Below are 450,599 nucleotides of genomic sequence, written 5' to 3' on the forward strand. Positions count from 1 at the left end.
TACACCAGCGACTCCATCGACTCCTCCACCGGAGTCCCGGACCGCACAACCGTCCACCGCGATGGCCGGCCGCTGAGCGAAACGGTCGGTGACATCGACCCTGCCATGGGCCTCTTCGAGGACTTCCACACCCTCGCGCCCCTCCTGCGCGAACTCGACGAACGTGACCGCGAGATTCTCCGGATGCGCTTCGCCCAGGAGATGACCCAGTCCGAGATGGGTGTCGAACTCGGCATCTCCCAGATGCAGGTATCCCGCCTGCTCACCCGCATCCTGGCGCGCCTGCGCAGCGGCATGCTCACCGCCTAGACAGACCGTGAACCGCAGTCCCCGTCCGGCACTGTACGAGACAGATCCCGATCGTCGCCGGACGGGCCTTGAACCACCCCAGATCCCCGCTCGGTATGTGCACGAACGGCTCCGCCACACGGCGGGTGTGCGACCCGCACGGCCGGCACGGCGGCTACTTCCACGACGCCTTCCCCATGGACGCCAAGCGCTTGGGCTTTCCTCGGGGGCAGAGTCGGCGGCCACGGGTCGGACAGCGCGCAGGGTGTAGTCAGGTAGGCGAAGCGCGCACACGACAGGGCCGGGACCATCCTGCGGTCCCAGCCCTGCGGCATGACGATCAGGGCTTGAAGACGTCCTTGACCTTCTCCTTGGCCTCGCGGGCGTCGCCCTTGGCCTGCTCGACCTTCGCCTCGGCCCTCTGCTCACCAGACACAGCTGATCACTCCCTCTTCGGTGGGAACGCCCGACACCATCCCGTATGGCCGCTGGGAACTCTCGTGAACGGGGGCGAAGGACATCTGGCCCTCGGGGGCTGCGGTACGGACCGGCGCGTTACAGGGGAGGACGAGTCTCCCGAGCCACGCGCCCGTCCGTTCGCGCATCAGGGGTGTTGACCGCGGTCTCTGGGGCGGCTTGCCCGGATCCCTCCGACACCACGGCGGGCCCACCGCTCGTGCTGGTGAGGTAGTCCAGGGTTCCGGTGAGGTCCAGGAGCCGTTCGAGGCGCAGGGGCCGGTCCTCAAGGTACAGGCGGGCGCCGGCGGCGTCGGACTGTCGGCGGATCATCAGGAGCGTGGACAGTCCGATGGAGTCGATGGCGGTGATGCCGGCGCAGCCCAGGCGGAGCTCCCCGAGGCCGGGATGATCGATGAGCACGCGGGTGACCGTGTCCAGGAGCCGGTGGGTGGTGGTGTGGTCGAGGTCGCCGAACAGCTCTATGCGAACGGTGTCGTTCGTGCGGACGGACGTCATCTCGAGTGGGCGCGGGGGCAGGATGCTCATCGGGAGTTCCTGACGGGGGCGCTGGTGAGGTGGGTGGTGCCGGTGCGGAGCATGGCGGTGGCGCGGGGCAAGTCTTCCAGTTGCCGGCCCAGGGCGGCGAGGGCCGGAGGGAGGGGCCGGGCGGGGACTCCGCGTGCGGCGAGGATGTCCGCGGTCCACAGCAGGAAGTCCGTGAAGAGGGTCTCGTCGCCGGTGTAGAGGGCGACGCCGAGGACCAGTGTGGTGTGGCAGAACCCCTCGGCGGTGCGCTCGCGCTGGGCTTGGCCGTAGTTGCGCACAGCAGGGTCCACGTCCTCGAGGGCGGTGAGGACCGCGCCGACGAGTTGGGTGCGATTGCGGGTGACGAAGGTGTACTCCTGGTCGTCCAGGTGTGGCAGGTCGTCGATGGCCTGACGGTCCGGCCTCGTCACCTCCAGAGGCCCGCGATTCATGTGCTCGGCCGCACTTCGGGCGTCGGAGGCCCAGGCGTCGGCGCCGAGCATGCGGGTGGCAATCGAGCTGGAGAGGGCCACGGCCTCGGGCCCGGTACGGCGCAGGTGTGCGACAAGGTGGTGGGTGGGGACCTGGGCGCCGAGGTGGTCGACGTTCCAGCCGCGCAGTTCGAGGACTTCGGCAAGGAGCCGTGCGGGCAGGGCATGCCACTCGCCATCGACGCAGGCCACAGTGATCCGGCCCCGGAAAGGTTTGGTGAAAGAGGCCGGAGGGTGTGCCACCGTCCCGGCGGCCGGTTCGTCGACAGCGGTGGCGGCATGCTCTTGCGCCACGTTGATCCGGTCGGCTGCCCACTCCTCGCCGACTCGCCCTTGTACGACGGCGATCACGTCCAGCAGGACCTGCTCGGGCTCCCGGCCGGCATCCAGGACTTCGCGGACCGCTGAGACGGCAACCGCCTCGTCACAGGCAACGGCCGCTTCCCACAGACGCTGCGTCGACCGTTCGACCGGCGGGATGCGGCTGGTGCCGATGCTGTGTGCCCTCATGCGGTGAACCTGCCCCGGGTGTGACCGTCCACCATGCTGAGGTGGTTGCTGCGCGGGGCGGAGATGACAACGACGGCCATGTCGTCGTGCCGTCCGGCCCCGACCCACTGGGAGGCGAGCATCTGGACACGTTCGACGATCGCTTCAGCGGGCATGCCCGCGCATTCCGACAGCGCACGGTGCAGACGCTTTTCACCGAACTCCGTACGCCCCATCGGCCCGCCGCGGGCCTCGCTGATCCCGTCGGTGTAGAGGACGCAGGCCTCACCAGGGCCGAGGGTGATGGCGACCGACACGGCCGTGAAGTGGGGGAGGGCACCGACAAGGCTGCCCCGGGTGAGAGCTTCTTCCACCCGGCCGTCTGCGCGCAGGATCAGTGGGGCGGGATGCCCGGCGCTGGTCAGCCGCAGCCGCACCGTGCTGCCCTGCCGCTGTGCGGAGGCCAGGACCATCGTGGCGTAGCGGGCGTCGTGCGTGTTGAGCAGTGAGGTGTTGAGCAGGGTGAGCATCCGATGGTGGTCGTCGGCCAGTGGCAGCAGGGCGTGCATCGTGTTGCGGATCTTGCCCGTCATGACCGCTGCTTCGAGTCCCTTGCCGCACACGTCCCCGAGAACCACGAGGGAGGCGTCGCCCTCCACGGTGGCGGGGTGAACGTCGTAGAAGTCCCCGCCGACCCGCTCGTGGTCCTTCGAGGGCCGGTATCCGCCGGCGTACTCCACCCCTGCTACATGGTGCAGGGACGGCGGTAGCAGTTCGCGCATCAGAATCTCCGAGATCGACGCCTGCTCGGCGTACAGGCGGGCCGCCGACATCGCGGCTCCCGCGCGCGCGGCGAAGAGCCGGGCGAAGACTTCCTCGGCCTCGGTGAACACGGCGCTGCTGTCGCGGCGCAGCAGGACCAGGGCGCCAGCGGGCACGCCGTGCCCGGGCAGCGGGGTGATCACTATCGACCCCACCGTGCCGAACTCCTCCGGGACCAGCCAGGTCGGTGCTGCGGCCGGGTCGATCCACCGGGACGGAACCGGCGGGAACCCCTGCAGCGCCTCCGCCAGACCCGGTACGTCCTCCGGGGCGGCCGCCACGCGGGAGTTCGAGGGCTTACCGTCTTGCAGGCACGTCACTACCGGGAGCTCCTGGGCGTGGGCGGGGGCGATCACCACTGCGGCGTCGGCGAGGTGCTCGGCGGCCATCAGGGCTGTGACGTCCATGCACCGCTCCAGGTTCAGCGACGACAGCAGCAGGTTGGACGCCTGGGTCAGGAACGCGGTGCGTTCACGCTCCACCAGGAGGGCCTCGCGCGCCAGGCGGTGGTCGGTGTCGTCGACGAGCCACCACACCACGGTGCCGTCGTTCCACGCGGTGGTGTGCGCTTCGTAGGTCCGGCCGGCGATCTGGCCGTGAACCGTCGCATGTCCGCCATGGCCGTCCGGACGCCGCTCAAGGGCGGCTGCGAGCCAGGCCGGCGCGACATCCGCCAGCGCGTCTCCGGGACGGGCCCCCGGAAGCACGACGGCAGCCGCATCGTTGACCGACAGCAGGACCGCCAGGTCGTCCGTCACGAGCACCGGATGCGGCGCTTCCCGCCAAGGGCTGTGCACTGCGCCCGGCGCGGACCTTTTTGCCTTTGTGGGGTTCACCACATGCTCGAGGCCCGCTGTGCGAACCCCTCACCTCATCATGTCGAGGATGAATAGTTTCCCTATGGAAACTATCTGGGCTGGGTGCCTCTGGCAACCAGGCCTTGCCCTCCGCCGCCGCTTCACACGACAGACGCGCTCGGCATGCTCACCCTCTTCACATCCTGGCGGCCGACGCCTCGTATCCATGGGGATGCGCTCTGGGCGGCGGGGGCCGTGCTGTGTGCCGCGGCGCCTGACAAATGAGCCTCCGGCTGACAGAGTGGTGCGATGCCCCGAGCCGTTCACCCCCTCGCCGATGAGCAGGGAGTTCCAGAGGCATGCGCTGTCACGGAGTTGCTCGAAGTCCTCTGGCGTCCGAACCACGAGGCAGCCGGGACCCCGGTCCCCCCGTCGCAGATGCGCGCCTTGACCGTTATCGAACAACGGGACGGGATCAATCTGCGTGACCTCGGTGAAGCGCTCGGCTCAGCCCCGCCCGCCGTGAGCCGCCTGTGCGATCGCTTGGAAGCGGCGGGACTGGTTCAACGCTCCCGTGTCAGCACAAACCGACGCGAAGTCGAGCTGACCCTGAGCCGACGCGGACACGCCGTCCTGGCCGACACCCGTTCCCAGCGCGTACAGAGGACGGCCGAGGTGCTGCAGAGGATGTCCCCCCAACAAAGGCGAGCCCTCGCCGAAAGCCTGGCAGCTTTCCGCGACGCAGCCACAGGTCTGATCGGCATCGACGCCCGACCCGGCGGCAGCGCCGGCTTGTCGGATACTGCCTGACCCGGTGGGGCCGGTGCAGGGTCGATACGTCGGCTCCTTACCCCTCGCCTGCCTCCGTCACTTCGGAGAAGGCCCGCAACCCCTCGAGCAGATGCAGCCGACGATCGGACGGCATGGACCGGAGCACTTCGAGCATGGCTCTGCAGCGACGTTCATGCATGGCGTCCACCGATTCGTGGCCCTGGTGCGTCAGGACCAGCCCTACTTCACGCCGATCGTTCGGCCTCCGCCTGCGACGCAACAGGCCCGCAGCCTCGAGCCGGTCACACAGCCTGCTCGTGGCAGAGGCACCCGCTCCGACTTCTTCAGCCAGTCGGGTGAGGTTGATGCCAGGACTGACACGGACGATCATCAAGGCGCACAGCTGCAGACCCGACAACCGGGGCGACGCGGCGCGGGCAGTGCGGTCCCACAGGTCCACCAGAGCTGCTGCCGCCTTCGCCACATCGTGTGCCATCGAGGCCAGAGGATCTTCGGGTCCCGCTCCGTCCATGATGGCCGTCACTCCCAACGAGCAGGTACGTCCCCTTTACGGCCACACCCCCGTCTCTGGGCGTCGGCTGCACGGGATACCCCGCGTGTGCCCACTGTGTCGGAACTATCCCCCTGCAAGCCGCCGCGTGCGCGTCATACGCCCAGGCGAATCCGTCAGCTTCCCCTTCGGCGCAATGCCTCATGTCCTGCAGGAGCTCCCTCACAGGGACCTGGCGCTACTCCGAGGGGCGGCCGAACCAGTCCAGGCATGTGACCAGGGCGTCGTCATCAGCGGCAGTATCGCGATATGCGGCCAGCGTCTCCAGGATCGCGCGCGGGACCGCAGCGGCGGGTAGAAGACTCGTGGCATGGATCGCGCGGGCCAGAGCACGTTCGCTGTAGGCCACGCCGCCCTTGTCCGCAGCCCCGTACACACCGTCACTGACGAAGATCAGGCGATCTCCCGGGAAGGCTTGGAAGGGCTGCGCCGAGTAGTGGGACTCCTCGAACATGCCCAGGGGGAACTGTGCCTCGAAGTGGACTCTCTCGACGGATCTCTCCCGGTACCGCCACAGCTGAGGGGAGCCCGCGTCCACGATCTCGCCCCGGCCCGTGGCCAGGTCCAAGCGCAGCAGGAGGGTCGAGACGTACTCCCGACCGTGATACTGGCTGTAGACGGCCTGGTCCGCCAGCGCGGCCTGGTCCTCGATGCCCACCCCGGCTCTCCGGGCATTGCGCAGAGCGTTGACCGCCAGGTTGGTGAGGAGCGAGGCCTGGATCCCCTCGCCCATTCCATTGGTGACGGTCATGGTGAGGCTGTCCGCGGTCGTGGACCAGTCGAAGTTGTCGCCATGGATGTCATAGGCGGGTTCCAGCTGCGCTCCGATGGCGTACTCAGGGCGGGTGCAGGAGCGGCCGGGCAGCAGCTGCCACTGTATCTCGGCGGCCAGGGTGAGGCGGCTCGCCCGCCGGGCCTGCAGGTACACGTCGGTGTCGCGCTCGGCAACGATGATCTCGTGTCCTAGGAGCTCGGCGACGTCCCTCAGCTCCCCGACCGTTTCCGGGTTGGACAGGTGCTCCGGCAAGCGCACCGTGAGAATCCCCAGCCGATCTCCCCGCACTGTCACCGGCAGGTGGAGGTCCAGGGTGTTGCCTTCGGCGGAGTACTGGCCGTAAGGCTCCTGACTGCCGAAAGCGCGGCCCTGCGGTGTGGTGTGCACCAGCAGCGGTTCAGCGGTGTGGGGAAGCGCGGTGACCTGCTGGAGGACGCTCAGGCTGTAGTCGGCCATCAGAAGGTCGACTTCGACAGCGCCGTAATGAGTCACCAGTGCCGACCGGACAGTGGTCAGGAGGTCGTGCGGTGCGGCCGTGCGCAGTGCGCGTTCCACAGCCAGAAACTTCGTCATGGTGGGCGCCATTCCTCACTGAGTGGTCGAAGGTCGGGCGGCTTGCCTGCGTCCGCCGAGCCGCAAGGGTCGTGCGAACTCGGGCGAACCGGAAGCACGATGGATAGCTGCCATCACCGGCCGGAACCACTATTCAGCACCTAAAAAATTGTCATACGGCAACTAAAGTGAACTGTAGCGCCTGTGGCCGCCGTGGGGAGTCGCTGTGGATCATCACCGGCGAGGAACCCGAGGCCAGCTGCGGGGAGGCGGTCCGGTAAGCCCAGCCGGCCAGCGTGTCGTCCAGCAACCCGAGCCGCCGCGTGGCGTCCTGGACCAGAATGGGCAGCTCACCAGGAGCGGCCCGCTGGGAGACCTCCAACACCGAACTCGGCAGTTCCGCGAACTCCGTACCGTTCACGACGGTCACCGCCTGTCACCGTACGCAGCGGCCGGTGGCCACCGAGTTCGCCACTGTTCCTCCCCTACCAGTGAAACAAACCCGCCTGCAGGAGCGCTCTCCCAACGTGTCCGGAAGTCGGGCCCGTGCGCAAAACCCTGCGGCGGCGTCACCCTCGGGGGGCGGTGATTTCGCAGTCCGGTGCGCACGCTGATGGCGACCGAGGTCGCCCCGAGATCGCCCCTGCGTGCACGGGGCCGCGAAGGGGGACCAACCGGGGCCGAGGTGCCCAGGTCAGGATGCTCAGCTGAGGCAACGAGAGGGCGGGGACTGCAGGCGGCAGCACCTACCGACGGCAGTCCGTCATCGCCGTCACGGACCCCGGTCGCAGCACGGGCCGAATTCTGCGCCGCGTCATATACGCCTGCTGCGCACCGGAGTCGTCCCGTGCACGGTGCCGGGCGAGAACATCGAATCGCCTCCTCCGAGGTGCGACCGGGTGAGACTCCACGAGGCGGTTGGATTACGGTGGACACCTTTCGCACGAGTCGCCGCCTGGGACTGCGGACCCGTCCACGGGTCAGGCGCGGGGGAGCCATCCGGCGCCGAAGTCGGCGTGGTCCCGTGCGCGCTGGGCTCGGTCCTCGAGGAGCCGGCGGAAGCCTGCCACCGCGTACCGCTCCCCGGTGGCCGTGCCGGGCCGCGGGATACCGGCCACCTCCGCCATGAGCTGCTGAGGCTGGGGCTGCCAGCCGGTGACCAACACTCTCAGGCGCAGGGCCTCGGCGCGCCGGTGCAGGTCCAGGAGGTGGAACAGGCCGTCGGTGTCCATGGTCGTCACGCCGTGCAGGTCCACCAGGAGGTCCCGCTCATCGGCGGTGACGTGGTCCAGGGCCGGCAAGAGCACCGCGCCCGCGTCCTCGTCGAGTTCCCCGTCGGCGCTGATCAGGACCGAGGTGCCGCAGCGCTGTACGCCCACGTTGATCAAGTTCCTTCTCCCTTCACCCGCAGGCACCGGCCCGCGGCCCTCCATCGTGGCCCGGCCTGTGCTGGAGACGGCTGAGGCGCGCTCTCGCCGGCGCCGCGTGAATGAGGGGAGGGGCCCTGGCCGGGCCGTGGGACAGGGCCCCCTCCGACGTGCCTTCGTGGGGGACGGTCAGGCACGCGTCCCCGGGGACGACGACCGCTGGTACCTGCGGGACACGACACTGCCGCCGGCAGCGGCACCCCTCACCGCTTGCGGCCGCGGGTAGTGGTCCGTCGGCTACGGCACCAACACCACGACGGGGCGGCATCCGTCGCGGCTCCGCCGGCCTCCCTGCTCCGGGCTTTCCCCTCCGGCCATGAACAGTTCCCGGCTCCGGAGGGCGCGAAAGGTTCCGCGCGGGGGAGGCGGGCGTTCACCCGGTGGAGGCAGAGCCAGGGTCAGACCTTGCCGCGTCAGGAGCCGGTCTCCTGGCCGCGCCTTCCGCCTCGAACTCCTTGGTCACCCCACCGACCTTCGTGACCCAAGGCGTCATGGTGTCTGTGCGCTGCTCGATACGCTCCACCACGTCCATGAAGTGCGGGAACGACTCGAATCGCGTCCACTGGTCGTAGGCGGTGCGCACGGGGACGTCGACCTCGACGGACTCTTCGACCTGCGATACGAGAGCATCCTTCCACTTCGCCGGCCGAGCAGGGTGCCCGGCCGTACCCGGGGAGCCGTTCCCCTGTCAGCGCCGCTGCCTCCGCTCGGCCACTCCATCACCCCCGGACAGACGCACCACCAGGTGGCCTATCGGCAGGCTGGACCGAGCCGCTGTGAGAAATGACGTCCTGCTGGAGCAGTTTCAGGGCCGCAGCCGCCAGTCGTCGGGCGGTGAGGTGTGGGTCGTCGGTCGGCAGGATGAGATGGCTGATGGTCATGCGGACGATGACGTCTGCGGCCATCTCCACCGACTCTGCGTGCTGTTGCGGGTATCGCGTGGCCAGCCACTCCCGGACAAGGGTTCGACCGGCGTCGAATATGGGGTCCGCTCGGGTGGTGAGATACGGAAGGAGGCTGTCGGAGCCTTTTCGGGCGGCTGTGATGACGGCCCGTACGAGGGGCCGATTGTCGGCCTCCTGGAATACGTGGAGGATGGCCGCCCGGAGGCAGGCATGGGAGTCGGGGGCACCAGGAAAGAGGGCATCGGCCACACCCGTCAGGAACTGCTGGGTTTCGAGGACCACCAGCGCACGCCCCAGGCCGGCGCGGTTGCCGAACTCCTTGTACACCGAAGGGCGCGACACTTCGGCGCGGGCGGCGACGGCCGAGAGGCTGACCTGGTCCCAGCCGGCTTCGCATGTGAGGTCGCGAGCGGCGTCCAATACGCGCTGCCTCATCTGTTTGCGCCATGCAACGCGCGGGGGGTCCGGTGCCGGCCGCCCCGTGGGTGTCGCCGCTTCGATCCGGTGTATTGCCGCCGCCATGGTGGTCAGTCTGCCAGGGGCTGAGGGCCGTTCGGCGAACCAGGTGATGAGCGCGGGTCCTGCGGGAGGGCGCGCGGGGGTGCCGACCCTGGCAGAAGGGGCCGGCACCATATCTCGGCGACCAAGTGGTCCGAAGGGATCAGGAGCGCTTGCGCCGCGCAGCGAACAGGAGGCCGCCGCCGAGGGCGAGGACCACCGCCGCGATGCCGAGCGGTAGCACCGGGCTGGAGCCGCCCGTCTCCGCGAGCGGACCGCTCCCGCTGTGCGGCTTCAGCCCGGAGCCGCCGTGGGTGCCGTTGGCGGCTTGCACGCCCGGTGAGGCGGCGAGGTCACTACCGGCGGACTGACCGCTCCCGGAGGGGGCGTCACCTTGCCGGTCGGGGGAGGGGGCCTCGGGGGCATTCTCCGGGCCACCCGTGCGCTTGGCGCCGAAGCCGTAGGCACCCCGGTCGGGCGCGCCATCGGCGCGGCGGGCTCCGGTGAAGTCGGTGGTGACGGCGGCGAACGGCGTACCCGAGCCGGCAGCGGGGGAGCCCTCGCTCAGCCGGAAGTCCGCGTCCGCCCGGGTGCCCGGTTCGGCGAGTTTCGGATCGGCGATGACATCGTTCGGGCCTTGGACCTCGGGGGCCTTGCCGCCGAAGTAGATGTTGTAGTCGTAGGTGACGTCCACGTTGCGGGACTTGCTGTTCGTCGCTTGCCCCGGCCGGCCGTACGCGATGTTGTTGAGCAGCCGCACGTCGGTGCTGTCGTGCGCGAAGATGTTGGCGTAGCTTTCCATGCGGGTGCTGCGCCCGTTGGCGTAGGCCGTGTTGTGGACGATGTCGACGTGCTGGCTCTTGTAGGAGTGGATGCCGGAGCCGCCGTTGTCGTACGAGAGGTTGTTGGCGACCAGTACGCGTCCGCTGTAGGCGGGGTGGCCGGCGTCGCCTTTGAGAGTGTCGATGATGATGCCGTTGCCGTCGGAGTAGCAGCCGCATCTCTCCCATTTGATCTTGGTCTCGTTGTCGTGGACGCGGTTGCCGGTGATGCGGATCTTGTACGTCCCGGCGTCGCCGCCCCCCACGTCGCGCGGGGTGAGGACGGAGATGCCGCTGGTGGCGTACACCGCGTACCAGGAGGTCCCATGCACGTGGTTGCCGGAGATGGTCACGTGGTCGGAGTCGATGGCTGATATGCCGCCGCCGGCGCAACCGTGCACCTCGTTGCCGGTCACCTCGACGTGGTGCGGCAGCGCACCCGTGGACCGGTCCTGTTCCAGGGAGATGCAGTTGGTGTTGTAGGTGGGGTCGCCCTTCTTCGATTCCCGTTCGGCTCCGGCCAGGGTGAGGGCTGCGTTGTTGCCCTTGACCTCCAGGTTTTTGATGGAGATGTAGGAGGCGCCGTGAACGCTGATGCCGTTCCACGCCTTCACCGGGTGGATCACCGGATGGTGGCCAGGATGTGCGGTGAAGGTAATGGGGGCTCCGGGGAGGCCGGAGCGCTTGATGGTCAGCACGTTCGACCCCGCCGAAAGCTCGGAGTATGTGCCGTTCATGATCGAGACGGTGTCGCCCGGCTCGACACTGTCCGCGGCCTTCTGGAGGGTCCGGAAGGAAGCTTGGGTGGAGGTGCCCGAGTTGCTGTCACTGCCGCTGGGGCTGACGAAGTACGTGCGGGCCGCGGCGTGCGCCGTACCGGCTCCGATGGCGGCGAGCGGTGCGGATGAAGCGAGCAGTGCTGCGGTCAGGGCGAGAGTGCTCGTACGTTTCACTGTTGCCTGGTCTCCCAGTTCGTCTTGCGAAGCGGTCGGCGCCCCCGGTCGGCCGTAGCCGAACCGTGAGGGGCGCACCATGGGTGCGTCGAGTCCGCGTCGCGCCGCGTCAGGGCGCGTGAGGGGCTCTGCAGCCGGAACGTTCCGCACCCAAGTCCGCTGTGAGGGGGGTGAGTTACGGGAGTGACGGTTCCAGACTCGAAAAATGAAAACAACCCGGGACTGGGTGTAAATGTTCTGACGGAACGTCATACTGTGCTTCGGTCGGCCCGGTGGCGTGCCGCATCGTTGAAGAGCCGGGACGCACACTGCTCCGGAGGCTCCATCCGTTCCCCCGGATCTGCCCGGGGGCAGAAGCGCCAGGCGTCAGGACCAGTCCCTTACGCCTGGGTCACGGTGGCGGGGTCGGCGTGCCATTCGCGTCCGCCGTGTTCGGGGGAGATGAACGCGACCGGATGTTGTCGGCGACCGCCAGGCGGGTGGTGGCGGATGGCGACGTTGCAGTCGGACACCCCGGCCAGGTCCCCGGCACGCCGGCAAGCGGCCCGCCGGGCGGCTGCGCCCGTGCAGCGCGGACAGTCGGGGCGGGTTCGGGGTCAAGCGCTTCAGGCGGCTGCGGACGGCCAGGGCGGCGAGTCCGAGGAGGGCCGGCTCGGTGGGGCGGGACGCCATCTCGGTGTAAGTGCCGGCGGTGGTCAGGTTCTGGCCGGAGGAGCGGAAGAGCACCGAGTTGACGACCACCCGCAGGGACTTCTCGAACCGGTCGGTCGTCAGGCGTTCGCGGTAGGGGCCGCCGAAGCCACGACGGAAACGAGCTGGCGACGACGACCTACTGCTTCGCGACGCCCACCGTCTGAGCATCGACGGCCGGCCCGGCGCCGTCGAGTACGGCGCCGGGTCACAAAGGCCACCACTCGAACCTGCTCCAGCGGTTCTGCTCGCCCGAAGCCGGCCGTGTCAGGTGTGCGGCGCGGGTGGCGCGCCGGGATGGAAGCAGGCGGTGATCCTCTTGCCGCCGTGGAAGGAATGGGCGTCCCAGGCATCGGCGAGGGCGTCGACGATGGCCAGACCTCGTCCGGAAGTCGCCTCGCGTGAGGGGTCGCGCTGGGCCGGCAGGCACGGGTCGCGGTCGGCGACGCTGACGTGCAGGCACCGGCCGTCCCAGGTGAGCACCAGCCCGGCGTCGCTGTGTGCGTGGACGTGTGCGTTGGTGACGAGCTCCGACACCGTCAGCAGGACGGAGTGCGCCGCGTCCGGGGCGTCCGTCGTCCATTGCAGGGAGTCCAGGCGTTCCGCGGTCCACTGCCGTGCCTCGCGAACCCCTCGGTGTACGGGAAAGGAAGTGGCCCATCCCTTGGCACGCATGGACACCCCGTTCACCTCGCTTGCGCTCTCGTGTGACGCCGGACCGCACGGGCTGTGTCGCTCGTCAGAACCGGCTCGCCCGGTGTCGGGCACGGCGCCCACCCCGGCTGTGCACGAGCAGCAGGGCCAACGCCATGGGCGCGATCAGCAGGACCATCGTCGTCATGGGCTGCTCCTTCCCTCGTCTCCGTTCTCCTTTGCGCTTGTGGCCGCTATGAAGCCTCCGAAACCCACGCTGTGTGCGGGTTGAACGACGGCGGTTGTACTCGACCAGTCGGAACGGATACCTGCTGCCCAAAGAATCAGTGGTCGCGCGGATCTCGCGGGTGGCGGCCGGGGCCCAGGGGTAGGTCAGCCAGCGGTGTGGGTGAGAGAACGGTGGCTTCTTCTCCGGCCTCCAAAAGGGTGTCGGCAGCGCCGACGATCAGGGGGTCGGGCCGGCCGACGGCTTCGGGATCCTTGCGGTCGTAGTCGATGCGGGCCAGGAGGCTACGAATGGCCTCCAATCGGCCCCGCCGCTTGTCGTTGCTCTTGACGACGGTCCACGGTGCGCGCTCGTTGTCGGTGGCCCGGAACATCTCCACCTTTGCGGACGTGTATGCGTCCCACAGGTCGAGCGATGCCAGGTCGGTGGGGGACAGTTTCCACTGCCGCACCGGGTCCACCCGGCGGATCGCAAAGCGAGTACGTTGCTCCGCGCGCGAGACGGAGAACCAGAACTTCACCAGCAGGATCCCGTCGGCCACCAGCATGTCCTCGAAAGCCGGGCACTGTCGCAGGAAGAGCCTGTACTGCTCGTCGGTGCAAAACCCCATCACGCGCTCGACCCCGGCCCGGTTGTACCAGGAGCGGTCGAAGAAGACGATCTCTCCAGCAGTTGGCAGGTGAGGCACGTAGCGCTGGAAATACCACTGTCCCGCTTCCCGCTCGGTCGGTTTGTCCAGGGCGATGATCCGGGCCCCGCGCGGATTGAGCCGCTCGGTGAACCGCTGAATGGTGCCCCCCTTGCCGGCGGCGTCCCTGCCCTCGCAGATCACCACCAGCCGGGAACCGGAGTCTTTCACCCAGCGCTGCAGCTTGAGCAACTCGATCTGCAGGATCCGTTTGGCCCGCTCATACTCGGTGCGCCGTACCTTCCTGTCATAGGGATAGTTCTCCTGCCAGGTCCGGATCGGGGCTCCTGAGGAGTCCAACAGCACAGGCTGCTCAGGTCGCTGATTGTCTATTCGGAGTCCCGCCAACAAGTCATTCGCTTCGCGGTTGTGCTCTCGCTCGTTCACAGCCCGCTTCTACCCGAAAGCGTTCGAATTGACCGTTCAAGCCCGTCGGAGTCGGGGTGCAGATGTCCGGGGCGCGCCATTCGGTTGCAGAGGAGGATGAGCGCCACTTTGTCGACCGGCTCGGAGCCACCCCAGTTGCCGTCTGCTCACACCCTGTCCATGAGCTGCCTACCCGCAAGAGGCGCGGATTCCCCAACCGTGCGGACGGTTGCTCAGAGGGTGCGAGTGACGCGCCGTCCGGGCCGTATACGCGGAGCCGGTCCCAACTCACCGACAGCAGAGCGGAACCCGCTTCCCCAAAGCGCCACGTCCGGGCGGGCGAACGCAGCGGCCCCGGCGGCGCTTCCACCACGATCACCGTGGGTGCCGCCCGCTCCCGGGGGAGGTCTGGACAAGATCCACCGCCAGGCTCGGCCCTGCTGCTCCCGCACCGATCACGGCCACATCTGCATCCCAGGCCATCCATCGCCTCCCGCCCCTTGTCCATGGCCCTATTTCGCGCCGTCCGTGCCGGTGGACGCGGTAAAGCGCCGGCCAGACGCGAAATCCCGGGGGCGCGGCGACGCGAGGGGGCGCCGTGGTGTCGGTTCGATGCGAGGTGCCGCCGCACCTGGGCCCGGCGAAAGCCTTCGGCTCGGGCGATGCCGGGGGCGCAGGCCGTCGGTCGGAGTTGGGCAGCGCGGCGGACGCGGGACCAGGCCCCGCCTTGCGGTAGCCGCACCATGCGCACTGGTGCGGGACCAGACACGTCAACTTGTCTGCAGGAAAGAGGAGTTCGGATGAGTCTGCCGGTGGGGAAGGAGGAGCTGGGTGCGTGGCACGGCGGTCTTGCGGGCGTTGTGCTCGCCGATGGCGGCGATGGTAGTGCCGGGGTCGGCTTGGAGGGCGCGCTGGTTGGAGCCCGTCACCTCGGCGTGTCACGCATCTGGGCGGGCTTCTTCTGAGCGGGGGAGGCCTCCCGAGGAGCTGTAGAGCGTCCGTTCGGGTGACGTCACTCCTTCGCCGACGGCAAGTGCGGCTGAAGGTGCGTCGGTCCGTGCTGTGCTGTGGCAGCGGCCTGAAGGTGGTCGTTCGCGGGCCCGCCCGCTGTTCGCGGCAGGCCCGCCCCAACAGCGAAGGAGGACTGATGTCGCGTCAACGCAAGGACCGGCGAAGCCGGAGCACGATCGGTCAACTAGCGTGCACTGTGGTTTTGTTGACTGTGGCTTTGCTGAACGCCTCCGGGGCCGATGCCGCTGCGGTGCACTCCAAACCGAACCGTGACTGGGACGCCATCGCACGGTGTGAATCCGGTGGGAACTGGCGGGCGAATACCGGCAACGGCCATTACGGCGGATTGCAGTTCACCCAGTCGAGCTGGGACGCGGCAGGGGGCCGCAAATACGCACCACGCGCGGACCTCGCCACCAAGGCGGAGCAGATCGCGACGGCCAGGAGACTCGCCAAGATCCAGGGCATGGGGGCTTGGACCTGCGCACGCCGCCGCTGAAAGGCATCCTCCGACAGGAGGGTGGGCGTTTTTGCGAGGGAGCTCCGGGCTGGACGCGCCGACGGTCGTCCTTTTGTTGTTGATAGCGTCCGTCTTCTCGCCGAGCCGTTCGAGCTATGGCGTCGGCCGGCCGCCTCCAACGACCACCGCTTCCAACTGGCTCACCGTCTGAGCCGACATCTGCGGCTCCACACCGGACCACCTCGACGCGGCCCTCGCCGCGATCACCGAATCCCTGGCCGTTCTCGGCCGGATGGCCACCCGTGAGAGACGGTTCTCGTGGGGCCATGGTGGAACGCTCGGCATGCTCGACCAGAGCCGCAAGACTGCCGCGGTACTGCTCCACCACCCCGGCCGAAGCGAGGAGAGCGAGCCGGCGAGCCGGATCCGCAGCAGCCTGCGCTTCCTGGGAGGAGGCACTCCGCCCAGGACCTTCACCCGGCTCGCCCTCCTGCTGGAACACTCGGCCGTGACGAGGACGCCCGATGGCCGGCCCCTGGGGAGGCCCGCGCGGCGGGCCACTCCATCTCCAGCCGGGCCGAAGCCCGCGCGCTCCCCAACTGTCCAACCGCTTGCCGGGGATCTCGATTCAGGCTGTGTGCGCGGCGAGCGCGGCGAGCGCGGCGTCGTGCACCTCGTACGCGCGGCGCAGGGTTGCAGCGGGGAGTCGGCCACACGCGGGCTCAGCCGCAGGCAGTTACCCCGGTACTCGGTTCAGCCGCCGCGGCTCGAAGCGGAAGCCCGCCGCGTCACGCTCCGGCAGCCGTCGAACGGACCTATTGCGGCCGCTGGTTTCGGAGATCCTTGAGGCGTGCGATGTCGTCTTGGACCGACTCCTGTTCCTCGGGGGTGAGGTGAACTGCCGCGGCCTCATCGAGTGCGGTCGTCATGGTCTCGCTGTCGCCGAGGCGGCCGGCGGTATCCGCGCGCAGGACCAGGAGGCGGAACAGTTGCACCGGGGTGGGTCGTTCGTCCTTCATGTGGAGAGCGCGATCGATGAACCTTGCGGCGCCGCTCGGGTCGTCCTTCGAGTCCGCGAAGAGGGACGCCATGTGGAGTGCGCGGGCGAAGGTCTCGTCCGGGGCGGGTCGGTGGCGTTGGTTCCCGCTCGTCGGTTGCCCGACGCGAATGCAGTTGCCTCCCGGATCGGTCATGAGGAATTGCCGCACGCCGTACGACATGTCCTTCAGCGGCCCGATGCGCGGCAGCCCACGCGTGGGGACCCTCCCGTACGCCGACTTGAGGCCGGTCCGGAAGGCATCGTGCAGGCCGTCGACGTCGTCGGTCACCACGTAGCACGTGCTGATCCTCGCCGGTCAAACCGCCAGGCCGACGTCTAGGATCTTCGCGGCTTTGCCGATGGAGCCGGGCATGAGGTGGTGGTAGACCGATTTCAACGCTGCGTAGTCAGCACCGAACCAGCACGGGAGTCAGCACCGGGGGGTGTAAAACGGGCTGGTCCGCCCATTCACGGCAGTGGTCGGTCAGGTGTTCCGGAAGCCTTCAAGGTGTCCGAGGCGGTGATGTGGTGGTTGGGGACACAAGGCGGTGCCTGAATGTGATGTCCCGCCACATACGCTGCCGACCTGCGGGCTTCTACGGTGTGGCCACACCAAACGTCCCCGCAGACCCCGGAAGTGGTGCACATGACCTCCCCCGCAACAGCCGCACCATCAGCAACCGGAATCCGCAGGATCGTCGCCGCGAGCTTCATCGGGACCACCATCGAGTGGTACGACAACTCATCCGATCGGGGCTACGACCTGCCGTATCCCAGGATCTGTGCGATCGAAGTCAGCACGGAACCAGCACGGGGCAACGGCGCGCCTGCTCGGTACCGACGAAGTGGCTCGTGGCGCACGCCACCGGCCCGACTGGCCCATCGGGACCGACTACAGAGCGTCGCCTATCCCATCATCCAAGGTCTTCAGGTGCAGGCGTCCTGAGGTTGGCTCTCGCCCCAGGAAGCAGCGTTGTCCCATGCCCTCGACTGGTGTCTGCAGCGTCATCGAGCACGTCCCCGCAGCCGGGGGAGCAGGTTCGGCAGGCCAGCTTCGGGCACCCCTGAGTGGGACCATCCCTACGGGCGCGGGGAGCAGTCGGCGGCGTCATGCTCCGCGGTGCCGTACCGGCGACTAACGTTGTGGCCGTCCGCTCGACGCTGGGCTGGGCTGATCTCGCGGCGGTTCCCGAGGTGTACGCGGCGGCGTGGAGCGGCCTGTTCGGCAATCTGGACCTGCGGCCGGGCGAGACCGTCCTGGTGCGAGGAGCGACCTCCTCGCTCGGCCAGGCCGTGGTTAACCTGACGGTCGACTACGGGGTGACCGTAATCGCCGCGCCCCGGGATCCGCTGAGGGCGCCCCTGCTGAAGGAGCTCGGCGCCGCCGACGTGCTCATCGACGACTGCGCGCTCGTCACGCAGGTCGCGGAGCGGGAGATCGGCCTCGATGCGGTGTTCGGCGTCGTCGGCAACAGCGTCCTGCGTGACTCGTCGGCCCTGGGTCCGGCCGCGCGGCCGGACCTGCCGGCTCGGCTTCCTGGGCGGATTAGAGTCCGTACGCGACCTCGACCCGATCGCCGACCCCCCAGCGGAGCCCGGCTCAGCTTCTTCGGCAGCGCCTTCGTCCTGGGCACCCCCGCGTTTCCGCTCACCGGCGTACCGCTGGAGGAGATGTACGCCAAGGTCGAGGCCGGTGTCCTGCAGGCCCGTCCCGCCCGGGCCCGGCCGTGGGCGGGAACACCGGGACCATGGGCACGCACGCGGAGCCGGCAGAAGGGGCGTCGCCGCGGAAGGCATACTGGTCGGGTCCGCGGCGTGTGCCTCGATGTCACATGCGCACGTACTCCTCGGTGTCCTCGACGAAGTCTTTCAGTGCCTGGTCGGTGAGTGTGGGTCGGGTCTGTGCTATGGCCTGCAGGTAGTCCTGCGTGCCGATCGGGATGCCTTTCCGCTGGGCGACTTCGCGTTCGAAGGCGGTGGCGGCGCCCTTGCGAGCGGCGAACTCTATATCGGCCGGCGTGAACATTGCGCTTGCCTCTACCAAAGGGTGCAGGTCGACATGGACGGCGGCGGGTCCGAGGTAGCGCCGCCAGACGGCCGAACGGGCCTCCGGGTCCGGCGGGCCGACGGGGATGACGTAGTCGAAGCGGCCGGGCCGAAGGAACGCCGGGTCGAGGGAGCGGACGGAGTTCGTGGCGCAGATCAGGAGGCGGTCGTCGTGGTCGCGGAAGCTCGGGATCAGCTTGAGCAGTTCGTTGGTGACTCCGTGACTGGGGTCGACAGCCGTACCGGACCGGACAGAGGCGATCTCCTCGACCTCGTCGATGAAGAGCAACACCGTCTCCAGTTCGGCCAGTTCCGTGAACACCTCCCGCAGCGAGGTCGCCAGCCCTCCCTCGTGGGACGATGCAAGCCGGGAGGGGAAGAGTTCTACGAAGGGCCACCGCAGCCGCGAGGCGACCGCTCGGGCGAAGCTGGTCTTGCCCGTGCCCGGCGGTCCGAAGAGGATGACCGCCTTCGGCGGCCTCACTCCGTACTGCTCGGCCAGCACGGACTGTGCCAGCGGTAGCACGATCCGCCGCTCGATGGCCTCTTTCTCCCGCTCCATTCCGGCGAGGCTGTCCCACAGACCCTCCGGAAGCATCCTTCCCCCGAGTTCCGCGAGGAGGCCGGCGTCGCTTGCACCGAGGTGTTCGACCTTCTCGTAGAAGACGAGCCCGGCCCGGGAGCGGTATCCGGAATTCTCCAACGCTGCGGTTCCCGTCGCCCCCGGCGCGAGAAGCGCGCCGATCCGGCGGGCTCCCAGCGACCGCAGGCGCCGTTCAAGCTCGGCGATCAAGGAACTCCCGATTCCGCGGTTGCGCCACGTCCCGGCCAGAGCCACCACCATGATCCAACCCCGCTCGCCACAGGCCTGCGCCACGGCGACACCGACCAGCTCGTCGCCGACCACCGCCACCACGGCGGGTCCTCCGGCCCTGGCTGCGGTCACGACCTCCGAAACGGGGAAGACGGCAGGTGCCTCGTCCGCCTGCTGGTTCTGGTCCCAGATCTGGATGGCGCGGTCCAGGTCGTCGTCGCGGAAGTCCCGCAGTCGCCACGTCGGCATCGCAACCACCTTCGTGAAGGAGCCGGGGCCGCCGACGCTCCGCAGGGCAGAGAGCACGGTGCTCCCGGCAACGGATCCATGCTTCATTCTCCGTGTGCGTGCCACTTGTGTGCGCGTCGACCGATTCGGCATGGGGGAGCCGCCGACAACCGCAGGCTGTCAAGTGCGCCCGCCTGCGTCGCAAGGGCGCACAGGGCGCTGCAACGTACTACATGACTACTGTGCGCGACAGTCGTCACGTCTTGTGTGTGAACAGTTCGGATAGGTCACGGACCCGAGTCGAGGGGCGCCCGATTGAGATCCGTCGGTATCGCTGTACACGAGGAGTACGGAGCCGGGCGGAAGTGTGATTTCGGTGGTGGGGTAGTCGGCCTCGGGGTCGATGCCCAGAACGAGTTCGGGGGGCAGCCTCAGGAATTCGGTCCGGCCGTCGGGGTGGCGGAGCAGGGGTGGCGGGTGTCCGGCGGTGGCGAGACGGGCGCGGTGATGGGCGAGGTCGAGCTGGGCGATCAGGCTGCTGGTGAACAGTCCGGCGTCGAGGTCGGTCAGGAGGCGGTTGGTGCGGGCGAGCAAGTCTCCGGGGGAGGCGCTTGCGGTGGCGTGCGCCTGGACAGCGGTGCGGACCTGTCCCATCAGGAAGACGGCGGTGTTGTGGCCTTGGACGTCGCCGATCGCCGCTGTGATGGCGGTGGGAGTGTGGATGAGGTCGTAGAGGTAGCCGCCAATAGCCATGCCGTGGCCGGCCGACTGGTAGCGGGCGGCGACGTCAAGGCCGGGGACGTGGGGCAGGGCGGGGGCAGCAGGCCGGTCTGGACGGTGTGGGCGAGGGTGTGCTGGGCGTCGTAGAGGCGGGCGCGGTCCAGGGCTTGGGCGATCAGTCCGGCGAGGGAGGCGAGGAGAGCAGGTTCGGTCGGTGGGAAGGGGCGGGGCTGGTCGTAGGAGAGGACGGGGGAGCCGATGCTGTGGCCGGAGGCGGTGAGGGGTAGGAAGGCCCAGGCGTTCCCGGAGGCGGAGCGGGGTGCGTCGGGGTAGGTGCGCCGGAAGTCGGCGAAGTCGGGGAAGGAGACGGCGTCGCCCGTGGCCCTCGCGTGCGCGGTCGGGGTACGGGAGGTCAGGGGCGTACCGTCGAAGCGGTTGATGAACTCCGTGCTGTAGCCGCGGTGGCCGATGACGTGCAGGCGGCCTTCGTGGGCACTCATGAGGACCAGGCCCTGGGGCCCGAAGGCGGGCACGACCTGGTCGGCAACGACGTCGGTCACGTCTTGAACGCTGTCGGCTTCGGCGAGGTGGGTCAGGTGGTACGGCACCAGGGCACCGACTGATTCATCGGACTGCGTGGCCTGTGAGGTGGCCGTCCGTAGCGGGGCGGGTGTGATGTGGACGCTGATGCCAGTGCCGTCGGGGTAGAGCTGGAAGAGGAGTTGCTTGTCCGGGGAGCGCGTGGCGGTGAACGAGGTGGGCCGGCGGGTGACCGCCGCAGCTCTGTAGCTTTCCTCGCTGACCGGTGCGTGCAGCCACGGCAGTGCTTCCCAAGGCCGACGGCCCGCGAGTGAGGCGGCATCGGCGCTCTTGCATCGCCAAATGGCTCGGGGCATCACCTTCCAACCCGTCCCCATGGGTGGGACCCAGCTTGCGCTGATCTTCACCCAGCTCGTCGTGGCCGGCCCGGTCTTCTCCGGCTGGTTCGGGCTGGTCCGGATGCGTAGGTCCCGCCCTGCGGTGGATGTGGTGCGTGGCAGGTGTGACGAGAAGGGTTCGACAGTCGCTCACTTCTGGGCGCTGATCGCTGCCGTCTCCGGAACGGTGGGCCTCGCCAACATCGCTGGTGTCGCCGTCGCCGTGTCCATCGGGGGTTCCGGCGCGACGCTCCGGATGATCCTCCGTGGCCTCCTTGGCCGCCCGTGAAGTTCAGGCCAGGGACGCGGCGGCCCGGCGGGCGGGCGCTCTGCACGCCCGATTGGGTTCTTCTGGAGCGCCAAGTCGAGCACCCGGAAGAAGAAATATCCTCCCGTCACCGGCTCCTGGCCCTCGTCCCTCGACGAGATTCATCGCAGGCAGTGCACCCGCAGCGGGTAGCGGATCGCAGGATCTGTAAATTGCAGAAATCTGCAATTTAATAGATGCTGTGATTGCTGTGTCAGTAGGTAGCCGCGGGCACGGCGCCAGGCGTATGCCCCGTTCGGGGTGGTGAGAAGGGTGCGAGACCGTGCCGGTTCCGCTGTATCAGGCGAAGGCCGAGTTCTTCCGGATGCTCGGGCACCCGGTGCGGATAAGGGTTTTGGAGCTCCTGCAGGACGGGCCGATGCCGGTGCGGGACCTGCTGGCCGCGATCGAGGTCGAGCCCTGCGCCTTGTCCCAGCAGCTCGCGGTCCTACGCCGCTCGGGGATCGTTGCCTCGACCCGTAACGGCGCTACCGTCGTCTACGCACTGGCCGGCGGGGACGTCGCTCAGTTGATGCTGGCGGCGCGGCGGATCCTGACCGAGGTCCTGACGGGGCAGAGCGAGCTGCTGGAGGAACTGCGCGAGTCCGAGGTCCCGGCCTCGTGAGCGTGAATACCGCCCTGACCGCCGTGCTCGGCCGGGTCCGCTGCGTTCTGCCCGCCCGGGCCGACTGGGCCGTCATGGCCCGCAGCCCCCGCCGGGACCTGCTGGCCGGGCTCACGGTGGCGATCGTCGCCCTTCCCCTCGCGCTAGGGTTCGGGGTCTCCTCCGGTCTGGGCGCGGAGGCGGGACTGGCCACCGCTGTGGTCGCGGGCGCGCTCGCAGCCTTGTTCGGCGGGTCGAACATCCAGGTGTCCGGACCGACCGGTGCGATGACCGTGGTCCTGGTGCCGATCGTTGCCCAGTACGGGCCCGGCGGTGTCCTGACCGTTGGCGTGATGGCCGGCGTGCTCCTGATCGGTCTCGCCTTGCTGCGGGCCGGACAGTACATGCGGTACGTGCCGGCGCCGGTGGTGGAGGGCTTCACCCTGGGGATCGCGTGCGTGATCGGCCTCCAGCAGATACCCAACGCGCTCGGCGTCGAGAAGCCGGAGGGCGAGAAGGTCCTGCTCGTGGCGTGGCGGGCGCTCGTGGAGTTCGTGGCCTTCCCGAACTGGACGGCGATCGGCCTCTCGGTGGGTGTCGCGGCAGTGATGCTGGCCGGGGCGAGGTGGAAGCCGACGGTCCCCTTCTCGATCGTCGCGGTCATCGCCGCGACCGTGATCGCGCAGGTCTTCCGTCTTGACGAGGCGGCCCCGATCGGTGACCTTCCCTCCGGGCTCCCCGCTCCGTCCCTGGCCTTCCTCAAGGCTTCCGAGTTCGGCTCGCTGCTGGCCCCGGCGGTCGCGGTCGCGGCGCTCGCCGCGCTGGAGTCCCTGCTGTCGGCGACCGTGGCGGACGGGATGACGGTGGGGCAGAAGCACGATCCGGACAAGGAACTGTTCGGGCAGGGCATCGCCAACCTCGCGGCCCCGCTGTTCGGCGGTGTGCCGGCCACCGCCGCGATCGCCCGCACGGCGGTCAACGTCCGCACCGGCGCCTCCTCCCGGCTGGCCGCGCTCACCCACGCCGCGGTGCTCGCGGTGATCGTGTTCGCCGCCGCCCCCTTGGTGTCGAAGATCCCTCTCGCCGCGCTGGCCGGCGTGCTTCTGGCGACGGCGATCCGCATGGTCGAGGTCGGATCGCTGCGCGCGATGGCGAAGGCGACCCGCTCGGATGCCGTCGTGCTCGTCCTGACCGCCGCGGCCACCCTGGTTCTCGACCTCGTGTACGCGGTGATCATCGGCCTCGTCGTCGCGGGAGCCCTCGCCTTGAAGGCGGTGGCGAACCAGGCCCGGATGGAGCAGGTCGACTTCCGCCCGGACCTGCCTGGCGAGCACAGCGACGAGGAACACGCCCTGCTCGCCGAGTACATCGTGGCCTACCGCATCGACGGACCGCTCTTCTTCGCCGGCGCCCACCGCTTCCTCCTCGAACTCTCCGAGGTCTCCGACGTGAAGGTGGTGATCCTGCGCATGGCGAGGGTGACCACCCTGGACGCCACCGGCGCCCTCGTCCTGAAAGACGCGGTCGAGAAGCTGAACCGGCGCGGCATCGCCGTCATGACCTCCGGTATCCGGCCCGGCCAGCGCCAGGCCCTGGACGCCGTCGGCGCCCTGGACCTGCTGCGCCTGGAGGGCCGTGAGTACGCCACCACCCCCGAGGCGATCGCCGGCGCCCGCAAGCACTTGGAGCGGGCAGGACTGCTGCCCCGTACGCACCACCGACCGCACCGCATCCGGAAGGCCGCACGATGACCGTCCCCGCCGACCTCCGCATGATCGAGGTCTCCGGCACCGAGGCTCTCTGGCTCCTCGAGGGCTCCGCCCAAGGCCGACTCGTCTACATCCAGCGGGAGGTGGCCGTCGTCCGCCCCGCCACACACGTGATGGAGTACGGACGCCTCGTCGTCCGGGCCCCCGTACAAGCCGCCACCATCCCCGGCCGGGCGCTGCTGACCTACCAGGTCGACGAGATCCGCAGCCCAGCCGGCACCGGCTGGACGGTCAGCGCCCACGGCCCGGCCGATGTCATCGCCGACCCAGACGAGGCCGCCCACTACCGGCGCACCCTGCCCGGCTGGGCCCACGGCCCCCATGACACCCTGCTGCGCCTGCACCCGCAGTCCGTGTCCGGGTTCCGCCTGGCCCGCACCGTGAACGGGGTGGGCCGGTGACCGTCCAGGTCGAGGCGATGCCCTACCGGCACGTGCTGGACGTGCCGGCCATGGGGGCCGCCGTCCGCATCGCCCGCGAGACCACGGAGCTCGTCCTGGTGGAGTGCGGGGTGGGCCTTCGCCATCCGAGCGTCGGGCCGGCGCTGCTGATCGTGGCCGAGCTGGTGACCAACGCGGTCCGTCATGCCGCCGTGACGTCCCCGATGATCACGGTCACCTACGCGCACGGGCCGGGAGGATTCGCGTTCGCCGTCCACGACCGCCACCCCTACCACCCCGCCCTGTTCGGGGCGCTCGCCACCGCCCCGGGCAGCGGCCTGGCGATGGTGGTGGAGATGACGATGGAGCTCGGCGGCACCGCCGTCGTACGGGCGGATACGGACGGGCGTGGCAAGGCCATCTGGATCACCCTTCCCCTGTAAAGCCGAGGAGCTGACGATGACGATCGAATGGCGCTACACCACTCGCCAGGACCTGGGCGTGCTGTCCCTGGCCGGGTATCTCGGCGCGGACGCCACCGACCGGTTCACCGGAGCGATCGGCTGGGCGCTCGCCCGGGGCACCGGACCGGTCATCCTGGACCTGACTGGTCTGCTGGGTTGGTCGGCCGGCGGACAGATCGCCGTCGCCCAGGCCGCCCGCCGCCTCGCCGAGAGTGGACGCCGGCTCGAGCTCGCCGCGATCCCCGCGGACGGCTCGCTCGTCCCCGACGCGACCTGCCCGCCCATGCCCGTCCACTGCGACCTCGCCGGCGCCCTGGCCGCCCACGGTGCCCCGGGCACGGTCAAGCAGTGGACCACCGACGACTGGCCCACCTCGCACTCTCCCGAGTCACCCGCCCTCGCCTGAGACAGCACCACCATCCACACGAACAGCGACGAAGGACACCACCGCCATGAGCGACATCATCTTCAAGGACTCCAACGGCACCGTCCTGGAGGACGGGGACTCGGTCACTCTGACCAAGGACCTGAAGGTCAAGGGCACCTCCGAGACCCTCAAGCGCGGCACCCTGGTCAAGAACATCCGCCTCACCTCTCGCCCCGGCGAGGTCGAGTGCAACACCAAGAAGGTCAAGGGCCTGGTCCTGAAGACCGAGTTCCTCAAGAAGGCCTGACCGACGAAGGCCCCGCCCCGGCGTGCCGAACGTCACGACGGTGCCCCGCCGGGTCCACGAGTTGCAAGGATCTGCAATTGTGGAGGTCGCAAGGTGTGAAGAGGGGCGAACGGATGCCTCTACGAAGGAACGGTTCCGGGTGGATGAGATGGGCAGTCACGACAGGGGTACCCAGGTGAGTACACCGCTGTACCAGCTGAAGGCGGAGTTCTTCAAAACGCTGGGGCACCCGGTCCGCATCCGCGTCCTGGAACTCCTGGCCGAGCGCGAGCACGCGGTCGCCGAGATGCTGCCCGAGGTCGGGGTGGAGGCCGCGAGCCTCTCCCAGCAGCTGGCCGTGCTGCGCAAGTCCAACCTGGTGGTGACCCGCCGGGAGGGCTCGAGCGTGTACTACGCGCTCACCGACCCCGAGATCGTCGATCTCCTGCGGGTCGCCCGAAGCATCCTCTCCGGCGTTCTGGAGGGCCAGGCCGAACTACTGGCCGACCTCAAGGCCAGCCGCCACGCCTGAAAGGTGCCGGCCCTGCGGGGACCGCGCCCCACGTACGCGGCCGTCTTCCGTCAGTGCGGGTTCAACGTGCTTCTGACACCGGAAGACGGCCGCTCCCTCATATGCCGAACCGCGCCGCAGGCGTTCGGGCCCACTTCGGTCCCCCTCACTTCTGGGCGTGCTGCCCCAAGTAGAACAGCAACCAGATGAACCCGGCGAACACGTGCGTGCCGAAGATGTAGAAGAAGGCCCGCATCGCAACGCCCTTCTCCTTCCACTTCTCGTGCTCCGTCGCCGTGTCCTTCTCGGGCAGGTTGTCCGTCATGACGCACCTTCCTCCTTCGTGCTCGGCTTCTCGACCGGGTGGCGGCACGGGCGGATGCGGACCTGCATGCCGTGTTCGCCGGCGTACTCGATGGCGGCCGCGACTTCGCCGGCCTCGACCGTGCGAACCTCCGACTCAGGGCCGGTTCCGAGGTAGGTGATCTTGTACAGCTGTACGGCCCTTTGGTTCCTGCTGGTCATGGTGTGCCTTCCGGCAGGATGAAGCGGACGACCACCGTTTTGCCGTGCCCGCCGGAGGAAGGCTGGATACGGATGTCGCCGCCGAACGCGCGCGCCAGGTCAGCCACCGTGCGCAGCCCCTGCCCGGAGGTCTGGCCGGCGTCGGCCAGCGTTATCGGGCGCGGGTCCAGGTCCTCGACCGAGACCACGAGCAGGTGCTCGGCCATGTGGAGAGTCACCTCCGCATCCGTGGAGTCCTGAGCGTGCCGGACGGCGTTGGTCACCAGTTCGCTGACCACCAGGAGCACGGCGCCGAAGAGGGCGCTGGAGCTCTCAAGCCCGAAGGAGACGAGGGACCGTTCGCTGCGCTCGCGCGCGGCCCGCACGGAACCCGGCACCAGCGGCACCGTCCACACGTGCTTGAGCACCTCGACGGCAGGCCGGCCGCTGGGGTGCCGGGCCATCACCGACGCCTCGGATGCGCCGGTGCTGCTGTCCGGTTCACCGGCCGTCTCCTGCGTCGGTGGCCACGCCGTGATCGTGGGCCACGCGCAAGGCGTCCTCCAACTCCTCCGCGGCCTGCGCCTCCTCGAAGGCATCGTCAGCTTCCTGTGCAGCCTGGAGACGAGCCCGCGCCACGCGGACCCGTTCCAGCGCCGCTTCCTCGAACCCGGCCACACCGCGACCCCCGTCCACCATATCCAGAACTAGTAAATTGCATAACTCTGCAAGTCTAGCTGGTGCGGGTCCGTTGGGAAGTTCACCGGCCCAGGCTGATCAGGGCACCTTGCGCACCAACTGGCTGGTCAGCTCGTAGCGGGCACCGACTACGGCCAGGCAACCGTCGGCGACCCGGGTGGCGAGATCCGGCTCGGCGGCAAGGCGCGCCCGGACCCGGCGGACGTTCTCGGCGACCGCCGCGTCGATCCGGGCGTCGCCCCGAAGCCGGTGGTCGATCGCCGGCCGGATCCGGTGCGCCAGGTAGCGGATGTGCGCCGGGAGCTCACCGCCGGCCTCGGCGTGCACGGCCGCAGCGACCGCCCCGCACCCTTGATGCCCCAGGACGACGATCAGCGGGACACCCAGTTCCAGCACGCCGTAGGCGATGCTGCCCAGGACTGCCTCGTCCAGGACTTCGCCCGCCGACCGCACGGTCGGCAGATCGCCCAGCCCCTGGTCGAAGACCAACTCCGGCGGCACCCGAGAGTCCACCCACCCGAGCACCACGGCGAACGGATGCTGCCCGCCCACCAGCGCCCGGCGCACATGCCCGGCGCGGTCCGGATGGCTCTCGTGGAACGTCCGCCAGCGCCGGTTTCCCGCCTCCAGCTCGCCCCACGCCTGCCGGGGCCCGGCAGGCCGCGGCCTGCGGACAGCTGCCTCCCCGGCCCGTGCGCCTGAGGCTGCTGACGGCCCGAACGCCGGCCCGACCCCTAACGCCAGGGCCCCGCTCAACCCCGCACGCACCATTCGGCGCCGCGCGAGGACCACCTCGGATTCGCAGTCACGATCGACACTCATGTCTGGACAAAGTAGGTGCCGGCCCTTGTCGGACATCGGGCAGAGGCCGGCCTTGAGCAAGATTTGGCCCGCGCTGGAGGTGCGCGTTTCCGGGGCAGGGCCGAGTTCTGTCGGGGCGGCCGGGCGAGGGCGCCGCCCTGCCGATGTCAGCCGGTCTTGAGCATGCCGCGCATCAGGGTGATCTCGGCTGTCTGGGAGGCGATGATGTCGTCGGCCAAGGCCTTGGCGGGGCCGTAGACGCCCTGCTGCTTCTCCGTGTTGGCCATGGCAATGGCGCCTTCGTGGTGGTCGATCATCATGGTCAGGAACATGGTGTCGAAGGCGTTGCCCCTGGCCTTGCCCAGCCGATCCATGTCCTGGTCGTCCATCATCCCGGGCATGCCGGAGTCGTCGCCGTGGCCCATGCCGTCCATGCTGACGCCGGTGGGGACCTTCTCGCCCCATGTCTTGAGCCAGCCGGTCATGGTCTCGATCTCCGGGGCCTGCGCCTTCTTGATCTTTTCTGCGAGTGCCCTGACATCGGGGGATGCGCCGTGGGCGGCGACCATGTCGGACATCAGGATGGCTTGGCGGTGGTGAGGGATCATCCCCTGCGCGAAGGCGACGTCCGCCTCGTTGTGCCGGTCGGCCTCCGACGGCGCCGGGGCGGTCGCGGTGACCGGAGCGGTGCCGGCCGTGTTCGTGGTGTTGTCGCCGCCGCACGCGGCAAGGACCAGTCCGGCGGCGACCGCGGTGGCCGCCAGGGCAACCCGGCGCGGCAGGGATCGGTTCGTGTTCATGTCGCTGAGCTCCAGTGATTCGGATGCGGGAGGGGCTGGCTCTCCGTGGCCGACGTGCTCGGGCGCGTGCCACGGGAGGAGTTCCTACGTCCGCAGGACCTGGAGACCGGCGAGCGAGGGAGGTGCCCGCCCTCCGGCGCGCTGATGGACCAGTGCGAGCGACGGTGCAGGCTGGGCAAACACGAGGCTGCCGGGCATGCTGCTGAGAGGCGTGATATCCGGCGCGGCGACGCCGGGGACACCGGGCAGGGCCGGGGAAGCACACATCTGGTCCGCATGACCTGCGTCTCGGACCGGGCCGCGCTGCTCGTGGTCGCACGGATACAGCGGGCCGGTGGCTGCCGCGTGGTGGGACACGTGCACCGTCACGCCCGTCGCCGGCAGCGCAGCGGAGGTGTCGAGGCCGTGCATCCCGAGCAACCCGATCAGGAGAGCAAGGACGAGCAGCGATCCGAGCCGCGGGACCGGCCGGGACTGCGGCTGCGTGCGGGGCTCGTGGCGGGTCACATTTCCCACCGTAGGGCGCCCCCGCGCCGGGCGCAGCACGTCATGGGCTCGGCTAACCGACCTGGCGATCGTCTGCGTCGGCTGCGGCCGGAGGGGTCGAACGGGGCAGGTGGAGGCGCTTGAGGGCGAGGGCGTTGACGGCGACGATGACGCTGGATCCGGACATGGACAGGGCGGCGATCTCGGGGCGGAGGATGAGGCCCGTGGCGGGCTCGAAGACGCCGGCGGCGATGGGCAGGGCGATGGCGTTGTAGCCGATGGCCCAGCCGAGGTTCTGGCGCATCTTGCGCACGGTGCCCCGGCCGATACGCAGGGCGGTGGGGACGTCGAGAGGGTCGGAGCGCATCAGGACGAGGTCGGCGGTCTCGATGGCGACGTCGGTGCCTGCGCCGATGGCGATGCCGAGGTCGGCCTGGGCGAGGGCGGGGGCGTCGTTGACTCCGTCGCCGACCATGGCGACCTTGCGGCCGCCGCGCTGGAGCTCTGCGATCGTGGCTGCCTTGTCGCCGGGCAGGACCTCGGCGATGACGGTGTCGATGCCCAACTGCTGCGCGATCCGCTCGGCGGTGGCCCGGTTGTCGCCGGTGAGCATGACGACCTCGACGCCGAGCGCGTGGAGTTCGCGTACGGCGGACGCGGAGGTCTCCCGCGGCGCGTCGGCGATGGCGATCAGGGCGGCGGCCAGGCCGTCGACGGCGGCGATGACGACGGTACGGCCGGTGGCTGCCAGCTCGTCCCGCCGGGCGGCGAGCGGACCGAGGAACACGCCCTCGCGTTCGGCCAGCCGGAGGTTGCCCACGGCGACCCGGTGGCCGTCCACCACGGCGGTCGCCCCGTGACCGGGCACGTTCTCGAACCGCCGGGCCCGCACCTGCTCCACGCCCCGCGATTCTGCGTGGCGCACGACCGCCTCGGCCAGCGGGTGCTCGGATTCCCGCTCGACCGCCGCGACCAGGCGCAGGACCTCGTATCCGTCACTGCCGGGTGCGGTGATCACCTCGGTGACCTCCGGTTCGCCCTTGGTGAGGGTGCCGGTCTTGTCCATGACCACGGTCTGGATGCCGGCGGACGCCTCCAGGGCCATCGCGTTCTTGAACAGGACCCCTCGCTTGGCTCCCAGCCCGGTGCCGACCATGATCGCGGTGGGAGTGGCCAGGCCGAGAGCGTCCGGGCAGGTGATGACGACCACGGTGATCGCGAACAGCATCGCGCTGCTGAAGGGCCGGTCGGTGGCCAGGAGCCAGACGGCGAGGGTGAGTCCTCCGCCGACGAGGGCGACGAAGACCAGCCAGAACGCGGCCCGGTCGGCGAGCCGCTGGCCGGGGGCCTTGGAGTTCTGGGCCTCCTGGACCAGCTTGACGATCTGGGCCAGTGCCGTGTCGGCGCCCACTTTGGTCGCCCGTATTCGGAGGGTTCCGTTGGTGTTCAGGGTGGCGCCGACTACGGCGGAGCCCGGTGCTTTGTGCACCGGCAGGCTCTCCCCGGTCACCGTCGACTCGTCGACCTCGCTCTCGCCGTCCTCCACGACCCCGTCCGTGGCGATCTTCGTCCCTGGGCGGACGAGCAGCAGGTCCCCGACGACCACCTCGGAGGTGGCGACTTCGACCGTTTCCCCGTCCCGCAGGACGAGCGCCTTGGGCGGGGCGAGGTCCAGCAGCGCACGGACGGCGTCGTTGGCGCCGCCGCGGGCGCGCATCTCGAACCAGTGGCCGAGCAGCACGAAGGACGCCAGTACGGTGGCGGCCTCGTAGAAGACCTCTCCGCCGCCCGTGAGCGTGATGACCAGGGAGTACAGCCAGCCCGCGCCGATGGCGACCGCGACCAGCACCATCATGTCCAGGGTCCGGGCGCGCAGGGCCCGGACGGCGCCGACGAAGAAGATCGAGCACGAGTAGAAGACCACCGGCAGGCTCAGCAGGAGCGCCCACACGTCCTGACGGAGCCCGAACGGCACGGGCACGTGCCAGCCGAAGACCTCCTCGCCGATCGGGGACCAGACCACGATCGGAATGGAGAAGACCAGCGCGACGAGGAAGCGGTTGCGCATGTCGGCCACCATGGCCGCCATCGACATCCCCGCACCGCCGCGATGGGCTCCGTGGCCCGTCTCCTCGTCAGGCGACGGTCCGCCCTCCGGCCCGTGCCCCGCGTGCGCGGACGGTACGGCTTCGGCCGCTTCCACCACTTCCACCACTCCGGGCGGATCCGGCTCCTCCATCGGGTCGCAGATGTGGGACGGCACCGACTGGCCCGCGCAGTGGTAGCCGCACTCGGTGACCCAGCCGCGCAGCTCGGCCAAGGAGGTCCGGCGGGGGTCGAAGACGACCGTGGCCGACTGCGCGACCGCGTTCACCTCGACGTCCAGCACACCCGGCCGGCGGCCCAGCACGGCAGCGACGGTGTTCTGCTGAGTGGCCCGGACCATGCCCCGCACGTCCAGGACCACCGTGCTGCGCTCCTTGCCCCCGTCGCGCGGCTCGTGCTTCCGCGGGTGCCGCATGCCCGTTCACCTCCCCGATCCGACAGCGGGTCCACTTGGCCAGGGCGCCTACCAGCAGCCTGTGGCCGTCGCGACCGCCGCGCAAGGGCAGGGCAGGCGGTCGGAGAGCGGGCGGTGACCGGTTCGGGCCGGGGCCGCGCCGTATCGATTGCGGATCACGTGCTGCGCTGGTCGCGGGTGTCCCGGCGGAGCTGGTCGGTGTGGCGGGTGAGGGTGTCGATGCGTTCGGCGAGTGCGGCGTCCTCGGGCCGCAGGTGGGGCCGGGTGTCGGCCAGGGGGCGGACGAGGCGGGCGGTGTCGTTGTGGGCGAGGGCCTGGTTCAGGTCGTCGATGGCGCCTTCGGCGCCGGCGGGCAGGCCGGCCAGGGCGGTGATCTGGCCGGCGAGGCGGCGCAGGTCGGCGGCGTTGTCGCGGGCCCAGGTGTCCACGCTGCGGTCGGCGGCCCGGGTGTCGCGGGTGGCCTGGACGCGTTCCTCGCCGGTGCTTCCGGCTTTGCCGGGGCGCATCCGGAGGTAGCGGCGTTCTGCGGCCTGGCGGCTGGCGACTCCGAGGGGGCCGGCGAGGTCGGCCCAGCTGGCGCCCTCGCTGCGGGCGTTCTCGATCAGGCCGGTTTCCCAGCCGGCGAGCTGCTCGCGGATCTCGCGGAGCATCAGCAGCGCGGCCAGGGCCGGGTGCGGGCCCGCGGCCGGTGCCGCTGCCGACGTGCTGGTGGAAGCTTGCTGCGCGTCCTTGACGGCCTGGTTGATGGTCTCCAGTGCCGCGGCGGCGGCCAGGAAGGTGACGGGTGCGGTCGGCTCTGCGGCCTCGGTCATGGCGGTCTCCGTGGTCTGTCATCCTCCAGATGACTGCTTGCTTGTCATCGTTTCGATGACATGTTACAACGGAAGCACGTTGAAGCGCATTGGCAGTTCCTGCCTGAACCAACTGGAGGTGTTTCGCGATGTTGATGCGCACCGACCCGTTCCGCGAGATGGACCGGATCGTCCAGCAGCTTTCGGGTACGTCGGGCACGTGGTCGAAGCCGTCCGTCATGCCCATGGACGCCTACCGCGACGGCGACGCGTACGTGATCGCCTTCGACCTGCCCGGTGTGAGCACCGAGGCGATCGACATCGACGTCGAGCGGAACATGCTGACCGTGAAGGCCGAGCGCCGGCCCGTGGAGAAGTCCGACGGCGTGCAGATGGAGCTCTCCGAGCGCCCTCTCGGTGTCTTCTCCCGTCAGATCATGCTGGCCGACACGCTCGACACCGAGCGCATCGAGGCCGACTACGACGCGGGTGTCCTGACCCTGCGGATTCCGATCGCCGAGCGCGCCAAGCCGCGGAAGATCGTCATCGGCGGCGAGGCGGGCCGCAAGCAGATCTCCGGCTGATCCGGCCGGTACCAGCGGCGGAGGACGGGGAACCCGATCCCCCTCCGGCACCCCGTCCTCCGCACCCCTTGCCCTTTCACCCCTCCTCCGGAGGTGACGTGAGATGTCGATGCGCCGGGAAGCCTTCCTGGACCACGTCCAGGAACGCGGCGAGTACCGGACCCGGGAAGAAGCCGAACGCGCAGCCCGCGTCGTCCTCGCCCTGCTGGGCGCCCACCTGGTCGGCACCGTGCGGGCCGAGCTCGCCGCCCGGCTCCCCGAGACCTACGCCCTGATCCTCCTCAACCCCCTGCAGGCCGCGGAGCCGCTCTCCCCCGAACGCTTCGTCCGGGCCACCGCAGCCTGGATCGAAGGCGCCACCGAGACGACGGCCCTGTGGGACATCGGCGCGGTCCTCTCCACCGTGGCCGCCGCAGCCGGAGACACCCTCATGCGGGACGTCCTGCTCCAGCTCCCGCCCGGCTACGACCTCCTCTTCGGCCACCCCCAGCCCACCTGACCGGCCGACACCACCGTCCGGACACCGAACCTTCGAAGAGAAGGGCAACCGCAGCACCATGTACGACCAGCCTCGACCGCACCAGGCCCACCCCGCCATGACGTTCGAGCAGATGCTGGAACGCGTGCGCTACGAAGGCGCCTACCCCACCCGCGAACGCGCCGAGGAAGCCGTCCGCACCGTCCTGGCCGCCCTGGGCCGGCAGCTCGTCGGAGACGAACGCGTCGACCTCGCCCAGGCCCTGCCCGTCGAAGCCGCCCTGGCCCTGACCGCCCAGATCCCCGCCACCGAACGGCTCACCGGCTGGAGCTTCATCAAGGACATGGCCGCCCGCGCCGGCACCAGCCCGGCGGTCGCCCGCTGGGACACCGGCGCCGTACTCGCCGTCGTCACCCGCCTCACCGGGCCCGACCTCCTCACCCGCATCCTCCACCAACTCCCCACCGGCTACGCACTCCTCTTCGGCCAGACGGAACTGCGCCAGCCGCAGCCCGCAGCGTGATGCGGTAGTTGCGGGAAGGCTCGGGACTGCACCCCGGGCCGGCTCTCAAGGCCGCAGGTGCCGCCAGGTGAACTCCGGCGTTGCGTAGGGGCCGTCCTGCGGAGTCCCGTGCGGTGCGGTGGTGTCGGCGCCCGGGATGTGTCCGGCGTGGGTTCCGGCGTCGTCGACGGGGTTGTGGTCCAACTCCGCTTCCGTCGGCAGCTGCCAGAAGTGGCGAGCATCGGCAGAGACGGCGTACACCGCGGCGAACCGCGTGGAAGCCGGCGCCGTGAGCGCGGCTTTGACGTAGCCGAAGGTGTCGCGTGGACTCAGCCGCCTCGCCAGGTGGCGGGGCTCGGTGGGTGCCTGCTCGCAACTGCCGATGCGCAGGCAGGTGACGGACAGCCCGAACTGGCCCGGTGAGGCGCTGCGTCGGGTGTAAGCCGGTCACGCGGTTGCTGCTGGCCAGGACCACTCGCCCGATTCCCGTTCGGCGCCTCCAGGTGCAGCGGCACGCGGTCGAGAAGGCGCACCCTGGCCGCCTCGCGCCGCAGGGCTTGCCGCACCACTGAGCCGATGTTCCCTGCCGCACCGGTGACGGCCACCGCTCCCAGAACCGTCGCGACTTCCCCCTCAACAACTCGAAACCCTGTGCCCCCCAAGCCGTGATCCTCCCACCGGAGGGTCCTGCGCGGCAGCGATACTCCGGCGGCTCACCGACCTCGTGTGGGTCAGCCGACGGATTCGACGGCGTTCAAGGCGGCGTCGAGGCGGTGGGTGGCCTCGTCGGCGATGTCCTGGAGGGCGGGCAGGCCCGTCAGGGTGACCATGACGCCGGGGTCCAGTGCCTGGACGGCGGTGCGGTCGCCGTCGGCACGGACGACGACGTTGCAGGGCAGGAGCAGGCCGACGGCGCGGTCGGCGTCCAGAGCCTGACGGGCGAGGGGCGGGTTGCAGGCTCCGAGGAGCAGGTAGTCCTCCATGTCGTGGCCGAGCTTGGCCTTCAGGGTGGCGGTGACGTCGATCTCGGTGAGGATGCCGAAACCCTGCGCGGCCAGGGCGTCGCGGACGGCGGCGACGGTGGTGGCGAAGTCGGTGCTGCAGTGGACGGTCCGGTCGTAGCGCATGGCGTCATCCCTTTCGCTGGGTGCGTGGACTGGAGGGGGCCGGGCAGGCGCCCCGTGCGGACGGGTTCTCCCTGGCGTAAAAATACCCCCGGGGGTACCCGTGCTAGGCTCGAAATATACCCCCGGGGGTAATTGCCCAGCCGAACGGAGCAACCACGTGTTCTTCATCGACACCGTCGAGACCGAGAGCCTCGGAAACCGCAGCTACCTGGCGGGAGGCGCGCGCACCGCAGTGGCCGTCGACCCGCCCCGCGACATCGACCGGGTCCTGGCAGCGGCCGCCGCGCGGGGAGTGCGGATCTCCCACGTGGTGGAGACCCACGTCCACAACGACTACGTCACCGGGGGCCTGGACCTGGCTCGCCTGACCGGCGCCGTCTACCTGGTGCCCGTCGCCGCCCGTGTCTCCTTCGCCCGCACGCCCGTCGCCGACGGCGACACGGTGAGCGTGGACGAGGACATCACACTGCGGGCGCTGGCCACCCCCGGCCACACTCCACACCACACCTCCTACGTCCTGGAAGACCGAGGGGCGGTGGCGGCGGTCTTCACCGGCGGTTCGCTGCTGATCGGCTCGGTGGGCCGCCCGGACCTGGTGGAACCCCGGCTGACCGAAGAGCTGGCCCGGGACCAGCACGCCTCCGCCCACCGCCTGGCCGCCGAGCTCCCCGACGAGACGCCCGTACTGCCCACCCACGGCTTCGGCAGCTTCTGCTCCTCCTCCCAGTCCGAGGGCGACGCCACCACCATCGGCAAGGAGAAGTCCGCCAACGACGCCCTCGTCAAGGACGTCGACTCGTTCGTCGCCGCCCTGCTGGCCGGCCTGGACGACGTACCCGCCTACTACGCCCACATGGGTCCGGCCAACGCCGCCGGCCCCCGGCCGGTGGACCTGAGCGCACCGCCCCTGACCGACGCGGCGGGCATCGCGGAGCGTCTGGCCGCCGGGGAGTGGGTGGTGGACCTGCGTAACCGGGTCGCCTTCGCCGAAGGGCACGTCGCGGGATCGTTCAACTTCGAGGCGGAGGGGAAGATCGCCACCTACCTCGCGTGGATGATCCCCTGGGGCAAGCCCGTCACCCTCCTCGCCGAATCACCCGCCCAGCTCGCCGCCGCCCAGCGCGAACTGGTCCGCGTCGGCATCGACCGCCCGGCCGCGGCCGCCACCGGCACCCCCGGCGACTGGATACCCGCCGGCCACACCCCGCGTTCCTTCCCCCGTGCCACCTTCGCCGACCTCGCCGCCCAGGAGTCCGGCCCGGACGTGGTCCTGGACGTACGCCGCGACTCCGAACGCGCCCAGGGCTGGATCGAAGGCTCCGTTCACATTCCCGTCCACCACCTGCACCAGCGCCTGGCCGACGTCCCCGCCGGGACGGTGTGGGTGCACTGCGCGGGCGGAATGCGCGCGGCCATCGCGGCCTCCCTGCTGGATGCCGCAGGCCGCGACGTCGTCGCCGTCGACGACTCCTTCGACGCCGCCCTGGAGGCAGGCCTCCCGCTGACGGCCGGCAGCTGAACCACCACCTCTCCCCGACCCCGAGAACCGGAAGGAAGCCGGATGTCCCTCTTTCGACGCGGCACCGCCCGCCTCACCCCGATCCAGGCCCACCAGCGCACCACCGGCGGCGCCGTCGTACTCCTCGACGTGCGCGAGCAGGCCGAGTGGAACACCGGACACGCCCCCGACGCCGTGCACGCCCCGCTCTCCCGCCTCGCGGCCGGCACCGCCCTGCCCGCTGCCGCCGAAGGGCGGCCCCTGGTGGTGGTCTGCCGCTCCGGGCACCGTTCGCAACAGGCCGCCAAGCTGCTGACCGGACGCGGCATCGAGGCCGTCGACGTCAAGGGCGGCATGAACGCCTGGGCAGCGGCCGGACTACCGGTCGTCGACGCGCGCGGAAGCAGCGGCCGGATAACGTGAGCACGCTCGTACTCGCCCTCGCCGCCGGAGCCGTCATCGGACTGGCCCTCGGGGCGCTTGGGGGAGGCGGCAGCGTCCTGGCCGTGCCCGCCCTGATCTACCTCCTCGACTTCACTCCGGCCGCCGCCACCACCGCGTCCCTCATCATCGTCACAGCCACCTCCGCCACCGCCCTCTACGCCCACGCGACCTCCGGCAACGTCCGGTGGAAGACCGGCGCCTTCTTCGCGGCGGCAGGTATCCTGCCCGCCGTCGCCGCTGCCACCCTCGCCGCCCGCCTGCCCGAGGCGGTGCTGACCGCGGCGTTCGCCGCCGTAGCGGCCCTCGCCGCACTCGCCATGTTCAGAACCCCTCCCACCGACCGGCAGCCCCAGCCCGTCCGGCCCGCGCGGGCCGCCGGAGCGGGCGCCGGACTCGGCACGATCACCGGCTTCCTGGGCGTCGGCGGGGGCTTCCTCGCCGTCCCCGCCCTCGTGGGCGCCCTTGGCCTGCGCATGCGCGCGGCGGTCGGCACCAGTCTCCTGGTCATCACCGTCAACTCACTCGCCGCACTCGCAGCCCGCGCCGGCACCCACACCCCCCTGCACTGGGCGGTCATCGCCCCCTTCACCGGCGCAGCGATCCTCGGAGCCTGGGACGGCAAACGACTCGCCGCCAAGATCTCCGGAACCACACTCCAGCGGACCTTCGCGGGCGTACTCCTGGCTGTCGCCGCCTTCATGCTCGCCGACGTCATCCGCTGACCCGGCAACACGCCCCCTCCCCGGCCGCCATCACCGACACCCTCAGGGGTATTCGGCAGAACGGGCCGGCACCCCCACATGGATGGAACCCGCACCATGGCCCACCCCCGCACCCTCGACCCCCACCAGGCCAGCAGCCGCCTGCACGAACTGATCGTCTTGGACGTCCGCACCCCCGGCGAATACGCCACCGGCCACCTCCCGGGCGCCCTCAACATCCCCCTCGACCATCTCACCCGCGCCCTGCCCGACATTCGCGCGGCCGCCGCCCGCGGCGACATCCTCGTCGTCTGCGCCTCCGGCGCCCGCTCCGAGAACGCCTGCAACACCCTTGCCGACAACGGCATCACCACCGCCACGCTCGCCGGAGGCACCGGAGCGTGGGCCGCAGGAGGCCACACCCTCCACCACCCCCAGGGGGCCACCCGCACCACCTGGAGCATGGAACGCCAGGTCCGTCTCAGCGCCGGCGCCGTCGTCCTGACCGGCCTCGCGCTGGGCCGCCTGCGCCCCGCCTTCCGCCTCGCCTCCGCGGGCGTCGCGGGCGGCCTGGTCTTCTCCTCCCTCACCAACACCTGCGGCATGGCCGACCTCCTGGCCAAGCTCCCTCACAACCGCCCCCGCCAGGGCGACCTGGAGGCAACCCTCGCCGCCCTGCGCTACCGCTGACCTCAGGGGGAAGATACCCCCTGGGGTACCATGGGGTGAGAATGCAACAGCCCAGGAGGCACCGGTGAAGGTCGACGACGACGCAGTCAACGCAGTCCTCAACCGACTGCGCCGCGCCCAAGGCCAGCTGGCCGGCGTCATCGCCATGATCGAAGCCGGCCGCGACTGCAAGGACGTCGTCACTCAGCTCGCGGCGGTCTCCAAGGCCTTGGACCGCGCCGGCTTCAAGATCGTGGCCAGCGGCATGCGCCAGTGCATGACCGACGCCGGTGAGAACCAGGCCCCCATGACCGAGGAAGAACTCGAAAAGCTCTTCCTCGCCCTCGCCTGACCCGCCCCCGCACCGGAACGGCATCCTCACGATGGCCGACGTGGCACCACGGAATGGAACCAGCCATGCCGCAACGTGCCAGTAGGTACGGTCAACAGTGCTTGACGGGGGATCCGTAGAAGTAGCCGAAACGTCGGGCCAGGCCACTGTACCCGCAGGTCAGGCGCTATGCGGGTACAGCAAGTGCCGAGTGGTTCCCAAGCTCACAGCCGGGGTTCGATTCCCGTCATCCGCTCGTGAACGAAGGCCAAAGTCGCAGACCTGGGCCTTCATGGTTTGACCTTCGCTCTCTGTCCCGGACCCGATGAGGACGGTCCGGGACAAAGGGCCCGTGTCGCGTCACCCGCTGCGGCGGACCCGCGCCCGCCCACGGAGCAGCACGCCGGCGCCTCCTGCTGATCGGTGGGGCCGTAGAAGTCGGACCCGAGACAACTTCCTCAACGTCCAGGCGACGCTCCGGTCGCTCGACACACGAAACAAACTGTCCGCGCCTGGCAGCGACGCGTGGTTCTAAGCTTACTGTCGTAGGTCCGCGCCCTCAGCGATTTCGACCTCTCCCCGATGACATGCTGTGTGGTGGCGACGTACGCCGTGCCACCATCCCCTTCCTCCGGTACTCGTCCACCTTTTCGATCTCTCGGGGTTTTGCGGATCCCTGCGCCACGCTCGCTCCCGTGGGCTTCCGGTTGTCAGCGGCGCTACGGTCCCCCCGTGTCTTTGCCGGGGCGGGCGACATGCGAGCGTGGGGTGCCAAGTTCTTCGCCGGGATGCCTTGGATCGTGGGCACCAGGTTCGGGGAGCAGCATGGAGGAAGAGCCCTCAACCGGCGCACGCCCCTGGCGGGCTCCGCTGAGGAGGGAGCCTTTCAGGATGGGTACACAAGAGCCGCTCCCCGGACAGGAGCGGGGCGGCCCGGCGGGGCTGTCACCGCCGGGTGGGCTGCTCGATCTGCTCAGTGTGGCCGCGATCGTGCTGGATACACGTGGGCGGATCGTGTTCTGGAGCCCGCAGGCCGATGAGGTGTTCGGGTACACCGCCGAGGAGGCCCTGGGCCAGTACGCGGCGCACCTGCTGGTCCACGAGGAGCACCAAGACCTCGTGGTCAAGTTGTTCGCCGAAGTGATGGGGACCGGCGCGAGCTGGGCCGGCGCGTTCCCGATCCGTTACAAGGACGGCAGCACGCGCCTGGTGGAGTTCCGCAATATGCGGCTGCTGGACTACCTCGGCGACACCTACGCCCTGGGTGTCGCCGCCGACCAGACCACGCTGCAACGGTTTGAGACCGACCTGGCTCTCTCCCAGCGCCTGGTGGCGCAGGCACCCATCGGCATCGCCCTCATGGACACCGATCTGCGGTACCTGCTGGTGAACCCGGCTTTGGAGCGCATCAACGGCATCCCCGCCGCCGACCACATCGGCAAGCACCCCCGCGACATCCTGAGCCTTCTCGACGTGGAGACGATTGAGTCCGCTCTGCGCCAGGTGCTGATCACCGGCACACCGGTGATCGACCAGTACACCGTCGGCCGCACGCCGGCCGACCCGGACCACGACCACGCCTGGTCGGTGTCCTACTTCCGCATCGATGGCGCCAGCGGGCGGGTGATCGGCGTGGCGAACTCGGTGGTCGACGTCAGCGAACGCCACCAGGCAACCACCGAAGCCGACCGGGCCCGGCGCCGGCTCGCGGTGATCGCCGACGCCTCCGCCCGTGTCGGCACCAGCCTGGAGGTGGAGCGCACCGCGCAGGAGCTGGTCCACGTCGCCGTGCCCGACCTGGCCGACGTCGCGGCCGTCGACGTCCTCGACGACGTCCTCGCCTTCCGCCGCGCCACCCCATCCCGCGCCCTGGGCCCGGAAACGTTCCGGGCCCTCGCCGTGGCCGCCGCCTACCCGACACCCGCGATTACGGCCTCGCTGCCGGCCGGGAACCTGGCGGCGTACGGCGCGGACCGGCTGATCACCCGCTGCGTACACACCGGAGCGCCCGTCGTCGTGGCCCACGCCAGCGGCGACGACCTCACCCACATCGCCCGAGATGCCGACGCCGCTGCTGCCTTTGCGCAGGCGGGCGTGCACTCCTATCTGGCCGTGCCGCTGATCGCCCGCAACGAGGTCCTCGGCGCATTCGACCTGCTGCGCGCCCGAAACCCCCTGCCCTTCGATGAGGACGACGTCCTGCTCGCCGGGGAGATCGCAGCCCGGGCCGCCGTAGCCATCGACAACGCCCGCTGGCACCAGAGCGTCCGCAACACCGCAGAGACCCTCCAGCGCAGCCTCCTGCCGGGCCACCCACCTCCGCTCACGGGCCTTACCGTCGCTTCCCTCTATCAGCCCGCCCAGGCGACCAGCGAGGTGGGAGGCGACTGGTACGACGTCATCCCCCTGACCGGCGACAAGACCGCCCTGGTGGTCGGGGACGTCATGGGCAACGGCATCGACGCCGCCGCCACCATGGGCCGCCTGCGCACCGCCACCTGTGCCTTCACCGACCTCAATCTGGAACCCGACCAGGTGCTTCAACACCTCGACAAGATCACCTGCGGGCTCGAGCACTACATAGCCACCTGCATCTACGCCGTCTACGACCCCCACGACCACCGGTGCCGCATCGCCAACGCCGGACACCTGCCACCCGTCCTCGCCGCAATCGGCCGGCGTCCCCGCCTGCTCGACCTGCCCACCGGCGCACCCCTCGGCGTCGGCGGCGTCCCCTTCCACACCACCGCCTTCGACCTGGGCCCCGGCGACCGGCTCGTCCTCTACACCGACGGCCTGGTCGAAACACGCCGCCACCCCATCGACGAGCGCCTGAACACCCTCCTGGACACCCTTGACGGACCGCGCCGCCCCCTGGACGACACCTGCCAGTGGCTCTTGAACTCACTGCGACACCCCGACGATCACGACGACGTGGCGATCCTCATCGCCCAAGCCATATGTGCACCGGCCGAGCGCCACGGCACCTGAGCGCGACTGGCTACTGGACGCTCCATGCTGCGTACAGACGCCACCACCCGCGCCCCCTTCACCGGGGCTGTGGCGCGAGCCTGTTCAACCTGCGGGTCATCTCCGCTCAGGCGACTTGGAAGCGTGAGGTTCGCGGCGCGGCTCCGGTGTCCACGGACCTGCGCCGCGATGCGGGCGTCGTCGTTGGGCGACGCCCGCATCGTGTCAGCCGACGGTCAGGGTGAGCCGCCGGTCTGGAACTGCAGGAACAGCCGCCACTTCCTGGCGGTGTCTGCCGAGCGTGCCATGCGCCGGGAGAGGTGGATCCCGACGCAGGCGGCCAGTGCCATGCCCCGGGACGTGTCACCCGCCTCCGATGCCACGTTCTCGCGTATGGAGCCCGCAGAAACCATGGGGACCGGCACCGCCGCCGCCATCGAGGCCGGCGATCTGACCCTGGGTACGCGTGCCGCCGGCGGAACACATTGCGCGGGCTCATCGTTATCTCGGATCCCCCAGGGGCAATTGCTCGCTCGTCGGGAAGGGATCGCCATGCACGGTTACGTGGCCCACAAGGACGATGCCCTCAAGCGGCTGCGCCGCATCGAGGGTCAGGTCCGCGGCCTGCAACGCCTGGTCGAGGAGGACGCCTGATACACCGACGTCCTCACCCAGGTCGGCGCCACCACCAAGGCACTGCAGTCCTTCGGGCTCACCATGCTGGAGGACCACATCCAGTCCTGTGTGGCCGACGCGATCGCCGGCGGCGGGGACCAGGCCAAGGGCCAGGTCGCCGAAGCCTCCCAGGCCATCGCCCGCATGGTCCGCTCCTGAGCGGCAGCGGCCCCGTACGGGAGGCTGTCAGCTTCGTCCAGCCCCGTTGTGCATGGCAGTGACCAGCCAGGAGCTGCTGCGCAGCCACACCGATCCCTCTGCCTCGTGACGGTGCAGAGTATCCGTCAGTGCCTGGCGCGCCTCCGCCTGCTGCGGCGGGGTGACCTGGCTGAGTAGATGGCGTCCCGGGCCGGAGTCCAGCAGGAACGCCGCGGCGTCGGCCGCGTCGGCGCCCCAGTTTCCCGGCACCTCGAGCCGCTGCACGTCGACTTCGCCGAACCCGCCCGCGGTGACCAGGGTGCGAATGTGCTCGGGGTCGGTGAGTGAGAACATGCCGGGGCCGCCGGGCTTACCGAAGCCGCCGAGCGGCAGGATGCCCTCCAGTGAGGCCAGCGCCTCAAGCCACTCGTTGGCTTCGGCTTCGGCGGCGCAGATGAAGGCCAGTCGGCCGCCGGGCCGCAGTGCGCGGTGGAGGTTGGCGAACGCGGCGACGGGGTCGGTGAAGAAGGTCATGCCGTACCGGCTGATGACCGCGTCGAATCCCTCAGCATCGAAAGCGTGGACCTGGGCGTCGCCTTGCACGAAGGAGACGTTCTCCACCCTTTCGCGCTGGGCGCACTCGCGGGCCCGCTCCAGCATGGGGCCGGACAGGTCCAGCCCGAGCGCCCGGCCCCGGACGGCGCGCTGGGCCGCGAGGAGGGTGCTGCGCCCGGCCCCGCAGCCGATGTCCAGCACGTGATCGCTTTCCGTGATGGCTGCGGCGTCCAGGAGGGGCTGGTTGAAGCCGTTGTTGATGGCGTCCCAGCGCTCCTGGCTGCGGGCCCACTGCTCGCCCTCGTAACCGTTCCACGCCTCGGCCTGTGCGGTGTTGGCGAATCGAGCCATGGGTGAACTCCGTCCCGCCGGGGCGCAGCGCGGCGCCCCGGCTCTAGTATGGGCAAGCGCCCAAACAGTATGGGCGTTCGCCCATACTCGCAACGGGCTTGATGAAAGGGGCTGTTGTGTCACCTCGTGGAGTGGCGATTCCGGACCTGCGCGAGCGGTTGTTCGCGGCGGCGGAGCGCGTAGTGGCCCGTGACGGTGCGGCGGGCCTCACGAGCCGGGCCGTCACCGCTGAGGCGGACTGCGGCAAGGGCGTCCTGCACACCCACTTCGCCGGCCTGGACGAGTTCGTCGCCGAACTGATTCTGGACCGGTTCGCGCGCAGTGCCCGCCAAGCCGCGGCGCTGCACGAGAAGGTGGGGCAGGCCACGGTCGCGGGGAATCTCCAGAGCGTTGTTCTCGCCTTGCTGGATGCCCTGCCCCCGGCAGTGGTGGGCCTGGCGCTGACACGCCCGGCGGCCGCACTGCACACCCGGGAAGGCTTCCAGTCCGGAGCGCCTGCGTTCGACGCGATCCAGCACGCTTTCACCGCCTACCTGCAGGCGGAGCAGGGTGGTGGCCGGATGGTCTCGGACGCCGATACCGCCACCATCGCGCTGGCACTGGTCGGCACGATGCATCACCTGCTGATGACATGCGTTCCCGGCCGAGGCGAGGAGCCGGAAAAGATCATCGGGCGGCTGCTGGCCGTACTGCTGGGTGGTGCCGAGCAGCCGCCGATGGAGTGACCGCGGAGTCAGTGCCCGTGCGCGTGTCCGTCGTCCTGGGGCTGCTCAGTCGGGGGAGTGGCGGGAGCCGTGCGGGCCGGAGCCGTCGGCTTGGACTGCGGGGTCGGCTGCGTGCTGCCGGTCACGGTCGGTTCCTCGTGGTGGGTCTCGCTCTCGCCGGCGCCGGTGCCGTGGCTGTGCCCGCCTGATTCCGGGGCCATGGAGGACGCGACGTAGCGCAGGCCGGCGAAGGCGGCGACGGCTGTGAGGAGGATGGCGAGTCCGGTCAGGCCGAATATGCGTCGCCAGGAGGCGTCCTCGTCTTTGATCACGAAGGCGATGAAGGAGAGCAGGATGCCTGCGGGGATGAGGGTGGCGGCGCGGGTGGGGAAGTCCGAGAAGTGCTGGAGGCCGCCGCTGAGCATGCCGATGCCGAAGGAGAGCAGCAGAGAGGCGCCCATGATGCCCGCCACCTGCTTGAACGTCGCCTTGCGGCGGGTGAGCAGGAACTCGTTGAGCGCGGTCGCGGCGAGGAAGAGCAGGACGCCGTAGAGGGCGATGCGGGTGTAGCGGGCGGGGTCCAGGGGGTGGTGGACGACGGCGCCGCTGATCAGGCCGGCGCCGACGAAGTAGCCGACGTATCCGAGGTAGCGGGCCAGGAGCCTCTTGCGTCGGGAGCGGGCCTCGCGGATCTCGCTGCGGCCGGCTGACCGGGGTGCGGGGACGGGCGCGGCCGGGGCGCGGTCGGCGAGCTGGGTGGGCGTCATGGGGACTCCTTGCAGGCGTACGGGTGCAGCCCGGGCCGAGCCGACGACGGTCGCGTCGCGGTAGTGGCAGGAGCGGTTGCCGGAGGGCAGGCTGCACCGGGCCCGGCCCCGGTTCGGGGCGGGCAGGGTTACGTATGTGCGGGCAGCATGAGCTCACCGACGGCCTACGGAGGCGCCGGGAGCCGGGAGTGGTCTAGATGCGCAGGATTGCTGTGGTGCCTGGCGGTCGTGAGCCGCCCAGGGCCGGAGCGGGACCGTGATACCGGTCCGGGGACGCAGCGAGCACCGCCGGCAGGATCCGCGTAAGGGCGTGCTCGGTGGGAGGGATCAGCGTCGGCGGCTGCTGCGGCGCGCTGGTGGCGCACTCCTCGGCGGTGTGGGACGCGCCGTGTCCCTCGCCGTGATGGTCGTCCGGGGTGCTCTCGGCGAGCGCCGAATCCGTGGTGGAGGTGAGGAAGCCGGCGGCCGTGTCGGTGTGGCCGCGGACCCCGTCGAGGCTGACGCCGTGCGAGTAGAGGAAGGCGAACACCAGCATGGCCACCAGCAGCACACATCGCGGGCCCGCGAGAATGCGGGTCCGCAAGGTGGAGGTACGGGGCCGGGCGGTGTTCACGTCGCGATCCTATCCACGGCCCCGTGGCGGCCCGCGGGGCGGTCCCCGCAGGCTTCACTCCGATAGGTGATCTTGCGGCTGGCTCCGGGCAAGTCAGTGCCCTGGGTTCATGTGGCCCGGTTGGTGCACGGTATTCCACGGGCGTCCGCCGTCCTTGGACTCGTAGACGGCGTCGTTCGTGTCGGCGGCCAGCAGGTGGGCGGGGCTTGCCGCGGTCAGTACCGCGGGCTGTACACCGCCCGGGAGGCGGCCGCGTTCGCTCCAGGACCTGCCGTCGCCGCTGGCCACGACCTTGCCGTCGGCAGCGAGGGAGATCAACTGTCCGGGGCGGGCCGCTCTACGGCGGCCAGGGCCGGTGCGCCGGGGACCGGCTGGAAGGTGGCACCGCCGTCGGTGCTGTGCAGCAGTCCGTCGCGGGTGGTCGCCCACACCTCCTGGGGCGCCCCTGCGTGGGCGGCCAGGTCGCCGCCTGGGATCTTCGCGCGCCGTTCCCAGGTCGCGCCGCCGTCCTTGCTGGCCCAGATCTGCGAGGTCTGGCTGTCGAGGCCGTAGAGGGTCGGGCCGGCCTGCTGGAGGGAGTGGAAGCCGGCGTCCCCTCCGGCGGAGACGGTGGTCCAGGTCTGGCCGGTGTCCGCGCTGCGGATCAGGCCCAGCTGCGGTGAGGTCGCGGTGGGGTCGGTGGGGGAGGGGTGGCCGCTGGCGAGGAAGGTGCGCGGGTCGGTGACGGTGAAGCCCATCGTGTCCTGGTAGCGGTCGGCGATCCGTACGGCGCCGGTGGGGCCGAGGCGGAAGACGCCGAGATGCCCGGCGGCGTAGAGGGTGCCGTCGGCGGGGTCGACGCCGAGACCGTGGAGGTGCCCGGTTCCCGGGACGGGATCGCCGGCCTTGGGCGCGGTGGCCTTGGGGCTTGTGGTCGAGCGGGCGGTCAGCAGCAGGCGCCGACCGCCACAGCGACCGCGGGTATCCGGAAGCGGATGGTCATGTGTGAGGTCCAGAACGATTGAGAAGGGACAGGCGGGCGGGTGCGGGCAGCCATCACCGGCTGCCCGCACCGAGGCGTGCTGAATCGCGTCAGCTCTTGTTGCCGAGGAGGGCGTTCATCCGGGCGATCTCCGCGCTCTGGGAGGTGATGATCGCTCCGGCCATCTCCTTGGCGGGCCCGTACTTCCCGTCGGACTGCTCGATCTTCGCCATGGCGACCGCGCCCTCGTGGTGCTTGACCATCATCTGGAGGAAGGCGGCGTCGAACGCCTTGCCGGACGAGGACTCCAGCTGCATCATCTCCTCGGCCGACATCATCCCGGACATGTCGTGCCCGCCGTGGCCTTGGCCCTCGGCCGGGACCTGCTCGCCCCAGGAGGTCAGCCAGCCGGACAGAGTCTTGATCTCCGGGTCCTGAGCCTTCTTGATCTCGGTGGCGAGCTTCTTCACCTCGGCCGACTCCGCGTGGGTCGCGGCGAGGCCGGCCATCTCGATGGCCTGACGGTGGTGGGGGATCATCCCCTGGGCGAAGGTGACGTCGGCCGCGTGGTGGTCGCCCTGCTGTGCCGGGGCGGATGTGGACGGCGAGGCGGCGCTGTGGCCGTTGTGGGCCGAACCGGCGTTGTCGCCGTTTCCGCCGCAGGAAGCGAGGACGAGGGCGGCGGTGGCGGCTGCTGCCACTGCGGTGGCGCGGCGGATCAGGGAACGCTTGGTGGTCATAGTGGTGCAACTCCTGCGGTGAAGGCGCGCGCGATGGGCGTGCCGGGGTAAGGGCTGGTCCGAGAGCTCGGGCTGCCCTATACGCGCAGGAGTTGCAGTTCGCTCAGTGACGGTGGCGCGCGTCCGCCAACCGCACTGCTCATGTCGATTCCGAGATCGAGGACCGGCGCGGCCGTAACGATGGTCAAGGCGGCGGCCGGAGAGGCCAGGACCGGGGTGCCCGCCGTGCCCGCGGCGGCGCAGGTCGCATCCGCGTGCTGGGCGTGCCCGCTGCCGCCGTCGCCGACCGGCTCGTCGGCACGCACCGCGGGGTCGAGCTTCATTGCGTGCTCGCCCGCCCCAGGAGTGCCGTGCCCGATGGCCGTCTCGTCGGCGGCCGCGCACCCGGGTGCGGCGGCGGAAGCCGGAACAGCACCCGGCCCCAGGCCGTGCATGGCCACGAGCCCGACCAGTACGGCCAAGACCAGCAGCAGGTGGGAGCGCAGCCCGAGGGGCGTCACCGCGCGCCTCGCCTGCTGATCCATAGCGGCATCGTAAGCGCCTCTTCCTCAAGGTGCGAAGCCGGGCCGGGTTTCCTGCATCTTGGGAAATACCCGTAGGGGGTATACGGTTCATTTCATCGACAGATACCCCTTGGGGGTGGGAGCGGTCATGTCTACCGTCAATCCGCGTCGCTGGTGGGCCATGGGTCTCCCAGGGGGATCTGCAGTGGGTGTTCAACGCCTACGTCATCGCCTTCGGCGGACTGCTTCTTCTGGGGGGCCGCCTCTCCGACCTCCTCGGAGCCCGGAAGGTCTTCATGGTCGGCTGGAGCGTCCTGATCGCCGGCTCCGTGCTGGCTGCGGCCGCGACCACCGCTTGGGTGGAGGTCGCAGGTCGTGCGGTGCAGGGCGTGGGCGGCACGCTCATCGCACCTGCCTCCATGACCCTGTTGATGATGCTCTTCGGGTACGACCCCAAGGAGCTCGGGAAGGCCCTCGCCCTCTACGGCGCCGCCGCACCGGCCGGCGGTACGGCGGGTGTGTTCCTGGGCGGGGTGTTCACCGAGTGGGCCAGCTGGCCCTGGGTCTTCATCGTCTACGTCCCCATCGGCATCGCCACCTTGCTGGCCACGGGCTTCCTCCCGGCCGTCAGCGCCCGCCGCGGGGGCGGGGTGGACGTCCTCGGCGCGGCCGCCGTCACCGTCGGGCTTGCGCTCACCGTCTTCGCCGTCGTCCGCGCCCCCGAAGCCGGCTGGACCTCGGCCGCGACCCTCGTCGAACTCTTCTCGGGTCTGGTGCTGCTGACCGTATTCGTACTGATCCAGCGGGTCTCGAGGGCGCCGCTCATGCCGCTCGGCATCTGGCGCACCCCCGGCCTGGGCGTCTCCAACCTGGCCATGGCCCTGCTCGGGGCAGCCTGGATCCCGATGTGGTACTTCCTCAACCTCTACCTCCAGCAGGCGCTCGGCTACGGTGCCTTCGCCTCCGGAGCGGCGCTGCTGCCCATGACCGGTCTGCTGATGCTGCTCATGACCTCGCACATCGAGGCGGCGCAGGATCGTGCCGCTTCCGGGGTGGAGCAGCATCAGGCTGTACTCCCACGGCTTGTCCAGCCCTATTCGGAAGCGCAGGTCGAGACGGCAGGAGAGATCGGTCTGGACGGGTGTGCTGGCCTCGACGTGAAAGGGGGAGGACAGGCGACGTGGCGCATTCTTCTGCTTCCACCGGAATGGCAGGTGGAGGGCGCCTCCGACCTTGCCCCCGAGGATTTTTTCCGCCAGGGCGTCGATCATCACCTCGTCAGGGCCCATCCATCCCCCTCAGCGTCGAGGTGACGAACATAGACCCGGTAACCGCGTGATTCATAAGGCGGAGGATCAGCGTCTTGCGCCGAGCGGCGGCTACGACGCGAGGTCGATCCCGATCTCTGGCGGCTGCTGGAGCGTGTTGTGGACGGTGCAGTGCGAGGCGACGGCGAGAAGACCCGCGCGCCGCGTTTCGGGCATCTGCGGGGGCGGCTCGATCACCAGGCGCACCGCGGCCACCCTGGCGGGTCGGTCGGTGGCCATGGCGAACTCTGCCCGCACGGCCAGGCCGTCGCTCGACAGACCGTGGCGCAGCAGGTAGCGCCCCGCGTAGAAGGCGACGCACGTAGCCAAGGAGGCTGCGAACAGCTCGGTCGGCGTGGGCGCGGTGTCCGTCCCGCCCGCGTCCGTGGGCTGGTCGACACGGAAGCGGTGGCCGCGCACGTCGACCACATAGACATCGCCGTCGACGTGGGCGACATCGAGCCGGTGGGCAGCCTCCGGCAGCCGAGTACCAGACCTTCCCGGTGCAGTGTCGGTCATGGCCGTACCTCCGGTTCCGGTGGGTGCTGCCACTGTCGGCGATCCGTCGGCCTCGGGCATGGGTCCTTCGGGCAGCTGTCTGGCCCGGTCGGCCCCTCACGCCACCGAAGGCGGAGCGCGAAGCTGGATACCGCGCTCGGACGCTTCCGGTCGTTCCGCTCCGACGCGTCGAGGAGGAGGTACGACATGACTGTTCAGGTCACTGTGGGTCTGGACGGATCCTCCGAGAGTGTCGCCGCGGCCGCCTGGGCCGCACGCGAGGCCGTACGGCGCGAGGCCCCCCTGCGCATGGTCCACGTGGAGGAGTTGCCGGTCGCGCCCGCGATTCCCTACCCGATCGCCGCCTACGATGCGGAGCGGTTCACGGGACCGCTCCGCGACACGGCCGAGCAACTGAGCAAGGACCACCCGGGGCTGGAGGTGACGACCGAAGAGGTGCGTGGGCGCGCTCGCTCCCTGCTGAGTGCGGCCGCCGACGAGTCGGATCTCATGGTGCTCGGCTCCCGCGGGCTCGGAGGACTCGTTGGGTTCCAGGCCGGGTCTGTTTCTCTGGCCGTCGTTCGCCGCTCACACCGGCCGGTCGTGCTCGTACGCGCCGACCGGGCGGACGCCCCGGCCGCGGGAGAGGTGCCCGGACCGGCTGTCGGCGAGATCGTCGCGGGCGCCGACCTCCGACACTCGAACACGCCCGTGCTCGCCTTCGCGTTCCTGGAGGCGGCGCGTCGGGGCGTGAGGGTTCGCGTCGTGCACGGCTGGACTCTGCCCGGTCCGTCCGTGTACGCGATGGTGGCCGATCCAGGCATTGGCGAGACGGTCGGTGGCCACGTCGCATCCGCTGTGGCAGAACTGGTCCGGCCCTTGCGCAGGAGCTGACCGGACGTCCAAGTTGTCGAGGAAGCCGTCATCGGAGCCGCCGCAGTTCAGCTCGTGGACGCCTCGGAGGGCGCGGAACTCGTGGTGGTCGGGCGCCGCAGGCACCCGGCGCCGATGGGGCCCACATCGGTCACGTGCCGCACCGGTCGCCGTCGTGCCCTTCGGCTAGTCCCGAGATCCGGCGACGAGGGACAGGCAGGTGCGGCGAGACCCTGCTCAGCCGCGGCGGGCGGTCCGCACCTGTGGGCGGAGGGACCGGGCCACCTCCACGTCGAACGGTTCGGTGCTGGGGGTGAGCATCGCCGCGGCGGCCGTGGCCACCCCCAGCGCGCAGGCGCTGACGGGGTCCTCGCCGGCGGCCAGCCGCGTGGTGAGGGCGGCGACCATGCTGTCTCCCGCCCCGGCATCGCTCAGGGGCTCACCGGGCAGCGGCGGTGCGTGGAGTTCGGTGTGGCCGTGCACGGTCGAGCACAGCGCGCCCAGCGCTCCGAGGGTGGTGACGGCGATCTCGGCGGCCCCCGTGGTGAGCAGGCGCTCGTTGAGGGCTCGGGCGTCGTCGAAGCCGCTGACGGGGTGGCCGGTCAGGGTCTCGGCCTCGGTTCGGTTGCACCTGAACAGGAACACGCCTGCGGCGAGCGCTGCCGGGAGCGCCGGCCCGGAGGTGTCGAGGATCAGCCGGGATCCGGCGTCCCCGACCCGGCGGGCGACGGCAGCGTAGTAGTCGTCCGGCAGCCCGGCGGGCAGGCTGCCGCTGGCGACGACGTACGAGGGACTGCCGGCCACGAACCGCTCCAGCACCTCCAGGCACCGCTCTCCCTCGTGCCGGTGCAGGCGCGGGCCGGGCGGCACGATGTGGAAACTGCGGCGCGATTGCGTCTCGAAGAGCACGAGCGCTTCGCGGGTGTCGTCGGCGATGTCGACGGCGACGTGGTCGATGCCCTCTTCGTCCAGCAGCCGGTTGACGCGCAGGCCGACCTCGCCTCCCGCGGTGTGGACGGCGGTGGCCCGTCCCCCGAACCGCACGACGTGACGGGCGACATTGATCCCTCCGCCCCCGACGGCCACCGACCTGACCCGCGCACGGTTCTTGCCGATGCCCTCCAGGCGATCGACCTCCCAGCAGAGATCGACCGCAGGATTCATCGTCAAGGTGAGGATCGACGGCCCGGAGGCACTCCCCGATCCCCCCGCACCGTCGGGAGTCTCGGCTGTGGAGGGGGACGGAGTCGCGGCCGTGTTCATCGCGGTGCCCTGGAGGCCGCGCTGGCGCCTACCCCGCGCACCACCTGCTGGGCACGGCCCCGCTCACGGCGGCCTGAGGAGACCGGGGCCTGATCCCACGCGCTGAGGTCAATTCCGAGCGTGGCCGCGGCCTGGGAGAGCTTCGAGTCCTGACGATCGTGCCGACCGTTGATCGGATGAGGCATTGCCATGCCCGCTGTCCTCTCGCGCTGGCTGCCGGATGCCGTTCTCAGCCTGGTGCTGTGGCTGCTCGGGCCTCAAGTACGGTGATCGTGAGCCCACCGTCGGCCAGGGACGCGCTGCTGTTCAGCCCTCACCCCCGAGGGGAGTACGGCCCGGCACCCGAATAGGCCGGACCGGCGCATGACGTACCCGTGGCCCACCCGGGAACTGGTCCGTGCGGCCGAAGGTCTCGTCCAGCTCCACTGGCCCGGCGCCGCCCGGGCGAGATCAACGTATTCACCTCCGTGGACAGCGACACGTCCGACCCGGCTCCCATACTGGAACAGTCTGACGTCTCCTGCATTCCGGCTCACGGCTGGGTCTGTTCCCCGGCTGGTAGTTCTGACGGGGGCATCGGGTAGCCGGTGACCGCTGCGGCATCCGGGCAAGATCCTGGTGAACTTTCGGACCGGTCTGGGGCGAGGCACCCTGGGACCGGGCAGGCAGCTCGGGTGGGCGCAGCGGCCATCGGTCGAATTCACCATCGACTCGTCGACCTCGCTCTCGCCCTGCTCCACGACCCCGTACGCGGCGATCTCCGCCCCTGGACGGACAAGAAGGGGCCGGGAGGGCGATGGCCCTCGGGCGGAGCGGCGGCGCGCGGGACGATGGGGACCTTTGGTCCCGATCGCGGTCCCGGGCGGCCCTCGCCCGGGCGCGTCGGCAGTGCCATCGTGAGTGGTGTCTCCCGTCGGCTTATCGGTTGGAGGAACCGTGGAAAGCACCTTCCGCACCCCGGATTCCAGTTCAGTGGTTGTTGGCGTCGACGGCTCGAACGCGGCACGTACGGCCGCCATGTGGGCAGCAGCAGAGGCCGCATGCCGCGACCGCCCCCTGCACATCGTCTACGGGGCCGACACCGACGGCAGGACCCTCTACCTGTCGGCGGAGATCATCGAACGGGTCCGCGCCAACGGCCGGGAACTCCTGGACGAAACGGCGAAGGCTGTTACCGACCAGTACCCAGGTCTGCGCGTGAGCACGGAGTTCAGCCGAGCCGACGCCGTCAGCACCCTCCACCGGGCCGGTGCCCTGCACGGCACCATCGTGGTGGGCAATCGCGGCGTCGGCGGATTCGACTCGCTCATGCTCGGCTCGGTCGGCCTGGACGTCGCGGCTGCCGCCATGACCCCGGTCGTCATTGTCCGGGGCCTCGACGGGGCCGAGGAGACCGGAACCGTCCTCGCCGCCATCCGAGACGAGCACGACCTCCTGTACGCCCGCTACGCCGCGTGCGAGGCCGTACTGCGCAAGGGATCGCTCCGACTCCTGCACGTCTGGAACATCCTGCAGTCCGTAGGCCTGGTTGTGAGCATGCTCGACGACGTCGACGAGATCGCGGCCACGCACGCGGAAGCCTTGCGTGCCGTCACCGACGCGGTCCGCGACGAGTTCCCCGACCTCGAGGTGCGGGCCGACGCCGAGAAGAGCATCTCCGTGGCCGGCGTCCTGGTCGAGGCTTCCCGCCACGCCGACCTGCTCGTCATGGGCGGCCGCCGGGTCCCCGGCGCCCTCGGAATGACCCGCAGCCTGGGCAGGGCCACGCACGGCGTCCTGCACCACGCGCACTGCCCCGTCCTCCTCATTCCCCGGATGGGCAGCGACTTCGGGAGCAGGCCATGACCGGCCGCAAGGGCCGAGACATCGTCGTCGGGATCGACCCAGCCAGGGACTGGCATCTGCCCCTCGCCTGGGCCGCCGACGAGGCGCACCGCCGTCGGCTTCCCTTGCACCTGGTGCTCGCGGTGGCGCCGCAGCACGACACCCACCACGTCGACGACACCCCGGGCCACATGGCCCTGCGACGGGCGGGAGCCGACAGGCTCGACCAGGCTCGCAACTGGGTACACGCCCGTCACCCGGAGGTGGACGTCACCGGCGACCTGCTCCACGGGTTCCCCGCCCCTGTCCTGGGCAGGGTGGCCAAGGAGGCCCGGCTGGTCGTGCTCGGCTCGCGACACCTGAGCCGCACCGCGGAGTTCTTCAGCGCGGGCTCCATCGTGGTCCCCGTCAGCGCCCAGGCCAGTTGCCCGGTCGTCGTCGTGGGCGAGGGGGAGCACATCAGCCGGCAGCCGCCCTACGTGGCCGTCGGCCTCGACGGAAGCGCATCGGCCACGGCCGCGCTGACATTCGCCTTCGACGAGGCGGACCTGCGCGGAGCGGCGCTCCGGGTCGTCTGCGTGTGGCAACCAGCCCTGTTCGTGCCGAACGACGAGGGAGTCGCCCTGCGAGCCCACCGCGCATTGCTTTCCGAGGCCACCGCCGGCCTGTCGGACAAGTACCCCGACGTGCACGTCACCCACGAGGCCATGACGGGCCACCCGGTCGAGGAACTGGCGCGGGCGGCCGAGCACGCGCCGGCCCTGGTGGTAGGCCGCCGGGGTCGCGGCGGATACACCGGAATGCGCCTCGGTTCCGTCGTCCACGGCCTCCTGCACCGTGCGCACTGCCCTGTGATCACCGTGCCGAGCGAATGACGCCGCCATGACCATACGTACGACCACCACGCGGCCTGTCGGCTTCCCGGCGGGACCGGGGCTCACCCAGGCCGAAGCCGAGCGCCGCCTGGCCCGGTACGGCAGGAACGAAGTCGCACCCCCACGGTCCACGCCGCTGCACCGACGGGTGCTGGCCCAACTCCGCGACCCGTTGATCATGGTGCTCCTCGGGGCCATGGTGCTGACCATGGCGATCGGGGACCACCCGGACGCCGTCGTCATCGGCCTGGTGGTCGTCTTCAACACGACCGTGGGAGTGGCGCAGGAAGTCCGGGCGGACCGCGCTGTCGCCGCGCTCTCCGCCCTCTCCGCCCCGCACGCGAGAGTGCTGCGCGACGGCACCCCGCACGAGGTTCCGGCGGCACTGGTGGTGCCGGGTGACGTCCTGCTGCTGGGGGAGGGGGACATCGTCGCCGCAGACGCCGACCTGACCGAGGCATCCGCACTCCTGGTGGACGAATCCATGCTCACGGGCGAATCCGAGCCGGTGGACAAGACGGCGGACGACACGGTCAGCGCAGGCACCGTCGTCGTCCGTGGCCGAGGGTCCGCTACCGCGACCGCCACGGGGCCGGCGAGTGCCCTCGGGCGCATCGCGGCTCTCCTCGACACGGGCCGGGACCTCACCCCGCTCCAGCGTCGCCTCGCCTCACTGGGCCGGATCCTGGCGGCCGTCACCATCGCCCTGTGCGTGCTGTTCTTCGCCCTGGGCCTGGTGCGTGGCCTCCCGTGGAGCACGATGGCCGTGACCTCCATCAGCCTGGCTGTCGCCGCAGTGCCGGAGTCCCTCCCCGCCGTGGTCACACTCGCCCTCGCGCTCGGAGCGCGCCGGATGGCAGCCCGCAACGCCCTGGTCCGCCGTCTGCCGGCCGTGGAAACCCTTGGCTCCGTGAGCATCCTGGCCACGGACAAGACGGGCACCCTCACCGAGGGGCGCATGGTGGTCCAGCACCTGTGGACGCCCTCCGGCACCGCAGATGTGACCGGCAGCGGCTACGAGCCGCTGGGAAGCCTGACCCGAGAAGGGCAGCCCCTGGCGGCAGACCAGCTCCGGCCACTGCAGGAACTGCTCACGACGGCGGCCCTGTGCAACGACGCCGGCCTGCGGCCCCCCGGAAAGGGCTCGGACATGTGGACGGCTGTGGGCGATCCGATGGAGGCCGCGCTGCTGGCGGCAGCCGCGAGAGCGGGTTGCCCGGACCAGGCCGCCCTGCACCGGGACTGTCCCCGGTTCGCGGAAGCTCCCTTCGACAGCCTCCGCAAGCGTATGACCACACTGCACCATCTTCCGGACGGAAACGTCCTGGTATGCCTCAAGGGCGCGCCAGAGGCGGTACTGACCGCCGAGGTGCTTGCCGCACCGCAGGAGCTTCTGGACGGGGCCCACCGTCAGGCCGCTCTTCTGGCCGCGCAAGGCTTTCGGGTCCTGGCCGTGGCAGGAACCGAGCGGCTCGTGTGGGACCGGCCGGCTCCCGAGGCCGAGCACGGACTGAGCCTCCTGGGCCTCGTCGCCATCAGTGACCCGCCCAAAGCGTCGGCCGCCACGACCCTGGAAGCATGCCGCGCGGCGGGCATCACCCCCGTCCTGATCACCGGCGACCATCCGGCGACGGCCCAAGCCATCGCCGTGCGTACCGGCCTCGTCGAGGACGGATCCGCCAGTGAGGTCCTCACCGGGCCGGAACTGGCCGCGGCCCCGGACACCGACCTGACCCGGATCCGTGTCTTCGCCCGGACCGACCCGCAGCAGAAGCTGGACATCGTCCGCGCATGGCGCGCCCGGGGCGCTGTAACGGCCATGACCGGGGACGGCGTCAACGACGGCCCCGCCCTCCACCAGGCCGACATCGGTGTGGCCATGGGCGCCCGCGGAACCGAGGTCGCCCGCCAGGCGGCGGACCTCGTGCTCACCGACGACGAGCTGTCCACCGTGGTGAAGGCCGTAGAGGAAGGCCGCCGCGTCTACGACAACATCCGGCGCTTCCTCGTCTACGCCATGGCGGGCGGAGCCGCCGAGATACTGGTGATGCTGGCAGGCCCGGTGCTCGGCCTGGCGTTGCCCCTGCGGGCAGGACAGATCCTGTGGATCAACCTCCTCACCCACGGGCTGACAGGCGTGGCCATGGGCGCCGAACCCGTCACCCCGCAGGCCATGCGACGCTCACCGCGCCCGCCCGGACAGCACATCCTGGCCGCGGGCGTGTGGCAACGCCTCCTGGTACTCGCCGCAGTCGTGACGGCCTTGAGCCTGGCTGCCGGCATCGCCGCACGTGCCATGGACCTGCCCTGGCAGAGCGTGCTCTTCCTGGCCCTGCTGGCGGCCCAGCTCGGCGTGGCCCTGGGCCTGCGCGCCCGACTGCTCACCACACAGAACCTCTTCCTCCCCGCCTCCGTGGCAGCCTCCGCGCTCCTGGCGGCGGCCGCTCTGTACGTGCCCGCACTCCAGTCCCTGCTGGACACCGAGCCCGTGGGTTGGTCCGGTGCGGGGCTCGCCGCCGCGGCCGGTCTCGGGGCGCTCATCGCCGCCCGGATCCTCCGGGGCGCGTTCCACAGAAAGGCATGATCATGAAGACGTACGTACCGGGAACCGGAGTGCACGCCGAGGTGGGCGACCAGATCGTCGTGGGTGGCTCCACCGCCGGAAGGCCAGGCCGCGACGGCGAAGTCATCGCCCTCCATCATGAGGACGGCACCCCGCCCTACGACGTGCGTTGGTCCGACACGGGTCGTACCACCGTGTTCTTCCCCGGCCCGGACGCCCACGTCCGGCACCTGCATGCCGAGTAGGGCAGGCCCCGCCGTACGGAGCAATAGCACCCAGACCGGAAGGGGCATCCTGCCGAGACTACCGTGGAGGTGGTCGCCCGGCACGGCCTCCGATGGCCGGAGGGCTCCTCGAAGAGCGCCAAGTCCGCATCGACGAGGTCCGGGGCACTCGCGACCGGCTGAACGGCCTGCTGGAGGCCGTCATGTCGGTCGGCCGTGAGCTCGACCTGCCCCACGTTCTGCACGGTATCGTCGAGGCCGCCGTCGTCCTCGTGGACGCCGAGTACGGCGCACTGGGTGTCAACGGTGACGACTGGAGGCTCGCCGGTTTCGTTTCGGCGCTTCGCCCAAACTGCGCTCCCGCACCGTCGAGGCCGTGGCCGAAGCCGCGGCAGCCCTCGGCTTCGCCCTGGCCCTGCGCATGGAGGGCCTCATCGACACGGACGCATCACCCGAAGTCGCGGACGAGATGCCCGCCGTCATCGGGGAGGCCCTGACGAACCACCGCCCGTCACGCCGAGGCCACCCGTTCTGAGGCGTCGATCGTTGCCGCCGACGGTGTCCTCACCGTCACCGTGCCCCCGCCGGTCGCGGGTCAGAGGAAACTGCCGCTGCCGTAGGGCGCGTACAGATCAAGCAGGCGGATCCGAGCGGCTTGTAGCCGATGGGCGAGGACCTGCCCCACCCAATGGCCCAGGGCCGAGCCGAAGGTGGTATCGGAATCCATCAGGGATCGGACCTCCACCGCGTCGAACTCGTAGGCACGGACCGGTGTCATCGCCTCGGCGCCGAGGCGCCACGTATGGGCTTGTACAGCCACGAGCAGCCGACCAGCTCCCCGGCCCCGAGGGTCTCGATGACAGCCGCGCGTCGACCGGGAACGTGCACGTCCAGGGTCACGGTGCCCGACCGGACGATCCAGAACCGGTCCGCACGACCCCCCTCGTGGAAGAGGCGGGTCCCCTCGTCGAGGTTGACCTCGCGGGCGAACTCCATCAAGCGCGAACGGCGGTCGGCCGGCAGCGCGGCATTGATGCGGATGGGAGAAGGAGTGCTCATGAACGGCCTCCTGATTCGGGTCCATATCCAGTTTTGGCAAGTGGGTCTGCCCGGGGTATGGGTCCTGTGGGCCCAGGCAGGGACCGAACGGCCTATGCCTGGGCGCGTCGGGAACGGGGACGCTGGAGAGCACACCGCGACCCCGCCCCGGTCCCATGGACGGAGGGTGCCAACGATGGAGAACCGCCCGGTCGGCAGCGCCGCCGTCGCTCCTGCCGGCCCTACGCTCCGGAGACGAACGGAAGAGATCGGCGCCGAGGAAGCGCTCCGGCTGCTCGGAACCGTCGGACTGGGCCGCATCGTGTTCACCCGCCATGCTCTGCCTGCCGTGCGCCCCGTTAACCATCTCCTTGACGACGGCGACATCATCGTCCGCGTTCAGGACGGCTCGACACTGGCGGCCCTGCTCACGGCCCCGGACAGTCCGGACGTCGTCGTGGCCTACGAGGCCGACGCCATCGACCCTGACACCCGTCTGGGCTGGAGCGTGGTGGCCACCGGCTATGCCAGCGCCGTCACCGACCCGACCGAGCTGAACCGCTATGCGCAGCGCCTCAAGTCCTGGGCCGACGCACCGTCATCAGATGCCGTTCGGATCAGACCGGGCGTGGTCACCGGCTTCAGGCTCCGGGCAGTCAATCCGTAGCTGCCCCGATCAGGATCCGCGAGAAGCGGGCGGGCTCTTTCCTTGCTTTCGTGCGCGCGGGCCGATCTCGTCCCGGGGGCCGGGGGGCTCCTCGAGGACGCTCCAGGCGACCGGGCCGAGCAGGTCCGCCACCCTGCGGAAGACGTCCATGAGCAGGTCGTCCACGGTCAGCATGCCCACGACTCGCCGCCCGTCCAGGACAGGCAGGCGCCGGACGCCGCTGTTGCGGAACGTCTGGTACGCCGCGTGGATGTCCTGGGCGGCATCGACGGTGACAGCCGGAGCGGTCATGACCGCTCCCACAGGATCATCGCGGTCGAACTCTCCGGCCACGGCGCGCACTGCGATGTCACGGTCGGTGACAATGCCGCGCAATACTGTTCCCTCCGTCACGACCAAGCAGCCGACGCCGTGGAGGTCCATGCATCGGGCCGCCTCCCCGATCGTCGTGGTGGCGTTGACGGACACGGCGGGGGCGGACATGTACGCGGACACGTTCATCGTCCGGCTCCTTCCCACTGGATCCATGTGGTTGACCGTAGGACGGTGTGCCGGAGTCGGCGAGGGCCGAGCGGACCCCCGTTGTGGGACCGCATGGCCCTGTGCGCTCCGCCCCGGCGGCAGACCATGACATGAGGACAGACCGACCTGTTCCGAGGTGATCTGACATGGCATCCACAACATGGACCACCCCAGGGGTGTTCACCGGCTCCGGCGGGGTGCTCACCGCCGAAGCGGGATCCCTCACCGGGGAACTGACGGTCCGCACCACCTGGGACGCAGGGCAGGCACATGTTGCCGTCCAGTACGCGGGCGCGTCGAAGTGGTGCACGCTGGTCGGCAGTCCTGTGCCCTGCCCGTCCTCCGAGGAGGCTCGCTCGGTACAAGAGTGCGCGGTGGAGGCCGTGCGCACCAGGGGACCTGTCCCCTTCGCGCCGTGGCCGCTCACCCCCGCGGTTCATCGTGGAACGGACGAGGTGCCGGCTCACGCCGCCGGATGAGCGCACGTCGATGAGCCGGCTTGACCGCGCATGCCTGGCCAGGGCCGGCCATGGACCGTGGGGAGATTCCACGGCAGGCTCCTGTCGGCCTGGATGCATGATCTTGAGCGTCGCGCAGGCGCGGCCTGCACTTGCCTGGGGTCGGACTGCCTGCGGGGACCTGAACGCGAACGACGGCCCTTGCCGCCGGGCACGGTAGGCAGGGCCGTCACACGGATCCGGCCCCAGATGGCGGGGCCGGGACACGCGCCGGTACCTCCGACGCGAACCCGCGGCCGCCGGTCACATCCGCTGGGCCGTTCAGGTGTGCAGGCGGCTGTTGATGCCGTCGTGGCCGTCGGCGCCCTCTTCGTCGAACCAGTAGTCACCGGCGGCCAGGTAGCGGAAGGAGTGCTCCCTGCCTTCGGGCAGGGCAACGGTCACGGCCCGGGTGCCGTCACGGCGCGGCGCCAGCGTATGGGCGCCGGGCTGCCAGTCGTTGAAGTCGCCGACCACGCTGACCGGGCCGGGCGGGGAATCGGCGGGCAGGACGAAAGTGACCTCGGTGCGGTTCTTGCGCGGCTTTCGCTCCAGCATGGAAGGAACTCCTCACAGCGGGGACAAGGGGCCGCATTCATCCTCGGGGCCCGCCCAGCCCTGCGCCTCTCGACGCGTGCCGCTCCTTTGCGGGCATCACCCGTCCGCCACGATCTGCCATTGAAATGATGCGATCGGTGACAGTGCGTGTGAGCGTGGACGGGAGGAAATCCCAGGCATTGAGGAGCCGCAGGGTCATGGGCGGAATGCACGACAAGCGCCGGAAACCCGGCCTGGGGCGCGAGTAGACGGAAGCCATGCGCCGCCCCGGCCGGGACCCGGTCCATCCTGGGACCGCCCAGTCCTCCCGGAGGAAGCGCGGTGAGGACCCGGAACGCGAGCACCGCCGCGAGGAAGAGCAGCTCCGAGACAAGCGCGACCTGCCGGAGGAACACTTCTGAGCCAGGCTGGACCCCACGCACGCAGGGCTCGGCCGGGAGGTAGCCACCCGGCCGAGCTCTGTCATGTCCGGCGCCGGAATGCGACACCGAAACGAAATGGCCGAGAAGACGGCAGCCCGGGGCTCAGCGCTCGCCGGCTGCCGCGCACGTCGGCTGGTGAGGTGGCTCGGGGTGCGGGTCACGTGCTGCGCTGGTCGTGGGTGTCCTGGCGGAGCTGGTCGGTGTGGCGGGTGAGGGCGTCGAGGCGTTCGGCGAGGGCGGCGTCCTCGGGTCTCAGATGGGGCCGGGTGTCGGTCAGGGGGCGAACGAGGCGGGCGGCGTCGTTGTCGGCGAGGGCCAGGTTCAGGTCTCCGATGGCAGTCTCGGCGCCGCCCGGAAGGCTGGTGAGTGCGGTGATCTGGCCGGCGAGGCGGCGAAGGTCGGCCGCGTTGTCGCGGGCCCAGGCGTTCACGCTGCGCTCTGCCGCGCGGGTGTCGCGGGTGGCCTGGACGCGTTCCTCGCCGGTGCTGCCGTCCCTGCCGGGCCGCAGGCGCAGGTAGCGCCGTTCGGCGGCCTGTCGGCCGGCGACGCCGAGGGGGCCGGCGAGGTCGGCCCAGCTGGCCCCCCGGCCGCGGGCGGTTTCGATCAGGCCGCTCTCCCAGCCGGAGAGCTGCTCGCGAATCTCGCGCAGCATCAGCAGCGCGGCCAGGGCCGGGTGTGGGCCCGAGTCCGGCTCGGACACTGCCGTCGTAGTCCTCGGTGATCCCGCGTTTGATCCCTGCGCGTCCTTGAGGGCCCGGTCGATGGCCTCCAGCGCCGCGGCCGCGGCGAGGAAGGGAACCGGTGCCGGCGGCTCGACGGCCTCGTTCATGGCACTCAAGTTCTCTCCCGCGGCGCTGCGAGCTGACCTGGGGTCCCAGCGGAACGCCCCTGCGTACCTCTTCTCGGCGTCCGAGCTGCTCGACCGGGCGGCGGACCTCCTCGCGGAATCGGCAACGCTTGTGCGCGACAATGAGCGGCGGTGGCGTGTGTTCGGCGCTCGCGTCCGCCGGCTGCCGTCCGACTGAAGCGGCTCCGTCGTGCAGCGCATCCGCTCATCTCGTAGAGACGGCAGACGATGCGCAGGCCGACATGCGACCAGGTGGCAGGTGGTGACAACCGCAGGCCGACGTGCGGTCGACCCGCTGGGCGGACTCTTGGAGCACGGCCCCGTATGCGACCTCCGCCGGAGTCCGGGCCATGCGCTGCGCCCGGCGGAGGCCCGCGTGACACCCGAGCCGTGGCGCAGAACGGCACGGGTGTCTTCCGGGTGCCGGTCAGGCGAGGGTGAGGATGAGCTTTCGAGTTTTTCCTCGGTCATGGGGGCGCTGGGTTTCGTCGGCGTTGTTCACGCGCTGGCGCATGCCGCCGGCAACGCATCAGTACCCCTGGGGGGATTTTCGGCGCTGTCCCGGGGAGGCTCCCTGCTCGCTGCGCGTCGGCCTGGGCCAGGGCACAGACTGGTGGGGTGGGCGCCATGGATGCGATTGAGCTCAGGGGACTGACCAAGCGATACGGGGCCGTGGTCGGGGTGGAGGAACTCACGCTCGGCATCGGTCGGGGCGAGGTGTTCGGCTTCCTCGGGCCCAACGGGGCGGGCAAGACCACCACGCTCAGGTGCCTGACGGGTTTGCTGCGCCCAACCGCCGGACACGTCCGGGTGCTGGGGATGGACCCGCTCGCCGATCACCGCCGGGTGGCTCGGGAACTCGGCTATCTCCCGGGTGAGCTGCGGCTGTACCCGGAGCTCACCGGGGCGCAGACCCTCGACCTCCTGTGTTCACTCCAAGGCCGGCCCTGCACGAGGCGAGCTGAGCTGTGCGAGCGGCTGGGGCTGACGCCCGCGGTCCTGCGACGCACGGTGGGCGGGTACTCGCGCGGCATGAAGCAGAAACTGGGCCTGGTGCAGGCGCTGCAGCACGATCCCCAGCTGGTGGTCCTGGACGAGCCGACCGAGGGGCTGGACCCTCTGGTCCAGGAAACGTTCTTCGAGTTGATGGAGCAGGCAGCGGCCGACGGCCGCACGGTGCTGTTGTCCAGCCACGTGCTGCCGGAGGTGCAGCGGGCCTGCGGACGCGTGGCGATCGTCCGGGAAGGGCGCCTGGTAACCGTGGAGAGCGTGGCCGCCCTCCGGGAGGCGCGGGCGCGGCGGATTCGTCTGGCCTTCGCTGACGGGAAGGGGATGCGCCCTTTGGGGCGCGCGGAACAGTGGGCGCCCCGCTGGGAGGGCGACCGGGTGGAGCTCCTCGTACCCCCGAGCGAGGTGGTGGAAGCACTGCGTGAGCTGCTGGCTTTGGGGGTGGCCGACGTCATCGTGGAGGAGGCGGGTCTGGACGAGGCGTTCCTGGATCTGTACCGCAACGGCAAGGCGGAGGAGGCCGCGCCGTGAAGACGCGGTGGCCCCTGCTGTGGCTGGCACTGCACCGGCGTCGGCGGATGCTGGTGGCCCTCATGGTGGGGATGGTCGCTTTCGAGGCCCTGATCGTGGTGGTGGCGAACACGATCGCACCCGGGCAGCTCTTCTCTGCGGGCGGGAAGGGCCCTCCGTCGGCGTACCGTGCGTTCAGCGGCTCGGGCGGAGACGTATCGATCGCCAGCTACCCGGGGCTGCTCGGGGCCGGATTGGTGCATCCCTTCTGGATCGCCATGCAGTTGACCGCTATCGGGGCGCTGGCCGCGGCCGCGGTGGCGGCCGACGTGGAATCCGGGACGATCGAGCTCATCGTGGTGCGCCCCGTGAGCCGCAACCGGCTCCTCGCCGAGCGGACCGCCGCCGTGGTGATCGCCGCCCTCGCCCTCAACACCTCAGCGACGTTGACGGTGGCGGCAGGCGTCTGGTTGTCCCCGGACATCCACCGGGACGTGCCGTTGAGCGGTGTCTTCGCGGCGGGGCTGATGGGGTGCGGCTTCGCGCTGTGCCTGGCCGGACCGGCCCTGGCCGTGTCGGCCTGGGGGAGCCGACGCGCGCAGGTGATCGGTGCGACGATCGCCATCGGGGCGGTCGGCTTCGCGGTGAACTTCATCGCGCTGGCTTGGTCGAAGGCGGCGCCCCTGCGATTCATCAGCCCCTTCCACTACTACACACCGGGTGACGCACTGGCACAGGGACATGTGCTGTGGCCGCAGCTGGGAGTTCTGGTCGGGGTCGGAGTCGTGGGGCTCGTTCTCGGCCACGCGTTGCTGATGAAGCGGGACCTGGCCCCGTAAGGCTGACATGGCGCTTACGCAGAGGCGGGGCCTTCGAGCCGGCAGTGCACGCCGACCACACCTTCGACGGCCCGGGCGAGGCGCGTGGCCACGGGGATGAGGTGCGGGTCGCGGGTCCTTCCCGACAGGGTGACGATCCCGTGCGTGACGTCGACCGTGATGTCACGGTGCGAGAGGGGGAAGAGACGATCGACGACCTCGCGGCGGACCTCGGCGGCCAGGTCGTCGTCGGCGCGGAGGAAGACCTTCAGGAGGTCGGCGCGGCTGACGATGCCGAGGAGGGTGCCGTCGGCGTCGACGACTGGAAGCCGTTTGATGTGGCGGTCGGCCATCAGGCGGGCGGCCTGGGGGAGCGTGGCGTCGGGGCGGATCGTGACGGCGGGTGTGGTCATCAACTGCTCGGCGCGGACCGATCCGGCCTTCGCGGTGTCGCCGAGGCGGCGCATCTGCTCGATGAGGCTCGGTCCGTGTTCGTGGAACTCCTCCTTGGTGAGGAGGTCGGCTTCGGAGACGACGCCGACGACATGGCCTTCGCCTTCGATGACCGGGACCGCGGTGACCTTCCAGCGCTCCATCGCGGTGGCGATCTCCTTGAATTCGGCGGCGGCGGTGACGGTGACGACGGTCTTCGTCATGACGTCGTTGACGGTGTACGGGGTGGAGGTCATGGCTGGTCCTCAGCGGGCGTAGGCGAGCGGCATGTCGCTGTGGTGGGGCGCGAACAGGTCGAGGATCCGGGTACGGGCCGAGTCGAGGCGACGGGCGATGACTGCGGCGACAGCGGTCGATATGCAACGGCCCACGGCGGCGTTCTCGTCGCAGAGCTTCCGTACGGCCTCGGCGTCGAATTCGAGCGCCCGAACGGGGTGGGTGGTGACGGCGCCGAGGTGCCAGGAGTAGGGCGGGACCATCCATGACCAGCCGAGGAGCTCTCCTGAACCGAGGGTGTCGACGACGGCGGCCTTGTGGCCGGGGACGTGCAGGTCGAGGTCGACGGTGCCGTTCTCGATGATCCAGAAGCGGTCGGCCCGCTGCCGTTCCTTGAAGATGCGGGTTCCGGCGGGGATGTCCACGCGGTGGGCGTGGGCGAGCAGAGCCTGGCGTGCTTCGGGTTCCATCTCGTCGAGGAGAGTGGTCATGGCGGTCATGGTGTGCCTCCAGCCGTTCCCCTTCAGGGTCGTGCCGGTCTCTTGGGGTGCGGGAGGGCCTCGCGGTGCATACCGCAGGGCCCATACGGCCCGGGTCAGCGGACCAGGACGGCCTCGCCGGATTTGGGTACGACGGCCGTCCATCCCAGCTCGTGGTCGATGCGGTCTCGGAGGGTCTCAGCGGCGGTCTCCTCGCCATGGACGAGGTAGGTGGTGTGTGGGGGCGGGGCGTCGCGCAGCCAGTCGATGATCTGGTCGGCGTCCGCGTGGGCGGAGAAGTGGGGTACGTCGGCCACCTCGGCGCGTACGGGAACGTACTCGCCGAACATCTTGAGGGTGCGGACTCCGTCGACGAGGTCACGCGCTCGGGTGCCGGCCGCGGCGAAGCCGACGATCACGACGGCGTTGCGGGGGTCGGGCAGCAGCCGGTGCAGGTGGTGCAGGACCCGGCCGCCGGTGGCCATGCCGGCGGAGGAGACGATGACCGCGGGGCCTGTGGTGCTGTTGATGTCGATGGACTCCTGGACGGTACGGGCGGCCAGGAAGGGCTCTGGGCTGAACACCGCCTCGCCCTGGGCCAGGATCTCGGGCCGCAGTTCGGGAGCGCGGGACCGCAGGGCGTCGCGGTACACGTCCAAGGCGGCCAGGGCCATGGGGCTGTCCACGTAGACGGGCACGTGGCGGGGCAGCGTGCCGTCGCCGCGCAGCTCGGCCAGCTCGTGCAGGACGACCTCGGTCCGGTCGATCGCGAATGCCGGGATGACGACGGTTCCTCCTCGCGACAGCGTTCGGGTGATCACGGCAGCGAACTCGCGCCGTGCCGTCTCGTGGTCGTGGCGGCGGTCGCCGTAGGTGGACTCCATCAGCAGCACGTCGGCGCCGGTGAACGGCTCCGGGGGCAGCAGCAGGGGGTGCCCGGGACGACCAAGGTCGCCACTGACGGCCAGGGTGTGGCCGTCCTCCAGCGTGAGGTGGGCCCAGGCTGAGCCGAGGATGTGTCCGCCGTGGTGCAGCGTCAGCTTCGTTCCGGCCATGAGCTCGATCTCGCTGCCGACCTCGACCGGGTCGAAGAACTTCAACGTGTTCTCGACGTCCGAGTCGTCGTAGAGCGGCTTGGCGGGGCGGTGCTTGGACCAGCCGTGACTGTTGGCGTGCTCGGCGGCCTCCATCTGGAGGCGGGCACTGTCGCGGAGCACGATCTCGGCGAGGCGGGCCGTACCGGGGGTGCAGAGGATCGGACCACGGAAGCCGTGCCGGACCAGGCGCGGCAGATAGCCGCAGTGGTCCAGGTGAGCATGGGTCACGACCACGGCGCGGAGGTCGGAGGCGTCGAAGCCGGGCTTGTCCCAGTTGCGACGGCGCAGGTCCGCGAAACCCTGGAAGAGCCCGCAGTCGACCAGGATGCGGGCGTGGTCGCTCTCGACGAGGAACTTGCTGCCGGTGACCGTGCGTACCGCACCGAGCAACCGGAGGAGTGCAGGTCTGGGCGAGGTGGTAGCGGGGCGCGGGGCTGTCTCGGACATGACCCGCCCTCCCTTCGGTAAGGGGATCCGGTTCTCACCATTGCACCGTGTGTAAGGGCCGACAGGGGGCCGACAGGCCCACGCAGGGGACCGACCGGCCCATGCGTAGGTGGTCGAGCCCGGTTCAGCCTGGCGGTGCAACCTCCTTAACGTATGCAAGGGAAGAGGGGAGCGTCGTGAAGACACTCGCCTTCCAGGGCCCGGACAGACGCAGTCGGCGCGATCGTCCGTGCCGACGCCGTCACCGTCCGCGGCCTCGACGAGAGCATCGCCGAAGGCGACGTGCCCGAGGTGAATTCGGTCAGGATCCTCGGCACGGGACGTATCGGCCCGGCACCCATCGTGACCGCCGGTCTCCACAGCTCCGGCACACATTGCCACGGTTCCGGCCACCCAGCCCTGACACCGAGAGGACGTGAAGACAATGAGGAGAACCCAGCACGGGCCTGGCGCCACAGAGGCGCCGGCCGGACGTACTGACCTCGGGCGGCGGATCGCCATGCACCGTGAGGAACTCGGCCTCACCCGGGACGAACTGGGTGAGCGCTGCGGCGCTGACGGCGCGTACATCACCTACCTGGAGGAACACGCGGCAGCGCCGGCGATCGGCTCCCTTCTGCGACTCGCCGACGCGCTCGGGACGACCGCCACGGAACTCTCCGGCGCGACGACGGAGTACCCGCCAGGCAGAGGCACGGCCGTGCGGGATGCCAAGCTGGTCGAGTTGTCCGACGGCGAGTGCCGACGACTGCTGTCCACGCACGGCGTGGGCAGGGTCGCTGTCTTCACCCCGGAGGGTCCGGCAATATTCCCGGTCAACTACGTGGTGGCGGGCCGCGACATCGCATTCCGGACCTCGGGTGACGCGGTGCTCGCGCGGGCCGCCGGCACCGAGGTGGCCTTCGAGGTCGACCACATCGACGACGCCACGCGCCTGGGCTGGAGCGTTATGGTCGTAGGCGAGGCGGGAGGCGTCACTGACGCGGAGGAGCTCGGTCGGCTTGACGCCGTCGCGTACTCCCTGCCCTGGGCCGGCGGTCCGCGGACCCATTGGATGAAGGTCACTGCGATCCGGATCACCGGACGCAGGGTGATCAGGCCGTGAGCCCGTTTCGAGCCGTCGTCCTGGACACCGATGGGGTCCTCCTAGACTCTGCTGCGCTGCACGCCGTGGCGTGGAAGTCCGCTTTCGACGGCCGCCTCGACGCCTGGGCGACGGCCGGCACCGGCCCTCCGGGGCAGCTTCCCTTCGACGCCGAGCGGGAGTATCGGGAGCCGGTGGACGGGAGACCCCGTCTCGATGGAGCTCTCGCCCTTCTGGCTGCGCGTGGCGTAGAGCTGCCGCGAGGTAACGCTACGGATCCGCCGGGGTGCGGCACAGTATGGGCGGTCGCCGCCCGAAAGGAACACGCGTTCACGGAAGCGCTCAAGGACGGAGCCGTCGAGACGTTCGACGAGGTCAGGCCCGCACTCGGAGCGCTGCGCGCCCAGGGGATGCGATGCGCCGCCGTCTCCGCATCCAGACATGCCCGCCCTCTGCTCGAGTCGGCCCGAATCGCCCCCCTCTTCGACGTGCTCGTAGACGGGTCGGATGCCGACCAGGTGAACCTGGCGGGCAAGCCGGACCCCGCCCTGTTCCTCGAAGCGGTACGCCGGCTGCGCGTGGACCCCGTCGACGCGGCCATGGTCGAAGACTCCCCGGCCGGGGTGGAGGCAGGCCGACGCGAGCACTTCGGCCTGGTGATCGGCCTCGACCGGACCGGCGGCACGTCTGCCGCAGCGAACCTCCGTGCTCGCGGCGCGCATGTCGTGCTCCCTGACCTCACCGCCGTCGTGGACACCGTTGCCGGAGCGCAGCCGTGAACACCGCGTGGACCTGGACTTTCGACCGCTACGACCCGAAGACGGAGCAGGTGGTCGAAGCTCTCTGCACACTCGGCAACGGCCGGTTCGCTACGCGCGGAGCCGCACCCGAATCACCTGCCGACGCGGTTCACTATCCCGGCACCTACGCGGCGGGCTGCTACAACTGGCTCCGTTCACAGGTTGCGGGCAGGCAGGTCGGCAACGAGGACATGGTCAACCTCCCCGACTGGACCCGGGTGCGCTACCGCTGCCTGCCGGAGGACGGTCCGGCGGGGGAGTGGCTCACTCCCGACGATCCGAGCCTGCGCCACCATCACGTCGTGCTGGACCTGCACGCGGGGACCCTCACCCGCCGCATGCTCTTCCAGGACGGCCACGGCCGCCGGCTCGGCGTCACCCACACCCGGCTGGTTCACATGGCGGATCCCCATTTCGCGGCCCAGCAGAGCACCTTTCGCGCGTCCGGATGGCGCGGAACCATCGAGATCCAGTCCGTTCTCGACGGTGACGTCACCAATGCCGGGGTCGCGCGGTACCGGGCCCTTGACGGACATCACCTCACCAGCCACCGTGCGGGTGTCGGAGCGGACGGCATCGCCCGGCTCTCCTGCGAGACCACATCGTCCCGCATCCGTATCGGTATCGCGGTACGCACGTCCTCCCGGCCCCTGACAGCAGTGAGCCTGAGCTGCACAGAGGTGGCGACGGCGCAGACCTTCCGGTTGCCGATCTCCCGTGGTCACCCTGTCGTCGTTCTCAAGTCGGCAGCTCTCTACAGCTCGTTGGACCGGCCGGCGGGAGATCCGCTCGCGTCTGCGGTCGAACACGTCACGCACGCACCAGGCTTCGCGACCGCGCTCGCCGGCCACACGGCAGCCTGGGCAAACCTCTGGAGCCGAGGCGAAGTCAAGGTGCCCGGTGAGGCCGGCCGGATCCTGCGCCTCCACGCCTTCCACGTCCTGCAGACCCTCTCCCCGCACACGGCGGAGCTCGACGCCGGAGTACCCGCCAGGGGCCTGCACGGAGAGGCATACCGGGGCCACGTCTTCTGGGACGAGCTGTTCGTCATGCCCTACCTCACCCTGCACTTTCCCGAGGTCGCACGCGCCGTGCTCATGTACCGTCACCGGCGCCTCCCCGCAGCCCTCGCCGCAGCACAGGGAGCTGGCAGCCCGGGCGCGATGTTCCCTTGGCAGAGTGCCAGTTCAGGGCGAGAGGAGACGCAGACACTACACCTCAACCCACGCTCCGGACGCTGGCTGCCGGACCACTCCCACCTCCAGCGCCATGTCGGTTCCGCCATAGCCTGGAACGCCTGGCGATACGCGCAGAGCACCGGTGACGCAGGGTTCCGGTACGGCCCCGGCGCCGAACTGCTCCTGAGCATCGCCCGATACTGGGGCGCGGTCGCCGAGTACGACGCGGACCGGCAGCGCTACCGGATCCGCGGGATCATGGGCCCGGACGAGTACCACGACGCCTACCCCGGGGCGGCCACACCCGGGGTCGACGACAATGCCTACACGAACGTGACCGCCGCATGGGTGCTGGCCCGTGGACTCGACCTGGCGGCAGCGCTGCCGCGGACGCGCATGAGCCAGTTCGAGCAGCAACTCGGCCTCGATGCGGAGGTGCTGAACCGCTGGGAGGACGTCTCCCGCCGCCTCTACGTCCCGTGGCACGGCAATGTCATCAGCCAGTTCGAAGGCTACGGAGATCTGGCCGAGCTGGACTGGGACGCCTACCGAAGGCGGTACACGGACATCCGCCGCCTCGACCGGATCCTGGAATCCGAAGGCGACACGGTCAACGGCTACCAGGCATCGAAGCAGGCCGACACCCTCATGCTCGGCTACCTCTTCCGCCCCGACGAGCTGCACGACATCTTCGCCCGGCTCGGCTACGAGCTCGACGACGACCTCTGGCACGCAACCGTCTCGTACTACTCGCAGCGCACGAGTCACGGATCGACGCTCAGCAGCCTCGTCCACGGCTGGGTCCTGGCCCGCCACAAGGGCCCCGACGCCTGGCGGTACTGCGAAGAAGCCCTGCTCGGTGACGTGGTGGACATCCAGGGCGGCACGACCGGTGAAGGCATCCACCTCGGAGCCATGGCCGGCACTCTCGACCTCATCGAACGGGGCATCGTGGGGCTCGAGGTCGGCCCCGACGGACTGCGCATCGACCCCGTCCCACTCCGGGAGGTGCCACGGTGTTCCTTCACCGTCGACTGCCTGGGGCACCGTGGCATTCGCATCCGGCTCGTCCCCGGCAGGCTGGGTATCACTGTTCCCTTCTCCCCCACGGCCCCTCCCCTTCCGCTGTACCTGCCCGGTGGACGGGCCGCGACCGTGGCCCCCGGTCGGCAGCGGTGGTTCCGCATGGAAGTCGGCTGACCAGCGGATCCCGTTCAGCGGCTCCTGTCTCCGGGGACGGCCGATGTCGCTTCGCGGCGGTCCCTCACCTCCGAGGTCAGGGCCTCCAACCGTGGGGAACCTATGGGCACAGGGCTCTCGGGGCCGTGGATGAGGCGTGCTGCCTCCGGCAGATCCACGAGGTCAGCCTCGAAGCGGGCTCTGGCCGAGGCGAGGGTGTCGGGAAGGCCGGTCCGGCGGCCGTCCCGCATCACCGTACGGAGCAGGGGCACCTTACCGTCAGGCGGTTGTTCGCCGGACAGACCGATCACATCCGCGCAGCCGGGGCCGCGGAACACCTGCTTGGGAGCCGGGGCGGTGACCTTCGCGGAGGACAGCTTCATCACCGGGCGTCCGTCGTACTGGACCAACTTGTACGCCGCGTCCAAGTAGGGAGCATCGGCGGCGACGCCCACCCGGGTTCCGACCGCGAAGACGTCGATCGGTGCCCGAGTGCGCACGAGTTCGGCGACGGAGTGTTCGTCCAGACCGCCGCTGGCGATGATGCGTACGTCGGTCAGCCCTGCCGCGTCGAGCAGCTGGCGTGAACGTTTGGCGAGCTCACCCAGATCGCCGCTGTCGAGCCGGATCGCGCAGCCCGGCCCTCGCCGGAGCTCGGCGAGAACACGGCCGGCGATTGCGACGCCGCGTGCGGTGTCATAGGTGTTGACGAGGAACGTCAGCGGGCCCGGATGGGTGCGGGCGAAGGCCCGGAAGACGTCCTCCTCGCTAGGGAAGCACTCGATGTAGGAGTGAGCCATGGTTCCGGCGGCGGGGATGCCGTATCGGGTGGCGGCGGCAACATTGCTGGTCGCGGTGAAACCGACCATGGCGGAGAGCCGGGCGGCCTGCAGCCCGGCCTGGGGGCCGTGGTCGCGGCGCAGAGAGAAGTCCACCAGGGGCCGGCCCTCCGCGGCGATCACGCAACGGGCCGCCTTCGAGGCGACGGCGGTCTGGTGGCAGATCTGGCTGAGCAGATACGTCTCGACGAGCTGGGGGAGCGGGGAGGTGACCTCCAGCAGGGGCTCCCCGGCGAAAACGAGGTGGCCCTCCGGAATCGCGTGGACTTCCCCGTCAAAGCGCAGGCCGAGTAGGCCGGACACTTCCTCGGGCGGTCTGTGGAGCGCGACGGCGAAGTCGCGGACGTCATCCGCGCTCACCCGGAAGTGGGACAGGTAGTCCAGGGACGGCTCCAGCCCGGCGGAGACGAGGAATCCCCGGCCGGGCGGCAGATCCCGGACGAACAGGCTGAAGGTGGCCGACGCGAGCATGCCCTCTCGCAGGTAGGAGATCGCCATCGTCACCTCGTAGAGGTCGGTGGTCGTCGTCTCGGACATACCCCCAGCCTGCACGCTCTGCGCCTGTCGGGCATGAGCCCTTCGGTTCCCTGCTCGGCCTGCCATGGGCCGGTCGGCCCCTCCCCGGTAAGGCCCGGTCGGCCCCTTGCCGCTGCACCTCTCGGCACTGGGGTGCAGCCACCTCCCGGTGTGATCGTGGAATCCGGATGCCGATACGGGCTCCGTTTCCCCAGGAGGTGGGCATCATGCAGCGCATCCGGATCCAGTCCCGCCAGAAGCAGCCCCACAAGCTCGAGCCGCTGGACCTGCGAACCCCGTCCGGCCGCCCGCTCCCCTATTGAGCCCGGAGGTCGTCATGGCAAGCACGCGGCGCGTCATACCGTTCGCGGAACTCGGCCGGCAGGAAGTCGGCAGTGTCGGGGGTAAGAACGCCTCACTGGGTGAGATGACCGCCCACCTGGCCGATGCCGGCGTGCGCGTCCCTCCGGGGTTCGCAACGACGGCCGCCGCGTACGGAGAGCTGCTGGACGGACACGGACTCCGGGGGCGGATCGAGGAACAGATCGCGCGCCTGCACGAGGGCGCCGCGCTCGATGAGGTCGGGGCCGCGATACGGTCGATGACCCTCGCCGAGCCGCTGCCCCCAGGGCTGCGGGCCGAGATCGTCTCGGCGTACGAGCAGCTGGGGCGCGACGAAGGCCGCGCGGACCCCGAGGTCGCCGTACGCAGCAGCGCCACCGCCGAGGACCTGCCGGAGGCGAGCTTCGCAGGCCAGCAGGAGACCTACCTGAACGTGCGCGGGACCGCCCAATTGCTGGAGTCGGTGCATCGCTGCTATGCGTCCCTCTACACCGATCGAGCCATCGACTACCGGGAGCGGATGGGCTTCGACCACCTCCAGGTCGCTCTCTCGGTCGGTGTTCAAATCATGGTCCGGTCGGACCTGGCCGGTGCCGGGGTGATCTTCACCCTCGACCCGGAGAGCGGATTTCCCGAGGTCATCGTCATCAGCGCGGCGTGCGGACTGGGCGAGACGGTCGTCAGCGGGCAGGTCGACCCCGACGAGTACACCGTCTTCAAGCCGAGCCTGAAGGACCCGGATCTGGACCCGCTGATCGACGTACGTGTCGGAGCGAAGCGGCGGAAGGCGGTCTATGCGGAACATGGACTGACGCGGACCGTTGATACCACCGACGAGGAGCGCTTGCAGAGGGTCCTGAACGACACCGAAGTGAGGCTCCTCGCCGACTGGGCGCTGACCGTCGAAGGGCACTACGGCTGCCCCATGGACCTGGAATGGGCCAAAGACGGCCTCACCGGCGACCTGTGGATCGTGCAGGCCCGGCCCGAGACCGTTCAGTCCCGCCGCGCCGCCTCCACCCTGCGCCGCTGCCGCCTGACGGCCGTGCCAGGTACGCCTCTCGTGGACGGCATCGCTGTCGGCGAGGCCATCGGCAGCGGGCCCGTCGTCGTCCTGGACTCGCCCGTCGACCTCGACCGCTTCCCGTCCGGCGGGGTGCTCGTCACCGGTATCACCGACCCGGACTGGGAACCGATCATGAAGCGCGCCTCCGCCATCGTCACCGACCACGGCGGCCGCACGTCCCACGCTGCGATCGTCAGCCGCGAACTCGGCGTCCCCGCCGTCGTCGGTACCGGCCGTGCGACTCAGGCCCTGTACGACGGACAGAAGGTGACCGTCTCCTGTGCCGAAGGCGGACGCGGCAAGGTCTACGACGGGGTGCTCGCCTATGAGGAGACCGAGACCGACCTCGCGGACATCCCCGCCACCCGGACGCACGTCATGCTCAATCTCGCCGACCCGGCCGCCGCCTTCCGGTGGTGGCGCCTGCCGGCCGATGGCGTCGGCCTGGCCCGGCTGGAGTTCATAGTGGCGCACCAGGTCAAGGTCCACCCGATGGCCCTGCTGCACCCCGAGCGCCTGGATCCCGCCGACCGCTGCGCCGTCGACCAGCTCACCGAGGGATACCTCGACCGCACCCGCTACTTCACCGATCGCCTGGCGTACGGCATCGCCCGGATCGCCGCCTCCCGGTGGCCCGCCCCCGTCGTCGTACGGACCAGCGACTTCAAGACCAACGAGTACGCGCGCCTTGTCGGCGGTCGGCCGTTCGAGCCGGTCGAGGCCAACCCGATGATCGGCTGGCGGGGCGCGAGCCGCTACTACAGCGACGGATACCGGGAGGGCTTCGCCCTCGAGTGCCGGGCCCTGCGCAGGGTCCGCGACGAGATGGGCCTGACCAACGTCGTCGTCATGATCCCCTTCTGTCGCAGCCTCGAAGAGGCCGACCGGGTGCTGGGTGTCATGGCTGAGGAAGGCCTCCGCCGTGGGGAGAACGGGCTGAAGGTCTACGTCATGGCGGAGATCCCCGCCAACGTCATCCTGGCCCAGGACTTCGCCGAACGCTTCGACGGTTTCTCCATCGGCAGCAACGACCTCACCCAGCTCACCCTGGGTGTCGACCGCGACTCCGAAGCCCTCGCCCACGTCTTCGACGAGACCAACCCGGCGGTCACCCGGAGCATCGAGATCCTCGTCCCTCGTGCTCAGGCAGCGGGCCGCCCCGTCGGTCTCTGTGGCCAGCGCCCGAGCGACGACCCCGCCTTCACGGAGTTCCTGGTCAAGGCCGGGATCGACTCCATCTCCGTCGCCCCGGACAGCTTCGCCGCGGTCAAGCACCACGTGGCCGCCGCCGAATCGGTCCGGTACGGGGAGGGCCGAACGGCCCCATCAGGGACCCGATGGTCCCAAGCGGAGCAGCCGTCCGTCTCGTGAAAGTGGAGGAAGGCAACGCATGAAGGCGCTGATCGGGCGCCGGAACGGAGCACACCATGTCAGGAACGCACCTGGAGCGCAGGCGCAGCCCGTTCCCCGATTTCAGGGACTGGTTCGGCACCGAATTCCCACGGTTCCCGCTGTGGCGGTCGTCGTTCGACACCTTCCCGATCCCGATCGAGGTGACCAACAAGGAGGGGCAGTACACGCTGCGCGCCGAACTTCCCGGGATGGAACCCGACAAGGACATCCAGATCACGGTTGAGGGGGACACCCTCACCGTCAGCGCCGAGCACACCGAGAGCAAGGAGGAGAAGGATCACTCGGAGTTCCGCTACGGCTCCTTCCAGAGAGTGGTGCGCCTGCCCGGGCCGATCCCCTCCGACGAAGTCGAGGCAGCGTACGAGGACGGCATCCTCACCGTGCGCGTGCCCATGCCGGCCTCGCCCGAGGAGTCCAGGCGCAGCATCCCCGTCAAGCGCACCACGGCGGGCGGCAAGGGAGACTCGTCATGACGTCCAAGCGCGTCCTGGTCGCCTACGGCACCAAGCACGGTGCGACCGCCGGAATCGCGTCCGAGATCGGCAGGACCCTGCGTGAGGACGGCCTCGACGCCGTCGTGGTCCCCGCCGACGACGTGGACGACGTACGCGGGTACGACGCAGTGGTGCTCGGCGGCGCCCTGTACGCCGGGCACTGGAGCGGCAAGGCCAAGCGCTGCGCCGAACGCAACGAGCACTACCTTCAGCACCGCCCGGTCTACCTGTTCAGCAGCGGCCCCGTGGACAGTTCCGCCGAGCAGCACGACATCGCGCCGGTGCCGGCGGTGGCCCGGGAGATGGAGCGCCTCGGCGCACGCGAGCACATCACCTTCGGCGGCAGTATCACCGCCAGTACGCCCGGCTTCATCGCCCGGGCCATGGTCCGCGCGGGCAAGGGAGGAGACTTCCGCAATCCCGAGCGGATCCGGACGTGGGCCCACCACATCAGCGCCGAACTCGCCGCTCCCCACTGAGCGGCCGGGCCGTACCAGAGCGCGGAGGTGCACGATGTCCGAGCCCGGCACGCCCGGAGACGGGCCCACCCGATCGCGCCCGGCGACGGCCGACCGCGTGCGTCGGCTGTTCGGCGGACGTCCGAACGAGCTGCGTCGTCCGGCCGACCGGACCCGGCGCCGCTGGAACATCGCCTTCGTGCTCTCCTTCCTGATCGCCCTGTCCTGCGGCGTCGTCGTCACGACGGCCGTCTGGGACGCCGAAAGCCGCACTGCCCGGGAAGCGGCCCGCCACCGGCACCGGATCGAGGCGACGACGGTCGGTGCCGTGGGGCGCGCGGTCTCCAACCGTTCCGGCGGCACCTCCCGGACGGTTGCTCCGGCCGTCTGGGAGTACCCGGCCGCTCACCGGCACTCCGACACGATCTCCGTCCCGTTCGGCACTCCGGCAGGCCGGACGGTCACGATCTGGGTCGATGACGCGGGCAGGGAGGCGCAGGCGCCGTCGGCCGAAGCCCGACGCGTCCTCACGGCCGCAGTCGCGGGAGTCGGATCCTTCAGCCTGCTCGCCCTCGCCACAGGGGCAGTGGTCCGCCTTCGTCTGCTTCTCGTCGAGACCCGCAGCCTGGCCCAGTGGGAGCACGAGTGGGAGGCCGTGGAGCCGCGCTGGTCCGGCAGGCTGCGGCGCGAAAAGGGACCTGGCGATGACTGAGGCAGCCACCCGGCCCCCCCTTCCGGCCAACGGGCTGCCCCTGAGCCCTGACCCCCTCGAACCGTTGCCGCTCCTGAGGCGCGAGCTCGGCACCGGGCCGAGTGGACTCTCCGCGCGCGAGGCGGCCCGCCGCCTCGCCGTCTACGGCCCCAACGAGGTCCGCCGCAAGGCCCGTACCTCGGTGGGCCGGGAACTCGTCCGCCAGCTCGTCCACCCGCTGGCCATGCTGCTCTGGGCGGCTGCCGCACTGGCCTTCGTGGCGGACATAGCGGTCCTCGGCTGGGCCATCGTCGCCGTGGTCATCGTCAACGCCGCCTTCGCGCTCCTGCAGGAGCGCCAGGCGGAGCAGGCAGTGGAGACCCTGGCCCGGTATCTGCCCGAGCACGCATGGGTGATCCGCGACGGCCAACCGTCGGCCGTCGAGTCGCGCGAGCTCGTGCCGGGCGACCTCATCGTCCTCGAAGAGGGCGCCAAGGTCCCCGCCGATGGACGCCTCACAGACGGCGGTATCGAGGTCGACCTGTCGATGCTGACAGGGGAGTCCGCCCCCGCCGAACGCGTCGCCGGCCCCGGTCTCGCAGGGGCTCCGCTGCTCCAGGAGCCGAACCTCGTCTTCAGCGGTACTGCCTGCACCGAGGGCCAGGCCCAGGCGATCGTGTTCGCCACGGGCGACCACACCGAACTCGGACGGATCGCGGCACTCAGCCAGCGCACCCAGCGCGACCCCAGCCCCTTGGAGCGGCAGGTCAAGAAGGTCGCCTGGCTGATCGCCGCCGTCGCGGTGGCCATGGGCGCGGTGTTCCTCGTGGCAGGCGTGGCCGTGGGACTCCCGCTGACCGACTCGCTGATCTTCGCCATCGGCCTGCTGGTCGCCAACGTGCCCGAGGGCCTGCTGCCGATCATCACCCTCGCCCTGGCCGTCGGGGTACGGGCCCTCGCCCGTCAGGGGGCTGTGGTCAAGCGGCTGAGCGCCGTGGAAACTCTCGGGTCCACCAACGTGATCTGCACCGACAAGACCGGCACCCTCACCCGGAACCGCATGCGGCTCCAGACTGTGTGGACACCTGAACACGGTACGAGCAAAGGCCCCTGGGCAGGCGAACTCGCCCGTGCAGGGGCCCTGTGCACCACGGTCACGCGGGATGCCCAGGGCCACCTGCACGGGGACCCGACCGAGATCGCCCTGGTCGAAGGAGCCGGCGCCCACGGCGCCCCCATCGACCTCGACAGGAGGGACGCCGACCGCCAGGTCCTCTTCCGTTTCGATCCCCGCTTGCGCCTGATGTCCGTCGTGCAGCAGGCGGAACCGGACGGCGCCCGCGTCATCGTCAAAGGCGCGCCGGAGTCGGTGGTGGGCGCCCTTGACGGCGGGGAGTCCACCGCCGCGCTCGCCGCCGCGGACCGGCTCGCCCACGACGGCATGCGTGTCCTGGCCGTCGCCGTGCGCGACCTGCCGAAGGGGGCCGCGACGCCGGCGCGGCGCCACGACGCGGAGAGCGGTCTGCGCCTTCTGGGGCTCGTCGGCCTGTACGACCCTCCGCGGCCCGAGGTCGCGGAGGCAGTCCGCCGCTGTCACGACGCGGGCGTCCGGGTCCACATCGTCACCGGCGACAACGGCGCCACCGCGGCCGCCGTCGCGCGGGAGGTCGGCATCGGAGTACCGCGCCTCACGGTGGTGGCCCAGTCCGAGACGGTGGGTGACCAGGAGCTCGACCAACTCCTGGCACAAGGCGATGCCGAGGTCGTTTTCGCCCGCTCCTCTCCGGAGACCAAGCTGCACGTGGCCGACACGCTGCGCGCACACGGGCAGATCGTGGCCATGACCGGCGACGGTGTCAACGACGCCCCGGCACTTCACCGTGCGCACATCGGGGTCGCGATGGGCCGGTCCGGCACCGACGTGGCACGCGAAGCGTCCACGATGGTGCTGACCGACGACAACTTCGCCACCATCGTCGCCGCCATCGAATCCGGGCGCCGCGTATACGACAACGTCCGCAAGTTCATCGTCTACATCTTCGCCCACGCCACCCCCGAGGTCGTGCCCTTCCTGGTGTTCGCACTCTCGGCCGGCACCATCCCCCTGCCGCTGACCGTCCTGCAGATCCTCGCCATCGACCTCGGCACCGAGACCCTCCCCGCCCTCGCCCTCGGCCGGGAACGGGCCGAGCCGGGCGTCATGAGCCGTCCGCCGCGACCGAGCTCGCAGGGGGTCATCTCCCGCGACATGCTCATCCGGAGCTGGGGATGGCTCGGCACGGTGTCCGCCGCCCTGGTCATGACCGCGTTCTTCTACGTGCTCTGGCGGGCGGGATGGCACCCCGGCGACCCCACCGGCCCCGGCACACCCCTCCACCACGCGTACGTCACCGCGACCACCGCCACGTTCGCCGGCATCGTCACCTGCCAGGTCGGCACGGCCATGGCCGCACGCACCGACCACGCCGCTCTGCGCGAGATCGGCCTGTTCACCAACCACCTGCTCCTCGCAGGCATCGCCTTCGAGCTGGTCTTCACCGCGGCGCTCGTCTACGCGCCGCCGCTGCAAGACCTGTTCGGCACCGCAGCCCTCTCCCTCGATGTCGTCGCGCTCATCGCCACCTTCCCGGTCCTCGTGTGGGGCACCGACGAACTCCGGCGCTGGGCCCGACGCACTCGCCGAAGCACGAACGCCTGAACCCGTCCGGAGGCTCCCATGTCACACACGGCCGAATGGAAGGTCCGCCTCTACCTCTTCGAGGAGGACCACACGACGAAGGCACGCCTGGAACTCGACACGGGCACGAACAGGCTCACGGGCCACGGCACCGCCCGTTGCGCACCCCAGGACGACGACGTCCCGGAGATCGGCGAAGAACTCGCGGTCGCTCGTGCCATGGAGGATCTCGCCCTCCAGATGAAGCGAGCCGCCTACGGCGACATGCAGGCTGCCGGAGCTCCGTCCCTGCAGGAGTCCCTCAAGCCGTACAGCGGGTGGCTGGACACCACAGCGTGACCACGGAGGAGGCCCGACCGGGACCTTTGGCCCCCATGAAGGTCCTGAGCGGCCCTCTTCCCAGAGGGGCATGCGGTGTCACTGTGAGGTCAGACCCTCACTGGCCCTGGGCGAGGAGGAATCATGGAGCACACCGTCAGCGGTTCCGAACTCGGCTCCGTCGTCGTCGGCGTCGACGGCTCCGAGCCCGCCCGTCAGGCCGCGCTCTGGGCAGCGGGAGAGGCCGAACGCCGAGGGCGTCCGCTGCACATCGTGTACGGCGCCGACACGGACGGCCGGGCACTCTACGCATCTGTCGAGACCATCGAGCGCGTCCGTGTTGCCGGCCGCGAACTGCTCGACGACATCGCTGCTGCGGTCAAGAAGCAGCACCCCGGCCTGGTCGCCACCACGGAATTCGGTCGTGGCGACCCCGTGGCCAGCCTGCACCGGGCCGCTGGTCGTCGCGGCACCATAGTGGTCGGCAACCGGGGGTTGGGCGGATTCAACTCCCTCATGCTCGGATCCGTGGGCCTGAAGGTGGCGGCCGGTGCGAAGACGCCCGTCATCATCGTCAGGGGAACCGAAAGCGGCGCCGAGAGCGGGACGGTACTCGCCGGGGTCCGTGACGAGCGAGATCTGGACTGTGTGCGTTACGCGGCGCGCGAGGCCGAGCTGCGCAAGGCCGAGCTGCGGCTGCTCCAGGTGTGGAACGTGCTCCAGTCCGTCGGCGACGTGATGACCATGATGGACGACATCAAGGAGATCGCCGACGAGTACGTCCGGCACCTGACCGCGCTGACGGAGCGAATCCGCCGGGAATTCCCGGACCTCACCGTGCGGGCGGATGCCGAGAAGAGCGCGTCCGTCGCCGGTGTTCTCGTAGAGGCTTCCCGGCACGCCGACCTGCTGGTCATGGGCGGTCGCAGGGCGTCCGCATACCTGGGACCCACCCTCGGGCGGCACACCCACAGCCTCGTACACCACTCGCACTGCCCTGTGCTGCTCATCCCGCGCCACCCGGACGAGCACGGGAGTGGATCGTGATGGCCACCGCCGAACGCCGCGAGATCGTCGTAGGCATCGACCCGGCCAGGGACTGGCACTTGCCCCTTGCCTGGGCGTCTGACGAGGCCCACCGTCGTGGGATCGGGCTCCGACTCGTCGTGGCTGTGCCTCCGCCGCAGCGTACGCGGCAGGTTGATGACACACCCCGCAGGACGGCTCTGCGCCAGGCGGGCTCTGAAGCCCTCGCGGCAGGTTACGACTGGGCGCGGGACCGACACCTGGGGCTTGACGCGGCCACTGATCTGATCGAAGGATTCCCCGTTCCCGCCATCGGACGCCTGTCTCACCAGGCCCGCATGCTCGTGCTCGGATCCCGTCACCTGAGCCGGACCGCGGAACTCTTCAGCGCCGGTTCCACGGTGGTCCCGGTCCTGGCCCAGGCGCATTGCCCCGTCGTCGTGGTGGGAAACCCCGAGCACACCACCCAGGACACGCCCTACCTGGTCGTCGGCATCGACGGCAGTGAGTCCTCGAAGGCTGCGCTGGCGCTTGCTTTCGAGGAAGCCGACCTGCGCGGCGCAGCACTGCGCGCCATCGCAGTGTGGCAGCCGCCGGTCTTCCTGCTCCACGACGAGGAGGTCGCATTGCAGGCTCAGCGGCGGATGCTGTCCGAGGCCACGGCCGGCTGGTCGCAGAAGTACCCGGACGTGGTGCTCTCCCACGAGGTCCCGATCGGGCACCCGGTGGAAGAGCTCGCGGAAGCTGCCGAGCACGCCCTGGCCGTGGTGGTGGGCCGTCGCGGACGAGGAGGCTACTCCGGCATGCGCCTGGGCTCCGTTGTCCACGGACTGCTCCACCGGGCGTTCTGCCCGGTGATCACGGTTCCGGCCGAATAGGACCGCCATGGCGATGACCCCGGCCCCCGCAGAGGTACCGGTGCGCGCGCCCGGCGGGCTCACCGACCTCGAAGCGGAACGCCGACTGGCCGAGCATCAGCCGCCCTCACCAGTGGCTTCGCGGCGGCCCGACTCGCACGGCACGCATTCCGAAGGAGATGATGATCATGGAGACGCGCACGTCCGAGCACGGACCCCACGCTCGCGTCGGTGACGAGATAGTGGTGGGCGGGCCGACGGTGGGCAAAGCGGGTCGCGACGGCGAAGTCGTCGGACTGCACCACGACGACGGCACCCCGCCCTACGACGTCCGCTGGTCGGACACCGGCAGGACCACCCTCTTCTTCCCGGGACCGGACGCACACATTCGGCATCTCGGCGCGGACGACTCCGGATGATGCCTCAGCCTGAGCGGGAAGGTGGGGGCAGGGATACGGTGAAGAGGCAGGCCGAACTTCCCCGGGGCGCCGCTGGAGGTACGCATGGGCGGGGACGAGCTGGGTCCCGTGCGTCCTGGGCTTCCGCGGCTCCGGCTGGACGAACTGCTCGAGGAGCTCCAGGTTCGTATCGACGAGGTGCGCGGCACCCGGGACCGGCTGAACGGGCTCCTCGAGGCTGTGATGTCCGTCGGTCGGGAGCTCGATCTGCCACAGGTCCTGAGTGGCATCGTCGAAGCCGCTGTCGTCCTGGTGGACGCGGAGTACGGAGCGCTGGGCGTCATCGGTGACGACCAGAAGCTCGCCCAGTTCCTTCCTGTCGGCATCAGCGACGACCTCCGGGCCGAGATCGGCGACCTGCCCTCCGGCCACGGCATCCTCGGCCAGCTCATCCGGCACCCCGAGCCGCTCCGGCTCTCGGAATTGTCCGGTCACCCCGCCTCCCACGGCTTCCCTCCCCACCACCCCCCGATGCACTCCTTCCTCGGCGTCCCCATCCGGGTTCGCGAGGACGTGTTCGGCAACCTCTACATGACCGAGAAGCGGGGTGGTATCGACTTCGACGAGGAGGACGAGGCGGTCCTGTCCACGCTGGCGGTGGCGGCCGGCATTGCCGTCGAGAACGCCCGCCTCTTCGAAGAGGTACGCCTCCGGGAGCGCTGGCTGGCCGCCAGCTCCGACTTCACCAGTGCTCTGCTCTCCGGCTCGGCCGAGACGGAGGTGCTGGAGGGGATGTTGGAGCGAGCTCGCGACATCACGGTCGCCGACATCGGTGTGTTCTACCTCGTGGGCCAGAGCGGGGAGCTGCGCGGCTCGCTGGCCCTGGGGGAGGGCGCCGAGGCACATCGCGGCATCGTGTTGCCCAGCAGTGAAGGCACCCTGGCCGCCGCTGCCCTCGGCGAGGAGGACGGACTGATCACCGTGGCCGACGTCGGGGCCGACGACCGGATCACCGTGCAGCCGGAACGGTGGAAGGGTTTCGGCCCCGCCGTCGCCGTCACGTTCGGCACCAAGGAGAAGCTGAGCGGCGTCCTCATCCTGGCCCGCAGGCGCGGCCGCCCGGCGTTCGCCCGCGCCGAGATCGCAGCCCTGCCCGGCTTCGCCGGCCAGGCCGCCGTGGCCCTGGAGCTCGCAGACCGGCGCCGGGACACCGAGCAGATGAGCATGCTGGAGGATCACGACCGCATTGCCCGTGACCTGCACGATCTCGCCATCCAGCGCCTCTTCGCCACAGGTATGACCCTGCAGAGCGCGCAACCCTTCGTCGAGCATCCCGAGGCTTCGGAACGACTTGCCCGGGCGATCGACGACCTGGATGCCACCATCAAGATCATTCGGTCGACGATCTTCGGGCTTCGTGAACACGAAGTATCCGGGGTGCCGCCGAAGCTGCGGCTCCGTGCCGTTCAGGCCATCGAGGAGGCTGCCCAGGTACTCGGTTTCGCCCCGGCCCTGCGGATGGAGGGCTTGATCGACACCGACGTACCCGCCGAGACCGCGGACGAGGCACTCGCCGTGGTCGGGGAGGCGCTCACCAACGTCGCCCGGCACGCGAGGGCAAGCCAAGCGGAAGTGTCCATCGCAGCCGTCGAGGGCGTACTGACCGTACTGGTCAACGACGACGGAGTGGGAATGGCGGAGGGAGGTCGTCGCAGCGGGCTGCGTAATCTCAGTGAACGGGCCGAACGCCTGGGTGGTGAACTCTCCGTTTCGGCGCACGGGCCGACCGGGCAGGGCACAAAGCTGGAATGGCGGGTCCCACTGGGCGGTGGAGGCCACTGCCCACCCTCCAGGTGAGCACGCCCCGTAGTCACTCAGCTCCGGCCCTTGCCGCGCTCCGGCTCGTGTTCATGGACCTGCGTGGCGATGACAGCGGCCTGCACCCGGCGCTCCACCCCCAGCTTGCCCAGCAGCCTTGAGATGTGGTTCTTGACCGTCTTCTCGGACAGGTACAGCCGCTTGGCGATCTGCGCGTTGGTGAGGCCCTCGCCGATCAGTTCGAGTACGGAACGCTCCCGCTCGGAGAGAGCGGCCAGCCGATCGTCATCCGGAGCCTTGACGGCCTCCGGGTCCCGCAGGGAGTGCATGAGGCGGGCGGTCGTCGCCGGGTCCAGCATCGACTGCCCGGTCGCCACCGTCCGTACGGCCGAGACGAGGTCGGACCCCTTGATCTGCTTGAGGACGTAGCCGGCCGCACCAGCCATGATCGCGTCGAGCAGCGCGTCTTCGTCATCGAACGAGGTCAGCATCAAGCAGGCGAGTTCCGGCATGCGCGAGCGCAGCTCGCGGCACACGGTGATCCCGTCGCCGTCGGGCAGCCGGACGTCGAGTACGGCGACGTCCGGGCGCAGCGCCGGTCCGCGGGCCAGCGCCTGCTCGGCGGTGGCGGCCTCGCCGACGACCTCGATGTCCGGCTCCGCGTCCAGCAGGTCGTACAGGCCGCGGCGTACGACCTCGTGGTCGTCCAAGAGGAAGACCCGGACGGTTCCCTCGTAGGAGGCTGCCGGTACGTCGGACATGTACGCCCCTGTGATCGATCCGCATTGTATGTTTCATGCGAATTGTCTCAGGGGATCAGGCGGACGCACCTGGGCGGCGCCCCCGGGTTCCGGGGCGGTAAGAGGCCTCAGGAGGCCCCGGTGGGCTGCCCTTCCAGTTCCATCCGCACGTCCACCACGCCTTCCACGGCACGGACCGCACGGGCCATCAGCGGCACCAGTGCGCGATCACGGAGCGATCCGCGCAAGGTGACGACGCCCTCCTTCACCGACGCCTGCAGATGTACGGGAGGAGCGAGCCCGGCGAGAACCGAGTCGCGGATCTCCTCGCCGATCTCCTCGTCCGGTCGCAGAAACACCTTGAGCAGGTCGCTCCGGCTGACGACTCCCTCCAGCATCCCCACACCGTTCACCACGGGGAGGCGTTTCACGTGCTTTCGCGCCATGATCCGGGCAGCCTCGGCGAGTGTGGCGTCGGGGTGCACAGTCACGGCTGGGCTCGACATCAGTTCCTCGGCCAGCACACCCCCTGCCTTGGAAGCCTCTTCCAGCTGATCAGGAAGCACGGGGTCGTCCCGCCGGAACTCCTCCTTCGGCAGCAGGTCCGCCTCGGAGACCACTCCGACGACGCGCCCCTCGCCCTCCAGGACGGGAACAGCACTGACTTTCCACTGTTCCATCAGCTCGACGATCTCCTTGTAGGAAGCCTCGCGGCCGATGGCCACAGCCGTATGGGTCATGACGTCGCTGACGGTGTACCGGGACGCGGGCATGACGGACTCCTCACTGCTGGCGGTTCAGGTGGCCGACACCGGCCGCCAGGGATAGCTAGCACTGCCGTGCCCAGGGCGACGATGCCCGTTCGGACGATCCAGAACCTGTCCGCTCGGCCACCCCCGTAGGGGGAGTGGTCCTCATGGCGGCCTCCGGCCGATTCCGATTCAAGTCTGAGCGGCACTGCAGGTGCCGGGGATGGGCCGACCGGCCCCCGATTCCGCAGGACAGGGGACCATTCGGCCCTGGCACGGCGTGCGAGACGGAAAAGACGCTGAGTGAAGCCGAGGCCGACAAGACAGGGCCGGAGCGGAGGGCCGCGTGATGGATCACGAAACCGCCAGGAGACCGGACCACCGCCCTGCCCCGGACCCCGCGCAGTCCACGGAGCGGCTGGACCGCTCCGAAGCGTTGCGGCTCCTGGGTACCGTCTCGCTCGGCCGCATCGTCTTCACCCACCAAGCGCTGCCAGTCATCCGGCCGATGAGCCACATCGTCCACGGGGAGGACGTGCTCGTGCAGCTCGACGAAGGCGCTTCACACGCGTCGCTGGTGGCGATGCCGGGCGAGCCCGGCATCGTCCTCGCCTACGAAGCCGACGCCATCGACCCCGACACGCATCTCGGCTGGAGCGTCGTGGTGGTCGGCTACGCCGAGCTCGTCGTGAACCGCGACGAAGCCGAACGGCTCGCGGCGCTGCTCGATCCGTGGAGGAACGAGGCGATGCCCCGCATCCTGCGGATCCGCTCCGAACTCGTCACCGGGTTCCGCCTGTGGCCGGAACCTCGGCCGATTCCGGCCGCCGGCGAGGTCCGGCCCCGCTTCTGACACCGGGGACGGCGTGGGCTGCGATCAGCGACCACGGAGGTGCGCGAACCTGGGCGAAACGCAGCGGAAAAGGGGTTCCGGATGGATTGGCTGGTGACGGCCATGGGCGCCGCCCTGGTACTGCTGATCCTCCGGGACGTGTTCCACACGCTGTGGCACCCGACGCGTCACGGCGGGCTGAGCCGGCTGGTCATGACCACACTGTGGCGGCTGTCCTTCGCCCTGGGCACCCGTCGTACGGCAGCCGGCCTGGCGGGTCCGCTTGCCATGGTGTCTGTCGTCGCCCTGTGGGCCCTCACCGTGGCGGCGGGGTGGGCATTGATCTACTGGCCTCACATGCCCGACGCGTTCGTGTACGCGGGCGGGTTGCAGCCCGACGACCATGCGGGCCTGCTGGACGCGACGTACGTCTCGCTGGTCACGCTCTCCACGCTCGGTCTCGGCGACGTCGCACCTGCCGAGGGCTGGCTGCGCCTCCTCGCACCCCTGGAGGCGCTGGTCGGGTTCGCCTTGCTGACCGCGACGGTCTCCTGGATCCTCGGCATCTATCCGGCTCTGGCCCGCCGCAGGGCTCTTGCGTTGCGGCTCTCCCACCTCTCCCGTACCCACCCCTCGAAGGAACAGATCGACTCCCCGGCCGGGGCGGCCATGCTGGACGGCCTGGCCACAGCACTGTCCGTGGCAGCGGTCGACTTCCTCCAGTACGCGGAGTCCTACTACTTCCACGACGGCGACGAACGGACCTCCCTGGCCCTCCAGATCGGCTACGCCCTCGACATCGCCGATGAGGCATCGGAGGCCGGGCACCGGGATGTCCGGCTCGCCGCCACGGTGTTGCGCTCCGCCCTGGAAGACCTCGCGGGCATCCTGGACGAGCGCTTCCTGCACACCCAGGGCCCGCCCAGGCAGGCTCTCGACGCGTTCGCGCGCGACCACGGACGGCAGGCGGGCACGGGTGATCGCGCCCTGCCGTGAGTCTCCGGCGTGGACGACCTCGCCCGTCCGCCCATCCGACGCCGCGGCGTCGACACCGCGTTGCCCGGAAGGTGTCGTTCGTGCGCAAGCCTGTCGTTGTCGACGGAGGAGGGGTCGTGCCGCCACGGGAGTTCGTCTGGAAGCCGCCCTTTCTGACCGGCTACCGGCTACCGGCGTGGCTGGCTGCGATGGGACGCGCTCGCAGGTGTCACTGTCGCCGCGTACCTCGTGCCCCAGGTCATGGCGTACGCGGGCGTTGCGGCTGGGCTTCCTTGCGGATCTGCTGTCCCGGCCCGTGCTGGTCGGCTATCTGGCAGGCGTTGCCCTGCTTATGATCGTGGACCAGGTGCCCCGCCTGACCGGCGTCTCCACTACGGGCTCGGAGTTCTTCCCGCAGCTGCTCTCGTTCTTCCGGCAGGCATCCCAGGTGCACTGGCCAACGGTGATCCTCGGTGCGGTCGGGCTGGCTCTGCTGTTCGCGTTGCCGCACGTATCGCGACTGCTGCCGGGCTTGCTGCTCGTTCTCGTGCTGGCGACGGCGGCCGTTGCTGCCTTCGGACTCGAGGACGAGTACGGCATCTCCGTGATCGGCGCGGTACCCGCGGGCCTGCCCGCCCCCGCGCTTCCTGCTCTCGTGGACGTTCCTCAGCGCCAGTCGCACGGCCCTCGGCGACTCGGTGAGCGCGCGCAGCCAGGTGTACTCCCTCGTCTCCGCCGCCTGCGTGCTGACCGTCCTGCTCTTCCTCGGTCCACTCCTGGCCCACATCCCGAGCGCGATCCTCGGCGCCATTGTCGTGTACGCCGCCGTACGTCTGGTGGAGCTGAGCGAGTTCCGCCGCCTTGCCGCGTTCCGGCGACGCGAGCTGCTCCTGGCCCTCGGCTGCACCCTCGGTGTCCTCACTTTCGGCATCCTGGCCGGAGTGCTGGTGGCGGTGGCTCTGTCCGTCGCCGAGCTGTTGGTACGGGTCGCCCGCCCGCACGACGCGATCGAGGGTCTCATCCCGGCGTAGCCGGAATGCATGACGTTGACGACTGTCCCCAGGCGCGAACCATCCCCGGCCTGCTGATCTACCGTTACGATTCGCCGCTCTTCTTCGCGAACGCAGAAGACTTCCGCCGTCGCGCCTTGGCCGCCGTCGACGTACAGCGCGAGCCTGTCCAGTGGTTCGTGCTGAACACCGAGGCCAACGTAGAGGTGGACATCACCGCCCTCGATGCTGTCGACGGCCTTCGCCGCGAGCTCGAATGCCGGGGAATCGTCTTCGCGCTGGCCCGGGTCAAGGAGGACCTGCGCGACGACCTCGGCGCGTACGGCCTCACCGCATCCATCGGAGTCGGCCGTCTCTACCCCGCGCTTCCGACGGTCGTGGCGGCCTATCGGCAGTGGAGTGGCGAGGAGGGGACGCGTTCCTGAGGCCGGCCTCGCGTGTGGCCCGGTGGGCCGTGCCGACGGTGGTTCCGGTGCCCTGCTGATCGGAGGGCCAGTGCCGAACGGTCCCCTTCCACGGGTGTCAGTCCCATGATCGGCCTCAGAGCCTTGGTGCGCCGTCCCGCACTCGGTACCGCGCCATACGCCGTTTGCCCCGCGGCGCAGGACCTCGTCCCGCTAGCAGGGCAGGCTGTTCCTGGAGACGCCCGGACAAGGAAGTGGGTACCTGTGAAGCCCCTCGCCGGTACTGCGGTCATCGGGATCGGAAACGAGTTCCGGCGCGATGACGGGCTGGGGTGGGCCGCCATCTCCTTGTTGCGCGCACGGAAAGCACAGCGACCTCTCCCGTCCGGCACTGACCTCGCCCAGTGCGACGGAGACCCCGGCCGACTGATCGGCCTCTGGGAAGGCAAGGCCCTCACCCTCGTCGTCGACGCCTGCTTCCCACCTGCGGCTCAGCCAGGGCGAACACACCGGTGGTGTGTGGCTCCCGGCGAGATGCCGCACCCCGCTGCCGCAGGCAGGCAAAGCACCCACGGGCTGGGGCTCGCCGAGGCCGTGTGCCTCGCCGACCGCGTCGGGCGCGGCCCCGGCCGGCTCATCGTGTATGCGGTCGAGGGGGCGGACCGTTCGCTGGGCACTGGGCTCACGCCGGCGGTCGCGGCCGCCCTGCCGCTTCTGACCCTGCGTATCGAGGCGGATGTTCGCCGGCACGACGAGCGGACTCGCCGGACCGGGTTCGAACCCCGGAGCCGGGAGGTCTGACATGCTGCCGAATCCAGGCACGTGGAGACCGAGAGGTGCACCATGACCGACGCTTCGGATGCCGGAGACGTCCTCGACCACCAGGCCGAGGCGGTCCTCGACCGTGACGGTCTGGACGCGCTCGTGCGTGTCCTGAAGCGGCGCGGCCGCACGGTGATCGGCCCGACCGTGCGCGACGGCGCGATCGTCCTCGACGAGCTGGACACCGCAGACGCACTGCCCTACGGGTGGGGGGTCGAACTGGAGGCGGGGCAGTACCGGCTGCGCCGCCGCGAGGACGGGGCGGCCTTCGCGCACAGTGCGGGACCCCAGTCATGGAAGTCGTTCCTGCACCCGGAGCGCGTCCGTCAGTGGTCCGCGGACCGCGGTACGGACGGTGCTCCGGTTGTCCGGGAGGAGGAGCCGGAGAGCATCTCGTACGCGTTCCTCGGCGTGCGGCCCTGCGATCTGCGTGCCATTCAGATCCTGGACCGTGTGATGAGCGGAGGCAGGTACCGGGATCCCACCTACCTGTCCCGGCGGACGGGCGCCTTCCTGATCGCGGCCGAGTGCACTGAGCCGGGTGCCACCTGCTTCTGCGTCTCGATGGGGAGCGGGCCGGCCGCCGACGCCGGGTACGACCTCGCTCTCACCGAGGTCGTGGACGATGCCGGTCACCGCTTCCTGTGCCGGAGCGGCAGCGAGGAGGGAGCCGCGGTCCTCGCAGAACTGCCGGGGCGGAGCCCCGATGGCTCCACCCGAGCGGCTGCGACCCAGGCCGTGAGCGCCGCCGCCGAACGCATGGGCCGTTCCATGCCGCCGGTGGACCTGCGCACGCTGATGCGGGACAACCTGGAAGCGGAGCGCTGGGACGACGTCACCGCCCGGTGCCTCAGCTGCGGCAACTGCACCATGGTCTGCCCGACCTGCTTCTGCACCACCACCGAGGACGTCACCGACCTGACCGGCGATCACGCCGAGCGCTGGCGCCTCTGGGACTCCTGCTACGACCTCGACTTCTCGCTCCTCCACGGCGGTCCGGTCCGGTCCACCCCGCGCAGCCGGTACCGCCAGTGGCTCACCCACAAGCTGGGTACCTGGCACGACCAGTTCGACAGTTCGGGTTGTGTCGGATGCGGCCGGTGCATCGTGTGGTGTCCCACGGGCATCGACCTCACCGAGGAAGCCCACGCCTTGCACCAGGAGGCCGCCCAGCGGGAGAACACGCCGTGACCCCGCATGCGGGTGGGCCTCCCGGCGAGGGTGTGCTCGCGGCTCTGACGGCGGAGCAGAGCGGGAAGCTGATGGCCCTCGCCCGGGACGTCGTCCTTCCGGGTGGCACGCGGATCTTCGAGGAGGGGGAGAAGGCCGACCGCTTCTGGATCATCCGCTCGGGCACGGTCGCGCTCGACATCCACATGCCCGGTCGGGGGCGAGCCGTCGTCGAGACCATTGGTGCGGGCAGCCTGCTCGGCTGGTCGTGGCTGTGCCCGCCTCGGCAGTGGCATCTGGCGGCCGAGACACGGGAACCCGTCCGCGCCTGGGAGTTCGATGCCGCCGCCGTCCATGACCTGTGCGCCGAGGACACGGCGCTGGGCCTGTCGCTGGTGACCGCCGTCGCCGAGACCATCGGCGACCGGCTGCGGGCGACCCGCACCCGGTTGCTCGACCTCTACGGACCGCCGGGACCGCGGGGGAGCGGAGCAGCACCATGACGCCCGCACCGCTGTCCTATCGCGTGGTGGACCGCCGTGACGAGACGCATGACACGGTCACGCTTGTCCTGGAGCCTGCCAAGGATGCCCTGGACCGCTTCGCACCCGGCCAGTTCGCGATGCTGTACGCGTTCGGTGTCGGCGAGATCCCGGTGTCCGTGTCTCGGCTCGGAGACGGGCACCGGCTGACGCACACGGTCCGCGCCGTGGGGGCCGTCTCCCGCGCATTGTGCGGCCTGCGGACCGGCGGGTGGGTCGGCGTGCGCGGCCCCTTCGGTACCGCCTGGGACACGGCGGCCGCCCACGGCAGCGACCTGCTCGTCATCGCAGGCGGCATCGGGCTCGCGCCGTTGCGTCCCCTCGTCGACACCGTTCTGGCCGAGCCCCACGTCTTCGGGCGGCTGAACGTCCTCGCGGGTGCCCGGACCCCCGCCGATCTGCTCTACGGAGACGAGTTCCCCGCCTGGGAGAAGCCGTTCGGCGCCGTCACGGTCGACCGGCCCTCCGGCGGCTGGGCCGGCCGGGTCGGAGTCGTCACCACGCTGCTCCGCGAGGCCCGCTTCACGCCGCTGGACACAGTCGCCTTCGTCTGCGGTCCCGAGGTGATGATGCGCGCGACCGCCCGGGCACTGATCCACCAAGGACTACGTCCCGACCGCATCCAGGTCTCCCTCGAACGCAACATGCGCTGCGCCATCGGACACTGCGGACACTGCCAGCTCGGGCCCCTCCTTCTCTGCCGAGACGGCCCGGTCGTCGGCTACGACCAGGCCGAGCCCCTGCTCACCGTCCGGGAACTATGAGATGAGCACCCCCGCCCCGCCCCAGCCTCCTGCCCGCCCACGCCTCGGCGTGTTCAAGTTCGCCTCCTGCGACGGCTGCCAGCTCACCCTCCTCGACTGCGAGGACGAACTGCTCGGCATCGCCGCCGAACTGGAGATCGCCCACTTCCTGGAAGCGTCCAGCGAGCCCGCGCCCGGCCCGTACGACCTCGTGCTCGTCGAGGGCTCGGTCAGCACGCCCGAGCACGTGGAGCGCATCCGGCGCATCCGCGCCGATGCCCGCCACCTCGTCACCATCGGCGCCTGCGCCACGGCCGGCGGCGTGCAGGCGCTGCGGAACTACGCCGATGTCGAGGGGTACCTGGCGACCGTCTACGCCCGCCCCGAGTACATCGATACCCTCGCGAGCTCCACGCCGATCTCCGCCCACGTACCCGTCGACTTCGAACTGCGCGGCTGCCCCATCGACCGCGGCCAGCTCGTCGAGGTCATCACCGCGTTCCTCGCCGGACGCAAGCCCGCCATCCCGAACCACAGCGTCTGCTTCTCCTGCAAGCGGCGCGGCAACGTCTGCGTCACCGTCGCTCACGGCACGCCCTGCCTCGGCCCCGTCACCCACGCGGGCTGCGGAGCCCTGTGCCCGACCTACGGGCGCGGCTGCTACGGCTGCTTCGGGCCGGCCGGAACCACGAACCTTCCCGCGCTGGTCCCGCTCATGCAGCGCGACGGGATGAGCGAGGAGGACATCGGCAGGTACCTGCACACCTTCAACGTGACCGCCTTCACCGCCGTGGAGGAGCAAGGACAGCCCGGTACGACCGACGCGGAAGGCCCCGGATGAGCGATCCCACGCCCCGGTCCCAGGAGCTCCGCATCCCCTCACTCGCCCGCGTCGAGGGCGAGACCGCGCTGCACCTGAGGATCCACCACGGCACCGTCATCGAGGCGCGGCTCAAGATCTACGAGCCACCGCGGTTTTTCGAAGCCTTCCTCAGGGGCAGGGCGCACACGGAGCCACCCGATCTCACCTCCCGCATCTGCGGGATCTGCCCCGTCGCTTACCAGATGAGTGCCTGCCGTGCCATCGAGGACGCGTGCGGCGTCGTCGTCGACGGACAACTGGCCGCCCTGCGCCGCCTGCTGTACTGCGGCGAATGGATCGAGAGCCAGACGCTGCACATCCACATGCTGCACGCACCGGACTTCCTCGGCGAAGACGACGTGATCGGTCTGTCCCGCTCCCATCTGGAGCACGTCAAGCGCGGACTGCGCCTGAAGCAGACCGGCAACGCCGTGGTCGAACTGCTCGGGGGCCGGGCCATCCACCCCGTCAACGTCCGGCTCGGAGGTTTCCACAGAGCCCCGACCCGCGCCGAACTCCGCCCCCTGGAAGAACGGCTGCGCACCGCCCTCGACGACGCCTGGGACACGGTGCGCTGGGTTGCCGGTTTCGAATTCCCGGACGCCGAGTGCGAAGCCGACCTGCTCGCCCTCGCCGAGGAGGACACCTACGCCATCGAGTCCGGCGTGCCCACCGTGCTCCGGTACGGCGGGACGCTCCCGCCGCACAGCTTCCCCCTGCGGGATTTCACCGACCACGTGGCCGAGGAGCAGGTGTCACACTCCACAGCCCTCCACTCCCGGCTGGACGGCCGAAGGCATCTCACCGGCTCCCTCGCCCGCTGGGCGGTCAGCGGTCACCTGCTGTCCCCGCTGGCCCTGCAAGCGGCACGGGAGGCCGGGCTGGGTGCCCCCCCCGTCGCGCGCAGACGGCGGGCGGGGAGAGGTCTGCAGGAACCCGTACCGAAGCATCCTCGTCCGTGCGGTGGAAGTCCTGTACGCGGTGGAAGAGGCCCTGCGGATCATCGCGGAGTACGAGCGTCCAGCCCGCCCGTACGTAGAGGTGCCGGCCCGGGCCGGCACCGGGCACGGTGCCACTGAGGCGCCGCGCGGCCTGCTCTACCACCGCTACGCGTTCGACGGCGGGGGCCGTGTCACCGACGCCTGCATCGTTCCGCCGACCGCCCAGAACCAGGGCGCCATCGAGGAGGACCTGCGTCGGCTGGTCCAAGCTGGTCTCGATCGGGGTGAGGGCTCCGAGGCCGAGCTCAGCCGGCTGTGCGAGCGGGCCGTCCGCAACCACGACCCGTGCATCTCGTGTTCGGCCCACTTCCTGGAACTGGACATCGAGCGCACCCACTGATCCTGCCCAGGTGCTGCTCGGGTGACATGCGACCGTGTGCTCGGCGCGTTGGCGTAGTTGCTTCGGCGAGTACCGCCTACGGTCGCTGCACGGCTACCGGCACGAGCGCGGAGACGAGCAGGGCTCCGGGCAGGCCGGACGGATACCTCACGGTCATTCCAGTCATCTACCAGACGGAGCAGTCGGCATGGAGCCAGTCGTCACCGTGGGCCTCGACGGTTCACCCGAGAGCCTTGCCGCCGCCCGTTGGGCCGCTGACGAAGCCGCCCGCCGCAAGCTCACGCTGCGGTTGCTGCACGCGTGGCCCCTCCTGGCGCCGGAACCGACCCACGTTCCCGCCGAGATGGATCAGAACTACTGGGCGAAGCGGATCGTGCACAACGCGAAGGCCGAGCTCCAGGCGCGCCACCCGGGCCTGACCATCGTCGGCAATCTGGTCGCCGAAGATGCCCAGGAGGCACTGCTGAAGGCGGCAGCGGAGTCCGATATGACGGTGCTCGGCTCGCGGGGGATGGAGCCCGTCGAGAGCTATTTCCTGGGCGACATCAGCATGCCCGTCGTGGCACGGGCCGAGCGGCCGGTGGTCCTGGTACGCGCCGGGACGCGCGAAGCGGGGACATCGTCCGCTCCAGGCGCCTCGGGCGGCGTAGTGGTGGCGCTGAAACTGCACGGTCCGTGCGACGACCTGCTCGCATTCTCCTTCGCCGCCGCCGCGGCACGGGGTGTTCCCCTGCAAGCCGTCCATGGCCGAAGCATGCCCCTCCACGCTCACGCTCCCTGGGGCGTGGACCACGACGTGACCGAGAAGATCAGACAGGACGCGCAGAAGCTCCTGAGTGAGGCTCTCCGCCCCTGGCGCGAGAAGTTCCCGACCGTGGAGGTAACTCCCGGTGTCGGTCTTGAAAGCCCGACCAAGGTCGTGGTCCGGACCGCCGAAGGTGCAGGACTACTGGTTGTCGGCCGGCGCAGGCACCGCCCCGCCCTCGCGCCCCCCATCGGTTCCGTGGCCACCGCCGCCATCCATCACGCGCGCTGCCCCGTCGCCGTCATTCCCCATGACTGAGCCGGGTCACCCCGAGGAGTCGATGGGCTCGGCGCACCCGGCTGATGCGTCCGTGCTCCGGACCGGCGCCGACGTCGATGTTCCGCGGCTCCCGCGGGCAGAGGTGTGCGAGACGCACACGGCGGTGGTGTTCTTCGTCGGTGACCGCGCCTACAAGGTGAAGAAGCCGGTCGACCTGGGGTTCCTCGACTACACGACCACGGCCGCCCGGCGGACCGCGTGCGAACAGGAAGTCGCTCTCAACCGTCGCTTCGCCCCAGACGTGTACCTGGGGCTGGGAGAATTCCGCAGCCCGGACGCGGACACGCCCGAACCACTCGTGGTGATGCGCCGCATGCCGGCGGAACGCCGCCTGTCGCTGCTCGTGAGCCAGGGCGCCGACGTCGACGACGCTCTGCGAAGCGTTGCGCGTCTCCTCGCCTCCCGCCACGCGGACGCGCCCCGAGGCCCGGACATCGACGAGCAGGGCAGGCGGGACGCGCTGTCCGCACGCTGGGAAGCGAGCTTCACGCAGGTCAGGGAACTGACCGACGACGCCCAGCTGATCGACGGGGTGGAGGAGATCGAGCGCTTGGTGCGGCGCTATCTCGCCGGCCGCGAGGAACTGTTCGACGCGCGTATCGAGCAGGGGCGGGTGGTCGACGGCCACGGCGACCTGCTCGCCCAGGACATCTTCTGTCTCGACGACGGCCCCCGCGTCCTGGACTGCCTGGAGTTCGACGACCGCCTTCGCTCCGTCGACGGCCTCGACGACGCGGCCTTCCTCGCCATGGACCTGGAGCAGACGGGTGCCCCGGAGACCGCGGCGTTCTTCCTGGCCCAGTACGGCGAGTATTCCGGTGACCCCGCACCGCCGTCCCTGTGGCACCACTACGTCGCCTACCGCGCGTTCGTCCGCGCCAAGGTGTCCCTGATCCAGGCAGCGCAAGGCGCCCGCGGCGCAGAGACGGCAGCGAGGCGCCTGGTCACCACGACGCTGCGCCACCTGCGCACTTCCGCCGTCAGCTTGACCCTCGTCGGCGGCCTCCCGGGCAGCGGGAAGTCCACGCTCTCCGGCGCACTGGCCGATCGCCTCGGTGTCACGCTGCTCAGCAGCGACCGCCTCCGCAAGGAGTTGGCAGGGATGCCGGCGGAGGAATCCGCAGCCGCCGGTTACGGCGAAGGGCTGTACACGCCCGAGTGGACCGCGAGGACGTACGCGGCGCTGCTCGACCGGGCGTCCGCCCTCCTGTCCCTGGGCGAGTCCGTCGTTCTGGACGCCACATGGTCCGATGCCGGACAGCGTGAAGCCGCCCTGCGCATGGCCGAACGCACCAGCGCCGACCTGGTGGCCCTGCACTGCCAGGCTCCGGGAGAGGTGTCGGCAGCGCGCCTGAGCACCCGCGCCCCGGGGGCGTCCGACGCCACCCCTGAGGTGGCCACGGCCATGGCAGCCGCGGAGCCGCCGTGGGAGGAGGCCGTCCCCATCGACACCGGCGGCTTTTTGGAGGCCGCGGTCATCCAGGCGATGGCGGCCGTGCGCCCGTACGGTTCCGGCCAGGCCCCGGTCTTCCGCCGCCCCTACATGGAACCGGACTGAGGTGAGTGGCGACGCCGCGTGCAGCGGCGTGCTCACGGCAACGAAATTCCTGGCGGCAGCTCGATGTCCGGTCTCATCGGATGTCCAGCACCTCGGCTACCGGGCGCCGGGGCGTTGTGGGACCCTGCGGTCCGTAGCCGAGCCGGATCACCATCTGGACGTGGGTCATCGCCGAGCCCGGATCACGCACCGTCCAGCGGAGCGCGGGCCATTCGAGCGGCTGCGAGGTCATGGACGTGACCAGCCCGTCGGCGGTGGCTTGAAGGAGAACCCGCTGCAGGGCCTGTCCTGCTCGTAGCCAGTCCTCGGGCCTGTCACCCGACGTACCCAGCAGCACGATCTGCGGCTTCTGTTCGAAGGTGGCCCACCCACGCCCGGGAACGCGCCGGGAGCGACCGAAGTCGCGCACGACTCCACCCCGACCCGAGGGTTTCGGACCGAGGGCATTCACGGGAATTCCGTCGGGACGGGTCTGCTCGTCCGGTGTGCCGGCATGTGTCCACGCCATCGTCTCTGCCGTCAGGGAGGGGTCCATCTCCTCGCGATGCTCGGAGTCGTGTACCAGACCCAGGACGGTGTCGGTGTGCCAAGCATCCGGTACGGCCAGGCGACACCCTTCGAGAAGAGCTGCGGATCGCAGGCCGTCCAGCAGTGCTGGAGGGATCTCCTCCTCCGCGAAAGGAAATCGGCTGGAGTGACGTCGCCGGACGGCTGGATGGAGGGTTCCGAGATCGCTGTCCGTGGGCCCCGGTCCCCGGATGTTGGCAGCGGCCAGCAACCACGGATCGTCCGGGTCGGGCAGCAACCGTACGTCAGCGCCCCAGCCTGCCGAGGCTGCGGACACGCGAAGGTTGAACAGAGCGGCGGCGCAGCCCACATGGAGGGCGCGGTGGTCCGGGTCGGCATGGGGCATGGCACGGCCCGGGTCGCCGTACAGCTCTATGAGCCCGGAGGCCGGTCGGTAGAGGAACTTCCAAGGCTGGGCGTTGTGCATGGAAGGAGCCATGGCAGCGTCCTCGATGAGCGGAACAATCGCTGCCGGGTCCGGAAACGATGCGTTCATGAGACTTACCTGCCTGTGCTGTGGGCTTCACTCGTGGGCGATGACGGCGACCGGTGCGACCGCGTGGTGCATCACGGCGTGTGTGATGGGGCCGATGTGAGTGCCGAAGGCGGAGTGGCGGATTCGGCGGCCGACGACGACGAGGGCGGCGGTGGAGGCCGCGTCGAGGATCTGAATCGCCGGCTGTCCGATGGTGGCCCGGGAGTCGACCTGCAGCGAAGGGTACTTCTCGTGCCAGGGGCTGATCATCTCGTCCAGTGTGGTGGTGATGCCGTGGGCCATTTCCTGCTGGACCCCGGGGTCGAGCGCCGGTGCGTAGCTGAGGATGGGCGGTGGCGACCAGCCGTGGATGATCACGAGCGGGCAGTGGCGGTGGGAGGCCTCCTCGAAGGCGAAGGCGAGCAGTTTGTCACAGGGCTGGTGGATGTCCACGCCGACCACGATGGGCCCTCGGTCGCGGGTACCGTCCGGCGGATTGCCCGCGCGGTCCATGGACCGGACCAGCACGACGGGGCGCACGGCCTCGATGACGGTGGCGGCGCCGGTGGATCCGACGAGGAAACCCGCGATGCTGCCGAGCGCGCGCGAGCCGAGTACGAGCATGTCGGATTCCTCGGCGGCGCGGGCTAGGGCCAGGGAAGGTAGCCCGCCCACTCGGCGGGTGTCGACCTTCAGCGACGGATGTGCGCGGTGCGTCTCATCGGTGGTGTCGCGGAGGACGGCCTCGGCCCACCTCCGACGTTCCTCGGTGGTCGTGACGGGAAGGGGAGGATTCTCCAGCCATTCCTCGGCGTGGACCAGGTCCAGGGAGGCACCGCGAAGCTCGGCCTCATGGGCTGCCCAGCGGGCAGCCGCCGTACTTTCCGGGGACCCGTCGAGGCCGACGGTCACTCGGTTCGCCATGGTCTCCATCTCCCTGTTCGCGGATCGGAGTTTTCCCGCTCACTCCAGACTGACTGCCCGACGGCCTCCTGTTGAGGGGCCGGTCGGCCCCTCGGGGGGGCCGACCGGCCCGCCCCTGGTGCGGTGGAGAGAGGTCTGGGGCCTGATCAACCAGGGCCGGTCACGTCAGGAGGTCTGCCGGTCGGCCTGGCATTCGGCGAGAGCTCGGAAGGCCTTGTGCTCTGGTCCATGCCGCAGAGAAGCCATGTCCCCATGATCTCGCGTCGACGAGCGGGGCGCCGAGCACGAGCCCAGACTGGAAACGGGTACGGACGTGCACATGAGGAGGAAGCCATGACCACCGCGCGGGACATCATGCACAGCGGTGCCACCTGCGTACAGGAGACCGAGACGCTCATGGACGCGGCCCGGCGGATGAGCGAACTGGACGTCGGCGCACTGCCGATCTGCGGGCCCGACGACCGTCTGCACGGCATCATTACCGACCGTGACATCGTGCTGAAGTGTCTGGCCAAGGGCAAGGACCCGCACCACATGACAGCCGGACAGCTGGCGCAGGGCAGGCCCATCACGGTCGACGCGGGCGCTGACACGAGCCAGGTGCTGCAGACGATGCAGGATCACCGGATCCGGCGTGTCCCGGTGATCGCCGACCACCGCCTCGTCGGCATGATCAGTGAGGCCGATCTCGCCAGGCACCTGTCCGAGGAGCAGGTGGGGCACTTCGTCGAGACGATCTGCGCGGAGCGGTGAGCCGCACCAGAATGCATGTGGGCGTCGCTATTCGTGCGCGATGACGGCGACGGGCGCCTTGGCGTGGTGGAGGACCGCATGGGTGACCGGTCCGATGTGCGCGCCGATTGAGCTCCGCCGGATGCGGCGGCCCACGACGATGAGCCCCGCCTCTGCGCCCATCCTGATGAGTTCCGTGGCGGCGTGTCCGAGGCTCGCGCGAGCGATGACGCCGACATCCGGGTACTTGTCCCGCCAAGGCGCCAGGACATCGTGCAGAGAGGCCTCCGCGCTCATTTCGAGCTGGGCGTGGACTCTCGGATCGTACGCCGCGCCGTACCCCACCAGGGGAGGCAGCGACCAGCTGTGCAGGACGTGAAGGGTGCATGCCCGCCGCCGCGCCTCCTCGAAGGCGAAGGCGAGCAGGGCATCACACGGTCGGCTGATGTCAACGCCCACCAGCAGCTCACGGGCCGTGTGCCGGCCGTCGGGGTGTGGCACCTCGTCCTCGCTCGCCCGCACCATGACCACGGGCCGTACCGTCGCCTGGGTGACCGCCATGCCGACGGAACCGAGGACGAAGCCCGTGACGGTGCCCAGTCCCCGAGAGCCCAGGACAATCATGTTCGCGCCGGCTGCGACGCCGGCGAGCTCGGCGGCCGGTCTGCCGTCGATCGATCGGATGCCGACCTCCAGTTCGGGGTGGCTCGCGCGCAGTTCGTCGGCGGTCTCGTTCAGCAGCGCCTGGGCCCAGTGACGGCGCACATCGCTGGTCGGCATCGGGAGGTCGCGGGGAGATGACCATTCCTCGGCGTGGACGAGGTGGAGTGGCACGCCGCGCAGCAGGCCCTCTCGCGCCGCCCAGCGGGCGGCCGCGAGGCTTTCCGCGGATCCGTCGAGACCGACGACGATTCGATCGTTCATGATGGCTTCTCCCGGCAGGGTCCCGCATGGGTCGGGGAGTTGGTTGCCGCACGTGCCGAGGCTGCACGGCGGTTTCTTCAGACTGAGTTCGTGTCGTCGATGGCGTATCCGAGATGCTGGGTTACGGAGACGACGCCGTCGACGGTCCGGCAGAGGCGTTCGATGAGCGGGATGAGGCTCCTGAAGTCGACGGTTCCGTGCAGTTCGACCCGGCCGTCGGTGACGGCCACGGTGATGGCCGAGGGGCTCTGACGTACGCCGAGTTCGAGGACGTCACCCATGATCTCGTGACGGATGTCCTCGTCCGCCCGGAGGAAGATCCGTAGCAGGTCCCGACGGCTGACGATTCCGATCAGTACGTCCGAGTCGTCCACGACCAGGAGCCGCTTGACTCCTTGTGCTTCCATCAACCTGGCGGCTTCGGCGACGGTCCAGTCGGGTCTGGCGCACACGGGGGGCGAGGACATCAGCTCCTCGGCGCGCGTACCCGCGGCCTTGTCCTCCTGCCAGGCCTCCCGCTCGGGAAGTGACCGGAAGTAGTCGCTTTGGCCGGCGGACTTCGGCAGCAGGTCCCGTTCCGAGATCACGCCGAGCGGCCGGCCGGCAGAGTCGACGACCGGCACGGCTGACACCTTGTGCTCCGTCAGGGTGCGGGCGATCTCCTTGAACGGAGCGTTGCTGGGGACGGTGACGACCTCGCGGGTCATCAGCTCGCGGACTTCCCGATGCTTCATGCTCTTCTCCTACCGCTCGGTGGGCGTTCGGGCGCCGACCGACACGTCGTCCTGCGCGTAGTCGAGCCGGTTGACCACGTCGACGACGCCGTCGACGCTCTGGCACAGGCGCAGCACGATGGGGACCAGGCTGCGTCGGCTCACGGTGCCGCTGAGGGTCACCAGCCCGTCGGTGACGTCGACGGTCAACGACGAGGGGCTGAGGCCGAGGGTGTGGGTCACCACGTCTTCGAGGATTTCCTCCTGGATCGCGTGGTCCCTGCGAAGGAAGAGCTGAAGCAGGTCGCTACGGCTCAGGATGCCGATCAGTCGGCCGGCGGCGTCCACCACGGGCAGTCTCTTGACCTGGCGCCCCCGCATGACTCGCGCCGCGCGGACGACGCTCCATTCGGTCCGGGCCGTGATGGCGGGGCTGGTCATGAGATCGGCGGCCGTGTTCGTGCCGCTGCCGGAGCTGCGCTTGCGGAGCAGGTCGGCTTCGGAGACGACGCCCACGGGACGCTCGGCCTCGTCCACCACGGGCACGGCGGAGATGTCGAACTCCTTGAGGAGCCTGGCGATTTCCTTGAACGGGGTGCCCCGCTGGACGCTGACGGCTGTCGGGGTCATCAGGTCGGCGACGCTGCGGTGCCTCATCGTCGGCCTCCTTCACGTGCGGACTTCGATGTCGAGGCGCGCGGCCGTGACGTCCACGACGCCCGGTACGGTGCGTGCGACACGCACCAGCACGTCCTTCAGGGCCGGGTCGGGAAGGGAGCCGTCCAGGTGCACGATGCCGTCGGCCACGTGGACCTGCACCATGGCGGATCCGGCGGGGATGAGCTCGGCCATGATCAGTTCGCGCAGCTCCTCGGCGATGTCGGCGTCGGGGCGGAGATAGATCTTGAGGAGGTCGCCCCGGCTGACGACGCCGATCAGGCGGCCGTCGCCGTCGACGACGGGCAGCCGCTTGAGGTGGCCGCGGGCCATCAGGCGGGCGGCGCCGGGGATGGTGGCGTCCTTGGTCACGGTGACCGCCGGTACGGTCATCAGCTGCCCGGCGGTGACTGCGCGGGACTCGTCCGCACCCTGGGCCTTGAGCAGCAGATCCGCTTCGGACACCACGCCGGCGACCCGTCCTTCCTCCGACAGGACGGGCAGGGCGCTGATCCGCCACTGCCGCATGGCCTCCACGACTTCCTTGAACGGTGTTCTGCGGTCGACGGAGATGACGGCATGCGTCATTACGTCCTCGACGGTGCGAAGGTGCTTCATGATGCCTCCAGAACGGCGTCCCGATACGTCCGAGCGTGGACACCCGTGCTCGACGGCGGTAGGGCCGCCAGGGGATCATTTCGGGCTGATCGGCCCTTTTGTCCAGGTGTCGGGCGTGCTTTTATGAAATTGACGGAAAGAGTCCCTGAGAGGATGCGGAGAAGCGGCTGGTGGCCGTGCACCGCACGATCGGGATCCGCGAGAAGCGGGTGGGCTCTTTCCGCCCTTTGCCGCGAGGGTTCAATGCAGGGCATCGTGAGGGTCGGCAACCGGAGACAGGTCGTCGACCGCGTAACCAAGGGATTGGTCCACGCTGACGACCCCGTCGACCGACTGACACAGTCGTTCGACAACCGGAATGGTCGACCGCTCCTCGACCCGGCCGCTCAACGAGACGACCCCTTCGCTTACAGTCACCGCAACGCCTCCCGGGGTCATCCTGAGGGTCCGGCCCAGTACGTCGTCGACGATCTCGTCGCGGATTGCGTCATCGTTGCGGAGCATGGGGCGCAGCAGGTCGGTGCGGCTGACGATGCCCACCAGGGTTCCGGTCTCGTCGACCACCGGCAGGCGCTTGACGCCTCGCTCGTGCAGGAAGCGGGCCGTCTCGACGATGCCCCACTCCGGCCGGGCGGTCAGGACGGGAGTGGACATCAGATCGCCGGCGGTCCGGGCGCCCATCGAGACACGGTCTATGGACGACGTGGCGTGCATGGGGTCGCGTCCTTCGGTGTCGGGCAGCCCGGCCTGCCTGCGGAGCAGGTCGGCTTCGGAGACGATGCCGATCGGGTGGCGACGGGTGTCCACGACGGGCAGGGCCGAGACCCCGTTGTCGTTGAGGCTCCGGGCGACCGTTTTGAGTGACGCTTCGGGGCTCGCCGTGGCCACGTTCCGGGTCATGACGTCTGCGACAGTGCGATGAGACATGGTCCGATCTCCTTGTGAATGGGGCCGTCAGCCGTGAGCGATGACCGCGACGGGCGCAGCGGCGTGGTGCAGGACCGCATGAGCCACGGACCCCAGATGCACGCCCAGAGGTGAGCGGCGCAGGCGGCGACCCACGACGATCAGGTCCGCGCTTGCCGCGGCCCGGACGAGCTGCACGGGTGCGGGCCCCTCGAACGCCTCGTGGGTGGCGCTCACGGACGGGAACTTGTGCCGCCACGGCATCAGCATCTCGTCGAGCATCACGGTGATGGTCCGGCCGATCTCCCGCTCGTTCTCCGGGTCGAAGAAGGGCGCGTACTGGTACATGGACGGCATCTTCCAGCCGTGGATCGCACGCAGGGCGCAGCCGCGACGGTCGGCCTCCTCGAAAGCGAAGGCCAGTACCTTGTCCGCTGCCTCGTGGATGTCGACGCCCAGGACGATTTGCCCGTAGCGGGTGGGCTGGGCCGCCTCGGGCGCGTCCGACACGCGGACGAGCACCACCGGCGTCTCGGTGGCCACGAGTGTCGACAAACTCACCGAGCCGATGAGGAATCCCACCAGCCCTCCCACACCGCGGGAGCCGAGTACGAGCAGCCCGGCGTCGGCCGCCTCCGCGGCCAGGGCTGCCGCCGGCCTGCCGGAAAGGCATCTGGTCGAGACCTCCAGCCCGGGATGCCGACGTCGCACGTCCTCCGCCGCATCGGTGAGCGCCTCGTCGGCCCAACGGTCGGCCGCTTCGCGGCCCGGCGCCGGTACCGAGGGGCTGATCAGCCAGTCGACAGCGTGGACGAGCCTCAGCGGCACTTCCCGCAGGACCGCTTCCCGGGCGCCCCAACGGGCCGCGGCCCGGCTCTCGGGAGAGCCGTCGACGCCGACGGTCACATGGTGCTTCATGGCGAGACCTCCTTGGGTGCCGCAGGACCGTGGCCCTCTTCCAGCGTCACCTGCGGCGCGGCGACCGAGGAGGGGCCGAGTGGCCCCATGTGGGACCGAACAGCCCCCGCTACTCCACGGAGGAGCGTGAGGCGACGTAGTCGGCGCAGCCGTCCAGGGTGTTCAACGCCGGATAGTCGGTCTCGGGCAGGGCGAGACCGGTACGCTCGCTCAGCGCCTCGATGAAGTTGAGGAAGTCGAGCGAGTCCATCTCCAGGTGGTCCCGGAAGTTCTCGTCCTGCGAGAGAACCGCCGCGTCGGCGCCGGGAACCACGTCTGTCAGCACGTTCTTGATCAGTACGAGGGCCTCGTCACGGTTCACAGTTCCTCCGGTCGTTGGAGCAGGCGGTCGATGGACGTCAGGAATCGCGCCCCGGTCGCACCGTCGCTCGCACGGTGGTCGGCGGAGAGCGTGGCCGTGACGGTCGGGTGCACCGTGAGCATCCCGTTCACGGCTACCGGCTGCTCGATGACACGCCCCAGACCGACGAGTGCGACCTGCGGCGGGTAGATCACCCCGAAGACCGCCTCCACCCCCTGATCACCGAGGTTGGTCACGGTCAGCGTCGGGTCGGCGGTCTCCGAGGCCCGCAGTCGGCCGCCACGCGCCCGCGAGACCAGTCCCTTCAGCGTCGCCATGAGCTCTGGCAGCGGCATCGTGTCGGCGTCGGTCAGCGCCGGCGCGACCAGGCCGCCACCGCGCAGGGACACCGCGACACCGAGTCGCACGGTGTGCGAGGGGACGAACGCTTCGTCCTTCCAGTAACCGTTCAGTTCCGGTACTCGGCGTGCAGCCAGGGCAACCGATTTGAGCAGCAGGGCCGCTGGTACGAGCCGTTCCGCCACGGGCCTGTCGGCATTCCGGTCGCGCATCCATGCCATCGCGGCGGCCAGATCGATCTTCGTCGACAAGTAGTAGTGGGGGATCTCGCGGTTGGCACGGCTCATCAGAGCCGCGATCGCCGCACGCGCCGGATACGCGGGCTCGGCCGTCGCCGACGACGGGCGCGCCTGTGCGTGGCTTTCGACCGTACGGGCCGGAGGGCCCGCCGTGGCGGCCCGTACATCGTCGGCCCGGATCGTGCCGCCCTGTCCGGTTCCCCGCAGGGCGCTCAGGTCGATGCCCGACGACTGGGCCAGCCTGCGGGCGAGCGGCGAGGCCTTCACCCGATGTGGCCCGTCGGCCGGCGCGTGCTCCACGTCGGAACGGGTGATCCGACCGCCCTTGCCGGAACCGTGCACGGACGACAGGTCGATGCCCTTCCGCTCGGCCAAGTGCCTCACCAGGGGAGTGGACACGGTGTCCCCGCCCCCGCTTGTGGTGCGGCCCGGAACGGCTTGCAGTTCGGAGGCCGGGGCCGTCGGCTGCTTCGCAGAAGGAGTGGCAGGGGCAGGGACGGCGGCCGGAGGCTCAGTTTCCGTGTTGATGACGGCCATCCGTGTGCCGACCGGCACGGTGGTCCCTGGGTCGACGAGGAGTGCACCGACCGTTCCCGAGTCGAAGCATTCGACTTCGATCGTCGACTTCGCCGTCTCCACGACGGCGACGACATCGCCCTTCGTGACGGTGTCACCGGGTCCTACCAGCCATTCCACGAGGGTGCCCTCGTCCATGTCCGCGCCGAGGGAGGGCATGGTGAAGTCGGCCATGTCAGCTCACCGCCCGACGAACGGCGTCCACGATGGTCGCGGGCTGGGGAAGCGCCGCTTCTTCGAGCTGCCGGGCATAGGGAATGGGGACCTCCGCGCTGCATACGCGCTGAACGGGGGCATCGAGCTCGTAGAACGCCTGCTCGGTGATGCGGGACGAGATTTCCGCGGCCAGGCTGCCGCTGCGCCATGCCTCGTCGACGATCACGGCCCGGTGGGTTCGGCCGACGGACGCCATGACGGTGGCGTCGTCGAGGGGGCGCAGGGTGCGTAGGTCCACGACCTCTGCGCTGATGCCCTCCCCGGCAAGGGTTTCCGCCGCGGCCATGGCCTTCGGCAGGGAGCCGCCGTACGTGATCACCGAGACGTCCGTACCCGGCCGGCGTACGGCCGCCGTGTCGAGATCGACGGCATCAACGGTGGCGTCCAGCGAGCCCTCCGCGTTGTAGAGACTGCCGTGTTCGAAGAGCAGCACCGGATCGGGGTCCGCGAGGGCGGCTGCGAGCATGTGGCGCGCGTCGTCGACCGTCGCGGGTGCCAGCACCCTGATGCCGGGGATGTGGGCGTACCAGCCTTCGAGGCTGTGGGAGTGCTGGGCGCCGAGCTGTCGGCCTGCCCCGGTGGTCATGCGGATCACGACGGGGACGCTCAGCTGCCCGCCCGACATGTGGAGCAGTGTGGCCGCGTTGTTGAGGATCTGGTCCAGGGCCAGGAGACTGAAATTGACGGTCATGATCTCGACCACGGGCCGCATCCCGCCGAGTGCGGCGCCGATGCCCGCGCCGACGAATCCGGATTCGGACAAAGGCGTGTCGCGGATACGGTCAGGTCCGAACTCTTCGAGCAGGCCCAGGCTGACGCCGAAGCATCCGCCGTACCGGCCCACGTCCTCGCCCATGAGGAAGACCCGTTCGTCCTGCAGCAGGGCTTCGCGTAGCCCCTCACGGAGCGCCTCCCGATAGGTGGTCGGCCGGGAAGTCCCGGTCGGTGCCTTCCGTGTGCTCATGCCGCGCCCCCGGTTTCGCTCGTGACGAAGCGGAGCAGGTCCGAGACCGGTTCGAGCGGGGCCTTCTCGGCCCGCTGTACGGACTGGTCGATCTCGGCGAGTACTTCCTTGTCGAGTTCTTCCATCACCCGGTCGTCGAGCTGCCCTTCGGAACGCATCAGTTCGGCCAGTCCTTTGAGGGGGTCGCGTCCCTTCCATTCCTCGATCTCGGACTTGGCCCGGTACCGGTCAGGGTCGTACATGGAGTGGGCGCGGAACCGGTAGGTCTGTGCCTCGAGGAAGTGCGGTCCGTTGCCTGCGCGCACGGACTCCGCCGCCCTGAGTGCGGCCGCTTCAACGGCGAGGACGTCCATGCCGTCGACCGTCCACGCGGGCATTCCGTAGGAGGCGGCACGCATGGCGAGGTTGGTCTGGGCGTGCTCCCGGGCCAGGCTCGTGCCCATGGCGTACAAGTTGTTCTCGCAGACCAGCAGCAGGGGTAGCCGCCACAGGGCCGCGAGGTTGGCCGTCTCGTGGAACTCGCCTTCGGCGAAAGCTCCGTCCCCGAAGAAACAGCAGGTGACGCGGGTGCTGCCGCGCATCCGGTCGGCGAGTGCGAGTCCGGCAGCCAGGGGCAGGCCGCCGGCCACGATCGCGTTGCCCCCGTAGAAGCGGTGCGTGGCGTCGAACAGGTGCATGGAGCCGCCGCGTCCGCGGCTGCAGCCGGTGGCCCTGCCGTACATCTCGGCCATCACGGCGTCGGCGGAAACTCCGCGAGCCAGGGCATGCCCGTGTTCGCGGTAGGTGGAGACCACCGCGTCCTCCTCGCGCAGTGCCTGGTTGACGCCCACGGCGACGGCTTCCTCACCGATGTAGAGGTGGACGAACCCACGGATCTTCGCGCCGCTGTAGAGCTCCACGCACCTTTCCTCGAACCGTCTGATGGCAAGCATCCGGCGGAGCAGGGACAGGTGGTGCCCGGGTGCGGGATGCCCGTCGGGAGTGCCGCGGGCGGCAGTGGCGGGTCCCTTCCTGTGCCCGCTCCTGCGTGCTGCGCTCCGGGCCTTTCCTTCGGGCTGCGGGGTGGTGCTGCTCATGGTTCCGCCTTCTCTCGCGAGCGGGTCATCCGGGGTTCTCCAGCGTGGACAGATCACCTTCGGGCAATCCCAGTTCCCGGGCGCGCAGCAGGCGGCGCATCACCTTGCCGCTGCGCGTCTTGGGGAGGTTCTGCTCGAACTCGATCTCTCTGGGCGCCACCGCGGGGCCCAGCCGCCTGCGTGCGAACGCCAGAAGTTCTCGCTTGAGGGACGCGTCGGGGGAGAGCCCGGGACGGAGGGAGACGTATGCCTTGACGACAGCTCCCACGACCGGGTCCGGGCGGCCGATCACACCGGCCTCCGCGACCGCGGGATGCTCCATCAGCGCGCTCTCCACCTCGAACGGTCCGATGAGGTGTCCTGCCGACTTGATGACGTCGTCGGCGCGGCCGACGAACCAGAACCACCCGTCCTCGTCGCGTTTCGCAAGATCGCCCGTGAGGTACCAGCCGTCTGCGAAGCACGCCCGGTAACGGGCCTCCTCGTTCAGATAGCCCCGGAACATGGAGGGCCAGCCCGGACGCAGCGCCAGCTCTCCCTCGACGCCCGCCCCGGTGATGACCCGAACGCGGCCTCCCGCGACCTCGGCGCGTCCGTCCTCGCCGCGTTCGAGCAACGCGGCCTCCACACCGGGCAGAGGCCGTCCCATGGAGCCGGGCCGGATGTCGCTGGCCGCGAAGTTGGCGATCATGATCGCCCCGGTCTCCGTCTGCCACCAGTTGTCGTGGATCGGCAGGCCGAGTACCTCCTGCCCCCACAGGACGGCTTCCGGGTTGAGCGGTTCACCCACGCTTGCGATGAAGCGCAGAGCCGACAGGTCGTACGGCCCGGGCAGATCTCGGGTGCCGTCCCTGGGGGTTGCACGCATGAGCATGCGGATGGCGGTCGGTGCCGTGTACCAGACGGTGACCCGATGGTTGTCGAGGATGCGGTACCAGCGGTGGACGTCGAAGTCCCCTTCGTCGACCACGACGGTCGCGCCGTGCGTGAGCGGGGCGATGATCCCGTACGAGGTACCGGTCACCCATCCCGGGTCCGCCGTACACCAGTACACGTCCTCCCGGCGCAGATCGAGCGCGAAGGCCGCCGTTACGTGGTGGGCCACAACCGCTTCGTGCACGTGGACCGCGCCCTTCGGGGTACCGGTCGTACCGCTGGTGAAGTGCAGCAGCGCTATGTCCTCCGGATCGGTGGCCGGCACCGTGTACTCCTCCGGAGCCTCGTCCATGAGTGCGGCGAAGGAGAGCGTGCCAGGCGGCGGATCGGTAACCGGACCCACGAGCAGGACATGGTCCAGATGAGGCAAGCGGTGCCTGTTCTCCTCGACCTTGCGCCGGTACAGCGCCTCGGTGGTGACAAGGACCCGGGCATCGCCCAGCTCCAGCCGCCGGCGCACGGGCTCGGGGCCGAAGGCCGAGAAGAGCGGGCACAGCACGCGTGCGCTGCGCAGCGTGCCCAAGACGGTCGTGTACAGCTCGGGGCAGCGGCCCAAGAGGGTGAAAACCCTCTCTTGTCGGTCCACGCCCAGGGAGGTGAGGACGTTGGCGAAGCGACCGGTGAGGCCTCCGAGCTCGGCGTAGGTGAGGCGGGTGACGGTGTCGTCGGGTGCGATGCAGCGGAGTGCTTCCTGCCCGCCCCGGCCTGCCGCCAGGTGCCGGTCGACGGCCTCGTAGCCGATGTTCAGCCCGCCTCCAGGCAGCCCGGACAGCAAGGACCTGGCCGTTTCCCAGTTGAAGTCCGCGCGGGCCCGCTCGTAGTCCTGGAGCATGAAGACGACACCGGGGCCGGGCTGCTTGCGGATGATCGAGTAATCCATGGCCGGGTCCTTCTCCTTGCCTTGGAACCATCAAGGAGACAGCGTCACGTCGGGTGACGGCCGTAAACGCAGCGAGCGGGCGTCGGCGATTCCCCCGGATGGGCGACACGGGACGTCGCCGTTACAGGGACATCCCGTAGGCGGTGCGGTGCGGTGGGGTGGGTAGGGAGCCATCGTGGGTGGCCGCCAGGCGGGAGGCGACTGCGACCACACCGTCCAGCTGGCTGGTGAGGTGGATCAGGACCGGAATCTGGCTCTGTTCCTCCAGCCGGCCCTCCAGCGTCACGATGCCGTCGACCACGTGGACGGTGACCGCATCGGCGCTCAGCCCCATCGTGTCCACGAGTATGTCCGCGACTACGCGGTGACGTATCTCCGAGTCCGGTCGCAGGAAGAGCCAGAGCAGGTCACGGCGGGTGACGATGCCGACGAGTCGGTCCTCGTCGTCCACGACCGGAAGTCGCTCGACGCCGCGGCGGGCCATCAGTCGGGCGGCTCCTGCCGCGGTCTCGTCCGCGTGAACCGTCACCGCCGGTGCGGACATGGCCTCACCAGCGGTGAAGGTCACCTCGGACGGGAATGGGGCCCCGCCCCGGCCGGTATCGGGCTCCTCGCCCACCGGTGCGTGATCGGCGGCTGCGAGGCCGATCAGGTCGCTCTCGGAGACGATGCCGAGCACCCGGTCCTCGTCGTCGAGGACCGGCAGTCCGCTGATGTCGTGCTGAGCGAGCAGCTTCGCGACATCCTTGAAAGGGGTGGACGTCATGACCGAGACGACCTCGTCGGTCATCAGGTCTCCGACCTTGATGTGCTTCATGAGGCACCTCCTGCCGTCACGGCGATCCACCCGGACGGGAACGCCGGAGGACGCCTAAAACCACGATCCGCCCCATGCCAAGAGACGAGGAGGGCCGAATGGTCCGGAGTCGGGCCCGATCGGACCTGCGCCGCACCTGCGGCGCGGGATTGCATGAACCAGGACCACCGGTCCCTGCCAGGTGAGAGCCCGACCCCTGGCGGCTCCCCGAGGAGGAACCATGGAAGGCACCACGAGCAGCTCGGAACTCGGCGCCGTCATCGTCGGCGTCGACGGCTCCGAACCGGCCCGCCAGGCAGCGATGTGGGCAGCGGCGGAGGCCGCACGTCGCGAGCGTCCGTTGCACATCGTGCACGGGTCCGACACCGACGGCCGGGTCCTCTACGTCTCGGCGAAGAGCATCGAAAGCGTCCGCCAGGCGGGCCGCGAACTGCTGGACGCCACGTCGGCCGCGGTCACGGAGCGGTTTCCCGGCCTGCAGGTCAACCCCGAGTTCAGCCGCAGGGCACCTGTCCCGAGCCTCCACCAAGCCGCGGGCCCCGATGACACCATCGTGGTCGGCAGCCGGGGGCTGGGCGGTTTCAGCTCCCTCATGCTCGGATCGGTCGGACTCAAGGTCGCAGCGGGAGCGAAGACGCCCGTCATCATCGTCAGAGGCACCGAGAACGGGGCTGAGACGGGTGCGGTGCTCGCCGCCGTCCGCGACGAACACGACCTCGACTGCGCACGGTACGCCGCACGCGAGGCACAGATCCGCGAGGGCTCGCTGCGGCTGTTGCACGTGTGGAACATCCTGCAGTCCGTCGGCGAGGTCGTGACCCTGCTCGACGACGTGGAGGAGATCGCCAACGAGGAGGTCCATCACCTGAACGCCGTGGCGGACCGGATCCGCGAGGAGTTCCCGGACCTGACCGTGCAGGTGGACGCGGACAAGAGCACGTCAGTGGCTTCTGTACTGGTTGAGGCCTCGCGCCAGGCGGACCTGCTGGTGATGGGCGGCCGACGGTCACCCAGCTACCTCGGGCCCACCCTCGGGCGGGTCACGCACAGCCTGGTCCACCATGCCCACTGCCCCGTACAGCTCATTCCGCGCCACACGGACAAGCACGGGAGCGAATCGTGAGCGACTCGGGCGAACACGAGGAGGTCGTCGTCGGCATCGACCCGGCCAGGGACTGGCATCTGCCCCTGGCCTGGGCGGTGGACGAGGCCGGGCGACGCCGGCTACGGCTGCGACTCGTCGTAGCCGTACCTCCCCAGCACGACACGCAACACGTCGACGACACGTCGCGCAGCATCGCCCTGCACCAGGAGGCCTCGGATGCCCTCGGCGCGGCTGCCGCCTGGAGCAGGGAGCGACACCCGGAGGTCGAATCGGTCGTGGATCTCGTCGAGGGGTTCCCCGCCCCGGAGATCGGTCGCCTGTCGAGGCGGGCCCGCATGATCGTGCTCGGCTCCCGTCACCTGAGCCGGACTTCGGAGTTCCTCAGCGCCGGTTCCCTGGTTGTTCCCGTCAGCGCCCAGGCGCAGTGTCCGGTCATTGTCGTGGGCGACGCCGAGCACGTCACGCAACAGCCGCCCTACCTGGTGGTGGGCATTGACGGGAGCGATTCCTCGAAGGCGGCCCTCGCGCTGGCATTCGAAGAGGCCGACCTCAGGGGGGCCAGGCTGCGTGCCGTGTCGGTGTGGGAGCCCCCGCTCTTCCTGCACCACGACGAGGAGGCCGCGCTCCAAGGGCAACGACGCATGCTGTCCGAGACGACGGCAGGCTGGTCGCAGGAGTACCCGGACGTCGTGTTGACGCACGAGGTGCTGTCCGGGCACCCGGTGGAGGAGCTCGCCGGTGCCGCCGAGCACGCCCTCGCCGTGGTCGTGGGCCGTCGTGGCAAGGGAGGTTACACGGGCATGCGACTCGGATCGGTTGTCCACGGGCTGCTGCACCGGGCGCACTGCCCGGTGATCACGGTCCCCGTGCGGTGAGGACTGCGTGACGACGCCCGCAGTCGGGTGCACCGAGCATCGGAGCGGTACGACGAAGCCGAACCGGAACCCGAGATCGGACAGCGCTGAGCCTTCAGGCGGTACTCACCGAGGGACGGTCTGCGTGACGCGCCACAGCCGCCGGGGGAGGCCGCCTTCCTCGAAGGCGGCGACCTCGACCAGAGTCCAGCTTCCGGCGAGGGCGTCGACCAGGTCGCGGGAGAAGAAGTGGACGGCGAAGCCACCGTGTTCCCAGATGTCGTCTCCGTGCCCGGCACCGGCCTGGTAGTGGGCGTCCCCAGTGTGGCGGACGGTGTAGACGAACACTCCGCCCGGCCGCAGTACCCGTCGCACCTCGGCGACCAGGGCGTGGATCTCCTGGGTGGACAGTGCCATGCAGAGCAGCATGTGGGCGAACACGGCATCCACCGAGGCGTCCGCGAGCGGCAGAGGATCGCGGACGTCGTGGACCGCTGTGGTGACCCGCTCCGTGACGTCCTGGGCCGCGGCGGCTTCACGCAGCTGTTCCAGACCCACTGGGCTGAAGTCGGTGGCCAACACGGAGAATCCCTGGCGGGCAAAGTACAGCGCGTCACGGCCATGGCCGGCACCCAGCTCCAGCACCTTCCGGGCGCCGGCGGCCCCGAAGACGGCAGCGGCGTGGATCGCCGGATCGGATGGCTCCTCCCCGTACATGCCGGGATGTCGGCCGTAGGTCTGCTGCCAGTGCGCACGCTGAACGTCGCCCAGCCCCTGCTCCCGCTCCGACATGCTGACGCCCTCCTCACCAAGGTCGGCGTCGCCTCAATCGGCCCGCGAGGCCACCCTAGAGGGACACCATGTCGTCACCGCGCCCACCCGCTGTGCCACGGCCGTCATTGCTGTCGGCACTCGGCTTCCGGCACAACTTCTGTGGTGAAGAGCCGACTCTTGCGGTGGCGCCCGGGGCGGGCAGGCGTGCCCATTGGGCGCCTTCGTTCGGGTCCTCCCGTCTGGAGGCGGACACGGCCCTGAGCATAGGACTAACGGCCCTGGTTGCGACCCCGACCAGCCCATGCCCGGACGACTGGGCCGACGGACAGTGAGGACATGGGGGACATGCCCTGCGGGCCGTGTCCCAGACCATCGCAACAGGAGCGTGAGCCATGTTCTGGTACGACCACGGAATGGGCGGCTGGGGCTGGGTCGCCATGACGTTCAGCATGGTCCTCCTCGTGGCCCTGGCCGTCGCGGGAGTCACACTGCTCCTCCGCAGCGTCGACCGCTTCCCCTCGGGCCCAGTGCAGCCCCCGGCTGCGCCTTCCGCCGAGCAGGTGCTCGCCGAACGGTTCGCCCGAGGCGAGATCGACGAAGAAGAGTACGAACAACGTCTGACCGCACTGCGCGCGCACGGGCCAGGGCATGGCCGGCCGGGTCCGGGAGAGACCTGAACCCTCCCTCGGGGACGGTACAGGCTGCGACAGGCGGCGTGCGGTTATCGCGATCCTCCATACGGAGGGCGGGCGGAGGCAGGCCGCAGATGAAGGGTCGCGATAGCGAGTCTGTAGGCGGGGAGTTGGCCCACCGGCCCCAGGAAGGGCCCACCGGCCCCTCCTGGAGGCCGACCGACCGGCCAGACAGACTGAGAACAGCGAAGGCAGCGCATTCCATGGATCCGGCGGTTGCGTTCGCGCGGCACGACGCGCGCCCGCGGACACGATCAGCACCCCCGAGAGGAGGGGGCGACGAAGGGGTTGGTGGCAGGGATGGGTTCGTACGTGTACGACTTCAACGAGGGCGGCCGGGGCATGGCCGCGCTCCTCGGAAGTAAGGGCGCGAATCTCGCGGAGATGACGTGCCTGGGATTGCCGGTTCCGCCAGGCTTCACCATCACCACCGATGCCTGCCGTGCCTTCCTGGCCACCGGTGAGCCGCCGGAGGGCTTGGAAGGCGAGGTCAGCGAGCACTTGGCGGCGGTGGAGCAGGCTGCCGGCAAGAGGCTGGGGCAGGTGGACAACCCGCTTCTACTGTCGGTCAGGGCGGGTGCCGGGCACTTCATGCCGGGTACGACGGAGACCATCCTGGACATCGGCCTGAATGACGTGTCCGTGCTGGGACTGGCCAGGGTGCCCGACCGGGACAGGTTCGGCTGGGATTCCTACCGACGTCTTGTGCAGATGTTCGGCAGTACGGCCATGGGTGTCGAAAGTTCACTGTTCGAAGACGTGCTCCGGCGAATTGAGCTGCAGCACCAGGTCGCGGACGACTCAAGGCTGGACACCTGCGACCTCATACGGGTTGTCGAAACGTTCAAGGACCTCATTCTCGAACGCACGGGGCGGGCGTTTCCGCAGGACCCGGCCGAGCAGCTGTGGCAGGCGGTCCTCACCGCGTGCCGGTCCGGAACGGCGGTCACCGTCCAGAGCATGGTCTTCGGCAATCTCGGAGCCGACTCCGGCAGTGGCGTCGTGTTCAGCCGGGATCCGACCGCCGGGCGTACCGGGCTGTACGGCAAGTACCTGCCGAACGCGCAGGGCGAGGAAGTCGTCTCGGGCGTCCGCAACAGCTTGCCGCTTCAGGAGCTGGCCACGCTGGACCCGGCCTCGTTCGATCGCCTGTCCACGTACGTGGAGCAGCTGGAAGAGCACTACCGCGATGCGTGCGACATCGAGTTCACGATCGAACACGGCACCCTGTGGCTGCTCGAAACCCATGTGGGCCGGCGCGCGAAGTAGCCGCACCGTCGCCTCACTCCTACCTGGCGACGGAACCGTCGGCGGCGGGCCCCGGCCGAGGATGCCTGTCCGCCCGCCTCGTGAGCGGGGCGGCTACGGTGCGAGCGCGATGCCGATGTCCGGCGATCGCTGGAGCGTGTTGTGGACGGTGCAGTGTGAGGCGACGGCGAGAAGGCCCGCGCGCCGCTCTTCGGGCAGCTGCGGCGGCGGCACGATCACCATGCGCACCGCGGTTACCCGGGCGGGGCGGTCGGTGGCCATGACGAATTCCGCCCGCACGCCCAGCCCGTCGCACGGCATGCCGTGGCGGAGCAGGCAGCGCCCCGCGTAGAAGGCGACACACGTAGCCAGGGACGCTGCGAACAGCTCGGTCGGTGTGGGCGCGGTGTCCGCCCCGCCCGCGTCCGTGGGCTGGTCGACACGGAGGCGGTGCCCGCGCACGTCGACCACGTAGACGCACCCTCGACGTGGGTGACATCGAGCTGGTGAGCCTCTCCGGGCAGCCGCTTACCAGTCCCCTGAACACGCCGAGGGCCCGGTCACACCAGCCCTTTGAACTGGGGCTTCAAGTTGGCGGAGGCTCAGTGGGCCCGCGCCCTGCGCCCGAAGGGCGGCCGTTGCTGATCTGCGGGGACTTCAACCTGGCGCCCCGACAGGAGGACGGCGTCTACGGCGACGAAGTCAGCGGTTTCACGGCCGATGCTGAGCGCAAGGCCCTGGAGCAACTACTCGACTCCGCTGGCCTGGTGGAAACCACCAAGGGCGAGGGCGACCCAACGTTCACCTTCGAGCGGACGTTCTCCGGCCGGCTCAGCCGATTCCGGTGCGATCTGGCCCTACTCAGCGACCACCTGGCGCCCGAGACTCGCATCACCACGGACGGCACGGTGCGGACTGGAGAGCGGGCGTTCACGGACCACTCCGCACTGCTACTCGATCTCCCGGTCACGCCCGATGCGGCGGACCCGCCGGAAGACGTCCTGTTCTCGATCGGGGAGCTGACCGGTGCCGATCCGGCTCCCGGCGTGCACCGGGCTTACCAGCCGCACAAGACAGCCATGAGCCGCCAGGGCCCGTCCCCTGCTGCCCTGGCCGTGACGGCCACGCTGACCGGCCCGCTCGGTGTGTCGACGCTGCTGGACCACGGGTGCGGACGGGGAGCGGACGTGGCGCACTACCGGTCCGTCGGGCTGGAAGCGGACGGCTACGACCCTCATGCGGACTTCGGGTGGCCGCGGCCCGAGCGCGGCGGGTACGACCTGGTGACCCAGGCGTTCGTCCTGAACGTGCTGCCCAACCCCTGGGGAAGCGTTCGTGCCCTCCAGGACGCCGCATCGTTCGTACGGCCTGGAGGGCACGTGTTGGTGGTGACTCGCTCACCCGAGGAGATCACGAAGGCGGTGGCTGCCGGGGGCTGGGCTCGACATCATGACGGCTTCTGGTCCAGCGAGGGCAGGGGGACCTTCCAGCGCGGCATCAGCTCCGAGGAGGCGGTGCTGCTCGGCAGGGTGGCGGGCTAGGCAGTGTCCGGGCGGTGGGTGCGACCGATCAGCGGGGCGGGGTCGGCCAGGAGTCCCGGGTGAGCTGCTCGAGGAGGTCGACCGTGTCCGTGATGTCTGCGAGGAGCGTCCGAGTGCGGGTCTGACTGGCAGTGGCCGCGATCTCGGTGCGCCGGGCGTTGACGACATCAGGGTCGTTGTCGACGTAGGTGACGGACACGGTGTGCCGGCGCCGTTGCACGACCTCGTGGGTGTTCTGGGACAGGAGCGGATCGGCGGAGCCGTGCTGGCCGTTCGCCGGATACCCGCACCCGAGGTCCAGGATTTGCGTCATCCCACGCTGCGCGAGGGCGTGGGTCATGAGCAGGTGGTGTTCGCGGTTGATCCTGGCTGCCTCAGGTTGGCGCGGGAAGACGTTCCTGACTGCGCGCGCGACGTCCTGATCGCCTTCGTGGGGGGTTCGTGTCCCGAGCCAGACAGCGGACAGTCTGGAGGAGCTGGTCTGCGGGGGCACCGGTTTCGCCATGGGTAGACGTTCATCGGCGAGGCTCACGCCGTCGTCCTCTCGCACGTGCGGTCGGGTCTGGGGTCGGCTCGTACCCTGCAACCGCCGCCGGGACGTAGTAGCCCGGACCGTAGGGTCCATGCGCGTCGAACCGGAGGGTCCCCTCGCCCGCGAGGAACCTCAGCGCGCGCTGTACGTGGTGGGGAAGAAGTCCGAACTCCGTGCCGAGCAGACCAGTAGGCAGAGCCTGCTCCGGCGCGTAGTGGCCGTCGCGGATCCGGTCGCGGACGGCACCGTGTAGGGCCCTATCGCGGGGGTGAGGGTCCCGCGGGTGCAGCCGTACCGGCAGAGTCCCGGTGTGGAGAACGATCTCGCCCCGGGCGTCCAGGCGCAGGAGACCTTGGAGCACATGCTTCTCCGGCAGCCCCAGGGCCCTGGCCAATTGCTTGGTACTCGGGAGAGACACGCCTGGCGGGTACGTGGTGGTGACGTGTCGGTGCACGATGACGCAGGCGCGGTCGAGGACCCGCAGGCTCTCTGGCCGCAGCGCAGCGGAAGAAGCGGCGTTCATACCGAGGCCGCTGGAGGCGTGATAGCTGCAGGCCCTTCGGACCGTTGCCTGGACCACCTGGTTGGGGCGGAGCCCGCTGACCTGTCGTCGGCGGCCAGCTCCGAGGCCGTGTCGGAGAGAGTCGGGTTCAGGACCTCGTCAACGACCTCTCCCGTCATCCAGGGCAGTCGGCGCAGAAGGCCAAGGTCATGGGTGTTGAGGCGCAGTCGGTCGTGGACCTCGCGGAGGAGGAAGCGTGCTCGCGAGCGAGTCTGTTCGGTGAGCCCCGTCCGGATCTGGCGGGAGTCGCGGTCCGTGAGCGAGCCGAGGGCCACCGCCATGCTGGCGGCCAGCGGCCGGACGTCGCGCGGGTCGAGGGCGTCGTCGAGGACACGAATGAGGGCGTCCCACAGTCGGCTGTCCTCGCCGGTGATGTCCTCGTATCGCGAGACTGCGAGTGCGCGCAGCAGACGCCAGGCCATCGCTTCCGCCTCAGGGGCGGTGAAGGGTCCGGGCGTGCGCCCCGGTGCCCGCCCGTGGAGGCGGAGAGGGTAAGCAGGATTGCGGTGCGGCGATCGGGAGCGACAGACCCACGGAAACTCCTCGGGCAGAAATGGATGTCGGGTGCCGGCAATGGGTGGGGGGAGCCGGCGGTCACCAAAGGCGGGCAGCGTCACCAGTGATCGGTCCTGGCGTGTGCGATCGTGCGAGTGCTTTCGGTGCGAGCTGCACAGGCAGGATGTTCGGCGATCGGTAGGTAGGCGCTGATGACCTTCCCCTTCCCGTCGGGTCTGGGGGAGGCACTCCAGTGGGCGGTCAACTGCGTGACGATGGAGAGCCCGCGGCCGTGCCCGCCAGGGTGCCAGGGAGGGTGACCTTTGGAATCGGGGGCGCGGGATGGGGGTCCGCTACCTGGGCGATCAGAGCTTCTCCGGGGACCAGGGGAGAGACACCTTCCGGGCCCGTACAAGCTCCTCGCGTGGTTGATGGCCGGCTGTGGGCTGCGTATTGGCGAGGCGTGCGCAGTGACGCTCCAGCAGTTCGACTTCGAGGCAGGGCTGATCTTCGTGGACCGTCAGGTCACGCAGGACGGCGAGAACGAGGAGCCGAGAACCGCTGTCCAGAAGGCGATCACGAAGGGCCGGGGACGGGCCCACTGCGTAAGGCACCTCAAGTGGCGTGACTTGGACGAGGGTCGAGCGGTTCCGCTGCCACCCAGCATCGCTGCCAGAGTGCAGGAGCACGTCCAGCGGTATGGAACGCTTCGCGTCAGAGATGCGGTGAACCGGCTCCCGGGCGACTACCTCTTCTCGAACGTCGGGGGCACCAACATCCTCATGTACTCGCTCGTCGACCGTCTGTGGCGGAAGGCCAGGCAGAGCGCGGGCGTCACAAGGACGATCACCCCGCATTGGCTGCGCCACTTCTTCGCCTCGGCGGGACTGTCCAAGGGCGTACCGGTGACGGACATGGCCGAGTGGCTCGGGCATCGGGATCCACGCATCACCCACGAGACGTACGCGCACGTGATGCCCGACGCCCCGGGACGACTGAGGGCCCTGATGGATTCGGTCTTCACGCGCGAGACCGAGCTGAGCCTGCCGCTCGAGTTCGAGGCCGTGGTCCAAGCGGCCTGACGCCCGGTGGAGCCATCGCGATGCGCCGATCCGATCCGCCTATGAATGACCGAGTTCAACGCTGCTTAGTCAGCACCGAACCAGCACGGGAGTCGGCACAGGGGGGTGCAAAACGGGCTGATCCACGCGTTTGCGGCAGGCGTCGACCGGGGGTTCCGGAAGCCTTCAAGGTGTCCAAAGCGGCGATGTGGTGGTCGAGGACACAAGGTGGTGCCTGAATGTGATGCCCCGCCACATACGCTGCCGACCTGCGGGCTTCTACGGTGTGGCCACACCAAACGTCCCCGCAGACCCCGGAAGTGGTGCACATGACCTCCCCCGCAACAACCGCACCATCGTCAACCGGAATCCGCCGAGTCGTCGCAGCGAGCCTGATCGGCACCACCATCGAGTGGTACGACTTCTTCCTCTACGGGTCGGCCGCCGCACTCGTCTTCAACGAGCTGTTCTTCCCCGGCAGCGAGCCCCTCGTCGGCACCCTCCTCGCGTTCCTGACCTATGCGATCGGCTTCGCGGCCCGCCCGCTCGGCGGGCTGGTCTTCGGCCACTACGGGGACCGGATCGGGCGGAAGCGGTTGCTCGTCCTCAGCCTGCTCCTCATGGGCGGCGCCACCTTCGCCATGGGCCTGCTCCCCACCCACGCGAGCATCGGCGTCGGCGCCCCGATCCTCCTCACCCTCCTGCGCCTGATCCAAGGGTTCGCGCTCGGCGGCGAGTGGGGCGGGGCGGTACTGCTGGTCTCCGAGCACGGAGACGACGCGAGCCGCGGTTTCTGGGCCTCCTGGCCGCAGGCCGGCGCGCCAGGAGGCAACCTGCTGGCCACCGGGGTGCTGGCCGTCCTGGCCGCCGTGCAGTCCGACGCGGCCTTCCTCGCCTGGGGCTGGCGGGTCCCCTTCCTGCTCTCCGGGGTGCTGGTGATGATCGGCCTGTGGATCCGGGTGTCGGTCTCGGAGTCCCCGGTCTTCCTGGAGGCGCAGGCCAGAGCCGCGGAGCAGGCCGCCGCCGGGGCCAAGGCCAAGCCGCCCGTGGCCGAGGTGTTCCGGACGAACTGGCGCGGGGTCCTGACCGCGATCGGCACCCGCCTCGGCGAGAACATCTCGTACTACGTCATCACCGCCTTCCTCCTCGTCTACGTCACCAGCCACCTCGGGCTGCCCAAGAGCGACGGCCTGAACGCCGTACTCATCGGCTCCGCCGTCCACTTCGTGACCATCCCGGCCTGGGGCGCGCTGTCCGACCGGATCGGGCGCCGCGTCGTCACCCTCATCGGCTCGGTGGGCATGATCGGCTGGGCCTTCGCGTTCTTCGCGCTGCTCGACTCCAAGTCCTTCCCGGTGATCGCCGTGGCCGTGACCGTCGGGCTGCTCCTGCACGGCGCGATGTACGGACCGCAGGCGGCCTTCATCTCCGAGATGTTCGCCACCGAAGTCCGGTACTCCGGCGCCTCGATGGGTTCCCAGCTGGCCTCCATCATCGGTGGCGCGCTGGCCCCGATCATCGCCGTGGCCCTGCTGCGCGACTACGACTCGTCCCTGCCCGTGTCGATCTACCTCGCCGCCGCGGTCGCGGTCACCACGCTGACGGTCCTGGTGGCCAAGGAGACCCGCGGGCGTAGCCTGACCCGGGAACACCGGCCGCTACGGGCCCCGGTCCCGGCCACCCGTCGGGCCGGACACGATGCGGTGCCGGCCGACAACTGACCTTCCGGGCGTGGGCGGCGCCGGCTCGAACGGCGCCGCCCACACCGGCGTCGAGCAGCACGGAGAGCACCCGATGCCCACCACCGAAGACAGCGGGACCCGCGGTACCGCCGAGTTCACCGGCACCCGCACCGGCACCGGCACCGGCGCGCTGTCGCGGCTGCGCACCCTCCTGGACCTGCTGGACCGGGGTGCGCCCGTCGAGGCCTTCCAGGATCCCGAACTCTCCGACCCGGACGCGGACTCGGACGTGGACGCGGCGGTGGTCGCCGACGCGACCCGCGTCGCGCTCCGCATCCGCCGCACCCTCGGCCAGCACCGCCGCCGCGAAGTCGAACTCGCCGCCCTCTTCGACACGGCCGGGGACCTCGCCCGGCTGCGTGAGCCGGACGCCGTGCTGAAGGCCATCGTCCACCGGGCCAAGCTGCTCCTCGGCACGGACGTGACGTACCTGTCCCTCAACGACGAGGAGGCGGGTGACACGTACATGCGGGTGACGGACGGCTCGGTCTCCGCCGCGTTCCAGCAGGTGCGCCTGGGGATGGGGGAGGGGCTGGGCGGACTGGTCGCCGAGACCGCCCGCCCGTACTCCACCGGCGACTACCGCGACGACCGGCGTTTCCGGCACACCACGACCATCGACACCGCCGTCACCGAGGAGGGCCTCCGCGCCATCCTCGGCGTGCCGCTGCGCCTGGGCACCCGGGTGATCGGCGTCCTCTACGCGGCCGACCGCACCGCCCGTACCTTCACCCCCGACGAGGTCGCCCTGCTGTCCTCGCTCGCCGACCACGCCGCCATCGCCATCGACGGCGCCCGCCTGCTGGACGAGACGCGCACCGCACTCGTCGAACTGAACGCGGCCTCGCGCACCATCGAGGCGCACAACGAGGCCATGCGCCGTGCCGAGGACGCCCACGACCGGCTCACCGACCTGGTGCTGCGCGGCGGCGACGTCACCGACGTGGCCACCGCCATCGGCACCGTTCTCCAGGGCGGCACCCTCGTCCACGACGCCGAAGGGGCCGAACTCGCCCGGGCGGGCACCGACCCGCGGCCCCCGTCCGCCGAGGCCGTCACCGCCTCGCGGACCGGCGGTCGCGCCGTCTTCGTCCACGGAACGTGGGTGTGCGCGGTCCTCGCCGGGCAGGAACTGCTCGGCAGCATCGCCTTGACCGGCCGCGCCGACCTCGACGACGCCGACCGCCGGCTGTTCGAGCGCGCCAGCCTGGTCACCGCCCTGCTGCTGCTCCTGCGCCGCTCGGTCGCCGAGACCGAGGACCGGATCCGGGGCGAACTCCTGGGCGACCTCCTCACCCGGGCCGCCGACCCGGCCGGCCTGTCCGCGCGCGCCCGCCGGCTCGGCGTCGACCTGGGCCGGCCGCACGCGGTGTTCGTCCTGCACAGCACGGCCGTCCCCCGGGCCCGCCTCCTGGCCGCCGCCGCCCGTATCGCCCAGGCCCGCAAGGGACTCGCCGGGCCGCACCGCGAGGACGTCGTCCTCGTCTGCGCCGCCGAGGCCCCCGGCGCCGGCCCCGGACCCGGCCCCGGACCCGCCGCCGCCGGCCTCGCGGGCGAGCTGCGTCAGGCCCTCGCCGCTCCCGTCACCGTCGGAGCCGCCGGTCCGGTCAGCGGTCCCGCGGAGTTCGCCGACGCCTACGCCGAGGCCCGCCGCTGCCGGACCGCACTGTGCGCCCTGGGCCGCGAAGGCACCGGCGCCGCCCTCCACGACCTGGGCTTCCTCGGCGTGCTGCTCGGCGACCAGACGGATCTGGGCGGCTACGTACGGCAGACGCTCGGCCCCGTGCTCGCGTACGACACGAAGCGCGGCACCGACCTCACCCACACCCTGCGGGCCTACTTCGACGCGGGCGCCAGCCGGTCCCGCGCCGCCGAGGCCCTCCACGTGCACGTCAACACCGTCGTACAGCGCCTGGAGCGCATCGGCAGCCTCCTCGGCACGGACTGGCAGCGCCCGGAACGGGCACTGGAACTCCAACTCGCGCTGCGGATCCATCAGGTGAACGGCCACGACGCTCCCGACCCGGGAGACTTCGCGGCGTAGCCCGCGCCGGCCCGGTCCAGCCGGCAGGCTGGACACCATGTGCGGTCGTTACGCTTCCACCCGCAGTCCCGAGGACCTGTCCGGCCTGTTCCAGGCCACGCCCCCGGATCCGGGGCACGTGCTGGAGCCGAGCTGGAACGTCGCCCCCACCGACGCCGTGTGGGCGGTGCTGGAGCGCGCGGACCGGGAGAGCGGGGTACTGGAGCGGCAGCTGCGCCCCTTGCGCTGGGGGCTGGTGCCCTCGTGGTCGAAGAGCCTGTCCGGCGGCGCGAAGATGATCAATGCGCGGGTGGAGACGGTGCACGAGAAGCCCGCCTACCGGCGTGCCTTCGCCAAGCGCCGGTGCCTGCTGCCCGCCGACGGGTTCTACGAGTGGGAGCCGGTCCCCGCCGCCGGTTCCGTGAAGGCCTACAAGCAGCCGTACTTCATCCGCCCCGAGGACGGCGAGGTGATGGCCATGGCCGGGCTGTACGAGTTCTGGCGCGACCCCGCCGTCACCGACGACGACGATCCGGCGGCTTGGTGGGCGACCTGCACGATCATCACCACCGAGGCCACCGACGCGGCCGGCCGGGTCCACCCCCGGATGCCGCTGGCCCTCACCCCGGCGGACTACGAGGCCTGGCTCGACCCGTCCCACCAGGACCCGGACGCGCTGCGCGCCCTGCTGGCCGCTCCCGCGGGCGGCAGGCTGGACGTCCGCGCCGTGTCGACCGCGGTCAACAACGTGCGCAACAACGGCCCCGAACTCCTCGAAGCGCCCCCCGCTCCGGGTCGCTGAGGAGCATCTCCCGGCGCGGTGACCGGGCGGTCAGGATCGGGCGGTCCGGAAGGTGAGATACCGGCTCATGGTTTCGTGACTGTCCGGGGTGAAGCCCCACTCCAGCAGGGCCGACCGCAGCTCCGGCTCGGTCAGCCAGCTGTGCCGGGCGACCTCATCGGGATCGGGGACCACGGCATCCGGGTCCGACACCACGACTTCGTGCACGCCGAGCCAGTGAGGGCTCAGGCCGCCGCGGTTGAGGAACGTGAACAGCAGGCGCGGCAGCACACGAACACCCAGCTCTTCGGCCAGCTCCCGCGAAGCGGCCTGCTCGTAGGACTCACCGACGGCCACGGCGCCACCGACCATGACCTCGTGGAGCCCGGGGAAGCGCCACAAGTGTTCCGCCCGGCGGTGGACGAGGATCCGCCCGCGCTCATCACGGCACACCGTCACGGCGATCCGGTGCAGCCAACCCTCCCGGACGGCCTGTCGGCGACCGACCACCATCCCCAGCACACGATCCTGATCGTCGACACGCTCCACCGGTTCATCCACGACGCACACCCTGGCAGAGCCCACCGACAACGCCGCGGCGCTCAGGGCACCCCCTGCGGAGGCCCCGCTGCTTGCGGCCTGACCTACCAAGCGGCCCGCAACGCCGCCGCTATGTGGACGACGTCCAGGTCGACGACGACCTCCTCACCGTCCCACACCCCGTGCGAGGAGATCGCCAGGCCGATGAAGGCCAGCTCGGCCGCAGCGTCACGCAGTTCGTACTCCTCGCGGCTCTCCTCGCCGATCCGGCCCAGCTCCTCGCGATCCCAGGCGGCGACCGCCGACTCGGCCACGGCCCGAGGCAATCGCACGCTGATCCGACCGACCTGGGGTTCAAGATGAGCCCCGATCGAAGCCAACACGGTCCGGTCCTGCCGGTATCTCACGTACTCCTCACGATCTTCCACGCGTCGAGGGTACTCAGGCCCGACCGCGCCGCCGCCGTTGCTGCGGAGGTGGGCGGCCCGCCGCCCGGAGAGGTAAAGAAAGATTGACACCGTGTCCTGATTCCTTGACACTGCCGATGTCTGGTTTTCTTTACATGGGGAGTGGCCGTGGCGGTCGAGGAGAAACGCGCGTGGATCATGATCGTGGTCACCGTCGTGTCGTACGGGGCGTATCTGGCCGTGGTGCTCGGTCGGTCCGGGAGCGAGCCCCTGGCCCAGCAGCCTTACGCGGCCGCCCTGTTGTGGACCGTCGGCGCGGCGATCGTCGCCTCGATCGTGCTCCACATCGCCGTGTCCCTGTTCTCGTCCGAGGAGGACAAGGTCAAGGACCAGCGTGACCGGGAGATCCACCGGTTCGGTGACCACATCGGCCAGTCGTTCGTCGCGATCGGCGCCGTGGCCGGGATGCTGCTGGCGATGGTGGAGGCGGACCAGTTCTGGATCGCCAACGCGATCTACCTGGCGTTCGTCCTGTCGGCGCTCCTCGGCTCCATGGCGAAGATCGCCTCCTACCGGATCGGCTTCCACCCGTGGTGAGGCCCACCCGGGTCACCAACACCATCCGGGCCCTGCGCTTCGCCAACGGCGAGATGACCCAGGCCGAGCTGGCCCGCCGGATCGGCGTGACCCGTCAGACCGTCATCGCCATCGAGCAGGGACGCTACTCGCCTTCCCTGGAGAAGGCCTTCGAGATCGCCCGCGTGTTCGCGGTACCGCTCGACTCCGTGTTCCAGTACACCTCCACCGAAGGAGACGACTCATGAAGGCCATCGTCCAGGACGTCTACGGACCGCCCGAGGTCCTGCGCATGGAGGAGATCGAACGCCCCGTTGCGGGCAAGCGCGAGGTCCTCGTACGGGTGCGTGCCGCCGGCGTCGACCAAGGCGTCTGGCACCTCATGGCGGGCCTGCCCTACGCGGTCCGCGCCGCGACCGGGCTGCGGAGCCCCAGGACCCGCGTCCGCGGCATGGACGTCGCGGGGGTGGTCGAAGCGGTCGGCCCGGACGTCACCCGCTTCCGGCCCGGCGACGAGGTGTACGGCAACTGCTCGGGGTCGTTCGCCGAATACGCCCGCGCCAAGGAGGGCTCCCTCGCGCCCAAGCCGGCCGGCCTCAGTTTCGAACAGGCCGCGGCGGTCCCCGTCTCCGCCTGCACCGCGCTGGGCGCCGTACGCGACAGTGGACAGGTCAAGGCCGGTCAACGCGTCCTCGTGCTCGGAGCCTCGGGCGGGGTGGGCAGCTTCGCCGTTCAGGTGGCCAAGGCCTACGGCGCCCACGTCACCGGGGTGTGCAGCACCACCAAGACCGACCTGGTCCGCTCCCTCGGCGCCGACGAGGTCCTCGACTACACACGGCAGGACCCCGTCGACGGCACCCGGCGCTACGACGTCATCCTCGACATCGCCGGCAACCGGCCCATATCCCGGCTGCGCCGCGCCCTCACCCCGCGCGGAACGCTCGCCATCGTCGGTGGCGAGGGCGGCGGCAACTGGATCGGCGGCAACCAGCGCCAGCTGGGCGCGATGCTGCTGACGCCTTTCGTCGGCCATCGGCTACGCGCCCACGGCACCCTGGTGCGCAGCCGCGACCTCGAAACCCTCACCGAACTCATCGAGGCAGGATCGGTGACACCCGCCGTCGACCGGACCTACCCGCTCGCCGAGGTGCCCGACGCCATCCGCTACCTCCGGGACGGCCAGGTGCGCGGCAAGGTCGCCATCAGCCTATGACGCGTCGAACCGGATCCGGGCGGCGACCGGCAGGTGGTCGCTGCCGGTCGCGGGCAGCGTCCGGACCTCCAAGGCGGTCGCCGAACGGGTCAGGATCTGGTCGATCCGGGCGACCGGGAAGGCCGCCGGCCAGCTGAGGGCCGACCCCCGCCGCGGCGCTCCCAACCGGGAGGTCAGCGGGGCGAGACCCCGGTCGTCCACGGTGCCGTTGAGATCACCCAGCAGGATCACCCGCTCCAGCTCCTCGGCGGCGACGGCCGCGCCCAGCAGCCGCGCGCTCTCGTCCCGCGGGCCCGAGCCGAAACCGCTCGCCCGGAAACGCACCGAGGGCAGGTGCGCCACGTACACCGCGATCTCACCCCGCGGCGTACGGACACCGCAGCGCAGGCCGCGGTCCCAGCCCTCCCCGATGCCCGCGGGCCTGATGTCCACCCGGCGGACGTCGGTGAGCGGATGCCGCGACCAGAGCCCGACCGTGCCCTGGACCGCGTGGTACGGGTACGCGGCCGCCAGTGCCCCCTCGTAGGCCGGCAGCGCCGAGGGGGTCAGCTCCTCCAGGGCGACGAGATCCGGCGCGGACCCGATCAGGGCACGCACCGTGCCCGCGGGGTCGGGGTTCTCGTCGCTCACATTGTGCTGGAGGACCGTGATGTCGTGCCCGCCGCGGTCCGCCGGCAGGAACAGCCCACCGAAGAGGCCCGCCCACGCGGCGGCGGGCAGTACGACGGCCACCAGGGCCGTGGCCGAGCGGCGCACCAGCGCCGAGACGAGGAGGACCGGAACAGCGAGGCCGAGCCAGGGCAGGAACGCCTCCAGCGCACTGCCCAGCCGGCCCACCGTGTCGGGGACCGCGGAGTGGAACACCAGCAGCGCGGCGCTCAGTACGGCGAGCGCCGCGAGCACCCGCCCGCGGGTCCAGGGCGTACGGCCCCGGGCGTCGACGCCAGGGCGCCACCGGACGGTGCGTCGAGCGCCGCTCACCACCACGGCCGGCACCACCACCGGAGCCCCACCTGTCTGCCTCGGACCGTCTTCCACCTCGGGTACGACGCATGATCGGGCGGCCGGGTTCCCGCGGCGGCGCGTGTGGAAGAGTGATCGTCCGGGGGCGACCGCACCGGGCGGTCCGCGGAGCGAGGTCGGGAGACCCGTATGGGTACGGCGAGGATCGCGGTCGTGACGAGCGAGGGCGGCGCCGATCAGGACGCGGATCTCCCGCTGATCCTGGCGACGTTGCGCGCGGCGGGCCTGTCCGCGCAGGCGGTGGCCTGGGACGCGAAAGACACGCACTGGGAGGGCTACGACCTCGCGGTCATCCGGTCGACCTGGGACTACGCGGACCGACCGGCGGAGTTCCTGGCCTGGGCGGACGCGACGGCCGAGGTCACCCGGCTGTGGAATCCGGCGCCGCTGGTGCGCTGGAACAGCGACAAGCGCTACCTGCCGGAACTTGCCGCGAGAGGGGTCCCCGTCGTACCGACCAAGGTCGTCGACCCGGACGATCGCTGCGATGCGGCGGACTTCGACGGGCCGCACGGGGTGGTGGTCAAGCCGGCCGTCTCCTCGGGCGCACGCGACACCGCGCGTTACGAGTCCGGCCGCCGGGCGGACGCCGAGCGGCACGTCCGGATGCTGCTCGACCAGGGCCGTACGGCGATCGTCCAGCCGTACCTGCCGCTGGTGGAGGAGGGGGAGCGGGCGCTGATCTTCTTCGGCGGCACCTTCAGCCACGCGATCCGCAAGCAGGCCCTGCTGACGGAAGCGGGGCTGATCGACAACTTCCGGGTGCCGCACCCCGGCGCCGCCCCCTACGAGCCGTCGGAGGCGGAGCTGCGTACGGCACGGGCGGCGCTGGCCGCCGTTCCGGCCCCCGGCGAGCTGCTGTTCGCCCGGGTGGACCTGACGTTGAACGGGGCCAGGGAACCCGTGGTCATGGAGCTGGAACTCATCGAGCCGAATCTGTTCCTGAGCATCAACCCGCACGGGCTGGAGCGCTTCGCCGAGGCGGTCACTGCCGCGGTGGCCGCGGGCCGCTAGGGCGTGTCCGCGAAGTCCCGCCTGCCCCGCGGTGCCCGGCACCGCACCTCGCCGCGTTGTCGGGGCGCCCGAGTACGTCCAGTACACGGGCGCCCCTCCGCCTTGCGATGCTTTCCCTCGGCCCTGGCGGGCCTGGGGAGACTCCATGGCACCGGACGCCGCGTGGCCCGCCCTTCGGGCGGCCGGCGCTACTTTGCGGACACCCCCTAGGGCATGGCGCTCCAGCCGCGGTGATTCCTAGTTGAGACGGTCGAGCCGCACGCGCCGGCGGCGGCGGAGCAGGAGACCCACGGCCGCGCCGGCCACGGCGGTCACCGCCACGCCCGCCGTCGTCCACCAGACGGCGTACCCCTCGGTGTCGGCGGCCGGTTCGGTGGTGCCCTGCGCCGACGAGGCGGCCGGAGCCGAGGCCGAGGCGGACGACGCCACCGGCGCGGCGGCCGACGGGACGGGAGCGGGCGCGGAGGCGACCGGGGTGGGGGTGACCGGAGCCGGGTCCACCACGGGTACGGCCACCTCGAGATCGCCGTGCCCCAGGGACGGGAAGCCCACGTCGACGCTGACCTTCCACGAACCCGGCGGCAACGCCTCGGCCGTGGTCCAGCCCGCGGGCGCCGCTGCGGTGTCGCGGACCAGGCGCCAGGGCCCCATGGTGCGCGAGCCGTCGACGCTGACCGCGTTCACGGTCGCGGCGACGGCCTCTTCGACGGCGTCCCCGTCGTTCTCCCAGGTGACGTCGGCGGTGACATGACCCTCCCGTTGCCCGGTCACCACCACCTTCACGGTGTCACCGTGGGCGTGGGCCGCGACGGGGAGCAGGAACATGAGGCCGAGTGCGGCCAGGGCGGCCGAGAAAACGATTCGTATGCGCATCGTCGGGGTGCTCCGGTCAAGATGAGGGGTGCCGGCGGACGGCCGCTCGGTGCGGCCGTCCGCCGGGGTGGATTCACGCCGTCAGGGCGTCAGGAAATGCTGCGCCGTGGCAGTGATCAGCCGGACTTCTGCAGGGTCCAGGCCTGCGTCGCGCGGCCGTCCGCACGCTGGAGGTCGAGCAGCCAGTACCCGTAGTAGGGGCGGTTGCTGACGGTGAGGGCGAAGCCGCCGCTCGCGTCCGTCACGGTCACCGCTCCACCGCGCGAGGTCAGCTTCCAGGCTTGGGCCTTGTTGCCGCCCGCGCAGGGCTGCTGGGAGACCCACATGCCCGCGGCGGGGGTGCCGCCCGGCTGGAGGCACTTGCCGGAGGCCGCGGACTTGATGCGCACCTGGCCGTTGCCCGCGTCGTCGAAGTACCACTGCTGCTGGGCGTAGCCGTTGGTGCGGCCACCCACGAGGACCGTGCCGTCGGCGGTGCGGCCGCCCCACACCTCGGCGGCCATGCCGGTGCTGCCGTTGCCGAGCACGTAGCGGGTGCCCGGGGTGGTCGCGCCACCGCCCGCGCCCGTCGTACGGAAGGACGCGGCCTTGCCGGGTCCGCTGTCACGGCCGGCGCTGTCGCGGACCGAGACGGTCACCTTGTACGCCGTGTCGGGCTGCAGGTTGTAGATGCGCAGCACCGGGGACTGGACCCAGGTCAGGTGCTTGCCGTTGAGCTGCACCGCGTACCAGGAGGCGCCGTCGACCTTGGGCCAGCTCACGACGACGGAGTCGGACTGGATCTGGGCCGCCGTCACGGTCGGGCCGCCGGTGGGCTTCTTGGTCGGCGTCGGCGAGGGCTTCTTGGTCGGCGTCGGGGACGGGTTCGGACCGGGGTCCGTGCCGCCACCGCCGCCCTTGTTCTTCATCAGGAACTGGTTGTCCGCGATGTTCCAGTGCGTGGCCAGGTAGCTACCGGGCTTGGGACTGGTGTGGAAGTAGTCGTCGTGGTTGCAGTCGAGGATGTTCTCGGCCGCCTGGTTGGTGCAGATGTTGCGCATCTGCGGGTAGTACGGGGTGTCCGAGTAGCACATGACGTCGTACTCGTCCGTGCAGTGCGCGCCACGGCTGGTGTTCGGGGCGCTGTTGTTGACCGCGCCCAGGTTGTGGCCGAGTTCGTGCGCGGCGGTGTGGCCGCCCCAGCAGCCGGAGTCGGTGCGCCCGTAGGAGGGACCGAAGTTGCTCTGGTTGGCCTGGCCGGGCCGCTCGTCGCCCGCGAAGGTGCCGATGCCGCAGTAGACCTGGCTGTCGGCGAAGATCATGTACTTGCGGTCGCGACGGTCGAGGCCCTTGCCGGCGAGCGCGTTGTTCGTCGCGCTGAACTCGGCCAGAGCCGAGGCCGGGAGCTCGATGTTGAGCACGGTGGGAGTACAGTCGGCGGCCGTCACATAGCGGATGTGACGTACCCCGCCGGTCTCCTTGGCGCTCGTCGAGTAGATGAGGTCGGCGTCGGCCGCCCACTTGCGGAACGAGGCGACGTACTCGGAGTAGCGGTCCTTGCCGGGGGCGTGGACGTAGACGACCTGCACGCGGTTGCCGGTGCTGCCGTCACCGTCGCACTGGACGGTCTGGCCGGCGGGGCCGGCGGCGACGTTCTGGCTGCCGGCCGCGGCCGCGGGTTCGGGTGCGGAGGCCTTGGTGGCCGTCGACGCGTCGGCCGCGGGCGCGTCCTGAGGACGCCCGCCGCCTTCCTTGCTGGCCGGGTCATCGGCCGCGGGGCGGGCCGGATCGGCTGCCGGAGCCGTCTCCTTGACCGCCGGCGGGATGTCCTTCGTGATGTCGACACCCTTGGGCGGGGCGTCGGGGCCGTGGGTGCACAGCCCGGTGTCGGTGCGGTAGACACCCACGCACCGGTCGCCCTTCGGCGCGGCCTGGAGGCCGTCGTAGATCATGCCGCTCGCGGTTTCGTTCGCGGGCGCGGCGGCGATCGGCTCCGGCTCCTGGTCGCGGGCCGGTGCGGCGGCCGGCGCCTCGGCGGCGGCCTCCACCACGGGCGCCGCGGCCTGGGCACCGTCGCCGATTCCTGAGTAGGCGATGCCTGCGGCTATCAGCCCCGCCGCTGCGGTGGCGGCGGTGACGAGTATCAACCGCCGCGGTTTGCGGCGGTGGTCGGCGGCGGCAGGCCGTCTGCGACGTCCTGTCATGGGCACCTCAAATCGTTGTCGGAAGACTGGGTGCGCGGAAGCCTGCCAGACGAATGCCGAGGAGAATTCGGACAAACGGGGGCGCGCACCGAGAAATCATTCCGTTACCTGTCGGCAGAATTTGACGAACAGTCAATTCGCAACAGCAGGGCCCGAGTTACGCGCGTCGCACCTTAATGGTCCAGTCCTTCCCTGGCGGGTTGTTATCAAATCGAGATATGAACCGGAGGCTTGTTGACGAGAATTCAGTCAGGAATTCACCTAATTGCTACCTGCTGAATTCCCTCGGTCACGACCTGTGAGGTGCGGTGGTCGCGGAGCACGCCGGAACGCGCCGGAGCGACGCCGAAGGCGGTTCGAGGTCGGCGAGTTAGGCCGAAAGGTCCCCATCGGGCCGGCCGCGCGGGCGGTCGGCCCCACCCCACCGCGGGGTCGGTGGGGTCTGTGCCGCGCGACGGATCGCCTTCCGCCGCCACGTCCGGGGCGGCGGAAGGAGGTTCTCGCCGGCGGTCACGAGCCGGTAGGGCGCGGTCAGGCCGACCGTTCGGCTGTGGCCGCCGTCCCGCCGCGCTCGGCCCGCAGCCGCTTCCCGCGCTGGTCCCCTCCCGAGACGCGGTGCAGGCCGTACGAACCGGGCTTGCCCGCCTCGTCGGCCAGGTGCTTGACGGTGCCCTTGCACACGAGCTCCTTGAGCTTCGCCCCCGGGCGGCCGGCGATGTGGAACCACAGCGCCACGTCGTTCTTGTGCGCGAACTGGAAGATGCCCGCCCGTCGGCCCAGGCTGATGCACTGCCCCGCGAACACCTGATTGAGGGTCGAGGGCCGCTCGCCGTCGATCCGGCTGAGCACCGTGTCGGCGGCCCGCGCGCCCAGCGGCATCGCGGCCTGGCAGCTCATCCGCAGCGGCAGGTCCGACGGCGCCGCCGAGTCGCCCGCCGCGACGACGCGGTCGTCGTCCACGCTCGTCAGCGTCTCGTCCGTGAGCAGGCGACCCAGGGCGTCCGTGCTCAGCCCGCTGCGCGCGGCCAGGTCCGGCACGCCGAAGCCGGCGGTCCAGACGGTCACCTCGCTCGCCACCTCCCGGCCGTCACCGAGCCGCACCGCGTCGCGGGTGACCGCCGTCACCTTCGTCCCCGGGCCGTCGAGCACGGTCACCCCGAGCTCGGCCAGCCGGCCCGCGACCGAGCGGCGGCCCCGGGCGTGCAGGTAGGGGCCGAGCGCGCCACCGCAGACCAAGGTCACACGGCGGCCCTGCTCCGCGAGTTCGGCGGCGGTCTCGATGCCCGTCGGACCAGCCCCGACCACCGTCACCGCCGCCGTGGGGGCGGCCGCGTCGAGGACCGGCCGCAGCCGCCGGGTCTCCTCCAGGGTGGTGATCGGGTAGGCGAACTCGGCGGCCCCGGGCACGAGGAGGTCGGCGCTGCCGCTGCCTACCGCGTATACCAGGTAGTCGTAGCCGATCGTGGTGCCGGTCCCCAACGTCACGCTGCGCTCGGCGGCGTCGATCCGCGTCACGGTGTCCACGACCAGGCGGACGCCCTCGGCGAGGACATCCCGGAACTCGACGACCGCGTCATCGGTCCCGGCGGCCAGCTGGTGCAGCCGGATCCGCTCGACGAAGGTCGCCCGCGGGTTGATCAGGGTCACCGTCACGCCCTCCCGCCGCGTCAGGCGGTTGGCCGCCATGACGCCCGCGTATCCTCCGCCGATCACGACCACATCGGTGTGCTGAGTCATGTTGTCTCGCTCCTTCGTTCCTTCGTTTCGGCCGGTTCGACATCAAGACACCCTGCGATCCCCGGATGTGACAGGGTGTGAGGCAGGTCACTCCTCCTCGACCGGCGCGGGCTGTCGGACCGCTTCCTCGCGGTCGGCGAGCCGTGCACGACCAGCGACTTCGGCGGCCTCCTCGGGCTTCGACCCGACCGCCGCACGGATCGGCCGGCATGCGAGGGAAGTCGTCGCGGTTCTGCCGCCCTGTCACACCCCCGCACCGCACCCCGGGAGGTGCCCGCTCGTCGCCACCAGCGCCCTGTTCCTCCTCGGTTGGGCCCCTGTCGCGCGGCGCTCCGGGCTCGCGAAACCGGTGCGGTCCCGGTTCGCGGTTCACATCGGGGGCCCGTCGGTGCTACTTTCGGAACGCGTTCTGAAAGTAGCACCGACGATCTCGCCGAGGACGGAAGATGTGCGATGACGAATGAGACGCAAGGCAAGGGAAGTACGGGTGCCGGGCCGGGCCTCACGCTCGCAGCGGTGGCCGTCGTGCAGTTCATGGTGTCGTTGGACCTGTCGGTCGTGAACGTCGGTCTCCCGCAGATCGCCGCCGGACTCGGCTTCGGCGCGGCGGGTTTGACCTGGGTCATCCACGCTTACGCCCTCACCTTCGGCGGGCTGCTGCTGCTCGGCGGAAAGGCCGCCGACCGCTACGGCCGCAAGCGGGTCCTGCTCTTCGGGCTGGGGCTGTTCGGGCTGGCCTCCCTCGTCGGGGGTTTCGCCCAGGACCCGGGCCAACTCGTCGCCGCCCGCGCCGCGCAGGGCATCGGGGCCGCGGCGCTGGCCCCGGCCGCGCTGGCGCTGCTGACCGCGACGTTCCCCACCGGCAAGCCCCGCGTACGGGCCTTCGGGGTCTGGAGCGCGATGAACGCCGCGGGCGGCGCCCTCGGGGTCCTGGTCGGCGGACTGCTCACCGAGTACGCCGGCTGGCGGTGGGTGATGTTCGTCAACGTACCGATGGCGCTGGTGGCGCTGGCCCTGGCCTGGCGCGGCATCGTCGACGCCGGGCCCGCCTCCCGGGGCGGTCGTCCCGACGCGCTCGGCGCCGCCCTGGCCACCGGCGGCCTGGGCCTGCTGGTCTTCGGCGTCGTCCGCACCGACCGGTACGCGTGGAGCTCACCGGTCACCCTCGCGACGCTGGCGGTCGCCGTCGCGCTGCTCATCGCCTTCGTCCAGGTCGAGCGGACCACCTCGCGCGAACCCCTGGTGCGGCTGGGCCTGTTCGCCAACCGCTCGGTCGCCGGCGCCAACGGCTACAACCTGCTGGTCGGTGCGGCCATGGCCTCGGCCTTCTACTTCATGTCCCTCTACCTCCAGCGGGTCCTCGGCACCGGCGCCGCGATGACCGGGCTGATGTTCCTGCCCTTCGCCCTCGCCGTGGTGGTCGGCTCGGTGCTGGCCATCAAGCTCGGCTACCGGATCGCTCCCCGCGCCCTGCTGGTCTGCGGTGGCCTCCTCACCGCGGCCGGGTTCGCCTGGTTCGGCCTGATCAGCGCCGACGGCGCGTTCGTCAGCGACGTCCTCGGGCCCTCCGTCGTCGCCGGCGTGGGCTTCGGCCTCTGCCTCGGTCCGGTCGTCTCCACCGCCACCGCCGGGGTCGCACCCCACGAGGCCGGCACGGCCTCGGGCCTGCTCAACAGTTCGCGCCAGATCGGAGCCTCGCTCGGCCTCGCCGCCCTCGGCACCGCGGCCGAACACCGCACCGGTGACGCCGTCGGCCCCGCGGCCCTCAACGACGGCTACGCCCTCGGTCTGAGCCTCAGCGCCGCGCTCCTGGTCGTCGCCGCGCTCATCGCCTTCACGGTCCTGCGCCGGGGCGAGGCGCCGGCGGACGAGCCCGCGGACACCTCCGCCGACGCATCCGCGGACGCGCCCGCGACCGCCCCGGGCGCGGCTCGCCGGGCCGGGACCGCCTCGGGCTGAACCGGGTCCGTCCGTGCATTACTCATGGGGATCCATTAGGAATTCATCTGGGGTGCGGAATCGAATTCCGGTAACGTTTTCCGTGTCACTGACAGCGAAGTGGAAGGAATTTTCATGATTTCGACCGTCAAGATCAACTCGACCTGTGCGGTGGTTCACAACCGGGCCGTCGTGCACAACCGCTCCGTCGCCAAGTGAAGCTGACCTCCTGAAGGTCGGACCGTCACGGTCCCGGGGCCTCGACCCGGGACCGTGGCGTCACGTACGGACACGGAATCCCGTACGGACACGGAATTGCGTGCAACGGAATTCAATCGAGCGGGGGGCGATATGCCGTCGGACGACGAGATGCTGGAACTCCTGGACGTGGAGATCTACGACCTCGAACAGAACCTGTGCTTTCTCGTCACACCGAACGGCGGCCAGTTCTACATATCCGCCCCCACCCCCGAGTTCCGCGACTGGGCCGCCCGCTGTGACGGGACCAGGACCCGCGCCGAACTCCTGGCCGCCATGTCCCCCGACTACGCCGAAGTGATCGACGTCCTGCGCCACGACGGCTGCCTGCGCCCGGCGCGGCCCGCCCTCGACGCCGAGCGCGCGGCCCGGCCGGCCCGTACGACGGTCCTCCTCACCGGCTCACCGGAACTGACCGCCCCGATCGCCCACGCACTGGCCACCACCGGGTACGCGCACGTCGGACCCGCCCCCGAGGACCTGTCCGGCGTCGATGTCCGCGACACCGTCCTCGTGGCCGCCTTCGTCCACCCCGCCCACACCGAACTGGCCCGGATCGACGGCCTGTGCGCCGGGCTCGGTCTGCGCTGGCTGCCGCTGCGCCGCGAGCGCGGCCGGGCGTTCCTCGGCCCCGCGATCACCCCCGGCGCCACGGCGGACTTCGCCGACGTGCTGGAGCGCCGGCTCGCCGCGGCGCCCGACCCCCGGGTCGTCGAGGCCATGAGGGACGCCCCGCGGGCCGCCGCCCCCCGGCTCCGCGCCCGCGACGCCCGCTGGATCGCCGGGCAGCTCGCTGCGGACCTGGAGCGATGGATCACGGGCGGGAGCGCCCCGGGCGAGGTCGAACTCGACCCGCGCGAACTGAGCCGGCTCTCCCGCACCGTGCTACCCGTCCCCACCCGGCCGCGGACCGTCGAGCGCGGCGCCGCCGAAGCGGACCTCCTCGTCGACGACCAGGTGGGCGTGGTCACCGCCGTCCAGGAACTGGCTCCTCTGCCGGGGATGCCGCGGCGGCTGCGGGTGTGCGCCGTGGACGTCGCCGACATGCGGCGCGTCGCGGACTGGCCCAACGACCGGCAGGCGTTCGGCACGTCCTGGTCCGGCTTCGACACCGCCCGCCGCAGCGCCGTGGGTGAGGCGGTGGAACGCTACTGCGGCAGCCGCCTGCCGCGGGAGCGGCTCCGGTACGGAAGCCACGCCCGGCTGCGCCGCGACGGCGTCCCGGCCCTCGACCCGCGCCGGCTGCACCTGTACTCGCAACGGCAGTACCGCACCCCGGGCTTCCCCTTCGCGCCGCTGACCACGGACAGCGAGTGCGCCTGGGTGGAGGGCCGTTCGTGGACGACCGGCGAGCCCGTGTGGGTGCCCGCCTTCCTGGTCGCCCACGGGGAGCACGATCCGGCCGCCCACAGCGACCCGCTGGTCGCCGGGGTGGCCTGCGGGGTGAGCGAGGAGCACGCCGTCACCTCCGGACTGGAGGAGGTGATCGAGCGTGACACCACCATGCTGTGGTGGGCCCATGCCGCCCGTCTTCCCCGGCTGCCGGTGCCCGACCGGATCCGCGAGCTGGTCGCCGACAGCCTCGACGCCTACGACATCACCCTGATCCCGCTGGACAACGAGTTCGACGTACCGGTGATCGCCGCGGCCGTACGCGACCGCGCCACCCGATGGGTGACGATCGGCTTCGCCGCCCGGCCCGGCGCCCTGGAGGCTGCGGAGAAGGCCCTCGCCGAGGGGTTCACCCTGCACCACACCTGCCACTACCTCGACGACGAGAAGGCGCTGGCGGGCGGCCGCGATGACCTGCCGCACCTGGGCAACCTCAAGCCCCACCGCGCCGACCGGCGCTACCTCGACTCCTACCGGCCCGACTTCGCCGACGTCCAGGACCTGCTGTGCCAGCAGCAGCTCCATCTCGACCCCCGGGCGGGCGAGCGGATCGCGCCCTGGGTCCTGGACCTGCCCACTCGCTCCTGGGAGGGGCTGCCCGCCCTCGCGGAGCGCCGCCTGGCGGCGTACCGCGAACGGGTCGAGGCCCGCGGCTTCGAGGTGATCAGCGTCGACCTGACGACCTGTGACGTCGAAGCGGCCGGACTGTCCGCCGTCCACACGATCGTGCCCGGCCTCGTCTCGAACTTCCCCGCCGGGATGCCGATGTGGGGCGACGGCCGGATCGGCCGGGCGGGCGTGCGGCTCGGCTGGCGGACCCAGCCGCTGACCGAGGACGGGTTCAACGTCTTCCCGCTGCCCCACGCCTGAGGGACACCGCATGACTCTCATCGACGCACTCGGCCTGCCCCACACCCGCGGGCGCGTCCCGCTGGTCCTCGCACAGCTCGTCGACGCCCTGGGCACCGGCCTGTTCCTGCCCTTCGCCGTCGTCTACTTCCACGCCGTCAAGGGGATCCCCCTGGCCACGGTCGGTGTGATGCTGTCGGTCGCCGCCCTGCTCTCCTTGCCCGCCGGACCGCTGGCGGGCCCGCTGATCGACCGGTTCGGCCCGCGGCGGGTGGTCGTCGCGAGCAACCTGGTCCGCGTGCTCACCTTCAGCGGCTACGTGTTCACCGACGTGCCCTGGCAGCTCGTCGTCCTCGTCACGGTCACCCTGTGGGGCGAGAGCCAGTTCCGGCCGGCGGCCGCCGCGCTGGTGGCGCAGGTGGCCGACGGCGGGCAGCGGGCGCGCTGGTACGCGATGGATCGCGCCCTGCGCAACGTCGGGTTCGGCGCCGGCGGGCTGCTGGGCAGCGCGCTGGTCGGCTGGGGCGGGAGCCCGGGCTACACCGCCGTGGTGGTGTTCAACGCGGTGTCGTTCCTCGTCGCGGCCGCTCTGGTCGCGGCCTGGAGCCGGGCCGCCGCCCCCGTCGCCTCCGGGCCCGGTCCCGCCCCGGGCGGGGACGGGCCGGCGCCCGGGCGCGCCGGGTACCGGGAGGTGCTCGCCGACCGTGCCTTCCGCGGCGTACTGGTCACCGTCGCCGTGTTCGGGCTGTGCGACCTGGCGCTGACCGTGCTGCTGAGCGCGTACGTCATCGAGGCGCGTGGCCTGCCCGCGTGGCAGCCCGGCACGCTGTTCGCGCTCAACACCCTCCTGGTGGTGCTGGGGCAGACCGTGGTGGCCAGGGCGGTCGAACACCGCCGCCGCACCCGGGTGCTCCAGGCGGCCGCCCTCCTGTGGACGGTGTCCTTCGGCCTCTTCGCGGTGGTGCCCGGGGAGCACGGCGCGCTCGCGTTCGCCGTACTCGCCCTCGGCATGGTCGTCTTCACCGCCGCGGAACTGCTCCAGGCGCCGACCAGCAGCGCGCTGACCGTGGCGATGGCCGGCGAACGGCTGCGGGGCCGCTACCTGGGGCTGGAGGAGCTGATGTGGGGCTTGGCCCGGGTGCTGGCACCGGCCCTGTTCACCTGGCTGCTGGCCAAGGGACCGGGCCTGCCCTGGCTCGCCCTCGGGCTGTGCTGTCTCGCAGCGGTCGGGGTACTGTGCCGCCTCGACCGCGTACTGCCGGCCCACGTCCGGAGGGAGACCGTCGGTGGATGAGCACGAGGTCGTGCTCCACCGCCCCGAGGAGTTCCGCGACGTCTACCACCGGGTCTACCGGGAGGCGCCCTACCACGAGGACGCCTCGGCCGCCGACACCTTCGCCGCACAGCTGGCCGCACACGCGGCGCTGCCCGGCTTCGCGGTGGCCACCGTGCGCGACGGCGGCACCCTCGGCGGCTTCGCGTACGGGGTGCGCCGCGAGGAGGGCTGGTGGCACCCCCGGGCCGCCGCGCCCGCGCCACACCGGCTGCGCGGACCGCTGTTCTACGTCTACGAACTGGCGGTCCTGCCGAGGCTGAGGGGCCGCGGGTACGGGCGCGCGCTGCTGGAGGAGCTGGTGGCCGCCCGCACCGAGCCCCACGCCGTGCTCGCCGCCTCGACCAGGGCGCCGGCCCGCGGGCTGTACCGGCGGTGGGGCTGGGAGAAGGCCGGCGAACTCACCGGGCCGCCGGACGGCGTGGACCTCCTCGCCCTCCCCCTGAGGCCCTCACCGGCCGCTGCGGGGGTGCCGCGCGACCGCGCGGGAGCTTCCCCTGTCGACCGGGACCACCCGTCCTGAAGAACGCGTACAGAAACTCGCCAGGTTCCCCGTGCGAGGCTGCTCCGCCGTAGGTCCTTGCGATCCACAAGGGCAGAGGGAGGCGCGGTGACATGCGTGGCGAGGAACATCTGGGCGGGGCCGGCGCCCTCGGCGTGGCGCGGTACCGGAGACAAGGACGGTACGACCACGCGGCGCTGAAGGGCGCTGCGGCTCCGGGAGTCGGGGCGGACGATGCCTGAGGGCTGCGTGCCGTGGCCCGAGCCGTTCGCCGAGGAGTACCGGGCCCGGGGATACTGGAACGACGAGGTCCTCGGCAGCCTGCCCACCCGCCAGCCGGGTGTCCGGGACAGGCCGGCGGTCGTCACCGCCACCCGCACCCTGACCTACGGTCAGCTGGACCGGGCCGCCGACCGGCTCGCCGCGGGTCTCGCCGGCCTCGGCCTGCGTGCCGCCGACCGGGTCGTCGTCCAACTGCCCAATGACGTCGCGTTGGTGGTGCTGTGCGTCGCCCTCTTCCGGCTGTGTGCGATACCGGTGTTCGCGTACCCCGCGCACCGGACCGCGGAGATCGTCCACCTCGTGAACAGCGCGCAGGCGGTGGCCTACGTGTGCGCGGACGAGGTGGCCGACTGCGACTACCGGACCATCGCCAAGGACGTGCTGGCCGGCACCGACAGCCTGCGCCACGTCCTGGTGGCCGGCGAGCCGGGCCCCTTCGCGGCGCTCCACGAGGTGGACGGCGAGCCGCTGGACCTGCCGGCCCCGGACGCCCGGGACGTGGCGCTGCTCCTGCTCTCCGGAGGCACTTCCGGGCCGCCGAAGCTCATCCCGCGCACCCACGCCGACTACAGCTACCAGCTGCGCCAGAGCTCACGGCTGTGCGGCTTCGGGGCCGCCACCCGTTACCTGTGCGCCCTGCCCATGGGGCACAACTTCGCCCTGGCCTGTCCCGGGGTGCTGGGCACGCTGCGCCTGGGCGGCGCGGTGGTGCTGGCTCCCTCGCCCGATCCCGAGGTGTGCTTCCCCCTCGTCGAGAGCGCCGGGGTGACGGTCACCTCGCTCGCGCCGCCGATGGTGTCGGTGTGGCTCGACGCCGCGGAGAGGACCGCGTACGACCTGCGCTCCCTCGAACTCCTCCAGGTCGGTGAGGCCCCACTCGCGCCGGTCACGGGGAGCAAGGTGGCCGGACGGCTGGGCTGCGTCCTGCAGCAGGTGTACGGGATGGCGGAGGGCCTGCTCAACTACACGCGTCTGGACGACCCGTCGAGCGTGGTCCTCCACACGCAGGGGCGGCCCCTGGCGGCGGCCGACGAGATCCGGATCCTGCGGGAGGACGGTCAGGAGGCGGCACCGGGGGAGGAGGGCGAGCTGTTCACCCGCGGCCCGTACACGGTGCGCGGCTACTACCGGGCCGGGGAGGGCGAGCGGACCCCCTTCACCCCCGAGGGCTTCTTCCGCACCGGTGACGTGGTCCGGCGTACGGCCGCCGGCTACTTCGAGGTCGTGGGACGGACCGCCGACGTCGTCAACCGGGGCGGTGAGAAGGTACCGGCCCGGGAGTTGGAGGACCACCTGCTCGCCGATCCCCGCATCGCTTCGGCCGCGGTGATCGGCCTGCCGCACCCGGACTTGGGGGAGCAGACCTGTGCGTGCGTGGTGCCGCAGGACGTGGCGAGACCGCCCACCCTGCGCGAGGTGCGGGCCGGGCTCACGGACCGCGGCATCGCGCCGTACAAGCTGCCGGACCGGCTGGTGACGCTCGGGCGGCTCCCGCTGACGGCCGTCGGGAAAGTCGACAAGGGAGCGCTCGGGGAGCAGCTCCGGGAGGGTAATTGAGCACCCCGGCGCCGCTGTCCGATATTGCGGCAGATTTGATTTTCGTACGCGTATGCTATCTTTTTGGGATCCCGATCGATGGAGGATTCACGTGAGCATCGATGTCTTGGTTTTCGATGATCTGCATCTGTCTCGCGTTGCGCTCACGGCATTATTGGAACAGCGCCCGGAGATTCGAGTCACGGGCTCGCTGGGGAGTAAAGGCGCCGCGCTGGAGTTCGCCGAGCTGCATCGACCCGACATTGTGATCATCAGCTTCGAGGGCAGGGATGCGGAAACGATCGAACTCGCCGAGAAGGCGGCCGTTCTCCCCGAGTGTCGGACCTTGCTGGTCGCCACCGCGTGTATCCGGTCGGTCGTCCGCAGGGCCTTCGCCGGCGGGATCGACGGAATGGTGCGGCGCGGGGCCCCGCCCCGCCGCTTCTTCGAGGCCATCCATCTGGTCCACCAAGGTGAGCGAGCCTTCGACGCCGAGCTGACGGTCGCCGCCGTGGCCGGCGGGGACTGTCCGCTGACCGTGCGACAACTGTCCGTGCTGGAGCATCTCGACCACGGTGACACCATGGAGGAGATCGCTGCGCGCCTGTGCCTGTCCGAGGGGACGGTGCGCAACTACATTTCCTCGATGGTGGCCAAGATAGGTGCGCGCAACCGCATTGACGCGTTGCGCATGGCCCGCGATCTCCAGTGGATCTGACGGTGCACACCCCTCCCCTCCGGGGTCGGGAAAACCTCATTCGGGGCCGTGCAAAACGCATGGTGACGAATGTGAAGTGAATCTGTCGCGGTGTGATTGACGGCTGATAGCGTCCTTATCGCTGGCTGGAATTCGGTCAGGCTTTTTGGATGTATTGGAGGTTGGTCGTGCCGCACCGAGCCGCCGTCACGGGTGTGTCCTGGGAGAAAGTCGCGGATTCCGTTGAATTCATTCCGGCCGAGTATTCGCGCAGGAACCAGCCGGAATCGGTGGCGCGGGAGATGCTCGGATGTGACCCCGCGGACATCGACGTTCTGGTCGACGCGGGTCTGCCGTTCGAGGACCGCTCCGGGGTGCGTCACTTCGACACCGACGACCTCTACAACCTCGGCATGTACTCGAACAAGGCGACGACGCAACCGGAGCTTGCCTTCCGCATGCTCTTCCGGTTCGCCGGCCGGCCGGTCGACGACCTCCTGAAGGAGAAGACCTGGGACTTCCAGGTCCGGATGGAGTGCGTCGACTGCGCCGGGCCCGCGCCCTGGCACCTGGAGGAACCGGACGTCGTCCGGTTCGGCGGACGCGTCGCCGACGTGCGGCCGCCGGAGCCCGGCGCGGGCTCGGCGCTGTACGCGGCGACGGTCACCACGACCGGTGCCCGCACCCCGCTCCGCTCCCCGGTGCTGCGGCAGCTCGTCCAGGACTATCTGGACGCCGGGTACCGGTGGCAGATGATTCCCGTGGACATGCAGGCCGACCACCGGGCGGTGCACGCGCTCGGCGCCACCAGCTGCATCGCGGCGAGCCTGTTCCTGGCCGAGCGCTTCCGGGCCGCCGGATTCCGGGCGCAGGCCAGACGCGGCTGGTTCTGCGGCGTGCTCGGCGGAGCCCTCGACCTGCCGCACGCCTGTGTCGAGGTCGAGGACGAGGACGGTGCGCTCAGGACCGTCGACATCGCCAAGGCGCAGCTGGCCGCGCGGCTGCCGGGCGACACCGGGGCGTTCCGGGACCTGTGCCTCGGCTCGATCTACAACAAGGTGATCCCCTCCACCGCCTCCGGCAGTACGGCCCTGGCACGTCACGCGTGCGGCTCGGGGCTGCCGGTCCAGGTGCGCGCGGACATCCGTGCGGTGCGTTAGACCCGACTCTTCGGCCACTGCGTAGGGAAAGACGAGTGAAAATGGCGTTACGTGAAATCGAGCCGGTCGTCCTCGGACTGGAGCGGCTGGAGCACCTGGCCGAATCCGGCTACTACAACCCGTACACGATGTTCGACTGGCCCGAGGCCATCGAGCCCGACCTGCCGTGGATGAGCGAGAGCCTCACCACGCTGGCCGGCACCCCGATGTGGGACGAGCTGACCCGTGCCCAACAGATCGCGCTCACCAGGTTCGAGGCGATCAACTTCTTCAGCCTCAACATCCACGGCATCCGCGAGCTGATGAGCGAAGTCGTGATGCGCATCCACGAGCGGACCTACGCCGACGTCTCGGAGTTCCTCCACCACTTCATCGGTGAGGAGAACGAGCACATGTGGTTCTTCGCGCAGTTCTGCCTGCGCTACGGCGGCAAGCTCTACCCGGCGCAGCCGACGCTGAAGGCGGACTCGGTCGAGCACCTCTCCCCGGTGGCTCGCGAACTCATCGTGTTCGCGCGCATCCTGATCTTCGAGGAGATCGTCGACTACTACAACGCGCACATGGCCACCGACCCGGCGCTGCCGCCCATCGCCCGTGAGATCAACCGGGTGCACCACCAGGACGAGAGCCGGCACGTCGCGTTCGGGCGGATGATCTTCACCAGTCTGCTCGGCCAGGTGTCCCGGCGCGACCCGGACGAGGTGCCGGCGGTCGCCGCCTACCTGGAGAACTACCTCCAGTACAGCATCGGCACCCTCTACAACCCGGCGGCCTACCGCGACGCGGGCATCCCCGACGCGTTGGCCCTGCGGCGGCGCGCGCTGCATCACCCGGCCCGGGTGAAGGCCCACGACGAAGTGCTCAAACGGACGAGGAAGTTCCTCACGAAGGCGGGCGTCGGCAGGGAGGTCGTCGCATGACCGATCCGATGCGGACGGTCCGGGAGTTCATCCAGGGACGCAACCCGGACCTGGGCCACGTCCCCGACGACCTGGACCTGATCGACAGCCGGGCCATCAACTCCCTCGCCTTCGTCGAGTTCATCTTCCTCCTGGAAGAGCTGACCGGCGAGTCCGTCGATCCGGAAGACGTGGACCTGGACGACTTCCGCACCGTGAAGACGATCGAAGCGCGATTCTTCCAGCAGAAGGCAGCACGATGACCACAGCGACCGACAACGGCCTCAGCATCCTCGACGGTGGCCAACTACGGCTGCTGCGCGCCGTCGACACCGTCTTCCGGCGCTTCGCCGACGGCTGGGACGCCCCGGAGTTCCGCTTCCCGTTCCTGATGCGCACCGCGGACCTCGATCGGTTCGACTACTACGACAACTTCCCGCACCTGGGCCTCGCAGCCACCCGGCTCGACCCGGAGCGCGTCGCCCCCCTCCTGGCGGGGGCCTCCCGCCCGCTGGACCTCGTCCCCACCGACGTGATGGAGCCGAGCGGCTTCGCCCTGCCGTCGGCGGCCTGCTACGCCGTCTACGTCGACCTGGCCGGTACTGCGCTCCCCGCCGAGGGGACCACCCGGACCACCGTCGGCACGTGCTTCCGCAACGAGAACCACTACGACGGACTCCAGCGGCTGCTCGGGTTCTCCATGCGGGAGATCGTCCGCATCGGATCCGAGGACGCGGCCAAGCAGCACATCCTGCGGGCCAAGGACGCCGTGCTCGCCCTCTGCGCCGAACTCGGCCTCGACGTGCGGCTGGAGGTCGCCACCGACCCCTTCTTCGACAAGAACGGCGGCAAGGCGAAGATGCAGCGGCTGTTCCCGGTGAAGGAGGAGTTCGTCGTGGAAGACCTGGCCATCGGCTCGGTCAACTACCACCGCAACTTCTTCGGCGAACGGTGCGCCATCTCGGCCGGCGAGGACACCGCGCACACCAGCTGCCTGGCTTTCGGCCTGGAGCGCTGGGTGCACGCCCTGACCCGACGCTTCGGCAGCGCCGCCGCCGCGGTGGCCGCGGTCGAGGGCCTGGGCTGATGCGTCCGACGCTTGCCGACGTGCTCGGCGCCGACGTGAGCCTGCTCCAGTCGGGGATGGGCGGCGTCGCCGGGACGGAACTCGCGTGCGCGGTGTCCGAGGCAGGCGCCGTGGGCTGCGCCGGCGGCTACAAGCTCGCTGGCGGCGCCCTGTCGGCCCTGCTCGCCCGACTCACCGGGGGCACGGACAGGCCGGTCGGGGTGAACCTGATCCCCGAGGTGGTCGGGCCCGACGCACTGCGCCGCCAGGTGGAGCAGGTGCTCGACGAGACACCGCACAACGTCCACCTCTCCTTCTTCGGCATGCCCGAGGACCACGTGCTCACGCGCGTCACCGCGGCCGGCCGGGCCCTGGTGGTCCAGGTCGGGTCCGTCACCGACGGGGTGCGCGCGGCCGGGCGCGGCGCCGTCGTGGTGGCGCAGGGCACCGAGGCGGGCGGCCACCTGCTCGGCACGGCGCCGCGCGGCGAACTCGTCGCCGCCCTGCGCGCAGAGCTGCCCGGCGCCTGCCTCGTCGCCTCGGGCGGCATCGGCTCTCCCGCCGACGCCGCCCGGGCACTGGCCGAGGGCGCCGACGGCGTACTGCTGGGGACCGCCTTCGTCGTCGCCCGCGAATCCCGGGCGCACCCCCGCTTCAAGTCGGCGGTCACCGCCGCCGACAGCGGCGACACCGTGATCACGGACGTCTACGGGATCGGCTGGCCGGACCGGCGCCACCGCGTGCTCGCGACGGCCGCGACCGCCGACCCGCGCCTCCCCAAGAAGTTCATCGGCCGCACCGTGGTCGAAGGAAAGCCGTACCTGGTGCCGCGGTTCAGTGCCGCGGTCCCGACCGAGGCGACCACCGGCCGCATCGAGGAGATGGCGATGTACTGCGGGCTGTCCTGCGGCGCCGTCCGCGAGGAAGTCTCCGCAGCCGATGTCGTCGCCGCATTCGCACACGTCCTGTCCGGCGCCGGGAGCGCCGGCCACGAGAAGAGGGTGGAAAGCCATGTCAGCCGGTGAAGAGCAGGAGCAGCAGGACCTGTCGTACCGCGAGGACGCGCCGCGCGTGCGCACCAGGGACGGCGTGGAGCTGTACGTCGAGTCCAGCGGTGACGGCACCGCCGTCACCTTCCTCAACAATTTCTTCCTGACCGCCCCCTTCTGGCGGGAGTACACGACCGACCTCGCCCTGGGCCACCGCGTCGTGACCTACGACATGGCCAACCACGGCGCGTCCTCGCGGCTCCCCGAGGAGCCGACCTGGGAGGAGCACGCGGCCGACGTGATCGCCCTGCTCGACGCCCTGGAGATCGAATCGACCTATCTGGTCGGCACCTCGGCCTCCACCCAGCTCGCCCGGGACGTGGCGCTGGCGCGCCCGGACCGGGTCAGGGGACTGGTGCTGGCGGGGCCGGTCTTCGGCCTGCGCGGCATGCGGCGCCACCGGCAGCTGAACCGGGCCTGGCTGCAGACCCTGAGGACCGAAGGCCTGGCCGCCCTGTACAACCAGATCTACCCCGAGGTGATCAGCGGGGAGATGAACGAGGAGGGCGGTACCCCGGGCTTCCTCGGGCTGCGCGAGAGCTTCATGGCGATGAACACCGTCGAGGACCTGAGCAACGGCCTGTCCCTCGTCCAACAGGGTGAGACCGGCTCCGAGCTGCTGTCCCGGATCGAGGCGCCGACGTTGATCGTCCTCGGTGACGACGACATCCTGCTCAGCCCGGGACGGGGCCACGACCTGGCCGCGCTGTTCCCGAACGGCCGCTGCGAGATCATGCCGAACGCCGGTCACGTGCCCTACCTCGACGACCCCGAGGGCTTCCAGGCGATCGTCCGCAAGTTCACGGAGGAAGCGGACGCACATGCTTGACACGGCGGTCGACGTCCGCAGGCGCATCCGGGGCCTCCTGGTCGAGCTGTCCGGCAGCGACCGGTTCGTCGACGCGGTCCCCGACGACGTGTCGCTGCGCGAGGCGGGGGTGTCCTCCACCGCCCTGGTCAACCTGCTGGTGGCGATGGAGGACGCGTTCGGCTTCGAGTGGGACGACGACGTCCGCCCGGAGGTGCTGCGTTCCATCGGTTCGCTGGCCGACCACGTGGCGCAGCGCCGCTGAGGGGTGCGCGGTGGCCGTCGAGCTGGAAGTCCCCGCGGGGATCACCGCGCCCACGTCGATGGAGGCACGCCCGGTGGCGTGGCCCCACGGCCCGGCCCAGCAGTTCGTGGCCGGCCGCCTCGCGGCCGCCGCGGCGCTGGCCGCGGCCGGGTCGGCCGACCGTGCCGTCCCCCGCGAGCCCGACGGCCGGCCCCGCTTCCCGCGGAGATTTCCCGGCTCGATCTCGCACACCGAACACCTCGCGGTGGCCCTGGTGGTGCCCGGGGCCGAGGCGGTCGGAGTCGACATCGAGGACGTGGCCGTGACGGAGCGCATGGCCAGGTTCGTCTTCAGCGAGGGGGAGCGGCGCGCCCTGCTCGCGCCGGGCGGGACGTACGTCCCCCGGGAGCTGTTCGCCGCCAAGGAAGCGGCTTTCAAGGCGCTCAACGGGCTCGGCCCGCCAGGTGCGTTCGTGTTCTGGCGGATCGGCCTCAGCCGGTCCGGCGGCGTGCTGACCGCCTCCTACCGCGAGGAGTCCGTACCGGTGTGGGTGCGCTCGCAGTCGGGTCTCTCGCTCGCCGTGGCGGTCCGGCACCGAACTCAAGATTTCGCCTCGAATGGGGAAACGAAGCAATGAATCACCATGTACTCGAGATCGTCGACGAACTGTTCCGCAGCCGACTCCAGGTGCCCGAACTGAACCCCGACGTCCTGCTGGCCGACTACGGCCTCGACTCCGTCCGGTCCATCGACCTGATCGTCGAGATGGAGAACAGGTTCGAGGTGGCGATCTCGGACGAGCAGGCCGCGTCGATGCGCACCCTGCGCGAGGTCGTCGACCAGGTCACCGCCTCGCTGACGGTGCGGGCGGGCCAGGAGGAGAGCGCCGCATGAACGACGACTCCGCCTTCGCGCGGCACACCCGGCCCGAACTCGCCCGGCTCCTGCGCGCCATGCACCTCGACGTCACCTACCGAGCCGGCCGGGGCGATCACCTGACCCGTGAACTCCCGGACGGGGGCGGGGGGAGCGGCACCGGGGAGCGGATACTCGACCTCGTCGGCGGCGCCGGCTCCTCACTGTTCGGGCACAACCACCCCGCACTGGTCGAGGTGGCCCGGCGGTGCCTCGACGAGGAGATCCCCTTCAACGCCCAGGGCAGCATACGGCCCGGCGCCGCCGAGTTGGCGCGGCGCTTGTCGCAAACGGTCGGCGCCACGACCGGCGCGAGCTACGTGGTGACCCTCGGCAGCACCGGCGCGGACGCGGTGGAAGCCGCCGTGAAGCACGCGACGGTCGAGCACCGCAGGCGCCTCGGCGCCCTCCAGGAGGAGTGCGAGCGGCTGCTGCGGCGCGTGCGGCGCGACGCCATCGGGGACGTCGCCTGCGCGAGCGGCCCCGAGGTCGGGCGCCCCTGCGCCGAGGTGCTGGCCGAGGCCCTTCTCCTGATCGATGGTCTGCGGCGCACCGATCCCGTCTTCGTCTCGCTGCGCGACGCCTTCCACGGCAAGACGACCGCCGCCGGCACGCTCACGCACGGCGGCAACGTCCCCGAGGACCTGCACGTACCGGGGCCGCAGCACCGGCGCCTGCACGACTGGACGCCGGGCGCGGTGGTGACCGCCCTCGACGCCGAACGGATCCCCGTCCCCTCGGTCACCCTCGATGCCTCCGGAGTGCCGCACTCCGCCCTGCTGCACCTGTCGCCGGTGGCCGCCTGTTTCGCCGAGCCCGTCCAGGGGGAGTCGGGCGTGCACGAGGTGCCGCCCGAGACGCTCGCCGCCCTGCGCGAGCTCGCGGACCGGCACGCGGCGGCCCTGGTCTTCGACGAGATCCAGTGCGGCATGGGCCGTACGGGCACCTTCCTGGCCTCCGAGCCCTCCGGTGTGGTCGCCGACTACTACCTGTTCTCCAAGTCCCTCGGCGGCGGCCTGGCCAAGGTGTCGGCGCTGCTGGTCGCCGAGGACCGGTACGTGCCGGAGTTCGGCCGCCACCACACCTCCACCTTCGCCGACGACGACTTCTCCTCGCGGATAGCGACGGCCGCGGTGGACCTCGCCCTCGCCCACCGGGACCGGATCACCGAGGTGGGCGCGCTGCTGCGCGACCGGCTCGGCGAGGTCGCGCGGCGGTGGCCGCGGGCGGTGGCCGAAGTACGGGGGCGCGGGCTGCTGCTGGGCGTCGAGTTCCACGTGCCGCGTCCCGCGTCCGGGCTGCTGCGCGAGGTGCTCGACTCCGAGTCGCTCGGCTACCTCGTCGCCGGCCGCATCCTGCACACCCACCGGATCAGGGTCATCCCGACCCTGTCGGCGCCCGCGACCGTACGCGTCCAGCCGTCGGCGCTGCTCGAACCGGCCGACGTGGACCGGGTCGCCGCCGCGTTCGACGAGGTCGCCGGGCTGCTGTCGCGCGGTGACTACGCGACCCTGATGGAGCATCTGGCCCTGCCCGCACGGGGCGGGTGGCAGCCGCGCCGGCACGTCCCCGCGCCCCGCCGCGACCGCCCGGTCCGGCCGGACGACGTGCCGCGCGTCGCGTTCCTCGCCAACCTGGACGTCCCGAGCACCCTCTGGTCGATGGCGCCGGAACTGGCGGGCTGGACGGACGAACAGTGCACGGCGGCGCTCGACCGGATGCAGGGCGAGCTGGACCCCTTCGAGGTGGTCCGCCACCGCATCACCTCCGAGACGGGGGCGGCCGTCGAGGTCGTCATGGTGGCCGTGCCCTTCACCGCCGCCCAGGCCAACGCCGCGCTGCGGGCGGGACAAGGGGCCTGGCTGCGCCGGAGCGTGCTCGACGGGGTGGAGCTGGCGGTGTCGCTCGGCGCCGGGGTCGTCGGCCTCGGCGGCCACACCTCCATCGTCACCAACGCCGCACGGGACGTGGTCGAGGACGGCGTCCGGGTGACGTCGGGCAACTCGCTGACCGCCGCATGCGCCTACGACCTGCTGCGCCTGAATCTGGCCGAGTCGGGCGCCGGGGAGCGGCGCGTAGGGCTCGTCGGCGCCATCGGCAACATCGGCGCCGTGATGGCCGAACTCGTCGCCCCGCACTGCGAGTCGCTGGTGCTGGTCGGCCGGCCCGGCTCGGGGCGGCGGCTGGCCACCGTCGCCGACCGGATCGGCGGCGTGAGTGAGGTGTCCGTCGCCGACGACCTCGAAGCGCTGCGGGACTGCCCGATCGTCGTCACCGCCACCAACTCCTCGGATCCCGTGATCCTGCCCCACCACCTCGACGGGGACCGGAAGGTCCTCGTCTGCGATCTCGCGGTCCCCGGCGACGTGCATCCGGCGGTGACGGGCCTGTCCCACGTCACCCTGGTCTCCGGCGGCCGCATCCAGCTCCCGGGCGTGCAGACCCCCCGCTTCCCCGGCATCACGCTGCCGCCGGGGATCCTCTACTCCTGCCTGGCCGAAACGATCCTGCTCGGCTTCGAGCCCACGACACCGAGCCCGTCCTACGGCGGCCTGACCTCGGCCGGCGTACTGGCCGCACGGGACCTGGCCGCACGGCACGGATTCCACCCCGCCCGCATCGTCAGCGACGACGTCTCGGTCCGGCCTTGGGTCGTCGACCAGCTCAGCACCGTACTCGAGGAGAACATCGGATGACCGCGACCGGCCCACAGTTCCCGACGATGTGGCACGCCCTCCTGGCCGAGGCGGAACGTGCCTCCGGCCCCGACGGATCGACGCTGACCCTGATCCCGGAGCCGGACACCGAGGAGAAGCTGCGCTACGACGCCCTCGTCGAGAACGCCGCCCGGTGCGCGGCGGCCCTCGCCGAACAGGGGGTCGGCCGCGGCGACCGGGTACTGCTCTGCCTGCCCACGGGCGTGCAGTTCCTCACGGCCTTCTTCGGCACCCAGCTGCTGGGCGCCACCCCGACGGCGATCGCCGTACCGCTGCGCCTGGGCGGCGCCGCGGGGTTCGAGAGCCAGCTCAAGGAACTCGTGGGATATCTGCGCCCGGCCGCGGTGGTCACCACGACGGCGGTCATCGAGGCCCTCCCGGAACTTTCCGACACCCGCCTGGTCGACGGCGCCGCGCTCCACGCGCGCGCCGTCGCGAGCGACGCGCCCGCGCACCCCCTGCAGCTGCCCGCGGCAGAGGACCTGGCGCTGATCCAGTGCACCTCCGGATCGACCGGCAGGCCCAAGGGCGTCATGGTCTCGCACGCCAACCTGGCGGCCAACTGCGCCCAGCTCACCGGAGCCGTCGGGTGGACGCGCGCGGACACCACCGTCAGCTGGGCTCCCCTGTACCACGACATGGGGCTGATCACCGGTGTCCTGTGCCCGGTCTACGTCGGCGGGAACACGGTGCTGATGCCGCCCACCCGGTTCCTGCGCGCACCGGCGGAATGGCTGCGGCACATCAGCCACTACCGCGGCGCCGTCGCGGCCGCACCGAACTTCGCCTACGGCTACGTCACCTCCCGCGCCCGCGACGAGGAGCTGGAGGGCGTCGACCTGTCCTGCTGGCGCATGGCGTTCTGCGGGGCGGAACCCATCCAGCCCGCCACCGCGCGGCGCTTCGTCTCCCGCTTCACCCGCTGGGGCCTGCCCGCCGACGCGTTCACGCCGGGCTACGGCATGGCCGAGGCCACGCTCGTCGTGACCACGAAGCGGCCCGGCACGCCCTTCACCTACGACTCCATCGACCGGCAGGCCGCCGGCACCGGGGGCCGGGCGGTCGACGTGGACCCGGCGAGCATGAGTGCCGTGCAGGTCGTCGACTGCGGTGAACCGGTGGCCGACGCCGAGGTTCGCATCGTGGACGAAGAGGGGCACCCGCTGGAGGAGAACAGGATCGGGCACATCCAGTTCCGCAGCCCCTCGCGCACGGCCGGATACTTCGACCTCCAGCAGGAGTCCGCCGCCTGCGTGGACGCCCCGGACTGGTGGCGCACCGGTGACATCGGCTACCTGCGCGACGGCGGCCTGCGCATCACCAGCCGGGCCAAGGACCTCGTCATCATCCGGGGCACCAACTACTTCCCCTCCGACTTCGAACAGGCCGCCGAGACCGTCCCCGGAGTGCGCCTCGGCGCCGTGATCGCGGTCGGACACCGGCCCGAGAACGCCGACTCCGAGGAACTCCACCTGATCGTCGAGACCGAACTCGACGGGGAACAGCACGCGCAGCTGCGCCAGGCCCTCCAGGGCGCGGTCAGCTCCCGGACCGGGGTGAGCCCGGCAGGTATCCACCTGGTCCCCAAGCGGAGCATCCCGAAGACGACCAGCGGCAAGCTCCAGCGGGCCAGGGCCCGGGAGCTGTTCGTGGTCCGGCCCGAACTCGCCGGGCTCGCCGACGCCTGACGGCGCGGACGACCACGACGGAACACGGCCACCGCTCCCCACCGACCACCGCACGACACCGACACCGCACGACACCGACCACCGCACCAACCAACCCCGACGAGGCCGGCGGTCCGTCGGGAGACTCGGGCCGCCCGCACGGCCGGAAAGAGGAACCAGGGTCATGGTCGATTTGCCGCACGCCACCAGCGCCACCGCGGTGATGCGCGGGCACGCGCTCAGGACACCGGACCACACCGCGATCATCTTCGTGGACGACGTGGAGCGGGCCGACGGCGCCACCCGCTGGTCGTACGCCCGACTGGACGCCGAGGCCACCAGGATCGGCGCGTGGCTGGGCGCCCGCTACCCGGTGGGCACCCGGGCGCTCCTGCTGTACCCGGCCGGATTCGATTTCGCGGCGGCCTACCTCGGCTGCCTCTACGCCGGCGTGGCCGCCGTCCCAGCACCGTTACCCGGTCGCTACCGGCACGAACAGGCGCGGGTGAGCGGCATAGCCGGGAACGCGGCGGCCTCCGTGATCCTCACCGACACGGAGAGCCTGCCCGCCGTCCGCGCCTGGACCGAGGCCGAGAAGCTCACCGGGACCAGGGTCCTCGCGACGGACGGCGGCGATCTGCCGGACCCGGGCGCCTGGACACCGCTGGACGCGGACCACCGCACCCTCGCGATGATCCAGTACACCTCCGGATCCACCGGCGACCCCAAGGGCGTCATGGTCGGCCACGGCAGCCTGCTGCACAACGTGGACGCCCAACGGCGCGCGTTCGGCCTGACGGCCGAGTCCCGGCTGGGCGGCTGGATCCCGCACTACCACGACATGGGGCTGCTCGGTCAGCTCCTGCCCGCACTGCTGGTGGGCGGCACCTGCGTGCTCATGCGCCCCAGTGCCTTCCTCCAGCGGCCCCACCACTGGCTGCGGCTCATCGACACCTACGACATCCAATGGTCCGCGGCCCCGAACTTCGCCTACGAGATGTGCTGCGCCCGGATCACCGACGAGCAGCTGGCCGGGCTGGACCTGTCCCGGTGGCGCACGGCGTCCAACGGCTCGGAGCGGGTCGACATCGCCACGCTGGACGCGTTCGCCAAGCGGTTCGCCCCCGCGGGACTGCGCGACGACGCACTGAGCCCCTGCTACGGCATGGCGGAGGCGACCGTGTTCGTCTCCGGCGAGGCGGACCGCAAGGCACTGGTCACGACGGTCGACGCCGAGGCGCTGACCCGGCACCGGTTCGTGCCCGCCGACTCCGGCGTCGACCTGGTGAGCTGCGGCACGCCGCGCGACTACGACGTACGGATCGTCGATCCGCTGACCGGCGAGCAAGTGCCGCCCGCGGGCATCGGCGAGATCTGGCTGCGCGGACCCAGCCTCGCCGAGGAGTACTGGAACAACCCCGACGCGACGGAGCGGGCCTTCATGCCGGACGGGTTCCTGCGGACCGGAGACCTCGGCACCGTGCACGACGGAGAGTTGTACGTGACCGGCCGGATCCAGGAGCTGCTGACCGTGGACGGCCGGCGTCTCTACCCGCAGGACGTGGAGCGGGAGCTGCGTGCGCGCCACCCCGAACTCGGTCTCGCAGGAGCGGTGTTCACCGTGCCGACGGTCGAACTCGGTATCGCTCGGGCGCTCGTGGTGGCGTACGAGGTCCAGGGACGCCCGGCCGAGGAGCGCCTGAGGCTCCTGGCGGAGGGAATCAGGCGGACCGTGGACCGGGAGTTCGGGGTCGCCCTCGGTGGCACGGTCCTGGTCCGGCGAGGCGGGATCCGGCGCACCACCAGCGGCAAGATCCAGCGCGTGGAGACGCGGCGGCTGTTCCTGAACGGCGGACTGGAGGCCCTGCACGCCGACCACGCGCCGGGGGTGGAACGGGCGCTGAGGTCGAGAAGGAACGCGGAGCGGTCCGGGCCGTGACCCGCCCCGGCGACGGACCGGCGGCGCCGGGCGGGGACCTCCCGCCCGGCGCCGGCGCCCGCTCACTCCCCCCGGGCCGCCCCGGCGTAGCGCGCGGCGGCGGCCCGTCCTGGACCGGGCGCCGGGCGCAGGACACCGGCCAGCTCCTCCAGGACCCGCTCGGAGCGGACGGCCGCCGCCGGGACGATGTCCTGCATCAGGAAGTACCCGTGCACCAAGCCCGGCCCCGGGACGTGCCGGACGGGCACGCCGGCCACGGCCAGCTTGTCGGCCAGCTCGACGCCCTCGTCGTGCAGCGGGTCGAACTCGGCCGTGGCGACCACCGTCGGCGGCAGGTTGCGCAGGTCCGCGTTGAGCAGGTCGACGGCGGGATCGCTGCGCCGCCGCGCGTCGGGGACGTACAGGTCGTAGTGGTAGGCCATGTCGTCGACGGTCAGCAGGTATCCCTGCGCGTGGTCACTGGCCGCGGCGAACAGCAGCCGCGGATCGACGGGCGGGTACAGCAGCAGCTGGGCGGCGAGGCCGAGTTCGCCGGTGTCGCGCGCGTGCAGCGCCACCCCGACCGAGAGGCTGGCGCCCGCGCTGTCCCCGGCGAGCACGTGGTCGCGGTCGGGGAAGCGGCGGGCCGTCCAGCGGGCCGCCGCCACGGCGTCGAGCAGCGGGGTGGGGTAGGGGAACTCGGGGGCCCGCCGGTAGTCGACCGAGACGACGACCGCGCCCAGCGACACCGCGACGCTCCGGCAGGCCCGGTCGTGGCTGTCGAGGTCGCCCAACACCCATCCGCCCCCGTGCAGATAGGTGACCACCACCCGCCCCTCGTCCGTCTCCGGGGTGTAGACCCGGCAGCGGAACGCCGCCCCGTCGGGGGTGTCGACGCTCCGGTCCACGGCGGTGACGGCGGCGCGGGGGCCGGCGCCCGCCCGAGGGGGGACGGCCGTGTTCGCGAGATAGCGCGCGCGGGCCTGCTCGACACCGACGGCGCGGACCGGAACGGGAGGGTCGTCGGCGCGTTGCCAGGTGATCAGGTTGCGCAGCATGCGGTCCAAGGGCATGACAGCCCCTCCTCGGGGATCGTGAAAGGCGCTCCGGACATCGGGGACCCGAAATTACGGACCCGTTCGCCGAGAAATGAGACGCACGCGATCTTCTCGGCAATTCACCGGTTCACCTTACTCGACGGCCATGGCAGCAGCCCGAACTCCCCGGGAGATGTGGAAAATGCATCCGGGGCGGTGCGGACCGCATATTGCAGGGAATTGATCCATGTCGATAGCCTGGCGGTGAATTCGCTGATTTCGATGGGTGCTCGTACGCGTACATTCCCGCACCGACAGAGAAGGATTTCGTCATGATTGTACTGGGTTGCAACGGGTTCACCCGGGGCGCAGAAGTGTTCGCCGAGCAATTCGGTGCGGTCGGCACCGAGAAGCACTACGTCCTCGGGCACGACTCGGGCGCGGCGCTCCTGGTGGACGGGAAGCTGGTCGCCGCCGTCGAGGAGGAGCGGCTCAACCGGGAGAAGAAGACCTCCGACTTCCCGTTCCACGCCGTGCAGTGGTGCCTGGACCAGGCGGGCATACAGTTCTCCGACATCGACCTCATCGCGATCCCGTGGAACTTCACCGACGAGACCTTCGACGCGATGCTGCTCGATCTCGCGTCCGCCCCGCTGCCGCCCGCGGAGAAGGCCGGCCGACTGTCGCGCATCGCGGAACTCTTCGACAAGGTCCTCGGCCGGGAGGCCGTTCTCGCCGACTTCGCGGCCCGTACCGGATTCACCCCCGACCCGGAAAAGGTGGTGTTCGTGCAGCATCATCTCGCACACGCCATGACCGGTTACTACATGGCGGGGATGAAGGACACCGCATTCCTCATCAGTGACGGGCGCGCCGAGCTCTTCTCCTCGCTGACCGGTGAGATCCGCGACGGTCGCATCACGGTCTTCGAGGACTCGATCATCAGCGCGAACGACTCGCTCGGCAATCTCTTCGCCTCGATCACTCGATTCCTGGGATTCGTTCCCAACAACGACGAGTACAAGGTCATGGGCCTTTCCGGTTTCGCCGGGCCGCCGTCGCCGAACCCGTTCCTGGAGCACATCGTCCAGCTGCACGAGGGCGGTCGCTACACCCTCTGCCGGCCGCACGACCCGGAGAACGGCCGCTGCTTCGACGACCTCTTCGAGGAACACTTCGGGCCGCTCGAAGACACCGTCGCGTACAAGGCCGACCTGGCCGCCGCAGCGCAGGAGATGCTCACGGTCGTCACCGCCCACCAGCTGCGCGCACTGGAGGCCAGGACCGACCTGAACCACCTCCTGTTCGAGGGCGGCCTGGCGCTGAACTGCGTCAACAACACCAAGCTGCTGGAGGGATCGCGCTTCGAGGACATGGCGGTCAGCTTCGGCGCCAGCGACACCGGCGTCGTCATCGGCGCCGCCGTCCACGCCTGGGCCAACCACCCGGACACCACCGCCGAGGTGAAGTACGCGGAGTCGGTCACCCCCTACCTCGGCCCGGAGTACGACGACGCCACCATCGAGCGCACCCTGCACGAGTTCGGCGACCGGGTCCGCTGGACCCGGCTGGGCGAGACCGAGATCGTCGACGAGGTGGCGAAGCTGCTCACCGAGAAGGTCGTCATCGGCTGGTTCCAGGGCCGGCTCGAACACGGGCCCCGCGCCCTGGGCCACCGCAGCATCCTGGCCAACCCGAAGTTCCCCGACATCAAGGACGTCATCAACACTCGGGTCAAGCACCGTGAGCCGTTCCGGCCGTTCGCACCCCTGGTGCTCGAATCGGACGCGCCGAAGATCTTCGAGATGGGCCGCAAGAGCCGCTCCCCGTACATGACGTTCGTCTTCCCGGTGCGGCCCGAGTACCACGACGTCATCCCGGGCGCGACCCACGTGGACGGCACCTCCCGGGTGCAGACGATCAACGACGAGGACACGCCGCTGCTGGCGTCGCTGCTGCGCCGGTTCACCGCGCTCACCGACGTGCCGTGCCTGATCAACACGTCGTTCAACGTGGCGGGCGAGCCCATCGTGTGCGCCCCGGCCGACGCGCTGAACTGCTTCCTGGGCACCGAGATCGACCACGTGGTGCTCGGCAACTACCTCGTCACCAAGACGGACCCGTCCGCCTGACACGCGTACTCGTGCCGAAGGCGAAGGGAGCCACCTGTGGGTGCCGTCCATGAGGCGACCGCGGACCTCACGACCGTCGTGAGACAACTGGAAGAACTGGCCCGGGAACTGCGCGCCCCGCGCCTGCCGCGCATCCCGCCGGAGATCAGCGCCGCCAGCGACGCCCTGACCTGCGCGGCCGCCTTGCTGCGCGCCCGGCAGGACGCCACCGACGGCGAAGCCACCCGTACCGATCTCCTGTACGACGCCGTGGCCCTGGCCCGCAGCGCGGTGGAGTCGGCGAAGGCCGCCTGCCGCGAACCCACGGGTACGCGCATGCGGGTGTGACCCCCGCAGCCACGATCGCGAGCGGCGCCGCTTCCCCCGCGGCGCCGCTCGCCGCGTGATGCCCACCCGCCGCGTGATGCCCGCCCGCGTGCGGCTCCGTCCGCTGCGAGGCCCTCCCAGAAAGCATCCAGACTCTGGCCAGTTGCACCTGTGAGGCTGAGTCGGGCCTCCGGCCGCTGCTGCGCGGGCCCACCACCGAGGAGGCGCGCGGAGCCGCTCGCACGCGACCAACGAACCGGAGTTATCGGATGTCACAGGAGTTTGTGCCGCCCCGGGCCCGAGCCGTGAACACGGCGGTCCCCGCACCCGAACCGGAGACCTTGCGACTGGAGGTCTCCCGGCTGATGGACATGGCACTGGGCCCCGAGGACGACGAGGTCAACCTCTTCGAACTGGGCCTGCAGTCCATGCAGCTGATGTCCCTCACCAACTGGCTCAACCGCGCGGGCGCCCGGGTCGACTTCAGAGTGCTGTCGGCGGACCCCCGGCTGGCCGCCTGGTACGACCTGCTGAAGGGCGCGACCGACCCCGCACCGGACGGGTCCCGCGGCCCGGCCGCGGGACCCGTCGACGAAGCGGGGACCTTCGCCCTCACCGAGGTGCAGCAGGCCTACTGGATCGGGCGCGGCGACGACCAGCCGCTGGGCGGCGTCGGATGCCACGCCTACCTGGAGATCGACGCCCAGGAGGTCGACCCCGCCCGCCTGGAGGGCGCCGTGCGCGCCCTGCTGGAGGCCCACCCCATGCTCCGGGCCAGGTTCGAGCCCGACGCGACGCAGCGCGTACTGCCCCGGTCCCCCTGGCCCGGACTGACCGTGCACGACCTGCGGGACCAGCCCGAGCAGACGGCCACCCGCACCCTGGAGGAGCTGCGCGGCCGCCTCTCGCACCGGCGCCTGGACGTCGGCGCCGGCGAGGTCGTGGACCTGCAACTGAGCCGACTGCCGGGGACCGGCGGCGACCGGCTCCACCTCAACGTCGACCTGCTCGTCGCCGACGTCCACAGCATCCGGCTGCTCCTCGCCGACCTGGCCGCGCTGTACGACGACCCCGCGTCGGTGCCCGCCCCGGCCTACACCTTCCAGCGGTACCTGGCCGAACGCGACGAGGGCCGGCGGGCCGCGCGCGAGACGGCGCGCGCCTACTGGCAGCGCCGGCTCGCGGACCTGCCGGGCGGCCCGCGGCTGCCGTTGGCGACCGAGCCCGCGCAGCTGGAGGTCACCCGCTTCGTACGCCGGACCCACGAGCTGGCCGACACCGAGTGGAGCGCCCTGCGCCGGCGGGCCGCCCGGGCCGGCGTCACCCCCGCCGTGCTGCTGGCCACCGCCTTCTGCGAGGTCCTCGCCCGTTGGAGCGGTGAGGAGCGCTTCCTCCTCAACCTGCCCCTCTTCGACCGCGACCTGGGGGCGCACCCGCAGATCGGACGCATCGTCGCCGACTTCACGAGCCTCGTGCTGCTGGAGGTCGACCTGACTCGGGGGGACGGCTTCGCCGAACGCGCCCGCGCCGTGCAGCGTCAGCTGCACGAGGACGTGGCGCACGCCGCGTACACCGGAGTGGACGTGCTGCGCGACCTGGTCCGCGCCGACGCAGGCGCACCGGGCACCGCAGCGGCAGCGGCGGCACCGGTCGTCTTCGCGTGCAACCTCGACGCGCCCCTGGTCCCCGACTCCTTCGCCGAGCGTTTCGGGGAACTGTCCTGGATGCTCTCCCAGACCCCGCAGGTCTGGCTCGACCACCAGGTCTACGCCACCCGGGACGGGGGACTGCTGCTGGCCTGGGACTCGGTGGACGACCTGTTCCCGCCCGGGGTGCCGGCCGCCATGATGGCCGCCTACACGACACTGCTGCGCCACCTCGCCACCAGCGCCGAGCCCTTCGCCGCCTCCCTCGCCGAGCCGTCCGCCGAGTACGGCGCCGCGCCCGCCGACGACCGCGTCGAGGAGGACCTCCCCCTCCCGCTGCCCGTCGCGCAGCGTCGCCGCCGCGACGAGGTGAACTCCGCGACCCGCGCGCACAGCGGACGCCTGCTCCACACGGCCTTCTTCGCGCACGCCGCGCGGCGTGCCCCCGATCCCGCACTGCTGTGGCACGACAACGGCCACCTCACCCACGGCGAACTCGCCGGGCGGGCGCTGCGCATCGCCGGCTCCCTCGTGGCGTGCGGCATCGGACCGGGCACGTCCGTGGTGGTCTCGGTGCCCAAGGGCCCGGACCAGATCGCCGCCGTCCTCGGAGTCCTCGCCGCGGGTGCCGCCTACGTACCCGTCGGAGCCGACCAACCGGCCGCGCGCCGCGCCCGCATCCTGGAACTCAGCGGCGCCCGCCTCGTCCTGGAAGGGGCCGGGCTCCCGCAGGCGTCGGACCCGGCCACCCAGGTGCTCGGCATCGCCGAGGCGCTGACCGGGCGGCCCCTCGACGCCCCCGTACCCGTCGCGCCCGAGGACACCGCGTACGTCATCTTCACCTCCGGCTCCACCGGCACGCCCAAGGGCGTCGAGGTGAGCCACCGGGCCGCCGTCAACACCGTCGAGGACATCGACGAGCGGTTCGGCATCGGGCCGCGGGACCGGGTGCTGGCCGTCTCCGCGCTGGACTTCGACCTCTCGGTGTGGGACGTCTTCGGACCGCTGGCCGAGGGCGGTGCGCTGGTCCTGGTGGACGAGTCCGACCGGCGTGACGCACACCGGTGGCTGGCCCTGTGCACCCGGCACGGGGTGACCGTGTGGAACAGCGTTCCCGCACTGCTCGACATGCTCCTCACCGCGGCGGACGGCGCCCCACTGCCCGCCTCGCTGCGGCTGGCCCTGCTGTCGGGCGACTGGATCGGCCTGGATCTGCCCGGACGGCTGGCCGCCTCGACGGACGGGCGATGTCGGCTCGTGGGGCTCGGCGGTGCCACCGAAGCCGCGATCTGGTCCAACGCGTACGAGATCACCGAGGTGCCCCCGCAGTGGGTTTCGGTTCCTTACGGGAAGCCGCTGCGCAACCAGAGGTTCCGGGTCGTCGACGGCCGCGGCCGCGACTGCCCCGACTGGGTGGTGGGCGAGCTGTGGATCGGCGGCGACGGCGTGGCCCTCGGCTACCGGGGGGAGCCGGAGCTGACGGCGGAGCGCTTCCCCGTCGTGGCGGGGGAGCGCTGGTACCGCACCGGCGACCTCGGCCGCTACTGGCCCGACGGGAACTTGGAGTTCCTCGGCCGGCTCGACCACCAGGTGAAGATCAACGGTTTCCGTGTCGAACTCGGTGAGATCGAAGCCGCCCTCCAGTCCCACCCCGACCTCTCCTCGGCTGTCGTCGTCACCGTCGGAGAGCGCCGCCGTGAACTCGTCGCCGCCGTCGTGGAGCGCCCTGCGGGGCACGGTCCGGCGGACGCCGTCGAGGACTGCGGACCGGAGCGGCAGCCCCTGGACGAGGGCGATCCGCTCGAACTGCGGCTCGTCGAGGCGGTACTGGCCGAGGTGGTCGCCCCGCTGCCGGCACCCGCCGGGACCATGCCGGTGCGCGAGGAGCAGCGTCCCGTCCTGGACGCCTGGCTCGACCAGCTCGCCCGGCACGACGTCGTACGGCGCGAGGGCGACGAGGTCCGGCCGGGCCCGCGGTGGGAGCGGGTGCGCGCCCCGGGGTGGTTCGAGGAACTGCGCGTGCGGGCGGCCGGCACCCACCTGGAGCCGGTGGCGAACGCGCTGGCCTGGGCCGCGCCGATGCTCGCCGCCGTACTGAGCGGCGAGGCCCACGCCTCCGTGCTCCTGGAGGACCCCGTGCTGTCGCCGGAGGGCCTGGCCGACGCCATGCCGGGGAGCAGGAGCTGCCTGGCCGCCGTAGCGGCCGCCCTCCGGGCGGACCTCACCGCCGATCCCGAGGCTGCCCCCGACGCCGGGGCCGGGCCGCCGGCCGTGGCGGACTGGGACGCGGCAGGCGGGCTCGGCGCCGCACGGCTGCTCGCCGGCCTCGAACCCGGCTCCGTCGACTACACCCTGCTCGGCCCGTCCCCCGCCCTCCTGGCGGCGGCCGAAGCGCGGCTCGCGGACTCGGGGCACCGGGTCCGTACCGTCCAGCAGGGACCCCTCGCCCTGGCGGGTGCGCACCTGCACGCCTATGACGCGGTCGTGGCCGCCAACGTCCTGCACCGCATGCCCGATCCGGAGACCGCCGCCGCCACCATGGCGCTGCTGCTGCGGCCCGGAGGCCGGGTCCACATCCTGGAACGCACCCGTCTCACGCCGCTGGCGCTGCTGATCGCCCTGCCGCTGGAGGCGGAGGCCGGCCGGCTCGGCCAGGGCGGCACGGGCGCGGACCGGCTGCACTCCGGACCGCGATGGGTGCGGGCGTGCGCCGCCGCCGGGCTGGTCCAGGTGCGCGTGGAGCGCACGGAGCCCACCGGCGAGGTCCTCCTCTCGGCACGCCGGCCCGCCACGGCCGGTGCCCCGGGCCAGGAGGGGCTGGCCCGCTGGCTCGCCGACCGGGTACCGGCACACATGGTGCCGGGACACTTCGCCGCCCTGCCCGCCCTGCCGCTCAGCGCCAACGGCAAGGTCGACCGCCGCGCCGTACGGGGCGCGCTCGCCTCCCTGGCCGTCTCGCCGAGGGAATCCGGCGAGCCGCCCCGGGGAGCCACCGAGCAGTCCGTGGCCGCGCTGTGGTCGAAGCTGCTCGGCCTCGCCTCTGTGGGCCGGGACGAGAACTTCTTCGTCCTCGGCGGCGACAGCCTCCTCGCCACCCGACTGGTGGCCGCGGTCCACCGGTCCCTCGGCGTCGAACTGCCCATGCGCGAGGTGATGAGGGCGCCCACCGTGGCCTCCCTGAGCACGCTGATCGAGGGGCTCCTACGCGAAGCCCAGGACACGACACCGGCGGACCAGAGCCCGGCCGGTGACTACGAGGAAGGTGTGCTGTGACCGTCGGCGAGCTGATCAGCGAGTTCGAGCAGGCCGGGATCCACGTCTGGCGGGAGGGGCACCGGCTGCGCTTCCGCGCCCCGCGCGGCGCGATGACGGACGAGCGCCTGGAAGCCCTGCGCGTCCGCAAGGAGCAACTGCTCTCCGCGCTCCCCGACCGGACCCCGCCCGCCGGGGATCCCACCGGCGACCCGGGCGCCCCCGCCGTCACCTGGACGGCCGACCCGGACCACCGCCACGAGCCCTTCCCGCTGACGGACATCCAGTCCGCGTACCTGCTGGGCCGCGACGAGGCCTTCGACTACGGCGGCGTCTCGTGCCACATCTACCTGGAGTTCCGCCGCCCCGCCGACCTCGACCCGCAGCGGCTGCAAGAGGCCTGGGACGGCCTTGTCGAGCGCCACGGCATGCTGCGCTCGGTCATCTCGCGCGACGGCACCCAGCGCATCGCCCCCGCCCTCGCCGACACCCGCATCCGGGTCGCCGACCTGCGCGGGCTGACCGCCGAGGCCGCGACCGAGGCAGCCGCCTCCGTCCGCGCGGAGCTCTCCCACCGGGTCCACCCGGCAGGGGAGCGGCCCATGTACGAGGTGCGGCTGACGCGGCTGGAGGGCCACTGCCTGCTGCACCTGTCGATGGACTTCGCGGTGCTGGACTGGATCAGCATCCAGCTCCTGCTCACCGAACTGGACCGCCGCTACGAGCAGCCCGGCTGCCCGCTGCCGCCCGTGGACGCCACCTTCCGCGACTACGTCGGCGCGGAGCGCCGACTGCGCGACACCGCACGCTACGCACGCGACCGTGCCTACTGGTGGGACCGCGCCGAGGAACTGCCCGCCGCACCGGCCCTCCCGCTGGCCGACGGCCACACACCGGCCGACGCGCCGCCCCGCTTCCGCCGCTTGGCCGCCTCGCTGACCGAGGACACCTGGAGGGACCTCAAGAGCAGGGCGGCCGCCCACGGCACCACCCCGGCCAACGCCGTGCTCGCCGCCTACACCGAGACCATCGGCCGCTGGAGCGCCGCCGAGCGCTTCACCGTGGGGCTCACGGTCCTGAACCGGATGCCGCTCCATCCGCACGTGGACCGGCTGCTCGGCGACTTCACCTCGGTGAGCCTGCTGGAGGTCGACCAGTCGCGGCGGGCCGCGTTCGACGACCGGGCCCGTGCCCTGGGCGAGCAGCTCTTCGAGGACCTCGACCACCGGCTGTGCAGCGGCGTCGAGGTGCTGCGCGAGATCGCCCGGCGCCGGGGCCGCGAAGCGGCCCTGATGCCCGTGGTGTTCACCGGCGGCATCGGCGTCGTGGGCCGCGCGCTCGGCGAGGGGGCCGGGCGGCTGCGCCCGGTGTACGGGATCAGCCAGACCCCGCAGGTGTGGATCGACTGCCAGGCCACCGACCAGTTCGGCGGCCTGGAGGTCAACTGGGACGTCCGCGAAGGGGTGTTCCCCGACGGCCTGGTGGACGAGATGTTCGCCGCGTTCGCCGGCTTGTTGAGCCGGCTCGCGCAGCAGGACGCCCCCTGGGGCGAGGCCGATCCGCTCGGCCTGCCCGCCCGCCAGCGGGAGGTGCGCGACACCGTCAATGCCACGGCGGCCCCGGAACCCGGCGGTCTGCTGCACGAACCGCTGGTGGCCTACGCCCGCCGCTTCCCCGACCGCACCGCGGTCGTCGACTCCGCCGGAGCGATGACGTACGGGGAATGGCTCGGCCGGGCCGGCGGGGTGGCCGGGGAACTGCGCGCCGCGGGCTGTCGCCCCGGCGACTTCGTCGCCGTCCTCCTGGACAAGGGGTGCGACCAGGCCGTCGCGGTCCTGGGCGCCCTCCTCGCGGGAGGCGCGTACGTACCGGTGGACACCGCGCAGCCCCGGGTGCGCCGCGACCGAATTCTCACCGGCTGCGGGGCGCGCTACGCGCTCGTCCCCGACGCCGCCGTGGCCCGGACGTTGCCGGAGGGCTGCTACCCGGTCGACGTGTCCGCCGCCGGGCGGCGGGCGCCGTCCGACGTCCCCGACGGGCCCCCGGTGGCGGCCGGCGACCTCGCCTACGTGATCCACACCTCGGGCTCGACCGGCGAGCCCAAGGGCGTGATGATCAGTCACCGGGCCGCCGCCAACACCGTGCACGACATCAACCGGCGCTTCGCCGTCGACGACACGGACCGCGTCCTCGGCCTCGCCGCGCTCGGCTTCGACCTGTCCGTGTACGACCTCTTCGGGCCGACGGCGCTCGGCGCGGCCCTGGTGCTGCCCGACCCCGCCCGACGCGGCGACCCCTCCCACTGGGCGGACCTGATGGAGCGCCACGGCGTCACGCTGTGGAACTCGGTGCCCGCCCAGCTCCAGATGCTCGCCCACTACCTCGACGCAGAACCCCGCGAACCGGGCCCGCTGCGCCTGGCCCTGCTGTCGGGCGACTGGATCCCGCTGGCCCTGCCCGCCCACGCGGGACGCCACCTGCCCGGCGCGGAACTGGTCAGCCTCGGGGGAGCGACGGAGGCCGCGATCTGGTCCATCCACCACCGCATCCACCGGGTGGAGCCGCACTGGCGCAGCGTCCCCTACGGCACCCCGCTCGCCAACCAGGGCTTCCGGGTCCTCGACAGCGCCCTGCGCGACCGTCCCGAGCTGGTGGTCGGCGAGCTGTACATCACCGGCGTCGGGCTGGCGGAGGGCTACCTGGGCGACCCCGAGCGCACCGCCGAACGCTTCCCGCGGCACCCCGGGACCGGCGAGCGCCTCTACCGCACCGGCGACCTCGGCCGCTACCTCCCGGACGGCGGGATCGAGTTCCTCGGCCGCGTCGACCAGCAGGTCAAGATCCGGGGGCACCGCGTCGAGCTGGGCGAGATCGACACGGTCCTCGGCGAACACCCCGCGGTCGGCTCCAGCGCCGTCCTGGTCGAGGGCACCGAGGCCCTGGAACGCTCCCTCGTCGCCTTCGTGGAGCCGGCGGTCCGCACCGACCCGCCCGACTCCTCGGTGGCCCGCGCCGTCGAGGCCGCGGCCGCCACCGTGAGCGCCGCGCCCCTGGAGGAGGGCGCCCCCGACGCCGGGCAGGTCGCCGCGTACGTGGAGCACCTGGACCGTGCCTTCCTGCTCTCCATGGCCGACGCGCTCGCCCCCTCCGGCCTCTTCGCCGGAGCAGGGGCCCGCACGGAGGAGGAACTGGTCCGCCTGCTCCGGATCGACGAGCGCCACCACGGGCTGCTACGCCGCTGGCTGCACGCCCTGGAGCGGGCAGCGCTGGTGCGCTCCGAGCCCGACGGGCAGAGCTGGACCGGGGGCGCCGCCCCCCGGCGCATCGAGGTCGACGGAGCCTGGGCCGACCTCGCCGCGCACGCCCCCGCCGCGATCTGCCCGCCCCCGCTGCTCGCCTACTTCCGTGCCCACGCCGACGCCCTGCCCGCCCTGCTGCGCGGCGAGGAGGAAGCCGTACGGCTGTTCTTCCCGGGCGGCGGCCAGGAGGTCGCGCGGGCCTGGTACGCGGACAACCTGGCGGCGCGCCGGCTGCTCGCCATGCTCGCGGCGGCCGTCGCCGGCGCGGCGAGCGGCGTCCGGGACCGTCCGCTGCGGATCCTGGAGGTCGGCGGCGGCATCGGCGCGGCCACCGGGCCCGTCCTCGACGCCCTGGGCGAGCGGCCGGTGGACTACCTGTTCACCGACGTCTCGGAGTACTTCCTCGCCGACGCGCGGCAGCGGTTCGGGGCACGCCCCGGGATGCGCTTCGGCCTGTTCGACATGAACGGCGACCCGCGCGCGCAGGGCCTGCTGCCCAACTCCTTCGACGTGGTCCTGAGCGCGGGAGCGCTCAACAACGCCCGTGACACCGCACAGGTCCTCGACCGGATACGGACGCTGCTCGCCCCCGGCGGCTGGCTCTGCCTGCTGGAGATGACCAGGGAACACCCGGAGATCACGGCCACCCAGGCGTTCATGATGGAGGAGCCGCAGGACCTGCGGCGCGACCGGGCGGACCTGTTCGTCCACGAGGAGCAGTGGCGCGGCCTGCTCGGTGCGGCGGGCGCCACGCAGGTGCTCAGCCTGCCCGGCCCGGACGACGCCTTCGCCGCCCTCGGGCAGGGCGTGTTCGCCGCGGCGTTCAAACAGGACCGCGCCCCACTGGACGCCGACGACGTCGGCCGCTGGGCGGCCGCGCGGCTGCCCGCCCACATGGTCCCCGCGCACGTCCAAGTGGTGGACGCGATACCGCTGACCTCCAACGGGAAGGTCGACCGCAAACGACTGCTGGACTGGGTGCCGCGGCGCGGCGAGCGCGCCGCCGACCGCGCGGCCGAGCCGCCGCGCCCCGGTGCGGAGCGCCGCGTGGCCGAGCTGTGGGCCGAACTGCTCGGAGGCGCGCTCCCCGACCGCGAGCAGGGGTTCTTCGACGCGGGCGGCGACTCGCTCGTCGCGGCCCGCCTGGTGGGGCGGGTGCGCGAGTGCCTGCCCGAGGCGGCGGACGTCTCCTTCGACGCCCTGCTGCGCACGCTGCTGCACACCCCCACGGTCGCGGGTCTGGCCGCCTGTCTCACGGCCCCGCCGGTCTCCGGCGCGGGGACGGAAGGGCGCGGTGCCGTGCGTGCCGAGGGGCGGTCCGCGCTGGTCGCCCTGGGCGGCGAAGGGGGCGGACCGGTGCGGCTGCTGGTGCACGAGGGGCTGGGAACCCTCGCACCGTACCGACCGCTGATCAAGGAACTCGCCGGGCACGGACCTCTGGTGGGGCTCGCCGTGCCCGACAGCGACGGCTACCTCGCGCTGGCCCCGGACCGGCTCGTCGAGGACCTCGCCGCACGGTACGCCCGCGAGGTGCTCGCCGCCGGACACCGCGAGGTCGAGGTCGTGGGCTACTGCTCCGGCGGCCTGATCGCCGCCGAACTGGCCCGCGCCCTCGACGAAGCCGGGGCGGCGGTGCGCGGACTGACCGTGGTGTCCAGCTACCGCATCCCCTACCGGCTGGACGACGAGCTGATGGTCGACTACGCCTTCGCCCGCGTCATGGGCGGGGACCTGGGGGCGCTCGGCTGGCCCGCCGACGAGGGCGACATGGGGCGGGCGCTCGCCGCGGCGCTGGCCCGCTCCCCGAAGTCCCTCGACGCCGGGGTGTTCGCACGGCTCGGCGGCGACGAGACGCTGAGCGCCGTCGCAGACCGCTTCCGGCTGTTGGGCGAACGTCCCCGCGAGGAGCGCCGGGAGGCGCTGCACCGGGCGCTGGCGGCCACCGGGGCGGGCGTGGGCGACGTCGGGCAGGCGGCCGCGCTGCACCGGGTCTTCGAGCACACCGTGCGGGCGGTCACGCACTACGACCCGCTGCCCTACGCCGGCGACATCACCTTCCTGCGCCCGGTGGAGCCCACGCACTTCATCCCCGGCTTCCAGGACGACATGACGCGCTTCTGGCGGGAGCTGTGCCTGGGCGGGCTGACGGTCGTCGACGTCCCGGGCGACCACTTCAGCTGCATCCGGCCACCGCACGTGGCGCGGACCGCCGCGGCGCTGACCGCGCGGTCGGGAGCGGGACGATGAGCGGCCCGGAGCACGCCCCGGACGCCACCCCGCGCACCGCCCCGCCGACCGCACCGCTGCGCGTCGTGGTGTGCGGCACCCGCTTCGGACAGGTGTACCTGTCGGCGCTGCGCCGCGACCCGGACCGCTATCACCTGGCCGGTGTCGTCGCCCGCGGCGGCACCCGCTCGGTGGCCCTCGCCGAGGAGTACGGAGTCCCGCTGTACTCCTCGGTCGACCAGCTCCCCGCGGACGTGGACATCGCCTGCGTGGTGGTCTCCGGCGGCGTCGGCGGTGGCCAGGGCACCGGGCTGGCCCGCCGGCTGATGGAACGCGGGGTGCACGTGCTCCAGGAACACCCGGTGCACCCGGCCGAACTGGCGGACTGCCTGCGCACGGCGCGCGCCACCGGCACCCAGTACCTGCTCAACACCTTCTACCCGCACGTCGAGCCGGTACGGCGCTTCGTCGCCGCGGCCCGGCGGCTGGTGGAGCTGCGGACGCCGGTCTTCGTGGACGCGATGTGCGCCGTCCAGGTCTCCTTCGACCTGCTCGACATCCTCGGCGAGATCTTCGGCGGGGTGCGCCCCTGGTCGCTGACCCCGCCCGCGGCGGCCGGGGGCCGTCCGCTCACCGCCGTGGACGCCGTCGTCGCCGGGGTTCCGCTGACCCTGCGGGTGGAGAACCGGATGGAGCCCGGTGACGACAGCACCAGCCTCTTCCTGCACCGCGTCACCGTCGGCACGGACGCCGGGAACCTGACGCTGGTCAACACCCACGGCCCGGTGGTCTGGAGCCCCGTCCCGCGCACCGCGCCGGACGCGGTGGGCCGGTTCCGGCCCGGTCCCGGAGCCGCCGCCGAGGTGCTCGGGCCCGCCGGGGCGCCCTCGTGGAAGTCGGTGCTGGAGGAGGTGTGGCCGGACGGCGTGCTGCACGCCCTGGACGAGCTCGCGGGGCGGATCGCCGAGGGGGCCGACCCGCTGAGCGCCGCCGGGCGGCATCTGAGCGTGGCTCAGGCCTGGCAGGAGCTGACGGGGGCTCTCGGCTTCCCCCAGGAGGCCCGCCCCGCACCGGGCTCCCCGGTCACGGCGGCGGAGCTGCTCGGCGACTTGGGGTGACAAGCGTCGCGGCCCGGCGATACAGTTATTGTACGCGTACAAATAATGCGTACGAGAATTCTGGAGGAGCAGTGGACGAGAAAGGTCTGAACCGGGGGCGAGTGCTCCTCACGGTGGCCTTGGCGCAGTTCACGGTCACGATGGTGATGTCGATCGTGAACGTGGCGCTCCCCGCCATCCGCACGGGCCTCGGGTTCGAGCCGGACCAGCTCTCGTGGGTCATCAACGCCTACTCGCTGGTCTTCGGAGGCCTCCTGTTACTGGGCGGCCGGGCCGCCGACCTGTACGGACAGCGCCGGCTGCTGGTCCTGGGCGCCCTGGTGTTCGCCGCGGCCTCGCTCGGCGGCACGCTGGCGCAGAACGCCACGGAGCTGATCGCCGCGCGGGTGGTGCAGGGGCTCGGCGCCGCCGCCCTGGCGCCCGCCGCCCTCGCGGTGCTCACCACCACGCAGCGCGTGGGCAGGGAACGCACCAGGGCACTGGGCGTGTACGCCGCGGTCTCGGCCGTCGGCGGCGCGATCGGCGTGCTCGCCGGCGGGCTGCTCACCGAGTACGGCGGCTGGCGCTGGGTCATGTTCGTCAACGTGCCGCTCGCCCTGGCGGTCGCCTGGCTGGCGATGCGGTACGTGCCCTCCGGCGCCGCCGCCGGAGGGCGCCGGCTCGACGTCCTCGGGGGTGTCCTCGGCACCGCGGGCATCGGACTTCTCGTCCTCGGCATCGTCCGCACCAACCAGCACGCCTGGACCTCGACCACCACCCTCGCCACCCTCGCCGGCGCGGCCGTCCTGCTCGGCGCGTTCGCGGTCGTCGAGACCCGGACGTCGACGACGGACCCGCTGGTCCGCTTCTCCCTCCTGGCCCGGCGCGGCATCGGCGGCGCCAACCTCTTCCTGCTGCTGGTGTGCGCGGGACAGTTCGCGGGGTTCTACTTCGTCTCGCTCCACCTTCAGCAGGTGCTCGTACTGTCCCCGGTCGCCACCGGCGCCGCCTTCCTCCCCTTCTGCGCGGGCATGATCGCCGGCAGCGCGCTCTCCACCCGGCTGCTCGCCACGCTGGGGGCCAAGACCCTGCTCGTGCCGGGCGCCCTGGTGGCGGCGGCCGGCTTCGGCTGGTTCGGCCTGATCAGCCCCTCGGGCACCTTCCTGACCGACATCCTCGGTCCCTCCCTGGTCGCCGGCTTCGGCATCGGCGTGTGCTTCGTCCCGCCGACCAGCACGGCCACCGAGGGACTCCCGCCGCACGAGGCCGGCATGGCCTCGGCCCTGCTCAACAGCGCCCGGCAGATCGGTGGCGCGCTCGGCCTCGCCGTACTCGTCACCGTCCAGGTCCAGCACACCGAAAGCGCCCTGCGGGCGGGCGACTCGCCCCAGGAGGCGATGACCAGCGGGTTCGGGCTGGGGCTCGGCCTGGCCGGAGCGATCCTGGTCGTGGCCGCGCTCGTGGCCTCCGTCGTCCTGCCCCCGCGCACGCGCGCCGCCACGACGGACCGCGCGGCCGACACGGCCGGCGCCCCCGCCACGGAGGTGCCGCGGTGACCACCACAGCCGACACCACACCCGACTCCACGGCAGACACCGCCGCCTCCACCGCCGACCCCGCGGCCGACACCGCCGGGTCGGACAGGGCCCCCGCCGGGTGGGCGCTCACCGGGCTGCTGAAGCCGCACCGGATCGGCCTGGCCGCCGTCCTCGTCCTGCAGACCGTCAGCGCCCTCGGCGGCCTCGTCCCCATGATCGCCGTCGTGGAGCTGGGACGCGCCCTGCTACGACAGGGCCCGGTCGACGAGGACCACGTGTGGGCCGCCGTCGCCCTCGGCGCCGCCGGCCTCCTCGTCCGGGTCCTCTTCGGCGCCCTCGCCTCGGGCATCGGCCACCTCATCGACGGCGAACTCCAGTTCTCCGTAAGGCGGCTGCTCGCCGAACACCTGGGCCGGGTCCCTCTCGGCTGGTACGCGCGGCGCAGCTCCGGCGAGCTGAACCAGGTCGTCCAGGGCGACGTGGCCGATCTGCACCCGCTCACCGCCCACACCCCCGGCGAGATCGCCTCCGCGGTCGCCGTGCCCACGGCCTGCCTGGTCTACCTGTTGCTCGTCGACTGGCGCCTCACCCTGGTCACACTGGTCCCCGTCCTGCTCGGCCTGGCCCTGAACCTCATGCTCATGTCTGACGGCCGACGCCGCGACCAACTCGCCCTGGACGGCGCCATGGGCCGGATCGCCGGTTCCGCCGTCGAGTTCGTCGAAGGCATCTCGGTGGTGAAGGCCTTCGGCGCCTCCGGCCGGGCCCACCGCGCCTTCCTCAAGGCGGCGGACGACTTCGCCGACTACTTCCTGGCCTGGGTGCGCGGCGTGGCGGCCCTCGGCGCACTGGCCTCGCTCGTGCTGTCCCCGCCGTTCGTCCTGGTCGTCGTCCTCACCGGCGGAGCGGCGCTGATCACCACCGACGCCATGCCGCCCGCCGACCTGCTGCCCTTCCTGCTGCTGGGGCTCGCCCTCACCGCACCGGTCGCCGCTCTCGGGCACGGCCTGGACGACGTACAGGCGGCGCGACGGGCGGCCGACCGCATCCAGGGCCTCCTGCGGGTGCCACCGCTGCCCGAGCCCGCCCGGCCGGTGACACCGAGCGGCCACCGCGTGGAACTGCGCGACGTCGCCTTCTCCTACGAACCGGGGCACGAGGTCCTGCGCGGCATCGACCTCGTCCTCGAACCGGGCACCGTCACCGCCCTGGTGGGCCCCTCCGGAGGAGGCAAGTCCACCCTGGCGCAACTGCTGCCGCGGTTCTTCGACCCGACCCGCGGAACGGTGTCGCTCGGCGGCGTGGACCTGCGCGAGGTGGCCCCGCAGGACCTGTACCGCCTGGTCTCCTTCGTCCTGCAGGACGTACGGCTGCTGCGCGCCGGCGTGGCCGACAACATCGCCCTCGCGGTGCCGCGGGCCGGCCGCGAGGACGTCGTCCGGGCGGCCCGGCTCGCCCGCATCCACGACCGGATCCTCGAACTGCCCCGCGGCTACGACTCCGTGATCGGGGAGGACGCCGACTTCTCCGGGGGCGAGGCCCAGCGGATCTCCATCGCCCGCGCCCTGCTCGCCGACGCCCCGGTGCTGGTGCTCGACGAGGCCACCGCCTTCGCCGACCCCCGCACCGAGCAGGACGTGCGACGAGCACTGAACACCCTCCGGGAGAACCGCACCCAACTGGTCATCGCCCACCGCCTGGAGACCGTCGCCGAGGCCGACACGGTCGTCGTGCTGGAGGACGGGGTCGTCTCGGAGAGCGGAGCCCCCGCCGAACTCCTCGCCACGGACGGCCGCTTCGCGGCCATGTGGGAGGCCCAGCAGACCTGGCCCGACAACCCGCCGCAGGACCCGGGAACCGTCACGAAAGGAGGCGGGTACCGGTGATCCGTCTGATGCTGCGCGTCCTCGGTGACGAGCACGCCCGCCCACTGCGCCGCACCCTCACCCTGATGACCGCGACCGCCGTCGCCGAGGGCCTGTCCTACGCCCTGCTCGTCCCGCTCCTCGGCGCCCTCCTCGGCAGCGACCCCGGCGCCGCGTGGCCCTGGCTCGGCGCCTTCGCGGCCGCCGCGGCCTGCTGCGCCGTCCTGCGCTACCGCGCCGACGTCTCCGGCTTCCGCGCCGGCGCCACCCTCTCCCGGGGCCTGCACCACCGCCTCGGCGACCACCTGGCCCGGCTCCCCCTGGGCTGGTTCACCCCGCGCCGCGTCGGGGACGTGAGCGTCCTCGCCGGCCGCAGCGTCCTGCAGGCGATGTCCGTCCCGGCCCACCGCCTCCAGCCGCTCATCGGTGCCACCGTGACACCCCTCACCGTGGTCGCCGTGCTGCTCTGCTACGACTGGCGCCTCGGCCTCGCCGCCCTGGCGGCCGCACCCGTCGTCGCGGCGACGTTGACCTGGACCGGCCGGGCGACAGCCACCCAGGACGCCGAGCGGGCACGCCGCGGCGACGAGGCCGCCGGACGCGTCATCGAGTACGTGCGCGCCCAGCCGGTCCTGCGCCTGGGCGGCCGCACCACCGACCGGTTCAGGCTGCTGGACGAGGCGCTCGACGGACAGCGCCGCGCGGTGCGCCGTTCCGCGCTGTCGGCGCTGCCCGGTGTGCTGGGCCTGTCCTTCACCGTGCAGGCCGTCTTCACCGGGCTCCTGGTACTGGGCACCTGGCTCGCCCTGGGCGGCCGGATCGCACCGGCCGAGGTGCTCGCGCTGCTCGTACTGGCCGCCCGCTGTGTGGACCCGCTGCTGTCGCTCTCCGACCTGAGCGGCCAGATGCGGGCCTCGCGCGGCGAACTGGAGCGGCTCGACGCCGTACTGCGGGAACGACCCCTGCCGGAACCGGCCTCTCCGGTCCGCCCGGAACACACCGGCCTCTCCCTCGACTCGGTGGTCCTGCACCGCGGTGGCCGCGCGGTCCTCGACGGCGTCTGCCTGACCGTGCCCGAGGGCGGGCGCCTGGCCGTCGTCGGCCCCTCGGGCGCCGGAAAGACCACGCTGCTGCAACTCCTCGCCCGCTTCCATGACGTCGACGCGGGCGTCGTACGCTTCGGCGGCGTCGACGTGCGCGAGATCGCCGCCGAGGATCTCATGGCCCGCGTCTCCATCGTCTTCCAGGACGTCTACCTCTTCGACGCCACCATCGAGGAGAACGTACGGCTCGGCCGTCCCGGAGCCACCGCCGAGGACCTGCGGGCCGCCGCGGCCGCCGCCCGCCTGGACGAAATCGTGGCCCGGCTCCCGGACGGCTGGGCGACCCGGGTGGGCGAGGGCGGCGCCGTGCTCTCCGGCGGCGAACGCCAGCGCGTGTCCATCGCACGGGCCCTGCTCAAGGACGCCCCGGTCGTGCTCCTCGACGAGGCCACCTCCGGGCTCGACCCGCACAACGAGCGTGCCGTGCAGGACGGCCTCGACCGCCTGCTGACGGGCCGGACCGTGGTCGTCGTCGCCCATCGACTGCACACCGTCCGGCAGGCGGACCGCATCGCCTTCCTGGACGGCGGACGTATCGTCGAACAGGGCACCCACGACGAGCTGTTGCGCAAGAACGGCCGCTACGCCCAGTTCTGGCAGGCCTCGGCGGCCCCGGTAACGAGTGAGTGAGGCAGACATGTCCACCCGACCCCCGATGTCCGTCCGGGCCGCGACAGCGGTCCGGCGCCCGGTGCCCCGCGTGTGCGCCAGAGCCCGCGTGCTGTGCTTCCCGCACGCCGGCGGCTCCGCCGGCCACTACCGCGGCTGGGCCGCTGACGCCCCCTGGGACGTCGAGTTCGCCGTGATCCAGTACCCGGGCCGCGAGGACCGCTACGAGGAGGAGGCCCCCACCGACATGGCGGCCCTGGCCGGCGCGATCACCGGCGAACTCCTCTCCGAGTACCAGGAACCGGCCCACCTGCCCACGGTGCTGTTCGGACACAGCATGGGTGCCGCCGTGGCCTACGAGGTCGCCCGCGGGCTCGCGGCCGCCGACCGGGCCCCCGCCGCCCTGGTGGTGTCCGGCCGCCCCGCTCCGGCCCTGTCGCGGCCCGGCACCGTACACCTGGGCAGCGACGAGGACCTGGTGGCCGACCTGCGCCGGCTCGGCGGCACCGAAGACGCCGCCCTGGACAACCGGTCCCTGATGTCGGCCGTCCTGCCCACCATCCGCCGCGACTACCGGCTCATCGAGACCTACCGGGCCCTGCCCGGTGTCCCGCTGCGCGCACCCGTCACCGTCCTGTACGGCGACCGGGACCCGGAGGTCGACGAACGGGAGGCCGCGGCGTGGCGCGAGGCCACGCAAGGCCCCTGCGCCGTGCACGCCTTCCCGGGGGACCACTTCTTCCTGGAGCCCCACCGCCGGCAGGTGCTCGACCACATCGTGGCCCGCGCCCGCGAGGCCGCGGCCCGAGCGCCCGGGAGCCGACCCAGCATGCCGTGACCGCCACGAGAGGACCCAGGGGGCGCCCGCCGACCGCGGCGGGGCCCCACCGATCCAGCGAACCCATGGGGGACCCTGATGAGCGCAGACTTCGTGAGCCCGCCCGCCGCGGTGACCCGGCGCTACCGGGAGCTCGGCTACTGGACCGACGAGACCCTCGGCGCGTGGCCGTCCGGGACGCCCGGCCGCGCGGCCCGGACCGCCCTGATCGCCCCGGACCGGGACATGACCTTCGCCGAGCTCGACCTGGCCGCCGACCGGATGGCCGCCGGCCTGCGCGCACACGGCCTGCGGGCCGGTGAGCACGTGGTCGTACAACTGCCCAACACCGCCGAGTTCGTGGTGCTGTCCCTGGCGTTGTTCCGACTGGGCGCCCGGCCGGTGTTCGCGCTCCCGGCGCACCGGGAGGCGGAGATCACCCACCTGGTGGACACCGCGCGCGCCACGCTCTACATCTGCCCGCCCGAATCCCTGGACCCCGAGTACGGACGGCTCGCCAAGGAGGTCGCGGCCCGCTGCCCCTCCCTGCGGGACGTCCTGGTCGCGGGCGCCTGCGCCTCCTTCCCGTCCCTGCACCACATGGACGCGGAGCCGCAGGAGCTACCGGCGCCCGATCCCCTCGACGTGGCGCTGTTCCTGCTGTCCGGCGGCACCACCGGCCGGCCCAAGCTGATACCGCGCACCCACGCCGACTACACGTACCAGCTGCGGGAGAGCGCGCGGCTGTGCGGCTTCGGCCCGGACAGCCGGTACCTGGCGGTGCTGCCCGCGGCCCACAACTTCGCACTGGCCTGCCCCGGCGTGCTCGGCACGCTTCGCCTCGGCGGAGCGGCCGTCCTGGCTCCGGCCCCGACCCCGGAGGTGTGCTTCCCGCTCATCGAGCGGACCGGCGCGACGGCCACCTCCCTCGTACCGCCCCTGCTGAAGCTGTGGCTGGACGCGGCGGAGTGGAACGACCGCGACCTCTCCTCCCTGAGGCTGCTGCAAGTGGGCGGCGCCAAACTCGACGCCGGCACGGCGCGCCGGGTGCCCGCCGCACTCGCCTGCACGCTCCAGCAGGTCTACGGAATGGCCGAAGGCCTCCTCAACTACACCCGCCCCGACGACCCCCGGGACGTGGTGTTCCGTACGCAGGGGCGCCCGCTGTCGCCGGCCGACGAGATCCTGGTGCTGCGCGAGGACGGCAGCCGTGCCGGCCCGGGGGAGCCCGGCGAGCTGCTCACCCGGGGCCCCTACACCTTGCGCGGCTATTACCGGGCGCCCGAGCACAACCGGGCCCGTTTCACCGAGGACGGCTACTACCTGACCGGCGATCTGGTGACCCGCTCGGCCGACGGGAACCTGGAAGTGGTGGGCCGGGTCAGCGACGTGGTCAACCGGGGCGGCGAGAAGGTGCCCGCGCTGGAGCTGGAGGAGCACCTGGGCGCCGACCCCCGCATCGCGGCCGCCGCGGTCGTCGCGCTGCCCCACGAGCTGATGGGCGAGTGCACCTGCGCCTGCGTCGTGCCCGCGGACGCCGGTGACCCGCCCACGCTCCACACGGTGCGGGCCTCCCTGAAGGCGCGCGGCATGGCCGCCTACAAGCTGCCCGACCGCCTGGTGGTGCGATCCGCACTGCCGCTGACGGCCGTCGGTAAGGTCGACAAGAAGACGCTGCGCGAAGAGGTGCTCGCCGGCTGATCCCCGCACGCCCGCGGCCCGTCGCGACATCCTCGCGACCGGCCGCGGACCTGTGCGGCGTACGGGTCAGGCGCGGGCGATCAGCCCGTTGACCACCGCTTCGAGACCCTGGCGGTGGGTGTCGCGGGCGGTCAGCGCGGCCCACCGGTCGGCCAGGGAGGCGAGCCGGGGGTAGGCCTCGGGGGACAGGGACGCGAACGCCCGGTCCCGGTGCGAGGGCTGGTCGCGCTCGACCCGTCGGCGCTCGCGGCTCACCCGGATCATCAGTTCGCCCACGGTGTAGTACCAGACGGTGCGGTACGCGTCGACGGCCTGCTCGGGAGTGAGTCCGCACGCGACGGCGGCGTCCACCATCACCTCCACGATCCACAGCGCGGAGATGGCCATGAGGTCGTCCGAGGCGAGCACCTCGACGATCCACGGGCAGTCGGCGAGCACGGCGTGCAGCAGCAAACCCGCGGCGATCATCCGCTCACGCGGGTCCTCCGGCAGCTCGGGGCGCCGGATGCTCTGCGCGTGCGCCTCCAGCAGGAGCAGCAACAGCTCGTCCTTGTCGCGCACGTGGTGGTAGAGCGCCATGGGGGTGCTGTCGAGCTCCTTCGCCAGCCGGCGCATCGTCAGGCTGTCGGCGCCTTCCTCCGCGAGCAGGCGCTGGGCACCCGAGATGATCGCCTGTTGCGACAGCCGGGGCGGACGACCGGTTCTGCCGGTGCGCGTGGTTCGGGGCTGCATCCGTCTCAATTCCTTCACGGCTGGGTGAGCGAGCCTGCGGCTGTCACCGAGGGGCACGGCAGGTGGGGGTGATCCAAGGTGATCCGGTGGTCGGGAGAGCCCCGGTCCCGCAGGCCGGACGGTGGTCCCGCTCGGTGCGGGAGACGGCGCCGGACCGTGGGAGACCGGATCGGGCGGCGGACGGGGATACGTCGCCGGCCGCCGCGATGTCCGTGACCCGGTGGGGTGCTCGAACGGGTCGGCGAATGTGGAGATTTGCCCCATCGAAAACCTGGGCGACACCCTAGCACCAGCAGGTTCCGGCCACCCGTGGCCCCGCTCCCGGTGCGGCGCCGGCCGACGGCCGGGGACCGCGCCGCGCGGGGCGCTCACAGGGCGGAGATCTCACCGAGCAGGTCGTCCAGGCCCAGCGAGCCCTGCGACAGCGCCGCCATGTGCCAGGCCTTGAGGTCGAAGTCCGCTCCGTGGCGCCTGCGGGCCGCCTCCCGGCCCGTCAGCCAGACCCGCTCGCCGAGTTTGTAGCCGATGGCCTGGCCCGCCATCCCCTGGTAGCGGACGATCTCGCTCTCGACGTAGTCGGCCGGGCGGCTGCTGTGCCGGGCGAGGAACTCCTGGGCCAGTGCGGGCGTCCAGCGCTCGCCCGGACGGAAGGGGGAGTCCGCCGGGATCGCCAGCCCCAGGTGCATGCCGATGTCGACGACGACCCGCACGGCGCGGAGCATCTGCGCGTCCAGATAGCCCAGCCGCCGTTCGGCGGTCGTCAGGAAGCCCAGTTCGTCCATGAGGCGCTCGGCGTACAGCGCCCAGCCCTCGGCGTTGGCGTGCACGATGCCGACGGTGGTCTGGTAGCGGGAGAGGCTGCCGGAGACGTGCGCCCACTGGGCCAGCTGGAGGTGGTGGCCGGGCACTCCCTCGTGGTACCAGGTGGTGACCAGGTCGTAGACCGGGAAGCGGGTCTGACCCATCGTCGGCAGCCAGGTGCGCCCCGGCCGGGAGAAGTCCAGCGACGGCTCGGTGTAGTACGGGGCCGCGGCGCTGCCCGCGGGGGCGATGCGCGACTCCACCCGGCGTACCCGTTCGGCCAGTTCGAAGTGGGTGCCGTGCAGCGCGGCCACGGCCTCGTCCATCAGCGACTGGAGCCACCGCCGGGTCTCCTCGACCCCTTCGACGGCCTCGCCGTGCAGGTCGCACCAGGCCAGCGCCTCCCAGGGGGTGCGCGCGCCCGGCAGCACCGCGGCGGCCTCGGTCCGCATCTCGGCGAGCAGCCGGTGGAACTCGGACCAGCCGTAGGCGTAGGCCTCGTCCAGGTCGAGGTCGGTGCCGTTGTAGTAGCGGGCGAGGAGGGCGTAGCGCTCCCGGCCGACGACGTCCGGTGCGCCCTCGACGGCTGGGGCGTAGTCGTCCCGGAGCCAGTCGCGCAGCTCCACGAGGGCGCCGGTGGCCGCGGTGGCGGCCGCGCTGAGCTCGCCGCGCAGCCGCTCGGGGCCGGGGTCGGTGAACTCCGTGAACCAGCCGCGGTCCGTACCGATCCACTCGGCCAACTGACCTATTACGGTGGCCACTTGACGAGGACCCGCGGGTAGTTTCCGGCTGAGTCCGGTGTCCAGGGAGGCCCGGTAGCCCGCGAGCGCCTGCGGTACGGCGCGCAGCCGGCGGGCGACGGCGGCCCAGTCCTCGTCGGTGTCGGTGGGGGTGATCGTGAAGACCTCGCGGACCTCGTGCAGCGGTGAGCTGAGGTTGCTGACCCTGCGCAGCTCCTCGCCCGCCTCGTGCACGGCCAGTTCGGCGGTGAGCCGCTCGCGCAGCAGCCGGGCGCAACGCCGCTCGACGACGCTGTCCGCGCCCGGTTCTGCCTCGGCCGCGTCGAGCCGGCCCAGGGTCGTGCGGGCGAGATGGGCCACCGCCTCCCGGCCGGCGGGAGAGAAGTCGGGCAGCCGGTCGGAGCTCTCGGCCACGCCGAGGAAGGTGCCGGTGATCGGGTCCAGTTCGACGAGGGCGTCGACGTGGTCGTCGGCGATCCGGCGCGGCAGCCGGCCGCCGTCGTGCGCAGTGGAGTCGGGCATCTGAATCCATCCTCGTGCGGATGTGTCCGCCGGGTCACCGTCCGCCTGCTGGGGCGATCGGGTCCTGTGTGGATGACAACCGGCGAAGCCGTGAGTATAGTTATCTTACGCGTACACCTTACAGGTACAGAAACTCGGGGGAGTGGATGTCTCACGCATTGCTGACCAGGCGCGACACGGGTGAACCGTCGATGGTGCCGGTCGGTCCTCCAGCGGACGTCCACCACGACCGGCGACGGCCGGGGCTGTCATCCCCCGTCGGCCCCTGCCGTCGCTCTTCCCTTCCGGTCATGTGGATTCTGTAATTCCTGCCCCGTGTGCACCGGGGGAGATCATTCCGATGGAAGCATGGCGTTGACGGTCCGCCCGCTCCTCGTGGTCCGAGGGCGGGGGACCCGTGATTCCCGCAGCGCGCAGGCGGGGCGCGATCCGCTCGCTTCCTGAATTCCACACGCCGTGTTCCGCATTCCGTGTTTTCCCGTACGACTCGCTCCATCTGCCATGGATGTCCTGCCAGGGCGGGGGCTGCGGTCACCGGCGAGCTCAGCGCTGCCCGGTCGGACGTGGCGTCGCCCTCCAGTCGGAGGAATCGAGATGAAGACTCACTACCGCTCTGCCGTGATGGAATCCGCACGGGAACCCTTGGACATCGCCGTCGGCCTCGCCGCCGCCGGCCTGTCCGGCACGTCCGTGGTCCACGAGGCGCCGGGCGAATGGTCCATAGCCCTCGGCGTGGCCGCGGAGGTGATCGTCGATGCCCACAGCGTCCGATGTACGAGCCTCGGAGTCACCCACGAGCAGGAGTGGTTCGGAGAACCGCTGACCGCGGTGCAGAAGTGTCTTTCCGAACTGCCCATCAGCGATTGGACCGCCTACGGCTGGTGCGCCTTCGAACTCTCCCACGCCATCGCCGGAATGATGCTGGAGGAGGGGACGCTGCTCCACCTCGTCGTCCCCGAGACGGAGGTCCGGCTGACCGGCTCCCGGATCTACCTGCGCAGCCTCGCGTCCGCCGGGTTGGCCGCCGTGGAGGACGCGCTGGCCCGGATCGCGGCGGACCCCCCGCCGGCCGGGTTACTGCCCGTCCGGGTGGACCTGGAAAGCGGTGCGGAAACGTATCGCCAACACGTGGCCTCACTCGTTGACGAGATCCGCGCCGGGAAGTTGCAGAAGGCCATCCTCTCGCGTGAGGTCCCCGTCGGGACCGAGATCGACTTCGCGGCCAGCTACCGCAAGGGCCGCCTGGAGAACAACCCCGCCCGTTCCTTCCTCCTGGACATGGCGGGACTGCGCTGCTTCGGATTCAGCCCCGAGACCGTCGTCGAGGTCTCCTCGGACCGCCGGGTGGCCAGCCAGCCGCTGGCCGGTACGCGCGCCCTGACCGGCGATCCGGACCTCGACCACAAGCTCCGCGAGGAACTCCTCTCGGATCCCAAGGAATTGCACGAGCACGCCATTTCCGTGAAGGTCGCGGTCGACGAACTGATCGGCCCGTGCAAGCCGGACTCGGTCGTCGTCGAGGAGTACATGTCCATCAAGGAACGCGGCTCGGTGCAGCACCTCGCCTCCAGAGTGGTGGGGCAGATGCCCCTGGAGGCCGGCCCCTGGGACGCCTTCGCCGCGGTCTTCCCGGCCGTCACGGCGTCCGGAGTACCCAAGCGCGCCGCCTACCAGGCCATACAGCGCCACGAGCAGAGTCGTCGCGGCCCGTACGCGGGCGCCGTGCTGAAGGTCGCCGAAGACGGCACCATGGACGCCGCCCTGGTGCTGCGCAGCGTCTACGCGCAGGGCGGCCGCACCTGGCTGCGGGCCGGCGCCGGCATCGTCGGACACTCCCACCCGGACCGCGAGCTGGAGGAGACCAGGGAGAAGCTGCGGTCCGTGGCCACGTCGCTGCTGGCGCAGCCGAACACCGCCGGTCCGCACGCATGACCGGGGCAGAGCGACACCGGCCATCGACCGCCCCTTCCCGGAGGTAACGACACCGTGCTGACAGCGGGGGAATCACTGTCCATCCAACTGCTGGGGCCCATACGGGCCTGGAAGAACGGGAAGGAGGTCGTGCTCGGCCCGCCCAAGCAGCGCGCCGTCCTCGCACTGCTGGCCAGCCGGGCCGGTGACGTCGTGGGCATCGAGCACATCATCGACGCCGTCTGGGGGAGCGACGTCCCGCAGACCGCCGCCAACGGCGTCCACACCTACGTGGCCGGGCTGCGCCGCGTGCTGGAACCCGACCGCGGCCGGCGCGGCACCAGCTCCGTGCTCGCCTCCGCGGCAGGCGGCTACTGCCTGCGCGTCAGCCCCGAGGCGACGGACCTGGCACGCTTCGCACAGCGCCACGCGCAGGCGCGCCGGGCCGGGACGGACGGCGACACCGAAGGGGCCCTCGCGCTGTACCGGGAAGCCCTGGCGCTGTGGCACGGAGAGGCCTTCGCGGGCATCCCCGGACCGTTCGCGGCCGTGGAGCGGACCCGGCTGCAGGATCTGAGGATGACGGCCACCGAGGAATGGGCCTCGGACATGCTGAAGGCGGGACGCCACGGAGAGGTCGTCGCAGACCTGTCGGCGGCCGTCGCCGAGGAGCCCCTGCGGGAGAAGTTGCGCTGGCTGCTGATGCTCGCCCTGTACCGCTGCGACCGGCAGGCCCACGCCCTCGCCGTGTACACCGAGACCCGGCGGCTGCTCAACCGGGAACTGGGCATCGAACCCGGCGCGGAGCTGAGCAACCTGCATCAGGACATTCTGGCCGGCCGCGCGGTCACCGCCTGCCGCGACCGGTCACCGGCCCCCGCCCCGGCGTCGGCCGCGGACTCACCGGACGGCGCCGCGCCGCACATGCCGCGTCCCGCCCAACTGCCGCCACTGGCGCGGGGGTTCGTCGGGCGTACGGCGGAACTGGACGAACTGGAGCGGTTGCTCGCCGAGGACGAGGTGCGTTCCGGCGCCGGCACGGCGGTGGCCGTGGTGGACGGCCCGGCCGGCATGGGCAAGACGGCGGTCGCCCTGCGGCTGGCGCACCGGCTCGCCGACCGCTTCCCGGACGGCCAGCTGTTCGTCGACCTCGGCGGCACCGGGGCCCAGGGCGAGCCTCTGACGGCGTCCGATGCCCTCGCCCAGCTCCTGCGCAGCCTCGGCGTCGACGACGCGCGCATCCCCGCCGACCTGGCGGGGCGCGTCAGCCTCTACCGCAGCATGCTGCACGGGCAGCGGATGCTGGTGGTGCTCGACGACGCGCTCGGCACCGACCAGGTCCGCCCACTGATCCCGCGGGGGGCGTCCTCGGTGATCGTCACCAGCCGTCAGAGGCTCACCGGCCTCGCGATCCGCGACGGGGCCCACCAGGTGCGGGTCGGACCGCTGTCCCAGAGCGATTCGGCGGAGCTGCTCACCTACCTGGGCGGCAACCGGCTGCGGGTGGAGAGAACGGTGATCACGCGCCTGGCGCGCGTCTGCGGAGGGTTGCCCCTGGCCCTGCGCAGCGCCGTCGAGGGGCTGATCGAGGCGCGGGACGTCCCGCCGGCCGCCGTGGTGGAACGCTACGCCGAGGAGCGCGGGTTGTTGGAGCGCCTCGCGGCGCAGGGCGACGAGGACGCGGACCTGCGTGCCGTGTTCGAAGCCTCGTACCGGGCGCTGCCCGCGGAGGCGGCTCGGATGTTCCGCTGCCTGGGCCCGCACTCCACCGGCCTGATCAGCGTGCAGCAGGCCGCGACCCTGGCGGGCACGAGCCGGACGACGGCCCGCCGCCTGCTCGACCTGCTCGTCAACGGCCACCTGATGGAACGGGCCTCCCTGCACTACTACCGCTTCCACGGCCTGGTCGGTGTGTACGCGGCCGAGCGCGCCGAGCGCGAACCGAAGACCGACCGGGACCTGATCCTCATGGGACTGCTCGGCCGGGGGCGGGACTTCGTCCCACGCCGGACGACGGCACTGGAGGAGCACCGCAACCCGCACGCCACCGTGAACTGACGGCGACGCCGAGGGGCCCCGGCGCCGGCGGGCGTCAGGGCCGTGACGGTGCTGCGCGAGCCGGCCCAGCCGGAGCACGGCGGCGTCGGCCGAGCCGACGTCGGCGTCGCTCCCGTTGGCGAGTGTGCGGCCGATGTGGCGAGCGATGCGTGCCCCGCTGCGCTCGCGACGGTGCAGGCGTTGCGACAGGCCCTTGCACGCCTCGTCGGTCGCCCGGGGGCGCCGGGTCGGCGACGACCAGCAGGATCTGCTCGACCGGGTGCCCCTGGGGTTCGGCGCCCCCCACCGCCTGAGCGCAGGCCGTACGGAGCCGGGTCCGGTCGGGCCCCGGCGCCGTACGGCGTGGCTGCCGGTGGTTCAGCCGCCCTCGACGACGCCGAGGTCGAGCCGAGCCAGGCGCTCGGGGTCCGTGAGGATGTCGAGCGCGGTGATCCGGCCGTCCCGGATGGTGAACGCCATGACCGACAACGCCCGGCCCTCCGCCATCGCGACCACCCCGGGAACCCCGTTGACCAGCGCCGCGTGCGCGGCCTGCGCGAACCGGGCGAAGGTGATCGCCTGGGAGGCGACCTCGGCCGCGCCGCGCCGCAGCAGCGTGGGGCGCAGCGTGCCACCGTCGGAGCGGGCCACCACATCCGGGTCGAGGACCGCGACGAGGGCGTCGAAGTCCCCACCGCGCGAGGCGGCGAGGAAGGCGTCGACGATTGCCCGCAGGCGGGTACGGTCGGGGTCCGGAGCGGGCGCCGCGCCCTGCACGCGGCGGCGGGCCCGGCTCGCGAGCTGCCGGGTCGTGGCGGCGGAACGCCCGAGCACCGGGGCGATCTCCTCGAAGGGCACGGCGAACAGATCGTGGAGGACGAACGACAGGCGCTCCGCGGGGGCGAGAGTGTCCAGGACGACCATCAGAGCGATGCCGACCGAGTCGGCCAGCAGGATCTCCTGCTCGGGATCGAGCCCGTCCGCCCGGCTGACGATCGGGTCGGGAATGCGGACCAGCCCGTCCTGGTCGTGCAGCGGATCCTCGCGCCGCGTGCCGCGCGAGCGCAGCATGTCCAGACACACCCGCCCGACCACGGTGGTCAGCCAGCCGCCCAGGTTCTCCACCGAGGCCGCTTCGGAGCGGTTCAGCTTGAGCCAGGCCTCCTGTACGGCGTCCTCCGCCTCGCTGAGCGAGCCCAGCATCCGGTAGGCCACCGCCCGTAGGTGCGAGCGGTGTTCCTCGAAGCGCTGCGCCAGAACTTCCTTCTCGCTCACCCGTCACATCCCCGTGTTCCGATCCGTCAGTGCCGAGTCGGACGATAACCGACCGTGCAACGGACGTCGCCGGTATGAGAGTTGGGGAGCCGGAGCTGCCTCTTCCGTCGCAGCGGTCACGCCTACGCCCTGGCGCAGGCGGCCGAAGGCGGCCGCCCCGCCTCATCGGGGCGCTGTCACCGGGTACCCGGCGCGGCCACGAGGAATTCGCGCAGGTCGATGACCTCGTAGCCGTCGGCCACGGCGGCGTCGACGATCAGGGGAAGGGCTTCGGCGTCGAGGACGACGCCCGCGCCGTTGCTGCCGACGTGCATCTGGATGATCGCCCCAGGGGCGAAGGCGGTGACCGCCCGTTCGACGGCCTTGTCCACGGTCATGCCGCCCTGCGGGCCGAGGTAGCCGTTCGTGTCGGTGCTGAACTCGATCGCCGCGTAACCCAGGTCGTTGACGTCGGCGATGGCGTCCGGGGTCGTGGAGCTGTAGGGGAAACGGAAGAACGGCAGGGGCTCGGTCCCGGCGGCCGTCCGGATGGCCTCGTCGGCGGCGCGTACCTCTTCCGCCCGCTCGGCCGTGCTCAGGTCGTCGAAGTAGGGGTGACTGTAGGAGTGGTTGCCGAGGCCGTGCCCCGCGTCGGCGATGGAGCGCACCGCCGCGGGCCGGGCCTCGGCGAACTCACCGGTCGGGAAGAAGGTGGCGGGCAGCTTTCGCCGGCGCAGCTCGGCCAGCACCGTGTCGATCCCGTCGACGTCCCAGGCGGCGTTGAAGGTGAGGGCCAGCACCTTGCGGGAGGTGGGCAGTCGGCGGATCTCGTCGCCCAGCAGCGAAGCGGGCGGGCGAGGACCCGCGGCGGCGGTGGCGCGTGCGGTGCGCGCCGACGCGGGCGCGGCCGCGGCGGGGGAGGAGGGCGCGAACCCGGCGAGCCCCGCCGCCCCGGCGCACAGCAGGCCCGCCAGCGCGCGGCGTCGTTCCACATCCACCACGGTCACTCCCCACGGTCAGGGCCGTCGACTCCGGCCTGCCCCCGACTATGCGTCGGCGCGGGCCGCGGCACCCGCAGCCGTGCCGGGGCACCCGGGTGATCTCCCCCAGGCCCCGCCCAGGACCGATCCGCCCAGGACCGATCCGGGCGGGACGGCCTAGGCCGGGCGCTGTCGCAGGTGCGTCGTCAGATGGTGTTGCAGGGGCTGTCCCACGGCGGCCATGTCGTGGACCACCGTCATCTCGCCGTTCTCGACCGTGTAGTGCCGCCGCGTGCCCGTGACCTCCTTGGCCAGCGGGGTCAGCGCCACGTCCTTGGTCTCGATCTCGACCTCGGCACCCGAGACCCGCCCGACGTACGTCTCCACGATGCCGGTGGGGTGGGCGAGCACGACCTCCAGCCCGGCGTCGGGAGTCACGCGCCACCACCCGGCCTCACGACCCGCCGGCCGCACCGGCGCCCCGGACGCGTCGATGAGCCAGGCGCGTGCCTCGTAGCGCAGGAAGGGGCGGCCGTCGTGGCTGAAGGTGATCTCCTGCTCGTAGCGGAAGTCCTTCTCGATGGTCGGGTACTCGCCCTGCCCCCGGCCGTGCCAACGTCCCAGCAGGTGCAGGACGGGCCGCAGCAGCGGGTGCGGTTCGGGGCCCTCCCCGAGGACGTGACTGTCGGGGTAGGGATTTTCCTGCACCGGCTCGAACATGTTCACCTTGTCTGTCTACGAGTACCGCCGAACCCCGCAGCTTAGCGGCAGGGGCACGCCCGCCCCGCCCCCGACGGACGGGGGCGGGGCGGGCGTTCACCCCGCGGTCACCGGGCCGGCAGGGCCGCCGCGACCGAGGCCGGAACCGGTGCGAGACCCGCCGGCCGGGTGGTGAAGGTGCCCCGGCCCTGTGTCCGGCCGCGCAGCCGGGACGCGTAGCCGAAGAGCTCGGCCAGCGGCACGGCCGCCGTGATCACCGCGGTCCCCGCCTCGGTCGTGGAAGCGGAGACCCGGCCGCGGCGGGCGGCGAGATCACCCAGAACGCCACCGACACCGTCCTGCGGAACCGTCACCGTGACCTCGACGAGCGGTTCCAGGAGCTCCATCGTGCTCAGCCGCAGGGCCTCGCGCAGCCCGAACCGCCCCGCCGCGCGGAACGCCATCTCCGAGGAGTCCTTGGAGTGGGTCGCCCCGTCGGCGAGCGTGACCCGCAGCCCCGTCACCGGGAACCCGCCGAGCGGGCCCTCGGCGAGCGCGTCCCGGCAGCCGGCCTCCACGGCGCGCGCGTACTCCTGCGGTACGCGTCCGCCGACGACCGTCGACCGGAACTCGAAGCACGGCTCCTCCAGCGGCTCGACGTCGAGGACGACGTGCGCGAACTGTCCCGCGCCACCGTCCTGTTTGACATGCCGGTGGACGAGGCCGCTGACCCCGCGCACGACGGTCTCCCGGTAGGAGACCTGGGGCCGGCCGACGACGACCTCCACCCCGTGGCCGCTGCGGATCTTCTCCACCGCCACCTCCAGGTGCAGCTCGCCCATCCCCGACAGCACGGTCTGGCCGCTCTCCGCGTCGGACCGCACCACCAGCGACGGGTCCTCCTCGGCGAGCCGGGCCAGCGCCGCCGAGAGCCGGCCCGTGTCCGTGCTTCGACGGGCCTCGACGGCGACCGACACCACAGGTTCGGCCACCGACGGCGGTTCCAGGACCAGCGCCGCTCCTGGCGCGCACAGGGTCGTGCCCGCCCGGGCGGTCTTCAGCCCGATCACCGCGACGATGTCACCGGCCACCGCCTCCTCCCGCTCCTCGTGCCGGTCGGCCTGGACCCGCAGGATCCGGCCGACCCGCTCCGTACGGCCCGTGGCAGCGTCCAGTACGGTCGCGCCCTTGCGCAGGGTGCCCGCGTAGACCCGTAGGTAGGTGAGCCGTCCGGTCGCCGTCGCCGTCACCTTGAAGGCGAGCGCCGTGAACGGCTCCGCCGGGTCGGGGGCGCGCTCCTCCTCCACACCGTCACCCACCAGCCCCCGTACCGGAGGCATGTCGGCGGGCGACGGCAGGTAGGCGAGGACCGCGTCCAGCAGCGGCTCGATCCCACGGTTGCGGTACGCAGATCCGCACAGCACCACGACACCGTCCCCACGCAGCGTCAGCTCCCGCAGGGCGCGCACCAGGGTGCGCTCCGTCAGGGCCGAGGCCGAGCAGAACTCCTCCAGGGCGTCGGCGTGCAGCTCGGCCACCGTCTCCTCCAGGAGGCGGCGGTGCCGCGCCGCTTCCTCCCGCAGGGGCTCGGGGACCGGGCCCACCTGGTAGCCGTCGCTGTCGGCCCGCCAGTGCAGCGCGCGCATCGCCAGGAGGTCGACGACGCCGGAGAACGAGTCCTCCACGCCGATGGGCAGCTGCACCACCAGGGGTACGACGCCCAGGCGCCGGCGGATCGACGCGACGGCGGTGTCGAGGTCGGCGCCCGCCCGGTCGAGCTTGTTGACGAACGCGATCCGCGGCACACCGTGCCGGTCGGCCTGGCGCCACACCGTCTCGCTCTGCGGCTCGACTCCGGCGACGGCGTCGAACACCGCGACGGCCCCGTCCAGCACCCGCAGGGATCGCTCGACCTCGTCGGAGAAGTCGACGTGCCCCGGGGTGTCGATCAGGTTGACGCGATGGCCGCCCCAGGCGCAGCTCACGGCGGCGGCGAAGATGGTGATGCCGCGATCGCGTTCCTGGGCGTCGTAGTCGGTGACGGTGGTGCCGTGATGGACCTCGCCCCGCTTGTGGATGGCACCGGTCGCGAACAGGATCCGTTCGGTGAGGGTGGTCTTGCCGGCGTCGACGTGGGCGAGGATGCCCAGGTTGCGGACGGCGGTGGGGGAAGAGGTGGGGAGGGTCTGCCTGTTGGCGCGCATGGCCCGAGGCCTTTCGAGTGTGCTGAGGAAGAGGGCGGCGCGATTCCCGGAGCCTGCTCCGGTCCCTGTCCTGGTCCCCGGCCCGGCCGGCAGCCGGCGTGGGCGGCGCGGGGCGGAGCGGCGTCGCCGTCCGGTCCGGAAGGACTCCGGGCGGGAGGACGTACGCGCTGACACGCTGACGCGCCGACACGCTCACGGGCGTGCGGAAGGCGGGAGGGGGCGGACGGAACCCTAGAAGGGGGTCACGGGCATACGGTGACGGCCGCGCGGCCGGCACCGCGCGTCGCGAGACACCGGGATCACGTCGTACCGGGTCGGGGGAGCGAAGGCGGCGGTGCGGAATGTGCACATGGCGCGGCTCCCCTTCTCTTCACTCGGCATGAGGCGCGCGAGGCCCCGTCGGCAGCGCGCACGCCGAGTCTAGGGATCATGTCCGGCCGCGGCACCCGGTTTTCCGGGGCCACCACACCCACGGCAGTCACGGGCCGGAGCGACACCGCCCGCCGAAGTTCCCGTACGAGGACGGCCGTCGATGCCCCGCGGCACCGTCAGGTCCGGCCGGTCGTCGGCAGCCGCAGGACCATCCGCGCACCCCGGGCGCCGCCCGCACCGCCCTCGGCCGTCAGGGTGCCGCCGTGGTGGGTGCTCAGGTCACGGGCTATGGCCAGACCCAGGCCGGCTCCGCCGTGGTCGCGACTGCGCGAGTCGTCCAGGCGCGTGAAGCGTTCGAAGACGCGCTCCCGGTCGGCCACCGGGATGCCGGGCCCGTCGTCGACCACCTCCACCACCGCGGTACCCGACCGTGCGCCGTTCGTGGTGCGCAGGGTGACGTCCACGCGCCTGTCGGCGTAGCGCTGCGCGTTGTCGACGAGGTTCGTGACGATACGGCCGAGCCACAGCGCGCCGGCGGTGACCTCGACATCGGGTTGCAGCCGCAGCCGTACGGGGACCCGGTCGCCGAGTCGGCCCTCCACCACCTCGCGCACGAGGCCGGTCAGGTCCAGTGGGGCGGCGACCACCGGCTGGGCCGCGTCGATCCGGGCGAGCAGCAGCAGGTCGGCCGTCAGGTGCTGGAGCCGTTCGATGTCCTCCAGGGCCCCGGAGATCAGCTCGGGCCACAGCTCCGGGTCCTGGACGGCCAGGGCCACCTCCAGCTGGGTGCGCAGGACCGTGATGGGGCTGCGCAGTTCGTGGGAGGCGTCGGCGATGAACTGCTGCTGGCGGATCCCCGAGGCCTCCAGCCGGTCCAGGGTGGCGTTCATGGTCTCGGCCAGCCGGGCGACCTCGTCGTGGGTCGCGGGCACCGGCACCCGACGGTGCAGGCCGCGGTCGGAGATCTCGGCGACCTCCGCCCGGATCGCCTCCACCGGCCGCAGCGCATGCCCGGTGACCCGCCAGGTCACGAGGGCGACGGTGGCCAGCAGCAGGGGCATGCCGATGACGAGAGCGGCGGTGGTCGTGTCGTCGGCCGCGTCCGCGTCCCGCAGGGAGGCGCCGGCGTAGACGGTGGCCATGCCGTCCGGAGTCTCCGTGACGACCTGGACGACCCGCTGCCGGTACTCACCGTCCACCGGTCGGACCCGCCACGTGTGGAACCGGGTTCCCGGCGCGCCGGGACCGGTCGGCGGGAAGGCCGGCACACCGGCCAGGTTCGGGCTGGAGAAGAGGACGCGCCCGTCGGCGCCCACCACCTGGACGAAGTCGATGCCGCGGCCCGGCGGCCGTACGCGGCCCAGCTTCCCGGTGGCGGCGAGCTGCGCGACCGTCTCGGCCTGGCGGCGGGCGTCGTTCTCCGCGTTGCGGAGCAGGTTCGCCTCCAGCAGCCCGAGCAGGGCGAACGAGGCGAGCGCCAGCGCCGCGGCCACCACCACGCTCGCGCCCACGGTGGCCCGCGCCCGTACGGTGGTGGGCCACAGCCGCCGCAGCACCGGCCACCTGAGCAGGAGCGAGCCCGGGACCGCGCGCAGGGCGATGCGCACGCGGTCGCGCCGACGCTCGCGCGGGCCGGGGTGTTCGGCCACGGCCTCAGCCACCGTCGGCCGCCAGTCGGTACCCGGCGCCGCGCACGGTCTCCACCGCGGCACGGCCGAACGGTGCGTCGATCTTGCGCCGGAGGGCGCTGACGTGGACCTCGACCACGTTGGGATCGCCGTCGAAGGCGCTGTCCCACACCTGTTCCAGGATGTCCCGCTTGGGCACCACCTCGCCGGAGCGCCGGGCCAGGTACTCCAGGACCGCGAACTCCCGCGCCGTCAGCCGTATCTCCGTGCCGCCCCGGGAACAGGAGTGCCGGGCGGGGTCGAGCAGCAGATCGCCGAACCGCATCACCTGGGGCCTGCGGCGGCCCGTACGCCGGCCGAGCGCGCGCAGCCGGGCGACCAGCACCAGATAGGAGAACGGCTTGGACAGGAAATCGTCGGCGCCGGTGTCGAGCGCCTCGGCCTCGTCGTACTCGCCGTCCTTGGCCGTGAGCATCAGGATCCCCGACTCGTTGCCGGCCGCGCGCAGTTTCGCGCACACCCGGTATCCGTTCAGCCCGGGCAGCATGATGTCCAGCACGATGAGGTCGTAGTCGTGCTCCGTGGCCATCCACAGGCCCTGGGTCCCGTCGTGGGCCACATCCACCGAGAACCCCTCCGACTGCAGCCCTCGCTGCAGGGCCACGGCGAGCCGCCGTTCGTCCTCCACCACCAGTACGCGCATGTCGGACAGGATCTCAGGACCGCTCCGCGGTCAGCTGAAGAGGTCTTCAGGTGGCTTCAGCGGGGCTTCAGGTTCCGCTCAGCATGCTCGGGAACGAGCCGCGCCGCACCGCGCCCGGTTGTCCTGAGGAGTGCCTGTATGTCTGATTCTGTCCCGTCGAACGAGCAGCCCGAGACCGGCGCCCGGACCGCCGCCGAGACCGCCGCCGTGCCCACCCCGGAGACCGCCCCCGAGGTCGGGTCCCGCAAGTCCGCGGCTCTGGGCCGCCTCGTCCCCGGCGGTAAGCGTGCCCGCTGGGTGGCGGCGGGTGCCGTCGCGGTGGTGGTCGTCGGAGGAGCGGCGGCGGTGGCCGTGGCCGGACACCACGATCACCACATGCGCGTCGAGCGGGGTCCGCACCTGGCCTGGGCCGGACCGGGCGCCGAGGGACTCCGGGGCGGCCCGCACGCCGCCGAACCCCGGCACGAACGGGGGGAGGCCGGTCCCGGCCGCCCCGACGGCCCCAAGACGCCCGGAGAGGCGGGCCGCCCCGGCGGCGCCGACGGACGCGGCGGCTTCGCCAAGGAGGCCCCGGCGCCCGCGCCCATCCCCTCCCTCGCCATCGGCGAGGCGGCCGAGAAGGCCGCCGCGGCCGTGCCGGGCGGGAAGGTGGCGAGCCTGCGCGTGGTCGCGCAGGAGGGCGGCGGCAGCGCCTGGCTGGCCGTGGTCATCGGCTCCGACGGGGTCCGCCACGCGGTCACCGTGTCCGGCACGGACGGCACGATCACCAGCAACACCACCAAGGTCCGGTAGGAATCGGGGGTTCTGGCGGCGTCCTCTCGATCGGAGCCCGCCCTGACCGACAGGACACCCCAAGACCTACGGGGCCATGGCCCGGCCCCCGATACCAGGGGCCTCGCCCAGCTGGCCCCGCCACCAGGCCGCCATCGCGTCGCCGTCCATGCCCGCCCAGGCCGGGGTCCGCTCGACCTGGGCGCGGCCCAGCCGGCGGGCCAGCGCGACCAGTTCCCGTCCGGCGGCGCCGCGGGTCTCCTCGTAGCCGCGCAGCAGCTCCTCGAAGGACCCGCTGCGCTGCCAGCCGTCGGCGAGGGCGGTGGCGTCCTGGAGGGCCTTGGCGGCGCCGCTCGTGTTGTGCGGCCGTACGACACTCGCCGCGTCCCCCGCGAGCAGCAGCCGGCCGTCGGCGACGCGCGCGGTCTCCACGTCGTAGATCGGCTGGACGAAGGTGTCCGCCGGGTCGGTCAGCGCGAGCGCCCGCCCCCAGTACGGCGGGAACTCGCGATCGAGCAACGCCGCCAGATGTCCCGCGAGCTCAGGGGTGAGACCACCCGGCGGGAAACTCGTCGGATCGCCCCGGCGCAGCTGCCCGTCCCGCGGAGGCGGGGCGTAGAGCACCCAGTTCAACCGCGGACCAGCCGGGCCCGGAATCCGGTAGATCACGCACGAACCGCCCGGGAAGCAGACCGTGGTCACCGTCTCGGGGGCCGAGTCCGCGAGGCTGCCGAGCCCGGCGAGCCGCGCCGCGTCGAGGTTGCCGCGCCAGCACACGTAACCGGCGTACCGCGGCCGGGAGTCCGGGCAGAGCGCCGCCCGCACCACCGACCGGTACCCGTCGGCTCCGACCACCAGGTCGTACCGCTCGACGGACCCACCCGCGAGCCGCACCTCGACGCCCGTGGCCCTGCCCCCGACGCCCGTGGCCCCGCACGCGGCGACCCCGGTCACCGCCGCCCCCTGCCGGTAGACCACCGAGCCCGGAACGGACTCCCGAAGGCCCTGCCAGAGCAGTCCCCAGTGGTAGGAGTGGAAGGGGAAGGGCTGCTCCCAGGTCACCCGACCGCCCGCCGCGTGGGCATCGTCGCGGACCACCCAACGACGCCGCTCCAGCCGGTGCGCCGCGATCCCCGCGGGCAGCGCGCCGCTCGCGCCGAGCTCGGCGGCCCGCTCGTCGTGGATGCACAACCCGACGCCGCGGTCCTGCAACCGCCCGCCCGTGCGCTCCAGCACCACCACCTCACCGGCGCCCGCCCGCGCCGCCGCCGTGGCGACGGCGCAGCCCGCGATGCTCCCGCCGACCACCGCGATCGTTCCGCCCCGCATAGGACCTGCCTCCTGTCGATGCACACCACTGCCCCGACCCTCACCGGGCCGCCCGGATCACCCTGCTGAAGACCGCGTCGCCGGCGGAGTGGGCTGCACGGAACCCTGGAGGGCCAGGGCGGTCAGTACGACCAACGAGTCCGTCCAGCCCAGGGGCGCCACGGCGGACGGGTGGCCGGCCCCGTTCACCGTTTCGGGGAGCTCGCCCAGTCCGTTCCGCTTCGAGAGCACCCAGTCCAGCACCCGGCCCGCCTTCGCCGGCTCACCCGTACCGGCCCAGGCGAGGGCGAAGAAGGAGGTGCTGGCCGTCCACGCGTACGAACCCCAGCTGAAGGACGGATCGTTGCCGGGCGACACCCCACCGTTCGGCAGCAGCAGCGCCCGATAGGTGGAGTCCAGCGCCTCGCCGAGATCGGCCGGGGCGGCGTTGAAGGGGGGTGCCATGAACGCCACCGCGCTGTCCCGGCCGTGCGCGCCGTCGACCGTCCGCTGATATCCGAGCGGGGCGAAGTGGGTGGCGATCGCGGCGGACAGCCGCCGGGCCGCCTCTCCCCAGCGCTCCGCGTCCGCGACCGTTCCGAGGCGCGCGGCAAGGTCGGCCGCGGCGTTGAGCCCGGCCAGCAGGGGAGCAGCGGTACCGATGTTGGCCGTCGTCGTGTCGAGCTCCCAGTAGTCCGGGGACGCCGGAGGCAGCCCGTCCGGTCCCAGGGAGCCGGCGGCGTGGTCGGCCGCCTTGCGCACCATCGGGTAGAGCGCGCGCAGCCGTTCGTCCCGACCGTCGGCCGGCGCCGCCCGATACCACTGCCACGTGGCCCAGGGCACCCAGCCGTTGCCGTCCAGCTGCCACTTCCGCGCGTCCGGTGGCCCGCTGCCGTCCAGCTCGGTACGGGCCTCCCAGGTCCCGTCGGACCGCTGGGTGAGTGCGTCGTAGACCAGGATCCGGTACGCCTCCTCGTCGTGCCCGGTGGCGGCGAAGGCGGCCGCCGCGAACGCACCGTCGCGGGGCCAGGAGTACTCCCACGGCGGCGCCCACGCCGCCGCGAACGCTCCCCCCGGTTGCAGCAGCGCCCGCATCGACAGCAGCGCGCGCCGCGACGCCTCCCGCTGCGCCGCGGTGGCGCCCGGCACCCTGCCCGCCGCCAGCCAAGCGCGGCTCTCCTCGATCTGCGCCAGCGCGCCCGGGTCGTCCGCCTCGACCACCACCGACGCCGAGGCTCCGTCGGGAAGGTACCGCCACCGGCCCGACGGCAGGCGCAGCACATTGCTCCCGTCGACGTAGGAGGCGCCCACGGCGAAGGAGGGCAGGACGGCCTCGGTGGCGACCCGGTTGGTCAGCAGCCCCGACGTCCGGGCGGCGAGCGCCGAGGTGGGTACGTAGCAGGGCTCGGTCTCGCCGCAGCGCTCGCTGCCGGTGGGGTCGATGTGGAAGGCGAGCCGGGAGGCGTCGGCGTGCCAGCCGCCCCAGTACGCCCGGTCGTAGTTCCAGCTGGTCGGTGAGCCGGGCAGGGCGCGCGTGGTGCCGTACCAGGCGATCGGCCCGCTCTCCGCGGTGCTCGCCTGGAGGTGCAGGTAGTACGTGCTGCCCGCCGTGACGTCCGCGTCGAGCGGGAACTCGACCCAGCCGGCGCCGGCGCCGCCGAGTGCGGCGAGGTCCAGGGTCGTCGAGGCGATCACCGACCCGGCGTCCGCGCGGACCCGGCGGATCTGCGCGGTCACGGTGCCCGTCGCCGCCCCGCTGCCCAGCCAGACGCTCACCCGGGAGAGCCGGGTGCCGTCCACCGTGAACTCCTGGGCCGCCGCGTTGTTCGTCGCCTTCACGCTGAACAGCGCGCTCTCATGGGCGGCCTGCCCGTCGTAGGCCACGGCGGCCGCCGCACGGGGGAGCGCGGCGGGCGCGCCGGTCAGTGTCAGGCAGAGTGCGGCGGGCAGCAAGGTCCTCGCGAACGCCATCTGTACAGCCCCTTCCTGTTCGACGGGCGCGCGGGGCGCGGGGGCCGGGGCGCCGAAAGCTGGACCCACCATGCAGGCATCCGGCACCGGGAGGAGGGGAGTCGGGACGTGTCCCACCGGATCGGGCCGCAGCGACATCCGATCGTGTGACAGAAACAGCGGAAGGGGCCCGTTCGGGCGTGTGCCGCCGGCAGCGGCGCTCGGCGGGCACGCCGGGGCGCGCGCGGGCGGACCAGGGCGCGCGAAGAAGCGGATGCGCTTGCTTCGGAAGATTTTCAGGGACCGGCTTGCACGATCGGGCTCGCTTTCCGATGGGGTGGTGAATGGGAGCGCCTGGTGCTCCACGGCTGCCGGTTCGGGGGCAGGCAGACCGTTGCTCATGATCCACTCGAAAGGTTCCGCGCCGACGTGAATGTTGCCGAGACGGCCGCCCTCGCGCTGTTAGTGATCACTGCCCGTCATCTCGTCATCGATGTGTTCAGGGCGCCCATGCGCCTGCCGGGTGCGGGGGTACGGACGGGAACCGGCGGACCATCCGCCGGCCGGCGCCGTGCCGATCCCCGCACCCGCCACCGTGAGGTCCCCGCCGCCCTCGTGTGCGGCGACGAACAGCTGTGGGGGAGCGTATGAGCGAAGGCGAATTCGATCCATCGGGGGACCAGGCGGTCTCCAGCGAACTGGCCGGCGTACTGCCGGTGGACTTCACCGCCTTCCACTCCCAGCAGCACCGCGCCTATCTGCGCTACGCCCATCTGCAGCTGGGAAACCCCAAGGACGCCGAGGAAGTCGTCGACGACGTGTTCACCTTCCTGCTGAAGGTGTGGCGCCAGGCCCTCAAGGAGGCGAGCCTCCACGGTTTCGCCTGGGCCGTGCTGCGCGAGCACGTCGAAAGACGGTTGGCGGCCCTGGGCCGGCAGGTGGCCATGGTGGAGACGGCATGGTTCGCGGCCCTGCGCCGTTCCTCCAGAGAGCGGCTGGAACTGCTGGAGTCGAAGCTCGGGCTGTACGCGGCGATCGCGGGCCTGTCCGAGCGGCAGTACGACGTGGTGCTGCTGGCCTTCCTGCTGGGCAACGACTCCGACACGGTCGCCCGGATGATGGGGATCACCCCCGCGACGGTCCGCTCGCACATCCGAGGCGCACGCCGAACCCTGTCCCGCAAGCTCGGGGTGGAATGGATCCCCGGAGAGGAGAAGGACCAGTGAGCGACATGCCCCGCCACCGCGACATGCCGCTGTGCGAACTGGACGCGGCCCTTGCGGACGCGACGGTACTCGCGGAGGAATACGCCGGATACGACGAGGGCGCGGCCCGCCGTCGGATCGCCCGCCGGATCGTCGCCGACCGTGCCCGCTCGGCGACCGGCACCGCCGGCCCCCCCGGCGCCGCGACCCCGCCACCGCGGGGGCAGGCCACATCCACATCCACCTCCCCCTTCGCGTTCGCCTTCGGATCCACCTGCGGGTCCGCGTTCGCGTCCGCATCAACATCCGCATCCGCGGCGGACGCCGCGGCCGACGACCTCGTCCTGGACGCCGCATGCCACGTGCGCGCCGCCCGGGGCCTGGACGACCTCGCCTGGTGCCTCGTGGAGAGCCGGGACTTCGCCGCCCTCGCGCTCGACGCCGACTCCTGGCCCCACGGCGTGGACACGGCACTCCTGTTCGGCTGCCTGCTCCACCTGGCCGACCGGATGGAGGACGCGCAGTTCTGGTTCCAGTACGCGGCAGGCGCGGGCTCGCGGACCGCCGCCCACTGCCTCTACCTCCTCCACCTCGCCCGGGCCGAGGTCGCGACCGCCCGCCACTGGAAGCGCCAGGCACGGACCCTGCCTCCGGAAGAGCACCTGCCGCACCTGCCGCACCTTCCCGAACACCTCGAAGAGGCCCTGGGCGCCTCGGTCATCTGGACCACGCCGCCCATCACCACCCAGGACCTCACCGCCCTCACCGCCGGACCCGGAGGGGCGGGCCGGCCGCCGTGCCGACTCCCCGTACGACTGCGCCAGGCGCTCATGGCGCGCCCCCGCAAGGAGGACCCCGACCTGGGGGAGGTCGTCACCCCCGGCCCGCAGGTGGCGGTCGCCGTCGCCCAGCACGCCCGGCTCGACCCCCTGCACCTGACGGACCAGGCGAACGCCTGGGCCCTGGAAGCACCGGAACACCCGCACCTGATCCTCGCCGCCCGCAAGACCCCCGAAGGCCGCCCGGCACCGGCCCCGCTGGAATCCGTCCACCAGGCACTGCGCGTACTGGAAGTCGTCAACCGCTACTCGGGGGGCGTGAACCTGACCCAGATCGCCCGGGAGACGGGACTGCCGCAACTGGTCCTCGCCCGGGCCACGGAGCAGCTGATCCGCGCCGACCTCGCCACCCCGATCGGACCGGACGCGTACGTCGCCGGCACCTCCCTGCTGCTGGCCGGATCGACGACGGGAGAGGGGCGCGGGCACCTGCGCGAGACCCTCGCCTGGTTGCGGGACGCCGTCGGCGCCGCCGTCTACGTCGCCCGCTACACCGACGGCGAGGTCGCCATCACCCAGTACGTCGACGGCCCGGCCACACCCGTCGTCGAGGAGTGGGTCGACTTCCGGGTCGCCGCCCACGCCTCGGCCGTGGGCAAGGCACTGCTCGCCCAACTCGACCACGACGACCGGAAGGACCACCTGGCCCGCCACCGACTCACCCGGTTCACCCCCCATACCCTCACCGACCGACGCGACCTCTTCCACCAACTCGACGACCGCCCGCCGAACGCTCCGCTCCTCGACCTGCAGGAGTACGCCCTCGGCACGGTGTGCGCCGCGGTCCCGATCACCGCGGGCCCCAACGCGGAATGCGTCGCCCTCTCCATCCCGGTCCCCGACCCCGGTCGGCTGAAGCAGGCCGCCCGCATCCTGCAGAGCGAGGCGGCCGCGGTCCTCCTGGCCCTGATCGTCGCCGACAGCACCCCGTCCACGGCCCGCCGGCCGGAGGACCCCATCCTGTCGCCGACGGCCTAGACCCGGCACAGGCGGGGGGAGGGCCCGCCGCACCCGGGGTGCGGCGGGCCCCCCCGCGCCGCCCGGAAGCGCTCGTCCGATCCTTACGCGGTGCCCGCGGCGATGAGGTCGGGCAGTGCGCGCATGTCGTGGAAGACGACGGTGCCGGTGCCTTCGAGCTGCTCGGCCGGGGTCAGTCCGCCCGCGTAGCCGAAGGACCGCATGCCGGCGGCGCGGGCGGCCTCGACACCGGGCCGGCTGTCCTCGACCACCGCGCACGCCGCCGGGTCGACGCCCATCCGCCGCGCGGCGTACAGGAACAGGTCCGGGGCCGGCTTGCCGTGGCGGACCTCGGTGGCACTGTAGATGCGGCCGTCGAAGTGCTCGTAGAGGCCGGTGCGGCCGAGGGTGTGGCGCATCTTCTCGTGCGAGCCGCTCGAGGCGACGCAGGTCGGCAGGGTGAGCGCGGCGAGTGCCTCGGGCAGTCCCTCGACGGCGGACAACCCGGCGTCCACCGCCTCACGGTGGCGCTCCTCGAACATCTCCCGCCAGAGAACGGCCGTCTCGCCGCCGACCCGGAGGGCGATCTCCTCATGGATGGAAGCGCTGGAGCGCCCCATGAAGCGGTCCATGACCTCGTCCTCGGTGAGGGGCCAGCCCAGCTCCGCCCCCAACGCGACCTGGAGGGGCAGCGCGATGCGTTCGCTGTCGACGAGCACTCCGTCGCAGTCGAATATGACGAGTTCAATCGGCTTGATCATTCCCGCAGCATAGGGTCCGCCCGGTGCGCCGCACGGGGCCGGTCCCGGTGCACCATGGTCCGGTGACGAAACGGAACGACGGGGCCGAGGGCACCGCGGGACTGTCCCCCTACCAGGCGGAGCTGCGCGCGCGGATGCTCGCCGCCCCCGTCGTACCGCCCCCCGGGGCCTGGCGGCCGGTCTTCGACCCCGACCCCTGTCCCTACCCCTACGTCCCCGTCGGCGGACTGCTGGGCATCGGCTTCGCCTCGCACCCGGACACCGGCGACGACCTGGTGATGGTCGTCTCGAACGACGGCCACGGCCTCTTCGACGCACGCTCGGGGGAGAAGATCGCACGTGACCGGGACCCCGCCTGGGAGCACAGCACCCCTGACGCGGTGCCCGACCTCTCCTGCCCCGGCCTCGGGCCCGTCGCCGGCCGACGGGTCCGCATCGCCGGGCTCTTCGGCGGCGGCCTGCACACCACCACCGAGGATGGCTGGACGCTGGAGGTGGTGAGCCCTGGCCGAACGACCGGGTGCTGCTGTCCACCGACGGCGGGTTGCCGCACTCCGGACCGCACGGCGAGCGCTGGTGGCACATCTTCCACTCCGACCGCTCGACCCTCCGGGCGGCGGGCTTCTCCCCCTCGGGACGGACCCTCGCGGTCGCGACCAGCAGCGACCTCACCCTCTGGACACGCGACCTCTGACCGGAATCCGGAACCGGAACCCGAACCGGGGTCGGGACCGGGGTCGTCAGGGGGTGACGATGGGGAAGTCCGGGTCGGGGGAGTCGAGGTAGGCGAAGAGTTCGGCGACGACCGCCGGATCGCCGTCGAGGGCCACGCCCTCGTGCCGTAGGAGGTCGTCCGGCGGCAGGGCGCCGAGCAGGAGCCCGCGCAGCAGTGGTTCACCGAGTACGAGGACGGCGTGCGGCCGTCCGGCCGCGGGGTTGTCCCCGCGGACACCCGTCAGCACGCCGTTGGCCAGGCGCAGCGTCAGCGGTTCCGAGCCGGGCAGGACGAACCGTACGGCGACGTCCGCGTGCCAGGCCCGCGGTCCGTCGATCCGGATGGCGAGGGAGTCCACCAACTGGTCCAGGCTCAGGGCGGCGATCACGTCCGGGGACGCGGCGGTGGCCGGTGTCCCGACGCTCTCGCCGCGCAGTTCCTGGGCGCCGGTGAGGTAGAAGTTGCGCCAGGTGCCGTTCTCGGCGCCGTAGCCGAGCTGCTCCAAGGCGTCGGCCTGCAGCTCCCGGGCCTCCTCGTTCGAGGGGTCCGCGAAGACCACGTGGTCGACCACCTGGGCCACCCAGCGGAAGTCGCCCTGCTCGAAGGAGGTCCGGGCACGGCGCAGGACCTCCGCGGCGCCGCCCATGAACGCGACGTAGCGGCGGGCCGCTTCCACCGGCGGGTGCTGCCACAGGAGGGCCGGGTTCCCTTCGAACCAGCCCATGTACCGCTGGTAGACGGCCTTGACGTTGTGGCTGACCGACCCGTAGTAGCCGTGGGTGTGCCAGGCCGCCTCCAGCGCCGGCGGCATGCGCAGCGATTCGGCGATCTCGGACCCCGTGTACCCCTGGTTGAGCAGTCGTACCGTCTGGTCGTGGAGGTAGGCGTACAGGTCTCGCTGCTGCGCCAGGTAGGACACGGCCCGCTCGCGGCCCCACGTGGGCCAGTGGTGGGAGGCGAAGACGACGTCGCACGCGTCGCCGAACAGCGCGATGGATTCGGTGAGGTAGGTGGCCCAGGCGTGCGGGTCGCGTACCAGGGCGCCGCGCAGGGTCAGCAGGTTGTGGAGGGTGTGGGTGGCGTTCTCGGCCGTGCACAGCGCCCGGTGGTCGGGCAGCAGCACGTTGAACTCGGCCGGGGCCTCGGTGCCCGGGGTGAGCTGGAAGACCATGCGCACGCCGTCGACGGTCTCCTCCTGGCCGGTGCGGGTGATGTCGAGGGTCGGCGGGATCAGCGTCACCCGGCCGGTGGAGGTGGTCTGGCCCAGGCCCGCCCCGACCTGGCCGCGCGGGCCCTTGGGCAGGCCGGCCCCGTACATGTACCCCGCGCGGCGGGCCATGGCGGTGCCGGCGTAGACGTTCTCGCTGACCGCGTGTTCGAGGAAGCCCTCGGGGGCCAGGACCGGGACCCGGCCCGCGTCGACCTCCGCCTGGGTGGTGACCCCTTTGACGCCGCCGAAGTGGTCGGCGTGGCTGTGGGTGTAGAGGACGCCGGTGACCGGCCGGTCCCCGCGGTGGGCCCGGTACAGGGCGAGGGCCGCGGCCGCCGTCTCCTCGCTGATCAGCGGGTCGATCACGACGACGCCGCGGTCGCCCTCGACGAGGGTCATGTTCGACAGGTCCAGGCCGCGTACCTGGTACACGCCGTCGACCACCAGGAAGAGGCCCTGGAGGGCGACGAGGCGGCTCTGGCGCCACAGGCTGGGATGGACGGTGTCGGGGCGGTCCCCGTTGAGGAAGGCGTACGCGTCGCCGTCCCACACGACGCTCCCGTCCTCGGCCTTGATCACGCAGGGCTCCAGGGCGGCGACGAAGCCGCGCGTGGCGTCGTCGAAGTCGGCGCGGTCGGCGAAGGCGCCGCTGCCGCGCGCCGCTCGGTGAGCGGCGCCGATCGATCCGGAGGCGTCGTGGCCGGGGCCGTTCTCCATGGCGTGAGCCTCCTCGGGCGGTACCTGACCGGACCCGACCGGACCGGGCGAGGGCTCACGGCGGGCGCGGCCGCTCCACCCCAGCCTCGGCCGGCCGTACGCCGTCCGCCCGGCACACTCCGCCGTCCGGGTGAACCAGGGGGCCGGCCGGTGGATCGCTCGCGCCGTCCGCCGCGGCCTCGCCACAACCTGGCGCGCGAGCCTTGACCGAAGGGCTCTACCTGTCGGTAACTTGAAGTCGTTCAGAAGAGAACCGTCGGAAGGGGCCGGGCGCGTGGCAGACCACGATCTCAGCGGGTTCGAGAAGAGCACGTTCACCCACGACGGTGCCACCCGCCGGATCCTGCGCCGGGGCACCGGCCCCGCGGTGATCGTCATGGCCGAGATCCCGGGCATCACCCCCAAGGTCATCGAGTTCGCCGAGCACGTCGCGGCGGCGGGCTGCACGGCCGTACTTCCGGTGCTCTTCGGCGAACCCGGTCGTGACGCGGATCCCGGCCGGGTGGGTCGGGCGAGCGCCGGCCGCTCCATGGCCTCGTCGCTGTGGAAGGTGTGCGTGAGCCGTGAGTTCACCCTGCTGGCCACAGGGCGCAGTTCGCGCGTCGTGGGGTGGCTGCGCGCACTGGCGGCCGCCGAACACGAGCGCTGCGGAGGTCCCGGGGTCGGGGCCGTCGGGATGTGCCTGACCGGCGGGTTCGCCCTGGCGATGGCCACGGACGAGCGCCTCGTCGCCCCCGTGCTGTCCCAGCCCTCGCTCCCGCTGGCCTGCACCGCGAGCCGCGCGCGCACCATCGACATCAGCCCCGAGGACCTCGCGGTCGTCCGCGGACGGTGCGAGCGCGAGGGGCTCCAGGTGCTCGGTCTGCGCTTCCGGGGTGACCGGCTCGTCCCCGGCGACCGGTTCGCCCACCTGCGCCGGGAACTCGGCGACGCCTTCGTCGCCGTCGAGCTGGACGCGGGCGCGGCGAACCCGGAGAGCGCCCTCGCGCCGCACTCCGTCCTGACGGAACATCTCATCGACGAACCGGGTCAGCCCACCCGGCAGGCACTCGACACCGTCCTCGACCTCTTCCGCACCCGGCTGCTGGGGGAACGCGAACGGGAACGGCCCGCTCCGGCCGTGTGACCGGAGGACCCTTTCTCCTCAGCCGCGTTCGGGGGCGATCACCGCGTCGATCTCCACCTCGACGAGCCACTCGGGATCGATGAAGCGGGACACCTCGACGAAGGTGGTGACCGGCCGGACGGAGGCGAACCGCTCCCCGTGCGCCCGCGCGGCCTCCCGCCATCGCGTCACGTCGGTGAGCATGACGCGGGTCCGCACCACGTCGGCCGGCGACGCCCCGGCCTCCCGCAGGGCCGCTTCGGCGATGTCCAGGCACCGGACGGTCTGGGCGTGGACGTCGCCGGGGCCGACGGTGGAGCCGTCGTCCCCGATGGGGGCGGTTCCCGCGACGGCGACGTACTGCCCCGTCCGCACCGCGCGGGAGAAGCCGATCCGAGGCTCCAGCGGCGATCCCGAGCTGACCTTCCGATGTATGTCGACCATCTCTTCATGCTGCCAGAAGCGTGAATGACGGGGCGTCACGCCCCTGGGCGCGTTGCGTGGACCGTCGGAGCGCCGAGTGGCAATCTGGACGATATCGCCGCAAATAACCATGTTCGCGAACTGTCCGTGCGCATGCCGTTCCACACCCTCCGCTTCCCAGGACAGTCCAGTGGTTTGTATATGTCGGTCACCGACGTATGGTGGGATCCGAAGATCCTTCCGGCGGCAGTCGTTCCTGCCCGCCGTCGGAGGATTCACGTTGCGATGGAGACGGAGTGCTCATGGCCACCAGGAAGAACCTCACCGCGAACCGGGAATCCCTCGTCCACAAGGTCCGCTACGCCGCGAGCCGTCCGCACCGCATCGCCCCGTACCTGAAGCGGGCCGCCCGTGACCGGTGGTTGGCCTTCAAGCACCCCGACCACGTCAGCTACTACCGGGCCGTGATGGCCTCGGACACCCGCCGCAATCCGGAGGCCGCGGTCGGCAGCCAGACCCACGAACGCTGGCTCGCGCTCGGGCGGATGCAGTTCGACTACCTCCTCGGGCACGGCCTGAAGCCCGGCGCCCGCATGCTGGACATCGGCTGCGGCAACCTCCGCGCCGGCTGGCGATTCATCGACTACCTCGACGCGGGCCACTACTACGGCATCGACATCTCGCCCGACATCCTCATCGCGGCGAAGCGGACCCTGACCGAGCGAGGGCTCCAGGCCAAGGTCCCGCACCTGACCCTCACCAAGAACCTGACGCTGGACTTCCTCCCCGACGGCTACTTCGACGTCGTCCACGCCCACAGCGTCTTCTCGCACTCACCGATCGACGTCATCGACGAGTGCTTCGCCCACGTGGGCCGGGTCCTGGCGCCCGGAGGTCACTTCGACTTCACCTTCGACCGCACCACCGGCACCGAACACCAGGTGCTGCGCGAGGACTTCTACTACCGCACCCAAACCCTCGTCGACCTCGCCGCCGGACACGGGCTGTCCGCACGCTTCATGGAGGACTGGGAGGAACTCGGCCACGGCCAGTCCAAGATCCGCGTCAGCGTCGCCGGATCCGACGTCGACGCCGAGGTCTGACCGCCCCGGCCCCGGCCCCGGCCCTCGTCGCCGTCGGATCAGGCGTGGCTCGCCGGGTCCGAGCGCCTACGACGCCACAGGCGCAGGGCCACGCCCATGGCCGCGAGCAGGACCAGGCACGGCAGCGCGGTGTCCTCGCTCACCACCCCCGCGAAGTGGCCGAGGACGAGGAACGGGGACGCGGCCAGGGCGAACCGACCGGGGGTACGGATCCCGGACAGCGCCCGGCCGCCCGCCAGGACCAGGGCGGCGGTCACGGTCACGGCGAAGCGCCACAGCGGGATCATGCCGAGCCCGCTCGCGTCGAGCAGGCCCAGCAGCACCACGAACAGCGGGGCCCAGAGCAGCAGCGCCACCAGCCCCGTCGTGGTCCTGATCCGGCAGGGCGGGTGCAGGTCCGGGGGGCAGAGCAGCGGGAGTGCGGCGATCGCCAGAGGCGGGGTCAGATACGCCAGGTGCGCCAACGGCATGTCCACGAAGCCCGGCAGGACGGCGATGACGAAGCACACCGTGCTTCCCGCGACCCCCGCGAACGCGGTCCGCGCGCCGACGGCGAAGCGCCCGCCGAGCGCCAGCACGGAGCCGAGGAGGGTCAGTGCGGAGAAACCGCTCATCGCATACCCGAGCGGGGCCTGGAGGTCCGGGAGGCCGGCGACGTACGCGAGGTTGAGCGTCGAGGCGAGCAGGAACGCGGCGTACGCGCCCGTCGCGGCCGCCGCGAAGGGCGCCGTCGCCGCGAACAGGCGCCCACCGCGATGCGCCGAACCCACGCCCAGGCGGAGCCGGAGCGCGTGCGCCACGATGTCCAAGGCTTCCCGCAGTCGGGTGATCGGGCCGGCGCCCTCGGTCGCCTCCCGATAGGCCTCGGCCACCTCGTCGCCGAAGGCGCGGCGGAAACCGGCGGGGTACAGGCGCAGCAGACGAGGACTCACGCCGTGGCCGTCTCGCCGGAGACGCCCAGCCGGCGCGCCGCCTCGCGCGCGGTCGCCGCGATCCGCTGCGCCTCGGCGGCCAGACTCTCCCGGCCTTCCGTGGTGAGGCTGTAGGTGCGGCGCAGCCGACTGTCGACGATCTGCTCCTCATGGACCTCGATCAGCCCCTGACCCAGCAGTCGCTCCAAGGCCCCGTACAGGGTGCCGGTCCGCATCTTGACGCGTCCGCCCGAGATCAACTCCACCTCGCGCGCGATCGCGTACCCGTGGCGGGGCTCGTCCGCGAGGGCGGTCAGGAGGAGGAGGGTCGGTTCCTGCATCGCACGATCACTCATGTCTGCATGGTAGGTCACCCACCGACATATGCCGCCCGGTGTGAGGCGCCACGGGGACGGACACCTCGCCGCCCTGCTCCTCATCGGGTCGGCGAGGTGATCCACGACGGAGGCGGTCCGAGCCCGCCGGGGCCCGGGCCCGCGTCCGCGGTCAGCCGCGGAAGGCCTCCGGGCGGGTCGGGGAGGCCTCGGCCAAGGCCTTGGTGACCGCGTCGACGCCTTCCCGCAGCCCGTAGACGGGGGTGTTCGGCTGCTGGCGCCAGGACTCGTCCAGGCCGCCCGCGTCGACGGTGTCGAAGCCGAGTTCCTCGATCAGGGCGCGTACCGTCTTCTTCGCGACCGCGTCGTCGCCCGCGACGGGCAGCGCCATCCGGTCCGCCGCGCCCGCCGGTCGGTGCCGGTCCAGGATGTCCTGGGCGTAGGTGCCGTTGAAGGCCTTGACGACGGGGTGTCCGAGGTGCCGCTCGGTCCAGCGGCTCTCGGTGAGGCCCTCGTCCTCGACGCCCGCGATCCGGCCGTCGCGCTCGCGCGGATAGTAGTTGCCGGTGTCGATGACGGCGAAGCCCTCGGCTGCCTCGTCGAAGAGGCCCGCCGGCAGGTCCGGAACCTTCTTGAAGGGGATCGTGACCACGACGATCTCGGCGCCGCGCGCCGCTCGCGCCACGGTGACGGGGGTGGCGCCGGTCTCCTCGGCCAGCGCGGCCAGGGTCTCGGGGCCGCGCGAGTTCGCCACGGAGACCTCGTGCCCGAGGGCCGTGAGTCGACGGGTCAGGTTGCCGCCGATGTTGCCCGCGCCGATGATGCCGATCTTCATGAGCTCTCCAGTGCGTCCGGGTTCAGTGTCGCGTCCGCCCCAACCTCCGCCCCGGGCCCCGCATTCCGCCCCGCGGTGATCGTCCCCCGGTCGAGCGATGCGTTCGCGCCGCCGTACGAGGGCCGGTCGGTGTGCCGGAGGGCCCCTGACCGGCCCGATACGGCCGAAGGTGTGGCCTTTCGGCCATTTCTCGCATTCCGCGAACCGGACGGGAGCGGGACGGCGTCGGTCCGACCTGGCCACCCGCAAGATCGTCTCCATCCGGGACTGCCCTCCCGCGTCGGGCGCGCGGGGGCCGCCTACAGTTCCCGCGTGAGGACACACCGATGATCCGGGGCCTGGGGTCGCGCCGCCCGCAGCCCGTGCCCGTCCACTGCGGCGACGGCCGCCATACGATACGGACCGCCCGGCTGCTCCTGTACACCCCCCGCGACCACTGGGACGTGGAGATGGGTGCCGCCGCCGGTGCCGACAGCGACGCGCAGCGCTGGTTCGGCTGGATCCCTGACTCCCTCGTCACCCCCGAGACCGCCGCGCATCTTCTCGGCATCCACGACGGAAACCGCGCCGAGCGGCTGCGGGCCTTCCCCAGGTCCGTACGGCGGGAGTTGGCCCGGCCGGTGGTGCTCCCGGACCCGGGCGCGGAGCAGCGGCTGCTCGCCGTCGACGCGGCCACGGGCTTGGTGGCCGGAATGAGTTCGCTGACCCCGGACAGCGGCGGGGCCATCGGCCTCTGGCTCGCCCCGGCCTGCCGAGGTCGGGGCCTGGGCACCGAACTGGTCACGGCCACCGCCCGGTTCGGCCACGAACACCTGGGCCTGCATTCGGTGTCCGCCGGCACCGAGACCGCCAACCACCGCTGCCGGGGAGCCTTGAGAGCCGCGGGCTTCGTGCCGTGCGAGGGTCCGGCCCTGCACACGCTCCCCGACGGCAGGGTCGTCGACTCCGCCTGGTACCGGCACGAAGCCGCCGGCACCGCCCGCTGCGCCGGCGTACCGGCGGCCGCGGTCAGCCGGGTGTGAGCGCGCGGGCGCCGCGGTTCAGGAGATCGCGTACCACTGGCTGGCCCAGCCGGTGTTGATGGTGCTCGTGGACTGTTCGGCGAGGTTCACCGTGGCAGGCAGCGAGGTCTGACCGGTCAGCAGGTTGCTGTACCGGAGGTTCGGGGGCGTCAGGCCCGCGTTGACCGAGATACCGGCGCCCGTGGACTTCAGGGTGAGGCCGTTGGTCGCCCAGGTGCCGTTGAGCAGCAGCGCGATGAAGTACGTGCCGGGAGCGGCGGTGAACGGCTTGCCGAGGGCGAACGGCTTGGCGATCGCGTCGGTCATCAACTGGGGGGAGATGTCCGGGGTGGTCGCGACAAGGGCGCCCTTGGCGTCGTACACCCCCAGGTAGCAGTTGGCGAGTTGGGCGTTCGGGTCGATACCGGCCAGGCCCAGCCACACGTTCGACCAGGTGATCTGCTCGCGCAACACGATCCGTACCAGGGTGACCCGGCCGCCGACCCCGGCCGACGACTGGGCGGTCACGTGCCCCGCGTCATTGGGGTCCCCGGTCCAGGCCAACAGGTTCTGGTCCTGCGGCCGGGGCCCCTCGAAGCCTGATCCGCCGCCGCTCTGCGCGGGCACGGTCGCCACGGAGCTCGACGCCGCGGGCCGGCTGTCTCCCGGGGCGGTACAGCCGGCGAGGACGAGCAGCGCTGCGAGCGCGGTCACGAGACCGGTCGTGGCGGTGGTGGTGCGGGTGCGCATGGTCCCCCCATGAGGTGCGGATCTGTCGACGGACATGATCACACGCCGCCGGTGCGCACCCGCCCCGCCCGTCGCGGAGCCCCGATCGCGCGGTCGGGTCCGGAAGCCGACGCCGCGCCGGCCGAACTCCGCCGGTTCCGTATCGACCGAATGGTAGGGGATGACCCGAGTCGTCCCCTGAACCGACCCTGCGGGCTTCCTTAAGGGAACTTGAAGAAGCCCGCCGGCGGGCGGATTTCACTGATCACAACCCTAGGCTCGGTCGCACCCCACCCCCTTCCCTCTGTGAGGTGCTACAGGCATGAGCAGCCGAACTCCCGCAACGCCGTCCCGCGTCGAAGCACGGCGGAAGAAGGCGATGCGCACCCGCATCGTCCTGTCCCTGACCGCGGCCGCCGCGGCGGTGGCGGTCGGCGTCGCCGTGGCCGATTCCGGCGGCGGTACGCAGGTGGACCAGCGGGCCGACGGCGCCGGCGGGGCGAAGTCCGGGACGCCGACCCCTGCGGACACGGCGGGGACGGCGAGCCCCACCGCTCCGGTCCCCGAGGTCACCGCCGATGCCGCGGCCGCCACGGGCTCGCTGCCGCCCGAGTCTCCGGCCGCCGAAGGTACGGGGTCGGCGGCGCCGACGAAGCCCGCGGCGGAGGAGAACACGTCGACCAGGTCCACCCCGGCCGGCAAGCCCCCGCGTACGTCCGGCGGGAGCACGGGCGGCGGTTCCGGCACCTCGGGCGGATCCGGCGGATCCGGGGGCTCGTCCGGCGGATCTTCCGGCGGCTCGTCGGGCGGTTCCGGCAGTTCCTCGAGCGAGGAGTCCGCCGTCCTCGCCCTGGTCAACAAGGAGCGGTCCGCCGCCGGATGCGGGCCCCTGACCGTGAACTCCAAGCTGGCCGCCGCGGCCCGCGCGTACAGCGACACCATGGCCCGCAGTGGTGTCATGTCCCACACCGGGCCCGACGGGTCCACCATGACCTCCCGTGTGGAGGCCGCCGGCTACGGGTGGTCCCGCCTCGGCGAGAACATAGCCCGGGGCCAGTCGGACGCCGACGCGGTCATGAAGGCGTGGATGAACAGCTCCGGCCACCGGGCCAACATCCTCAACTGCTCCTTCAAGGAGATCGGCATAGGCGTGCACAAGGGTGACGGCGGCCCGTGGTGGACGCAGGACTTCGGAACGTCGAAGTAGGAACTTGCTCCGCCACCCCTGACCCGCACCGCCCCCCATACCCCATACCCGCCACCCCCCCACCGGCCTCGCGGCATCGGCCACATCCCCCCGGCCGCTGCCCGGCCGCACACGTCCCCCGACCCGCACCCGGGTCGGGGGACGTCCGCGTGCCCGCCCCCCGCGCCGGGGGGTGCCGGGGGCGGGCACCCGTTGGACGGGGGAGGTGGTGACGCGCGGCCCGGTCCGTCCGCCACTATGGGGCCGTGCCTCGATTTCCGCGCTACCTGTTCATATGGCTGTCGTGCACGGCCACCAGCGTGACGGCCGTGCTCGCCACGGTCCAGTTCGTGGTCGGCTCCACCCGCCACACGCCCCCGGTGGCCCGGTCCGCGCCCATGGTCTTCGACTCACCGCCGGCGTGGCCGGCGGTGCAGAACCCCTCGCCGGGTACGCCGTCCCCGACCGCCTCCGCGTCCCCGAGCCCCTCGCCCACCGCGACCGAGGCCCCGACCCCCTCGGCTCCGTCCTCCCCGTCCACGAAGCCCTCGGCGACCGCCCGGACCGCCGCGCCCAAACCCGGCGTCGACTGCGGCAGCGGCGGGCCGGGCCTGCACACCGTCCCCTCGCAGGGCGGCAAGGTCACGGTGCGGTACGGGAGCCGGGGCGTGTGTCTGATCTCCGCGGTCCCGAGCCGCGGCTTCAAGGCCACCACCTCGCAGACCGACGACGACACCCTGACGGTCACGTTCAGCGGATCGGACCACCGGTCGGTCGTCACCGCGACCATCGACCCGGTGGCCAAGGCCAGCGTGCGCGAGACGTCGTTCTGACGGCGGTCCGGTCGACCCTTCGACCGCAGGGCGCCCCCAAGAGGGGCGTGACGACGGGGGCGTGACCGCTTCGGGCCGTCCGCACCGCTCGTCCCCCTGATCCCTTTCGCGAGGATTGCCTCCCCGTATGCGCTCATCGGACGGGTCCCGACGAAGCGGAAGGTGAGCTCTTCCTTAGGGGAACCTCAAGATCGCACTCAGGCGGTTCCCGGGGCCCGCCGCGGTCCTATGCTCACGTCAGCCGATCGGCCTTCGGCGCCCGGGCACACCGCCCCGGCGAACCGTCGGACCACCGGCTTCATCGAGTCGGGAGGCTTCTCGCCCTTCCCGTAGTTCTCCGCGCGCCTTGGGGTGTCTTCGCCATGACTTCTCGCATACACCGACCCGTCCGTGCCGGCCACGCCGCGCAGCCCCGCTCCGCCACGCCCCTGGGTGTTCGGCTGCCGCTCGTCGCCGCCGCCGTGGTCGCGGCCGGGCTGTGCGCCGCCTGCGGACCGTCCTCCGAGAGCGTCGGCTCCGCCTCGCCGACCACCCTCGGACAGTCGGCGGCCGCCCTCGGCCCCGCCACGCCGTCTGCCTCCGCGTCCACCGAGGCCTCCCCGAGCGCGTCGGCCTCGCCGTCGGCGTCCGCCACCACCCAGGCCTCCTCCTCGCCGACGCCCTCCCGGTCCAAGAGCGCCTCCACGGCCCCCAAGCCCGCCCGTACGTCCGCGGCGCCCGCCACCCCCGCCCGGGTCCCCGGGCCCGGCTACGACAGCTCCGCCGACGGGCAGAAGCAGGTCGACGCCGCACTGGCCGCCGCCAAGGCCGACGGAAGGATGGTGCTGCTCGACTTCGGGGCCAACTGGTGCGGCAACTGCAAGGCGGCCGACAAGGTGTTCGCCCAGCCGCAGACGACCGCGATCCTCGGAGCCTCGTACCACCTGGTCAAGATCGACATCGGTGGCAACAGCTCCGCCAACTCCGCGCTCCTGCGCAAGTACAGCCCCGGCGGCGGTACCTACACGATGCCCGTGCTGGTCGTCCTCAACTCGTCCGGCAAGGTGCGTACCGACACCCACACCACGGGCAACCCGTCCCTGACGGCGGAGGGGATCAACGCCTTCCTGCGCAAGTGGGCCGCGTGAGACCGGTCGGCCCGCGCGGGGCCCAGGTGCGTACGGCGGCCCTGGCCGGAGCCGCCCTCGTGGCGGCCGCGGCCGGTTGTGTCTTCGCCGCCGTCGGCTCCGTCGCCGCCGACGGCAGTCGCGCGGAGGCGGCGGCCGGCTCGGTGACCACCGCCGGCGCCGTGGTCAAGGCGGCGGCCGAGGCCGCGGTCATCGCCCCCGCCGACCGACCCGCAGCGCCCGCGACGGCGGGCGACGCGCTCGACGGGAAGCCGGTCCGGCTCGACGACTTCCGGGGACAGGTCGTCGTGGTCAACGTCTGGGGGTCCTGGTGCGGGCCCTGCCGCGGGGAAGCGGACGACCTGGCACGGATCGAACGGCGGACCCGGGACCAGGGCGTCCGGTTCCTCGGGATCAACACGCGCGACCCGGACCGCGCGGCGGCCCGCTCCTTCGTCCGTGCCCACGGCCTCGACTTCCCCAGCCTCCACGACCCCACCGGGGAGCTCCTGCTCCGCTTTCCCCCCGCCCTCCTCAACCCGCAGGCGATCCCGTCCACCCTCGTGATCGACCGCCGCGGCCGCATCGCCGTCAGCATCGGCGGCGCGGTCACCGAGGACGAACTCGGCCCCCTGATCGCCCGGGTGCTGGAGGAGACGGCATGACGACGGGCCTGGTACTCGCCGCCGCGGACACCCCCTCCCTCCTCCACGGGACCCTGGTCGTCGCCGCTCCGGTGGCGTTCCTCGCGGGACTCGTCTCCTTCCTCTCGCCGTGCGTGCTGCCGCTCGTACCGGGCTACCTCAGCTACGTGACCAGCCTGTCGGTCTCCGACCTGGCGGAGGCCCGCGGCGGGCGCCGCAGCAGGATGGCGGTCGGCGCCCTGCTCTTCGTCCTCGGCTTCACGGCGGTCCTCGTCTCCGGAGGCGCCCTCTTCGGGTACTTCGGCCGCACCCTGCTGGCCCACCAGGAGGTGATCACCCGGGTGCTCGGTGTCTTCACCGTGCTGATGGGGCTGTCCTTCATGGGGTTCCTGCCGGGATTCACCCAACGCGAGTTCCGCAGCCACCACCGTCCCACCCTCGGGTTGGCCGGAGCCCCCCTGCTGGGCGCGGTGTTCGCGGTCGGCTGGACGCCCTGCATCGGCCCGACGTTGGCCGCCGTACAGGCGCTGGCCTGGAGCGAGGCCGGCGCGGGCCGAGGGGCGCTGCTGATGGCGACCTACTGTCTCGGCCTCGGGCTGCCGTTCGTCCTGGCCGCGCTGGCCTTCCGGCGCGCCATGGGCGCCTTCGGCCTGGTCAAACGCCACTACGCGTGGGTCCTGCGGATCGGCGGCGGAATGCTCGTACTCGTCGGCGTACTGCTGGCCGCCGGGGTGTGGAACGACCTGGTGTACCGACTGCAGCTGTGGAGCGCGGACTTCACCACCGCCGTGTGAGCGGACGGACCCCCGTACCGACCCGATTCGATTCGTCTTCCCGACACAAGAGGCACAGAGACACAGATGAACCTTTCCTCGCGCATCACCCGTACCCGGACGACCCGGACCGTGGTCGCCCTCCTCTCCCTGGCCGCGCTCACGGCCTGCGGCGACCAGTCCGCCGACAAGGCCCCGGCCGCCGCCGCGGCGAAGGCGCAGTCGCCCACGACCACCTTCACCGAGAACGGGGTCACCGTCACCCTCTCGGTGGCCGACTGGCAGGCCTCGAAGGGCACGCTGACCGCCGTCTTCACCCCCGAGAAGAAGGGCTTCCACCTGTACAGCACCGAACTGCCGCCCACCGGCATAGAAGGCGTGGGCCGGCCGACCGCGGTGAACGTCACCGGTGTCCTCAAGACCGACGGGAAGTTGACGGCCGCCGCCGACGTACGGTCCATCACCGTCCCCGGCGTCGACGCCCCGATGCCCGTCTACCCGGACGGCCCGGTCACCACCACCCTGCCCGTCCGCGCCGATGGCAAGGGGGACGCCACGGTGCTGCTCGGCTACGCCAGCTGCAGCGCGAAGGAAGGCTGCACCATTCCGGTCGCCGACCACCCCGTACACCTGCGCCTCACCGACGACGGCCCCACCTTCGACACCCACTGAAAGGGGCGTGGACCGAACCCCTAAGGTGTGCCCATGCCCAGCGTCCTGGTCGTGGAAGACGACCCCAGCATCCGCCAGTCACTCATCGAGGTCCTGGCGGAGCACGGGTATGCCGTACGCAGCGTGGGCGACGGCTTCGGCGCCCTGCGCGAGGTCACCCAGACGCCCGTCGACGCGGTGGTCCTCGACCTCGGCCTGCCCGATCTGGACGGGGGAGACGCACTCCGCATGATCCGGGGCATATCGTCCGTCCCCGTCCTGGTCGCCACCGCACGCGACGACGAGACCGAAATCATCAAGCTCCTCAACGCGGGCGCCGACGACTACCTGGTCAAGCCCTTCTCCGGAGGACAGCTCATCGCCCGCCTCTCCGCCGTCCTGCGGCGCACCAGCCACGTGTCCCCCAACGGCACAGCCCACACCGCGCAGGGCGCGCGGCCCGCGCCGGCCGCCGACCCGATGGGGGCCACCACGGTGGGCGAGCTGGCGGTGGACCCCGGCGCGCGCACCGCGTACCTGGCCGGCCGGGAGCTCCACCTCACCCGGCGGGAGTTCGACCTCCTGGCCTTCCTCGCCCACCACACCGGCCAGGTCGTCTCCAAACGCCGACTGCTGACCGAGGTCTGGCGCGAGCCGTACGTCGACGACCAGACCGTCGACGTGCACCTGTCGTCCCTGCGCCGCAAACTCGGCGAGCGCGCGGCGGCCCCGCGCTACCTGCTGACGGTCCGCGGCGTCGGCATCAAACTGGTGGCCCCGCGGTGAGACGCTCACTGGCGGGAGTCGCGCTCGCGGTGACGTCCATGGTCGCCCTCTCCTTCCTCATACCCCTGGGCGCCCTGGTGATGTCGCTGGTCAAGGAGCAGAGCGTCACCGCGGCCGAGCAGCGCGCCGCCGCCCTCGCACCCGTCCTCACGCTCACCACGGATCCCTCCGCGCTACGGGAATCCGCCGCCGGACTCGACGAGGCCGAACACCTGGTCATCCACCTCCCCGACGCCCAGAGCCTCGGCGACTCCCAAGCCCCCGTGAAACTGCTCGAACGCGCCCAACAGGGACGCGAGTCCATCTCCCAGAAGACCCCCGGCGGATGGATCTGCCTGCAGCCGGTGGTCCTCCCCGGCGACCGGGTCGCCGTCATCGAGAACTTCGTCCCCGACGAGGAGCTGACCCGTGGGGTCAAGGCCTCCTGGGCGGTCATGCTGCTCCTCGCGATCGGCCTGGTCGGTGGCTCGGTCCTGGTCGCCGACCGGCTCGGCGCCAAGGTCGTCCGCTCCTCCAAGAAGCTCGCCCAGGCCTCGCACACCCTCGGTCAGGGCAATCTGGACACCCGGGTGGAGCCCATGGGCCCCAAGGAACTGCGCGACGCGGGCGTCGCCTTCAACGCCATGGCCCACCGCATGACCGAACTGCTCGCCATCGAGCGCGAACTGGTCGCCGACCTCTCCCACCGGCTGCGCACCCCGCTGACCGCGCTGCACCTGGCATCGGAACGGATGGCGGGCACACCCGAGTCGGCCAGGGTCGAGGCGGCGGTGCACGCGCTGGAGTCGGAACTCCAGGCCATCATCGCCGCGGCGCGCACCCCGCTCGCCGTGGGCCCGATGGGCCACGGCATGCGCAGCGCGGAGACGGGTTCGATCCCGCAGGCGACCGCGCCAGGGTCGACGGGGCCGACCGGCCCGTCCGAGCGTTCCCGCTCCGAGGTCGCCGATGTCGTACGGCGCCGGACCGCCTTCTGGGCCGTCCTGGCGGAGCAGCAGGACCGGGCCTGTTCCCTCGACATCACCCAGGAGCCCACGGCCGTCAGCCTCAGCGACGACGACATCGCCGCGGTGGTGGACGCGCTCATCGGCAACGTCTTCAGCCACACCCCGCCCGGTACCGCGTTCGCGGTCCGTGTCGCCCGTACCGCCCAGGCCGTGGAGCTGGTGGTGGAGGACTCCGGACCGGGCATCCCGGAACCGGACCGCGCCCTCTCCCGCGGCAGCAGCACGGGCTCTTCGGGACTCGGCCTCGACATCGCCCGCAGGGCCGCGGCCGTCACCGGAGGCTCGATGCGGATCGCGCACGCCCCGCGGGGAGGCGCGCACATCACCGTGGTCTTCGCCCTGGCAGCGTCCCTGCGCTCCGAGCGCGGCCCGCGCGGCTCACGCAGGCGCGCCGGATGGTGGCCGCGCAAGCGGTGACCGTACGCGCGCCCCGGGTCGGGAGCTGTGGCAGGATGCCGCGATGATCTCCAACTCGCCGATCCCGCACGTCGTTCCCGCAGGCCGGATGGCCCGGGCGGAGCAGCCCGTGCTCACGCTGTCCGGTGGGTGGGAGCTGCGCCCCTGGCAGGCGGACGACGCGGACGTCCTGTTCGCCGCCGGCCAGGACCGGACGATCCGTCTCTGGAACCGGCTGCTGGTGAACTCTCCCGAAGAGGCGCGGCAGAGGATCGAGCGCATGCGCCGGCGATGGCGGGCCGAGCTCGCCGCGATCTGGGCCGTCGCCCGGCCGGACGGTGCGCCCGTGGGCCTGATCGGCTGGGGCGACATCGACCTCCGGGGTGGTAGCGCGGAGATCGTCTACTGGCTGCTGCCCGCGGCACGCGGTGCGGGCGTCGCGGTCGAGGCGACCCGGCGGGTCAGCCGATGGGCGCTGGACGATCTCGGCCTGCACCGGCTGCGGTTGTGCCACTCGACGGCGAACCCGGCATCGTGCCGTGTGGCGGACAAGGCCGGATACACCTTGGAAGGCACCCAGCGCAGCGCGCTGTTGCACGCGGACGGCTGGCACGACCAGCATCTGCACGCCCTGGTCCAGGGCGACATCTGATCCTGCGGCGAACCGTCAGGAGGGTGGCGCGGTGGGAGGCGCGCGCTCGTGCCCGCCTCGTGCGGCGGGTCCGGAACCGGCCCCGTGGATTCGGGCCGAACCGTAGGGCGCCGAGCCGTAGACTCCGCCCGTGGACCCGGACGAGGTCCGGCCGTTGCGCGCCCCCGCGGTGAGGAGAACCCATGCAGGACCCTTCGGACTCGATGGAGAACGTCGAGCCTGAGCGCAGCGGTGAGAGCGATCCCACCGACCCGCCCGCCGCGGGCGATCCGATACCCGACGCGGACATCGACGCGGACATCGACGCGACGGCGGCGTCGACGGTACTGGCGGAGGTGCTCCCCGGCATCGCCGTGGTCTTCGGAGAGGTCCCGGCGGAGCTCGAACTCGGCTTGATCGACTTCGGGCTCGTGTCGGCCGCCGACCGGAGCCAGATCGCCACCGTCGTCGCCTCGATCGGAAACACGGCGACCCTGGCCGGCGGCCTCGGCACCGCGTTCGCCGGCGCGCAGGGGCTCTACAAACTCAGCGACGCGACACGGGCCCTCCTGCAGGCCGGTGGAACGCTCGCCGTCAAGGACGGCGCGAACCTCGGAACCGTGCTCTTCGAAGGCGGCTTCAAGCAGGCCCGCCTGATCCCCGTGACCGCCGTGAGCAAGCTGAAGGCCGCTGCCGAGATGGGGCAGGCGCTGGCCATGGTCGCCCTGCAGATGGAACTGAGCGAGCTCACCGGCCTGGTCGCAACCAACATCGCCCTGACGAGCCAGGTCCTCACGACCATCCGCCAGGGGCAGTGGTCCGAGCTGACAGGGCTCGTCACCACCGTCGATCGCGCGGTCGACCAGGCGCGGAAGGTCGGATCGGTTCCGACGTCCCTGTGGGAGAACGTCGCGGGAAGCGAAGCGGCGCTGAGCAAACAGCTCGATCTGTACCGGCAGAACGTCCAGGGCCACATCCGGAAGGTCCGGCGACTCGACCCACCTGCGCGCAGGGAGCACCTGGAGACGAACGCCGAGGCGATCGTCTTCGACGCGCACGCGCTGCTGTCGTCGATCAAGGCGTGGACCGGGTATCAGGCGCTCCGTGCCGCGCGGGCACGCGAGGCGGGACGCGAGGACGCCGACGAGGCCCGGCTCGTCGACGTCATCGTGCGCGACCTCCGCGAGGAGCTCGGCTCCGCTCTCGCCGAGACCCGGCGCCTCGTGGACGCGCTGACGCGGGAGCTACGCATCATCGCCGAGCTCCCCGGACGCGAGACGCTGTCCCTGCCGGGGAAGCGGCGGGACTCGATCGCCGCCCGCCAGACCTCCGCCCGTCTGCTGGAGGCGATCCAGCCGCTGGCCGACGTACTCCATCCGCCCGTCCCTCCGCTCAAGGTTCCGGAGGTCGTCTGCGCACCCGAATCGCTGGCCCTCGATCCGTACCTCCGCATCCTGCGATGGTTCCTGGAGGACGGCGAGACCCTGCGGCTCCTCGGCTTCCCGGACCAGGTCGACGCGCTCGGTCCGATGTCCGCGATCTTCAGCGGAGCCAAGGAGAAGCTCGCGGCGGCGAGGGACAAGGACAGGGCGGCGGCGAAGACGCTCGTCGTCGTCACGGACCGCCGCATCATCACGGCCAGGACGACCGCGTTCCTCGAACAGGGTGAGATCCGCCTGGACATCCCGATCGACCAGGTACGTTACGTCCGAGCGGCGACCACCACCCCGCAGGACAGGAGCGGGCGTCCGGCGGTCGATCTCATCACGCGCGACGACAACATCCGATGGCTCTTCCACGCCGACATCGGCACCGCGCAGGTCGACGCGCTCGCCGCCCTGCTCGCCGAGTCGATGACGATCCCGGACGCCGAACGCGAGGAGCTGCGAAGGCGACGCCACACCCCCATCGAGGCCGGTCCCGCGGCGGACTGACGACGGAAACCCGTCGTACGGCCGCGACGGCGCCGGCGTGACTCAGGACCCGGAGGAGCCGGCCCGGTCGACGCCCGCGGCCGGCGGCAGCAGCGCGGGGCGCTTCGCCGTGCGGCCGTCGCCGGAGGAGCGGCCCCGCAGCCGGCGGCCCAGCCAGGGGCCGAGGAACGCGGCCACCCAGCGCAGTTCGGCCGCCACGGTCGAGCCACCCGGTGCGGTCGGCCGCGGCGGCAGCGGGTGCGTCCAGGTGTCGTCGCTGCCGGGCAGGCCGACGGCGTGGGCGAGGGCCGCGGCGATCCGTTCGTGACCGACGGGGCTGGCGTGCAGCCGGTCGTCGGTCCACATCCGCGGGTCGGCCACGGCGGCCGGCAGGGCCGTCTCGGCGACGATGACCCCGTGGCGGGCGGCCGCCGCGCGGATGCGGTCGTTGAGGTCGGTGATGCGGGGCGCGACGGGCCGGGCGAGGGGCACGATCTTCCCGAGGTCGGGGAAGGTCACGGTCGCCACCTCGGCCCCGGCGGCCGTGAGCGCGGCGAACATCTCCTCCAGGTGCCCGGCGACCTCGGCGGCGTCGAACCGGGGCCGGAGGATGTCGTTGACCCCGGCGACGACGGTGGCCAGGTCGGGGCGCAGGGCCAGGGCGGGGCCCAGCTGCTCGGCGCGGACCTGCCCGGCGAGACGTCCCCGGACGGCCAGGTTGGCGTACCGGAGGCCGGGGTTGACGGCGGCGAGGTGTTCGGCGAACCGGTCGGCGAAGCCGCGCAGGCCCACGGTGTCGTCCCCGTCGCCGAGGCCCTCGGTCTGAGAGTCGCCCAGGGCGACGTAGCGCAGGTACTCACCGTTCGGCACGGGTCAGCCTCTCCTTCAGGATCGCCGCGCTGCGGCGGCACCAGTCGCGGTGTCCCTGTTCGAAGGCGAGGCCGCGCAGACCGGTCAGGTATCCGCCGATCCGCTCGCCGTGGAGCAGGAACTCCTCCTCGTCCATGTCGCCGCGCATCTTGCGCAACACCCTGCCGAGCAACTCGATCTTGGCGTCGGCGGCGACCGCGCGCGCTTCGAGCTGCGCGATCACCGGTTCGATGCCGATCCGGTCCGCGGTCTGGACCTTGACGAGGAGGTCGTCACGGATGACGGAGGACTTGAGCGGGGCCGCGGCGAACTCCTCCAGTTCGGTGCGGCCGGCCTCGGTGACCTGGAACAGGCGCTTGTTGGGCCGGGTCTCCTGGACCACCTCCCGGCCCGCCACCAGACCTTCCTTCTCCAGCTTGGCCAGCTCGGCGTACAGCTGTTGGGGCAGGGCGTGCCAGAAGTTCGCGACGCCGATGTCGAAGGACTTCGCCAGCTCGTAGCCGCTGAACTCGCCGTCCAGCAGTGCCGCCAGTACGGCATGTCGCAAGGCCATCGCGGTCGCCCTTCCCCTTCCTCGCCAACCCCTGCATCATACTCATGAATCTGACTAGTCACTTTCATGAGTATGAGGAGGGGCCGTGGCCATGGAGACTGCCGAACGCTTCCGCGCCGCTGTGGAGAAGCGGGATCTTGCCGCGCTGGAGGACCTGTTCACGGAGGACGTCCGGTTCTACAGCCCGGTGAAGTTCACCCCCTTCGAGGGGCGGCCCATGGTCCTGGGGCTCTTCGGGGTCCTCCTGCGCGTCTTCGAGGACTTCCGCTACGTCGGCGACTTCGAGGGCGCGGCCGAGACCAGCGTCGACGGCGAGCGGGCCCCGGCGGAGGTACTGCTCTTCCGGGCCGCGGTGGAGGGCCGGGAGATCCACGGGATCGACCTGCTCCACTTCGACGAGGAGGGCCGCATCAAGGAGTTCACCGTGATGGTCCGGCCGCAGTCCGCCGTGCAGGCCCTGGGACAGGCGGTCCTCGCCGGCCTGGTCGCCGACGGCCTCGCGTAGGCCGCCGCCGGACCGCCCGGGGCGGGAGCGGGCGGGCCGGTGGTGCGGGGGTGCGGACGGCCGTGGCCGCCCGCACCCCCGCGCCGTCACATCAGGACGGGGGACGGCGGGCCGTCAGGGCGCGCGGGCCCCGACGGCCTCGCCGCGGTGGTCACGGCCCGCAGGTCACAGCGCGCAGGTCACAGCCCGGAGGTCGGGCGCAGGACCAGGGAGACGAAGCCGAAGCTGTCCCGGTAGCCGCGCAGCCATTCGGCACGCCGTTCGTGGGACGTGCGCAGGATCTCGGCGGCGTTCGGGTCGGTGGGGTGGTCGAGGGCCCACGAGGCCAGCGAGCCCAGGCAGGACCACTCGTACGCGTCCAACTCCGCGCGCGTGCTGACATGGGCGTGTACGGGAGCCCACCCGTCGGCGGCGATGAGGTCCACGGTGGTCGCCAGGTCATGGAGCTCACCGAAGATCTCGACGGCCTCCGCGGACGGCTCACGCTCCCAGAAGCTCTCGCCGAGCAGCACGCGGCCGCCGGGAGCCAGGTGCTCCCGGGCCGCCGCGAGGGTCGGCAGCAGGCCGCCGAAGGCATGGGTGGCGCCGACGCTGACCACCAGGTCGAAGGGCCGTTCGGAGACGAACTCCGAGGCCTTCTGCCGGTGTACGACGAGGCGGTCCTCGACGCCGAGCAGGCCCGCCGAGCGGCGGGCCCGCTCCACCGACACCTCGGAGGTGTCGACGCCCTCGGCGTGCAGACGGGGGTGGGTGGCCAGGGCGCGCAGAAGCCATTCCGCGGTACCGCACCCCAGGTCGAGGACCCGCTCGCCGTCGCGCGGTGCGCCGTGTTCGAGCAGCCGGCGTACCGATGCGTCGTCGAGCGGGGCCTTTATGGGGTGGTCGGCGTGTGCGATCCCGGAGATCTGTTCATGATTCACCGGGGCAGCTTGTCAACGCCGACGCCCACGCGCACCTGTAATTCGTCGGTGACCGGAGATGCGGCCTTTCCCGGCGACGCCGCTACGGAGTCACCGGAGGGAGCTCCTCCTCCGGCACGGCCTCGACGAGACCCGAGCCGACGGGACACTGCGCTCCGCGCGTTCGACGCATGCATGAGGTGCCGCTTCCGTCCGATCACCGGACCTTCACGAGCTGTCGGCGGACCTCCGCTCCCAGGCCCGCGCGAACATCTCGTGCAGGGGGGCCGTCGGGAGCACCCGGCCGAAGGGGGCGCGGATCGAGGTGCCCCACAGCGGGCGCACCTGATGGCTCGCCAGTTTGACCGTCTCCAGCGGCAGGTTCGGGGCCTTCAGCTCGGTCCATTCCCCGGGCAGGAACACGGTCCGGCCCGCCCGTGCCCGCTTGGCCTCCATGACCGCGCCGGAGGCGAGGAGTTCCGCGCGGACCTCCTTGTGCCGCTTCGCGGTCCAGCCGTTCCACCGACGTACGTTCCGGTCGGTGGGCGTGGCCAGCGTCGCCACCTGGAGGTACAGCGCCGCCGCGTCCGCGCCCACTCCGAGCTCGGCCGCCACCCGGGTGACCAGCTCCGGACAGGACAGCCGCGGATCCGCCTCGTACGCACCGGCCGGGACCGGTCCGGAGCGGGCCCGGAGCATCATCCGCTCCAGCCCGCCACCGGCCAGCAGCGGCGCCACCCGGTCCCATTCCTCGGCGAGGTCCGTGACCTCGCGGACCCGCCGCCACACCTCGGGGTCGGCGACCGCCGCGGGCCGCAGGAACGAGGCACCACCGGGCGCGCACACCACCAGGGTCCCGGAGTCGTACGCGGTCACCGGAACCGGTCCTTCCTCCTCGCGGTCACCCATCGACACCGGCAGCAGCCCGGGCCCGAACCGCTCGGCGATCCGCGCCGACGTGTCCTGGACCCGGCCGCCGGGCAGCGCCAGCAGCAGCTCCGGGCGCGCCAGTTCGGCCCGCAGCCGCTCGTACACGTCCATCGCGCCCGCCACCGCGGGATCTCCGACGGGCCGGTCCGTCCAGGCCCACACCAGTGCGCTCGCGATGTCGGCGAGGTCGAGGCCCACCGGGGTGCCGTACGGCAGCTCCGGCCCGGCCGGGGGCACGGCCCGGACCCCCACACCGATGCCGTACGGGGTCGCCGCCAGCTCCCAGCCGGCCGCCTCCACGGTCGCGTCCGCCGCGGCCGCGTAACCGTCCGCCAGCCGCCGGGCCCACACCTCCCCGAGTCCCAGGTCGGTCTCCAGGGCGTCCGCCGCCTCGTCGTGGACGGCCGGCAACGGCCCGAGCAGCTCCCGCCACACCCCGGCCATCCGCTCCGCGGCCGCGTCGACCCCGCCCGGCCGCCACAGTGCGGCCGGGTCCTCGGGCAGGGCCGCGGCCAGCACGGCCCGCTGCCCGGCGCACCCGAGCCGCGCGCGCAGCTCCTCGTACGCCACGGCCGTCATCGCGGTCGCCCGGTACGGAGCCTTGCCCGCCAGGGCACGGTCCTCGTCCCGGTGGGACCGGCCGACCAGACCGGCCACGACGAGCCGGGCCACGGCCCGCCTGACACCGGTCAGTTCCGCGAAGCGCGCGGCCGCCGACTCCGGCACCGGGACGGGCCCGTGCTCCTCGACCGCCGCGACCAGGGCCCGCAGCCGGGCGGCGTCGTCCCGCCGCACCTGGACCGGGCGGGCCTCAGCGACGGCCGCCGGTACGGGATCACCGTCCGGGTCCTCGGCGCCGGGCGCCACGAACCAGCACGTCGCACCCCCGGCCCGCACCGCGGCGGACGCCACCGCCGTCCCGCCGGCCCGCAGTTCCTCCAGGGCGGCCGAATCGGACACGCGGCCCACCCACCAGCCGCTGCCCGCACGGGCGAACGGCTGGTCGGCCCAGGTGTCGAGGAGCGCGAGCAGGGCGGCCCGGTCCGCGTCCGGGGTCGGCGCCACCGCCGCCCGCCACGCCACGGCGTCGATCGAGCCCAGCAGCTGCGACCAGTCCCGCGGCGGCGCCGGCGGCGACAGTCGCCGCACCTCCTCCACGATCGTCCCCGCCAGGCAGGCACCGTCGGCGGCCAGCGCGTCGAGCGTCGCCGGCAGGGCCACGTCCTGGGTCCGGCGGTGCGCGTCGGCCTCGTCGTCCGTGATCAGCCCGAACAGCGCGGGCAGCAGCTCGGTGTCCCGGGCGGACCGGCGCGGCACGATCGGCGGCGCCTCGGAGAGAAGGGACACGCGCCGGTGCAGGGCCCGCCGCCGCTCCTCCACCCGGGCGGCGCGGCCGGCGACCGCCACGACCGCGTCGACCAGTACCTGGTCGGTGACCTCCGGCAACTCCCGGGCCACGGCGGCGCGCAGCGCCTCCGTATCGTCGAGGGCCGCCGAGAGCAGGGTGTCCGCCGTCCGCCGGTCCACGCCCCGCAGCGCCCGCGACCCGGCCGCGTCACGCGTGCGCAGCAGGTACCAGAAGGCGGGCGGCAGGGCCACGCCTCCCGACACGGTGGCCTTCCGGGGCGGCCTCACCCGCGGGTGCTTGGGCGAGTGGTGCCCCTCCAGCTCCCACAGCAGGACACCGTCGGCGGTGTACGCGCGCACGCCCGTACGGGTCTGTGCCTCCGCGAGGACCACGTCCTCCACCGCGCCCTCCGGGGCGGCCCACAGCCCCCACGGCTCCTGCCCCGGCCGGTCGATGTCGAAGCGCGCCGTCCGCCCGTCCACGCTCTCCACCAGATAGTGGTCGGGCGCGTGGTCGCGGTGCCGGGTACGGAACAGTACGCGCGTCCCGACCAGCCCGTCCCGACTGCCCAGCGGGGAGTCGGACAGCCCGGCGGGCAGCGGCGCCAACTGCAGCGCCTCCGCGGCCAGGCTCATCCCCACCTCGGACGGCTCCGCACCCGGATCGGCGCTCGGGGCACGGCCGGGGAAGTCCGGCAGCGGCAGGGCTCCGCGCCGCTCCCCGGTGACCGGGTCGACGACCTCCCACGGCTGCCGCCCGTAGATCTGGTTGGTCCAGATCCGGGAGCCGTCGCCGAGCAGCAGCTCCTCGCTGTCGATGCCCTCGGTGTCACCGGGCCGCAGCACGTGCAGCCCGCTGTGGCGACCGCCTCCGTCGGCGCTCTCGAACTGGAAGCCGTACGCCCCGTCCAGGCTGCCGCCGAACGGCAGCAGCCCGCCCACCTGCCGCGGCTCGAACGGCTCCTCGGGGCGGTCGGCCCAGACGGCGGTGTCGCAGAACGGCGGGTTCGCCTTGAGGCTCCAGCTCACCAGGAAGGAGCCGCCCACGTAGTGCACGGCGAACAGGGTCGCGCCCTCGGGAACCGTGAACCGGCAGGAGCCCCGCTCCCCGTCGGGGGCGACGGCGACCGCACGGTCGCGGCCGAACACCGTCAGCACCGGCCAGGTGCAGGTCACTCCGGCCACGCCGGGCAGCGGGGGGCGCACCGCCACGCGCGCTCCGTCGCCTCCGTCCGTCGCGGGCTCCACGCGCTCCGCGGGCCCTGCCGTCTCCGCGAACCCCGCGTACACCGACTCCAGGGCCGGCCAGGCCAGTTCCTCGGGCAGACCGGCGGCGAGCGAGCGGCGCAGCGTGCCCGCCGCACCGGCCCCGGCGAGGGCGTCGACGATCCCGCCGAGAGCCGTCACCGTCGGCCGGTCCAGCAGCGTCTCCAGCTCGGCCATGGCCTCCTCGGCCCCCGCCGTACCGCCGCCGCCGACGGTGTCGACGAGTTTGCCGACCCGGACGGCGACCTCGTCGGCGATGCCCGCGTTGCCCGGCAGCAGGGTCACCGCCGATCCGGGGAGGCGCCCGTGCGTCGACCAGTGGTCGGGGAGCAGATCGGTGTGGACCGTGCCCTCCAGCCGGGGGCCGAACACCGGGTCCGCGGCCAGGGCGACGAGGTCCCGCCGGGACCGGTCCCCCCAGAAGCGCATCCGCACCTCCGGGCCGGGGTCGACCACCGCGGCCCCGGCCGCCAGGCAGGCGTCCAGCACGTCCGCGTCGAAGCCCTGGTAGTGGTACCGGGTGGTGTGCACCGTCAGCGGGGTGCCGGCCGTCCGCAGGCGCGGCCCCCACCGGCCGATCAGGTCGAGGAACTCCGCCGGCAGCGGCTGCCGGGAGACCCCGCCGCCGGACTGCAGCGCGTACTGGTACATGCGGACGAACTGTCCGACCCAGTGCGGCAGTCCGCCCTCCGGTACCACCCGCCCGGCCGCCATCGCCTCCGTCGCCCCGCAGCCGATCAGCATCCGTAGCCAGGCTCCGCCGTCGGTGGGCCCGGTCGGGAACACCTCGACCAGTCCGGCCCGCACGGCGTCCGTCGGCGGATGGGCCGTCAGGACCGGCTCCGCGGCGCTCAGCAGTGCCTCGGGCACCGACTTCCCGCGGGTGACCGACAGGATCGCGCCCACCATCCGCGCGGCCTCCCCGTCCCCGTGCCCGGCCGCCTTGGCCGACGCCCGGACCCGGCGCACCAGATCCGCCGGCAGGTCCGCCCGCGAGCCCGCCCACGCGGTCAGGAACGCCTCCAGGGCCGTGTGCGCCGCCGTCGGATCCAGCGTCTCGGCGAGGAAACGCTGGTGCGCCCCGAACTCCTTGGCCGGCATGGCCCCGCCCGCCGCGAACAGCAGGGCGTTGGCCCGGCGGTAGCCGGGATCCACCGGCAGCCCGTGCTCGGCCTCGGCCGCGCGCGCCGCCGCGTACGCCCGCCCGCCCGGCCGGCTCCCGTGGCCGATCAGCCGATGGCCCACCGTGTCCCAGAACCACGGCAGGTGCGCCGGCGGCAACCGCCGCGCCCGCGCCGTCATCGTGTCGACGAACCGACCGGGCTTGTCGCGGGACCGGCCGAGTTCGGTGTACATGTCCTCGACCAGCTCCCGCGCCACCGCGGCCGCACCCGGGTCGTGGGCGGCGACCCAGTCGGCGTACGTGGTCGAGGCGTGCGTACCGGAGGCGGGCAGGAGGGCATCGAGCGAGACGATCATGCTTCGCATCGTCGCACGGGCCACCGACACGGCCCGGCCGGGCCCGGGACATCGGGCCGAGGCACCAGGGCTCTGCCGGGCCACGTCCGCCGAGCGAAGGGCGCCGGGCCACGGGCGCCCGGCCTTCCTCTAGAGTGCTTCCGTCCCGTACACGTGACTGTGACCCCGGCCGGGCGGCGCGTGCCGACCCGCGCACGGGCCCGAGCGAGGAGCAACCGTGACCGACCTGGCGTCCATATCCCTGCAGCAGGAGATCGCCCGCGATCTCCAGGTGAGCGCGTCCTTCGACGTACGGCAGGAGATCGAGCGCCGAGTGGCCTTCCTCGCTGAGCGGCTGACCTCCGCGGGCCTGCGCGCACTGGTCCTGGGCATCAGCGGCGGAGTGGACTCCACGACCGCCGGCCGGCTCTGCCAGCTCGCCGTCGAGCGGGCCCGCGCCGCCGGACACGAAGCGACGTTCTTCGCCATGCGCCTGCCCTACGGCACCCAGGCCGACGAGAAGGACGCGCAGCTGGCGCTGGACTTCATCCGCGCCGACCGGGTCCTGACGGTGGACGTGAAGTCCGCGAGCGACGCCGCCCTGGAAGCGGCGCTGGCCGGCGGCACGGTCTTCCGCGACGCGCACCACCAGGACTTCGTGCACGGCAACATCAAGGCCCGGCAGCGCATGATCGCCCAGTACACGGTGGCGGGCGCGCACGACGGTCTGGTGGTCGGCACCGACCACGCCGCCGAAGCCGTCTCCGGCTTCTTCACCAAGTTCGGTGACGGTGCCGCCGACGTCGTCCCGCTCACCGGCCTCACCAAGCGACGGGTACGCGCCCTCGCGCAGGAGCTGGGCGCCCCCGCCGAGCTGGTGCACAAGACCCCGACCGCGGACCTGGAGACGCTCGACCCGGGCAAGCCCGACGAGGACGCGCTCGGCGTCACCTACGACGACATCGACGACCTCCTGGAGGGCAAGCCCGTCGAGGGGACCGCCTTCGCGGCCATCGTCACCCGCTACCGCCTCACCGAGCACAAGCGACAGCTGCCGATCGCCCCCTGAGTCGCCCCGCGTCGGCCCGCGTCGGCCCGGCATTGAGCCGAACGGCTCAATGCCGGGCCGACGGCGAGCCCCGCCCGCACCGCCGCACCTATCGTGGGAAAGACCTCATGATCGGGCGGCGGCGTGCGAACAGGTGGACGTGGACGGATCCGGGATCGACTACCAGGCGGTCTTCCGAGCCCACCCGGGCGCGGTCGCCCTGCTCACGCCCGACCTGGTCTACGTGGACGTCAACGAGTCCTTCGTGGCGACCTCCGGCCGCACCCGCGAGCAGCTCATCGGCCACTACCTGTTCGACGTCTTCCCCGACAACCCCACCGATCCCGCGGCCACCGGCATGCGCAACCTGCGCGCCTCCCTGGAACGGGTCGCGTCCACCGCCGAGCCCGACACGATGGCCGTGCAGCGCTACGACGTCGAGTCCCCCGACCGGCCGGGGGAGTGGCAGGAGCGGTACTGGAGCCCGATCAACGTAGCCGTCCTCGCCCCCGACGGAACCGTGGCTCTCCTGCTGCACCGGGTGGAAGAGGTCACCGAACTGATCCGGGCCCGTGGCGGCCCCACCGACAGGGACCGCGCCGCCGAGGTCCTGGAGGCCGAGCTCTACACCCGCGCCCGGGAGCTCCAGGCGGTCAACGAACGCCTGCGCCGCACCCACGCCCACGAGCGGGAGGTGGCCCTCCACCTCCAGGAGTCGCTGCTGCCCGCGCCGCGACCGCTCGGCCACCATCGGGCCGCCGTGCGCTACCGGCCGGCCACCGAGGCCCTGAACGTGTGCGGCGACTGGTACGACCTCGTCGACCAGCCCGGGCGTACGGCCCTCGCCGTCGGTGACGTCGTCGGCCACGGACTCGGCGCGGCGGGCGTCATGGGCCAGCTCCGTAGCGCCCTGTCCGCCGCCTCCCGCGTCGCGGAGGGCCCGGCCCAGGCCCTGGAGGTCCTCGGTCTGTACGCCCGCGACGTCGAGGGCGCCGAGTCCACCACCGCCGTGTCCGTCTTCATCGACTGGAAGAGCCGCACCCTCGCCTACAGCAGCGCGGGTCACCCCCCGCCCGTCCTGTGTCACCCCGACGGGACCATCACCTTCCTCGACCAGGCCACGGACCCCCCGCTCGGCGCCCGACCCGAACACACCCGCCGCCCCGAGGCCCAGGTCGCCTTCACCGAAGGCGCCACCCTCGCCCTGTACACCGACGGCCTCATCGAACGGCGCCGTGAGGACATCGACGTAGGCCTGGGACGGCTCGCCGAAGCCCTCGTACGGCACCGCGGCGCCGGGCCCGACGCCCTCGCCGACGCCCTGCTGGCCGAGCTCATCCCCGAGGTCGGCGTCACCGACGACACCGCGCTGGTCATCCTCCGCCTGTGACGGCCGGTCCACGCCGGAATTCGAAGGCGTCCGCGGCCCGGGCTGCATAGGCTCGGCCCATGCCGAGCCCAGCACTCCGACGCGTCAACACCTTCCTGGCGGACTTCGCCCGCCGCCAGGCCGCGCGCACCGTGGCCCTCCCCGGAGGGTTCGCCGTGTACGACGACGCGTTCGCACAGTCCCGTGCGAACAACCAGGTCGTCATCGACGCGGCCGTCGACCCCGAGGCGCTGCCCGCCCTCGCGGAGGAAGCCCTGGGCCGGCTGCCGCACCGGCTGATCTCCGTACTCGACGACGACACCGGCAAGGCGTGCGCGGAGCCGCTGCTCCGGGCCGGGTACACCCACTCCACCTACCTGGTGATGCTGCACACCGGCCCGGTGCCCGACGCCGGACCCGCCCAGGAGGTGGACCTCGACGCGCTGCGCGTTCCGCTGACCCGGCGCTGGCGGGGCTTCCTCCCGGACGTCGACGACGAGGTGCTGCGCCAGCTCGTCGACCGGCGCGAGGCCCGCCGGCGCGGGGCGGACATCGTACGGTTCATCGGCGCCCGCACGGAGGCGGGCGAGGTCGCCTCGTGGGCCGACCTCTACGTCGACCGGGCGACCGGCACCGCCCAGATCGAGGACCTGATCACCTCGGAGGCCCACCTCGGGCGCGGCTACGCCGACGCCGTCCTGGCGGGCGCCCTGAGCCGGGCCGCCGCCCACGACAGCGACTTCCGCTTCCTGACCGCCGATGCCATGGACTGGCCGCGCCACTGGTACGAGCGCCGCGGCTTCGTCGTGATCGGCCACTCGCACGCCTTCGAACGCGGCTGACGCCCGAGGCCGTCAGGGGCGCGGGTGGAGGGGGACCGGGACGCGGGGCAGGTCGATGCCGAAGTGGGTGCGGTAGGCCGCCAAGACCTCGGCGTCGTCGGTCAGGGTCCGCTCGGTCCGTTCCCCGTCGGCCGTGACCGTCAGGACGCGGTCGCTGAGGGTGGTCCGGCCGGCCTCCGTCAGCAGTGAGCACACCGGCTTGCGGGTGAAACCGGAGGCGGGTGAGGTGCTGTGCCACCACGCGCCGGTCACGAAGTCGGCGAGGACCCGGGGGCGGGCCTCCAGCCGGTACCGGGGCACGCCGTTCTGGAGGACGTCGAGGTCCCCGGCACGGCCGTCGACCGGCACGATCCGGAACGCGCCGCCGGGGTCGCTCTGCTCGCCGGGCTCGTCGAACGCCAACGGGAAGTGGCTGTGGTCGCCGAAGCCCACGTCCACCAGCCACGGACGACCGTCCTCGCACTCCACGCGCAGCGCCAGGTGGTCGTACGGGATGCCCGGTCCGCCGTCGGCCGAGTGCACCCGGGCCTGCAGGAGTTCCACCCGGTACCCCAGGGACCGCAGCAGCAGCGCGAACACGCCGTTCAGCTCGTAACAGAACCCGCCGCGACCGCCGTGCAGCAGCTTGTCGAGCAGCGCCTCGCCCTCCAGCACGATCTCCTGTCCGAGGTGGATGGACAGGCTCTCGAAGGGAACGGTCCGCAGGTGCCGCAGGTGCAGGTCGCGCAGGGCGGCCGGACTCGCCGACCCGGGCCGCTCGGCCCCGATCCGCCGCAGGTAGGCGTCAACGCGTGACGCGGAGAACTCTTCCATCCCACCAGTCTCGCAACCCGCCCCCCGCCCCGGCCATACCCGGCCGGATCCGGATCCGTATCCCGATCGGGAAGCGGCCCGCACCCTGTCTCGGGCGATGCCTGCCGTTGTGGAGGGCGGGTGCGGGCTTGGGGCCGATCTCAGGGGAGGGCGCTGGACACGCCGTCGACGATCATCATCCACATGGGCTGGGCGCCCGTGCCGAACGCCGAGGCGAGGGCGTATCCGATCGCCGCGTCCGCCGGGCGGATCTCGCGGTCCTCCCGCCATTCGGCGATGACCGTCTCGTCCCCGTCGGAGGAGAAGTCGCCCAGGTGCGTCCCGTCGCGGGTCAGTCGGCTGCTGGGGACGGAGTCCGGGACCAGGCGGTAGTCGGCTCCGGCGTACGTCACGTCCACCCGGTACGAGTGCCTGCTCAGTCGGCCCTTCGCCGGCTGGAGCTCGACCGCCGTGTCGTCGACGCGCATCGTGAGGTGCGCCGGGTCGCGGGTCCCGATGCCGATCTGCGGGTCCGCCTCCGTCGCCGGGGCGCGCTCCACGGTCACGTGGGGGATCGCCTCGCCGTCGACCTCGATGCGGTCCTGGCCGTCCTGGCGGACGGTGATCGCGCCGAAGTGGGTGTCCTCGATGGGGGCTCGGTCTGTCTCGTCGTTCACAGGTGTGCGTCGCTTCGGTGTGTGATGAACTGCCGGAAGGCAAAAGGGATTTTCCGTATCACCCTACCGGTTGTGATCATGCTGCGGGCCGAACCCGGAGGAGCGGTGGATCAATCGCGCTTCCACACCTTGGCGACGGCCTCCAGGTAGTCGTCCTGGCCGTCCTGGATGTCCGTGACCTGGAGGACGAGCAGCAGGTCGGAGGAGACACGGACGCAGATCAGGTCGTCGACGCCCCACTCGGCGTCCTCCACGAGCGATCCGTAGTCCGAGCTCCGCTCGTCCGCGAGGCAGTCGCTGTTCAGTTCGGCGTCCCCGGACTTGAGCACCAGGATGTCGTCCCCGGCGAGGTCCCAGTCGGGGTGCAGGTCGACATCGAAACCGTCCCCACCCGCGCCTCCGAGAGGTCGGTGGCGTCGATGCCGTGGCCGGTGGGGAGTTGGATCTCCGCCTCGTCCGACATGGACCACCCGTCGAGCGGGTCCGTGCTCTCCGGCGCCGGATCCGTGGGGGTGCCGCCGCTGTCGTCCTGGGAGACGTAGCGTTCGGCCGCGTCCTTCCCGTTCTGCACGGCCGTGTACACGAGTGCCCCGATCGCCGCGGCCACCACCACCGCGCCGGCCGCGACGAAGGGCGCCGTACGGAACCGGGCGCTGGCCCCGGCCGGGCGCGGGCCGTATCCGGGCGTGGTGGCCGGGTAGGGCCCGGCCGCCGCCACGGGGTCCACCCGCGTCGGCGCGTACCTCGGGGGCGCGGTGGCCGTCAGCGACGGGTCGGAGTCCGCCTCCAGCGCCGAGGAGGCGCGCGCGAGCAGGCTGTGCGCGACCGGGGCCGGCAGCCAGTCCGAACCGACCGGGCGGGCGTCGTCCGCCTCGGCCGACAGTTCCGTGAACAGGGCTTCCAGGGAGGGCCGTTCCGCGGGGTTCTTCGCGAGGCAGCGTCGTACGAGGTCCCGCGCGGGCCCGGAGAGGTGGTCCAGCCGAGGTTCGGAGTGCACGACCCGGTAGAGCAGGGCCGGGGTGGCGCCGGTCCCGAAGGGGCTCTCACCGCTCAGCGTGAAGGCCAGTACCGCCCCGAAGGAGAACACGTCGGAGGCGGTCCCGACCGTGCCCCCGGAGGCTTGCTCGGGCGACATGAAACCGGGGGAGCCGACGGTCATTCCGGTGCGGGTCAGCGCGCTCGCCTCGGTGGCCCGCGAGATCCCGAAGTCGATGACCCGGGGCCCGTCGGGCCCCAGCAGGACGTTGGACGGTTTCAGGTCGCGGTGCACCAGTCCGGCGGCGTGCACGGCGGAGAGGGCCGCCGCCAGCCCGCGGGCCAGGGCGAGTGCCGAGGCTTCGGGGAACGGCCCGTGTTCGGCCACCGCCTCGGCGAGCGACATACCGGGTACGAAGACCGTGCTCAGCCACGGTGTCGGATCGTCCACGCCGGCGGCGAGGACCTGTGCGGTGTACCGCCCGTCCACCGCCCGCGCGGCGGCGACCTCGCGGGCGAACCGGCGTCGGAACTCGGGATCCCGGGCCAGTTCCGGATGGACCACTTTGACGGCCACGCTGCGTCCGCCGGGCGTGCGGGCCAGGTAGACCCGGCCCATGCCGCCGCTGCCGAGTCGTGCGACGACGTGGTAGGGCCCGACCTGTGTCGGGTCACCCGGTATCAACGCGTCCACTCGGCCCCCCGCATCGCGCCTGGTACGGCCGAATTCTAGTGGCCTGAACCATGGTCATGCAGGGGTTCCGAGGCGTTCGGGGACGCGGTGCGGTTCGTTGTTCGGCGTGGTTCCGCACGGCCGTCCGACCTCGCTCGACGCAGTTCAGGTCAGGCCCCAGGACCACGTCCCGTCGGCGGTGACGAGGCAGCCGAGGACGACCAGGTCGGCCAGGCCCAGGGCGATGCCCAGACGGGCCCGGCCGGGCCTGGTCGTGCGCCGCCGTAGGGCGAGGGTGCCGAGGACGACGGCGGTCGGGCCGAGGATCAGGTTCATCACCAGCAGCCCCACCAGGCCGAGGACGAAGCCGGTGACGGCCATCGCGTCGGCGTCACGGCCACGGCCACGGCCACGGCTACGGGTATGGGTAGGGGCCGTGGGTCGGGCTTCGGTACGGGCCCGGGTGTCGGATCGGGGCAGCGGGCTCATCGCACACCCCCGCGTCCGTGGTCGAGGCCTCCGGTCCGGCGGTGCGCCGCGAAGCGCTCGCGCGTGGCGAAGAGGGCGAGCCAGAGGGCGATGGCCAGACCGGCGACCATGCTGACGGGCGCGGGGACATGGGCGACGGCGCCGAGGACGACACCGAGCACCAGCAACGCACCTACGAGGAAGAGCATGAGACGTCCTTCCATTCAGGTAACAGTTGTTCACTGACTACCCGGTTCAGTTGTCGTCATGCTGGCGGCGCGCAAGTGTGACGCGGTTGACTTCGCGTCATGAGTTCGGACATCGGCCTTCGTGAGACCCGACGCCTCCGTACCCGACGCGCCCTCCTCGACGCGGCCTTGGCCGAGTTGACGGACCGCAGCCTCGGCAGCCTCGGCCTCAGAGAGGTGACCCGGGCCGCAGGTGTCGCCCCCACCGCCTTCTACCGGCACTTCCGGGGCATGGACGAGCTGGGTACCGCACTGGTCGAGGAGGCCCTGGCCAGCCTGCACGCGACGGTGCGGGACATCCTCGCCGCGACCGGCGACGCCGGTCGGCGCGGCGACGCCGTGGTGCGGCTCGTCGCCGAACTCGTGCGCAGCCGGCCCGCGCACGTCCGCTTCCTGGTCCGCGAGCGCCACGGCGGGGTGCCCGCGGTGCGCGACGCCATCGCCGGGCACCTCGACGTGCTCGCCGACGAGGTGGGCGCGGCCCTCGCGGCCGATGACCTGGGCGCGGGCTGGGACGCCGACGACATGACGATGCTGTCCCGGCTGTTGGTGGATCACATGTTCATGACGGCCTCGGCGTTCCTGGCCGCCTCCCTCCGGGGCGAGGACTGGTCGGCGGCCACCGGCACGGCACGGGCCCAGCTCCGACTGATCCATCTCGGACGCGTGAACTGGCCGGGTTGAGGCGGGCGCCGCACCGAACTCCGGCCGCCTCAGCGATCGGCGCTCGGGCGGCGGCTCAGTCGGCCCGGCCACCAGGCCGCCGGGCCGATGTCCAGGACCAGGGCGGGAACCAGCAGCGAGCGCACGATCAGGGTGTCCAGGAGGACGCCGAAGGCCACGATGAAGGCGATCTGCACGAGGAACGCCAGCGGGATGACGCTCAGCGCGGCGAACGTCGCGGCGAGGACCACCCCGGCGGACGTGATCACCCCGCCGGTGGCCGTCAGCCCCCGCGTCACCCCCTCGCGGACACCGCGGCGCAGCGACTCCTCACGCACCCGCGACATGAGGAAGATGTTGTAGTCCACCCCCAGGGCGACGAGGAAGACGAACCCGTACAGGGGGACGGACGAATCCGTGCCGCTGAACCCGAACACGTGGCGGAAGACGAGGGCGGACACGCCCAGGGTGGCGAAGAAGTTCAGGGCCACCGTCGCCACCAGCAGCAGCGGCATCACCAGGGAGCGCAGCAGCGCCACCAGGATGACGAGGATGATGGCCAGCACCACCGGGACGATGACCTCGCGGTCGCGCTCGGCGGTCTTCTGCGTGTCGTAGGCCTGCGCGGTGTAGCCGCCCACGAGGGCCTGCCCGCCCGGCACCTGATGGACCGCCTCGCGGAGCCGGACCACCGTCTCCTTCGCGGCCGCGCTGTCCGCCGGGTCCTTCAGGACCACGTCGATCCGTACCCGGCCGTCCCGCTCGCCCCGCACGACGGCCGAGTCCACCCCCGGCGTACCCTCGGCCTGCTCGCGTACCCGCGCCTGCCGGTCGGCGGCGGCGATCACGACGGCCGGATTGCCGGCCCCTCCCGGGAAGTGCTCGCCGAGTACCTTCTGCGCCGTCACCGAAGGGGCCTCGTTCACGAAGATCTCGTCGAGCGGAACACCGCCCGAGTGCAGCGTCGGCGCGAAGGCGGCGCACGCGAGCAGGCCCGCCAGAGCCACGGCCCACACCCGCCGGGGAGCGCCGCCGACGAGGGCGGCGATCCGGCTCCAGATCCCGGCCGAGCCGCTCTCGGCGGTCACGTGCGCCGGCCAGTAGGCCTTGCGCCCCAGCAGCACCAGCGCCGCCGGCAGGAAGGTGAGGGCGCTCGCCACCGCGCAGACGATCCCGATGGCCCCGACGGGCCCCAGCGCCCGGTTGTTGGTCAGGTCGCTGAGGAACAGCGCGAGCAGGCCCAGGGCCACGGTGCCCGCGCTGGCCACGATCGGTCCCCAGGACTGCCGCAGGGCCGCGCGCATCGCGGCGTAGCGGTCCTCGGTGTGCCCCAGTTCCTCACGGAAGCGGGCGGTCAGCAGCAGGGCGTAGTCGGTGGCCGCACCGATGACGAGGATCGAGAGGATCCCCTGGACCTGCCCGTCGACCCGGACCAGATCCGCGCGCGCCAAGGCGTAGACGATCGCGCAGGCCAGGGAGAGGGCGAACACCGCTCCGATGATGATCAACAGCGGCAGGAGGACGCTGCGGTAGACGAGCAGCAGGATGACGAGAACGGCCGCCAGCGCCACGCCCAGCAGCAGTCCGTCGATTCCGGCGAAGGCCTGCGACAGGTCGGCCCGGGTGGCCGCCGGTCCCGTCACGTGGAACGTGGTGGCCGCGACCCGGGAGCCGGCTTCCCGGATCTCGGCGACCGCCGCGGGCAGCTCGTCGCCCAGCGCCGGGTCCAGGGGGACCACCGCCTGCAGCGCCCTGCCGTCGCGCGACGGCAGGACCGGAGAGGCCGAGCCGGCGGTCCAGGGCCGGCCCTCCAGTGAGGCCAGTGCGGCCCGCGCGGAGGCCGTCTGGGCCGGGGTCACCTTCGCGGCGCCGTCCGCGGCCCAGACCACCACGGCCGGCAGCGACTCCTCCTGCCGGAAGGCCTCCTGGGCCTGGGCGACCTTGGTGGATTCGGCACTGCGGGGGAGGAAGGCCGCCTGGTCGTTGGTGGACACCTCGCCGAGCTTCCCCGCGTAGGAGCCGAGGCTCCCCCCGACGCCCAGCCAGACCACGAGGAGGAGGACGGGCACCAGCCACCGGGCCGGTCGGGGCGAGGCGCGCATGATGCTCCTGAGTCAGGTGGGGGTGGACGGGCCATGGGCTCGATGGTCCAGAGTGGCCACGGGTGAACCCGGAAGGCGGCCGGACACGCCCCGGAGGTCGGGTGGCTCACCCTCCCCGCGGCGGCGCGCCAGGGCAACGTGCAGCGTTTCTGCATCACTTGCCGCCCGGCGGACCGGGCCCCGGGATCGCTCGTAGGGCGGCTCGCCCCTCGCTGAACGACGGCGACCGGGATCCGTACGAACGCGAGGCCAGTACCTCGGACCGGGCCTGCCTGAGCCGCCGAAACCTGGGCAGACGGCGAGGTGGGACGGAAGGAGGTCCACGATGCCCGGAATCCGCACATGGCCCGGCCGCGTGAAGGCGGGGGTCGCCGCGCTCGGGGAACGCCGCGCACAGGCGCTCGACGAGGCCGAACTGTCGGCGGAACGGGAGCGCGCGGCCGAAGCGCACCGCAGGCGTCCGCGAGACCCGGACCCCGCCCGCGCGGTGCCCTGGGGCATCCGGGTCGCGGCCGAGGCCGGCTGGCGGTTCCTGGTGCTCGCCGCCGCGCTGTGGGTGGTCATGCGCGTCATCGGTTCCGTCCGGCTCGTCGTCCTCGCCTTCGTCGCCGCGCTGCTCATCACGGCCCTGCTGGAGCCGACGGTGTCCCGGCTGAACCGTGTCGGGCTCTCCCGGGGGCTCGCCACCGCCGTCACCGCGCTCTTCGGGTTCGTCGTCCTGGGGTTGATCGGCTGGTTCGTCGCCTGGCAGGTCCTGGACAACCTCGACAATCTCTCCGGGCGGCTCCAGGAAGGCATCGAGGAACTGAAACGATGGCTCCTCGACAGCCCCCTCCACGTGACCGAGCAGCAGATCAACGATGTCGCCGGGCGCCTCAGCGATGCCATCGGAACCAGCACCAGCGAGATCACCTCGACCGGGCTCCAGGGCGTGACCGTCCTCGTGGAGATCCTGACCGGGATGTTGCTGGCGATGTTCTCGACGCTCTTCCTGCTGTACGACGGCAGGCGCATCTGGCGATGGACGCTCAAGCTGGTGCCCGCCGCCGCCCGCCCGGACGTGGCCGGCACGGGACCGGCGGCCTGGCGCACCCTGACCGCCTACGTACGCGGAACCATGATCGTCGCCTTCATCGACGCCCTGTTCATCGGTCTCGGCATCTACTTCCTGGGCGTGCCGCTCGCCGTCCCCATCGCCGTGGTGATCTTCCTGGCCTCGTTCGTCCCCCTCGTCGGCGCCGTCGCGTCCGGGGCGCTCGCCGTGGTCGTCGCCCTGGTCACGCAGGGGGTGTTCACCGCTCTGATGACCCTGCTGGTGGTGCTCGTCGTCCAGCAGATCGAGGGCCACGTGCTGCAGCCGTTCATCCTCGGGAGGGCCGTACGGGTCCACCCCCTCGCCGTGGTCCTGTCCGTCGCGGCCGGCGGTGTGCTGGCCGGTATCGGGGGAGCGGTCGTCGCGGTCCCCCTGGTCGCCGTGGCCAACACGGTGATCGGGCACTTGCGCGCCCACGCCGCAGACGCGGACGCCGCGGAAGCCGAGAGCGGGGCGGAGGCCGAGGAGGAGCCGGCGGAACCGCCGACGGCGCCCCGTCAGGAACCCGCCTGACACCCGCAGGCCCGGCCGCCCACCGGTTACCGGGCCGAGGGGGAGGCGGCCGACCTGCGCGAGGAACTCTCCGCCGGGCGACATGGCGTCGAGGCCGCCCGGCAGGCGGTCCGGGAGACGCGGCAAGCGTACCGGCGGGCCGAGCAGGCGCACGCCCAGGCCGGACGGACGGCGGAGCAGGCCGCACGCCGACTCGAGAACTGGACCGGAGCGAGGACCGAGGCGAGGCCGGCCGATCGCGGATCCGCACCGGTAACCGTCACCGTGCCATGCTCGAAGGGTGCAGACGGATCCGACGGCCCCAGGCGACGGTGCGTCTCCCGAGGTACTGGCCCTGGCCAAGGTGGTGGCCAGGCTCCGGGCCGAGGTGGCGGACCTGGAAGGCCTTGCCTCCGTCGCGGGCGTGCTGGAGCGCGCCAAAGGCGTCCTGATGGCCCAGGAAGGTGTGTCGGCCGATGCGGCGTACGAGACGCTCGTCCGGCGGGCTGACAGCCGGGGGACGACCCTGATGGAGGAATGCTGGGTCACCCTCGGCGGGATCCGGCCGGAGCCCGGCGCGGCGCGCCCGACGACCCCGGACCCCGTCACCGGCCCGGTCACGGCGAGCGGCCGTACGACCCCGGAGGGTGCCGTGCCCGCCCTCGGCCCGGACCACCGCCCCGGCCGCGACGGACCGGACTCCCGCACCCTGCCGGCCGGTCTGGCGGTCGCGCTGACCGACGCCCGGAGCACGGACGACGCCGCGGAGATCCTGCACGAGGCGCTGCGCCTCCCCCTCGCGGTGGACGGGGTGATGATCTACACCTTGGGCGGGGCCGGGCGGCTGGAGCTCATCGGCCACTCGGGGGTCGACGAGGCACTGGCGGCGCAGTGGCAGGACATCCCCCCGCTGTCCGGCGTCGCCGCCCTGGAGGCGATCACCTCGGGTGAGCCGCGGTGGCTGGACGATCCGGAGCGCGACGCCGAAAGGTACCGGCTCATCGGGTCGCCCGAACGATGGCCCACCCGCGCGTGGATCCCCGTACCGGGCGCGGACACGGTCACCTGCGCCATCGGATTCTTCCGGAAGTCCGCCACCCCCTTCGGCGATGAGGAGCGGGCCCTCCTCCGACAGGCCGTGCGCGTGTGCGGTGGCCCCCTGCGGGTCTTCGAGCACCGGAGGGCCGGGCCGGCGGACCTGGACGTGACCGCCGTCCAGAGCATTCTCGACGCCGTGTCCGGGGCGGTGATCCTCCTGGCACCGCTGCGGTCTCCGAGCGGTGAGGTGGAGGACTACCGGATCGAGGCGGCCGCTCCGGAGTCGGTGGACGTGGCGGGCCGCCGCGGGCGGGAGCTGGTCGGCCGACGGATCCTGGAGACCTATCCGACCGTGGCGGGAACACCCCTGTGGCAGGGCTACCTCAAGGCTCTGGACACCGGGATCACCTACGAGGGCGAACCCTTCTCGTACCGGGAGGTGACCGCCGGGGTGCCCGAGACGTCCGTCTACTCCGTCCGCGCCACCCGGCTGGCCGGACGGCTGGTCGTCTCGTGGATCCGCCAGGACACCACCGCGCGCGAGGTCCGTCGGCTGGCCACCATGCAGCGCCTGGGCAACCTCGGCTGGGCCGACTGGAATCCGGCCACGGGTACGGTCGACTGGTCCGACCAGGTGTACGCGATCTTCGACCGCGCGCCCGGGTCGGGGCCCGTCCCGTTGCGGGAGCTCCCGCGGCACGTCCTGCCGGACGACCGGCCCGTACTCGCCGAGGCCGTTCGACGGCTGCTCGACGAAGGGGCTCCGATCGACCGACCCTTCCGTATCGGTACCGCGGACGGGGTACGGCACCTCCGTCTGGTCGCCGAGGCCGAGACGGATGCCTACGGGGCCACGGTCGAGGTGCACGGCTTCTTCCAGGACTGCACGACACAGCGGGACGCCGAGCTGGCCCTGCGGGAGAGCGAGCGCGCCGTACTGGTCCAGCGGGGTGTGCTCCAGGCGGAACGGGCCATCGCCGCACGTCTCCAGCACGCTCTGCTGCCGATCCCGGAACAGTCGATCGAGCTGGTCGGGCTGTGCGTCGACATCGCCTACATGCCCTCGGACACCGGGGTGAACGTCGGCGGAGACTGGTACAGCGCCATCGAACTCCCGGACAGGAGCGCCCTCTTCGTCGTCGGGGACGTCGCGGGCCACGGACTGGACGCCGTCGGGGCGATGGCCCAGCTGCGGTTCACCGCCAAAGGCATGATCATCACCGGCTCGGCCCTGCCCGACGCCATGGACCGCCTCAACACCCTCCTCCTGCACACGGCCGCCACCACCGCGACGATGATCATGGCGCGGTACAGTCCGGCGGAGCGGCGCATGGCCTGGGTGCGGGCCGGGCACCTGCCGCCCCTGCTGGTGCGCGGCGGCGAGGCACGCTTCCTCCCGCTGCTGGAGGGAAACCTCCTCGGGGCGTCCTTCGACTCCGTGTACGTGCAGGACACGCTCGATCTGGAGCCCGGCGATCACCTCCTGCTCTACACCGACGGGCTCGTCGAGATCCCCGGGGAGAACATGGACCGGGCACTCGACCGGCTCGCCGTGGCCGCCGCCGAGGCCATGGGCGGGGAGGCCCCGGACGCCCTGGCCCGGCTCCTCGATGCCCTGCACCCCACGGGGCAGGACGACGTGTGCGTGCTCGACATCCACCTGCCGGCGGACGCCGAATGACCCGGACCCGGACCCGGACCCGGCCCCGCGGCCGGCTCCGGCGGTGTCATACGGCGACGGCGACGCAGACGTGGACGCGCTTTCCGCCCGTGGCCGTGGGCATGATGCTGAACTCGCGGGCGATGCGGCGGACGAGGATCAGGCCCCAGCCGCCGCTGCCGTTCAGGTGCGGCGGGCGTGTCACGGGCGCGGCCGGGCTGGTGTCGGTGACGTCGATGTCGAGCAGCCCCTCGTGCAGGGCGAGGTCGAGGCTGCAGGGGCCGTCGGTGTGCCGGACGGCATTGGTGACGAGCTCGGTCACGATCAGGGCGGCGGCGTCCGCGGAGGCCGGGAGCACCGGATGCTCCTGGTCGTCGGCGCCGTGCAGGAACCGGTAGGTCGCGTCGCGGGCACGGCAGGCGGCACTGGCGTCGTCCGGCAGGTCGAGATGCCGTTGTGGTGGATCGTACGAGCGAGTCATCGGTGGCTCCGGGTGACGTGTTCTCACGTTCCTGCGTCAAGCGTGCGCGCGGACGAGGCGGCTCGCACGACGTGCGCGCCGGACCCCTACCCGCGGGGTCCGGCGCGCGGTGGCCGCGTCGGGGCCGGATGGTTTACCCGCCGGCGGCGTCGTCGTGTGCCGTCGGCCTCAGGTGTTGAGCAGCCGGTTGAAGAAGGAACGGTACTGCTGGAGCGCCAGCCGCAGCTCCTCCGTGGCCACCTGTCCGCCCTGGTCCCACTGCCCCTCCAGCCCCTGCTTGCGGGTGGAGAAGGTCTGGGCGAGCGTCTGCATCACCTCGGCGACCAGGGCGTCCGCCGACTTGACCGCTTCCTGCGGGTCGTCCACGAAACGGCTCTGGATCTCGCGCCAGGCGCTGCGGTAGCCCTCCGCCTCCTCGCCGGCCAGGAGCGGTTCGTCCGTCGCCGAGGGCCGCTCGCCCTCGTAGCCGGTCGCTTCCTCGGCCCTGACGTCGTCGTCGCCCCGGGTGTCCGCCGTCGCCTCGCCCGGGTAGGTGGGCGCCCGCCGGTCCTCGTCGAGCCGGGTGTCCGGCGCGGCGGACGCCGCGCCGGGGTTCGCGATGTCCTCCGTGGTCAGCGCGGTGCCGGCGGTCCGGTCGTCTTCCCTGTCCATTCGGTTCTCCATGATCACCGGCTCCTCTGGTCGTCGAGCAACTCCTCGAAGAGCGCGCGGTAGTGCACCATCGCGCCGCGGAGCTCCTCCGTCGTCGTCCGCCCCGTACCGCTGCGCTCCTTGACGTCGTGCGCGGCGCGGTAGTGCTCCAAGGTCCGTCCGTGTTCGACCGAGAGATCGCGCACCTGGCGGCTGAATCCCTCCGCGGGGTACCCGCGCTCCCGCATCAGTCGCGTGACCAGCTCGTCGGCCTCGCCGACGGAGCCCTCCGGCCGGTCCACGAATCGCTCCTGGACACCGCTCCACTCCAACGCGTACTGGTGACGCCGCTCCGACGGGAGTTCCTTGAGCTCGAATCCGGCGTGGCGCTCCTCGCGGGCCCGAAGGTCGCGCTCCGCGGCCATCCGGCCGCCCTCGGATTCGACCGTGCGGTCGTACTCGGGCCCGAATCTCTGCTGCAGGCGGCGTCGGCGGGACATCATCCACAGTCCGACGCAGACTGCGATGACCACGACCGCCGCGATGACGATCACGGTGATGAGCATGCTGTTCGACATGGCTCGCCTCCATCCGGGCCTGATCGGCCTCTGCCACGCGGCTGCCCGGAGGCGTACCGGTCAAACGCGGCCGGCTCGCTCGGCCCCGCCGGGGTGCGGCTCCGTCGCAGCCTCGGTCGGCATGAACCGCACCCCGTGCACCGGCGGCTACCCGTCGGACGCGTGATCATGTCGGCCTCCGCGCGGAGGCCGACATGATCACGCGCCGCCCGGGCGACGGGAGGGCGCGGTGCCCGGGCGGCGGGGTGGGTCAGTGGCTGGTCAGGTAGCCGCCCATGGTGGTGAAGTAGTCGGTGGCGGGCATCTCTTCGCCGTCCTCGGTGCGTACTCGGGTGATGGCGAGGCCGTGGTTGCGCCCGGTGCGGGCGTCGGCGCCGGCCACGATCACGACGCCTTCGCCCTCGCGGTAGAAGACGCGGCCGGGCGTGCCCCCGTAGCGGCCCTCGGAGACGGCGGCGGCCAGTACCTCCAGACGCTTGCCGCGGTGGAAGGTGAAGGCGGCCGGGTAGGGGGCCGACTGGGCGCGGACGAGTCGCTGGAGGTCCTCGGCCGGCCAGGTCCAGTCGATGCGGATGTCCTCGGCCGAGCGCTTGTGGAAGAAGCTGGCCTGGGAGCGGTCCTGGTGGGTGAACTCGGTCTCGCCGGCCGCGATCCGGCCCAGGGCGCCCACGGTGACCGGCGCGATCAGGTCGACCGTCTTGTGGAACAGGTCCGTGGCGGTGTCCGTCGGGCCGACCGGTACGGCCTGCTGGACCACGATGTCGCCCGCGTCGAGCTCGTCGTTCATCAGGTGGGCGGTGACGCCCACTTCGGGCTCGTTGTTGATCAGCGCCCAGATCAGTGGGGAGAAGCCGGCGTACTTCGGCAGCAGAGAGTCGTGGACGTTGAGGGTGCCGTGGCGGGGGAGGTTGAAGATGCGCGGGGGGATCCAGGTGCGCCAGTTGTTCGCCACGATGATGTCCGGTTCCGCCTCCTTGAGCCGGGTGAACAGCTCTTCGTCGTCGGGGCGGTTGCGGATGAGCACCGGGACACCGTGGTCGTCGGCGAGATCGGCGACGGAGTCGCTCCAGATCTTCTCGTAGGCGTGCTCGCTCTTCGGGTGCGTCACGACCAGAACGACATCGTGTTCGGACTCCAGCAGGGCCTGCAGGGTGCGGTGCCCCCACGTCTGATAGCCGAACATGACGACCCGCATGGGGTTCCTCCTTGGAGCGGCGACAGATTTCAAATTGAGTAAAGCAAGCCTTACCTAACTGTGCAACATGCCCTCCTTTGGCGAGAGTTCAGCCTTCGATCGATGGAGGCTCGATCTGATTTGCCCATCGACAGGTCCCCGGTGTCAGGTTAGCCTTCCCTAAGTTCTCCTCGGGTTCCGCTCCTTCGGCGTGCCCTGACCTCGGTTCCCCCACGCATGGCAATCGGCTGCCCCCCGCACGATTGGGAGTCACATGTCACAGGATCTGTCCGATGATGCGCCACTGATCCACGACCTCATCGGCATCGGCTTCGGCCCCTCGAACGTGGCCATGGCGATCGCACTGAGCGAGCACAATGCCGGCGTCGGACCGCAGGAAGCGGTCACCGCCCACTTCTTCGAGCAGCAGCCCCGATTCGGCTGGCACCGCGGCATGCTCATCGACGACGCCACGATGCAGGTGTCCTTCCTCAAGGACCTGGTGACCCTGCGCAATCCGGCGAGCGAGTACAGCTTCCTCTGCTACCTCCAGAGCAAGGGCCGCCTGATCGACTTCGTCAACCACAAGAACCTCTTCCCGCTGCGCGTCGAATTCCACGACTACTTCGAGTGGGCCGCCGCCAAGGTCGACGACATGGTCTCCTACGGATCCGAGGTCGTCGCCGTACGGCCCGTCCTGCGCGACGGCGCGATCGAGTACGTGGACGTGACCGCCCGCTCCGGCACCGAGCTCGTGGTCCACCGGGCGCGCAATCTGGTGATCGGCACCGGCCTGCGGCCGCAGATGCCGGAGGGCGTGGACCGTACCGAGCGGATCTGGCACACCTCGGAACTCCTCACGCGGGTAGCCGCGCTGGGAGGCGCGGACCCCTCCCGGTTCGTCGTCGTCGGCGCTGGCCAGAGCGCCGCCGAGAACGTGTCCTTCCTGCACCGCACCTTCCCCCGGGCCGAGGTCTGCGCCGTCTTCTCCCGCTACGGCTACAGCCCCGCCGACGACAGCGGCTTCGCCAACCGGATCTTCGACCCCTCGGCGGTCGACGAGTACTACACCGCCCCCGAGGAGATCAAGCGCAAGCTGATCGAGTACCACGCCAACACCAACTACTCCGTGGTGGACATCGACCTCATCGACGACCTCTACCGGCAGGAGTACCAGGAGAAGGTCCTCGGCACCGAGCGGCTGCGCTTCCTGAAGGTGTCGCGGCTCGCGGACGTCACCGAGACCCCCGACCACGTACGCGTCACCGTCGAGTCACTGGTCACGGGGGAGAAGGAGGCCCTGGCGGCCGACGCGCTGGTCTACGCGACCGGATACCGCTCGGCGGACGGCCTCGGACTGCTCGGGGACGTCGAGAAGTACTGCCGGCGCGACGGACTCGGCCGCGTCCGCGTGGCACGCGACTACCGTGTCGAGAGCGCGCCCGAACTGCGCTGCGGCATCTACCTCCAGGGAGGAACGGAGCACACGCACGGCATCACGTCCTCCCTGTTGTCGAACACGGCCGTCAGGGTCGGCGAGATCCTCCAGTCCATCGTCGCCCACGACCGTGTGCCGGTACCGGCCTCCCGTACGGCGCCCACCCCCTGAGGACCCGCACCCATGCTCTGCACCAGGCTGACGAACGCCACCTTCCTCACCATGGACCCCGACCACCCCGTCGCCCACGACCTGGGCATCTGGCACGGCCGGATCGTCGGCCTGGACGAGGCCGTGACCGCACTGCCCGCCCGCGAGGTCGTCGACCTCCAGGGCGCCACCGTGCTGCCCGGTTTCATCGACTCCCACGTGCACCTGGCCTGGACCGGGCTGAAGGCCACCACCCCCAGCGTGGCGCCCTGCGAACGCGTCGAGGACGTGCTCGCCGTCGTCGCCGAGGCGGTCGCCCGCACCCCACGGGGCGCGTGGGTGGACATCGGAGGCTACGACCAGCGGGCCCTCGGCCGGCACCTGACCGCGGCCGAGCTGGACAAGGTCAGCGACGGCCGCAAGGTGTTCATGCTGCACGACTCGGGACACGGCTGCGTCGTCGACACCACCGTCCTCGACATGCTCCCCGGCGAACTCGCCCACGGCGAAGGCTTCCTCGCCGAGAGCGCCATGACCGCCGCCCGCCGGCTCCGCCTGCCCTACTCGCAGGAGGAGATCGCCGACGCCGTCGAGCACGCCGGCCGCACCTGCCTCGCCGAAGGCGTCACCGCCTGCGCCGAGGCGGGCATCGGCGGCGGACTGCTCGGCAACAGCCCGGTCGAGCTCGGCGCCTACCAACTCCTGCGCGACCAGGGCCGGCTGCCGCTCCGGGTCCAGCTCATGGCGGCCGCCGACACCCTACGGCCCGTGACCGCGCACGCCCGTGACGGGATCCCGCGCGCCATCGACCTCGGCCTGCGCACCGGCTTCGGCGACGACTGGCTCTCCCTCGGCGCGCTCAAGGTCTACACCGACGGCGGCATGATGGCCCGTACGGCCGCACTCACCCGCCCCTACGAAGGCACCGACCACAGGGGGGAGTTCCAGGACGACCCCGAACGGATCACCGACACCATCGTCGACGGCCACCTCGCCGGCTGGCAGCTCGCCGTGCACGCCATCGGGGACCGCGCCACCGACCTGGCCCTGGACGCCCTGGAACGCGCCCAGCGACTGCGGCCCCGGCCCACCGCCCGGCACCGCATCGAACACGCCGGCCTGGTCCGGCCCGACCAACTGGCCCGCTTCGCCCGCCTCGGCGTGAGCGCGGTGGTGCAACCGCACTTCCTGCGCTCCTTCGGCGACGACTACGCGGCCGTGATGGGCCCGGAGCGGGCGACCTGGATGTACCGCGGTCGAGGATTCCTGGACCACGGCGTCACCCTGGTGGGCAGCTCCGACCGCCCCGTCACCGACGGATCACCGCTCAAGGCCGTCCAGTTCATGGTGGAACGGGCCTCCGCCTCCGGCCGCCTCATCGGCCCCGCCGAGGCCGTCACCGTGCACGAGGCCCTGCACGCCTACACCGTGGCGGGCGCCTACGCCTCCCACCAGGAGCGCAGCGCGGGCACCCTGGCACCGGGCCGGCGTGCGGACCTGGCCGTACTGGGCGACGACCCGAGGCGGGTCGACCCTTCAAGGATCGGAGCCATCGAGGTCGTCGCGACGTACGTGGACGGCAGGCCCGCCTGAGGGCTGTCGCGCCCTCACCCCGTCAGTGGCGCCGCCCGCGCAGGCGGTTGAGGAGCCGCCCGGCCTGGGCGCGCTTGCGCGGGTCGGCGGCCGCCCGCCGCACCGATGCGACCGCCCGCTGCCCCTGCGGGCCGCGCGCGAACTTCTTGATTCTGGTCAACAATGCTGTCATGACGCCTCCTTGGGGTACTCACCCGCTCGTGTACCCCGAGGAGGGACGGACATGTGCGCGCGGCGGGCCGGCGGCCTCAGGCGGGCTGCGGCGTGAGCCGCTTGAGGCCCTTGCGGTCGTAGTAGGTGGTCATGGCGAAGCCGAACACCAGGGCCAGCACCGTGCCGACCGCGATCATGATCCAGGAGCGGGTGAGACCCGCGTTCCCCCGGGCGTCGAAGTAGAGGATCGCCCGTACCCCGTCGCTGAGCTGACGCATCGGTTCGAAGTGGGACAGGAACCGGTAGAAGCCGGGGACCGCCTGCAGCGGGACGGTCGCCCCCGACGACGGCAGGCCCAGCACGATGAACACGAACATCGACACGAGCTGGCCGATCCCCCCGAACGCGGCGTTGATGGCCTGCACACCCAGGCCGACCGCGAGGGCCGCGCAATAGGAGTAGATCCACAGCAGCGGCAGGTGGGAGGCGTCCATCCCCAGGATGCCGACGCAGGCCAGCATCACCAAGGCCGTGCTCACGAGCGTGATGCCCGCCGTCATCAGCATCTTGAGGAGCAGCGTCTGCGTACGGTCGATCGGCACCGTCGGGCGGCGGGTGTGCCAGGGCCCGATCTCGTTGTCGGCGTAGCCGAGGGCGGTGTCGACACCGTTGCTGATGACGTTGCCGCCCATGAACCCGGCCAGCACCAGCAGCAAGGTGTAGTAGAAGGCCGTCAGACCGAGGCCGCTCTTCGTACCGATCGGGTGGCCCACCCGCGTGACGACGTCCACCGGGTCGGCCAGCAGCAGCTTCGCCGTGGGACTCGCCTGGCCGCCGGCGGCCGCCGTGAGCTGCTCGCCGATCGTGCGCGACGCGCTGTGGGCGGCCTGCGTCGTGATCTGACTCGCCAGCGAGGACCCGAGGCTGCCCTTGCCCGGGTTGGTGAGCACCGTGATGGTCGGCCGCTTCGTGGCCCCGGACGTGGGGAGCGCCGTGACCGAGTCGGTGAAACCGGCCGGGACCACCAGCGCCCCGTACACCTGGCCGGAGTCGAGCTGGGCCTGGGCCTGGGCCAGGCTCAGTTCACGCCAGCCCGCCTTGCCACCGGCGGGATCGGCGGCGACGGCGGCGGTGATCTGCGTCCCCAGGTTCTGCCGCTGCCCGGGCGGCGGCTTGCCCGTGTCCTCGTTGACGAGGGCGATGGGCAGATCGCGCAGCTCCGCGTTGGGATTGACGATGCCACCCATGTAGAGCAGCGACAGCAGCAGGGCGAGCAGTCCCGTCAGGATCGTGGGAACCAACCACAGCTGGGGGCGGCGCACCAGGGCCGCGGCAGTGGCTTCGGGGGCGACGGTCGGGGACATCGGTCTCCGTAGCTTCCCGGCGGGCCGGGATCGAGGGCGGTGGGAGCGGCGGAGCCGCACGGCACCCTCAGGATGGTCTGCCCACCCGGCAAGGCCGCCGTACCCCTCGCGCTCCGGCCGCGAACCCGCTTACGGGACCACCGGAACGGCCCACCCGGCGTTCGCTCACCAGGCCCAGCGGAAGCCAGCGGCCGCGTGTTCCAGCGCCGGGACGAACCGGTGGACCGTGCCGTCCTCGGCGAGCGCGACCGGCGTCTCGCCGAGGACCGTGCCGTCCCGGTGGTGGTCCCAGGTCGCCCACCAGACGCGGGCCGGGCGCGGCGCCGACGGGAACTCGACGACCAGGTCCACATTGTCGGCCCGCGCGTGCGCGACCCTCCGGTACTCGGTCACCCGATCCCGGAACGGGCCGTAGACCACCTCGTACTCCAACGAGACGATCTGGCCGGCCGCCAGTGGAGCCGCGAAGGCGAGTTCCACGACCGGCGTGCTGCCCGCGAACTCCCGCCGGGCACCGACCCGGGCGCCCCGCAGCACCACGACGTCGACGGCCCCGGGCGGCAGCCGGCAGGGGAAGGAACCGACACCGTCCTCGCACGCCATCACCGCACGCGTGGTGCGGTGGCGTTCCGGAGCGCCGGCACGGCCGATGACATGCCGCTCGAACACCGAAACCGTACGGTGGCGCTGCCGGACCGGCAGATACTGCGGCAGGCGCAGCGTGTGCGTCACCGGACCACCCGCGTCCGCCGCCGGAACCACCTGCGCCGTCCCCGACCACAGCGCGCGCAGCGCCATCGCGTCCGCGCCGTCCATCGCGAAGGCCGCGACGAACCACTCCAGCGTCTCCCGGCTCAGGAACTCCCCGCCGAGCGCGCGGTGCACCCGATCCTTCAGACGCCGCGCCAGATCCTGCTCCGTGTCCGGGCGTTCACCGCTGTCCCACAGATGCAGGGCCAGCACCCGCGCCACCGCCGAGGAGCTCACCGGGCCCGGCGTACGGCGCACCTCCTGCTGCTCCCAGCGGGTGCGGTAGGCCGTTCGCTCGGCCAACAGCCGGCGCAGCAGATCCGCCGTGGCGGCGGCCGTCACCCGACCGTCCGCGCTCCGTGTTCCCGCCATGCGGTGGGCCCGCCCTCCCGTGCGACACGACTGCGACGGAGCGGTGGTGCACTCGTACCGGCCACGCGCCCGCGCACCCCCGTTCCGATCGGAGCCTACCCATGAACACCCCGGCCGCCGAACGGACTTCGTCCGATCCGTACCCGGCGGAGACCATGCTGGAGCAGGCCTTCGCCGACGGGGCGCGGGCCGACCTCATGGGGGCGGCGAGCACGGCCGCCCGTACGGTACGGGCCGCCGCACTCACCGCGCTCCTGCGCGGGGTGCGCCGGCCGGGGACGGCCGCGGGGCGGGACGGGGCGCCCGCCCTGCGGCTGCGCGGCGCGCGCGTGGTCGGACGGCTCGACCTGACGGGGGGCGGAGTGGCCCCGGAGATCCTCCGGATCCGCTTCGAGGACTGCGAGTTCGACGAGCCGCTCGTGTGCGCCGACGCCCTGCTGCCCGGCCTCGCCCTGACCCGGTGCCGGCTGCCCGCCGTGCGCGCGGACCGGATGCGGGTGCAGGGCCCGCTGGAGCTGCGGGGCTGCACGATCCCGGGCGGCGTACGGCTGGAACGGGTACGGGCCGAGACCGACGTCGTACTGACCGGCAGCACGTTGGGGCCGGGGGCCGACGGCAGGGCACTGTCCGCGGAGGGCATGGTCGTCGCCGGAGCCCTGGACCTCACGGGGACGGCGGCGTCCGGAGTGGCGTTCCTGGCGGGGATCCGGGTGGTGGGCCCGGTACGACTCGACGACGCCGCGGTCCGCGCGCCCGGCGGCGACGCGCTCGTCCTGGACCGGTCGGTGCTCGGCGACCGACTGCTCGCCCGCCGGCTGGTCGTCGACGGAGCGCTGCGGATGTTCAACGCGGACGTCGCGGGCAGCGTCCAACTGACCGGCGCCCGCCTCACCCATCCCGACGGCATCGCGCTCGGCGCCTCGGGGGCGACCGTACGCGGTGCGGTATGGTGCACGGCGCCGTTCACCGCCGCCGGCGAGGTCCGCCTGACCGGGGCCGAACTGCGCACCCGCCTCGACCTGTCGGGAGCCCGGATCGGCCACCCCGGCGGACTGACCGCGCTCGCCCTCGACCGGCTGACGGCGTCCGACGTGAGCCTGCACGGCCTCACCGTCACCCGCGGCACCGTCTCGGCCGCCGGCATCCACGTACGCGACACCCTCGACCTGCGCGTCGACCGTGCCGACGAGCTGAACCTGGACCAGGGCACGGTGGGAGTGCTGCTCGACGGCCCCACCCACTGGCCCGCGCGTGCCGGCCTCGCCGGACTGTCCTACCGCGCCCTGCACCCCGTCCTGCCCGCCGCGGAACGGCTGGGCTGGCTCACCCGCGACCCGTCGGCCGAGGCCACCGCACAGCCGTACGAACAACTCGCCCAGCACTACACGGCCCTCGGCCGCCCGCTGGACGCCCGCAAGGTCCGCTACGCCGCCCAGCGCCGCCACCGCGCCGCGCTGTCCGGACCGATCCGCTGGTGGGAGGGCGTACTGCAGGTGACGGTCGGCTACGGCTTCCGGCCGTGGCGGGCCCTGGGCTGGCTGGCCGCCCTGGTCGTGCTCGGCACCGTCGTCTTCGGGTCCGTACCGCCGACCGCACTGGAACCGGAGAAAGCCCCGCGCTTCCAGGCGGCGGCCTACACACTGGACCTCCTCCTGCCGCTGGTGAATCTCGGCCAGGAGACCGCCTTCCAACCGTTGGGCGCCACCCAGTGGTTCGGCTACGCACTGGTCGGCATCGGGTGGGTGCTCGCCTCGGCGGTGGGACTGGGACTGGGCAGATCCCTGTCGGGCGGCTGAGGCAGCGGTGGGGAAGCGAGCAGGGTGGATCAGGGGCAGAACAGGGGAGGAACCTTGCCCGACGAGAACGACATGAAGGAACCGTCGCGGATGTACCGGCGCGCCCAGGACGGCACGCCCGTACGCGGCGATCTGGCCGACGGCGAAACTTTGCTGGGGATGGCGGTGACCGAAGGGCGCCGGGAGGTGCTGCTGCGGGAGCGCGACCGGGAGGCGCCGGAGCCCCCCGAGGACGGACCGGGCCGGGCGGACCTGCGGATCGAGTTCCAGGGCCCGGGCCCGGTCGACGCCTGCCGCCCGGAGGCCTTCCGCCCGGCCGAGGAGGAGGCGCCGGGCATCGGGGACGCCGTCGACGGTTGCCTGGACGGATCCGGGGCCGAGGGCGCCTTCATCCGGCTGCTGATGAAGCGGTTACCGGAGCGCGGACACCACCTCTGGCTGATCGGAGGCGCGGTGCGGGACCTGGTCGACGTGGGCCCCGAGGCCGAGCCCAACGACCTGGACTTCGCCGGGACCCTCCCGCCCCTGGAGATGCGCCAGGCCGTCGACGACTGGTCCGTGGACGCCGGACTCGGCGACTACCAGGCACGGATGAGCCGACCGAGCCTCGTGGTCCACCTGTCGCGGCCCGAACAGGGCGACGGCTCCCGCATCCTGGAGTACAAGGCGCTCGCGGTGACCGATTTCCTCTTCCCCGCCTACGGCGGCGGTCTGACCGACGACGTCGCCTCCCGCGACCTCACCGTCAACAGCCTCTACTACGACCACGGCAGACGGCTGCTCGTCGACCCCACCGGAGAGGGCGTCGCCCACCTGCGGGCCCGGCCGCGCGTGCTGGCCAGCCGCAACGCCGAGCGGCCCGCCGGACGGAGCGCCCTGGTGCTGCTCCGCTTCGTCAAGTTCACCTTCCGGTACCCGGACGCGGACATCACCCACCTGCGGGAATGGGCCGCCGAACTCCCCGCCGACCTGCCCGACCGGCTCGACGAGTCCGACTGGCGGGCGGTCCGGCACTCCTGGCGCGGCTGCGTCCCCCACGACGGCCTGCGCCGGGCCGTGGAGATCGCCGGAATCCTCGGCCCCGCCGCCGTGGCACTGGTGGACCGACTCACCGAGGAGGCAGGCGCATGACCGCCGTGCACCGGCCACTGACCACCTGGGTCCGGGACGCCCGTCCCACCGCACCGCACCCCGGCGCCACCCCGCCGATCCCCGGCCAGGTCCGAGGGAACGGCGGCACCCGCAGGTCCGCACCGGGACCGTTCTGGACCGCCTACGGCCCCGTCAACGAGGGCGACGAGCGCGCCGACGCCCGAAGCCTGGACCGCTTCCGCACCGGCTGGGAGCGCGGCTCGCTGCCACTGGCCGACGGCGGCCACGCCCTCGCGCTGATCGAGCCCACCACCGGCGAGGCCGTACTGGAACTCGACGGCCTCGGGCAGCCGTTGCCCGCCGACCCCGCCACGGCCGAGGTCGTCGCCGCGATCGAACGGCGTTGGCCGGCCGAGCGGCTGGAGCCGATCGAACAGGCCCTCCTCGCCGCGGCCCACCCCGGGCTGCGCTACAGCCTGCTGGACCGCCTCGTGGCCGAGGGCCGGCCCGAACCCGACTGCTTCCACGTCCTGCCGTGGGAGCGCGTGGACCGGCTCGCGGACGAGGTGACCGCGGCCCTGGAGGCGTCCGGACCGGCGGAGGGCGACGCCCCCGCGGACCGCCCCGTACGGCTGCGGCACTACTTCGCGCCCGCCGGGTCCCGGTTCACCGCCGCACTGGAACAACTCGGCTCCGCCCTGCGCGCGTCCGACCTGCGGCGCCGACGGGTCGCGACGACCGCCCTGTGCGCACGCCTCGCGGGGGCCGCCACCGGCCGGATCCCACGACCGACCCGGGAGCGGCTGATCCTGCTGCTGGACGCGGTCGGCCGCGGCGACGCCTTCCTGTCCGCGACCGCCGCCCTCGCGGTGGAACGGCTCGCCGGGGCCTTCGCCGGTCCGGGGGGCGGGAGCCCCGGGGCCCGGAGCGCCGACGTCGTGTGGCACCAACTGGACTACGGCAGGCCGGCCTCGGTGAGGAACGAGTTCGCGCCCGCCGCGGCGGGCGGAGCCGACTCGGCCCAGGACGGGGTGCTGCGCGCGGCGTTCACCCTCACCCTGACCGTCCAGGACGACAGCGGTCTCTACGTCGCGGTCTCCGCCCCCCTCGACACCGCCGATGCGGCGCTTCTGGCCCAGGGCTACGACGAGGTGCTGCTGCTGCCCGTCCACGTCACCGGCGCCGTGGAAGGCAGCGACCTGTACGTCCTGTTGATGCCCTTCGACGACGGCCTGTCCGGCGACCTGGAGATGACGGCCATGGCGGAGGCCGTGGTCACCGCGGACCAGGCCGGTCCGCCGCTCGGCCTTGCCGACCTGCCGTTCCTGGACCCCGAGGCAGTGCGGACCACGCTGGCCTGCCAGGTCCGGGACTCCGACGAGGACAACTGGCGCGAACTGCTCGACCGGCTTCCCGCCGGCCACCCCGTGCGCCGCGCCGCGGAAGGAGCCTGAACGGCATGACGATGATGAAGGACGAGACCATGACCGCCGTCGGCCGCGGCCGGGGCCGGAGCGAAACGCTCGATGCGTTGGACACCGCCCTCACCTCCGCGCGTCAGACCCCCGAGCAGGTCGGCGCATTACGCAGGACGATGGCCGAGAACCCGGGAGCGTTGGTCGCCTGGCTCTCCCGCTTGGTCGAACGGTCCGACGCGGCCGCCCTGGGCCTCCTGTACACCGGGAAGGCCACCGCCTTCCATGACGCCCTGGGTAAGATCAAAGTAGACGGGTACGACGACTCCCTGACCGGTGGCCTGCGCGCGGCTTCCGGCCACGCGGTGTTCGATCCGGGGAAGTCGAAGCCGGTCCTGGACGCGGTGAGGATCCAGGCCGCACTCGCGCTGGACCTCCTCGACCCGGACGCGGACGAGGCCCGCCTGGCGGTCGCCCTGGCCTGGTACCGGGGCGCCGGAGCCACCGCGGACCTGGAGACCGCGCCCTGGGACCCGGCCGATCTCGCCCACGGCGACGAGCGGCTCCGGCGCTCCCTGGACCGGCTCGCGGCCGCGGCGGGGGACGCCCTCGCCACGGGCCCGGCGCTGGCCGCGGCCATGGCCCTGTGCCGGCTGGCGCTGGGCCGGCTCCCCGGGCACACCAGAAGTCCGGTCGCGGTGCGCGTCCTGTTCGACCACCAGGGCGTGGGCGCCTCCGGGCGACTCACCCTGACCCTGCTGCCGGGCGGGCCCCGCGGCCTGGTGCCCGACCCCGAGACCATGCCGCTGTTCACCGCCGACCACCACTACGCCTTGGCCATGGCCCGGGCCTGGAACGCGTCAGGTCAGCGGCTGTCGGGAACCGTGCTGTGGTCCCTGCAGGGGTTCACGCTCGCGGGCGAGACGGGTGCCACCAAGGGCTCGGTGCCCTACCGGATCGCGGGACCGTCCCTCGGAGCGGCCTTCGGGGTGCTGCTCGCCGAGACCGTACGCGTGCGGCAGCCGGCCCTGCGCCCGCGCGACGTCGGGCGGTGGTGCACCGCCCTCGGTCGCCGGGCCCTCTTCTACCGCCGGGTCAGGGCGAGCAACTCCGTCACGGCGGACGTCACGGACGGCGGCGAGCTGGTCTCCGTCTCCGGGTTCCGCGCCAAACTGAGGGCCGCGCACGATCTCGGGGTGGTCGTCGTCGCCGAGTCGGACGGGCGCGAGGCACGTGGAGTGGCCGGCGAACTCCCCGGTGAACCGACGCAGATCGCCGCCGCCTCCGATGTGCCGAAGGCCCGGCGCAAGGCCAGCGCGTTCAGTTGGAAGGTCCTCGGCGGGCAGGCCCTCGCCCTGATGCTCTCCGTGGCTCTCGGGTTCGCGTTCCTCACCTACCTCCAGGCGGAAAGGACCGCGGCGGAGAAGCGCGAGAAGCAGGCGCGGTCCCTCCTCAACGAAGCCACCGCCGTCCAGGATTCCGATCCGGGCCGCGCCCTGCGGCTGGCCCTGTCCGCGCACCGCATGAGCCCGAGCGACGCCTCCGAGAACGCCATGCTGCGCATCCTGCTGGAGACCCGCTACCGCGGCGAGGTACCGCCGGTGGCGGGCACCCCCGGGCCGACGGCGCTCGGCTACACGGGCGGCGGCCGTACCCTGCTGAGCCGGGACGCGGACCGGATCACCGTCCGGGACGCGGCGTCCCGTGCCACGGTGACGACGCTTCCGGTGCCGGCCGGCGCGAACGCTCGCAAGCCGCAGCGCGAGGTAGGGCCGGTCCTGCTGCCGCTGACCACTCCCGGGGGAGCGGCCGTGCTCATCGGGACCGCCGACCTGCGGGCCGAGGTGTGGAGCTTCGCGGACCCGGCGAAGCCGCAGCGGCTCGCGGAACTGCCGGGCGGCGGTCAGGTGCTGCAGGCCGCCGTCAGCGGTGACGGCCGTACCCTGGCCACCCTCGGGCCGCTCACCCCGCCGCCCGGCGGCGACTCGGACACGCCGGAGGCCCTCACCGTGTACGACGTCACGGACCCCGCCGCGCCCCGGAAGAAGGGGCAGATCGCCGCCTACACCACCACGCTGGACAACGGCCTCGTCGGCCTCGCGGTCAACGCCTCCGGCAACCGGGTCGCCGTCGCCGACGACCGCAACATCCAGGTGCACGACACGAAGGCCGCCGCGCTTCCCGTGACCGTCACGATCGAACCGGGCCGTTCCGCCGGGCCCGACGACCCGCGCAGCGGGGGACAGATCAACCCCACCGAGGGCGTCGCCTTCCACGACTCGGACGACTACCTGCTCTACACCGCCACCACGCACCCCCTCGCGGCGGGAGCGGGCGCCGGTAACAGGTTCATCAACGCCTGGAACATCTACCCGGAGCGGACCGGCCCCGGATACCGGCTCGATGCGGTCCTCCGGGGATCGAGCTGGGTGGTGCCCGGGCCGCGCGGGAGCGCCGCTGCACGGGACGACTCCGGGGTGATCCTGCTCGGCAGCGAGGTCGTGCTGCGCAGGACGACGGGCACGACGGCCGCCTCGAAGGGCCCATCGAACCTCGACCCCGTACCGGCGCTCGCCTACAGCCCGGACGGGAAGCGGCTGGCGTTCAGCGGTGACGACGGCACGGTCCGGTTCTGGGACGTGTCCACCCAGACCTCCTCGGCGGCCCCGGAGCCCCTCACGAGCTACAGGACGGGGGCAGCGGCTTATGCCCCACGGACATCGGTTTTGGCCGTGACCCAGTTGGTCGAGGGCACCACGAAGCAGGAACTGGAGACCGCCCTCTTCGACACCGCGGCCGGCCCACCCTTCCGGCGGCTCGGCACCCTGGAGACCCCTGCCGACCTGTTGGGGATCGATCAGGACGGCACCCGCATGGCCGTGTTCGATCACGGTGAGCTGTCGCTGTGGGACGTGAGCGACCGGGCCCGGCCACGCCGACTGGAGGCCGCGTTCCAGCTACCCGCGGACATCGCGGCGGACAGCGGAAGCCCGAGCAGTTCCGGAACGGGACACACGACCGGGGGCATCACCTCCCTGCTGGTCGGCCCGGAGGGGAAGACCGTGGTGGCGGTGCGCGGCGGCAACTCCGAGGCGCTGGTCTGGCGGGTGGACGGCGACGGGAGACGCGCCGGGCCGTTCCAGCGGCTCATGTCCGGCACCTCCACCCCCACGGTGGACGAGCAGCAGGTCCCGGGGACGGGCATGCCGGAGCCGGGCGCGATCCCGGGCGACGGAGCCGGTCCGGAGGAGTACGAGACGACCACCCCTGGCCCGGGCCTGGACTCCGACTCCGGTTCCGACGCCGTTCTGGACCTCGACTCCGTCATGGTGTCCGAGTCCGGCACGGAGACCGGGTCCGACACCGACTCCGAGGGCGGCGCGGTGCTGTCCCCCGACGGGCGGACGCTGGCCCTGGACGGCGGACGGGCGGGGGTGAGCGTGTGGGACCTTTCCGCCGCGGGCCAGGCCCGCCGGACGCAGACCATCCCCGCCACGACCTCGGGGGGTGGCCTCCTCTTCGACGAGGACGGGAGCATCCTCCGGTCCGGGGCCCATGGTTGGCGGGTGTCCGATTCGGGCAAGGGCAAGGCCGAGCCCCTCGACGACCTCCCGATGCCCAAGGGAGCCCACGCCATGGACGTGTTGGTGCAGGGGGACTGGGGCGCGCTCGCCACCACCTCCGGATTCCGGGACTTCACCACCTGGTTCGTACGACCGGGGATGGAGCCGGTGGCGCTCGGGCGCGACGGCTTCGGCGAGCACCCGTGGGCGTTCGCCCTTCCGCCGGGCCGTCTTCTGCTCGGCTCGCTGGTTCTCGTCGTACGGGACGTCACCGAGGCGGTGGAGGCCGCCCGCGATCCGCGGGCCGCGGCCTGTGCGGCGGTCGGTGGCGGCCTCACCCGGGCCGAACTCGACGCCGTCGCCCAGGGCGCCACCTGGGAGCCGGCCTGTCCAGGATCCGACCGGCGGTGAGGTCGGCGCCCGGGGGTGTGTAGCGTCGAGATCATGAAACCGTTGACCGGCACCACCGCCGACCAGGCGCCGGCCGATCCGGCCGCCACCGACGACATGTTGGCCACCCAGCCCATCGGCTACTGGAGCGGCCTGGCCCACACGGCCGTCACCCGGCAGCTGCGGGACGCCATGGCCCGGATCGATGTGACCCAGCCGCAGTACTGGGTCCTCAACCGGGTCAACAGCGGGCTTCCCGCACCCGCCCGGGAGGAGGTGGTCGCCCAGCTGGCCCCTCTGGCGGAAGGGCCGCACGAGATCGCCCGGGTCGTGGACCAGCTGCTCCACCGCGGCTGGCTCTCGACAGACGACCGCGGGCGCCTGCACCTCACCGAGGCCGGGGAAGCCGCCAGGGCGCGGCTTCGGCAGCTGGTGACCGAGCAGCGTGCCGTGGTCCACCAGGGCATCGGCGACGAGGAGTACGTGGCGGCCCTCAAGGTGCTGCGCAGGATGGTCGCCAACGTCGAGCGGGCGGAGTCCGAGGCTCCGTGAGGGCGCCGGCCGGCGCCGTCCGGGCCCGCGCGGGGTTCAGCCGGTGCAGGTGATCGAGAAGGGGACCGGGTTGGAGGTGACGCGGACGGGGCTCTGGAGTTCCACGGCCATCCCCGTCGTCAGGGTGCCCGACTTCGCGTAGGCCGTCAGGCGTACGGTGTCGCGCTTCGTCGGTTCGGCCTTGTCGCCGATCGACAGGGTGCGCCAGTGCGGATCCACCACGGAGCCGTCGCCGGACACCCAGCGGTAGGAGATCAGCGTCGGCTCGGACGCGGTGAAGGTCGCGATGAACGCGGGGGCGCGGCCTTCGGGGATCGGGCAGCCGCCGGTGTAGGTCGTGTTCGTGCCCGCCACCGACATCCGTACGCCCGGATCGGTGCCGGTGTTCGCGTCCTCGCCGTTCAGGGCGTAGGCGATCCCGCCGCCGATCAGTACGCAGGCAGCCACGCCGGCCGCGACGAAGGCCGCGGTACGACGCCTGCGCGGTGGGGCGGCGGCGCGGGCCGCGGCCAAGGCTTCCGAGGCGGAGGACGCGGCGGGTCCGGCGGGGTCCGCCAGGACGCGGGCGCCGGCGGTCGTGGTGGCGTCCGGGTGCGCGATGTCCCGCAGGGCCTCGGCGGCTTCGGCGGAAGGGGTCCGCTCCGCGGGCTCCTTGCGGAGCAGACCGGCGATGACCGGGGCCAGCGGTCCGGCGCGGGTGGGCACCGGCGGTTCCTCGTCCACGACGGCGCGCAGGGTGCTCAGCGCGGTGTCGTGCCGGAAGGGGGACATCCCCTCCACGGCCGCGTACAGCAGCACACCGAGGGACCACAGGTCGGACTCGGGGCCCGAGGGGCGGCCCAGTGCCCGCTCCGGCGGCAGGTACTCGGGGGAGCCGACCAGCTCGCCGGTCATGGTCAGGGCGGTGCTGCCCTCGACCATCGCGATACCGAAGTCGCTGAGCACGACCCGCCCGTCCTCGGAGAGCAGGACGTTCGCCGGCTTCACGTCCCTGTGCTCCACGCCGACGGCGTGCGCGGCGCGCAGCGCGCTCAACACCTCCCCGCCGATGTGCGCGGCGTGCCGGGGTGCGAGCGGCCCCTCGGCCCGCAACAGATCGGCGAGCGACCGTCCGCGGATCAGCTCCATCACGACCCAGGGCCGGTCGTCCTCCATGACCACGTCGTGGATCGTGACCACGTTGCGGTCGGGTATGCGGGCCGCCGCCCACGCCTCCCGCTCCAGCCGGCTGTACATCCGCGTGATGTCACCGGCCTGCAGCCCGGCCGGAGCCCGTACCTCCTTGACCGCGACCTCCCGGTACAGCGTCTCGTCGCGGGCCCGCCACACGGTGCCCATACCGCCTTCGCCGAGCCGGGACAGCAACCGGTAGCGGCCCGCGATCAGCCGGTTCCCGCCCTCCGCGTCCATGCCTGCGGCCGCACCTGCGGTGGTGGCCGCGTACGCGGTCTCCGTCACGGTCTCGTTTTCCTCGTTGTACATGGGGGCGGTTCTCCTTCTAGGCGCCGGCCGACGCGAACATCACGTACGGGCCGGGGCCCCGGTTCAGAAGGACTCGAAAGATTCCAAGAAGTGGTTGAACCGAACACCTTCTCGATCGCGTGTTGTCGGCGTACGAGCAATCGGCGACATCGTCTTCAAGGAGTGTGGAGTGCCATCGGTCATCGTGGGACGCACGGGTCCGTTCACCGGACAGAGCGTGGTCCTGGGCGTCGAGCCCCTCAGTTTCGGGCGCAAGAGCGACAACGGCGTCGTGATCGTCAGCGCCAACGCCTCGCGGCTCCACGCCGAGATCCTCGCGGAGGACCCCGGGTTCGTCCTCTACGACCGGGACAGCCGCAACGGCACGTTCGTCAACGACCGGCGCGTCACCCGCCACGTACTGCGCCCGAACGACTGCATCCGGATCGGTGACGAAACGTTCCTGTACGAGGCGCAGGACGCCATGGAGACGGTCATGGACCTCTCCCTCCTGGACGTCCCCCGCGTGAGCACGGCCGACCCCGGCGTGCTGCGGGTCACCATCACCGGCGGCGGCCCGGTGGGCCTCGCCTTCGCCCTGGCGCTCGACGAGATGCTGCCCGGCCGGACCGCCATCACCCTCTACGACGGGCGCTGGACCAGGAAGGGCACCACGATCGTCTGGAAGGACGAGACGCAGGGCAACTTCCGCCGCCAACAGGTCGTGACCGTCCAGAGCCGCCAGTACCTCGCCCTGTCCGAGGAGGTCCTCGGCGCACTGTTCGACGACGTCGACGCCTACTCCGAGATGTGGCCCGTCGGCCCGGACTCGGTCGACGGCCACCCGCCCCGCAACATCCGGATCGCCCACATCGAGGACCGGCTGCTGGACCTGGCGAACCGGCGGCCGGCCATCCGTCTCGTCCCCGAACGCTTCGACGTGACGGAGCGGCAGAACCGGCTCACCCAGGAACACGTCCTCGTGGTCTGCGAGGGCGGACGCTCCCGCACCCGCGAGCACTACGCCGACCGCTTCGGCACGGCCGACGCCTCGATCTACTCCCTCGACGGCGAGCACCTTCAGGACGTCGTGCTGGGGCTGCGGGTCAAGTCGAAGCTGCCGGACCCGATGAGCGTGCTCCTCACCGTGTCGCAGAACCGCTTCCTGCTCAACTCGCTGCGCGGCGAGGGGTTCCTGAACATGCGACTCACCCGGGAGGAGGCCAGGAACGTCATCGGCATCGACCCGGTCCGCCACGTCTTCGAGGAGTGCATCGCCGCCCGCCCCTGCCTGATGAGCCGACAGGAGGAGGACAACGAGTTCCGCTGCCCCACGCACGGCACCCTCTTCCTGCCCGCCCTGCTGCGCGGCTCCCCGCTGTGGAAGGAGATCCGGCAGGGCCTGCGCCTCTTCGGGGTGGCCGAGGACGACCTGTCGGCGATCACCTCGTTCCGGCTGGACATGGTGCAGCGCCCGCGGTTCACGGCGCAGCTGCACCGGCCGACCGCGACCAGCCCCGGTACCTTCGGCTTCCTGCTGGGCGACGCCGCCAACGCCATCCACTTCTGGCCGGGCCGAGGCCTCAACAGCGGTCTCGCCTCGGCCACTTCACTGGCCCGTTCGCTCAGCCGCGCCTGGCAGGGCAAGCCGCTGCGGGACGCCGACTTCATCCGGCACGAGGCCGCCATGTCCATGCTCCAGTACCGGCACAAGAGCCGGGCCTGGAACGCCATGGTGACCACCGACGACCAAGGCGTCACCCGCGCCATCCGGGACGTCATCGCGCACAGCGCGGAGGCCGGCCCGGTCGCCGACGGCGCGGACGCGAGCGACCTGGACGCGCTGCTGGAGCGGATGGCCGGGATCCGCGAGCGGTTGGGATCCCGGCTGCCCGGCCTGCCCACGGACGGTGAACTCCGCGCCCACCTGGCCTCGATCGCCCCCGCCACCCTGCGGACCCTGCGGGAGAGCGGAGCCTGGGACACCCTGATCGTCGGCGGGGAGGAGGCCGACATCGACCTCTTCTACCAGTCGGACTCCCCGGTCTTCGTCCCTCGGCCGGTCGACCCTCGGCCGGTCGACCCTCGGAGTCTCCCGGTTCCGGCCGCCGGCCGGGCCGATCTGGGGGTTAGCCTCGGTGGATGAACTCCGGGCGGCCTTCGAAGGCCATCACGCGCCACCATGACGGGCTGATCCACGCCTACGTGGTGGATCCCGACGTCTTCGGACCGCTGGAGCCCGTCGTGGTGTTCCGGCCGCGCGCCGGCGACGCGGTCGAGGAGTCGGTGGTGCGGCCCGACCTTGAGCGGGTCGTGTACACCACGCTGAACGAGGTCGTCTGTCTCACCCGCTCCGGCGACCCGGTGTGGGTGTCGGCCTTCGCACCGCACTCCGACGTGCGTCACGGCCATCGGCCCGGCTGTTCGCTGTCCCCGGACGGCCGCACCGTGTGGGTCTACCGGCCGGACGTGATGGCGCAGCGCCGGGTCGCGGACCAGTGGGTCGTGTACGACGCCGACAGCGGGGAGGTGCTCGCCCGGCGGGAGGTGGACACCGCCGGGCACGGAGGTGTCCACCTCCCGCACCCGGCCGACGGCAGTGTGTACCTCACCATCGGTGAGGGCCAGGACGGGTCCGTCGTCCTCAGGGGTGTGATCGGCCCCGACGGCGTGCCGCGGTTCGTGACGTACCCGTGGCCGGACCGCTGCCTGATCGACCTGGCCCCGGGCGGGCGGCAGTTCATGACCGTCGACCACGACCAGGGCGACGTCACCTTCCACGACCACCCCAGCGGGGACGTGCGGTTCACCCTGCCCGCCGACGCCTTCGGCCACGATCCGGACGACACGTACGACACGTACGTGGAATGGAGCGGCGGCTACCTGACGCCGGACACGGCCGTCGTCACCCTGGGCGGTGAACGCGAGGACGAGGAGGAGTGGTTCCGCCACCACCTCGTCGACGTGCGCACCGGCGCGCTCCTCGGCGAGATCGACCTCGACGTGAGCCACCCGTACGAGGCGGTACCCCTGGGCGACGGCTCCTGGCTCACCGAAGGCCCCGACGGTCACCCCGTCCGCCGGTCCCTCCCCACGGTCGGAGAGATCGCCGCAGCCGTACGCCGGCCGGCTGCCGCCGGCGGAGCGCCCGAGGCCGCGTCCGCGTAACCCGGTGACACGCTCCGGTCCGGGGTGGAGAATCGGACGCACGGACGTGGGGCCGAGGGGGCGGGGGCGCTGATGGGTCGGGCACTGCGCGTGGGATTCGTGGTACTGCCGGTGGGGTTCGTGCTCTGGTACGCCTCGTACTACACCACGATCGTGGTGTGGGAGTTGCGCAAGCTCGTGTCCTGGTTCGCCCTGCCCCTGCTGGCCGCTGCGGCCACCCTGGCGGGCGTGTTGGTGGTGGGATGGCTCAGGCGCCGGGCCGGGCGCGGCGCGGGCACCGGGAACGCGGCGGTCACCCTCGGGTGCCTGGGCGCCGTCCTCGGCCTGGGCCTCACCGTCGGCTGGCTCGTGTACGGCTCGTACCTGCAGGACCGCGCCTACATGGCCACCGGGCAGGTCGTCACCGAGCCCGTACCGGCGTTGGCGGCCCGGGTGCCGTACGTGGCCGGCAAGGCGCAGGCCGCCCCGCACCTGGGCGATGTCACCGGCGAGATCTCCGACATCACCTACCTCCCCGACTCGGACCGGTTCGCCACGCTGGTGGAGCGCCGCGGCTGGCTGGCCGGGTACGAGGTCGGCCTCGTGCAGGACGTCCCGCTCGGCGGCGAGAGCCGCAGCCAGGAACGCTGCGCCTTCGACGTGTCCGCGGCGGACGCCAGGATGAGCGGCTGGTTCACCCACAACCTCGGCAGGAAGATCTCGGCCGAGAAGCGTTGGGTCCGGTTCGAGGCCGACGACGCCTACGTGACCTGCTCGGGCGGCACACCGGTCGTCGTCGTCCCGCTCAAGCGGCAGACCGGGATCCTCGTGGTGACCGAACGCCCCGCCGGCGTCGCGCTCTACGACGGGCGCACCGGAAAGCTCACGCTCACCACCGACACCTCCACCGTGCCCGGCCCGTCCTATCCGATCAGCCTCGCCGCCCGTCAACGGGAAGGGACCGCCGCGGTGGGCGGCTTCAGCGACTGGTGGTTCGAGCGCAGCGGATGGGATGCCTCCGAGGACGGCGCCAACGAGGGCAACGAGTCCGAGTTCACCCTGCGGTACGTCGAAGAGGCCGGGCGCAGCGCGTACGTCACCCCGCTCACGCCGCAGGGGGAGGCCAGTTCGGTGGTGGCCGTGTCCACCGTGCCGACCCGCCACCGGGGTGGCGGGCTCGCGCCGATGACCATCCACCGCCTGGATCCGGCGTGGTCGTCCCCGAAGGCGCTCGTCGCCCTGATCAAGGCGGAGTACCGGGACGTCTGCTGCTACAACGACGACCAGGTGTTCGAGGTCGTACCCACCGGGGGCGGGACGTGGACGGCCACCGTCGGCAGCGAGCAGAACGTCCGCTACCGGGTGGAGGGCAAGGGCCAGGTGGGCGGCCGTGAGGCGACCTGCCTGAAGGCCGCCGACGGAGCGCTCATCCGATGCGCGTACGTGGTGCCCGGATCACCCGAGGAGCAGGAACTCAAACGGCGGGAGGACCAGAAGAAGCAGCAGGAGGGCGCGAAGCACCCAGGGGATCCGGGCGACCTGACGGGCTATACGAACGAGCAGCTCGCGGAGCTCCAGCGCCGGATGACCGAGGAGATCGGCCGCCGCCTGAAGGCCGGCTGACCGCACCGATCACCCGAAGGCGGCCAGGAGGACGCGGGACGAGGAGCGTTCGGGCCGCTGTGTCCGCGTCTCGGCGTGCGGTCAGCCGAGCGGGTGTGGGGGCGTGCGGGGTTCGCACCGCATCGATCCGGTCACCCTGGTGGGCCGTTCGGTGAACCGGGCGTGTCTGCCACCTGGGCCGTAGGTGCGGGGAGCGCGGTCACGCCGGGTGACGCACCGCGCTCCCGCGTGCCGTGGACCTGCGGGCACCCGGCGGGAGCTGCGTGAATCGCTCCCCGGGTGACCGACATCCGAACGGACTGTCCGTAAATCGACCGCCCATGTGCGACGGACCTTCATACCTGGCAGGCTCAAGCTCAGTTGAGCGCCACATGAAAGTTCCAGCGCGCCAAACACCCTTCGAATCGAAAGCAGGCCTTGTCATGCGTCGCCGCTTAGCCACCGTCTCCGCCGCCGCTCTCCTCTGCCTCGCCGGCACCGCGGGCCTGGCGGAGGCGAGCCCGACGAGCCTCTACGCACCCTCCGCGATGGTCTTCGCCGTCACCCAGGGGGACGACGCCGCCACCGGTACGGTCCTGCGTGCGGTCGTCCTCAGCTGCGCCTACACCGCCGAGGGCACGCACCCCGACCCCCGGGCCGCGTGCGACGCCCTCAACGAGACCGGCGGCGAGTTCGACCGCCTGCTGGCCGCCCCGAATCCGGGCCGGGTGTGCCCGCGGCACTACGACCCCGTCACCGTCACCGCGGACGGTGTCTGGCACGGTGAGCGCGTCTCGTGGAAGCACACCTTCTCCAACGGGTGCGTGATGTCCGCGACCCTGAACGACAACGTCCTCTACGCGTTCTGACACGGGGGCTCGCGACCGCGTCGGGGGGCGCGGTTCAGGGGGGCTCGGCCGGGTCCGGTGCCACCAGGGGTGGTGGCACCGGACCCGGCGGGCCGGCGGTCAGGCGTGGGGGTGTGGGGTGGGGGCGCCTGCCGCCGGGCCAGGGACACCCCCGTCACGGGTGTTCCGTTCTCTCCCTGGGATCGGCGGGTGGCGGCCCGCCGGGGGCGCGTGGGTCAGTTCTGCCAGGGGGTCCAGCTACCGCTGGTCAGGCGGTGCCGGGACCAGCGCTCGCCGTCCATGCCGACGATCGAGATGGTCGGGTTCCAGGTGTTGTTGCCGTCGATGCGGACCCCACTGCGCACGGTCCCGCCCATGGAGGTCCACTCGCTCCAGGAACCGCCGGCGAACTGCCAGCGGGTCCACACCGCGAAATCGGTGCCGACGATGAAGACCTGACGGTTTCCGGCCGGGTAGGTCATCCAGGCTTCGCCGTACTCGCAGATGTAGTCACCACCGAGGCCGGACACGTGACAGAAGCCGGCAGCGGCGGCGGGCGCCGCCGCCTGCGCCGGGGCGGCGGTGACGCCGGCGAGGGCGGCTCCGGAGAGCGCGAGGGTGGTGACCGCGAGGGCGGACCGGCGGAGGATGGCCAAGGTCATGTGTGTACTCCCCAATCGGGATGACGGAACGACTCGACGCCCCGAACACTTCCACCGGCCGCCAACGATGCTCTAACGGCCCGCTAACGCTCCGTCCGCACTGCCCGCACCACGCCGTCCCCTCTGTGTTCGAGAGGGGAATACGTGTTCCATGATTGGCCGAGGCCGTACTCGTGCCGCCGGAACAATCCGACTTATCCTCGATCAGGGGCCGTGCGTACACGGATGGAACGGTACGAAGCGGTGCGGATCGACAAGGGTGGGGTCTGTGCAGTTCCGCGTGTTGGGGCCGGTCGCCGTCACGACGACGAACGGGGCTCCCCTCCCGCTCGGCCCCGCCAAGCGCCGGAGCCTGCTCGCCATGCTGCTGGCCCACCCGAACACGCCCGTCGGCGTCGAGAGGCTCACCGAGGCACTGTGGGACGAGGAACCGCCGAGGCACGCGCGCACCGTGCTGCAGGGACACGTCTCCCGGCTCCGGGCGGTCCTCGCGCAGCACGACGCGGAAACACACGGCGTGGAACTCCTCACCCAGGGAGCGGCGTACCGGCTGCGCCTGCCCGAAGCGCTCTTGGATGCCCGCCGGTTCGAGGAGTCCCTCCGATTCGCCCGGCGGAGTACGGACCCGGCGGAGGCCGTGGCGGTCCTGCGCGAGGCACTGGGGCTGTGGCAGGGACCGGCGTTCGCCGGGACCGTGCACAGCGCACCGCTGGAAGCGCCCGCGCACGCCTTGGAGGAGCTGCGCCTGACGGCCGTCGAGGAGCTGGCGCGCGCGTACGGGCTGCTGGGTGACCACGGAGCCGCCGCGTCCGTACTGCGCGCCGAGGCCACCGCGCACCCCCTACGGGAGTCGCTCGTCGCACAGCTGATGCTGGTCCTGGCCAGGGCGGGCCGGCGGGCCGACGCGCTGGACCGGTACCACCGTACGCGCAAGCTGCTCGCCGACGAGATCGGCGTCGACCCGGCACCGGTGCTCACCGACGCGTACCGCACCCTGCTGCGCGTCGGTGCCGAGGTCGCTGCCGATCTCGACGCCGGCAGGGACACCGACGCCCGGACCCCCACCGATGTCGCGGTCCCTACCGACGTCGAGACCGCCGTGGCCGTCGCGGCCGCGGTGCCCGTCGGCACCCCCCAACTCCTGCCCCGCCGCCCCCGGGGCTTCATCGCGCGACAGGACGAACTCGCCGTCCTCGACCGCGTCACGAGCGCGGTGCCGGGCCCCGTCGTCACCCTCATCGGAGCTGCCGGCGTCGGCAAGACCGCGCTCGCCGTGCACTGGTCGCACCGACGGCGCGCCGACTTCCCGGGCGGCACCCTCTTCGCCGACCTGTGCGGCTTCAGCCCCACCCCGCCCCGTGACACCCGCGCCGTGCTCCGCGAGTTCCTGCTCGCGCTCGGCGTCCCGGTCGAACGGATGCCGGGCTCGCCCACCGCCCTCGGGGCCCGCTACCGCGAACTGACCGCCGGACGAAGACTGCTGGTCGTCCTGGACAACGCCGTCGACTCCGAGCAGATCCGCCCGTTGCTGCCCGGCGGGGACGACTGCGTCACCCTCGTCACCAGCCGCGACCGGCTCGACGGCCTGGTGGCCACCGACGCCGCCCGCCCGGTGACGGTCGGCGCGCTGCCCACCGGCGACGCGACTTCGCTGCTCGCCGCCGTGTTGGGCCCGGAGTCGGTGGCAGCCGAACCGGAGGCCGCCGCCCGCTTGACCGGCCTGTGCGACGGACTGCCGCTCGCGCTGCGGGTCGCCGCCGCCCGGCTCGCGACCCGTCCGCACCGAGGCCTGGCCTCCTTCGCCGGGGAACTCGCCGACGAACAACACCGGTTGGACCTGCTCAAGGCGGAGGACACCGGCGTCGCCGCCGCGCTCGGCCTCAGCCTGCGGCATCTGCCCGAACCGGCCCGCCGGCTGTTCCACCACCTCGGCCCGCACACCGGTGCCACCCTCGACACCGGCACCGCCGCCGCGCTCGCCGACTGCACGCCGGCCCAGGCCACCCTGGCGCTCGACCAGTTGGCCGCGGCCCAACTGGTCGTCGAGACGGGCCCGCGTTCCTACGTGCTGCACGATCTGGTGCGCCTCTTCGCCCGCAGCCTGGCACCCGGTCGCGAACCCGCCGGGCTGCTACGGCTGCTCGACCACTGGGTACAGACCCTGCTCGGGGCGTGCGCGGCCGCGGAGCCCGGCGGCGAACCGTGCTGCGCCCCTCCGGCCGGAGCCCGGCGCTCGGCCGAGATCCGCCGGTTCGCCGACCGGACGGCCGCGCTCGCCTGGTACTCCGCCGAACGCGGCACCCTGCGGGCCGCGGTCGAGGCCGCCGTCGCGGCGGGCTTCCACGACCGGGCGTGGCGGCTCGTCCTGCTCCAGTGGCCGCTCATCGTGTGGCAGGTCCGCGACGGCTGGGTGCCGCTGCTCGAACAGGGCCTCGCGTCCGCGGAACTGGACGGTGATCCGGCCGCCCAGTCCCGGGCGTCGGCACTGCTCGGCTGGGTGCTGTCCGAGGAGGGCAGGCCCGAGGAGGCCCTGACCAGATTGGAGCGGGCCCCCGACCTCGCGGTCCGCGCGGGGGACATCGCCGGGGAGGCGGTCGCCCGGATCAACCTGGCCGTGGCGCTCATGCGCCACGGTGACCGCGAGCGCCCCGCCGCCCTCTTGGCCCAGGCCCTCACCCTGGCCGAACGGGAGGGCCTCACCGAGACGGCCACCCTGGCGCACCAACACCTCGCCCAGCACCTGCTGTCGGTCGGCGCCGCGGCCGAGGCCGCCGCACACGCGGCCCACGGACTCGCGCTCGCCGCACCTGTGCTGGCGGCCCCCCGGCGGGTGGTGCTGCGCACCCTGCACGGCGAGGCACTGGCCGCCGTCGGACGTACCGGCGAGGCCGAACGACAGCTCCGCGAAGCCGTCCGGGAGGCCCGGGCCAACGCCTACGAGGAGGGCGAGCTCGCCGCGCGGGCCGCACTGGACGGGCTCCGATCCGAGCGCGGCCGAATCGATGCCGGCGCGAGGCCGGACCGGCCCGGCCCTCCCTAGGGGACCTTCGTACGAGGCCCAGCCCGAGGCGCGTACCCGCTGAGGATCGGCTCGCGCGCCGGCGCGTACGGGAGAAGCGCGCCTACCTCCGCACGCCCGGAGCGCACCACCCGCCGGCTGCGGAAACGGACCCCGGAGCCGCTGTCACCGGGTGGCCACGCACATGTCGATTGTCACTCTATTCCTACCTAGGGATGGTTCAGGTAGGAGTGTGGATCTTCGCGTGCTTATGCTTCACCCGCTATGACGGAACGTCACACCACCCACACGTTATGTGAATCCGCCGATGTGGTCGTCCTCGGCGCAGGCCCCGCCGGGCTCGTTCTCGGCATCCTGCTCCACGCCGCCGGGATCGACTGCGTCATCCTGGAACGTGCCTCCCGCACCCAGGTCCAGACCCGGGCGCGCGCCGGGTTCCTCGCCCCGAACACCGTGGAGATCCTCGACCGCCACGGCCTCGCGGACGGCCTGCACCGGCACGGCCGCCGCCACGGCAGCTGCGAATTCCGCACGCAGGAAGGCCGGTTCCGCCTCGACTACGGGGCTCTCGGCCAAGGCGCGCAGCATCACGTCTACCCGCAGCAGCACCTGGTCACGGACCTCCTGACCCACTACCTCGACCTCGGCGGACGCATCTCCTTCCACACCGAAGCGCTCGCCGTGCACGACACCGACGGCACCCGGCCGTCCGTCACCACACGTGGACCCGACGGCCGCACCACCCGGTGGACCACCCGGTACGTCGCCGGTTGCGACGGCCGGCACGGGGCGGCCCGCCGCTCACTGCCGCCGGGCGCCGTCCGTCATCACCGGTACGACCACGGCGTGACCTGGCTCGGCCTGCTCGCCCGGACCCCTCCGAGCCTCGACGCCGTCGGTTACGCCATCCACGACCGCGGCTTCGCCGGACACATGGCCCGCACCGCCGACGTCACCCGCTACTACCTCCAGTGGCAGCGCGGCACCCCCGCCGACGCCTGGCCCGAACAGCGGATCTGGGACGAGCTCGACATCCGGATGGGCGCAGCGGACCACGGCCCGCTGCGCAGGGGCACGCTCCTGGAACGCGGGGTCTTCGACCTGACCTGCGACGTCGTCGAACCGCTGCGCCACGGCTCGCTCGTCCTCGCGGGCGACGCGGCGAGTCTGCTCGCGCCGGCCGCCGCGAAGGGCGCCAACCTCGCCGTCCTGGAAGCCGAGATGCTGGCCGACGCCCTGGTCGATGCCCTCACCCGGGCCGACACCACAGGCCTCGACAGCTACTCGGACCGCTGCCTCGCGTACATCTGGCGGGCGCAGGAGTTCACCGGGTGGATGACCCGACTCCTGCACGCACCCCCCGACCAGGACGAGGATGCCGGATCGTTCTTCCACGCCGCCCTGCGGCGTTCCCGGCTCGCGTCGCTGCGCACCTCACGCATCCACCAGGACTGGTTCGCCGAGAACTACGTCGGCGTGTGACCGCCGCGGGGCCCGGCCCCGTACCACGCTCCCCCCGGACCTCCCCACCACCCGCCTCGCCCTGCCCTGCCCAGCCCCGTACCGGCCCGAGGACACCCCCACGATGACGACGACCCTCCCCGACGAAACGTTGCTCCGGGACGACACCGACTCCCTGCGCGCGGCAGCCCGGTTCGTCCGCGAGCACGACAGCGCCACCCTGCTCCCGCTCCTCCTGCCCGGCCTCGACGGCCCGGACCTGCGGGCGCTCGCCGAGCACTGCCGGTTCGCCCACGCGGGACTGCTGCTCTTCCCGCCGGACGCGGAGGGTCTGCGGGCCCAACTCGGCTACTGCGGACTGGCCGTGGACACTCCCTCCCACCCCAGCGTGGTGGTCCGGGACCGCCTCGCCCGGCGCCACCTGCGCGATCCCGCCGAGCTCGACGTCCGGATCCTGCGCCCGCAGGTCGACGGCCGCGACGGGGAGCGGCGCGCGGTCGAGGTGTTCGCCCTGACCGTGCCCCCGCACTCCGACCTGGAACCGATCGCCGCCTACGAACGCACCCGCCGGCACGAGGCACACCTCGCCTTCGAGGTCGAGCGTCCGGAGCCACTGGCCCTACGCGGCCTGTGCGCGATCCTCGACCGCCACGGCGCGCTGCCCGACGGCGGCGGCTACAACCCGCACGAGGACGGCACGGTCCTCTACTTCACCCTCCCCGCCGACGCGGCCTGCGACTACCGGCGACTGGAGCTCTACGCACCGGGCGACCACCGCGACACCCTCGCAGCGCACCTGTCCCACCCCGACCCGCACCACCCCGACCCGCACCACCGCCCCCGTCATGACGCGCGGCAGCCCGCCGAAACGCTCCTCCACCTCTTCACCGGCGCGTGGACGACACAGGCCCTCGCCACGTTCGCCCGCCTGGGCCTGCCCGACGTCATGGACACCCGCACCGCCCACCGCACCGAGGACCTCTCCCGGCCGACCGGCACCCACCCCCGAAGCCTCGCCACCCTCCTGCGCTACCTGGCCATGCTCGGAGCCGTCGTCGAGGAGCAGGAAGGATTCCGCCTGACCGCACTCGGCGCCCTGCTGCGCGCCGACACACCCGGGTCGATGCGACCGCTGGCCCTGATGTACGGGGGCCCGTTCTACCGCTCCTTCGGCGCTCTCGACCACGCCGTGCGGACCGGACAGCCGGCCTTCGACCACCTCTTCGGCGAGAACCACTTCGACCACTTCGCCCGCGACCCCGAACTCGCCGCCCTCTTCGACCGCTCCATGGCCGCGAGCTCACGGATGTTCCAGCCGCTCCCCACCCATCCCGTCATCACCGCCGCGGCCCAGGCACCCGAGGCCGCGACCGTCGTGGACATCGCCGGAGGGAACGGCGAACTCCTCGGCCGGATCCTCACCGCGCACCCACGCCTGCGCGGCGTCCTCCTCGAACGCCCGCACGCCGTCCAGGCCGCCCGCCGCCACCTCGACGCCACGGGCTGCGGCCCGCGCTGCGACTACCGTGCGGGCGACTTCGCCGACGTGCCACCCGGCGGCGACGTCTACATCCTGTCCCGCGTCCTGCACGACTGGGACGACGACCGCTGCCGCGAGATCCTGAGCCACTGCGTCCGCGCGATGCCCGCCCACGCGGACCTGCTCGTCGTGGAACGTCTCCTGCCCGTCGACGGGTCCCCCTCGCTGGCCACCGCCTGGGACCTGCACATGCTCTGCAACGTCGGAGGCCGCGAACGCCGGGCCGACCACTACGCACGCCTGCTCGCCGACGCCGGCCTCCAACTCGTCGGCCGTCGGCCCCTGCCCCTGGACGCGCACGTGCTGCACGCCCGTAGGACCGGCGCACCGGAGCCCACCGCCCGGCGAAGCTGACCGTACGTCCGTCACCGGTACGCCGTCACCCGTACGCCGTCACCCGTACGGGGCGCGTCGTTCGGGTGGGAGCGCCCGGTGGATCACACGGAGGGCGAAGGAGTTCGGGGGCTTCCAGACGTGCCGGTCGTCGAACGACCACGCGTAGACGGGGGATCCGTCGCGGACGCAGTCCAGCAGGTCGGGCGCCCCGAGCTCGTGGGCCGACCAGGCGTACAGCCGCTGCAGCCTCGGCGCGATCACCCCGAAATCGAGGAGACGACCGAAACCGATCTCCCGGTCGAGGTGGGACCGCACCGTGTCGTCGAGCGGGTACGCGTCGGGGAGCACACGCGACAGCTGGAGGAAGATCCCGGTCATCTCCACCCTGGGATCGCCGAGGAACGGGGCGAGCGGGCGCAGCCACCCGAGGGCGAGGCGGGGCGCCGCGACGAGGGCGTGGGCGTACAACACGCGGCACAGGACGACGTTCATGAAGAACCGCTCGGTCTCGTTCTCCGCCTCCGCGAGATCGCGGTTCTCGAGGTAGGCGGCGACCACGCTCCCGTTGTGCGCCCGGTACCAGGCCCGGGCCGTGGGGTGGTCGGCGAAGGCCCGCCAGTGCTCGACCGTGCGGGCGGAGGCGGGCCCGGGGAGTCCGCCGCTCAGGCCCACCGCCTCGCAGCCGTCGCGGAGGATCCGTTCGTTCACCGCCCGCCACCACGGGCTGCCGGGCCGGTCGGCGAACACCGGCCGCAGCACGCCCCGGCGCACCTGCCAGCGCATGAACGACCTCGCCGCCCGGCGGAACGGCAGGTGTCGCGGTGCCTTGCCGAAGGGGCCGTGGTAGCAACGCTCCATCAAGGCCATCCGCCCGATGGGGTCGTCGCGGACCGCGGCGACCTGCTGCCCGGCCCAGGCCGCGGCCGTGATCTCGGACATCATGACGACAGACTCGCACGAACCCGGTCAGGTCGAAGCGCTGCCGTGCCGTGCCGTGTCGTACCCGGCCGGGCACGACACGGCACGCCGGCCGCTGGTCAGGCGGTCGGCGCGAGCACCCACAGCCGGTGGTCCCAGCCGACGTCGCGGCAGGCGCGGACCGTCAGCCCGGCCCGCTCCGCCAACGCGGTCACGTCCTTCACCGAGCGCAGCCCGGAGCCGAACGCCGCCGTGAGCCGCAGGTGGTGCAGGACCGCGTCGATGTCGTCCGGGTCGGCCGCCTCCACCTGCTCGACCAGCACCACGACGCCGTCGGCCGGGATCGTGGCCGCCGCCTCGGTCAGGGTCAGCACCGCGTCCTCGTCCGGCAGCCACTCCAGCAACCGGCACAGCAGCAGAGTTCCCGCACCCGACGGCACCGGGTGCGTCTGCGCCACGAGCTCCACCCTGGGCAGCACCTCCGGATCGAGGATCTGCCCGGCCACGACGTCCAGGACCGACGGCAGGGCGGCGAGCCGCACCCGCAGCCCGGGGAACTCCTTGACGAGCGCGCCCACGACCGTGCCGGCGCCGTTGCCCGACGCGCCGAGGACCTCCACCGCCGACCAGTCGTAGGCACCGGCGACCCCGGTCGAGACCCAGCGCGCCTCGTCCTCGATCGAGGTACGGGCCGAACCGCCCAGGCGCGCATCGGTACGCAGCGCCTCGGCCAGGCTCTGCCCGGACGCCGTGCGGCAGCCGTTCGCACCCGAGCGCATCCGCTCGGCGAGGCCCACCAGCGACAGGTCGAAGGCGGCCTGCGCGCCGCGCAGGTCGTACTCCTCCAACGAATGGTCGTCCTCGACCAGTTCCTCGCCCACCGGCGTCAGCCGGTACCCCTCGTCGGTGGCCTCGAACACCTCGATCTCCACGAGGTACTTCAGCAGCGCACCGAGCGAGCGCGGCTCCGTCCCGCTGCGCCGCGCCAGCTCCGCCGGCTCCCGTACCCCCTGGTAGACGAGGTCGACCAGACCCAGGGTGACGGCCACGCGGATCGCGAGCCCGGGGGCCAGGTCGGTCAGTTCGTGGAGCCGCCCGTGCGCGTCCTCGCCCTCCAGGACATCGGGATCGGCCGGCTCGGCGAGGCCGGGTGCCACCTCGGCCCGCCGCCAGTAGCCGGTGATGTGCGTCTGCTCGCGCGGCACACCCCGGTCCACCGACAGGTGCCGGCGGATGCCCTTGAGGGTGACGGCCTCACCGGCGGCCCAGACGAACACCGTCCCCGGCAGCCACTCCATGTCCCGCACCGCGCGCTCCAGCAGGTCGCTGCGCCCGGCCGGGACGCCGTCGCGCACCAGCCAGGTGACCTCGGCCTCCGCGCGCGTCGGCAGCTCCTGGCGGTGGCTGTCCTCGCCGACCTCGACGAACACCCGGGCCCGGGTCCCCTCGGGCATCTCGTCGAGCCAGCGGCCGATCGCGGGCAGTGCCGTCTCGTCGCCGATCACCAGCAGCCAGTCCGCGCCCTCGGGGTGACTGTGCGACATCTTCGGCCCGGCGATCCAGGTCACCTGGCCCGGGGCGGCCTGCTGGGCCCATGACGAGGCGATACCGCCGTCGTGCCGGACGAAGTCGAAGTCGATCTCCCCGGCCACCGGGTCGAAGCGGACCGGCGTGTAGTCCTTGGAGATCGGTCGGCCGTCCGAGGGCCAGTCCAGGCTGCTCACGTTCTGCCGGGGCAGTACCGGCTCCCGACCCTCCTGCGCGAAGAAGAACTTCACGTGGTCGTCGAAGCCCTCCGTGCGCAGCGCCGGGAGGGACAGGCCCGCGTGCTCGAAGGCGTGCATCTGGGGCCCGCCCAGGGTCACCCGCCGCATCCCGGGCGTGACGTCCGAGACACGCAGCACCGTCAACTCCCTGAGCACGATGGGGAAGGTGACGACCGAGCGGGGACTACGGGTGGACATCCGACTTGCTCCTTCACATCCGTCCGGCAGATCCGGCATGCGGCCACGCTACGACGCCCCGCGCGCCCCGCATCCAACCCGCGGACCACGACACTGCCACCCCGCGCGCAATCCGGACGCCGGCCCGCACCGTCTGCTCCGGGGTCATGGCGTCCCCGCACGGGACTGGACCTCAAGTGCGGTCGAGTTCCTACGGTGTCGTGCGTAGGCGATCTCGAAGAGAGCGAACGGAGCGGATCCACCATGGAGTACTCGCACGACGACGCCGAACTGCTGCGGCAGCCCATCGGTTACTGGAGCTGGGCCGCCTCGGACGCGGTGGTCACCCGTATCAGGGAGGTACTCGCCGGAATCGGCACGACCCAGCCGCAGGCCTGGATCCTGGCCCGGATCGCCGCCGCCGAGCCGCCGGCGACGCGCGACGGGGTGACCGGGGTGTTGAGCGGTTACGCGGCCGCGGGTGTCGACGACCTCGACGAGGAGATCGCCGCCACCATCGCCCGCGGCTGGGTCACCCAGAGTCCCGACGGTCACCTCGAACTCACCAGCGAAGGAAGGGAGTTCTACGCCCGAGTGGCCGTCACCCAGGGGGAGCTGTGGCAGGAGCGACACCGGGGCATCCCGGACGAGGAGTACGTGATCACGCTGAAGGTCCTCCAGCGTTTCATCCACAACACCGGGGGGCACGCCTGGCACCACTGACCAGGTCCCCGCGCGCCACGCGGCGAGGCCCGCCTCCTGCGGGAGACGGGCCTCGGCGGTGGTCCGCGCGGCGACGCGCGCGGCGGGGTTCCTACTGGCCGGCGACGGCCTTCGCGAGGAGCGGGGTGAGCTGCTCGACCACCCACGGGGCGCTCAGCGCGTCCGGGTAGGCGATGGCCGAGGAGAGGGAGTTCTCCGAGGGGATGACCGTGAAGTGCTTGGTCTTCACCGCGTTCAGCGACTGGAAGAGCTTGTTGGACTCCAGCTCGGTCGCGCTGATCACGCCGCGGTCACCGAAGGGGTAGGTGACCAGGAGGACGTCGGCGTCGAGCTGGTCGAGGTTCTCCAGGCTCACCGCGTTCTTGTTCGGCGCGTAGTTCTTCGCCTTGTCGGTCTTGGTGAAGCCGAGCTTCTCGAAGACGCCCGGGTCCTGGTCGGCGTAGGACATGAAGCTGACCTGCTCGGGGTGGACGACCGTGTAGGTGTACGTCTTGCCCTTGAACTCCGGGTGCGCGGCGGCGGCGTCCGTCGTGGCCTTCTCGTTCGCGGCGATGACCTCGTCCGCCTTGGCGCTCAGGCCGAGGGCCTTCGCGGCGGTCTTCAGCCGGTCCTGCCAGGTCAGGGTGTCGGCGTGCGCCTTGTCGGTGAAGGTGACCACCGGGGCGATGGGCTGCAGCTTGGCGTAGTCCGCGCCCATCTCCCAGGTGTTCATGCCGAGGATGATGTCGGGAGCCTCGGCCGCGATGGCCTCGTAGGCGGTGCCGTCGGTGTCGTCGTACGTCTTCAGCTTGCCGGCGCCGAGCTTGTCGATGGCGCGCTGCTTGTACTCGGGCACCTTGGCGCCGTCCTCGACGTCCGGGGTGATGACCGGGACGATGCCGAGGGCCAGCGCGATGGCGGTGTCGCCGTCGGAGACGGTGGCGACCTTCACCGGCTTCTTCTTGACCTCGGTCTTGCCCCACGCGTTGGTGAGGGAGACGGGGAAGGCGCCGGACGCGTCGGCACCGGCGGCGGCCGGCTTGTCCTTGGCGGCGGTCGAGTCCTCGCCGCCGCCGCACGCGGTGAGCAGGCCGAGGCAGGCGGCGGCCGCGGTGAGGGCGGCGAGGGCGCGGGCGGGGCGGCGCGTTCTGGGCAGAACGGACATGATGGTGGTGTCTCCTATGCGGGGATACGACGGCCCAGGGGGAAGATCTGGGGCCGCTCTGTGCGGGGATGGGGGACGACGAGACAGTCCAGGCCGAACACTTCGGCCACGGTCTCCTCGGTGAGAACCTCTTCGGGCGTGCCCTGGCGCACGACGCGGCCGTCGCGCATGGCGACGATCGTCGAGGCGTACAGGGCCGCCTGGTTGAGGTCGTGGGACACCAGCACGATCGTCTTGCCGGCCTGCTCGTTGAGGTCGGCGAGGAGGTCCATGACCTCGATCTGGTGGGCGATGTCCAAGTAGGTGGTGGGCTCGTCCAGGAGCAGCGTCGGCGTGTCCTGGGCGAGCGCGAGGGCGATCCACACGCGCTGGCGCTGGCCCCCGGAGAGCTGGTCGACCGGGCGGTCGATCAGCTCGGCCGTCCCGGTCGCGAGCAGGGCGTCCGCGATGACCTCGTCGTCGGTGGCGGTGCGCCGCTGTCCGAACCGGCGGTGCGGGTGGCGCCCGCGCCAGACGAGGTCGCCGACGGTGATGGACTCCGGGGCGATCGGCGACTGCGGCAGGATGCCCAGGCGCTGGGCCACCTCGCGGGTGGACAGGTCGTGGATGTCCTGGCCTTCGAGGAGGACCGAACCGGCCGCGACGGGCAGCAGCCGGGCGACCGACTTGAGCAGGGTCGACTTGCCGCAGGCGTTCGGGCCGACCAGCGCGGTGATCTTGCCGGGCTCGATCCCGAGGGACAGCTCCTCGATGATCGGCTTCCGGTCGTAGCCGGCGCTGATGCCACGGGCTTCGAGCCGGAAGCCGGCGTCGGGGGAGGCGAGTGAGGGTCGTGCGCTCATGCGGTGGCTCCTTGCCTGCGCCGGAGGATCAGCCAGACGAAGTAGGGGGCGCCGAGCAACGCCGTGAGGACACCCGTCGGTACGGGGCTGATCAACGGGCCGTGCTGGGCGAGGACATCGGCGCCGAGGACGATGACGGCGCCGATCGGAACGGCCAGGGCGACGGACCGGTCGGCGCCGACCAGCCGGATCGCGATGGGACCGCTGATCAGCGAGACGAAGCCGATGGGGCCGGTGACGCTGGTGGCCAGAGCGGCGGCCGCGGCCCCCACCAGCAGGGTCGCGATCCGGGCGGCCCCCACCCGGGTGCCGAGCCCGAGCGCGAGCTGGTCGCCGAGGGCCATGCTGCCCAGGGCACGGTCCAGCAGGGCGGTGCAGAGCCCGCACACGGCGAGCGCGCCCGCCAGCGTGGACACCCCTTCCCAGGTGGCGTCGTTGACGCTGCCGACCAGCCAGCGCATCACCTGTGCGATCCCGTGCTGACCGGCCACCGTGAACAGGTAGTTCACGTAGGCGGTGCACACCGCGCTCAGGCCGATGCCCACGAGGACCAGCCGGTACGTGTCCACGCCCCCGCCGCGCCTGCTCAGTGCGAGCACGGTCGCCACGAGCGCGAAGGCGCCGCCGAGACCGGCCAGGGAGGTCCCGAAGGGGACGGCCGGGGCGAACAGCAGCATCGTGGTGGCGCCGGCCCCGGCGCCCGCCGAGATGCCGACGATGTCCGGGGTGGCCAGGGGGTTGCGGATGAGCCGCTGGTACAGGGCGCCGGAGAGGCCGAAGAGGGCTCCGGCGAGCAGCGCCGCCAGTGCGCGCGGCATCCGGATGCGGAAGATCACGTAGTCGGCCAGGCCGGTGCGCATCCCGAAGGCGGCGGGCAGGATGTCGCCCGCCGGGATCCGCTTGACCCCGCCGAGCAGGATCGAGGCGACGAGCAGGGCCAGCAGCATCATGACGAGGACGAAGGTGACGAGGCGGGCCCGGCGGAATCCGGACCGGTGGGCGCCGCGCAGCCGGGCCACGGTGGCGGCCTTGAGTTCCGCCGCGGTGTCCTGGGAGGCCTGCCCGAGGCCGCGGGCACCGTCCGTCCGTGGCGCGTGTGTCTGTGCCATGTCACTCACATCCGGACCAGGTCGCGGCGGCGCGCGAGCCACACGAAGAAGGGGGTGCCGACGAAGGCGGTCATCACCGACACCTGGACCTCGCCGTGGTCGATCACCAGCCGTCCCGCGGTGTCGGCGCCGACGAGCAGGACGGCTCCGCAGGCCATGGACAGCGGCAGTGACCAGCGGTGGTCCGTGCCCACCAGCATCCGGGCGGCGTGCCCGGCGACCAGGCCGACGAAGGCCACCGGCCCGACGGCCGCGGTGGCGGCCGCGCACAGCAGCACCGCGACGGCCGCACTCGCAAGACGGGCCCGCTCCACCCGGACGCCGAGCCCGCGGGCGGTGTCGTCACCGAGGCTCAGCAGGTTCAGGGTGCGCCCGAGGGGCAGCGCCAGCAGCAGACCGGTGAGCGCGAACGGGAGTGCCTGGCCCAGGAACTGGCCCCGGCCGGTGAGTTGCCCCACGGACCAGAAGCGCAGGTGGGCGTAGACGGCCTCGTCGCGCACCACGAGCAGGGTGATCAGCGAGGACATCACCGCCGCGACGGCGACTCCCGCGAGGACGAGGCCGATCGTACTGCTGCCCGCGTTGGTGCGGGTCCCGATCAGGAAGACGAGGACCGCGGTCACCGCCGAGCCGGTCAGCGCCATCCAGAAGTAGCCCTGCACGCTCGACGCGTCGAGGAAGAGGATGCCGAGTACGACGAACACGGCCGCGCCCTGCTGCACGCCGAGGACGCCCGGCTCCGCCAGGGGGTTCATCGTCAGGGCCTGCATGATGAGCCCGGAGGCGCCGAGGGCGGCCCCGACCGTCAGACCGAGCAGCGTGCGGGGTATCCGTTCCGTCCACAGGACGTCGCCGTTGTAGCCCTCCGCGCTCGGGTGCAGCAGGATCCGCACGATCTCCAGCGGGGATATGTCACGCGCACCGAGGCCGATGCTCGCGATGGTCACGGCGGCCAGCATCAGGCCGGCGAGCACCACGACCACCGTTCCACGCGAGGCACGGGGCCGCGCGGGCGTCGGGGCCGGTGGTGCTTCCGGCGAAGCCGATTGCTTCATGGGTCTTCGGGTACTCCTCACCTGCTCAAGCTCGAAGTTAGGCTAGCCTTACCAAAGCGGTGTCCGGTCCAATGCCGGAGGCGAACCGCTCACAATCAGGGGTCAAGAACACGACCCCTGCGGTAGGGGGAGGATGTTGTGGCCGAGACGGGACTGCGCAGCGTGCGGGACGAGGAGACCCGGACCGGGGACGTGATCATGGCCGATGACGATTTCATCGCCGAGGGCGGACACCCGCCGCACGTCCATGAGTTCCACGAGTTCCTGCACGTGCCGGTCGGCAGGATCGTGGTCACCGCCCTCGGCCGGGACCACGAGCTTTCGGCCTCGGTGGCCCTGTGGATCCCGGCGGGCATCGCGCACAGCGCACGCTTCGGAGCCGACTCGGTCATCGCGGTCGAGTCCTTCGACGCGGACCGGTTCCAGCTGCCGTACCAGGACGTCACCACCATCAACATCACCGACGCCCAGCGCCGACTGGTCCTCGGCCGGATGCGCAGCACCCGCGCCCAGGCGGAGGACCCGGAGGTCTTCGCCGCGCTGTCCGCCGGGCACCGCAACTGCCTGCCGCTGCCCCAGCCCACCAGTCACACCGCCGGCGTGGTGGCGCGGGAGCTGGCCCGGACGCCGAGCGATCCGCGCACCGCGACCGAGTGGGCGGAGAACCTCTACACGAGCTCGACCAGCCTGCGCCGGGCCTTCCGCGCGGAGACCGGGATGGCCTTCTCCGAGTGGCGCACCCGGCTCCGACTCAACCACTCGCTGAGCCTGCTGGAACAGGGCCAGTTGGTGAGCTCGGTGGCCGCCCGGGTGGGGTTCGTCAGCACCAACGGCTACATCCTGGCCTTCCGCCGCCACTTCGGGCAGACGCCGGGCGCGTACGTACGCAACTCGCTGGACCGGTCCGCGTAGCGGGGGCACCGGCGGAAACGGACCTGCCCCGTACCCGGGGGTCACGACCCGGGTACGGGGCAGTCGGTGGTCGTTGTCGGTTGTCGGGCGTCCGGATCAGCCGCCCTGGCCGGCGCTTCCCACCGGGCCGACCTTCACCGGGGCGCCGCCGCCCTCGGTGACCGGCAGCGTGCCGGTGCCCGGCCAGGCGAGGGTGACCGACCTGGTCTCGTCCGGCGGGGTCACCACCAGCCCCGTGACGCGGACGCCGGAGCCGCCCGAGGTGTTGAGCGGGTAGCTGATGCCGAAGTAGGTCGCTTCACCCTTCTTCAGGACGGCCGTGTCGGGCTGTTGCCCCGTGCGCTGCGCGGACAGCGAGCCGGAGTCGGTCTTCAGGTCGACGCCCGCGTACCCGGAGATCGTGCAGTCCCGGGTACCGCGGTTCTTCAGCGTCACCGCGACCGTACCGTCCTTGTCGCCCCCGATGGTGCGTTCCGCCGCCGTGATCGCCAGTTCGTCGGTCCGGCACTTGCCGACCTTGCCGCTCGCGTCGGTGCCGGTCCCGGCGCCGGCCGTACCCTTCCCGTCGGAGCCCGGCCCCGGCGAGGGCTTCCCGCCCCCCTGATCCGAACCGCCCCCCGAAGGCGAGGCGCCGGACGGGGCGGACGCGGTGGTCGAAGCCGACGGGGTGCTCCGCGCCGCCCCGTCGTCGCCGTTCTGGCAGGCCGTGAGCGACAGGCTCGCGGCGACGGCCACGGCGGCGAGGGTCAGCTGGTGAACGCGCATCGTTTCTTCCTCAGGATCGGTCGGTCAAGGGTGCGGGCGGTCGGTACGGGTCGGTTCGCTTCGGCTCGGCTCGGCTCGGGAGAGCGTCTCCGATCAACAGGAGTCGCCCGAACCGCACCGCCGTTCCACCCGACCGCCCACCCGTACCTTCCTGTGACACCTACCGCCGAACCCGACACGCCCGCAGCCGCCCGGGGCGCGCCCGCGACCGGCCGGTACGGTGGTTTCCGTCGCCTCTGGGCACCCGTACGAGTCGTCGTGCGCCGGGACGGACCCGTGACCCGGCAGATCTTGACCCCAACGGGTGGTGTGCCTCCGCAACCCGCCTTCGCCCGGACCCGAAGGGTGTCAGCCTGTGCGGGAGGACCGGCCGTTCCGCCGCGTCGGGCGGGCCGAGCGGCACACGTCCTGGCGCTCGGGCGACCGCTGCGCACCCCGGTGGTTGGTGCGGACACCTACCGAAGTGATCTCATGGGCGATCACGAGGCCGGCAGAGCGGCCGAACACGCGGGAAGGACATGTGGTGGTCGAGCGGGAAGCCGTGGGTGTCACGGTCACGGGATTGGTCGAGGCCGCCGCGGACGGCCAGAGCGGCGCCCTGTGGCGACTACGGCACAAGGGCCGACAACTCGACGCGAATCTGGTGCGCCTGCTGCCCGGCGGCGAGATCGCCGTACACCGGGAGCCCGAGGTGGACGTCCTGCTCGCGGTCGTACAGGGCGGCGGTTCCCTGACCCTGGACGGCGCCGGGACGCAGGTCGTGCCCGGCTCCCTGATCCTGCTGCCGCGCGGCTCCGCCCGCTCGCTCCGCGCCGGCCCCGAGGGACTGGTGTTCCTCACCGCGCACCGCAGACGGGCCGGCATGGCCATCGGCCGGCCGCCCCGCACCGAACCCCGCACACCCGAGTGCCCGCTCCACCTCGTCTGCGAGCAGTGCCACCGGCACGCCATAGAGGCCGACGCCCGGTACTGCAGCTGGTGCGGCACGCGCCTCGTCCCCCGGGCCGCGACGGGCTGACCCCGAAGCGGCGGACCCCCTACGGGAATCGGGCCAGGGGGGCGTCCTGGGCGAAGAAGGTCTTGGCGCGGATCGTCGCCCGCTCGTCGTCGCGCACCTGGCCCGGTCGGGAGCCGTTGCCGAGCAGGACCCCGCCGAAGTGCATCCGCATGTAGGCCGCGGTGTGATGCAGGCTGGTCACCAACCCTTCGGCGCGGGCCTCGTCGTGGTCCGCCATGGCCGTCACGCCCCACAGGGTCCGGCCCGCCATTCGCTGCTTGAAGTCCGAGCCGGGCGAGGTGAGCCAGCCCGACCAGTAGTCGAGGTAGCGCTTGGTGTGGGCGGAGAGCGCGTACCAGTACAGGGGCGAGGCGATGACGACGTCGGTCGCCTCCAGCGTGGCCCGTCTGAGCATCGCCTCGCTCTCCCCGGGCGTCCAGCCCTCGGCCTCGTGCCGACCGTCCTGGAAGTCCGGCAGGTCCGACGCGGCCAGGTCCACCCAGTGCTGCCGGGTCCCGGCGGGCAACTGCTCGGCGGCCCGCCGCGCGAGGATCTCGGTGTTCCCGCCGGACCGGGAGCTGCCGAGGACGAAGAGGAACGAGCGGTCGGTCATGAACATCACTCCAGTGGTGCGCGGCCGCGCCGACGGAATGCCGGCCGGTGGGTGCGACGTTAGACGTTGACATCAATGTGAAGGTCAACCGGACACAGGGGTACGGCACATGCTGATCGGAGAACTGTCCCGGCGCACGGGCGTCAGCTCCCGGCTGCTGCGCTACTACGAGGCGCAAGGGCTGCTCGACGCGGAGCGTGGCTCGAACGGATACCGCGACTACACGGCGGACTCCGTGGCCGCCGTGCGCAAGGTACGGGCCCTGCTCGCGGCGGGCCTGTCCACCGAGGTGATCCGCTCGGTGCTGCCGTGCGTGCGGGGTGAGGGGGTGCGCTTCGCCTGGTGCGAGGAGATCCGGTCCGTACTCGACGGGGAACTGGCCGCCATGGACGCGCGCATCGAGAGCCTGCGGAACAGCCGTGCCACCCTGGCCTGTTACCTGGAACAGCCCTGAGCCCCGCCCCCGGGGGACGGGGGCGGGGCTCAGGGGGAGCGGGGGACGGCCGGCCTCAGACGGTCGCCGCCCGGGGCTGCTGCTCGGTCTCCGCGCCCCGGTTGCCGCGGGCGGGCAGGAGCCGGTCCAGCGCGAAGGCGCCCGGGCCGGTGAAGACGAGCAGCAGGAAGGCCCAGCAGTACATCGCGGAGGACTCGCCGTTGTTCTGGATCGGGAAGAGGGCCTCCGCCTGGTGGGCCGTGAAGTAGGCGTACGCCATGGAGCCGGAGGCGATGAAGGCCGCGCTCCGGGTCCCGGCGCCGAGCAGCACCAGGGCGCCGGCGACGAGCTGGATCACCGCCGCGTACCAGCCCGGCCAGGCCCCGACGGGCACGGTGCCGCCGCCGTGCGCGCCGCCGAGGACACCGAAGAGGGAAGCGGCGCCGTGGCAGGCGAACAGGAGGCCGGTGACGATCCGGAAGAGGCCCAGCGCGTAGGGCCGGGCGGTGTTCAGACGATCCGTCATGGGGAGATCCTTCGTGGGGTACGGGTACGGGTACGGGGACGGGGACGGGGACGGGGACGGGGGCGGGGGCGGGGTTCGGGGTGAGCGGCTGGTGGACCGTCAACCGGTCCACAGGGCCAGGGCGGCGACGCGGCCGGTCGGCACCGGCAGGTCGTACACCTGGTGTTCGGAGGTCCGAGCGGGCTCCGCGGCCGTGCCCACGTACGGCTGCCGCGTGCCGTGCGTGAGGCCCTGCCCCGTGGACTTCAGTACGGCCTCCTTGCGCGTCCGGCAGCGGGCGAAGGCGGCCGGCCGGGCGGTCCGGGGGACGGCGAGCAGCTCGTCGCGTTCGTCCTCGTGCAGGGCGGCCACGGACGCCTGCACCAGGGCGTCCGACGGCAGGTCCACCACGTCGACCCCCACCGGTACGGGAGCGACCGCGACCAGGACCAGGTCGTCCGCGTACGCGAGCGAGAAGTGGACGGGGCGGCCCGGCAGGTAGGGACGCCCGTGCGGACCGCAGCACGCGGCGCAGGGCTCCCGGTCGACGATGAGGCGGGCCGGCGGCGTTCCGAGGAGCGTGCCCAGGACGTCCCGCAGACAGACGTGTGCGACCAGGAAGCGGTCCACGTCCGCGAACCGCCGGAAGCCGTCCGCCCGCAGGGACTCCGTCCGGTCGAGCTCGCCCCGGCGGCCGTGGCGGCCGCGGCGTTCTCCGCCACCGAGGCCGCCCACACCCGGGTCTGCCCGGGCAGGGCCACCGGCAGCGGGACGGGATACACCGGAGGTACGTGCGCGGCGCCCGACCGCGGCCGCGGCCGGGCCCGCAGCGAGGCCGGTCTCACAGCTGTGCGCAGACCCGGTCGGCCGTGGTGACCACGGCACAACGACCCGCCGCCCACTCCAGGGCCGTCCGGTGCTCGCGCGCGGAGAAGTCGGCGACGGCGTCGGCGACCACGAAGGCCTGGACGTCCTGCATCCAGGCGTCGCAGGCCGTCATCAGCACACCGATGTGCGCGTACACACCGGTGATCACCAGCTGGTCCCGGCCCATCGCGCGCAGCCGCTCCAGGAGGTCGGTCCGGACGAAGGCGCTGTACTTCCACTTGGTCAGCACGGTGTCGTCCGGGCCCGGCGCCACCACCGCGGGGATCGCGGCGGCCGTCGGGTCGGCCGGCAGGCCCGGCCCCCAGAAGTCCTGCTGCAGGCCTCGCTCGGCCGGGCTCTGGTCGCCGGGCTGCGCGGTGTAGAACACGGGCACCCCGGCGCGGCCCGCCTCCTTCTTCAGCCGTGCGACCTGCTGGAGCATGCCGGTGACGGGCTGGGCGTCCGTGTCGAAGGCGGAGAGGAAATAGTTCTGCAGGTCGTGGACGAGCAGGACCGCGCGGTCCGGATCCACCGTCCAGTCGACGCGGTTGGCCGGCAGCTCCTCGGCGGTCGGCAGCGGGTAGGGGGCGATGGCGGGCAGGGCCATGGGTTCATCCGTTCAGGGCTGGTGGGGCGGTACGGGGACGAGGGCGGGGGCGTCGGCGGGAGCGGCGGTGCGCAGGTCCCGTTTGGAGACCTTGCCCACGCCGGTCTTGGGGAAGGCGGAGACGAACTCCACCCGGTCCGGCACCTTGTACGCGGCGAGGCCGCGCTCGCGAACGAACTTCTTCACGGCGGCGGGCCGCAGTTCTCCGGCGCCCTCGCGCAGGATCACGTAGGCGCAGGTGCGTTCGCCGAGATAGGGGTCCGGTTCGCCGACCACGTTGGCGTCGTGGACGGCCGGATGCGCCAGGAGATGGTTCTCCACCTCCTCCGCCGCGATCTTCTCCCCGCCCCGGTTGATCTGGTCCTTGGCGCGCCCCTCGACGACCAGGTGCCCGGTGGGTGTCATCCGGACGATGTCCCCGGTCCGGTAGAAACCGTCCGCCGTGAACGACCGGGCGTTGTGTTCGGGGGCGTTCCAGTATCCGCGGATGGTGTACGGGCCACGGGTCAGCAGGTGGCCGGACTCGCCCGGGAGCACCTCACGGTCCTCGTCGTCGACGATCAGGATCTCGTCGTCCGGGGAGATCGGCCGGCCCTGGGTGGTGACGACGATCTCCTCGGGGTCGTCGAGGCGGGTGTAGTTGACCAGCCCCTCCGCCATCCCGAACACCTGCTGGAGCGTGCAGCCCAGGCCGGGCCGGACCCGACGGGCGGCCTCCTCGCTGAACTTGGCGCCCCCCACCAGCAGGACCTCCAGGCTGCCGAGGTCCCGGTCGGTGCGCGCGGCGGCCTCCGTCCAGAGCAGGGCCAGCGGGGGCACCAGCCCGGTGATCGTCACGCCCTCGGACTCGATCAGCGGGAAGGCGACGTCGGGCACCGGCTGCGGGCACAGCACCACACGGCCGCCCGCGTACAGGACGCCGAGCGAACCGGGTGAGGACAGCGGGAAGTTGTGGGCGGCGGGCAGGGCGACCAGATACACCGAGCCGGCGTCCACCCCGCAGATCTCGTTCGAGCCCCACAGGGAGTAGATGTAGTCGTCGTGGGTGCGCGGGATCAGCTTGGGCACGCCCGTGCTGCCGCCGGACAGCTGGAGGAAGGCCAGGTCGTGCGGGGCGGGCGCGGGGCCGAGCCCTTCGGCGGGTACGTCCAGGGGGACCTCGGCCAGCGCGGTGAACTCACCCGGGTCGGCGTCCGCGACGAACACCTCGCGCAGCCCCGGTACCTCGGCGCGCACGGCCGCGGCCAGCTCGCGGTAGTCGTGGCCGCCGTGCACCGCGGGGATCACGTACGCCGCCGCCCCGGTGAAGGAGCAGAAGTAGGAGATCTCGGTGCGGCGGTGCGCCGGCAGCGCGAAGACGGGCAGGGCGCCGATCCGGAAGAGCGCGAAGACGACCTCGAAGAACTCGGCCGTGTTCGGCAGCTGTACGACGACCCTGTCGCCGGGGAGGACGCCGCGTGCCGTGAGGCCGGCGGCCATCCGGTCGGCCCGCGCGTCGAGTTCGCCGTAGCTCCAGGTGCGCCGGCCGCCGTCCGGGCCACCCGTCGGGTCCACGAGCGCGATCCGGTCGGGGTGGGCCGCCGCCCGCTCCCGCAGCACGGATCCGAAGGTCTCGCCCCGCCACCAGCCGGCCGCCCGGTAGCGCTCGGCGAACTCGGCGGGCCAGGGCAGCCAGGCCGTGGGGTCCGGGTCGTCGTAGGGCTCGCTCACAGCTCGGCTCCGACGGCCTGCAGGAAGGTACGGAACTTCGCGGCGGTCTCCGCGGTCTCGGCGTCGGGCTCGGACGCGGAGACGATCCCCGCCCCGGCGTACAGCCGCAGCCGGTTGTCCTCCGCCTCGGCGCAGCGGATGGTGACGACCCACTCGCCGTCACCGCTGCCGTCCTCCCAGCCGACCATGCCGGTGAAGAAGCCGCGGTCGAAGGGCTCGGTCTCCTCGATCACCTTGCGGGCCACGCCGGTCGGACTGCCGCAGACGGCCGGGGTCGGGTGCAGGCTGGAGGCGATCTCCAGAGCGGAGACGTCGGGCTGCCCGAGGACGCCGGTCACGGTGGTGGACAGGTGCCACATGGTGGCCGTACGCAGCAGGGTGGGGCGCTCGGGGACGGCGAGGGAGGTGCAGTACGGGGCCATGGCCTGGTGCACCGCGTCGACGACGACGGCGTGCTCGTGCAGGTCCTTGGCGGACTGCAGCAGGGCGGCGGCCCGGCGGACGTCCTCGGCGAGGTCCGCGCTGCGCGGGATCGACCCGGCGAGCGGGTTGGAGATGAGCCGGTCGCCGCGGCGGGACAGCAGCAGCTCGGGGCTGGCGCCGAGCAGGTTGCGGCCGGGGCCGGTGGGGAGCGCGAAGGTGTAGCCGGAAGGGTCCCGGCGGGCGAGCCGCTGGACCATGGCGGGTATGTCCAGGGGTCTGTCGGAGGCGAGTTCCAGGGTCCGGGCCAGGACGACCTTGCTGAACTCGCCCTGCCACATCCGGTCCACGGCCGAGGCCACGCCCTTGGCGTAGACGTCGGGCTCGGGGACGGAGGCGATGGCCCAGTCGGTGGGCGCCGGACCGGCGGCGGGCAGGGCGATCAGCGGGTCCGAGGCGAGCGGCGGGCCGCTGCGCAGGGACTCCGGGACCACGAGGGCCGCGCGGGCGTCCGGGGCGAAGGGGATCGCGCCGATCACCACGGGGTAGGGGTGTCCGGCGCCTCGGGCCTCGGCCAGGGCCTGGGCGACGCGGTGCGGCAGCGGTTCGGCGGAGTGCGCGACCTCCTGGCGGATGCCCTGGGCCAGCAGCGTCCGGGTGGGGGTGGCGAGGAACCGGGCTCCACCGCGGTAGGCGTCGAGCAGCGTGGTGGCCGCGCCGACGGACGGGTGCACCGGATCGGCCGGTGCGGGGGGCGTGGCGACATGGTGGACCGTCGGCACGGTGACTCCTCTTCAGGTGGGGGCAGGTGCGGGCAGGTGGGCGCGGCCGGACGGTCGCCGGCTGCGTGCGGTGCGAGGCGGTGCGCAGGACGCGGGTGGTACGCGTGGCGCGGAGATCGCGGGTGCTGTGCGTGCTGTGCGTGCTGTGCGTGTGCGTGTGGCACGTGTGGCACATGGCGCGAAGGTGAACGGGGGCTGCGGCGGGGTCAGCGCAGCGTGGCTCCGCCGTCCACGTAGAGGTCTTGCATGGTGATGTGACGTGCCTGGTCCGAGGCGAGGAACGCGACCGCGTCCGCGATGTCCTGCGGGTCGGCGATCCGGCCCAGCGGGATCCCCGTCCGGTAGCTGGCGAGGTCCCCCTCCAGCACCCGGGCGGGCGCCTGCGGGTCGGTCCAGAGCGCCCACTGCATGGGGGTGTCGGTGGAGCCGGGGGCCACGATGTTGCAGCGCACCCCGCTGCGGGCGTACTCCAGTCCCAGACACTTGGTGAACATGACGGCCGCGGCCTTCGAGGCGGCGTACGCGGCCATGCCGGTGCGGGGGATCCCGGCGGCGTTCGAGGCGACGGTGATCACGCTGCCGGCGCCGCGGGCCGCCATGCCGGGGACGACGGAGCGGGAGGTGAAGAAGACGCCCTGGACGTTGACCGCGAAGGTGGCCGCCCAGTCCTCGTCGGTCAGTTCCGCGACCGGCGCCGCACGCAGGACACCGGCCACGTTCACCAGGATGTCGACCGGGCCGAGTTCCCGCCCGATCCGCTCCACGGTCCGGTCGACGGCCGCCGCGTCGGTGACGTCGAGCTCGTACGCGCGGACGGCCCCGTCGCCGGCGGACGGCGCCCGCCCGGTCTCCGGGTCCAGTTCGGCGGCCAGCGCGGTGACCGCCTTGCCCTGGACGTCCGTCGCGGCGACGGTGGCGCCGAGGCGGAACAGCGTACGGACGACGGCCTCGCCGATGCCTTGGCCGGCGCCCGTGACGAGCGCGACCTTGCCGGTGAATCCGCTGGTCCCCGGGATGCCGGGCACACGGTGGTCGGACATGCCGCCCCCTTCTGAATCTTAGGTAAGCCTAACCTAATAAAATTCTGAACGACACTACGCGGCGCCTGTGTTGTGGCGAGGGCCCCGGAACCGCTCCGGGTGGGGGCGCGACGGAGCGCCCCCACCCGCACCCGGGGATCAGTCCCGGTCGGCCGACTCGGCCGACGCCAGCGCACGCGCCAGCACCGGGCCGATCTCCGCGAGGACCCCGGGGGACATCAGATCGTCGTGCGCACAGTCCAGGACGTGCTCCTCGATCCGGCCGTCCAGGTACGCGGGCCAGACCAGCCCTGGCGCCTCCTCCGCCGGGGTGGACCGGGAGGCGGTGAAGAACAGCACGTCACCGCGGTAGCGGAGGGTGCGGCTGCGCGACAGCAGTCGTACGCAGTGCACGTTCGTGTCGACGATGGCCCCCAGCAGGGCCTCGTCGAAGCCGGCCAGCAGGCCCTGGCTGTCGCGGATCGCGCCGACCGCCTCCGCCCGGTCCACCGGAGCATCACCCTCCGCAGGGTTCAGCCCGGCCACCGAGAGCAGGAAGCCGCTCTCCTCGCGCTCCAGGCGCTCGCGCCAGTCGGGCGCGTCGATGTACGACCAGTCCTCGATCTCCGGCGGGTAGGCGTCCAGCAGCCCGAGGAAGGCCACCTCCTCGCCGCGTTCCTGGAGCAGCGCGGCCAGCGTCTGGGCGACCGTTCCGCCGAAGGAGTAGCCGAGGAAGTGGTACGGACCCTGCGGCTGCACCGTGCGGATCTCCGCCAGGTACAGCTCCGCGAGCGCGGCCACGTCGGCCACGTCCGGCTGGGTACCCGCGAGTCCCGGCGACTGGAGCCCGTACACCGGCCGGTCCGCGTCCAGGTGGCGCAGCAGGCCCGTGTACTGCCAGGCGAAGCCGGACGCCGGGTGGAAGCAGAACAGCGGCGCCGCCGTGCCCCGCTCCCGCAGCGGCATCAGCACCCGCAGCGCGTCCCGGCGGGCGTCCGAGCCGATCCGGGCGGCCAGGTCCGCCACCGTCGGCGCGGCCATCACAGCGCCGACCTGGACCGGGGTGCCGAGCGATGCGCGGATCCGGCCGACCAGCCGCATCGCCAGCAGCGAATGGCCGCCGAGCTCGAAGAAGTTGTCCTCGGCCCCGACCCGCTCCAGCCCCAGCACCTCCGCGAAGATCGCGCAGAGCAGCTCCTCGCGCGCGTCCTTCGGCGCGCGGCCACCGCCCGCGTCCCCGAGATCGGGGGCCGGCAGCGCCGCTCGGTCCACCTTCCCGTTCACCGTCAGCGGCAGCGCCGACAGCTCCACGAAGGCCGACGGAACCATGTACTCCGGCAGCGCGGCCGACAGCCGGGCCCGCAGGGCGGCCGGTTCGGGCGCGTCCGAGGCCGACGCCACCGTGTAGGCGACGAGCCGCTTCACGCCGGTCGGCCCGGTGTGGACGACCACGGCGGCCGCGGCGACGCCGGGCTCCGCCGCGACCGCGGACTCGACCTCACCGAGCTCGATGCGGAAGCCGCGGATCTTGACCTGGTCGTCGGCGCGCCCGAGGTAGTCGATCTGCGCGTCGTCGCGCCACCGCACCAGGTCGCCCGTCCGGTACATGAGCGTGCCCGGCTCGCCGAACGGGTCGGCGACGAACCGCTCCGCGGTCAGCGAGGGCCGCCCGAAGTAGCCACGGGCCAGGCCCGCCCCCGCCAGGTAGAGCTCACCGGCCACACCCGCCGGGACCGGCCGCAGTGCGCTGTCGAGCACGTAGGCCCGGGTGTTGTGGATGGGCCGGCCGACACAGGAGCCGGCGCTGTCGTCCACGTCGGCGCCCAGCGCGTTGATCGTGTACTCGGTCGGGCCGTACAGGTTGTAGCCCATGGTGCCCTCGGTGCGCTTGAGCAGCTCCCACAGGCCGTCCGGCACCGCCTCGCCGCCCAGCAGGAACAGCGTCGGCCGGTGCCGGTCCGCGTCCAGCAGACCCGCTTCGACCAGCTGCAGGCCGTACGAGGGCGTCACGTTGACCACGTCGATGCCCACGCGGTCGTAGTGCGCGGTCAGGGCCGCCGGGTCCAGGCGCAGCTCCTCGCCGATGACGTGCACCTCGTGCCCGTCGACCAGCCAGAAGAACTCCTCCCACGACATGTCGAAGGCGAAGGACACGGTGTGCGCCACCTTCATCCGGCGCCCGCCCGCCAGGGCCACCGCCGGAGCGAAGATCCGCTCGCGATGGTTGAGGAGCATGTTGGTCAGACCCGAGTACGGGACCACGACCCCCTTGGGCCGGCCCGTCGAGCCGGAGGTGTAGATGATGTACGCCGGGTGCCGGCCGTCCCGCACCCCCGTCAGCTCCGCGTCCGCCACGGGCCCGTCCGACGACGCCGCCAGCTCGGCCAGCACCGCGGGGTCGTCCAGCAGCAGCGCCGGTACGCCCTCCACCACCGGCACCCGGTCCGTCACCGGGGCCGTCGTGACCAGGCACAGCGCGGCCGCGTCCGCGACCATCGCGCCGAGCCGGTCCACGGGGTGGTCCAGGTCCAGCGGCAGATAGGCGGCGCCGGTCTTCAGCACGGCGAACAGCGCGACCACGAAGTCCGCCGACCGGGGCAGCCCGAGGGCCACCACGGCCTCCGGTCCCGCACCCCGCGCCACCAGGGCACGGGCCAGCCGGTTCGCCCGGGCGTCGAGCTCCGCGTAGCCGAGCCGCTCGTCCTCGAAGACCAGGGCCGTCTCCCCGGGGGTCCGGGCGGCCTGCTCGGCGAACAGGTCGATCACCGTGGTGTCCGGGACCGCGTGGCCCATGTCGTCGCCGGTCGCGAGCAGTTCGTCCCGCTCGGCGGCCTCCAGGGTGAGCAGCCGGCCCACCGGGAGGGCCCCGCCGTCGGCGAGCTGCTCCACCAGCAGCGCGAGCCGGCCCGCCAGGTGTCGGGCGGCGGCCTCGTCGTACAGGTCGGGCCGGTAGCCGAGGCTCAGTTCCAGCGCCGGGCCGGGGGTGACGGCGAGGGTCAGCGGGTAGTGGGTGCCGTCGACGCTGTGCGTCCACCCGATCGCGTGGGCCGCCACCGCCTCCTCCCGTGCGGCGTCGTTCAGCGGCGTGTTGCGGAACACGTACAGGGTGTCGAAGAGCTGCCCGAGGCCGGTCAGCTGCTGGATCGGCCCGAGTCCCACGTAGTGGTGCGGCAGCAGGGCCGCGTGCTCGCCCTGCACCCGCACCATGAGGTCGCGCAGCGGCTCGTCGGGGCGCAGGGCGACCCGGAACGGCAGGGTGTTCATGAACATGCCGATCATCCGGTCGACGCCCGCGAGGTCCGCGGGACGGCCGGAGACGGTGGCGCCGAACACCACGTCGTCGCGGCCCGTCATCCCGGCCAGCGTCATCGCCCAGGCCGTGCTCAGCACGGTGTTGAGGGTGACCCCGCAGCCCCGCGCGAAGGACCGCAGCCGATCGCTGGTGGACTCGTCCAGGGACAGGTCCACCACCTCGGCGGTCACCGGCTGCCGATTCGGATCGGCCCGGGCCACGAGCGTGGCCTGGTCCAGCCCCGACAGATGGGTCCGCCAGGCCTGCTCGGCGGCGTCCCGGTCCACGGCCGTCAGCAGGCGCAGATAGTCCCGGTAGGGGGTGACGGGCGGCAGCACGTCCACGGAGCCGCCGTGCCCGTACAGGGCGAACAGCTCCTCGAAGAACAGCGATTCCGACCAGCCGTCGGTGAGGATGTGGTGCTGCGTCACGCACAGCATCCAGCGCTCCGCCGAGAACCGGATCAGGGCCACGCGCAGCAGCGGAGGCGCCGCCAGGTCGAACCGCGTCGCCGCGTCGGCGAGGGAGAACTCCCGCAGCGCCTCGTCCTGCGCCGCCCGGTCCAGATGGCTGAGGTCGATCTCCCGCCAGGGCAGCTCCCACTCACCCGGCACCACCTGCACCGGGCCGTCCAGGCCCTCGTGCCAGAAACCGGACCGCAGGTTGGGGTGGCGGCGCAGCAGGGTGTCGAAGGCGGTGCGCAGGGCGGGACCGTCGACCGCGTGCAGCAGCTCGACGAAGTTCTGCATCAGGTAGACGTCGAGGGCCCGGTCGTCGTAGACGGCGTGGAAGTACAGGCCCTCCTGCAGCGGCGCGAGCGGCAGCACCTCCGTCACGTGCGGGAACACCGCGGCCAGCGCGGCCTCCTGCGCCGTGTCGAGGGTGATGAGCGGGCCGGCCGACGCCAGGTGGCCGCCGTCCTGGTCCGAGGCGTCGCGGGCCGCGGCGGCCATCCGCTCCACGGTCCGCTGCTCGAAGACGTCGCGCGGGGTGAGGACCAGCCCCGCCTTGCGGGCCCGGGTGACCAACTGGATGGAGACGATGCTGTCCCCGCCCAGCGCGAAGAAGTCGTCGTCGATCCCGGCCGAGGCGAGCCCCAGCACCTGCGCGAAGACGGCGCACAACGCCTCCTCGCGGGCGTCCCGCGGCGGCCGGGACAGCTCCGCGCCGCCCAGCTCGGGCGCGGGCAGCGCGCCCCGGTCCAGCTTGCCGCTGACGTTCGTCGGCAGCGCGTCCAGGACCACCACGGCCGCCGGGACCATGTAGTCGGGCAGCACGGCGGCCAGCGCCTCCCGCAGGGCCGCCGGTTCGACCGTGCCGGTCACGTAGCCGACGAGCCGCTTGACCCCGGGCGTGTCCTCGCGGACGACCACGGCCGCCGAGCCCACACCGGGCTGCGCGGACAACGCGGATTCCACCTCGCCGAGCTCGATCCGGTAGCCGCGGATCTTCACCTGGTCGTCGGCCCGCCCCAGGAACTCCAACTGCCCGTCGGCGCGCAGCCGCACGAGGTCGCCCGTACGGTACATCCGCGAGCCCGCCGGACCGTACGGGTCGGCAACGAACCGCTCGGCGGTCAGCGCGAACCGGCCCAGGTAGCCGCGGGCCAGACCGTGGCCCGCCAGGTACAGCTCACCGGGGGTACCGGCCGGCGCGGGCCGCAGGGCGGAGTCCAGCACGCGGGCGTGGGTGTTGCCGATGGGCCGGCCCACGATCGGGGTGGTCGAGTCGGCGAGGTCGGCGCCGAGGGCGTCCACCGTGTACTCGGTGGGCCCGTACAGGTTCACCGACATGACCCCGGGCGCCTCACGGACCTGGGTCCACAGCGCCTCGGGCACGGCCTCGCCACCGAGCAGCAGCAGCCCCGGCCGGTGGTGCGAGCCGCTCAACAGCCCCCACTCCAGCAGGGCCCCGGCGTAGGTCGGGGTCACGTCCATGGCGTCGATCCGGTGCTCGCGGACGTAGCCCACGGTGAACTCGGCGTCGCGGCGGCCGATCTCGTCCAGGACGTGCAGCTCGTGCCCGGAGACCATCCAGAACAGCTGCTCCCACGAGGTGTCGAAGCTGAAGGAGGCGGTGTGCAGGGCGCGCAGCTGCCGCCCGCCCGCGGCCGCCACGGCCGGGGCGAAGACCTCCGTGACGTGGTTGGCGTACAGGTTCGACAGGCCGCCGTGGGTCAGGACCACACCCTTGGGGCGGCCGGTGGAGCCGGAGGTGTAGATCACGTAGGCGGGGTGCCCGGACCCGGTGCGCGGCGGGGCGGAACCCGAGCCGAGCGCCGCGAGTGCGGCGGCCGTCTCCGCCGAGTCCAGCACGATCCGCTCCGGCCCGTCCACCGCCCCGGAGGGCAGCAGCGCGAGCGCCGCCTCCGTCGTCAGCACGCAGACCGGAGCCGCGTCGTCCAGCATCAGGGCGATCCGGTCGGCCGGATGGTCCAGGTCCAGCGGCAGATAGGCGGCTCCCGACTTCAGGACGGCCAGGACGGCCACCACCGATGCGGCCGAGCGCGGCACGGCCAGCGCCACGACCGACTCGGGTCCGGCGCCGCGCGCGGCCAGCAGCGCGGCCAGCCGGTCCGCCCGCTCGTCGAGTTCCGCGAAGGTCAGCCGGTCGGGTCCGCAGACCACCGCGCAGGCGTCCGGGGTCGCGGCGGCCTGCTCGGCGAACCGGTCGGCGACGGTACCGTCGGCCACATCGCGCGCGGTGCCCGCTTCCGCGCTACGCAGCTCCGCGCGGTCGGCGGCGGTCAGCGGCTCCAGGGTCCCCACCGGCCGGCCCGGATCGCGCGCGACCTGGTCCAGCAGGACGGTGAACCGCTCGGCCGTCCGGGCGGCGGTACGGGGGTCGAACAGGTCCGGCCGGTACTCCAGGGCCAGCTCGGCCCGCTCGTCCAGGGACACGGACAGCGTGAGCGGGAAGTGCGTGCCGTCCCGGGCCTCCACGCCCGTCACCCGCACCCCGTCGGCCAGCGGCGCCCGGGCGGACGGGTCCACCGGATAGTTCTCGATGACGACGAGGGTGTCGAACAGCTCGCCGCCGCCCGCCTGCTTCTGGATCAGCCGCAGGCCCAAGTGGTGGTGGGCGAGCAGCGCGTTCTGCTCGTCCCGGAACCGTCTCAGCAGCTCCGCGACGCTCTCCCACGGCCGGGCCGTGAGCCGCACCGGGACGGTGGTGATGAACAGTCCGACCATCGACTCCACACCGGGGAGCTCCTCGGGTCGGCCCGCGACCGTCAGTCCGAAGACCACGTCCCGGCGGCCCGTCAGGCTGCCGAGCAGCAGCCCCCACACCGCCTGGATCACCGTACTGGGCGTGGTGCCCAGCGACCGGGCCGCGGCCGTCAGCCGGCCGGTGGCCGCCTCCGACAGCTCCACCCGGTGCACACCGGGCCGCACCGCGGTACGGGACGGGTCGGCCGGGGCCACCAGCACGGCCTCGTCCAGCCCGGCCAGCGCCGACCGCCAGGCGCCCTCGGCGGCCGGGACGTCCTGGGCCTTCAGCCACTTGAGGTAGTCGCGGTAGGGGCGTACGGGCTGCTGCGCCGAGGTGTCGCCGTCGCTCTCGTACAGCGCGAGGAGGTCCGCGACGAGCAGCGGCATCGACCAGCCGTCGACCAGGATGTGGTGCACGGTGACCACGAGGAGGTGGTCGCCTCGGCCCCGGCGCGCCAGGAGCAGCCGCAGCAGCGGCGGCCGGTGCAGCTCGAACCGCCGGTCCAGCTCGGCCCGTTCCACGCGGCGCACGGCGGCCGGCGAGGGGTCGGCCGACAGGTCCGCCCGGCCGAGCGCGAAGGTCACCTCGGCCGGCACGAACTGCACCGGCTGCGGCACCCCCTCGTGCCAGAAGCCGGCCCGCAGGTTGGGGTGGCGGCGCAGCAGGGCCGCGCCCGCCCGCTCCAGCCGGTCCGCGTCCACGGGGCCGGCCAGCGACACGGAGACCTGCACCGTGTACACGTCCGGCGCGCTCGCGTCGTAGACGGAATGGAACAGCATGCCCTGCTGCAAGGGGGACAGCGGAAGCATGTCCTCTATTCGAGCCTGCGTCACTGCTGGGCCCTCCACATTTCTTCGAGCATGGTGATCTGGTCCTGGTCGAGATCGACCAGGTCGAGGTCCGAGGGGGTGTACCCCGCGGACGTGCCGCCGTCGGCCCAGGCGGCGAGGGCGTCCACGGCGGCCGTCCAGCCGTCCGCGAGCTGCCCCACGGTGTCCTGGGCGAGCGCTTCGCCCGCCCAGATGAAGTGGGCGGTGAGTTCCGGCCCGCCGTCCCCGTCGGTGATCTCCGCGGTGATCTCCAGGACGTGGGAGAGCGGCATCGTCGGGTCGGGGCGGGCGGACAGGGCGTCCGCCTCCGGGGCCGGGCCCCAGACGGAATCAGCGCGGCCGGTCTGCCGGCCCAGGTAGTTCCACAGGATCTCGGCCCGGGCCGCCGGGTCGAACAGCCGCGCCGTGGCCGGGTTGTCGTAGCGGAGCAGACCGGCGCCCAGCCCGCCGTCGGGCACCGCCCGCAGCAGCTCCTTGACCTCCTTGAGCAGCGCTCCGGCGTCCGCGCGCCCGGCGGCGACCGCTGCCGGGTCGTACGCGCCCAGCGGCAGCCGCAGCGGGTGGATGCTGGTCAGCCAGCCCACCGTGCGGGTGAGGTCGGCGCCCGGCAGCAGTTCCTGCTCCCGGCCGTGACCCTCCAGGTCCACCGTGAACCCGTCCGGCCGGGGCCGGCCCGAGCGGGTCGCCCAGTCGCCGACCGTCAGGACCAGCGCGCTCAGCAGGGCGTCCCCGACGGTGCCGTGGAAGGCGGCCGGAACGGCCTGGAGCAGCGGGGCCGTGCGCTCGGCGGAGATCCGTACGGACAGCCGGCGAGCCGTGGCCGCCGTGTCCGTGGACGGGTCCAGTGGACGTCCGGCGAGCAGCGGCCCTCCGGGGGCGGCGGCCAGCCAGCGGTCCAGCTCGGCGGTGCGGCGCGGGCTCTGCGCCTCGGCCAGCAGGTGCGTGGTCCAGGCCCGCAGCGGGGTCCCGACCGGCTCCAGGTCCGGTGTCCGGCCCGCGGCTGCCGCCTCGTGGGCCGCCTCCAGGTCGGGCAGCAGGATCTGCCAGGACACCTCGTCCACCGCGAGGTGGTGGACGACGAGCAGCAGCCGACCGGGCTCGGCCGGACCCCGGTCGAGGTGCACGGCGCGTACGAGGGCCCCCGCCTCGGGATCCAGCAGGCGCCAGATCCGCTCGGACTCGGCGGAGACCAGTTCGCGCAGGGCCGCGTCGGACAGGCCGACCGCGTCCACGCCCTCCAGGACGGCGGAGGCGTCCACCGCGCCCGTCGGGCGGATCTCCGCGCTCCACACCCCGGGGCGGGGCACGGTCAGCTGCTGGCGCAGCCCCTCGTGGTGCTCCAGTACCGCCTGCAGCGCGGCCCTGAGGTGCGGGAGCCGGGCCCCGGCGGGCAGCCGGACCAGCCGGGCCTGCGCGAACGAGGCGAAGGGGCCGCCCCGCTCGGCCAACCAGGACGCCACCGGAGGCAGCGGCAGCGGGCCGGGACCCGCGTCGGCCGTACGGGCGGGGGGCGCGGCCGAGGGCTCCGCCGCCGTGGCGACCGAGGCCAGCGCGGCCGGGGTCGGGTGGGTGAAGATCTGCCGGGCGGAGACGGTCAGCCCGGCCTTGCGGGCCAACCCCACCAGCCGGATGGAGACGATGCTGTCGCCGCCGAGCTCGAAGAAGTTGGCGTCGGGGCCGACCCCGGGCAGGCCCAGCACCTCGCCCATCAGCGCGCACAGGATCTGCTCGGGGGTTCCTGCGGGCACCTGGGCGGCCGGGGCGGCGGACGCGGCCGGCGCGGGGATCACCGGCGCGGGCAGTGCCCGCCGGTCGAGCTTGCCGTTGGCGGACAGCGGGAGCCGCTCCAGCTCCGTGAAGACGGCCGGGACCATGTACTCGGGCAGGCGGGCGGCCGCCAGGGCGCGCAGGGCGACCCGGTCGAGCGTGGCGCCGGGCGCGGGCACCGCGTAGGCCACCAGGCGCCGTACGCCCGGCTGGTCCTCGCGGACGACGACCGCGGCCCGGTCCACCTTGGGCGCGCTCGTCAGGACGGCCTCGATCTCGCCGAGTTCGATGCGAAAGCCGCGCAGCTTGACCTGGTCGTCGGTGCGGCCCAGGTAGTCGATGCGGCCGTCGGCCAGACGCCGTACGAGGTCGCCCGTGCGGTACATCCTGGTACCGGGGGCCCCGTACGGGTCGGCGACGAAGCGCTCACCGGTCAGGGCCGGGCGGCCGAGGTAGCCGCGGGCCAGCTGGACGCCGGCCAGGTACAGCTCGCCGGGGACCCCGACGGGCACCGGCCGCAGCCGGTCGTCGAGCACGTACAGACGGGTGTTCCAGACCGGCAGGCCGATCGAGGCCGAGGCCCGTCCCTCGGTGGCGGTGAGCGCGGTGCAGGCGCCGGAGGTGACGTCGACGGCCGCCTCGGTGGGTCCGTAGAGGTTCTCCAGTGCCACCGGGGCGCCGGCGGCCGAGGTGTGGAACCGGCCGACGAGCTCGCTCGGCAGGGCCTCGCCGCTGCACACGACCAGCCGCAGGCTCGGGCAGTCGGCGACCTCGGTCTCGCCGAGGAACGCGGCGAGCATGGACGGGACGAAGTGCAGCACGGAGACACGCTGTTCGCGGATCAGCTCGGCGAGGTACAGCGGGTCCTTGTGCCCGTCGGGGCGGGCGACGACCAGCGGCACGCCCTCGGCGAGCGGCCAGAAGAACTCCCAGACGGAGACGTCGAAGCTCGCCGGGGTCTTCTGGAGCACCCTGTCTCCCGGGCGCAGGGTGTAGGCGTCCTGCATCCAGCGCAGCCGGTTGACGATGGCCTCGTGCTCGACCAGCACGCCCTTGGGCATCCCGGTGGAGCCGGAGGTGAAGATCACGTAGGCGGGGTGGTGGGGGAGCAGGGGCGCGCGCCGCTCCGCCTCGGCCAGGTCCGAGCAGGCCAGTGCGGCCAGCCGGGTCCGGACCGTGGGGGAGTCCAACAGGACCCGTTCCCCGCCCACTTCGGGCGCGAGCGAGGTTCCCGACAGAGTGTCGGTAAGTATCAGTGCCGGCTCCGCGGTCCGGGTCATGTACGCGAGGCGCTCGGTCGGCAGGCCGAGGTCGAGCGGGAGGTACGCGCCGCCGGCCCGGACCACCGCGTGCAGCGCGACGACGAGGTCGAAGGAGCGCGGCAGGGCCACGGCCACCACCGACTCCGGGCCGACCCCACGGTCGATCAGCAGCCGCGCCAGCCGGTTCACCCGCTCCTCGAAGTCGGCCCGCGAGAGCTCGTCACCCTCGAAGACCAGCGCGGGGCCGGTCTCCTCCTTCGCGCCCGCCGCCACGAGGGCGGCCAGCGTCCGCGCCCCGCCCACCGGGTGGCCGGTGTCGTTCCAGCCGTGCAGTGCGAGCTCGCGCTCCGCCGGGTCCATCACCTCGATCGCCGAGACCGGCCGCTCGGGCGCCTCCACGACGGCGTCCAGCAGCAACAGCAGCCGCCCGGCCAACAGTTCGACGGTCGTGCGGTCGAAGAGGTCGGACGCGAAGCGGATACCGCCCGCGATCGCCCCGTGCTCCTCGGAGGCCCCGAAGGCGATCTCCAGATCGAACTTGGCCCCACCGGTCTCCACGGTGACCTCCCGCGCCGGCAGCCCGAACAGCTCCGGCACCGCGCTGCCCACGGAGTGGTAGGTCACCATCGTCTGGAACAGCGGACTGCGGGAACGGGAGCGCTCCGGATCCACCGCCTCGACGACCGCCTCCAGGGGCAGATCGGCATGCGCGAAGGCCGCGAGCCCCGTGTCGCGCACCCGCGCCACCAGCTCGGCGAAGCTCGGGTCCCCGGACAGGTCCGCGCGCAGCACCAACGTGTTCAGGAAGAAGCCGACGAGCCCGTCGAGTTCCTCGCCCTCCCGGGCCGAGACGGGGCTGCCCAGCGGGATGTCCTCACCCGCGCCCAGCCGGTGCAGCAGCGCGGCGACGGCCGCGTGCGCCACCATGAACAGCGTCGCGCCGCCCTCCCGGGCGATCCGCGCGAGCCCCGCTCCGGTCCGCGCCGGGACCTCGAAGGTCACCACGTCCCCCTCGTGCGAGGGGACCGCCGGCCGCGGCCGGTCGGCGGGCAGGGTCAGCTCGGCCGGGGCGTCGGCCAGCGCCTGCCGCCAGTACGCGGCCTGCCGGCCCGCCACCGACTCCGGATCGGCCGCGTCACCGAGCAACTCCCGCTGCCACAGCGCGAAGTCGGCGTACTGCACCGGAAGCGGGGCGAAAGCGGTCTCCGCGCCCGCCGACCGGGCGGTGTACGCGCGGTCCAGGTCCGCCAGCAGCGGGCCGGCCGACCCCTCGTCCGTCGCGATGTGGTGCACCAGGACCACCAGCAGATGGTCCTCGGGCGCGGCCCGCAGCAGCGTGACCCGTACCGGCGGCTCGGCCGCCAGGTCGAAGACGTACCCGCCGGCGCGGACGGCCTCCTCCTCCAGCCGGTCCGCCGGTACCTCGTGCACGCTCAGCGCCACACCGGCCCGTTCGCCCGGCAGGACCACCTGGTACGGCTCGCCCTCGTCCTCACGGAACACCGTCCGCAGGCTCTCGTGCCGGGTGACCAGGTCCCTGACGGCCGCCGCCAGGGCCACGGTGTCCACCGGCCCGCCCAGCCGCACCGCGAGCGGCACGTTGTAGGTGGTGCTCGGACCGCGCACGCTGTCCAGCAGCCACAGCCTGCGCTGCGCGAAGGACAGGGGCAGCCGTTCGGGCCGCGCCGTGGCCGCCGCGAGGCGCGGACGCCCCGCACCGGAGCGCTCCGCGAGGAGGGCGGCCAGCGCGGCCACCGACCGCGCCTCGAACAGGTCCCGGATGGCGCAGTCCACGTCCAGAGCGGCCCGGAACCGACCCACCGCGCGGGCGGCGAGCAGCGAGTGGCCGCCGAGGGCGAAGAAGTCGTCCTCCACCCCGACCGACTCCAGGCCCAGTACGTCGGCCAGGATCCCCGCGAGGATCTCCTCACGGGCGTCGCGCGGAGCCCGCGAGGAACCGGCGACCGGCGCGGCGGGCGCGGGCAGCGCCCGCCGGTCCAGCTTGCCGTTCGCGGAGAGCGGCAGCGCCTCCAGCTCGACGACCACGGCGGGGACCATGTACGCGGGCAGGCGGGCCGCGGCCAGGGTACGCAGGGCGGCCTGGTCCGTCGCGGCGCCGGGCGCGGGGACCACGTAGGCGACGAGGTGCTGCACCCCGGGCCGGTCCTCGCGGACGACGACGGCGGCCTGCGCCACCTCGGGCGCGCCCGTCAGGACGGCCTGGATCTCGCCGAGTTCGATGCGGAAGCCGCGCAGCTTGACCTGGTCGTCGGTGCGGCCCAGGTACTCCAGCCGCCCGTCCCGGCTCCGGCGCACCAGGTCGCCGGTGCGGTACATGCGGGCGCCGGGTGCGCCGTACGGGTCGGCGACGAAGCGCTCGCCGGTCAGCGCGGGGCGGCCGAGGTAGCCGCGGGCCAGCTGGACGCCGGCCAGGTACAGCTCGCCGGGGACCCCGACGGGGACCGGCCGCAGCCGGGCGTCCAGGACGTAGACACGGGTGTTCCACACAGGGCTGCCGATGGAGGCCGAGGAGGACGCGGACGCGGTCCCCCCGCCGTTGGACAGGCAGTCGGCGGCGGTGACGTCGACGGCCGCCTCGGTGGGGCCGTACAGGTTCACCAGCCGGGTCGAGCCGCCCGGAGCGGACGCGTGGAAGCGGGTGACGAGCTCGCTCGGCAGCGCCTCGCCGCTGCACACCACCAGGCGCAGCGACGGGCAGTCCGCGAGGTCGGCCTCACCCAGGAACGCGGCCAGCATGGACGGCACGAAGTGCAGCACCGACACGCGCTGTTCGCGGATCAGCTCGGCGAGGTGGCGGGGATCCTTGTGCCCCTCGGGGCGGGCGATCACCAGCGGTACGCCCTCGGCGAGCGGCCAGAAGAATTCCCACACCGACACGTCGAAGCTCGCCGGGGTCTTCTGCAGCACCCGGTCGGTGGAGTCGAGACCGTACGCGTCCTGCATCCAGCGCAGCCGGTTGACGATGGCCTCGTGCTCGACCAGCACGCCCTTGGGCATCCCCGTGGAACCGGAGGTGAAGATCACGTAGGCGGGGTGGCGGGGGAGCAGCGGCGCGCGCCGCTCCGCGTCCACGACCGGATCACCCGGCAGCGCGGCCAGCTCGGCCGCCCGCTCCGGCGCGTCCAGGACGAGGATCTCGGTGTCGGGCAGCTCCGGCAGCGCCCCCAGCGAGGGCAGGTCCGTCAGCAGGCAGACCGGCGCGGCCGTCTCCGCCATGTACGCCAGGCGCTCGGTCGGCAGACCGAGGTCGAGCGGCAGGTACGCGCCGCCGGCCCGGACCACCGCGTGCAGGGCCACCACCAGGTCGAAGGAACGCGGCAGGGCCACGGCCACCACCGACTCCGGGCCGACACCGCAGCCGATCAGCAGCCGCGCCAGCCGGTTCACCCGCTCCTCGAAATCGGCGCGCGAGAGCTCGACCCCCTCGAAGACGAGGGCCGTCGCCGACGGATCGCGCCGGGAGCCGGCCGCGGCCAGCGAGTCCAGGGTCTGCGGCGCCACCGGCCGGACGGTGTCGTTCCACCCCTCCAGCAGCTGGGCGCGCTCGGCGGTGTCGAGCAGCTCCAGCTCGGCGAGCGGGACCTCCGGGGCCGCCGCGGCCGCGCCGAGCAGCCGCAGCAGCCGGGTCAGCAACGACCGTACGGTCTCCGCGTCGAAGAGGTCCGTCGCGTACCGCACTCCGCAGGTCATCGCGGTGGGCGAGCCATCGGTGCCCGGGGTGCGGCGGAAGAGGATCTCCAGGTCGAACTTGGCGTCCCCGGCCTGGACCGGGAATTCCTCGGCCGGCAGGGGGCCGAGGGCGCGCAGCGGCTCGGCGCCGCCGTCCTCGTAGGCCACCATCGTCTGGAACAGCGGGTGCCGCGCGAGCGAGCGCTCCGGATTGACGGCCTCGACGACCGCGTCGAAGGGCAGGTCGGCCTGCGCGAGGGCGGCCGCTCCGAAGGCGGCGGTCCGGCGCAGCAGTTCGGCGAACGACGGCTCGCCCGCCAGGTCGGCCCGGATGACCAGGGTGTTCACGAAGAACCCGACCAGTGCGTCCAGGGCCTCCTCGCCGCGCCCCGCCACCGGGCTGCCCAGCGGGATGTCCTCGCCCGCGCCGAGCCGGTGCAGCAGCGCCGCGACGGCGGCGGTCACCACCGTGTACATCGTGGTGCCGCGGTCCCGGGCGAGCGTCTCCAGCTCCTCCACCAGTTCCTGCGGCAGGGGCAGCGACACGGTCCGGCCGTCGTGCGTGGGGCGGAGCGGACGCGGGCGGTCGAGCGGCAGGGCCAGTTCCTGGGGCAGCCCGGCCAGGGCCTCGCGCCAGAAGCCGGCCTGGTCGTGCGCGACCGATCCGGGTACCGCCGCGTCGCCCAGCAGTTCGCGCTGCCAGAGCGCGTAGTCCGCGTATTGGACGGCGGGCGGCGCGGTCCGCAGGACCCCGCCCGCGCACCGGGCCGCGTAGGCGGCGGCCAGGTCGGCCAGCAGCGGTCCGGCCGACCACTCGTCACCGGCGATGTGGTGCAGCAGCAGGAGCAGCACCTGGTCGTCGCCGGCGGTGCGCAGCACGCTCACCCGCAGCGGCGTCTCGGTCCCCAGGTCGAAGGCGTGACCGGCCGCCGCGTCGATGCTCCGGCCCAGATCGGCCGGCTCCACATCGGCCACGACGAAGGGCACGGCCACGTCCGACGGAGCGAGCACCCGCTGGTACGGGCCCTCGGCATCCTCCGCGAACACGGTACGCAGCGCCTCGTGGCGGGCCGTCACCTCGTGCACGGCCGCCTCCAGGGCGGCCAGGTCCAACTCCCCGCGCAGCCGCAGGGCCAGCGGGATGTTGTACGTGGCGTTCGGGCCCTCCATCCGGTGCAGGAACCACAGCCGCGCCTGGGCGTACGACAGCGGGAGTCGCTCCGGCCGCGGACGGGCGGTCAGCGCGGGGCGGACCACCGACCGACGGCCGGCCACCCGCTCCGTGAGCGCCGCGACCGTACGCAGCTCGAACACGTCCCGCACCGTGCAGTCGGCGGCCGACGCCGTCCGGATGCGGGCCACGAGGCGGGTGGCGAGCAGGGAGTGCCCGCCGAGGCGGAAGAAGTCCTCGTCGGCGCCGACCGAGGGAACGCCCAGCACCTGGGCGAAGGCCTCGGCGATCCGCTCCTCGGCAGCCCCGCTCGGCGCCCGTCCGCCGGCCTCGGCCGGCCCGACCGGAACCGGCAGCGCGGCCTTGTCCAGCTTGCCGTTCACGTTCGTCGGCAGCACCGGCAGCACCATCACGGCGGCCGGGACCAGGTGCTCGGGCAGCCGATCGGCCAGCTCGGCCCGCAGCCGGACCGGATCGGCCGTACCCGTGACGTAGCCGACGAGCCGCGGCAGACCCGGGGTGTCCTCGCGGACCACCACGGCGGCCGAGGCCACCCCGTCCAGGGCGGCGAGTTCGGCCTCGACCTCGGCCGGCTCCACCCGGAAGCCGCGGATCTTGACCTGGTCGTCGACGCGGCCGAGGAACTCCAGCAGGCCGTCGGCCCGCCACCGCACGAGGTCGCCCGTGCGGTACATCCGGGAGCCCGGAGAACCGAACGGATCTGCGACGAAACGTTCCGCCGTGAGGGCGAACCGGCCCAGGTAGCCACGGGCGTTCTGCTCACCCGCCAGGTACAGCTCACCCGGCACCCCCACGGGCACCGGCCGCAGCCGCCCGTCCAGCACGTGCGCCCGGCTGTTGTCCAGCGGCCGGCCCACCACCGGCGAGACGCAGTCGCCCACCCGCGCCACCAGGGCGTCCACCGTGAACTCGGTCGGCCCGTAGTAGTTGACGACCTCCACCCCGGGGACGGCGCGCAGCTCCTCCCACAGCGCGGGCGGCACCGCCTCGCCACCCAGGAGGAACAGCGGCGGCCGCCACTCGCCCGTCAGCAGGCCGGCGTCGACCAGCTGCCGTCCGTACGAGGGGGTGACGTCGAGCGTGTCGATCCGCTCCGCCCGCACGTAGGCCACGACGGCGTCCGCGTCCCGGCGCCCGTACTCGTCGAGGACGTGCAGCTCGTGTCCGGCGACCAGCCACAGCAGCTGCTCCCACGAGGAGTCGAAGGAGAAGGAGGCGGTGTGCAGGGCCCGCACCCGGCGTCCGAGCCGCTCGGCGACGGGCACGTACAGCTCCCGCTCGTGGTCGCGGAAGAGCCGGGTCAGACCGGCGTGCCGGAGCACGACCCCCTTGGGCCGGCCGGTGGAGCCGGAGGTGTAGATGACGTACGCGGCGTGCTCGGGGTCCACGGGCACATCGGCCCCGGGCACGGCGGCCGCCAGTGCCTCCACCGTCTCCGGGTCGTCCAGCACCACCAGGTCGACGCCCGGCAGCCGGTCCGCGACCGCCCGCGTGGTCACCGCGCACACGGGCGCCGCGTCCCCGAGCATGTACGCGATCCGCTCGGCCGGGTGATCCAGGTCCAGCGGCAGATAGGCACCGCCCGCCTTCAGGACGGCGAGCGTGGCCACCACGGTCCCGGCGGAACGCGGCACGGCCAGGGCCACCACGGTGTCCGGGCCGACGCCGCGTCCGGCCAGCAGGGCCGCCAGCCGGCCCGCGCGGTCCTCCAGTTCGGCGAAGGTGAGGCGCTCGTCCCCGGCGACCACGGCCACCGCGTCGGGAGCCGCCGCCGCACGGGCGGCGAACACCTCGGTCACCGCACCCGGCTCCACCGGCCGGTCCGTGTCGTTCCAGCGGGTCAGCCGGGCCCGTTCGGCCTCGTCCCGCAGCTCCCACCAGGACACCGGGTCCGCCGGGGCCGCCACCGCCGCGGCGAGAGCGCGCAGCAGCCGCCGGACGAAGGTGTCCACGGTCGGACGGTCGAACAGCGCGGTCGCGTAGAACACCTCCAGTTCGAGGTCCTCGCTGTGCGCCGCGTCCGAGAAGGTGATGTCCAGGTCGAACTTGGTGACACCGGGATCCACCCGGTCCACCCGGGCCGGGTACCCGAAGAGGTTCGCCACGTCCTGGGTCACCGTGCTGTGCGACACCATCGTCTGGAACAGCGGGTGGCGGGAGAGTGAGCGCTGCGGATTGACCTCCTCCACCACCGAGTCGAAGGGCAGGTCGGCGTGGTCGAGCGCGGCCAGGTCGGCCGTCCGGACCCGGTCCAGCAGCTCGGTGAAGGACGGGTCGCCGGACAGGTCGGTGCGCAGCACCACCGTGTTGACGAAGAAGCCGACGAGCTCGTCGAGCGCGCTGTCGCTGCGGCCTGCCACAGGGCTGCCGAGCACGATGTCCTCGCCCGCGCCGAGTCGGTGCAGCACCGCGGCCACCGCCGCGTGCACCACCATGAACACGCTGGTGCCGGTCTCGCGGGCCAGCGAGCGCACCGCGACCGCCAGTTCGCGCGGCACCGCCTTGAAGACCATGGCCCCGGCCGGGTCGGCCACGGCCGGGCGCGGCCGGTCAGCCGGCAGCCCGGCCTCCGGCGGCAGCTCCGCCAGGGCCTCGCGCCAGTACGCCGCCTGGGTGGCGGCGAGCGAACCGGGGGTCCGCGCCGAGCCCAGCAGCTCCCGCTGCCAGAGCGCGAAGTCGGCGTACTGCACGGCCGGCACCCCGAGTTCCGGGTCCTCGCCCGCACAACGGGCGGCGTACGCCCGCTCCAGGTCGCGCAGGAACGGCCCCATCGACCATTCGTCGCTCGCGATGTGGTGCAGCAGGACCACCAGGGCGTGTTCCCCGCCGGCCGCGTCACGTACCAGCGTCACCCGCAGGGGGGCCTCCCCGGGCAGGTCGAAGAGGTGTCCCAGGGCCGCCCGGACCGCCGCCTCGAACCCGTCCGCGGCCACGTCGTGGACGTGCAGCCGTACTCCGGCCTCCGCCACGTCGAGCACCCGCTGGTACGGCTCACCGTCGCGCTCCCCGAAGACCGTGCGCAGGGTCTCGTGGCGGCCGGCCACGTCCCTCAGGGCCGCGTCCAGGGCGTCCGCGTCCGGAGCCGTGTCGAAGCGCACCACGAACGGGATGTTGTAGGTGGCGCTCGCACCCTCCACCTGGTGCACGAACCACAGGCGCTGCTGCGCGTACGAGAGCGGCAGCGGGTCGGGGCGCGGACCCGCGACGGGCGCCGGACGGGCGGCCGCCGTGCGCCCGGCCAGCAGCGCGGCGAGCGCTGCCACGGTCCGCGCCTCGAAGACGTCCCGGATCCCGCACTCGGTGTCCAGGGCCGTCCGCACCCGGGCGATCACGCGTGCGGCCAGCAGCGAGTGGCCGCCGAGGGTGAAGAAGTCGTCGTCGGGGCCCACGGATTCCAGGCCCAGCACATCGGCGAAGATCCCGCAGAGGATCTCCTCACGGGCGCCGCGCGGCGCCCGCGCCCCGGTGCCCGCCAGGGCGGCCAGGTCGGGCGCGGGCAGGCAACGACGGTCGATCTTGCCGTTGGCGGTCAGCGGGAGGGCGTCGAGCACGACCACGGCGGACGGGACCATGTACTCGGGCAGCCGCTCGCCCAGGGCCCGGCGCAGGCCCGCCGGGTCGGGGGCGGGCCCCTGGGCGGCGGCGGGGGTGACGTAGCCGACGAGGTGCGGGAAGCCCGGCAGGTCCTCGCGGACCAGGGCCACGGCCCGGTCCACGCCCTCACCGGCCGTCAGCGCGCTCTCGATCTCCCCCAGTTCGATGCGGAAGCCGCGCAGCTTGACCTGGTCGTCGACGCGGCCGAGGAAGGCGATCCTGCCGTCCGCGTGGCGGCGTACCAGGTCGCCCGTGCGGTACATGCGGCTGCCGGCGGGCCCGTACGGGTCCGCGACGAAACGTTCCGCCGTCAGGGCGTGGCGGCCGAGGTAGCCGCGGGCCAGCTGGTCCCCGGCGAGGTACAACTCACCGGGGCGGTCGACGCCGACCGGGCGCAGGGCCCCGTCCAGGACATGGGCGCGGGTGTTCCAGAACGGCGAACCGATGTCCGGGACCCCGGTGTGCCCGGGGTCGAGCCGGCGGGAGGTCGCCCAGACGGTGACCTCGGTGGGGCCGTACACATTGGTGACCGAGCGCGCGGTGCGCGCGAGGCGTTCGGCGAGGGCGGCGGGCAGGGCCTCACCGCCGACGAGCACCCGGGTGCCGTCGAGCGAGGCCGGGCGGCCGTCCTCCAGCAGGGCGTGCCACAGCGACGGGGTGGCTTGCATGACGGAGGGTCGGTGGGCGTCGACGAGCGTGGCGAGCGCGGCCGGGTCCCGTACGGTGTCGCGGTCGGCCAGGACCACCGTGGCGCCGCTGATCAGCGGGGTGTGGATCTCCAGGGCGGCGATGTCGAAGGAGATGGTGGTGACCGCGACCAGCCGCCGGCCGGGGGCCAGTTCGAGCTCGTGGGCCTGCATCCGCAGGAAGTTGGCCAGGGCCGCGTGCGGGACGACGACCCCCTTGGGGCGACCCGTGGACCCGGAGGTGTAGATCACGTACGCGGGGTGGTCGCCGGTCAGCGGTGCGGTGCGGTCCGCGTCCGTGGGGGCGTCGGGGGCGGTGTCGGCGAGCTCGGCGAGGGTGTCGGGGGCGTCGAGGACGACGGTCTCGACGCCGTCCACGACCGGGGCGCCGGCCGCGCTCGCCAAGGTGGTCAGCACGCACAGCGGGCGGGCGTCCTCGACCATGAACTCCAGCCGGTCGGCGGGGTAGTCGAGGTCGAGCGGCAGATAGGCGCCGCCCGCCTTCATGACGGCGAGCAGGGCCACCACGAGATCGGTGGTACGGGGCAGCGCGAGGCCGACGATGCTCTCCGGGCCGGCGCCGCGGCCCATCAGCAGGCGGGCGAGCCGGTTGGCGCGCTCCTCCAGGGCGGCGTAGTCGAGGGTGTCCGCGCCCGCGATCACGGCCGGCACCTCGGGGTGCGACCGGGCCGCGTGCTCGAAGGCGTCGACGACGGTGCCGGCGGGGACCGGGTGGTCGGTGTCGTTCAGGTCCAGCAGCAGGGCGTCGCGAGCGGCCGGCGCGAGCAGGTCCGGGCGCCCGACGGGGGCCTGTGGCCCGGCCGCGGCGGCCTCACGGAGGAAGTGCGCGAACTCGGCGCGGCGCGCGGCCAGCGTCCCGGCGTCGTAGGCCTGAGGGTTCGCGTCGAGCTCGAAGCGGATCCGCCCCTCGGCGGCGTCGTGGTACACGCCGAGGGTGAGGTCGTCCACGGGGCCGGCGGCGACGTTGTGCACGGAGCCGGCCGCTCCGGCGAAGTCGAGGGAGTTGTCGAAGGCCTTGATGTTGACCATGGGCCCCAGCAGGCCCTGTTCGCGGCCGGACAGGCCGAGGTCGCGGCGGATGTCCTCGGCGCGGTAGCGCTGGTGGCGACGCAGGTCACGGACGTCGGCCGCGACCGCGGCGACCAGTTCGGCCAGCGGGGTCTGCGGGCGCACGGTCACGCGCAACGGCAGCACGTTGACGACCATGGACGGCACCTTGAGGGCCGCCGAGCCGAGCCGTGCCATGGCGGGCAGCGACAGCAGCACGTCCCGGCTGCCGGTGGCCCGGTGCAGGTAGGCGGCGAAGGCGGCGGTCATCACATCGGCCCAACTGGCCTTCGCCGCGCGGGCGATCGCCAGCAGACCGGTCGTCTCCTGCTGCGTCAGCGTGGCGCCGTCACGCAGGAAGGCGTGGGCCGCGGGGAAGCGGGCGCCGCTCAACGGCTCCGGCTCGGGGTGGTCCGCGAGCCGCTCCAGCCAGTAGGCACGGTCCTCGGTGAACCGCGGCGAGGCCCGGTAGGCGTGCTCCTCGGCGAGGATCACGTCGAGCCCGCCGAACGGGTCGGGCGTCGGCTCCTCGCCCGCGACGAGGGCCGTGTAGACCTCGGCGGTGCGGCGGGAGACCAGGGAGAAGCCGAAGGCGTCGAGCACGAGGTGATGGGCCCGCTGGTACCAGAGGGTGCGGTCCGGGCCGACCTTGTGCAGCGTGAACACGTACAGGGAGTCCCGGACCGGGTCCACCGGGCGCGCCATGTCGGCGCGCATGAGGGACAGCGCGGTGCCGTACGGGTCGTCCTGGTCGGTGTGGTCGAGTACGGCGACCAGCGGTCCGGCGGCCGGCCCGCTCCAGGCGACCTGGTACGGCTCGCCGTCGGGGCCCTCGGCGAAGCGCGCCGTCAGGGCCTCGCTCTCGGAGACCGTCCGCCGGAGCGCCGTCACGAACAGCCCGGCGTCCAGCGGGCCGTCGATCTCGACGTACTGGCCGACGTTGTAGACCGGGGAGTCGGGATCGAGCCGCTGGCCGTACCAGACACCGGTCTGGGCCCCGGTGAGGGGGAGGCGCTGGGAGGGACGCTCGGTCATGGACATCGTGCTCCAGATTCGCTGCGGGTCCCCGGCCGGTGGCGGGACCGGCCGGGGGTGGGTCGACGGGATGCGGGGCCCGCGGGCGGACGGGCGGGGGAGGCCGTGCCTAGGCGGCGGGGCTCGCGGGCGCCAGGCCCGCGGTGTCCGGGCCAGGACCGGCGTCGGGGCGCCGGTCGCCCTCGCTCTCCTCGTCCCGCTCGTCGCGGGGGAGGGTGGCCTTGCGCAGTCCGGGTACGGCGATCGCCACGACGACGGCGGCCACGGCGCAGATCGCACCGTTGACGACGGCCGCCCCGCCGGGGCTGAACCAGCGGGCGAGGGCGGCGACCTCGACGTCGCCGACGACGCCTCCGGTGGTGCCCTGCGTGGTGATGACGCTGAGGATGCGGCCGCGCAGCCGGTCCGGGGTGCTGTGCTGGACGAGGGCGTACTCGAGGATCTCGTACACCGTGCCGGCGGCGCCGCCCACGGCGAGCAGCGCGAAGGCGAGCCAGATGTTGCCGCTGAGACCGAAGCCGACGGCGGACAGACCGCCGGTGACGGCCGCGAGGATCAGGAGCCGGCCGGGCCGGGCGGCCCGGGTGAGCCAGCCGCTGGTGGCGGAGACGGCGACCGCGCCGACGGCGGGGGCGGTGTAGAGGAGGCCGAGCATGACCTCGCCGCCGTGGAACTGCCGGTCGACCATCTCGGGGAAGAGCACGACCGGGAGGTTGAAGAGGGCCATCACGCCGCCGAGCACGAGCAGGCCGCCCACGACACGGTTGCGCACGGCGTACTTGAAGGCGACCAGCAGCGATCCGGTGTCGGCGCCGGCCTCCTCGTCCTCCTCGTCGTGCGCGACCGGGGGCAGCGGCCGGATCCGGGAGATCAGGAGGGTGGTGACGGCCGTGGTGACGGCGGTGAAGGCGAAGACCGGGCCGGGCCCCCACAGGGCGAGGAGCACACCACCCAGGAACGGCGCGCTGATGGAGCCGATCTCACCGGTCAGGGAGATCAGGGCCCCTGCGGCCGGGAGTTGGTCGGGGCGCACGAGCGTCGGGGCGACGGCCATCAGGGCCGTCACGCTGACGCCCGTGGCCAGGCCGTCCCAGGCGACGCACACGTAGATGCCCCACAGGGTCGGGTCCGGCAGCATCGCGTTCACGGCGAGGCCGGCGAAGGCGAGGGCGGCGGCGCCGCGGGCGCACACGATCAGCTTGCGGCGGTCGGTCCGGTCGGCCATGACGCCGCCCCACAGCGATCCGAGGAGCACCGTGATGCTCATGATCATGCTGGCGACGGCGACGTCGAAGGTCGAGCGCGTCAGTTCGTACACCTGGGCGGAGAGGGCCACCGTCGCCATGCCGAGGCCGAACAGGGACACCACGCGGGCGATGAAGATGGCGCGGAAGTCCCGGCTGGTGCGCAGGGGTTCGATGTCTATGACGAAGTCACGCAGAGGCACGGCAGGCTCCGGGGCGGGCAGGTGCGGGGAGGGTGGGGTCAGGCGGCGGTGGTGAGCAGCTCGGCCCACTGGCGCAGGGTCGGCCGTTCGGCGAGGTCCACGAAGCTGACGCGGGCGCCTTCGGCCCGCCATTTCTCGACGAGCGACATGAGCCGGATCGAGTCGAGGCCCTGGTCGATCAGGCCCTCCTCCAGGGAGACGTCGGAGGGCTCCGTGTAGAGCACGTCGGCGACGTCACGGACCAGCCGGTCGAGCGTGAAGGGCGGGGAAGTGGACATGAGGGGTTCTCTCTCCTCGAAGAACGGCGGAACGGCGGCGACATTTCAACATTCCATTAGGTAAGGCTTACCTAACTAAATGCGAAGGTGCGCGTCAAGCCGGGTGTGGTGAACGCGTGGCTGCCGTTTGGATGAACTGGCCTCTGGGTGTGATGTGTTGGGCCTGGAGGCGGAATTGCGACGCAATTTAGGGAAGGCTAACCTAACTTTGTGATTACTGCCGCCACCCCCCGTCCCCCGCAGCACGGCACGGACGGCCTGCCGCCCCTGGTCCGGCGGGCGCGTCTGCACGACGCCCCCGCCCTGCACGCCCTCTCGCTGGCCTTCATCCGCTCCGGCGCCCTGCGACCCCGCAGCGTCGACCACTACCTCGCACACGCCGGGGAGTTCCTCCTCGCGACGCGTCGGGGCCGCACGTCGGCCCTCGGCTGCCTCGCCCTCGGTGACGAGGGGGACGGGGTCGCCGTGCTCTACAACTTCTGTGTGGCCCAGGGGAACCAGGGCCAGGGCATGGGCGCCGCGCTGCTGCGCGCCGCGCTCGCCGACGCCCGGTACCGCCGCGTGCGCGAGGTCTTCACGGCGACCACCGGTGGCGCCGCCTTCTTCCGACGGCACGGCTTCGTGCCGGTCGGCCCGGAGCGTGCGCCCGCGGCCTGGGCGGCGGCGCTGGACCCCGCTCGTGGCTCGGAGGTGCTCTCCCGGCGGCTGTGAGTCCTGCGGCCCGCACACGCGCGGGGCCGGACCGGAGCACGTGCTCCGGTCCGGCCCCGCGCGTGGGACGGCGGGGCCGGGAGGCCCCGGGGGGATCAGCTCCTGGCGACCAGGCTCGCGGGCCGCATGTCCGTCCAGTGCGTCTCCGTGTACGCGGCGCAGCCCTCCCGGCTGTCCTCGCCGTGCACGACGGTCCAGCCCGCGGGCACCTCCGCGAAGGCGGGCCAGAGCGAGTGCTGGTTCTCGGCGTTCACGAGCACGTAGTAGCGGGCGTCGTCGTCCTCGAAGGGGTTGGTGGCCATGGTTCTCTCTCCTTGGGTGTGATGACCGGGGACGGTCGGTTCGGGGATGGGATCAGTGGGGTACGGGGGACGCCCGCAGGGAGGCGACCGGTACGTCGGGGGCGCGGCACAGCGCCGCCAGGTCCTCGGTGAACAGATGCGCGAACCGGGCCGGTTCGGCCTCCTCGTAGAGGGCCGGGTTCGCGTCGAAGTCCAGGCGCAGCCGCCCGTCGGATCCCGCCGCGGCGGACACCGACAGGTCGTCGACGGGGCCCGAGGCGAGGCTGACGACCCGGCCGCGGATGCCGCCGAAGTCCAACTCCGTCTCGAAGGGTCGCAGGTTGACCAGTGGACCGGGGACGCGGCCGCCCCCGTGAGCAGGCCACACCTCGCGCGCCAGTTCCTCGCCGCGCAGCCGCTGGTGACGGCGGAGCAGGGTCAGTTCGCCGGCCGCCGCGCGCAGCAGCGACCGGAAGGTGTCCGCCCCCCGGACCGGCAGTCGCACCGGAAGGAGGTTCACCGCCGTCGCGGGTACCCGTAGCGTCCCCGGCGCGGTCCGCGCCGCCGCGTACACGGCGAGGACCGCCTCGCGCGCGCCGACGGCCGCGGTCACCCGCACCGCGGTCGTGGCGAGCACGACCTCGGCCCAGGTGACGCGCGCGGAGCGGGCGGTGGCGCGTACGCCCGCGCTGTCCGGCGCGCCCAGGTGCACGGTGTGCCGCCGCGCGGTGTCCTGGGCCGGCGCCGCCCGCCCGGCGGGGGACACGGGGGCGGGGCGGTCGGCGTACCGCTCCGTCCAGTACCGCCGGTCCGCGGCCTGCGCCGCCGAGCCGGTGTAGGCGCGGTCCGCGTCGGCCAGTACGGAGACCGGTGCGAAGGGGGTCGGGCCGGGGGCGCGGCCTTGCACCAGGGCCGTGTAGACCTCGGCGATCCGCCGGCTCAGCAGTGCCACGCCGTACCCGTCGACCGCCAGCAGGTGGAAGTACTGCACCAGCAGGTGGCGTCGTGGCCCGACCGTGACCAGCAGCGCGCCCGTGAGGTCGGGTGCGAGGCCGGTGCCCGCGGGGGCGGTGAGCAGTTCTGGCCGGGGTGGGCAGGCGAGCTGGCCCCGGACCAGCTCGACGGCGGCGCCCACCGGGTCGGCCGCCGCGGAGGTGTCCAGGCGCGGCAGGCCGCCCCGGGTCATCGGTCGCGAGCGGAGCCAGGGAGCTTCGTCGAGGGTGCGGAGCACGGCCTCGTCGAGCGCCGCGGTGTCGAGCGGACCCACGAGCTCGATGTACTGGCCCACGTTGTGGCCCGCGTACGAGGGATCCGCGCTCTGCGCCGCCAGGACGTGCGCCTGCGCCGCCGTGAGCCCGGGCGGCGGCCCGGCCGCCGCCGGGAGATCGGTGCGCGGCACGGCCGCTCAGCCCCGGTGGGCGGGCACGCCGTCGGCGACGGCCGCCGCCCTGGTCGCCAGCGCGGCCTGCACCTCGCGTTCGGCGACGCGCAGCAGCAGGGAGTCGCAGATCTCGCCAGAGCGCACGGCCAGCGTGGACAGCAGGGAGGCGGTGATGCCGTGGGTGTGCTCGGCGGCGGCGCCCTGGACGTAGATACCGGCCCGCACGCGGTCGGTGGTCTCCACCCGGTGGTCACGGCCGACGCGCAGTCTGCCCTGCCCGTCCGTGAGGCACTCCTCGGCCAGGTCGCCGAGCAGCTCGGCCGGCTCGGTGGGCCGGTAGCCGGTGGCCAGCACGACCGCGTCGCAGTCGAGGGTGAGGATCTCGCCCGTGGTCAGGGAGCGCACCACGGCCCGCGCCCCGTCGGGGAGTTCTTCCACGGCGGTCAGGGCGGTCGTGTTCAGGATGCGCAGCCGCTCGGTGCCCGCGACCTTCTCCTGGTAGACGGTCCGGTACAGCTGCTCGATCAGATCGCCGTCCACCACCGCGTAGTTGGTGTTGGCGTGGTATCCGATGAGCTGCTGCTTGACCTCCTCCGGGGCGCGGAAGAACTCGTCGACGGCGGCCGGGTCGAAGATCCGGTTGGCGAACGGGCTGTCGTCGGCCGGGCTGTACCCGTACCGGGTGAACACGGCGCAGACCTCGGAGTCCGGGAAGGTGCGGTGCAGGTGGTCCGCGGTCTCGGCGGCGGACTGGCCGGCGCCGACGACGACGAACCGACGGTGCGGACGGCCCGTCAGCCGCGGCGCGAGGTGCAGCAGGTCACGGTTGTGCCAGATGTGCGGGCCGGTGCTGATCCCGGCCGGGACGCGGGCGCGTAGCCCGGTCCCGAGGACGAGGTTGCGGGTGCGCGTGGCGCGCGAGGGCCCGCTGCCGGTGCTGGGCCGGGTGATGACGTCCAACTGGTCCGCGGCGCCGTCCGGACCCACCGGGCGCACCTCGACGGCCTCGGTGGCGTAGTCGACCAGCCCGTCGAAGGAGGCGGCGCACCAGCGGAAGTAGTCGTGGAATTCGAGGCGGGTGGGGAAGAAGGACTTCTGGTTGATGAAGTCGGCCAGCCGGTCCCGGTCCTGGAGGTAGTGCAGGAAGCTGAAGGGGCTTCCCGGATTGCGCATCGTCACCAGGTCCTTCAGGAAGGAGACCTGCATGGTGGCCCCTTCGAGGAGCATGCCCTGGTGCCAGCCGAAGTCCTCCTGGCGCTCGATGAACGAGGCCCGGAGCGCCTCGCCGGAGGCGCGGCGGTCGTTGTGCTCCCGGATCGCTATCGCCAGGGCCAGGTTGGCCGGCCCGAAGCCGATGCCCACCAGGTCCCGGATGTCCGGGAGAGCGTCCCCGGGTGTGGAGCTCGCGTGCGGTGCGGACATGCCCATCCTTCCTCGGTCCTACCCTATTTGGTTAGGTAAGGCTGGCCTAACATCTCTGACGGGCCGGAAGCTGTCAAGTTGGCACCCGGTTGTCTCGAAACACACCAACCAGACTTTCGGCGAGCGGAGTTGGGCACACGGAAGGCCCCGGAGCCGTGACGGCTCCGGGGTGCGGTGGGGGAGGGCCGGTCAGGTCGGCCCTCCCCGGTTCAGTGGAGGAGGTGCTCCTCGGTCGGCGGGTCGTCGGGCACCACGGTGGTGCCCGTGTGCTCGTCGGCGAACACCTCCAGGACCAGGGCGTGCGGAACCCTGCCGTCCAGTACGTGTGCCATCCGTACCCCGGAGCGCACCGCGCGCAGGCAGCCCTCCATCTTGGGCACCATGCCGCCCGCCATCGAAGGCAGTAGTTCCGCCAGCTCACCGGCCGTGAGCCGGTCGATGATCTCCGTACTGTGCGGCCAGTCCGCGTAGAGGCCGGCGACGTCGGTGAGCATCACGAGTTTCTCGGCGTCGAGCGCCTCGGCGAGAGCGGCGGCCGCGAGGTCGGCGTTGATGTTGTAGACGTTGTCGTCGTGGGCTCCCCGGGCGATGGGAGAGATCACCGGGATGCGGCCGCGCTCCAGCAATCCCCGTACGGTGTCCGGGTCCACGTGCACGATGTCGCCCACCAGGCCGATGTCCACCTCGGCGCCGTCCACCAGCGCCGGACGCCGGACGGCGGACAGGGTGCGGGCGTCCTCGCCGGTCATCCCCACGGCGAAGGCCCCGTGACGATTGATCAGGCCGACGATGTCCCGCTGCACCTGCCCGGCCAGCACCATGCGGACGATCTCCATCACCGCGGGGGTCGTCACCCGCAGTCCCGCGGCGAACCGGACCTCCAGCGCGAGCTGTTCGAGCATCGCGCTGATCTGGGGGCCGCCGCCGTGCACGACGACCGGCCGCAGCCCCGCGTAGCGCAGGGAGACCACGTCCTGCGCGAAGGCCGCCTTGAGCTCCTCGTTCACCATGGCGTTGCCACCGAACTTGACCACGACCGTGCGGCCTTGGAACCGCGCCAGCCATGGCAGGGCCTCGATGAGTGTGCGCGCCCGCGGCGCTGCCGGTCCGCTCACGGTACGAGGTGTGCGGTCGTCATTCAGGCTTCCAGTTCGTCGATGAGGATCGTGGTCGTGCGTACGACGGCGCCCCGTGCGGCCGTCCAGCGCAGGGCGAGCGCGTGCTCCTCCGCGGAGGTGTCCGCCACCGCGTCGGCCACCACGAATGGCTGGATGTCGTTCATGAACGCGTCCGCCGCGGTGAGCAGTACGCCGGAGTGGGCGAACACGCCGCACAGGATCAGCTGGTCCCGTCCCGTGGTGCGCAGGATGCGCTCCAGGTGGCTGCGCAGGAAGGCGTTGTGCCGCGCGTTGGCGATCACGTGCTCGCCCCGGCGCGGGGTCAGCTCCTCGGTGATGGACGCGTCCCGTTCCGGCGCAGCCGGCTCGGTCTCCATCTCGGCCGCGAGGCCGCGCTGTTCGGGACGCTCGCCCGCCGGTACCGTGCTGAAGACGACCGGGAGACCCAGCCGCCGTGCGGACCTGCGCAGAACGGCGATGTTGCCGATCAGGTCCACCAGGGGCGAGCGATCGCGGGGGAAGGGCCGCAGCAGATGGTTCTGCATGTTGTGGATCAGCAGGGCTGCCCGGTCGGGGTCGACGGACCACGGCGCCGCCGAGCGCGGCACCAGGTCCTGGGTGGGCATGGGATAGGGGTCGATGGTCACAGGGCCCACGGCTGGATCTCCTTGTCACCGGCGCTGCGCGGAGCGCCGGTGGTGAACGGGCGCGCGGAGCTCGACGAGGGACGGAGGATGCCCCGACCCCTCATCGTTCACTTAGCTTAGCCTAACCTAAGTTAATTGATCGAGGGGTGGACGTCACCCTTGGACGTCACCCTCGGAAATCGGTCCTCGCGTGACTGCCCGCTCAGTCCCGGTGCGTGGCGCGGTGGCTCAATCCGTCGGCGGGATCGTCCGGTTGGCTGTCCGGGGACAGGAGGGGATCGTCGAGTTGCACGATCCGGTACCCGACCCGACGGCTCGCCGCCTTCGGCGGCCTGCGCCGCCGACTCGCGCCGGCCTTCGCCGAGCGCGCCCGCTGCGCCGCCGCGATCAGGGCTCCCACCGGTGGCGCCTCGGCGCGCAGACGGTTGAACCCGCGCACGGAGATGCCCACGAGGGTCGCCGCGGCCGGCCAGGCGGCCCCTTTGCGGATCGCGTTCAGCATCAGCTGCAAGGAGGCCGGGGTCGGTGCCGACCCGGGTCTCAGCCCGTGCGCCTCGGCCAGCGCGTGCGCGGAGCCGAGCGCCGTGGCGAAGCTGGAGTCGATCTCCAGCCACTCGCGCAGGATGCGCTCGGGAACCCCGGCCGCGGCCGCGCACCCGGGGACGGTCAGCCCCTGGGCCGCCCCGCGTAGGGCGTCCGCCATGCGGGCGATCGTCTCCTCCCGCTGGCTGGGCGTGCGGCGCAGTGCGTCGCGCAGCGCCCGGTCCATCTCCTCCTGGGAGCTCATCCAGGCCAGTACCTCGTCGGCCCATTCGTCCTGCTGCGCTTGGTCTCGCGCGTTGTCCTGCATCCCCGCACCCCCACTCTTAGGTAAGCCTAACCTAAGAATGGAGTGGAAGGGGAGATGTGTGACCGCAGTGGCGGGATTTCAGAGCTGTGCCGAGTCGCCCCAACCGCCTTCGTTCGCAAGCTGGTTGAAGCCTGAACCGGATTCGCCGATCGCCGCCCGCCGCTCACGGCGGTACGCGGCTCCGACCCGCCGGGCCGCCCTCGGATCGCTCATCATTCCGACAGGTGTGCGATAAGTTGCCGGACATGACTGATTTCGGAGCCGCCGCCTGGCCACCCACCCCGTTACGGACCGCACGGCTGGTTCTGCGCCCGTCCGCTGCGCGCGACCGTGAGGCGTTCATCGACCTGTTCGCATCGCCCGAGGTGGGCACCTACGTCGGCGGCGCGCGACCACGTGCCGAGCTGGAACGCTCGGGGCCGACGGTGCCCGGGCAGCGCCCCGGCTTCTTCGTGATCGAGGTCGACGGAGCCATGATCGGCATGGTCACGCTCGACCGGCGCGACCCGCAACGCCCGGGGCATGTCCGCCCGGAGGCCGGAGAGGTCGAGCTCGGCTGCATGTTCCTGCCGCGGGCATGGGGACACGGGTACGCCGTCGAGGCGTGCGCGGCCGCGCTCGACTGGTGCGCCGACGCGCTTCCGGACGAGCCGGTGGTCCTGTGCACCCAGAGCGCCAACGACCGCGCGATGCGCCTCGCGGCGAAGCTGGGATTCACCGAGGTGGAGACGTTCGAGGAGTTCGGCGCCGAGCAGTGGTTCGGCGTGCGGTCCCCGGTGGCGCCGGCCGGCTGACAGCTCGGCACCCGCGCACCTCCCCGGCGGCGACCGCCGTCCACCGGGGAGGTGCGCCGCCCCGGCCCGTCAGGCGATGGCGGTCCCCTCCAGCTCGACCAGCTGGCCGGGGATCGCCAGCCGTGTCACGCCGAGCATCGTGGTGGTCGGGGCCACCCCGGCGGCGCCCAACCGCGCCGCCAGCCCGCCGTAGTGCGGGAAGAGCTGGTCGACGTCGGTCGTGTACACGTTCAGCCGCACGAGGTTCGCGAGGGACATGCCGGCCTTGTCGAGGACGGCCTCCAGGTTGTCGACGCTCCGCGCCAACTGCGCCGCCATGTCGCCGTCGTGCAGGGGCCTGCCGTCGTCGCTCATCGCGGTCTGCCCCGAGACGTACAGGGTCCGTGTGTGCCCGGAGACGACCTCACCCTGGTTGAACCCCATCTCCACCGACCACGTCACCGGGTTGATCGCCGTTCGCCGTACTGCCACGTCAGCTCCATTCGATGCATCGGGATCACGGACGTCGATCGGCGCGGCAACCGCCGGCCTCGACGTCGTGCTGACGAGCCTCCCAACAAATCACGACACCCTCGGTCAGGTATTCCGTTACCGTTCCCGCATGCGCGCCGACCGACTGGTCTCACTGGTGCTGCTGCTCCGCCGGCACGGCCGGTTGACCGCCGACACGCTGGCCCGGGAGCTGCAGGTGTCCACCCGTACCGTGCTGCGCGACATCGAGGCACTGTCGGCGGCCGGCGTCCCGGTCTACGCCGAACGCGGCCGGCACGGCGGATTCTCGTTGTTGCCCGGCTTCCGGACCGAGCTGACCGGACTGAACCACGACGAGGCCCTCGCCCTGCTGGCGGCCGGATCGGGGCGCGGTGAGCAGGCGTTCGGCCTGGGCTCGGCCCTCGCCTCGGCCCTGCGCAAGGTGGTCGACGCGCTGCCCGAGAGCCACCGGGCCACCGCGAGCGACGCGGCCCGGCGGTTCCTCGTCGAGCCCGAGACCGACCTGCTCTCACGCCGCGCGGTCACCGACGACATACCCGGCACCACGATGATCGAGGTCCGGCGCGCGGTACTCGCCGGACACAAGCTCCGCATCCACTACGCGGCCACCGGCAGGCCACCGGGGTGGCGCACGGTGGATCCGATCGGGCTGGTCACCGTACGCGACCGGGTGTACCTGCTGGCCACGCGATCCGGCGCGGACCGCACCTACCGGCTGTCGCGGGTGTTGGCCGCCGAGGAACTCCCCGACCCGGCCGAGCGACCCGGCCGCGTCGATCTGGACCGGATCTGGCAGGAACGCTGCGCGCGGTTCCTCAGCGACGACCACATCACCGTGCTGGTACGGGTGGACCCGGCGCGGCGGGAGGACCTGCTGGACACCGCGCTGGCCGTCCGCGCCGAGGAGCCCGACCAGGACGGCCGACTGCGCCTGGAGCTCACCTTCCAGGACTCCCGACACGCCGAATGGGCACTGTGGCAACTCGGCACGGACGCGGAAGCCCTGGCTCCGCAGTCGCTGCGGACCTCCCTGCGCGACCGCGCCGCCGCGTTCGCCGCCCGCTACGCGGAGCCGTCCTGAGTGCCGGGGGGTGTCCTGTCCGTGGCGCGCAGCCGCGCAGCGGCGTAGGCCGGAGCGCCGAGGGTCAGCAGCCGGAACGGGCCCGCGGCCGCCCGGTGGCCGACGCTGATGCGCTCCATCACCCGGTGGTCACCGAGCCATTCCCACCCGGGTGCCACGGCGGCGAGCCCGCGACCGCCCCGGACGCCGGAGCGGAACCGGGCCCCGGTCGCCCTGACGATGGGGCAGGGCCCCCGCGAGCCGTTCCGCACGGGTGTCGAGGCCGATGCCCACCGAGACGACCACCGCGTCGGGGTGTTCCCGACAGAAGGCGGCGGTCAACTCGTCGAAGACGATGGCCCGGTGGACCGACCCGAGCGCATTGCTCCGGTCGCTGAGCACCTCGGGCGCCCGAGAGCCGGTCGAGGCCAGGACGGACGCGGCCGGACGCGGCCGCCGGGTCGCGGAACGCCGTGCCCGGCAGGAACTCGGCCGCGTGGGCGCGGCCGTAGAGGGGGGCAGCAGGGTCATGGCCACACCGCTCAGGCCATGGGCGCCGCCGCCTTCGGGGGTGTTCGACATGCGCGTGGACTCCTCGGTTCGACTCGGTCAGCTGCGGTGGAACACGACCTCCGGCTCGGCCGCGGTCGGGCCGTCCAGGCGTGGCGCCGGCTTCCCGCGCAGGTGCAGGTCGAAGAAGTCACCGACGTACGCCCGCGTGATCTGCTGCGAGCGGGTGCCCGACAGCGGCGTCTCCGGATGCGGGTACCCGACCTGCTCGCCCAGTACGGGCCAGTCGGTGAAGCCGGAATGCCCGGCCCCCGTGACGGTCAGCCAGCGCTTCCAGCCGTCCAGCCGGGGCCAGTTGTCCTCCCAGGAGGTGTCGGGGAAGTCCGGCGGCAGCAGGGCCGGGTCACCGGCGAGCATCAGGAAGGGCCGCCCACCGGGACCGGACCGGGGAACGGGGGTGAAGAAGGTGCCGTCCATGTTGACCCCGGCGTCCACGCGCGGGTCCACGGCCATGGTGGCCGACGCGGCCGCACCGCCGATGGAATGCCCGGCCATGCCGATGTGTCGGGGGTCGATCAGCCAGGAGTACCGCCACGCCGCGCGTGGACCGGTCAGCCGGTCCAGGACGAACGGGATGTCGCGGGCCCGGCCGTCGGAGACCCGGTGCAGCGACCCGTCGGGGAACACCTGCTCGCAGGCCTTGCACGTGAGCAGCCGCCCGCCGGGGAAGACGGTGCCGTCGGACTCGTACGCGTGGTCCACCGCCGCCACCACGTACCCGCGGGAGGCCAGGTCCTCCGCCAGGGTGGTCAGCGAGGTGCGGGGCATGGTGAAGCCGGGGGAGAGCACGATCAGCGGGTAGCGGTGTGCCGCGGGCCGGGGCAGCGCCCCCGCCCGCGCGTGGGTCCGGGTGGCCGCGAGACGTTCGGAGGTGACGTACTCGCCGAGCTGCCCCCGGTCGGTGAGCAGCGCCTTGGCCTCGGAAGTTCTCAGGTACGGAGCGGGAGTTCCGGTGCGGGCGAGAGCCGGGTAGTACAGCGACAGGAGTAATTCCCGGTCGGCCGTGGGCACCCAGGGGTCCTTGCGCCCGCGGTCCACGAGGTGGAGGGTGTCGCGGCCCACGGCGAAGCCGCCGGTGGGTACGGGGAGTTCGAGTCCGGGGGCGGTGACCGCGGTGGACGCGGCCACGGCCGGCGTGGCGAGCGCGCCGGGCGCGATGAGGGCCAGACCGGCCGTCATCGCGGCCAGTCCGCGGATGATCTTCTTCATGGCGGCATCGTAAGTCATTTTAGGCAAGGCTTACCTAAGTTTTTCGGTTCGATGCACCGGCCGGAGATCTGGGATGCGTCACTCTCGGTGTTCGAGCGTGCGTATTCGGTCAAGCTGAGTGGCCGTCGAGTGAACCGGACGCGGCCCGCGGCGGGTCGGCGAGGGGTGAAAGCGCAGGTCGGCGGCGGGCGTGGTCGGCGCCGCATGTGGCGGTGGAGCGGCGCGCGCCCCCTGTGAGCTGCCCGAACGACCATTCGGTTGCCGATATATGAACGCTCTGTCCGTAAATCGGTCATCGATGTGCGGTGGGCCTTCATGTCCGACAGTCTGATCCCGCAACGACGCGATATCGAAAGCAAATATCGCGTTCCACCTTTGAATTGAAAGAGAGTTCCGTCGTGCGTCACCGCATCGCAGCTGCCTCCGCCGCCACGCTCCTCTGTCTGGCCGGCACCACCGGCGTGGCAGCCGCCCAGCCCTCCAGCCTGTACGCCCCGTCCGCCCTGGTGTTCACCGTCGCGCAGGGCGACGACGCCACCAACTCCACCGTCGTCCGGGCTTCCACCCTCAGCTGCGCCCCGACCGCCGTGGGCACCCACCCGACCCCGCAGGCCGCCTGCGCCGCCCTCAACTCCACGGGCGGAGCGTTCGACCGCCTGCTCGCCTCGCCGAACCCGGACCGCGCCTGCCCGATGCACTACGCCCCGGTCACCGTGACCGCCGACGGCGTGTGGAAGGGCAGCCGCGTCGCCTGGAAGTACACCTTCTCCAACAGCTGCGTGATGTCCGCGACCCTGGGCGGGAACGCCGTCTTCTCCTTCTGATCCCGCGTCGGACCTGTGCCGCGCAGGCGCCGGGCGTGCTCCGGGAATCCCGTGGAGCGCGCCCCGCTCGTGGACCGTTCACCGGTCCGGAGCGAGGCGCTCCCCCCGCCGCAGGTCCGTACCTCCCTACCTCGGCGCGCCGAGGCTTCGTACCGCTACGTGTTCCGCTCCCGGACCGAGACGTCGACGTGGTCCACCCGCATCGCATGGCCCGGCTCGGTGGCCGGACCCGCGTCCGCGCCGTCGGCGCGCGGCAGAGCGCCACCGACCGCCACGTTCAGGATCAGGAACAGCCCGTGGTCCACGGCCGCCTTCCAGGTCCCGGGATCCATCCCGTCCGCGGTCACCCGGTGGTACACACGCCCGTCCAGATACCAGCGCACCTCCTCCGCGCCCGGCGCGCGGTCGACCTCGACGGCGTACGAGTGGAACGCCGTTCGGCAGCCCGCGCACGGCTGTGGACCGGAGGTCAGGCCGGCGGGCTCCCGGCACGGACCGCCTTCCAGGACACCGCAGTGCATCGTGGCGAAGACGGTGTCCCGCCCGTTCACGGACTCCATGACGTCGAGCTCCCCGACGCCGGGCCACCCCGTGTACCCGTCCCGTAGCGGTGCTCCCAGGGTCCAGAAGGCCGGCCAGTATCCCGCGGCCTTCTCCCCGGTCACATCGGGCAGGGCGATCGACGCCTCGATCCGCAGGACCCCACCCGCCGGCGGCGCGAAGTCGGAGCGCCGTGTCTCGATCCGCCCCGAACTCCACAGCCCTTCCTTGCGGGTGGGCACGATCTCCAACGCGCCACGCCCGTCGAGGCGGACGTTGTCGGTCGAGTCGGTCATGGTCTCGATCTCGCCGGTTCCCCACTGCGGCGCGGGGCAGCCCGGATAGCAGGTGCCGATGTCGTGCACCCAGTCGGCGGCGGACGGCGGGGCCCCGGCCGGCCCGTCGAAGTCCTCGCGCAGCAGCCGCGTCCACCCGTCCGCCCCCGGGGTCCCCGCTCCGGGGCTCCCCGCGCCACGCGCGGCGGGCAACAGTCCGGCCTCCATGAGCAGCCGCTCCAATCGGCCGGTCAGGACCACGGCCGCCGCGTTCGTCAGATGCGCGTCGTCCCGATAGAGCAGGATGCGGTCGAGCACGGCCGGGCAGGTCGGCCCGTCGCCAGGGCACAGGACCTGGTTCACGCCGACGCTCCGTACGCCGGGCAGGGCGCCCGACGCGATCCGCCGAGCCAGCGGATCCGGCCACTGGGCCTGCGTCCGATCGAACGCGCAGTCCGCGGGGGACCCGGGACTGCCGGAGACGCACGCGGGGATGTCCCTGCCCGGTACGGGCGTGTCCTCGACATACACGATCGGCGCGCCCAGGGCCCGTAGCGGCGTCAGCGTCCTCTCCCACGCCTCGGCCAACAGCTTCGCGTCGTCGGTGTACCGGTTGAGCGAGGCGATCACGATGAGCCGCGGCTTCGGTTGGTGGCGCAGTCGCTCCAGGGAGTCCGCCCGCCAGGTGTCGCACTCCCGGTAGGCCCGGCCGAGCTGCGGACTGTCCACCGTCAGCTCCGGCAGCGGGCAGCCCTGCTTCACCAACTCCTGCAGCGCCCAGCCCCGTTGCGAGGCCAGCGCCAGCATCGGGGAGAACCACTGCCCGGCGTGCGAGTCGCCGAGCAGCACGATCCGGTCCGGGCTGTCCACCGCGCCGAACAGGCAGTCCGGGCTGCGCGTCTCGGCCGGGGCGACCTCACAGGCCCCGTCGGGCGGGAAGTCCCCCCGCGCCTGCGCGGGACTCGGCACCACCGGGCCGTCGACGAGCGGTGTTCCGGCCGTCCGGGCGAGCAGGGTGGGGCCCGAGACGGCACCCGGGGGCAGGCCCTGCGTGTCGACCGGGCCGGCCGGGCCCAGTACCCGCAGCGTGGTCGTACCCACCACCAGCGCGAGGGCCACCGGCAGCACGATCGCCGAGACGCCCACCGACAGTCCGCGGCGCGGGAGTTCGGAGACCGTACGGCTGCGGCGCAGCGGCCGCTCGACCCCGTGCATGGTGGCCAGGGCGGGCAGGACGGCCGCCAGTGTCAGCGCGGTCTTCGCGGGCCAGCCGAGAGTGCCGAGCCGCGCCTCGGCGAGCACGAGCACCGGCCAGTGCCACAGGTAGAGGGTGTAGGAGAGCCGCCCCACGGCCCGGGGCGCCCGCCCCGACAGCAGCCGTCCCACGTCCCACGTGCCCTGTGTGTGCCGCTCGCCCCGGCCGGGTATCGCGGCGAGGATCACGGCGGCGGTGGCCAGGGTCGGCACGAGCGCCGCGAAACCGGGGTACGGGGTCCCACTGTCGTACGACACGACGCACCAGCCGATCGCCGCGGCCCCGGCCCAGCCGCACACCAGCCGCAGCGGCCGCGGACCGCGCATCAGGTGCCAGGGCAGCAGGGCGAGCAGTGCCCCGACACCGAACTGCCAGACCCGCGAGGGAGTTCCGAGGTACGCGAGCGATACGGAGTGCTCGCTCCAGTACACCGTCAGCGCGAACGAGGCCACGGTGAGCGGCGCGGCGACCGACACCACGGCGAGACGAACGGCCCGGCCCCGGCGGACCGCCCGGGCCGCGCACAGCACCAGTACCGCCAGCAGCGGGGCCCAGAACAGGTAGAACTGCTCCTCGACGGCGAGGGACCAGAAGTGCAGCAGCGGGCTCTGGTCGTGCCCGGCGGCGAGATAGTCGGTCCGCTGCGACACGAACCGCCAGTTGGCGAAGGACAGCGCCGCCGCGACGACGTCGTACTCCATGTCGGTACGCCGCAGCGGTACGGTCAGCCAGGCTCCGGCGACGGCCACCGCGGCGAGCACCACCGCCGCGGAGGGCAGCAGCCGCCGGGCCCGCCGCGAGAAGAAGTCACCGAGCCGGATCCGACCGGTGGTGATCGCCTCGCGCACCAGCAGGCCGGTGATCAGGTAGCCGGAGATGACGAAGAAGACGTCCACGCCGACGAATCCGCCGGTCGCCCAGGGAAGGCCGGCGTGGAAGGCGAGGACCGCGAGGACGGCGACCGCGCGCAGACCTTCGATGTCGGGACGGAAGGCGGACCGGTGCGGGCTCGGCCCGGACTCGTTGCCGGAGCGGGAACCGGACGGCAGATGTTCGGCTCCCGGGGCGGCGCCCCGGCGAAGCCGGCGCCGCACGGGTGTGACGAGGAAGGACATGCGGATGGTGCCTTTCAACTCAGCCAGGGAAGCATCGGGTCGACCCACCCCGACGCCAGCAGGCCGGTCAGCAGGAGGACCGCGGACGCGGCGACGGTCTCGGGCCAGCGGCGCGGCAGCACACCACCGCGCGAGCGCAGCGCGGCCCGTACCCGGGCGCGCACCGGCCCCGCGGCCGGGTGCAGCTCGGCCACCAGGTCCCGGATCAGCGGGACGTTGATCTGGCACTGCACCAAGAGGTAGAGGAGCAGACCCCAGTTGGGTTCCCAGCCGTTCCGGGCCACGGCCAGCGCGAGCCCGGTGGCCGCGGCGCCGTTGGAGAGGACGAGCCAGCCGAGCGAGACGGCGACCACCCGGCGGGCCATCCCGCCCGAAGCCCCCGCACTCCGCGCGCCGGTGGGCACCCAGGCCGCGCTGCGCCCCCGCAGGGTGTGCACGAACGCGGTCGCGGCGGCCACGCTGGTCAGGACGTTGGCCCGGATGACCTCGACCCGCCAGCGGGTGCGGCTGATCCGCGGCAGCAGCACGTGCCACAGCCACAGCGGGGCGAGCAGGGGCAGGACGTGCCAGGGCCGGATGTGGTCCGGGAACCAGAACATCATCACCAGCGGCGGGAGCGGCGCCACGAAGGTGTTCACCGCGGTGGTCAGGTAGCCCACGATGCCCTCGTAGAAGCACAGCCGCATCCGCCACGGGGCGCGCATCCGCCGCAGCACGGGTGTGCCGAGCAGGTGGAGATTGCCCATGGCCCACCGGTACTGCTGGTTGACGAAGGAGGTGACCCGGTCGGGCGAGGTGCCCTTGGCGACCAGCACCGGCACGTACAGGGTGCGGAACCCCTGTGCGTGGAGGGCGAGTCCGGTGTACAGGTCCTCGCTGTGGTCGAGCCGGGCGAAGCCGCCGGCCAGGTCGATCGCACTGCGCCGGTACACGGCGTTGCTGCCGCAGCAGATGGCGGCGTCGCTCGCGTCCCGGGACGGTTGGATCCAGCGGAAGAACCACTCCTGCGCGGAGCCGGCGGCCCGCTGGATCCACCCCATGGTCTCGTCGGTGTCGAAGCACTGCGGGCTCTGCACGATGCCGACGGCGGGGTCGGCCAGGTACGGCACGAGATGACGCAGGAAGTCGGGCCGCGGGGCGAAGTCCGCGTCCAGGATCGCGATGAACTCGGCGCTGCTCAGGGTGAGCGCGTGATTGAGGTTGCCGGCCTTCTTCAGGTGGCCCCGGTCGGGCCGCACGACGTACTCGTAGCCGTACGAGGCGGCCAGCGCGGCGACCTCCGGCCGGTCGGCGTCGTCCAGGACCCAGACGGTCAGCGCGCCGGGCCAGTCGACGCCCGAGACCGCGCGGTAGGCGTTGCCGAGGACGTCGAGCGGCTCGCCGCAGGTCGGCAGGTACAGATCGACGCCCGGCAGCGTGCCCGGGCGCCAGGCCCGGACGAGCACCTCGTGCGACTGCCGGGTGAGCCGGCGCAGGCGCAGGCTGTTGACGCTGGAGAGGGCGAGGGCGACGACGTTGAGCGCGAGGACCACCAGGAACGCCCACAGGGCCGGTGTCCGCAGGGCGAAGGTGAGCATGGTCGCCGCCGTGAACACGAAGGCGAGCGAGGTGCTGACGAGGACCCAGCGCCGCTGCGGTCCGAAGTACCAGTAGAGCTCTTCGTCGGATGGTGGTTGCGGAAGATGATGAAAGGTCATAAAGCCCCCCACGGCTGTGCATGTACCCGTTTCAGGTGGCCCATCCTAGTGTTAAAGGTATAGACCAGTTGTTGCGAGAACGTGGCACCGGAGTCAATGCGCCATGGAATGGCGTGACTTAAATGGTCCAGACCTCTCGGGTCCCATTCGACCGGCCGCTCCCGGTGGGTCCGGGAAGGTGCGGGTCACGTGAGGGTGAACAGTCCTGGAACTCGCCGGGCGGGGGTGGGGGCGGAGCCGGTGGTGGGGCCGGGGCCGATGGTCGGGGGTCAGGTGGTGGTGGTGAAGATCCGGTCGAGGTGGTGGTGGAGGACCGCGACGGCCGACTCGGGCTTCCGCTGGCCCACGAGGATGCTGGTGCCCATGGTCGCCGTCATGGCGAGCAGGCTGATCGCCTCGATGCGCGCGTCGACGTCCGGGTCGGCCAGGCCGCTCTCCTGCGCCTGCTGGAGCAGGCCGGCGACGGCGTTCTCCGCGGCGTCGGGATTGTCGATGAACGGCTGGGCGGCGAGGGCCTCGTCGGTCACCGACAGGATCGAGTACGAGCTGTAGAGGAGGTGGAAGGTGCGGCCCTCCTCGTCGGTGGGGAGGGAGGCCAGCAGCAGCGCCTCGACGGTCGCGCGCGGGCCGGGGTTCGGGCCGACGGCGCGCAGGCGCTCGCCCACGCGTGCGGTGAAGCGGTCGGTCAGGTGCTGGAGGCCGTAGAAGAGCAGCTTCTCCTTGGTCTCGAAGTAGTACTGGACGAGCCGCAGTGACACTCCCGCCTCCGCGGCGACGTCGCGCATGCCGACGCCGTGGAGTCCGCGCCGCCCCGCCACCTGGATCAGCGCCTCGGCGATCTGGGCTCGTCGCTCCTCGTGGTCCACACGCTTCGGCATGGTCGTGTCTCCGCCCGTCGGTGATCTGCTCGCGTTCGCGGTCCGGACCGCCCGGACTCCTTCATGGTACCGCCGTACCATTTTCGTGGTACATTCGTATTACGAAGAGTGGATCTTCGCAGAACCGGAGGTGCCCCGTGCCCGAGAACACCACCCGTCCGCGCCGCGACATCGGCCGTTACGTGAACGACGAACTGCGCGACCGGTACTTCGCCGCCTGTGACGCCGTCTACGCGCTGGGCGCGCCCGCCCGCTCCGAGACGGATGTGGAGACGAGCTTCGGCACCACTCACGTCTACCGGTACGGCCCCACGGACCCCGCCGCCGAGTCGCGCACCCCGGTCGTCCTGATCCACGGCTCCGGCGGCTGCTCCGCCCAGTGGTACCCCAACACCCGGGCGCTCGGAGCCGAACGCCCGGTCTACGCTCTCGACACCCCTGGTGACCCGGGCCGCAGCGTCCAGCGTGAGGAGATGTGGCAGCCCGAGCGCGCCGCCCAGTGGATGGACGAGGCCCTCGACGCGCTCGGCCTGGACCGGGTCCACCTCGTCGGTTCCTCCTACGGCGGCTGGCTGGTCATCAACCAGGCTCACCTGCGGCCCGGCCGGCTCGCCTCCGTCACTGCCCTCGACCCCGGTGGTCTGGAGAAGGTCGGACTCCGCTTCTTCGTGTGGATCTTCGTCAGCCTCTTCGCCACCTTCGCCCCCAAGGCACTCCGCCCGCGGTTGGCCTCCTGGCTGGAACAGCCGGTGCTGATCGTTCCCGAACTGCGGGCCATGATCCAGGCGGGCGTCCGCGCCTTCCGGATCCGCCGCCCCGCCCCGCTGCCCCTGTCGGACGAGGAACTGGGTTCGATCCGGACGCCGTTCTACCTCGTCATGGGCAAGCGCAGCCTACTGGTCCACCCCGAGCGCCAGCTGGAACGCGTGCCGCGCCTGATGGCCGGAGCCCGCGCCGAGATCGTCGCCGCGACCGGTCACGGCCCGCAGATCGACCACCCCGACCTGGTCAACGAGCGGATGCTGACCTTCATGGAGGACGTCGACTCCCTCGCCCCCGCGGAAGCCTGAGCCCGTCAGGACGGTCTCGCACACGCCGTGGCGAGCACCCCCGTGGTTCGCCACGGCGTGTGCGAGACCGCCCTGTGTCAGTGGGCGGAGGTGATCGGGATCGTCCCGGGCGTGCCCGTGGGGTGGAAGAGGGCGATGCGCTGCGGGGGGACGATCGTGGGGAGGAGGAAGTTCCACAGGTCGGTGACGCGCGTGTGGAGGTCTTCGCGGCGGGTGCGGACGTGCGAGGTGACCTGGATGCCGGTGAAGGCTCCGACGAGCAGCGTCGAGAGGTCCTGGATGTCCAGCGACGGATGGATGTCGCCGCGCTGCTGAGCGGGGGTCAGGCAGGTGCGGCAGGTGTCGATCCAGGCGTCGTACGGGGTCGGGTCGGGGTGGGTGAAGGAGCCGAACTCGATGACCAGGCGGATGCCGGCACGGATGCGGACGTCGGTACGGAGTCCGTGGGCCATCTGGTGGCTGAGGTCGATGACCGTCTGCAGGCCCGGCTCCTCGGTGGCGGGGACACGTTCGGCGATCAGGAGCTGCTCGTCCATCAGGGTGCGGGCGAGGGCTTCCTTCGACGGGAAATGAAAGTAGAGGGCACCCTTGGTGACTCCGGCGTTCCTGACGACGTCGCTGAGGCTGGTGCCTTCGAACCCGCCGAGATCGAACGCGACCGCCGCGCCGTCGAGAATGGCTTGCCGGGTGATCTCGGCCCGCACTTGTCTGGCCCTCGCCACGTTCCGCTCGTCCCCCTGGTCGCTGCCCGAGCGTTGTTCGCCGCGGTGCGCCGTCAATCTAGTCGGATAACCCGAAAAGAAACCAGTCGGCAGGTACTTTTTTGCCGAGACACGCGTCCGTGGGGGAGTTGTGTGGTTCTTCGGGTGATGCTCCTTCGGGAGACGAGGACGTCGAATCGCCAAAGAGCCTGCTCTCAGACTGAATTGACGGGCTTGCTCGGGCGGTTCGCGGCGAGTTCCGTGGAGTTGGCCGGGCGGTCCGGATAGTCGGGGAGCGCGAGGGTGGTCCCTTCCTTCGCCGTCCTGAGCATCCAGGCGAGGACGCGGCGTCTGCTGAGCGCCGTGTTGCGCAGGCGCAGGCCGAGCCGCGACGAGGGGGCGAGGAAGCGCCCTGTGCGGTCCCCGCCCTTCTGGCGTTCCTGTGCGTAGGCGCGCAGCAGGGACTCGTAGCGACGGAAAGCGCCCCGATGGTCCCCGGGTGAGCGCGAGAGTTCGCCGGCCAGGACGTACGCGCCCAGGATCGCGGTGCCGGTGCCCATCCCGCCGATGGTCGCCCCGCAGGCGGCGTCGCCGAGGAGGGCGATCCGGCCGGTGGACCAGGTGGGGGAATCGGCGCGACTGATCGAGTCGAAGTAGAGGTCGTCGGCGGTGTCGAGGGAGTCGAGGAGCCGGTCCACCTTCCAGGGCAGGCCCGCGAACGCCCGGCGCAGGAGACGTTTGTGGGCCTCGGGGTCGTGCCGGTCGTACGCGAGCTCGGGGGAGGCGAAGACCAGGAAGGCGCGAGCCCGGGTGGGGTCGGTGCGGTCCGCGGCGACACTGGCCAGCCGCCCGGGGGCGTTGTGGCCGAGGGAGCCGGCCCCCGGGCGCAGATCCAGGTCCAGGTGGTTCGGCAGGCTCCACGTGGCGGCGTAGTGGCCGAGGTGGGTGACGTGGTCGGCGTCCGGACCGAAGGCCAGGCTCCGGACGTTCGAATGGAGGCCGTCGGCGCCGACGACGAGGTCGAAGCTGCGCGGCGGGGCGTTGCGGAAGGTGACGTCCACGCCGGTGGCCGTCTCGGTGAGGGAGGTGACGGAGTCCCCGAAGACGTACTCGGCCCCGGCCGCGAGCGAGGCCCGGTGGAGCACCCGGGAGAGGTCGCCCCGCAGTACCTCGATGTCGCCGCCCGCGAACTCGGCAGGAAGGCGCAGGAGTTGGCGGCCGTCGGCATCGACGAAGGTCATCGGACTGCCGCCGGTCCGAAGGTGGTGCAGCTCGTCGAGGATGCCCATCCGCCGAAGGGCGCCGAGCTGGGTCTCCCCTCGGAAGTCGACGGCCTGCCCGCCCGTGCGCAGGGCGGGGGTGATCTCGACGACGGTGGGACGCAGGCCGTGGCGGGCGAGTCGGAGGGCCAGGGCGGGGCCCGCGACGCCGGCGCCCGAGACGAGGACGGTCGGGGTCCCGGGTCCAGGCCCGTCGATGCGTGCTGCCGGTGCGGTCATGGAGCTCTCCCTGCCGGACATGAAACTGTGTCCATCGGATACTGATTGAATACCGTGTACGGTAGACGCAGTTTCTGTGCGAGCGCAAGGTGAAGCGATGACGAGCGAGCAGTGGGGCCCGGCCGTGCGGTTGTTGTGGGGGCCGCCTCCGGCCGGGCCCGCACGCGGACCGAAGCGGGGGCTCACCCTGGAGGGGATCGCCCGGGCGGGTATCGCGATCGCCGACGCGGAAGGCCTGGCCGGCGCCTCGATGCAGCGGGTGGCCGCCGAGCTGGCCGTCACCAAGATGGCCCTGTACCGGTACGTGCCGGGAAAGGCCGAACTCGTCGCGCTGATGGTGGAGGGCGCGATGCCCGCGGCGGCGGCGTCACCGGGCGGCCCGTGGCGGGAGCGGCTGGAGGCGTGGGCGAGGGGGCTGCTGGCCGGCCTTCGGCTCCATCCATGGCTGCTGGAGGCGACCGTCGGGGTACGGGTCATGGGCCCGCGGGAACTCGAATGGATGGAACGGGCACTCGCCGCACTGGACGGGTGCGGACTCACCGGGGCCGAGGCGATGGACACGGTGGTGCTGCTCGCCGGGCACGTACGCGGCATCGCGGAGCAGGAGCGGGCCGCCGGCGCGGGGCCGGGGTCCGCGGCCGGGTCGACGGTGGAGGGGCCGGACGCGCAACTCGCGGCGATGCTGGGCGAGGTGATGCGCACGCACGGGGAGCGGTTCCCGGCCCTCGGGGCGGCGCTGGCCTCGGTGGCGGAAGACGGCGGGCAGGACCAGGCCCTGGAGTTCGGGCTGAGCCGCATCCTGGACGGGCTCGAACTGCTGATGGCCCGCCGCGCGGCCGGCACCTGACGTCCCGCACGGGCCGGGCGGACGAGCTGCGGAAGACACGCCCTAGCATGCGGGGCATGAGTGATCTTGACGAGCGGTTGTGCGAGTTCCGGCTCGACGTGGGCCAGGACGAGCTGGACGACCTGCGGGAGCGGCTGGCCCGGGTGCGCTGGCCCGACGAACTCCCTGGGGTCGGGCGGGCGTACGGGATGCCGCTCGACCCGATGCGGGAGCTCGTCGCCCACTGGCGCGAGGAGTACGACTGGCGGGCGGCCGAGGCCCGGCTCAACGAGTGGCCGCAGTTCACCACGGTCATCGACGGCGCGCGGGTGCACTTCGCCCACCTCCGCTCGCCGGAGCCGGACGCGACCCCGCTGCTGATGACCCACGGCTGGCCGGGCTCATTCGTGGAGTTCCAGCGCGTCGCGGGTCCGCTCACGGATCCCCGGGCGCACGGCGGCGATCCGGCGGACGCCTTCCACCTCGTGCTGCCGAGCATCCCCGGCTTCGGGCTCTCGGGGCCCACGACCGAGACGGGCTGGGAGTTCAAGCGGGTGGCCCGGGCCTTCGGCGTGCTGATGGAACGCCTCGGCCACCGCTCGTACGGGGTGCAGGGCGGCGACTGGGGCGCCGCGATCTCGCGGGAAATCGGCCTGATCCGGCCCGATCGCGTGATGGGGGTGCACCTGAACCTGCTGCCCGGAGGCGGGGCCACGACCGAACCCCGGCCGGAGGAGCTGGCCGCGCTGTCCCCCGCCGAACGGGAGCGGACGCTGGCCTCCTGGGCGCGGTACCAGGTCTGGTCGCGCGAGAAACAGGGGTACGCCGACATCCAGGCGACCCGGCCGCAGACCCTCGCGTACGGACTCAACGACTCGCCGGTCGGACTGCTCGCCTGGATCGCGGAGAAGTTCACCGAGTGGAGCGACCCGGCGTGCCCGGTGGACCGGGACCAGATGCTGACCAACGTGATGCTGTACTGGCTCACGGGAACGGCCGGCAGCGCGGCCCGCATCTACTACGAGCGGGCGCACGCCGCGTACGCGGGCCGCCCGCCCGAGGTGTCGCGGACCCCGACCGCGCTGGCCGACTTCCCCCGGGACAACTTCATCCCGCTGCGGCACGTCGCCGCGCGCACCGACACCGTCGTGCGCTGGACGTCGTTCGACCGGGGCGGCCACTTCCCCGCCATGGAGGTACCCGAACTGCTGGTGGGGGACATCCGTGCCTTCTTCCGGCAACTGCGCCGGCCGGCATGTGAGAACACGGTGGGCACGGGCCCGCACCGGATGTGATGATCGCCCGGTGATCGATGAACAGCGGACCCGGCCCGTGCTGACGGGCGACGAGCGCGCCACCTTGACCAGCGTCCTGCAGTGGCAGCGGGACACCCTGATGATGAAGTGCTCCGGGTTGAGCGAGCGGCAGCTGCGGATGCGGGCGGTCGCCCCGTCGGGGCTGACCCTGCTGGGGCTGGTGCGTCACCTCGCGGAGGTCGAGCGCGGATGGTTCCGCAACGTCCTGGCCGGCGAGGACGTACGGGGCTACTTCCCCCAGAACGAGGCGGGGGAGTGGACGGAGTTCCACGTCGAGGACGCGGACGTGGCCGAGTCGTTCAGGATCTGGGAGGAGACGTGCGAGCGGTCGCGCGCGATCGTGGACGCCGCCCAATCCCTCGATGTGACCGCGCGGTTCGGCGATCAGCCGTACTCCCTGCACTACATCCTGACCCACATGATCGAGGAGTACGCCCGCCACAACGGGCACGCGGACCTGCTGCGCGAGGCGATCGACGGGACGACCGGGGAATGACCGGGCGATGACCTCGTGACGCGACGTGACGCACGAACGACCCGGAAATGAGCGGCCGTTGACGGGACGGTCGCGGTACGGTCCGACGTCATGCGGATCACCAAGTACACCCATGCATGTGTCCGGATCGAGCAGGACGGTCGGGTCCTCGTCATCGATCCCGGCATCTGGAGCGAACCGTCCGCCCTGACCGGCGCGGACGCCGTGCTGGTGACCCACGAGCACGTCGACCATGTCGACGTCCTGCGCCTGGCAGGGCTCGGCGTACCCGTCCACGCCCCCGCCGACGCGGACATCCCGGGGTTGGACGTCATCGGGGTGTCCTCCGGGGCGGAGTTCAGCGCGGCGGGTTTCCGCGTACGGGCGGTCGGCGGCCGCCACGCCTCCATCTACGGGGGCCTCCCCGACTGCCCGAACCTCGGCTATGTCGTCGACGACGCCGTCTACCACCCGGGTGACTCGCTGCACGTGCCCGAGCAGGAGATCGAGACGTTGCTGGTGCCGGTACAGGGGTCGTGGCTGAAAATGGTGGAAGTCATCGACTTCGTCAAGGCGGTGGGACCGCGGCGGGCGTTCGGGATTCATGACGCGCAGATCAACGACCGTGGTCTCGGCAGCGTCAACGGCTGGTTGGAACAGGAGACTTCGCACGGTTACCGGTATCTCCGGCCCGGCGAGTCCCTCTGAGGCGCCGACCCCACTCCCGACCCCACTCCCGCCCCCGCCACCTGCGGCGGAGCACGCTACTCTCCGTCGAATGGTTCGACAGGGATCCCTCTCCGTGATGCGGCACAAGCCGTTCACCTTATTCCTCCTGGCACGTCTCATCTCGCTGAGCGGGACGGCGATGGCCCCCGTGGCCCTGGCCTTCGCCGTGTTCGGATTCGACAGCGGCCCGGCGTCCCTGGCGATCGTCCTCGCGGCCAACACGGCCCCGCAGTTCGTCCTCCTCCTCGTCGGAGGAGTGGTCGCGGACCGATTCTCCCGCCGACGGGTCATCGTCATCGGGAATGTGGTGCCGGCCGTCACCCAGGGCTGCGTCGCACTCCTCGTGGCGACGGGAACGGCCACCACCGGGCGGATCGCCCTGTTCGCGGCGCTGGCGGGCTGTGCGTCGGCACTGACCCAGCCCGCCATGAACAGCCTGCTGCCGCAGCTCGTCGGTCCCGGCGAGCTGCAGCAGGCGAACGCGTTGATGCGGTTGCCCGGCAACGTCATCCGCATCCTCGCGCCGGCGGTCGGCGGCGCCCTCGTCGCGTTCTTCGGGCCGGAGCTGACCCTGGGCTGGGACGCCGCCAGTTTCGCGGTCGCCGCGATCCTGTGCAGCCGTCTTGACGTGTCCGGACCCGCCAAGACCACGGCATCAGTGTTCCGCGACTTCAAGGACGGTTGGAAAGAGTTCTCCCGTCTCTCCTGGGTGTGGACCTACACGCTGTCCGGCACCGTGGTGGTCGCCCTCTGGCTCGGCGGATATCAGCTCCTCGGTCCCGTGATGGCAGGGAAGAGTCATCTGGGTGCTCCTTCTTGGGGAATCGTCCAGGGAGCCTTCGCGGCAGGCCTGCTCCTGGGCGGGATCGTCTCACTCACCTGGAAGCCGTCCAGGATCATGGTCGTGTGCGTGTGCGCCAACCTGCCTCTCGCGCTGCCGTTCCTCGCACTCGCCTGGGGCGCGCCGTTGGCCGTGCTGGCCGGGGCCGCCGCCATGGCGGGCATCGGTCTGGACATCGCGATCGTCTGCTGGAACACAGCCGTGCAGGAACAACTCCCGTCCGAGGTGCTCGGGCGGGTCAGCTCCCTCAGCTCGGCCGGCGAACTCATGTCCGTGCCACTGGGCTACCTCGTGGTGGGCGCCGCGGCCACCTCTCTCGGTACGGAGTCCGTCCTGCTCTGGAGTGCCGTACTGATGACCTTGGCGAGCCTGGTGCTGCTGCTCGCCCCGAGCGTGTGGGCGGTACGCAGGCTGCCTGCGGACCCGGGTCCGGCCGCCGTCGCGGCGGGAGACCAGGATCGCCGGAGCCGGACCGGCCGGGCGCCCGATCAGGTGGCCCGCCCGTAGCGGACCGCTGTGCTCCAGATCCGCTCCAGGCGCACCCGGGTACCGGGGCGTGGAGCATGCCAGATCCGGTCGTCGCCGGCGTAGATCCCGACGTGGGTCATGGTCGCGCCGCTGGGGAAGAAGACCAGGTCCCCGGCCGCGCGATCGGCCTCGGGGATGTGGCGGGTGTGCTCGTACTGCTGCTCGGCGGTGCGGGGAAGCCGTTTGCCCGCCTTCTTGAAGGCGTAGAGGGTGAGGCCCGAGCAGTCGAAGCGTTTGGGGCCCGTGGCGCCGTAGGCATACGGCGAGCCCTGTTTGGAAGCGGCCACCGCGACGGCTTTGGCGCCATACGGGGCCGCGGCGTGCGCCGGGGCCGCGGGGCCGGTCAGCGCGGCGGCCGTCAGGAGCAGCAGGGAGAGGGCGGCGCGGGCTCGGGGGCAACAACACGGGGGGAGAAGGCCCTTGGGGGCCTTTCGGAAGTCGGTCCTGAAGCAGGACATCGTGACACCTCCGCAATCGGTTGGCAGGTAACAGTCAGATCAGTGGTCGGGGTCCTGTTCTCGGTCGCATGCGTCATGGCTCTGACGGCGGACCAGTTTTCTCCGACCGGATCCGCCGAACAGCGCGGGACACAGTCTGATTTGTCTCGATTTTGCTTTCGATTCGAGATCATAGGCCTGAATGATTGCCATATGGGCGCGCCCGACATGCCGGTCTACGACGCCGGCGCGGGCCCGCCCCGGATAATCGACGCGAGGTCGGATCCGCCGACTTCTATGATCATCGGATGGAGAATCCCCGCTATCCCGCGAAGCCCCGCCCCGGAGACCTGGTCGCCGTACTGTCGCCCTCGTCGGGCCTTCCCGGCCTGTTCCCGCTGCCCTACGAGTTGGGGCTGAGCCGACTCCAGGACGACTTCGGACTGAAGGCGGTGGAATACCCGACGACCCGGACGATGGGTGCGACGCCCGAGGCACGCGCGGCCGACATCCACGCGGCGTTCGCGGACCCCGACATCAAGGCGGTGATCGCCAGCATCGGGGGAGACGACCAGATCACCGTCCTTCCCCACCTCGACCGCGACCTCCTGCGCGCCCACCCCAAGCCGTTCCTCGGCTACAGCGACAACACCAACCTGCTCCTGTTCCTGAGGGACTTGGGCATCGTCGGCTACCACGGCGGATCGGTCATGGTCGGCTTCGGGCGGCCCGGAGCGATGCACCCGACGACCGCCGACTCCCTCCGGGCCGCGCTGTTTACGTCGGGCGAGTACGAACTCACCGCGGCGCGCACCTACGGGGACGTGAACAGCCCCTGGGAGGACCCGCACACCTTCGAGTCCGAGCCTCTGATGGAACCCGCCGACGGCTGGTCCTGGCACAACGCCGACCGGGTCGTCGAAGGCATCAGCTGGGGCGGCAACCTGGAGATCATCTCCTGGCTCCTGATGGCCGACCGCGTGGCCCGACCGGTCGACTCGTACGCCGGCAACGTGCTGTTCCTGGAGACCTCCGAGGAAATGCCGCCCGCCGAAGAGGTCTACCGGATCCTGCGCGGCATGGGCGAACGCGGGCTGCTGCGCCAGTTCCCCGCGCTGCTCATGGGCAGGGCCAAGAGCTGGTCGTTCGAGAACCGATTCGACGCCCGGGCCAAGGCGGACTTCCGCCGGCAACAGCGCGAGGCCGTCCTACGAGCCCTGAGCGAGTACGCCCCCGACACCATGGTGGTGTTCGACGTCGAGCTCGGCCACACCGACCCGCAGGTCGTGATCCCCGTCGGCGGCCGCATCCGGGTGGACGGCCCGGCACGCCGGATCGTCGTCACCTACTGAGCCGGGCTCACCGGTTGTCGGAACGGTAGGCGCGCATCGCCAGCGGCATGAAGACCGCGGTGATGCCCGCCGCCCACACCAGGGACCAGAAGATGGGCGCGCCCGCCGGAGTGCCGAGCAGCAGCCCGCGGAACGCGTCCGACAACTGGGTCACGGGATTGACCTCGACCCATGCCTGGAGCCACCCGGGCATGGTGTCGACCTCCACGAACGCACTGCTCGTGAAGGTGAGGGGGAAGATGAAGGTGAAGGCGAAGACCTGCACCTTCTCCACGTCCGCGGCCATCATCCCGATCAGCACCGCCGTCCACGAGACGGCCGCGGCGAACGTCAGCAGCAGCAGCGTCGCGCCGACGAAACCCGCCGGACCACCACTGATCTCGAAGCCCAGCAGCGTGCCCAGCCCGATCATCAGGAGCATGGCCCACAGCTGTTTCGCGAGATCGGCCACGATCCGCCCGAACAACGGAGCCGAACGGGCGATCGGCAGACTACGGAGCCGGTCGAACACGCCCTTGGTCAGGTCGGTGTTCAGCGACATGGCGGTATACATGCTCATGAACAACGTGTTCTGAACGATGATCCCCGCCAGCGCGTACTGGAGGTACTCCTGAGGGGAGCCCGCCATCTGCCCGCCGAAGACGTAGGTGAACAGGAACACGAACATGATCGGCGTGATGCTGTAGTCGACGAGCTCCAGAGGGTTGTGCTTCACCGAGACCAGACTGCGCCACGCCATGGTGGTGGTCTGCCGCAGGGCCGCCGGCAGCCGCACCCGGCCACCACGCCCCAGGCCGTCCGTGAGGGTCGTGCCGGTCATGACGGACTCCCCGCCTGTGCGTACCGACCATCGGCATCGCCGTCGGTCCCGGAGTCGGTGGCGCCCGTGTCGGAGTCGCCCTGCGCGGCGGCTCCGGGCTCGGCACGGTGGCCGGTCAGGGCGATGAACACCTCGTCGAGGGACGAACGACGCAGAGTGAGTTCCCCGACGGCGACACCCGCCCCGTCGAGGCGACGTACGACACGCGGCATGAGCCCCGGGTCGTTGACCGGGACGACGATCCCGTCGCCCTCGATCGCGGTGTGCGGCCCGGCCTCCTCGACGACCAAGGCGTGAGCCGCCTCCAGATCGGCCGGGCGCACCGGGCGCAGGTGCAGCACCTGACCGCCGACCTGGGCCTTGAGCTCGTCGGGCGTACCGCCGGCGATCACCCGCCCGTTGTCGATGACCACGATGCTGTCGGCGAGCCGGTCCGCCTCGTCCAGATACTGCGTGGTCAGCAGGGTGGTCATGCCCTCCGCCACCAGCACCCGCACCATGTCCCACACCTCGCCGCGGCTGTGCGGATCGAGCCCGGTGGTCGGCTCGTCCAGGAAGAGGATCCGCGGCCGCCCGACCAGACTGGCCGCCAGGTCCAGACGTCGCCGCATACCGCCCGAGTACGTCTTCACGGCCCGTCCGGCCGCGTCGCTCAGGTGGAAACGGTCGAGCAGCTCGGTGGAGCGGCTCCGGGCCGCACCGCGCGACATGCCGAGCAGACGCCCGATCATCAGCAGGTTCTCCGTGCCGGTCATGTTCTCGTCGACGGCCGCGTACTGCCCGGTCAGCCCGATCAGGGAGCGCACCCGCCCCGCCTCCCGCACCACGTCGTACCCGCCCACCTCGGCCCGCCCCCCGTCCGGCCGCAGCAGCGTGGCGAAGATGCGCACCGCGGTGGTCTTGCCCGCACCGTTGGGACCGAGCAGGCCGAGGACCGTACCCGCCGGAACGTCCAGATCCACCCCGTTCAGCGCGCGGGTCTCCTTGAATCGCTTGGCCAGACCCTCGGCCCGGATCGCGTACGTCACGGGATCACCTCGCTCGCGCGGACATCGGCATCCCTTCCACTGTGACGCACGCCACCGACAGTCGCCCCGACAGTCACCCCGACGGGCGGACGCCGCGAGCCACCGGAGCGTGCGCCAACTGTCGGCCGCCGTGCCCGGATCGCGCGCCGATCGGCGCTTCTGCTCCCCACCGGGGCGGCCTATCCTCCTGGCATGGAGGCACTGGCCGTACGGCTGTCAGGACTGGATCCGTACGTCGACGGCGCGATCCGCATCATCGCCTTCTACGACACGCCGGCGCGCAGGCGGGTGGACCTGCCGGCGCTCGCACGCTCCTCGGCGGGCCTGGCCGAGTGCGTGGCCGGGATCCGGCTCCACGGCACGGGACGGACGATCCGCGTCGCGGCCGACGGCGCGCAGGCCCCGGACCCGACGGCACCCGCGTCCACCACCGCGCCGCTCACCCTCGACGAGGAGGAGATCGGCACCGTGTGGCTGGAACGCCCCGGTCCGCCGGGTCCGCTCGACGAAGTCCTCCTCGACCGGTTCGCCATCACCGCGGCAGCGGCCGTCGAACGGTACGGCCCGGCGCGCACCACGATGGCGGACCCCGCCCTCGTCGAGTTGGCGATCAGCCCCGACACCGACGAAGCGGCCGGAGCCCGGGCCCTGCGCCTTCTGGGCTTCCCCGCCGACCTGCCGGTCCACGTCGTCGCCGTACGGGCACGGCTCCCGCTCGACAGGATCGGCTCCCTGCTCTGCCCCGGCCGCCTGGTCAAGGCGGCGTCCCTCGGCGACGTGGGCGTCGTCCTGGCCACCACCGTCGACGTCGCCAAGATCCCGGCAGGCGTGCGCGCGGGCATCGGCGCCGCCGACGGCCCGGCCCGGTCCTGGGAGCAGGCCCGGACCGCCCTCCGCTTCACCACCGCACGCCGACCGGTCGTCCACCACCAGGAGTTGGGCGCGTCGGCGCTGCTCGCCCAGCTCTCGCCGGACGTGCTGCGCGGCAACGGGGACGTCGCGGGCATCGGCCTGGTCGCCGCCGCCCACCCCGAAGACCTGGAGACCTTGGACGCCTACTGCGCCACCGGCTCCCTGCGTCGGGCCGCCGACGTCCTGCACCTGCACCACAGCAGCGTCGCCCGCCGGCTCGACCAGATCGGCAAGGCCCTGGGCATCGACATCACCGAACCCGACGGGTTGATCCGGGCTTCCCTCGCCCTCACCGCGTGGCGACTGCTCGACGACTGAGGAGGGCCCGGCCTACGAGGCTCCGCAGGCGGCCGCGACGGTGGACCGGGGAGCGATCCGTATCCGGTCCCGCGCGTACTCCACGGTTTCCCCCGGCAGGATCAGCAGCCCGGGCTCCCCGTCCTGGCACGCCCCGCCGATCGGCTGCACCTGCACGGCCGGGCCCAGTCCGCCGGCCATGAACACCGTCGGGTCGACCTCCCAGCCGTGCACGGCGAGCCACAACTCCAGTGCCTCCGTGTCCCGTGCCTCCGCGCCACGCGGCCACTCGAACGTCGTGCTCCCCATCCCTGCCCCCTGTAGGTGGTCGGATCACCGCCGTCGATCCTGCCATCCCCCTCTGACAATCGCCGCCTCATACAGCGGCGCGCCCGCACCCCCGCCGTGCGGGGAGTGCGGGCGCTCGTCAGGCAGGTGAACCGTCCGGGTCAGCCGTTGCGGTGGTGCCGGCGGCCGTTCCAGGAGTCGGTGTCGATGACGTTGCCGCGGTTGTCGCGCAGGGTGGCGGTGTCGCGCTCGTCCCAGATCTGGTGGTGGCGGTCCTGGTAGACGTCGTGGCGGGTGTCGCGGCCCTGGCCGGTGTGGACCTTCACGCTGGAGCGGCCGTCCAGGCGGAAGTCGGCGAAGCGGTAGCGGTTGCCCTGGCGGTCGGTGAGGGTGAAGCCGCGCAGGTTGACGCTCCTGCGCCCGGTGTTCTTGACCTCGACCCACTCGCGGTTCAGCGCACGGGCGGAGCGGTCGCGGCCGGCGGTCCCGTACCGGACGTCGCTGATGACCACCGAGGACTGCCCACCCCGGTGGTCACGCCGGTGGTCGTCGGCGGAGGCCGGGAGGGCGGCGGCACCGACGAGGGCGCCGGCGGCCAGGAACGCGGCGACGAACCGACGGGTGGTGAGAGAAGCAGACATGAAGATGACCCCTTCAACAGACAGCAGCCCGGCCCGCCTCGTGCGGGGCGAGTGGGCCTCGAACCGTTCCCGGCGTCCTGCCGAGGAGCCACACTCTGGCCCCCAACCACCACCAAAAGCCACTAATTCGGGGCGTGTTGCAGAATGCGGATGTATCGGTGACTCTCCCTTGTACCGGACACATGTCACGGCCATGTCGCCGCGAGTGGCGGGGGTGCGCCGAACAAGCCTTGGGGGGACCGGAGGCGGAGGCCTTCCCCGCCGTTCGTGCCGCCCCCGCCGCCCCCGCCCGCTCTGAGCCGAACGGGTTCAGAGCCTTGTAACGGCCGCTCCGACCGTTTCTTCGGACACGCATACGTGAGGGGTTCCGATGTTCTGTCGCGCAGGCTCCGGAGGCCTCAAGGGACCACCGCGGCGCTCACCGCCGGCGCCTCAGGACGCGGAGCGGCCGACCGAACCGAGGAGCTGGAGTTCGTCCCGCGTCAACCGCAGTGCGCCCGCCGCCACGTTGTCGGCGAGGTGATCCGGGTTGCCGGTCCCGGGGATGGCCAGTACGTGGGACCCCTGCTGCAGGGTCCAGGCGAGTCGCACCTGCGCCGGTGAGGCTCCGTGCGCCCGGGCGACGGCGCGGACCTCCTCGTGCTCGCCGTGGACGGCGCCGGCCTCGGCCCCCTCTCCCGCGATGGAGAAGAAGGGGACGAAGGCGATACCGCGTTCCGCGCAGGCGCGGAGCATTCCCGTCCGGTCGGGCGCGTCGAGTCCGTAGCGGTTCTGGACGCACACCACCGGCGCGATCGCCTCGGCCTGGACCAGGTGTTCCGGGCGGGCGTTGGAGATGCCGAGATGGCGGACCAGCCCGGCGTCGCGCAGCTCGGACAGGGCTCCGAAGTGCTCGCTGACGGACTCCTGGCCCATGACGCGGAAGTTGACCACGTCGAGGTGGTCCCGGCCGAGTTGGCGCAGGTTCTCCTCGACCTGGCCGCGCAGCTCCTCGGGTCGGGCCGGCTCCGCCCACCCGCCGCAGGTGTCTCGTGCGGGGCCGACCTTGGTGGAGATGACGAGGTCGTCCGCGTACGGCGCCAGGGCCGCGTTGATCAGCTCGTTGGCCGAACGCAGCCGGGAGAAGTAGAAGGCGGCGGTGTCGATGTGATCGACGCCGAGTTCGACCGCCCGGCGCAGGACGGCGATCGCCCGCCCGCGGTCGCTGGGGGTGCCGTCGTGGAAGGCCGCGCTGCCGGTCAGGCGCATGGCGCCGAAGCCGATTCGATTGACCGTGAGGTCACCGAGGACCCAGGTGCCCGAAACTGCCGCGGAGACCGTGTGCGACGTCATCTGATTGATCAACTCCATCCGATCGGCCATCGCCCCTCGATGGGTGGGGGCGCGGCGGGTCCTGGAGTATGCGCAGGTGGGAGGCGTGCCGGGAAGGTGCGCAGGGGCGGGGGAAGATCACATGGGGAGCCGGAACCCTGAGTGCGGGCGGGCCGTTGTTCCCGTTGAAGGTTCCTCCCCCGGAGCACGGTCGGGAGCGCGCGGCCCGATGGGTGTGTCCGATAATGGGCGCCAAAGGGGTTTTCGCTCGGAGGAGGCCGGAATGGAACGGGACAGCAGGTACGAACTGGTATTCGCCGTTCCTGACCATGCGGCACCGGGAAGCGAGGAATCGGTCCTGGTGCACCGCACCGACCGGACCGGTCCCGGCGGCCACCCGATCTACGCCGACGACACCGGAATCGTGCAGGCGGAGATCAGTGACCAGGGCGACGTGCGCATGATCGCGAGCGGCGGTCACCAGGAGCCCGCCTCGCGGGTGAGCGTGCGCGCCGTCCCGGGTGCCTGAGGGTCTTCGGCGAGCCGTTCAGCCGCGGACGGTCAGAGCGGCCAGGTGGTCGACCACGTCCCGGAGACGGCCCCCGCGTCGGTGTGCGGCGTGCTGGCGGGCCGCACCGGTGCCGTCGCGGCGGAGCCCGTCGAGGAGGCGGTGGACCTCCGCCTCGTCACCCGCCGCCCGCAGTCCTGGGCTCGCCGCCCCGACCAGGGCGGCGATCTGCGCCTCGGCGGGTACGGGGTCGCCGGTGAAGGGGTCGAGGGCGAGGCCCGTGGCCCCGTAGCGGGCGGCGTACCGGTGTGCGTCGCGCAGTCGCGCGACCGAGATGTCGGGCGCCGGCCGGCCCTCCGCGGCCTGACCGAGGAACGTGGCGCACAGGCCGCGCAGGAGCAGCGCCACGAGGAGAGTGGTGTCGAGGTCGGCGTTGGTGTCCGCGACACGGAACTCGACGGTCGGCTGGTGCTCGGACGGGCGCGCGAACCAGTAGATCATCCGGCGGTCCATGAGGACGCCCGAGGCCACCAGGGCGTCCGCGGCCCTCTCGTACGAGGCGGGGTCCAGCAGCGGAGAAGGGCCCGCGGTGGGCCAGCGGCCGAATTCCAGGGCGCGTCGACTTGCGAAGCCGGTGTCCAGCCCGCCGGTGAACGGCGAGTTCACGGCGAGGGCCTGGAGCGCCGGCAGCCAAGGACGTACGCGGTTGGCCAGGAACAGGGCCTGCGCCCGGTCGGCGGTCCCGACATGGACGTGGCAGCCGCACACGATGCCCAGCCTGCCGTCGACGAGGTCGCCGAAGTGCCGGGCCATGCGGTGGTAGCGGGGTGTGTCGGTCACCGGGATCGGCGCCATCGGCGGTACCACGGGGGTGCCGGAGGCGACGAGCATGCAGTGTGAGGCCCGCGCCGCGTCGGCGACGGCGGCGCGGAGGTACCGGAGCTGGGCCCGTAGATCGGTGGCGGTGATCGCGGGCCGGGTGCAGACCTCGACCATGCAGCGGTAGAACTCCGCCTGCACCAGTTCGCCGAGCGCGTCCGAGGCCGCCTCGATCACCGGCCCGGCACGCGCCACCGGAGCCCTGGTCGAGCGGTCGACGAGGAGGAACTCCTCCTCCACCCCGATCGTCGAGACCACCGGCCGCCCGATGGCGGTCGGCGTCGCCATGGGTACCGCTATGGGGCTTCTCCCCGGGCGGGGACCCGGGGAGAAGCTCGAACGACTGCACGGTTCAGTGGCGGTCATGTACCGCATGTACCCCGAAAGTGGAGCTAAAACGACAAATCGGACCAAGTTGACCGGACGCCTCCGCCGGTACCGGAACCCCCCGACTGATGGCCGACACCGCACGACGCGAGGACGTGAACGCCGTCCGAGTCGCTTGCCGACGGCACGCGAGGGGGCATCCGGTGGGTATGTGGTGGACATCTGGTCCGCCCTGCGGTCGTTCCCGCAGGGCGGCATCCGGCTTCTGCCCGAGGGGCCGCGCCGAAAACCTCCACGGTGACCGGGGCCGACCGCCCGTCCGCGTGGTGAGACCGCGGAGCCCGCGCCCCGGCCGTCCCGCGCCGTTGCGCGGGCCCGAGTAGACTCGATCCGGATCTCTCCCTCACGCGGTCGGCGCCGTCCCCCGGCCACCCGGAGGCGACATGGACGTCCCCGCCGACGGACCGACCACCCGGCCTTCCCCCGATCCCGGCGGCCTACGGCGAGCCGTACGCGCCCTGACCGACGAGATCGCCGAGCTCCGGGCCGAGCGCGCGGATCGTCACCTCCTCGATCTGGCGACCGGGATCCTGGTCGCCCAGCTCTCCACACCGCCCTCGGCGGCGGCCGACCACCTGAGCCGGCTGGCCGCGAGCACGGGCCTCGACGCGCCCGACGTCGCCGCGGACATCGTGAACGCGGCCGCCGGATCCACCGACGCGGCGCGTGCGCCCGCCGCCGAGGACCACCCGGCACGGGCGCGCCGGCTACGACGGACCGATGCCGCCCTGGGCGCGGCCTCGGCCGCAGGCCAGGCCGCCGAAGCACTGCTGCACGGCGGTCTGAGCCACCTCGGCGTACAGGCGGTGTGGCTGTGGCGCAGAACCGCCACGGACTGCCTGGAGCTGGCCGCGCACGCCGGCGGGAACGACCTGCAGTCCACGCACTGGCAATGGCTGCCCGCCCACGTGGGCGGCGCCCTGCGCGGCGCACTGGGCACGGGTGAGACCGGCTGGCTGCCCCATGGCCCCCCGGACGGGGATCCGCTGCCCGGACCGGTGCCCGACGCCGGGCGGGCCGTTCTCCCCCTGCGGGACCGGGGCGGCGTCGTCGGCGTCCTGCTGGCCTGCTGGCCGGGGCCGGTGGCGTTCGACCCACCCATGCGCAAGGAAGTGGAGGCGGTCGCCGAGAACGCGGTGCGGGTCCTGGACGCCGCACCGGATCCGGACGCCTTCGGCGACCCGCTGATGCTCCGGATCCTGCTGGACTGCCTCACCGACGCGGCGCTCGCGCTCACCCGCACCGAGGGGCCGGACGGCCCCGACTGGCTCATCGCCCATGCCAACCCCGCCGCGGCGCGGCAGCTCGCCGGCGTGCCGCGGCCCGCCAGGCGCCACCTGGCCGAGGTGCTGCCCGCGCACTGCATGGACCTGGTACGCCTGATCGACGAGGCGCGCACCACGGCCGCTGCGCGCCGGGTGGACCGGATCGCGAACAAGGGCGCCGGGGCGCTGATCGACGTACGGGCCCTGCCGCTCGGTCCGGAGCGGGCCGTGGTCCTGTGGCACACGTCCGACGACCCCGGCCTGTTGCTGCCCTCGGTGCTGGACCGGCTGGACCACCTGGCCCTGTTCGAGGACGATCTCGTCAGCGGGGTGTCGCGCTGGGGCGAACGCGCTTACGCGCTCTTCGGCATGGAACGGGGCGGCCCCGGAGTCCCGCTACGCGACCTGATGTCCCGAACCCACCGCGACGACAAGGGGCAACTGGCCGCACTCCTGGAGACTTTGACCGTACGTCAGGAAGGTGCGCACACCTTGATCCGGGTGATCCGGGACGACGGCGGCATGCGCCACGTGCGGATCAGCGCGGAGCCGCTCCTGAAGGGGCCGGTCACCGTGGCGGTCACCGGGGTCTTCCAGGACGTCTCCGCCCAGCACCGCACCGAACTGGCCCTGGGCGCCACGTACGACCAGCTCACCGCCGCGCAGGCGCAGGCCGCGGTGCGCCACCGGTTCGTCCTCCAGCTCCAGAAGGCCATCCTGCCCGAGGTGCCGACCTCGATCCGGCTCCCCGGGCTCCTCGTCACCGCCCGCTACCGGCCGGCCGCCCAGGACTACCGGGTGGGCGGCGACTGGTACGAGGTGCTGCCACTGCCCGAGGACCGGGTGATGCTGGTGGTCGGCGACATCGCCGGGCACGGGGTGGGCGCGGCGACCACCATGGTGGCGCTGCGCAACGCCCTGCGGGGCCTCGCCTTCACCGGCGGCTCCGCCGGTCAACTGATGGGGTGGCTCAACGGGGTCGCGTTCGCGGACCCACGGCAGTCCACGGCCACCGCGGTCTGCGCCCACTACGACCCGCACGACCGGGTCCTGCGCTGGTCCAGCGCCGGTCACCTGCCGCTGATCCTGCTCAGGGAAGGCCGGGCGGTACTGCTCGACACGCCCCGGGACCTGCTGCTGGGCGCGGCGCCCTCGGTCGTCTACACGGAGACGGTGACCCGGCTACGCGCCGGTGACCTGTTGGTCTTCTATACGGACGGGCTCGTCGAGCGGCACCACAGCTCCTTGGACGACGGGGTGGAGCGGCTCAGTCGGATCGTGGAGCGGCACGCGGGCGCCGAACTCGACGACATGGCCGACAGGCTGCTCGCGGAGGTGCGCGGGGACACGGACGACGACACGAGCCTGGTGCTCGTCCGGGTCCTGCGGTAGCGGAGACGGGCGGGGCGGGGGGTCACGTCAGCCACGTGTGGATGCGCGCGGCCAGGTCGTCCGCGTCGACCGGTTTGGTGACGTAGTCGTCCGCCCCGGCGGCCAGCGCCTTCTCCCGGTCTCCCGGCATGGCCTGGGCGGTGACGGCGACGATCGGGACGTTCGCGTAAGCGGGCAGCGCGCGGATGGCGGCCGTGGTGGCGTAGCCGTCCATGCCCGCCATCATCACGTCCATCAGGACGAGATCCACGTCGTCGTGCTCGGCCAGGAGCTCCAGGCCGGTGCGGCCGTCCTCGGCCCGCAGGACCCGCATGCCCTCCCGCCGGAGTACCTCCGTGAGCGCGAAGACGTTGCGGGCGTCGTCGTCCACCACCAGAACGGTGGGGCCGGAGGCCACCGCGGGCTCCTCGGGAAGCGGTTCGTCCGGTACGGAGCCCCGCAGCACGTCGGCGGGCGGGTGCGGGAGAGGACGGGGAGCGGCCGCGCCGTCCACCGGGGCGTCGGGGGAATCCGTGTCGGAGAACCTCGGCGGCGCCGCCGACCGCAGGGCGGCCTGCTCCGGTGTCCGGAGCGGCAGGAAGAGGGTGAAGACGCTGCCTTCCCCCGGCGTGGACCGGGCTTCGATCAGGCCGCCCAGCAGATGGGCCACCTCTCTGCTGATGGACAGGCCCAGCCCCGTACCTCCGTAGCGGCGGCTGGTGGTGCCGTCACCCTGCTGGAAGGCGTTGAAGACGGTCTCCAACCGGTCCTCGGGGATGCCGATCCCCGTGTCGGACACCCGGAAGGCCGCGACGGGCGTATCGCCCTGGCCCAGCGCGGGCGGCAGCTCGGCCGCGGTCGCCCGGTCCACCCGGAGCTCCACGTGCCCCTGCTCGGTGAACTTCACCGCGTTGGCTACCAGATTGCGCAGCACCTGCCGCAGCCGCGCCTGGTCGGTGAACAGGACGTCGGGCAGTCCGTCCCCCGTGACGACCCGCAACTCCAGGTCGCGGGCGGCCGCGACGGGCCGGAAGGTGGCGTCGAGGGAGGACAGGAGCTGCTGGAGCGGGAAGACCTCGGGGTGCAGGTCCATCTTGCCCGCCTCGACCTTGGAGAGGTCCAGGATGTCGTTGATCAGCTGGAGCAGGTCGGAGCCGGCGGAATGGATGACCTCGGCGTAGTCGACCTGTTTGGCGGTGAGGTTCCCGTCCGGATTGCGCGACAGCAACTGGGCCAGGATCAGCAGGCTGTTGAGCGGAGTGCGCAGTTCGTGGCTCATGTTGGCCAGGAACTCCGACTTGTACATGGAGGTCCGCGACAGCTGTTGGGCCCGCACTTCCAGTTCCCGCCGCGCCTGCTCGATCTCCAGGTTCTTGCGTTCGATGTCCCGGTTCCGGTCGGCCAGCAGGGCCGCCTTCTCCTCGAGCTCGGCATTGGATCGCTGCAACTCGCCTTGCCGGGACTGGAGTTCCTGGGACCGCGAGCTGAGTTCGGCCGTCAGGCTCTGCGACCGCTCCAACAGCTCGTCGGTACGGGCATTGGCGATGAGCGCGCTGACACTCACACCGATGGCCTCGATGAAATGGTCGAGGAAGTCCCGGTGGATGGGGGAGAACGGGGCGAGCGAGGCCAGTTCGACAGCGCCCAGGGCCTGGCCCTCCACCACGATGGGCAGGACGACGAGGACGGCCGGCTCGGCGGCGCCGGCACCCGAGGCGATGGTGGCGTACCCGGGCGGCACCCCTTCCACGGTGAGGGTGCGACGCCCGCCGGCGGCCTGCCCGACCAGCGACTGGCCGAAGCGGAAACGGCGCGGGGGAGTGGCGGGGTCGTCCGGCATCCCGTAGGCGGCCCGCATGATCAGGAACCTGCCGTCCTGGTCCTCCTCGGCGAGGAAGAAGGCGCCGTACTGGGCGTTCACCAGCGGCGGCACCTCGTTCATGATCAGTTGTGCCAGGTCGGTGAGGTCGCGGGTCCCCTGGATCAGGGCCGAGACCCGCGCGAGATTGGTCTTGAGCCAGTCCTGCTCCTGATTGGCGCGGGTGGTCATGCGCAGCGACTCGACCATCGCGTTGATGTTGTCCTTCAGATCCCCGACCTCGCCCGGGGCCTCGACCGTGATCGACCGGGTGAGGTCGCCCTCGGCCACGGCACTGGTCACCGCCGCGATCGCGCGCACCTGGCGGGTCAGGTTGCCTGCCAGCTCGTTGACGTTCTCGGTGAGGCGCTTCCAGGTGCCCGAGACGCCCTCGACCTCGGCCTGGCCGCCCAGCTTGCCCTCGCTGCCGACCTCGCGCGCGACGCGCGTGACCTCGGCCGCGAAGGAGGACAGCTGGTCGACCATGGTGTTGATGGTGGTCTTGAGTTCCAGGATCTCGCCCCGCGCCGAAACGTCGATCTTGCGCGTGAGATCGCCCTGAGCGACCGCCGTGGTCACCTGGGCGATGTTGCGCACCTGATTGGTCAGGTTGTCGGCCATGGAGTTGACGTTGTCGGTCAGGTCCTTCCAGGTGCCGGAGACACCCTGCACGGTGGCCTGGCCCCCCAGCTTGCCCTCCGTGCCGACCTCGCGGGCGACCCGCGTGACCTCCTCGGCGAAGGACGAGAGCCGGTCGACCATCGTGTTGATGGTCTCCTTCAGCTCCAGGATCTCGCCGCTCGCGTCCACCCGGATCTTGCGCGTGAGGTCGCCGCCCGCGACGGCGGTGGCCACCTGGGCGATCGAGCGGACCTGGGAGGTGAGGTTGTCGGCCATCGTGTTGACCCCGGTGGCCAGCTCCTGCCAGATGCCGCTCACCCGGTGCACCTGCGCATGCCCGCCGAGCAGCCCCTGGCCGCCGACCTCGCGCGCCACCCGGGTCACCTCCGACGTGACCAGCGACAGCTGCTCGACCATGCCGTTGTAGACCGTGGCGATCTCGCCCAGGAGGCCCCCGGAGTCGGCCGGCAGCCGGGTGGTGAAGTCTCCGTCGCGCACGGCCGTCAGCCCGTCCAGGAGCCGCCGCAGCGCCTCCTCGCCCAGCTCAGGGCGTTGTCGCGCATCGTCCATGGACGCCTCCGCAATCACTGTGCCACGGGGTGCGGCCCGGGACATCCCGGGAGCGCGGGGTTCACGAGCATCGCGGGGTTCACGAGCATGGGGTCCACCCACGAGCGTCCGGTTCGCCGCCGCCCGGATCTCCGCCGCCCGGTCACCGCCGTCATCCGGGTACGCGGATCCCCGGCGGGCAGGCCACCTCGCACCAGACGCGCTTGCCGTCCACCCCCGGTTCGGAGCCCCAGTCCCGGGCCAGCCGCTCCACGATCAGCAGCCCGTGACCGCCCGGCTGTCCCCGGTCGCCCGACCCGTGCGCCGGCACACGTACGGGCGGGGCCGGATTGCCGTCGGTGACCTCGATCCGCAGCCGCTCGGCCGAGCAGTCCAGGACGAGCGCGCGGGGCCCTCCACCGTGCAGGCAGGCGTTGGCCACCACCTCCGACACCAGCAGGAGCACGTCCTCGGCGGTCTCACGGGCGACCTCACCCGTTCCCGGGAGCCAGTGCCAGGCGGTGAGCGCCTGCCGGGCGAAGTCACGGCTGCGCGAGACGACGTCGGTGGTCCCGGACAGGATCAGACTCCAGGTCCGGTCTGACGGCCCGGGCTGCTCCATGACGCTCAGGCTCCTCCGCCGCGTGTCGTCCTCAGGGCTTCCCCCACGTCGGAGTGGACGGGGAACACACCGTCCGCGCCGGTGATCCGGAACATGCGGGCGACGGGTCCGTGCAGGCCGACCAGCTCCAGGGTGGCCCCCGTCTCCTGAGCCGCGAGGCGTGTGTTCAGCAGCACGTTCAGCCCCGTGGAATCACAGAATCCGAGCCCTGCCAGATCGACCAACAACCGACGCCCCGGGGCGAGAGCCCCGTCCAGCGCGTCCCTCAGCGGCTGTGCCGTGTCGTGGTCCAGTTCCCCCGCGAGCGCGAGGACCACGGCTCCGTCCACGGCCTGGACCGCGACGGTGAAGCGTTCACTCTTCGCTTCCGGGACCATCCGGCATCACCCTTCCGTCGTGCACTGCTGCACCTGCCCGGGTTCCGGCGCGATATGCCTGCCCGTCCCGTGCGTCCTGTGCGGAAGGGAGCGCCTCACGCCACCTCGGCCGTCGACTCCTCGGCGAGCAGCCCCTCCCGCAGCCGGCCCAGGATGCGGGCCAGCAGCCGGGACACGTGCATCTGGGACATGCCCAGGCGCTCGCCGATCTCGGCCTGGGTCAGCTCCTCCCCGAAACGCAGGGCGAGTATGGTCCGGTCCCGTTCGGACAGCTCACCCATCAGCGGTTTCAGCGATTCCAGGTCCTCGACGCTCTCGTACCCGCTCTCCTCCACACCGAGGCTGCGCGCCGACACACCGGGCGGCTCGTCGTCCTCCGCCGTCATGGGGACGTCGAGGGACAGGCTGCTGAAGCCGTTGGCCGCGAGCCGACCCTCGCAGACCTCCTCCACCGTGATGTCCAGCCGGTCGGCGAGCTCCTGGGCCCGCGGAGCGTGACCCAGCTCCTGCTCCAGGGCGTCGTTCGCCTTGGCCAGGTCGATGCGCAACTCCTGCAGCCGGCGCGGTACGCGGACGGCCCAGGTCGTGTCACGGAAGTACCGCTTGATCTCTCCCACGATGGTGGGGAGGGCGAACGACATGAACTCGAAGCCGCGCTCCGGATCGAACCTGTTGATGGCCTTGATCAGGCCGATCGTGCCGACCTGGATGACGTCCTCCCACGGCGCGCCGACATGGCGGACGCGCGTGGCCGCGTACTTGACCATGCTCAGATTCAGCTCGACCAGGGTGTTGCGGACGTACGAGTACTCTGCGGTCCCCTCGTCCAGTTCACGCAGCCGGCGGAAGAGGGTGACCGACAGGTCGTGTGCCTCCGCGGTGCTCACGGACTGCGGATCGCGGATCTCGCGAACGTCCCGCAGCGACGCGGAGCCGGCCTCGGTACGGAGAGTGGCAGGCATGTCGCCTCCTCGGGGGAGTTCCCTCAGAGCCACATACCCGCTACCGCCGGGTTGAAGCTGTGCATGCCGTGGCCGTACGCCACTCTCCGTGAGCGAGGGGCGGGAGGGCGGCGTCCCGGCCCCTCGGCGTGGACACCGGTGCCGGAGCCGGTACCGGCCCGGGCAGTGGGCCGGGCGGAGGCAGGGGACCGGGCCCGGGGGCGGGCTCCGGCCTGGGATCGGGTTCGGGTCGGGGCGGCTCCGGCGGTACGGGATCGGGGCCGCCGGGACCGGGAAGGGGTCCCGGAAGCGGACCACCCCGGCCACCCGCGCGCCGCAGCGGCGCCCCCCGCCTCAGGGGCGGCGCGCGCTCCCCAGGGCGCGGTACCGGTCGAACGCCTCGCGGGCGTCCGGGATGAACTCGCGGCCGCGCACGAGGTCGTCGAGTTCGGGCTCCGTCAGCCAACCGAACCAGGCGACCTCCCCCGGATCGGGCCGAACCGCTGTCGTGACCACGGCTTCGTGAAGGCCCAGCCAGTAGGGGCTGATTACGCCGTCGCACAGGAATTTGAGCACGAAGCGGGGCACGGCCCGTACCCCGAGCTCCTCCGCGAGTTCCCGGGCGGCGGCTTCCTCGTAGGACTCGCCGACCCCGACGGCGCCACCGAGCATCCAGTTGTACTGCCCCGGGAAGCGGGACGCGTGGTCCGGTCGACGGTGCACGAGGAACCGTCCGTCGCCGTCGCGGCACACGATCGTCGCGACGCGATGCAGCCGGCGCTCCCGGACCGCCTCCGCGCGGTCCACGACCGCCACCACGCGGTCCCGCTCATCGACCTGCTCGACCTGTTCGCCCATGCGACACACGATCGCAGAGCTCGGCGCCTGGAACGCCCGCGAGTACCCGAGGTCAGGTGCCGGGCCGGACCACCACCGCCACCACCTCGATCGGTGCGCTGTAGCGGAAGTGGAGGACGAACGGGACCATGTCGCCCGCCTGCCAGCCCATTTCCTTCGCCCTGGTCGTGACGCTCAGGTCGAAGGGGGACATGGTCACGGTGCCACCCGCCGGCACCCGCACCGCGTCCGTCGTCCGGACGAGGTCGGCCCCGAGCCCGCTGCGCTCGCGCCGGCTGAGCAATGTCTCCTCGACCCCGGGTGACGTCACCTCGGTCAACCGGTCCTCCGAGCCACCGATGTTGGTGATGTCGAAGAAGGCGGCCGTCTCCCGGCTGCTGCCCTGGGGCAGCAGGACACGGCCGTTTCCGGCGGCGATCCGGGGTGGGCTGCCGGCGGCGCCGGACGAGGTCCAGGCCGTCAGTCCGGCCAGCGCGAGCGAGCAGGCGACCACCGGCACGAGCGCGGCGCGCAGCCCCTCGCGCGCGCGTCGCCGGCTCGGGAACCAGCTGCCCGGGGACCGCTCCGAAGGTGAACCCGTCATCGCCCCGTACCTCTCGTTCGGCTGTGCGTGCCCGCCCCGTGTGATTGCGGCGCCGGCCGCCACGTACGCAGCCGGAGACTGTTGGCCACCACCATCAGGGAACTCACCGACATCGCGGCGGCGGCGACCATCGGGTTGAGCAGCCCCACCGCGGCGAGCGGCACGGTGACCACGTTGTACCCGAAGGCCCAGACGAGATTGGTCCGGATCGTCCCGAGGGTCCGCCTGGCCAGCTCGACGGCGTCGGCGACCGCCTCGATGTCGCCGCGTACCAGCGTGACGTCGGCCGCGCCGATGGCCACGTCCGTTCCGCTCCCCATGGCGATGCCGAGATCGGCCCCGGCCAGGGCCCCGGCGTCGTTCACGCCGTCGCCGATCACCGCGACCCGGCGCCCCTGACCGCGCAACTCCCTTACGAGCCGCGCCTTGTCCTCGGGGGAGCAGTGCGCGCGCACGTCCGTGATGCCGAGCGCGGCGGCGACCCGGGACGCGGTGGCCTCGCGGTCGCCGGTGGCCAGGACCGGCTCCACCCCCAGGCGCCGCAGCCGGTCGACGGCCCGGTAGCTGCCGGGCCGCAGGACGTCCCCGAGGGAGATCAGGGCCTGGTCGGCGCCGTCCACCCGGACCAGGACCGGCGTGTGCGCGGCCGCCTCGGCCTCGGCCAGGGCCCGGTCCAGCGACGGATGCAGGTCCGCGCCGGCGGCGCAGACCTCCACACGGTGGCCCTCCACGAGCCCGGTCACCCCGATGCCCGCGGTGGCTCGGAAGTCGGTCACCTCGCCGGGCGGCCGGTCGTACGCCTCCTGCCGGCAGTACGCGACCACGGCGCGGCCCAGCGGATGCTCGGAGCCCTGTTCCACCGCCGCGGCCAGCCACAGGGCCCGCTCCTCGCCGATCCCGCGCGGTACCGCCGTCACGCGCGCGACGGTCATGTGGCCGGTCGTCAGCGTGCCCGTCTTGTCGAGGACCACCGTGTCGACGTGCCGCAGGGTCTCCAGCGCCCGCGGACCGCTGACCAGCAGACCCAACTGCGCGCCCCGGCCCGTGGCGGTCAGCAGGGCGGTGGGCGTCGCCAGCCCCAGCGCACAGGGACAGGCCACCACCAGGACGGCCACACACGCCGTGACGGCCGCTTGCGGATCCGCCCCGGCACCGAGCCAGAAGCCGAGAACGGTGACGGCCAGCGCCAGCACCACCGGCACGAAGACTCCCGCCACCGTGTCGGCCAGCCGCTGGGCCCGGGCCTTTCCGGCCTGCGCCTCGGTGACCATGCGGGTGATCCGGGCGAGCTGGGTGTCCGCCCCGACCGCGGTGGCCCGGACGAGCAGCAGACCGCCCGCGTTGACCGCACCGCCGACCACCGCCTGGCCGGGGCCCACCTCGACGGGCTCGCTCTCACCGGTGACCAGGGAAAGGTCGACGGCCGAACCGCCTGAAGCGACCACCCCGTCCGTGGCGACCCGCTCACCCGGCCGGACGACGAACTCCTGCCCCACCCTCAACTGCCCGATCGGGACGAGCCGTTCGTGGCCGTCCTCCCGTACGGTCACCTCCTTCGCGGCCAGCCCGGCGAGCGAGTGCAGCGCCTCCCCGGTGCCGCGGCGGGCCCGGGATTCGAGGAAGCGTCCGGTCAGCACGAACAGCGGCACACCGACCGCCGCCTCCAGATAGATGTGGGCCACTCCGTCGCCTGCCGCGGGCAGCAGGCTGAACGGCATCCGCATCCCCGGATCGCCCGCCCCGCCCAGGAACAAGGCGTACGTCGACCAGGAGAAGGAAGCGACCACGCCCAGCGACACCAGCGTGTCCATCGTCGCCGCCGCGTGCCGCAGCCCCCGTACCGCACGGGTGTGGAACGGCAGCGAGCCCCAGACGGCGACGGGCGCGGCCAGGACGAAACACAGCCACTGCCAGTTGCGGAACTGCAGGGCGGGCACCATCGACAGCACCAGCACCGGCACGGACAGCAGGGCGGTGATCAGCAGCCGCCGCACCTCCTCGCCACCGGGGGAGCCCTCGGCCCGCTCCGATCGCGCCCGGTCCTCCTCGGGCTCGGGCGGCGCCGGCACCTGGGCCCGGTAGCCCGCCCGCTCGACCACCGCGACGAGGTCGTCGGTCGTCACGTACGACGGGTGCAGCACCCTGGCCCGTCCGGTGGCGAGGTTGACCGTGGCGCTCACCCCCTCGATCCTCGCCAGCCGCTTCTCGACACGGGTGACGCAGGCCGCGCAGGTCATCCCGCCGACCACCAGATCGGTGGTGGCCACCACCTCGGTCCGCTCGGCCGTCACCGCGTGCCACCCGTACCGCCGGGGTGCCCGTGCGGCCGTCCCAGGTCCCCGACGAATCCGGGGCTCCCGACCTCGGTGGACCGCATGCCCGGGGCCACGGGGCCGGCGCTCGCCCCCACCGCGTACGCGGCGCCGAACATCACTATGAGCAGCGCCACGAAGCCGGCGAGTGCGGGCGGCGGAGCCCAGCGCCGCAGCGCGGTGATCGCCAGGGTCGGGTACGGGGGCCGGTCCGTCATCGTCACTCCGGATTCTTGTACACGGTTCCAGACGGACGGGGCGCCGATCGGGCCGTGCCGGAGCCGGGACGGCACTCCCTCCGGCGAGGTAGTCGCGGCGGGGCGCGAAGAAGTTCCCGTGACTTTCGAATCGGTTGAATCGGACGAATCAAAGGCCGTCGCCGTCGGGAGCGAGGTCACAGGGCCGGACCCTTATGAACCTCTTGCTCCGTATGTCACTCTGGCCGGGCGTATCGGGTCCACCCGCCCGCCGCCCGCCCCGGCCGATCGACCGACACGGAAAATGCCCATGTCCTTGCCGTTCCCGTACCGAGCCGTCCCCGCCGTACTGGCCGGTGCCGCGACCGCCCTGCTGGTGGCCTGTACGCCCTCGACGGCCGCCGGTGCGGCGGTGTCCACCTCCACCACGGCCGCCACGCCCGCGGCGGTGGTCACCCGCGCCGCCACATCCGCATCCGCCGCCGCACCCGCGCCGCCGGCCGCTCCCACTCCCGCGTCCGCGCCCGTGGAGTCCACGCTGTCCATACCCGCCGCGGGTGTCACCGGGCTGCGCGTGGTCCCGTACGAAGGCACCACCGACGACGTGCCGGGGACCCGTATCCAGGACCTCGGCGTGGCGGCCAGTCCGCACGGGAAGCGGGGCGGGGTCGGGCCGGGGCAGGTGGGCAACTTCCTGATCACCGCGCACCGCCTCTCGGCCGGTGGCCCGCTCGGCCGGCTGCCCACCGTCGCGCCGGGCGACACGGTCCAGGTGACCGTGGGGACGGTGGTGTACACCTACGAGATCACCGAGACCCGAAAGACGTCCTTCCGGTCGGAGCGCTCACTGGGCGAACAGCGGGCCGCGGTGCCCGGGAAGCCCGGGGCGGCTCCCACCCAGGCCATGATCACGATCTCGACCTGCGCGACGCCCGAGGACCACGCCGAGGGCAACTTCTGGAGCGACGCCCAGGGCAATCCCGAGCACCGCATCGACAAGATAGGCGTGCTGCGCAAGACCTCCGGAGCCACGCCCGCCGGCGGCTGACGCGGCGCGGCTCCGCGCGGCTCCTACGGTGTGAGCCGGCGGTGCGCGGCGCGCGCGTGGATGAGGCGGGCGACGGCGGTACCCGTACCCGCCGCGGCGAGCAGGCAGACCAGGCGTACGACGTCGTACGGGGTCTCCCAGCTCAACTCACCGACGGGCGCGGTCGCGAAGAAGTTGAGCACGAGCCAACACAGCAGGGCGGTCCCCGGGGCCGCGGTGAGGCGGGCTCCGGTACTCACCACGGCCACGGCGAGGGAGAGCGCCAGGAGGTCGACGGTGGGGTCGTCGGGTCCGTCCAGGAGATTGAGCACGGCGACCAGGGCGACGGCCGCGACGGCCGCCGCGGCCCAGACCGACGTGGTCGCGGCAGGGCTGGGTACGGGGCGCATGCCCGTGCTGATCCGTTTCCACTCGACCATGCGACGCCTCCTTCGCGCGATGCCCCGCCGTCGGGGCTCTCGGAGATGATGCCCCACCGGACGAGGGGGCTCGGCGCCGCGAGTAGGACCGTCTCCCCGCACCACCGGCCCGGACCGCGCGAGGGAAGCATCGCTAAAGTGGCGGCAGGAGCGGGGACTTCGCGGCTCCGCTTCATCGGCCACCGCACGCACCGGGGGTTCCCCTGCCCGTTCCACGTCTGAGCAGAACGCCGTTGCCGGGCATCGGCGTCCGCTACGACCTGACCACCCGTGAGGACCGCCGTCTCTCGGTGGTGGCCCACCGGGACGGGGCGCGGACCCTGAACGCGTACCACCGTGACGATCCCGACGCGTCCGCGCTGTCGGTGAGGTTGACCGAGGGGGAGGCGGACGCGTTGATCGACGCGTTGATGCCGTGCCACCACAGCCCCAGCCTGCTCTCGACCACGGACCTGGGACTCGTCGCGGAGCGGATCGAGCTGTCCTCGCACGCCCGTTGGAACGGGAGGGTGTTGGGGGAGACCCGGATGCGCACCGAATCCGGCGCGTCCGTCGTCGCCGTGCTCCGTCGCGCCGTGGCGATCCCGTCGCCGTCGCCGGACTTCCGGCTGGCGGGCGGGGACGTCCTCATCGTGATCGGCACCCGCGAGGGCGTCGACGCCGCCGCGCGGATCCTCGGCCGCGAGTGAGCGGAGACAGCGCCGCGCGGCTGTCATACGGTACTCGGGCGCCCCGACAACGCGGCGAGGTGCGGTGCCGGGCGCCGCGGGGCAGGCGGGACTTCGCGGACACCCCCCAGGCCCGGCGGGACCGCCCCGTCGCCGGGGGCCGCCGGCGTCGGCGCGGGGCGCGCGGGGAATACTGACCGAATGCGCCAGACGCCACCGCCCGCCGCGGTCCCGGAGCCGGTCACGGCCGACCCGCCGCACCCGGTGGACCGCCCGCTGCTCACCCAGTCCTGGCTCGACCTGGCCTTCCTGCACTGGGCCGTCGATCCCGCCCAGGTCGCCCCGTTGCTGCCGGCCGGCACCGTGCCGGACACCCTGGACGGGGTCACGTACGTCGGCCTGATCGCCTTCCGCATGCACAAGGTCGGCTGGTTCCGCCTGCCCGGCGTCCCCTATCTGGGCTCCTTCCCGGAGACCAACGTCCGCTTCTACTCCGTCGACGCCCGCGGCCGCCGGGCCGTGGTCTTCCGCTCGCTGGACGCCTCCCGGCTGATCCCGGTGGCCATCGGCCGGGCGGCGTTCCGCCTCCCGTACGTCTGGTCCCGGATGACGGTCCGTCGCGACGGTGACACGCTCACGTACACCAGCAGCCGGCGGTGGCCGGGTCCGCGCGGCGCGCACAGCCGGATCGCCGTGCGCGTGGGTGGGCCCGTCGCGGAACCGACGGCCCTGGAGCACTTCCTGACCGCCCGCTGGGGCATGCACACGGAGCTCCTCGGTCGGCCGCTGTACCTCCCGAACACGCACCCGCGCTGGCCACTGCACCGCGCCGAACTCCTCGACTGCGACGAGAACCTGGTGGCCGCCGCGGGCCTGCCCACCCCGTCGGGGCCACCCGTGAGCGTGCTCTACTCGCCAGGGGTCCCCGTACGCTTCGGACGACCGTCCCTGGGACGCCACTGATGCGCGGTGCGCAGGGCGCCGCATAACGGATCGTCATGCTGTGGCATCAGCACTCGCCGCGCAGGGATGACGACGATCGATCCGCTCCACGGCTGGATCCACGGCGGACGTGGCCGGGGCGGCGTGCGTGGCGTCGGGATTTGTGTGGCTTGTCGGGTGATGATGACGCGGTGCGACTTGATCACGTGTCCTATGCGGTGGCCCGCGACAGCTTCGTTTCGACCGTCCAGTGGATCGGATCGGCGCTGGGCGCCGGGTTCGTCGACGGGGGTGTGCACCCGCGATTCGGCACGCGCAATTTCATTCTCCCGCTGAGCGGCGGCACCTACGTCGAGGTCGTCACCACACTCGACCACCCCGCCGCCGACCGCGCACCCTTCGGCCAGGCGGTCGCGCGCCGCGCCGCCGAGGGCGGCGGCTGGCTCGGTTGGGTGGTCTCCGTCGACGACATGGCCCCGGTCGAGGCCCGCCTCGGCCGCACGGCGGCCGAGGGCCACCGCGTCCGGCCCGACGGTTTCGACCTGCGGTGGAAGCAGATCGGCCTGCTGGAACTGCTGGATGATCCGCAACTGCCCTACTTCCTGCAGTGGATGGTCCCCACCGAGGAGCGCCCGAGCGCGGACCCGCGGACCCCCACCACCATCCACGGGGTCTCCATCGCCGGCGACGCCGCCTCCATCGCCGAATTCCTCGGCGAACCGGCGGACCACCCCCTCGACCAGATCGACGTCACCTGGGTCGAGGACGAGGAACCGGGCCTGGTCTCGGTGGAGTTCGCCACCGCCAAGGGCCCGGTCACGATCTGACGAGTCTCGACGGTCAGGCCGCCGCGTGGATGATCAGCCGGTTCTGCGGTGCGTCGAAGACTTCGGCCAGGGCTCGGCCTGCTCGCCGACTCCCGTCGAAGAGCCCTCTCCCGTCCACATGCACGACAAGCAAGTCATGGCTGTCGATCACGTCCGAGATGCCTCGGGTGTTGATGGTGTCCGACCAAGTGTCCAGGTTCCGGCCACACCACTCAGGCAGCCCGCACGGCCCGCTCACCGCGTCCCAGAAATCGTCGAGTGTCTCGATCTGCCGACCACGCAGGCCGACGATCAACGCGCTGTCCGTCATCGTCCCCGGACGGCCTAGACCTGGCCCGGTGTGTCGTTCGCCACCTCGGCGGCCGGCGCGGCCGGTGACGTCGGTGTGGTCAGGGGGCCGGTGAGGTAGGCGAGCAGCCCGGCGATCTCGTGGTCGGCCTCCGCCGGGTGGCGGAAACGCGCGCCCGAGGCGACGACGTAGCGGTTGCGCCGGCCGTCCCGGGTCCTGCTGAGGTACCCGTCGGCCTCCAGGTCCGTGACGATCGCCTGCACGGTCCGCTCGGTCAGCCCGCACTCCACCGCGATGTCACGCAGCCGGATGCCCGGGTCGCGCGCGATGGCGATCAGAACCCGGGCATGGTTCGTCAGGAAGGTCCAGCCGTTGCGACGGGGACCCCTGTGCTCGCTCTCCACCCCGTCATTCTTGAGGGATGACTCGCGAAATGCAATTCCCGAACTGTTTTTCCGGTATTACTTGACGTCTGTCCCTTGCCCCGACAGGGTGCAGGGGAGGCGGAAGCAGAGTTCCGCTTGTCCAGAGCTTTCGAGCGACGCACCGCACCGCAAGCACACGTGCCCAAGGAGCGAAGACGATGACCTACACGGCCACGGCCGCCGAGGCCATGACCCCGACGACGATCCCGACGACCGCCGCCCCCGGCGGTGGCACCGGAGAGGCACCCGCACTCGGCGGGCTGCCGGAGGTGCCCTGCCCGCGGGAACTGTCGACCAGCGACGCCCGTGAGCTGACCCGTGTCTTCTTCGACCGGCTGCGGAGCCTCGAAGAGGGGACCCGCGAGTACCAGTACGTGCGCAACACCCTGATCGAGATGAACATCTCACTGGTGCAGTTCGCCGCCCGCCCGTTCCGTGATCGCCCCGGCGGCCCCGAGAACGAGGACATCGTGCAGGTCGGCGTCATCGGACTGATCAAGGCGATCGACCGCTACGACCCCGAGCGCAACACCCAGCTCAGCACGCTCGCCCTGCCGTACATCACGGGCGAGATCAAGCGCCACTTCCGGGACACCACCTGGGCCGTACGGGTCCCGCGCCGTCTCCAGGAGCTGCGCCTGCAGCTGGCGAAGGCCACGGAGGAGCTGACCGCCGAGACGGACCGCGCCCCCACCCCCGCGGAGATCGCCGAGCGGCTGGACCTCACCGAGGAAGAGGTCCGTCAGGGCCTGGTCGCGGCGAACGGCTACTCCACCCAGTCCCTCGACGTGCCCCAGGACGGCGCCGTGGGTGGCCCGCAGGCGTCCACGGCCGCGCGGACCGCGCGTAGCCTCGCCGAGACCATGGGCGACATCGACCCCGCCCTGGAGGCGGTGGAGGACCGGCACGCCCTCGCGCCCCTGCTCGCCGACCTCGACGAGCGCTCCACCCAGATCCTGGAGCTGCGCTTCGGCCAGGAGATGACCCAGGCGGAGATCGGCGAGGAGATCGGCCTCTCCCAGATGCAGGTGTCCCGCCTGCTCACCCGCACGCTGGGCTCCCTACGCGAGGAACTGCTGCACAGCTGACCGTGTGAGGTCGACCACGTACGCCCGACCCGGGCCCCTCCGAACCCGCTCGACACGCCCGTCGGGTTCAGAGGAGCCCGGGTCGGCCCGTGCGTAGGCGCTCGGCGTCGATCTCGGCCCAGACGACCTTGCCGCGCCCGACCGGCTGGACGCCCCAGCGGTCCGCGAGCCGGTGCACCAGGCGCAGGCCGTGCCCGCCGGGGCGGCCCGGGCGGGCCGACCGCACAGGGCCCAGCGGTCGCGGGAGATCCCCCAGACCGTCGTAGACCTCGACCCGGAACACGTCTCCGGCGCGGAGCGTCAGCTCCTGGCAGCCGCCGGCGTGCAGGTTGGCGTTGGTGACGAGCTCGGACACGACCAGGACCGCGTCCTCGGCGGTGTCCTGACCGTCCCACCCCCAGTCCGCCAGCGCCTCCCGGGTGAACCGGCGGCCCCGCGCGACCTGCCGGCAGGCGTCGCGCAGGGCGAGTCGGCGGAGCTGCGTGAAGGTCGGCCCCCGCGCGTCCGACACGGTCCCGCCGGTGTCCGGTTCGATGGTCTGCACCGCGCACTCACCTCGTCCTCGGCTGTCGTCTCGTGGTCGCTTGTACCCACCATCGGGAATCGGACGCCCCGTTTGTCCCGGCGTGCCCCGGGCACGCGCGACGGGACCTGTCCCCCAGACCCATCCAGAGGAGTCATGAACAGCCTTCTGCAAGTGCCGGCCGTCCTCGGCGGCGCGTTCGTGCTCACCTTCGCCGCGGGCCGGCTCACCGACCTGCTCCTGCGACGCGCGGCCGCCCGCCACCCCGAAACACCGCTCTGGACGATGCTGCGCCGCTGCCGTACATCGATACGCGTCCTGCTGCTCGCGGCGACGTTGCGCGCCGTGTACCGGCAGATCGGATGGCAGCCGCTGCAGGACCACGCGACAGCGGTGGGGAGGATCCTGACGCTCGTCCTCATCGGTGCGAGCGCGTGGTGCGTGGTCCTCGTGACCTCCGCCGTGGTCGAGTCCTCCTACGCCCGCTACGCGCACGGCACCCGCGACGCCTCCCGGGTCCGCCGGGTCCGCACCCAGGTGACGCTCATCATGCGGATCGTCACCGCCGTGGTCGTCGTGGTGGCCGCGGCCGCGATGCTGCTGACCTTCCCCGACCTGCGCGCCGTCGGCACCTCGCTCCTGGCCTCGGCCGGGATCATCGGCATCGTCGCGGGCGTGGCAGCCCAGTCCACCCTCGGGAACCTCTTCGCCGGATTCCAGATCGCCTTCGGCGACATGGTCCGGATCGGCGACACCGTCGTGGTGGCCGGCGAGTGGGGTGTGGTCGAGGAGATCACGCTCACCTTCCTGGCCGTGCGCACCTGGGACGAACGCCGCATCACCATGCCCGTCTCCTACTTCACCGGGCGGCCCTTCGAGAACTGGTCGCGCGGCGGGATCCAGATGACCGGCACGGTCTTCCTGCACTGTGACCACACCACCCCCGTCGCGCTGATGCGCGAGAAGCTCAAGGAGATCCTCGACGGGTGCGAGGCGTGGGACGGCCGCGGCTGGGACCTGTCGGTCACCGACACCACGCCCAGCGCCATCGTGGTGCGGGCGATCGTCACCGCGAAGGACGCGGACGACCTGTGGACCGCCCGCTGCGCGGTCCGCGAACAGCTCGTCGCCTGGCTGGCCGAGAAGCACCCCTACGCCCTGCCCCGGGTATCCACGGCCGCCGCCCCGGCCACTCCCGCGGACGGTGTTTCGAAACGCGCACCCGGGTCAGACGCGTGAGGGAGAAGGGCAAGGACGAGAACACGAACACGGATGAGGGGAGCGGGGACATGACGAAGGTGGCACGCCTGCCGGGCCGTGCGGAACACCTGTGGGAGTGGCAGGAGGAAGCGGCGTGCCGGGCACTCGGTACGGACCGGTTCTTCCACCCGGCGGGGGAGCGTGGCGAGGAACGCGCCGCACGCGAGCAGGAGGCCAAGGAGGTCTGCGCGCTGTGCCCGGTGCGAACCGAATGCCTGAGCCACGCTCTGCGCGTGCAGGAGCCCTACGGTGTGTGGGGCGGACTGACCGAGGACGAGCGGCGGGAACTGGGCGCGCGCAAGGCGGGCTGACCGGCCGGGTGTGCCAGGCCGCGCCGTACGCGGCGGTCCACCCGGCCGGTGGGCCGACGGGCGGATCAGGGGCGGGCGTTGAGCTCCGCGACGATGGAGGCGGGCGTGTGACCGCTCCCGTCCGACAGACGGTGGAAGTCGACGGACACGAAGTTCGGATCGCGGCCCCCGGTGGCCGTCCGGCACTGCTCGGCGATGCGGTTCCGTAGCTTGCTGCCGTTGTCCAGGGCCGCCGTGAGGACGGTGGGCACATTGCGGTGGTGGCTCATCGTGAACAGGCGCCGGAACCCGGGCTCCTGACGGTCCAACGGCACGTCGGCCCAGCGGCTGACGCACGAGACGTCGTTGCCCAGGTCACCGAGGCTCCAGAAGTTGCTCACGGTCCAGGACCTGTCGTACATGACGCCCAGCTGCTCCCGGTCGGACCGGTCGGAGAAGATCAGCAGCCGCTTGCCGGAGGTGACGAGATCGGCGACCTTGGGCCAGCCGTGTTGCCGTACGCCCCACTCGTCGGCCCGGAAGAGCATGTTCTGCAGCCCGCCCACGCGGCCGAGGGACGCCTGCAGCTGGTCGGCGCCGACGTAGTCCTCCAGGAAGACGGTCACGACCTCCTGCGGGTGGGTGGCGAGGAAGTCCACCACGGTCTGCATCGTGCCGTGGAAGGTCTGGCGCGGCAGGGCGTAGGTGGCTCCGGCGAAGGTCTTGCAGTCGCCGTGGCACAGGTACACGTCGCTGGGGTAGCAGTCGCTGCCGAAGCTGATGATGCACAGCCAGGTGCTGCGTTCGTACCAGTGCGTGTCCAGACTCAGGCCGCGTACGCCGTTGTCGAGCTGGGCGCGTACGGACTCGGACTGGTTGACCGAACTCCAGCGGGAGTCCTCGTAGTTGGTGAAGGCGTTGTGGGTGGTCAGGAAGGCGACCTCGTCGAGTCGCCGGTCGCCCCAGCGGGCGGTGGCGGCGGCGCTCGCCGCGGCGCCGCCGTGGCTCGCGGTGTGTGGCGTGCTCGCGGCGGCCGTGGTCGTGGCGGGGGCTTCGGGGCGGGGTGCGGCGGCCGCCGTGGTCACCGTACCCAAGAGGGCCAGCACGAGGAGGCACACCAGGGCGCGCGACCGCGCCCGTAACCTCATGTCCATGTCAATCAACATGGCGCGGAGGATAGCGCGCGGGTCGTGGATCCGCCCCCCTGCGGACGCGTCCGGCCACGATCCGGCGGCCCGGCTCGCGCGCGCCCGCGAACAGAGGTTTGGTTGATTCATGAGCCGGTGGCGCGTACCGATGCGGCGGCGCCGGTCGCCGCACCACGCCCCCGACGTGCCGGAGGAGGGTGCAGCATGCCCGGACCTGGACCTGGACCCGCAGCTGGACCTCGACCCGCACTCCGACCGACGGTCGGTGGCCGCCGCCGCGCGGCAGCCCTCACCGTGGCGGTGGTCTGCTCCTCGATGCTCGTCGCGCCGGACCTCGCCGCGGCCCGGGCGGAGCCCTCGCCCTCGACCTCGCAGGCCGTCCCCCGGCTGGACTGGAGCCCCTGCAAACCCGGCAGCCCGTACGACTGTGCCACGGCCAAGGTGCCGCTGGACCACGCGGCTCCCGCCGGTCGCACCATCGACCTGGCCGTCGTCCGCCGCAAGGCCGCCGACCCCGCGCGACGCGCGGGCACGCTGTTCGTCAATCCCGGAGGTCCCGGCGGCCCCGGGACCGTACAGGTGCCGCAGAACTACGACTCCTTCCCCAAGGACCTGCGCGAACGGTTCGACATCGTCAGCTGGGACCCCAGGGGCATCGGCAACAGCACCGCCGTGAACTGCTTCGACACCCCCGAGGAGGCCCAGGCCTGGGGCGCGGACAAACCGGCCGGCTTCCCGGTGGGCGCCGAGGAACGCACCACCTGGATCGACGCGTACGAGGACCTGGGCCGCCGCTGCGAGAAGCGCGACCCCGACCTCCTGCGCCACGTGTCGACCGCGGACACCGCCCAGGACCTCGACCTGCTCCGCCGGGCGGTGGGCGAGCCGCAGCTCAACTACCTCGGCGTCTCCTACGGGACCATCCTGGGCGCCACCTACGCCAACCTGTTCCCCGACAAGGTCCGCGCCATGGTCCTCGACAGCAACATCGACCCGCTGGCGTGGACGAACAACGCCTCGCCGAGCGAACCGCGGACCACGACCCTCCTGCGGATGGGCTCGGACCGCACCGCGGCGGCGACCCTGGACAAGTTCCTCGACCTCTGCGGGTCGGCCACCACCACCCGGTGCGCCTTCTCGGCCGGCAGCCCGGAAGCCACCCGCGACAAGTTCGACCAGCTGATGCAGCGCCTGCGCGAGCGTCCCGTGGGCCCGTGGACGTACGCCACCACCGTTGCCAACGCCGTCAGCAGCCTCTACATCGTCCACCCCGGCTGGACCGATCTCGCCGCCCGACTCCAGGACCTCTGGCAGGGCCGGACCCCGAAGTCGCCCCAGTACCCGCCCCCGCCCCCGGTCGCGAACCCGAATCCGTACCTGGGTGAGGAACAGGCGGCGGCCGTGTGGTGCGGCGACAGTCCGAACCCGCGCGACCCGGCCGTCTACGAGGGTCTGGCGGAGGACAGTGCCCGGCGCGCCGGCGACGCCGGACGGTACTGGACCTGGTCCGGTGAGCCGTGCGCCACCTGGCCGGCACGCGCCGCCAACCTGTACGACGGCCCGTGGAACAAGCCCACGGCGAACCCCGTCCTGGTGGTCGGTACCACCTACGACCCCTCGACCCCCCACTCGGACGCCCAGGCCATGGCCGAGGAGCTGGCCGACGCCCGGCTGCTCACCAACAACGGGTACGGCCACACCGCGCTCTTCAACAACTCCAGTACCTGCATCAACAACTTCGAGAGCCGCTACTTCATCGACGGCACGCTCCCGCCGCCCGGAACGGTCTGCCCACCGGACCGGCAGCCCTTCTCCTGACGTGCCCGCCGGCCGGGTCACGGGACGAGGACGACCTTCCCGGCGACCGTGCCGGACTCGGCGAGCCGCATCGCCTCGGCGGCGCGGGCCAGCGGGATCTCGGCCGCGACCTTGGCGGTGATCTCGCCGTGCTGCAGGGCCGTGAACACCTGGGTGAGGTCGGAGCGCAGACGGGCCCGGAAGCGGTCCTTGGCGTAGGCGCGACCGGCCCACACGTTGAAGAAGTACGCGCGGCGGCCGTTGGGCAGCGCGTTCCACACCCACACCCGGCCCAGCAGCTTGAGCACCGGCCACGATCCGGAACCCTCGTCGTCGCGGGTGGCCGCGCTGCCGTACGAGACGAGCGTGCCGCCGGGGGCCAGGAGCCGCCAGGAATCGACGATCCCGTCGCCGCCCACGTGGTCGAACACCGCGTCCACCCCGCCGGGCGCGAGGGCTCGTACCCGTGCGGCGACGTTCCCGGAGCGGTAGTCGACCGGGGTCACGCCGAGAGCGCGCAGCGCGTCGTGGTGGCGGGTGGAGGCCGTGCCGATCACCTGGGCGCCCGCGGCCAGCGCCAACTGGACCAGGATCGAGCCGACCCCGCCGTTCGCACCGTGGACCAGGACGGTCCCGCCGGCACGCACCCGGGCCTTGCGGTGGAGCATCTGCCAGGCGGTGATGCCGTTGACGACCGCGGTCTCCGCGTCCACCGGGCTGACGCCGTCGGGTACCTCGACCACGTCGGCGGCGGTGAGCGCGACGTGGCTCGCCCAGCCTCCGGTCTTCGTCAGGGCGGCGACGCGCTTGCCGAGCAGCGCCGTGCCGACGCCCTCGCCGACGGCCAGCACCGTGCCGACCAGGTCGTATCCGGGAACGAAGGGGAAGGGCGGCTGGTCGTAGTACCGGCCGCGCCGCATCTGCTGCTCGGCGAAGGAGACCCCCGTGGCCTCCATGGCGACGACGACCCCGCCGGCCGCCGGAGTCGGGACGGGACCACGGTGGAACTGCAGGCCCTCCGGTTCGACCTTGCCCGGCAGGACGACCTCGACCCGCTCGACGGTGTTCGTCATGATGACCTCCACTGAGTCGGTTTCTGCCTCTCGTGTTCGTTAGAAGCTGTAACAAGAGTGAAGGTCGATCTCGCACATGTCAAGGCAGGGCTTCTCGTTTCGCGAGTAGCTGTGTCGATGGTGATAGCCTCTCACTCTCCTGGTGGTGAAGAGGGAGCGGCGAGAGGTGGAAGCGGGCATGACGGGCAGCACGAAGACCCCCCGGGAGCGGTACCGGCAGCAGGTGCGTGAGGAGGTCAAGGAGAAGGCCTGGCAGCAGATCGCGGGTTCCGGAGCCTCCGCACTCTCCCTCAACGCGATCGCCAAGCAGATGGGCATGAGCGGACCGGCGCTGTACCGGTACTTCGCCAACCGCGACGAGCTCATCACCGAACTCATCCGCGACGCCTACCGCAGCCTCGCCGACGCCTTCATCACCGCCTCCGCCTCCGCCTCCGCCTCCGCCTCCGACGATGGCGCGGGGGGAGCGGACCTCGCCCGGCTGGCGCACGTGCTGCGCCGCTGGGCCGTGGCGGACCCGCACCGCTACTTCCTCATCTACGGCACCCCGGTGCCCGGCTACCACGCACCGGCGGACATCACCGCGATCGCCTCGGAACTGATGTCCGTCCTGCTGGACGCCTGCGCCGCCCCGGCCGCGGAGCCGCACGCCTTCGAGGACCACCTGGCCACCCACCGCGCATGGGCCGAAAGCCACCCCGACGCCCCACCGGCGGCGCTGCGCCAGGCCCTGGCTTTCTGGAGCCGCCTGCACGGCGTCCTGTCCCTGGAACTGGCGGGCCACTTCACGGGCATGGGCCTGGACCCGGCCCTGCTCTTCCAGGCGGAGGTGGACGCCCTCACCGGCGGCCCGACCACCTGACCGTCATCCCGCGCGGAACGTGCCCGCCGGAGCCGAGGTCCCGAGGCGGCGCCCGGAGCGGACGGCGGTCCGTGGTCAGGGTCGCGGCCGCCTCAGAGTCCGGTGACCTTGGAGCTCGCCGACAACTCGTAGACCAGGGTCACCGTCCGCCGGCCACCCGGCGCGAGCGGCACGTCCCAGCGGGCGATGCCCTCGGAATCGACCGCGTCCGGCGCCGGCGAACAGGCCTCCTTGCGCAGGCGCACCTCCACCGCCGCGACCTCCGAGACCGGGATCCGCTCCCGGACGACGACCACGCGTTCGCCCTGCTCCCCGGGGGCGGAGAACCGGGACAGGTGCAGCCGGACCGTGCGGGTGATCACCGTGCGCTGGGTGAATCCGGCCGAGTCACGGGACTCCTCGGCGTACCGGACCACCCGGTGGTCGTCGCAGCTGCCGAAGGCCAGCTCGACCGCGGCCCCCGGGGCGGTGAAGTCCACCGTGCCGCGCCCGCTGAACCCGCTCCCGCGGACCAGATCCACAGGACCGGCCAGCAGGGCGTGACCGGACCGGTTCTCGAAGGACACCACCCGGGTGACCAGCGGGGACAGCTCGGGGGAGCAGGCGTACTCGCTCCGCGCGGGCGTGGTGAAGGCGGACAGCGGCACCCGGTGGGCGCGCCCGTCCCCGCGTACGGAGACCGGTACGGGGGAGTGCAGCACCCGCGCCTCGCCCCCGTCGTCCACCCCGGGCAGGCCGAGCACCCGCGCCGCCGGACCGAGGTCCCCGATCTCCTCCTCGCGCAGTTCCACGTCGACCGTGCGGCGCTCCGCCGCCGTGCGGTCACCCAGCGTCAGCCGGTCCTCGCCCAGCCGCGGCGGCTCGGTGGCCAGCGCCGACCGGGCCGTCGAGAGGGTCAGTCGTACGTCCGACCAGTCCTCGCCGGTGCGCTGCCAGACCATCGCGTCCGTCTCCAGCGTCAGCGCGTCCCCGTCCAGTACGGCCCGGTAGGCGGGACGCCACAACGCGCACGGGACGAGGTGGCTCAGACGCAGCCGGACCGGACCGGCGGTGGCGCTGTCCACGGTCAGCTCGATGTGACCGACCAGCTCGGCGGGCTCGGTCTCCGAGCGGTCCAAGGCCTGCCGGGTCTCTCCGAGTTCGACGGCGAGGTCGGCCGACCGGGCGTCCACCGCCCGCAGCCGCTCGCCGTACGTATCGCGCTCGGCGTCCACCCGGTCCATCTCGCGGGCCCAGCGGGGCCCGTCGGACTCCCCGGAGCCGGCGCCCTCGCCGATCTCCCGCAGCAGATCGGCGGCGAGCCGGCCGAGCAGGTCGAGCCGGGCGTGCAGCCGATCGCGCCGCTGCCCCAGGGCGATCTGCTCCTCCTCGATGACGCGCACGCGCCGGCGCAGGGCGGAGTCCTCGTCGGCGGACGGCAGCGGTCCGCGCGGCTCCCAGGTACGGACGACGCGTACGTCGAGCACGGTGGCCGGGTGTTCGGCGGCCAGCTCGGCGTGCAGGGTGCGGTCGACGGCCAGCGCGCTGACCGGACCGAGCCGCAGCCGCTGGACACCCGCCGCCAGGTCCAGTACGGCGGTGCGCTCGATGTGGGCGCGGTCCTCCAGGCAGGTGACGGCGGTGACGGGAAGGGCGATCGGCTTCGGGGCCGTGGGCGTGGACATGGTGGCTGTCAGCTCCTGCGGTTGCCGCCGACCACGGCCTTGCCGGCCGGGATGCGGATCTCGTAGCCGCCGTCGAGGGCGGTGGTTCCCCCGGCGGGCAGGTCCACCCGCCAGACGCGGGTGCCCGGGGCGTGGTGTTCCGGGCCGGTGCCGGCCTCGGGCGTCGTCCAGTCGGCGCGTTCCTCGATCCGCACGTCCGGATCGGAGCTGACGGGCACCCGCTCGTGGACCTCGACGGTGACCGGCCCGGCCAGCCGGTTGGCCAGCTCCACGTGGACCTGGTGGTCGAGCACGGTGGTGTTGTTGCGCAGGCCCGACGTCGACTCGCGCAGGTTCGTACGACGGGTGACCCGGACCCCCTCGGCCGGCCCGAGCCCCACCCGGCGGACTCCGCCGGGGGCGAGCGTGGGCAGGGCCGCGGTCAGCAGGAAGTCCTCACCGACGGTGACCTCCACCGGGCCGGCCAGCAGCGCCTGGTCGGTGGCGTTGGAGAGCACCAGCGTCGCGTACACGGTCTGCTCCACGGAGGGCACGCAGACGTACTCGGTGCGCAGACCGACCGGGATCTCCCCGACGGTGACGGTGTGCCAGGTGCCGTCCGACGGAATGTCGGCGCGGGCGGCGGCGTCGAAGCGGTGGTCGAAGGAACCCGCCGACTCGCGGGGCCGCACGGCATGCCCGGGCAGCGCCAGCCCGCCCACCGCCTCGGCCCGGCGGCGGTGCTCGGCCGCCACCGGGTCGGCGGGGGAGTCGGCGAACAACCGGCCCCTACGATCGCCGGGCTCGTCGGGGCCGCACAGCACGAGGGCGGCGTAGTCGAGCTCGGCGCCGCTCGGCTGCGGCGGACCGGCCACCGGTTCCGGCGACGGAGCGGAGGCGGGCGCCGGGGGAGCGATCCCACCGGGGGCCGCGGGCGCCGGGGGAGCGGGCGCCCCGCCGAAGCCCATGCCACCGCCCCGCGCCCTGCCGGCCCCCCGCGGGCGGGCCGGCTGCGCGAGAGCGGGCAGCGCGCCGCCGATGCCGTCCGGGGCCGCGCCGTACACGCCACCGGGCACCGGAGGCGCCCCGTAACCCTGCGGTGCGGGCGCGGCAGCGGCGGCCGGGGCCGGTGGTGGCGGAGGGGGCGGCGGCGGTACGGGACCGGGCGCGGAGCCGACCCTGAGGGCGGGAGGTACGACGGTCGGGGCCGGGCGGCGAGAGCCGGCCGCCTGGTAGCCGGTGAACAGGTCGGCGAGACCTGCCGGAGGCTCGCGCCAGCCGGACGGCGCGGGTGCGGGCTGTCGGCGACCGATCCGGACCGAACGGAGCTTCGGCAGGTCCGTGCGGCGCCGCAGGTCGGCGGTGGCCAGGGCGATGCGCACGCCGGTCCAGTCCTCGCCGGTGCGCTGGGCGACCGAGGCGCGCAGCACGAGGCGCCCGTCGCCCTCGCCCTGACGGTGCGTGAGCCGGTAGGTCGGAACCCAGACGGCTCCCGGAACCCCGTACTCCAACTCCAGCTCGACCTCTCCACCGTCCTCGCCATCACCCTCCGCGTCCCCCGCGGTGTCCAGGGTCAGGAGAGCGGAGACCGTGGTCCGCACATGAGCCGGCGGGGCGTCGGTGGAGGCGCGGGCGAGCCGGTCGGCGGCGACGCCGAGGTCGTGCTCGACGAGGCGCAGCGCGTCCTCCAACTCGACGAGGCGGGCGTGCAGCCCCGTCAGCCGGGTCTCGGTGAAGTCGGCGAGCTCCAGCCACGCGTCCACCGGGGTACGGCGGTGCGGAGCCTCCGGGTCAGGGGCCGGGGGCACCGGCCGCAAGGCCCTGACCTCGTCGATCAGCGCCCGTTGCCGGTCGCGGCGGCCCTGCGCCGCCGCGTACGCGTCGCGGAGGCGTTCGACCTCACGCCGCAAGGTGTCGGGTGCGCCGGCGCCGCGCGGCTCGGCCTCGACCTCCACCCGGGCCTCGGTCACCCGCACCCCGGGGGCGCCCAGCACCCGCGCCCGCAGCGAGCCCGGGTCCAGCGAACGGGGCAGCCCCGTCACGCGTACCCGCCCGTCCGCCGGCACGCTGCCCCGGACCAGCCGGCGGCAGACCGCGCCCCGCGCGTACACCACGACCGAATCGAGGGTCGAACTCCACCGCTGTGCTGTCTCCGCCGTCATCTACCCCGCCCCCCGTTGCGTTCGTGCCGACCGAAGCCTACGCCCGACCGGAGCGCCCGACGGTGTGGAGTCCCGATGTCGGTGGGCTGTCGTACGGTCAGGGGGTGTGTACGTCCGACGAAGTCCGTGAGATCGCCCTGGCCCTCCCGCAGACGACCGAGAAGGAAGCCTGGGCCATGCCCACCTTCCGGGTCGCCGGGAAGATGTTCCTGACCCTGCCCGACGACGAGACGTCGCTGGCCGTCCGCTGCCCGAAGGAGGAACGCGACGAGCTGGTCCGCGCCGAGCCCGAGAAGTTCTGGGTCGCCGACCACGAAGCGTCCTTCGCCTGGGTGAGGGCACGCCTGGCGGCCCTCGACGACACCGACGAGCTCCGCGCCATCGTCGTCGATTCCTGGCGGCAGGCCGCGCCGCCCGCACTGCTCAAGGACCACCCCGACCTCGGGCCCGAAGACCCCTCCTGAAGCGCTGAGCGGGGCCGCCACGGGCGCTCACGGGCTCGATCCGGCTCGTGCGGGCTCGCCGGGACGGTCGGGTACCGACGGGAGGCGGGATATGGAGAGACCATGGTCAGGTGCGAAACGTTCCGGGGCGTGGTCAGAAGGCCGACCGGCGTGCGCTGAGAGAGGCACTGGTCGAGGCCTGCGCCGACGCGGGAGCGTCCATCGGCATGCTCTACCTGCCCGACCCCGACCCCACCCGGCGCGTCCTGCACCTGGCCTTGGCCTCCGGGCTCTCCCGCGAATTCGCCGCACCCTGGTCGCGGGTCGGTCTGGACGACCCGATCCCGGTGGCCGACGCGGTCCGTGAGGGCCGGCTCGTCTGGCTCGGCGGCCAGGAGGACACGGCCCGCCGCTATCCGCGCCTCGGGCTCGTCCTCCCGTACGACTTCGCGCTCGCCGCGGTCCCCCTCGGCGAGGAGGCCGCCGACCGGGCCCGCGAGCCCACGGGGGCCGGGCTGGTGTTCCTGTGGCCGGGCTCGCACGGGCCCGACCTCGACGAGCGGGAACGCAAGGCCCTGGAATCGGCCCGCAGCCTCCTGACGCGCGTCCTGGCGCGAGCCGCCGGCGAAGGCAGGCCGCTGCGGCCGACACCGCATCCGATCGTCCTGCGGCCGCTCCCGGCACCCACACCGGGCCCGGCCGAGGCGGCGGCCACCATGGCCTTCGTCCGGCGCCTGCCCGGAGGCAACTGCGCACTCGACCTGAACGGCACCATCACCTTCATCACCCCGGAGGCGGCCGACCTGCTCGGCGCGCCCGTCTCCGACCTGCTCGGAGCCCTGCCCTGGGAGGCCCTGCCCTGGATGGACACCCCCGCCATCGAGAACCACTACCGGGCCACCGCGATGAGCCGACTGTCCCGGAGCTTCATCGCCGAACGCCCCACCGGACAGCGGCTGTGTTTCGACCTCTACCCGGACAACACCGGCATCAGCGTCCGCATCACCACGGTGAGCGACCGGCCGCCCGCAGGGACCCACGTCCCGCCGGCGGACCCCGACCAGCACGCACCCAGCCGCGCCACCGCGCTCTACCCGCTCATGCTGCTGGCCGCCACCCTCACCGAGGCCGCCCACGCGCAGGACGTCGTGGAGAAGGCCGCGGACCAGATCGTCCCCTCGATGGGAGCCCACGCCCTGGCCCTCCTGGCCGAGCAGGACGGGCGGGTACGGATCGTCGGCCACCGCGGCTACTCCGCCGCACACCTGGCGGAGCTCGACGGCACCCCCGTCTCGGCCGACACCGCCATCACCCACATCCTGCGCACGGCGACCCCCCTGTTCTTCGGCGATGTGGGCGAGCTGCTGGTCGCCCACCCCGACGCGGTGGTCGAGGACGGCATGGCCGCCTGGGCGTTCCTGCCCCTGATCGCCTCCAACCGGCCCATCGGCTCCCTCGTCCTCGCCTACGGACACCCCCGCGTCTTCGCCCCCGGCGAGCGTGCCGTCCTCACCTCGATCGCCGGGCTCATCGCGCAGGCCCTGGACCGGGCCCGCCTCTACGACGCCACCCACCAGCTCGCCCGCAGCCTGCAGACCGGCCTCCTGCCCCACACCCTGCCCCGCGTCCCCCGCCTCGACGTCGCCGCCCGCTACCTGCCCGCCGCGTACGGTCTCGAGATCGGTGGCGACTTCTACGACCTCATCCGGATCGACGACACCACCGTCGCGGCCGCCATCGGCGACGTCCAGGGCCACAACGTCAACGCCGCCGCCCTCATGGGGCAGGTCCGCACCGCCGTCCACGCGGGCGCCGGGGCACCCCCGGAAGAGGTCCTCGCCCGCACCAACCGGCTCGTGACGGACCTCGAACCCGGGCTGTTCACCAGCTGCCTGTACGCCCACATCGACCTCGCCGGTCACACCGTCCGCCTGGCCTCCGCCGGTCACCCGCCGCCCTTGCTGCGCCACCCCGGCGGGGCGACCGAGATGCTGAACCTGCCGGCCGGGCTCCTCCTGGGCATCGAACCCGGGACCGTGTACACGGCCGTCGAGATCCCCTTCGGCCCCGGAGCCCTGCTCGCCTTCTTCACCGACGGGCTCGTCGAAGCCCCCGGCCGGGACATCGAGGACGCCATCGACGCGGTCGCGGCCCGGATCCGCGCCGCCGCCGAGCACCGGCCGCTCGGCGACCTGGCGGACGAACTCATCGAGCACGCCCACCGCGACGGCCCCCGCCGCGACGACATCGCCCTGCTGCTCCTGCGCGCCGCGGGCCCGTGACGGGAGGACGCGGGGGTCACGGACGGCCCGGGGCGGCGGTGTTCAGCGGGCGGTGTCCAGACGGACCAGCATCTTGCCGGTGTTGGCGCCGCTCAGCACCCCGAGGAAGGCCTCGGCCGCCCGCTCGATGCCGTCGACGACGGTCTCCTCCGTCCTCAGGGTCCCGTCGGCCAGCCGGGCCGCCGCCTTGCCGATCCACTCGGGGAACAGGTCGAAGTGGCTGGAGACCAGCATCCCCCGCAGGGTCACCTCGTCGGCCGCTGCCCGGAAAAGGTTGTCGGGGCCCGGGGCCGGCCGCGTGGCGTTGTAGCCGCTGATCGCACCGACCATGGCGATCCGCCCACCGGGGCGGATCGCGCCGATGGCCGCCTGGAGGTGGTCGCCGCCGACGGCGTCGAGGTAGACGTCGATGCCCTCGGGGGCGGCCGCCGCCAGCTGACCGGGGAGATCGCCCCGGCGGTGGTCCACGGCGGCGTCGTAGCCGAACACGTCCAGCAGCTTCTTCGTCTTCTCCGGGCCACCGGCCGAACCGATGACCCGGGAGGCGCCCAACTGCCGTGCCAGTTGCCCGGCGACGCTGCCCACGGCCCCGGCCGCCGCGGAGACGAAGACGACATCGCCCTCCTTCACCGGGGCGGTCCGGGTGAGCGCCGCGTACGCGGTCAGGCCCGTGGTGCCCAGCACGCCGAGGTAGTCGGACGGTGAGGCGATCGAGGTGTCGACGACGGTGGCCGCGCCGGCGTCCAGCACCGCGTACTCCCGCCAGCCGAGGAAGTGCGAGACGGTCGCCCCGACCGGCACGGACGCGGAGCGGGAGGCGACCACCTCGCCGACCGCGCCGCCGTCGAGGGCGGTGCCGAGGGCGAACGGCGGGATGTAGGAGGGGGCGTCGTCCATCCGGCCCCGCATGTACGGGTCCACCGACATCCAGGTGTTGCGGACCAGGATCTGGCCCTCGCCGGGCTCCGGGAGCCGGGTGGTGACGAGCTGGAAGTTCTCGGGACCGGGGGTACCGGTGGGGCGGGAGGCGAGGCGGATCTCACGGGAGACGGGGGACACCATACGGGCCGCGGAGCTCCACGAGCAGGCGCACCGGCCGGCTCTGCAGTTCGCGGAGATCGGCCTGGCCCTCGGGGCCCGGCGGGCGGGCGACCTGGACGAGGCCGAGGCCCGGCTGCTGCCGTGGCTCGACTGGAACCGCAGGCTCGGGGTGGACATCGGGGTCGCGCTGATCCTGGCGCAGCTGGGGTACGTGGCCGAATTGCGCGGCGACGCCCCACTGGCCCGGACCCTGCATCGGGACGGGCTCGCGGCTGCCCGCCGGTCGGGTGACCCGCGCGCCCTCGCCCTGGCCTTCGAGGGGCTCGCGGGCGCCGGCTCCGCGGCCGCCGGCCCGGGTGACGGGGCCACCGCCGCGGCGGAATCGCTCGGTACCGCCGCCGAACTGCGGGAGTCCCTCGGTAGCCCGCTGCCCGCGGCGGAACGGCAGGACGTGGACCGGGCGACGGCCCGCCTGCGGGCGCGCCTGGGTGACGAGGCCTTCGCCACCGCGTTCGCGCGCGGCCGCGCCCTGTCCCCGCGGGCGCGGGCGGCCGAGCTGATCGAGTGCCCCGGTTCCTGAGCGTGAGCGACGTGCCGTGCTCCGTCAGAGTTCGACGGTCCAGATCCCTACCGGGTGGTCGGCCGGGGGAAGCCACAGTCGGGGCTGCGACTCCCGGTGGTCCTCGTGGGCCCGCTCCTCCCAGTGGAAGTGCCCGTCCGTGTCGGGCCAGGCGACCTGCAGGAAGGGGAGCGGGGGCCGCCGATAGAAACCGATGGCCCGGCCGAAGAAGGTTCGGCACCAGCGCAGGTCGACGCTCCGGAGTCGGACCGGCCCGCCGTTCACCACGCCCTCGTGTTCCTGGCCGTCCTCCGGCGTGGTGCCGGCGGCCGCCAGGTCACCGAGGGCGTTGAGCACCCGGTGCATCTCGTGGACATCACGCCCGAACATGCACAGTTCCGGGACGCCGTGGGTGTGGGCAAGACCGATCGTGTAGGCGAAGCCGGGTCCGATCTCGTCCTCGGGGACCATGACCACGTGCCAACCGTGGCGTCGTACGTTGCCGATGACGGCCTCTTCCATCCGGTCAGCCTCGGCGCGGTCGCCGTAGTCGTGACAGAGGATGCAGCGGCATGCGAAAGGGTCACGGAGCATGCGGCGAGGTTACGGGGGCCGGTGGAGGCGCGGCACGGTAGGGGCGGTGCAGGGGTGGGGAACGGTCGGGGTGGGCGGCCAGGGGCGGGCGGCCAGAGGCAGGGGACGGTCGGTATTTTCAGCCATTTCTTGGCATGGCCCTGACAGTCTCCTGACACTTCGAGGCGCCTGTGGGACTCTCCCGGCACGCACTCCGCACACTCTGTGAGGCCCCACGCCTCGCCCACCCCCACCAGTACGTGGCATGGAGGAGCGAACCATGAGGCACGTCACGCACGGCATCCGCACCCCCCGTATCTCACGCCTCGCCGGTATCGCGACGCTGGTCGTCGCGGCGGCATTCACCGGCACCGGCACCGCCCTCGCGCACACCGCAGGCGCCTCGGCCGTCGACCAGAAGGTCGACGGCGTGATGGTGGTCGCCGGCAACAGCTGTAGCTGGACCAACGGGAGCACCAGTGCGGTTCCCCCGAACGCCCTCACCGTCGACCGCACCACGATCAACGCGCCGGGCGGCAATCTGGCCTGCGGTGGCGGCATCGCCGCCACGCTCAACAACAACCCCGCCTTCACCTTCGACGAGGCCGCCGGAACGGCGCGCACCGATCTGATCGACATCACGGGCAGGCAGAGCTTCATCTCCTGTCGCTACAAGGCGACGGGCATCGTGTGGGACCGCAACACGACGACCGGGAAGTACGTCAACCGGGCCTTCACCGCCTCCAAGACCTCGGGCAGCTTCCTGTGCCCGGGATCGGTCACCACCCCGGCCGGTGACGCGTCCATGCTGTTCCACTGAGCGCGAGGCCGGCTCCAGGTCGGTCGGGACCATTCCCGGTCCGGCCCGGAGCCGGCTGCCACGCGCGAGCGGTCGGGTAAGGCCGCTCCGGCCGTCCGCCTCGTGCGCCCGTCCGCTTCCTTCGCTTCCTTCGCTCCCTTCGCCATGACCGCCCACGTGACCGGGGACGACGAGGCCGGCGTCCAGCTGTGAGGATGAGCGCATGAGCCGTCTCCTCCACCTGGACCGCACCCTCGACGAGGTCGACGGACCGCCTTGGCCGCCGCCGCCCTCGCCGACCACCAGCCTGGTCGCGAAGGTCCACGCCCTGCGCCGCCGGCGCCTCGGCGACCTCACCCCGGCCGACCTGCGCACGCTGATCACCCAGAACGTGGGCCTTTCCTACGTACTGCCCCTCGCGGTCCGCCTGCTCCTCGAAGAACCCATGCTGGACTCGTACTTCTACCCCGGGGACCTGCTGCTCGCCGTCCTGGGCCGGCCCGAATCGGTCTGGGTGCTCCTCCCGGGCCTACGGGAGGAGCTGATGGCTGTCGTCCAGGGACTGTCGGAGGAGGAACTGGCCGAACTCGGGACGTACGAGCCGGCGGTGCGGTGGGGCTGAGCGGCCCGGTTCGACGCCGTTCGGTCTCCGCCCCGCCGGGGAGTTCAGGCACATCGCCGCGCGCGAAAAGCGATCCCCGACCGGTCGAACCGGATGGCGGGAGTCCTCGTGTGAGGGGCATGAACACGCCTTCCGTCGGCCTCCGCGCGAGAGCCTCCGAGTACGCACTCCTGCCACTGCGCCTCTTCCTCGGCGCCACCTTCGTCTACGCCGGTGTGGACAAGCTGACCGATCCGGCCTTCCTGTCCGCCAGCGGCGACGGCTCGATCGGCCAGCAGATGGAAGCGGTACGGGACGCCGCGGGCATACCCGCGCTGATCGACGTCTCCCTGACCCAGCCGGTGGCCTTCGGCATGGCGATCGCCCTCGGCGAGCTGGCCGTCGGGCTCGGCGCCCTGGCCGGCCTGCTGACCCGGATCGCCGCCCTCGGCGGTGCGCTGATCTCCCTCAGCCTGTGGCTGACCATGAGCTGGTCGACCACCCCGTACTACTTCGGCGCGGACGTGATCTACCTGCTGGCCTGGACCCCGCTGATCCTGGGCGGCGCGCCGGTCCTGTCCCTCGACGCCCTGCTCCACCGGCGGCGCGGTTCCGCCGGCCGGGCACCCGCCGACTCCGGCGCGACCGTGACGCCCGTCGGATCCCGCGCGGCCGCCCGGCGTGGGCGGACCCGGGCGCGGGCCCGGGTCAGTCCGTGACGGCGGCCGGAACGACAGAGCCCCCGCTCCATCGGTTCAGGAGAGGGGGCTCCGCGTGATCACGAGCGGTCAGAGGGCGCTCTTCGACGCGTTGTCGACGACGCATTCCTTGTACTCGCTGCCGTCGCCCTTGCCGGTGTACGGCGCGGTGGCCTCGGCCTGCTTCGAGGCACCCGCCTTGACCGTGAGAGCGGAGACCTTGGCCTGGGTGGGGGTCGCCGCCGAGGTGGCGTTCCCGCGGAACTTCATGCTGATGTTGTAGGTGTAGTCCACCGAGCCGCTGTTGGTGACGGTGATCTTGGCGACGAGGTTCTTGCCCGACGCGTCCATCTTGCACGCGTCGATCCTGATGTCGCGCTCGGCCTTGTTGTTGCCGGATCCGCCGGTGACCGACGGGCTGCCCGTGCTGCTGCCGGTGGTGCCGGTACTGCCGCTCGTGCTGTCGCTGTCGTGGCTGCCACCGGTGGAGCTGCTGGAACCCCCCGAACCACTGGAGCTCGACCCGGAACTGTGGCTGCTGCCCCCGCAGCTGCCGCCGTGGGAGCCACGGGCTCCGGTGAGTGCGAAGATTGCGATGCCGAAGACGGCTACCGCGCGGACATGGCGAAGCTTCACGTCAACCCCGTTGAAATGTCAGTATGTGAGAGGCCCGACTTGATGGGCGCATGACACCTTAACAGCGGATGGCCGCACCTTGATCCACCTGGCCGATGCCCGGTCCGCGTGTCGCGACATGCGGAACGGCATCCCGTCTCGGGCTGCGGCTCCTTGGGCAGGACTCCAATCCGACGCCTCTTCGTGTGCACCGTACGGACCTCCACGGCCGTGTCGTCGGAGGTGTCGGTATCCGAGACGTCGATCGGCCCGGACGAAATCCCTTACGGGGAGAGCCTCTTGGCGCTCGCGGGCGGAAGTCACGCCATGGATCGGTTGCATTCGTACACGAACCTCGGCGAGCCAAGGGTTCGCCATCGAGCCGGTGAGGCCCTCAACAGGTCACTGACTCTTGCGGATCTCGCCGATCCGCTGCGCCAGTGCGTTCGTCTCCGCGATCAGACGCGCGTGCGCCTTCTTCTGCTCCTCGTCACCGCGAGCCTTGAACGGCCCGCTGAAGTGGGGGCGGAGCTGGGTCCACCAGCCGTAGTCGAGCATCGCCCATGCCTGCGGGCACAGCGGGGCGCGCGTCTTGGGCAGGTCGCCGCTGTCGACCAGGGACCGCTGGTACTTCTTCGGGTCGCTCCCGTACAGGTAGCACAGGAAGTTGTAGGCGCGTTGCTGGGTGATGGGGTGGTCGCTCGACAACCTCTCCAGAGTCGGCACGCCCTCCTTGCGGGCGATCTCGTCGAAGAGGATCGCGGCGGCGAGCGACGGGCCCGGCCCGACCTGGTTCACGGTGTAGAAGGAGGCGTAGCCGTCGGCAGCGTCCTCTTCGAGGCCGAGATTGGCCAGGAGGAGCTGGCGTTGCAGGGCGTGGCCCATCTCGTGGCCGAAGACGAACTCCGTCGAGAGCACGGTCAGGTCGTCGGTGTTGTATTCGGACGCGGGAAACTGGGCAGGGCGTTCGACGGTCTTCACGACGTCCGCCAAGGCCTTCTCGATCTCCGCCAGGAACGGCGGCGGGATGAAGATCGTCCTGCCGTCGGGCTGGGTCACGGCGTCGGTGACACCCTCCGGCACGGCGGCGGTGACCTTCACGACCATGTCGTGCGGCAGGGTGAGGGATCGGTTCACCCAGTCGGCCGACCGTTCCAATACGCGGGAGTTCCGGATCAGCGCCACGACCTCCCGGTCGTCCGGTGCGATCGTCGCGGTCTCGTAGACGACGGTGACCCTGCCGGAGCGGGCCGCCTGGGGGCGGGGCCCCGCTCCGGGCCCCTGTCCGGTGTCGTGGGCCTCGCCGGCGCAGCCGGTCATGACGGTCCCGGCCAGGACCAGTACGCCGGACAGGGCGGCGTGCGCCTTCTTCCGGCAGGCGGCGGTGGCGGTGTTCGGCATCCTCGGTCGGCTCCCGTCGGGTGTTCCCGCACCGATCCTCCGGCCGTCCGGCGGCGGCTGCTCGTCGAGCCGCCCGTTCGGGGGACCCCCGAGGGCGCCGGAGCGCCGTAGCCCGGCCCCGGCGCCGCGCGTCACGACCGCCCGGCGCCTGTCACTCGCCCGGGGCGTCGTCGTCCTCCCAGCGCAGCAGGTCGCCCGGCTGGCACTCCAGCACTTCGCAGAGCGCGGCGAGCGTCGCGAAGCGCACCGCCTTGGCGCGGCCGTTCTTGAGCACGGCCAGATTGGCGGGTGTGATCCCCACCCGGTCCGCGAGCTCGCCCACGGACATCTTCCGCCTGGCCAGCATCACGTCGATGTCGACGGCGATCGGCATCAGATGACCTCGTCCAACTCGGCCCGCATCCGCGTGGCTTCGACGTCGCGTGCGACGGCCTGGGTGAGCAGCATCCGCAACACGAGCACGATGAGCGCCACCCCCAGGATGGCCACGCCGATCCCACCCATGATGACGGTGACACCCGGATCTTCCCGCTGCCCCGGTGAGTTGATGGCCGTGACCACGAACCACAGCAGGGAAATCGCCACGATCGCGCCGATCACCACGTCCACGTAGCGGAAGGCCGTGTGGGAGAACACCGTTCCGCGTCGCACCATCGTCACCAGTCGCCATACGCAGACCAGGGCGGCCTGGGCCGCCACCATGCCCAGGACGACGATCACCCGGAGCGGGGTCAGCGGGAGCGACCCGTCCTCCGGGTCGTTCCCACTGATCAACGTCCACACCATGCCCACCTGGACGAACACGGTGCCGCCGAGCACCACCGCGAGCACGGCACGCAACGCATGCACTGCCAGCTTTCCCATGACCCACCCTTCCATCGATTTACGATCGGAATCTATCGAGTTTCGATAGGTGAGGCAAGGGGGTCGCGCGGAGGGGCGACCGGCCTCGGCGCCTCGGCGGTCGGCCACGTTACGTCGCGATGACCGATGCCTGGCGCAGGGAGTCCTCCGTAGCGTCGGTGACGTCACCAGGCAGCAAAGCAAGCAGCAAGCACCAAGCAGCAAGCGAACGAAAGCAGGGCGTGTGCGTAAGCTCACCTACTACGTCGGCACCACCCTCGACGGGTTCATCGCGGGCCCTGACGGCCAGTTCGACTTCTTCCCCTTCGAGGGCGACCTCGCCGCCGCGCTGCTGGCGGAGTACCCGGAGACGATCCCGGCCCAAGGCCGGGAGCCGCTGGGTCTCGACGGGGTCGCCAACAAGCGGTTCGACACGGTCCTGATGGGTCGTGCCACCTACGAGTCCGGTCTCGCGGCCGGTGTCACCAACCCCTACCCGCACCTCAAGCAGTACGTCTTCTCCCGCACACCGGCCCAGCTCGACCCCGCCGTGGAGGTCCTCGCCACGGACCCGGTGGCCTTCGTCCGCGACCTCAAGAAGCAGGACGGGGCGGGCATCTGGCTCTGCGGCGGGGCGAATCTGGCCGGGCAGCTGCTGGAGGAGATCGACGAGTTGATCATCAAGCGCTACCCGGTCGTCATCGGCTCCGGCAAACCCCTCTTCGACGCGCCGTTCCACCCGGACGGCTTCAAGCTCACCGACTCCCGGGTCTTCAACACCGGCGCAGCCATCACCACCTACGCGAAGGAGACGATCATCCCGACACCGATCCGCCCCACCACCGAGGCCGACCTCGACCGCGTCACCGCCGTGACGGTCGACGAACCCGTCGGCTGGATCCCTGCCGACCGGTACCTCCAGGAACTCGACGAGGGCATGTACCGGCCGGAGTGGACCTGGATCGCCGAGCGGGACGGCCGAGTGATCGCCCGGGCCCTGTGGTGGGGCCGGGCGACCAGCGAGCACCCGATCGCGCTGGACTGCCTGCACGTCGACCCCTCCGTCGCCGACCGGGCGGCGCTCGGGGCCGAGCTGATCAGCGCGGGCCTGCGGGCCTTCGCCGAGCAGGGCGCGACCAAGCCCCCGCTCTACAACCTGACCCTGCCGAACGGCTGGCGCGAGGACCCGGCCACGGCCGCGGCCGCCGACTGGCGGCGGGACGCCGCGCTGGCGGCCGGACTGACCGACGTGGTCGAGCGTCTGCGCCTGGAATGGACACCCGAGGCCGGGCTCCCCGCCTCCAGCGGCCGCCTCGTCTTCACCGAGGGCACGGACGAGGAGTTCCTGGACGTCTTCCGACGCATCGCGGTGGGCAGCCTGGACGGGGAGACCCGCCGGAACCTGGTGGCGATGGGCGCGGAAGCCACCGCCCGCGAGGAGGTGGACTTCTACCTCAGCTGCCCGGGAGAACGCTCGTGGTGGCGCATCGCCCGCACCCACGACGGCCAGGTCGCCGGGCTGGCCCTGCCCTCCGCGACGCCGTACAACCGTAACGTCGGCTACCTCGGCGTCGTCCCCGAGCTGCGCGGACAGGGATACGTCGACGACGTACTCGCCGAGATCACCCGGGTGCAGGTGGAGGCCGGGGCCGAGCTGATCACCGCCACGACCGACACCGACAACGCGCCGATGGCCGCCGCCTTCGCCCGGGCCGGCTATCGAACCGCCCAGACCAGGCTGATCTGGTCCGCGCCGGAGCCGAGTCCCGCCTCATGACGCCAACAGGTCGGCGAGTTCGGTGCGGGACCTGACGCCCAGCTTCGGGAAGGCGCGATAGAGGTGGTGCCCGACCGTGCGCGGGCTCAGGAAAAGCCGCGCTCCGATCTCCCGGTTGCTGGCACCGGCCGCCGCCAGTCGAACCACCTCGCGCTCCTGCGGGCTCAGCACACTGATCGGCCCGTCCTCGCGCTCCGTCAGGCCGGTCTCCCCACCCGCGGCGCCGAGCTCCGTCCGGGCCCGGTCGGCCCAGGGCCGGGCATCCAGCCGTTCGAAACCGTCGAGAGCGGCGCGCAACTGCTCCCGGGCGTCGATGTGGCGGCGCAGGCGGCGCAGCCACTCCCCGTACAGCAGCGCCGTACGCGCCCGGTCGTACGCGCTGCCGCCCTCGTGCAGGGCCAGCGCCGCGACGAACCGCTCCTCCGCCTCGCCGTCCGGTCCGGTCAGCGCCTGGCAACGGCGGGCGGACGCGGCGAGGCCGGTCCGTCCCAGCGCGGTCGCCCACTCCCCGAGCGACCGGGCCGCGTCCGTCGCCCGCTCCGGGCGGCCGGCCCGTACCGCGGCCTCGACCAGATCGGGCAGCAGGGGCAGGCGGAGCAGAGGGTGCGTCACCTCCCCGCAGGCCGCCTCCAACTGCTCCAGAGCCGCCTCCGCCCGGCCCAGGCCGAGTGCGAGCAGGCCCCGTGCCCACAGGGCGTCCGCCGTCCCCCGCCCCACCCCGCGCGGGAGCGTGTACGCCAGCGCCTCGTCGGTCAGGGTACGGACCCGTTCCTCCTCGCCCCTGACGGCGGCCGGCATCGCCAGAGCGGCCCGTAGGTGGGCGGCCCGGTGGGCCAGGTCGTAGTACTCCGCCAGCTGGAGCGCCTCGACGGCCCGTGCCGAGGCCTCGTCATGGTGGCCCAGCGACAGCTCCGTCTGCACCAGCAGATGCAGCGCGGTGGGCAGCCAACCACTGACACCCTGGTCGCGGCAGTGCGCGACGACGCCCACGGCGGCCTCCCGGGCTGCCGCGTGCTCACCCGTCAACTGCAGGTAGATCCCCGTCATCAGGCGGTCCATCACGCCCTCGGCCGGCGTGTCCACGAGCGTACGGACCGCCTCCAGCGCGCCGGGCACGTCACCACCGAACAACCCGGCCGGTACGGCCAGCACCGGTAGGGCGGGGGAGCGGAGCGCGATCTCCTCGATCAGCGAGGCGTCCCCGGCGGAGAACGCCGCGTGGACCGCGTCCGCCAGCAGCGAGCCCGTCATGTCCGGGCGCTCGACGCCCGTCAGGTCCGCGCTGTCGACCAGGATCCGGGCCGCCCTCTCCGGCCTGCGATAGCCCAGCTCCACCACGGCCCGGGCGCGCGCGAAGCTCGCCGCCACGCCGGGATCCTCCAGCGGCAGCGGCACCTGGTCGGCCAGCGCAGCGCACCGCTCGTCCTGTCCGGCATCGGCGGCCCGCTGCGCCGCCGACACCAGCCGTCGCGCCCGCACCCGCGGATCCGCGGTGAGCTGGGCGGCACGCTCGTACGCGGCGGACGCGGACGCCATCGCCTGCCGACTGTCGGCCCACTCGGCGACCCGCTCCAATTCCTCGGCGACCCCCTCGTCGGGGCCCGTCGAGGCGGCGGCCAGATGCCAGGCCCGTCGGTGGGCCTGGCCGGCCTCGCCGAGCGCCTCGGCCAGGGCCCGGTGCGCGGCGATCCGCCGGGCGAGCGGGGCGCCCTGGTAGGCGGCGTACCGGACCAGCGGGTGCCGAAACCGCAGCGCTTGCCCGGACAGCAGGAGGAACCCGGCGCGCTCGGCCGGCTCCAGGTCCTCGACCGCGGAGCCGAGCCGGCCCGCGGCACGCAACACCACGGTGAGGTCCCCGGTGTCGTCGGCGGCGGCCACCAGCAGCACCACCTGAGCGGCCTCGGGCAGCCGCCGGAGTTGTTCCAGGAACCCGTCCTGGAGCCGGACCGGCAGTCCGGCGGCCGCGTCGGGCAGCGCGGACGGGCCCAGCCGGCCGGCGCGTTGGGCCGGAGCGAGGGCGGCGGACAACTCGATCAGGGCCAGGGGGTTGCCCCGGGCCTCCTCGATGACGCGGTCCGCGACGTACGGCGGCAGACCTGGCACCAACGCGGCGGCATCCTCCCGGTCCAGGCCTTCGACCAGCAGTGGGGGCAGCCCCTTCACGGCGGCACCGGGAGCTCCGTCGCGGACGGCGAAGAGCATCACCACGCCCTCCGCCCGCAACCGGCGCGCCGCGAAGGTCAGCATGTCCACCGACGGCTGGTCGAGCCACTGCGCATCGTCGACCAGGCACAGCAGCGGGCCGTCCGCCGCGGCCTCCGCAAGGAGCGTGAGAACCGCGAGCCCGACGTTGAAACGATCCCGCACACGGTCACTGCTGAGGCCGAACACCGAACGCAGAGCGGCCGCTTGGGGCTCCGGCAACGCGTCGACCAGGTCCATCACCGGCAGGAAGAGTTGGTGCAGACCGCCGAAGGCCATCTCCATCTCCGACTCGATGCCCTCGACCCGCAACACCCGCGCACCGTGCGCCTGCCCGGCCGCGTGGTCGAGCAGCGCGGTCTTCCCGATGCCGGCCTCTCCGTGCAGCAGCAGGACACCACTCGTCCCCTGGCGGGCGTCCGCGAGCAACTGCTCGATCCGCTCCCGCTCCGTGTACCGCCCCCGCACGACCTACCCCGTCCCGCCCTCGTGTACCGACCACCCCGCCGGGGCCCGGCGGGCCACGCGACAGCCTCCGGAGACTATCCCGACGATCATCACCCCACCCGCACCAGGGCCACCCCGTCGGCCCCTGACCAGCTTCGACACCGCGGGAAGACCCGCCTGACGGCGTCCGCGGGAGCGGGCGGCACGGCCGAGACCCCTGCCCGGTCTCGGCAGGGGTTGGTCGGTGGTGTGCGTGGGGGTGGGTTACGCCTTGGGTGCCGGGGCGGGCGCGGGCGCGGGCGCCGGTGCCGGGGCGGGGGCCGGGGCGGGCTTGTCGGTCTTGTGTTCGCAGTAGACCTTGCCTTGGTAGAACTTGCAGCCGGGCATGTTCTCGACGTCGCGGACCTTGTTCTTGCCGTTCTGGTGCTTCTGGTTCTTCTTGCTCTTGTTCTTGCCCTTGTCGTCGGTGTGTCGCTTGTTGTCCCGGTGGTCCTGCGTGGTCGTGCCCGCGGTGGTGGCCGTGGCGGCGAAGGCGCTGGTGGGGATCAGTACGCCACCTCCGACGATCGTGGCGGAGACGGCGATCATCGCGAAACGCTGCTTGCGGGAGGTGCGGACCATCGGAATGACTCCTTGTGCGGGGCGGGGGAGAGGGGTTCGGTTTCCCGAGAAAGTCGGGCGATATGCCTGTTTTGTTCTCTGGTTAAAAGACTGACCCGGGACCTTCATGAAGCTGTCCGTCGACTGTCACAGGCGCGTGACGGGCCCCATCCCTGCTCAGGCCGGCGTTTATGCGGCGGTGGCCCACCTGCGGGCCCTGGCCTGCCGACGCAACTCCGCCCAGGTGCCGCGCGCGCCGCCGGACTCCGCCCAGTGGGGGTGGGTGTGGAGTCGACAGGACAGGGTGATCAGGCGCCGTCGCAGTGGCGTGGCGCCGACTCCCGCGGGCACCTTCGCCAGTGCTGTGTAGGTATCGAGCCACGCCGCCTGGAGTGCGACCAGGTCGTCGGGGAAGCGGAAGGGTTCCATCCATCTAATGAAACATGTGTTCGAATATCTGTGCGAGTCTTCTCCGGTCGGGACGGGCTGCCGAGTGTGGCTGAGCATCGCAGTCGGTGGATGAGGGCTTGAGCCGGCGGGGCTGTGCGCCGTGAGGCCGAGTCCTGGGCCGACGCCATGTCGTATGCCCTTGTCCAGCAGTACGGGCGTTGGACCGTGGGGTGGCGCTGGTCGCACGACGAGGGGGATTTCGACGGTGGACCGATAGGAAACTGGTGCTGTCCAAGGAATCTGATCCTGCACTCGATACGGATCCCGACTCCTGCCCAGGCCCGCTCCCCGTGATCCTCAGCTGCGGAGGGTGCGCTGACGGGCCTCGGCCGCATGGTCGCGAACGTACGGGTCGGCATCTGCGGCCAGCTGGTCGAGCACGGCCGAGGTCGCGAGGTCTGTGGGCTCCGAGGCGGGAAAGCGGCCCAAGGCGATCGCGACCCAGGCACGGACACGGGCGTCGTCGTCGTTCGCGAGCAAGCGGATCTTCCGCAGGGTTCTGGGTTGCTGAAGGAAGCCGAGGGAGCTGAGGACGGAGATGCGCACGTGCGGGGAAGGATCGTCCAGCAGGTGCAACAGCAGGTCGACGGCCGCCGGTTCTGTCTTGTGACTGCCGAGCGTGCCCACGACCGCGCTGCGGATTTCTTCGTCGGAGTCCTTCGCGGCGTGGGCCAGCAGGTCGAGATCAGCGGGTTCGGGGACGAAGCCGAGCAGCCAGATCGCCGCCTTGCGAAGGTCCTCATCGGCCCCAACGGCGCACGGCAGGAGGATTTCGCGCGCGGCAGTCGGGTCCTCCTGTGCGAGTTCATGGATCGTCGTCGAGAGAGAGTCCTGGTCGTCACCCAGATCGCGGGAGAAGGCCCGTAGCAGGGCCGCCAGTGACGTGCGGCCGGCGGTCTCGGCCAGAATCCGGGCGAGCACATGACGGGCGTACCAGTTGCCCGCTTCCACGGCGGCTGCGAGATGCCGTTCCAGGTAAGGAATCAGCTCCCGCCGCCGGGCGGCCACGAGCTCCTCTTCGATGTCTGCAAGGTCGTCGAGGTCGCAGTCCGGATCCATGAGTCCGGCCGCCAGCTCATCAAGGCGCAGGGTGAGATCCTCCGCTGCCCGTCGGTCTTCCAACCGGTCCTCCTCGTGTCGTTCAGACCGCCCCGAGCCCGCCGCTACGGGTCTCCCCGCTCGCGCTGCAGGCTCACGGAACGGATTATCCGACAGGCCTCTGACAACGGAGTTCGGTGCAGCCGGCTCACTCTGTCCGGACTGTTCGGGGACGACGCCATCGCGTTCCGCGGAGATGCCGATGATTACCGAGCGGACCGGATCTGCGGCGTCCCCGTGCCGGCCTCTCGGTGGGCAGGGTTCCGCCGCGCCATCGGCACCTGCGGCGGCTGACCTGCCGGGACGCCCCGCGGCCCGTCCAGGCTCCGGGTCATGGACATGGGCGAGCGGTGGGCGAGGTACGAGGCGCTTCGGGGGCCGGGCAGCGCTCCGTACGGGTCGCCGCCCCGCTGCCCGGCGAGCGGGCTACCGCCACGGCGGAGCCACGGGAAGGGGTGCAGGACCTGTACCGGGTGCCGGGGCAGGCCGAACGGACCTGGGACGTCGCAGTGGCCTCGCCCGACCCCCACGCGATGCCCTACGCCGAGATGACGGCGGACGGCTCCTCGGACGAGGGTGATGTCCTCATCGACGTCCTGCTGGACAACGGCACCGTCGTCGCGGTCGCCTGGGCATGCGTCGACGAGGTCCCCTTCACCGTCGGCGGCGGCCTGACCGACGACGACGCGGACTTCGCCCTCCGGGACCTGCACGCGCATGTCCACGAACGCCCCGTTCCGGACCTCCGCGGCCGGCTCGCGGCGATCGTCCAGCGCGGCCTGCTCAGCGCCGCCGAGCCCGGCGACGGCGCGTACCCCGACGGCGACTGCTACCTCCACGTCACCGATGACCTGCGACTGGGAGCCTTCGGCCACCCCTGGGAGCAGACGCTGACCGTCCGGGGGTCGCGGCTGCTCGCCGCCGTCGAGGAGGAGCTCACCGCGCTGCTCGGAGAACCGATCGGGCGCCGGGACCGAGGGCGAACGCCCCGTGCCGTCGGCGGACCGACTTCACGGGGCGTAGCTCGGCGCGGCCGTCGTCCGGGTGGCCGGCGGCCACCGCCGCCAGCTACCGGCTGAGAGACCTCAGCGCCGCCGCGTCGTACGGCTTCAGCTCGTCGAAGCGGTTGCCGAGGACCTTCGCGGCCCAGTGCGGGTCCTGCAGCAGTGCCCGGCCGACGGCGACCATGTCGAACTCGTCGCGTTCCATGCGGTCCAGGAGGTTGTCGATGTCGCCGAGCGCCGCACCCTCGCCCACGAAGGCGCGGATGAAGTCGCCGTCCAGGCCGACCGAGCCGACGGTGATGGTCGGGCGTCCGGTGAGCTTCTTGGTCCAGCCCGCCAGATTCAGGTCCGAGCCCTCGAACTCCGGGATCCAGTAGCGCCGGGTGGAGGCGTGGAACGCGTCGACGCCGGCCGCCGCCAGCGGGGCCAGGATCGCCTCCAGCTCCTCCGGGGTCTGCGCGAGCCGGGCGTCGTAGGCCTCCTGCTTCCATTGCGAGTAGCGGAAGATCACCGGGAAGTCGGCCGCGACGCGCTCGCGGACCGCGGCCACGATCTCCGCGGCGAACTTCGTACGGGCCACCGCGTCGCCGCCGTAGGCGTCCGTGCGGCGGTTGGTCCGCTCCCACAGGAACTGGTCGAGCAGGTAGCCGTGGGCGCCGTGCAGTTCGATGCCGTCGAATCCGATCCGCTCGGCCTCCGCGGCGGCGTCGGCGAACGCGCCGATGACGTCGTCGAGGTCGGCGCTGGTCATCGCCTTGCCCGTTCCCTCGGTGCCGTCGACGCGGATGCCGGAGGGGCCGACGGCGGGCGCGTCGACGTACGGTGCCTCGCCCTGCTTGCGCACCATGCCTATGTGCCACAGCTGGGGCACGATCGTGCCACCGGCCTCGTGCACGGCCGCGGCCACCTTCGACCACCCCGCGAGCTGGTCCTCGCCGTGGAACCGCGGTACCCGGTCACTCTGCCCCGCGGAGTCGTGGCCGACGTAGGTGCCCTCGGTGACGATCAGGCCCACACCCGCGGCGGCCCGGCTGGCGTAGTACGCCTGCACGTCCTCGCCGGGCACGCCGCCGGGGGAGAACATCCGCGTCATCGGAGCCATCGCGATGCGATTGGGGACGGTCAGGCCGTTCAGCGTGACGGGCCGGGACAGGATCTCGGCCGCGCGGGAGGCGGTGGACGTGGTGACGGTCATGCGGGTCCTCCGGGTGGAAGCTGTGGCTCGTCGGAGTGACAACGAGAAGTGCATAGTACACACGTTATGTATCATGCATATTGCCGCGGGCGGCCGGGCAGAGGTCCACCGGGCCGCGGCTCGGCGATAATGAAGCGTCGGAAGGAGCGGGAGGCGTGGTGCTGGAGAAACTGGAGCGGGAGCTGATGCTGCTCTCGCGGCACCAGGTGCTGGCCCGGCGCGAACGCGACCCCGACCGCCTGGAGCGGTCGGCGTACCTGCTGCTCAGTCGGATCGACACGCAAGGCCCCATGTCCATAGGGCAGTTGGCGGAGGCCTTCGGGCTCGACACCTCGACCGTGAACCGTCAGACGGCCGCACTGCTGCGCTGCGGACTGGCCGAGCGCGTCGCGGATCCGGACGGCGGCATGGCCCGCAAGCTGCGCATCACCGCGGAAGGCGGGCGGCGGCTCGCCGGAGACCGTGAGGTCAACCAGTCCTGCCTGGCCCGAGTGGTCGCCCACTGGTCGCCGGAGGAGGTGCGGGAGCTGGAGGACGTCCTGGTCCGGCTCAACCGCAGCGCCGAGGCCCTCGAAGGGCGGTACTGGCCGCGCACGGAGGACACGGACGGCGACGACAATCGCCCCGCCTGCCACCCGCCGGTCCCACAGGAACCCGCGATCCCGGCCTCCTCCAACGCGGCCCCGGCCCCGGACCCGGCGTCGGCCCCGGCCCCGGCCCCGTAGGAACCGCCCGTGCTTCGGGCGGCGCACAGCCCCGGCGTGCTGCGGCGTACCCGGGGCGGCGCGCCGTCACGGCACCCGCCCTCTCCGCACGCGCGACCGGCAGGCGAAACCGGCACGCGAAGGACCCCGGCACCGCCGGGGCCCTGGTCCGCAAGAACAGAGAGGCCGCCCACGCCCGGGGCGATCAAGTGATCGGCTGCGAGGTTCCGTCGGGCAGCGCGCAGGTTTCCGAGGCGTACGGGCGTGCCGTGATCTGTCCGCCCGCGGCCGTGCATTCGTCTCTGGTGATGTTCGGAGACGAGGCCGCCTCTGCGCTGACGGCGCCGAAGGCGCTCATGCCCGCAAGGGTTGCCGTGGCCAGGGCGAGGCCCAGGATTCTTCGCGTTCGCATGACTTCCTCCTCCTCTCAGGCGCCTTCGTCGGCCTTCGGGAAAGAAGAAGCTCCGGGCGACGGCGCCCTCCTCCTCAGCATGGCCGCTGCGCGTGGGGCCCGCGAGGTGGGGTGGCATCGTGCCCGGGGGGTGACCGCCCGATCCCGGAGAGCAGCAGGAGGTCTGCTGGAGGGACGACGACCACAGCCCCGAGATCAGGATCGAGCCCCACGACGAAGAGCACGAGTGTGTCGCCGTCCGCATCGAGGACCTGGGCCGGTCGTGCGTCTCCGTCGTCCTCCCCGTCGGCCTCGATGGAGGATGGATCGACCGGCAGAGAAGCCTTCTCGACCTCGTGCCCGAGCAGTGGCCGAGCGAGGTCCTGGAGTCCTCGCCGGGCGTCTACGAGTGGCGGCGCTGAGCGAGCCGTGAAGAGAAGAGGCGACGCCGGCAATCCGTGTGCATGAGGCTGTGGGTGTGGGGCAGGCGGGAGTGCGGGTAAGGAAGGGCGCCGAGGGGAACGACTCGCCGCCCACTCTCGACCGGAGGAGTTGTTTCCGCGTGACTGAGCATGTGTGGGGTTTCAAGTCGACCGCCGGCTATCTGGTCGGTACCGATATGACGGGTTTCGAGGTCGAGGCGACCGATGGGACCGTCGGCAAGGTCGACAGGCACTCCGACGAGGTCGGTGACGCCTATCTGGTGGTGGATACGGGTGTGTGGATCTTCGGCAAGGAGGTCCTGCTGCCGGCGAGCGTCGTGGTCCGGATCGACGCGGCCGAGCGCAAGATCTACGTCGACCGTACGAAGGGCCAGATCAAGGACGCCCCGGAGTTCCACCGCGAGCGCCACCTCGGTGACGCCGCCTACCACGAGAACCTCGGTGCGTACTACGGCCTCGGCCTCCCGTACGGCGGCCCCCTGGCCTGATCCGCAACGGTCGGAGGCAGGCCCGGCTCCGGGCCGGTATCCGGCGATGGGGGCCCGAACTCGACGAGTTCGGGCCCCCGTCCCGTGCCCTGCCACGAGAAGCCCGGGCAGATCTCCCGGCACTGAGCCGCTCGACGCACCGGGCGCCTACGGTCGGCCGCCGGCTAGGCCGTCTCTTTCGGATCTTGCCGGGCCCGGCCCGCCCGGCACGGCACCTCATCCCCCAGACTCCGTCCGGGGGGACCCCCAGGTTGTCGGGGCGCTCGAGTACGTCCGGTACACGAGCGCCCCTCCGCCTTGCGAGGCACCGCACCGGACGACCCGGGCTCGACCGACAAGATTCGAAAGAGACGACCTAGCCCGGCTCCGACACGAAGCGGACGGGGCGCCGGGGGAGTTGTGCCGCGATCGGGGTGAGGGCCGGACCGTCGAGGATCGAAGGGCATCTCCACGTCCACCCCGAACCGGTCCCGATGGCCCGTGACCACGCGGCGCACCGACTGGAGGAACGCCGGTCGGTCGTACGGTGCGGTCGCACCCTCGCTCACCGGCGCACCCCGAGCGATCCTTCAATCTCCTTACGTCGCAGGTGGTTTGCCCGGACGGGTGGAGCGGCTTCCCGGCCGCCCTGCGATCATGTGCGCATGGATACGGGGGATCTACTCATGGCCGCCGAGCACCGGGCGCCTCTCGGCGGCGTCGGGTCGGTTCCGCGTTTCTCACGGCGGCCGCGGTGCTGGCCGGGCTCGCCGCGCTGACCGTAGTGGTCGTGGTGCTGCCAGGGCTGGTGGTCGAGCGCGATCTCGGCGGAGCCAGGATCTCGGCCGCCGAACGGCTCGGAGCTGTGAACAACGTACGCACGACGCTCGTGCAGGCGGTCGGCGGCGCTGTCGTCCTCTTCGGCGCGTACGCCACCTGGCGGCAGTTGAGGGTCAACCAGGAGGGGCTGAACGCCACCCGGGAGGGACACCTCACCGACCGCTTCAGTCGGGCGGTCGACCAGCTCGGCAGCGAGAAGACGGACGTGCGGATCGGTGGCCTCTACGCACTGTGGCGGATCGCGGACCATTCGGCTCACGACCGGGAGGCGGTCATCTCGATCAAGGCCGCGTTCCTCCGGACCCACCTGCCATGGCCCCCGCAAGGTCAGGACTCTCCGGCGGCGGAAGCCTCCATCAACTCCGTGCCTCCGCTGGAGACCCGCGCCCTGGATGCGCAGGTGGCGCTCACCGGCCTCGGGGTCCTGTGCCGGGAACGCCGGCCCGACTGGCTCAACGTCAGCTACACCGACCTGCGGCGGGCCGACTGCGACGGACTGTGGCTGCACCACGTCAATTTCGACGGCGCGTGTTTGGAAGCTGCGAGTATCTACCAGGTCAACCTGACCAAGGCGTCGCTGATGGCGGCGAACATGCGGCACGTCGAGCTCGGGACGTCGATTCTCCACCAGAGCCGCTGCATCGAAGCCGACCTGCGCGGCGCTCGTATGGTCAGGGCCGACCTCCGCGAGGCCGACTTCTCCGGAGCCGATCTGCGGGAGGCGAATCTGCGCAAGGCTCGGGGCCACGGCACCACATTCACCGGCGCGGATCTGAGACTGGCCGATCTACGGGGAACCGACCTCACCGGGGCCGACCTGACGCGGGCGAAGTTGGAGGGCGCCCTGGCGAGCGACGTCACCGTCTGGCCGGCGGGATTCGACGTTCAGGCGGCCGGGGTCGTCATGGTCGAGGACCCCGGTGCCGAGCCGAGCATCCTGCTGCAAGCGGCCGCGCTCGCGAGGAACGTCCCACCCCTGCAGTCGGCCTGACCCGACCGGACAGGTCCGCGCGCGGGCCGGAGCGGGTGCCCCCGGCCCGCGCACGCGCCTCAGGCCACCGCGCCGGCGACCTCGGTGCGGCCGTCGGGGACGCCGGCGATCGTCACGATGACCTGCTCGCGGACGGCCTCGCCGAGCACGTCGGCCAGCGCGTCGGTGGTGGCGGCGATCAGGCGGGCGGGAGCGTCCGGGACCTCGGGCAGGTGATACGCGGCCTCGCGCATGCTGAGGGTGACGAGAGGCGCGTCGTCGTCGGTCGGGTTGCCGCCGATACCCCGGCGGTGCTGCGGGATGCCGATCAGATCCACCCCGGCGAGGCGGCGGAACTCCTTGCCGTAGACGGCGCCGACCGCATCGGCCAGGGCGCTGATCAGCTTCGGTTCGACCGTCCCGTCGAGGGCTTCTTCCCGGATGTGCACGATGAAGTGCGGCATGGCGGCAACTCCGTTCACGTCGATACGTATGATGGAGAGCAACTTGCTTTGAAAGCAAAGCAAAATATCTTTGAGGTCAAAGGTAACTGTGGAAGGGTGTGCGATGTCAAGGCCCGAGGGGCTCGACGCCGGCGACGGCGGGAAGGACGGGAAGGACGGGAAGGGCGGCGAGAACGAGGCCGATGACGCCGTCCGGGCCCTGTTGCTGCTCATGCCGCGGATGGTGGGCCGGGTCAAGAAGATCCCCGTACCCGAAGCGCTGCGGTCCTTCGCGCTGGCGCCGCGCCACCTCTCGCTGCTCTCCTACCTGCTCTTCGACGGGCCGATGACCGTGAACGAGCTGGCGGCCCGACTGCAGGTCGCGCCGACCACGGTGAGCCTGTTGGTCGGCGACCTGAGCCGAAAGGGCATCCTGGAACGGCGCGAGGACGAGGCGGATCGACGTCGTCGGATCATCGGCATCGCGGCCGACCAGCAACCCGCGATCACCGCCTGGCTCGCCCCGGGTGCGGCCGCGTGGCGCAAGGCGCTGGCCCCCCTGACCCCGGATCAGCGGCAGCTGTTCGTCGATACGTTGCTCGCGTACGAAGCCGCGGTCGGTGGCGAGGAGCACGGCTGAGCCGAGCCCGTGGGCCAGGTGGAGCCGGACCGGACCGTGGTGACGACGGGGGCCCGCTGCTGGGGCTCGGTCCTGCCTCCACGGAAACGGAACGCTCAACTGCCCACCGGGGTACGGCACATCAGGCCATTCGTGTGGCGGGTACCATCGCGTGGTCCTGCCCTCCACCCATGCCTGGAGACCTCCCCCCCATGAACCACCCCCACGGCTTCTCCCTCTCCCGCCGCGGACTCATACGCACCGGTGTCGGCGCCTCACTCGCCGTGCTGGGGCTCGGCGCCGGCGCCCAGGCCGCTTCGGCCGACGTGACCGCGACCAAGCGGTTCGACCTCTCGGAGCCGTCGTACGACCTGTTCCGCTCCAAGGACACGCACGGTGCGCGGGTCCAGCAGAGTTTCGCCTTCGACTGGGAGAACAAGTTCCTCTTCGTGGCGACCAAGCGGAGCGGAAGTGCGGAGTCCGATGGCGACCTGTGCATCAACAAGATGGACTTCGACGGGAACTTCATCTCGTACATGCACCTCGACGGCTTCGGCCACGGCGTCGCCTTCGCCGCGTTGCCGAGCGGTTCCGGCACCGAGCTGTGGATCGAATGCGCCGCGAACACCAAGGGGTTCGGCACCGCGCTCGCGCCGATCACCTACAAGGCCAACACCACCCTGGGCTCGCCGGCCGCCGTGGCCGCGTACCAGCCGATCGCCGGAGCCACCGAGTACACCTGCTCCGTCGACCCCGTTCACCGGCGCATGATCGTGCGCTACCACACCAGCGGTGGCAAGCGCATCGCCGTCTACCCCCTCTCCGCCTTCGAGACCCGCAACTTCGGTACACCGCTCGTCGACTTCAAGCAGCCGACGATCTCCGGCACCGCGCAGGGCTACGCGCTCTACGGCTCGTACATGTACTACCTGACCGGCGACGCGTACCCGGGCGACGGCACCCCGACCGGTGACGGCAACACGTACGTCACCAGCGTCGACATCAACACGGGCGCCGTGAAGCAGGGCCCCGTCCTCACCAAGGCCGGCTCCACCCTCCACCACCGCGAGCCCGAGGGCCTGGCCGTCTACCGTACCGACGCGGGCGAGGCCCGCCTCTTCATCGGCTTCGCCACCGGCCTGGAGGGCGACCGGCGCTCCAGCATCTTCTACAAGAACGCCCTGATCTGACCCCGCTGTCCGCCCGGTGACCGTCGACCGGTCGGTGGTCGGCCGGGCGGCCGGCCGACGTGCCGACCTGGCGAAATCGCGTGGCGACCTCGCCCAGGATCGGCCAGGGGTGCGGGGTGATGAGCTACCACGACGAAACGTCCCGCACCCTGGCCTACGCCTCCCACGACTGCCTCGAAGGCCTGCTGCAACGAGGTCGCGGCCTGGGCGCGATACGGGCGCGCCAGGATCCCCACGAAGCCGCCGCGCACGTGTACGACGGGATCCGCCGGGACTGGAAGTGGGACCACCAGACCGACACCCGTTATCTCTACCAGGCACGGCTGATCAACGACCTGGGTCTGTCGCCGACCCCGGTCGTCGACCAACTGGCGGGGGACGAGGAGGAATGGTCGCGGGCCGCCGACGTGCTGGAACTGCTCGCCCTCGCCGGTTCGCACGAAGCCAGGGAGGGGCTGCGCGCCTACGTACGACAGGGCCGGCACTGGGCCCGCGTACTGGAGTCCGTCGCGGACCGCTGGCCGGCCGCATGGTGGGAGGACCTGGGCGATGTCGCGCGAGCCCGGATCGGCGGGGAGGAGGAGGCTTTGTGGTCCTCCGAGCCGTGGAGCCGGTTCGGGATCGACGTGCCGGGCCACCGGACTCCTCCGCGACCCTCGCTGGACGGGCTCAGCGACGAGGAGCTGCTCGCACTGCTGGCCGCCGACGGTACGGAGCCCCAGGCGAAGGTCGACGCACTGCGGGCGCTGACCGACCGGGCGCCGGCCGAGGAACTCATCCCGCTCGTGCCGTCACTCGGCGCCGCGAACGACACTCGGCCCCTGCCGTTCCTCCGACCGGCGGTCCGTCGCCTGGGATCCCGCGCCGTGCCGGCAGCTCGCGTGTGGGCCGCGGACGAGCGGGAGTGGCCGGCCCGGTTGGGGACGGACATCCTTGATGAGCCCCCTGGTCCCGAGGCGCTACCGGGGCTCCTGGCCGAACTCACCGACCAGTGGGAGGCACGCGCCTGGTGCGGTCCGGACGTGACAGCGAAGCAACTGGCCCGCTTCGGATCCGACGCCGCCGACGCCGCACCCGTCCTTCGGGCCTACTGGCTGCACACCCCGCACTCGTACGAACGGGCCGACTACCTGCGAGCGCTCACCGCGATCGCCCCGACCGGCCTGGACGACGCGTACATCGAGTCGCTGTGGGACTGCGAGGAGAGGGCGCGGCTGCTCGGCATCGCCATGGCACCGCGGCGGCCGCGGACCACGGAGCGCATCGCCGTGCTCCGCGACGACCCGATGGAGACGACCGAGGTGCGCGCGGCCGCCGCAGCTCGACTGACCGCCACGGCCGGCCCCGACCTTCCCTGATCCGCCCGGCGCGCTACGCGCCCGGCGCCCGGTAGCGGACTCCCTCGGCCTTGCGCAGGGCGTCCATGGTTTCGTCGACGGTCAGCAGGACTGTCGTCTCGAACGAAGCAAGCGCGCCACCTCCACTGATCGCCAGGGCGACCGCGGCCATGGACACGTTGTCGGGGGCCTCCCACAGGTTGTAGCCGTCGTGCGTGCCGAAGGCGTACCAGAAGCCGTGCAGCTTGCCGCCGACGGACTCGATGTACGCCTGAGCGGCCTTCGAACGATCCTCGGGACGGACGCTCAGCCTCGCCCACGTCTCGGGCGTGTAGCTGAACCTCGACAGATAGAGCGGCATCAGGTCTCCCTTTCCTCCCTCCCAGGAATGCCCCGGCGGGACGCGACATGCGCCGACGCGGCCCACGTGTCCCCCGAACGACGTCCGATCCGCCTCCATCCTCACCAGCCCCCTGACCCGGAGGGGCGGCTACCCGGCTCGGTCGAGCGTGACCTCGATGTCGATCGGCGTGGAGCGCCACATCGCGCTGAGGAGCGGGTCCTGGTCGATGAAACGGCGTGTGGCCGCGAGAGCCTCCGCTCTGGTCGACGATGAAGCCGTCCCCGTCGTCCTCAGGCCCCTCGATGCCCTCCACCGGCACCTGCAAGAACTCCTCGAAGGCGGCCCACGCCGCCTCCATGGTGCAGGCGCCGACGGCAACGCCGTGCCTTCCCAATATCTGCTCGAACGCCGCGGCGCCGGACCGCCAAGAGAGGGACATGGCGCCAGGCTAGCCGCACCGATCATCCCCTCCCGGCCGGGAAGCGTCCTGGTGCCGCATCGGACGACGCTCGCCCCGCAGCGCGCTGGAAGTCCTGCCGAAATGATCTCCGGCGCGGCCGAAGGTGGTCCCTTCCTGGCCCCGGAGGGCTGCTTGGGCGGACGCGGAGTCAGCGTCTGGAGTTGGGCCCTTCGCGGCCTGCTCCGGGGGCTTCAGCAGCCCGCACCAGCCGTCGCAATAGGCGGTCTGACCTGGTCTTTCATCGGCATCATTCCTATGATCGATCTCGGTCGAAAGGGGGGCCGGATGGACCGGACCGTACGCACCGTCGAGGACGTTCTCGCGCTCCTGGACGGGCTCTTCACCTCTGAATCCGAGGCCGGTCGCTCGGCGACCGGCGACGGCAAGGGCTTCTGGGACCACTTCTACGCCGACCGGTCAAGGCCGGTCCCGTTCTTCGTGGCGAAGCCGGACGAAAACCTGGCCGCCTACCTCGACCAGGGCCTGATCGCTCCCGGTCGAGTCCTGGACCTGGGGTGCGGGCCGGGCCGCAATGCCCTCTACCTCGCATCGCACGGCTTCGAGGTGGACGCCGTCGACCTCTCTCCCGTTGCCGTCGCCTGGGGCGAGGACCGGGCTCACGAGGCCGGAGTCGACATCCGCTTCCTGCGCGGTGACGCCTTCACCCTCCCCGCCACCGAATTGAGCGGCCCGTACGATCTGGTCGTCGACTCAGGGTGCTTCCACCACCTACCGCCACACCGCCGCGTCAGCTACCTGGCTCTCCTCGACCGCGTTCTCGCACCTGGCGGCCATCTCGCACTCACCGGCTTCGCCGCCGGCGAGGCGGGAACGGGGTCGGAACTCAGCGACGCGGACCTCTACCGTGAACGTACGTTGCAGGGCGGCCTCGCCTACACACCCGAATCGCTGCGCTGGATCTTCTCCGACCTCGAAGAGGTCGAACTGCGCCGCATGCGTGAAGAACCGCCCGAGTCGGCACTGTTCGGCGTGCCGTTCCTGTGGACCGCGTTGTTCCGTCGGGGCGAGGCTACGTCACGCGACGTTCACCCTGTTCACGACCTCGCGTAGGCGCTCGTCCCGGGCATGCTTGTCCGCCGGACGATGTACCGGCGGATCATGCTGCCCCAGGCCCTGTCCGATGGGTCGTCTACGTGGTCTGAGAGGATCGGATGGTTGGAATCGAGTAGGGGGTGCCGGTTGCCGAGCGTGCTGTGGCTGGCGTATGACGCGAGTGCTCTCGTGGGCCTGGGTGTGGGCCGTGAGGCGGTGTCTGGGCTGGGCAAGCGAGGGTTGTCGGCCGACTGCAACCGCATGTTCGTGCGGGACTCCGGTCGGGAGCTGGAGGTCCGTGACCTTCCGCCGGGTCGGGCTGCGTTCCTCGGCGCGTTCGAGGACGGCGTCAACACCTACTGGCTGCTGATCGACAGCGGCGAAGTCTGGATGGTCCGCGGCTATGACAGCGATGGGGACCAGCAGTACGGGCTGGTCAACTCCTCGGTTGCTGGTCTGCAGAACGTCCTGGAGGTCTGGGAGGCGTTCGCCTGGTCGGGACGGAGCGATGCGGACGACGACTACGAGGACTACGTCGAAGACGTGCTTGAGCGGGCCCGGCAGAGCGATCCGGTGGTGTTCGAGGACAACGAAGCCTGGTGGTCACGCGTTTTCGAGGAAGTCGAGCTCGGCGTCCTGGTCCCGGAAGACCAATAGTCGAGGACATGGAAGTCACGGGCGGAGCCACAATCGGATCGCCGAGACCGTGACCGTCCCGTGGAAGACATACGCCCTCTTGTCGTAGCGCGTGGCAACCGCGCGGAACGTCTTGAGCCGGTTGATGGTGCGCTCGACCTCATTGCGGCGCCGGCAGACCGTCGTGTCGAAGCCGGTGAGCCGGCCGCCCTTGCTGCCCCGCCGTTGGCGGTTGGCGCGCTGCTCCCTGGGCTCAGGGATCGTGCGCTTGATCTGCCGGCGCCGCAGGTACCGGCGGTTTCGGCGCGAGGAATACGCCTTGTCGCCTCCAACGTGGTCCGGTCGGGTGCGTGGGCGGCCGCCACCCGGCCTTGGGACCTTGATCTGTTCGAGCACGGGTATGAACTGCGGGGCGTCACCCCACTGTCCGGGCGTGATGACGAAGGCCAACGGGCGACGACCGCCCTCGCCGGCCAGGTGGATCTTGCAGTTCAGCCCTCCCCGGGAGCGGCCCGGACCCTCGTCTGAACGGTGTCCGGCCGGGCGACTGCGCCGGCCCGGAATTCGTGGCGCGCGGGTGAGGGCACCGGCTGCGTGCTGGTGTGCTCGGCAGGACGCCGAGTCGACGCTCACCATGCTCCAGTCGATCCGGCCCTCCGCATCAGCGTCGGCTTGGACGGCCCGCAAGATCTTCTCCCACGTGCCGTCCGCCGACCATCTGCGATGACGATCGTGAACCGTCTTCCACTTGCCGAACTGCGGCGGCAGATCCCTCCAGGGCAGGCCGGTTCGTTGCCGGAAGAGAATCCCGTTGATCACCCTGCGGCGGCACTGCCAACGCCCGGCCCGGCCGCGGTTACGCGGCAGATGCCGCTCCAGCCGCATCCACTCGTCACCTGAAAGATCACCTCGCCCCACGTCGACCGCAACGATCCAGCGCAAGGTGAGTCACAGGAACCGTCGGACACGGCCTAGTCCTGCGGTGTCACCACGGTGAAGAGCGCCCCGTCGGGATCCGCGAGGACGACCCATCGGCTCGCACTGGACGTCTGTACCGGGGACGCGGTCCTGCCGCCCAGTTCGGTCGCGGCCTCGATCACGGCCTCCAGGTCGGGCACACGGAAGTGGACGTGCCAGCGGGGCCGGACCTCGGGGTCCGGTGCCTCTTCCAGCGCGCCGCCGCTGATGCGGGCCACGGTGTCGTGCCCGTGGCGCAGGACGACGTGGGCATGCTCGTACGAGACCGCGCAGCAGCCGGGGCGCGATCCGGCCCATTCGAGGACCTCCCCGTAGAAGATGGCCGCGGCGAAGGCGTCCCTGGTCCGCAGTTCCAGCCATGCGGGCGCGCTGCCCCGGCCCACCGACCAGTCGGGGACGACCTCGCCCTGCCAGAAGCCGAAGACGGCCCCGGCGGGGTCGGCTGCCAAGGCGATGCGGCCGGTTCCGAAGGCCACGGGGCCGACCGCCATGGTGGCGCCGCGTTCGAGGATCCGGGCGGCGGTCACGTCGGCGTCCTCGACGGCGAAGTACGGCGTCCACAGCACCGGCGCGCCGGGACTCCCCGCCAGGGCGCCGATGCCCGCCACGGGGGCCCCGTCACGGAACGCGACCATGATGCCGCTCCCGAGGTGGGTGGGCCGGAAGTCCCAGCCGAGTACGCCGGCGTAGAACCGCTGTGTGGATTCGAGATCCCGGGCCAGCAGGCTGACCCAGCACGGCGCACCGAAGATCTCGTGGCTCGATGTCGACACAGCTGTCAGCCTCATCTGCCGTTGACGGGGGACGGGACCCTTCCACGGTAGACCGGGCGGCGGCGCCGGGCCGCGAGGCGCGGTTCGAACCGCGCCGGTGTTTGGTCAGCCACAGGGCGGGCAACCGCGTCAACACGGACGGAGGGGCCCCGCCACGGGACCCGCGTGTCGCGGTGCGGTCCGTGACCGGTCGGTCGGGAACACGACGGGTCACCGCTACCGGGAGGAGTTGTTTCGCATGACAGAGCAGACCGAGCATGTGTGGAGCTACCGGCCGGCATCGGGCCACCTGACCTGGGCCGACCTCACCGGATACAAGGTCGAGGCGACCGACGGGCACATCGGGAAGGTCGACAAGCACTCCTACGACGTGGGCGATGCCTACCTGGTCGTCGACACCGGTGTCTGGATCTTCGGCAAGGAGGTCCTCCTCCCGGCGAGCACCGTCACCCGGATAGACCTCCAGGAGGAGAAGGTCTACGTCGACGCCACCAAGGACCGGATCAAGAACGCTCCCGAGTTCCACCAGGACAAGCACCTGCGCGACCCCGCCTACCGGGCGGAACTCGGCGACTACTACAGCGCCGGCGGGATGCCGGGCGGTGACGGCCCGGTCGGCAGCCACCGCGCCTGAGAGCCCTGCCCCTGGGCTGCCCGCGGCCGCGGTCGTGGCCGCGATGGGCGACGCGCGACGCGCTACGGCATTTCACGCTCCGAAAACCAGCCGCAGAAAAATGTGGGCGGGAACCGATTAACTCGGATTTCCAGGGTAGACGCCAGATAAGACGCCCCGGCGGACCGAACTGTTCCGTCGAATTCCGAAGCGGGAACGAGGACATCATGATTCTTGTCGGGCTTATTCTGTTGATCGTGGGATTCCTCACCGGGATCTCCATCCTGTGGACCATCGGGATCATCCTGCTCGTGGTGGGCGCGGTGCTGTGGATCCTGGGCTCCGTCGGGCACGCGGTCGGCGGTCGTCGCCACTATTACTAGCCCGTCGGTCCTACGCCGTACGCGTGTCGCCGGGGCACGAACCATCGCCCCCGGAATTCCGGTCGGATGAGACAGCCGGGTGAAAGGCAAACGTCGTCCCCTTTCGTTCCGAACCCCCAAGGAGTGATTCAGCGTGTCGGACAAGGAGAAGAGCCGCGCCAAGGCCGAGCAGGCCAAGGGAAAGCTCAAGGAGACCGCAGGCCGCGCGGTGGGCAACGAGAGCCTGACCGCGGAAGGCCGGGCCGAGAAGGCCAAGGGTGACGCCCGTCAGGCCAAGGAGAAGATGAAGGATGTCTTCAAGCGCTGACGCGCACCGGTGTTTCCGCCGAGGTCCCGCACCCGTCACGGGTGCGGGACCTCGGCGTATGACGGCGACCCCGTCCGTGGCGGCGGATGCACGGAGCCGCGATACGTGTGAACGTGAGACGGCAAGGTTTCCGCGGGTGCGCGCAGCATCGGGGCGCTCACCGCGAACGCGGCCACCTGTATCGATCTGAACCCGGGAGCGATGGGCGGCGGCGGAATGCGAAGCGTGGGCGTGGAGGAAGAGCTGTTGCTGGTCGACGCCGGCACCGGTGAGCCGCTGGCCGTGTCCGGGGCGGTCCTGGCGGCGGCGGACCACTGCACAGGGGCGTGTTCCAAGGGCGGGGGAGTGAAGGAGCACGTCTTCGAGAAGGAGCTCCAGAGGGAGCAGGTGGAGTTCGGCACCAAGCCGGTGACGGAGATGGGCGAACTCCAGGAGGAGATCGTCCGGTGGCGCGCGGAAGCGGCCCGGCACGCCGCGTCCGCCGGGGCCCTCGTGGCGGCCCTCGGCACCTCACCCCTGCCCGTGCGGCCCTCGCGCAACGCCGGACCGCGGTACGAGTGGATCGCCGAGCAGTTCGGCCTGACCGCGCAGGAGCAGCTGACCTGCGGATGCCACGTCCACGTCTCGGTCGAGTCGGACGAGGAGGGCGTGGCCGTCCTGGACCGGATCCGCCCCTGGCTCGCCGTGCTGATCGCGATGAGCGCGAACTCTCCGTTCTGGCAGGGCACGGACAGCGGGTACGGAAGCTACCGGAGCCGGGTGTGGAACCGTTTGCCCTCGGCCGGGGCGGTGGACGTCTTCGGCTCCGCCGACCGCTACCACGAGCAGGTCCGCGCGATGGTGGACACCGGCGTGCTGCACGACGAAAGAATGATCTACTTCGACGCCCGACTGTCGGCCACCTACCCCACGGTGGAGATCCGGGTCGCGGACGTGTGCCTGGCGGCCGGGACCACGGTGCTCGTGGCCGCCCTCGTCCGCGCGCTGGTCGAAACGGCCGCCCGGGCCTGGCGGGCCGGGGAGCCCCCGCCCCGGGTCGACACGGGCCTGCTGCGGCTGGCCGGCTGGCGGGCCGGGAGGTCAGGGCTGGACGGTCCGCTGCTGCATCCCCTGACGATGCGCGAGACCGCTCCCGTCGCCGCCGTACGGGCCCTCCACGAGCACGTGCGCCAGGCGCTCGTCGATCATGGCGACGAGGAGCGGGTGAGTGCCGAGATCGGCACGCTGCTGGAACGGGGCAACGGAGCCCGCATCCAGCGCGCGCTGCTGAGCGAGCGAGGCGATCTCGCCGCCGTGGTCCTCGCCTGCGCGGACACCACCACGGCCACACCCGCCTTCTGAGGCCGTCCGCCGCGCAGCCGGCCGGCCGCCCGGCTCGGCTCCCGGTCGAACGCTCAGCTCTCCGCCGTGTAGCGGACCCGGGCCCACAGGGGCAGGACGAACCAGCACAGGAGGTACCAGGCCAGGACCCCCGCGACCAGCCACGGCACGACGGCGTTGTGCGTGGCGACCCGCAGCACGAGGAGGAGGGCCGACGTACAGGTGGCCAGGAGCAGGATCAGGCCGGTGAACGTCAGCCGCGAGGCCCACGCCACCGCCTCGGGTTTGATCTGGCGGCCCGAGACGATGCGGTGGAAGGAGACGGGCCCGATCAGCGCCCCCGTCGCCAGAGCGCCCAGCACCACGGTCACGATGTAGATCACCTTGTCGGTCTGCGGCAGACCCTGGAAATGCGGGGTGAAGGCGACGGTCAGCAGGAACCCGAAGAGGATCTGCACGCCCGTCTGCGCGACGCGGATCTCCTGGATCAGCTCCTGCCACTGCCGGTCCGCCCGCTCCTCCACGCTTTCGCTCCGCCCGTCCCGGGCCTCCTGCGCCATGACGCCTCCTTGTGTATACCAGTGTCCGCCGGGGGCGTCGCGCGTGCGCGCGGAAGGCCCCGTCCATGTGCCTCCGGTCGACCGGGCTGCCGTGGCGCACTGTCAGCGGGACAGGCGTATACGGCCGTCCCCCGGGTAGGCGCGCCCGCATGACATGGAGGCGTGCCCTGCGGCGTGGTGAGTCGTCCGAGACGATCGAGAAGACCGAGAAGACCGAGAAGACCGAGGGAACCGAGAGGCGACCCGAGTCGATCGAGAGAACCGAGCAACCCGGGGGTTCCGGGGGCGCGGCCCTGGTGGCCGACGGGCGGCGACGCCCTCCGGCACACCCGGCCGTCCGGGTGCTCGCCATGGTGCTCGCCTTCGTGGGGACCGTCCTGTTCGGCGTGGTCCTGGCCCAGCTGACACTGGAACCGTCCGCCGCCTCGGCGGCCCTGGTCCACAGCAATGTCCGACCCGGCCATTCGATCAGCGCCTATCTGGAGGGGACGTCCACGATCGAGGCGGTGCGCCAGCTGGGCGGGAACGTGCTGATGGGGGTGCCGTTCGGGGTGCTCCTGCCGGTCCTGCTGCCCCCGGCCCGCGGTCTCCTGCGGGTCGCCGTCGTGACCGTCGCCCTGATGACGCTGGTGGAGCTCACCCAGGGGGCGCTGGTCACCGGCCGTGTCTTCGACATCGACGACGTCATCCTCAACACGACCGGAGCGCTCCTCGGCTACCTGTTCATCGGCCTACGGCTGGGGCGGGCCGTACACCCCCGCCGCAGGCACTGGTGGCATCGCTGACGCCTGGGGCGTATCTTCCGGCTCCTGCCTGATCCGCAAGATCCGGAAGAGGCGCCCCGGCCGGCCCGCCCAGGCCGGGATCAGACCTCGCGCCATCGGGCCATCGCCCAGGAGAACGCCCCGAAGAGCATCAGCCCCAGAGCGACCGCCACCAGCAGCCACGGTCCCGCCGGCGTCAGGGCGAACGACCTCAGGGTGTCGTCCATGCCCTTCGCCTGCGCCGGGTCGTAGCGCACCGCCGCGTACACGACGAAGCCGCCGGCCGCCGCGAACAGGACACCCCGGGCCAGCCCGCCACCCACCCCGAGGAAATCGACGGCCTTGCGCCACCGTGCCGAGACCCCGCCCATGGCGAGATGCTTGCGGAAGCGCCGCCGCGCCGCCTGCACGCCGATGACCACGCCCGCGACGGCGATTCCGAGGCCGGCCGCACCCACCAGCCACCGGCCGGCGGGAAGCTCCATCGCCCGCGCCGTCAGATCGCGGGACTGCTGGTCTCCGGAACGGCCGCCCCCGCCCGCCGCGAACGACAGGACGGAAAAGGCGACCGCCGCGTAGAAGACGGTCCGGCCGGCCGACGCCAGCCGCTTCACCGGCTTGCCGCCGTCGGGCCCGGCCGCGCCGAACACCGCCTCCGACAGGCGCCACAGCATCATGCCGACGAGCCCGATGCCCACGGCCCAGACGAGGACGCCACCGTAGGACTGTCCCATGAGCTCCTGGAGGGCGCCCTGACGGTCGGCCTCCTTGCCCCCGGAATCACCGAAGGCCACGCGCAGGGCCAGCAGCCCGATCAGTGCGTACAGCACGCCACGGGCCACCAGCCCGCAGCGCGCCGTGACCTCCCGGCCCGCGCCACCGCGGGACGCGGCCCGGACACCTATGTTCGCGCGACCCTGGACCATCGCGGTCAGACCTCGCCCCGCCAGGCGCCCGTCTCGCTCTCGCGGGACTCGATGAACAGCTTGAATCGCTTCAGGTCGCCGGCCACCTGCCGTTTGACGAAGCCGAGCTTGTCGGCGGCGCTCTCGGCCAGGCCCTCGGGCACCCAGTTCATGTGCAGTTCGACCTTGGTGGTGGTCGCGTCGATCGGCTGGAAGGTCACCAGCCCGGCCTGGCGCGTCTCCCCGGTCACGGTCATCCACGCGACGCGGCGGTCCGGGAGCTGCTCGGTGATCTGCGCGTCGAACTCACGCTGCACACCGTTCACGTTCGTCACCCAGTGGGTGAGGGTGTCCGTGCGCTGGTGGATCCGTTCGACCCCCTCCATGAAGACGGGGAACTCCTCGAACTGCGTCCACTGGTTGTAGGCCGTTCGTACCGGAACGTTGACCTCGACGTACTCCTCGACGTGCGACATGTGCATCCCTTCGGTGTCGTAGGCGGCTCCACCTCGCATCCCGCGAAGGCGGTCACCGCCGTCAGGACCCTTCAGGGCCCGGCTACCCGACCCCGAGCGGTGCATGCGCCGCACCGGTCCGCCTCATGTCCGCGTCATGTCCGCCTCATGCCGACGTGCTTCCGCGCCGATGACCGGGGTACCCGCACAGGGGACGACGAGGGGGGAGCGAGCGGAAGGAGCGGTCGTGCCGGAACCGGAACTGGACGCGTTCACCGAGGTCTGTTGACCGAAGCGCGCGCGTGGTTCGTCGGCCGGATCGAGACGCGGATCGACGGAGGTGACCACGTGGGCTTCCTGCCGGCGCCCACCGAAGTCTCCCCACCGGTGCGGACCACGCCCAGGTTGCTGCGGTACGACGACGTCAAGGAGATCGACCCCGGGAAGCCGGCCTGACCCCGTCGCGTGTGCGCCGGGTCGTCCCGGCCGCACACGAAGGACCGCGGCCGCACGCGGAGCCCGGGGGGACGGGACACCTGCGTGCGGCCACGGATCTCGGCGGGTCGCCGCCCCGCTCGAAACGGCGGCTCGCCGACACTCACGCGTCTGGCCCCGAATCGAAGGCTTAAACAGAACGAGGAAAAGAATTCCTGCCGCGTCGCCTTCCGGTCCGACACCTACCGGTGCCGGGCCAGGCTCTGGAGCAGGACGAGGAGAGCGAAGGCGATGACGGCCAGATGGAGCCAGGCCGGGCCGGGCGCCGGGGTCAGGGCCAGGGAGTCGAGCGCGTGGGATGTCATACCGCGCGCCTGCCCCCGCCGCGCGGAACGAAGCTCCCGTACGGGGACGGGCGGGGCGGGCACGGGCACGGCTACGCGTCCGGCGACGGTACCGGGGAACGGGCACCGGACGGGCCCGGCCCGGTCACATGCCCGCGGACCTGCCCGAGGTCAGCCGCGAGGCCTCGATCTCGGCCCAGACGGCCTTGCCGTTCTCATGGACGTGCGTGCCCCAGCGATCGGAGACACGCTCCACGATGTAGAGGCCGTGACCGCCCGGGAGGCCACGCTGCGGGGACGGGTGCCGACGGGGCGGTGTCGTCGTGCCGTCGAAGACCTCGACCCGCAGGACCTCACCGGCCGAGAGCGCGAGCTCGACGCAACCACCCGCGTGCAGGGCCGCGTTGGTCAGCAGCTCGGACACGAGCAGCAGGGCGTCTTCGGACGTCTCGGTCCCGCTCCAGCCCCAGTCGAGCAGGGCCTGGCGCGCGAAGTCGCGGCCCTTGGCCACAGGTCCGCGTACGCCGGCCAGGGCGAGCCGACGGCGCTGCCCAGCGACGGAAAGTCCGGCAGGCCGTCGATCGCCGGCTTCCGGCCCGATCGTTTCCACTGTGGTCTCTCACCCCCACCATTGACATTGGTCTCTGTTCGCGGGAACGAACAGGCCCCGTGGGGCCGAGGACATCCGAGTGTGCGAGGGACAGTCTAAGGGGACGCCGGTCGCTCAGGAGGCTGCCATGTGCAGTCTCAGCGTGAGGCCGCTGTCCGAGGCACGGATCTCCACCAAGTCGCACAGTTGGTGGATCATCCACAGGCCGCGCCCGCCGTGGACCGAGGCCAGCGCGGGGCGCCGACGCCCCGCCAACGGGTCGGCGAGGTGACCCCCGTCGCGGATCTCGGCCACGACCCCGGAACGCGCGCCCACGCCCGCACCCGCCCCGGCTTCGGCGGTGCTCCACATCCGGAGCGCGCCGCTCCCGCCCCCGTGGGCCAGGGAGTTGGCGGCGGCCTCGCTGACCGCCAGGACGAGGTCGCCGCGCCGCGCCGCGCTCAGGTCCGTGCCGCGGACCCAGGCCTCGGCGAAGGCGCGTACGTCGCCCAGCTGCCCGCGGGTGTACGTGAGCCGAGGCGTACCGCCGTCGGGTTCGGGCAGCAGGTCGTCGCAGTCGGCGCACACCGACGAGGCGTCCTCGTACTCCGGGCTGAGCACGGACTTGTCGTCCTCCAGCAGCGTGGGATGCGTACGCCGGGCATCGGACACCACCTCGGCCGGCAGGCCGAGGACGTCGTACGGGCACAGGACGGTGGCCCGCCGGCCCGCGAAGGCGGTGTTGATCAGCGCCTCGTGACGCGTGGCCTCCAGCACCTCGGCCCGTGAGCGCCCGGGCCAGATCGGCTCGCCCACGATCCGGGCCGGCCGGCCGGCGCCTCGGTCGGCGAAATCCTGCAGGGCGGCCAGGATGCGGCCGGGATTGCGGCCCAGGTGCGTCATGTCCGTCCAGGTGACCCCGGTCGCGTCGCCACCGAGGTCCTCGCGCAGGGCGTCCAGCCGCGGGCCGGGTACGGCCACGAGCACCGGCTCGTCGGCCGCCAGGGCGGTACGGACGAACCCTCCCACCCCTGCCAGATAGTCCGCCTGCCCCCGGTAGAAGAGGGCGGGGTGGACGAAGGCCTCGGAGGCGCCGGACGCAGGAAGATTGATCATGCGGCGACCTCCAGCGCGGCACATTCGTCCGGGAACAACTCCACGAGCTTGCGGAGCGAGTATGGCGGGTGGTGGAGCAGCAGACGACGCCCCTGGCCGGTGACGGTGGCGTTCGCCCGCACCAGGGCGGCGACGGCGGCCGGGTCGAGGAAGCCCACGGCGGACAGGTCGAGGTGGACGACCGGTCCGGGGATCCGGATGACGACGCCGAGCGCCGCCCACAGGATCGGCCGGGTGTCGAGGTCGCAGCTGCCCGTCAGCAGCGCACCGGGACGGTCGCGCAGCGGCTGGGCGGTCAGCGTGGCGGCCGTACCCGTCCGGACGTGCGCGCACCGTACGACCGCGTCCGCCCACATCGCGTCGTCGTACAGCGCCTGAGCGCCGACGGAGGGGAAGGGTGGGATGGAAGGGACGGGTGGGACGGGCGGCACAGGTCCGTCGTGCCGATGGGGTGAGGGCATGCCCGCTGCCTACACCGACAGCATTCCGGCGCGCAGCCGGGCCAGGGTCCGGGAGAGCAGACGCGAGACCTGCATCTGCGAGATGCCCAGCTCCGCGCCGATCTCCGCCTGCGTCCTGTCCTCGCCGAAGCGCAGCCGCAGGATCCGCCGATCGCGCTCGTCCAACTGCTCCAGCAGGGGCGCGAGGGTGTGGAACTCCTCGAAGAGCTCCATGGCGGGGTCGACCTCACCGAGGCGGTCCGCCAGCGGACGGGTCGTGCGGCTCGACGTCGTCGACGGCTCGTCACCCTCGGCACTGGTGTCCAGGGAGCCGCTCGTATAGCCGTTCGCGGCGACCAGGCCCTCGATGACCTCGTCCTCGGTCAGTTCGAGGTGCTGGGCGACCTCCTTGACCGTGGGGGACCGGCCGAGGACGTCGGTCAGCGCCTCCTGGGCCTTGGCGAGCTCCGTACGGCGTTCCTGCAGTCGACGCGGGACGTGTACCGCCCAGGTGGTGTCACGGAAGTACCGCTTGATCTCACCCGTGATGTACGGGAGGGCGAGAGTGGAGAACTCGACCTCACGCTCGGGCTCGTAGCGGTCGATGGCCTTGATCAGGCCGATGGTCCCCACCTGGATGATGTCGTCCATGTCCAGCCCCCCGCCCAGCACGCGGGCGCGGAAGCGCCGTGCGGCGAACTGAACGAGCGACAGGTTCATCTCGATCAGGGTGTTGCGGGCGTACTGGTACTCACGCGTGCCCTCCTCCAGGACGGCGAGCCTCAGGAAGAACTGCTTCGAGAGCTCACGCGCGTCGGAAGGCGCCATCTCCCGGGCGTTCTTCACCTCGGGCAGCTCCATGTCCTGCTGCGGGGCTCGAACACCGCTGGACACAGAGGACGGAGCGGGCGTCATGCGCACGTCTGTTGCGTGCATGGGGCCTGTGACGGTGGCCGAGTGAGACATGGTGGCCGTTCCCTCCCGATTGACTGACGGCTGCTCGGGCGCTTGTGCCCCGACTTCGCTCCCTTACTCGCTCTGAGCGAAAACTTCTTTCGCGGCCGCCGCCGATGAGGTGGCGGCCGACCTCCGGGCGCGTGTGCCGCGGCCCTTGGGGCCTCGATCGGCCGAGGAGCAGGCATACTCCCTTGCGGAAGCCGTACAGGTGACGATGGTGACGATCCGGGGAGGCGGACATGACCGGAGCAGGGGACACGTACCACGAAGGCGTCGTCGGGAACGGCTACCCGGCCGGGGCCGGGTGGGTGGTGGCGGCGCACGGGGAGCTGGACCAGGACACGCTCGCCCCGCTCGAGGAGGCGCTCGCCGCTGCCGCGGATCAGCACCGGATGGTGGTCCTGGACGCGGGCTCCATCACCTTCGGCGACTCCTCCTTCCTGAACCTGCTGCTGCGGCTGCACCGTCTCACCACGCTGCGCATCGCCGCCCCCGGCGAGCAACTCCGGCGTCTCTTCGCCCTGACGGGCGCCGACACGGTCCTCTCCCTGCACCCGAGCGTCGAGGATGCCGTCGACGGGTCCTGACCGGCGGCACGCACCGTCCGGCCCGCACCCGCCCGCTCCCTGCCTCGTCCACGTCCACCGTGCTGCCGCGGTGCCTCCGCGCACCCGCCTCCGGCCACCGTGCTCGCGTGACCGATCGACCGGGTGATCGCGTATGCCTCCCTCGGCGATAACCTTCATCACCGGTCGTGCGACCACGACGGATCCCCCCTCGGCCGGTCCGAGGGATCCGGCGCGCACCCGTGTCACGTCCTGTCCCGTGCGCCGGCACGGTCGTTGTCTAGAGTGAGGTTGGCGGATGGCTGAGCGGGCGGGTACGGAGGCACCGGGCAGGTCACCGGCGCTCCCTGGCGAGGACAGGATCGGCGAATCGGAACTGCGCCAGCTGCTGGCCGGGCTGACGGCCGTACGGGACGGGGACTTCCGTACCAGGCTGCCGGATACGGCGGACGGGCTGCTCGGCGAGATCGCCACCGTGTTCAACGGGATGGCCGACCAACTGTCACTGTTCACGTCCGAGGTGACGCGGGTGGCCCGCGAGGTGGGCACCGAGGGAACCCTCGGCGGGCAGGCGGACGTCCCCGGAGTGGGGGGCGCCTGGTTGGACCTCACGGATTCGGTCAACTTCATGGCCGGAAATCTCACGGCCCAGGTGCGCTCCATCGCCCAGGTCGCCACGGCCGTGGCCAAGGGCGACCTCTCGCAGAAGATCAACGTCACCGCGCGCGGGGAGATCCTGGAGCTGAAGGAGACCATCAACACGATGGTCGACCAGCTGTCCGCCTTCGCCGGCGAGGTCACCCGGGTCGCCCGCGAGGTCGGCACCGAGGGCCGGCTCGGCGGTCAGGCGGACGTCAAGGGCGTCTCCGGCACCTGGAAGGACCTGACGGAGTCGGTCAACGTCATGGCCGACAACCTGACCGCCCAGGTGCGCTCGATCGCCGAGGTCACCACCGCGGTGGCCCAGGGCGATCTGACACAGAAGATCCGGGTGGACGCCCGCGGGGAGATCCTGGAGCTGAAGGAGACCATCAACACGATGGTCGACCAGCTCTCCGCCTTCGCCGACGAGGTGACACGCGTGTCCCGCGAGGTCGGTACCGAGGGCAATCTCGGCGGCCAGGCCACGGTGCGCGGGGTGTCGGGAACCTGGAAGGACCTCACCGACAACGTCAACGTCATGGCGTCCAACCTGACCGGCCAGGTGCGTTCCATCGCCCAGGTGGCCACCGCCGTCGCCCGCGGCGACCTCTCGCAGAAGATCATGGTCGAGGCGAAGGGCGAGGTCGCCGCGCTGGCCGGCGTCATCAACACGATGGTCGACACGCTGTCCGCGTTCGCCGACGAGGTGACACGGGTGGCCCGGGAGGTCGGCACCGAGGGCCGACTCGGCGGCCAGGCGCAGGTTCCCCACGTCGCGGGCACCTGGAAGGACCTCACCGACAACGTCAACTCCATGGCGAACAACCTCACCGGCCAGGTCCGCAACATCGCCCTCGTCACGACGGCCGTCGCCAACGGCGACCTGTCCAAGAAGATCGACGTGGACGCCCGCGGGGAGATCCTGGAGCTGAAGACCACCATCAACACGATGGTCGACCAGCTGTCCTCCTTCGCGGCCGAGGTCACCCGCGTGGCCCGCGAGGTCGGCAGCGAGGGCAGACTGGGCGGCCAGGCCGAGGTCGAGGGCGTCTCCGGCACGTGGAAGCGGCTCACCGAGAACGTCAACGAGCTGGCCGGCAACCTCACCCGCCAGGTCCGGGCCATCGCCGAGGTCGCCAGCGCGGTCGCCGAGGGAGACCTGACCCGTTCGATCACCGTCGACGCCTCGGGAGAGGTCGCCGAACTCAAGGACAACATCAACTCCATGGTCGGTTCGCTGCGGGAGAGCACCCGGGCCAACCAGGAGCAGGACTGGCTCAAGTCCAACCTGGCCCGCATCTCCGGCCTGATGCAGGGCCACCGCGACCTCGCCGCCGTCGCGGAACTCGTCATGGACGAACTGACCCCGCTCGTCGCCGCCCAGTACGGGGCCTTCTACCTCGCCGAGGACGGCCCCGGCGGCCCCCGACTCATCCTGGTCGGCTCCTACGGCCGCCCCGCCGGCTCCGGCGAGAGCAGCGGTTTCGCCTTCGGGGAATCCCTCGTCGGACAGGCCGCGCGCAGCCACCGGATCATCGCCACCGACCAGGTCCCCGGCGGCTACGTCATCTCCTCGGGGCTCGGCCACACCACCCCGGGCAGCCTGATCATCCTGCCGATCGTCGTGGAGGACCAGGTCCTCGGCGTGATCGAGCTCGCCTCCTTCTCCGCCTTCACCCCCGTCCACCGGGACTTCCTCGGCCAGTTGATGGAGACCATCGGAGTCAACCTCAACACCATCGTCGCCAACGCCCGTACCGACGAACTCCTGGAGGAGTCCCAGCGGCTGACCGGGGAACTCCAGGCACGTTCGGAGGAACTGCAGGTCCAGCAGGTGGAACTGCAGCGTTCCAACGCGGAGCTGGAGGAGAAGGCGGCCCTCCTCGCCAGCCAGAACAGCGACATCGAGGCCAAGAACCTGGAGATCGAACAGGCCCGGCAGGAACTGGAGGACCGGGCCCGGCAGCTGTCGCGCGCCTCCACCTACAAGTCCGAGTTCCTGGCCAACATGAGCCACGAGCTGCGGACGCCGCTCAACAGCCTCCTGATCCTCGCCCAGCTGCTGGCCCAGAACCCGACGCGCAACCTCTCCCCGAAGCAGGTCGAGTACGCGGGCATCATCCACTCGGCGGGCTCCGACCTGCTGCAGCTGATCAACGACATCCTCGACCTCTCGAAGGTCGAGGCGGGGAAGATGGACGTCAACCCCGAGCGGGTGGACCTGCCGCAGCTGCTGGAGTACGTCGACGCCACCTTCCGGCCGCTGACCACGCAGAAGAGCCTCGACTTCACCGTCACCACCGCCCCCGACGCCCCGGCCGACCTGCTCACCGACGACGCCCGGCTGCGCCAGATCCTGCGCAACCTGATCTCCAACGCGGTCAAGTTCACCGAGCGCGGCGGTGTCGAACTCCGGATCGAACCCGCCGCGGCCCCCGAGGTCCCCGCCGGGCTCCCCGGCCGCGCGCCCATGCTCGCCTTCCGGGTCCGGGACACCGGCATCGGCATCCCGGAACAGCAGCTGGAATCCGTCTTCGGCGCCTTCCAGCAGGCCGACGGCACCACCAGCCGCAAGTACGGCGGCACCGGGCTCGGACTCTCCATCAGCCGCGAGATCGCCCAACTCCTCGGCGGTGCCGTCACCGCCGAGAGCACACCGGGGCAGGGCAGCACCTTCACCCTCTTCCTGCCGGTCAGCCGGGCGCACTACGAGGAGGAGCCCCTCCCCGAGGCCTCCTCCGCGGCGACCCGGCCCACGGCCGCCGCCGGACGCCCCGTACCGGCCGGCGCCGCCGGTACGACCGCTCCCGTCCCGCCGCAACGGCGGGCCCGCCGCCTCCTGGTGATCGAGGAGCGCCTGGGCGGCCTGCTCTCCCTCGTCGCCGAGAGCGCCGACCGGGACCTCACTCCCGACCACCGGCCGCCCGGTGACCACCATGAGGGCGTCCAGGTGGTCAGCGCCACGAGCTCGCGGGAGGCCGCCGCGGCCCTGGCCTCGCATTCCTTCCACTGCGTCGTCCTCGAACTCGACATGCCCGGCGGTGAGGCACTGCGCTTCCTCGACGCGCTCGACGGAGATCCGGCGCTCTCCTCCCTCCCGGTCCTCGCGCACAACAACCCCCGCCTGAAGAGCGGACAGGAACGGGCGGTGCGGGACCGGGCGGCGTCACGCCGGCTGGAACTGCTGTCGAGCTTGGACGAGCTACGGGAGCGCATCGTGCTGCACCTGTCCGCCGAGCGACCGGGGGACGTACTGCCCCTCGTCCACGCGGAGGCCCAGGACCGGCAGAGCGCCCCTCCGCTCGACGCCGACCTGGCCGGACGCACCGTCCTCGTCGTCGACGACGACGCGCGCAACCTGTACGCCCTCAGCGGCGTGCTGGAACTGCACGGTGTGCGCGTGCTCCACGCGGAGGACGGCCGCAAGGGAATCGACACGCTCGTCCACAACGAGGGCGTCGACCTGATCCTGATGGACGTGATGATGCCCGAACTGGACGGCTACGCCGCGACCGCCGAGATCCGACGGATGCCGGCCTACGCGGGGCTGCCCATCATCGCGGTCACCGCCAAGGCGATGCCCGGCGACCGGGAGAAGAGCCTCGCCGCGGGGGCCAGCGACTACGTGACCAAGCCCGTCGACGCCGACGACCTCATCGCCCGCGTCCGGCACTGGCTCATCGGATGACCCCCGACACCCGGCGTCCCGACGACACTCGCCGGCCCGACGACGCCCGCTCGCCCGCGACGCTCGCCGAGGAGCCGCCGCGCGACACCGTCCCCCATCAGGCGCCGACCCCCCTCGGGCGCCTCGTCGCCACCGTCGAACGGCTCCGCCACGAGGTACGGGAGGCACACGCCGCCGCGGACGGCAGGGCCCTGGTCGAACTGGCCAAGGGCATCCTCATCGGACAGCTCAGCTGCACCCCCGCGGCGGCGGCACGCCAGCTCGACGAGCTGTCCCGCGAGACCGGGCTGTCCGCGCTCGAACTCGCCGCCGACATCGTCAACCAGGCCTCCCGCGACCACGTCAGCGAGGTCGCCGCCGCGTTCGCCCGGCGCACCGGCACACCGGACGCGGCCGAGCGGTCCACCTCGGTCTCGGTGCGGCTGCGTACCGCCGAGAGCGGGGTACTGGCCGCCGCCGACGACACCCAGGCGGTGGCCGAATCCCTCCTGACGAACGCCCTCGGACCCCTGGGAGCCGACGCCGTCGCCGTCTGGCGCGCGGCCCCCGACGGCTCGCTGGCCCTCGCCGGCCACGCCGGCTTCCCGCCCGGCGAAGCCGCGCGCTGGCGCCACGTCCCCCCGGGGGTCTCCACCGTCGCCCGCCTCGCGCTGCGCGAACGCCGACTGGTCACCCTCGCCCGGATCCAGCACGACGGACCTCCCTCGATCGGCCACCTCCAGCGGCCGGACGGCGGGCGGATGGCCGTACCGGCCGGGACCGGCGGACGGATCCACGGCGTCCTCGAAATCTGCTGGCCGCAGCCCCTCGCACCACAACGCCCGCAGATCGAGCGCCAGGTCGAGGCCCTCGCCGAACTCTGCGCCCGCACCATGGACGCCGCGCCCCCGGCCGACCCCGGCGCCCTCGACGCGGTGCTCCCGGACGTCGCGGAGCTGATCGACCTCTCCGAAGGCCTGCACGACCCCGCCGTCGTCCTCACCCCGGTACTCGACCACGACGGCCGGCTCACCGACTTCCGCATCCGCCACGCCAGCAGCCGGTTCGTCGATCCCGCCGGGCGGCCGCGCGGCGACGTGAACGGCGCGCGGCTGCTGGAGGCCTACCCGATGGCCGCCGGCGAGAGCGGGCTCTTCGACATCGTCGAGCGCGTGCACGCGACGGGCGAGCCCTTCCGTGCCGAACGCATGAGCCTCACCGCGCTCGTCGACCAGATCCCCCTCACCTCCGTCGCGGACATCAGCGTCAGCCGGCACGGGGCCGCCGTCCTGCTGATCTGGCGCGTCGAGGACGAGACGGCACGACTGGCCGACCTCCTCCAGCACGCCCAGCGCCTGGGCCGGATCGGCGGCTTCGAGGAGAACCTCGTCACCGGAGGCATCACCTGGAACGCGCAGCTGTACGCGCTCCACGGACTGCCGACCACCGCCCCGCCCGTCCGGCTACGGGAACTGCCCGGCTACGCCCACCCCGACGACTCCGCCGCCCTGGCCCGCTTCCTCCGGGCCGTGCTGCGCTACCGCCGGCCCGCCTCCGTCAACCTGCGCCTGCGCAGGTCCGACGGCATCACCCGGCACATCCGCGTCGTCGCCGAGCCCGTCCTCGACGCCGACCAGCGACTCCACGCCGTCCGGGGCGCCTACCAGGACATCTCCTCTCAGCACTGGACCGAGGTCGCCCTGGCCGCGACCCGCGATCAACTCGCCCACACCGAGGCCGAGTCCGCCGAACGCAACCGCCTCGCCCTGCAACTCCAGCACGCGATCATGCCGCCCACCCCGCCGGCCATCGAGGCCCCCGGCGTGCGCGTCGCCGTCCGCTACCGACCCGCCGAGACCGAATCGCTCGTCGGCGGAGACTGGTACGACACGGTGGTCCTGCCCTCCGGGCTGGTCATGCTCTCCGTGGGCGACGTCGCCGGACACGGCATCGAAGCGGCCACCGGCATGGTCGTCCTGCGCAACGCGCTGCGCGGCCTCGCCGTGACCGGAGCGGGCCCCGCCCAGCTGCTGTCCTGGCTCAACACGGTCACCCACCATCTCGCCAAGCACGTGACGGCCACCGCCGTCTGCGGGATCTTCGACCCCAGCACCCGGGTGATGCGCTGGGCGCGCGCCGGACACCTGCCGCCCGTACTCGTCCGCGCCGGCGAGGCGGAAGCCTTCCCGCTCATCGAAGGCCTGTTGCTCGGCGCGCTCCCCGAGGTGACGTACGCCGAGCGGGAGGTGCGGCTCGAACCGGACGACACCCTGCTGATGTACACGGACGGACTGGTGGAGCGGCGGGACTCCTCGGTGCAGGACTCGCTCGGCCACCTCATGAACGCGGCGGCCGCCGGCGCCGGAGACCTGGACCGCCAGTTGGACCGGCTCCTCGCCGAGAGCCGCTCCGACACGGACGACGACACCTGCGTCATCGGGATCCAGGTCGGCTGACGCGGCACGGCGACGCCCTAGACTCGGCCCGTGATCACCCATCGCCTCGCCCGGACCTGGAAGGTCCTCCCCAGCGAGGGGTACGCGACCGCCTGGGCCGAGCTCACGGGTCGCCGGCTCGGCGCACGCGGACGGGCCGTCGCTCTGGTCCCCGAGCCGTACTGGGTGACGTACACGCTGGAGACCGGCGAGGACTACGTGACCTCGCGCCTGCACGTCACCGTGGACACCGCGGATTCGGGCGTCGCGGGGGAGACGACCCGCAGTCTCGACCTCCGCAACGACGGGGGCCGCTGGACCGTGGACGGGACGCACCGCCCCGACCTCGACGGCGCCCTCGACTGCGACCTGGGGCTGTGCCCGCTCACCAACACGATGCCCGTCCTGCGCCACGACCTGCACCGAAAGCCGGACGGCGGACCGCACGACTTCCTCATGGCCTGGGTGTCGGTACCCGATCTGGCGGTCAGCGCGAACCGCCAGACGTACACGCCCCTCGCGCCCGCCGGGAACGTCGCGCGGGTCCGCTACTCGTCCGGCGACTTCCACAGCGACATCGAGTTCGACGAGCGGGGACTGGTCCTCGACTACCCCGAACTGGCGACCCCGCTCACCCGTTGACGGGTACGGCCTCCGGCCCCCGGGGGAGTGCGCGGGCCGTGTTAGCGTGCGGGCATGCGCGCTCCCCTCGGGTCCTTCGACAACGCGGTGCCGGCTCCCGACTGCCTCGCGGAACTCACCCCGCCCGTCGCCGAAGCGGTCCGTGCCTGGGCCGGGGACGTGCCCGCTGACCAGATCGTCTACGTGGACACCGACCCCGTGATCGCCGACACCGGCGCCTTCGTCGCGCACTACGGACCGGAACTCCTCGACACGTCGGCGAACTGCGTGGTGGTCGCCGCCAAGCGCGGCGGCGAGGTCACCCTCGCCGCCTGCCTCGTGCCCTCCGCAGGCCGGGTCGACGTCAACGGCACGGTCCGGCGCCACCTGGGCGCGCGCAAGGTGTCCTTCGCGCCGATGGAGACGGCCGTGGAGCTGACGGGCATGGAGTACGGGGGCATCACCCCGCTCGGTCTGCCGGCCGACTGGCCGCTCCTGGTGGACGCGGCCGTCGCCGACATGCCGTACGTACTCGTCGGCAGCGGACGCCGGCGCGGCAAGCTCATCGCCCCCGGGAAGCTGTTCGGACAGATCCCCGGAGCCGAACTCATCGAGGGCCTCGCGCTCCTCTGACACCCGGGCACGGATACCGTTCCGGCGCCGGGCCCAGGGGCGTCGGGCTCAGTCGATCCCGACGGTGTACGCGGCGCGGTAGCCGACCCCGTCGGGGGCGAGGGCCAGCGTCATCGCGGCGCCCGCGGCGCGGTAGCGGCTGTCTCGGGCGTTGGGGTGCGCCGGCGCGCGGCGCTCCGTGTAGGGCGGGCGGGCGTACACCTGGACCAGCAGGTCCTCGGGGAAGAAGAACTGCGAGGTCGTCTCGGTGCGGCGGTCGGGGCGCACCTTGAAGTGGATGTGCGGTGCCAGCCCGGCGTACCAGCCGGGCACGATCGTGCGGAACGTACCGCGGCCGGCGCCGTCCGTGACCTGCGTACCGCGCAGGAACGTGGCCCCACCGGTGGAGTAGACCCCCGAGGCGTCGGCGTGCCAGATGTCGACCGCCGCGTCCTTGACGGGTCGGCAGCCGTCGGAGACCCGTACGACGGTGAGGTCGAGCCGGAACGGAACCCCCTCGCGGCCCTCCGTGATGTCGGAGCGGACCCGGTCCAGGTCGAGGTAGTACGGGCCGGCGCCCGCCTTGACGGCGAGAACGCAGGCCGGGGTGCTGCCACCGGGCGACGGAGCGGCGGTCGGTGCCGAAGAAGGTTGTCCCGCCGCCCCCCGGGTGGCGGCCGGGCCGGAACAGGCCGCCGTCAGCGCCGCGACCCCGACCGACCCGGCAGCGAGCAGGAGGGCACGGCGGCTGGTCGGGGAACTGCCGTTCTCGGTCATGCGAACCTCTCCCGCGCGCGGCGCGACCGTCGCACGCCTCCGCGCGCCGGCCACCGATCGCGCCCACCGTGCCGGACGGAACGCGTCGCGGCCATCACCGACACACCCGGCCGGGCAGACCGCACCGCCGTGGGGGATCGACACCCGAACGAGGACATGTTCTGACCTCGTTCGCACCTACGGTGGTGATGTCACGAGGAGCGGCAGGAACCGGAGAACGGACATGGACAGGAGCAGGCCGATGGACCACTTCGCCCCCGAGGGGTACACCAGCGTCGCGCCCTGGGTCGTCACCGACGACACGGGCGCACTGCTCGACTTCATCACCGCGGCGTTCGACGGCGAGGAGATCGCCCGGGTCGCCGTCGCGGACGGCAGCATCGGCCACGGCGAGATCCGGGTCGGCGACACGGTCGTCCTGGCCTTCGACCGGCGACCCGACTGGCCGGCCACGCCCTCCATGCTCCGGATCTACGTGCGCGACGCGGACGCCGCGATGGCCGCCGCCGTGGCCCACGGAGCCCGTGTGGTCACCGAGGCATCCGACAGCGCGTGGGGGGATCGCGGGGGCCGGGTGAAGGACCCGTTCGGCAACATCTGGTGGGTGGTGAGCCGGGTCGAGGAGGTCCCGCCGGACGAGGCCTGGCGGCGCATGTCCGAACCGAAGTACGCCGCATCGATGAGCATGGCCCAGCGCACCCTGGACGCCGAACTCAGCGGCCGCGCCACGGGCGTGGCCAGCACCCCGCAGCGGCCGAGGGAGGGCACGGCCTGACGACGGACCATCGGGTCGTCGTCCTCGTCCCATCAGCGGCTCGGGTACTGCTGCTTCACGACGTGTACCGGTATCGGCGGCGCTGTTGACCCCTGGTCCGGCGGGGCTACCGTTGACGCTGTTGCGCGGGGACGGCGAAGGGGGAGCTTCATGCTGGACGAGGCGATGGTCGCGCTGGCCGCGTCGGTGGGGTCGGGTGTCGTGCAGGCGGCGGGAACCGACGCCTGGCAGGTCATGCGGAACCGGCTGGCCCGGGTGTTCGGCCGTGGGGACCGGCAGCAGGAGGCCGTCCAACTGGAACGTCTGGATCGCACCGCGGCGGAGCTGACGGCAGCCGGGCAGGACGCAGACGAGCCGGAGGGCGGCGAGCCCGCGGTGAACGGCGGCGAGGAGCGGGCCCGGCACGGCGCCGCTTGGCGGACGCGCACCGAGGACCTGCTGGAGCAGCTCGACCCGGAGGAACGGGCCGCGGTCGCGGCGGAGTTCAGGGCGTTGCTCGCCGCGGCCGCTGCCGCGGCGGCGCGCCCGAACGCCGGAGGAACCACTCGGAACACCTACTTCGGTCCGACGGCGGTGCAGTCCGGGGACGGCAACGTGCAGGTGAACCGGTTCGACTCCCGCCCGTGAGCGCGACGGGGCCCGACACGGGCGACGGCGGCGCCGCGGACGGTCGTCCCGGTGATACCTACCACGGCCCGTCCGGAGTACAGCGCGGCAGCGGGAACCTCCAGGTCAACGTCCACGAGCACCGCGTCGGCATCGTGTCGGCCTGCGCGGTCGCCCTGGTGTGCGTGGCCACCGTGATCGCCGTCCGGGTGGGCGGCAGCGGCCAGGACTCCGGGGCGGGCGCCCCGTCCGGAGGGAGCTCGGCCACGGCCACGGCTCCTCGTCCGGGCACGGCGGATCCGTCGGCCCTGACCGGGCGGCTGGTCAACCGCGACAGCGGCTTGTGCCTGCGGGTGTCGGGCACCGAGGACGACGTCGTCGCGGTGCAGGACACCTGCACGGCCGACGCCGACCGGACCTGGACGCTCGCCCAGCGGGGCGGCGGCGGCGACACCCGCACGCTGCGCAACGCGTACAGCGGCCGGTGCCTGGCCGTGGTCGGCACGGAGAACCTGGCCCCCGTCCGGCAGTTCGGCTGCGCCGCCGCCCACCACGACGAGCAGTACTGGCAACTGCTGTGGGGGAGCGGTGACCGGGCCGACCACTTCGTACTGCGCAACGCCGTCACCGCCAGGTGCCTGCTGGTCCAGGGGCCCGGGGCGGGCCGGCCCGCGGCGCAGATCTCCTGCGGCGAGCAGTACGACGACCAGTGGTGGCACCTCGCCCCCTAGGCCATGTTCGGTGAGCCACGTTCCTTGAGGCCCCGTCCTGTCACGGGGAGGTCGACCGTCGGTGGACGGGGCGGTCCGATGTCGGTGCCGTCCCCTACCGTGCCCGGTATGAGGCACTGGATTCACGGGCCGCTCGGCCGGCTGCACGGACAACTCCCGCACGGCGAGGAGACCAATGTCGTCTTCTTCCGGGGCATGTCTCTGGACACGCTGACGCGGGGACTCCTCGGCCTGCGGCGTCGGCCGCTCGCCTACGGCAAGGGCGCCGACTGGGGAGTGATGATGCACGACATGCTCGGCTGGGATGCCGGCGACACCGACCCCACCGACTACGAGAAGGTGTGCCCGCCCGGCGGCGAACTGGCCGTGTTCGTCACCGAACCGTGCAGTGCGAAGGCACACGGCCCCTGGTTCTCGTACTACCGCGGCGGACACCTGCACACGGGCTTCAGCTTCGAGGCGCCGGGCGACCGGGTGGGTGAGGATCCCGACGTGTTGTTGCCCGCGCTCGTGGCGGCCGGCCTGGTGGGCCCCGACGCGCGACACGGTACGGAGGACTTCGAGGAACGGATCGTGCGGGCGATCACGGAAGCTCTCTCCCTTCCCGAACTCGAACTGTCGTGACCGGAGGCGGGCAGGAGCCGTCCTGCCGCCGGTGCGAGCGCACCAGTGTCCGGAGCATCGCCGCTCCCGCCACCACCGCGCACAGGTGCAGTACCACCGCGACGGCAGGGTGTTCGGGCGGGCGTGCGCCGGCCGGGTCGGCCAAGGCCAGGTACAGCGTGACCGGGAGCTTCCAGCCGCTCCACGCGAACAGCGAGCCCGATCCGACCCAGCCGAACACCAGCGGCACGGTTCGGGGCAACCGGGCGGGCCGTGCCAGGGTGATGACCCCGACGGCGGCGGAGCAGGCGAGCGCCCAGAAACCGGAGACCGCCCCCAGCACGTACCAGTCGGTGACCCGTTCGGCCGGGTGCGCGATCCCCGCCGTGCCGCCGGCCGCCCAGTAGAGCCAGGCCAGCCCGACCGCCGCACCGACCACGGCTGCCCAGGGCAGGGCCGTGCGCGGGCCGTCGCCGACCCGCCCCGCGAACGACGCGGGCCAACGCCGCCGTAGGTACGCGGGGACCGCGAGGGCCAGCCCCAGCCCCATCCCCAGAAAGCCGAACTGGACCAGTACGCCCTCCCAGACCGGCATGGCCGGATCGGCCGGATCGGCAGGACCTGCCGAATTCCCGGCCTCGCCGGGCGAGCCGCCGCCCGCGTCCAGGAGCGCGCCCAACACGCCGAACGGGAGGATCGAGACGAGGAACCCCGACGCCACCCATACGCAGAACACGACCGGCGCCGCCGGTATCCGCATGCCCCACGGCCGCACCAGCGCGAGCGCCGACGCGATTCCGATGGCGGCCATACCGACCGTGACGGCGTTGAGCACCACCCACTCCGCCGTGCCGAACCCTTGGCCGACCGGCAGCAACCCCATGAGCGAGCCCACCACCCAGGACACCTTGATCAGCAGGTACGGCACCAGCGCCAAGGCGCCCCCGTAGGCCGCTCGTCGCCCGACCCGATCCCAGCGATCCACCTGAACTCCCCTTCCGCCGGCAGGAATTCCATCCTCGAAGGTCGACCCGAGCGGCCGCATCCCCCGCCTGTCGCACCTGCCTCCCCCATCCGGGGGAGGCGACGGGGCACCAGGGGGCCCGTCCACTCGGGCCGGGCGAGGGCGGCGCGCACGAAAATTTCACAACTCGGCGCGGCCGGCGCGCGGTACGCGCCGCCGCCGGTGTTCCGGCGGCTCGCCGCGGCCCGCCAGGACCCGCTCCGGAGCCGCCGCAGGGCCGGATCCGCAGGCGTCAGCGCTCCCGGCCCTCGCTCGGCGGGGCCGCGGCGCCGGGGGTCCCGCTTGGCCTGAACCCGTTCGGTCGGCGGCGCGGTCGACGAGGGCCCCGCACGCAGGGGCGTCGGGAACATGGCAGGCCGTGGCGGTCCGGGCCGTGGAGCGGCGTCGCGTTCACCCCCGAGGCCGGATACCGGCGAGCGGTCCGGGTGCGGCGGGAAATCGAGGTCCCGGGATCACCCGTGCATCGGGCGGGGGTGGCGAGCCGGCCGCGGGGCGGCACGCGCGCGCTGTTCGGGGCCCGCACGACCGGGTCGTGCCTACGTCATGTGCGGAGCACCTTTGCTCAATCATGACCGTGACATGGCAGGGATGTTACGCGTCCGTGGGCCTCTTGTGGGTGAGAGAGGGGTGGGTCAACCTTTCGTAGGACAGCCCGTCGAGCTTCGCATTGTCATGACCATGCCCATAGTCATGGCGATGTCCGTGGCCGTAAGGCTGCCGCTCCGCCCGCAGTGCCCACCCAGAGGAGGACCCCCCACATGTCCGTGATGCGTCACACCCGCCGGAGGCTCGCCGGCATCAGCGCGACCGCAGTCGTCGCCCTCGCGCTCGGCGCGGCCGCCGCCTTACCCGCATCGGCGGCCGACAACGGCCCGCAGGGCGTCATCGAGAACGCCGGCGCCGCCGGGACCGTCTCCGGCAGCTACATCGTGACCCTGAAGGACTCCGCCGCCCGCTCCACCGCGGACAGCGGCAAGGCCGTCGCCAAGCGGTACGGCGCGAAGATCGACAAGACGTACAGCGCCGCCCTCAACGGCTACTCCGTCGAGGTCTCCGAGGCGCAGGCGAAGAAGCTCGCCGCCGACCCGGCGGTCAAGTCCGTCGTGCAGAACCGTGTCTTCACCGTCGACGCGACCCAGCCCAACCCGCCGTCCTGGGGCCTGGACCGCATCGACCAGCGTGCGCTCCCGCTCAACCAGAGCTACACCTACCCGGACAAGGCCGGCGAGGGCGTCACCGCCTACATCATCGACACCGGTGTCCGCATCACCCACCAGGACTTCGGCACCCGCGCCTCCTACGGCTACGACGCCATCGACAACGACAACACCGCCCAGGACGGCCACGGCCACGGCACACACGTCGCCGGCACCGTCGCGGGCGGCGCCTACGGCGTGGCCAAGAAGGCCAAGATCGTAGGCGTCCGCGTGCTCGACAACAACGGCAGCGGCACGACGGCCCAGGTCGTCGCAGGCATCGACTGGGTGACCCGCAACGCGGTGAAGCCGGCGGTGGCCAACATGTCGCTCGGCGGCGGCGCGGACTCCGCGCTCGACACCGCCGTGCGCAACTCCATCGCCTCCGGCATCACCTACGGCGTCGCCGCGGGCAACGAGTCCACCAACGCGTCGACGAAGTCCCCGGCGCGCGTGGCCGAGGCCATCACGGTCGGCGCCACCACCAACACCGACGCCAAGGCCAGTTACTCCAACTACGGCACGGTCCTGGACATCTTCGCGCCGGGCTCGTCCATCACCTCATCGTGGGGCACCGGCGACACGGCCACCAACACCATCTCCGGCACCTCGATGGCCACTCCGCACGTGGTCGGCGCGGCCGCGCTGTACCTGGCGCAGAACCCGGCGAGCACCCCGGCCCAGGTCCGTGACGGCCTGGTGAGCGCCGCGACCCCGAACGTGGTGACCAGCCCGGGCACGGGATCGCCGAACCTGCTCCTCAACGTCGGTGAAGGCGGTACCGTCCCGCCCGGCAAGCGGTTCGAGAACACCGCCGACTACGCGATCAACGACAACGCCACCGTCGAGTCGCCCGTCACCGTGGGCGGGGTCGCCGGCAACGCCCCGGCGTCACTGGCCGTCGCCGTCGACATCAAGCACACCTACATCGGCGACCTCAAGGTGGACCTGGTCGCGCCCGACGGCACCGTCTACACCCTCCACAACCGCAGCGGCGGCAGCGCGGACAACATCATCAAGACCTTCACGGTCAACGCCTCCGCCGAGGTGGCCAACGGAGTGTGGAAGCTCCGCGTGAACGACAACGCCAATGTCGACACCGGCAAGATCGACTCCTGGGCGCTGCAGTTCTGAGAGCGGGAACGGCGCGTGACTTCTGAGCCGCGATGAACAGGCGGGGGCGACCACAGGGCGGTCGCCCCCGCCGCTGCGCACCCACGTCCAGGGCGGAGCGCGGTCGAGGTGTGCGGCGTCCAAGCTTCGAGGCACCGTTCGCCCTCGTGGCCCGCCCGACCCAGCGGCAGACCGCCGAAGACGAAGAGCGAGCTCAGCGAGCACCAAAACAAAAGGCAAGGAGATGGACCACTCCTTGCCACTCTCAAGATATAGCGCAACGGGGGGCTTGCGGCAAGGACCCCGTCGTCCCGCAGACTCTCCCACCGAAGCCCGGAGCAGAGCGACATCCGGGATTCATGAAATCTGTGCGCCTGCATCGGCATACGGATTTCGTGCGACGTGCTGAGGGGGGAATCGCGATGATCGACGTGATCGTTGTCGGCGGCGGGCCGACCGGTCTGATGCTGGCCTGCGAGTTGAGGTTGCACGGTGTGCGCGTGCTCGTACTGGAGAGGGAGACGGAGCCGACCCCGTTCGTCCGCGCGCTCGGCCTGCACGTGCGCAGCATCGAGGTGATGGCCCAGCGCGGCCTGCTGGAGCGGTTCCTCGAGCACGGCCGGCGCTTCGAGGTCGGCGGCTTCTTCGCCGGCCTCGGCACGTCCTGGCCCGACGGGATGGACACCGCCCACTCGTACGTCCTCGGCATCCCCCAGCCGGTCACCGATCGCCTGCTGTCCGAGCGCGCCACCGAGCTCGGTGCCGAGATCCGGCGCGGCCGCGAACTGGTCGGGCTGAGCCAGGACGAGGACGGGGTGAGCGTCGAGCTGGGAGACGGTGCGCGGCTGCGCTCGCGCCACCTCGTCGGCTGCGACGGCGGCCGCAGCACGGTGCGCAAGCTGCTCGGCATCGGCTTCCCCGGCGAGCCCTCCCGGGTCGAGACGCTGCTCGGCGAGATGGAGTTGACCGCGGAGCCCGGCACACTGGTCGCCGTGATGGCCGAGGTACGCAAGACGCACCTGCGGTTCGGCGCGGCGCCCCTCGGGAACGGCGTGTACCGCGTCGTCGTACCGGCCGAGGGCGTGGCCGAGGACCGGGCCGCCGCGCCGACCTTCGAGGAGTTCAAGCAGCGGCTGCGGGCCGTCGGCGGTACCGACTTCGGCGCCCACTCACCGCGTCGGCTTTCGCGGTTCGGCGATGCCACCCGGCAGGCCGAGCGCTACCGGGTCGGCCGGGTGCTGTTGGCCGGCGACGCGGCGCACATCCACCCGCCCACCGGTGGCCAAGGCCTCAACCTCGGTATCCAGGACGCCTTCAACCTCGGCTGGAAACTGGCCGCCGAGGTGGCCGGCTGGGCGCCGGAAGGCCTGCTGGACACCTACGAGGCCGAACGCCACCCGGTGGCCGCCGAGGTACTCGACAACACCCGCGCGCAGATGGAGCTGATGTCCACGGAACCCGGGGCAAGGGCGGTGCGCCGGCTGCTGTCCGAGCTGATGGAGTTCGAGAACGTCAACCGGCACCTGATCGAGAAGATCACCGCCATCGGGATCCGCTACGACCTCGGCGAGGGCCACGAACTGCTCGGCCGGCGGATGCGGGACATCACGCTGAAGCGGGGGAGGAGTCTCTACGAGTTGACGCGCGAGGGCCGCGGACTCCTGTTGGACCGGACCGGTCGGCTCTCGGTGACGGGCTGGGCCGACCGCATCGACCATGTCGTCGACGACAGCGACGACGTGGACGTGCCCGCGGTGCTGCTGCGCCCTGACGGGCATGTCGCCTGGGTCGGCGCCGACCAGCGGGATCTGCTCGATCGGGTGCCCGTGTGGTTCGGAGCCCCCGACCGCTAGGTTGTGATGCGTACCAGCCGTTTTCGGCCGGACGGCCGAGAGTGGCCATCCGGGCACCTCGTGGAGCAGCACATGCCAGTAACCCGCAGACCGCGCCCGAGTGCGGTGCTGCCCGTCGGCTGGGCCCTCACCCTCGTCTTCGACGTCCTGGCCACCGCTCTCGCGTCCCTCGTGCTGTGCGGCGTCGGCCTCCTGCTGCCTGGGATCACGGAGGACTACGGCCCTACCACCGGTCCCACCTCGCCCACGGCCCTCGCCGTCTTCGCGACCGCTTTCGCCCTGATCGCCTCCCTGATCGGGACCGCGACCTTGCTGTCGCGGGCCCGGGGCGGCCGGGCCCGCGCCCTCGCGCTGTGGCTCGCGGCCGGGCGCCTCGCGCTGCTGGTGGCCGCCGCGGCGACCTTCGTCGCGTACGGAATCCTCACGGTCGAGCCCTGAGGGAGCGAGCCGCTCCGCACACCACCCCGTCGGCCCTGCTCGACGGGGTGGTCGGGCTGTAGGCCCGCTCGCCGAATCCCGCAACCCGGCGGCGTCTGCCCCGCTGATCGGCCCTGCGGGAAGCCGATCAGGTGGCCGGCGTGCGTGGAATCCGCGGGGCGTCCTGGGGCAGGTCCTGCGGGACCGTGGCCGCCCCGTCGGCGCGTACGGCGTCCACCACGGCCTGGTGCAGCATGCGGCTGAACTCCTCCGATTCGCAGCGCACCGGGCTGCCGGTCACCGTGAACCAGTCCGAGCCGCCCGTGTACTGCACCGCCACCTGGGCCTCCGGACTCGACCAGGTGGTGTGCACGGTCAGGTCCCCGCTGAGGACACCCGCCTCGTCGGTGCGTACTCCGCCGCGTCCGGCGAAGACTCCTGTCGTCGTCCACGAAGCCCAGGTCATGGCGCATCGCCCCTCACCGCGGAGTGCCTCTGATGCTTCCACGCTACGGCGGGACCGCGATTCCCGCGTCCTCTCGGCGGTGCGGGACGGTCGGGCGGCCCGACGGCGGGGCTCACCGGCCCGGATCAGTGGCCCGCGGCGGCCTTGACCAGGGCCACCGCGGTGCCGATGGCCGCGTCCAGGGTGCCCGCCAGCAGCGCCAGGCCCGTGCCGCCCCCCATGCGGACGCCGCCGTACCAGCCCCAGGTGAACAGCCCGGCGACGCTCACCCCGGCCGAGAGCAGCAGGGCGGTGTCCACCTCCATCAGCCCCAGCGCCGCCGAGCCGATCAGGACCAGCGGTCCCGCGGCGGACAGCAGCAGAGGGCTGCTGACGGACAACATGCGGCGCAGCTCGTGGCCGGTCGCCAGCCGACCGTGGACGACCCGGTGGGCCTGCTGGTCCGCGACCAGTGCGGCCAGCCAGAGGCCCACGGCTGCGGTCACCACGGTCGCGGCGGCTCCGGTGGCGCTGATGTGCTCGGAGCTCGCGAGCCCGATCACCACCGAGATCATGGTGATGGTGGCGTACAGCCGCTCCTTGAGCCGGGCGGCGGCGAACCGCGGATCGCGATCGAAGGCCTGCTCGTCGTCCGCTCCGGGAGCGGCGCCGCCGGGGGACCCGGCCGGGGGCGTCTCGTCAGGGGCCATGGCGCCTACCGTAGGGCCGGCCGACGGCCCTGCCCCGCAGGCGAGCGGGCAGCGCGTCGTCCGGGCCGCATGCTGCCGCCCCTCCGGCTCGACCGGCCCCACCCCGGCCGAGCCCGCCTGTCATCCCGCACTGTTCCGGATCCCCTGGTCCCGGCCGCCGTTGCTATACGTTCCCGAGCGCCGGCCCACACCACTGCGCGCCGGCACCGTGGCCATCGGCCGGGACCCGGCGGTGAGGTCTTCGCGTCAGGCGCCCCGCTGTTCCCCCGGCCCGCCGGCCGGGTCCGCGCGACCGGTTCGGCGCAGGACGGCGGGCGTGGTGCCGTACCAGCGCTGGACGGCCCGGCGCAGGGCGCGCGCGTCGGCGTACCCGCTGCGGGCGGCGATCGCGTCGATGCTGAGGTCCGTGCTGTGCAGCAGCCGGGTGATGTGGTCCCGGCGCGCGGCCTCGATCTCGTTGCTCCACGTGGTGTCGTGCTCGTCGAGGCGGCGCTGGAGGGTCCGCGGGCTGACGGCCATCCGCCGTGCCACCGCGGGTAGCGTGGGAACGGTCTCGTCATGGACGGAAGCCAGCGCGGTGCGGAAGAGATCCAGCCAGTTGTGCAGGGGGATCGCGGCGGCGAGGGTCTGATCGGCGTGTTTGCGCAGCACGTTCGAAAGCCCCGGCTGCGCGTGCGGTGTGGGTCCGGTCAGGTCGGAGGCGAGGAAGGTGAGGGAGCTGCTCGGGGCCTCGAACTCGATGTTCGCGGTGCCGTACAGCTCGATCAGGGCGTCGTGCCGGCGCGGTGTCCTCGCGGCCAGGGTGACCCGGAGGGGGACGAGGCGGCGCCGCGCGGCCGCGCCGAGCCGTCTCTGGTACAGGCCGAGCGCGAAGGCGCGGATGGCGCAGGCCGGTTCGTAGCTCCGGTCCGCCTCGTTGACGTGGGTGAGGACGATCTGTTCGCCGTCCTCGGTGATGCGCAAGGTGTCGGTGCGGGGGTCGGCGAGGACCGCGAGGTAGGCGGCGGCGTCCCGGATCCCTTCGAGCGGGGTGGGCGCCGAGGTGATCAGGTAGTCCCAGACGCCGAGGGTGCCGACGTCCGACTGCTGGGCCAGCAGCAGCGCCAAATCGGTCCAGGGAACGCGCACGGTCGTCAGTTCCGCGATGCGGATGCCGGTGGCCGCGGGCGTCCGGCACAGGTCGTCGTGGAGATGCTCGGGCGCCAGGCCCAGCAGGTGCGCGTACCCGTGCGCGGGTACGTCGAACAGGCGCGCCGCGGTGACGCTCAGCCGGGTGATGGCCGAGGAGGTGGTGCCCAGGTGTGCTTCCGTGATCACAGGGGCTGAGCATAGACGAGCGGGAAATGCCCGCTCATCCGCCCGACTTGGCGTCGAATGTCCCCAACTCGGCGGGTGCGGTCCCCCCGTGGCACGGACGGTCCCCTGGCCGGCGTGAGCTGCCCTGGGCCGGCGGTTCGTGCGGCCCTAGCGTGGTGATCGTCCCCGCGGGGTGCGGACGGCCGGACCGTCGGCCGGTGCGCCGTACCGAAGTGCCGCCGCCCGAAAGCGATGTGACCTACGGGGAGCCTGCCGCCGATCCGTATCACGAGGAGTGCCCGTGGAAATGACCCGAGACGATTTCGCGCTCGCCGCTTCGGTGCCGGCCCCGGCGTGATGTCGGCCGGGCCCGGTGAACGCACTGCCTCGGACGGGGGTCTGGGCAGTGCGAAGCATCGAGTCCGGCCGGGCACGGCCGGCGGCCCGCGCCGGGGCCGTCGGGACGCGCCGACCCGCATGGGAGTGGGTGGGGTCAGTGCGGAATGCTGTCGATCAACTCGCGGGCACCCTGGCGGAGGAGAGCGACGGCGACGGACGTGCCGAGGGTGGCCGGGTCGAGGCGGCCCGCCCACTCGTGCGCGTTCAGGACCACCTTGCCGTCCGGTGAGAACACACAGGCGCGCAGGGAGAGATCCCCTCCGCGTTCCGCCCGCGCGTACCCCGCGATCGGGCTGTTGCAGTGGCCTTGCAGGACGTGCAGGAGCATGCGCTCGGCGACCGTCTCGCGGTGCGTGTCCGGGTGGCCGAGGGCGCTGACGGTGTCGATGAGCCCGGTGTCGTCCTCCCGGCACTGGAGCGCGAGGACGCCGGCGCCGATCGGCGGCATGAGGGTGTCCACCGGGACGATCTGCGTGATGACGTCCGCGCGGCCGATGCGGTGGAGGCCGGCGACGGCCAGGAGGAGCGCGTCCGCCTCACCGGCGGCGAGCTTCTCCAGGCGCCGATTGGCGTTCCCGCGCATCGGTACGCACTCCACCTGCGGGTACGCGGCGGCGAGCTGGGCGATCCGGCGCACGGAGGAGGTCCCGACGCGGGTGCCGGGCGGGAGCCGGTCGAGGGTGAGCCCGTCCGGGTGGATCAGCGCGTCACGGATGTCGTCGCGTTCCAGGAACGCCGCGAAGACGGTACCGGCGGGCAGCGGGCGGTCGGCCGGGACGTCCTTGACGCAGTGGACGGCGAGATCGGCCTCACCCGCGAGGATCGCCGCGTCGACCTCCTTGGTGAAGGCGCCCTTGCCCTCGACCTGTGAGAGGTCCCCCATCCACTTGTCGCCGGTGGTCTTCACCGGCAGGACGGTGGTCCTGATCCCGGGGTGGAGTGCGGCGAGCTCGGCGCGGACGCGCTCCACCTGGGCCAGGGCCATCGGCGAATCGCGGGAGACGATACGGATCAGATCAGCGGGCATGCGGGCACGATACGCCCTCGGACCGCACCGGCGGGCATCGGAGCCGGAGGCCATGGCCCTTGACGTGAAGGGAAGTTGACGGCCTCGGGAACATGTTCGAGGGACCCGGCGCGCCACGGTCGGCCATCCTCGTACGGAACGGCCCACGGCGTCCTTCCGCCCCGCCGCGCGCGCCCGGAGACCCGAGGGGCGCGGCGCGCGTGCCCGCGCCCCGTACTCCTGCTGGAATGGCTGCTTCGGCGGTCCGTGAGGAGGAGGTCCGTTGCCGGAACGTGGCGGGAGGCCCACCGGGCCCGCGGGCGGGCCCGACGGGCTGGTGGAACGGCGCGGCGAGGACATCGACGTCTCCCTGGCCCGGCTGGTCGGAGTGCGACCCCCCGTCGGGGCCGGGGTGGACGCGGTGGTGGACGCCGTCGTGGCGGGCCTCGACGCCCGGCACGCCGAGGACGACGTCGCCGTACTCGCCGCCCGGGCCCGCCCCCGCCCGCCCACGGATCCCGGGGCCGTGGCCTCCGGCATGCCCGGAGAGGCGGGCGAACCTACGGTGGAACGGTGAGCCATCGCCTCGCCTGCGTCGCCCTGACCGGGACCCTGTGCGCGACGGCATTGTCATGCACAGGGACGAGGTCCCAGCCGCACGTCCAGGTCGCGCCCGAGCCGGTGGTGAAGACCCTGTCCGCGCACGTCACAGCCGTACCCCCGGAGAAGCTGGGCGCCACCCACCGCCCCGGATGCCCCGTGCCACCCGAGCGGCTGCGCCTCGTCCGGATGAACCACTGGGGCTTCGACGGCAAGGTGCACAGCGGCGAGCTGGTCGTCCACGAGGACGCGGTCGCCCCCGTGCTGCGGGCCTTCGGCCAGGCCTTCGCCGCCCGCTTCCCGATCCGCCGCATGCGCGTCATGGCCGAGTACGGCGGCAGCGACGCCGCGGCGATGGCCGACGACAACACCTCCGCCTTCAACTGCCGGCAGGTCACCGGAGACCCGGGGCGGCTGTCCCGCCACTCCTGGGGCGACGCCATCGACATCAACCCGGTCGAGAACCCGTACGTCGACGTCCGCGGCACCAGCCATCCCCCGAACGGCCGCACCTACCTCGACCGCGACCGCCCCCGCCCCGGAATGATCACCCCGGACGGGGTCGTCACCCGAGCCTTCCGGGAGATCGGCTGGTACTGGGGCGGCCGCTGGAGCCCCCCGGACTACCAGCACTTCTCCGAGGAGGGCGGCTGACGCCGGCCCCGCAGGGGCGACACCGCCGGCCTCAGCCGCCCGGGGTGAAGGTCACCGGCAGGCTCTCGGGACCGCGCAGCCCGCCCGGCCGCCGACGGATCCCGTCCGCGCCCGTGTCGAGGGCGAGCCCGGGGAGCCGGCGCAGGACCGTACCGATGGCGATCTGGCCCTCCAACCGCGCCAGCGGAGCCCCCAGGCAGTAGTGGATGCCGTGCCCGAACGCGAGGTGGGCGTTGTCCTGCCGGGTGATGTCGAGGCGGTCGGGGTCGGGGAACCGCTTCGGATCGCGGTCGGCGACCGCCGAGCCGATCAGTACGGTCGCCCCACGCGGGACGGCCACCCCGGCGATCTCCACGTCCTCGCGCGCGAACCGCGCGATCCCCGGGCTCACCGGCCCGTCGTAGCGCAGGAACTCCTCGATCGCGCCCGGCAGCAGTCCGGGGTCGCAGCGCAGCAGCTCGAACTGGTCCGGGTGGTCCAGCAGCGTGGCGATCCCGGTGCCGATCAGATTGACCGTGGTGATGTATCCGGCCACCAGCAGCAGGAACACCATCGCGATCAATTCGTCCTCGCTCAGCCGCTGTTCCGCGTCACGGGCGACGACGAGGCCGCTGAGCAGATCGTCGCCGGGGTGCGCCCGCTTCGCGTGGACGAGCCCGGTCAGGTACGCGCGCATGTGCTGCCACGCCTCGTTCACCACGGCGGGGTCGGGCGGCTCCGTACCCCGCCTGAGCATCCGGTCGGTCCAGCCCTGGAAGTCGTGCCGCTCGTCCACCGGAACCCCGAGCAGCTCGCCGATCACCGTGACGGGGAGCGGAAGCGCGAAGTCCGCCACCAGGTCGGCGCGGCCGGCCGGGACGACCGCGTCCAGCAGATCGTCGGCGACGGCCTGGATCCGCGGCCGCATCTGCGCCACGCGGCGGGCGGTGAACGCCTTGGAGACCAGGCGGCGCAGTCGGGTGTGGTCGGGCGGGTCGCTACGGAGCATGTTGCTCAGCATCGAATCGCTTTCCGCGACCGGCAGTTGCTCCAGGAGCCGACCGTCCGAGGCATCTCGTACGTCGCTGCTGAGTCGGGAGTCGGACAGGGCCGCGAGCCCGTCCTCGTAGCGGGTGACGAGCCAGGCCTCCAGGCCGCCCGCGGCGACGACGCGGCGCACGGGGCCGTCCTCGCGCAGTTGCCGGTACAGCGGGAACGGATCCGCCAGGAAGGCGGGATCGGCGTACGGCAGGAGGGTCGGCCGCTGCTCACCCGTGTGCTCACTCATGATGCCTCCCGAGTGGGTCGTCCGTGCTGTGGTCTCCGGTGAGGTGGAGCGGGGCGGGTCGAGCTCAGCGGAGCGATTCCTTCGGAGGGCGCTCGCGCAGGGCCCCGTAGGCGAGGAAATAGGCGGGCAGCCGGTTCAGCCGGCGCGAGTCGGTGAGGAGCTCGGTCAGCCGTTTCGCCCGCTCGGGATCTCCGAACGCGGCACGGCCGGCCAGCAGCGGCCCGATGACCTTGGCGTGCGCGACGCGCTGGAGCCCCTGCGTCGCCACGGTGGTGGGCAGCCGCCGGCACTGCACCCGGCGTACGTCCCGGAGCCCCACGGTGCCCTCGCGCAACGGGCCCACCAGATGACGGGCCGCCGCCACCGCGTCCTGCACGGCGAGGTTGATGCCGATGCCGAACACCGGCGCCATGGCATGCGCGGCGTCCCCGATGCACAGCAGCCCCGGGCGGTGCCAGCGGCGCAGCCGGTCGAGCCGGACGTCCAGCAGCTTGACCTCGTCCCAGGAGGTGACGGCATCGGCCCGGTCGGCCAGCCAGGGCACCGCCTCCGTGAACTGCCCCATGAACGCCTCCAGGCCCTCGGCGCGGCGCCCGACGTCGGAGCCCTTGGGGATGAGCGCGGCGCACTGCCAGTAGTCGCCGCGATCGATCAGGGCGACGAACAGCCGGTCCCCGATGCCACCGACGAGCCCGCTGGGGTCCCCCTCACGCCGCGGCACCCGGAACCACCAGGCGTCCATGGGGCACGGGAACTCCTCCAGCCCGAGCTCGGGCAGCGCCCTGGCCAGCGAGCCGCGCCCGTCGCAGGCCACGGTCAACGAGGCCCGGAGCTCGCCGGTGTCGCCGTCCGCGGTCCGGTAGCGCACGCCCGTGACCCGTCCGCGCTCGACGAGGAAGGACGTCGCCTCGGTGTTCATGCGCAGACGGAAGGAGGGCTCGCGGCGGGCTTCGTCGGCGAGCAGGTCCAGCAGGTCCCACTGCGGCACCATCGCGATGTAGTTGTACTTCCCCCTCAGCGCCCCGATGTCCCCGACCGTGACCAGGGACCGGTCGGGCCCGATGGGCAGTTGCACCGAGCTGACCCGTCGCTGCGGCAGCCGGGCGAAGCGCTCGGCCAGGCCGATGTCGTCCAGCAGCGACAGGGTGGACGGGTGCACGGTGTCGCCGCGGAAGTCGCGCAGGAAGTCGCCGTGCTTCTCCAACACGGTCACCTCCACCCCGGCCCGGGCCAACAACAGGGCCAGCACCATCCCGGCGGGCCCGCCGCCCACCACACAGCAGGTGGTCCGTTCCACGCGACCCACTCCCTTCGCCGACTCGGGTGCCCCGAACGACGTATACCGCACCCGCGGCGCGGGCGGCGGCGACACGGGGCAGCCATCCGGGTTCCCTACGACGCCCCCGAGGCTTCGATCCAGTAGCGCCGGGCGGGACCGTGTTCGGTGTCCCGGATGCCTTCCAGGAGGCCTCCGTGTCGCTCGATCGTCCTCACCGAGGCGAGGTTGTCGACCGCGCAGACCATCAGCACCCGGTCCAGGCCGAGCGCCCACGCCTCGGTCAGCATCCGGCCCAAGGCCCAGGTGGCCAGCCCGCGCCGACGCGAGGACGGCCGGATTACGTAGCCGATGTGGCCGAACCGCGGCACCCGATCGTCGAGCCCGTGCCGCAGCGCGATCCCGCCGTGCACCCGGTCGCCCTCGACGACCCATCGGTAGGTGCAACCCCGGTCGGCCCCCGCCGCTTTCGGACCGCCGGCCAGCTCCGGGCCATGGCGCTCGCGCTCGCACGGGAGCGGCCCCGCCCCGCACCGGTCGGGGAGATGTGGTGAAGAGGCCCGCCGAATCGGGTGGTTACCGCACCGGCCGGCCTCCGGGCCGGGACGATGAGGGGACGAACGGTACGAAGAGGAGGCTCCGCATGAGGGCACGTCACTTACGCACCCTGTCCGTCGCCGGCGCGGTCGCGCTGGTCTCGCTCGTCTCCACCACACCCGCTCAGGCCCTGCCCGCCTGCCCCGCCAACGCGATCTGCCTGTGGAGGTACCAGGACGGCACCGGGGACCTCTACGTCTGGCGGGGCGGCTACGTGAACCTCCCCAGCAGGTTCGTGGACCACGTGGGGTCGTTCCGGGCCAACCGGAGCGGGGCCTTCATCGACTGGGCGACCGGCAAGGACTGCCGGCCGGTCCGCGTCGGCGACTACGCGAGCAACTACAGCGGCCGCTTCGGCTCGAAGATCGACGCGGTGGGCGACACCTGCTGACCCCGGATACCGCCGGGTGGGGGCCGGGCTCAGTAGCGCAGGGCCGTGCCGGTCTGCGCCGTCACCGTGCCCGACAGTTTGTGCGTACTGCGGGCCGTTCCCTGCCCGGTGCCCTTCCCGGCGACATCCGTGATCGTCACGACCACGGTGTCGACGAGGTTGCCGCTCTCGTCCTTGAACTCCACCTGCACCGCGAAGGACTTCGTCGCGTCGTCGGTGTTCCTGGCGGTCACGGGGACCGTCGTGTATCCGTCCGCGTCGGTGGCCACCGCACCCAAGGACACCTGGTCCTTGGCATCGACCCCGTTCTTCACCTCGGCGAGCTTGTCCTTCGCCACGGCGGCGGCCGACTCGGCGGCCTTCCCGGCCTCCGCGGCGGCCGACGAGACCGCCTCACCCGCCGACTTCACCGCCGACGCGGCGCTCGACACAGCCTCGGACGGGGTGCCGTCACCGTCGGAACAGCCCGCGGCGCCGAACGCCACCACCGACAGCACCACCGCACCTGCCGCACCACGCATCCACGCGACCGCCGTCACCATGCCTCCATGGGTGTTCCGGTTCCGGACCTTGGGACCTCCCAGTCAAAGGCCCGGCGGCCCGGATGCCCAATGGTCCGGGCATCCGGGTGAGTCCCTACGGAGGCCGCGGACCTCAAGGGCGTCCGGCGGCGAGACGGTGTTCGTGGACCCGCAGCTGAAGAGCGGCGAGGTCCAGCAGGGGAGTGGCCACGCCCAGGGCGCGGGCGCGCAGGGTGAGGTCGGTCAGGACGTGGTCGGCCTCCGTCGGCGCTCCGGCGACGAGATCGCGGTACAGGGACGGGGTGAGCGGGGAGCCGGGTGCCGTGACGGTCGAGGTGGTGAAGGCGAGCTCCGCATCCGTCACCGGGTGGCCCGCGGCCCGGGCCACCGCCGCGGTCTCCGAGATCAGCGCCGCGGCCAGGTCCGCCCCGCCCGGAACGGCGTTCACCTCGCCGACCGTGCCGCGCATCAGACAGGTCAGGGCGACGAGCGTGGAGATGAAGACCCACTTGTGCCACATGGCCGCGACGATGTCCTCCGTCACCGGCGAATCGACGCCGGCCTCGGCCAGTACGCCGCGGATCGAGTCCACCCGGGCCGACGGCCGGGCGTCGAGCTCGCCGGTCAAGATGACCGCGGGCGGAGCCATGCGGAGGATGTCGCCGTCCTCGTTCAAGGTGGTGACCACCTTCGCGACACCGCCGAGGACCGCTCCGGTCCCGAGGCGCGCGACGAGAGCGTCGAGGTGGGCGACCCCGTTGAGCAGCGGAACGACGGCGGTGTCCGGGCCGACGGCGGGTTCGATGTCCGTCAGGGCCGTCCGCAGGGCGGTCGCCTTCACCGAGAGGAGTATGAGGTCGTAGGGTCCGCCCACGGCGCCGGCCGTCACCAGACGCGGCGTGAGGTCGAGCTCCTCCCCTTGGCCGACCACGCGCAGGCCGCGGGCCTCCAGGGCCTTCGCGCGGGCCGGTCGCACGAGGAAGGAGACGTCCTGACCCGCTGTCGCGAGCCGCGCGCCGAAGAAGCCGCCGACGGCGCCGGCGCCGACCGTGAGGATCCTCATGAAGGGGTGCCTTTCGTGGGAGGGGAGGAGAGGGGAGCGGTTCGGTCAGGTCCGGCCCGCACCGAGCGGGCTGTCCGCGGCCGGAGTGCGGGCCGAGCGCGGCGTGTACCGGGAGACCGCCACGCCGGCCAGGCAGAGCGCCCCGCCGAGGAGGGTCAGCCACGCCGGTACCTCGCCCAGGAGGGCCCAGCTCAGCAGCACGACGATGGCCGGGACGGCGTACGTGGTCGCGCCCAGCTTTCCGGCGGGCATGCGCGCCAGGGCGTAGGTCCAGGTGGTGAACGCGAGAGCGGTCGGGACGACACCCAGGTAGAGCATGTTCAAGGTCGCGGACATCGGCGCCTCGGGCAGTTCCGCGAACAGTTGACCCGAGAAGGGCAGGCAGGCCACGGTTCCCGTGAGGCAGGCGAAGGTGGTGACCTGCAGGGGAGTGCCGTAGGAGAGCGCGGGCTTCTGGGCGATGACGCCCGTCGCGTACGCCACCGCCGCGAGCAGGCAGAGTACGACGCCGAGCACCGAGGTGGAGCCGCCGTCCCCGGACGACATGGACAGGCCCACGACCACCGCTCCGGCGAAGGAGACGGCCATGCCGACCAGGAGACGCGGAGGCAGTGCCTCGCCGAGCAGGCGGGCCGCGAGGAGCGCCATGAGGATCGGCCCGGTGTTCACGAGCAGCGACGCGGTGCCCGCGTCGACCAGCCGTTCACCCCAGTTCAGGACGATCGTGTAGCCGCAGAACCACACGACACCGGACACCAGGATCCCGCGCCAGGCCTCGCGGGGCGGTAGGCCGTGTCGACTGATCAGGAGCAGCACCACGAGGACCAGGGAGGCCGCCAGCAGCCGGCCGAGGGCCAGGGCGCCGGGCGAGTACGCGGCCCCCGCGCTGCGGATGGAGACGAAGGCGGAGGCCCAGGCGAACACCGTGAAGGTGACGGCGCCGACGGTGAGGACGCCGGGCGGGATCGAACTCGAGCGGAACGTCATGAGCCCACCCTACGACCGCAACATTTCGGTGTCGACCGAATTAATGTGTCTTCCTGTCCGGAGCCGCGCCTCAGTTCCACGCCTCCGGTGTCAGCCCCAGTAGTTCACCGAAGGCCCGCTCCCCGGCGTCGGTCACCTCCAGGGCCCGCCCGCCACCCGTCGGGCACACCACCCACTTCTCCGCGGTCGCCCGTGCGCACAGCCGTGCCCCGGCGAGGCCGCCCAGGTGGCGGCGCCGCTCGGTCCAGTCCAGGCAGGAGCTCGCCAGTGGCCTGCGTCCCTGTCCGGCCAGGCTGATGCCGGCGTCGGCGCACCAGATCCGGCCGGCCTCCGTCAGCTCGAACACGTCGTCCGTGCGCAGCAGCCCGCGCCGTTCCATCGCGTCGGTCACCGCCATGCCGAGCCGCCCGGCGAAGTGGTCGTAGCAGGTCCGGGCGCGGGCCAGCGGGTCCGGCGCGGCGACCACGGGCACGGCGTGCGCCGCGTCCCGGTCCGGAACGGCGTGCGAGGCGAGCTCGTCGAGCAGGCGGGCCGTCGCCCCGTCGGCGATGCGCACGTAGCTGTGGCGGCCCTGCCGCTCGGTCACGCAGATGCCCACGTCGAGCAGCCGGGTCAGATGGCCGCTGATGGTGGAGGGCGCCACCGAGGTGATGCGGGCCAGCTCGCCCGCGGTCCAGGCGCGCCCCTCCAGGAGCGTCATGCAGATCGCCGCCCGCGTCTCGTCGGCCAGGGCGGCGGCGAAGGCGGCCAGCAGTGCCGCGGGGGCCGCTCCGCCCACGGGGGGCGCACCGCCCGCAGGGGCCGCTGCGCCCGCGGGCGTAGAACCGGGATGCGTCTCGTTCATACGTCCAGGATGCCCCATGATTTCGGTGAACAACGAATGATCTGTGCGTAGTGAGGTCCACTGTCGCGACCGGGGGTTCGCCCGCCACACTGAGGGTTGCGGGGCAGAACGCCCCCGTCACGAGGAGGTGGTGGGGTGTTGTCGTCGAGTGATCCCACGGAGCGGCCGTCCCCGGTCGTACGGCCCGAGGTGTGGGAGACGTACGGGCCGGCCGATCTCAGCGCCGTTCCGGTCTTCGCCGGAGGGTTCATCAACTTCGGCTACTGGAAGGCGGTCGACCTCGGGCAGCCGCTGTCGCAGGACGACCGGATCCGCAGCGAGCGGGACCTCTACCGGCACGTGCTCGACGCCGTGGCCCCCGAAGGCGGCAGGGCCGTCGAGGTCGGCTGCGGTCTCGGTCTCGGGTGCGCGCTCGCGCTGGAGGAGTACGGGCCCATGGCCGTCACCGGGGTGGACATCCATCCCCAGCAGCTCCGACGGGCCCGCGAAGCCAACTCCCCGCTCCTTGCGGCCCAGCCGCACCGGCTGACCTTCGCGCTCGGGGCCGCGGAGGAGCTGCCGTTCGGCGACGCGGAGTTCGACTGCCTCTACAGTGTCGAGGCGGCGCAGCACTTCCCGGACCTGACCGCCTTCGCGCGGGAGGCGGCGAGGGTGTTGGGCCCGGGTGGCCGGGTGGCGGTCACCAGCTTCTTCACCGTGGAGGGAGCGCCCGAGCCCGCGAAGCGGCTCGCGGGGCTCCTCGACTCCTTCGCCAGCGGGCTGGACATCGCGCGGCCGGTGTCCCGGCTCACCGATGCGCTCACCGACGCGGGCTTCGGCGACGTCAAGGTCGCCTCGATCGGTCCGCAGGTCTGGCCGGGCTGGGACCGTTGGCTCGCCCGCCTCTGGGCGCCGGGCACCTGGCCCCGGAACTTCCTGGCCGCCTGGGAGCAACAGATCCTGGACTACTACCTGGTGACGGCCACCCGACCGTAGCCCGCCGCTGTCAGTGGCTCCGCCTAGTCTTCAGGCATGTCAGTGAACATCGATCTTGCCTTCACCGTCACCGGCGTCGCCGACGAGCCGCAGGCCTGGGCGATCGTCCGCGCCCTGCAGGAGCTGATGCACGAGGAGGACATAGCCGCCCAGGTCACCATCGGCGTGGCGGTGGACGAAGACGGCTCGTACTTCGTCTCCGGGGACTCCGACTTCCCGCTCGGCATCTCGCGCTTCTACCTGTGGCAACCGCACTTCGAGGGGGTTTTCGCCGTGACGGTGGCCGCGGTGGCGGCCGGGGCCGTGCCGGAGATCCGCTGGGGTTACCCGGACGAGGAGTACTGACCGCTCCACCCTCAGCCCGGCAGGGGAGACGGAGCAGCCGGGGGAGCGGGGGGTAGTGCCCAGCGGATCGCCCGGGTGACGGCGTGGCCGCCGGCGCGGGCGACCGGGGGCGGTATCCGGGCGACCGCGGGCGCGTCCTCGGCCACGGCCGACCTCGCCCAGGGCGGAAGCAGCTCCACGGCCGCCGCCGCCAGCAGTGCGTACGGCAACCGGGCGGCCCCCGGCAGCGGCGGCTCGCTCAGCAGGAACAGGGTCGTGTCCCGGGAGGCCGCGGTCGGCCGGAGGCCGGGCCGGTACCGGGCCATCCGCAGGGCCAGCTCGCGCACGTTCTCCGGCGGCACCTCCGCCCCCAGCGCGCGGGCCACGCGCGCCGTGTCGGCGAGGTACGCGTCGCAGCCCGCGGAGTCCAACGGGCGCCTGCCGTACCGCTGATGGGCCCGCAGGAAGCAGTCCGCCTCGGCGATGTGCACCCAGGTCAGCAGCTCCGGATCATCGGCCCGGTACGGGACTCCGTCGGCCGTCCGCCCCCGGACCCGCGCGTGCACCTCCCGTACGAGGGCCACCGCCGCCTCGGCGTCGGCACTCGTACCGAAGGTGGTGACGGCGAGGAAGGTGCTGGTGCGGTTCAGCCGCCCCCACGGGTCGCCCCGGTACCCCGAATGCGCGGCCACGGCGGCCATGGCGAGAGGGTGCAAGGACTGCAGCAACAGGGCGGCCAGCCCACCGACGAACATCGAGGCGTCCCCGTGGACCCGGCGCACCGGCCGGTCCGGGGCGAACCATCGAGGTCCGGGCGTCGTGTGGATCCGCGCCCGGTTCCGGGGTCCGTCCGGCCCGGCGACGCGCAGGAAGACCGCGTCCCCGGCGTGCCGCCTGATCCGCTGGACCGTCGTGGCCCTCGCCTTGGCCATGAGCCCAGTATGGGCCGGTACCGGCCGTGGATCACAGCCAGCGCGGCGGGATGATGCCGTAGTAACCGCCGAGCAGCTGACGGTAGTCGGTGCTCTCCAGGTGCTGGTCCCGGATGAACTCCGGGGCGTCCTTGACCTGTTCCCTGGTCAGTCCGACCCGGATCCGCTTCTCCTCCACGTCGATACCGGTGACGGTACCCGCCGGGAGGAGGACCTCCTTGCCGAAGATCCACGGGCCGGTGTCCACGACCAGATAGGCCGATCCCGCCTCGTCGGAGTGCTTGTCGACCTTTCCGATGGCGCCGTCGGAAGCCTCCACCTTGTAACCGGACAGGTCCACGTCCGTGATGCGGTCGACGGTGACGTGGTAGGCCCAGACGTTCTCAGACATGAGTGAAACAGCTCCTCCATCGATCCGTGTCCGTCGCGGCGCGCATGCCCCGTGCGATCGCGGCTACACGTCCGTGTCCCGATCGGGGCCGACTCCCCGTCCGGAGCGGCCGGAGCATGGCCTGATCAGGGCGAACTCCCGCGCCGCTCCCGGGCTCGGGGCTACGCTCCCTGGATGGAACGCGCAGAGGTACTCAAGCGAGTGATCGGCATCCTCACCGACGCCCAGGACATTCGCCGGGCCGCCGAGGCGGGCGAGCTCGACGAGCACGTCGACGCCGGGGAGGACGGCGCCGGAGCGGCACCCACGGCCGGTGTGGCCACTCTGCTCCTGAACGAGATGCTGCCGTCGATCAGGGTGCCGGCGGACGCCTCGCCCCAGCAGGTGGCCGCCCTCGTGGCGGAGGCGCTCGGGCCGGCCCTGCACACCATGGTTTCCGGCTTCAGCCTGGCGTTCACCAGCCTCGCGATGGTGCACGACGACGGACGGACGGACATCTCCTCGATCGAGGTCCTCCAGGAGCTCGCCCTGGAGATCGAGTCCGGGACCTACGACGAGGGCGCGTAGCACCTCGCCGCCGGTCCCGGCTCCGCTGCCATCGCCCTCACGTACGCGGGGCGGCGGTCGGGCGGGCCGTCCGCCGTACGGCCTGCCCGAGCCCGTTACTCCGCGTCGTCGTCGCTCGTACGGGTCGTCTTCCGCTCCTGCCGACGCCTCAGTTCCTCCGGGCTCTTGCCCTCGACCCGCTTGCTGGCCTCGGGGTGCACCGGGTCCGGGCCGGGATGATCCTGCGCCTGCTCCGCGCGGCCCTCTCCCGACTTCTCACGCCTGTCCTGCGTACCCTCCATGGCTGCTTCTCCTTCGCGCTCGCGGTTCTCGTCGACAGGAACTGCCCCGGACATCCACCGCCTACCCGCGAACGGCCGGGGTGACCTCCTACGGCCCATCCTCGGCCGATCGGGGCCCGGCGGCCACGCCATGCGTCATCCGGCCCAGCAGCGGGAAGGCGCCCCGCATGCCGGAAACGATCACCAGTCTCGCCACCCGTGTCGCACGCCGCCGCCGTGAGCCGGTCGCCGTCCAGGCTCTGCGTTCCACCGCCGCGGCCGTGATCAGCTACGTCGTCGCGCTCCGCCTGAGCAGCGAGCCACTTCCCCTGACCGCGCCCCTGACCGCCCTGCTCGTCGTCCAGGTCACCCTGTACTCCACCCTCACCACCAGCATCCGCCGGGTGAACTCGGTGGTCGTCGGTGTGCTGATCGCGATCGGCTTCAGCGCGCTGGTGGGTCTGACCTGGTGGAGCCTCGGACTGTTGATCCTCGCCTCGCTGGTGGTGGGCCACCTGGTACGCGTCGACGAGTTCGTGCCCGAGGTCGCGATCAGCGCCATGCTCGTCCTCGGCGTCACCCAGGTCACGGACACCGCCTGGGACCGGGTCCTGGAGACGATCATCGGCGCGGTGGTCGGACTGCTGGTCAACCTGCTCCTCGCACCGCCCGTGTGGGTCGGCCCGGCCGGCGACGCGATCACCGACCTCGCCCGGCGCATGAGCCGGCTGCTCGACCACCTCGGTGAGGAACCCTCCGGACCGGCCAGGGTCGAGCAGGCCGCGGCCCGGCTGCACGAGGCGCGCCGCCTCGACAACGACATCGCCCAGGTCGACGCCGCCCTCCGGCAGGCCGAGGACAGCCTCCGGCTCAATCCGAGGGTCAAGGAAGGGCTGCTCTTCAGGCTCGTGCTGCGGACCGGCCTGGACACCCTGGAGATCTGCGCGGTCGTGCTCCGTGTGGCCTGCCGGACCCTGACCGACCTGGCTCGGGCCCGCCCGGACGGGCCGCTCTTCGACCCCCCGACCGCGACCGCGCTGCGGGAGGTGCTCCGCCACACGGCCGTCGCGGTGGAAAGCTTCGCCCAGCTGATCACCGCGCAGGTCAGCGCCAACGCGGAGGAGGCGGAGGCCCGACTCACCGGCGAACTGGCCGTCGCCCGGGCCCACCGCGACCGACTCGCGGTCCTGTTGCTGGCCGCCGCCCGCGAGGACCCGGCACACTGGCAGCTGAGCGGTGCGCTGCTCACCGAGATCGACCGGGTGCTGGACGAGCTGGGCGTGGACAAGCGCTCCCAGCGCCTGCTGGAGGAACTGGACCAGCACGCCCGCACCCGGCACAGTCGCTGGAAGACGCTGAAGCAGCGGCGGCAGGACGCCGCGTGAGGCGTGAGGAAAGGCGGGGGCATGGTGCACGTACTGGGCAGCAGGGTTCTGCTGTGCCCCACCGACCCCGAACGCTCGCGCGCCTTCTACGGCGACACCCTGGGGCTGGCGATCCACCGCGAGTTCGGCACCGGCCCCGAGCGCGGCACGGTCTACTTCCTCGGCGGTGGCTTCCTCGAACTGTCGGGCCGCGCCGAGTCGCCGCCCGCGCCCGGCCTGCGACTGTGGCTCCAGGTCGAGGACGTGCACGCGGCCTACGAGGAACTGCGCGGCCGGAACGCCGAGGTGCTGCGGCCTCCCCTCCGCGAGCCCTGGGGGCTGATCGAGATGTGGATCGCCGACCCCGACGGCGTGCGGATCGCCGTGGTGGAGGTCCCGTCCGACCACCCCCTGCGCTTCCGCCCCTGATCCGAGGCCGGCCTCCGGGAACCGAGGACCTCAGCGGGCGCTTCCCAGGTCACGATCCGCCTCGGATCCTTCGAGCATCAAGGTGGTCTCCTCGATGCGGCTGAACCGGCCGTCGGGCGCGAACTCGCCGAACAGGTAGACCTCGGTGCGCACCGTCGAACCGTCCGTCTTCGTGACGTGGACGGTGTGCCGGTCGGCGTACTTGAGGCCGTCGTACAGCTCCTCGTGGACCTCGACACGGCCGTGGTCGACGACGGTGCGCAGGTGGCTGATGTGCTCGATGAAGCCGGCCCGGTCCGCCCACTCGCCGTCCGTGCGCTGGCGGTACTCCGGGGCGAAGTGGCGGTCGGCGGCCTCCTGGACGCTGAGGTCGCGGTTGAGGAGCAGGTCGGTGAGGGCGGCCGTGATACCGGTGCGGGTCATGGGAGTGCCTTTCGATACGCCTGGTGGATGTGGATGTGGATCTGGAGCTGGATCCGAAACGGTCGTAATGCGTGCGCGACGCACGCACTTCGAAAACCCTAACAGCTATGCGTGCGTGACGCACGCTATTCTTTTCGAGTGGACAACGAGATCGGGCAAGAGATCGCTGACGCGCTGGGCATCCTGCTCAAGCGCACGACCCGCGCGCACCTGCACCAGCGGCTCACGGAAGGCATGGGCGAGGCCGTCGACGACGTGACCTACCCCGTGCTCAGCGCCCTGGCCCGCACCGGCCCCCGCAGCGCGGCGGACCTGGCTCACGACGTGGGGGTCGACCGCTCCGGCGTGACCCGCCGAGCCTCCCGGCTGGAGACCGCGGGCCTCATCCGCCGGGAACCGGACCCCACCGACCGGCGCGCACACCTCCTCGTCCTGACCGACGAGGGGCGGCTCGTCGTCGCGGAGCTACGTACGCGCCTGGCGGACCACATCACGACGAGCCTGGCCTCCTGGCCCCCGGGCGAGGCCGAGACCTTCGCCCGCCACCTGCGCCGCTTCACGGCCGAAGGCCCCTTCGCCTAGGGCCTGGCTTTCGGATCATGCCGGGCCCGCGACGCCTGGCGCCGCACCTCGCCGCGTTCTCGTCGGTCGTCGATGCTCCGCATGGACTCCCTCCTCGGCCTTGCGATGCACGACACCGGACGCCGCGGGCTGATCCGCCCTGATCCCAAAGCCAGGCCCTAGGGGCGGCGTCCGGCACGTGGCAGCGGGAACGACGGCTCATGGCGCGCTAATTTGGGGCATCCCGAAGCAGAGGAGAGCCCCGTGGGCAAGGTGGTCATGTACAGCTCGGTGTCGGTGGACGGCTTCGTCGCGGACGAGGACGACCG

At 72.0% G+C, this 450,599-nt stretch carries 408 protein-coding genes and 15 pseudogenes (2 of these 423 cut by a window edge); 217 read left to right on the forward strand and 206 right to left on the reverse strand.

The window, feature by feature from the left end; translation table 11 throughout:
• Positions 1-309, forward strand: partial view of a SigB/SigF/SigG family RNA polymerase sigma factor gene (locus ACWG52_RS35665; RefSeq protein ID WP_389806778.1) — the 3' end only. It extends 612 nt beyond the left edge of the window; only the last 309 of its 921 coding nucleotides appear in the window; its start codon lies beyond the left edge, outside the window; it ends in the stop codon at positions 307-309.
• Between the two features lie 319 nt (positions 310-628).
• Here ACWG52_RS35665 and ACWG52_RS35670 read toward each other — a convergent pair.
• The 4 genes and pseudogenes from ACWG52_RS35670 to ACWG52_RS35685 all read right to left on the reverse strand — a co-directional run.
• Positions 629-727, reverse strand: a pseudogene (locus ACWG52_RS35670) (CsbD family protein); the annotation flags it as partial.
• A gap of 116 nt (positions 728-843) precedes the next feature.
• On the reverse strand, positions 844-1,293 hold the full coding sequence (locus ACWG52_RS35675) for an STAS domain-containing protein (protein ID WP_453127042.1): 450 nt from the start codon (positions 1,291-1,293) through the stop codon (positions 844-846).
• Positions 1,290-2,273 (reverse strand): cobalamin B12-binding domain-containing protein, encoded by a 984-nt coding sequence (locus ACWG52_RS35680; RefSeq protein ID WP_389806776.1) that lies wholly within the window; start codon positions 2,271-2,273, stop codon positions 1,290-1,292. Before ACWG52_RS35680 ends, ACWG52_RS35675 begins: the two co-directional genes overlap by 4 nt.
• Positions 2,270-3,838 (reverse strand): PP2C family protein-serine/threonine phosphatase, encoded by a 1,569-nt coding sequence (locus tag ACWG52_RS35685; protein ID WP_390137319.1) that lies wholly within the window; start codon positions 3,836-3,838, stop codon positions 2,270-2,272. The genes ACWG52_RS35680 and ACWG52_RS35685 overlap by 4 nt, the downstream gene beginning before the upstream one ends.
• A gap of 342 nt (positions 3,839-4,180) precedes the next feature.
• Here ACWG52_RS35685 and ACWG52_RS35690 point away from each other — a divergent pair, with 342 nt between their 5' ends.
• Positions 4,181-4,681, forward strand: coding sequence for a MarR family winged helix-turn-helix transcriptional regulator (locus ACWG52_RS35690; RefSeq protein WP_389806775.1), 501 nt, complete (start codon positions 4,181-4,183; stop codon positions 4,679-4,681).
• Positions 4,682-4,718: 37 nt separating this feature from the next.
• On the opposite strand, the gene ACWG52_RS35695 is transcribed toward ACWG52_RS35690, so the two are convergent.
• The 9 genes from ACWG52_RS35695 to ppk2 form a co-directional block, all read right to left on the reverse strand.
• The gene (locus tag ACWG52_RS35695; RefSeq protein ID WP_389806774.1) at positions 4,719-5,138 is read right to left on the reverse strand and encodes a MarR family winged helix-turn-helix transcriptional regulator; all 420 of its coding nucleotides are present in this window, start codon (positions 5,136-5,138) and stop codon (positions 4,719-4,721) included.
• Positions 5,139-5,391: 253 nt separating this feature from the next.
• The gene (locus tag ACWG52_RS35700; RefSeq protein ID WP_390168147.1) at positions 5,392-6,561 is read right to left on the reverse strand and encodes a PP2C family protein-serine/threonine phosphatase; all 1,170 of its coding nucleotides are present in this window, start codon (positions 6,559-6,561) and stop codon (positions 5,392-5,394) included.
• Positions 6,562-6,712: 151 nt separating this feature from the next.
• Positions 6,713-6,970: a hypothetical protein gene (locus tag ACWG52_RS35705; protein WP_390137325.1), complete on the reverse strand. Its 258-nt coding sequence runs from the start codon at positions 6,968-6,970 to the stop codon at positions 6,713-6,715.
• 550 nt (positions 6,971-7,520) lie between these two features.
• The gene (locus ACWG52_RS35710) at positions 7,521-7,919 is read right to left on the reverse strand and encodes an STAS domain-containing protein (RefSeq protein ID WP_390168185.1); all 399 of its coding nucleotides are present in this window, start codon (positions 7,917-7,919) and stop codon (positions 7,521-7,523) included.
• A 421-nt stretch (positions 7,920-8,340) separates the two neighbouring features.
• Positions 8,341-8,550 (reverse strand): SRPBCC family protein, encoded by a 210-nt coding sequence (locus ACWG52_RS35715; protein ID WP_390168149.1) that lies wholly within the window; start codon positions 8,548-8,550, stop codon positions 8,341-8,343.
• A gap of 136 nt (positions 8,551-8,686) precedes the next feature.
• The gene (locus ACWG52_RS35720) at positions 8,687-9,394 is read right to left on the reverse strand and encodes a TetR/AcrR family transcriptional regulator (RefSeq protein ID WP_390137328.1); all 708 of its coding nucleotides are present in this window, start codon (positions 9,392-9,394) and stop codon (positions 8,687-8,689) included.
• Between the two features lie 139 nt (positions 9,395-9,533).
• Entirely contained in the window at positions 9,534-11,144 is a 1,611-nt protein-coding gene (locus ACWG52_RS35725) for a right-handed parallel beta-helix repeat-containing protein (protein WP_390137329.1), read from the reverse strand.
• A gap of 957 nt (positions 11,145-12,101) precedes the next feature.
• Complete coding sequence (locus ACWG52_RS35730; RefSeq protein WP_389806769.1) at positions 12,102-12,509, reverse strand: ATP-binding protein; 408 nt, start codon at positions 12,507-12,509, stop codon at positions 12,102-12,104.
• A 302-nt stretch (positions 12,510-12,811) separates the two neighbouring features.
• Positions 12,812-13,789 (reverse strand): polyphosphate kinase 2, encoded by a 978-nt coding sequence (gene ppk2, locus ACWG52_RS35735; protein WP_389806768.1) that lies wholly within the window; start codon positions 13,787-13,789, stop codon positions 12,812-12,814.
• Positions 13,790-14,568: 779 nt separating this feature from the next.
• Between ppk2 and ACWG52_RS35740 the strand changes: the two genes are divergently transcribed.
• Positions 14,569-14,733: a hypothetical protein gene (locus ACWG52_RS35740; RefSeq protein ID WP_389806767.1), complete on the forward strand. Its 165-nt coding sequence runs from the start codon at positions 14,569-14,571 to the stop codon at positions 14,731-14,733.
• Positions 14,734-14,915: 182 nt separating this feature from the next.
• Positions 14,916-15,278, forward strand: a complete 363-nt coding sequence (locus tag ACWG52_RS35745) for a transglycosylase family protein (protein ID WP_389806766.1) — start codon at positions 14,916-14,918, stop codon at positions 15,276-15,278.
• 776 nt (positions 15,279-16,054) lie between these two features.
• Here ACWG52_RS35745 and ACWG52_RS35750 read toward each other — a convergent pair.
• A pseudogene (locus ACWG52_RS35750) lies at positions 16,055-16,582 on the reverse strand (VOC family protein); the annotation flags it as partial.
• Between the two features lie 839 nt (positions 16,583-17,421).
• On the opposite strand from ACWG52_RS35750, the gene ACWG52_RS35755 reads away from it, so the two are divergent.
• Positions 17,422-18,165: an MDR/zinc-dependent alcohol dehydrogenase-like family protein gene (locus tag ACWG52_RS35755; protein WP_389806765.1), complete on the forward strand. Its 744-nt coding sequence runs from the start codon at positions 17,422-17,424 to the stop codon at positions 18,163-18,165.
• Here ACWG52_RS35755 and ACWG52_RS35760 read toward each other — a convergent pair.
• The 3 genes from ACWG52_RS35760 to ACWG52_RS35770 all read right to left on the reverse strand — a co-directional run bounded on the left by ACWG52_RS35760 (position 18,107) and on the right by ACWG52_RS35770 (position 20,694).
• Positions 18,107-19,387 (reverse strand): ATP-binding protein, encoded by a 1,281-nt coding sequence (locus tag ACWG52_RS35760; RefSeq protein ID WP_326747053.1) that lies wholly within the window; start codon positions 19,385-19,387, stop codon positions 18,107-18,109. The two genes, ACWG52_RS35755 and ACWG52_RS35760, sit on opposite strands and share 59 nt — an antisense overlap.
• Positions 19,388-19,603: 216 nt before the next feature.
• Positions 19,604-20,020 carry a PP2C family protein-serine/threonine phosphatase gene (locus tag ACWG52_RS35765; protein ID WP_326747052.1) on the reverse strand — a complete coding sequence of 139 codons (417 nt, stop codon included), beginning with the start codon at positions 20,018-20,020 and terminating at the stop codon, positions 19,604-19,606.
• Positions 20,020-20,694, reverse strand: coding sequence for a GAF domain-containing protein (locus ACWG52_RS35770; protein WP_390168153.1), 675 nt, complete (start codon positions 20,692-20,694; stop codon positions 20,020-20,022). The genes ACWG52_RS35765 and ACWG52_RS35770 overlap by 1 nt, the downstream gene beginning before the upstream one ends.
• A 215-nt stretch (positions 20,695-20,909) precedes the next feature.
• On the opposite strand from ACWG52_RS35770, the pseudogene ACWG52_RS35775 reads away from it, so the two are divergent.
• From ACWG52_RS35775 to ACWG52_RS35810, 8 genes and pseudogenes are all read left to right on the forward strand, one after another.
• Positions 20,910-21,283 (forward strand): annotated as a pseudogene (locus ACWG52_RS35775) (alanine:cation symporter family protein); the annotation flags it as partial.
• A gap of 310 nt (positions 21,284-21,593) precedes the next feature.
• Positions 21,594-21,935: an ArsR/SmtB family transcription factor gene (locus ACWG52_RS35780; protein WP_030648705.1), complete on the forward strand. Its 342-nt coding sequence runs from the start codon at positions 21,594-21,596 to the stop codon at positions 21,933-21,935.
• A gap of 74 nt (positions 21,936-22,009) precedes the next feature.
• Positions 22,010-23,665 (forward strand): SulP family inorganic anion transporter, encoded by a 1,656-nt coding sequence (locus tag ACWG52_RS35785; RefSeq protein WP_328793567.1) that lies wholly within the window; start codon positions 22,010-22,012, stop codon positions 23,663-23,665.
• Complete coding sequence (locus ACWG52_RS35790) at positions 23,662-24,084, forward strand: pyridoxamine 5'-phosphate oxidase family protein (protein WP_030648700.1); 423 nt, start codon at positions 23,662-23,664, stop codon at positions 24,082-24,084. Before ACWG52_RS35785 ends, ACWG52_RS35790 begins: the two co-directional genes overlap by 4 nt.
• Positions 24,085-24,101: 17 nt before the next feature.
• Positions 24,102-24,506 carry an ATP-binding protein gene (locus tag ACWG52_RS35795; protein WP_053613091.1) on the forward strand — a complete coding sequence of 135 codons (405 nt, stop codon included), beginning with the start codon at positions 24,102-24,104 and terminating at the stop codon, positions 24,504-24,506.
• Positions 24,507-24,522: 16 nt separating this feature from the next.
• A complete protein-coding gene (locus ACWG52_RS35800; RefSeq protein ID WP_390137335.1) occupies positions 24,523-24,933 on the forward strand; it encodes an STAS domain-containing protein in 411 nt (136 codons plus the stop codon).
• A gap of 46 nt (positions 24,934-24,979) precedes the next feature.
• The gene (locus tag ACWG52_RS35805) at positions 24,980-25,201 is read left to right on the forward strand and encodes an alkylphosphonate utilization protein (RefSeq protein WP_030648694.1); all 222 of its coding nucleotides are present in this window, start codon (positions 24,980-24,982) and stop codon (positions 25,199-25,201) included.
• Positions 25,202-25,376: 175 nt separating this feature from the next.
• Complete coding sequence (locus ACWG52_RS35810; protein ID WP_030648691.1) at positions 25,377-25,712, forward strand: ArsR/SmtB family transcription factor; 336 nt, start codon at positions 25,377-25,379, stop codon at positions 25,710-25,712.
• 145 nt (positions 25,713-25,857) lie between these two features.
• Here ACWG52_RS35810 and ACWG52_RS35815 read toward each other — a convergent pair whose 3' ends face one another.
• Genes ACWG52_RS35815 through ACWG52_RS35825 form a run of 3 tightly spaced genes read right to left on the reverse strand, consistent with a single transcriptional unit; the run spans position 25,858 to position 26,659 of the window.
• A complete protein-coding gene (locus tag ACWG52_RS35815; protein ID WP_158718350.1) occupies positions 25,858-26,016 on the reverse strand; it encodes a DUF6126 family protein in 159 nt (52 codons plus the stop codon).
• Complete coding sequence (locus ACWG52_RS35820) at positions 26,013-26,216, reverse strand: hypothetical protein (RefSeq protein WP_389806762.1); 204 nt, start codon at positions 26,214-26,216, stop codon at positions 26,013-26,015. Before ACWG52_RS35820 ends, ACWG52_RS35815 begins: the two co-directional genes overlap by 4 nt.
• On the reverse strand, positions 26,213-26,659 hold the full coding sequence (locus tag ACWG52_RS35825) for an ATP-binding protein (RefSeq protein WP_390168155.1): 447 nt from the start codon (positions 26,657-26,659) through the stop codon (positions 26,213-26,215). Before ACWG52_RS35825 ends, ACWG52_RS35820 begins: the two co-directional genes overlap by 4 nt.
• A 22-nt stretch (positions 26,660-26,681) precedes the next feature.
• On the opposite strand from ACWG52_RS35825, the gene ACWG52_RS35830 reads away from it, so the two are divergent.
• Positions 26,682-26,906, forward strand: coding sequence for a hypothetical protein (locus ACWG52_RS35830; RefSeq protein ID WP_328792963.1), 225 nt, complete (start codon positions 26,682-26,684; stop codon positions 26,904-26,906).
• 66 nt (positions 26,907-26,972) lie between these two features.
• On the opposite strand, the gene ACWG52_RS35835 is transcribed toward ACWG52_RS35830, so the two are convergent.
• From ACWG52_RS35835 to ACWG52_RS35855, 5 genes are all read right to left on the reverse strand, one after another.
• The gene (locus ACWG52_RS35835) at positions 26,973-27,716 is read right to left on the reverse strand and encodes a carbonic anhydrase (protein ID WP_453127053.1); all 744 of its coding nucleotides are present in this window, start codon (positions 27,714-27,716) and stop codon (positions 26,973-26,975) included.
• Between the two features lie 146 nt (positions 27,717-27,862).
• Positions 27,863-28,495 carry a DUF305 domain-containing protein gene (locus tag ACWG52_RS35840; RefSeq protein ID WP_326747047.1) on the reverse strand — a complete coding sequence of 211 codons (633 nt, stop codon included), beginning with the start codon at positions 28,493-28,495 and terminating at the stop codon, positions 27,863-27,865.
• Positions 28,496-28,579: 84 nt separating this feature from the next.
• Positions 28,580-29,002 carry a DUF6153 family protein gene (locus ACWG52_RS35845; RefSeq protein WP_326747046.1) on the reverse strand — a complete coding sequence of 141 codons (423 nt, stop codon included), beginning with the start codon at positions 29,000-29,002 and terminating at the stop codon, positions 28,580-28,582.
• Positions 29,003-29,054: 52 nt separating this feature from the next.
• A complete protein-coding gene (locus ACWG52_RS35850) occupies positions 29,055-31,502 on the reverse strand; it encodes a heavy metal translocating P-type ATPase (RefSeq protein WP_389806758.1) in 2,448 nt (815 codons plus the stop codon).
• A gap of 155 nt (positions 31,503-31,657) precedes the next feature.
• Positions 31,658-32,314, reverse strand: a complete 657-nt coding sequence (locus ACWG52_RS35855; RefSeq protein ID WP_453127055.1) for an HSP18 transcriptional regulator — start codon at positions 32,312-32,314, stop codon at positions 31,658-31,660.
• A 128-nt stretch (positions 32,315-32,442) separates the two neighbouring features.
• Here ACWG52_RS35855 and ACWG52_RS35860 point away from each other — a divergent pair, with 128 nt between their 5' ends.
• The 3 genes from ACWG52_RS35860 to ACWG52_RS35870 all read left to right on the forward strand — a co-directional run bounded on the left by ACWG52_RS35860 (position 32,443) and on the right by ACWG52_RS35870 (position 33,878).
• Positions 32,443-32,877 carry an Hsp20/alpha crystallin family protein gene (locus tag ACWG52_RS35860; RefSeq protein ID WP_453127056.1) on the forward strand — a complete coding sequence of 145 codons (435 nt, stop codon included), beginning with the start codon at positions 32,443-32,445 and terminating at the stop codon, positions 32,875-32,877.
• A gap of 103 nt (positions 32,878-32,980) precedes the next feature.
• Positions 32,981-33,376 carry a DUF2267 domain-containing protein gene (locus ACWG52_RS35865; RefSeq protein ID WP_389806756.1) on the forward strand — a complete coding sequence of 132 codons (396 nt, stop codon included), beginning with the start codon at positions 32,981-32,983 and terminating at the stop codon, positions 33,374-33,376.
• 58 nt (positions 33,377-33,434) lie between these two features.
• Positions 33,435-33,878 (forward strand): DUF2267 domain-containing protein, encoded by a 444-nt coding sequence (locus ACWG52_RS35870; protein WP_328792968.1) that lies wholly within the window; start codon positions 33,435-33,437, stop codon positions 33,876-33,878.
• A gap of 45 nt (positions 33,879-33,923) precedes the next feature.
• On the opposite strand, the gene ACWG52_RS35875 is transcribed toward ACWG52_RS35870, so the two are convergent.
• Complete coding sequence (locus ACWG52_RS35875) at positions 33,924-34,118, reverse strand: hypothetical protein (RefSeq protein ID WP_453127057.1); 195 nt, start codon at positions 34,116-34,118, stop codon at positions 33,924-33,926.
• A 470-nt stretch (positions 34,119-34,588) separates the two neighbouring features.
• Positions 34,589-34,984, reverse strand: coding sequence for a DUF302 domain-containing protein (locus ACWG52_RS35880; protein ID WP_453127059.1), 396 nt, complete (start codon positions 34,982-34,984; stop codon positions 34,589-34,591).
• 157 nt (positions 34,985-35,141) lie between these two features.
• Here ACWG52_RS35880 and ACWG52_RS35885 point away from each other — a divergent pair, with 157 nt between their 5' ends.
• From ACWG52_RS35885 to ACWG52_RS35910, 6 genes are all read left to right on the forward strand, one after another.
• Positions 35,142-36,503: an MBL fold metallo-hydrolase gene (locus ACWG52_RS35885; protein ID WP_326747042.1), complete on the forward strand. Its 1,362-nt coding sequence runs from the start codon at positions 35,142-35,144 to the stop codon at positions 36,501-36,503.
• Positions 36,504-36,545: 42 nt separating this feature from the next.
• On the forward strand, positions 36,546-36,905 hold the full coding sequence (locus ACWG52_RS35890; protein WP_328792971.1) for a rhodanese-like domain-containing protein: 360 nt from the start codon (positions 36,546-36,548) through the stop codon (positions 36,903-36,905).
• The gene (locus ACWG52_RS35895; protein WP_328792972.1) at positions 36,902-37,648 is read left to right on the forward strand and encodes a sulfite exporter TauE/SafE family protein; all 747 of its coding nucleotides are present in this window, start codon (positions 36,902-36,904) and stop codon (positions 37,646-37,648) included. The genes ACWG52_RS35890 and ACWG52_RS35895 overlap by 4 nt, the downstream gene beginning before the upstream one ends.
• A 96-nt stretch (positions 37,649-37,744) precedes the next feature.
• The gene (locus ACWG52_RS35900; protein WP_326747039.1) at positions 37,745-38,317 is read left to right on the forward strand and encodes a rhodanese-like domain-containing protein; all 573 of its coding nucleotides are present in this window, start codon (positions 37,745-37,747) and stop codon (positions 38,315-38,317) included.
• Between the two features lie 64 nt (positions 38,318-38,381).
• The gene (locus ACWG52_RS35905; RefSeq protein WP_280913761.1) at positions 38,382-38,648 is read left to right on the forward strand and encodes a metal-sensitive transcriptional regulator; all 267 of its coding nucleotides are present in this window, start codon (positions 38,382-38,384) and stop codon (positions 38,646-38,648) included.
• 870 nt (positions 38,649-39,518) lie between these two features.
• The gene (locus ACWG52_RS35910) at positions 39,519-41,618 is read left to right on the forward strand and encodes a SpoIIE family protein phosphatase (RefSeq protein WP_389806755.1); all 2,100 of its coding nucleotides are present in this window, start codon (positions 39,519-39,521) and stop codon (positions 41,616-41,618) included.
• A 215-nt stretch (positions 41,619-41,833) separates the two neighbouring features.
• Here the strand turns inward: ACWG52_RS35910 and ACWG52_RS35915 are convergent, their stop codons facing one another.
• Complete coding sequence (locus ACWG52_RS35915; RefSeq protein ID WP_453127062.1) at positions 41,834-41,980, reverse strand: hypothetical protein; 147 nt, start codon at positions 41,978-41,980, stop codon at positions 41,834-41,836.
• Positions 41,981-42,149: 169 nt separating this feature from the next.
• Here ACWG52_RS35915 and ACWG52_RS35920 point away from each other — a divergent pair.
• Positions 42,150-42,431 (forward strand): annotated as a pseudogene (locus ACWG52_RS35920) (metal-sensitive transcriptional regulator).
• A 27-nt stretch (positions 42,432-42,458) separates the two neighbouring features.
• On the opposite strand, the gene ACWG52_RS35925 reads toward ACWG52_RS35920, so the two are convergent.
• Entirely contained in the window at positions 42,459-43,316 is an 858-nt protein-coding gene (locus tag ACWG52_RS35925) for a class I SAM-dependent methyltransferase (RefSeq protein ID WP_389806754.1), read from the reverse strand.
• Between the two features lie 116 nt (positions 43,317-43,432).
• On the opposite strand from ACWG52_RS35925, the gene ACWG52_RS35930 reads away from it, so the two are divergent.
• Complete coding sequence (locus ACWG52_RS35930; protein WP_389806753.1) at positions 43,433-44,041, forward strand: TetR/AcrR family transcriptional regulator; 609 nt, start codon at positions 43,433-43,435, stop codon at positions 44,039-44,041.
• A gap of 8 nt (positions 44,042-44,049) precedes the next feature.
• On the opposite strand, the gene ACWG52_RS35935 is transcribed toward ACWG52_RS35930, so the two are convergent.
• The 6 genes from ACWG52_RS35935 to ACWG52_RS35960 all read right to left on the reverse strand — a co-directional run bounded on the left by ACWG52_RS35935 (position 44,050) and on the right by ACWG52_RS35960 (position 47,625).
• Positions 44,050-44,787 carry an ABC transporter permease gene (locus ACWG52_RS35935; protein WP_389806752.1) on the reverse strand — a complete coding sequence of 246 codons (738 nt, stop codon included), beginning with the start codon at positions 44,785-44,787 and terminating at the stop codon, positions 44,050-44,052.
• A 193-nt stretch (positions 44,788-44,980) separates the two neighbouring features.
• A complete protein-coding gene (locus ACWG52_RS35940) occupies positions 44,981-45,400 on the reverse strand; it encodes a hypothetical protein (RefSeq protein ID WP_326747034.1) in 420 nt (139 codons plus the stop codon).
• A gap of 93 nt (positions 45,401-45,493) precedes the next feature.
• Positions 45,494-45,718: a hypothetical protein gene (locus ACWG52_RS35945; protein ID WP_389806751.1), complete on the reverse strand. Its 225-nt coding sequence runs from the start codon at positions 45,716-45,718 to the stop codon at positions 45,494-45,496.
• On the reverse strand, positions 45,715-46,452 hold the full coding sequence (locus ACWG52_RS35950; RefSeq protein WP_389806750.1) for a F510_1955 family glycosylhydrolase: 738 nt from the start codon (positions 46,450-46,452) through the stop codon (positions 45,715-45,717). Before ACWG52_RS35950 ends, ACWG52_RS35945 begins: the two co-directional genes overlap by 4 nt.
• A 19-nt stretch (positions 46,453-46,471) precedes the next feature.
• On the reverse strand, positions 46,472-47,101 hold the full coding sequence (locus tag ACWG52_RS35955) for a DUF305 domain-containing protein (RefSeq protein ID WP_389806749.1): 630 nt from the start codon (positions 47,099-47,101) through the stop codon (positions 46,472-46,474).
• A 77-nt stretch (positions 47,102-47,178) separates the two neighbouring features.
• The gene (locus ACWG52_RS35960; protein ID WP_389806748.1) at positions 47,179-47,625 is read right to left on the reverse strand and encodes a DUF6153 family protein; all 447 of its coding nucleotides are present in this window, start codon (positions 47,623-47,625) and stop codon (positions 47,179-47,181) included.
• 127 nt (positions 47,626-47,752) lie between these two features.
• Here ACWG52_RS35960 and ACWG52_RS35965 point away from each other — a divergent pair.
• A pseudogene (locus tag ACWG52_RS35965) lies at positions 47,753-48,620 on the forward strand (MFS transporter); the annotation flags it as partial.
• A 363-nt stretch (positions 48,621-48,983) separates the two neighbouring features.
• Here ACWG52_RS35965 and ACWG52_RS35970 read toward each other — a convergent pair.
• Positions 48,984-49,430 (reverse strand): OsmC family protein, encoded by a 447-nt coding sequence (locus ACWG52_RS35970; RefSeq protein WP_326747030.1) that lies wholly within the window; start codon positions 49,428-49,430, stop codon positions 48,984-48,986.
• A 186-nt stretch (positions 49,431-49,616) separates the two neighbouring features.
• On the opposite strand from ACWG52_RS35970, the gene ACWG52_RS35975 reads away from it, so the two are divergent.
• A complete protein-coding gene (locus tag ACWG52_RS35975) occupies positions 49,617-50,303 on the forward strand; it encodes a universal stress protein (protein WP_389806747.1) in 687 nt (228 codons plus the stop codon).
• A gap of 216 nt (positions 50,304-50,519) precedes the next feature.
• Here ACWG52_RS35975 and ACWG52_RS35980 read toward each other — a convergent pair whose 3' ends face one another.
• The gene (locus ACWG52_RS35980) at positions 50,520-51,452 is read right to left on the reverse strand and encodes a 1-phosphofructokinase family hexose kinase (protein WP_389806746.1); all 933 of its coding nucleotides are present in this window, start codon (positions 51,450-51,452) and stop codon (positions 50,520-50,522) included.
• A gap of 1,065 nt (positions 51,453-52,517) precedes the next feature.
• Between ACWG52_RS35980 and ACWG52_RS35985 the strand changes: the two genes are divergently transcribed.
• The 6 genes and pseudogenes from ACWG52_RS35985 to ACWG52_RS36010 all read left to right on the forward strand — a co-directional run bounded on the left by ACWG52_RS35985 (position 52,518) and on the right by ACWG52_RS36010 (position 57,566).
• Positions 52,518-53,390 (forward strand): universal stress protein, encoded by an 873-nt coding sequence (locus tag ACWG52_RS35985; protein WP_390137794.1) that lies wholly within the window; start codon positions 52,518-52,520, stop codon positions 53,388-53,390.
• On the forward strand, positions 53,387-54,244 hold the full coding sequence (locus ACWG52_RS35990; protein WP_389806744.1) for a universal stress protein: 858 nt from the start codon (positions 53,387-53,389) through the stop codon (positions 54,242-54,244). Before ACWG52_RS35985 ends, ACWG52_RS35990 begins: the two co-directional genes overlap by 4 nt.
• 7 nt (positions 54,245-54,251) lie before the next feature.
• Complete coding sequence (locus tag ACWG52_RS35995; protein ID WP_453127067.1) at positions 54,252-56,828, forward strand: cation-translocating P-type ATPase; 2,577 nt, start codon at positions 54,252-54,254, stop codon at positions 56,826-56,828.
• A 29-nt stretch (positions 56,829-56,857) separates the two neighbouring features.
• Positions 56,858-57,046 (forward strand): annotated as a pseudogene (locus ACWG52_RS36000) (DUF1918 domain-containing protein); the annotation flags it as partial.
• A 98-nt stretch (positions 57,047-57,144) separates the two neighbouring features.
• Positions 57,145-57,366 (forward strand): annotated as a pseudogene (locus tag ACWG52_RS36005) (histidine kinase); the annotation flags it as partial.
• Positions 57,367-57,407: 41 nt separating this feature from the next.
• Positions 57,408-57,566 carry a hypothetical protein gene (locus ACWG52_RS36010; protein WP_185559107.1) on the forward strand — a complete coding sequence of 53 codons (159 nt, stop codon included), beginning with the start codon at positions 57,408-57,410 and terminating at the stop codon, positions 57,564-57,566.
• A gap of 60 nt (positions 57,567-57,626) precedes the next feature.
• Here ACWG52_RS36010 and ACWG52_RS36015 read toward each other — a convergent pair.
• Positions 57,627-58,090: pseudogene (locus ACWG52_RS36015) on the reverse strand (Crp/Fnr family transcriptional regulator).
• 175 nt (positions 58,091-58,265) lie between these two features.
• Between ACWG52_RS36015 and ACWG52_RS36020 the strand changes: the two are divergent.
• Complete coding sequence (locus ACWG52_RS36020; RefSeq protein ID WP_453127069.1) at positions 58,266-58,736, forward strand: pyridoxamine 5'-phosphate oxidase family protein; 471 nt, start codon at positions 58,266-58,268, stop codon at positions 58,734-58,736.
• A gap of 9 nt (positions 58,737-58,745) precedes the next feature.
• On the opposite strand, the gene ACWG52_RS36025 is transcribed toward ACWG52_RS36020, so the two are convergent.
• Positions 58,746-59,237 (reverse strand): CBS domain-containing protein, encoded by a 492-nt coding sequence (locus ACWG52_RS36025; protein ID WP_326747021.1) that lies wholly within the window; start codon positions 59,235-59,237, stop codon positions 58,746-58,748.
• 167 nt (positions 59,238-59,404) lie between these two features.
• Between ACWG52_RS36025 and ACWG52_RS36030 the strand changes: the two genes are divergently transcribed.
• The gene (locus tag ACWG52_RS36030; RefSeq protein ID WP_389806739.1) at positions 59,405-59,737 is read left to right on the forward strand and encodes a hypothetical protein; all 333 of its coding nucleotides are present in this window, start codon (positions 59,405-59,407) and stop codon (positions 59,735-59,737) included.
• Between the two features lie 300 nt (positions 59,738-60,037).
• On the opposite strand, the gene ACWG52_RS36035 is transcribed toward ACWG52_RS36030, so the two are convergent.
• Both ACWG52_RS36035 and ACWG52_RS36040 read right to left on the reverse strand, forming a co-directional pair.
• Entirely contained in the window at positions 60,038-60,313 is a 276-nt protein-coding gene (locus ACWG52_RS36035; protein WP_389806738.1) for an isoamylase early set domain-containing protein, read from the reverse strand.
• A gap of 579 nt (positions 60,314-60,892) precedes the next feature.
• Positions 60,893-61,564, reverse strand: coding sequence for an HSP18 transcriptional regulator (locus ACWG52_RS36040; RefSeq protein ID WP_389806905.1), 672 nt, complete (start codon positions 61,562-61,564; stop codon positions 60,893-60,895).
• 645 nt (positions 61,565-62,209) lie between these two features.
• Here ACWG52_RS36040 and ACWG52_RS36045 point away from each other — a divergent pair.
• Both ACWG52_RS36045 and ACWG52_RS36050 read left to right on the forward strand, forming a co-directional pair.
• Positions 62,210-63,121 carry an ABC transporter ATP-binding protein gene (locus tag ACWG52_RS36045; protein ID WP_326747012.1) on the forward strand — a complete coding sequence of 304 codons (912 nt, stop codon included), beginning with the start codon at positions 62,210-62,212 and terminating at the stop codon, positions 63,119-63,121.
• On the forward strand, positions 63,118-63,939 hold the full coding sequence (locus tag ACWG52_RS36050) for an ABC transporter permease subunit (protein WP_329096311.1): 822 nt from the start codon (positions 63,118-63,120) through the stop codon (positions 63,937-63,939). Before ACWG52_RS36045 ends, ACWG52_RS36050 begins: the two co-directional genes overlap by 4 nt.
• Positions 63,940-63,953: 14 nt before the next feature.
• Here ACWG52_RS36050 and ACWG52_RS36055 read toward each other — a convergent pair whose 3' ends face one another.
• The 3 genes from ACWG52_RS36055 to ACWG52_RS36065 form a co-directional block, all read right to left on the reverse strand.
• On the reverse strand, positions 63,954-64,607 hold the full coding sequence (locus ACWG52_RS36055) for a CBS domain-containing protein (RefSeq protein WP_053613062.1): 654 nt from the start codon (positions 64,605-64,607) through the stop codon (positions 63,954-63,956).
• Between the two features lie 9 nt (positions 64,608-64,616).
• On the reverse strand, positions 64,617-65,078 hold the full coding sequence (locus ACWG52_RS36060) for a Crp/Fnr family transcriptional regulator (RefSeq protein ID WP_202203272.1): 462 nt from the start codon (positions 65,076-65,078) through the stop codon (positions 64,617-64,619).
• Positions 65,079-65,182: 104 nt separating this feature from the next.
• Entirely contained in the window at positions 65,183-66,610 is a 1,428-nt protein-coding gene (locus ACWG52_RS36065; protein ID WP_389806737.1) for an MBL fold metallo-hydrolase RNA specificity domain-containing protein, read from the reverse strand.
• 424 nt (positions 66,611-67,034) lie between these two features.
• Between ACWG52_RS36065 and ACWG52_RS36070 the strand changes: the two genes are divergently transcribed.
• The 3 genes from ACWG52_RS36070 to ACWG52_RS36080 are packed head-to-tail and all read left to right on the forward strand — an operon-like array spanning position 67,035 to position 70,872.
• Complete coding sequence (locus ACWG52_RS36070; RefSeq protein WP_389806736.1) at positions 67,035-67,715, forward strand: helix-turn-helix domain-containing protein; 681 nt, start codon at positions 67,035-67,037, stop codon at positions 67,713-67,715.
• A complete protein-coding gene (locus ACWG52_RS36075) occupies positions 67,712-68,473 on the forward strand; it encodes an HAD family hydrolase (RefSeq protein ID WP_389806904.1) in 762 nt (253 codons plus the stop codon). Before ACWG52_RS36070 ends, ACWG52_RS36075 begins: the two co-directional genes overlap by 4 nt.
• A complete protein-coding gene (locus tag ACWG52_RS36080; protein ID WP_389806735.1) occupies positions 68,470-70,872 on the forward strand; it encodes a glycoside hydrolase family 65 protein in 2,403 nt (800 codons plus the stop codon). The genes ACWG52_RS36075 and ACWG52_RS36080 overlap by 4 nt, the downstream gene beginning before the upstream one ends.
• Before the next feature lie 14 nt (positions 70,873-70,886).
• Here ACWG52_RS36080 and ACWG52_RS36085 read toward each other — a convergent pair whose 3' ends face one another.
• Positions 70,887-72,227 carry a nicotinate phosphoribosyltransferase gene (locus tag ACWG52_RS36085; RefSeq protein ID WP_453127075.1) on the reverse strand — a complete coding sequence of 447 codons (1,341 nt, stop codon included), beginning with the start codon at positions 72,225-72,227 and terminating at the stop codon, positions 70,887-70,889.
• 316 nt (positions 72,228-72,543) lie between these two features.
• Between ACWG52_RS36085 and ppsA the strand changes: the two genes are divergently transcribed.
• The 10 genes and pseudogenes from ppsA (at position 72,544) to ACWG52_RS36135 (ending at position 83,803) form a co-directional block, all read left to right on the forward strand.
• Complete coding sequence (gene ppsA / locus ACWG52_RS36090; protein ID WP_389806733.1) at positions 72,544-74,985, forward strand: phosphoenolpyruvate synthase; 2,442 nt, start codon at positions 72,544-72,546, stop codon at positions 74,983-74,985.
• Positions 74,986-75,041: 56 nt separating this feature from the next.
• Positions 75,042-75,500, forward strand: coding sequence for an Hsp20/alpha crystallin family protein (locus ACWG52_RS36095; protein WP_389806732.1), 459 nt, complete (start codon positions 75,042-75,044; stop codon positions 75,498-75,500).
• The gene (locus tag ACWG52_RS36100; RefSeq protein ID WP_326747003.1) at positions 75,497-76,000 is read left to right on the forward strand and encodes a flavodoxin domain-containing protein; all 504 of its coding nucleotides are present in this window, start codon (positions 75,497-75,499) and stop codon (positions 75,998-76,000) included. The genes ACWG52_RS36095 and ACWG52_RS36100 overlap by 4 nt, the downstream gene beginning before the upstream one ends.
• A 34-nt stretch (positions 76,001-76,034) precedes the next feature.
• Positions 76,035-76,691: an Rv1733c family protein gene (locus ACWG52_RS36105; RefSeq protein WP_390137372.1), complete on the forward strand. Its 657-nt coding sequence runs from the start codon at positions 76,035-76,037 to the stop codon at positions 76,689-76,691.
• On the forward strand, positions 76,684-79,368 hold the full coding sequence (locus tag ACWG52_RS36110; protein WP_390137373.1) for a cation-translocating P-type ATPase: 2,685 nt from the start codon (positions 76,684-76,686) through the stop codon (positions 79,366-79,368). The genes ACWG52_RS36105 and ACWG52_RS36110 overlap by 8 nt, the downstream gene beginning before the upstream one ends.
• Positions 79,369-79,386: 18 nt before the next feature.
• Positions 79,387-79,686 (forward strand): DUF1876 domain-containing protein, encoded by a 300-nt coding sequence (locus ACWG52_RS36115; protein WP_389806729.1) that lies wholly within the window; start codon positions 79,387-79,389, stop codon positions 79,684-79,686.
• A 123-nt stretch (positions 79,687-79,809) separates the two neighbouring features.
• Positions 79,810-80,712: a universal stress protein gene (locus ACWG52_RS36120; protein WP_389806728.1), complete on the forward strand. Its 903-nt coding sequence runs from the start codon at positions 79,810-79,812 to the stop codon at positions 80,710-80,712.
• Positions 80,712-81,569, forward strand: coding sequence for a universal stress protein (locus ACWG52_RS36125; protein ID WP_389806903.1), 858 nt, complete (start codon positions 80,712-80,714; stop codon positions 81,567-81,569). The genes ACWG52_RS36120 and ACWG52_RS36125 overlap by 1 nt, the downstream gene beginning before the upstream one ends.
• Positions 81,570-81,736: 167 nt before the next feature.
• Positions 81,737-81,946, forward strand: a pseudogene (locus ACWG52_RS36130) (DUF1918 domain-containing protein); the annotation flags it as partial.
• A 105-nt stretch (positions 81,947-82,051) separates the two neighbouring features.
• A complete protein-coding gene (locus ACWG52_RS36135; RefSeq protein ID WP_389806727.1) occupies positions 82,052-83,803 on the forward strand; it encodes a sensor histidine kinase in 1,752 nt (583 codons plus the stop codon).
• Positions 83,804-83,820: 17 nt separating this feature from the next.
• Here ACWG52_RS36135 and ACWG52_RS36140 read toward each other — a convergent pair whose 3' ends face one another.
• Together ACWG52_RS36140 and ACWG52_RS36145 are read right to left on the reverse strand one after the other, a co-directional pair.
• Positions 83,821-84,525, reverse strand: a complete 705-nt coding sequence (locus ACWG52_RS36140) for a response regulator (protein ID WP_053613052.1) — start codon at positions 84,523-84,525, stop codon at positions 83,821-83,823.
• 107 nt (positions 84,526-84,632) lie between these two features.
• On the reverse strand, positions 84,633-85,277 hold the full coding sequence (locus ACWG52_RS36145) for a CBS domain-containing protein (protein WP_453127082.1): 645 nt from the start codon (positions 85,275-85,277) through the stop codon (positions 84,633-84,635).
• 325 nt (positions 85,278-85,602) lie between these two features.
• On the opposite strand from ACWG52_RS36145, the gene ACWG52_RS36150 reads away from it, so the two are divergent.
• The 12 genes and pseudogenes from ACWG52_RS36150 (at position 85,603) to ACWG52_RS36205 (ending at position 96,596) form a co-directional block, all read left to right on the forward strand.
• A complete protein-coding gene (locus ACWG52_RS36150; RefSeq protein WP_389806902.1) occupies positions 85,603-86,106 on the forward strand; it encodes a pyridoxamine 5'-phosphate oxidase family protein in 504 nt (167 codons plus the stop codon).
• Positions 86,107-86,187: 81 nt separating this feature from the next.
• Positions 86,188-87,081, forward strand: coding sequence for a potassium channel family protein (locus ACWG52_RS36155; RefSeq protein ID WP_389806726.1), 894 nt, complete (start codon positions 86,188-86,190; stop codon positions 87,079-87,081).
• A gap of 183 nt (positions 87,082-87,264) precedes the next feature.
• Positions 87,265-88,495, forward strand: a pseudogene (locus ACWG52_RS36160) (SulP family inorganic anion transporter).
• Between the two features lie 243 nt (positions 88,496-88,738).
• Positions 88,739-89,275, forward strand: a complete 537-nt coding sequence (locus tag ACWG52_RS36165; protein WP_326746994.1) for a hydrogenase maturation protease — start codon at positions 88,739-88,741, stop codon at positions 89,273-89,275.
• A 42-nt stretch (positions 89,276-89,317) separates the two neighbouring features.
• Complete coding sequence (locus ACWG52_RS36170) at positions 89,318-90,487, forward strand: 4Fe-4S dicluster domain-containing protein (RefSeq protein WP_389806724.1); 1,170 nt, start codon at positions 89,318-89,320, stop codon at positions 90,485-90,487.
• Entirely contained in the window at positions 90,484-90,969 is a 486-nt protein-coding gene (locus tag ACWG52_RS36175; protein WP_389806723.1) for a cyclic nucleotide-binding domain-containing protein, read from the forward strand. Before ACWG52_RS36170 ends, ACWG52_RS36175 begins: the two co-directional genes overlap by 4 nt.
• Positions 90,966-91,772: an FAD/NAD(P)-binding protein gene (locus tag ACWG52_RS36180; RefSeq protein ID WP_389806722.1), complete on the forward strand. Its 807-nt coding sequence runs from the start codon at positions 90,966-90,968 to the stop codon at positions 91,770-91,772. Before ACWG52_RS36175 ends, ACWG52_RS36180 begins: the two co-directional genes overlap by 4 nt.
• A 1-nt stretch (position 91,773) precedes the next feature.
• Positions 91,774-92,592: an NADH-quinone oxidoreductase subunit B family protein gene (locus ACWG52_RS36185; RefSeq protein WP_389806721.1), complete on the forward strand. Its 819-nt coding sequence runs from the start codon at positions 91,774-91,776 to the stop codon at positions 92,590-92,592.
• On the forward strand, positions 92,589-93,692 hold the full coding sequence (locus ACWG52_RS36190; RefSeq protein WP_453127086.1) for a Ni/Fe hydrogenase subunit alpha: 1,104 nt from the start codon (positions 92,589-92,591) through the stop codon (positions 93,690-93,692). Before ACWG52_RS36185 ends, ACWG52_RS36190 begins: the two co-directional genes overlap by 4 nt.
• Positions 93,655-93,954 carry a nickel-dependent hydrogenase large subunit gene (locus tag ACWG52_RS36195; RefSeq protein ID WP_453127088.1) on the forward strand — a complete coding sequence of 100 codons (300 nt, stop codon included), beginning with the start codon at positions 93,655-93,657 and terminating at the stop codon, positions 93,952-93,954. The genes ACWG52_RS36190 and ACWG52_RS36195 overlap by 38 nt, the downstream gene beginning before the upstream one ends.
• Positions 93,955-94,141: 187 nt before the next feature.
• A complete protein-coding gene (locus ACWG52_RS36200; protein WP_326746988.1) occupies positions 94,142-95,017 on the forward strand; it encodes a universal stress protein in 876 nt (291 codons plus the stop codon).
• 103 nt (positions 95,018-95,120) lie between these two features.
• The gene (locus ACWG52_RS36205; RefSeq protein ID WP_390168191.1) at positions 95,121-96,596 is read left to right on the forward strand and encodes a bifunctional aminoglycoside phosphotransferase/ATP-binding protein; all 1,476 of its coding nucleotides are present in this window, start codon (positions 95,121-95,123) and stop codon (positions 96,594-96,596) included.
• A 73-nt stretch (positions 96,597-96,669) separates the two neighbouring features.
• On the opposite strand, the gene ACWG52_RS36210 is transcribed toward ACWG52_RS36205, so the two are convergent.
• The gene (locus ACWG52_RS36210) at positions 96,670-97,659 is read right to left on the reverse strand and encodes an Acg family FMN-binding oxidoreductase (protein ID WP_453127090.1); all 990 of its coding nucleotides are present in this window, start codon (positions 97,657-97,659) and stop codon (positions 96,670-96,672) included.
• Between the two features lie 27 nt (positions 97,660-97,686).
• Complete coding sequence (locus ACWG52_RS36215) at positions 97,687-98,562, reverse strand: universal stress protein (protein ID WP_389806717.1); 876 nt, start codon at positions 98,560-98,562, stop codon at positions 97,687-97,689.
• 333 nt (positions 98,563-98,895) lie between these two features.
• On the opposite strand from ACWG52_RS36215, the gene ACWG52_RS36220 reads away from it, so the two are divergent.
• Positions 98,896-99,315, forward strand: coding sequence for a CBS domain-containing protein (locus tag ACWG52_RS36220; protein ID WP_329096259.1), 420 nt, complete (start codon positions 98,896-98,898; stop codon positions 99,313-99,315).
• Between the two features lie 27 nt (positions 99,316-99,342).
• Here the strand turns inward: ACWG52_RS36220 and ACWG52_RS36225 are convergent, their stop codons facing one another.
• The 12 genes from ACWG52_RS36225 to ACWG52_RS36280 form a co-directional block, all read right to left on the reverse strand.
• Complete coding sequence (locus ACWG52_RS36225; protein WP_389806716.1) at positions 99,343-100,218, reverse strand: universal stress protein; 876 nt, start codon at positions 100,216-100,218, stop codon at positions 99,343-99,345.
• A gap of 77 nt (positions 100,219-100,295) precedes the next feature.
• The gene (locus ACWG52_RS36230) at positions 100,296-100,952 is read right to left on the reverse strand and encodes a CBS domain-containing protein (protein ID WP_030648547.1); all 657 of its coding nucleotides are present in this window, start codon (positions 100,950-100,952) and stop codon (positions 100,296-100,298) included.
• A 9-nt stretch (positions 100,953-100,961) separates the two neighbouring features.
• Positions 100,962-101,588: a CBS domain-containing protein gene (locus ACWG52_RS36235; protein ID WP_030648546.1), complete on the reverse strand. Its 627-nt coding sequence runs from the start codon at positions 101,586-101,588 to the stop codon at positions 100,962-100,964.
• Between the two features lie 12 nt (positions 101,589-101,600).
• Positions 101,601-102,206 (reverse strand): CBS domain-containing protein, encoded by a 606-nt coding sequence (locus ACWG52_RS36240; RefSeq protein WP_389806715.1) that lies wholly within the window; start codon positions 102,204-102,206, stop codon positions 101,601-101,603.
• 240 nt (positions 102,207-102,446) lie between these two features.
• Positions 102,447-103,106: a CBS domain-containing protein gene (locus ACWG52_RS36245; protein ID WP_453127095.1), complete on the reverse strand. Its 660-nt coding sequence runs from the start codon at positions 103,104-103,106 to the stop codon at positions 102,447-102,449.
• Between the two features lie 54 nt (positions 103,107-103,160).
• Positions 103,161-104,030, reverse strand: coding sequence for a universal stress protein (locus tag ACWG52_RS36250; protein WP_389806713.1), 870 nt, complete (start codon positions 104,028-104,030; stop codon positions 103,161-103,163).
• Between the two features lie 109 nt (positions 104,031-104,139).
• Positions 104,140-104,391 carry an acyl carrier protein gene (locus ACWG52_RS36255; protein ID WP_326746980.1) on the reverse strand — a complete coding sequence of 84 codons (252 nt, stop codon included), beginning with the start codon at positions 104,389-104,391 and terminating at the stop codon, positions 104,140-104,142.
• On the reverse strand, positions 104,388-105,719 hold the full coding sequence (locus ACWG52_RS36260) for a dihydrolipoamide acetyltransferase family protein (RefSeq protein ID WP_389806712.1): 1,332 nt from the start codon (positions 105,717-105,719) through the stop codon (positions 104,388-104,390). Before ACWG52_RS36260 ends, ACWG52_RS36255 begins: the two co-directional genes overlap by 4 nt.
• A gap of 1 nt (position 105,720) precedes the next feature.
• Positions 105,721-106,725, reverse strand: coding sequence for an alpha-ketoacid dehydrogenase subunit beta (locus ACWG52_RS36265; protein ID WP_329096246.1), 1,005 nt, complete (start codon positions 106,723-106,725; stop codon positions 105,721-105,723).
• Positions 106,722-107,624, reverse strand: coding sequence for a pyruvate dehydrogenase (acetyl-transferring) E1 component subunit alpha (pdhA, locus tag ACWG52_RS36270; protein WP_314245525.1), 903 nt, complete (start codon positions 107,622-107,624; stop codon positions 106,722-106,724). The genes ACWG52_RS36265 and pdhA overlap by 4 nt, the downstream gene beginning before the upstream one ends.
• A gap of 202 nt (positions 107,625-107,826) precedes the next feature.
• The gene (gene acsA, locus ACWG52_RS36275; RefSeq protein ID WP_453127098.1) at positions 107,827-109,617 is read right to left on the reverse strand and encodes an acetate--CoA ligase; all 1,791 of its coding nucleotides are present in this window, start codon (positions 109,615-109,617) and stop codon (positions 107,827-107,829) included.
• 121 nt (positions 109,618-109,738) lie between these two features.
• On the reverse strand, positions 109,739-110,434 hold the full coding sequence (locus ACWG52_RS36280) for a CBS domain-containing protein (protein ID WP_389806710.1): 696 nt from the start codon (positions 110,432-110,434) through the stop codon (positions 109,739-109,741).
• A gap of 220 nt (positions 110,435-110,654) precedes the next feature.
• Between ACWG52_RS36280 and ACWG52_RS36285 the strand changes: the two genes are divergently transcribed.
• Positions 110,655-111,557 carry a universal stress protein gene (locus ACWG52_RS36285; RefSeq protein ID WP_033223219.1) on the forward strand — a complete coding sequence of 301 codons (903 nt, stop codon included), beginning with the start codon at positions 110,655-110,657 and terminating at the stop codon, positions 111,555-111,557.
• On the forward strand, positions 111,554-112,414 hold the full coding sequence (locus tag ACWG52_RS36290; protein ID WP_453127101.1) for a universal stress protein: 861 nt from the start codon (positions 111,554-111,556) through the stop codon (positions 112,412-112,414). The genes ACWG52_RS36285 and ACWG52_RS36290 overlap by 4 nt, the downstream gene beginning before the upstream one ends.
• 105 nt (positions 112,415-112,519) lie before the next feature.
• On the opposite strand, the gene ACWG52_RS36295 is transcribed toward ACWG52_RS36290, so the two are convergent.
• A complete protein-coding gene (locus ACWG52_RS36295; RefSeq protein ID WP_389806708.1) occupies positions 112,520-113,185 on the reverse strand; it encodes a class I SAM-dependent methyltransferase in 666 nt (221 codons plus the stop codon).
• A 374-nt stretch (positions 113,186-113,559) separates the two neighbouring features.
• Between ACWG52_RS36295 and ACWG52_RS36300 the strand changes: the two genes are divergently transcribed.
• Together ACWG52_RS36300 and ACWG52_RS36305 are read left to right on the forward strand one after the other, a co-directional pair.
• Positions 113,560-113,844, forward strand: coding sequence for an SHOCT domain-containing protein (locus tag ACWG52_RS36300; protein WP_389806707.1), 285 nt, complete (start codon positions 113,560-113,562; stop codon positions 113,842-113,844).
• A 315-nt stretch (positions 113,845-114,159) separates the two neighbouring features.
• Positions 114,160-115,119: pseudogene (locus ACWG52_RS36305) on the forward strand (PEP/pyruvate-binding domain-containing protein); the annotation flags it as partial.
• A gap of 102 nt (positions 115,120-115,221) precedes the next feature.
• On the opposite strand, the gene ACWG52_RS36310 reads toward ACWG52_RS36305, so the two are convergent.
• Positions 115,222-115,578 carry an OsmC family protein gene (locus ACWG52_RS36310; protein ID WP_453127103.1) on the reverse strand — a complete coding sequence of 119 codons (357 nt, stop codon included), beginning with the start codon at positions 115,576-115,578 and terminating at the stop codon, positions 115,222-115,224.
• A gap of 167 nt (positions 115,579-115,745) precedes the next feature.
• Between ACWG52_RS36310 and ACWG52_RS36315 the strand changes: the two genes are divergently transcribed.
• Positions 115,746-116,648, forward strand: coding sequence for a methyltransferase domain-containing protein (locus tag ACWG52_RS36315; protein WP_453127105.1), 903 nt, complete (start codon positions 115,746-115,748; stop codon positions 116,646-116,648).
• A 28-nt stretch (positions 116,649-116,676) separates the two neighbouring features.
• On the opposite strand, the gene ACWG52_RS36320 is transcribed toward ACWG52_RS36315, so the two are convergent.
• Positions 116,677-117,273 carry an SAM-dependent methyltransferase gene (locus ACWG52_RS36320; protein ID WP_390137404.1) on the reverse strand — a complete coding sequence of 199 codons (597 nt, stop codon included), beginning with the start codon at positions 117,271-117,273 and terminating at the stop codon, positions 116,677-116,679.
• Between ACWG52_RS36320 and ACWG52_RS36325 the strand changes: the two genes are divergently transcribed.
• Positions 117,272-117,433 carry a hypothetical protein gene (locus tag ACWG52_RS36325; RefSeq protein WP_389806703.1) on the forward strand — a complete coding sequence of 54 codons (162 nt, stop codon included), beginning with the start codon at positions 117,272-117,274 and terminating at the stop codon, positions 117,431-117,433. The two genes, ACWG52_RS36320 and ACWG52_RS36325, sit on opposite strands and share 2 nt — an antisense overlap.
• A gap of 266 nt (positions 117,434-117,699) precedes the next feature.
• On the opposite strand, the gene ACWG52_RS36330 is transcribed toward ACWG52_RS36325, so the two are convergent.
• The gene (locus tag ACWG52_RS36330; protein WP_453127107.1) at positions 117,700-118,164 is read right to left on the reverse strand and encodes a hypothetical protein; all 465 of its coding nucleotides are present in this window, start codon (positions 118,162-118,164) and stop codon (positions 117,700-117,702) included.
• A gap of 396 nt (positions 118,165-118,560) precedes the next feature.
• Between ACWG52_RS36330 and ACWG52_RS36335 the strand changes: the two genes are divergently transcribed.
• The 4 genes from ACWG52_RS36335 to ACWG52_RS36350 all read left to right on the forward strand — a co-directional run bounded on the left by ACWG52_RS36335 (position 118,561) and on the right by ACWG52_RS36350 (position 123,865).
• The gene (locus ACWG52_RS36335; RefSeq protein WP_453127109.1) at positions 118,561-119,319 is read left to right on the forward strand and encodes a tyrosine-type recombinase/integrase; all 759 of its coding nucleotides are present in this window, start codon (positions 118,561-118,563) and stop codon (positions 119,317-119,319) included.
• Positions 119,320-119,627: 308 nt separating this feature from the next.
• Positions 119,628-121,019, forward strand: a complete 1,392-nt coding sequence (locus ACWG52_RS36340; RefSeq protein WP_390137409.1) for an MFS transporter — start codon at positions 119,628-119,630, stop codon at positions 121,017-121,019.
• A gap of 73 nt (positions 121,020-121,092) precedes the next feature.
• On the forward strand, positions 121,093-123,084 hold the full coding sequence (locus tag ACWG52_RS36345) for a helix-turn-helix domain-containing protein (protein WP_453127111.1): 1,992 nt from the start codon (positions 121,093-121,095) through the stop codon (positions 123,082-123,084).
• Positions 123,085-123,121: 37 nt separating this feature from the next.
• A complete protein-coding gene (locus ACWG52_RS36350) occupies positions 123,122-123,865 on the forward strand; it encodes an SOS response-associated peptidase (protein WP_389806698.1) in 744 nt (247 codons plus the stop codon).
• A gap of 30 nt (positions 123,866-123,895) precedes the next feature.
• Here ACWG52_RS36350 and ACWG52_RS36355 read toward each other — a convergent pair whose 3' ends face one another.
• Together ACWG52_RS36355 and ACWG52_RS36360 are read right to left on the reverse strand one after the other, a co-directional pair.
• Complete coding sequence (locus ACWG52_RS36355; RefSeq protein WP_389806697.1) at positions 123,896-124,405, reverse strand: NUDIX hydrolase; 510 nt, start codon at positions 124,403-124,405, stop codon at positions 123,896-123,898.
• Between the two features lie 83 nt (positions 124,406-124,488).
• Positions 124,489-124,698 carry a hypothetical protein gene (locus ACWG52_RS36360; RefSeq protein ID WP_389806696.1) on the reverse strand — a complete coding sequence of 70 codons (210 nt, stop codon included), beginning with the start codon at positions 124,696-124,698 and terminating at the stop codon, positions 124,489-124,491.
• A gap of 261 nt (positions 124,699-124,959) precedes the next feature.
• On the opposite strand from ACWG52_RS36360, the gene ACWG52_RS36365 reads away from it, so the two are divergent.
• Genes ACWG52_RS36365 through ACWG52_RS36375 form a run of 3 tightly spaced genes read left to right on the forward strand, consistent with a single transcriptional unit; the run spans position 124,960 to position 126,580 of the window.
• The gene (locus tag ACWG52_RS36365; RefSeq protein WP_389806695.1) at positions 124,960-125,388 is read left to right on the forward strand and encodes a hypothetical protein; all 429 of its coding nucleotides are present in this window, start codon (positions 124,960-124,962) and stop codon (positions 125,386-125,388) included.
• Positions 125,382-125,615, forward strand: coding sequence for a helix-turn-helix transcriptional regulator (locus tag ACWG52_RS36370; RefSeq protein ID WP_453127113.1), 234 nt, complete (start codon positions 125,382-125,384; stop codon positions 125,613-125,615). Before ACWG52_RS36365 ends, ACWG52_RS36370 begins: the two co-directional genes overlap by 7 nt.
• Positions 125,612-126,580 (forward strand): NAD(P)-dependent alcohol dehydrogenase, encoded by a 969-nt coding sequence (locus tag ACWG52_RS36375; RefSeq protein ID WP_389806694.1) that lies wholly within the window; start codon positions 125,612-125,614, stop codon positions 126,578-126,580. The genes ACWG52_RS36370 and ACWG52_RS36375 overlap by 4 nt, the downstream gene beginning before the upstream one ends.
• Here ACWG52_RS36375 and ACWG52_RS36380 read toward each other — a convergent pair.
• Complete coding sequence (locus ACWG52_RS36380) at positions 126,575-127,483, reverse strand: endonuclease/exonuclease/phosphatase family protein (protein ID WP_390137799.1); 909 nt, start codon at positions 127,481-127,483, stop codon at positions 126,575-126,577. The two genes, ACWG52_RS36375 and ACWG52_RS36380, sit on opposite strands and share 6 nt — an antisense overlap.
• 249 nt (positions 127,484-127,732) lie before the next feature.
• On the opposite strand from ACWG52_RS36380, the gene ACWG52_RS36385 reads away from it, so the two are divergent.
• The gene (locus tag ACWG52_RS36385; protein WP_453127115.1) at positions 127,733-128,617 is read left to right on the forward strand and encodes an ATP-grasp domain-containing protein; all 885 of its coding nucleotides are present in this window, start codon (positions 127,733-127,735) and stop codon (positions 128,615-128,617) included.
• Positions 128,618-128,854: 237 nt separating this feature from the next.
• On the opposite strand, the gene ACWG52_RS36390 is transcribed toward ACWG52_RS36385, so the two are convergent.
• The 3 genes from ACWG52_RS36390 to ACWG52_RS36400 all read right to left on the reverse strand — a co-directional run bounded on the left by ACWG52_RS36390 (position 128,855) and on the right by ACWG52_RS36400 (position 133,410).
• The gene (locus ACWG52_RS36390) at positions 128,855-129,490 is read right to left on the reverse strand and encodes a hypothetical protein (protein WP_389806692.1); all 636 of its coding nucleotides are present in this window, start codon (positions 129,488-129,490) and stop codon (positions 128,855-128,857) included.
• 116 nt (positions 129,491-129,606) lie between these two features.
• Positions 129,607-131,673 (reverse strand): RICIN domain-containing protein, encoded by a 2,067-nt coding sequence (locus ACWG52_RS36395; RefSeq protein ID WP_453127116.1) that lies wholly within the window; start codon positions 131,671-131,673, stop codon positions 129,607-129,609.
• 531 nt (positions 131,674-132,204) lie between these two features.
• The gene (locus tag ACWG52_RS36400; RefSeq protein ID WP_390137418.1) at positions 132,205-133,410 is read right to left on the reverse strand and encodes an NAD(P)/FAD-dependent oxidoreductase; all 1,206 of its coding nucleotides are present in this window, start codon (positions 133,408-133,410) and stop codon (positions 132,205-132,207) included.
• Positions 133,411-133,863: 453 nt separating this feature from the next.
• Here ACWG52_RS36400 and ACWG52_RS36405 point away from each other — a divergent pair, with 453 nt between their 5' ends.
• From ACWG52_RS36405 to ACWG52_RS36490, 18 genes are all read left to right on the forward strand, one after another.
• Positions 133,864-135,369 carry an MFS transporter gene (locus ACWG52_RS36405; RefSeq protein ID WP_453127119.1) on the forward strand — a complete coding sequence of 502 codons (1,506 nt, stop codon included), beginning with the start codon at positions 133,864-133,866 and terminating at the stop codon, positions 135,367-135,369.
• 330 nt (positions 135,370-135,699) lie between these two features.
• Complete coding sequence (locus tag ACWG52_RS36410) at positions 135,700-137,868, forward strand: YcaO-like family protein (protein WP_389806688.1); 2,169 nt, start codon at positions 135,700-135,702, stop codon at positions 137,866-137,868.
• A 10-nt stretch (positions 137,869-137,878) separates the two neighbouring features.
• Positions 137,879-139,141 (forward strand): MDR family MFS transporter, encoded by a 1,263-nt coding sequence (locus ACWG52_RS36415; protein ID WP_453127121.1) that lies wholly within the window; start codon positions 137,879-137,881, stop codon positions 139,139-139,141.
• Complete coding sequence (locus ACWG52_RS36420) at positions 139,134-139,703, forward strand: GNAT family N-acetyltransferase (protein ID WP_389806686.1); 570 nt, start codon at positions 139,134-139,136, stop codon at positions 139,701-139,703. Before ACWG52_RS36415 ends, ACWG52_RS36420 begins: the two co-directional genes overlap by 8 nt.
• Before the next feature lie 213 nt (positions 139,704-139,916).
• On the forward strand, positions 139,917-141,521 hold the full coding sequence (locus ACWG52_RS36425; protein WP_453127122.1) for a (2,3-dihydroxybenzoyl)adenylate synthase: 1,605 nt from the start codon (positions 139,917-139,919) through the stop codon (positions 141,519-141,521).
• Between the two features lie 91 nt (positions 141,522-141,612).
• Positions 141,613-142,218 carry a response regulator transcription factor gene (locus ACWG52_RS36430; protein ID WP_386126923.1) on the forward strand — a complete coding sequence of 202 codons (606 nt, stop codon included), beginning with the start codon at positions 141,613-141,615 and terminating at the stop codon, positions 142,216-142,218.
• Positions 142,219-142,499: 281 nt separating this feature from the next.
• Complete coding sequence (locus ACWG52_RS36435) at positions 142,500-143,357, forward strand: hypothetical protein (RefSeq protein ID WP_386126925.1); 858 nt, start codon at positions 142,500-142,502, stop codon at positions 143,355-143,357.
• Positions 143,358-143,398: 41 nt separating this feature from the next.
• A complete protein-coding gene (locus ACWG52_RS36440) occupies positions 143,399-144,277 on the forward strand; it encodes a diiron oxygenase (protein ID WP_389806683.1) in 879 nt (292 codons plus the stop codon).
• Positions 144,274-144,519, forward strand: coding sequence for an acetylxylan esterase (locus tag ACWG52_RS36445; protein WP_030760130.1), 246 nt, complete (start codon positions 144,274-144,276; stop codon positions 144,517-144,519). Before ACWG52_RS36440 ends, ACWG52_RS36445 begins: the two co-directional genes overlap by 4 nt.
• A complete protein-coding gene (locus ACWG52_RS36450; RefSeq protein ID WP_389806682.1) occupies positions 144,516-145,343 on the forward strand; it encodes a class-II aminoacyl-tRNA synthetase family protein in 828 nt (275 codons plus the stop codon). The genes ACWG52_RS36445 and ACWG52_RS36450 overlap by 4 nt, the downstream gene beginning before the upstream one ends.
• Positions 145,343-146,347, forward strand: coding sequence for an NAD(P)H-dependent flavin oxidoreductase (locus tag ACWG52_RS36455; protein ID WP_389806681.1), 1,005 nt, complete (start codon positions 145,343-145,345; stop codon positions 146,345-146,347). The genes ACWG52_RS36450 and ACWG52_RS36455 overlap by 1 nt, the downstream gene beginning before the upstream one ends.
• Positions 146,334-147,200: an alpha/beta fold hydrolase gene (locus ACWG52_RS36460; protein WP_389806680.1), complete on the forward strand. Its 867-nt coding sequence runs from the start codon at positions 146,334-146,336 to the stop codon at positions 147,198-147,200. The genes ACWG52_RS36455 and ACWG52_RS36460 overlap by 14 nt, the downstream gene beginning before the upstream one ends.
• Positions 147,193-147,444 (forward strand): phosphopantetheine-binding protein, encoded by a 252-nt coding sequence (locus ACWG52_RS36465; protein WP_389806679.1) that lies wholly within the window; start codon positions 147,193-147,195, stop codon positions 147,442-147,444. Before ACWG52_RS36460 ends, ACWG52_RS36465 begins: the two co-directional genes overlap by 8 nt.
• 10 nt (positions 147,445-147,454) lie before the next feature.
• Positions 147,455-148,060: a 4'-phosphopantetheinyl transferase superfamily protein gene (locus ACWG52_RS36470; RefSeq protein ID WP_390137425.1), complete on the forward strand. Its 606-nt coding sequence runs from the start codon at positions 147,455-147,457 to the stop codon at positions 148,058-148,060.
• The gene (locus ACWG52_RS36475) at positions 148,057-148,317 is read left to right on the forward strand and encodes an acyl carrier protein (RefSeq protein WP_453127127.1); all 261 of its coding nucleotides are present in this window, start codon (positions 148,057-148,059) and stop codon (positions 148,315-148,317) included. The genes ACWG52_RS36470 and ACWG52_RS36475 overlap by 4 nt, the downstream gene beginning before the upstream one ends.
• Positions 148,314-151,034 carry an aminotransferase class III-fold pyridoxal phosphate-dependent enzyme gene (locus ACWG52_RS36480; RefSeq protein ID WP_453127129.1) on the forward strand — a complete coding sequence of 907 codons (2,721 nt, stop codon included), beginning with the start codon at positions 148,314-148,316 and terminating at the stop codon, positions 151,032-151,034. Before ACWG52_RS36475 ends, ACWG52_RS36480 begins: the two co-directional genes overlap by 4 nt.
• Positions 151,031-152,743, forward strand: coding sequence for a fatty acyl-AMP ligase (locus ACWG52_RS36485; RefSeq protein WP_389806676.1), 1,713 nt, complete (start codon positions 151,031-151,033; stop codon positions 152,741-152,743). The genes ACWG52_RS36480 and ACWG52_RS36485 overlap by 4 nt, the downstream gene beginning before the upstream one ends.
• A gap of 163 nt (positions 152,744-152,906) precedes the next feature.
• Positions 152,907-154,661: a fatty acyl-AMP ligase gene (locus tag ACWG52_RS36490; RefSeq protein WP_453127131.1), complete on the forward strand. Its 1,755-nt coding sequence runs from the start codon at positions 152,907-152,909 to the stop codon at positions 154,659-154,661.
• 62 nt (positions 154,662-154,723) lie between these two features.
• On the opposite strand, the gene ACWG52_RS36495 is transcribed toward ACWG52_RS36490, so the two are convergent.
• Positions 154,724-155,713 (reverse strand): alpha/beta hydrolase, encoded by a 990-nt coding sequence (locus ACWG52_RS36495; RefSeq protein ID WP_453127133.1) that lies wholly within the window; start codon positions 155,711-155,713, stop codon positions 154,724-154,726.
• 296 nt (positions 155,714-156,009) lie between these two features.
• Between ACWG52_RS36495 and ACWG52_RS36500 the strand changes: the two genes are divergently transcribed.
• The 10 genes from ACWG52_RS36500 (at position 156,010) to ACWG52_RS36545 (ending at position 177,268) form a co-directional block, all read left to right on the forward strand.
• On the forward strand, positions 156,010-157,809 hold the full coding sequence (locus ACWG52_RS36500; protein WP_389806673.1) for a carbamoyltransferase family protein: 1,800 nt from the start codon (positions 156,010-156,012) through the stop codon (positions 157,807-157,809).
• 36 nt (positions 157,810-157,845) lie between these two features.
• Complete coding sequence (locus tag ACWG52_RS36505) at positions 157,846-158,136, forward strand: hypothetical protein (RefSeq protein ID WP_386126951.1); 291 nt, start codon at positions 157,846-157,848, stop codon at positions 158,134-158,136.
• Between the two features lie 248 nt (positions 158,137-158,384).
• Positions 158,385-163,034, forward strand: a complete 4,650-nt coding sequence (locus ACWG52_RS36510) for an amino acid adenylation domain-containing protein (protein ID WP_453127136.1) — start codon at positions 158,385-158,387, stop codon at positions 163,032-163,034.
• Positions 163,031-168,559 carry an amino acid adenylation domain-containing protein gene (locus ACWG52_RS36515; protein ID WP_453127137.1) on the forward strand — a complete coding sequence of 1,843 codons (5,529 nt, stop codon included), beginning with the start codon at positions 163,031-163,033 and terminating at the stop codon, positions 168,557-168,559. Before ACWG52_RS36510 ends, ACWG52_RS36515 begins: the two co-directional genes overlap by 4 nt.
• A complete protein-coding gene (locus ACWG52_RS36520) occupies positions 168,556-169,656 on the forward strand; it encodes a Gfo/Idh/MocA family oxidoreductase (RefSeq protein WP_390167295.1) in 1,101 nt (366 codons plus the stop codon). The genes ACWG52_RS36515 and ACWG52_RS36520 overlap by 4 nt, the downstream gene beginning before the upstream one ends.
• A 71-nt stretch (positions 169,657-169,727) precedes the next feature.
• Positions 169,728-171,191, forward strand: coding sequence for an MFS transporter (locus ACWG52_RS36525; RefSeq protein WP_390137438.1), 1,464 nt, complete (start codon positions 169,728-169,730; stop codon positions 171,189-171,191).
• Entirely contained in the window at positions 171,188-173,059 is a 1,872-nt protein-coding gene (locus tag ACWG52_RS36530; protein WP_390167297.1) for an ABC transporter ATP-binding protein, read from the forward strand. Before ACWG52_RS36525 ends, ACWG52_RS36530 begins: the two co-directional genes overlap by 4 nt.
• Entirely contained in the window at positions 173,056-174,771 is a 1,716-nt protein-coding gene (locus ACWG52_RS36535; RefSeq protein WP_389806667.1) for an ABC transporter ATP-binding protein, read from the forward strand. Before ACWG52_RS36530 ends, ACWG52_RS36535 begins: the two co-directional genes overlap by 4 nt.
• Before the next feature lie 7 nt (positions 174,772-174,778).
• Positions 174,779-175,588 (forward strand): thioesterase II family protein, encoded by an 810-nt coding sequence (locus tag ACWG52_RS36540; protein WP_453127140.1) that lies wholly within the window; start codon positions 174,779-174,781, stop codon positions 175,586-175,588.
• A 78-nt stretch (positions 175,589-175,666) separates the two neighbouring features.
• The gene (locus ACWG52_RS36545) at positions 175,667-177,268 is read left to right on the forward strand and encodes a (2,3-dihydroxybenzoyl)adenylate synthase (RefSeq protein WP_389806664.1); all 1,602 of its coding nucleotides are present in this window, start codon (positions 175,667-175,669) and stop codon (positions 177,266-177,268) included.
• Between the two features lie 66 nt (positions 177,269-177,334).
• Here the strand turns inward: ACWG52_RS36545 and ACWG52_RS36550 are convergent, their stop codons facing one another.
• Positions 177,335-178,000, reverse strand: a complete 666-nt coding sequence (locus ACWG52_RS36550) for a TetR/AcrR family transcriptional regulator (RefSeq protein ID WP_389806662.1) — start codon at positions 177,998-178,000, stop codon at positions 177,335-177,337.
• A 368-nt stretch (positions 178,001-178,368) separates the two neighbouring features.
• Positions 178,369-180,063 carry a DUF885 domain-containing protein gene (locus ACWG52_RS36555; protein WP_389806660.1) on the reverse strand — a complete coding sequence of 565 codons (1,695 nt, stop codon included), beginning with the start codon at positions 180,061-180,063 and terminating at the stop codon, positions 178,369-178,371.
• Positions 180,064-180,657: 594 nt separating this feature from the next.
• On the opposite strand from ACWG52_RS36555, the gene ACWG52_RS36560 reads away from it, so the two are divergent.
• Both ACWG52_RS36560 and ACWG52_RS36565 read left to right on the forward strand, forming a co-directional pair.
• On the forward strand, positions 180,658-181,995 hold the full coding sequence (locus ACWG52_RS36560; protein ID WP_453127143.1) for a salicylate synthase: 1,338 nt from the start codon (positions 180,658-180,660) through the stop codon (positions 181,993-181,995).
• 54 nt (positions 181,996-182,049) lie between these two features.
• Positions 182,050-184,032 carry an AfsR/SARP family transcriptional regulator gene (locus ACWG52_RS36565; protein WP_389806656.1) on the forward strand — a complete coding sequence of 661 codons (1,983 nt, stop codon included), beginning with the start codon at positions 182,050-182,052 and terminating at the stop codon, positions 184,030-184,032.
• A 357-nt stretch (positions 184,033-184,389) separates the two neighbouring features.
• Here the strand turns inward: ACWG52_RS36565 and ACWG52_RS36570 are convergent, their stop codons facing one another.
• The 6 genes from ACWG52_RS36570 to ACWG52_RS36595 form a co-directional block, all read right to left on the reverse strand.
• Positions 184,390-185,286, reverse strand: a complete 897-nt coding sequence (locus tag ACWG52_RS36570; RefSeq protein ID WP_389806654.1) for a sigma-70 family RNA polymerase sigma factor — start codon at positions 185,284-185,286, stop codon at positions 184,390-184,392.
• 176 nt (positions 185,287-185,462) lie between these two features.
• Positions 185,463-186,257, reverse strand: coding sequence for a polysaccharide deacetylase family protein (locus ACWG52_RS36575; RefSeq protein ID WP_389806652.1), 795 nt, complete (start codon positions 186,255-186,257; stop codon positions 185,463-185,465).
• Between the two features lie 165 nt (positions 186,258-186,422).
• Positions 186,423-186,965 carry an FABP family protein gene (locus ACWG52_RS36580; RefSeq protein ID WP_389806898.1) on the reverse strand — a complete coding sequence of 181 codons (543 nt, stop codon included), beginning with the start codon at positions 186,963-186,965 and terminating at the stop codon, positions 186,423-186,425.
• A 107-nt stretch (positions 186,966-187,072) separates the two neighbouring features.
• Positions 187,073-189,148: an elongation factor G gene (gene fusA / locus ACWG52_RS36585; RefSeq protein ID WP_390167303.1), complete on the reverse strand. Its 2,076-nt coding sequence runs from the start codon at positions 189,146-189,148 to the stop codon at positions 187,073-187,075.
• Positions 189,149-189,696: 548 nt separating this feature from the next.
• Entirely contained in the window at positions 189,697-191,073 is a 1,377-nt protein-coding gene (locus ACWG52_RS36590; RefSeq protein WP_389806897.1) for a sensor histidine kinase, read from the reverse strand.
• 100 nt (positions 191,074-191,173) lie between these two features.
• Positions 191,174-191,851 carry a response regulator transcription factor gene (locus tag ACWG52_RS36595; protein WP_033225201.1) on the reverse strand — a complete coding sequence of 226 codons (678 nt, stop codon included), beginning with the start codon at positions 191,849-191,851 and terminating at the stop codon, positions 191,174-191,176.
• 138 nt (positions 191,852-191,989) lie between these two features.
• Here ACWG52_RS36595 and ACWG52_RS36600 point away from each other — a divergent pair, with 138 nt between their 5' ends.
• A complete protein-coding gene (locus ACWG52_RS36600; RefSeq protein ID WP_390167305.1) occupies positions 191,990-192,643 on the forward strand; it encodes a hypothetical protein in 654 nt (217 codons plus the stop codon).
• 66 nt (positions 192,644-192,709) lie between these two features.
• Here the strand turns inward: ACWG52_RS36600 and ACWG52_RS36605 are convergent, their stop codons facing one another.
• Entirely contained in the window at positions 192,710-193,951 is a 1,242-nt protein-coding gene (locus tag ACWG52_RS36605) for an FAD-dependent monooxygenase (RefSeq protein WP_390137451.1), read from the reverse strand.
• Between the two features lie 57 nt (positions 193,952-194,008).
• Entirely contained in the window at positions 194,009-195,901 is a 1,893-nt protein-coding gene (locus ACWG52_RS36610) for a glycoside hydrolase family 15 protein (protein ID WP_389806642.1), read from the reverse strand.
• Positions 195,902-196,527: 626 nt separating this feature from the next.
• On the opposite strand from ACWG52_RS36610, the gene ACWG52_RS36615 reads away from it, so the two are divergent.
• Both ACWG52_RS36615 and ACWG52_RS36620 read left to right on the forward strand, forming a co-directional pair.
• Positions 196,528-197,106 (forward strand): RNA polymerase sigma factor, encoded by a 579-nt coding sequence (locus tag ACWG52_RS36615; protein ID WP_202507754.1) that lies wholly within the window; start codon positions 196,528-196,530, stop codon positions 197,104-197,106.
• A gap of 968 nt (positions 197,107-198,074) precedes the next feature.
• The gene (locus tag ACWG52_RS36620; RefSeq protein WP_389806896.1) at positions 198,075-198,902 is read left to right on the forward strand and encodes an IclR family transcriptional regulator; all 828 of its coding nucleotides are present in this window, start codon (positions 198,075-198,077) and stop codon (positions 198,900-198,902) included.
• A gap of 83 nt (positions 198,903-198,985) precedes the next feature.
• Here ACWG52_RS36620 and ACWG52_RS36625 read toward each other — a convergent pair whose 3' ends face one another.
• Positions 198,986-199,642: an HAD family hydrolase gene (locus ACWG52_RS36625; protein ID WP_453127150.1), complete on the reverse strand. Its 657-nt coding sequence runs from the start codon at positions 199,640-199,642 to the stop codon at positions 198,986-198,988.
• 134 nt (positions 199,643-199,776) lie between these two features.
• Here ACWG52_RS36625 and ACWG52_RS36630 point away from each other — a divergent pair.
• A pseudogene (locus ACWG52_RS36630) lies at positions 199,777-200,336 on the forward strand (hypothetical protein).
• A 46-nt stretch (positions 200,337-200,382) separates the two neighbouring features.
• On the opposite strand, the gene ACWG52_RS36635 reads toward ACWG52_RS36630, so the two are convergent.
• Positions 200,383-202,284, reverse strand: a complete 1,902-nt coding sequence (locus ACWG52_RS36635; RefSeq protein WP_389806637.1) for an alkyl/aryl-sulfatase — start codon at positions 202,282-202,284, stop codon at positions 200,383-200,385.
• A gap of 274 nt (positions 202,285-202,558) precedes the next feature.
• Between ACWG52_RS36635 and ACWG52_RS36640 the strand changes: the two genes are divergently transcribed.
• On the forward strand, positions 202,559-203,410 hold the full coding sequence (locus ACWG52_RS36640) for a dienelactone hydrolase family protein (protein WP_389806635.1): 852 nt from the start codon (positions 202,559-202,561) through the stop codon (positions 203,408-203,410).
• Between the two features lie 18 nt (positions 203,411-203,428).
• Here ACWG52_RS36640 and ACWG52_RS36645 read toward each other — a convergent pair whose 3' ends face one another.
• Positions 203,429-203,833, reverse strand: a complete 405-nt coding sequence (locus tag ACWG52_RS36645; protein ID WP_389806633.1) for a RidA family protein — start codon at positions 203,831-203,833, stop codon at positions 203,429-203,431.
• A 281-nt stretch (positions 203,834-204,114) separates the two neighbouring features.
• Here ACWG52_RS36645 and ACWG52_RS36650 point away from each other — a divergent pair, with 281 nt between their 5' ends.
• On the forward strand, positions 204,115-204,915 hold the full coding sequence (locus ACWG52_RS36650) for a class I SAM-dependent methyltransferase (RefSeq protein ID WP_389806631.1): 801 nt from the start codon (positions 204,115-204,117) through the stop codon (positions 204,913-204,915).
• Between the two features lie 38 nt (positions 204,916-204,953).
• Here the strand turns inward: ACWG52_RS36650 and ACWG52_RS36655 are convergent, their stop codons facing one another.
• The 3 genes from ACWG52_RS36655 to ACWG52_RS36665 all read right to left on the reverse strand — a co-directional run bounded on the left by ACWG52_RS36655 (position 204,954) and on the right by ACWG52_RS36665 (position 207,257).
• Complete coding sequence (locus tag ACWG52_RS36655) at positions 204,954-205,847, reverse strand: hypothetical protein (RefSeq protein ID WP_453127152.1); 894 nt, start codon at positions 205,845-205,847, stop codon at positions 204,954-204,956.
• A complete protein-coding gene (locus ACWG52_RS36660) occupies positions 205,844-206,182 on the reverse strand; it encodes a PadR family transcriptional regulator (protein ID WP_389806627.1) in 339 nt (112 codons plus the stop codon). The genes ACWG52_RS36655 and ACWG52_RS36660 overlap by 4 nt, the downstream gene beginning before the upstream one ends.
• 151 nt (positions 206,183-206,333) lie before the next feature.
• Complete coding sequence (locus tag ACWG52_RS36665; protein ID WP_389806625.1) at positions 206,334-207,257, reverse strand: NADPH-dependent F420 reductase; 924 nt, start codon at positions 207,255-207,257, stop codon at positions 206,334-206,336.
• A gap of 65 nt (positions 207,258-207,322) precedes the next feature.
• On the opposite strand from ACWG52_RS36665, the gene ACWG52_RS36670 reads away from it, so the two are divergent.
• Positions 207,323-208,018, forward strand: coding sequence for a GNAT family N-acetyltransferase (locus ACWG52_RS36670; protein ID WP_389806623.1), 696 nt, complete (start codon positions 207,323-207,325; stop codon positions 208,016-208,018).
• 18 nt (positions 208,019-208,036) lie between these two features.
• Here the strand turns inward: ACWG52_RS36670 and ACWG52_RS36675 are convergent, their stop codons facing one another.
• A complete protein-coding gene (locus tag ACWG52_RS36675; RefSeq protein ID WP_390137456.1) occupies positions 208,037-208,747 on the reverse strand; it encodes a hypothetical protein in 711 nt (236 codons plus the stop codon).
• 301 nt (positions 208,748-209,048) lie between these two features.
• Here ACWG52_RS36675 and ACWG52_RS36680 point away from each other — a divergent pair, with 301 nt between their 5' ends.
• The 10 genes from ACWG52_RS36680 to ACWG52_RS36725 all read left to right on the forward strand — a co-directional run bounded on the left by ACWG52_RS36680 (position 209,049) and on the right by ACWG52_RS36725 (position 218,673).
• Positions 209,049-209,933: a CAP domain-containing protein gene (locus ACWG52_RS36680; RefSeq protein ID WP_453127155.1), complete on the forward strand. Its 885-nt coding sequence runs from the start codon at positions 209,049-209,051 to the stop codon at positions 209,931-209,933.
• Positions 209,934-210,178: 245 nt separating this feature from the next.
• Positions 210,179-210,745, forward strand: a complete 567-nt coding sequence (locus ACWG52_RS36685) for a hypothetical protein (protein WP_389806615.1) — start codon at positions 210,179-210,181, stop codon at positions 210,743-210,745.
• A 362-nt stretch (positions 210,746-211,107) separates the two neighbouring features.
• Positions 211,108-211,872 (forward strand): thioredoxin family protein, encoded by a 765-nt coding sequence (locus ACWG52_RS36690; protein WP_453127157.1) that lies wholly within the window; start codon positions 211,108-211,110, stop codon positions 211,870-211,872.
• Positions 211,869-212,516, forward strand: coding sequence for a TlpA disulfide reductase family protein (locus tag ACWG52_RS36695; RefSeq protein WP_389806613.1), 648 nt, complete (start codon positions 211,869-211,871; stop codon positions 212,514-212,516). Before ACWG52_RS36690 ends, ACWG52_RS36695 begins: the two co-directional genes overlap by 4 nt.
• The gene (locus ACWG52_RS36700) at positions 212,513-213,289 is read left to right on the forward strand and encodes a cytochrome c biogenesis CcdA family protein (RefSeq protein WP_389806611.1); all 777 of its coding nucleotides are present in this window, start codon (positions 212,513-212,515) and stop codon (positions 213,287-213,289) included. Before ACWG52_RS36695 ends, ACWG52_RS36700 begins: the two co-directional genes overlap by 4 nt.
• A gap of 66 nt (positions 213,290-213,355) precedes the next feature.
• Complete coding sequence (locus ACWG52_RS36705; protein ID WP_389806609.1) at positions 213,356-213,940, forward strand: hypothetical protein; 585 nt, start codon at positions 213,356-213,358, stop codon at positions 213,938-213,940.
• Between the two features lie 33 nt (positions 213,941-213,973).
• Complete coding sequence (locus ACWG52_RS36710) at positions 213,974-214,705, forward strand: response regulator transcription factor (protein ID WP_389806607.1); 732 nt, start codon at positions 213,974-213,976, stop codon at positions 214,703-214,705.
• Entirely contained in the window at positions 214,702-216,129 is a 1,428-nt protein-coding gene (locus tag ACWG52_RS36715) for an ATP-binding protein (RefSeq protein WP_389806605.1), read from the forward strand. Before ACWG52_RS36710 ends, ACWG52_RS36715 begins: the two co-directional genes overlap by 4 nt.
• Before the next feature lie 43 nt (positions 216,130-216,172).
• Entirely contained in the window at positions 216,173-216,760 is a 588-nt protein-coding gene (locus ACWG52_RS36720; protein ID WP_389806603.1) for a GNAT family N-acetyltransferase, read from the forward strand.
• Positions 216,761-216,942: 182 nt separating this feature from the next.
• Positions 216,943-218,673, forward strand: coding sequence for a hypothetical protein (locus ACWG52_RS36725; RefSeq protein WP_390137461.1), 1,731 nt, complete (start codon positions 216,943-216,945; stop codon positions 218,671-218,673).
• 42 nt (positions 218,674-218,715) lie between these two features.
• On the opposite strand, the gene ACWG52_RS36730 is transcribed toward ACWG52_RS36725, so the two are convergent.
• Both ACWG52_RS36730 and ACWG52_RS36735 read right to left on the reverse strand, forming a co-directional pair.
• Positions 218,716-219,522 carry an SGNH/GDSL hydrolase family protein gene (locus tag ACWG52_RS36730; RefSeq protein WP_389806599.1) on the reverse strand — a complete coding sequence of 269 codons (807 nt, stop codon included), beginning with the start codon at positions 219,520-219,522 and terminating at the stop codon, positions 218,716-218,718.
• Positions 219,509-220,075 (reverse strand): PadR family transcriptional regulator, encoded by a 567-nt coding sequence (locus ACWG52_RS36735; RefSeq protein WP_389806597.1) that lies wholly within the window; start codon positions 220,073-220,075, stop codon positions 219,509-219,511. The genes ACWG52_RS36730 and ACWG52_RS36735 overlap by 14 nt, the downstream gene beginning before the upstream one ends.
• A gap of 91 nt (positions 220,076-220,166) precedes the next feature.
• Here ACWG52_RS36735 and ACWG52_RS36740 point away from each other — a divergent pair, with 91 nt between their 5' ends.
• The gene (locus ACWG52_RS36740) at positions 220,167-220,580 is read left to right on the forward strand and encodes a nuclear transport factor 2 family protein (protein ID WP_390137803.1); all 414 of its coding nucleotides are present in this window, start codon (positions 220,167-220,169) and stop codon (positions 220,578-220,580) included.
• 179 nt (positions 220,581-220,759) lie between these two features.
• Here the strand turns inward: ACWG52_RS36740 and ACWG52_RS36745 are convergent, their stop codons facing one another.
• Entirely contained in the window at positions 220,760-221,500 is a 741-nt protein-coding gene (locus ACWG52_RS36745) for an SAM-dependent methyltransferase (protein ID WP_389806595.1), read from the reverse strand.
• A 207-nt stretch (positions 221,501-221,707) separates the two neighbouring features.
• On the reverse strand, positions 221,708-226,501 hold the full coding sequence (locus tag ACWG52_RS36750; RefSeq protein WP_453127161.1) for a hypothetical protein: 4,794 nt from the start codon (positions 226,499-226,501) through the stop codon (positions 221,708-221,710).
• A 217-nt stretch (positions 226,502-226,718) separates the two neighbouring features.
• Here ACWG52_RS36750 and nadE point away from each other — a divergent pair, with 217 nt between their 5' ends.
• The 3 genes from nadE to ACWG52_RS36765 all read left to right on the forward strand — a co-directional run bounded on the left by nadE (position 226,719) and on the right by ACWG52_RS36765 (position 229,739).
• Positions 226,719-227,549, forward strand: a complete 831-nt coding sequence (gene nadE / locus ACWG52_RS36755; protein WP_389806591.1) for an ammonia-dependent NAD(+) synthetase — start codon at positions 226,719-226,721, stop codon at positions 227,547-227,549.
• Between the two features lie 139 nt (positions 227,550-227,688).
• Complete coding sequence (locus ACWG52_RS36760) at positions 227,689-228,918, forward strand: SpoIIE family protein phosphatase (protein ID WP_453127163.1); 1,230 nt, start codon at positions 227,689-227,691, stop codon at positions 228,916-228,918.
• Between the two features lie 59 nt (positions 228,919-228,977).
• The gene (locus ACWG52_RS36765; RefSeq protein WP_389806587.1) at positions 228,978-229,739 is read left to right on the forward strand and encodes a GNAT family N-acetyltransferase; all 762 of its coding nucleotides are present in this window, start codon (positions 228,978-228,980) and stop codon (positions 229,737-229,739) included.
• 12 nt (positions 229,740-229,751) lie between these two features.
• Here the strand turns inward: ACWG52_RS36765 and ACWG52_RS36770 are convergent, their stop codons facing one another.
• The 6 genes from ACWG52_RS36770 to ACWG52_RS36795 all read right to left on the reverse strand — a co-directional run bounded on the left by ACWG52_RS36770 (position 229,752) and on the right by ACWG52_RS36795 (position 233,533).
• Positions 229,752-230,552 (reverse strand): arylamine N-acetyltransferase family protein, encoded by an 801-nt coding sequence (locus ACWG52_RS36770; RefSeq protein ID WP_389806585.1) that lies wholly within the window; start codon positions 230,550-230,552, stop codon positions 229,752-229,754.
• A 140-nt stretch (positions 230,553-230,692) separates the two neighbouring features.
• The gene (locus ACWG52_RS36775) at positions 230,693-231,208 is read right to left on the reverse strand and encodes a hypothetical protein (protein ID WP_389806583.1); all 516 of its coding nucleotides are present in this window, start codon (positions 231,206-231,208) and stop codon (positions 230,693-230,695) included.
• 110 nt (positions 231,209-231,318) lie between these two features.
• On the reverse strand, positions 231,319-231,537 hold the full coding sequence (locus ACWG52_RS36780; protein WP_389806581.1) for a hypothetical protein: 219 nt from the start codon (positions 231,535-231,537) through the stop codon (positions 231,319-231,321).
• Positions 231,510-232,877 carry a protein kinase domain-containing protein gene (locus ACWG52_RS36785; RefSeq protein WP_389806580.1) on the reverse strand — a complete coding sequence of 456 codons (1,368 nt, stop codon included), beginning with the start codon at positions 232,875-232,877 and terminating at the stop codon, positions 231,510-231,512. Before ACWG52_RS36785 ends, ACWG52_RS36780 begins: the two co-directional genes overlap by 28 nt.
• 144 nt (positions 232,878-233,021) lie before the next feature.
• A complete protein-coding gene (locus ACWG52_RS36790) occupies positions 233,022-233,237 on the reverse strand; it encodes a DUF4190 domain-containing protein (RefSeq protein ID WP_389806578.1) in 216 nt (71 codons plus the stop codon).
• A 104-nt stretch (positions 233,238-233,341) separates the two neighbouring features.
• Complete coding sequence (locus ACWG52_RS36795) at positions 233,342-233,533, reverse strand: hypothetical protein (RefSeq protein ID WP_389806576.1); 192 nt, start codon at positions 233,531-233,533, stop codon at positions 233,342-233,344.
• Positions 233,534-233,632: 99 nt separating this feature from the next.
• Between ACWG52_RS36795 and ACWG52_RS36800 the strand changes: the two genes are divergently transcribed.
• Entirely contained in the window at positions 233,633-234,256 is a 624-nt protein-coding gene (locus tag ACWG52_RS36800; RefSeq protein WP_390137476.1) for a TetR family transcriptional regulator, read from the forward strand.
• A 29-nt stretch (positions 234,257-234,285) separates the two neighbouring features.
• On the opposite strand, the gene ACWG52_RS36805 is transcribed toward ACWG52_RS36800, so the two are convergent.
• On the reverse strand, positions 234,286-236,337 hold the full coding sequence (locus ACWG52_RS36805) for an MMPL family transporter (protein WP_389806573.1): 2,052 nt from the start codon (positions 236,335-236,337) through the stop codon (positions 234,286-234,288).
• A gap of 325 nt (positions 236,338-236,662) precedes the next feature.
• Between ACWG52_RS36805 and ACWG52_RS36810 the strand changes: the two genes are divergently transcribed.
• The gene (locus tag ACWG52_RS36810) at positions 236,663-237,943 is read left to right on the forward strand and encodes an AI-2E family transporter (RefSeq protein ID WP_453127168.1); all 1,281 of its coding nucleotides are present in this window, start codon (positions 236,663-236,665) and stop codon (positions 237,941-237,943) included.
• 280 nt (positions 237,944-238,223) lie between these two features.
• Positions 238,224-240,641, forward strand: coding sequence for a SpoIIE family protein phosphatase (locus tag ACWG52_RS36815; RefSeq protein WP_390137480.1), 2,418 nt, complete (start codon positions 238,224-238,226; stop codon positions 240,639-240,641).
• Between the two features lie 46 nt (positions 240,642-240,687).
• Here ACWG52_RS36815 and ACWG52_RS36820 read toward each other — a convergent pair whose 3' ends face one another.
• The 4 genes from ACWG52_RS36820 to ACWG52_RS36835 all read right to left on the reverse strand — a co-directional run bounded on the left by ACWG52_RS36820 (position 240,688) and on the right by ACWG52_RS36835 (position 243,504).
• The gene (locus tag ACWG52_RS36820) at positions 240,688-241,101 is read right to left on the reverse strand and encodes an ATP-binding protein (RefSeq protein WP_375930281.1); all 414 of its coding nucleotides are present in this window, start codon (positions 241,099-241,101) and stop codon (positions 240,688-240,690) included.
• 168 nt (positions 241,102-241,269) lie between these two features.
• Positions 241,270-241,764, reverse strand: coding sequence for a hypothetical protein (locus ACWG52_RS36825; protein WP_453127170.1), 495 nt, complete (start codon positions 241,762-241,764; stop codon positions 241,270-241,272).
• A 2-nt stretch (positions 241,765-241,766) separates the two neighbouring features.
• Complete coding sequence (locus ACWG52_RS36830; RefSeq protein ID WP_389806564.1) at positions 241,767-242,309, reverse strand: hypothetical protein; 543 nt, start codon at positions 242,307-242,309, stop codon at positions 241,767-241,769.
• A gap of 250 nt (positions 242,310-242,559) precedes the next feature.
• Positions 242,560-243,504 (reverse strand): methionyl-tRNA formyltransferase, encoded by a 945-nt coding sequence (locus tag ACWG52_RS36835; RefSeq protein ID WP_389806563.1) that lies wholly within the window; start codon positions 243,502-243,504, stop codon positions 242,560-242,562.
• Positions 243,505-243,757: 253 nt separating this feature from the next.
• Here ACWG52_RS36835 and ACWG52_RS36840 point away from each other — a divergent pair, with 253 nt between their 5' ends.
• Together ACWG52_RS36840 and ACWG52_RS36845 are read left to right on the forward strand one after the other, a co-directional pair.
• Positions 243,758-245,092 (forward strand): lysine N(6)-hydroxylase/L-ornithine N(5)-oxygenase family protein, encoded by a 1,335-nt coding sequence (locus ACWG52_RS36840; protein ID WP_389806561.1) that lies wholly within the window; start codon positions 243,758-243,760, stop codon positions 245,090-245,092.
• A 12-nt stretch (positions 245,093-245,104) separates the two neighbouring features.
• Positions 245,105-246,664 carry an amidohydrolase gene (locus tag ACWG52_RS36845; RefSeq protein ID WP_389806559.1) on the forward strand — a complete coding sequence of 520 codons (1,560 nt, stop codon included), beginning with the start codon at positions 245,105-245,107 and terminating at the stop codon, positions 246,662-246,664.
• A 22-nt stretch (positions 246,665-246,686) separates the two neighbouring features.
• On the opposite strand, the gene ACWG52_RS36850 is transcribed toward ACWG52_RS36845, so the two are convergent.
• The 3 genes from ACWG52_RS36850 to ACWG52_RS36860 all read right to left on the reverse strand — a co-directional run bounded on the left by ACWG52_RS36850 (position 246,687) and on the right by ACWG52_RS36860 (position 249,303).
• Positions 246,687-246,836, reverse strand: coding sequence for a hypothetical protein (locus ACWG52_RS36850; protein ID WP_202508173.1), 150 nt, complete (start codon positions 246,834-246,836; stop codon positions 246,687-246,689).
• A gap of 76 nt (positions 246,837-246,912) precedes the next feature.
• Positions 246,913-248,181 (reverse strand): YhgE/Pip domain-containing protein, encoded by a 1,269-nt coding sequence (locus ACWG52_RS36855; protein ID WP_389806556.1) that lies wholly within the window; start codon positions 248,179-248,181, stop codon positions 246,913-246,915.
• A gap of 165 nt (positions 248,182-248,346) precedes the next feature.
• Positions 248,347-249,303 (reverse strand): hypothetical protein, encoded by a 957-nt coding sequence (locus ACWG52_RS36860; protein ID WP_389806554.1) that lies wholly within the window; start codon positions 249,301-249,303, stop codon positions 248,347-248,349.
• A 101-nt stretch (positions 249,304-249,404) separates the two neighbouring features.
• Here ACWG52_RS36860 and ACWG52_RS36865 point away from each other — a divergent pair, with 101 nt between their 5' ends.
• The 5 genes from ACWG52_RS36865 to ACWG52_RS36885 are packed head-to-tail and all read left to right on the forward strand — an operon-like array spanning position 249,405 to position 258,111.
• Positions 249,405-251,099: a hypothetical protein gene (locus ACWG52_RS36865; RefSeq protein WP_389806552.1), complete on the forward strand. Its 1,695-nt coding sequence runs from the start codon at positions 249,405-249,407 to the stop codon at positions 251,097-251,099.
• Positions 251,100-251,153: 54 nt separating this feature from the next.
• On the forward strand, positions 251,154-252,230 hold the full coding sequence (locus ACWG52_RS36870; RefSeq protein WP_389806550.1) for a tRNA nucleotidyltransferase/poly(A) polymerase family protein: 1,077 nt from the start codon (positions 251,154-251,156) through the stop codon (positions 252,228-252,230).
• Positions 252,227-253,645, forward strand: a complete 1,419-nt coding sequence (locus ACWG52_RS36875) for a hypothetical protein (RefSeq protein WP_389806548.1) — start codon at positions 252,227-252,229, stop codon at positions 253,643-253,645. The genes ACWG52_RS36870 and ACWG52_RS36875 overlap by 4 nt, the downstream gene beginning before the upstream one ends.
• A gap of 5 nt (positions 253,646-253,650) precedes the next feature.
• Positions 253,651-257,580, forward strand: a complete 3,930-nt coding sequence (locus tag ACWG52_RS36880) for a hypothetical protein (RefSeq protein ID WP_453127173.1) — start codon at positions 253,651-253,653, stop codon at positions 257,578-257,580.
• A gap of 33 nt (positions 257,581-257,613) precedes the next feature.
• The gene (locus tag ACWG52_RS36885; RefSeq protein ID WP_389806544.1) at positions 257,614-258,111 is read left to right on the forward strand and encodes a MarR family winged helix-turn-helix transcriptional regulator; all 498 of its coding nucleotides are present in this window, start codon (positions 257,614-257,616) and stop codon (positions 258,109-258,111) included.
• A gap of 36 nt (positions 258,112-258,147) precedes the next feature.
• On the opposite strand, the gene ACWG52_RS36890 is transcribed toward ACWG52_RS36885, so the two are convergent.
• Entirely contained in the window at positions 258,148-259,521 is a 1,374-nt protein-coding gene (locus ACWG52_RS36890; protein WP_453129096.1) for a serine/threonine-protein kinase, read from the reverse strand.
• Between the two features lie 241 nt (positions 259,522-259,762).
• Here ACWG52_RS36890 and ACWG52_RS36895 point away from each other — a divergent pair, with 241 nt between their 5' ends.
• The 4 genes from ACWG52_RS36895 (at position 259,763) to ACWG52_RS36910 (ending at position 265,190) form a co-directional block, all read left to right on the forward strand.
• Positions 259,763-261,718: an FHA domain-containing protein gene (locus tag ACWG52_RS36895; protein ID WP_389806540.1), complete on the forward strand. Its 1,956-nt coding sequence runs from the start codon at positions 259,763-259,765 to the stop codon at positions 261,716-261,718.
• Positions 261,715-262,740 carry a hypothetical protein gene (locus ACWG52_RS36900; protein WP_390137493.1) on the forward strand — a complete coding sequence of 342 codons (1,026 nt, stop codon included), beginning with the start codon at positions 261,715-261,717 and terminating at the stop codon, positions 262,738-262,740. Before ACWG52_RS36895 ends, ACWG52_RS36900 begins: the two co-directional genes overlap by 4 nt.
• Before the next feature lie 72 nt (positions 262,741-262,812).
• The gene (locus tag ACWG52_RS36905) at positions 262,813-264,342 is read left to right on the forward strand and encodes a hypothetical protein (protein ID WP_453127175.1); all 1,530 of its coding nucleotides are present in this window, start codon (positions 262,813-262,815) and stop codon (positions 264,340-264,342) included.
• A gap of 422 nt (positions 264,343-264,764) precedes the next feature.
• Positions 264,765-265,190 (forward strand): subtilase-type protease inhibitor, encoded by a 426-nt coding sequence (locus tag ACWG52_RS36910; protein ID WP_389806534.1) that lies wholly within the window; start codon positions 264,765-264,767, stop codon positions 265,188-265,190.
• Between the two features lie 215 nt (positions 265,191-265,405).
• Here the strand turns inward: ACWG52_RS36910 and ACWG52_RS36915 are convergent, their stop codons facing one another.
• Positions 265,406-265,831: a hypothetical protein gene (locus ACWG52_RS36915; protein WP_389806532.1), complete on the reverse strand. Its 426-nt coding sequence runs from the start codon at positions 265,829-265,831 to the stop codon at positions 265,406-265,408.
• 268 nt (positions 265,832-266,099) lie between these two features.
• On the opposite strand from ACWG52_RS36915, the gene ACWG52_RS36920 reads away from it, so the two are divergent.
• The 3 genes from ACWG52_RS36920 (at position 266,100) to ACWG52_RS36930 (ending at position 272,205) form a co-directional block, all read left to right on the forward strand.
• Entirely contained in the window at positions 266,100-268,871 is a 2,772-nt protein-coding gene (locus ACWG52_RS36920; protein ID WP_453127177.1) for an AfsR/SARP family transcriptional regulator, read from the forward strand.
• Between the two features lie 243 nt (positions 268,872-269,114).
• Positions 269,115-270,332 carry a 4-hydroxybenzoate 3-monooxygenase gene (locus ACWG52_RS36925; protein WP_389806528.1) on the forward strand — a complete coding sequence of 406 codons (1,218 nt, stop codon included), beginning with the start codon at positions 269,115-269,117 and terminating at the stop codon, positions 270,330-270,332.
• Between the two features lie 103 nt (positions 270,333-270,435).
• The gene (locus tag ACWG52_RS36930; RefSeq protein WP_389806526.1) at positions 270,436-272,205 is read left to right on the forward strand and encodes a methyltransferase; all 1,770 of its coding nucleotides are present in this window, start codon (positions 270,436-270,438) and stop codon (positions 272,203-272,205) included.
• Positions 272,206-272,244: 39 nt separating this feature from the next.
• Here the strand turns inward: ACWG52_RS36930 and ACWG52_RS36935 are convergent, their stop codons facing one another.
• A complete protein-coding gene (locus ACWG52_RS36935) occupies positions 272,245-273,129 on the reverse strand; it encodes a hypothetical protein (RefSeq protein ID WP_389806524.1) in 885 nt (294 codons plus the stop codon).
• Positions 273,130-273,224: 95 nt separating this feature from the next.
• Positions 273,225-275,069, reverse strand: a complete 1,845-nt coding sequence (locus ACWG52_RS36940) for an SIP domain-containing protein (RefSeq protein WP_389806522.1) — start codon at positions 275,067-275,069, stop codon at positions 273,225-273,227.
• Between the two features lie 243 nt (positions 275,070-275,312).
• Here ACWG52_RS36940 and ACWG52_RS36945 point away from each other — a divergent pair, with 243 nt between their 5' ends.
• On the forward strand, positions 275,313-275,771 hold the full coding sequence (locus ACWG52_RS36945) for a MarR family winged helix-turn-helix transcriptional regulator (RefSeq protein ID WP_389806520.1): 459 nt from the start codon (positions 275,313-275,315) through the stop codon (positions 275,769-275,771).
• Between the two features lie 91 nt (positions 275,772-275,862).
• Here ACWG52_RS36945 and ACWG52_RS36950 read toward each other — a convergent pair whose 3' ends face one another.
• From ACWG52_RS36950 to ACWG52_RS36965, 4 genes are read right to left on the reverse strand one after another with little or no spacing between them, the layout of a single operon-like run.
• Positions 275,863-276,915, reverse strand: coding sequence for an ABC transporter substrate-binding protein (locus tag ACWG52_RS36950; protein WP_389806518.1), 1,053 nt, complete (start codon positions 276,913-276,915; stop codon positions 275,863-275,865).
• Positions 276,916-276,929: 14 nt separating this feature from the next.
• Positions 276,930-277,757: an ABC transporter ATP-binding protein gene (locus tag ACWG52_RS36955; RefSeq protein ID WP_389806516.1), complete on the reverse strand. Its 828-nt coding sequence runs from the start codon at positions 277,755-277,757 to the stop codon at positions 276,930-276,932.
• Complete coding sequence (locus ACWG52_RS36960; RefSeq protein ID WP_389806514.1) at positions 277,754-278,866, reverse strand: FecCD family ABC transporter permease; 1,113 nt, start codon at positions 278,864-278,866, stop codon at positions 277,754-277,756. Before ACWG52_RS36960 ends, ACWG52_RS36955 begins: the two co-directional genes overlap by 4 nt.
• Positions 278,867-278,871: 5 nt before the next feature.
• Positions 278,872-279,843, reverse strand: a complete 972-nt coding sequence (locus ACWG52_RS36965) for a FecCD family ABC transporter permease (protein ID WP_389806512.1) — start codon at positions 279,841-279,843, stop codon at positions 278,872-278,874.
• 216 nt (positions 279,844-280,059) lie between these two features.
• Here ACWG52_RS36965 and ACWG52_RS36970 point away from each other — a divergent pair, with 216 nt between their 5' ends.
• Positions 280,060-280,833, forward strand: coding sequence for a helix-turn-helix transcriptional regulator (locus ACWG52_RS36970; RefSeq protein ID WP_389806510.1), 774 nt, complete (start codon positions 280,060-280,062; stop codon positions 280,831-280,833).
• Between the two features lie 96 nt (positions 280,834-280,929).
• Here the strand turns inward: ACWG52_RS36970 and ACWG52_RS36975 are convergent, their stop codons facing one another.
• Positions 280,930-281,598, reverse strand: coding sequence for a DUF4232 domain-containing protein (locus ACWG52_RS36975; RefSeq protein WP_389806508.1), 669 nt, complete (start codon positions 281,596-281,598; stop codon positions 280,930-280,932).
• A gap of 523 nt (positions 281,599-282,121) precedes the next feature.
• On the opposite strand from ACWG52_RS36975, the gene ACWG52_RS36980 reads away from it, so the two are divergent.
• Positions 282,122-282,616, forward strand: coding sequence for a hypothetical protein (locus ACWG52_RS36980; protein WP_389806506.1), 495 nt, complete (start codon positions 282,122-282,124; stop codon positions 282,614-282,616).
• Between the two features lie 19 nt (positions 282,617-282,635).
• Here ACWG52_RS36980 and ACWG52_RS36985 read toward each other — a convergent pair whose 3' ends face one another.
• The gene (locus ACWG52_RS36985) at positions 282,636-283,208 is read right to left on the reverse strand and encodes a flavodoxin family protein (RefSeq protein ID WP_389806504.1); all 573 of its coding nucleotides are present in this window, start codon (positions 283,206-283,208) and stop codon (positions 282,636-282,638) included.
• Between the two features lie 109 nt (positions 283,209-283,317).
• Between ACWG52_RS36985 and ACWG52_RS36990 the strand changes: the two genes are divergently transcribed.
• The gene (locus ACWG52_RS36990; RefSeq protein ID WP_389806502.1) at positions 283,318-283,662 is read left to right on the forward strand and encodes a MerR family transcriptional regulator; all 345 of its coding nucleotides are present in this window, start codon (positions 283,318-283,320) and stop codon (positions 283,660-283,662) included.
• A 55-nt stretch (positions 283,663-283,717) separates the two neighbouring features.
• Here the strand turns inward: ACWG52_RS36990 and ACWG52_RS36995 are convergent, their stop codons facing one another.
• The 10 genes from ACWG52_RS36995 to ACWG52_RS37040 form a co-directional block, all read right to left on the reverse strand.
• Positions 283,718-284,167 carry a DoxX family protein gene (locus ACWG52_RS36995; RefSeq protein WP_389806501.1) on the reverse strand — a complete coding sequence of 150 codons (450 nt, stop codon included), beginning with the start codon at positions 284,165-284,167 and terminating at the stop codon, positions 283,718-283,720.
• A 99-nt stretch (positions 284,168-284,266) separates the two neighbouring features.
• Positions 284,267-284,881: a 4'-phosphopantetheinyl transferase family protein gene (locus tag ACWG52_RS37000; RefSeq protein WP_389806499.1), complete on the reverse strand. Its 615-nt coding sequence runs from the start codon at positions 284,879-284,881 to the stop codon at positions 284,267-284,269.
• Positions 284,882-284,987: 106 nt separating this feature from the next.
• Positions 284,988-285,620 carry an isochorismatase family protein gene (locus tag ACWG52_RS37005; protein WP_389806497.1) on the reverse strand — a complete coding sequence of 211 codons (633 nt, stop codon included), beginning with the start codon at positions 285,618-285,620 and terminating at the stop codon, positions 284,988-284,990.
• Between the two features lie 12 nt (positions 285,621-285,632).
• Positions 285,633-287,330: a (2,3-dihydroxybenzoyl)adenylate synthase gene (locus tag ACWG52_RS37010; protein WP_389806495.1), complete on the reverse strand. Its 1,698-nt coding sequence runs from the start codon at positions 287,328-287,330 to the stop codon at positions 285,633-285,635.
• Positions 287,327-288,532, reverse strand: coding sequence for an isochorismate synthase (locus tag ACWG52_RS37015; protein WP_389806493.1), 1,206 nt, complete (start codon positions 288,530-288,532; stop codon positions 287,327-287,329). The genes ACWG52_RS37010 and ACWG52_RS37015 overlap by 4 nt, the downstream gene beginning before the upstream one ends.
• 206 nt (positions 288,533-288,738) lie before the next feature.
• On the reverse strand, positions 288,739-289,572 hold the full coding sequence (locus tag ACWG52_RS37020) for a 2,3-dihydro-2,3-dihydroxybenzoate dehydrogenase (RefSeq protein ID WP_389806491.1): 834 nt from the start codon (positions 289,570-289,572) through the stop codon (positions 288,739-288,741).
• A 138-nt stretch (positions 289,573-289,710) separates the two neighbouring features.
• Entirely contained in the window at positions 289,711-296,865 is a 7,155-nt protein-coding gene (locus ACWG52_RS37025) for an amino acid adenylation domain-containing protein (RefSeq protein WP_390137529.1), read from the reverse strand.
• 20 nt (positions 296,866-296,885) lie between these two features.
• On the reverse strand, positions 296,886-311,180 hold the full coding sequence (locus ACWG52_RS37030) for an amino acid adenylation domain-containing protein (protein ID WP_453127183.1): 14,295 nt from the start codon (positions 311,178-311,180) through the stop codon (positions 296,886-296,888).
• 109 nt (positions 311,181-311,289) lie between these two features.
• Positions 311,290-312,627 carry an enterobactin transporter EntS gene (gene entS / locus ACWG52_RS37035; RefSeq protein WP_390167349.1) on the reverse strand — a complete coding sequence of 446 codons (1,338 nt, stop codon included), beginning with the start codon at positions 312,625-312,627 and terminating at the stop codon, positions 311,290-311,292.
• Between the two features lie 38 nt (positions 312,628-312,665).
• Positions 312,666-312,905 carry a phosphopantetheine-binding protein gene (locus ACWG52_RS37040; RefSeq protein ID WP_389806485.1) on the reverse strand — a complete coding sequence of 80 codons (240 nt, stop codon included), beginning with the start codon at positions 312,903-312,905 and terminating at the stop codon, positions 312,666-312,668.
• Positions 312,906-313,115: 210 nt separating this feature from the next.
• Here ACWG52_RS37040 and ACWG52_RS37045 point away from each other — a divergent pair, with 210 nt between their 5' ends.
• Complete coding sequence (locus ACWG52_RS37045) at positions 313,116-313,616, forward strand: GNAT family N-acetyltransferase (RefSeq protein ID WP_389806483.1); 501 nt, start codon at positions 313,116-313,118, stop codon at positions 313,614-313,616.
• A 95-nt stretch (positions 313,617-313,711) separates the two neighbouring features.
• Here ACWG52_RS37045 and ACWG52_RS37050 read toward each other — a convergent pair whose 3' ends face one another.
• The 6 genes from ACWG52_RS37050 to ACWG52_RS37075 all read right to left on the reverse strand — a co-directional run bounded on the left by ACWG52_RS37050 (position 313,712) and on the right by ACWG52_RS37075 (position 319,315).
• Positions 313,712-313,918 carry an MbtH family protein gene (locus ACWG52_RS37050; RefSeq protein WP_030725132.1) on the reverse strand — a complete coding sequence of 69 codons (207 nt, stop codon included), beginning with the start codon at positions 313,916-313,918 and terminating at the stop codon, positions 313,712-313,714.
• Between the two features lie 52 nt (positions 313,919-313,970).
• A complete protein-coding gene (locus tag ACWG52_RS37055) occupies positions 313,971-315,296 on the reverse strand; it encodes a condensation domain-containing protein (protein ID WP_389806481.1) in 1,326 nt (441 codons plus the stop codon).
• Between the two features lie 6 nt (positions 315,297-315,302).
• On the reverse strand, positions 315,303-316,700 hold the full coding sequence (locus tag ACWG52_RS37060) for a lysine N(6)-hydroxylase/L-ornithine N(5)-oxygenase family protein (protein ID WP_390137533.1): 1,398 nt from the start codon (positions 316,698-316,700) through the stop codon (positions 315,303-315,305).
• A gap of 209 nt (positions 316,701-316,909) precedes the next feature.
• Positions 316,910-317,815 carry an acetylglutamate kinase gene (argB, locus tag ACWG52_RS37065; RefSeq protein ID WP_389806478.1) on the reverse strand — a complete coding sequence of 302 codons (906 nt, stop codon included), beginning with the start codon at positions 317,813-317,815 and terminating at the stop codon, positions 316,910-316,912.
• 23 nt (positions 317,816-317,838) lie between these two features.
• Entirely contained in the window at positions 317,839-318,474 is a 636-nt protein-coding gene (locus tag ACWG52_RS37070; protein WP_389806476.1) for an isochorismatase family protein, read from the reverse strand.
• Positions 318,475-318,667: 193 nt separating this feature from the next.
• On the reverse strand, positions 318,668-319,315 hold the full coding sequence (locus ACWG52_RS37075; RefSeq protein WP_389806475.1) for a serine/threonine-protein kinase: 648 nt from the start codon (positions 319,313-319,315) through the stop codon (positions 318,668-318,670).
• A 245-nt stretch (positions 319,316-319,560) separates the two neighbouring features.
• Between ACWG52_RS37075 and ACWG52_RS37080 the strand changes: the two genes are divergently transcribed.
• The gene (locus ACWG52_RS37080) at positions 319,561-320,109 is read left to right on the forward strand and encodes a GNAT family N-acetyltransferase (protein ID WP_389806474.1); all 549 of its coding nucleotides are present in this window, start codon (positions 319,561-319,563) and stop codon (positions 320,107-320,109) included.
• A gap of 69 nt (positions 320,110-320,178) precedes the next feature.
• Here ACWG52_RS37080 and ACWG52_RS37085 read toward each other — a convergent pair whose 3' ends face one another.
• On the reverse strand, positions 320,179-320,532 hold the full coding sequence (locus ACWG52_RS37085) for a RidA family protein (RefSeq protein WP_389806893.1): 354 nt from the start codon (positions 320,530-320,532) through the stop codon (positions 320,179-320,181).
• Between the two features lie 178 nt (positions 320,533-320,710).
• Between ACWG52_RS37085 and ACWG52_RS37090 the strand changes: the two genes are divergently transcribed.
• On the forward strand, positions 320,711-321,682 hold the full coding sequence (locus ACWG52_RS37090; protein ID WP_389806473.1) for a helix-turn-helix transcriptional regulator: 972 nt from the start codon (positions 320,711-320,713) through the stop codon (positions 321,680-321,682).
• Here the strand turns inward: ACWG52_RS37090 and ACWG52_RS37095 are convergent.
• The 3 genes from ACWG52_RS37095 to ACWG52_RS37105 are packed head-to-tail and all read right to left on the reverse strand — an operon-like array spanning position 321,664 to position 323,440.
• Positions 321,664-321,801 (reverse strand): hypothetical protein, encoded by a 138-nt coding sequence (locus ACWG52_RS37095; protein WP_389806471.1) that lies wholly within the window; start codon positions 321,799-321,801, stop codon positions 321,664-321,666. The two genes, ACWG52_RS37090 and ACWG52_RS37095, sit on opposite strands and share 19 nt — an antisense overlap.
• A gap of 10 nt (positions 321,802-321,811) precedes the next feature.
• Positions 321,812-322,243: a hypothetical protein gene (locus ACWG52_RS37100; RefSeq protein WP_389806469.1), complete on the reverse strand. Its 432-nt coding sequence runs from the start codon at positions 322,241-322,243 to the stop codon at positions 321,812-321,814.
• Positions 322,244-322,270: 27 nt separating this feature from the next.
• Positions 322,271-323,440 carry an alpha/beta hydrolase family protein gene (locus tag ACWG52_RS37105; protein ID WP_389806467.1) on the reverse strand — a complete coding sequence of 390 codons (1,170 nt, stop codon included), beginning with the start codon at positions 323,438-323,440 and terminating at the stop codon, positions 322,271-322,273.
• A gap of 398 nt (positions 323,441-323,838) precedes the next feature.
• On the opposite strand from ACWG52_RS37105, the gene ACWG52_RS37110 reads away from it, so the two are divergent.
• Positions 323,839-324,264, forward strand: a complete 426-nt coding sequence (locus ACWG52_RS37110) for a subtilase-type protease inhibitor (protein ID WP_389806466.1) — start codon at positions 323,839-323,841, stop codon at positions 324,262-324,264.
• A 155-nt stretch (positions 324,265-324,419) separates the two neighbouring features.
• Here ACWG52_RS37110 and ACWG52_RS37115 read toward each other — a convergent pair whose 3' ends face one another.
• The 3 genes from ACWG52_RS37115 to ACWG52_RS37125 form a co-directional block, all read right to left on the reverse strand.
• A complete protein-coding gene (locus tag ACWG52_RS37115) occupies positions 324,420-327,449 on the reverse strand; it encodes an acyltransferase family protein (protein WP_389806892.1) in 3,030 nt (1,009 codons plus the stop codon).
• A gap of 14 nt (positions 327,450-327,463) precedes the next feature.
• The gene (locus ACWG52_RS37120) at positions 327,464-329,146 is read right to left on the reverse strand and encodes a glycosyltransferase family 2 protein (RefSeq protein WP_389806464.1); all 1,683 of its coding nucleotides are present in this window, start codon (positions 329,144-329,146) and stop codon (positions 327,464-327,466) included.
• 269 nt (positions 329,147-329,415) lie between these two features.
• Positions 329,416-330,024, reverse strand: a complete 609-nt coding sequence (locus ACWG52_RS37125; protein WP_390137550.1) for a TetR/AcrR family transcriptional regulator — start codon at positions 330,022-330,024, stop codon at positions 329,416-329,418.
• 137 nt (positions 330,025-330,161) lie between these two features.
• Between ACWG52_RS37125 and ACWG52_RS37130 the strand changes: the two genes are divergently transcribed.
• Entirely contained in the window at positions 330,162-331,094 is a 933-nt protein-coding gene (locus ACWG52_RS37130; RefSeq protein WP_389806461.1) for an alpha/beta fold hydrolase, read from the forward strand.
• A 77-nt stretch (positions 331,095-331,171) separates the two neighbouring features.
• Here ACWG52_RS37130 and ACWG52_RS37135 read toward each other — a convergent pair whose 3' ends face one another.
• Together ACWG52_RS37135 and ACWG52_RS37140 are read right to left on the reverse strand one after the other, a co-directional pair.
• A complete protein-coding gene (locus ACWG52_RS37135) occupies positions 331,172-331,798 on the reverse strand; it encodes a ScbR family autoregulator-binding transcription factor (RefSeq protein WP_390137553.1) in 627 nt (208 codons plus the stop codon).
• Between the two features lie 212 nt (positions 331,799-332,010).
• A complete protein-coding gene (locus ACWG52_RS37140) occupies positions 332,011-333,294 on the reverse strand; it encodes an FAD-dependent monooxygenase (protein WP_453127189.1) in 1,284 nt (427 codons plus the stop codon).
• A gap of 97 nt (positions 333,295-333,391) precedes the next feature.
• Between ACWG52_RS37140 and ACWG52_RS37145 the strand changes: the two genes are divergently transcribed.
• The 5 genes from ACWG52_RS37145 to ACWG52_RS37165 all read left to right on the forward strand — a co-directional run bounded on the left by ACWG52_RS37145 (position 333,392) and on the right by ACWG52_RS37165 (position 337,988).
• Positions 333,392-334,141, forward strand: a complete 750-nt coding sequence (locus tag ACWG52_RS37145; protein ID WP_390167356.1) for a TetR/AcrR family transcriptional regulator — start codon at positions 333,392-333,394, stop codon at positions 334,139-334,141.
• A 56-nt stretch (positions 334,142-334,197) separates the two neighbouring features.
• Complete coding sequence (locus tag ACWG52_RS37150) at positions 334,198-335,415, forward strand: epoxide hydrolase family protein (RefSeq protein WP_453127190.1); 1,218 nt, start codon at positions 334,198-334,200, stop codon at positions 335,413-335,415.
• A 10-nt stretch (positions 335,416-335,425) separates the two neighbouring features.
• The gene (locus ACWG52_RS37155) at positions 335,426-335,932 is read left to right on the forward strand and encodes a DinB family protein (RefSeq protein WP_389806456.1); all 507 of its coding nucleotides are present in this window, start codon (positions 335,426-335,428) and stop codon (positions 335,930-335,932) included.
• Positions 335,933-336,022: 90 nt separating this feature from the next.
• Complete coding sequence (locus tag ACWG52_RS37160) at positions 336,023-336,619, forward strand: MBL fold metallo-hydrolase (protein WP_389806454.1); 597 nt, start codon at positions 336,023-336,025, stop codon at positions 336,617-336,619.
• A 70-nt stretch (positions 336,620-336,689) separates the two neighbouring features.
• The gene (locus tag ACWG52_RS37165) at positions 336,690-337,988 is read left to right on the forward strand and encodes an MFS transporter (RefSeq protein ID WP_390167360.1); all 1,299 of its coding nucleotides are present in this window, start codon (positions 336,690-336,692) and stop codon (positions 337,986-337,988) included.
• Here ACWG52_RS37165 and ACWG52_RS37170 read toward each other — a convergent pair.
• The gene (locus ACWG52_RS37170; RefSeq protein WP_109783648.1) at positions 337,970-338,467 is read right to left on the reverse strand and encodes a C40 family peptidase; all 498 of its coding nucleotides are present in this window, start codon (positions 338,465-338,467) and stop codon (positions 337,970-337,972) included. The two genes, ACWG52_RS37165 and ACWG52_RS37170, sit on opposite strands and share 19 nt — an antisense overlap.
• A 287-nt stretch (positions 338,468-338,754) precedes the next feature.
• Here ACWG52_RS37170 and ACWG52_RS37175 point away from each other — a divergent pair, with 287 nt between their 5' ends.
• Complete coding sequence (locus ACWG52_RS37175) at positions 338,755-339,798, forward strand: S66 family peptidase (protein ID WP_389806450.1); 1,044 nt, start codon at positions 338,755-338,757, stop codon at positions 339,796-339,798.
• A 7-nt stretch (positions 339,799-339,805) separates the two neighbouring features.
• Here ACWG52_RS37175 and ACWG52_RS37180 read toward each other — a convergent pair whose 3' ends face one another.
• Together ACWG52_RS37180 and ACWG52_RS37185 are read right to left on the reverse strand one after the other, a co-directional pair.
• Positions 339,806-340,618 carry an ABC transporter permease gene (locus tag ACWG52_RS37180; RefSeq protein ID WP_453127194.1) on the reverse strand — a complete coding sequence of 271 codons (813 nt, stop codon included), beginning with the start codon at positions 340,616-340,618 and terminating at the stop codon, positions 339,806-339,808.
• On the reverse strand, positions 340,615-341,646 hold the full coding sequence (locus ACWG52_RS37185) for an ATP-binding cassette domain-containing protein (RefSeq protein WP_453127196.1): 1,032 nt from the start codon (positions 341,644-341,646) through the stop codon (positions 340,615-340,617). Before ACWG52_RS37185 ends, ACWG52_RS37180 begins: the two co-directional genes overlap by 4 nt.
• A gap of 192 nt (positions 341,647-341,838) precedes the next feature.
• On the opposite strand from ACWG52_RS37185, the gene ACWG52_RS37190 reads away from it, so the two are divergent.
• Positions 341,839-342,876 (forward strand): PucR family transcriptional regulator, encoded by a 1,038-nt coding sequence (locus tag ACWG52_RS37190; RefSeq protein WP_390137573.1) that lies wholly within the window; start codon positions 341,839-341,841, stop codon positions 342,874-342,876.
• Between the two features lie 12 nt (positions 342,877-342,888).
• On the opposite strand, the gene ACWG52_RS37195 is transcribed toward ACWG52_RS37190, so the two are convergent.
• From ACWG52_RS37195 to ACWG52_RS37205, 3 genes are all read right to left on the reverse strand, one after another.
• Entirely contained in the window at positions 342,889-343,164 is a 276-nt protein-coding gene (locus ACWG52_RS37195; protein ID WP_161297532.1) for a hypothetical protein, read from the reverse strand.
• 140 nt (positions 343,165-343,304) lie between these two features.
• Entirely contained in the window at positions 343,305-343,784 is a 480-nt protein-coding gene (locus tag ACWG52_RS37200) for a lamin tail domain-containing protein (protein WP_390167366.1), read from the reverse strand.
• 432 nt (positions 343,785-344,216) lie between these two features.
• A complete protein-coding gene (locus ACWG52_RS37205) occupies positions 344,217-345,116 on the reverse strand; it encodes an aldo/keto reductase (RefSeq protein WP_453127199.1) in 900 nt (299 codons plus the stop codon).
• Between the two features lie 262 nt (positions 345,117-345,378).
• On the opposite strand from ACWG52_RS37205, the gene ACWG52_RS37210 reads away from it, so the two are divergent.
• Complete coding sequence (locus tag ACWG52_RS37210; RefSeq protein ID WP_033225342.1) at positions 345,379-345,624, forward strand: DUF6296 family protein; 246 nt, start codon at positions 345,379-345,381, stop codon at positions 345,622-345,624.
• 18 nt (positions 345,625-345,642) lie between these two features.
• Here ACWG52_RS37210 and ACWG52_RS37215 read toward each other — a convergent pair whose 3' ends face one another.
• Positions 345,643-346,770, reverse strand: coding sequence for a carboxylate-amine ligase (locus tag ACWG52_RS37215; RefSeq protein ID WP_389806437.1), 1,128 nt, complete (start codon positions 346,768-346,770; stop codon positions 345,643-345,645).
• 482 nt (positions 346,771-347,252) lie between these two features.
• Between ACWG52_RS37215 and ACWG52_RS37220 the strand changes: the two genes are divergently transcribed.
• Positions 347,253-349,526: a SpoIIE family protein phosphatase gene (locus tag ACWG52_RS37220; RefSeq protein ID WP_453127202.1), complete on the forward strand. Its 2,274-nt coding sequence runs from the start codon at positions 347,253-347,255 to the stop codon at positions 349,524-349,526.
• 22 nt (positions 349,527-349,548) lie between these two features.
• On the opposite strand, the gene ACWG52_RS37225 is transcribed toward ACWG52_RS37220, so the two are convergent.
• From ACWG52_RS37225 to ACWG52_RS37260, 8 genes are all read right to left on the reverse strand, one after another.
• The gene (locus tag ACWG52_RS37225) at positions 349,549-352,554 is read right to left on the reverse strand and encodes a HAMP domain-containing protein (protein WP_389806433.1); all 3,006 of its coding nucleotides are present in this window, start codon (positions 352,552-352,554) and stop codon (positions 349,549-349,551) included.
• A 151-nt stretch (positions 352,555-352,705) separates the two neighbouring features.
• The gene (locus ACWG52_RS37230) at positions 352,706-353,155 is read right to left on the reverse strand and encodes an ATP-binding protein (RefSeq protein WP_389806431.1); all 450 of its coding nucleotides are present in this window, start codon (positions 353,153-353,155) and stop codon (positions 352,706-352,708) included.
• 5 nt (positions 353,156-353,160) lie between these two features.
• Positions 353,161-353,532: an STAS domain-containing protein gene (locus ACWG52_RS37235; RefSeq protein WP_266386347.1), complete on the reverse strand. Its 372-nt coding sequence runs from the start codon at positions 353,530-353,532 to the stop codon at positions 353,161-353,163.
• Between the two features lie 95 nt (positions 353,533-353,627).
• A complete protein-coding gene (locus tag ACWG52_RS37240) occupies positions 353,628-354,494 on the reverse strand; it encodes a SigB/SigF/SigG family RNA polymerase sigma factor (protein WP_389806429.1) in 867 nt (288 codons plus the stop codon).
• Positions 354,495-354,827: 333 nt separating this feature from the next.
• On the reverse strand, positions 354,828-355,331 hold the full coding sequence (locus ACWG52_RS37245; RefSeq protein ID WP_389806427.1) for an NUDIX hydrolase: 504 nt from the start codon (positions 355,329-355,331) through the stop codon (positions 354,828-354,830).
• Positions 355,332-355,383: 52 nt separating this feature from the next.
• A complete protein-coding gene (locus tag ACWG52_RS37250) occupies positions 355,384-355,914 on the reverse strand; it encodes a copper chaperone PCu(A)C (RefSeq protein WP_389806425.1) in 531 nt (176 codons plus the stop codon).
• Entirely contained in the window at positions 355,911-358,151 is a 2,241-nt protein-coding gene (locus ACWG52_RS37255) for a heavy metal translocating P-type ATPase (RefSeq protein ID WP_390137826.1), read from the reverse strand. Before ACWG52_RS37255 ends, ACWG52_RS37250 begins: the two co-directional genes overlap by 4 nt.
• 50 nt (positions 358,152-358,201) lie before the next feature.
• On the reverse strand, positions 358,202-358,444 hold the full coding sequence (locus ACWG52_RS37260; RefSeq protein WP_389806889.1) for a hypothetical protein: 243 nt from the start codon (positions 358,442-358,444) through the stop codon (positions 358,202-358,204).
• A 289-nt stretch (positions 358,445-358,733) separates the two neighbouring features.
• On the opposite strand from ACWG52_RS37260, the gene ACWG52_RS37265 reads away from it, so the two are divergent.
• Entirely contained in the window at positions 358,734-359,471 is a 738-nt protein-coding gene (locus ACWG52_RS37265; RefSeq protein WP_389806423.1) for a sortase domain-containing protein, read from the forward strand.
• A gap of 23 nt (positions 359,472-359,494) precedes the next feature.
• Here the strand turns inward: ACWG52_RS37265 and ACWG52_RS37270 are convergent, their stop codons facing one another.
• Complete coding sequence (locus ACWG52_RS37270; RefSeq protein ID WP_033225364.1) at positions 359,495-359,890, reverse strand: DUF4118 domain-containing protein; 396 nt, start codon at positions 359,888-359,890, stop codon at positions 359,495-359,497.
• Between the two features lie 203 nt (positions 359,891-360,093).
• On the opposite strand from ACWG52_RS37270, the gene ACWG52_RS37275 reads away from it, so the two are divergent.
• The 3 genes from ACWG52_RS37275 to ACWG52_RS37285 all read left to right on the forward strand — a co-directional run bounded on the left by ACWG52_RS37275 (position 360,094) and on the right by ACWG52_RS37285 (position 362,327).
• On the forward strand, positions 360,094-360,579 hold the full coding sequence (locus ACWG52_RS37275; RefSeq protein ID WP_453129097.1) for a cation:proton antiporter regulatory subunit: 486 nt from the start codon (positions 360,094-360,096) through the stop codon (positions 360,577-360,579).
• A 180-nt stretch (positions 360,580-360,759) separates the two neighbouring features.
• The gene (locus ACWG52_RS37280; RefSeq protein WP_389806421.1) at positions 360,760-361,521 is read left to right on the forward strand and encodes a YqjF family protein; all 762 of its coding nucleotides are present in this window, start codon (positions 360,760-360,762) and stop codon (positions 361,519-361,521) included.
• A gap of 170 nt (positions 361,522-361,691) precedes the next feature.
• A complete protein-coding gene (locus tag ACWG52_RS37285; RefSeq protein WP_389806419.1) occupies positions 361,692-362,327 on the forward strand; it encodes a VOC family protein in 636 nt (211 codons plus the stop codon).
• Positions 362,328-362,340: 13 nt separating this feature from the next.
• Here the strand turns inward: ACWG52_RS37285 and ACWG52_RS37290 are convergent, their stop codons facing one another.
• The gene (locus ACWG52_RS37290; RefSeq protein ID WP_453127208.1) at positions 362,341-362,637 is read right to left on the reverse strand and encodes a barstar family protein; all 297 of its coding nucleotides are present in this window, start codon (positions 362,635-362,637) and stop codon (positions 362,341-362,343) included.
• A 14-nt stretch (positions 362,638-362,651) separates the two neighbouring features.
• Positions 362,652-363,020 carry a helix-turn-helix transcriptional regulator gene (locus tag ACWG52_RS37295; RefSeq protein WP_389806415.1) on the reverse strand — a complete coding sequence of 123 codons (369 nt, stop codon included), beginning with the start codon at positions 363,018-363,020 and terminating at the stop codon, positions 362,652-362,654.
• 179 nt (positions 363,021-363,199) lie between these two features.
• Between ACWG52_RS37295 and ACWG52_RS37300 the strand changes: the two genes are divergently transcribed.
• The gene (locus ACWG52_RS37300) at positions 363,200-364,129 is read left to right on the forward strand and encodes a SigB/SigF/SigG family RNA polymerase sigma factor (RefSeq protein ID WP_390137769.1); all 930 of its coding nucleotides are present in this window, start codon (positions 363,200-363,202) and stop codon (positions 364,127-364,129) included.
• A gap of 67 nt (positions 364,130-364,196) precedes the next feature.
• On the opposite strand, the gene ACWG52_RS37305 is transcribed toward ACWG52_RS37300, so the two are convergent.
• Positions 364,197-364,673 (reverse strand): ATP-binding protein, encoded by a 477-nt coding sequence (locus tag ACWG52_RS37305; RefSeq protein ID WP_389806411.1) that lies wholly within the window; start codon positions 364,671-364,673, stop codon positions 364,197-364,199.
• Between the two features lie 135 nt (positions 364,674-364,808).
• On the opposite strand from ACWG52_RS37305, the gene ACWG52_RS37310 reads away from it, so the two are divergent.
• Both ACWG52_RS37310 and ACWG52_RS37315 read left to right on the forward strand, forming a co-directional pair.
• Positions 364,809-365,891 carry a mechanosensitive ion channel family protein gene (locus ACWG52_RS37310; protein WP_390137767.1) on the forward strand — a complete coding sequence of 361 codons (1,083 nt, stop codon included), beginning with the start codon at positions 364,809-364,811 and terminating at the stop codon, positions 365,889-365,891.
• A 50-nt stretch (positions 365,892-365,941) separates the two neighbouring features.
• Positions 365,942-366,223 carry a WhiB family transcriptional regulator gene (locus ACWG52_RS37315; RefSeq protein WP_389806407.1) on the forward strand — a complete coding sequence of 94 codons (282 nt, stop codon included), beginning with the start codon at positions 365,942-365,944 and terminating at the stop codon, positions 366,221-366,223.
• Positions 366,224-366,288: 65 nt separating this feature from the next.
• On the opposite strand, the gene ACWG52_RS37320 is transcribed toward ACWG52_RS37315, so the two are convergent.
• The gene (locus tag ACWG52_RS37320; RefSeq protein WP_453127212.1) at positions 366,289-367,368 is read right to left on the reverse strand and encodes a PI-PLC domain-containing protein; all 1,080 of its coding nucleotides are present in this window, start codon (positions 367,366-367,368) and stop codon (positions 366,289-366,291) included.
• Positions 367,369-367,554: 186 nt separating this feature from the next.
• Here ACWG52_RS37320 and ACWG52_RS37325 point away from each other — a divergent pair, with 186 nt between their 5' ends.
• Positions 367,555-369,168, forward strand: a complete 1,614-nt coding sequence (locus ACWG52_RS37325) for an alpha/beta fold hydrolase (RefSeq protein WP_389806404.1) — start codon at positions 367,555-367,557, stop codon at positions 369,166-369,168.
• A 17-nt stretch (positions 369,169-369,185) separates the two neighbouring features.
• Here ACWG52_RS37325 and ACWG52_RS37330 read toward each other — a convergent pair whose 3' ends face one another.
• Positions 369,186-370,220 carry a medium chain dehydrogenase/reductase family protein gene (locus ACWG52_RS37330; protein WP_453127215.1) on the reverse strand — a complete coding sequence of 345 codons (1,035 nt, stop codon included), beginning with the start codon at positions 370,218-370,220 and terminating at the stop codon, positions 369,186-369,188.
• A 178-nt stretch (positions 370,221-370,398) separates the two neighbouring features.
• Here ACWG52_RS37330 and ACWG52_RS37335 point away from each other — a divergent pair, with 178 nt between their 5' ends.
• A complete protein-coding gene (locus ACWG52_RS37335) occupies positions 370,399-371,082 on the forward strand; it encodes a TetR/AcrR family transcriptional regulator (RefSeq protein WP_453127217.1) in 684 nt (227 codons plus the stop codon).
• 92 nt (positions 371,083-371,174) lie between these two features.
• Here ACWG52_RS37335 and ACWG52_RS37340 read toward each other — a convergent pair whose 3' ends face one another.
• Together ACWG52_RS37340 and ACWG52_RS37345 are read right to left on the reverse strand one after the other, a co-directional pair.
• Positions 371,175-372,746, reverse strand: a complete 1,572-nt coding sequence (locus ACWG52_RS37340) for a mucoidy inhibitor MuiA family protein (protein WP_389806398.1) — start codon at positions 372,744-372,746, stop codon at positions 371,175-371,177.
• An 8-nt stretch (positions 372,747-372,754) separates the two neighbouring features.
• Positions 372,755-374,887, reverse strand: coding sequence for a DUF4139 domain-containing protein (locus tag ACWG52_RS37345; protein WP_390137760.1), 2,133 nt, complete (start codon positions 374,885-374,887; stop codon positions 372,755-372,757).
• A gap of 104 nt (positions 374,888-374,991) precedes the next feature.
• On the opposite strand from ACWG52_RS37345, the gene ACWG52_RS37350 reads away from it, so the two are divergent.
• Both ACWG52_RS37350 and ACWG52_RS37355 read left to right on the forward strand, forming a co-directional pair.
• On the forward strand, positions 374,992-375,351 hold the full coding sequence (locus ACWG52_RS37350) for an MmcQ/YjbR family DNA-binding protein (protein ID WP_389806394.1): 360 nt from the start codon (positions 374,992-374,994) through the stop codon (positions 375,349-375,351).
• A gap of 110 nt (positions 375,352-375,461) precedes the next feature.
• Positions 375,462-377,612, forward strand: a complete 2,151-nt coding sequence (locus tag ACWG52_RS37355; protein ID WP_453127220.1) for a SpoIIE family protein phosphatase — start codon at positions 375,462-375,464, stop codon at positions 377,610-377,612.
• A 42-nt stretch (positions 377,613-377,654) separates the two neighbouring features.
• Here ACWG52_RS37355 and ACWG52_RS37360 read toward each other — a convergent pair whose 3' ends face one another.
• The gene (locus tag ACWG52_RS37360; RefSeq protein WP_453127222.1) at positions 377,655-378,674 is read right to left on the reverse strand and encodes an NADP-dependent oxidoreductase; all 1,020 of its coding nucleotides are present in this window, start codon (positions 378,672-378,674) and stop codon (positions 377,655-377,657) included.
• Here ACWG52_RS37360 and ACWG52_RS37365 point away from each other — a divergent pair.
• Entirely contained in the window at positions 378,628-379,233 is a 606-nt protein-coding gene (locus ACWG52_RS37365) for a hypothetical protein (RefSeq protein ID WP_389806390.1), read from the forward strand. The genes ACWG52_RS37360 and ACWG52_RS37365 overlap by 47 nt on opposite strands.
• 24 nt (positions 379,234-379,257) lie before the next feature.
• Here the strand turns inward: ACWG52_RS37365 and ACWG52_RS37370 are convergent, their stop codons facing one another.
• Positions 379,258-379,806 carry a DUF4262 domain-containing protein gene (locus ACWG52_RS37370; RefSeq protein ID WP_390167372.1) on the reverse strand — a complete coding sequence of 183 codons (549 nt, stop codon included), beginning with the start codon at positions 379,804-379,806 and terminating at the stop codon, positions 379,258-379,260.
• Between the two features lie 259 nt (positions 379,807-380,065).
• Between ACWG52_RS37370 and ACWG52_RS37375 the strand changes: the two genes are divergently transcribed.
• The 3 genes and pseudogenes from ACWG52_RS37375 to ACWG52_RS37385 all read left to right on the forward strand — a co-directional run.
• Entirely contained in the window at positions 380,066-380,605 is a 540-nt protein-coding gene (locus tag ACWG52_RS37375) for a hypothetical protein (RefSeq protein ID WP_389806386.1), read from the forward strand.
• Between the two features lie 202 nt (positions 380,606-380,807).
• Positions 380,808-381,206, forward strand: a complete 399-nt coding sequence (locus ACWG52_RS37380) for a contact-dependent growth inhibition system immunity protein (protein WP_389806384.1) — start codon at positions 380,808-380,810, stop codon at positions 381,204-381,206.
• A 119-nt stretch (positions 381,207-381,325) separates the two neighbouring features.
• Positions 381,326-381,793, forward strand: a pseudogene (locus ACWG52_RS37385) (DoxX family protein); the annotation flags it as partial.
• A 180-nt stretch (positions 381,794-381,973) separates the two neighbouring features.
• Here the strand turns inward: ACWG52_RS37385 and ACWG52_RS37390 are convergent.
• From ACWG52_RS37390 to ACWG52_RS37405, 4 genes are all read right to left on the reverse strand, one after another.
• On the reverse strand, positions 381,974-382,519 hold the full coding sequence (locus ACWG52_RS37390; protein ID WP_389806382.1) for a hypothetical protein: 546 nt from the start codon (positions 382,517-382,519) through the stop codon (positions 381,974-381,976).
• A gap of 381 nt (positions 382,520-382,900) precedes the next feature.
• Complete coding sequence (locus ACWG52_RS37395) at positions 382,901-383,899, reverse strand: DUF4344 domain-containing metallopeptidase (protein ID WP_390167376.1); 999 nt, start codon at positions 383,897-383,899, stop codon at positions 382,901-382,903.
• A 151-nt stretch (positions 383,900-384,050) separates the two neighbouring features.
• Positions 384,051-384,272: a helix-turn-helix domain-containing protein gene (locus ACWG52_RS37400; RefSeq protein ID WP_389806378.1), complete on the reverse strand. Its 222-nt coding sequence runs from the start codon at positions 384,270-384,272 to the stop codon at positions 384,051-384,053.
• On the reverse strand, positions 384,272-384,763 hold the full coding sequence (locus tag ACWG52_RS37405; protein WP_389806376.1) for a DUF2975 domain-containing protein: 492 nt from the start codon (positions 384,761-384,763) through the stop codon (positions 384,272-384,274). The genes ACWG52_RS37400 and ACWG52_RS37405 overlap by 1 nt, the downstream gene beginning before the upstream one ends.
• A gap of 223 nt (positions 384,764-384,986) precedes the next feature.
• Here ACWG52_RS37405 and ACWG52_RS37410 point away from each other — a divergent pair, with 223 nt between their 5' ends.
• The gene (locus ACWG52_RS37410) at positions 384,987-386,519 is read left to right on the forward strand and encodes a dihydrofolate reductase family protein (RefSeq protein WP_453127226.1); all 1,533 of its coding nucleotides are present in this window, start codon (positions 384,987-384,989) and stop codon (positions 386,517-386,519) included.
• Here the strand turns inward: ACWG52_RS37410 and ACWG52_RS37415 are convergent.
• From ACWG52_RS37415 to ACWG52_RS37430, 4 genes are all read right to left on the reverse strand, one after another.
• A complete protein-coding gene (locus tag ACWG52_RS37415) occupies positions 386,514-389,189 on the reverse strand; it encodes an ATP-binding protein (RefSeq protein WP_389806372.1) in 2,676 nt (891 codons plus the stop codon). The two genes, ACWG52_RS37410 and ACWG52_RS37415, sit on opposite strands and share 6 nt — an antisense overlap.
• A 243-nt stretch (positions 389,190-389,432) precedes the next feature.
• The gene (locus tag ACWG52_RS37420; RefSeq protein WP_390167382.1) at positions 389,433-389,789 is read right to left on the reverse strand and encodes a hypothetical protein; all 357 of its coding nucleotides are present in this window, start codon (positions 389,787-389,789) and stop codon (positions 389,433-389,435) included.
• 168 nt (positions 389,790-389,957) lie between these two features.
• Positions 389,958-390,197, reverse strand: coding sequence for a hypothetical protein (locus tag ACWG52_RS37425; RefSeq protein WP_389806368.1), 240 nt, complete (start codon positions 390,195-390,197; stop codon positions 389,958-389,960).
• Between the two features lie 318 nt (positions 390,198-390,515).
• Entirely contained in the window at positions 390,516-391,340 is an 825-nt protein-coding gene (locus ACWG52_RS37430) for a HEAT repeat domain-containing protein (RefSeq protein ID WP_389806366.1), read from the reverse strand.
• Between the two features lie 326 nt (positions 391,341-391,666).
• On the opposite strand from ACWG52_RS37430, the gene ACWG52_RS37435 reads away from it, so the two are divergent.
• Entirely contained in the window at positions 391,667-392,395 is a 729-nt protein-coding gene (locus ACWG52_RS37435) for a DUF2716 domain-containing protein (protein WP_389806364.1), read from the forward strand.
• Here ACWG52_RS37435 and ACWG52_RS37440 read toward each other — a convergent pair.
• Positions 392,385-393,515 (reverse strand): NADH:flavin oxidoreductase, encoded by a 1,131-nt coding sequence (locus tag ACWG52_RS37440; protein ID WP_389806362.1) that lies wholly within the window; start codon positions 393,513-393,515, stop codon positions 392,385-392,387. The two genes, ACWG52_RS37435 and ACWG52_RS37440, sit on opposite strands and share 11 nt — an antisense overlap.
• Positions 393,516-393,670: 155 nt before the next feature.
• Here ACWG52_RS37440 and ACWG52_RS37445 point away from each other — a divergent pair, with 155 nt between their 5' ends.
• Complete coding sequence (locus tag ACWG52_RS37445; RefSeq protein WP_389806360.1) at positions 393,671-394,240, forward strand: MarR family winged helix-turn-helix transcriptional regulator; 570 nt, start codon at positions 393,671-393,673, stop codon at positions 394,238-394,240.
• 184 nt (positions 394,241-394,424) lie between these two features.
• On the opposite strand, the gene ACWG52_RS37450 is transcribed toward ACWG52_RS37445, so the two are convergent.
• Positions 394,425-394,631: a hypothetical protein gene (locus ACWG52_RS37450; RefSeq protein WP_389806358.1), complete on the reverse strand. Its 207-nt coding sequence runs from the start codon at positions 394,629-394,631 to the stop codon at positions 394,425-394,427.
• Between the two features lie 161 nt (positions 394,632-394,792).
• Here ACWG52_RS37450 and ACWG52_RS37455 point away from each other — a divergent pair.
• The 3 genes and pseudogenes from ACWG52_RS37455 to ACWG52_RS37465 all read left to right on the forward strand — a co-directional run.
• Positions 394,793-395,032, forward strand: a pseudogene (locus tag ACWG52_RS37455) (DUF5959 family protein); the annotation flags it as partial.
• 140 nt (positions 395,033-395,172) lie between these two features.
• On the forward strand, positions 395,173-395,541 hold the full coding sequence (locus ACWG52_RS37460; protein ID WP_389806357.1) for a PRC-barrel domain-containing protein: 369 nt from the start codon (positions 395,173-395,175) through the stop codon (positions 395,539-395,541).
• A 733-nt stretch (positions 395,542-396,274) separates the two neighbouring features.
• Positions 396,275-397,351: a pentapeptide repeat-containing protein gene (locus ACWG52_RS37465; protein ID WP_453127231.1), complete on the forward strand. Its 1,077-nt coding sequence runs from the start codon at positions 396,275-396,277 to the stop codon at positions 397,349-397,351.
• A 59-nt stretch (positions 397,352-397,410) separates the two neighbouring features.
• Here ACWG52_RS37465 and ACWG52_RS37470 read toward each other — a convergent pair whose 3' ends face one another.
• The gene (locus ACWG52_RS37470; RefSeq protein ID WP_453127232.1) at positions 397,411-397,812 is read right to left on the reverse strand and encodes a hypothetical protein; all 402 of its coding nucleotides are present in this window, start codon (positions 397,810-397,812) and stop codon (positions 397,411-397,413) included.
• 193 nt (positions 397,813-398,005) lie between these two features.
• On the opposite strand from ACWG52_RS37470, the gene ACWG52_RS37475 reads away from it, so the two are divergent.
• The 3 genes from ACWG52_RS37475 (at position 398,006) to ACWG52_RS37485 (ending at position 400,940) form a co-directional block, all read left to right on the forward strand.
• Complete coding sequence (locus ACWG52_RS37475; protein WP_389806887.1) at positions 398,006-398,413, forward strand: MarR family transcriptional regulator; 408 nt, start codon at positions 398,006-398,008, stop codon at positions 398,411-398,413.
• A gap of 191 nt (positions 398,414-398,604) precedes the next feature.
• On the forward strand, positions 398,605-399,582 hold the full coding sequence (locus tag ACWG52_RS37480; protein WP_389806352.1) for a phage baseplate protein: 978 nt from the start codon (positions 398,605-398,607) through the stop codon (positions 399,580-399,582).
• A gap of 119 nt (positions 399,583-399,701) precedes the next feature.
• A complete protein-coding gene (locus ACWG52_RS37485; RefSeq protein ID WP_390167388.1) occupies positions 399,702-400,940 on the forward strand; it encodes a hypothetical protein in 1,239 nt (412 codons plus the stop codon).
• A gap of 13 nt (positions 400,941-400,953) precedes the next feature.
• Here ACWG52_RS37485 and ACWG52_RS37490 read toward each other — a convergent pair whose 3' ends face one another.
• The gene (locus ACWG52_RS37490; protein ID WP_389806349.1) at positions 400,954-401,280 is read right to left on the reverse strand and encodes a GYD domain-containing protein; all 327 of its coding nucleotides are present in this window, start codon (positions 401,278-401,280) and stop codon (positions 400,954-400,956) included.
• Positions 401,281-402,007: 727 nt separating this feature from the next.
• Between ACWG52_RS37490 and ACWG52_RS37495 the strand changes: the two genes are divergently transcribed.
• Positions 402,008-402,793 carry a class I SAM-dependent methyltransferase gene (locus ACWG52_RS37495; protein ID WP_390137820.1) on the forward strand — a complete coding sequence of 262 codons (786 nt, stop codon included), beginning with the start codon at positions 402,008-402,010 and terminating at the stop codon, positions 402,791-402,793.
• 138 nt (positions 402,794-402,931) lie between these two features.
• Positions 402,932-403,432, forward strand: a complete 501-nt coding sequence (locus ACWG52_RS37500; protein WP_390167437.1) for an SUKH-4 family immunity protein — start codon at positions 402,932-402,934, stop codon at positions 403,430-403,432.
• A gap of 15 nt (positions 403,433-403,447) precedes the next feature.
• Here the strand turns inward: ACWG52_RS37500 and ACWG52_RS37505 are convergent, their stop codons facing one another.
• Together ACWG52_RS37505 and ACWG52_RS37510 are read right to left on the reverse strand one after the other, a co-directional pair.
• Positions 403,448-404,329: an IS5 family transposase gene (locus ACWG52_RS37505; RefSeq protein ID WP_389806885.1), complete on the reverse strand. Its 882-nt coding sequence runs from the start codon at positions 404,327-404,329 to the stop codon at positions 403,448-403,450.
• Between the two features lie 53 nt (positions 404,330-404,382).
• A complete protein-coding gene (locus ACWG52_RS37510) occupies positions 404,383-405,111 on the reverse strand; it encodes a VOC family protein (protein ID WP_389806884.1) in 729 nt (242 codons plus the stop codon).
• A 289-nt stretch (positions 405,112-405,400) separates the two neighbouring features.
• Here ACWG52_RS37510 and ACWG52_RS37515 point away from each other — a divergent pair, with 289 nt between their 5' ends.
• The 4 genes from ACWG52_RS37515 to ACWG52_RS37530 all read left to right on the forward strand — a co-directional run bounded on the left by ACWG52_RS37515 (position 405,401) and on the right by ACWG52_RS37530 (position 407,806).
• Positions 405,401-405,796 carry a PRC-barrel domain-containing protein gene (locus ACWG52_RS37515; protein WP_389806345.1) on the forward strand — a complete coding sequence of 132 codons (396 nt, stop codon included), beginning with the start codon at positions 405,401-405,403 and terminating at the stop codon, positions 405,794-405,796.
• Positions 405,797-406,002: 206 nt separating this feature from the next.
• The gene (locus ACWG52_RS37520) at positions 406,003-406,158 is read left to right on the forward strand and encodes a DUF6131 family protein (protein WP_237545304.1); all 156 of its coding nucleotides are present in this window, start codon (positions 406,003-406,005) and stop codon (positions 406,156-406,158) included.
• A gap of 133 nt (positions 406,159-406,291) precedes the next feature.
• A complete protein-coding gene (locus ACWG52_RS37525; protein ID WP_389117604.1) occupies positions 406,292-406,465 on the forward strand; it encodes a CsbD family protein in 174 nt (57 codons plus the stop codon).
• A gap of 216 nt (positions 406,466-406,681) precedes the next feature.
• Complete coding sequence (locus tag ACWG52_RS37530; RefSeq protein ID WP_389806343.1) at positions 406,682-407,806, forward strand: glutamate--cysteine ligase; 1,125 nt, start codon at positions 406,682-406,684, stop codon at positions 407,804-407,806.
• A gap of 53 nt (positions 407,807-407,859) precedes the next feature.
• On the opposite strand, the gene ACWG52_RS37535 is transcribed toward ACWG52_RS37530, so the two are convergent.
• A complete protein-coding gene (locus ACWG52_RS37535; protein WP_389806341.1) occupies positions 407,860-408,345 on the reverse strand; it encodes a DUF6328 family protein in 486 nt (161 codons plus the stop codon).
• 149 nt (positions 408,346-408,494) lie between these two features.
• Between ACWG52_RS37535 and ACWG52_RS37540 the strand changes: the two genes are divergently transcribed.
• The gene (locus ACWG52_RS37540) at positions 408,495-409,130 is read left to right on the forward strand and encodes a VanZ family protein (RefSeq protein ID WP_453127237.1); all 636 of its coding nucleotides are present in this window, start codon (positions 408,495-408,497) and stop codon (positions 409,128-409,130) included.
• 80 nt (positions 409,131-409,210) lie between these two features.
• Here ACWG52_RS37540 and ACWG52_RS37545 read toward each other — a convergent pair whose 3' ends face one another.
• Together ACWG52_RS37545 and ACWG52_RS37550 are read right to left on the reverse strand one after the other, a co-directional pair.
• On the reverse strand, positions 409,211-410,035 hold the full coding sequence (locus ACWG52_RS37545; RefSeq protein ID WP_389806339.1) for a DUF1206 domain-containing protein: 825 nt from the start codon (positions 410,033-410,035) through the stop codon (positions 409,211-409,213).
• Between the two features lie 5 nt (positions 410,036-410,040).
• Positions 410,041-410,490, reverse strand: a complete 450-nt coding sequence (locus ACWG52_RS37550; protein WP_389806337.1) for an SRPBCC family protein — start codon at positions 410,488-410,490, stop codon at positions 410,041-410,043.
• Between the two features lie 264 nt (positions 410,491-410,754).
• Here ACWG52_RS37550 and ACWG52_RS37555 point away from each other — a divergent pair, with 264 nt between their 5' ends.
• On the forward strand, positions 410,755-410,925 hold the full coding sequence (locus tag ACWG52_RS37555; protein ID WP_389806335.1) for a hypothetical protein: 171 nt from the start codon (positions 410,755-410,757) through the stop codon (positions 410,923-410,925).
• Between the two features lie 221 nt (positions 410,926-411,146).
• Here ACWG52_RS37555 and ACWG52_RS37560 read toward each other — a convergent pair whose 3' ends face one another.
• From ACWG52_RS37560 to ACWG52_RS37580, 5 genes are all read right to left on the reverse strand, one after another.
• Positions 411,147-411,269: a hypothetical protein gene (locus ACWG52_RS37560; RefSeq protein WP_389806333.1), complete on the reverse strand. Its 123-nt coding sequence runs from the start codon at positions 411,267-411,269 to the stop codon at positions 411,147-411,149.
• 124 nt (positions 411,270-411,393) lie between these two features.
• Positions 411,394-411,759, reverse strand: coding sequence for an ATP-binding protein (locus tag ACWG52_RS37565; protein ID WP_389806331.1), 366 nt, complete (start codon positions 411,757-411,759; stop codon positions 411,394-411,396).
• Between the two features lie 213 nt (positions 411,760-411,972).
• Entirely contained in the window at positions 411,973-412,953 is a 981-nt protein-coding gene (locus tag ACWG52_RS37570; protein WP_453127240.1) for an anti-sigma factor RsbA family regulatory protein, read from the reverse strand.
• Positions 412,950-413,414 (reverse strand): STAS domain-containing protein, encoded by a 465-nt coding sequence (locus tag ACWG52_RS37575; RefSeq protein ID WP_389806327.1) that lies wholly within the window; start codon positions 413,412-413,414, stop codon positions 412,950-412,952. Before ACWG52_RS37575 ends, ACWG52_RS37570 begins: the two co-directional genes overlap by 4 nt.
• Positions 413,415-413,423: 9 nt before the next feature.
• The gene (locus tag ACWG52_RS37580; protein ID WP_389806325.1) at positions 413,424-414,329 is read right to left on the reverse strand and encodes a SigB/SigF/SigG family RNA polymerase sigma factor; all 906 of its coding nucleotides are present in this window, start codon (positions 414,327-414,329) and stop codon (positions 413,424-413,426) included.
• A 260-nt stretch (positions 414,330-414,589) separates the two neighbouring features.
• On the opposite strand from ACWG52_RS37580, the gene ACWG52_RS37585 reads away from it, so the two are divergent.
• The 5 genes from ACWG52_RS37585 (at position 414,590) to ACWG52_RS37605 (ending at position 422,914) form a co-directional block, all read left to right on the forward strand.
• Positions 414,590-414,937, forward strand: a complete 348-nt coding sequence (locus ACWG52_RS37585) for an STAS domain-containing protein (RefSeq protein ID WP_389806323.1) — start codon at positions 414,590-414,592, stop codon at positions 414,935-414,937.
• Between the two features lie 277 nt (positions 414,938-415,214).
• Complete coding sequence (locus ACWG52_RS37590) at positions 415,215-419,246, forward strand: HAMP domain-containing protein (RefSeq protein ID WP_389806321.1); 4,032 nt, start codon at positions 415,215-415,217, stop codon at positions 419,244-419,246.
• Entirely contained in the window at positions 419,243-421,681 is a 2,439-nt protein-coding gene (locus tag ACWG52_RS37595) for a SpoIIE family protein phosphatase (protein WP_389806320.1), read from the forward strand. Before ACWG52_RS37590 ends, ACWG52_RS37595 begins: the two co-directional genes overlap by 4 nt.
• Before the next feature lie 30 nt (positions 421,682-421,711).
• Positions 421,712-422,302, forward strand: a complete 591-nt coding sequence (locus tag ACWG52_RS37600; RefSeq protein WP_390137728.1) for a putative glycolipid-binding domain-containing protein — start codon at positions 421,712-421,714, stop codon at positions 422,300-422,302.
• A 54-nt stretch (positions 422,303-422,356) separates the two neighbouring features.
• On the forward strand, positions 422,357-422,914 hold the full coding sequence (locus tag ACWG52_RS37605; RefSeq protein ID WP_390137725.1) for a YbaK/EbsC family protein: 558 nt from the start codon (positions 422,357-422,359) through the stop codon (positions 422,912-422,914).
• 48 nt (positions 422,915-422,962) lie between these two features.
• Here ACWG52_RS37605 and ACWG52_RS37610 read toward each other — a convergent pair whose 3' ends face one another.
• Positions 422,963-423,670 carry an intradiol ring-cleavage dioxygenase gene (locus tag ACWG52_RS37610; RefSeq protein ID WP_390137723.1) on the reverse strand — a complete coding sequence of 236 codons (708 nt, stop codon included), beginning with the start codon at positions 423,668-423,670 and terminating at the stop codon, positions 422,963-422,965.
• 241 nt (positions 423,671-423,911) lie between these two features.
• Between ACWG52_RS37610 and ACWG52_RS37615 the strand changes: the two genes are divergently transcribed.
• The 4 genes from ACWG52_RS37615 to ACWG52_RS37630 all read left to right on the forward strand — a co-directional run bounded on the left by ACWG52_RS37615 (position 423,912) and on the right by ACWG52_RS37630 (position 426,406).
• Positions 423,912-424,445: a VOC family protein gene (locus ACWG52_RS37615; RefSeq protein ID WP_389806312.1), complete on the forward strand. Its 534-nt coding sequence runs from the start codon at positions 423,912-423,914 to the stop codon at positions 424,443-424,445.
• 150 nt (positions 424,446-424,595) lie between these two features.
• The gene (locus ACWG52_RS37620; RefSeq protein ID WP_389806310.1) at positions 424,596-425,072 is read left to right on the forward strand and encodes a hypothetical protein; all 477 of its coding nucleotides are present in this window, start codon (positions 424,596-424,598) and stop codon (positions 425,070-425,072) included.
• Positions 425,069-425,782 (forward strand): RICIN domain-containing protein, encoded by a 714-nt coding sequence (locus ACWG52_RS37625; protein WP_389806308.1) that lies wholly within the window; start codon positions 425,069-425,071, stop codon positions 425,780-425,782. The genes ACWG52_RS37620 and ACWG52_RS37625 overlap by 4 nt, the downstream gene beginning before the upstream one ends.
• Before the next feature lie 108 nt (positions 425,783-425,890).
• Complete coding sequence (locus ACWG52_RS37630) at positions 425,891-426,406, forward strand: hypothetical protein (protein ID WP_389806306.1); 516 nt, start codon at positions 425,891-425,893, stop codon at positions 426,404-426,406.
• Here ACWG52_RS37630 and ACWG52_RS37635 read toward each other — a convergent pair.
• A complete protein-coding gene (locus ACWG52_RS37635; RefSeq protein ID WP_453127247.1) occupies positions 426,366-427,370 on the reverse strand; it encodes a hypothetical protein in 1,005 nt (334 codons plus the stop codon). The genes ACWG52_RS37630 and ACWG52_RS37635 overlap by 41 nt on opposite strands.
• 797 nt (positions 427,371-428,167) lie before the next feature.
• On the opposite strand from ACWG52_RS37635, the gene ACWG52_RS37640 reads away from it, so the two are divergent.
• The 3 genes from ACWG52_RS37640 to ACWG52_RS37650 all read left to right on the forward strand — a co-directional run bounded on the left by ACWG52_RS37640 (position 428,168) and on the right by ACWG52_RS37650 (position 432,009).
• On the forward strand, positions 428,168-429,739 hold the full coding sequence (locus ACWG52_RS37640; protein WP_033224259.1) for a S8 family peptidase: 1,572 nt from the start codon (positions 428,168-428,170) through the stop codon (positions 429,737-429,739).
• Between the two features lie 32 nt (positions 429,740-429,771).
• Complete coding sequence (gene rox, locus ACWG52_RS37645) at positions 429,772-431,571, forward strand: rifampin monooxygenase (protein ID WP_453127248.1); 1,800 nt, start codon at positions 429,772-429,774, stop codon at positions 431,569-431,571.
• Positions 431,572-431,643: 72 nt separating this feature from the next.
• Complete coding sequence (locus ACWG52_RS37650) at positions 431,644-432,009, forward strand: hypothetical protein (protein ID WP_389806301.1); 366 nt, start codon at positions 431,644-431,646, stop codon at positions 432,007-432,009.
• A gap of 127 nt (positions 432,010-432,136) precedes the next feature.
• Here ACWG52_RS37650 and ACWG52_RS37655 read toward each other — a convergent pair whose 3' ends face one another.
• The 4 genes from ACWG52_RS37655 to hemC all read right to left on the reverse strand — a co-directional run bounded on the left by ACWG52_RS37655 (position 432,137) and on the right by hemC (position 435,865).
• Entirely contained in the window at positions 432,137-432,454 is a 318-nt protein-coding gene (locus ACWG52_RS37655; protein WP_389806299.1) for a hypothetical protein, read from the reverse strand.
• A 125-nt stretch (positions 432,455-432,579) separates the two neighbouring features.
• Positions 432,580-433,143 (reverse strand): hypothetical protein, encoded by a 564-nt coding sequence (locus tag ACWG52_RS37660; RefSeq protein WP_266356097.1) that lies wholly within the window; start codon positions 433,141-433,143, stop codon positions 432,580-432,582.
• Between the two features lie 246 nt (positions 433,144-433,389).
• Positions 433,390-434,460: a helix-turn-helix domain-containing protein gene (locus ACWG52_RS37665; protein WP_389806297.1), complete on the reverse strand. Its 1,071-nt coding sequence runs from the start codon at positions 434,458-434,460 to the stop codon at positions 433,390-433,392.
• Between the two features lie 472 nt (positions 434,461-434,932).
• Entirely contained in the window at positions 434,933-435,865 is a 933-nt protein-coding gene (hemC, locus tag ACWG52_RS37670; RefSeq protein ID WP_386146140.1) for a hydroxymethylbilane synthase, read from the reverse strand.
• Between the two features lie 307 nt (positions 435,866-436,172).
• Here hemC and ACWG52_RS37675 point away from each other — a divergent pair.
• Both ACWG52_RS37675 and ACWG52_RS37680 read left to right on the forward strand, forming a co-directional pair.
• A pseudogene (locus tag ACWG52_RS37675) lies at positions 436,173-436,421 on the forward strand (PP2C family protein-serine/threonine phosphatase); the annotation flags it as partial.
• Positions 436,418-437,098, forward strand: a complete 681-nt coding sequence (locus tag ACWG52_RS37680) for a M15 family metallopeptidase (protein WP_390137709.1) — start codon at positions 436,418-436,420, stop codon at positions 437,096-437,098. The pseudogene ACWG52_RS37675 and the gene ACWG52_RS37680, both read left to right, overlap by 4 nt.
• A gap of 31 nt (positions 437,099-437,129) precedes the next feature.
• On the opposite strand, the gene ACWG52_RS37685 is transcribed toward ACWG52_RS37680, so the two are convergent.
• The 3 genes from ACWG52_RS37685 to ACWG52_RS37695 form a co-directional block, all read right to left on the reverse strand.
• The gene (locus ACWG52_RS37685; RefSeq protein WP_390137706.1) at positions 437,130-438,365 is read right to left on the reverse strand and encodes a cytochrome P450 family protein; all 1,236 of its coding nucleotides are present in this window, start codon (positions 438,363-438,365) and stop codon (positions 437,130-437,132) included.
• Positions 438,366-438,429: 64 nt separating this feature from the next.
• Entirely contained in the window at positions 438,430-439,662 is a 1,233-nt protein-coding gene (locus tag ACWG52_RS37690) for an FAD-dependent oxidoreductase (protein ID WP_453127252.1), read from the reverse strand.
• Positions 439,663-439,757: 95 nt separating this feature from the next.
• Positions 439,758-440,357, reverse strand: coding sequence for a GNAT family N-acetyltransferase (locus ACWG52_RS37695; RefSeq protein ID WP_453127254.1), 600 nt, complete (start codon positions 440,355-440,357; stop codon positions 439,758-439,760).
• Between ACWG52_RS37695 and ACWG52_RS37700 the strand changes: the two genes are divergently transcribed.
• Positions 440,285-440,629 carry a peptidase inhibitor family I36 protein gene (locus ACWG52_RS37700; protein WP_389806289.1) on the forward strand — a complete coding sequence of 115 codons (345 nt, stop codon included), beginning with the start codon at positions 440,285-440,287 and terminating at the stop codon, positions 440,627-440,629. The genes ACWG52_RS37695 and ACWG52_RS37700 overlap by 73 nt on opposite strands.
• A 29-nt stretch (positions 440,630-440,658) precedes the next feature.
• On the opposite strand, the gene ACWG52_RS37705 is transcribed toward ACWG52_RS37700, so the two are convergent.
• The 4 genes from ACWG52_RS37705 to ACWG52_RS37720 form a co-directional block, all read right to left on the reverse strand.
• Complete coding sequence (locus ACWG52_RS37705) at positions 440,659-441,171, reverse strand: hypothetical protein (RefSeq protein ID WP_389806287.1); 513 nt, start codon at positions 441,169-441,171, stop codon at positions 440,659-440,661.
• A gap of 112 nt (positions 441,172-441,283) precedes the next feature.
• Entirely contained in the window at positions 441,284-442,213 is a 930-nt protein-coding gene (locus ACWG52_RS37710; protein ID WP_390137703.1) for a 2-dehydropantoate 2-reductase, read from the reverse strand.
• A 45-nt stretch (positions 442,214-442,258) separates the two neighbouring features.
• Positions 442,259-443,200 (reverse strand): DMT family transporter, encoded by a 942-nt coding sequence (locus tag ACWG52_RS37715; RefSeq protein WP_453127257.1) that lies wholly within the window; start codon positions 443,198-443,200, stop codon positions 442,259-442,261.
• Between the two features lie 70 nt (positions 443,201-443,270).
• Positions 443,271-444,044: an ArsR/SmtB family transcription factor gene (locus tag ACWG52_RS37720; protein ID WP_453127260.1), complete on the reverse strand. Its 774-nt coding sequence runs from the start codon at positions 444,042-444,044 to the stop codon at positions 443,271-443,273.
• A gap of 135 nt (positions 444,045-444,179) precedes the next feature.
• Between ACWG52_RS37720 and ACWG52_RS37725 the strand changes: the two genes are divergently transcribed.
• Both ACWG52_RS37725 and ACWG52_RS37730 read left to right on the forward strand, forming a co-directional pair.
• The gene (locus tag ACWG52_RS37725; protein ID WP_453127262.1) at positions 444,180-445,019 is read left to right on the forward strand and encodes a class I SAM-dependent methyltransferase; all 840 of its coding nucleotides are present in this window, start codon (positions 444,180-444,182) and stop codon (positions 445,017-445,019) included.
• A gap of 36 nt (positions 445,020-445,055) precedes the next feature.
• A complete protein-coding gene (locus tag ACWG52_RS37730) occupies positions 445,056-445,364 on the forward strand; it encodes a hypothetical protein (RefSeq protein ID WP_390137697.1) in 309 nt (102 codons plus the stop codon).
• An 11-nt stretch (positions 445,365-445,375) separates the two neighbouring features.
• Here ACWG52_RS37730 and ACWG52_RS37735 read toward each other — a convergent pair whose 3' ends face one another.
• Both ACWG52_RS37735 and ACWG52_RS37740 read right to left on the reverse strand, forming a co-directional pair.
• Positions 445,376-446,275 carry an oxygenase MpaB family protein gene (locus ACWG52_RS37735; protein ID WP_389806277.1) on the reverse strand — a complete coding sequence of 300 codons (900 nt, stop codon included), beginning with the start codon at positions 446,273-446,275 and terminating at the stop codon, positions 445,376-445,378.
• Positions 446,276-446,306: 31 nt separating this feature from the next.
• Entirely contained in the window at positions 446,307-446,666 is a 360-nt protein-coding gene (locus ACWG52_RS37740) for a ribosome maturation factor RimM (protein WP_375938945.1), read from the reverse strand.
• 174 nt (positions 446,667-446,840) lie between these two features.
• Between ACWG52_RS37740 and ACWG52_RS37745 the strand changes: the two genes are divergently transcribed.
• Entirely contained in the window at positions 446,841-447,233 is a 393-nt protein-coding gene (locus tag ACWG52_RS37745) for a hypothetical protein (RefSeq protein ID WP_389806275.1), read from the forward strand.
• Positions 447,234-447,328: 95 nt separating this feature from the next.
• On the opposite strand, the gene ACWG52_RS37750 is transcribed toward ACWG52_RS37745, so the two are convergent.
• Positions 447,329-447,514 (reverse strand): hypothetical protein, encoded by a 186-nt coding sequence (locus tag ACWG52_RS37750; protein ID WP_033224277.1) that lies wholly within the window; start codon positions 447,512-447,514, stop codon positions 447,329-447,331.
• Between the two features lie 167 nt (positions 447,515-447,681).
• On the opposite strand from ACWG52_RS37750, the gene ACWG52_RS37755 reads away from it, so the two are divergent.
• Together ACWG52_RS37755 and ACWG52_RS37760 are read left to right on the forward strand one after the other, a co-directional pair.
• On the forward strand, positions 447,682-448,878 hold the full coding sequence (locus tag ACWG52_RS37755; protein ID WP_389806273.1) for an FUSC family protein: 1,197 nt from the start codon (positions 447,682-447,684) through the stop codon (positions 448,876-448,878).
• Between the two features lie 21 nt (positions 448,879-448,899).
• Positions 448,900-449,286: a VOC family protein gene (locus tag ACWG52_RS37760; protein WP_389806271.1), complete on the forward strand. Its 387-nt coding sequence runs from the start codon at positions 448,900-448,902 to the stop codon at positions 449,284-449,286.
• A 30-nt stretch (positions 449,287-449,316) separates the two neighbouring features.
• On the opposite strand, the gene ACWG52_RS37765 is transcribed toward ACWG52_RS37760, so the two are convergent.
• The gene (locus ACWG52_RS37765) at positions 449,317-449,709 is read right to left on the reverse strand and encodes a nuclear transport factor 2 family protein (protein WP_389806269.1); all 393 of its coding nucleotides are present in this window, start codon (positions 449,707-449,709) and stop codon (positions 449,317-449,319) included.
• Positions 449,710-449,847: 138 nt separating this feature from the next.
• Between ACWG52_RS37765 and ACWG52_RS37770 the strand changes: the two genes are divergently transcribed.
• Positions 449,848-450,291: a MarR family winged helix-turn-helix transcriptional regulator gene (locus tag ACWG52_RS37770; RefSeq protein ID WP_033224281.1), complete on the forward strand. Its 444-nt coding sequence runs from the start codon at positions 449,848-449,850 to the stop codon at positions 450,289-450,291.
• Between the two features lie 243 nt (positions 450,292-450,534).
• On the forward strand, positions 450,535-450,599 hold the start of the coding sequence (locus ACWG52_RS37775; protein ID WP_453127265.1) for a dihydrofolate reductase family protein. Its footprint extends 517 nt past the window's final position; the window shows 65 of its 582 coding nt (coding positions 1-65); its start codon is at positions 450,535-450,537; its stop codon lies off the right edge, out of view.

This window comes from Streptomyces sp. CLCI03 (genome assembly GCF_053615355.1).

Bases quoted from the DNA above. Each gene is read 5' to 3' on its own strand.
- ACWG52_RS37335 (WP_453127217.1), top strand. From the start codon at position 370,399: ATGACGGGCAGCACGAAGACCCCCCGGGAGCGGTACCGGCAGCAGGTG.
- ACWG52_RS36055 (WP_053613062.1), bottom strand. From the start codon at position 64,607: ATGACCTCCACCCCGTACACCGTCAACGACGTCATGACGAAGACCGTC.
- ACWG52_RS35865 (WP_389806756.1), top strand. From the start codon at position 32,981: ATGTCGATGCGCCGGGAAGCCTTCCTGGACCACGTCCAGGAACGCGGC.
- ACWG52_RS35890 (WP_328792971.1), top strand. From the start codon at position 36,546: ATGTCCCTCTTTCGACGCGGCACCGCCCGCCTCACCCCGATCCAGGCC.
- ACWG52_RS36170 (WP_389806724.1), top strand. From the start codon at position 89,318: ATGACCGACGCTTCGGATGCCGGAGACGTCCTCGACCACCAGGCCGAG.
- ACWG52_RS36720 (WP_389806603.1), top strand. From the start codon at position 216,173: ATGATCTCCAACTCGCCGATCCCGCACGTCGTTCCCGCAGGCCGGATG.
- ACWG52_RS37230 (WP_389806431.1), bottom strand. From the start codon at position 353,155: ATGGAGCAGCCCGGGCCGTCAGACCGGACCTGGAGTCTGATCCTGTCC.
- ACWG52_RS36200 (WP_326746988.1), top strand. From the start codon at position 94,142: ATGGAGCCAGTCGTCACCGTGGGCCTCGACGGTTCACCCGAGAGCCTT.
- ACWG52_RS35935 (WP_389806752.1), bottom strand. From the start codon at position 44,787: ATGACGCCCACCCAGCTCGCCGACCGCGCCCCGGCCGCGCCCGTCCCC.
- ACWG52_RS37280 (WP_389806421.1), top strand. From the start codon at position 360,760: ATGCGCCAGACGCCACCGCCCGCCGCGGTCCCGGAGCCGGTCACGGCC.
- ACWG52_RS36615 (WP_202507754.1), top strand. From the start codon at position 196,528: ATGAGCGAAGGCGAATTCGATCCATCGGGGGACCAGGCGGTCTCCAGC.
- ACWG52_RS36065 (WP_389806737.1), bottom strand. From the start codon at position 66,610: ATGTCCGAGACAGCCCCGCGCCCCGCTACCACCTCGCCCAGACCTGCA.
- ACWG52_RS37300 (WP_390137769.1), top strand. From the start codon at position 363,200: ATGACCTACACGGCCACGGCCGCCGAGGCCATGACCCCGACGACGATC.
- ACWG52_RS35695 (WP_389806774.1), bottom strand. From the start codon at position 5,138: ATGGCACACGATGTGGCGAAGGCGGCAGCAGCTCTGGTGGACCTGTGG.
- ACWG52_RS36025 (WP_326747021.1), bottom strand. From the start codon at position 59,237: ATGAACGTGTCCGCGTACATGTCCGCCCCCGCCGTGTCCGTCAACGCC.
- ACWG52_RS37025 (WP_390137529.1), bottom strand. From the start codon at position 296,865: ATGCTTCCGCTGTCCCCCTTGCAGCAGGGCATGCTGTTCCATTCCGTC.
- ACWG52_RS35835 (WP_453127053.1), bottom strand. From the start codon at position 27,716: ATGAGTGTCGATCGTGACTGCGAATCCGAGGTGGTCCTCGCGCGGCGC.
- ACWG52_RS37475 (WP_389806887.1), top strand. From the start codon at position 398,006: ATGCCGCGGATGGTGGGCCGGGTCAAGAAGATCCCCGTACCCGAAGCG.
- ACWG52_RS35785 (WP_328793567.1), top strand. From the start codon at position 22,010: ATGGCCCGCAGCCCCCGCCGGGACCTGCTGGCCGGGCTCACGGTGGCG.
- ACWG52_RS37570 (WP_453127240.1), bottom strand. From the start codon at position 412,953: ATGATCAATCTTCCTGCGTCCGGCGCCTCCGAGGCCTTCGTCCACCCC.
- ACWG52_RS35870 (WP_328792968.1), top strand. From the start codon at position 33,435: ATGTACGACCAGCCTCGACCGCACCAGGCCCACCCCGCCATGACGTTC.
- ACWG52_RS35760 (WP_326747053.1), bottom strand. From the start codon at position 19,387: ATGCCGACGTGGCGACTGCGGGACTTCCGCGACGACGACCTGGACCGC.
- ACWG52_RS37020 (WP_389806491.1), bottom strand. From the start codon at position 289,572: ATGTCCGACCACCGTGTGCCCGGCATCCCGGGGACCAGCGGATTCACC.
- ACWG52_RS36490 (WP_453127131.1), top strand. From the start codon at position 152,907: ATGGTCGATTTGCCGCACGCCACCAGCGCCACCGCGGTGATGCGCGGG.
- ACWG52_RS37610 (WP_390137723.1), bottom strand. From the start codon at position 423,670: ATGACCGAGAACGGCAGTTCCCCGACCAGCCGCCGTGCCCTCCTGCTC.
- ACWG52_RS36880 (WP_453127173.1), top strand. From the start codon at position 253,651: ATGACGATGATGAAGGACGAGACCATGACCGCCGTCGGCCGCGGCCGG.
- ACWG52_RS36295 (WP_389806708.1), bottom strand. From the start codon at position 113,185: ATGTCGGAGCGGGAGCAGGGGCTGGGCGACGTTCAGCGTGCGCACTGG.
- ACWG52_RS37060 (WP_390137533.1), bottom strand. From the start codon at position 316,700: ATGTCCGCACCGCACGCGAGCTCCACACCCGGGGACGCTCTCCCGGAC.
- ACWG52_RS37485 (WP_390167388.1), top strand. From the start codon at position 399,702: ATGAGCTACCACGACGAAACGTCCCGCACCCTGGCCTACGCCTCCCAC.
- ACWG52_RS37375 (WP_389806386.1), top strand. From the start codon at position 380,066: ATGAGGCACGTCACGCACGGCATCCGCACCCCCCGTATCTCACGCCTC.
- ACWG52_RS37395 (WP_390167376.1), bottom strand. From the start codon at position 383,899: ATGCCGAACACCGCCACCGCCGCCTGCCGGAAGAAGGCGCACGCCGCC.
- ACWG52_RS35880 (WP_453127059.1), bottom strand. From the start codon at position 34,984: ATGCGCTACGACCGGACCGTCCACTGCAGCACCGACTTCGCCACCACC.
- ACWG52_RS37580 (WP_389806325.1), bottom strand. From the start codon at position 414,329: ATGCACGCAACAGACGTGCGCATGACGCCCGCTCCGTCCTCTGTGTCC.
- ACWG52_RS36900 (WP_390137493.1), top strand. From the start codon at position 261,715: ATGAACTCCGGGCGGCCTTCGAAGGCCATCACGCGCCACCATGACGGG.
- ACWG52_RS37265 (WP_389806423.1), top strand. From the start codon at position 358,734: ATGTCCTTGCCGTTCCCGTACCGAGCCGTCCCCGCCGTACTGGCCGGT.
- ACWG52_RS35690 (WP_389806775.1), top strand. From the start codon at position 4,181: ATGCCCCGAGCCGTTCACCCCCTCGCCGATGAGCAGGGAGTTCCAGAG.
- ACWG52_RS37235 (WP_266386347.1), bottom strand. From the start codon at position 353,532: ATGGTCCCGGAAGCGAAGAGTGAACGCTTCACCGTCGCGGTCCAGGCC.
- ACWG52_RS37310 (WP_390137767.1), top strand. From the start codon at position 364,809: ATGAACAGCCTTCTGCAAGTGCCGGCCGTCCTCGGCGGCGCGTTCGTG.
- ACWG52_RS36325 (WP_389806703.1), top strand. From the start codon at position 117,272: ATGCGCGTCGAACCGGAGGGTCCCCTCGCCCGCGAGGAACCTCAGCGC.
- ACWG52_RS37520 (WP_237545304.1), top strand. From the start codon at position 406,003: ATGATTCTTGTCGGGCTTATTCTGTTGATCGTGGGATTCCTCACCGGG.
- ACWG52_RS36060 (WP_202203272.1), bottom strand. From the start codon at position 65,078: ATGACCACTCTCCTCGACGAGATGGAACCCGAAGCACGCCAGGCTCTG.
- ACWG52_RS36500 (WP_389806673.1), top strand. From the start codon at position 156,010: ATGATTGTACTGGGTTGCAACGGGTTCACCCGGGGCGCAGAAGTGTTC.
- ACWG52_RS37380 (WP_389806384.1), top strand. From the start codon at position 380,808: ATGAGCCGTCTCCTCCACCTGGACCGCACCCTCGACGAGGTCGACGGA.
- ACWG52_RS36045 (WP_326747012.1), top strand. From the start codon at position 62,210: ATGGATGCGATTGAGCTCAGGGGACTGACCAAGCGATACGGGGCCGTG.
- ACWG52_RS37200 (WP_390167366.1), bottom strand. From the start codon at position 343,784: ATGTCTGCTTCTCTCACCACCCGTCGGTTCGTCGCCGCGTTCCTGGCC.
- ACWG52_RS37405 (WP_389806376.1), bottom strand. From the start codon at position 384,763: ATGGGAAAGCTGGCAGTGCATGCGTTGCGTGCCGTGCTCGCGGTGGTG.
- ACWG52_RS36250 (WP_389806713.1), bottom strand. From the start codon at position 104,030: ATGAAGCACCATGTGACCGTCGGCGTCGACGGCTCTCCCGAGAGCCGG.
- ACWG52_RS37245 (WP_389806427.1), bottom strand. From the start codon at position 355,331: ATGGGCGAACAGGTCGAGCAGGTCGATGAGCGGGACCGCGTGGTGGCG.
- ACWG52_RS36495 (WP_453127133.1), bottom strand. From the start codon at position 155,713: ATGCCCTTGGACCGCATGCTGCGCAACCTGATCACCTGGCAACGCGCC.
- ACWG52_RS35730 (WP_389806769.1), bottom strand. From the start codon at position 12,509: ATGCGTGCCAAGGGATGGGCCACTTCCTTTCCCGTACACCGAGGGGTT.
- ACWG52_RS36190 (WP_453127086.1), top strand. From the start codon at position 92,589: ATGAGCGATCCCACGCCCCGGTCCCAGGAGCTCCGCATCCCCTCACTC.
- ppsA (WP_389806733.1), top strand. From the start codon at position 72,544: ATGGCAAGCACGCGGCGCGTCATACCGTTCGCGGAACTCGGCCGGCAG.
- ACWG52_RS36105 (WP_390137372.1), top strand. From the start codon at position 76,035: ATGTCCGAGCCCGGCACGCCCGGAGACGGGCCCACCCGATCGCGCCCG.
- ACWG52_RS37425 (WP_389806368.1), bottom strand. From the start codon at position 390,197: ATGGAACCCTTCCGCTTCCCCGACGACCTGGTCGCACTCCAGGCGGCG.
- ACWG52_RS36415 (WP_453127121.1), top strand. From the start codon at position 137,879: ATGACTCTCATCGACGCACTCGGCCTGCCCCACACCCGCGGGCGCGTC.
- ACWG52_RS36465 (WP_389806679.1), top strand. From the start codon at position 147,193: ATGCTTGACACGGCGGTCGACGTCCGCAGGCGCATCCGGGGCCTCCTG.
- ACWG52_RS37145 (WP_390167356.1), top strand. From the start codon at position 333,392: ATGACGAGCGAGCAGTGGGGCCCGGCCGTGCGGTTGTTGTGGGGGCCG.
- ACWG52_RS36820 (WP_375930281.1), bottom strand. From the start codon at position 241,101: ATGACTCGCTCGTACGATCCACCACAACGGCATCTCGACCTGCCGGAC.
- ACWG52_RS35860 (WP_453127056.1), top strand. From the start codon at position 32,443: ATGTTGATGCGCACCGACCCGTTCCGCGAGATGGACCGGATCGTCCAG.
- ACWG52_RS37345 (WP_390137760.1), bottom strand. From the start codon at position 374,887: ATGACGGCGGAGACAGCACAGCGGTGGAGTTCGACCCTCGATTCGGTC.
- ACWG52_RS36725 (WP_390137461.1), top strand. From the start codon at position 216,943: ATGCAGGACCCTTCGGACTCGATGGAGAACGTCGAGCCTGAGCGCAGC.
- ACWG52_RS36140 (WP_053613052.1), bottom strand. From the start codon at position 84,525: ATGTCCGACGTACCGGCAGCCTCCTACGAGGGAACCGTCCGGGTCTTC.
- ACWG52_RS36510 (WP_453127136.1), top strand. From the start codon at position 158,385: ATGTCACAGGAGTTTGTGCCGCCCCGGGCCCGAGCCGTGAACACGGCG.
- ACWG52_RS36540 (WP_453127140.1), top strand. From the start codon at position 174,779: ATGTCCACCCGACCCCCGATGTCCGTCCGGGCCGCGACAGCGGTCCGG.
- ACWG52_RS37755 (WP_389806273.1), top strand. From the start codon at position 447,682: ATGCCGGAAACGATCACCAGTCTCGCCACCCGTGTCGCACGCCGCCGC.
- ACWG52_RS36180 (WP_389806722.1), top strand. From the start codon at position 90,966: ATGACGCCCGCACCGCTGTCCTATCGCGTGGTGGACCGCCGTGACGAG.
- ACWG52_RS37240 (WP_389806429.1), bottom strand. From the start codon at position 354,494: ATGCCTGCCACTCTCCGTACCGAGGCCGGCTCCGCGTCGCTGCGGGAC.
- ACWG52_RS36555 (WP_389806660.1), bottom strand. From the start codon at position 180,063: ATGCCCGACTCCACTGCGCACGACGGCGGCCGGCTGCCGCGCCGGATC.
- ACWG52_RS36285 (WP_033223219.1), top strand. From the start codon at position 110,655: ATGGAAGGCACCACGAGCAGCTCGGAACTCGGCGCCGTCATCGTCGGC.
- ACWG52_RS36645 (WP_389806633.1), bottom strand. From the start codon at position 203,833: ATGGTCGACATACATCGGAAGGTCAGCTCGGGATCGCCGCTGGAGCCT.
- ACWG52_RS37255 (WP_390137826.1), bottom strand. From the start codon at position 358,151: ATGACCTGCGCGGCCTGCGTCACCCGTGTCGAGAAGCGGCTGGCGAGG.
- ACWG52_RS36330 (WP_453127107.1), bottom strand. From the start codon at position 118,164: ATGGCCTGGCGTCTGCTGCGCGCACTCGCAGTCTCGCGATACGAGGAC.
- ACWG52_RS36930 (WP_389806526.1), top strand. From the start codon at position 270,436: ATGACGACGACCCTCCCCGACGAAACGTTGCTCCGGGACGACACCGAC.
- ACWG52_RS35675 (WP_453127042.1), bottom strand. From the start codon at position 1,293: ATGAGCATCCTGCCCCCGCGCCCACTCGAGATGACGTCCGTCCGCACG.
- ACWG52_RS36375 (WP_389806694.1), top strand. From the start codon at position 125,612: ATGAAGGCCATCGTCCAGGACGTCTACGGACCGCCCGAGGTCCTGCGC.
- ACWG52_RS37530 (WP_389806343.1), top strand. From the start codon at position 406,682: ATGCGAAGCGTGGGCGTGGAGGAAGAGCTGTTGCTGGTCGACGCCGGC.
- ACWG52_RS36095 (WP_389806732.1), top strand. From the start codon at position 75,042: ATGTCAGGAACGCACCTGGAGCGCAGGCGCAGCCCGTTCCCCGATTTC.
- ACWG52_RS35745 (WP_389806766.1), top strand. From the start codon at position 14,916: ATGTCGCGTCAACGCAAGGACCGGCGAAGCCGGAGCACGATCGGTCAA.
- ACWG52_RS37225 (WP_389806433.1), bottom strand. From the start codon at position 352,554: ATGGACGATGCGCGACAACGCCCTGAGCTGGGCGAGGAGGCGCTGCGG.
- ACWG52_RS37550 (WP_389806337.1), bottom strand. From the start codon at position 410,490: ATGTCGCACGTCGAGGAGTACGTCGAGGTCAACGTTCCGGTACGAACG.
- ACWG52_RS36020 (WP_453127069.1), top strand. From the start codon at position 58,266: ATGGAGAACCGCCCGGTCGGCAGCGCCGCCGTCGCTCCTGCCGGCCCT.
- ACWG52_RS36560 (WP_453127143.1), top strand. From the start codon at position 180,658: ATGAAGACTCACTACCGCTCTGCCGTGATGGAATCCGCACGGGAACCC.
- ACWG52_RS36605 (WP_390137451.1), bottom strand. From the start codon at position 193,951: ATGCGGGGCGGAACGATCGCGGTGGTCGGCGGGAGCATCGCGGGCTGC.
- ACWG52_RS35820 (WP_389806762.1), bottom strand. From the start codon at position 26,216: ATGACCAGCAGGAACCAAAGGGCCGTACAGCTGTACAAGATCACCTAC.
- ACWG52_RS37535 (WP_389806341.1), bottom strand. From the start codon at position 408,345: ATGGCGCAGGAGGCCCGGGACGGGCGGAGCGAAAGCGTGGAGGAGCGG.
- ACWG52_RS37140 (WP_453127189.1), bottom strand. From the start codon at position 333,294: ATGACCGCACCGGCAGCACGCATCGACGGGCCTGGACCCGGGACCCCG.
- acsA (WP_453127098.1), bottom strand. From the start codon at position 109,617: ATGGATTACTCGATCATCCGCAAGCAGCCCGGCCCCGGTGTCGTCTTC.
- ACWG52_RS37120 (WP_389806464.1), bottom strand. From the start codon at position 329,146: ATGACCTTTCATCATCTTCCGCAACCACCATCCGACGAAGAGCTCTAC.
- ACWG52_RS36935 (WP_389806524.1), bottom strand. From the start codon at position 273,129: ATGATGTCCGAGATCACGGCCGCGGCCTGGGCCGGGCAGCAGGTCGCC.
- ACWG52_RS35970 (WP_326747030.1), bottom strand. From the start codon at position 49,430: ATGACCGACACTGCACCGGGAAGGTCTGGTACTCGGCTGCCGGAGGCT.
- ACWG52_RS37740 (WP_375938945.1), bottom strand. From the start codon at position 446,666: ATGTCTGAGAACGTCTGGGCCTACCACGTCACCGTCGACCGCATCACG.
- ACWG52_RS36845 (WP_389806559.1), top strand. From the start codon at position 245,105: ATGCTCTGCACCAGGCTGACGAACGCCACCTTCCTCACCATGGACCCC.
- ACWG52_RS37330 (WP_453127215.1), bottom strand. From the start codon at position 370,220: ATGACGAACACCGTCGAGCGGGTCGAGGTCGTCCTGCCGGGCAAGGTC.
- ACWG52_RS37165 (WP_390167360.1), top strand. From the start codon at position 336,690: ATGGTTCGACAGGGATCCCTCTCCGTGATGCGGCACAAGCCGTTCACC.
- ACWG52_RS36950 (WP_389806518.1), bottom strand. From the start codon at position 276,915: ATGTCCGTTCTGCCCAGAACGCGCCGCCCCGCCCGCGCCCTCGCCGCC.
- ACWG52_RS36110 (WP_390137373.1), top strand. From the start codon at position 76,684: ATGACTGAGGCAGCCACCCGGCCCCCCCTTCCGGCCAACGGGCTGCCC.
- ACWG52_RS37360 (WP_453127222.1), bottom strand. From the start codon at position 378,674: ATGGTGTCCCCCGTCTCCCGTGAGATCCGCCTCGCCTCCCGCCCCACC.
- ACWG52_RS37620 (WP_389806310.1), top strand. From the start codon at position 424,596: ATGCTGGACGAGGCGATGGTCGCGCTGGCCGCGTCGGTGGGGTCGGGT.
- ACWG52_RS36740 (WP_390137803.1), top strand. From the start codon at position 220,167: ATGGAGACTGCCGAACGCTTCCGCGCCGCTGTGGAGAAGCGGGATCTT.
- ACWG52_RS36030 (WP_389806739.1), top strand. From the start codon at position 59,405: ATGGCATCCACAACATGGACCACCCCAGGGGTGTTCACCGGCTCCGGC.
- ACWG52_RS35900 (WP_326747039.1), top strand. From the start codon at position 37,745: ATGGCCCACCCCCGCACCCTCGACCCCCACCAGGCCAGCAGCCGCCTG.
- ACWG52_RS36925 (WP_389806528.1), top strand. From the start codon at position 269,115: ATGACGGAACGTCACACCACCCACACGTTATGTGAATCCGCCGATGTG.
- ACWG52_RS36770 (WP_389806585.1), bottom strand. From the start codon at position 230,552: ATGGAAGAGTTCTCCGCGTCACGCGTTGACGCCTACCTGCGGCGGATC.
- ACWG52_RS37590 (WP_389806321.1), top strand. From the start codon at position 415,215: ATGGCTGAGCGGGCGGGTACGGAGGCACCGGGCAGGTCACCGGCGCTC.
- ACWG52_RS36405 (WP_453127119.1), top strand. From the start codon at position 133,864: ATGACGAATGAGACGCAAGGCAAGGGAAGTACGGGTGCCGGGCCGGGC.
- ACWG52_RS37585 (WP_389806323.1), top strand. From the start codon at position 414,590: ATGACCGGAGCAGGGGACACGTACCACGAAGGCGTCGTCGGGAACGGC.
- ACWG52_RS37085 (WP_389806893.1), bottom strand. From the start codon at position 320,532: ATGGGGTTCAACCAGGGTGAGGTCGTCTCCGGGCACACACGGACCCTG.
- ACWG52_RS36995 (WP_389806501.1), bottom strand. From the start codon at position 284,167: ATGACGGATCGTCTGAACACCGCCCGGCCCTACGCGCTGGGCCTCTTC.
- ACWG52_RS36225 (WP_389806716.1), bottom strand. From the start codon at position 100,218: ATGAACGATCGAATCGTCGTCGGTCTCGACGGATCCGCGGAAAGCCTC.
- ACWG52_RS36650 (WP_389806631.1), top strand. From the start codon at position 204,115: ATGGCCACCAGGAAGAACCTCACCGCGAACCGGGAATCCCTCGTCCAC.
- ACWG52_RS36825 (WP_453127170.1), bottom strand. From the start codon at position 241,764: ATGGAGAACCGAATGGACAGGGAAGACGACCGGACCGCCGGCACCGCG.
- ACWG52_RS36915 (WP_389806532.1), bottom strand. From the start codon at position 265,831: ATGACCTTGGCCATCCTCCGCCGGTCCGCCCTCGCGGTCACCACCCTC.
- ACWG52_RS36860 (WP_389806554.1), bottom strand. From the start codon at position 249,303: ATGGCGGGAACACGGAGCGCGGACGGTCGGGTGACGGCCGCCGCCACG.
- ACWG52_RS36320 (WP_390137404.1), bottom strand. From the start codon at position 117,273: ATGGACCCTACGGTCCGGGCTACTACGTCCCGGCGGCGGTTGCAGGGT.
- ACWG52_RS36260 (WP_389806712.1), bottom strand. From the start codon at position 105,719: ATGGCCGACTTCACCATGCCCTCCCTCGGCGCGGACATGGACGAGGGC.
- ACWG52_RS37655 (WP_389806299.1), bottom strand. From the start codon at position 432,454: ATGACCTGGGCTTCGTGGACGACGACAGGAGTCTTCGCCGGACGCGGC.
- ACWG52_RS36155 (WP_389806726.1), top strand. From the start codon at position 86,188: ATGGATTGGCTGGTGACGGCCATGGGCGCCGCCCTGGTACTGCTGATC.
- ACWG52_RS37325 (WP_389806404.1), top strand. From the start codon at position 367,555: ATGCCCGGACCTGGACCTGGACCCGCAGCTGGACCTCGACCCGCACTC.
- ACWG52_RS36120 (WP_389806728.1), top strand. From the start codon at position 79,810: ATGGAGCACACCGTCAGCGGTTCCGAACTCGGCTCCGTCGTCGTCGGC.
- ACWG52_RS35975 (WP_389806747.1), top strand. From the start codon at position 49,617: ATGACTGTTCAGGTCACTGTGGGTCTGGACGGATCCTCCGAGAGTGTC.
- ACWG52_RS37400 (WP_389806378.1), bottom strand. From the start codon at position 384,272: ATGCCGATCGCCGTCGACATCGACGTGATGCTGGCCAGGCGGAAGATG.
- ACWG52_RS37730 (WP_390137697.1), top strand. From the start codon at position 445,056: ATGTCAGTGAACATCGATCTTGCCTTCACCGTCACCGGCGTCGCCGAC.
- ACWG52_RS37545 (WP_389806339.1), bottom strand. From the start codon at position 410,035: ATGGTCCAGGGTCGCGCGAACATAGGTGTCCGGGCCGCGTCCCGCGGT.
- ACWG52_RS37080 (WP_389806474.1), top strand. From the start codon at position 319,561: ATGACTGATTTCGGAGCCGCCGCCTGGCCACCCACCCCGTTACGGACC.
- ACWG52_RS36990 (WP_389806502.1), top strand. From the start codon at position 283,318: ATGCTGATCGGAGAACTGTCCCGGCGCACGGGCGTCAGCTCCCGGCTG.
- ACWG52_RS36985 (WP_389806504.1), bottom strand. From the start codon at position 283,208: ATGACCGACCGCTCGTTCCTCTTCGTCCTCGGCAGCTCCCGGTCCGGC.
- ACWG52_RS36350 (WP_389806698.1), top strand. From the start codon at position 123,122: ATGTGCGGTCGTTACGCTTCCACCCGCAGTCCCGAGGACCTGTCCGGC.
- ACWG52_RS36865 (WP_389806552.1), top strand. From the start codon at position 249,405: ATGAACACCCCGGCCGCCGAACGGACTTCGTCCGATCCGTACCCGGCG.
- ACWG52_RS36445 (WP_030760130.1), top strand. From the start codon at position 144,274: ATGACCGATCCGATGCGGACGGTCCGGGAGTTCATCCAGGGACGCAAC.
- ACWG52_RS36085 (WP_453127075.1), bottom strand. From the start codon at position 72,227: ATGTCCGAGACGACGACCACCGACCTCTACGAGGTGACGATGGCGATC.
- ACWG52_RS36955 (WP_389806516.1), bottom strand. From the start codon at position 277,757: ATGAGCGCACGACCCTCACTCGCCTCCCCCGACGCCGGCTTCCGGCTC.
- ACWG52_RS36385 (WP_453127115.1), top strand. From the start codon at position 127,733: ATGGGTACGGCGAGGATCGCGGTCGTGACGAGCGAGGGCGGCGCCGAT.
- ACWG52_RS35720 (WP_390137328.1), bottom strand. From the start codon at position 9,394: ATGGCGGCGGCAATACACCGGATCGAAGCGGCGACACCCACGGGGCGG.
- ACWG52_RS36230 (WP_030648547.1), bottom strand. From the start codon at position 100,952: ATGAAGCATCGGGAAGTCCGCGAGCTGATGACCCGCGAGGTCGTCACC.
- ACWG52_RS36710 (WP_389806607.1), top strand. From the start codon at position 213,974: ATGCCCAGCGTCCTGGTCGTGGAAGACGACCCCAGCATCCGCCAGTCA.
- ACWG52_RS35680 (WP_389806776.1), bottom strand. From the start codon at position 2,273: ATGAGGGCACACAGCATCGGCACCAGCCGCATCCCGCCGGTCGAACGG.
- ACWG52_RS36855 (WP_389806556.1), bottom strand. From the start codon at position 248,181: ATGTCCCCGACCGTCGCCCCCGAAGCCACTGCCGCGGCCCTGGTGCGC.
- ACWG52_RS36450 (WP_389806682.1), top strand. From the start codon at position 144,516: ATGACCACAGCGACCGACAACGGCCTCAGCATCCTCGACGGTGGCCAA.
- ACWG52_RS37260 (WP_389806889.1), bottom strand. From the start codon at position 358,444: ATGACGGACCGGCCCCCGTACCCGACCCTGGCGATCACCGCGCTGCGG.
- ACWG52_RS36245 (WP_453127095.1), bottom strand. From the start codon at position 103,106: ATGACCCGGAACGTGGCCACGGCGAGCCCCGAAGCGTCACTCAAAACG.
- ACWG52_RS37560 (WP_389806333.1), bottom strand. From the start codon at position 411,269: ATGACATCCCACGCGCTCGACTCCCTGGCCCTGACCCCGGCGCCCGGC.
- ACWG52_RS35850 (WP_389806758.1), bottom strand. From the start codon at position 31,502: ATGCGGCACCCGCGGAAGCACGAGCCGCGCGACGGGGGCAAGGAGCGC.
- ACWG52_RS35855 (WP_453127055.1), bottom strand. From the start codon at position 32,314: ATGACCGAGGCCGCAGAGCCGACCGCACCCGTCACCTTCCTGGCCGCC.
- ACWG52_RS37190 (WP_390137573.1), top strand. From the start codon at position 341,839: ATGGAGGCACTGGCCGTACGGCTGTCAGGACTGGATCCGTACGTCGAC.
- ACWG52_RS36425 (WP_453127122.1), top strand. From the start codon at position 139,917: ATGCCTGAGGGCTGCGTGCCGTGGCCCGAGCCGTTCGCCGAGGAGTAC.
- ACWG52_RS37615 (WP_389806312.1), top strand. From the start codon at position 423,912: ATGGACCACTTCGCCCCCGAGGGGTACACCAGCGTCGCGCCCTGGGTC.
- ACWG52_RS36940 (WP_389806522.1), bottom strand. From the start codon at position 275,069: ATGTCCACCCGTAGTCCCCGCTCGGTCGTCACCTTCCCCATCGTGCTC.
- ACWG52_RS37005 (WP_389806497.1), bottom strand. From the start codon at position 285,620: ATGGCCCTGCCCGCCATCGCCCCCTACCCGCTGCCGACCGCCGAGGAG.
- ACWG52_RS37105 (WP_389806467.1), bottom strand. From the start codon at position 323,440: ATGAAGAAGATCATCCGCGGACTGGCCGCGATGACGGCCGGTCTGGCC.
- ACWG52_RS36460 (WP_389806680.1), top strand. From the start codon at position 146,334: ATGTCAGCCGGTGAAGAGCAGGAGCAGCAGGACCTGTCGTACCGCGAG.
- ACWG52_RS37125 (WP_390137550.1), bottom strand. From the start codon at position 330,024: ATGCCGAAGCGTGTGGACCACGAGGAGCGACGAGCCCAGATCGCCGAG.
- ACWG52_RS35805 (WP_030648694.1), top strand. From the start codon at position 24,980: ATGAGCGACATCATCTTCAAGGACTCCAACGGCACCGTCCTGGAGGAC.
- ACWG52_RS37315 (WP_389806407.1), top strand. From the start codon at position 365,942: ATGACGAAGGTGGCACGCCTGCCGGGCCGTGCGGAACACCTGTGGGAG.
- ACWG52_RS37180 (WP_453127194.1), bottom strand. From the start codon at position 340,618: ATGACCGGCACGACCCTCACGGACGGCCTGGGGCGTGGTGGCCGGGTG.
- ACWG52_RS37090 (WP_389806473.1), top strand. From the start codon at position 320,711: ATGCGCGCCGACCGACTGGTCTCACTGGTGCTGCTGCTCCGCCGGCAC.
- ACWG52_RS37095 (WP_389806471.1), bottom strand. From the start codon at position 321,801: ATGGAGCGCATCAGCGTCGGCCACCGGGCGGCCGCGGGCCCGTTCCGG.
- ACWG52_RS36850 (WP_202508173.1), bottom strand. From the start codon at position 246,836: ATGACAGCATTGTTGACCAGAATCAAGAAGTTCGCGCGCGGCCCGCAG.
- ACWG52_RS35910 (WP_389806755.1), top strand. From the start codon at position 39,519: ATGGGTACACAAGAGCCGCTCCCCGGACAGGAGCGGGGCGGCCCGGCG.
- ACWG52_RS37420 (WP_390167382.1), bottom strand. From the start codon at position 389,789: ATGGTCCGCACCTCCCGCAAGCAGCGTTTCGCGATGATCGCCGTCTCC.
- ACWG52_RS36035 (WP_389806738.1), bottom strand. From the start codon at position 60,313: ATGCTGGAGCGAAAGCCGCGCAAGAACCGCACCGAGGTCACTTTCGTC.
- fusA (WP_390167303.1), bottom strand. From the start codon at position 189,148: ATGCGCGCCAACAGGCAGACCCTCCCCACCTCTTCCCCCACCGCCGTC.
- ACWG52_RS37040 (WP_389806485.1), bottom strand. From the start codon at position 312,905: ATGTCCACTTCCCCGCCCTTCACGCTCGACCGGCTGGTCCGTGACGTC.
- ACWG52_RS37540 (WP_453127237.1), top strand. From the start codon at position 408,495: ATGACATGGAGGCGTGCCCTGCGGCGTGGTGAGTCGTCCGAGACGATC.
- ACWG52_RS36100 (WP_326747003.1), top strand. From the start codon at position 75,497: ATGACGTCCAAGCGCGTCCTGGTCGCCTACGGCACCAAGCACGGTGCG.
- ACWG52_RS36765 (WP_389806587.1), top strand. From the start codon at position 228,978: ATGCCGAGCCCAGCACTCCGACGCGTCAACACCTTCCTGGCGGACTTC.
- ACWG52_RS35740 (WP_389806767.1), top strand. From the start codon at position 14,569: ATGAGTCTGCCGGTGGGGAAGGAGGAGCTGGGTGCGTGGCACGGCGGT.
- ACWG52_RS35990 (WP_389806744.1), top strand. From the start codon at position 53,387: ATGACCGGCCGCAAGGGCCGAGACATCGTCGTCGGGATCGACCCAGCC.
- ACWG52_RS36805 (WP_389806573.1), bottom strand. From the start codon at position 236,337: ATGCGCGCCTCGCCCCGACCGGCCCGGTGGCTGGTGCCCGTCCTCCTC.
- ACWG52_RS36945 (WP_389806520.1), top strand. From the start codon at position 275,313: ATGGAGTACTCGCACGACGACGCCGAACTGCTGCGGCAGCCCATCGGT.
- ACWG52_RS37490 (WP_389806349.1), bottom strand. From the start codon at position 401,280: ATGCCGCTCTATCTGTCGAGGTTCAGCTACACGCCCGAGACGTGGGCG.
- ACWG52_RS36580 (WP_389806898.1), bottom strand. From the start codon at position 186,965: ATGTTCGAGCCGGTGCAGGAAAATCCCTACCCCGACAGTCACGTCCTC.
- ACWG52_RS36675 (WP_390137456.1), bottom strand. From the start codon at position 208,747: ATGCGCACCCGCACCACCACCGCCACGACCGGTCTCGTGACCGCGCTC.
- ACWG52_RS36145 (WP_453127082.1), bottom strand. From the start codon at position 85,277: ATGCCCGCGTCCCGGTACACCGTCAGCGACGTCATGACCCATACGGCT.
- ACWG52_RS37685 (WP_390137706.1), bottom strand. From the start codon at position 438,365: ATGAGTGAGCACACGGGTGAGCAGCGGCCGACCCTCCTGCCGTACGCC.
- ACWG52_RS36905 (WP_453127175.1), top strand. From the start codon at position 262,813: ATGGGTCGGGCACTGCGCGTGGGATTCGTGGTACTGCCGGTGGGGTTC.
- ACWG52_RS37450 (WP_389806358.1), bottom strand. From the start codon at position 394,631: ATGCGAACGCGAAGAATCCTGGGCCTCGCCCTGGCCACGGCAACCCTT.
- ACWG52_RS37630 (WP_389806306.1), top strand. From the start codon at position 425,891: ATGAGGCACTGGATTCACGGGCCGCTCGGCCGGCTGCACGGACAACTC.
- ACWG52_RS35800 (WP_390137335.1), top strand. From the start codon at position 24,523: ATGACGATCGAATGGCGCTACACCACTCGCCAGGACCTGGGCGTGCTG.
- ACWG52_RS36735 (WP_389806597.1), bottom strand. From the start codon at position 220,075: ATGGCCTTGCGACATGCCGTACTGGCGGCACTGCTGGACGGCGAGTTC.
- ACWG52_RS37575 (WP_389806327.1), bottom strand. From the start codon at position 413,414: ATGCCCTCACCCCATCGGCACGACGGACCTGTGCCGCCCGTCCCACCC.
- ACWG52_RS36890 (WP_453129096.1), bottom strand. From the start codon at position 259,521: ATGGACGCGGAGGGCGGGAACCGGCTGATCGCGGGCCGCTACCGGTTG.
- ACWG52_RS37495 (WP_390137820.1), top strand. From the start codon at position 402,008: ATGGACCGGACCGTACGCACCGTCGAGGACGTTCTCGCGCTCCTGGAC.
- ACWG52_RS36885 (WP_389806544.1), top strand. From the start codon at position 257,614: ATGAAACCGTTGACCGGCACCACCGCCGACCAGGCGCCGGCCGATCCG.
- ACWG52_RS36700 (WP_389806611.1), top strand. From the start codon at position 212,513: ATGACGACGGGCCTGGTACTCGCCGCCGCGGACACCCCCTCCCTCCTC.
- ACWG52_RS36610 (WP_389806642.1), bottom strand. From the start codon at position 195,901: ATGGCGTTCGCGAGGACCTTGCTGCCCGCCGCACTCTGCCTGACACTG.
- ACWG52_RS37710 (WP_390137703.1), bottom strand. From the start codon at position 442,213: ATGAGGATCCTCACGGTCGGCGCCGGCGCCGTCGGCGGCTTCTTCGGC.
- ACWG52_RS35815 (WP_158718350.1), bottom strand. From the start codon at position 26,016: ATGACGGACAACCTGCCCGAGAAGGACACGGCGACGGAGCACGAGAAG.
- ACWG52_RS37160 (WP_389806454.1), top strand. From the start codon at position 336,023: ATGCGGATCACCAAGTACACCCATGCATGTGTCCGGATCGAGCAGGAC.
- ACWG52_RS37100 (WP_389806469.1), bottom strand. From the start codon at position 322,243: ATGTCGAACACCCCCGAAGGCGGCGGCGCCCATGGCCTGAGCGGTGTG.
- ACWG52_RS37750 (WP_033224277.1), bottom strand. From the start codon at position 447,514: ATGGAGGGTACGCAGGACAGGCGTGAGAAGTCGGGAGAGGGCCGCGCG.
- ACWG52_RS37205 (WP_453127199.1), bottom strand. From the start codon at position 345,116: ATGACGTCGCACACGGTCTCCGCGGCAGTTTCGGGCACCTGGGTCCTC.
- ACWG52_RS37650 (WP_389806301.1), top strand. From the start codon at position 431,644: ATGCCAGTAACCCGCAGACCGCGCCCGAGTGCGGTGCTGCCCGTCGGC.
- ACWG52_RS35700 (WP_390168147.1), bottom strand. From the start codon at position 6,561: ATGACGAAGTTTCTGGCTGTGGAACGCGCACTGCGCACGGCCGCACCG.
- ACWG52_RS36520 (WP_390167295.1), top strand. From the start codon at position 168,556: ATGAGCGGCCCGGAGCACGCCCCGGACGCCACCCCGCGCACCGCCCCG.
- ACWG52_RS36660 (WP_389806627.1), bottom strand. From the start codon at position 206,182: ATGAGTGATCGTGCGATGCAGGAACCGACCCTCCTCCTCCTGACCGCC.
- ACWG52_RS36265 (WP_329096246.1), bottom strand. From the start codon at position 106,725: ATGAGCACACGGAAGGCACCGACCGGGACTTCCCGGCCGACCACCTAT.
- ACWG52_RS37700 (WP_389806289.1), top strand. From the start codon at position 440,285: ATGAGGGCACGTCACTTACGCACCCTGTCCGTCGCCGGCGCGGTCGCG.
- ACWG52_RS37175 (WP_389806450.1), top strand. From the start codon at position 338,755: ATGGAGAATCCCCGCTATCCCGCGAAGCCCCGCCCCGGAGACCTGGTC.
- ACWG52_RS37320 (WP_453127212.1), bottom strand. From the start codon at position 367,368: ATGTTGATTGACATGGACATGAGGTTACGGGCGCGGTCGCGCGCCCTG.
- hemC (WP_386146140.1), bottom strand. From the start codon at position 435,865: ATGCCCGCTGATCTGATCCGTATCGTCTCCCGCGATTCGCCGATGGCC.
- ACWG52_RS37595 (WP_389806320.1), top strand. From the start codon at position 419,243: ATGACCCCCGACACCCGGCGTCCCGACGACACTCGCCGGCCCGACGAC.
- ACWG52_RS36750 (WP_453127161.1), bottom strand. From the start codon at position 226,501: ATGATCGTCTCGCTCGATGCCCTCCTGCCCGCCTCCGGTACGCACGCC.
- ACWG52_RS36545 (WP_389806664.1), top strand. From the start codon at position 175,667: ATGAGCGCAGACTTCGTGAGCCCGCCCGCCGCGGTGACCCGGCGCTAC.
- ACWG52_RS36960 (WP_389806514.1), bottom strand. From the start codon at position 278,866: ATGGCACAGACACACGCGCCACGGACGGACGGTGCCCGCGGCCTCGGG.
- ACWG52_RS36840 (WP_389806561.1), top strand. From the start codon at position 243,758: ATGTCACAGGATCTGTCCGATGATGCGCCACTGATCCACGACCTCATC.
- ACWG52_RS36210 (WP_453127090.1), bottom strand. From the start codon at position 97,659: ATGAACGCATCGTTTCCGGACCCGGCAGCGATTGTTCCGCTCATCGAG.
- ACWG52_RS36395 (WP_453127116.1), bottom strand. From the start codon at position 131,673: ATGACAGGACGTCGCAGACGGCCTGCCGCCGCCGACCACCGCCGCAAA.
- ACWG52_RS36690 (WP_453127157.1), top strand. From the start codon at position 211,108: ATGACTTCTCGCATACACCGACCCGTCCGTGCCGGCCACGCCGCGCAG.
- ACWG52_RS36790 (WP_389806578.1), bottom strand. From the start codon at position 233,237: ATGGCCGTCACCGGCTTCGTCCTCGGCCTGGTGGGGCTGCTGGTGATG.
- ACWG52_RS36340 (WP_390137409.1), top strand. From the start codon at position 119,628: ATGACCTCCCCCGCAACAACCGCACCATCGTCAACCGGAATCCGCCGA.
- ACWG52_RS35795 (WP_053613091.1), top strand. From the start codon at position 24,102: ATGCCCTACCGGCACGTGCTGGACGTGCCGGCCATGGGGGCCGCCGTC.
- ACWG52_RS35955 (WP_389806749.1), bottom strand. From the start codon at position 47,101: ATGACCACCAAGCGTTCCCTGATCCGCCGCGCCACCGCAGTGGCAGCA.
- ACWG52_RS36875 (WP_389806548.1), top strand. From the start codon at position 252,227: ATGACCGCCGTGCACCGGCCACTGACCACCTGGGTCCGGGACGCCCGT.
- ACWG52_RS36115 (WP_389806729.1), top strand. From the start codon at position 79,387: ATGTCACACACGGCCGAATGGAAGGTCCGCCTCTACCTCTTCGAGGAG.
- ACWG52_RS36040 (WP_389806905.1), bottom strand. From the start codon at position 61,564: ATGAACGAGGCCGTCGAGCCGCCGGCACCGGTTCCCTTCCTCGCCGCG.
- ACWG52_RS36240 (WP_389806715.1), bottom strand. From the start codon at position 102,206: ATGAAGCACCTTCGCACCGTCGAGGACGTAATGACGCATGCCGTCATC.
- ACWG52_RS35840 (WP_326747047.1), bottom strand. From the start codon at position 28,495: ATGAACACGAACCGATCCCTGCCGCGCCGGGTTGCCCTGGCGGCCACC.
- ACWG52_RS36220 (WP_329096259.1), top strand. From the start codon at position 98,896: ATGACCACCGCGCGGGACATCATGCACAGCGGTGCCACCTGCGTACAG.
- ACWG52_RS37605 (WP_390137725.1), top strand. From the start codon at position 422,357: ATGCGCGCTCCCCTCGGGTCCTTCGACAACGCGGTGCCGGCTCCCGAC.
- ACWG52_RS36485 (WP_389806676.1), top strand. From the start codon at position 151,031: ATGACCGCGACCGGCCCACAGTTCCCGACGATGTGGCACGCCCTCCTG.
- ACWG52_RS36435 (WP_386126925.1), top strand. From the start codon at position 142,500: ATGCTCGGATGTGACCCCGCGGACATCGACGTTCTGGTCGACGCGGGT.
- ACWG52_RS36480 (WP_453127129.1), top strand. From the start codon at position 148,314: ATGAACGACGACTCCGCCTTCGCGCGGCACACCCGGCCCGAACTCGCC.
- ACWG52_RS35790 (WP_030648700.1), top strand. From the start codon at position 23,662: ATGACCGTCCCCGCCGACCTCCGCATGATCGAGGTCTCCGGCACCGAG.
- ACWG52_RS36300 (WP_389806707.1), top strand. From the start codon at position 113,560: ATGTTCTGGTACGACCACGGAATGGGCGGCTGGGGCTGGGTCGCCATG.
- rox (WP_453127248.1), top strand. From the start codon at position 429,772: ATGAACAGGCGGGGGCGACCACAGGGCGGTCGCCCCCGCCGCTGCGCA.
- ACWG52_RS36440 (WP_389806683.1), top strand. From the start codon at position 143,399: ATGGCGTTACGTGAAATCGAGCCGGTCGTCCTCGGACTGGAGCGGCTG.
- ACWG52_RS36185 (WP_389806721.1), top strand. From the start codon at position 91,774: ATGAGCACCCCCGCCCCGCCCCAGCCTCCTGCCCGCCCACGCCTCGGC.
- ACWG52_RS37480 (WP_389806352.1), top strand. From the start codon at position 398,605: ATGAACCACCCCCACGGCTTCTCCCTCTCCCGCCGCGGACTCATACGC.
- ACWG52_RS36665 (WP_389806625.1), bottom strand. From the start codon at position 207,257: ATGGAGACGATCTTGCGGGTGGCCAGGTCGGACCGACGCCGTCCCGCT.
- ACWG52_RS36705 (WP_389806609.1), top strand. From the start codon at position 213,356: ATGAACCTTTCCTCGCGCATCACCCGTACCCGGACGACCCGGACCGTG.
- ACWG52_RS36910 (WP_389806534.1), top strand. From the start codon at position 264,765: ATGCGTCGCCGCTTAGCCACCGTCTCCGCCGCCGCTCTCCTCTGCCTC.
- ACWG52_RS36595 (WP_033225201.1), bottom strand. From the start codon at position 191,851: ATGCGCGTACTGGTGGTGGAGGACGAACGGCGGCTCGCCGTGGCCCTG.
- ACWG52_RS37745 (WP_389806275.1), top strand. From the start codon at position 446,841: ATGGAACGCGCAGAGGTACTCAAGCGAGTGATCGGCATCCTCACCGAC.
- ACWG52_RS37515 (WP_389806345.1), top strand. From the start codon at position 405,401: ATGACAGAGCAGACCGAGCATGTGTGGAGCTACCGGCCGGCATCGGGC.
- ACWG52_RS36070 (WP_389806736.1), top strand. From the start codon at position 67,035: ATGAGGAGAACCCAGCACGGGCCTGGCGCCACAGAGGCGCCGGCCGGA.
- ACWG52_RS37075 (WP_389806475.1), bottom strand. From the start codon at position 319,315: ATGCAGGACAACGCGCGAGACCAAGCGCAGCAGGACGAATGGGCCGAC.
- ACWG52_RS36150 (WP_389806902.1), top strand. From the start codon at position 85,603: ATGGATCACGAAACCGCCAGGAGACCGGACCACCGCCCTGCCCCGGAC.
- ACWG52_RS37150 (WP_453127190.1), top strand. From the start codon at position 334,198: ATGAGTGATCTTGACGAGCGGTTGTGCGAGTTCCGGCTCGACGTGGGC.
- ACWG52_RS36795 (WP_389806576.1), bottom strand. From the start codon at position 233,533: ATGCTCTTCCTCGTAGGTGCGTTGCTGGTGCTCGGTGTCGTCCTCGGC.
- ACWG52_RS37220 (WP_453127202.1), top strand. From the start codon at position 347,253: ATGGACGTCCCCGCCGACGGACCGACCACCCGGCCTTCCCCCGATCCC.
- ACWG52_RS36400 (WP_390137418.1), bottom strand. From the start codon at position 133,410: ATGACTCAGCACACCGATGTGGTCGTGATCGGCGGAGGATACGCGGGC.
- ACWG52_RS37290 (WP_453127208.1), bottom strand. From the start codon at position 362,637: ATGACGGACAGCGCGTTGATCGTCGGCCTGCGTGGTCGGCAGATCGAG.
- ACWG52_RS37715 (WP_453127257.1), bottom strand. From the start codon at position 443,200: ATGACGTTCCGCTCGAGTTCGATCCCGCCCGGCGTCCTCACCGTCGGC.
- ACWG52_RS35925 (WP_389806754.1), bottom strand. From the start codon at position 43,316: ATGGCTCGATTCGCCAACACCGCACAGGCCGAGGCGTGGAACGGTTAC.
- ACWG52_RS37720 (WP_453127260.1), bottom strand. From the start codon at position 444,044: ATGAACGAGACGCATCCCGGTTCTACGCCCGCGGGCGCAGCGGCCCCT.
- ACWG52_RS36975 (WP_389806508.1), bottom strand. From the start codon at position 281,598: ATGCGCGTTCACCAGCTGACCCTCGCCGCCGTGGCCGTCGCCGCGAGC.
- ACWG52_RS36800 (WP_390137476.1), top strand. From the start codon at position 233,633: ATGAGTTCGGACATCGGCCTTCGTGAGACCCGACGCCTCCGTACCCGA.
- ACWG52_RS36810 (WP_453127168.1), top strand. From the start codon at position 236,663: ATGCCCGGAATCCGCACATGGCCCGGCCGCGTGAAGGCGGGGGTCGCC.
- ACWG52_RS37170 (WP_109783648.1), bottom strand. From the start codon at position 338,467: ATGTCCTGCTTCAGGACCGACTTCCGAAAGGCCCCCAAGGGCCTTCTC.
- ACWG52_RS36600 (WP_390167305.1), top strand. From the start codon at position 191,990: ATGTCTGATTCTGTCCCGTCGAACGAGCAGCCCGAGACCGGCGCCCGG.
- ACWG52_RS36625 (WP_453127150.1), bottom strand. From the start codon at position 199,642: ATGATCAAGCCGATTGAACTCGTCATATTCGACTGCGACGGAGTGCTC.
- ACWG52_RS36670 (WP_389806623.1), top strand. From the start codon at position 207,323: ATGATCCGGGGCCTGGGGTCGCGCCGCCCGCAGCCCGTGCCCGTCCAC.
- ACWG52_RS37660 (WP_266356097.1), bottom strand. From the start codon at position 433,143: ATGGCCCCTGACGAGACGCCCCCGGCCGGGTCCCCCGGCGGCGCCGCT.
- ACWG52_RS36135 (WP_389806727.1), top strand. From the start codon at position 82,052: ATGGGCGGGGACGAGCTGGGTCCCGTGCGTCCTGGGCTTCCGCGGCTC.
- ACWG52_RS36235 (WP_030648546.1), bottom strand. From the start codon at position 101,588: ATGAGGCACCGCAGCGTCGCCGACCTGATGACCCCGACAGCCGTCAGC.
- ACWG52_RS37250 (WP_389806425.1), bottom strand. From the start codon at position 355,914: ATGACGGGTTCACCTTCGGAGCGGTCCCCGGGCAGCTGGTTCCCGAGC.
- ACWG52_RS37640 (WP_033224259.1), top strand. From the start codon at position 428,168: ATGTCCGTGATGCGTCACACCCGCCGGAGGCTCGCCGGCATCAGCGCG.
- ACWG52_RS37340 (WP_389806398.1), bottom strand. From the start codon at position 372,746: ATGTCCACGCCCACGGCCCCGAAGCCGATCGCCCTTCCCGTCACCGCC.
- ACWG52_RS37195 (WP_161297532.1), bottom strand. From the start codon at position 343,164: ATGGGGAGCACGACGTTCGAGTGGCCGCGTGGCGCGGAGGCACGGGAC.
- ACWG52_RS36680 (WP_453127155.1), top strand. From the start codon at position 209,049: ATGAGCAGCCGAACTCCCGCAACGCCGTCCCGCGTCGAAGCACGGCGG.
- ACWG52_RS36215 (WP_389806717.1), bottom strand. From the start codon at position 98,562: ATGGCGAACCGAGTGACCGTCGGCCTCGACGGGTCCCCGGAAAGTACG.
- ACWG52_RS35995 (WP_453127067.1), top strand. From the start codon at position 54,252: ATGACCATACGTACGACCACCACGCGGCCTGTCGGCTTCCCGGCGGGA.
- ACWG52_RS36390 (WP_389806692.1), bottom strand. From the start codon at position 129,490: ATGCGCATACGAATCGTTTTCTCGGCCGCCCTGGCCGCACTCGGCCTC.
- ACWG52_RS36830 (WP_389806564.1), bottom strand. From the start codon at position 242,309: ATGTCGAACAGCATGCTCATCACCGTGATCGTCATCGCGGCGGTCGTG.
- ACWG52_RS35960 (WP_389806748.1), bottom strand. From the start codon at position 47,625: ATGGATCAGCAGGCGAGGCGCGCGGTGACGCCCCTCGGGCTGCGCTCC.
- ACWG52_RS37115 (WP_389806892.1), bottom strand. From the start codon at position 327,449: ATGTCCTTCCTCGTCACACCCGTGCGGCGCCGGCTTCGCCGGGGCGCC.
- ACWG52_RS36280 (WP_389806710.1), bottom strand. From the start codon at position 110,434: ATGAAGCACATCAAGGTCGGAGACCTGATGACCGACGAGGTCGTCTCG.
- ACWG52_RS36125 (WP_389806903.1), top strand. From the start codon at position 80,712: ATGGCCACCGCCGAACGCCGCGAGATCGTCGTAGGCATCGACCCGGCC.
- ACWG52_RS37270 (WP_033225364.1), bottom strand. From the start codon at position 359,890: ATGGTCGAGTGGAAACGGATCAGCACGGGCATGCGCCCCGTACCCAGC.
- ACWG52_RS37215 (WP_389806437.1), bottom strand. From the start codon at position 346,770: ATGGCGACGCCGACCGCCATCGGGCGGCCGGTGGTCTCGACGATCGGG.
- ACWG52_RS36345 (WP_453127111.1), top strand. From the start codon at position 121,093: ATGCCCACCACCGAAGACAGCGGGACCCGCGGTACCGCCGAGTTCACC.
- ACWG52_RS36410 (WP_389806688.1), top strand. From the start codon at position 135,700: ATGCCGTCGGACGACGAGATGCTGGAACTCCTGGACGTGGAGATCTAC.
- ACWG52_RS37765 (WP_389806269.1), bottom strand. From the start codon at position 449,709: ATGACCCGCACCGGTATCACGGCCGCCCTCACCGACCTGCTCCTCAAC.
- ACWG52_RS37030 (WP_453127183.1), bottom strand. From the start codon at position 311,180: ATGACCGAGCGTCCCTCCCAGCGCCTCCCCCTCACCGGGGCCCAGACC.
- ACWG52_RS36475 (WP_453127127.1), top strand. From the start codon at position 148,057: ATGAATCACCATGTACTCGAGATCGTCGACGAACTGTTCCGCAGCCGA.
- ACWG52_RS36455 (WP_389806681.1), top strand. From the start codon at position 145,343: ATGCGTCCGACGCTTGCCGACGTGCTCGGCGCCGACGTGAGCCTGCTC.
- ACWG52_RS37370 (WP_390167372.1), bottom strand. From the start codon at position 379,806: ATGCTCCGTGACCCTTTCGCATGCCGCTGCATCCTCTGTCACGACTAC.
- ACWG52_RS35825 (WP_390168155.1), bottom strand. From the start codon at position 26,659: ATGGCCCGGCACCCCAGCGGCCGGCCTGCCGTCGAGGTGCTCAAGCAC.
- ACWG52_RS37760 (WP_389806271.1), top strand. From the start codon at position 448,900: ATGGTGCACGTACTGGGCAGCAGGGTTCTGCTGTGCCCCACCGACCCC.
- ACWG52_RS36550 (WP_389806662.1), bottom strand. From the start codon at position 178,000: ATGCAGCCCCGAACCACGCGCACCGGCAGAACCGGTCGTCCGCCCCGG.
- ACWG52_RS37705 (WP_389806287.1), bottom strand. From the start codon at position 441,171: ATGGTGACGGCGGTCGCGTGGATGCGTGGTGCGGCAGGTGCGGTGGTG.
- ACWG52_RS36835 (WP_389806563.1), bottom strand. From the start codon at position 243,504: ATGCGGGTCGTCATGTTCGGCTATCAGACGTGGGGGCACCGCACCCTG.
- ACWG52_RS35765 (WP_326747052.1), bottom strand. From the start codon at position 20,020: ATGGGACAGGTCCGCACCGCTGTCCAGGCGCACGCCACCGCAAGCGCC.
- ACWG52_RS37735 (WP_389806277.1), bottom strand. From the start codon at position 446,275: ATGGCCAAGGCGAGGGCCACGACGGTCCAGCGGATCAGGCGGCACGCC.
- ACWG52_RS37210 (WP_033225342.1), top strand. From the start codon at position 345,379: ATGGAACGGGACAGCAGGTACGAACTGGTATTCGCCGTTCCTGACCAT.
- ACWG52_RS37440 (WP_389806362.1), bottom strand. From the start codon at position 393,515: ATGACCGTCACCACGTCCACCGCCTCCCGCGCGGCCGAGATCCTGTCC.
- ACWG52_RS37050 (WP_030725132.1), bottom strand. From the start codon at position 313,918: ATGGCCACCAACCCCTTCGAGGACGACGACGCCCGCTACTACGTGCTC.
- ACWG52_RS36635 (WP_389806637.1), bottom strand. From the start codon at position 202,284: ATGGAGAACGGCCCCGGCCACGACGCCTCCGGATCGATCGGCGCCGCT.